The following is a 461373-nucleotide window of genomic DNA, read 5'->3' as shown; positions in this document are numbered from 1 at the left end:
TGTTCAGCGGTCGTTGCTCGTTTATAAAAAATAACAAAGCCAATAACGGCTGCCAGAAGTGAAAGCCAGCCAAACAATGTACCAATTTTACTTAAAAACATCAACAAACCACTAAATAACAGGGCAATACCAATTAAACTAACCAAATCAAGAGTGGTGGTTTTTTTAACAGGTATTTCTGGAATAGCAGATAATCCCATAAACAAAGAAAGCAGTAAAACAGGAATTAAGAATAAAAAGATGGCGTGCCAAGATAGGGAAGATGTTAAAATTCCACCATACGTTGGACCAATGGCTGGAGCAATTGAAGTGGTCAATGTGCCTACCCCCATCATCGTTCCCCGTTTTTCCAGCGGGGTAAAGTTCAAAATAATATGAAACATCAGTGGCAAAGCAATCCCAGTGCTAGCCCCTTGGAAGAGTCGGCCTAATAACAAGATACTGAAAGATGGCGAATAGACATCAATCGCTAAACCAATCAAAAAGAAAAGATTCGCAACAATAAATAAGCGTCTTAACGAATAGGTTTTTAATAAATAATTGGATAAGGGCACCATGATAGAAATAACTAATAAATAAATCGTTGTCACCCACTGCACGGTACCGGTGGAAACACCAAATTCCTTTGTTAATGTCGGAAAGGTTACATTCATTGCTGTTTCAATTAATACGCCAGCAAAAGACATAATTCCTGTCGCTAAAACGGCAGGGAATAATCGTACGTTTTTTTGTTCCATTTAATCACCTCTATAGTTTTCATTTTTTCGTAAAAAAATAGAAGCAGTTTCTATAAGAATAGAAACCGCCTCTCTCTCGACACGCAACTTGCGTGTTATCTGTACGATTTGTTTACATGTTGCATTGTAAACAGTTTTTAGGCAATCGTCAAGCAGAAAATAATTAACGTTGCATGAAGAAACTAATAATTGCAAAAATAGCAATGTGAGCTGGATAGAAAATATAAAAGAAATTCCGCATGCCACGGCCTTTTTCACCATTATAAAGAACAATTGGAATCGCTGCTAAAATCATCATCCATTGGTGGTTCACCCCGAATAGTTCTTGGAAATTATAGCTGGCTGCTGAAATCAACGCAACAACGCCAATTGCTGAAATTTGTAACCACTTTTTGCCATGGAATAAATAAAAAGCCACGGCCAAGAGAACAAATAAAAACCCACCTTCTGTCATCATTAGTGATGGCACAATCAGATTGAAAAGTTGGAAACCAATTAAGATAGCAGGGTTGCTTAATATGTCTGGAGAACTAAAAACAACGAGAGGTAGAGCACTGATTAATAAAGGCACAATAAACCAAAGAAGCCCTTTACCAATTTGTTTTTGTTTAAAATAGTCCATAGACTGCATGTAGACCGTACCTAAAAATAACGTCCCAAAAATATTATTGATAATTAAGCCACCTGTTGAAAAATACGCATTTAAAATGCCGTTCAGAATCCCCATAATCCAGAAGCCTAACAATAACCGGAACATGTATTTTCGCCGATTGCTTGTGTGAATGAAGCCTTCAGAACTTTCAAATAAGAAAATAGGTGCAGCAATTCGTCCAATCCATCCGAACCAACCAGGCACACCTAAAAAACTAAAAAATTGCAATAGATGGTCAAAGACCATTGAAATAACCCCAATGACTTTCAAATGAAAGCCAGTTAATGTTTTACCCATAGTATAAACGCCTCTCTTTCATAAAGAACAATATAACAAAGTCCAGAAAAACCAACCATTTATTTGCCTAACAGTTATCTTACAAAATTGTTTGATTTCTTCAGCTTTTGATGAAAGAAAAAAAGTGCCAAGACTAGTTTTTATAGTTATTCTATGCTATAGTAAAAGTACATTTTAATAAAAAACATTTGGGGTGCTGTTATGGCTGAGATGATACCCATTGAACCTGATGCAGTTAGTACTGTCGCAGGGAAATGCCGATTTACTTTGATTTTTCACGCACTCATTCTGTCCTAGGATGAGTGTGTTTTCTTTTATCAGGGTTTATTTAAGTCACTCCTTTTGCTTTTTGTTAAGAGAAAGGAGTTTTTTTATTGAAAAAATGGTCATTGCAACAAGTCGTCTTACTCGCTTTTTTAGCCTTTTTGTTTGGCGGTGTTTTTATGGGGGCAGGGTTCCTCTATGCGTTATTGAATGCTGCGCTGTTACCATTAGGCCTGAGTCCATTTGCCAATGAGCTTTTATTTGGAATGTGGACCATGGTGGCACCAATTGCAGCGATGCTGATTCCACGAGCGGGAAGTGCTGTTTTGGCGGAAGTTTTAGCCGCTTTGGCAGAAATGCTTTATGGTTCGTATTTCGGACCTAGTGTATTAATTTCTGGTGTGATTCAAGGCCTAGGTAGTGAAAGTGGCTTTTTTGTGACACGCTACAAACGGTACGATACACTAACGTTATTTTATAGTGCGATTGGGACGACTATTTTTAGTTATGTGTATGAATACTTTAAGTTTGGTTATGGCAATTACGGTCTGGGGATGAACATTGCTTTAATTAGCGTTCGATTCGTTTCTATTTGTTTCTTTGGTATTTTCTTAACGAAGGTTATTTTACGAATGTATCAGTCTGCGCAAGGGTTAGCTGTGAAGGCAAAATGAATAGTATCCAATTAAAAGCTGTGTCCTTTTCACGAGAACAACCCTTGTTTGAAAAGACAAATTTAGCAATTCCTCAAGGAACGTTTTCCTTATTAATTGGCGATAGTGGTAGTGGAAAATCAACGCTCTTACGATTGATTGCCGGATTTGCTCCGCTTGATTACCAAGGAGAAATTTTGATTGAAGGAATGGAACGCCGACAATTATCAACTCGTGAAAAGACGCAAAAAATTGGCATGCTGTTTCAAAACCCCAGTCAACAATTTACAATGAAAACCTTGGAACGAGAACTGATTTTTGCTTTAGAAAATTTAGGAATCTCGCCTGAAGAAATGAACCGAAAAATCCAAACAGCGCTTCAACTTGTTCAGACTCAAACCTTATTCACACGAGAATTAGCGACGTTATCTGGTGGTGAAAAACAAAAAGCGGCGTTGACAGTTCTGCTAGCAATGAACCCAGATATTCTTTTATTAGATGAACCTTTTGCAAGTATTGATCCAACCTCTCGAAAACAATTTATTCAAATTTTAGCAAGACTCCATCAAGCAGGCAAAACGATTTTGGTGTGCGACCACGATTTCAACGATTACGCTGATGTTGTGGACCAAGTCGTCACGTTGAAAAACGGCCAGTTTGAAAAACAACCGTTGACGTTTATCAAAACAAAACCGCAGACATTTCAGCTTACAACTTCTGTGGTAAAACAACCAATGCTCCAATTGAAAAATTTTCGTTTGTCTCAGGGAAAACGAGTGCTACTTGAAGAAAAAGAAGCGCTTTTGTTTAAAGGAATTACCACGTTGACGGGGCCAAATGGGGCGGGAAAATCCACCTTATTAAAAGCCATCGTTCAGAGACAAAAATATCAAGGGAAAATGTTCTTGGCAGGCCGCCGCTTGCGGGCTTCAAAAAAATTGTATCAACACATGACATTAGCGGTGCAACAAGCCAATCGTCAGTTTGTCACGTTGACTTTACGAGAAGAGCTTTTGTTTGGTCAGAACATGACAGCAGAAAAAAGAAGAAAACAAGAGGAAGCCTTAACTTTTTTAGGTTTAAAAGAAAAACTAGAGCACAGTGTTTTTCAACTAAGTGAAGGGCAAAAAAAGATGGTGCAATTAATTAGTTTGCTGAGCTTAGATTTGGACTGTTTACTTTTAGATGAACCTTTTGCTGGATTAGATGAGCGAGCATGCAATTATTTTGTTGAATGGATCAAAGAAAAAAGTGCGCAACAAGATTTTCTAATCGTCACGCATCGGCTAGAACCTCTCTCTGGCGTGAGCAATTACAGAATAGAATTGCTGCAGCAACAACTGATTATCTGGCAGGAGGGAACCACATGCAAATAAAGCAAACAAATGCAGCAATTTATGCTTCTTTGATTCTTATTTTGACCTTTGAATTATCTTTTTCTCAGTCAATTTTGGCAAATTTGGCGGTTTTTATGGGTTGTGTCATTTTTTTAATAGGCCAGCGAAAATCCCGCTTACTGCTTTGGTTATTTTTCTTGCCACTTTTACCAGCAATCGGGACGTTTTGGTCTATTTATTTGCATGGTACGAGTAGTCAACAAGCCTGGCTTTTGTTTAGTCGAACGTATGCCTTTGCCGGTTTAGGACTAGCTTTTGCTGTAGGCGTTGATTTTGAAGAATTATTGTTGTTATTGGAACAAAAGGGGCTAGCACCAAACTTTGTTTATGGAATTTTAGTGGTGGTTCACGCCTTACCGGAAGTGAAAAGAGAAATTAATGATTTAAAAGAAGCGAGCCTACTCCGTGGCAAAACGTTTCATTTTTGGTCGCCGATGCTTTATGTTAAAACACTGCTCGTTGCTGTTTCTTGGCGAGATAAATATACGGAAGCAATGTCTGCCCATGGCTATGAAGAAGGAGCCACCAGAAGTCGAAAAGAGCATTTTGTGTCAGCAAAAGTCAGTCTGGGGCTTGCTATTTTGATCATCATTTTTACAAATTTGTTTATTTTTCTAACGTAAAGGAGAAACCTATGACATTTACAGAACAAGCCAAAGATCAAGCGCAAGCTTCTTGGCAAGGAAGTTTTCAGCATCCTTTTATCACAGAGTTACATGAAGGAACCTTGAGTCCAACGATTTTTCGCTACTATTTAATTCAAGATCATTACTATTTAAAACATTTTAGTCAACTTTATCGCTTGATTGCGGCACAAACGCAACAACCTCGATTGAAAAAATTACTCTTAACAAATGCGGAAAATCTCGCGTTGGGCGAATTAGCTATTCGTGACACTTTTTTTGAAGAACTAGCGATTACAGAAGAAGAAGTTGCAGCGACACCGATTGCACCAACCGCTTATCACTATGTTTCTCATATGTATCGCCAACTTATTGAAGGAACGCCTAAGACGGCCGCAGCAAGTATGTTGCCTTGTTCTTGGCTCTATCAAGAAATTGGTGCACAGTTAGTAAAACAACACTCACCAGAGCCACTGTACCAACGTTGGATCGAAACCTATGCTGGGGAGGAAGCGTACCAACACGTCCAAGAGGAACGCCAACTGTTAGACCAATTATATGAAGAAAGTTCACCACAAGAACAAGCAGCTATGATCACCGCTTTTGTTATCAGCAGTGAGATGGAATACGCTTTTTGGGAAATGGCCTATACACACGAAACCTGGATTGGTTAATACAAAAACAAGTCGTTTAGTGCTCGTAACTAACGACTTGTTTTTGTATTAGAAAGCAGTAATTGTCAGTTGCTTTTTTGACAGGGCGTGATAAGATATTCAGTGACGCAAAATCTGTTGTAACTCGCTCAGTAATAACAGAAACGCCTTGCTAAGAAAGGACTGTAGAAGCCTCATGAATTATCCAGAACCGATTGCAAAATTGATTGAAAGTTATATGAAATTACCAGGAATTGGTCAAAAAACAGCGACACGGCTTGCTTTTTATACAATTGATATGAAAGAAGAAGATGCTAATGCTTTTGCAAAAGCGCTAATTAGTGTCAAGAGAGATCTCCATTTCTGTAGTATTTGCGGAAATATTACTGAAGAAGATCCTTGTGAAATTTGCCAAGATAAAAATCGTGACCGTAGTATTATTTTAGTAGTGGAAGAACCAAAAGACGTTATGGCAATGGAAAAAATGCGTGAATATCAAGGCTTGTATCACGTACTTCACGGGGTGCTTTCACCGATGGAAGGAACAGGACCAGAAGATATTAATATTGCCTCTTTGATCAAACGATTGCACGATGATGAAGTGAAAGAGGTCATTATAGCAACCAACGCTACCACTGAAGGAGAAGCGACGGCGATGTATTTATCACGGCTCATTAAACCAGCTGGAATCACCGTTACTCGTTTGGCACACGGTTTGTCTGTCGGCAGCGATATTGAATATGCAGACGAAATAACCTTGCTAAAAGCAGTCGAAGGACGTCGAGAAATTTAAAAGAAACATCGTTGGAAAAAGAAGTTGAAATCGAAGTAGGTCGTTTCTGTGAGAAAATGTCGCAGTTCAAGCTTTTCCGTACTTCTTTTTCAGTTTCTTTTTTTCAGCGGATGCATCACTTTAAATAGGACATAAGGATTTCAATTAGACTGATAGAGCAAGATGAAGTATAATAGATACAAGTAAAAATTGATTGGAGTTTTCGCACGTGCAGGGTATTTTTATCACATTTGAAGGTCCAGATGGCGCTGGTAAAACCAGTGTTTTGAAGGAAGTTTCTGAAAGATTAGCTAAAGAGTCAAAACGAAAAATTGTCACTACAAGAGAACCAGGCGGCATACCGATTGCCGAAAAGATTCGAACAGTTATTTTAGATCCAAGAAATGACAGAATGGATGAGCGAACAGAAGCTTTACTTTACGCAGCTGCTCGTCGTCAACATTTAGTGGAAAAAATCTTGCCAGCTTTGGAAGCAGGTCATTTAGTCCTATGTGATCGTTTTGTTGACAGCTCATTAGCCTACCAAGGCGCTGGGCGTAGAATTGGGATTGCCCCCATTGCTTCAATTAATGCGTTTGCGACAGAAGGTGTCTCACCAGATTTTACAATTTATTTAGACGTTGACTCAGATACTGGCTTACGGCGGATTCAAGAAAATCGAACACAGCAAATTGATCGCTTAGATTCAGAAGGATTAGAATTTCATCAACGTGTTCGTCATGAATATTTGAAATTAGCAGAAGAAAATCCACAACGTATCAAAAAGATTGATGCACGGATGAGTTTAGAACTTGTCGTAGAAGCAACGTATCAGGCGATTATTGAACGTTATCCAGAAAACTTTTAATTATAGGAAGGTGTAGACCATGAAGATTATTTTAGCCATTGTACAAGACAAAGATAGTAACCGATTAGCCAATGAATTTATTGATGCCAATATTCGTGCTACAAAATTATCCTCAACAGGTGGGTTCTTAAAAGCGGGAAACAGCACATTTATTATTGGGATTGATGATGAACGTGTCGACGAAACATTAGCTTTAATTAAAGAAACATGTCAATCAAGAAAACAATATGTTTCAACACCTGTGACTTTAGATATCACAATGGATGGCCAAATTCCTTATCCTGTGGAAGTTGAAGTAGGCGGCGCTACTTGCTTCGTCTTACCAGTTGAAGGATTCCATCAATATTAAGATGAATGAAGCACAACAGCTACAGCAAATGCAACCTTTGCTGTACAAGCAACTCCAAAAAAGTTTTGAGCATGGTCGTCTTGCCCATGCTTATCTTTTTGAAGGAGATACAGGAACTGGAAAACAAGAATTTGGCTTATGGATGGCGAAACATGTCTTTTGTACGAATTTAGTAAATCAACAGCCTTGTAACGAATGCCATAATTGTGTGCGGATTAATGAAAATGAACATCCAGATGTTTTAAGAATTGCGCCAGATGGGCAAACCATCAAAGTGAACCAAATCCGTGAATTAAAAGCGGAGTTTTCTAAAAGTGGGGTCGAGACTGCTAAAAAAGTTTTCTTAATTCAAGAAGCAGATAAAATGAGTACCGGCGCAGCCAATAGTCTCTTAAAATTTTTAGAAGAACCAGAAGGACAAATTTTAGCTATTTTAGAAACCACTTCGCTTTCTCGAATTTTACCAACGATTCAATCACGATGCCAAACCTTACATTTTCAACCATTAGTCAAAAAAACATTAATTGATCGCTTAATCAAACAGGGGATTGGTGAAAAGACTGCAACCCTTTTAGCTGAGCTGACAAATAGTTTTGAGAAAGCAGTTGAAATCTCTCAAGATGAATGGTTTAATGAAGCTAGGGAAATCATTTTGCAATGGTTTAATTATCTAAAAAGTAATGATTTACAGGCATTTATCTACGTTCAGAAGAAAATGGTCAAAGTATTTAAGGAAAAAGAACAACAAGCGCTTAGCTTTGACTTGCTCATGGTTTATTACCGTCAATTATTGGAAGAAAGTGTTGCGACACAGCAAGCCAAAAAAGTAACGGAAGAGCAGGCGGAACGGTTGGCGCTAATTTTGAAAGCACGCCAAAAATGGACTGCCAATGTTAGTTGGCAAAATGTTTGTGAACAATTAGTTATCCAAATGATTCACCCTAAATCATAAAGGAAAAAAGTGCCAAGTGGCATTCAGTTTCATAATATAGTAGGAACTTAATTGTTTCAGCAAGTTCCTTAACCGATTGAAGCGACGTTCACTTGAACTAGATTAGGAGGAATAAAATGGTAGAAGTAGTAGGAGTTCGCTTCCGTGAAGCCGGTCATATCTATTATTTTGCTCCTGGAAAATCTGAGTATATTTATAATGAGAAAGTACTCGTTGAATCTCAACAGTCAAAACAATTAGCTACTGTTGCTATTCCTAAAAAAACAGTCGATTCAGACGATTTACCAGAGGACCTAAAACCCATTTTAAATAAAGCAACAGCCAATGATTTAGAAAAAGAACAAAAAAATTTGGCTGATGCAGAAGCTGCCAAAAGCATTGCCAATGAAAAAATTCGAGCTCATGACTTAAAAATGAAATTAGTGCGAGTAGAATATACCTTCGATCGTAGCAAAATGATTTTTTACTTTACGGCAGATGGGCGAATTGATTTTCGTGAATTAGTCAAAGACTTAGCGGCTATTTTCCGGACGCGAATTGAGTTACGTCAAATTGGTGTCCGAGATGAAGCGAAAATATTAGGTGGCATTGGCCCTTGTGGCAGACAACTATGTTGCTCAACATTTCTAGGAGATTTTATGCCAGTTTCAATCAAAATGGCTAAAGATCAAGGGTTATCTTTAAATCCTGTCAAAATTTCGGGATTATGTGGCCGCTTAATGTGTTGTTTGAAATACGAAAACGACGAATATGAAGCCGCTAAAAAAGAATTACCAGATTATGGAAAAGAAGTAATAACACCAGATGGCAAAGGCAAAGTCGTCGGGTTGAATCTATTAAGTCGGATTGTCAAAGTTCGTCTGCATGGTCGTGAAATCGCAGCGGATTATGATTACGAAGAAATCAAAGAAGCTACTGCGAAAGTTGCTGCTGAAAAAGGTGATCAAAATGGATAAACGTTCGCTCTATGATGGATTAAATTCGTTGGAAACTGATTTAGACAGTTCAGTGACACAATTAAGAGAAATTAAAGCAGCACTCCATGAGTTGGTAGAAAAAAATACCACGTTGGAAATCGAAAACCAACGCTTACGGGAGCATCTCCAAGAACTGAATAAGTTAGCAGGAAATACAACTGAAACTGAAAAACAAGAGCTATCAAAATCACGTATGAATTTGGAAAAACTTTATGAAGAGGGCTTCCATGTCTGCAATATTTTATATGGTTCAAGACGTGAAAATGATGAAGAATGTGCCTTTTGTCTTGATGTTATTTATGGGGAACGTACGCGTTAAGTCTAGTGGAACACTGCAAATAAAAAGGAAAGGTTTGGTTTGACAGTCAATCGATTGTCAAATCAAACCTTTATCTATTTATAGAACGAAAAAGGAAAATGAGGGATGCGCTATGCAAAAACAAAAAAGTTTTGATAAGCAAACAACAAAAGGAAAATTGTATCTTGTCCCAACACCGATCGGCAATTTAGAAGATATGAGTATTCGTTGTTTAAACATATTGAAAGAAGCAACGGTGATTGCTAGTGAGGACACAAGAAACACACAAAAATTGCTAAATCATTTTGAGATTACAACACCACAAATTAGTTTACACGAACATAATTACAAAGAGCGAATTCCTCAACTGATTACACGATTGCTGAATGGTGAAACGATTGCCCAAGTTAGCGATGCAGGTATGCCTTCAATTAGTGATCCTGGTCATGAATTGGTTACAGCATGTCTTGAAGAAGAACTGGCAGTGATTGCCTTGCCAGGACCTACGGCAGGAATGACCGCCTTGATTGCCTCGGGTCTTTTACCACAGCCATTTACGTTTTATGGTTTTTTACCAAGAAAGAAAAAAGAACAGAAAGACGTGTTATCAGCATTAAAAGAAGAACGGCCGACACAGATTTTTTATGAGTCCCCCTATCGGATTGCTAAAACGGTAGCAACGTTTGCTGAAGTCTATGGTCAAGAACGCCCCGCTGTGATTTGTCGGGAATTAACGAAACTTCATGAAGAGTATTTGCGTGGTACCTTAGGAGAACTAACAGAATATTTAGCAGAAAATACGCTAAAAGGCGAGTGTTGTTTATTAGTTAGCGGGTTTACTGGTGAGAAAGAGACAATAGCAGCAATGCCAGCTATTTCCCTCAAGGAACATGTGCAAGTTTTAATGGAGGAAGAGGGACGGAGTTCAAAAGAGGCAATCAAAGAAGTGGCCAAATTGAGAAATGTAAAAAAACAAGAAGTATATAAAGAATATCATTCCATTTAAAAAAGGAGAGAAACATGAGTAATTTATTGCGAGCAGAAGGCGTGTCTTATCAAGTAAATGGTCGTAGCATTCTTTCTGATATTGATTTGTCATTTGAAACAGGCAGCAATACAACAATTGTTGGTCCTTCAGGTAGCGGGAAAAGTACATTTTTAAAAATTTTATCTTCATTATTAAGTCCTACAGAAGGCGAAATTTTTTATCAAGAAGCGCCAATTACTACAATACCAATCGAAACATACCGCCAAAAGGTTTCTTATTGTTTTCAGCAGCCAACTTTATTTGGTGAAACCGTGTATGATAATTTATTATTTCCATTTACCGTCAGACAAGAAGCGTTTAATCAGGAAAAAGTCGTGGCATTGCTCCAACAAGTGAAATTGCCCGCTGCTTATCTTGAAAAGAAAATAGCCGAACTCTCTGGTGGTGAGCGACAACGGGTTGCTTTGCTACGAAACATTATTTTTGTACCAGATGTTTTATTATTAGACGAAGTTACAACGGGATTAGATGAAGAAAGCAAACAGATTGTCAATCAATTGTTAAACCAATTAAACAAAGAGCAAGGAGTCACGCTGGTTCGTGTCACGCATGATACCGAAGAAATTCAGCAAGCACAGCAAGTGATTCGTATTGTAGCAGGAAAGGTGGCGCCGACAGATGGATTTAGCAGTTAATAATTTGTCCTTATTTTTTTCAGCCATGCTAGTGGTGGTCGCATTAATTATTAGTACTAAAGAAAAATTAGGTTTTACCAAAGATATTATTATTAGTGTGATTCGAGCAGTCATTCAATTAGTCGCAGTCGGCTATTTATTAAAATATGTTTTTCAAGTCAATAACCTGATTTTAACGCTCATCATGGTTTTGGTGATTGTTTCCAACGCAGCCTTTAATGCAAAAAAACGCAGCCAGCAATTACAAAAGGGCTTTTTGATTTCTTTCATTGCAATTGGTTGTAGTACAGGAATTACCATTGGTATTTTGATTTTTTCTGGTTCTATTAAATTTATTCCTTCTCAAATCATTCCTATCAGTGGGATGATTGCCAGCAATTCGATGGTGGCAATTGGTTTATGCTATCGCAATTTAGATACTCTTTTTCAAAACCAACGGCAAGCGGTAATGGAGAAACTAGCGTTAGGTGCAACTATCAAACTCGCCTCTTTACCAATCATCCAACAAAGTGTGAAAACCGGGATGGCACCGACGATTGATTCTGCCAAAACTGTCGGAATTGTTAGTTTGCCTGGGATGATGTCAGGCTTAATTTTTGCGGGCGTTGATCCGGTCCATGCGATAAAATATCAGATTATGGTGACCTTTATGTTGCTATCAGCAACAAGTATTGGTTCAGTAATTGCAACTTATCTTGCCTATAAAGGCTACTATAATCAACAAAAACAATTGGTTGTTTAATTAAAAAGCTGGAAATCTGTGTTTATAACTTCACGGATTTTCAGCTTTTTCTGGTTGAAATAAAGAAGTTTCAATTTGAAAAAGAACGGACGTTCGTATATAATGGAGGGAGGAGGCGAATCAAAATGATGAGCGAATTACGTTTTCCCTTAAAAAAAGATACGTCGAGAAAAATTATACATATAGATATGGATGCGTTTTTTGCTTCAGTTGAAGAACGAGATCATCCAGAGCTAGTAGGACATCCGTTAGTTATTGCGCGCCATCCAAGTGATACTGGGGGCAAAGGAGTGGTGACCACAGCGAATTATATTGCTCGACAGTACGGTATTCACTCGGCTATGAGTGCTCAAAAGGCGTATGAACTATGTCCAAGTGCCATTTTTAAGCCAGGTAATTATCAGAAATATAGTGAAATTTCTCAAGAAATCCGTGAAATTTTTCGCCGCTATACAGATGTGATTGAACCAGTATCTATTGACGAAGCGTATTTAGATGTAACTGAAAATAAGGTCAACAGTAAGTCGGCTATTAAAATTGCGAAAATGATCCAATATGATATTTGGCATGAATTGCAGTTAACTTGCTCGGCAGGTGTTAGTTACAATAAGTTTTTAGCCAAGTTAGCATCAGATTTCCAGAAACCAAAGGGCCTGACGGTTGTCTTACCAGAAGAGGCCGAAGATTTTTTGAAAGCATTACCGATTGAAGATTTCCACGGAATCGGGAAAAAAACAGTGCCCAAAATGCATGAACTAGGGATTTTTACTGGAGCAGATTTATACAAGCAAGATGAGATGACGTTGATTCGGTTATTCGGTAAAATGGGTTATTCATTGTATCGTAAAGTCCGTGGTATCCATGATGCGCCAGTTCAAGTGACTAGAGATCGTAAGTCGGTAGGCAAGGAACATACTTACGGCACCCCTTTAACGACGGAAGAGCAGGTTACGGCTCAATTGAGACAATTAGCAGCAGGTGTTGAGCGTGCATTGCAACGAGTGCAAAAACATGGCAAAACAGTAGTCCTGAAAGTTCGTTATACTGACTATACGACGATTACGAAACGTGTGACATTACCTGAATATATTTCTAAAAAAGAAGAACTTTTCTATCAAGCGAATTTAATTTGGGAAGATATTTTAGGTTTAGAACAAGGAATCCGTTTATTAGGCATTACTTTAACGAATTTAGATCCACTAGCGTATGAAAACATTGTTTTACCTTTATGGGAAAAAAGTTAGCCCTTTAGACACATCCTCAAGAGATGGCTAAAGGGCTAACTTTTTTAAATTGATTTTTTGATTTGTTCATAAGACGTTTCGGCGTCATGACATTTTTCCCAAATAACAGCTTTGCCAGCAGCAAGTGATTTGGGTACATCAATAATCCGTTGATTACTACTGCCACGAAATTGTAAATTTAAATTACGTTTTGCCAGTTCAAAGCGCCCATCAACTAAAATGTCAATTGAATGGAGTAGTTCAAGCTTATCAGGCGTTTCTAAAAGTAGTTCTTCAAAGGTATACCCAGACCAAGACCAGATATCTTTGGCTGAGCCAAATGTTTCCCGCACACGTTTGACCACACTAAGACAAACATCTGTATTCAGAAAAGGTTCACCACCCAAAAGAGTCAAACCTTGGACATAGTCATGGGACAAATCTTCAATAATTTGATTCATTAAAGATTCTGTAAACGGCGTACCGTAATTGAAATTTTGGACAGCTTTGTTAAAACAACCTTCACAAGCAAAGAGACAGCCACTCACATATAAACTATTGCGTACACCTTCGCCATCAACAAAGTTGAACGCTTTGTAATCGGCAATCTTTTTTTGGCTGTAGTCTTCGGTTTTCCATTCTTGTGGTTTCGGATTACGCATCAGCAAAACTTCTTTCTATAGAATAATCGAGTTTAATTTTTTAAATGTTTCACACGAGAGGAAATTTCTTTGTGACGACCATGTACCATTGGGCGAGCTTGCGGGTTACCTAAATAACCACAAGTCCGTTTAACGACATCACAAGTCTTAGGATCATGATTGCCACATTCTGGACATTCAAAGCCACGTTCAGTTGGATGGAAGTCCCCTTCAAAACCACAGGCATAACAATGATCAATTGGCGTATTGGTTCCTAAATAGCCAACTTTGTCATAAGCGTAATCCCAGACAGCTTCAAGTGCTTTGGGATTTTGCTGTAACATGGGGTATTCACAGTAGTGGATAAAACCACCAGAACAGTATTTTGGATAATCTTTTTCAAAATCAAGTTTTTCAAAAGGCGTTGGATTTTTGCGTACATCATAATGGAAACTATTTGTGTAATATTCTTTATCTGTAATATTTTCGACGATGCCAAATTTTTCAGTATCTAAACGGCAAAAACGGTCAGTCAAGCTTTCGCTCGGTGTAGAGTAGACACTAAAATGATAGCCGTATTCGTTGCCCCAGTTGTCGGCATTTTTTTTCAGTTCTTTTAAAATATCCAGTGTAAAGTTTTTGGCCTCTTGATTGTCCTCCCAAGCACCGCCGTAAAAGGCAGAAGCCACTTCATACAAGCCAATATAGCCAAGTGAAACCGTGGCACGTTTGTTTTTAAACAGTTCATCTACGGCATCCTGTGTAGCTAAACGTTTTCCAAATGCACCATACATGTATAAAATCGGTGCATTCGCTGGTTTAGCTTCTTTAACACGTTCAACCCGATAAACCAAAGCATCTTTAACGATCGCTAAACGTTCATTTAAAATTTGCCAGAACTTTTCTTGACTTCCTTGCGCTTCTAAAGCGATTCTTGGTAAGTTCAAGGTCACAACGCCTAAATTCATTCGGCCAACATTTACTTCTTCACCTTGTTCGTCTTTCCAGCCTTGTAAAAAGGAACGACAGCCCATTGGTACCTTAAAACTACCTGTTAGTTCAACGATTTTATCATAGTTTAAAACATCAGGATACATGCGTTTCGTTGCGCATTCCAGTGCCAGCTGTTTAATATCGTAGTTTGGATCAGTAGGTTGCGCATTGACGCCTCGTTTAATTGTGAAAATTAGTTTTGGGAAAATAGCTGTTCGTTTTTCAATCCCTAAACCATTAATTCGGATTTGTAAAATCGCCCGTTGAATTTCTCGCTCAAACCAGTTGGTACCTAAACCAAATCCCAGAGAAGTAAAAGGGGTTTGTCCATTGGAAGTAAATAAGGTATTAATTTCATACTCAAGACTTTGCATGGCATCAAAAATATCTTTTTTCGTTTTCTTCTGAGCGAATGCTTTTTGGCGTTCTTCTCCTTCAATCCATTCTTGCGCATCTGCTAAATGTTTTTCATAATTACGTTCCGCAAAAGGCGCTAATAATTCATCAATCCGATCGGCAGAGCAACCACCATATTGACTGGAAGCTACATTGGCAATAATTTGAGAAATTTGTGCAGTGGCCGTTTGAATTGATTTTGGTGATTCGACATCAGCGTTCCCAATTTTAAAGCCATTGTTTAGCATGCCTTTAAAATCAATTAAACAGCAGTTTGTCATGGGCGTATATGGATGATAATCTAAATCGTGGTAATGAATGTCGCCTTTTTGATGGGCATTAGCCACGTGTGAAGGCAACATCTTTAAACCAATTGATTTTCCAACAATCCCAGCGGTTAGATCACGTTGCGTATTAAAAACGTCACTGTCTTTGTTGGCATTTTCGTTCACGACAGTCTGATCTTTATTAATTAATTTGCCGATAGATACATTAATATCAGTCGCTTTACTACGCTCAAAATCACGTTGGGTTCTGTAATGAATGTATTCTTCGGCTAAGGCATATTCGTTGTTGGATAGCAGAGTATGTTCCACAATATTTTGAATTTCATAAATTTTTACGTTATTGGTAAAACGTTCGGCAATTTCTCGATTGACATCGGCAACAATCGATTGGACTTTTTGATGTGTCAAAGGAGTGACTTGGTCATGTATTTTTTGTTCAGCTTTGATCAAAGCATCGTATATTTTTTGATCATCGAAAGTCACTAAACGACCATCCCGTTTGACGACTTTAATTGTTGAGAGATTAACATCCTCGGCTTTTTCATCAGTAATCTTCATCATTTTATCCAGCTCCTTATATCTCGTTAGTAACTATCCTAATACAAAGGTCGGCTAAATTCAATCGATATATTGCGTATTTTTAGTAAAATATCACTAGACAAACACTATATATTGTGCTTGTGCTGTTTTGAAAAAATATGAAAACAAATGAAGAAAAGGATTGAGCAAATTTTTTTGCGTGAAAAAAATTCTTTGTCCAAATTAAAAAACAGCAAAGATTTTTTTGCCAAATTGCTAAAAGCAACACTAAAAAATAACAATTATTAAATAATAATTGTTTGCGGATTTATTCACGAAATGCCAATTATTCTTTGACTACCGAACGATATTGTAAGATAAAACGATGTTCATTCAGATTTTTTCTTGGTAAAATAAGAGTAATAACAAAACGTTGGAGCGAGAAAAATGAAAAAAATTGTAGAAGTAAACCATGTCAGCAAGACATATGGTCGTTTAAATAATAAAACAGAAGTATTAGATAATATTTCGTTTACCGTTGATGAAGGCGAATTTGTGGGGATTATGGGTCCCAGCGGTGCTGGGAAATCGACACTGTTGAATGTCTTATCCTCGATTATTTTGCCAACCGCAGGAATCGTGCGCATCGCCGGACAAGATATTTTAAAAATGCGAGATAATCAATTAAGTGATTTTCGAAGAAACGAAATGGGGTTTATTTTTCAATCGTTTAACCTAATTGATACGTTAAATGTGAAGGACAATATTCTGTTGCCTTTAGCTGTAGAAAAAGTTTCATTAGAAGAAATGGATAAACGTTTGTTACATGTGACTTCGATTTTGGGGATTCAGGAGCTTTTATCTGCTTATCCACCAGAGATATCTGTGGGACAAAAACAACGGGTAGCAGCTGCTCGTGCTTTGATTACGAACCCTAAAATTATTTTTGCAGATGAACCAACTGGCTCGCTGGATTCAAAATCAGCAACAGAATTGTTGAAATATTTAGCTGAAATTAATCTGCATGATGATGCCACAATTTTGATGGTGACACATGACCCGTACACGGCCAGTTTTTGCAATCGCATCTTATTCATTAAAGACGGTGCGATTTTCTCAGAAGTTGTTCGTCAAGGATCACGTAAGGAATTTTTTAATCGTGTGATAGATATGCAAGCAACGATTGGTGGAGGCGGGCGCGCAAATGATTTTTAAACTATCATTAAAAAATTTAAAAGCTCATGTACCTAATTATCTGGTTTATTACATTAGTATGACTTTTGCAGCGGTCGTTTATTATTGTTTCCGTGCGATTGCTTACAACCAGCCTCTTGTCGCAGGTGCAGGCCGTGATATCGAAATTAAGCGATCTTTAGGACTCGGTAGTACCTTAGTCACCATTATTATTTTGGGCTTTATGTTGGCAGCAAATCGTTTTTTTATAGGAAAACGTAGCCAAGAAATTGGCTTGTATCGATTAATTGGCTTGAGAAAGAGCCAAGTTTCACTAATTTTTTTAGTAGAAAATTTAGTTTTAGGCTTTGTTTCACTAATTAATGGAATTATTTTAGGAGTGATTTTCACCAAGTTGTTTTCAATGATTTTAGCCAAAGTTATGTTTTTAGAAGTCCCCAGTTTCTTCTATATTTCTTGGCGTTCCGTTATTGAAACCGGTGTAGCTTTTGCATTTATGATTTTGATTGTCTGCTTAAGAAGTATTTGGATGATTTATCGTTATCCATTGTCGCAGCTTATGCACCAAGAAAAAATTGGTCAAATTAATTATAGTCGTTTAACGAAACGGCGGCAGTTTCTAGGTATTTTAGGACCTATTTGTTTACTGGCTGGTTATTTTATTGCGTTTGATTTTCGGAATTTAGCGACAGGTATTGTGTATAAACAATTAAATGATTCATTGGATATCTCGATTCCGATGATTATTACATTGACGCCTTTTATCATTTTGGGTCTATGTGTGGTGGGAACTTATTTATTTTTCCGTTATACCATGTATTTTATCATTCGCTTATTTAATCATAGAAAAAAATGGTATTACCAAGATTTACGTATGATTACTTTAGGCAATGCCAAACGCTACTTATTTAAAAGTAGCAAAACACTCACTGGTTTGACCTTGTTAATTGCGACAGCCTTGAGTGGGATCGGCGTGATGGTTTTTGTGTATACGATTAGTATGCACACGGTCAACAGTGATGGCCCCGTGGACTTTTTAGTTTCACAGGAAAGCTATCCTAAATTGAAGAAAGTTCTCGATGAAGCGAAGGACACCAAAATAAAAAATGAAGTGACACTTTCTTATAAAATTACTGGAATTGAACGCAGTTTGCGAATTGGTCAAGCGCAAGAGGAACAAGAAACGATTGAAGCAGTTAATGTTTTATCCTTCTCAAATTACCGCAACTATCAAAAAATTAATCCTTATTTAAACGATTTACATTTAAAAAATGACCAAAGTGTTATCTATATGGATAGCTTTACCAATATTTTAAGTGGTATGTCTCGTTATGAATCGAAACTGCAATTTGTTGAAGGAGAGAAGGCACAACTGCAACAAGTGCTGCCTAACTATCTAGGCAATTTTTTATTGCAATATTCCTTACCAACGATTGTCGTTTCCGATGCCCTTTATCAGAAAGTGACAAAAAATTCCATTCAGTATCAGATTAACGCCGTAAATGTTGACACGAAAAGCCGTGAAAAACTTTATGAAGCCGTAAATAAACAGATTGCCACAGAATGGCAAGCGCCAATTTTGTATAAGTATGAAAAAAATAACCAGCAGTTGAGTGGTTTTGCCAAACAAATGCCTAACGAAGAGGCAAAGAATACGCAAGATGATGTCACCGAAACTTGGCGGCTAAATATGAATGATCGCTACGCCTCTTTACGCTATGAACGAAAAATTAACGGCTTGACTTTATATGTCTCCATGTTTGTGGCAATTTTAGCGTTGTTTATTACGGGCAGTATTTTGATGTTACGACAACTGTTTTCAGCTGTAAGTGAGCGTCAAGATTACGTGACTTTAAAACGGATGGGTGTTTCTAGTAAAGCGATAACTAAGCAAATTTATCGACAGAATAGTTTGATTTTCTTTCCGCCGATGGTCATTGGGATTTTGCATACCACCTTTGCCATTTATTTGCTAAGCCAATTTATTAAGAGTCCAGGATATTTGTTAGTATATCTTTCTTGTGGAATCTTAATAATTGTTTATCTAATTTTTTATATTTTAACGTCTGCCATTTATGCGCGGATGATTCGACACATCCATTTTTAAAAAACTGTAAAAGCCGTTGTGAAGCGGTTTTTACAGTTTCTTTATGCGAAAAAATTATGAGAGTTCCGTTTATGAAAATCATGAAAATTTAAGAAGTGACGAAATTGTTAGTTTTTTTATTAAATTGTAAGAAATTTCAATGGACTTTGCTGAAATATAGCATAAAATAATGGATAGCGATTAACCTTAGGAGGTGAATGATAATGAAAACAACTTTTCAGAAAATTCTCAATAACGAAAGTCTTAAATTCATCGGTAAAACGTTATTTTATTCTTTCATTGTCATTGCATTAATTTATCTTTATCATTACAAGAATATCAATGGAGGAACCTTCATTTATAACGAGTTTTAAGGAGGCGGCTATACATGGAAAAAGTAATTAATATGATTCAAACGATTGATGAATGGGCACGTAAAGAACCCCAACGTCCTGTTTATTTAACCGAAGAAAAAGTCTCTACGTATGGAGAGTTAAAAGAAAAGTCAGACAATCTAGCCGCTTATTTAGCTGAGCTGAAAACGGACAAGTCAGCGATTGTCGTATATGGAGAATTAGATTTTGAAATGATTGTGAGTTTTTTAGGCGCATCGAAAGCTGGTTTTAGCTATATCCCCATTGATGCACATACACCAAAAGAACGCATTGAACTAATTCTAAACGTAGCCAAACCAACCGCAGTGATTGCTGTGCATGAATGGCCTGAGTTAGCCACCGAAGTGCCAGTAATTACGGCGGAAGAATTAACAGAAATGATGATGCATGCACCTCGACATGCGCCTGCGTTGACGCCTGTCACAGGAGCAAGTAATTACTATATCATTTTCACTTCAGGGACAACTGGCGTACCAAAGGGTGTGCAAATCAGTCATGATAATTTAGTTAGCTTTACGAATTGGTTGTTGCAAGATTTTGGTTTAGAAGAAGGGGCCCGCTTTTTAGCACAGGCACCTTATTCGTTTGATTTATCGGTGATGTCTATTTATCCCGCATTGGCGTTAGGCGGCTCATTAACTCCGTTACCCAATGAAATCATTAACGATTTTAAACAATTATTTACGCGTTTGCCACAATTAACAATCGACGTCTGGGTTTCAACACCGTCCTTTATTGAATTGTGTCTAATGGAACCAAGCTTCGATGGTGAACATCTACCAGCACTGCGCACGTTTTTATTCTGTGGAGAAGAATTACCAAAACCAACAGCTGAGAAATTAGCCGCTCGTTTCCCAACTGCGCATATTTATAATACGTATGGGCCGACAGAAGCGACTGTAGCGATTAGTGCCATTGAAATCACTCAAGAAGTTTTAAAAAGTGTTCAACGTTTACCAATCGGGTATGTGAAAGAGGATACGCAAATTTATATTATGGAAGGCATGTCAAAATTACCTGCAGGTGAAATTGGTGAAATCGTCATTGCTGGACCAAGTGTTTCCAAAGGCTATCTAAATAATCCTGCGAAAACAGCTGAAGCTTTTTTCCAATTAGATGGCGTACCAGCTTATCGCACAGGCGATGCTGGAAAGTTAGTCGATAACCTATTGCAGTATGAGGGACGCTTAGATTTTCAAATTAAATTGCATGGCTACCGCATTGAGTTAGAAGAAGTGGATCATCACTTAACGAATGTTTCCTACGTGAAACAAGCAGTCGTTGTGCCGAAATATCAAGGAAATAAAGTCCAACAATTAATTGCCTATGTCGTTCCGCAAGCACATGAATTTTCAAGTGATTTTCAATTAACTAAGGCAATTAAACAAGAATTAGCCACGTTGACAATGGACTACATGATTCCGCAAAAATTTGTATATGTTGAACAATTACCTTTGACAAGTAATGGCAAAATTGATCGGAAAGGGTTGATGAATGAGGTGAATGCCACATGATGAATTTTCCTCATATGATTCCCTATAATGCACCGTATTACTTTGTTCTGCTAATTGCGGCCTTGTTGCCGATGATTTTAACTTTAGCCATTAAAGGGACACGTTGGCCTTGGTATCAAACGCTCGTGACACTGGTCTTTCTATATATCAGTTTTGGTGGCGAATTTTGGCAACAAGGAGTCGCTCTGATTGTATATGTTATTTATCAGACGTTACTAACGTGGGGCTATGCGGCTTATCGAAAAAATAAAAATGCAGGTTGGGTCTTTTATCTGGCTGTCTTTTTAGCTATATTACCGCTTGTTTGGGTGAAAGTTTCTCCCTTCATGACAGGCAAAACAACCTTACTTGGCTTTTTAGGGATTTCTTATTTAACCTTTAAAGCGGTCCAAGTGGTCATGGATTTACGGGATGGCGTAATGAAAGAATATCATCCGTTTCGTTACATTCAGTTTCTCTTGTTTTTCCCGACTATTTCTTCAGGACCCATCGATCGTTATCGGCGCTTTGAAAAAGATTTGAAAAACCCGCCGAGTGCGGAGAAATATTTAGACTTTTTAGAAAAAGGAATTTTTTATTTATTTCTAGGATTTTTATATAAGTTTATTATCAGTCATTATCTTGGTGGTGTCTTTTTACCACATGTGGAAAAAATGGCCTTGGCACAAGGTGGTTTATCTTGGTGGACAGTCGGCTATATGTATAATTACAGTTTGTATCTATTCTTTGATTTCGCAGGCTATAGTTTACTGGCCGTTGGCACAAGTTATTTAATGGGCTATGATACACCAATGAACTTTAACAAACCGTTCCTAAGTTGGAATATTAAAGAATTCTGGAATCGTTGGCACATGACCTTATCTTTTTGGTTCCGTGATTACATTTACATGCGCTTAATGTTTTTCTTAATGAAAAAGAAAGTCTTTAAAAGTCGGATTGTGACTTCTAATATTGGTTACTTTGCGTTGTTCTTAATCATGGGCATTTGGCATGGATTAACGTGGTTCTACATCGCTTATGGGCTCTACCATGCAACACTAATTTGTGTAACAGATGCTTGGCTACGTTTTAAGAAAAAACATAAAGACAAGATACCATCAAACAAATTTACACATGCATTTGCAGTCTTTTTAACTTTCCAAGCGGTTTGTGTCAGCTTCCTGATTTTCTCAGGATTTTTAGACAAACTATGGTTTAAATAAATAAAAATAAAAATAAAAATATAAAGGGGCAATTTATAATGAACATTCAAGAAACAGTATTAAACATTTTAGAAGATATTACAGGAACAGACGAAGTTGTGAACAATCAAGACATTCAATTATTTGAAGAAGGATTATTGGACTCTTTAGCGACGGTTCAATTATTAGTAGAAATTGAAGGACAATTAGGAATCCAAGTTCCTGTATCAGACTTTGACCGTGAAGTATGGGGAACACCAAAACAAATCATTCAACAAGTGGAAGCTTTACAATAATGTCTAGAAAAAAACGACTAATCAGAATCTTAGGTCCAGTGCTTTGTTCAGCGGTCTTGGTTGCAGTGTTCTTTTTTGCACCGTTCAGAATCAATTTAACTTCCGAAAAAACGTTGAAGGAAGCATCAACGTCAATGGCACCGAACGTTTTAAAAGGCAATGTGATTAAAAACAAAGCAGTGGCTTCTGGTAAATATGTTCCTTTTTTTGGCTCTTCTGAATTAAGTCGATTTAGTGCTTTCCACCCTAGTGTGCTCTCTGAAAAGTATCAACGGAACTACCGACCGTTTTTACTAGGAGAAGCGGGCACACAGTCATTAACCCAAGCAATGGTCATTCATTCGATGGGCGATGCGATTGCCAATAAGAAAGCGGTCTTTATTTTATCTCCGCAATGGTTTGTCAAAAAGGGTGTACCTAATGATAGTTTTGGTGCACACTATTCACAATTACAAACCTATCAATGGTTAGCTAATTTAACCGAATTAACCAGCGGTGACCAATATCTAGCACAACGTTTGACCAAATTTCCAGTTGTTCAAAAAGACAAAGTCTTAATGGAAACTTTGGCAAATCTGCAGGCAGGGCAACTTCCCCAACGCTCTCAACGAGATTATTTTATAATGAATCTCCGTTTCTTGAATCGTGAAGATGAATTGTTTAGCCAAATTGGCATGGTTAGCAGAGAACCAATTGTTGAAAAAGATATGAAACAATTACCTGCTACTTATAATTTTAATGAATTAGATCAGCTAGCTGGAAAAATTGCGGCAAAAGCCATTAATAATAATAAATTTGAAATTAGTAACGGTTTTTATCGCCAACGGATTAAACCAGTTTTACCGAAATTAGCTCATTCACAAAAGAAATGGGATTATCGTTTTTCTCCAGAATATGGTGATTTCCAAGCTGCGTTAGAACAGTTAGCAGAAAAAAATGTCGATGTTTTATTTGTAATCCCACCTGTTAACAAACGTTGGTCGGACTATACGGGCTTGTCACAAGATATGTTGCAACAAGTAGCACGCAAGCTGAAATATCAACTTCAAGAGCAAGGCTTTACTAACATTGCTGACTTCTCAACATGTAGTAATGAACGCTACTTTATGGCGGACACGATTCATTTAGGTTGGCGTGGTTGGCTCGCTGTTGATCGTCAAGTAGATGAATTTATGAAACAACCTGCGTCTAAAAAGTTAGCGTATCAAATTGATGATCGTTTTTATCAGACAGATTGGCAACAACAAAATCCATTGGTCTTACCTCAATTTTAAGAAGGCAAGATGGATCAAGTACCAATTATCTGAAGCGGACTAGAAGCGCTTCGTAACAATGAAAATAGCCTGTACCTGCCGTTGAATAACGAGCGTGCAGGCTGTTTTTTCGTTTATTTTTAGTGGAGAACGTTGCTCAATTTATTTTTTGTAAGTATTTTTTTAGTTCGTGGTATAATGGATAAAATTGGTTTTTGAGGGGAGTTATTTTTATGGATGCAAAAGAAGAAAAAATGTTAATTGATTTAACAAGTGCTAAAGGGATTTCTGGGAATGAAGACGAAGTACGTTCGTTATTTAAAAAGTATGCAGCACCGTATGCGGATAAATTTTTATATGATGGCCTTGGCAGTATTATTGCAAAAAATGTTGGTGATAAAGAAGGACCAAAAGTCTACATTTCTGGGCATATGGATGAAGTCGGTTTCATGGTTACCCAAATCACAGAAAAAGGCTTTTTAAAATTTCAAACCGTTGGTGGTTGGTGGGGGCAAGTGATGTTGGCCCAACAAGTTCAGATTAAAACCACGACTGGTAAGGTTTACCATGGTGTCATTGGGTCTAAACCACCGCATGTGTTAACAGCGGAAGTTCGTAACAAACCCTATGAGATTGCAGATATGTTTATTGATATTGGTGCAAGTAGCGATCAACAAGTTGCAGAATGGGGGATTCATCCAGGGGATATGGTGACACCATATATTGACTATCGTCGCATGAATGATACAAAATTTTTATTGGCAAAAGCGTGGGATAACCGAATTGGTACGGCCGTTTCATTAAAAGTTTTAGAAAATTTAGCGACAGAAGGGCACCCCAATATTTTATTTGCAGGCAGTGATGTGCAAGAAGAAGTGGGGCTACGCGGTGCGCAAACAAGTACGCATCTTGTGAATCCAGACATAGCGTTTGCTTTAGACACAGGAACAGCTGGTGACACACCAGGAATGACACCTAAAGAAGCCGACTCTGTTTTAGGTGAAGGACCACAAATTTTGATTTATGATGCATCGATGATTCCGCATAAAAAATTACGTGATTTTGTTATTCAAGTGGCGGAAGAAAATAACATTCCCTTCCAATATACAGTGATTACAGGGGGAGGTACGGATGCTGGCCGCATGCATTTAACACGCAATGGGATTCCATCATTAGCCATCACGGTGCCTGTTAGATATCTGCATTCACATACCTCAGTTATTCATGAAGATGATTATTTCAACACAGTCAAATTAGTCACAGAAGTGGTGAAACGTCTAGATAAAGAAACAGTCGCTAAATTGACTAGTTATTAGTTTCAGAAAGGATGGAATGAATGAAAAGTTTAGTAACAAATTCGCAACATCGTGCCAATGCTCGCAGAGCCCTTGATGGGCAATGGGGGATCATGGCTTGGTTAACTTTCTTAGGAGTGGTTTTACAGAGCTTCTTAACATCGATTGTGCAAAATTTATTTTCTGGTGAAAATCAAGTTTTTCAAAGTAGTTTTGCCGCAGTATTACTGCAAATTTTTGTTTTATTCGCGTTAAGTTATGCGCTATATTACGCAGCCTTGAAGGTGTTGCGTGGTGAAAAGGTGCGGGTCAATATTTTAATGAGTGTTTTTCAAGGAAAATATTATGGTCCGCTATTTGTGGTCAACCTACTTCAAAAAGTACTTGAACGTGTAATTGGTTTGTTATTTTTGTTACCAATTTTATTTGGGGCAGGGACAACCTTGTATTTCAAATTGATGTTTAATACAGTTACACCAGAGGAAATCCAAGCCTTTTTCTTAAATGATTTTTCCTTTTTCCTAGCGTTTGGCGTTGCCTCTATCTTGATCTTTTTAATTGGCTTATTTGTGAGTGGCGTTTTTCAATTTGCTGTGTGGCTACGTTTTGATAATCCAGAACTGCCAATTATGATGGCATTGAAACAGGCGTTATATTTAATGAAAAATCGTTTTTGGCAATATTTATGTTTACAATTTTCTTTTATTGGTTGGTATATTGTGGGCTTTTTAGCTATTGGTATCGGTCTATTATGGGTGATTCCTTATAACTATGTAGCGTTAGCTAGTTTTTATCAAACTGCCTTAGAAGAAAAAGGTTTAGCCGAAGAATAAAAAAGAAGCTTGAATCCTTCGTTATCTCGACAAAGGGTTCAGGTTTTTTCTTTGGTCTTTTTGTGAAAATTTAAGCGTTTTAACCTCGTTTTTCCGTTATTTTATGGTAACATGGAAGTATCGTATTGAAGGAGGTTGTCCACACATGAAATTGACTGTCTTAGGCTGTTTAGGTGCTTATCCATACAAAGGAGAAGGAACGAGTTCCTATTTGTTAGAATCTGAAGGCTTTCATTTGCTTATTGATGCAGGCAGTACGACATTAGTGCGTTTAGAAAACTATCTAGATCCATTGAAATTAGATGCTGTCATTCTGTCGCATTACCATCATGACCATATCGCAGATTTAGGCGTTTTACAATATTATCGTCAGCTTTATCCAACGCTGGAACCGACGCCTATTTTGCCAATATATGGCCATACACAAGATCAAATGCATTTCAAAGAACTAACGCTTCCTAACGTTTCCGAAGGGAAAGAGTATTTTGAAGCAGAAGAGTTGGCAGTAGGACCATTTTTAATTACTTTCATGGAAACGATTCATCCTGTCACTTGTTACGCGATGCGGATTGTTGAAAAAGCGACTGGCAAAGTCTTTGTCTTTACAGGAGACTCTGGTTACTTAGCAAGTTTTGAAGACTTTGCAAAAGACGCCGATTTATTCTTAGCGGATACGTACTTATTTGAAGGTAATGAACGACATCATGCACATTTTACGTCAAGAGAAGCAGGTGAAATTGCCAAAGCAGCACAAGTCAAACAATTGATGTTGACCCATTTACCACAGCATGGGTCATTGGAACAACTACGGGAAGAAGCGCAAAACTATGCTGGAACGGAAATTCCAGTGACATTAGCCCAACCAGATTTAACAGTTGAGATTTAAAAAAGTAACTATACCAAGGGAGAGAACCGATTGTGATTTTTGTACCGAATGAAAATAATGACCCACGAGTGAACTTAGCAATTGAAACATATTTGTTAACAGAAATGCCTTTAGATGAGCCCATTCTTTTATTTTACATTAACGAGCCGTCAATCATTATTGGCCGTAACCAAAATACAATTGAAGAAATTAACAAAGAATATGTAGATGAGCACGGCATTCATGTTGTTCGTCGCTTAAGTGGCGGCGGCGCCGTTTATCATGATCATGGTAATTTGAATTTTAGTTTTATTATGCCAGATGACGGCAACTCTTTCCGTGATTTCGCAAAAGTTACCCAACCAATTATCCAAGCATTGCACGACTTAGGCGTTGAAGGTGCCGAATTAAAAGGGCGCAATGACCTAGTGATTAATGATATGAAGTTTTCAGGAAATGCGATGTACGCTACCAACGGCCGCATGTTTGCACATGGAACCTTAATGTTTGATAGTGATATTGATGAAGTTGTAAATACATTGAAAGTACGGAAAGATAAAATCGAATCTAAAGGTATCAAGTCTGTTCGTTCACGGGTAACAAACATTAAACCATTTTTATCTGAAGATAAACAAGAGATGACAACGGAAGAATTCCGCCAAGAAATTCTTTTGAAAATTTTCGGCGTAGATTCGATCGACCAAGTTAAAACGTATGAATTAACTGATCAAGACTGGGCGGCTATTAACAAAATTTCAGAGCAATACTATCGCAATTGGGATTGGAATTATGGTAAATCACCTGCATTTAACTTAGAACGTCGCCATCGTTTTCCAATTGGTTCAATTGAAATGAAAATGAATGTGGCGGATGGTGCCATTCAAGAAATTAAAATCTTTGGGGACTTCTTTGGGCTTGGTGAAATTAAAGATGTTGAAGATATTTTAACCGGCGTGAAATATGATAAAGCTTCTTTAGAAGAAGCCATTGATCAAATTGACGTTAAAAAATACTTTGGCAATATCGAAAAAGAAGATTTGCTTGGGTTAATTTATTAAAAAAAAAGACAGCCGTTTCAAACGGTTGTCTTTTTTCTAGCTAAAAAATAATGTTTAGCTTTTAGAAAGGTAGTGCTATGTGCAAAATCGTCGAAACGATTTTTATCAGGGAACTATCAAATAGCTCGCCTGCATATGTACTTGAACCAAGTCAAGTCCGGGAATTTGGTTATGTGCTTCACTATAAATCACTATCTGTAAAGAGTATACAAGATTTCCTTTCTTTTGTGATATCAAATTTTTACAGACAAAGTAGTAAAATTTGACGTTTCTTATTTTAGCAAGGTTATAGGCTTGTTTTGGGGCTTGAATTAGCAAGAATTAATAGTGATTTAAGGGAAAATATTAACATATGTAGAAGTATTTTTATAAGAAATAACGAGAAAAAATCAATAGGTATGTTCTTGAGGGCTACTTTTTGACGTTTTCTAATTAAAACTTAATAAAAAATAGCAGAAACAAAGAAAAAATGTGCTTACAAGAAGTAATCCGCACTTAGCTAGGAAGTTAAGAATGTGCATGTTATTTTCAAACAAATAATAAGAATCCTATTTCAATCCTTTACAGAGGAACAAGGACTTCGTATAATAAAGGGACGAAAAGGAGCGAAAGTGATGAGAAACGAAATGATGCATCGACCAGTCGTTAAACCAGAATTGGTTGAGTATATGCGTACAAAACAAAAGAAACTTCCCGGAGAATTAGGTGCAGTGGAGGCGGAAGCCAATGAAGCAGGGGTGCCGATTATTCCGCACGAAACAGTAGTTTTTCTACAATTTTTGCTAGGACAACTAAAGCCCAAAAATATTTTAGAAATCGGGGCAGCAATTGGTTTTTCTTCAAGCTTGATGGCCCAATTTGTTGGTGAAGATGGTCACGTGACCACGATTGATCGTTTTGACGTAATGATAAAAAAAGCGAAGAAAACCTACCAACGCCTAGACTTAGAAGAAAAGGTCACTCTTTTAGAAGGTCAAGCAGCTGAGATTCTACCAACGTTGGAAGGACCTTATGACTTTATTTTTATGGATAGTGCCAAATCAAAATACATTGAATTTTTACCTGAATGTTTACGGTTGCTACCAGTTGGCGGCGTTTTGATGGTGGATGATGTATTTCAAGCTGGGACAATTTTAGACCCTGCTGAGGAAGTACCGAAAAAAAATCGAGCGATTCATCGTAAATTAAACCAATTTTTAGATGTAGTCATGGCGCACCCTGATTTAACTTCTACTTTAGTTCCTCTTGGTGATGGAGTTATTTTAATTACCAAAGAGAAAGAAACGATTATTTTAGATAGTTAAAGAATGTCTTCACAAAAAGAAAGCGAATCATTAAAAAGCAAGTTCTTTTAATGGTTCGCTTTCTTTTTTATGTTATTTAAAAAGTTATCTTGCTATTTCTAATTGAGAATGATAATCATAAAATTCTCAATAGGACAGTATTATACGTTAATAGAACCTTGTTTGTTTATAATTATTCTATTGACGGAATAATTATAAACTGTTATCCTTAAAGAGTAAAAAAACAGAGGAGGAACGACAATGAATTTAATTAATCAAAAACTTTTTGACTTTGAATGTGATGCCTATCACGATGGGGAATTTACACGAGTATCAACAGAAGATATTTTAGGAAAATGGAGTATTTTCTTCTTTTATCCAGCTGATTTTTCTTTCGTGTGTCCTACGGAATTAGGGGATATGCAAGAGCATTATGCGCATTTACAGGAATTAAATTGTGAGGTTTACTCTGTTTCAGAAGATAGTCATTATGTGCATAAAGCATGGGCTGACGCTACAGAAACGATTGGAAAAATTAAATATCCAATGTTAGCCGATCCCAACGGTCAACTTGCTCGTTTCTTTGGCGTTTTAGATGAAGCTTCTGGAATGGCTTACCGTGCTTCATTTATTGTGAGTCCAGAAGGTGAGATCAAATCTTATGAAATCAACGACATGGGTATTGGTCGTAATGCTGAAGAACTTGTTCGTAAATTAGAAGCTTCTCAATTTGTAGCAGAACATGGTGATAAAGTTTGTCCAGCCAATTGGCAACCAGGAGAAGAAACAATTGCGCCAAGCTTAGATTTAGTTGGTAAAATTTAAATTCGCTTTGTAAATAGAGGTCAAAGAGTTGGATAAAACAGAGAAAATGTTTTGTTCAGCTCTTTTTCTGAAACACAGAAGAAAGAGGAGAAGCAAGTGACAGAAGAAATCTACGATTTGATTATTATTGGTGGCGGCTCAGCTGCTTTATCTGCAGGTATCTATGCAGGTCGCGCAATGATGGATACCTTAATTATTGAAAAAGACAAAATTGGCGGACAAGTAACGACGACTTCTGAAATTGTGAACTATCCAGCGATTCGTCACACAACAGGTCCAGAACTAATGGAAGAAATGCGCATTCAAGCACAAGACTTCGGTGTAGCTTTTACAAACGACGAGATTATTGATGTTGATTTTAGTCAAACGATAAAAACTGTTCAATCGGCGAGTCAAACCTACCAAGCATATGCAGTATTGATTGCGACAGGAGCTTCTGCTCGTAAAATTGGTTTCCCTGGTGAAAGTGAATTTACAGGACGCGGCGTGGCCTATTGTTCTACTTGTGATGGGGAGTTTTTCCAAGGCCTAGATATTTTTGTGATTGGTGGCGGTTATGCAGCAGCGGAAGAGGCCGTTTATTTGACACGTTACGGTAAATCAGTAACGATGATTATCCGAGAACCTGATTTTACATGTGCAAAATTAACTGCGGAGGCGGCTAAAAATCACCCGAAAATTAAGATTGTTTATAACACAGAAGTGAAAGAAATTATGGGCGATGATTTTGTCCGGAAAGCTGTGTTTGTCAATAACCAGACGGGAGAAGAAACGGTTTATGAAGCACCAAAAGACAGTACATTTGGTCTGTTTGTTTTTGCTGGAAATAAACCAAGTACAGAAATTTTTGAAGGGAAAATTGCCTTAGACCGTGGGTATGTGCCAACAACTGAGAATATGGAAACCAATATTCCCGGAGTTTATGCAGCAGGAGATTTACGAATAAAAGAATTACGTCAAATTGTGACGGCGGTTGCAGACGGTGCAATTGCCGCCACTCATGCGCAACGTTACGTGACAGAACAAAAAACACAGGCGGGCCAACCGATTGTAACGAAGCGAATGACTGAACGATTAGCTAATCAATCTGCCCCTGAAACAAACAGTCAGCAACCAAAAGAAAAACAGCCAGCGAAAGTTACTGGTAAGCATCAGTGGTTCCCAGAAAGTATGCGCCAACAATTAAGCGGTATTTTCGCTAAACTAACCAAAAAAGTGACATTGCTTCAGTTTTTGGATGCAAGTGATGAAAAATCATTGGAACTTCAGTCATTCTTAACAGAATTTGCAAGTCTGGATCAGAAGATTACTTTAGAAACGATTTTGAAAGATACTGAGCCAGCCAAAGAATTGCTGTATGGGATTGAAAAAATGCCTAGCGTTGTGCTCTTAGATACGGCAGGAAACTATACAGGAATTAAATTTAGTGGTATTCCTAGTGGCCATGAAGTAAACTCGTTGGTTTTGGCGGTTTATAATGTCGGCAGCGAGGGGCAGCCGTTAGAAGCAAGTCTGCAAAAGAACATACTTGCATTGCCAAAAAGAAAAATAGAAATCTTTGTTTCACTAACATGTCATTTCTGTCCCGATGTCGTGGCGGCTTGCCAACGTATTGCATCAATTAATCCTCATGTGGAAGCAGAAATGGTGGACATTAGTCTATTTCCAGAGTTGAAAAAAGAAAAGAAAATTATGAGCGTTCCAGCAATGCTGATTGATGGCGAACAAATGATTTTTGGTTCAAAAACAATGACCGAAATTATTGAAGCCTTGGCTTAAAAGAGGCGGAAAAAGTAATTAACCTAAAGAACCTAAGTCATTCAAAAAAGTGAGAAATACGTCGAGATGACGTATTTCTCACTTTTTTCGCATAGTTAGTCAAGTATCTCTTTTGATTAGGCGATTGAGTTTCCTAAAAAGAATTAAAAAGACACAACAGCAAATGAACAATAGGCTTCCTGTTAGTGGTAAAAAGATACCTTGCATGTAGCTATCGATATGCATTAAACCAGGTACCTCGCTGAAAAAATCATGGATAAACTGTTGAATGAGCTTATTAGCTAGAAAAGCAGCTAAAGGCAAAACAAAAATCAAATAATAGATGGGTTGTAAGGCATAGCTAATTAAAATTTGTAATTTTGTCGTACCTAAAAGAGCTAAGATCAGTAAGTCGTTTTTTTGCTCTAAAAAAGTTAGGAAGAAAGTTCGGCAAATATAACTAATCAGGAAGAAAAAGAGTGTTCCAGCGCTGATTCCAGCCAAACCTCTGAAAATTGTCAAGGGAGGAATCACTGCATAATTATCAAGAAGAATCATTTGTGAAAGCCATCGAGAAAACAACAAAGTCAATAATAGAGCAGAAAAAGTCAGAAAACTAATAATAAAGATAAGAATCAACGTACTAAATTGGTTTTTTGAGCGCCACGCATTTTTGAGAGAGTCTGTGAATAAGTAAAGAATCGAATACATCATCGCGTCCTTTCTGAAAAATTTTTGGTCTAGAGGAAAAGTTATGTAAAAGAAAAGACGTTATCTCCTGCCAACTAGCCACTGAAAGAGATAACGCCCTTGCTGGAAACAAGAACTGGATTATTTCACCAATACTAATTTTTTTAAAGGTTCAACCCCAAATCGTTGTTCTTGCTGTAAAAGAATTTCGGCACAAGCTCGGCTATCTTCTAAAGCATCATGATGATTATTTAAAGTGATATTGAGGTTTTCACAAACGGTATTTAATTTATGATTAGGAAATTCAGGAAACAGTTTGCGACTCGTTTTGACTGTACATAAAGAAAGGTAATTAGGTTGTTCTAAGCCATAGTAATCTAAACAGCCAGCCAAAACACTACAATCGAAACTTGCATTGTGAGCGACCACTAACCGATTTGGTTGAAAACAATGCTGAATTTGTTGCCATACTTCAGGGAATTTGGGCGCATTGACAACATCTGATTCATGAATGCCGTGAATTTGCGTATTCCGCCAGAAAAAAGGTGTTTCTGGTTTGATTAACGTGTAAAATTCATCCACAATCCGACTATTTTCTACTTTAACAATTGCAATGGAACAGGCACTATGTTTATCATAACTAGCTGTTTCAAAGTCAAAAGCGTAAAAGTTCATTAAAAAAAACTCCTTTCAACGCGTTGAGTAACACTTAAAAATCAAGTACAACTTCCACTGGACAATGATCACTACCAAGAATATCTGTATGGATTTTAGCACTGACTAAACGTTCATTCAAGGATTCTGACACAACGAAATAGTCAATCCGCCATCCTGCGTTATTTTTTCGTGCGTTAAAGCGATAACTCCACCATGAGTAGATGCCTTCAGCTTCTGGATAAAAATAACGGAATGTATCAGTGAAGCCACTGTCTAACAACTCAGTAAATTTTTGCCGTTCTTCAGGCGTGAACCCCGCATTTTTTTGATTGGTTTTCCAATTTTTTAAATCAATCTTTTGATGAGCTACGTTTAAATCACCGCAAAGAATTACGGGTTTTTCTTGATTTAATTCGTTTAAATAGGCACGAAAAGCATCTTCCCATGTCATTCGATAAGCTAAACGCTTTAGTTCAGCTTGTGAGTTTGGTGTGTAGCAAGTGACCATGAAAAATTCTGGATATTCTAAAGTGATCACGCGGCCTTCTTGATCGTGAGCCTCGATACCTAAGCCATAGCGAACACTTAATGCTTCTTCTTTAGCGAAAATTGCTGTGCCAGAATAGCCTTTTTTTTCGGCGTAATTCCAATACTGATGATAGCCAGGAAGTTCTAAATCAATTTGCCCAGCTTGTAATTTTGTTTCTTGTAAACAGAAAAAATCTGCATCTAATTCATTAAAAACATCCATAAAATTCTTTTTAACAACCGCTCGTAAGCCGTTGACATTCCAAGAAATACATTTCATTGTTGAAACTCCTTTCAAATAAGAAACGCTTTTGCTCGTTTCAGTGCAAACCAGAACCAAAGAAAAGGTCGCTTGGTACTTTCTTCTATTCTAATACTTTTTAAAGAAGTTTTAAATACTTGAAAAGAAAAAGAGAAAATGACTGATTTTTGGAAAGAAGTAGTCTATGATAAAATAGTAAAAAGAGCAGAAATGAGGACAAACGAATGAAAATTGGAGTCATTGGTTTAGGAAATATTGCACAAAAAGCGTATTTGCCAACTTATAGTGAATGCCGCCACTTGGCAGAGTTTGTATTAGCAACTAGAAACCCAGAAACACGACAAAAAATCGCTGATCAGTATGGCTTTACAGAAACCGTTGGGACCATAGAAGAATTGATTGAAGCAAAGATTGATGCTTGTTTTGTCCATGTAGCCACAAAAGTGCATGGTGCAGTCGTTCGCCAATTATTACAGGCTGGTATTCACGTCTTTGTGGACAAACCTTTAAGTGAAGAGCTTGCTGAAGTCAAAGAATTACAAGCATTGGCAGCAGCCAAAAATCTGCGCCTGATGGTTGGCTTCAATCGTCGTTTTGCCCCTTATACGGAAGTATTGAAAAATATTCCTGAAAAACAAACAATTTTTATTAAAAAGAACCGCATCAATACAACGAGAGAAACAAGTTTTATGATGTATGATTTATTTTTACATGTCGTTGATACCGCAGTTTATTTAGCGGAAGGACCGCTCCACGTGGTGCAGTCAAAATTAGTGGAAGAAAACGGTCATTTAAAACGAGCAATTTTACAATTAGAAACCGAACAGACAACGATTGTTTGTTCCATGGATTTACACTCTGGGGCCAATACAGAAACTTTTGAAGTCACCAGCCCCACAGGTACTTATCGCTTGGAAAATTTAACGCATTTGACCATCCAAACAGAAGAAGAATACCAAGTAAAAGAGATGGGAGATTGGACGCCAACATTGGAAAAAAGAGGTTTTTACCAAATGGTTACTGCTTTCATTCAGGCTATTCAAAAACCGCAAGAGCAAGAGTTAAAACAAGAAAAAGTCTATGAAAGTCATGCGTTATGTGAAGAAATGCTACGCCAACAACAACGGCATGTTCTTTAAAGAGGACTAGCAACTTTCTTTCTATCATGCTAGAATAAGACAGATATTTTGAAAAGAAAGGACTAACTTTCGTGAACACTAAAGCTATGTTAGAAACATTAAACGAAATTACTTTATTAGTAGATGAACCATTAAAAAACGTAACCTTTACCAAAACAGGCGGCCCAGCTGATGTGTTGGCCTTACCCAAAACAAAAAAAGAAGTCGAAGAGATTGTGGCGTATTGCCGAGAACAAGGACTTTCATGGTTAGTATTAGGCAATGCTAGCAACTTGATTGTTCGTGATGGCGGTATTCGCGATGTCGTGATTATGCTAACAGAAATGAAAGAAATCAAAGTAGCCGGTACCACCATGATTGTGGATGCTGGTGCCAAGCTGATTGATACAACCTACGAAGCCTTAGCAGCTGATTTAACTGGTTTTGAATTTGCTTGTGGCATTCCGGGAAGTGTCGGTGGTGCTGTTTATATGAATGCTGGAGCATACGGCGGGGAAATTAAAGATGTTTTCCAATCTGCAGAAGTGCTGTTGGCAGATGGAACTATCCAAACAATGACGAAAGAAGACCTGAATTTCCGTTATCGTCATAGTGAAATTCAAGAATTACATTGTATTGTCTTGCAAGCTACGTTTGCTTTAGAAAAAGGGAATCATGCAGAAATTAAAGCCCAAATGGATGAATTAACGGAACTTCGTGAACTGAAGCAACCGCTAGAGTATCCCTCTTGTGGCAGTGTCTTTAAACGCCCTGTTGGTCATTTTACAGGGAAATTAATCCAAGACGCTGGCTTACAAGGCTTAAAATGGGGCGGTGCTCAAATTTCCGAAAAGCATGCGGGATTTATTGTTAACATCGATCATGCAACCGCAACAGATTATGTGGAATTAATTGCACATATCCAAGAAGTGATTAAAGAAAAATTTGATGTTGAATTGCAAACGGAAGTTCGAATTATTGGTGAAGAAGTCTAAAAAATAAGCTAGGGAGGCAAGTCATTTTGACTTGCCTCCCTAGCTTTAAATCCTAAGATAAAGGTCGTAAATTTTACTCGTCTTCTAAATTTTCCAATTCTACAACTTTAAAGTTTTTCCGCTCTAAATGTTCTACAATGGCTGTACACGTTTCGGCAGTTGTGCCGGCTGGTAAAGTAATAAGTGTGCGACGAACAAATTCTTCACTATCGACATCCAATGTAATACAGCTGGCGATGCTGCTATATTTGGCAATGATTTTTGAAATGGCTGCTAAGTCGCCTTGTTGACCAACTGAAGCAATTGTTAAAACGTAGCTCCCTTGTTTTACATTCCAAGATTGCGCTAAAATATTTAATAAGGTGCTGTGTGTTAAAATGCCGTAAAAATAATTATTTTCATCTAAAACAGCAATGTAAGGCAGTTCTTTAATAGTAAAAAATACCTTGAAAAATGAAGTGTTGACATAAATAAATTTTGTAGCATTTTTTAACAAATAGGTAACAGGTAAACTCATATCGCCACCGTTTGCTTTATGGCGGTAAATATGCATTTTATAAATATTTCCTCGGAAAATTTTTCCAGATTCGTCTAAAATTGGGACACAACGGTAACCTGAGTCTTCTAAAATAGAAAGAGCTTCTTCTAGAGTACAAGATTCATTGACGGTTGTTAAATTATCTTTTTTAATAACTACAGATTTTAATAACATAAACAGGCCTCCTAAGGGTTCATTTTTAATAAATTTATCATATCATAACTTAGCAGAAAACAATAGCTGAGACCTCAGAATAAAAGCAATTTTGTTAAAATAAATAGAAAATAAAGAAAAATCAGATATTTTATAAAAGAAATCAAGCACGTATTCGCGATAATGGTAAAAAATTACGTAAGAATCGGCACAGCGCTTCTTTAAAAAGTAAATTAAACTTTGACAACTTTTTCGAATAATGGTACTGTTAAGAAGTAAATTTGTGAATAGAGGAGGTCGAAGAACATGGCAACAAAGAAAGCAGCTCTTGCTTGTTCCGTTTGTGGCTCTCGCAACTATTCTAAATCCGTTAGTGAAGGTAAACGTGGCGAACGCTTAGAAATCAATAAATTCTGTAAATATTGTAATCAATACACGTTACATAAAGAAACGAAATAGATTTAGAGGAGGGTATCAACATGAAATTTTTCCGCAGCGTTGCTGATGAGATGAAGCAAGTAACTTGGCCAACAAAAAAACAATTGCGTAAAGATACATTAGTTGTAATTGAAACATCTATTTTATTTGCAGCATTGTTCTTTATCATGGATACTGTTATCCAAACGGCATTTGGCTGGATTTTAAAATAATTAATTCTAGTATTTCCCGACGAGGGGTGCTATAATAGTATTCGAGAAAAAGCTTCGGGAAACTGAGCTTTTTTTATTTGCTCGAAAAAAATAAACTAAAACATTTAAAGGAGCCGAATCAGTAATGGAAACTTTTGAAAGAAATTGGTACGTATTGCACACCTATTCAGGCTATGAAAATAAAGTAAAAGCAAACATTGAATCACGTGCACAAAGCATGGGGATGGGCGATTATATTTTTCGTGTCGTTGTACCAGAAGAAACAGAAAAAGAAGTCAAAAATGGTAAAGAAAAAGAAATCGTTCATAAAACTTTCCCTGGTTATGTGTTAGTGGAAATGATTATGACCGATGATTCTTGGTATATTGTTCGTAACACGCCAGGCGTAACTGGTTTTGTAGGCTCACATGGTGCCGGTAGTAAACCCGCTCCTTTATTACAAGAAGAAATTAACCACATTTTACGTTCAATTGGCATGAGCACCCGTCAATCAGACTTAGAAGTAGCGCTAGGCGATACAGTGAAAATTATCGAAGGTGCCTTTTCTGGTCTTGAAGGTGTTGTGACAGAAATCGATGAAGAAAAACAAAAATTAAAAGTAAACATCGATATGTTTGGTCGTGAAACAAGTACAGAATTAGACTTTGAACAAGTCGATAACATTGATTAATAAACAAGCTGACAAACTATTGTTCAGCTGATTGATACAGATTGTAGGGTCTGGAAAAGCAGTCAACTGACTTCTTTTCCAAGCCCTTTTTTATTTCATCGCAGAAAGGAATGAAAAAAATGAAACATGCCCAAAAATATCGTTATTTTTCTTTGCTAATGGGTCTTGTTCTATTATTAAGTGCTTGCCAAATTGGGGCAACCACGAAGAATGACAATCAAGCCGCCACAAAAGAAGCAACTGTTGAGTTAAACCGCACAACAACACCAACGCTTTTTTTTCATGGTTACGCAGGAACTAAAAATTCGTTTGGCTCGTTACTGCATCGCTTGGAGAAACAAGGTGCCACAACTCAAGAATTAGTGCTACTCGTTAAACCTGATGGGACCGTGGTTAAAGAGCGAGGAGCTTTAAGTGGCAAAGCGACGAATCCCAGTGTTCAAGTTCTATTTGAAGATAATAAAAACAATGAATGGAATCAAACAGAATGGATAAAAAACACATTACTCTATTTACAAAAAAATTATCAAGTGAACAAAGCCAATATTGTCGGGCACTCTATGGGTGGTGTTAGTGGTTTACGTTATTTAGGAACCTATGGGCAAGACACATCGTTACCTAAAATTGAAAAATTCGTCAGCATTGGAGCACCTTTCAATGATTTTATTGATACGAGTCAACAGCAAACCATCGAAACGGAACTAGAGAACGGCCCCACAGAAAAAAGTAGCCGCTATTTGGATTATCAAGAGATGATTAATGTTGTTCCAGAAAAACTGCCCATTTTATTAATTGGTGGTCAATTAAGTCCAACAGATTTAAGTGATGGAACGGTACCGTTATCTAGTGCCTTAGCAGTCAACGCCTTGCTAAGACAGCGAGGAACTCAAGTCACTAGCCAGATTATTAAAGGAGAAAATGCACAACATAGTCAATTACATGAAAATCCTGAAGTAGATCAATTGCTAATCGAATTTCTATGGCCGAGTAAAAAATAGCAAAAAGGCACATGTTCCATAAAAAATGGAACATGTGCCTTTTTCTATACTTTGGCTAGCGAAATAGCTTTTTTCAGCTATAATAAATAAAATTATTTATTTTTAGGAGATATTGGAATGTAATCCTCATGATTTAAATAAGCACAAATCAAGGCTTCAAAGGTGATTAATGTTTGGCCAAAAAACATTTGTGGCTGAGCGACACTTGTTGAAAACGGGCTGTAAGAGTCAGTTGAAAAAACGAGATCTGCCAGTCGACCAAGAGTTGAATTTTTGGCGCCAACAAAAGAAATGATAGGATGTTTTTTCTCTTTCGCAAGCAGAGCTGTTTCTTTTAAGTATTTTTCTTCACCAGAATGTGAAAGGATGATAAAAAGAAAATTCTGATTATTTTGACTATTTATCGAATGAGTATAGGCTGTTGTGATGCTGGGGATGCCATGAAAATTGAAAACTTCACTAATGTAAGCCGCCAAATGTCGTGAAAAGTCATGACCTAAAATAACAAATAAATGACTCTTGTGTTTGGCAAGCAGTCGACAAAACTCGTTGGTTGTTTCAAATGAAGGCGCTGTTTCAAAAGGGATTGGCTGAGAAAAATGGGCTTCTTTTAATTTGTAAATAAGTTCATTATAACCTGATAAATTTAATTTTTTGGCTAAACGAATGATGGAACTAGGCGAAGAAAAGCAGTGTTTGGCAACTTCCCGAATACTCAAATCGGCCGCATTCGTACTTTGTTGATCCAAATAATACAAAATCTGACTTTCTGTTTTCGTTAAATGATACGTTTCTTTTAAGTAATCTAAGTTCATGAGCAAACCTCCTTTATCAGATTATAAATAATTTTGTGGGAAAAAGGTATCAAAAAATAAAAAAATGAGGTGTTTTTATGAAAAGGGCAACAAAGCAAAGGCTGTCTTTGGCAGCAATCATGGTTCTACTTCTCTCGGGCTGTGGAAGTGTTGGGAAAGAAACCAAAAAGCAAGAACAACAGGTATTACGGGTCGGGATTGATTCGGAATTATCAACGGCAGACGTGTCGTTGGCAATGGATAATACCGCAGCAGATGTAATGAGTCAAGTAGGAGAGGGACTTTTCTCCTTTGACGAAAAAGGAGAAGCGAAACCAGCATTGGCAACTGAAAAAGTACAGCCCTCTAATGATGGTTTAAGCTATACTTTTACGATTCGAAAAGATGCAAAATGGAGTAACGGCGAGCCAATCACAGCCAATGATTTTGAATATTCTTGGAAGCGCACAGTGGACCCAAAAACAGCTTCCCCGCAAGCGTATTATTTTGAAGGGCTAAAAAATTATCGTGCTATTGTTGACGGTGGCAAATCTAAAGAAGAGTTAGGGGTAACAGCCATTGATGACCATACCTTGGAAGTAGAGCTAAGCTATCCCATGAGTTATTTTCAACAATTATTGGCGGTACCAGCTTTTTATCCTTTAAATGAAGCATTTGTCGAAAAAACGGGCAAAAACTATGGTACATCAGCTGAGTCAACACTTTACAATGGCGCCTTCACATTAGAAGGTTGGGATGGCACGAATAATACTTGGTCCTATGTGAAGAATAAAAATTATTGGGATCAAGCGAATGTTTCGCTAGATAAGGTGGATGTCCAAGTAGTTAAAGAAGTCAATACTGGGAAAAATCTTTTCGAAGGGAAAGAATTAGATGTTGTAAAAATTTCTGGAGAAATTGTTGCACAAGAACAAGGCAATGCAGCTTTGAAAATTCGTGAAATTCCTGGAACGTATTATATCCAATTAAATACGCAAAAAGATCTTTTGGCAAATAAGAATGCACGTCGAGCGATAGCATTATCATTAAATTCTGAACGTTTAGCTAAAAATGTTTTAAATGATGGCTCAAAAAAAGCACTTGGCTTCGTGCCAACAGGTTTCACTAATCAAGAAACGCAAAAAGATTTTGCAGAGGAATTAGGAGATTTAAATCCTAGTGAACCAGAAAAAGCGAAAGAGTTATGGCAAATGGCTAAAAAAGAATTAGGAATTGAAAAAGCGGAGCTGACCATTTTAAGTTCGGATACAGAAAATGCTAAAAAAATCAGTGAGTATGTTCAAGGAGCTTTAGCAGATAATTTAGAAAATTTAACAGTCAATGTTTCACCAGTTCCTTTTAATAATCGTTTAGAAAAAAGTCGCAGCGGAGATTTCGACATTGTGGTTGGTGGCTGGACGCCAGTATATGCTGATCCAATCGATTTCTTAAACTTACTGCAATCAAAAAATTCCAATAATTTTGGTAAATGGTCTAATAAGACCTTTGATCAGTTGCTTCAAGAAGCAAACGTAACTTATGCAAACAAATATGAAGAACGTTGGAAAACATTACAAAAAGCGGATCAATTGGTTGCGGAAGAAGCACCTCTAGTTCCTCTTTATCAATTAACAGAAGCACGCTTAGTGGCCGATTCTGTCCAAAATTTAGTCTATGGTCCATTAGGTTCAGGCTATTACAAATCAGTCTCTATCAGCGACAAGTAAAGGTTGGGAAAAAATGAAAAAAAGTCAAGCTGTTCAATTAATTCAGGAACTTTCAAATGCTAATGGTGTTTCAGGCTTTGAAACAGAAGTCGTTAGAATCCTTCAACACGCAACTGCGGATTTTACTATTCAACGGCTAGATGCCATTAAAAATTTATATCTTGAGAAGAAAAATAATCTAAGTGAAGGTCCAGTAGTGCTTTTTGATGCTCATAGTGACGAAGTGGGTTTTATGATTCAAGCAATTAAAGAAAACGGCTTGTTGCGTTTTCTTCCGTTAGGTGGCTGGGTCCCTAATACGATTTCTGCACAAAAAGTTCGGATTCGTAACCGGGAAGGTACCTATCTGCCAGGCGTAGTTACTAGTCGGCCCCCTCATTTTATGACACCAGAGGAACGTCAGCGACCGTTAACCATTGCTGATTTGACGATCGACATTGGTGCTACCTCAAAAGAAGAAGTAATTGAAACTTACAAAATCGATCTTGGTGCACCGGTCATTCCAGATGTGACGTGCTGTTACAACGAACAGACAGATCTTTTTTTAGGAAAAGCTTTTGATTGTCGCATTGGCTGTGCTTGCTTAGTGGATGTCATGGAGGAGTTGAAAGAAGAGACGCTTCCATTCAAGTTAGTTGCGACAGTAACTGCACAAGAAGAAGTTGGCGAAAGAGGAGCACTTATTGCCGCAAAACAAGTCAATCCTGATTTAGCTATTGTTTTCGAAGGCTGCCCGGCTGATGATACGGCAGAAACGCCAGAGATGATTCAATCAGCAATGGGAAAAGGACCGATGTTACGTTATTTTGATGTTTCTATGATTACGAATCCGGAATTTCAAGAGTATGCACTAGAGATTGCTAAAATACACAAAATTCCTGTTCAAGTTTCTGTTCGAAGTGGTGGTGGAACCAATGGCATGGCGATTACACAAGTTCAAGGAGCCCCGACGATTGTTGTAGGAATTCCTGTCCGTTACGCTCACACACCCCATTGCTATGTGGACTTTCAAGATTACCAAGCGGCGAAAGAATTAGTCATTCAATTAATCAAAAATTTAGACGCCGACAAAATTCAAGCACTGGTTCAGCCATTGTCAAAGGAGTGGAACAAATGAAGATTTATGTGTCATGCGATATTGAAGGATTAGCAGGTATTGCGACATTTGATATGGAAAAAGAAGACACCGTTTTATTCCGAGAATTATATCACCAACATGTGGCTTGGTTGATTGAAGGGATTCAAAAGAGTGCCAAAAATGAACAAATTACAGAAATTACTATTGCCGATTCGCATAGCCGTGGATTGAATTTAGCTTATGCGCGCTTGGCAGAAATGGATGAACGAATTTCCTTAGTGAGCGGCTTTCCTCGCATGGATTATATGATGAGTGGCTTGGATAGTAGCTATGATGTGGTCTTTTTCTTAGGTTATCATGCCGGTATTGGTAAACAAAAAGGGAATATGGATCATGGGTATAGCGCTAGTGTTGCTTATGATTTAAAAATAAACGACTTAGCGATGAATGAAACGACAATTAATGCAGCTTACGCTAGCGAATTAGGTGTCCCTGTTGGTTTAATTATTGGTGAATCAGGCTTAGAGGAACAACTTTTTCAAGAAAAAATGATGCCCGAAGTTCCCTTTGTTTCCACCAAAGAATCTCTGGGACGTTATGCAATCAAAAATAGACCCATGCAACAAGTTCGGGAAGCTATCGTAGCGACTACAAGTCAGGTGTTAACTTCCTTTGCGTTGTCTGAATTACCCCGATATGCCTTGCAAACACCTGCAACTGTAAAATTGCAATGTGTGACGACAGCACAAGCAGATCGCATTGAAATGTTACCAATGATTAAACGCATTGATGGTAGAACCGTTTCATTTGTGGGTGAAACGATGAAAGATGTCATGAATGGAATTGTCGCTGTGGTTGGTTTAGGCGGAACAAGTGATTAAAGAAGAAGCTTACGGAAAAAACGAATGGACGTTTTTTTCTGTAAGCTTCTTGCTATAGTTATTTCTATTTTTGTTTCTCTAGAATTTCTTTGCTTAAACGTTGTGCAGTTGGTGTCACCGCAAGACCGCCTTCAGCGGTTTCCTTGAAAATTTGTGGCATTTGGCGACCCACTTGGTACATTGCGTGGATGACCTCATCTGGTGGAATGACACTTCGGATCCCCGCTAAAGCCATGTCAGCTGAGATGAAGGCTTGAGAAGAACCTAATGCATTTCGCTTCACGCAAGGGACTTCAACAAGTCCTGCAACAGGATCACAAATGAGGCCCATCATATTTTTTATCGTAATAGCCACAGCTTGAGCAGATTGATCAGGCGTACCGCCAGAAGCCGCAACTAAAGCGGCGCTGGCCATTGCACTAGCAGAGCCGACTTCAGCTTGACACCCACCTTCGGCACCACTGATTGAGGCATTGTTGGCAATCACTAAGCCAAAAGCCCCAGCTGTAAATAGAAAATCCAATTGTTGCTGATGGGTTAACTTTAAGCGATCAATAACTGCCAACAAGACGCCAGAAACTACTCCGGCACTGCCTGCGGTTGGTGTAGCACAAATCAAGCCCATTTTTGCATTAACTTCATTAACAGCAATCGCATTTCGCACGGCTTGTAAAATGGTCTCACCGCTTAAAAAGTTGCCTGAATGTATGTAATCATTTAAGCGGGTTGCATCGCCACCAGTTAGCCCTGTTACTGAGGTAACACCAGCGATTCCTTCAGCGACAGATTGTTTCATAACGGCTAGATTTTTTTCCATTGTTTCAATAATTCGTTCACGAGAATACCCGCCATGAGCCATTTCTGTTGCAATCATTAATTCGCTCACAGAAGGGTATTCTTTCGCTTGAGCTACCAAATCTTCAATTGAATAAAACATCGTATTACTCCTTTACGTTCATTTAGTCAAAATAGTTAACGCTATATATATGAGGGATTTCAGCTAATTGCATGACAATGTCACCGACTTCGGCTTGATCAACTTCAATAATCATAATCGCTTTTTCCCCTTTAGATTCTCGGGTAACGGTCATTGTACTAATATTGATATCGCTAGCTGAAAGGATGTTGGTCACCTTAGCAATCATGCCAGGAACATCTTGATGGACAACGATAAATGTTGGCGTGCCCATACTTAAAGACAATTTGAAGCCATTTAATTCAGAAATTTGAATGTTTCCACCACCAATTGAAATTCCTGTCACAGATAGTTTTCGGTCGCCAGAAGAAACCACAATTTTAACGGAATTAGGGTGGTCTGCTTTTTCACTTTTAGGAATAAAACAAACTTCCATTCCTTGTTCATAAGCAATTTCCAAAGAATTGGCTAGTTGCTCATCATCTGGTTCCATACCTAAAAGGCCGCCAACTAAGGCGATATCTGTTCCGTGACCACGATAAGTTTTAGCAAAAGACTCATATAAATAAATGTCAACGCTATCAGGTTGCTGTCCAAAAATACTCCGAACCACTTTTCCAATTCTTGCCGCTCCAGCTGTATGAGAACTGCTTGGACCAATCATAACAGGTCCGATAATATCAAAAACACTATTAAAGCGTAACTCTTCCATTTCAGCACCTTCTTCATTAGAATATGTTTTCATTGGAAGTCTAACACAAAAAATGGCGGGGAACTAGGCAATCGCTTGTGTTTTAGCGAATAATTTAAATTTTTATCAGAATGAAAGCAAGGGGCCTTCGTTGACAAATCAGTGAAGAGATGCTAAATTCTAGATAATAAAAGACGAAAAGAGGGATTCGTGCGTTGAAAATTTAAGTTAATTTTTTAGAGAAACTGTATAACTTTGCCTGAATATAACGGGTGGAGTGTGCGGATTTTCGGAAATTAGCTTAAAGAATTCAACCACGGGTCTTTTTGTATACCTTGGATTGATGCCGCTGATTTCCGTAAAGCTGCATCAATTTTGCTTTATGGAGGTATATTTATGTCGAAAATTGAACTAAAACAACTATCTTTTGCCTATGATAATCAAGAAGCGTTGCTTTTTGATCAGGCAAATATCACGATGGATACCAATTGGAAATTAGGATTGATTGGCCGCAATGGCCGTGGGAAAACAACCTTATTAAGATTGTTACAAAAGCAGTTGGATTACCAAGGAGAGATTCTTCATCAAGTCGATTTCGTCTATTTTCCACAAACAGTTGCAGAAGAACAACAGCTCACTTATTATGTCTTACAAGAGGTGACTTCTTTTGAACAGTGGAAATTAGAACGAGAATTAACGCTTTTAAACGTTGATCCTGAAGTTTTATGGCGGCCCTTTTCTTCTTTATCAGGCGGCGAAAAGACGAAAGTTTTATTAGGTCTTCTTTTTATTGAAGAAAATGCCTTTCCTTTAATTGACGAGCCAACAAATCATTTAGATCTAGCTGGCAGACAACAAGTGGCTGAATATTTGAAGAAAAAGAAACACGGGTTTATTTTAGTCAGCCACGATCGGGCATTTGTTGATGAAGTGGTTGATCATATTTTGGCGATTGAAAAAAGTCAATTGACACTGTACCAAGGGGATTTTTCTATTTATGAAGAGCAAAAAAAATTAAGAGATGCTTTTGAACTGGCAGAAAATGAAAAAATCAAAAAAGAAGTCAATCGCTTGAAAGAAACCGCTCGTAAAAAAGCGGAATGGTCGATGAACCGTGAAGGTGATAAGTACGGCAATGCTAAAGAAAAAGGAAGCGGGGCGATTTTTGATACAGGAGCCATTGGTGCCCGGGCAGCGCGCGTAATGAAGCGCTCGAAACACATTCAACAACGTGCCGAAACACAATTAGCAGAAAAAGAAAAACTATTAAAAGATCTTGAGTATATTGATCCTTTGTCAATGGATTATCAGCCAACGCATCACAAAACATTATTGACGGTGGAAGAGCTTCGTCTAGGCTACGAGAAAAATTGGCTATTTACGCCAATTTCTTTTTCAATAAACGCAGGAGAAATTGTTGGAATAACAGGGAAAAATGGCTCAGGAAAATCGAGCTTGATTCAGTATTTATTGGATAATTTTTCTGGGGATTCAGAAGGCGAAGCCACTTTGGCTCACCAATTAACCATTTCTTATGTGCGCCAAGATTATGAAGACAATCAAGGAACTTTATCCGAATTTGCAGAGAAAAATCAGTTAGATTACACCCAATTTTTAAATAACTTACGAAAACTTGGGATGGAGCGCGCTGTTTTCACTAATCGAATTGAACAAATGAGTATGGGGCAACGGAAAAAAGTCGAAGTAGCCAAATCATTGTCTCAATCAGCTGAACTTTATATTTGGGATGAACCCCTTAATTACTTGGATGTGTTTAATCATCAACAATTAGAAGCGCTAATCTTATCTGTGAAGCCTGCAATGCTAGTGATTGAGCATGATGCACATTTCATGAAGAAAATAACAGATAAAAAAATTGCCTTGAAATCATAAAAATATCTTGAAAAAGTAAAGGGAATCCTGTATAGTAATAGGGTATGTTTTAAATGTACGTTGAGTGGGAGGGGAAATCTCAACCCCATTAACCACGCACGAGAACTTAAGGAGGTATTTTCGTGGCTAAAAAAGTAGAAAAAATCGTTAAATTACAAATTCCTGCGGGGAAAGCAACACCAGCTCCACCAGTAGGTCCAGCGTTAGGTCAAGCAGGTATCAACATCATGGGATTCACTAAAGAATTCAATGCTCGTACAGCTGACCAAGCAGGCTTGATTATTCCAGTAGTAATTTCTGTATATGAAGATCGTTCATTTACATTCATTACTAAAACACCACCTGCTGCAGTCTTATTGAAAAAAGCTGCAAAAATCGAAAAAGGTTCAGGTGAACCAAACAAAACTAAAGTTGCAACAGTTTCAAGCGATCAAGTGAAAGAAATCGCTGAACTTAAAATGGCAGACCTAAACGCCGCTGACGTTGAAGCAGCAATGCGCATGGTTGCAGGAACTGCACGAAGCATGGGTATCATCGTAGAATAATTTTTATTCCACACTTACTCAAAGAAGTAGCTTCTCAGTTCGTTTCATATTTAAAGATATGAAAGACGTGGGAGGTACAACCGTTATAACCACAATCAAGGAGGAAACAAAATGGCTAAAAAGAGCAAAAAAATGCAAGAAGCATTGAAAAAAGTTGATGCTACAAAAGCTTACTCAGTTGAAGAAGCAGTAGCTTTAGCAAAAGATACAAACATCGCGAAATTTGACGCAACAGTTGAAGTTGCTTACAAATTGAACGTTGACCCTAAAAAAGCAGACCAACAAATCCGTGGAGCAGTTGTGCTTCCAAACGGAACTGGTAAAACACAAACTGTTTTAGTATTCGCTAAAGGCGAAAAAGCTAAAGAAGCTGAAGCTGCTGGTGCAGATTTCGTAGGCGACGACGACATGGTTGCAAAAATCCAAGGTGGATGGTTCGACTTTGACGTAGTTGTTGCGACTCCTGACATGATGGCTACAGTTGGTAAATTAGGCCGTGTCTTAGGACCAAAAGGTTTAATGCCAAACCCTAAAACTGGTACTGTAACAATGGACGTTACAAAAGCTGTTGAAGAAGTTAAAGCTGGTAAAGTAACTTACCGCGTTGACAAAGCTGGTAACATCCACGTACCAATCGGTAAAGTTTCATTTGATAACGAAAAATTGGTTGAAAACTTCAACACAATTAACGACGTATTATTGAAAGCTAAACCATCAACTGCTAAAGGTCAATACATCAAAAACATTTCAGTAACAACAACATTTGGACCTGGAATCCACGTTGACCAAGCTTCTTTCTAATTTGAAAGAAAATAATTAAAAAATTCTTGACTCACTCACTTACCCTATGGTAAAGTGAGTGAGGTTAATAATTAACTGTACCGAAGACAGTAGGTGACGCAAGTCTTAATTTCCTACCGAGGACAATTGTTGAGTTATATACAATTCGGTCCCTCTATGTCTACGGTGGCATGGAGTTTTGTTGTTTTACACGACTTTTTGAAAAAAAGCCGATGTAAAACAATACTTGGCGAACGAAGTGAGCGAAGTTTCATTTGATTCTTCTACTTTACATATCGTAAACCAAGTCCAACTCCACCATCAAAATCAGGAGGTGAAATAAATGAGTGAAGCAGCAATCGCTAAAAAAGAAACCCTAGTTCAAGCAGCCGCTGAGAAATTTGAATCAGCAGCATCAGTTGTAATCGTGGACTACCGTGGTTTAACAGTTGAAGAAGTCACTAACTTACGTAAACAATTACGTGATGCAGGCGTAGAAATGAAAGTCATCAAAAACTCAATCCTTTCTCGTGCAGCTAAAAAAGTTGGTTTAGACGGCTTAGACGAAGTCTTTACAGGCCCAACTGCTGTCGCATTCAGCAACGACGATGTAGTAGCACCAGCTAAAATCATCGACGAATTTGCTAAAGATGCAAAAGCATTAGAAATCAAAGGTGGCGTCATCGAAGGAAAAGTTTCTTCAGTGGAACAAATTACTGCGTTGGCAAAACTACCAAACCGCGAAGGTTTACTATCTATGCTATTATCTGTATTACAAGCGCCAGTCCGCAACGTGGCTTACGCTGTCAAAGCAGTGGCAGAGAAAAACGAAGAAGTTGCTTAATTGCAGTCTAATTCAAACAAATAAAAAACAAACAATTTTAATTTAAATGGAGGAAATTCAAAATGGCATTAAACATTGAAAACATCGTTGCTGAGTTAGAAACAGCAACTATCTTAGAACTAAGCGAATTAGTTAAAGCTATCGAAGAAAAATTTGACGTATCAGCAGCAGCTCCTGTAGCAGTAGCTGGACCAGCAGCAGGTGGAGCAGCAGAAGAACAAACTGAATTCACTGTTGAATTAACAGCAGCTGGCGATCAAAAAGTTAAAGTTATCAAAGCAGTTCGTGAAGCAACTGGCTTAGGCTTGAAAGAAGCTAAAGCTGTAGTTGATGGCGCTCCTGCACCAGTTAAAGAAGCTGTTTCTAAAGAAGAAGCAGAAGCTTTAAAAGCTGCTTTAGAAGAAGTTGGCGCTTCAGTAACAGTAAAATAATTCATTCAACTTTTGAATGTTCGAGAACCCTTGTGTTACAAGGGTTCTTTTTTTATAGCAAACGGTAGTTGTCTTTTGCTAAAACAACTACCGCTAGTAAAATATCTATAAAATTTAATTGTCTACTTTGACAAATTAACAACAATACAATCATCTACCACTTTCTCTCCAATATTGTTTATTTGCTAAAACTTGTAAATTATTTATTGGTTTTGATTAATCTATATATCACACTCACACCTATAATAAAACCCTAATTAATTATAAAATAGATAAATTATAAGAACTACCTAAATTTGAAAATTATTAAATAAATTGTTTTTTCTTTAACTACAGATAAGCAACAATTTATTTTAAGTCAAAAACTGTTGACGATATTGTCGAGGTGTCATCTCTTTTTTCTGGAAGAAAAATTTTGAAAAATAAGAAGGTGAAGAAAAACCTGCTTCAAAACTGATTTCCGTGATGGTTAAGGAACTTTTTCTTAACAGAGAACAGGCTTTTTGCAATTTTAAGTTTTGTACATAAATACTAGGATTTGTTTGTTCATAACGCTGAAACAGCTTAAATAAATAGCTACGATCAATGTTATACTCAGAAGCTAATTGACTAATTGAAAGATTGTTTGAAAAATTTTCGTGAATAGCCATTTTAATTTGGTTAAATAATTGTTGGCTTTGATTTTCGTGCTGTGTAACGGAATGATGCTCTAGATAATTCAACAATTGAAAGCTTTCACTTAAACTGCCAAAATGATTATGTTTCTTCGCTTCTTGGTAAATATTTTTAAATAAACTTTCTAATTTCTTATCAACAGTTCCTTTTAAAATACAATTTTCGGTAGTCAGGCCTATTTTTTCTAAATACTGAGACGAAAGATCTCCAACAAAACCGACCCAATGATAGGTCCAAGGATTTTGCCGATTAGGATAATAAATATTGCGACAATTGGCTGGGATCATAAACAAATCGCCAGCGGTAATGTGTTGTTTTTCCATAAAGGGTGTTGAAAAATAGCCTTCACCATCGCTACAATAATGCAAAACCCAATAATTAATGGGGGCAAACTCAGTTGGTTTTGTCGGACGGCATTTTTCATAGCCAGCTTCATAAAGATGAAATTCTTGGCTAATAGGTTGATCATTAATCAGGATGCTGACATTATTTGTAAAAACATTTTGCATGCTATCACCTCTTTATAAGAGTATGTAAAGGCTTTCTAAAAGTCAACATCTTTACAAGAAATAGGCAACATTTTTTATTTTAAAAAAACTGTAAGCGTTTTACAACGTGTGAGTACTAATTAATTTGATAAAGAGAGGATGTAGTAAAATGGCAACACATTCACGGGAACGATTAGGTTCTGTCGCATTGATGCTCATGACTTTTTCAGCGGTTTTTGCCTTTCCCAGCATTGTTAACAACAGTATTCAGATTGGCCTAGCAACTATTCCAGGCTATTTATTCGGCTCTATTTTTTACTTTTTACCATTTATTCTAATGATTGCAGAATTTGCTTCTGCTAATTCTGAAAATGAATCAGGCGTTCATAGTTGGTTGGAATCTGTGTTAGGACCTAAATGGGCATTTTTAGGTGCTTGGTCGTATTTCTTTGTCAACTTGTTTTTCTTCTGTTCATTACTACCGAATACATTGATTTATGGTTCATACGCTTTTTTAGGTCAAAACGTTTTTCAAGGAAACCATAGTACTAAAATAATTGCAGTGATTTCTATTCTGTTATTTTGGTTAATGACATGGGTTTGTATTAAAGGGGTTTCGTGGATTTCGAAAGTGACTAGCTTAGCGGGTGGTGCTCGTTTATTTATGGGCGTAGCTTTTGTGGTTTTAGCCTTTGTCGTCGTGTTTGGTTTTGGCAATGAGCCAGCACAAGAATTTACCACGACGTCAATTATGCCAACTTTTAATTGGACTTTTTTCATGACGATGGCGTGGATTTTACAAGCTGTTGGTGGTGGTGAAAGTATCGGCGTATACATTAAGGATGTTAAAGGCGGCAATAAAACGTTTGTCCGCACGATGATTGGTGCAACGATTGCGGTCGGTATCATGTATATTCTTGGTGCCGTTGCTGTAGGTTTGGTAGTGCCAACGGACGTCTTAAAAGGAAATTTTTCAAATGGTATTTTTGATATTTTTAAAATTTTAGGTACGTATTTCCATATTCCCGCAGCAATGATGGTGCGCTTAGTAGGAATTATCTTATTTGTCGGAAGTCTTGGTTCTTTGGCTCTGTGGACGGCAGCACCAGTTAAAGTATTTTTCTCAGAAATTCCTGATGGGGTCTTCGGTAAGTGGCTAGTGAAAACGAACGAAGAGGGAAATCCAACCAATGCTTTGTTAGTTCAAGGAATTATTGTGACGATTTTAGTTGCCATTCCAGCATTAGGAATTGGAAATATGGATAGCTTTTTAGAAACGTTAATTAATATGACAGCTTCTACGTCATTAGTGCCTGTCTTGTTCTTGTTAATCGCCTATATTGGGCTTCGTTGGAAAAAAGAAACAATGCCGAGAAGTTTCCGCTTTGGTAATCGAACCTTTGGCTTAATTGCGGGAATTTTCTTATTAGCCATTTTTATCTTTGTATTCTTTATGTCAACTGTGCCGGATCCAAAATTAATCATGGAAGAAATCAATGGCACGTTACCGAAAGGAACCGCTAGTCCACTGGGCATGTTGGCGTATAACATTATTGGGTTAATTGTCTTTATGGGCTTTGCTTGGATTTGTTGGAAACGATATGAAACAAAAGAAAAAAATGAAGTTGGTAAAGGAGAAATGGATTATGAAGACTTGGGAAAATTATAAAGTAGATAGTATTAATCGGTTGCCTGGACGAGCACACTTTTCGAGCTTTCCCTCGAAAGAAACAGCGTTATTAAATGAAAATAAATATACACAAGCATACAAAAATTTAAACGGATGCTGGCATTTTCTCTTTTTAGAAGCGCCAGAATACAGCCCAGAAAACTTTTTTGCGACGGACTTTGATACAAGCCAAATGGATCAAATCACTGTTCCTGGAAATTGGCAAGTCCAAGGATATGGCAAAATGCATTACTCTGATTTATGGTACAATTTTCCCATTAATCCGCCGTATGTACCAACGGAAAACCCAACAGGTATTTACAAACGGACATTTGCTATAGATGAAACATTTCACGATAAAAAAATCATTTTACGTTTTTGTGGCGTAGATTCAGCTTATCATGTTTGGGTGAACGGCCATGAAGTTGGCTACAGTAAAGGTGCACGAAATGAAGCAGAATTTGACATTACGCCTTACGCTAAAATTGGTGAAACAAATGATTTAACGGTGCGAGTCTATCAATGGTCAGATGGTACGTATTTAGAGGATCAAGATATGTGGTGGTTAAGTGGTATTTTTCGTGATGTTGAATTACTCGGTGTACCAGAAAATGGGCTGGAAGATTTCTTTATTATTTCCGATTTAGATGATTCGTATCAAAATGGCCACTTGGCAATTACGGGTAAATTTTGGCAAGACAAAGGACAACAAGTTCAATTGGAGTTGATGGATCAGCAGGGAAAAACGGTTCTTAAAGAGACTGTCGCAGGAAATCAAGGTACGGTTGAATTTTCAGCAAGTTTACCGTCTGTCACTGCTTGGTCAGCTGAAAAACCATACTTGTATCAACTATTTATCACTGTTTTTTCTGAAGGGGAAGTCGTCGAAGTTATTCCGCAAAAAGTTGGTTTCAGAAATATTCATGTATCTGGTGAGACTTTCTTAGTCAATGGTGTGGCCATTAAACTAAAAGGAATGAATCGTCATGATTATAATCCGAAAAATGGTCGAGTGGTTAGTCGTGAAGAAATTGAAAAAGATATTCGTTTAATGAAACAATTTAATATTAATGCCATTCGAACCAGTCATTATCCAGCATCTGCTTATTTTTATGATTTATGCGATGAATATGGAATGTATGTGATTGATGAAACTGATTTGGAATGTCACGGCTTTGAATTAACCGGAGAATATGATTGGATTAGCAACGATCCAGAATGGGAAACGGCTTATGTTTCTCGGATGGTACGGATGATTCAACGGGATAAAAACCATCCATCAATTCTCTTTTGGTCGTTAGGAAATGAATCTGCGTTTGGTCATAACTTTATTGAAATGGCCCGTATTGCAAAAGAAATGGATCCAACACGTTTGGTTCATTATGAAGGTGATTTTGAGGCAGAGGTCACGGATGTCTATTCTACAATGTATACGTGGTTGGAACACCCAACTAGAGAATTACTGATGAATACGATTATTGAAAATTCAAAAAAACCGCATATTTTATGTGAATATTGTCATGCGATGGGGAATGGCCCTGGGAATTTAAAAGAATACCAAGAGCTATTTTATGCTCATGATAAATTACAAGGTGGCTTTATTTGGGAATGGTTTGACCATGGCATTGAATCGGTAACAGATAACGGTGAAGTTTATTATCGTTATGGCGGCGATTTCGGCGATGATCCAAGTAACAAAGATTTTTGTATTGACGGGATGTTGATGCCTGACCGTACGCCATCTCCTAGCTTGTATGAATACAAAAAAGTCATTGAACCCATTACAACTAGCGCTATTGACGTTCTGTCAGGTGAATTCTCATTATTGAGTCGGTTTGACTTTGAAAACTTGGCTATCTTTAATCTGGTTTATACAATTACTGAAGATCAAACAGTGATTCAATCAGGGACAGTATCAGTGCCAGCAATTGCTGCTAGAGCAGAAGGAAGACTGCACTTACCTTATCATTTAGATTTTCCTAAAAAGGCAGGAGCCGCCTATTATTTAACTCTTTCATATCAATTGAAAGAAACGACTGCCTATGCATCTGCTGGTCATGAATTAGCTACCGCACAGTTTGAATTGCCAATTGCAACACCAGGGATTGAGATCACACCAGTTGGCTCGCTAATGGCAAAGGAAATTGGCCCTCATTTATACATTGAAGGACCAAACTTTTCAATTAATTTTGATAAAGTGAAGGGTGCCTTAACGAATGTGACACGAGATGGTAAAAAATTATTGCATAAAGGGCCGAAATTTACATTTTGGCGGGCACCAATCAGTAATGATATGGAAATTATTGATGAAATGAAGAAGAAATATTTCTTACATTTAGAGCATGAAATTGTCCGTTCTTTTGAGTGGAAAAAAGTTGATGATTTTATCCAAGTCATCGTAAAAACAATTAACGGAACGACTAACAGTGCTTGGCATTATCAATGTACCTATCAGTATTTAATTGCACCAAATGGCGAAATTTTCTTCGATTTAAAAGGTAGTCCTGCTGGTAAAATTGAAAATGCGCCAGATATGTTACCACGTTTGGGTGTGACTCTCCATTTAGACAAGTCTCTATCAGAAGTAAAATATTTCGGTAAAGGGCCGAGAGAAAACTATGTAGATTCACAAGAAGCTGGTTTACTTGGCGTTTATGATGCTACAGTGGCGGAAATGTTCACTAATTATGTTGTTCCACAAGCCAATGGTAACCACATGGCGACTAAATGGTCCGCATTCACGGATGATCGCGGCCAAGGGGTAGTAGCAACAGCGGCTGATTCATATAATTTTAGTGTTTCTTATTTTGAAGAACAAGCGCTAGATGTTGCTAAGCATACCAATGAATTACAAGAAAGTGAGTATGTTGTTTTAAATATCGATTACAAACAAAACGCCCTAGGTAGCTACTCTTGTGGCCAGTGGCAATTAGAAAAATACCGGACTACGTTTGAAGAATTCCAATTGGCATTCCGCTTAACACCTTTTAATAATAAAGAGATTCAAGCAGCGGATGTCGCACATGAACGAGTAAAACGACCAACAATTTCTTAAATAAAAGCTCAGAACAGTGCACTTCGGTCTCCTGTTCTGAGTTTTTTTAATGAAATTATCAGAAATTATTGCTTTTTTTCATGGAAACAAGCAAACTATTTTGTTATCTAATAAAAGTAGTCCATAATAGTAACATAGCGAATTATTCGCTAGATAAAGCATTTAGGAGGAATTATTTTATGCATACTTTATGGGTTTTAATCGTTGGTGCTGTTATCGGTGCTATCGCTGGCGCGCTTACAAGCAAAGGTCAATCAATGGGTTGGATTGCGAATATCGTTGCCGGTTTAGTTGGTTCATTTATCGGAGAAAAAATCTTAGGTAGCTGGGGTCCTCACGTAGCAGGTATGGCAATTGTGCCATCAATTATTGGGGCAGTAATTTTAGTTGCTGTGGTTTCATTCTTCTTCGGACGAAAAAATAGCTAATTAAGTAAATAATTGTTTAATTAGTTAAAGGAGGTCGGGACAGAACCGTTTAGCTCCGAGAAATAAGAAGAAATTTCCGAAAATTGCTTTTTAATTTTTGGATAATTTCGGCTTATTTCCGAAGGACCTTCAACTCTTAGAGCTTTAGCTCTTAGAAGTTGTTGAGATCGGAGCAACGCGTAGTGTTGGTTCTGTTCCCACCGTTTATCAGTTTTTGAGCGTGGAGCAAAAATCCAAAGTGATTTTTGTCCCACGCTCCTTTTTTTATTTTCTCGTTAATTTTACGACAACTTCACAACGAGCGGTTTGTGGAAACATATCAACAGATTGTAAATAGTCTACTTGATATACTTTGGCTAATTGAACTAAATCACGTGCTAACGTGGATACATTACAAGAAATATACACCATTTTCTTAGGTGGTTGTTTCAAAAGGGCCGTTAATAATTTACGATCCAAACCAGTCCGTGGGGGATCAACTACAATGGCATCAGGTTTAAAGCCTTCTTTGAACCATTTAGGTAATAAGTCTTCAGCTGTTCCAACAGCATAATGTGTGTTCGTAACACCAAGTCGTTTTGCATTGAATCTAGCATCGTCAATTGCGGCGGGAATGGTATCCATACCACGAACTTGATGCGCTTGTTTCGCTAAACTTAAGCCAATGGTCCCGACGCCACAATAAGCATCAACAACAGTTTCATTTGGTTGTAAATCTAAGGCCTTGATTCCTTCATTATATAAAACTTCCGTTTGTTCTGGATTCAATTGGAAAAATGCTCGCGGCGATAAATCAAAGACAACGTCGTTAATGTGTTCTTCAATGCTTTCTTTGCCCCATAAGTGAAGGGTATCATCACCCATTACTAGAGAGGTTTTTTTATTTTGGACATTTTGCATAATAGAAACAACTTCTGGTAATTGTTCATTAATTGCGCGAACCATTTTTTCTTTTTGTGGAAATTTCAGCGATTGTGTAATGAACACTACTTGGACTTCGCCAGTTTGGATGCCCACTCGAACCATTAATGTTCGAAAGATACCACTATTTTTACGTTCATCATAAATTGGTAATTGAAAGTCATTCAATAAATCAACTAATGTATTCATCACCTTGGTTGTCGCAGGCTGTTGGACCAAACAGTTATCAATCGGTACTAATTGATGTGAATCAGCTTGATAGAGACCAGCTTCTACTTGTCCATCGATTTGGCGTAATTGGAATTGGGCTTTATTTCGATAATTCCAAGGATTCTCCATCCCAATTGTTTTTCGTAGTTCATAGTTTTGATAATTGGCTGGTTTAAATTTGTTAAGCGCCTGCTTTAATAAATCTTTTTTAAAGTCTAATTGTGCTTTGTAGGCTAAATGTTGTAGTTGGCAGCCGCCACATGTTTCATAGACAGGACAAGGAGGGACCACGCGATCTTTAGCAGCTTTTTTGACAGATTGAAGGGTTCCTTCAGCAAATTTTGGTGTAACATTTGTGATCGTGGCAGTCACTTCTTCTTTCGGTAGCGCCCCAGGAACGAAAATAATTAATTTTTTATAATAGCCGATACCTTCGCCATTAATTCCTAATCGTTTAATTTTTAAAGAAATTTGTTGGCCTTTTTTTACTAGTTGTTGGGTCATATTCTTTCATCCTTTAGTCATCTCACATTTTTCACTTCCTCCCATTTTAGCACATTTTTATTTATTTGGCTTCCAAGGATTCTATGGTATAGTAGAATATATGTTCTGATTTAGAGGGGCAGGAGAATAAGATGACAACAATCACACGAATTAGTAAAGATAAAGGTGAATTTTATCTACTTTGGCTATCTTCAGGCGAAAAACTGCGTGTCTCGGAAGATATTTTAGTACGGCAGCGTCTGCTAAAAGGCCAAGAGTTATCAGATACTTTAATAGAAGAAATAAAAAAAGCCAGTTCTTATGATGTCGGGTTACAAATGGCGATGAATTATTTAAGCTATCAATTACGTTCAAAGAAAGAGATTTTTACTTATTTAAAAGAGAAAGAAATTGTACCTGAAGATCGAGTAAAAATCGTTCAACGTTTAGAAGAGCTGCGGTTGTTGGATGATGCAATTTTTAGTGAAAGTTACGTACGGACAGCTATGCGAACCAGTGATAAAGGACCACGAAATGTAGCACAACAATTAAAGCAAAAAGGCATTAGTGAAGAAGATATTCAGCATGGCTTGACCTTTTATACGTTAGATGAACAACTTAATGTTGCCACAGCAACTGCAGAAAAAGCCATGAAACGCTATCGAACTAAAAGTTTTAAAGATGCACTTCAGAAAACGCGTCTGCATCTGATGCAAAAGGGCTTTACAAATGAAATCATTGATCTAGCTTTGGAATCTTTAGCTTTTGAAAAGGACGAAGAACAAGAACAACAAGCGTTAAACAAGGAAGGCGAACGTTTATGGCGTGCCAATCAGCGATTTGATTTTTCTAAAAAAGTCCAAAAAGTAAAACAAAGCTTATTCCAAAAAGGGTTTGACTATGATTTGATTCAGCAATTTATTAGCGAAAAGGAAGTAGAACATGACGAATAAAGAGCCTTGGGAGGCGTGGAGTCCCGAAAAAGTTAGTTCATTCCAGGAAGATTTTTTAGCTTGGTATGAACGAGAAAAACGCAATTTACCTTGGCGAGCGAATACAGATGCATATCGTATTTGGATTTCTGAAATTATGCTACAACAAACTCGCGTAGATACAGTCATTGATTATTTTTATCGATTTATGGAATGGTTTCCGACGATTCAAGATTTAGCGGAAGCGCCAGATGATAAGTTGTTGAAAGCTTGGGAAGGGTTAGGCTACTATTCACGAGCGCGTAATTTAAAAGTGGCAGCGCAACAGATTGTTTCAGAATTTGGTGGGAAAATGCCTGACACAATCGAAGATATTCGGAGTTTAAAAGGAATCGGCCCCTATACAGCTGGTGCGATTGGCAGTATTGCCTTTAATCTCCCCGAACCAGCAATTGACGGTAACGTCATGCGGGTAGTGAGCCGTTTATTTGAAATTGATGCAGATATTGCAAAAGCGAGTAGTCGTAAAGTATTTGAAGCGGCGATGCTTAAAATCATCGATCGTGAGCGTCCAGGGGATTTTAATCAAGCCTTAATGGATCTAGGCTCAGCCGTCTGCACCCCAACTTCACCTAAGTGTGAAAGCTGTCCGCTTCAGCAATATTGTGCGGCCTATCAGGTAGATAAAATGACCGCTTATCCAGTCAAATCAAAAAAAGTTAAGCCGAAAGATGTGTATTATGTCGGCACTATTATTGAAAATAAAAAGCAAGAATTTTTATTAGAACAACGACCTGAAACCGGTTTGTTAGCCAATATGTGGCTGTTTCCGATTGAAGAAATTAGCAAAAAACAATTTCAACAATTGCAAAAAATGGCGCAACCAGTAGAAACGGAAAAACAATTAACTTTAGAGTTAGATCCTGTAACAGAGCCTTTGGTTGCTGAAGAACCTGTCAATGTTTTTGCTGACTATGACACAGTTGTCTGGCAAAAACGTGCCTTAGGCGAAGTCGTTCATATTTTCAGTCATTTAAAATGGCATATCTTAGTCTTTTATGGCCGAAATACAGGCGAATTAGCCACACTAGAGTCGCAGCGATGGGTAGCAGCACAACAATTTTCGGACTATGTTTTTCCAAAACCACAGCAAAAAATGGTGGAATTGTTCAAAAAAGAACACAAAAATAAATAACAAAAAAGAGAGACTTTTAAACAAACAAGCCTCTCTTTTTTGTTTCCTCTAGGTTATACCCCTATATAAATTCTGCTATGTTTAGTTTTGAAGGGGACTGGTAAGATAGACTTGTCTCTTGTCTGCTTAGAGGAGTAGTAATGATGGTGGAGACTTTTTAAGAGAGAGGAAGTACAGCCAATGAGTAGGAAGCGAAAAATCAGCTTAATTAGTTTAGTCATCATTTTGGTTTTTGTCACAGTCGGCTCAGCATACTTTGCTGTAGCGGGTAGCTATTTAAAGAAAACAATTGATAAAGGCTATGTTCCCATAAAAAATGATTATAATGAAGCGCAAAATAAAGATAGTCAATCGTTTTTGATTATGGGGCTAGACAATACAATTGAACGGAAATTAGGCACAACTAGGACTGATGCTATGATGGTGATTACCGTGAATAACAAGACGAAGAAAATAACCTATTTAAGTTTGCCACGGGATAGTTTTGTGCAAATTGATGCGAAAAATTACCAAGGGATGCAGCGAATTGAAGCCGCCTATACCTACGATGGACCAACAGCTTCTGTTAACACAGTTGAGAAATTATTGAATATTCCAATCAATCATTACGTTGTGTTTAACTTTTTATCTTTTATTAAGTTAATTGATGCAGTTGGCGGCATAGATGTCAATGTCAAGCAGGCGTTTGATGGTGTCACCAAAGACGGGCCAGGATCCATTCATTTTGATGCAGGGAAACAGCATTTAGATGGTACGAAAGCTTTATCTTATGCCCGTGAAAGACATAGCGATAACGATATTATGCGTGGATTCCGACAACAAGAAATTATTCAAGCAGTTGAAGACAAGTTGAAATCTGGTCAATCAATCATGAAAATAATGGACATTATTGATTCGTTAAATGGAAACATTCAAACTGATGTGGATTCCAATGAATTGACTCATTTAGTCAAAGAAGGTTTGACTTGGACCAATTATGATAAACAACAGCTTTCTTTTGACTGGCGCACTTTTAGTAATGAAGGGCGCAGTATGGTTGAACTATATCCAGATAGTATTGAAAATGTCCGTCATCAATTACGTGTGTCTTTAAATTTAGAAAAGCCAGATGAACGAGATCAAGACGGCTATGTCTTCCATACGAACGGTGAATTTTTATATCAAAGTGATTATACCGTTCAAGATGAAGCAGCTGAGGAAAACGAAATGACTTCCATCAACGGCAATACGTATATTGGTGTTCCTGGTAATACACAGACCGGCCCGTTGCCATCAGTTAAAACGGAAAATGGCTTTATAAAATAATTTATTTTCCAAGTGTAGAAAATCCGAACATAACAGATTAAATAATCCGCTTACTTATTATTCTTCTAAGGAAAAAACGAAGGATTTTAGCAAGGAAACAGCGTATCATTTGATATAAACCCAACATTCCCTTTATAATGAAAGTAACAAGCAAATTTTTGTTACTTAGAAGGGGAAGGGAGCAAGGAGTTATGTTTAGTTATACAGATACCATTTTGTCAATTATGCAAAGAATTGAAGTATACAACGAAATTTTCAAAGCCATCTCTAAAGAAGTTCAAGAATACGGTTGTAATCAGGCTGCACATCGGAGAGGCCGTGACACTTATATGTTTTGCCGAAATAATGTGAATCGTTTTTTTACAGAAGAAATGATGTTTCGTAAAAATTTAGAGCCGTATTATGATAAAGAAGCAACGAAAATCTTGCTAGAAGGATTAGATACGTATAAAGAAGGAGTATTTTTCTGGTTAGAGGCATTAAGTGAATCTTGCCAAGTGACAGATGAATTGAAATATCAATTAGGAATCCGCCAAAAAGAATCCTCTTATTTATTAATTAATCAAGCTTGTAAAGAAGCCTGTGAGGGCATTCAAAGCGCTCATAGTGTTCATAAGATGTAAAAAGTTAGGGATAGCTGTCAATCTGGCAGTTATCCCTAACTTTTTTATTTCAATATCATCTGATAAGCATAACGTTCGCCATCGTTAACATCTAAAATCACGTCACCTTGATAAACAAAGCCAGCTTTTTTAATCAGGTGCTGCATAGCGAGATTTTGTGGATGTGTATCGATTCGAATATCAGTAGCACCTTGCAAACGAGCGGCTGTAACCAGTGAGCGCAAAAGCACCAAAGCCAGTCCTTGACCTTGAAAGGAACTTTTTAAAGCAACACGATGAATTGCCGTATACGTAGTTTGAGAATGAGGTTGCCAAGAACCATTAAAAATCGCTTCATAAGCAGGATCAATCTCCGAACATAAAACACCAACGCCTGCCAAGGCATCCTCAACCATTAAAATATAGCAAGTTTGCTGGTCGATATCTTTTGCTAAAATTTCTTGATTCGGGCCATCGCCGTTTTGCCATTGGGGAATGCCACTTTTTTGTAAGGTGCGGCGTCCATCTTCAATGATAGCAAGGATGTCAGGCAAATCAGAAGGTTCTGCTTTTCTTAAGTAAACAGTCAAAAAATATTCCCTCCTCTTAGAAACCTGTTGTTGTTTTCAATTGGTAAATTTTTGAAGGGCGGCCAATGCCAACGGGACGTTCACCTAACTCTTCAAAATATTGTGTCATGGCTTTTTTAAAATTTGAATGGTCAATGCTACGATAATCAACGCCGAGGAACTTCGCAAAAACTTTACGGGCTTCCGTAATGGTGAAATCTTTTCCTAAGACTTGAAGCACTTGCGGTTCATGTTCCATTTTATCAACAACACGATTAAACGCCTTAATTATAATTTCACTATGGTCGAAGGCTAATGTATCTTTACCAAGAGAGGCCGCTGTTTTCAAGTCTAAAGTAATTTCCACATCTTCATGAGATAACGTGATATGTTGACCATGTCGTTCAAGATTGAACCAGTGGACTTCTTTGGCATCGTCGCCAGCAATTAAAGGTTCTTCACCAATAAAGGCTAAATAGCTGACTGTCACGACCCAGCCACGAGGATCTCGATCTGGGCGACTAAAGCTGTGTAATTGTTCAATATTTTCTTGAGAAATCACCACACCAGTTTCCTCTTTTGTTTCTCTTAAAACACTATCTTCAGTAGATTCGTTGCGATTAACAAAACCGCCAGGAAGCGCCCATGAGTTTCTAAAGGGGTGACCTTTACGTTGAATCAGTAAGACTTTCAATTGATCGGCTTCCTTGTTGTAACAAAGAAGAACCATATCAACGGTTAAAGAGGGTTTTTCATATTCAGGTAATTCTTGTTGATGATACCAAGTTAGAAACTCTGCTAAGCTAGCTTGGCGTTCATAATAATTTTTTTCTTCGGCTTTAGAAGCAAATTGTGGCACAATTGCTCCTCCTTTCAAAAAGAAACATGGTTTTCTTTTATTGTATCATTAAGTGGCTGAAATACAATATTCAAGCGTAAAAAGAAAAGCAAGCCTGGGACAAAAATCCAAAGTGATTTTTGTCCCAGGCTTGTACTATAAGAAGTTTGTTCTAAACGTTGTTTATTGTGTTAATTCTAATAATTTATTTTTCAAATCTTCTTCCATATGGCCAAGTTCGATCTCGGCAGCTTGGCGTTTTTCTTTTCCTTCTTGTTGAATACGTAATGTTTCTTGGATAGTTTCAATTAAATCATTTTGTGTTTTTTGTAATGTTTCAATATCGACTAGGCCACGTTCGTTTTCTTTTGCTGTTTCAATTGCAGAAATTTTTAGCATTTCTGAATTTTTCTTCAGTAAGTCATTGGTGGTTTCAGAGACTTGACGTTGAGCAGTCACAGCATCTTTTTGACGGAGTAAGGTCAAGGCGATGACTACTTGGTTTTTCCATAACGGAATCGCCGTATTCACCGATGATTGAATTTTCTCAGCCAAAGCTTGGTTAGTATTTTGAATTAAACGAATTTGTGGGGCTTGTTGAATCGTAATTTGACGAGCCAAGCGTAAATCATGGGTTCTTTTTTCTAAACGGTCTAGGAATTGGTTATAATCATTAACAATTTGGACATCCATTTGATCCCCAGATTCTTCCGCTTTTTTCATGGCTTCAGGGATAATTTGCGTCCGTAGTTCTTCTGCTTTTAATTCCCCAGCGGCAATATAGATGTTTAAGGCATCAAAATAATCTTTATTTTTTTGATACAATTGATCTAACATGGCATTATCTTTTAAAAGACCATCTTTTTCATGGGTTAATTTGACAGCAATTTTGTCAATTTGCGCACCAATTTTTTGATATTTGGCGGTAATTTCGTAAACGGATTGTTTGACTTTACCTAACATTTTTTGAATAAAGTTGCCTTCGCCAGCACGTAATTCATTGGGATTGGCTTCATTTAAACGAAACATTAGATCGGTCAGTGAATCACCAACAGGACCAATGTCTTGTGCTTGAACGTGGTTTAACATCGCTTGCGAAAATTCGCCGAGTTTGATTTGGGCATTTGAACCATAGGTAATTACTGCTTGTGAATCTTGGACATCAATTTTTGAAGCTAATTCTTTTGCTTGGGCTTGACGTTCTTGTGGTAATTTATCAATTAAACGAGGAGCTGCTTGCTGTTCTTTTAACTCAGATAGTTCATTTTGTTGCGTTGGTGTTAGTTCATCCATTGATGAAAATGGATTACTTAATAAATCGTCCAATGTATTGGTTACAGATGTTGTTTCTTTGGGTTGTTGCTCAGTCATTTTTTTTCCTCCCTAATGATTATTGCTGGTCTTCGTTTACTTGAGGTGATTCCTCAGTTGCAGCTTTTTGCGACAAGCTGCTTTTAGCGATCGACATTTCGACATCTAAATCGTCTAAGTCATCGGAAACGATTTCCTCATAATCATTTTTAACTAATTTTGACAATTGGTCAATGATTTGTGCGCTTTCTTCTAATTTTTCATACGTTTGTTTGTTTTTTACTTCATGTTGTTCTATTTCTAAATGTTTACTTGTTAAGTCAACGATATTTGGTAAATGTGTATAGAGAAAGTGATTGGCTAAGTGTAACTTTTTAGGTTCTTTCACTAACTCTTTAAACAGAGCTTTAGAAACCTTCGTAGTATCATTACGTAAGTCAATCGCCCGTAATTTAGTTGAACGATTCATGTTTTCTTGTAATTGTATGATTTGTTTTTTGGCTGTGCTCATTGTACTTCTGAAAAAATCAATTTCTTGTGGAGATAACCCCAACTCACGATAATGGGTTTCTTTATCTTTCGTTAAGTAAGGCATTTGATCGCTTTTGTCGGCGGCATTTTTCTTTTTTCGATAGAGAACGAATACTAAAAAGCCTACCAGAATCACAAAAGCGAAGAAGCCATATTCTCTAGCGACAGCAATGATTAAGGCTCCTAAAAGAATATAGCCAATCAGTAATTTTGTATTTAATTTGTTCATTTATATAGTTCCTCCTATCTATCTAATCCTCGAAAGAGTCAGCTCTCGTTACAATAGTTATTTTAGCATACTCTGTGAGAGAAAAGACATACAGCGGAAGATGTATTTTATGATTTAGTGAAATCCTAAGAAAAAAAGTATAAAACGCAAAAAAAGACCCGTCCTAATTGGGGGTAGGACGGGAAAGGAGTTAAAAATGAAAAAGTGTTTTGTTAGGGTTGTTTGTTGGTATGCTTAAATAATACAAGGAAGTTGTGAATTTTTTATGTCTATTTTTTTTCGAAAATGTAATTTTTTTCTAAAGCAATAAATTTTTTTCTTTGAAAAGGGTTTAACTAGAGAAGAAGGGGTGCGATTTTTATCATTTTAGGGTATGATAAACAAGAAAGGTTGGTGAAAGATATGTTAAATTATGAGGACTTCGAAGAAAAAACACTTCAACGTCGAGAAATTTTTAAAGGAAAGATTATTGATGTTTTTTTGGATGACGTGGCTTTACCGACAGGCGGCACTGCTAAACGCGAATTGGTTTTTCATTCAGGCGCAGTAGCTATGATTCCGTTAACCGCAGAAGGAAAAATCGTCTTAGTTAAACAATTTAGAAAACCCTTGGAACAAGTGATTTTAGAAATTCCAGCGGGAAAAATTGATCCTGGAGAAGAAAATCAACTGGAAACGACGGCTATGCGGGAATTGGAAGAAGAAACTGGGTATCGTGCAGGTCAGCTTACCTACATAAATTCAATGTATCTGTCACCAGGATTTGCTAATGAAAAATTGGCTCTCTATTTGGCAACGGATTTGCAGAAAGTTGAAAATCCACGTCCTCAAGATGAAGATGAAATCTTGGAACTTTACGAGCTAACAATAGCTGAAGCCAAAGCAGAAGTGGCAAAGGGCACGATTTGTGATGCCAAAACACTTTTTGCTATACAATACTGGGAATTGTATTTACTGCAGAGACAGTTTAAGGAGGACACGCAATGAGCAAAGGTCCGTTAGTCACTCGGACAGAACTTCGCAAACGCAGAGAAGCAGAGGAAAAAGAAGCAGAACGTCGTCAGCAGGAAGAACAGAAGCTGGCGGAAAAAGCGTATAAGCGAAAAGAAAAAGAAATTTCGACGTTTTATCGTAAAGAAAAGAAAAAACAAAAACCAATCAACAAGTCACGAGTAGGAGAATACTCGAAGCGTCGAGAACGGAGTACTTGGTTAAACAAGGCAATTATTATTGTAGCGATTTTATTAGCCGTTGTGGCATATATCGTTTTGAATTTATAGAAAAGAGGAATCACTATGAAAATTGGAATTATTGGAGCAATGGATCAAGAGGTCAAAATTCTAAAAGAAAAATTGACAGACACGATGTCATGGGAACGAGCAGGCGCTTTATTTGTTTCTGGTTCGTTAGGAAGACACGAGGTGATTGTGGTTCGTTCAGGAATTGGTAAAGTGGCCTCAGCTGTGACCACGACTTTATTGATTCATCAATATGGCGTAAATATGGTGATTAATACCGGTTCTGCTGGTGGTATCGGTGAAGGACTAAAAGTTGGCGATTTAGTCATTGCAGACAAATTAGCTTATTTTGATGTTGATGTCACTGGTTTTGGTTATGCCTATGGACAATTGCCTGGTGGTGTGCCTTTGTATTTTGAAACAAGTGAATACTTGCGGATGGAAATTGCGAAAGCCGCTGAAAAAACTGGTTTAGCTATTCGTAAAGGATTGATTGTTACTGGAGATACTTTTGTGGATAGCGCTGAGAAAATCGCCAAAATTAAGAAAGAGTTTCCTGAAGCCTTAGCTTGTGAAATGGAAGGCGCAGCAATTGGCCAAGCGGCTTCACAGTTCAATATTCCATTCTTAGTTGTACGGGCAATGAGTGATACAGCAGATGGCGAAGCAACTCAAAGCTTTGACGAATTCATCGATGAAGCTGGGAAAAAATCAGCCGAAATGGTTATTCATTTTGTCGAGAACTTAGTTTAAAAAGAGAAAGAAACAGCCATCATTTCATCAATGAAATGATGGCTGTTTCTTTTTGCTTATTGTCACTTAATGAAAGGTTTTTAAATACTGTTCTTTTTGTTTACGCGTTAATTTTTTAAAGGCGGCTTCGGCTTTGGTGGCCGCGCTACGTGTTTCAAATTTCTCTGTATGAATCATTTTGACTGGGCGGCGTTTGGCTAACCGTGTATATTTTGCACCAGTTCCGCTATTATGTTCGGTTAATCGACGTTCTGGCTCAGTTGTATAGCCACCGTAAAAGGAACCATCTTGGCAAAGTAAAACATAAAAATAATGGGATTTCTTATTCTCCATACAGCATAGCCTTCATTTCTGCTTCGTATTCGTTCTTTTCATTGTATGTAAAAAGAGGTGGTAACACACGAAAACCGTCTTTTTTGCCTTGCTTAATGCCTTCAATTAGTAAAACATTGGCTTCTTTGCCTGGCTTCGGATAAACAAACCGAGCTTTTTTCGGCGCAATATTGGCGTTTTCCATGGCATGTAAAATATCCAGGAAACGATCAGGACGATGAACCATTGCGAGGCGACCATTTGTTTTTAATAAATCCGCCGACACAGTGACCACTTCTTGAAGAGACGTGTGAATTTCATGACGGGCAATCGCTAAGTGCGGGTTTGGATTTTTTTGGCTAGTTGGTCGTTCTTTAAAGTATGGGGGATTACATAGTACTAAATCCACAGAATCTTTTTTGATGACTTCTGTCGCTTGTTTTAAATCACGTTCATACATCGTTACTTGTTTTTCCAATTTATTTAATAGAATACTTCGTTGACCCATATCTGCCAAACGAGGTTGTAATTCGATTTGGTCGATCTTTGCAGCTGTTTTCCGACTAACGAAGAGGCCGACCGCGCCATTGCCAGCACACAAATCGACAATCTTGCCTTTTTTTGGTAGTTGCGGAAAATTAGCCAATAAGACTGCATCAATGGAAAAAGAAAAGACTTCTTTGCTTTGAATAATTTTAATATCATCCGCATATAATTGATCAATCCGTTCGCCGGATAATAACATAGATTAAGAACCTCCAACTTTTCATCTGATTGTTCATGTATTATACTACTTTTAAACCCGTATGACAAAATCTGTTCCCTAGATTAGTAGGGACATGTTATTTCTCTAATTGATAGACGTAAAAAAAGCTTGTCAAAAGGTAGAGCTTTCGGCATACTAGAAAGCGGAGAGAAGAAAGGAAGAAAATTATGTTTTTTACATTTATGCGTGGCGTGGTTCGCGTCATTTTATTTGTGATTAATGGAAATGCACATTATGAAAATAAAGAAAAATTACCAAAAGACCAAAACTATGTCTTAGTTGCGCCGCATCGAACATGGTGGGAACCGCTGTATTTAGCTGTTGCTGGCAGTCCTAAGAAGTTTAGCTTTATGGCAAAAAAAGAGTTGTTTAAAAATCCTGTTTTACGTTTCATTTTAAAACATGCGAATGCGTTTCCGGTGGATCGTGAGAAGCCCGGTCCCAGCGCGATTAAAACACCTGTCAAAATTTTAAAAAATTCTGATTTAAGTTTGATTATGTTCCCCAGTGGCACGCGTCATTCCTCAGAATTAAAAGGTGGGGTAGCCTTGATTGCTAAAATGGGGCGAGTACCTATCGTGCCATCTGTTTATCAAGGTCCGTTAACTTTAAAAGAGTTGTTTAAACGTAAAAAAGTAACGGTTCGTTTTGGGGAGCCAATCGATATTAGCGATATTAAAAAAATGGATAAAGACGGTTTAGCTGAAGTGGAACGTCGGATGCAAGAAGCATTTGATCAGTTAGATAAAGAAATTGATCCAACTTTTAAATATGAATCAACAGAAAAAGAATAAAACAAACCGCTACAAAATAGGAATGTTACTGGCAGGTAGTCTCATCAAAAGATGATGCTCCCTGTCTTTTTTCTTGTGTTAAGAAAAAAGTTTGTTAAAAATCTAATTCTTCTGTCCGATTTTCTTAAAAAATACCAGAAATTTGTTATAATAATAAGAAGGACTTTTTTAGGCGGTGAAAAAATGAAATTTTTACATACAGCAGATTGGCATATTGGCAAAAAATTACATGGTTTTGATTTATTGGCAGAACAAAGGGAAGCCTTTAAACAAATCTTAGCAATTGCGAAAGAAGAGCAAGTGGATGCTGTTGTGATCGCTGGAGATTTGTATGATCGCTCTGTTCCAGCGGTTGAAGCAGTCGAGATTTTTAATGAAATGATGATTCAAATGAATCTCAAAGAGCATTTCCCCGTGTTAGCTATTTCGGGAAACCATGATAGCAGCACTCGTTTAGAAACAGGAGGCCCTTGGTTTAACCAAACACAATTTCATTTGAATACGCGTTTAGAACAAGCCTTTCAACCAATTGAAATCGACAATACCCAATTTTATTTGTTGCCTTATTTTGAACCGATTGCGGCTCGCTTATATTTTGAAGATGAAACGATTCGAACGATTCAGGCGGCGATGGAAAAAGTTGTCGCGAAAATGCAAGAATCTTTTCTCCCCAATAAAAAACAGGTGTTAGTTAGTCATTTTTTTGTCGCTGGCAGTGAAAAAACTGATTCTGAAACAAAATTAACAGTGGGTGGTTTGGATGTTGTACCGACGGCTTTGTTAGAGCCTTTTGATTATGTCGCGTTGGGCCACTTACATGGAAAAAATGCGTTGCAGGCACCTAATGCTCGATACAGTGGCTCGCCTGTAAAATTTTCTTTATCAGAAATGACACAAGAAAAGGGTGTTTGGCTTGTTGAAACAGAAACTGAAGTTCATTTTCAATTCCGTACTTTGAAACCATTGCGAGACATTCAACAATTGACGGGCTCGTTTCAGCAGTTAACGGATCCCGCTTTTTATCAAGAAGTGAATCGGGAAAATTATTTACATGTCCAATTAACCGACCGAGCGATCATTCCCAACATGATGAATCAATTGCGAAAAATTTACCCCAAAATTATTGGGCTGGAACGTTTGAATGGTCGAGAAACAAGCAACGGAAATCAGAAAAAAGTGGTACAAATAGAACAACGTTCACCAGAAGAACATCTGCATGACTTTTTTAACGATGTGACAGGAGAGGCCTTGACAGAACAACAAGCACAATGGGTCCAAGAAGAACTGAGTACACTTAATCAATTAGAAAGAGGGAAGTAACAGGATGAAACCATTATCTTTAACATTGAAAAACTTCGGACCGTATATTAATGAAACCATTGATTTTACGAAGTTTGAAGATTCTTCACTTTTTCTAATTAGTGGAAAAACAGGGGCTGGGAAAACAACGATTTTTGATGGAATGAGCTATGCTTTGTTTGGTGAAAGTTCTGGGAAATTACGTTTAGGCAAAGAAATGCGTTCCACATTTGCTGACCCCTCAGAAGCCACTGAAGTTACTTTGCTTTTTAAACATAACGAGTTTCTCTATGAACTGAACCGCCTTCCCGAACAAGAACTTTTTAAAAAACGTGGCACAGGAGTCCGTAAACAAAGTGCCAAAATTTCTTTAATTGTCAAAGATGCTCAAGGGAAAGAACTACGAGCCTATTCTAAAAGACGTGAAGTGGACGAACTCATTCAAGAATTATTACATTTGAATGCCAATCAATTTGCTCAAATTGTATTGTTACCACAAGGAGAGTTTCGGACTTTTTTAATTGCTAAAAGTGATGAAAAAGAAAAGGTTTTGCGTAATTTATTCGGAACAGAATTGTATCAGTTGTTCAGCGAAAATTTAAAAGAACGCTTAAAAATTGCCAATCAAGAAATTCAAGAAACCCAGCAAAAAATTGAACTGAAAACAGAACAGTTGCATTGGTCAGAAGAACCTGAACCGACAATGACACTTTTTGAAAAACTTCAATTATTAGAAAGCCAACAACAAGAGGCTCAGCAACAATTATTAGTTGAAAGAGAACAAATTGCAACCTTAAAACAAGCCAAACAAGCAAAAGAGCAAGTTCGTTATGCTATTGAAGAACGACAAAACTTGCAACAGCAAAAAGAAGAATTACTGGAAAAGAAAGCAAAACAAGCTGAACAGGAAACCGTCATTGAGCGGTTAAAGGAACAGATTCAGCAATTAAAATGGAGCCAAAAACAGCAACCTTTAGCTGAAAAAGTCTTTGAAAAACGAAGCGAAAAACAACAAAAAGAGCAAGAAACAAAGTCCAAACAACAAGCTTTTATGGAAACGCAACAAGCATTGACAGATTGGCAAGCAATCATGAGTGAGTTGGAAGAACAACAACCATTGATTGCTGAAAAACAAGAACGTCTTCAAACGATTCAACGTCAATTACCACAATACCAAGAATATGAACAGTTAGCTCAACGAAAAATAGCAGAACAAGCCAATTATCAAGCCATTCAAAAAGAGTATGAATCTTGCCAACAGGAAAAAATAACATTAGCGGATAAAGTGGCGACAGCCAAACAATTTATTGAACAAGAAGGAACACTTGAAAAAGCAAATTTTGAATGTTCTAGTGTAGCAGATCATTGGCAAAATTTTGTAGAACGTTGGCAAAAAAATCAAAAAGCTTGGCAAAAAATTAGTCAAAACCAAGGGGAATTGCACGAGTTGACACAACGGTTTGCTGTTGAACAGCAACAAAAAAGCGTCGAAGAAGCGAAGTTGCAGACAAAGAAAAGTCAATGGGCCTCTTTACAAATCCAACGATTAAGCTTGTTACTTGAAGAGGGGGAACCTTGCCCAGTTTGTGGCTCTTTAGAACATCCAAAGCAACAAACTCATCAAGAAGTTTCCTTAGAAGAGATTGATCAAGCGGAACGGGAATTAACGGAAGTTGAAAAAACGGTACAACGATTTACTGAAACGCTCTCTGCATTAGGGGCGGAAAAGCAACAGAAAGAAAGTCAATTACAAGAACAGGAAGCTGCGTATACTGAGGAACAAGAACAATTAGCAGCGCAGTTTGCTGACTTGCAGTTGCCGTTAACAGGACTAACTTTTTCACAAGTAACACCTGCAGAAATTGCGGAAGTTGAGTCGCAATTAGCTAAAGAAAAACAACAAATAGCACAAAAACTAACGGAAATTTCAGTCGAAAAGGACCGTCTGGCGGAACTAGAAGAACAAGTAGCTGAAAATTCCCAACGCTTTGAAGTGCTCCGACAACAAGTAGAAACAATGCAACAAAGTCTGGAAAGAATCACTATCCAGCAGCAAATGATTGCTAGCCAATTATTGGATGCAACCGTCACATACGAAGAAATGACTAAACGACAAGCTTTGCTTCAAGAAGAACTCTCTGCATTTGAACGTCAAAAAGAAAACGTGACGACACAAGGAGAAACCTTGAAGAAAGAAGAAATGATCCTTGAAAGTACGTTGACGCATTTGGAGAAAGAACAACAAACACTTCAACAAACAGTCGCACAACTTGAGAGTCAGTTAAACGCAGTTTTAACGGAACAAGGAGTGACAGAGGACCAATTGACGGAGTGGTTGAAAGAGGTACCGACACTAGAAAGTCAGCAAGAACAAATTGCTTTATTTGAACAAGAGCAAACCCAACTGACTATCCAACTCGCTGAAATTGAAAAAAAATTATCTAGTGATACGTTCCCAGAATTATCTTTAATCACCACAGAAATTGAACAAATAACACAACAAATTGAAGAACAAGAAAAAAAATACTATCAACTGCATGAAAAAATGCTGAACAACCAACAGTTGGTTCAAGAAATTAATGCGCAAAGAACAACAATTGAAGACAAGTTTGAGGAAGTTGCTGCACTACAACAATTGGCAGATACGGTGAATGGCAATAATCCTAAAAAAATTAGTTTTGAACGGTATATGTTACAAACGTATTTAGAAAGAGTGCTGACAGTCGCTAATCAGCGTTTAGACCGCCTGACCAATAGTCGTTATCAATTTGAATTGAATCACGAAGCAGGTAGTTATCGGAATCAAACGGGGCTAGAAATCAATATTTATGATGACAATTCAGGGACGGTGCGCAGCGCTCACACGTTATCAGGCGGGGAAAGTTTTATAGCAGCGTTAGCTTTGGCACTTTCTTTAGCAGAAGTGATTCAAGAACAAGCAGGCGGAGTCTTAATTGATGCGTTGTTTATTGATGAAGGCTTTGGTTCCTTAGATGAAGAAGCATTGGAAATGGCAATGGAGGCGTTAGAAACGATTGAAAATGAAGGCCGCATGATTGGGATTATTAGTCATATTGGCGAATTAAAAGCACGAATTCCACAACAATTACAAATAAAAAGCAATGGGAATGGTCAAAGTACCGTTCACTATCAGCTAGCTTAGTAGAAGAGGAGGTGAGTCGATGAAATGGAGTATTCCAGAGCGAATCGTTGAACAAGGGCGCGAATATATGCAAGAAGGCCGGGTCTTATCTATCGTTCAAAATCCAGAAAAAAGGATCTGGTTGTCTGAGGTTTTAGGGGAAGAACTTTATCTTGTTGAATTGGATGGTACCGCCAAAGAACAAGATGTTTGTGAATGTCAATATTGGATGGAACATGGCTATTGCAAGCATACAGTGGCAGTTGAACTGGCACTGAAACAACGAGGCGTGTCAAGAATTATTCAAGCGAATCAAACAGTCAGTTTTGAGAAAACAAATCGATCAACAGCTGAAATGTTTACCAAAGGCTTTGCCAAATTAAGCAAAGCTTCTGCCGAAGTTCCCTTGCAGCCTTTACGTTTAGAATTTCATTTAGATGTGATCGAAACGAATAATTACTATCCAGAATTATCAACGATTGGTCTTTCTTTAAAAATTGGTTTGGAAGGCACCAAACCTAAAACATATATTGTGAAAAATATTGGTGATTTTTTACAAGCATATGAAAAAGAAATGACTTTTATGGTGAATAAGCAACACCAATTTACTTTGCTACATGATTCTTTTTCAATGGAGATTCAAGAAATTTTAACAGAACTTGCGGCAATTTATCATACCAGCCAATTATTAGGTGCAAACGGTATTCAAGTTAAAGGGAAAATCGACAAACGTTATCTATTATTACCAATTGATCGCAGTCAATCGTTAGTTGAAAAAATGAATCGAACGGGTCAGTTTATATTAACCAATCAAACTCATAAGTATCGCTATCTAACGTTCAAAGAAACCAGTTTGCCACTTACGTTTACAGTGCAAAAAACCGAGGAACAAAGCTTCAAATTAACTATTCAGAATCCTATTACAACGTTTCTAGCCCACTATCACTGGGCGATTGCGGATCAAACGGTTTATTTACTAACAGAAGAGCAGGAAGCCATCTACACCACGTTACTTCAATTAATGAAACGCTTGGAAGAGCCGTCAATTATTTATGAAAAAGAAACAGTTTCTGATTTATTTAGTGAAGTGTTACCATTATTGGAAAAAATTGGTCGAGTGTCTGTTGAAGAATCAGTTGAAGAACTAGTCGTCCATCATCCTTTAAAAGCAGTCTTTATTTTTAAGAAAATTAAAGGTCGGATTAATGCTCGAATTGACTATCACTATGGAGAAGTCATTTTCTCGACAAACCCGAAATATGCTCAATTACCTGAAGTCAATCAAGAAATCGTTCGAGATAAAGCAAAAGAAACAGCAATTAAGCAGCAATTTCAACAGTTTGCCTATCAGCAAACAACCACAGGCTTTGAAAAAGTCTTACCTGCTGGGGAGTCCTTGTATTATTTCTTTAAATCCGAAGTACCAGCTTTCCGTCAATTAGGAGAAGTTCGGATGGGACGGAAATTACGGGAATTGTATTTAGATGCCCAGCATCATCAACCAACGATTGAAGTTGCGGAAGGGGATTCTTGGTTGGATATTCGGTTTGATGTCACTGGCATTGATGAAACCGAAATCGATGCAGTATTGACTAGTCTGCTACGTAATGATGCTTTTTATACGTTAAAAAGTGGTGAAATTCTTGCTTTTGACTCAGAGGAATTTTTCCATACAAGTGCAATTTTAACGAAGCTACGAAAAAATATGCATCAAGAAGACAATGTCATTCATGTGCCCAAAAATCAAGGTCTCATGATCGAAAGTTTATTAGAAGACAACGAGCGGGCACATTTTTCAGATTCCTTTAAAAAAATGGTCACGGATTTAACACATCCAGAAAACTTTGAAGCGCAAGTCCCCAAAACCTTACAAGCAACGTTACGCCATTACCAAGAAACAGGGTATAAATGGCTGAAAATGCTTAGCCATTATCAATTTGGCGGTATTTTAGCTGATGAAATGGGTTTAGGGAAGACACTGCAAACCATTACCTATTTACTTTCGGAAAAAGAAGAAGAGCGCTTGAAAGGGACAGCTTTGATTGTCGCTCCTGCAAGTTTAACCTATAACTGGTTAGCCGAAGTCAAACGTTTTGCGCCAACCTTAAATGTTCAAGTGGTTTCTGGCAATCGCCAAGAACGAGCAGCGCTTTTACAAAATAGCACCGAAGATATTCTGATTACTTCTTATGCAAGTATGCGACAAGATGTTCAGCTTTATCAGGAAATGCGTGTCGGCTATTTGATTTTAGATGAGGCTCAAATGGTTAAAAATAGTGGGACTAAAACGGCGCAAGCCTTAAAAAGTTTAAAAGTACCGCAACGTTTTGCATTAAGTGGCACACCAATTGAAAATAATTTAGATGAACTGTGGTCAATTTTCCAAATGATCTTACCGGGATTGTTCCCAGGCAAAAAAGCCTTTCGAGAAATTAAGCCGGAAGAAATTGCCAAAATGATTCAACCATTCATTTTACGACGAGACAAGAAAACGGTGCTCGCAGACTTACCAGAAAAAATTGAAAATAATATGTACAGTGTCTTAACAGAAGAACAAAAAACGGTTTATTTGGCCTATCTAAAACAAATGCAAGCAGATGTCAGTCAAATGGATCAGGCGACCTTCAAGAAAAATCGCATGAGTATTTTAGCAGGCTTGACCCGTTTACGACAAATCTGTTGCGATCCGCGTTTGTTTATTGAGGATTACACGGGAGGTTCTGGCAAAGTGGAACAAGTCAAAGACTTTTTAGTGGCTGCCAAAGAAAACAATCGTCGTGTCCTATTATTTTCTCAGTTCACAAGTATGCTTTCTATCTTAGAAAAAGAATTGAATGAATTAGGTTTAGAGACGTTCTATTTACGAGGAAGTACGAAGCCTCAAGATCGGTTAACGATGGCGAATGCCTTCAATGAAGGAGAAAAAGATGTCTTCTTAATTTCATTGAAAGCAGGGGGAACCGGACTAAATTTAACTGGTGCAGATACAGTTATTTTATACGATTTATGGTGGAATCCCGCAGTCGAAGAACAAGCGGCTGGTCGGGCGCACCGCATGGGACAAAAAAAGGTTGTTGAAGTGTGGCGGATGATTGCAGAAGGAACGGTTGAAGAAAAAATGAATTCCTTACAGCAAGAAAAACGCGAGCTGTTCCAAAAAGTGATTCAAGGAAATGAAGAGCAATTAGCGAAAATGACGGAAGAAGATATTCGCACAATTTTAAGCATTGGGGAATAACCGTTCAACTTAGTTGCTATCTTATTTAAAGAGAAATGGAGTAATTCGTTTGAAACAAAAAGAATATATGGAATATCGGCCGCTAGGTGAAGAAATTGAACGGATTCGTAAAGGAAAAAATATTCCTCTGCGTGTCTTTGATGAAAATGGTGTTTCTAGTCGAAGTTATCAACGCTTTGTCCAAGGAAATAGTGAATTGCGTATTTCGGATTTAGCCATTATTGTCGAAATCTTGTCTATTTCGCCGATGGAAATGACAGAAAAATTAACGCCAATGTCCAAAACAGTTTTAGCTAAGGAGCAGTTTAATCAAGCAATCTTTAGTAAAAATTTTCAAGAAAGTAGTCGAATCGTTGCAGATTATCGGGCGTATTATGAGAAATCGTCTTTTGCTTTAGGAAAGCAAGAAGTAATGTATTCGATGTTGGCGTTGGAATATCTTTTTAACCCTCAAACGGTTGTGACAAAAGAGGAAATTATTGCATTAGAAAATCAGATTCTGGAACGATTAATTAATGCCGATGTGTATACTATTTTTAATTTGAAATTTTTAGCATTACAAAAAAACGTTGGCTTGCAGCCGTTTCCAACTTCGTTACTTTTTCGTGTACTACAATCTGTCAATGAGCGGGAAATTATTGATATTCGCTCGCTAGAAATTATCGAGCAAGTAATTATTGATTTTTTATTTGCGGCGATTGTCAGCCAAAATGTTCCCCATATTCTTCATGTATTAAGCATGTTTAAAGAATATGAAGTGGGTGAAAATAACTGGCGAATGATCCTCTGGAAAAAAATAGCAGAAAAAATAGAAATGATTTTAACCAATGAAGAAATATTCGCAGATTGGTCAATCTTTAAAGAACAGATCCTTTTATCTATCACATTGTTTTTACCAAAAGCCAAACAAGAATTTTTTGCTGGGCAATTGGAAAAAATAGAGGATAGTTTAAAAGAAATAAAAGAAAACTAGGCATAATTGAGAATTTGTCATAATACATTCTGGTTGTGTTTAGCGACAAAGAGCGCCAAATAGGGGTAGAAAACCCTATTTGGCGCTCTTTGTCTTGTCTATACAAATTAATTTGGACAGTTTGTCGTAATTGAACCCATTTTCAGTTGATATTCACTATAATTAAGAAAATATCAGGAGGTGAAGTTTATGAAAAAAATGTGCATCTCCGCAGTTAGTGCCTTACTTTTGGGTAATAGTTTGCTACTTCCTGTAACAACTTTCGCCGAAACGACCGAAACAATTGCATCCTCCAGTGAAGAAAATGTTTCATCTGTTTCAGAAGAAAAGATTCCAGAAACTTCATCGGCAGAAGAGCAAAATTCAGCAACCAGTAGTTCGGAGATTCCCCAATCAGAAGAGTTAACGACTGTTGAAACAAGTGAAGAGCCGCCAAATGAAGCACTAGCGATAACGGAAGCACAACTGATGATGCCCCAATTATACGCAGGTGCTGTCTTAGATAAAGCGACGCCTATCAGTACACTATTTCCTGATCCAGCCTTTGCGGAAAATATCAGAAAACAGTTAAGCAAATCTCGGACCTCTAATACTGTCACCCAAGCAGAATTGGATAAACTGAATAAAGTTATTTTAGAAAATGTCGTTGTTTCTAATGTGGAAGGAGTTCAATACCTAAGAAACTTAGAAGAATTATCTTTTCAAGATTCACTCAATGTAACAGATTTGAGTCCTTTTGCTAAAGGTGAATTTAAGCTATTACGTTTTTTATATATGAGAAACAATAAAATAGCTGATCTTAGTCCGTTAGGTCAAGCAGGATTAATTAATTTAGAAGGCTTGTATGTTGAGAACAATCAATTAACGACATTAAATGGACTTGAAGGAATGGCTGCTTTAAAAAATTTAAGTATCCAAAATACGACAGATCATCCGTCAAAAATCACGCCGAATAATCGAGTGACTTCCTTCGACCCGCTTCGTTCTCTTCGTAATATAGAAACCATTTGGGCTGCCAATAATCAGATTGCTACTTTAGATGGGCTTACGGAAGCAAATAACCTACTCCGTCTTTATGTGGAAAATAATCAATTAAAAACAATTGCGCCCTTGGCGAATAAGCCACGTCTAGAAGAGTTGAGTATTATGAATCAAACGATTGCTAGTCTGGAAGCTTTAAGCACTGTTCCTAATCTGCGTGTACTGTATGCAAGAAACAATCAAATTTCTTCCTTGGCACCGTTAGAGAAAACACTCAATCTAACAGTTTTAGATGTGGGAGAAAATCAAATTTCAGATATCAGTCCGTTAAAAGGCTTAACGGCCATTACAGGGCTAGATGTATCTAATCAAATGATTATCTTATCTTCTGTCGATTATATTGCTGGGAAACCACTGCAATTAAAAAATAAGGTGGTATCTCGTGATGGTCAACTATTTCCACCGCTGACGATTAGCCCTTATGGAAGTTACGATGCCACAAAAGGACTGTTTGAATGGAATTTACCCAAAGCTCATGAAGGCGTTTCTTATATCTGGGAATCAACAGATAAAGCATACTTAGGGAACTTTTCTGGAACAGTCGTCCAACCTGTCAAAGAAGTTTTCTTAAGTGAAACGAAACTATCTTGGTCAAAAGAGCGTATAGAAAAGTCGATGGAAAAAACAATCGATATTGATGACTTTCAAAAAACAGCCCTGCCTTTTTATTGGCAAGATGTCGATGCTGGGAATAGATTACAATTTATTGTCAAAAAAGAGGGCCAAGAAATCCAGAAATTAGCAGATGAAACAACCACTAATTCTAAAACATTTAAGGAAAAAGCCTTGTTATTACCAGAACTAACTTATGGAAAACAGCAGTTGGTCGTGGAAGTCTATGATAAAGGCTACAAGATTGATGAATTAGCGCTAACAGTCACTGTGGTTGGCTCTGTCAGGTTCAAAACGGTACCCACAGCGATTTCCTTTGGGAATGAGCTGCAAATCGCTAGTAGCACGACCCAATATCCAATTGTTTCCATGGATCAACCATTAGTGATACGGGATACTCGTCAAACAGGGAATAATTGGTCGCTTGCACTAACCGTTACTTCTGATTTCAAATCTGAATCAGGTGCTACGTTGCCGAATATTTTAAAATTTAGAACCAACCATCGCTTACAGGACATTCCAGAAGGCCAATCGATTCTTGTTCACAACCAAGTCAATGGACATCAAGAAACAAATATTTCTGATCAATGGAAAGAAAATGACCAAGAGTTGTTATTATCTGTTCCTGGAGGGACGGCCAAAGCAGAAGAATACGAAGCAAAACTAACTTGGCACTTGATGGACGTACCTGATGGCAGTGCAAAATAGGGGGTGAGTCTTATCAAAAAAATAGTTAGCGGTGTATTGCTATTAGGATTGATTTCATCAGTTGATGTATTTGCTGAAACAAATGCCTATCCGACAAATGCAGAAGTTTCTTTTTATGGCGAGTATGAACCACCAGCCAACAAAGAAAAACCAGATGGTAAGATACCACAGCGTTTCCCCAAGCAATCGGAAGCAATACCAGCAGTGAGTGGAGAATCATTGAAGCACTCAACAAGTAAAACGGTTGATCAAAAAGGCTCAGGCTTCTTACCTCGAACTGGTACTAAACAGCAACAAATGTTTAATTATCTCGGAATAATAGTCATCTTTATGGCTAGTTTTATTTTAAAAAAAAGAAAGAAGGAACAATAAAATGAAAAAAATTATCTTATCAACAATCCCCGCTATCACTTTAGGCGTGGCTATTGCACCAGAAGTGAATGCAGAAGAAAAAAACTATGAATCAAATGCCATCGTAGAATTTACGCCGGACACCTCTATCAACAAACCAGTCGATCCAGTGAATCCAGATACCGAAAAACCTGTTGAACCCTTTGACCCAACGACACCAGACACAGGCAATAAGCCAAATGAAGGAACAACTGGTCCACTAAGTATCGATTATGCTTCTAGTTTAGACTTTGGCAAAAATAAAATTTCAAATAAAGATGAAAAATATTATGCAAATCCACAATACTTTTTCTTGGCAGACGGTTCTGGTCCTGATTTGACTAATCCTAAACCAAATTATGTACAAATTTCCGACAAACGCGGAACGAATGCCGGTTGGGCCTTAACAGTTAAACAAGAAACACAATTAACAGCGACAAAAGAAACATTAAATAAAGTTTTAGACGGTTCAGAAATTAAATTAAGTCAAAACAAAGCAGTGTCTAATTCCAAAGCAGTCACACCAACTGCGCATGAAGTAACTTTAGTAGCTGGCGATTCATCAAATGTGATGTCTGCCGCTGAAGGTCAAGGTTCTGGAACTTGGCTTAGTGCGTTCGGTGGGATTGAAAAAGTGGAAGTTGACGGTGAAAGCGTAGATAAAAATACAGCAATCACATTAACTGTACCAGGAGCAACACCAAAAGATGCTGTTCAATACAAAACTGTTTTAACATGGACAATCGCTGATTTACCAAGCGTATAATTATTGAAACTATAACAATAGAAGAGAAGGAGCACTAACATGAAAAAAATGACCATCGCAAGCAGCTTAATTTTAGCAACCATCGCGGTAGGCACACTACCAGTTCAAGCAGAGGAAGTGGCTAATCGCGACACAGATGCTATTGTAAAATTTAAAGCACCAGATGAAAAAGATCCCAACAGCAAAAATCCTGTAGTGGATCCAGAAGACAAAGACGGCAAAGATCCTGTGACACCTATCGACCCAGTAAATCCTGACAAACCAGTTGATGAAGGCTCTACAGGCCCCTTAACCTTGGACTATGCTTCAAGTTTAAACTTTGGTGAAAATATCATCAGCACAAAAGATGAAATCTATTTTGCATCAGCACAAGTTTTAAAAGATAAAAATAATGTTGAAAAAACGGGTCCATTATTTGCTCAAATTACAGATAATCGTGGAACTTTAGAAGGCTGGACTTTATCTGCAAAACAAAATTCTGCATTTACTTCTGCTACAAAAGGTCAGACGCTTGAAGGAACTGAAATTGTCTTTCAAAACGCTTCAGCTGTGACAGCAGGACAAAGCGCTGCACCAACAAGTTTAGCGAGCGTAACTTTTGGTACAGTTGGTGAAAGTCATAACGTGATGGTAGCTGCAACAGATCAAGGTGCTGGGAAATGGTCATACTTATACGGCAATGCTAGTTCAATTGCTGAAGTTGACGGCCGTCAAGTAATGAAAGATGTTCAATTAAAAGTGCCAGGTAAATCAGTTAAATTAAATGATGCCTACAAAACAACAATTACTTGGACATTAGCTAATACGCCAGTATAAAAAGAACCTTTTTGGAGAAAGGAAGAGGGGAACTCAGCCTTTCTCCTTTACATAGAAATGGAGTGTAGAGCGAAATGAAAAATAGATATTTTATTCTGATGATCCTAAGTTTTTATTTCTTTGCTTTTGGGATTGAAACCTCAGCAGCAGAATTACGATTTAGTGTTGAAACAGAAATTCCAGAAAACCAAATAGATAAAACAAAAACATATTTTGATTTAATGATGAAACCAGACCAAGAACAAATTTTGAAAGTTCGAGCGGCCAATAGTACAGATGAAAATTTAGTGATTGATGTTAGTGTGAAGTCGGCCACAACAAACAGCAACGGAGTGATTGAATATGGTGAGTCGTTGACAGCATTAGATAAATCTGCACCAGCAGATTTATCAGAAATCATTCAACTGAAAGACGGCGGTGAGAGTGTTGAATTGCCTGCTAAAAGTGAAAAAGTAGTTGAATTGCGAGTGAAGATGCCTAAAGAAGAGTTTTCAGGGCAACTAGCGGGCGGGATCACGTTTAGTGAAAAAGTCGATGAAACGAAAGACAAGCAAAAAGAAAATACAAACGGCTTAGCAATTGAAAATCGCTATGCCTATACAGTAGCTGTTTTACTTCGAGAAAATGAAACAGTTGTACAACCAGAATTGTCTTTAGAGAAAGTTGAACCGACGCAAAGAAATGCGCGCAGTGTTATTTCTGCAACACTACTAAACCATGAAGCAGCCTATCTTCAATCAATGAAAGTAACGGCAAATGTTAAAAATAAGAAAACAAATAACGTTATTTTAGAGAAAGAACAAGAAGATATGCAAATGGCGCCCAATTCAATTTTTAATTTCCCTATTCCTTATGAAGAAAATGAAATGGAAGCTGGGACGTATGTATTGGCAATGACTGTGGAAGGCTCAGGAAAAAAATGGCAATTTACGAAAGAATTTACGATCTCAAAAGAGGAAGCAGAAACATTTAATGAGAAAGATGTAACCGTCAAAAAAACGGAATCTAAACTTATTTATCTCTTAATCGGTTTATTGCTCCTTTTACTGATAATCTGCCTGTTCATCATTTTACGTCTGAAAAAACAAAAAAATAAATAAAAAAAAGCCGTTCTTCAATTTGAAGAGCGGCTTTTTTTTAAAGATTAAATAATTTCTCCACAGTCGGACAAAGTTCAGTGAAACAAGTGACTTCTGCAAGGTGTGATGCAGGTTGGCAACTTGGTAGTTCACGAGAGCGGTGGTTAAACCAAAGAGAATGCCAGCCACCATTACGTGCGCCTACAATATCATTGTCATAACTATCACCAACATATAAAGTATGTTCAGGTTCCATACAAAATTGATTACAGGCTAAATCAAAAATTTCCTTTTCAGGTTTTTGAAAACCCGTACTTTGAGAAATAATGATATTTTGGCTTGGAACCCATTTTTCAAGATTCAATTGTTTAACTTTTTTAAATTGATGGTCTGTTGGACCATTTGTAATAATCCCCATCGGAATTTCTTTCTCTTGTAAAGTATCAAGAAGCTTAGTAACTTCTGGATGCATCGTAATATTATCCAATTCTTCTTCATAAACTTGTTGGAAAATTTTTCCTTCTTCTTGTGAAATTCCTGGATAGTTTAGATCCTTTAATGTTTCATTCATCCGGAAAAACCGCATGAAATCTAGGGACCATTCATTGGCTAAAACTTTCGGAAACGTTTCATCGCTGTGGTGTCTAAAACGAAGATACAATTCATGCATATCCTCTGTCGCAACGTTTGGGAAAATTTTAGTCATCGCATTTCGAAAGGGTTGTTGCTGATCGTACAGCGTGTCATCAACATCAAAAACAATGGTTCTCATTTAACAAGTGCACCTCTTAACTTTTTTACAAAACTTTTCATATGTTATATTGTAGCCGATATTTTCACAAATAAATAGAGTATTTTTCACTGTATTTCAAGGTTTTGTACAGAAATCAAAGCCTTGCGGGAAAAGACAATTATAGTTATTTTTACCGAAAAAATGGAAACGATAAATGAAAAAATATTCTGATAATGAAAAGTTTGTGAAAATGATTTTGAGTCAAAGTTACTTAAATAACACGTGTTCTGATAGAAGTTAGAATTTTGCAAGAGACCGTCTTTTTCCGTATAATGAATGAGAATGAAGGGGGAGAGTTAGGGAGTTATGTTAAAGCGTTTTTTTGGGTATTATCGGCCTTATCGTCGATTATTTATTTTGGATTTTGGGTGTGCCGTTTTTGCGGGGCTGTTAGAGTTGGCTTTTCCAGTAGCAGTCAACCAAGTAATTGATAAGATTATGCCAAAAGGAGATTTTCGCCTCATTGCATTAGCTAGTGCGGGCTTATTTGCATTTTATATAATCAATACGTTTTTACAATTTATTGTGGTTTATTTTGGTCATATGTTAGGCGTGAATATTGAAACAGATATGCGTGAAGAATTATATCAACATCTTCAAACACAACCGTTTGAGTATTATGATAATCAAAAAACAGGGAAATTAATGAGCCGTTTGACCACTGATCTTTTTGAAATTTCGGAAGTGGCGCATCATGGTCCAGAAGACGTCTTTATTACGATTATGACGTTAGCAGGTTCTTTTCTATTAATGTTAACCATTCACGTGAAATTAGCCATCGCTACGTTTATTTTATTGCCATTTATCACGATTGCGCTAGGCTATTTTAATAAAAAAATGACAAAAGCGAATACGGATATTTACGATAATTTAGGTGAATTTAATGCTGGGATTGAAGCGTCAGTAAGTGGGATACGTGTCACGCAATCTTTTGCAAATGAACCATTTGAACGAAAACAGTTTAATTATTTAAATCAAATGTATCGAAAATCGAAATTATATTTTTATAAGGTGATGGGTGTCAGTTCCGCCTATAATTACTTATTAATTCGTCTGATAAATTTATTTTCATTAATTTTTGGTGCGTATTATACAATTAAAGGAGAAATTACAGAAGGTCAGTTTGTAGGATTTATTTTATTAGCCAATATTTTTATTCGGCCGATTGAAAAAGTCAACAATATGATTGAAAGCTATCCCAAAGGATTTGCTGGTTTTAAACGTTTTACGGAAGAAACGGACAAACAACCGTCCATCAAAGATTTGCCAGGAGCTGTTGCTGTTTCGCATTTAGAAGGAACGATTGCCTATAAAGATGTTTCATTTGCTTATGAAGATGGCACAAAAGTTTTAGACCATATCAATTTAAAAATTCAACCTGGTGAAACCGTTGCTTTCGTTGGACAAAGTGGTTCAGGAAAAACGACCTTGTGTAATCTGTTGCCTCGTTTTTATGAAGTCAGTAGTGGTGAAATTACGATTGACGGTAGAAATATCCAGCAAATGACCTTGGCTTCATTACGTAAGCAGATTGGAATTGTTCAACAAGATGTGTTTTTATTCCCTGGAACATTACGAGAAAATATTGCTTATGGGAATTTAAATGCTACAGAAATAGACATTCAACAAGCGGTGAAATTAGCACATTTAGAACATGTAATTCAGCTAATGCCAGATGGCTTGGACACAATTATTGGCGAACGTGGCGTGAAATTATCGGGCGGTCAAAAGCAGCGAGTGGCAATTGCGCGAATGTTCTTGAAGAACCCGCCGATTTTAATTCTAGATGAAGCGACTTCTGCATTAGATACAGAAACAGAGCAAGTGATTCAAGAGTCATTAAACTCGTTAGCTGACGGGCGAACAACATTAATTATTGCCCACAGACTGGCAACGATTAAACATGCTGATCGAATAATCGTAGTGAGTGACCAAGGAATTTTAGAAGATGGAACACATGAAACTTTGTACGCGCAAAGAGGCCACTATCGTCGCTTGTACGATGCTCAATTTAGAACATAAAAAACCCGCGAATAAAACTTCGCGGGTTTTTATTATGTTTAGTTAGCGCCGAACTTTTCTTCCCAAACCAACAGCATTTTTCATTCGTTGAAGTGTTTTGTTGGCTACCAGGCGAGCGTTTTCTGCGCCCTCATCTAAAATCATATCTAATTCTTCTGAAGCTAGAAGCTCTTGGTAGCGCACTTGAATAGGTTCTAATAAGGCAACTACTGCTTCTGCTAAATCTGCTTTGAAGTCTCCATAGCCTTTGCCTTCGTATGCTTGAACAAGTTCCTCAACAGTTTGACCTGTCGCAGCAGAATAAATATTTAGTAAGTTAGTAATACCAGGCTTTTCTTCTTTATTATATTCAATTACACCAGTTGAATCAGTTACAGCAGAGCGGATTTTTTTGCGAATCACTGCTGGCTCATCAAGCATTGAAATAAAGCCCTTCACATTTGTATCGGACTTACTCATCTTTTTCGTTGGTTCTTGTAAGCTCATAATTCGACTACCTTGCTCAGCGATTTTTACTTCAGGAATCGTTAAAATTTCTTGATTTTTTTGGGCGTAACGTTTGTTGAAGCGTTCCACAAAATCACGTGTTAATTCTAAGTGTTGTTTTTGATCATCTCCGACTGGCACTAAGTCAGCGTTGTACAACACGATATCACCAACCATTAATGGAGGGTATGTTAAAAGACCAGCGCTTACGCCAGCACGACCATTTTTTTGCGATTTATCTTTAAATTGTGTCATTCGCTCTAACTCACCAATAGAAGTATTGCACTGAATGATCCAACCAGCTTCTGCATGGGCACTAACTTCAGACTGTATGAAAATTGTTGCTTTTTGTGGGTCTAAACCAACCGCTAGGTAAAGAGCTGCTAAACTACGAATTTGCTGGCGTAGCTTTTGCGGTTCTTGGGGAACGGTAATGGCATGTTCATCCACAATACAAAAATAACAATTGTATTCATTTTGTAATTCGATAAATTGTTTCATTGCACCAATGTAATTTCCGATTGTCGGAGTACCACTGGGCTGAATACCAGAAAAAATTGTTTTCATTAAATAACCACCTGACTTTAGACTTAAGATAGTGAATAGTTCTATTATACATTTTATTAGAAAAAAATACATGGGAACTTCTTGAAAAATCACCAAGAGAAGTAAATTATAACAGCAACCATAAAAATAGAAAACTGTATTACTTTTTTACAGAATCATAACGAATATCCATAAAATTTCATAAAAATTAACCCTAATTTTACACGGATGTAATGAAGGAAAAATAAACAAAGTTAATAAAAAATGTTTAAAAACCCCTAGTATTTTTATTAGAAATTAGGTATACTGGTTTTAAATAGAGGAACAGTACAGTTCCCTGTTTCAGAAACGCGATGATTCGCGAAAAGGAGTGATGCACAATGTTGACACTTTATACTTCCCCAAGTTGCACGTCATGTCGTAAGGCTAGAGCCTGGTTGCAAGAGCACGAAATTCCTTTTAAAGAAAGAAATATTTTTTCTGAACCTTTAAATATTGAGGAATTAAAAGCAATTTTAATCATGACAGAAGATGGAACAGAAGAGATTATCTCTACTCGCTCTAAAGTTTTCCAAAAATTAAATATGGATTTGGACGAGCTTCCACTTCAAGATCTATTAGAGTTGGTTCAAGAAAACCCTGGATTGTTGCGTCGGCCAATTATGATTGATGAGAAAAGATTACAAGTCGGGTTTAACGAAGATGAAATTCGCCGATTCTTACCAAGAGATGTTCGACAACTGGAATTGCGCCAAGCACAATTAATGGCAGGTTTATAAAAAATATAAAATTTTGTTCTTTATTTGTTAATTGTAATAAAGAACGATTCATATGAATTTAGGGCCAGGGATTTTTATCTCTGGCTTTTTAATACATATTTAGAACTTGTATTCATTTGATTTGGCAGAACGTGGTCAAGGAAAAATAGTATCTTTTTTGGAGAGACTGCGTTAAGATGAAGAGGTAGAAGGAGCGAAAAACCAATCGTTAAAAAAGTTCAAAGTTTATAAAACGTTCGCTAGTTTTCGAGGATTTATAGACTTTCCACTTTACTTTTGTGTAGTTTTCGCTACAATGAACGTAAGAAGTTTCCTGATTGAAGCAAAGAGAGGTGTAGCGCTATGGAAATGGAACATATTAATGAAAATACGATTCGTGTGTTAATTGGCAACGAAGACCTGGCGGATAGAGGGATTACTTTTCTTGACTTACTAGGAAACCACAAAGATGTTGAAAATTTCTTTTATAGTATTTTAGAAGAAGTTGATGTCGAAGATGAATTCCAAGGCAGTGAAGCAGTCACTTTCCAAGTCTTGCCTAAAAATGATGGTTTAGAACTGTTTATTAGTAAAAATGTCGCTATGGACGACTTGTCTTCCTTAGAAGGTCTGAGCGAAGTCAATGCAGATGTTAGCGAATTGATTCGCAAACAAATTGAAGCAGACAAAGCAGCCGCCGATGAACTTGACGAGATGGAAGCCACAGATGAAACAAACAGAAATGTAATCTTTGAATTAGATAATTTTGAAGCGATGATTCAATTATCCAAAGAAGTCTTCATGCAATCTGTTTTGACTAACTTATACACGTACAACGATCGTTATTACTTACAAGTTTTGTTCTTAACCGATGAATTAGAAAAAACAAATGTTGACAATGAAATTGCACAGATTTTAGAATTTGCTCATAAAACAACTGTCACTCAGGATACTTTAGTCGAATATGGCACTTGTATTATGGAACGCAGTGCGTTGGAATTAACACGTTATTACTTTAATGATTAAGCAAAAAAGCAAAAACTTTCGAGTTTTTGCTTTTTTTTTGATGAAAATTAAGAAACTTTGCGTAGTTTATTTATGAGAGGTGAAAATCATGTTAACAGCTTTAACGGCAGACAACCAAGAATTATTTTCTTTAATCGATTGCTCGATTGATGAATTAACACAGATACGAAGCGAACAAGCTTTTGTGTGTCCAATGTGTCATCAATCGGTCATTTTGAAGGCAGGCCCCATTAAAATACCCCATTTTGCTCATCGCAAAAAGAATAGTTGTTGGTACGAAGCAGAAGCTGAAACAGAAGAACACCTCCGCTTGAAGCAGCTTTTTGCGGAAAAGTGTTTGCGTGAAAAGCTGTCTTTTCAAGTTGAGGCATACTTACCCGCCTTGAAGCAACGCCCAGATTTACTCATTGGGAAGATAGCCATTGAAATTCAATGTAGTCCGTTGCCAATTAAACGTTTGGTGGAACGGACGGAGACTTATCAAGCTCATGGCTATCAAGTTGTTTGGATTTTAGGTGAACGATTAGTGCCTAAAGATAAGCTCACGCAATTAACGAAACAATTTCTTTACTTTTCGGAGTCCTTGGGGTTTTATTTATGGACGGCCAATAAGAAACAAGAACGAATAGAATTACTTTGTCATATTGAAGAGAGTCAATGTCAACAATTTTATAGAAGAAAACAATCATGGGATTTTTACGAAAAAAAATTACTAGAAATCTTCCGACTACCGACCGCTAATTTAAATTTACTGCCAAATAGACGGCACACTGGTCAATTGATGCATGATTATTATCAAAAATTGACGCAACAACTTGGTTACAGAAATGCTCAGTTGCTTAGAACACAAAGCTTTTTATACACGAAAGGTTGTCACCTTCTCCAGTTACCTCCTTGGTTTTACTATCCTGGATTGAAGCTAATACCTTCTTCTGAAGAAGATATTCATTTAAAAATGCTTGTTTGGGAAGCACTAAAAACCGAAGAAGAGCGTTTAGTGACCAAACAGGAACTATGGCGTATCTTGGAAGCTGTTTTTTTTGAAGAAGGGAACTTTGTTTGGCAGCCACTACCGAATATTGGCTTAAAAAAGCTTTTTAAAATCGTGGGGAATAGCTTATTGAGCTGGTTACAAGAATGTTATGTGTTAATTAAAGTAAACAATAAGTACCTAATAACTAGTATTTTCCTAAGAGAAGATCCTGAAAAGCTCATTCATTGGCTAAAAAAAGTGAAAAAACAACATTTTTTTAGTCACACGTGTTAAATTATGATAGTATAATGAGTAAAACGTTTCTTAAAGGAGAGTAAACTATGAGCGAAATTAAACAATTACCAACACGTGATGAAGTTCCAACTCCATTAACTTGGGATTTAACCAAAATTTTTAAAGATGATGCTGCTTTTGATGTTGCGTATAATCAGTTGACAGAAGAGCTAAATCAAGCAGAATCATTTAAAGGAACCTTAGGGAATGGTGCAGAAGCTTTTCTAGCTGCGTTAGAATACGTTTTAGATGTCTATCGAAAAGTGGAAACATTATATGTCTATTCTCATTTAAAAAATGATCAAGACACTACAAATACAGCTTACCAAGCTTTATATGCCAGAGCTAGTTCTTTATATGCACAAGTTAGTGAAGCTGTTTCTTGGTTTGACCCAGAGGTTTTAACATTAAGTGATGAACAAATCTGGGGATATTTTGAAGAGCAGCCCAAATTAGCTGTTTATCGTCACTATATTCAAAATATTTTAGATGAACGTCCCCATGTTTTATCGATGGAACAAGAAGCTTTACTGGCGGGGGCTAGTGAAATTTTTGGTGCCTCAAGTAATACATTTTCAATTTTAAATAATGCAGACTTAGAATTTCCAACTGTGCAAAATGCTGAAGGCGAAACGATTCAACTTTCTCATGGCGTTTATGGTCAGTTAATGGAAAGTGTCGATCCATCTGTTCGTGAAGCAGCATTTAAAGGTTTGTACAAAGTGTACAAACAATTTAGAAATACCTTAGCCTCAACTTTAGGTGCACATGTTAAAACGCATAATTATAAAGCAAAAATTAGAAATTATGATTCTGCTCGGGCAGCATCTTTAGCAAGTAATCATATCCCTGAAAGTGTTCACGAAACATTAGTAGCTGTAGTAAATAAACATTTACCTTTGCTACATCGTTATGTAAAATTAAGAAAAAAATTATTAAACGTAGAAGAATTACACATGTACGACTTGTATGCGCCTTTGCTAGGTGAAGCACCAATTCGTTACAGCTATGAAGAAGCAAAAGAAAAAGCAATTGAGGCTTTAAAACCACTAGGTGAAGACTATTTATCTATTGTTAAAGAAGCTTTTTCAAGTCGCTGGATTGATGTGATTGAAAATCAAGGAAAACGAAGTGGCGCATATTCTTCAGGAGCTTATGACACAGCCCCATACATTTTAATGAATTGGCATGATAGTTTGGATCAACTATTTACATTAGTCCATGAGATGGGCCATAGTGTTCATAGTTACTATACAAGAAATAATCAGCCGTATGTTTATGGCGACTATTCAATTTTCTTAGCTGAGATTGCTTCAACCACAAATGAAAATATTTTAACAGAATATTTATTACAAACAGAAACAGATCCTAAAGTACGTGCGTATGTCTTAAATCACTATTTAGACGGCTTTAAGGGAACCATTTTCCGTCAAACCCAATTTGCGGAATTTGAACATTTTATTCACACGGAAGATGCTAATGGCACGCCATTAACAAGTGAATATTTGAGTGAGTATTATGGCGAGCTCAATGCTAAATATTATGGACCAGAAGTAGTTAGAGACGAAGAAATCAGTTACGAATGGGCGAGAATTCCCCATTTTTATTACAATTACTATGTTTATCAATATGCAACTGGCTTCTCAGCCGCTTCGGCATTGTCTAAACATATTTTAGCTGGAGAAGAGGGAGCTTTAGAGAACTACCTTAACTACTTGAAAGCAGGAAGTAGTGACTTCCCAATTGAAGTGATGAAAAAAGCGGGCGTGGATATGACACAAGCCGCGTATATCGAAGATGCAATGAAAGTTTTTGAAGAACGTTTAACGGAATTAGAAGCTTTGGTTGAAAAATTATAAGTCGTAACTTCTTAGTAAACATAAAACATAAACCTGGTTTTATACAGAATAGTAAATATATCTGTGTAAAACCAGGTTTAGTTATATAATAAAATAGATTGTTGCTGTTATATAAAAGAAAGCAAAGATTCTTTGCTTTCTTTTATATCAAGCTTCTATTATCTTTAGAGTAATAAAAGGAGGTTTTTTTTTGAACATAGGGAATTCATTAAAAATGAGAAGAAATGAATTAGGATTGACACAATCAGAGGTTGCTGAGAAATTATACGTTACTAGGCAAACAATTTCTAACTGGGAGAATAATAAATCATATCCTAATATTGATTGTTTAATTGAACTAAGTAATCTTTATGAAATGACCTTGGATCGATTATTGAAGGAGGACAATACGATGGTGGAGAAACTTTCGAAAGATATTAGAGAGGGACAGAAGTACAAAAAATTATTTTTAATATTATTAATTATAGTACTATGTATAGGTGGATATTTTACTATTTTACAACTTCGTCTGAATAATTTTTATAGCGGTGTCAAAGAATGGAATCAAAATGGTCAAACTTATAATTTAATAGAAGATAACATTCAATATCATGTGGTTAAAATTGATAATTATAATCTGTTTACAATTCCAGAAGAATTGGAATTAATGAGTTCGTATATCTCTGAAAACGAAAAGTTTAATATGTATTATAGCGGTGATGATTCGAATATAAAAATTTACTGGACAACAGGAGCATTAAATGGGTTAGAGTTATCTTTTGATAAAGAATTCATCTTTGACAATGTAAATCAAAGAAATAAATTTTCTTATGAGATTCAGGAATTAATAAATAAAAATTTAGATAAGGATAAAAAAGAACTAACCATATTATATAAGCAGACTAAAAATAAATGGGAAGAAATAAATTAGCTTGTGTTAAACCGAATAAAATTTCCTCGATTTTTTGAGTTAGTATCGGCGAGTATTGTCTGATAGCGTTCCAAGAGGTTAGTCGATGAACTGAAATAAATATTGGTGGTCGATACAAATTTCGGTGTTAATATTTAAAAGTACATAATATATACATGGCCCCATTCCATAGCTGTCTTTTATAAGAACAAATCATCAAATGTAGCAGTATTAGACTTTATCTATTATTATAGAACATGGTGAAAATAGTAAAAGAAGGGCCAGTCAACTGGTCCTTCTTTTTTATAATAAATGTAAATGTCCATTTGGAAAATGATAATTGGAGCGACGTTTAAATTCAAAGGTTGCGTCACCTTGGTCCAGCAACGGTTCGTTATGTGGATGGACACGACAAAGTTGTTTAATTTCATCCATGTTTTCAAAATTTTCGACTAAAATGCCGAAATCGTTCTCGCAAGTATAGTTGTAAACGACTGCGGTAGGATGTTGTTTAATCCCCATTTCTCGAGCAACTTTTTGGTCGGTTTGGAAAGATTCTTTGACAAAATCGGATTGTCGGTCTTTACGATACATATCAATATCCCCGCCGGCCGCTAGAAGTAGTTCTTCTGATAACTCAGGAGAGTAAGCTAGACCGTCTTCAGCTACTGCTTTTTGTAAGCCAATCAACAATTGTCGGCCTTTTTTTCGGCCTTGTAACTGTGCTGCTTTATAGTCAAGAGCGGCTGAGTATAAATCTTCAAAAATTCGATTCCGTCGTTTAATGTCATTAATCGGAATATGTTGACGACTTAAAAATTCATTGATCGTTTTCATGTTTAATAAAGGAATAAAGCGCAATTGTATTTTCTTCTTGTCGTTAACAGACAATTGTATAATTTCTTTTTCAATTTCTAAACAGACGCCGCCTAAAGGATTGACGAACAAATAAATTTCAACCATTCATACTTCCTCCAATGCCATGCTTTTTCAAATACAGGTGCCAGAACGTCAGTGCTTCGAATACTAAGGGGCAGTGGTCCGCATCATGCGTTGAATCTTGTTAGGTGCAAGCGTAATGGGAATGTTCAAATCAGCCATTAATGTTTGAAACGCTTGCTTGCCGCTTTCAGCTTCAGTAACTTCTAACTCTAATTCAAAATCGTGCTGTTGGTTATACCAACTTTCGTCTAACGCAAGTAGTCCTTGAGGAATTTGTTTTTCTGCACGTGCTGTTTTTAATGAACCAATTAAATGGATCGAGGCGATTTCAATACCTAATTCTTGTAATTTCTTCGCCACAGCCCCCTCAGTAGGGAGGTGATTCCTCTTGATAAAGTGGTTCGCCGTCTCAAGCGATAAAGGGTCATTGATTTCTAATAATCCTTCTGGCGCAGGAACTTTTAAGGTTAACTCACCACGATCTGCTAATACGCGAATTCTTAAGCCCATTCGTTGTGCTTTTAATTGAAAATCGTCCGTATCAAAATAATGATTTGTTTGCGTAAAAAAGTCCGTTTTTTGAATAGCAAAATGGTCGATTAATCGTTTGAAATCTTGCGGACTAACTAATGTTTTAAATTCAATTTCTAAGTGCTCACTCATGGGGTTCTCTCTCTTTCTTAAATCACTCCAATTTTCACATATTATATAGGTTTCCGTCAAGAAAAGTGGTCTTCTCTGTGAAAATTTTTTCTAATGAAAGGCGTTTGGAAATCAAATAGCGAATAACACCCTATTTTAGGGAGGACTGTGGTAAAATAATCAGTGAATGAAATTCAAGGAAATTGAGGGATCTACCATGGAACGAGAGTGGGAGCTGTTTTTAGCGCCATATGAACAGGCGGTCAGCGAATTAAAAGTAAAACTACGAGGTATTCGTAAACAATTTCGGGAGCAAGATAAACACATACCAATTGAATTCGTTACAGGACGTGTGAAACCAGTAGATAGTATTTTGACAAAGACGGCAATTCGGCATATTCCTTTAAATCGGATTGAAGAAGAAATGCAAGACATTGCTGGTTTGCGGATTATGTGCCAATTTGTGGAAGACATTTACCAGGTAGTCGCACTTTTAAGAAATCGTAAAGACTTAAAAATTGTGGAAGAACGTGACTACATTGAAAATAAAAAAGAAAGTGGCTATCGTTCGTACCATGTGGTGGTGGAATATCCTGTGCAATTAGTCACCGGGGAAAAGATTATTTTGGCCGAAATCCAAATTCGGACACTTTCCATGAATTTTTGGGCAACGATTGAACATTCTTTGAATTATAAATATCAAGGTGTCTTTCCTGAAGAAATGAAAGAACGCCTTCAGCGAGCGGCAGAGGCAGCCTATTTATTAGATGAAGAGATGTCATCTATCCGTGAAGAAATTCAAGAAGCACAACATTACTTCTCTCATGGCCGTGGATTGCTAGAAAACGAATACTATAAGCAAATTAAAAACGAAACACCAGAAAATCAGTAAAGGAGTCTGCTTATGAAAGTGGCGATTGTTCATAACTCGGAAGAAAAATCGAAACAAGTCACAAAACAACTGACAACACTATTAGAGCAAAACCAAATTCAAATAGACAATCGTCAACCTGAACTTGTGATTTCAGTTGGCGGAGATGGTACGCTTCTTTCCGCTTTTCATCGATTTAATCATCTGTTAAACGAAGTAAGTTTCTTAGGTGTACATACCGGACACTTGGGTTTCTATACAGATTGGCGTGATTATGAATTAAAAGAACTAGTTGAGAGTTTGTGTATTCATCGTGAAAAAAGTACGAGTTATCCATTATTAGATGTGCGGATTCGGTTTAGAGATGGGAAACCAGATAAACATTTTTTAGCATTAAATGAATCAACAATTAAACGAGGAAACCGGACGATGGTGGGCGATGTGTTTATTAAAGACGAACTGTTTGAACGATTTCGTGGTGATGGGTTGTCGATTTCGACCCCAACCGGCTCTACTGCGTATAATAAAAGTATTGGTGGAGCTGTTTTGCATCCTAGCATTAATGCGTTTCAGTTAACCGAAATCGCCTCCTTAAACAATCGTGTCTTTCGAACATTGGGGTCACCGATTGTAATCGCACATACGGAGTGGCTGGAGATTAAATTACAGGAAAGTGATGATTATTTTGTCACGGTGGACCAATTAGATATTTATCAAGAAAATATCGCTTCCGTCTGCTATCGAATTGCAGACGAACGGATTCATTTTGCCTCTTATCGGCACATGCATTTTTGGCATCGAGTGAAAGATGCCTTTATTGGTGAGGATTAATTAAACGATGGAATTTCAATGGACATACGACAAAGAAACAACACAACAAGTGAAATATTTTTTAAAGGAACAAGGCGTTTCAAAAGGGTTATTAGCTAAGGTGAAATTTCAGGGTGGTAAAATTCAAGTGAATGGGACCGTTCAAAATGCCATCTATCCTTTACAAACTGGCGATGTCGTTAAAATGACGATTCCAGATGAAGCGGAACATGAGACATTATTAACAGATGATGAACCGATTGAAATTGTGTTTGAAGATGATCATTTTTTAGTAGTTAATAAGCCCGCTGGCATTGCCTCGATACCTGCTCAGTATCATCCTTCAGGAACGATGGCGAATCGTGTTAAGGGCTATTACAAGCGTCAAAATTACGTGAATCAAGTTATTCATGTCGTGACTCGTTTAGATCGAGATACTTCTGGGCTGATGTTATTTGCGAAACACGGCTTTGCTCATGCTTTAATTGATCAAGAATTACGAGAAAAAAAGGTGACAAAAATTTATTATGCCCTTGTTGGTGGAGCGATTGAGCAGTTAAACGAGCATCAATTGATTGAAAAGCCAATTGGGCGCGACTTGTCCTCTTTATTAAAACGCCAAGTTATCGAAACAGGTCAATTTGCTAGTACAGAATATTGGCTCGCAAAAAGAGGAGCCCAAGCAGCAGCTGTGCGCATTCAGCTCCATACAGGACGAACACACCAAATTCGGGTACATTTTGAAGCAATTGGCTGTTCATTGTTAGGGGATGAGATGTATCATGGAGAGATGGATCAAGGAATTGAGCGGCAAGCGTTGCATTGCATGGAACTAATTTTTACTCATCCTTTTACCAAAGAAACGGTTCATCTGATTTCCCCACTAGCGGAGGATATGAAAAGTGTAGATGATACGTTATAATAATAAAGAGGCAGGAGGGGAAAGTGTAAGATGAATGAAGGCCAAGAAATGGAAGAGCAATTTGCCCTTCTTTTAGAAACGCTAAAAAATCAACAAATGAACGAATTTCGTGAGCTATTTTTAGCGTTACACATTTATGAACAAGGACAATTTTACCAATCGTTAGATGAAAAAGACCGACAACATTTATACAATTACCTATCTCCGAAAGAACTAGCGGATATGTTTGATGTTATCGAAGAAGATAATGAGAATATGAAAGATTATTTAGCTGAAATGCGTCCAAGTTATGCAGCCGATATGTTAGCTGAGATGTATACCGATAATGCGGTGGATTTACTAAATATGTTAGATAAGAGTCAAAAGGCGAAATATCTTAGTTTGTTAAGTAGTGAAGAAGCAGGCGAAATTAAAGAGTTACTTCATTACGAAGATGAAACTGCTGGGGCGATTATGACCACCGAATTTGTTTCGATTGTGGCGAATCAAACAGTGCGTTCTGCGATGTACGTCTTAAAGAATCAAGCGGACATGGCGGAAACAATCTATTACGTTTACGTAGTCGACCAAGAAAATCATTTAGTCGGCGTTATTTCGTTGCGGGATTTAATTGTTAATGATGATGATACCTTGATTGCTGATATTTTGAATGAACGGGTTATTTCAGTTCATGTTGGCGATGACCAAGAAGATGTCGCGCAAACAATTCGTGACTATGACTTCTTAGCTGTGCCAGTTACAGATTATGATGATCATTTGTTGGGGATTGTAACAGTTGATGATATTATTGATGTTATCGATGATGAGGCCGCTAGCGACTACTCTGGTTTAGCCGGGGTCGACGTTGAAGAAGTTAGTGAGAACCCTTTAAAAGCCGCTTCTAAACGATTACCTTGGTTAATTACGCTGCTGTTTTTAGGGATGTCTACGGCCTCGTTAATCAGTAATTATGAGTCGTTAGTTAGCGAAGCGAGTATTTTAGCCGTTTTTATTTCTTTAATTACCGGAACAGCCGGCAATGCCGGGACACAATCATTGGCGGTCGCGGTACGCCGTTTGGCTATGAAAGATGAAAAGGATAGTAATTTTGGTCGCTTAATCTTAAGTGAAGTGCTCACGGGACTAGTGACGGGGGCTGTGACAGGTTTAACCATTATGATTGTGGTTGGCGTGTGGCAACATAATCTTCCGCTTGGATTTGTGATTGGGATGGCAATGCTCTGTGCAATTACTGTGGCGAATTTAGCAGGGAGTTTAATCCCAATGTTAATGGATAAATTAGGGTTTGATCCCGCAGTTGCCAGTGGCCCGTTTATTACTACCTTAAGTGATTTAACCAGTGTATTAATTTATTTCAATATTGCCAGCATGTTTATGCGTTATTTTGTTTAAAAAATTGCACTTATTTATCATGAGACTGAGGTAAAAGGATTCGTTGGTTTGCTTGAAATCAAAAAAGTGAGATAGCCGTTAATACGACGGCTACCTCACTTTTTTAGATACAAGAAATTAAACAATTTTTGTGCCATGGACTTCTGTGACTTTTAAAGTGTCCATCACAGTTTGAACATTTTCTGTGGAAATACCGCCACCTGGTAAAATAAGAATCCGTTGATCTGCGTAGGCAATTAATTCTTTTAAATGATCAAAGTTGTCTTCGATAGGGGTACCAGCTGGCCCGCCATGAGTTAAAATACGCGTCACACCACGCTCAGCTAACCAGTCGATCGCCTTAAATTGATTTTCTTTCGACAAGGCATCAAAAGCCATATGGAAAGTGATTTGCAAGCCTTCAGCTGTTTCAATGAATAAGTCCAAAGCTTCTTCATCTAACCAACCGTCCTCAGTTAAACAGCCAATAACAATGCCGTCGGTTCCTAATTTCTTTGCTTCGATTAAATCGGTATGCATAATTTTTAATTCAATATCATTATAGACAAAATTGCCGCCACGAGGACGAATGATTGTCATCACTGGTACAGAATGTTCGCCAGCGTATGCTAAGACTTCTTCAATAACACCAGTACTTGGCGTCGTTCCACCCACGGCTAAGTTATCGCATAATTCGATGCGATTCGCACCTTTTTGAATGGCTTGGGGAATCTTAGTGAAATTTTCGGCACAGAATTCTTTAATCATTTCTTATCGCTCCTTGCTTTTTCTTCACAGGCATTGTACCATAATTCTGCTTACTACCATAGCCCTGAAAAAAAGAGTGCAACTTTTTATAAGAGAAAATGTTCATTTAATGAACGTAAGGAGTTTTAAATGTTAAAGAAAATTGAACGAGCACAACAATTATTAAAAAAAGAAGCAGCCGTTTTTCGCTGTCCAACTTGTCATGAACCAATGCATGTAGAAGGGGTTGGTCTGATTTGTCAACAGAGGCATCAATTTGATTTATCCAAGAAAGGCACGCTATACTTTCTAAATCATGGCGTTCAGACAGAATATAATAAAAAAATGTTTACTTCTCGAGGAAAAATGATTCAAAGTGGCATGTACGCGCCTGTTTTAAACAAAATTATGCACTATCTTCCTCAAAATAAAACAGTAGTCGATGTTGGTTGTGGTGAAGGGAGTTTTCTAGCTGAGTTAAGTCAAGCAGGCTTATCTGGACTGAAAATCGGGTTTGATTTATCAAAGGAAGGAATCTATTTAGCAAGTAATCAGCCAATTGATGCGTTTTGGTGTGTGGCGGATTTAACGAATTTGCCATTTGCGAATGAAGGGCTTGATACGATTTTGAATATTTTTTCTCCTTCACATTATCAAGAATTTCGGCGAGTACTAAAAGCTGACGGGACTGTGATTAAAATTATTCCTGAAGAGAATTACTTAAAGGAATTACGAGCGGCTTTTTATCCCAATGACGAAAAGAAACAAAGTTATTCCAATCAAAAAGTAGTCCAACGTTTTGCCGAGGAATTAGCTGTGGAAGTAGATGAACGAATAACTTATTGCTTTGACATTCCCGAGGAAAGACGGTTGGATTTATTAGAAATGTCGCCATTAGAGTGGCAAGTTTCTCAAGAAGTTAAAGCCGAGCTACAACAGCGACCATTGGAAAAAATCACGATTGACGTCCGCTTGTTAGTAGGTCGTAAAAGATAGACTTTTTTGTGAAGAAAATCCTAAAAAAGTCTTGCAATAAAGTGACATTGGTGTTATATTACTTACAAGTTGTTTTTTCATTGGTTTTTATCAGGGTCCTGTTCTGATAAAAGTTAGTGAAGAGACCTTCACTAACGTAACGACTCGCCGTGCTAGACACCGAGACGGTACGTTTTTTTTATTGGTTAGAATAGCTGCCGCCTGACATCATCGCGTCATGCGGTTTTTTTTGAAAATAAGTATTGTGGGCGCTATTTATTTTGAATTTATGCTAAAATGAACACGATTGATATTTGAGGAGCTGAAGATAGTTGACGAACCATATTGTTTTATTTGAACCACAAATTCCAGCAAATACTGGAAATATTGCACGGACATGTGCAGCGACGAATACACCGTTGCATTTAATTGAACCTTTAGGATTTTCAACAGATGATAAACACTTAAAACGTGCCGGATTAGATTATTGGAATGATGTAAATATTACGTATCATAAAGATTTGGCTGCCTTTTTAGCCCATGTGGCAGGCAAACACTTGCATTTAGTAACCAAATTTGCTCACCAAACATACAGCGAGGTCAATTATAATGATGGCGAGGACCATTATTTCCTTTTTGGAAAAGAAACAACGGGCTTACCAGAAACGTTTATGCGAGAAAACGAAGAAAAGTGTATCCGAATTCCTATGAATGATGAACATGTGCGCTCACTGAATCTTTCTAACACTGCCGCACTAATTGTTTATGAAGCCTTACGTCAGCAAAATTTTCCGAACTTAGAACTGACGCATCATTATGAAAATGATAAATTGGATTAAAAAAAGTTAAGACAGTAGCGCTTTTTTCAAAAATGTCAGAAGAAAGTGGTTTTATTTTTACTGTTGCCCAATTTTCAAGCCTAGAACAAAAAACAATTTAGATTTTTGTTCTAGGCTTATTTTGCTTGGATTACTAGAAACTTCCATGGATATTTTCGCAGGGAAGTGATAAACTAGAAAGACATATGAAGAGATAAAGAAGTTTGGAGAAGTTACATGAAATTATATTTTACACGACATGGAAAAACTGAATGGAATCAACAGAAACGATTTCAAGGAATGACAGGAGATTCGCCGTTATTACCAACTAGTTATGACGAAATTAAACAATTAGGCCAATATTTACAAGATATTCCGTTTGAAAAAATTTATTCTAGTCCGCTATTACGTGCCAAAAATACTGCGCGGGGAATTCAACAAGAATTGAATCATCCAGTTGAAATTGTTTATACAGATACCTTAAAAGAATTAGGTTTAGGTCGTCTAGAAGGACAATATATTGAAGAAATGCGTAATTTTTATGGAGAAGAATTAGATCATTTACGGCATCGTTTAGATTTGTATGATCCAACAATTTTTGATGGTGAACCAATCGAGCAAGCGATTCAACGGATTTCAGAAACAGTTGCTGAAGCGGCGAAGCAACACGAAGGTCCAGTTCTATTTGTCGGACACGGAGCAGCCCTGACAGCGGCAATCCAAGCGATGGCTGGTAAACCATTATCAGAATTACGGACAATGGGCGGGCTGTTAAACAATAGCCTTTCAATCCTTGAAACTAAAGAGGCATCAAGGAACATGCCGTACGACTTAACGTTATGGAATGATACGTCTTTTTTAGCTAAAGAAAAAGCACAATAAGCACACAACAGAAAGGAGGGCTTGTAGTGGTAACACTTTTTGGTGAGGACGAAGAAAAAGCCTTTATTGTTGGAACTGTACAAGCAATCTTTTTTGAAAATCCCAGTAATTTTTATAAAGTCGTTCTTGTAAATGTGACCGATACAAATACAGATTATTTAGAAAAAGAAATTGTAGTAACTGGAAGTTTTGGCCAAGTTCAAGAAGAGGAACCCTATCGTTTCTTTGGTCATTTTGTGGACCATCCTCGTTATGGCAGACAGTTTCAGGTGGATAGTTATCAGCAAGAAAGACCGACTTCGGCTAGTGGGGTGGTTAACTATTTATCAAGTGACAAATTTCCTGGCATTGGTAAACGAACCGCTGAAAAAATTGTTGAAGTATTAGGGGAAAGTGCGATTGACCGAATTATTGATGATCCTAGTGTTTTGGAAGAAGTTACTGTTTTAAATGAAAAAAAACGTCAAGTAATCGTCGAAACAATTCGCTTGAATCACGGGATGGAGCAAGTGATTGTGGGACTAAATCGATACGGCTTCGGTAGTCAGTTAGCTTTTTCAATTTATCAAACCTATCAAGAAGAAACCCTTTCTGTGATTCAAGAAAATCCTTATCAGTTAGTTGAAGATATTGAGGGAGTCGGATTTAAACGAGCGGACAATATTGCTGAACAAATAGGCATTCAGGCGGATTCTGCTGTTCGAATTCGGGCGGCGATTTTACATGAAGTGTTTGAACACTCCATTCGCTCAGGCAATACGTATGTTCAAGCAGATGTTTTATTAGAAGAAGCGATTCGGACCTTGGAAGCAAGTCGCCCAGTGGAAATCTCACCTGATCAAGTGGCCAATGAAATCATTACGTTAGTCGAACATGGAAAAATCCAACAAGAAGAGACTAAACTTTTTGAGAACAGTCTCTATTTTTCTGAATGGGGCATTGGCACTTCGATTCAGCGTTTACTTTCTCGTAAAAAAGAAATTCATTATGAGGAAGAAGAAGTCCAAAAAAATATCCGAATGATTGAGAAACGTTTAAATATTCAGTATGGCGACTCGCAACAAGCAGCGATTGAAGAAGCGATTAAATCGCCGTTATTTATTTTAACTGGAGGGCCCGGAACAGGGAAAACAACTGTTATTAATGGGATTGTCTCGTTGTTTGCGGAGCTAAATGGTCTTTCATTAGATCTCAAAGACTATACGCAGGAGATGTTTCCAATCTTGCTAGCGGCGCCAACTGGGCGAGCAGCGAAACGTATGAACGAAACGACAGGTTTACCTGCAAGTACCATCCATCGTTTGTTAGGCTTGACAGGTCGTGAAAAAAATCCGAGTTTAACCGCCAAAGAATTAGAAGGTGGTTTGCTAATTGTAGATGAAATGTCCATGGTGGATACTTGGTTAGCCAATACATTATTAAAAGCTATTCCGACAAACATGCAAGTGATTTTTGTTGGTGATAAGGATCAGCTACCGTCTGTCGGTCCAGGTCAAGTCTTACATGACTTATTGCAAATTAACGAAATTCCCAAATGTGAGCTAAACGAAATTTATCGTCAAGGAGACGGTTCAAGTATTATTCCTCTTGCCCATGAAATTAAAGAAGGAAAGTTGCCTACTGATTTTCAAAAAAATCAAAAGGATCGCTCGTTCTTTGCAAGTGATATTGGTCATATTGAAGAATACATTCGACAAATTGTCACAAAGGCAAAAGCAAAAGGGTTTACGCCACAAGATATCCAAGTTTTAGCGCCAATGTATCGTGGCGCAGCTGGCATTGATGCCTTGAATAAAATGATGCAAGAAATCTTCAATCCAAATGAGGGGAAGAAAAAAGAAGTCAAGTGGAATGACACCGTCTATCGGATTGGGGACAAAGTTTTGCAACTAGTCAATACGCCAGAATTAAATGTGTTCAATGGAGATATGGGAGAAATCGTCGGAATTACTTTAGCCAAAGACTCAGAGGACAAAGTGGACGAGTTGGTTTTACAGTTTGATAATAATGAAGTAACGTATAAAAGAAATGAATGGAATAAAATTACGCTATCGTATTGTTGTTCGATTCATAAAGCGCAAGGTAGTGAATTCCGCATGGTGTTACTGCCAATGGTTCATCAGTATAGCCGAATGCTGCAACGAAATTTGCTGTATACAGCAGTGACACGTAGTAAAGAATTATTAATTCTACTAGGTGAGGTTTCTGCTTTTGAAACATGTGTCAAAAACGAATCGGCTAGTCGCATGACGATGCTAAAAGAACGAATCGTGAACGCAGAACAAATGACCTTAACGACTAGAACTCAGTTAGAAGCCTATGAAGAAGGTTTAACGGCAGACCATCCATTTACTGAAAAGGAAACAAAAGCTGTCTCTTATGAAACTGAACAGCAATCAACGAAAGCCGATCAGATCAAAGAAACAGACGAGCAATTAGTTGACACAACGGTACAAGAAGTTTCACTATTTGCTGATGAAGGGGAAGAGTCAACCCCAGAAACAGCAAATAAAGCGACAAAAGTTGTCGAAGAATCATTACCAAAAGAACCACGACTAACAGTCGAAATTATTCAAACAAATGCTGTTGATCCAATGATTGGAATGAAGGATACGACGCCTTATCAATTTATGTGAGAAAAGGAAAGAGTGCCATAAGTCGTTTTGACTTATGGCACTCTTTTTCAACCTTAAGGGACTCAGTTAAAACCAAAACAAACGTTTTTGTGTGGTATAAACCATATCAATACTTCGTTTGCCTAAAATCTCGCCATCTGCGTGAATGGTTTGTGGAATCGTCGAAACAATTCGAATTTTACTTGATTGAAAATGATGAAAATGTTTAGATTTCCCTTGTTTTTGACGAAGCAATAGGAAAATAAGCCACAAAATTTTAAAAATATTGATTCGTTCCACGACAACTAAGTCCACGACTGCTTTGCGAGGATTGGCCGTCGGCATAATTGATACGCCCCCGCCAAAATAAGGATGATTTGTGACCGTACATAGGAAAGCACGATTAAATGTGTATTGTTTACCATTCATTTCAACTAAAATTGGAAAGCCTTTTTGTTTAAAAAAGACATGAATGATTGAAGAAATATAGGAAAGCGAGCCAAGCTTAAATTTATTTAAGGCTTTTTTTGATGACGATTCGTTGGTTTTTTCCACGATTGCCGCATCTAATCCTAAGCCAACATTATTGGTGGCTAAGCCGATTTCTTCTTGGTTGGCTTCTACATAATGAATTGTTTGAATTTCTTTTGGTCGTCTGGTGCGCAGGATTTGATGCAATGCTTTATCAATATTTCTTGATAATCCCACCCCTCGTGCAAAATCATTTCCAGAGCCGCATGGAATATAGCTTAAAGGAATAGCTGAATCATATGGAAGTAATGAATTAATGACATTATGTAGTGTGCCATCGCCGCCTAGCACGACTAGGATTGGAAAAGTTGAAACGTCTAAGTCTTCAGACCAAGGAAGTAAAGTTGTTTCTGCAAGTTCCTTCGTCAATTCTTTTTCATGTCCAGCGTAATCAGTGTAAAGAGCCGTATATTTAAGTTCTTGTTGCTTGAGTTGTTGAATCACTTTTCTAGCGACTTTTCGGCCATTGCCGCTACTTGCCTGCTCGTTGATAATAAGATAGTAGTGAATGTTCATTGAGCTCCTCCTTTGAATCGCTATTGTCCATTATACCAGAGGGAGGAACTTCTGCGAATAAAGATTGCTTAAAAAAGTAAAAAATGACTAGAAAAAGGCACGAAATAATGCATGAGAGGTGAAAACTGCAAATAAGTGCAAAGTAAAACAGGGCTTTCATTGACTATTTTGACGTTCCATATTAGAATGTGAACTGTTGCAATTGTAACCAAGGTTCATCAACCATCCCTTGTAAAAAAACTCGGAGAAAGAAGGAAAAAGTATGCAAAATTCGTTTCAAGCCAATCGAAAGCTAAGAACAGTCTTAGCCAATGGTATCATTATGGGCTTATATATTGTCCTCTCTTTATTGGTTCGGCCAGTTTCTTCTGGTATGATTCAATTTAGAATTTCAGAAAGTTTGAATCACCTAGTCGTTTTCAATCGCAAATTGATGTGGGGTGTTTTAGGCGGCGTTATCTTTTTTAACTTATTTTTTGGTTTCGGTGTAATGGATGCTCTGTTTGGTGGAGCGCAAACATTATTTGCGTTGAGCTTAACAGCTTTTTTACAAAAAAAGGTACCAAGTATTCCTGTTAGAATGTGTCTAAATAGTCTATTTTTCACTGTAAGTATGTTTTTTATTGCCTTTATGCTAGTACCAAGTGGCGGCCAAGCATTTTGGACAACTTATGGTTGGTTAGCATTAAGTGAAGCGATTATTATGACGATTTCAGCACCAATCATGTACTTTATCAACAAGTCATTAAAATTTGAAACACGTATTTAATTGAAAAGATGTGGATAGAAATGATTCATCCTTTGAATGGCAGTGAAGAAAAGTGTTGTTGCTATTAGTGAGCTAAGTGATAGAATGAATTGTTTCTACCTCGTCTTTTTTACATAAAGAATAAGATCTACATTTTTTCTAAAAATTTTCATGTAAAACTTTACTAGTCTGTTGGAATACACTATGATAGTGTAAGATAAACGGACTATTGGAAAGTCACAGCAGAGGAGTTTGAACATGTACACATTTAAAATCGGTATTCCGGCAGAAGTACACGATACATTTGTTAAAAATCACCCATTATGTAATTTACTACAGTCATCTTCATGGGCAAAAGTCAAGGATAACTGGGGTTCTGAAATTGTTGGGGTTTATGAAAAGGATACATTAGTTGCATCAAGTTTAGTTTTAATCAAACCATTACCAGCCGGTTTTACGATGTTATATACACCAAGAGGTCCAGTAATGGACTATACAAATGAACGTTTGGTCAGCTACTTTATGGCTGAATTGAAAAAATTTGGCAAGAAAAAACGAGCTTTATTTATAAAAATGGATCCAGCGGTTCACTATCAAGATTTTCATTTGGGAGAAGAACATCAACCGCATGCTGAAGCGACAGCTATTATTGAGACCTTGAAAGAAGCAGGGGCCAAATATCAAGGACTGACAATGGATATGGGGGCCACCATCCAGCCCCGCTTCCAAGCGAATATTTATCGTGAAGATTTTAGTGAGGAACAATTGTCAAAAAGCACCAAGAAAATGATTAAAACAGCTGAAAAAAAAGGGGTCGTTGTGCAGCAAGGGCATGTTGACTTTGTTGATGAATTTGAAAAAGTCATTCAATCAACCATGGAACGCCAACATATTTCTTTACGGAATAGTGATTACTTTAAGAAGCTGTTGAACATTTACCCAGAAGACTCCTTTATTATGCTGGCGCAAGTCAATTTAAAGGAACGCTTAGATAGCACGCGACAACGCTATGACAAAAATCAAAAAGACTTGAGTAATTTGAAAGAAAATCAAGTGAAAAAGCGCCATAATTTAGAAGAATTAGATGCTTCCTTGACTCGGGAACTAAAAGAATTAGAAGAAAATATCGCAGAAGCTGGTGAAATCGTCACGGTTGCTGGCGCTTTGGCTGTGACATTTGGTCCAACAAGTGAAATCCTTTATGCTGGCTTAGATGATCGTTATAAACGCTACATGCCAACATATGTGACTTGGCGAGATGCCATTCAAGAATGTTTTAACCGTGGCTGCGAAAGCTGTAATATGGGCGGCTTAGAAGGTAGTTTAAATGATGGCTTAATTAAGTTTAAAGCGAACTTCAACCCAACGATTAATGAATTTATTGGGGAATTCGATTTACCGGTTAATAAATTATTATTTAAAGCCAGTGAATATGCCTATAAATTACGAAAACAAAAAAAATAAATAAAAAACACAGGGACTAAAAATCAAACTTGATTTTTAGTCCCTGTGTTTTTTTTCTATAGTTTTTGCGTTGCATTCCGTTTCATTAAGCGAAGCAAAACGCTAGCAATTGCTGAAGCAGCTACACCAGCAACAAGAGCTTCTGGCACACCAGAACTGAAAATCGTCGCAATAATAGCTAGGTAAACAGCAGTTCCAGCTTTACCAATAATTTCAGCATAAGCTGAATTAAAAAGAAAATAAATCATGTTCATGACTAAAATGGTATTCGTTGCTGAGCCTAAAACACCAGCCACAAATAAGGAGACAGGTTGCGCTTTTTCCTTCGTTAATTTATTTAGCCATTTGTAAGCGAAATAAGGAACGACCCCAATTAAAATCCGCGGAATGAGCACAATTAAAAGTGCCTTCCAACTACCATGATCGGTACCGATCACAGGAATAAATGGAGAAAAAACAAACGACAAAGGTGTTGGTGCTGTCGTATTTTTAATTAAGCTAATGATCCCAAACGTGCCGCCCAACATACTACCGATTTTTGGCCCTAAAACAATGGAACCAATAATTACAGGAATATGCATCGTGGTCGAATTTAAAGGACCTAATGTGATAAATCCTAGCGGGGTTAAAGCCAGTAAAAGTAAGATAGCTAAGAACATTGCTGTTAACGTGAATTTTTTCGTGTTATTCATAAATTACTCCTTGTTATCAGATGCTAAAATTTTCATCACTGTTTGAAGGATATCTTCAACAGTGGCAAGTGCGCCACGACCATAATCGCCACAAGCTAATAGAGCTTCACGTGGGATTATTTCTTGATAGCCGACTTCTTTTAAAATGCCAATATTTCGTTGGACAATGGGGTTTTGGTACATATACGTATTCATCGCGGGCGCAATAATTTTGGGTGTTTCAGGATAAAGCGCCAAAGCAACTGTTGATAATAAGTCGTCGGCAATCCCATGGGCTAATTTCCCAATTGTATTGGCCGAAGCAGGTGCTACTAAAAATAAATCCGCTTTTTTAGCTAACTCAATGTGATTAATTTTACTGGGATCAATTTCCATCATGACATCCGTATGCACTGGATTCTTAGAAAGTGATTGTAACGTCAGCGGAGTGATGAACGCTGTGCTGCTTTTAGTCATTAAAATTTCCACATTGTAGCCAAGCTTAGCTAGTTGACTTGTAATATCTGCTGCTTTATATGCAGAAATGCTGCCAGAGACGCCTAATAAAATAGTTTTCATTGTTGTTCTCTCCATTTCTTTTCAACATTTTTAACGATCATTGAACCAATCCCTTGTTTTGAACAAGCTTCTTGGACAATGCCCGTTTCGTTAATTAATAATCCTTCGTGTTCTGTTTCATGAACGTTCATCAAGTCATTGGCTAAGACAAAGTCACACCGATTTTTAACCAAAGCGGCTTGTGCAACCTGGACAAGTTCTTCTTGTGAAACGTCGACAAGTAATTTAAAGCCCACTAAAACAGTTTGGGGTTGCTTGTCACGAATCATTTGGATGACTTTAGGATTTTTCTTTAGAAAAATTAATAATCGGTCCGTATCAGATGAAATTTTTGTTGCTGTTTGAGGAATATCAGCAATCTGATTCAATGTGTTTTGAACGATAGTTACCAAGGCTTCTTTGGTCTTTGGCAATGTTTGTTCGCTTAATTGTTGAGCAAAAGAATCAATAAATTGTTCTTCCGTTTGCGCGGTTTCCGTCGTAAAATCACTGACTGCCATTGCGTGAACAATCGCATCAAATTGCTTTTCAGCAAAGAGTTGTTCTAACGTAGTAGCTAATTCAACCGTTGTTTCTATTTCTTTAATTGATAAGTCCAATTGTTGGGTTGGACGTAATGCATGTTTGGTTGTTACGTAGGTTACGGTGTGTCCAGCAGCTAAAAAACTTTCAGCAATTGCTTTTCCTAGTCCGCCAGAAGAATGATTGGTAATCGAACGAACATTATCAATCGGTTCTGACGTTCCACCAGCAGTAACTAAAACATCCATAATCAAAACGCCTCCTTAAGAAATTCGGACAATGGTCCGTCCAATATGTTGGCCTGCTTGTAATGCTTCAAAAACAGGGGGAAGTTCTTCTAAAGTAATCTCTTGATACACAGCTTTTTCAGTGATGTCTAAATCAGTGGCAAGACGTTGCCAAACTATTTTTCGTTTGTCCATACCAACATTAACCGAATCAATGCCCAATAAATGAACGCCCCGTAAAATAAAGGGTAAAACGGTTGTCTCTAATGTAATTCCAGCAGCGCGGCCACAAATGGCTGAACGGCCATCATAACGAAGTTGTGGTAAAACAGCAGAAGTAATTTCCCCACCAGTGGTATCAATTGCAAAAGCAAAACGCTGTTTCATTAATGCTTTAACAGGAGTTGCTAAGAAATCTTCTACTAATAAGCATTCACTAACACCTAACTCTTTTAAAAGCTCAAAAGAATCTGGCTTTCTAGTTAATGCAGTGATTGAAGTGTAGCCTAATTGATGCAACATCGCAATAGACAATGTCGCAACACCGCCTGTCGCACCAGTTACAATAATGGGGGCTTCTTTGTCGTCGCGTAAGCCATCGTCTTCTAAAGCTGTGACAGATAATCCGGCCGTAAAGCCAGCAGTTCCGAAAATCATTGCTTCTTTGAGACTCATTTTTTCAGGAAGTGGAACTACCCAATCGCCAGGAACACGCACATATTCAGAATAACCACCAGTATGACTAACCCCTAATTGATAGCCTGTTACGATCACTTTATCGCCTTCTTTGAAACGAGGATCTTCCGATGTGACAACAGTGCCACTGACATCAATTCCTGGAATCATTGGATAATTGCGAATCACACCGCCGTCTTTTTTTGAAGCTAAAGAGTCTTTAAAGTTAACTGAGGAGTAGGCTGCTTTGATTACTACAGTGCCTTCTGATAAATCGTCTAAAGTAATGGTTTCTAGTTGACCAATAACAGATGTATCTTGTTCTCTTAACGTAAATGCTTGAAATGAATTCATATAAAAACTCTCCTTCCAATTATGTAAAAAAGCAACTCGTCTTATTTTATCATATTCTGATTTTTTCGTATCATTTTTCTTCTTATAAACAGTAAGTTATACAGAAAAGAAAGATTGTGTGACAATTAGACTAGAAAAATAAAGAAAAATGGTTGAAATTTTTCAAAAAGTTCGTATACTAAAAAAGGTAAAACTAAACTGTAAGTTTAGTATTACAAAACTTTTGTTGAAAAGATTAGCTGAAAATAGAAACGAGGTGTGCCATGGAAATTGGTGAGAAGTTGAGAAATTTACGCATTCAGAAAAATTTAACACAAGAAGAATTAGGCGAAAGAACGGATTTATCCAAAGGCTATATTTCCCAATTGGAGCGGGATTTAAGCTCACCATCAATGGAAACATTTTTCTCAATTTTAGAAGTACTAGGCGTGACGCCAGAGCAGTTTTTTAGTCAGCAACCGCTTGAACAGAAAATTGTCTACAATGAAGAAGAAAGTACCCTCTATTATGATGAAGAACATGGCTATGAACTAAAATGGTTAATTCCAGCCTCAAATGAAAAAGAAATGGAACCTGTCATTATTACTTTTGATAAAAATGGCGAATACAAAACGTTTGAACCTTCTCTATCAGAAACATTTATTTATGTGATTGATGGCTCCATTCGTTTGACATTAGGGGAAGCCACGTATATTGCTAAAAAAGGTCAAACCATGTATTACCAAGCAACAGAACCTCACCAAATTAGCAACAATGGTCGAGGAAAAAGTCGTGCGTTAATTGTGGCGACAGAATCGTATTTATAAAGGACGAAATGGAGGAGTTTATCCAGTGAGAAACCATGTGATTTCATTTGAAAATGTTGTCAAACAATTTGACGATGAACCAGTATTAAAAAATGTCAGCTTTGAAATTGAAGAAGGAAAATTTTATACGTTATTAGGACCTTCAGGATGTGGTAAAACAACGATTTTGCGTATTATTGCGGGATTCAATGACGTGACTTCTGGCGATGTTTATTTTGATGGTAAAAGAATAAATGATGTACCTGCCAATAAACGCCAAGTCAATACCGTGTTTCAGGATTATGCTTTGTTTCCTCACATGAATGTTTTTGATAATGTTGCGTTTGGTTTAAAAATCAAAAAACTATCCAAAGCAGAAATTGAAAAAAAAGTGAAAGAGGCATTACGTTTGGTTCAATTACCCGGCTACGAAACACGTGAAATTAGTGAAATGTCTGGGGGCCAACGTCAGCGGGTCGCAATTGCACGAGCGATTGTCAATGAGCCAAAAGTATTGCTTTTAGATGAGCCGTTATCCGCTTTAGATTTGAAATTACGCACAGCGATGCAATATGAACTACGTGATTTACAACAACGTTTAGGAATTACTTTTATTTTTGTGACCCATGATCAAGAAGAAGCATTAGCGATGAGTGATGAAATTTTTGTCATGAATAAAGGTCATATCGTGCAAAGTGGCACACCAGTCGATATTTATGATGAACCGATTAATCACTTTGTTGCTGACTTTGTAGGGGAAAGTAATATTGTGGACGGTGTGATGCTGGAAGATAATTTAGTTTCATTTGTGGGCAAAAAGTTTGAATGTGTCGATGGCGGCATGCGGAAAAATGAACCTGTAGAAGTCGTTTTACGTCCAGAAGACTTAACGATTACCACGCTTGAAAAAGGCAAGTTAACCGTAACAGTGGACACGCAGTTATTCCGCGGCGTTCATTATGAAATTATTTGTTTTGATGAACAAGGAAACGAATGGATGGTGCATTCCACTCGAAAAGCCAAAGAAGGCGCTCAAGTAGGGCTGTCTTTTGAGCCAGAAGATATTCACGTGATGCGCTTCAATGAATCAGAAGAAGACTTTGATGCCCGTTTAGAAAGTTACGACGAGTAAACGAAAGGGGAAAATAAAATGAAAACAATGCGTCGAATTTATTCGATTCCCTATGTAATGTGGTTACTTTTATTCGTCATTGCGCCAGTGCTGATGATTATTTATCAATCATTTTTCGATATGAATGGCCAGTTTACTTTGGCGAATTACCAAACGTATTTTACATCAGGAACGTACTTAAGTATGACCATTAATTCGGTTTGGTATGCTTTTCTGATTACCATTTTTACGTTATTGGTAAGTTATCCTACGGCTTATTTTTTGACAAAGCTCAAGCATAAACAGTTATGGTTAATGCTCGTTATTTTACCAACGTGGGTGAATTTATTATTAAAAGCTTATGCCTTTATTGGGATTTTCAGTATTCATGGGAGTATCAATCAGTTTATGAGTTTTATGGGTTTGGGCACGCACCAGATTCTGTTTACAGATTTCAGTTTTTTATTTGTCGCAACGTATATAGAAATTCCATTTATGATTATGCCGATTTTTAATGCCTTAGAAGAGATGAATCCTTCATTGATTAGTGCTAGTCGGGACTTAGGAGCTAGCAGTGCGGAAACATTCCGCCGTGTCATTTTTCCTCTCTCCCTGAACGGTGTGAAAAGTGGCGTTCAAGCTGTCTTTATTCCTTCGCTCTCGCTCTTTATGTTAACGCGTTTAATTGGCGGCAATCGGGTGATTACGTTGGGAACGGCGATTGAGGAACACTTCTTAGTAACGCAAAACTGGGGCATGGGTTCAACAATAGGTGTGATTTTAATTGTTGCCATGTTTATTGTGATGTTGCTGACGGGTGAGAAGAAGAAAGGGCGTGGCAAATAATGCAAAAGAAAAAGTTTAAATGGTCTTATGTGTATTTATTCGTTGTCTTTGCGCTACTGTACGCACCAATCTTTTATTTGATTTTTTATTCGTTTAACGACACGCAAACGATGAATCAGTTTACTGGTTTTACGTTAGATAATTATCGGAACGTTTTCGAAGACACACGCTTGTTAACCATTGTTCTGAATACGTTTTTGCTAGCTTTCTTATCGGCTTTAATAGCAACCATCATTGGAACATTTGGCGCGATGGGGATTTATTATACAAAACGTCGTAAAAACCGGAACACGTTGCTTAGCTTTAATAACATTTTACTCGTTTCACCAGATGTTATTATTGGAGCCAGTTTCTTAATTTTCTTCACGGCAGTAGGGTTTATCAGTTTAGGTTTTACAAGTGTATTATTGTCGCATATTGCCTTTAGTATTCCGATTGTTGTTTTAATGGTTTTACCAAAACTACAAGAGATGAACGATTCTATGGTAGATGCGGCACGGGATTTAGGGGCCAATAATGTTCAAGTGATTAAAAATATTATTTTGCCTTTTTTAGCGCCAGGAATTATTGCTGGCTACTTTATGGCCTTTACTTATTCGTTGGACGATTTTGCCGTAACATTCTTTGTGACAGGCAATGGTTTTTCAACATTATCTGTTGAAATTTATTCACGAGCACGTCAGGGAATTAGTTTAGAAATCAATGCCTTAAGTGCGTTAGTATTCCTATTCTCAATGATTCTAGTTGTCGGTTATTACTTTATCAGTAAAGACAATACGCCAAAACGTTTAAAGAAAATGCGTCGGGAACAAAGTGAGGTGGCCAAGTTAAAATGAAAAAATTACAGTCACTTTTTATTGGAATTATCGCTATTATTGTCATCTTGTTTTTTGGCGTGCGCCAATTGGAGAAAGCAAGTGGCATGGCAGGAGCAGATACCTTGACCATTTACAATTGGGGGGACTATATAGATCCAGCCTTGATTAAGAAATTTGAAAAAGAAACAGGCTATAAAGTCAATTACGAAACCTTTGATTCTAATGAAGCTATGTATACAAAAATTCAGCAAGGTGGCACAGCCTATGATATTGCCATTCCTTCTGAATATATGATTCAAAAAATGATGAAAGCAAAGATGCTTTTACCACTTGATCACAGCAAATTAAAAGGCTTAGAAAACATTGATGCACGCTTTTTAGATCAATCCTTCGATCCCCAAAATAAGTTTTCCGTTCCATACTTCTGGGGCACGTTGGGGATTATTTATAATGATAAATTTATTGACGGCCGTCAGATCCAACATTGGGATGATTTATGGCGCCCGGAATTAAAAAATAATGTCATGCTGATTGATGGCGCTCGCGAAGTGTTAGGATTATCTTTGAACAGTTTAGGCTATTCGTTAAACAGTAAAAACGACCAACAATTACGTCAGGCTACCGATAAGTTAAACCGATTAACGAACAATGTCAAAGCAATTGTTGCCGATGAAATCAAAATGTACATGGCTAATGAAGAAAGTGCAGTTGCTGTAACTTTCTCTGGTGAAGCTGCTGAAATGCTAGAAAACAATGAACATCTACATTATGTGATTCCCAGTGAAGGCTCTAATCTCTGGTTTGATAACATTGTGATGCCTAAGACAGCCAAAAATAAAGACGGCGCCTATGCATTTATGAACTTTATGTTACGACCAGAAAATGCAGCACAAAATGCAGAATATATTGGTTATTCCACACCAAATAAAGAAGCTAAAAAACTATTACCAAAAGAAGTTGCCGAAGATAAACAATTTTATCCAGATGATGAAACCATCAAACATTTAGAAGTTTACCAAGATTTAGGTCAAGAATACTTAGGAATTTATAACGATCTGTTCTTGGAGTTTAAGATGTATCGGAAATAAAAAAAGTACCTTCGTAACTTTCGAGCCGCCCCTAAAAGTTAGATTTTTAGTCTAACTTTTAGGGGCGGCTTTTATTCATACAAGCTTCTAATTGAGGCACAAAGAATCCTGTGCTACACTTTGTATAAAGCATAAAAGGAGCAAAGAAAATGAAAAGGAAAACAATCCGAATACTACTAATCAGTAGCGGGCTTATTTTAATCCTACTGGTAGGTTACCGTTTGTATCTAGAATATCAAACAGATATTCAATTATTTTTGAATCCTAAAGCCAGTAAGACACAATTATTAGAGCGAATTCGTTCACATGGTTTTTCAGCAGCGCTGTTGTTAGTTTTTTTGACCGCGATCATGTGTGCAGTACCAGGGATTCCGACCTCAGTAATTGGTGTGATTGCAGGATTGAGTTTTGGTCCCTTCAGCGGCACACTCATTAACGTTTTAGGGAATAGTATGGGAAATTTGGTTGCAATCTTTTTGATGCATCATATAAAATTTTTAGATAAAAAAACGGAGACCAATCATTGGGTCCAGTCCATTCGACGGATGAAGCATCCAAAAATTGGGATTATGGTGGGCTACATGATTCCAATTATTCCTTCTTCTGTGATTAATTTTGCTGCAGATACTATGCAGTTGCCATTAAAAAATTTAATAGCCGCGATATTCATTGGTGTAATTCCTTCCTCAATACTTTACGCATGTGGAGGTGAAGCGCTATTTCATGGATATAATAAAACGGCAGTATTGTTAATTGTGAGTGTTCTTTTGTTCGTTGGCTTGGTGGTCATTATTGAGAAAGATAGAAAAAGATTTCAAAAAACTGTTCTTTAAGAACGGTTTTTTTGTGCATTTGAACAATAAATCCTGTTAAATTTACAATTTTAAAAAGAAAGGACTTTGATAGAATGAAAGCGTAAACAATTTAAGGAGCTGATTTTGAATGCCAGATATTACAATATCTTGGGTTGCTGCAATTTTAGGATTAGTTGTAGCGATAGTATTAATTTTGAAAAAATTTAATCCTGTGTATTCCTTGTTTTTTGGTGCAATTGTTGGTTGTCTTATTGGAGGCGCTTCCCTGTCAGATACAGTCGCTGTTCTATTAAACGGAACACAAAGTATTATGGGAACCGCAATCCGTGTCTTAGCAGCCGGCATGTTGGCGGGTGTGATGATGGAATCTGGTGCGGCAGAATCAATTGCCAACGCCATTGTACAAAAGCTTGGCGAGAAAAAAGCTATTTTATCTTTGGCATTATCCACAATGGTAATTACAGCAGTGGGCGTATTCATTCCTGTTGCAGTGTTGATTGTTGCCCCGATTGCTCTATCTGTTGGGAAAAGTACGGGTATCAGTAAGTTATCATTATTGATTGCCTTATCAGGTGGCGGCAAAGCGGGCAATATTATTTCGCCTAATCCAAATACTATTGCAGCGGCGAACGGCTTTGATTTACCTCTAAGTGACGTTATGATTGCTGGCTTTATTCCAGCCGTATTTGGCTTAATTACAGCTGTTGTTCTTGCAAATATCATGAGAAGCAAAGGATCAATGGTCAAAGAAACGGATCTTGTAGAGGAACAAACAAAAGAATTATTACCTTTGAAAAAGGCGTTGATCGCGCCAGTGTTAGCGATTGTCTTATTATTACTTAATCCGATTGGCGCCGTTTTAAATATTTCTTTCATCAAAAGTTTGAATATTGATGCTCTGTATATTTTGCCGTTCGCCTCAGTTGTTGGGACAATTGCGATTGGGCAAACAAAACAACTGGCCTTTTATGCATCTTCTGGCTTGAAGAGAGTAACCGATACCGTTTTAATTTTAATTGGTGCAGGTGCAATTGCTGGATTAATTTCTGTTTCTGATTTATCAACACAAATTGTCCACTTAATTTCTGTTATGGGAATTTCTGGAACCTTCTTGGCACCGATTTCTGGTATTTTAATGGGCTTAGCAGTTGGTTCAACATCCACAGCGGTTATTTTAGCGACAGGTTCTTTTGGACCAGCGATTTTAGATATGGGCACATCTTCACTTTCAGCAGCAGTCATGGTGCATACTGGGGCAACTGTGATTGATAGTGTTCCTCAAGGAAATTATTTCCATATTACGGCACAAAGTATGAATATGACGATTAAAGAAAGAATTCGAGTGATTCCTTATGAAATGTGTGTCGGTGGGGTAATGACGATTGTTGCAACCATTTTATATGGCTTTATTTTAAACTAGTTGGAAAGTAGGCGCGAAAAGATGACGAAAAAATTTGTTTTGGCTCCAGACTCATTTAAAGAAAGTATGAGTGCAAAAGAAGCCTGTCTGGCAATGGAAAAAGGGATTTTAGCTGTATTTAAAGATGCAGACATTCAACACGTCCCGATGGCAGACGGCGGGGAAGGAACGGTGGATTCCTTAGTGGATGCAACAGGAGGCACAAGAGTACCAGTGCGTGTGGCAGGACCGCTTCCTGATCAAATCGTTGAAACCTATTACGGCTTATTAGGTGACCAAGAAACGGTGGTCATTGAAATGGCGAAAGCCAACGGAATTGAATTGGTTAAAGCAGCAGAACGTAATCCCTTGATCACTTCTACTTATGGTACAGGAGAGATGATTCAACATGCGCTCAATCATGGGGCAAAAAAAATCATTATCGGCATTGGTGGTAGCGTGACAAATGATGGGGGTGCCGGTATGATTCAGGCACTTGGTGCGCGTTTGTTAGACAAGGAAGGGCAAGAATTGACACGTGGCGGTGGTGCATTAGATAAACTGGCGCAGATCGATTTAACACAGTTTGATCAACGTATTTTTGCTACCGAAGTTCTAGTAGCTAGTGATGTGAATAACCCACTAACAGGGCCAACAGGGGCGTCTCATGTCTTTGGTCCGCAAAAAGGTGCGACAGAAGAAATGGTGGCTCAATTAGATAAAAACTTAGCCCATTATGCAGCAATCATCAAAAAAGAGGTCGGCATTGATGTTGAGATGATGCCAGGCGCAGGAGCTGCTGGTGGTTTGGGTGCAGGGTTACTAGCATTCACAAAAGCTCAGTTACGCCCAGGGATTGATATTGTCGTAGAAGTGAATCAATTAGAAGAAAAAATAAAAGCTGCTGATTATGTCTTTACTGGTGAAGGCGGGATGGATTTTCAAACAAAATTCGGCAAAGCCCCTTATGGCGTCTCACGTTTGGCCAAGAAGTATCAAAAACCGGTTTTCGCTTGTGCTGGCTATATCGGCAAAGATGTGGATGTCCTCTATGAAGAAGGGATGACGGCTATTTTTGGAATTTTGGCCAAAGCCGAACCATTGGAAGCAGCATTGAAAAATGGGCCAGTTAACTTAGAAAGAACCGTTGAAAATATTGCTCGTACATTACAGCTGGTGCCTTGTGACTAAGAACTAACCATGGTATCATCAGTAATGAAAGCTGAAATAAAAATGTTCAGTCGTTGATCTGAAGAATTAAGCGTTTGGGACATAAGTCATTGCGGCTTATGTCCCAAACGCTACTCGCTTTTTAGAAAGTTGGCGATAGCAATGTTAAAATTAGACAAAATCCAAGCAAATAAAATTGTTGAAAAGTTGATGGCAGATATTCCTTATAACATCAATATTATGGATGAACGAGGAAAAATTATTGCGAGTGGAGATTCTGCTCGAATTGGGGAGCGCCATCGTGGTGCAGAAAGAGCCATCAATGAACGAAAAAATATTGAAATTTATAAAGATACTTCTTTAGAGAAAAAAGGCACCAATGAACCGATTATTTTGAATGATCACATTTTAGGTGTCGTAGGCATTTCAGGAGAACCAGACGAGGTGCGCAAATTTACCAAGCTTGTGCGCTCGATTGTTCTTTTACTGACAGAAGAATTAAATACACAACAAGAACGCGAAAAAAAGAAGAAACAAAAAAATCAGTTTATCCAGCACTTAATGCATGTTGATTCTGCTTACTCAGAAGCCTTAAAACTTGAAGCGTTGGAACTATATAACCTTCAATTAGATGACCAGAATCATTGTGTACTGACCAAGGACAAGCGCTTATTATCCAGTTATTATCCTGGCCATGAAATATTTGAATGGGAAAATTGTTATCTGGTGATTACTTCTGAACCACCTCAGATAACAAAGCCAGTAACAGAATACCTTGTGATAAGTTCGGAAAAAGCCACGATTCAACAAATGGTCCAAGAGGCACAAAACACGTATTTACTTCTATCGTTTCTTCAATTAGAAAAGGCTAAGTTTTACCAAGCAGAAGATTTTTTCATTCAAGGAATTTTTAATTTTCCTTTTCATATTGAATTGGATTTTTTTGAAACCATCCAGACGATTTATGATGAATACTATGAAACCGTTATTTTTTTCGCCAATCATAACTTAAACATCAATGAAACCTCACAAGTATTACATATCCATCGAAATACATTGAATTACCGTTTGAAACGAATTCATGAATTGACGGGGATGGATCCAAAAGTTTGGCAAGATTTTTGGAAATTGTTCTATTATTTTGCCTATTGCTTTAAAGAACGTTTTGAAAAGTAGTGAGGAGCAGGAATGCTTGTTTGTTAAGCAAGTGTCAGCATATTTTTCGCCAGAATTAAAAATATCTTTTATAATAATTGTAAGGAATCAAACGATTTAGATATCAATGAGGAGTGGTGCCAGTGAAAAAAGCAGTTTTAATTGTTAACCCCAGTTCTGGTGGTGAAAAAGCCAAAGAATTTGAAACGTTAGCAGAAGAAAAATTAAAGCAGTTATTTGATGAAGTTGTAGTGAAACAAACAGAAAAAGGCGGCGATGCAGAACAATTTGCCCGTGAAGCTGCGGAAAGTCACTTCGACAGTGTTTTCGTAATGGGGGGAGATGGAACCGTTAATGAAGGAATTAGCGGGTTGGCAGAACAAGCTTACCGCCCAAAATTTGGCTTTTTTCCTTTAGGAACGGTGAACGATTTAGCGCGAGCCTTGAATTTACCGATGGACCCTGAAGAAGCGATTCAACAATTAGATTTAGAAAAAACCAGTGCTTTAGATGTGGGGAAAATCAATGACGACTACTTTATGAATGTCGTTGCGATTGGGACGATTCCAGAGTCAATTAACGACGTGGACGTTGAACAAAAAACGAAGTTAGGAAAACTCGCTTATTTTATTTCAGGTGCCAAACATTTAGCGAATGCTCAAACGTATCCTTTTCATTTAAGCTTGGATCAAAAAGAACAAACCATTGAAAGTAGTACCGTTTTAGTTGGCTTAACGAATTCAATCGGTGGGTTTGAAACATTATTACCAGAGGCCCAAGTGGATGATGGCAAACTTCATTTAGTTTATTTAAAAGATCAATCATTGTGGGATGCAGTAAAAGCAGTCCCAGATTTGTTAAAAGGAGTCGACCAGTCCACTGATAATTTAGTTTACCTAACCTTTAAAGAAGGAACAATCTCCTTAGAAAACCAAGAAGAATTAACCACTAATGTGGATGGTGATGAAGGAGCTGCTTTGCCAATTACGCTGGAAATTTTACCTAAACACTTGACGGCGTATTGCGGTGAAGAACAAACAAAATAGCTGATTTTTTGAGAAAAGCTAGAACATTTCTATTTGTTTAAAAAACAGATAAGTTCTGGCTTTTCAAATCATCTAAAAGAGAATCAATCAGGGGCTATGCTATACTTTGTTTCTACATATTGATAGATAAGGGAGTTAATGAGATGAGAAGAAAAAAACATAAAAACAAAAAGAAACAAGAACTTTTTGAAGAGATTGAAAAACAAGAATTAGCAGAACAAGAAACTAAGCAATTGAATGAAGAAATCGAAGACCCAGAATTTCGTTCTTTTTTTCAAGATGTCTTGAAAAAATTTCCACAAAAAACATCTACGGCCATAATGAATGCTTTCGCAACTTCTAAAGGTAAAGCAGAACAATTAGTGACGAACAGTCAAACACAACTCGACAAAGTATTTGATGAATTTTTGGCTGGTGTTTCACCTGACGTGAAAAAGAAAAGTCATCAAACGATTCATTTTGCTGCATTGTCAGCAGCAATTATTGGGTTTTCACCAATTCCATTTTCGGATGCTTTTTTACTGGTACCTGTTCAATTAACTATGATGTCACGGCTGCATAAAATTTTTGGTCAGTCTTGGTCTGAAAGCTTAGGGAAAAGTTTAACCAAAGAATTAGTAGTGGTTAGTTTAGGTAAGAGCGCAGTCGGAAATATTCTAAAAGTGATTCCTGTTGTCGGAACTGTGACTGGTGGCATGGTCAATGCTTCAGTTGCAGTAGCAATTACGGAAGCGCTTGGCTGGGTGACCGTCAAAATGTTAAACGATGGTGTTGATATCTTTGATGATGTGATGTCTTTCAAAGGACAATTTTCAACATTATTTAAAGCCATCCAAAATGCTAAAAAGAAATAATCGCTGTATTGATTAACTAGGGTGAGACACATTTAAACTTTTTTAAGTAATTCGTAGCAAATTTCCAAGGTTTTCGTCACAAATTATTCACAGGTTCTCGTTAATATATAAGCATACCAACAAAACACCCAACATAAACACTTTTCATTTTTACTCCTCAAGTAAAAATAACTCCTTTCCACTCAGTCTACCCAACTGAGTGGTTTTTTTTGCGAAAAAAGAGGGCGTTGAACAATTTGTTCAACGTCCTCTTTTAATAGATGGGGAAGTCATTTGTTAAGAATTATTTTTTCCATTCTGCTACTTGGTCTTTATGTGAATCAACCCAATCACGTGCAGCTTCTTGTGGGTCTTTGCCTTCGTTAATTTCTAACATGACAGATTCCATATCCTTAGTTGTCCAATGGAAATTATCTAACACTTTGTAAGCTTCTGGTTGATCTTCTTTTAGGCCTTGGCGAGCCATTGTGTGAATCGCTTCTTCGCCGCCCATAGTGCCTTTTGGATCAGCTAAATATTTTAAATCATATTTTGCAAACATCCAGTGAGGAGACCAGCCAGTAATAACGATGTCTTCGTTGTTTTTAATTGCTTGTCCTAAGGCGACAGTCATGGCACCTGATGAAGAAGTTTCAACAGACCAATCTTTCAAATTAGGATAAGCTTCTTTAGTTTTCTCTGCTGCTGCAACAACACCAGCACCAGGTTCAATTCCAGTAATCTTTTTCCCAGCTTGATCAGATAAATCTTCGATAGAATCAACATCCATATAAGAAGGGACGACAATTCCTAGCTTTGCACCTTTAAGGTTTTCACCAAGGTCGTCTAATTTATCTTTATATTGTTTATATTGCTCTGCGTGAGTTCCTGGCAGCCACGCACCAACCATGGCATCTGTTTCACCTTTAGCTACAGATTCCCACATAATTGCGTTATCTAAAGGGGTCGTTTTAACATCATACCCCATATCTTTTAAGACTTCGGCAACCACATGTGTGGAGGCTACTTCGGTATCCCATTCCACATAAGAAAGGGAAATTTGCTTATCATTTGTTGTTGTAAAAATTGAAGCACCAACTAAGCCAGCGACAATTACAACAACCGCTGCAATAATCCCATATTTTTTCTTTTTAGAGGTGGCACCAGCTGCTTTAGGGGCTGCTTTTTTATTATTTAAATGTTGAGTAAAACGGTCAATGATAATCGCTAAAATAACTAAAGCCACACCATTTACGAAACCGTTCCCGACTTGTGCACGTTGTAAAGCGGAAAGGACGCCACGTCCTAATCCAGGCGCACCAATCATTGAAGCAATAACTACCATTGATAGAGCTAGCATGGTTGTTTGGTTAACACCAGCCATAATCGTGTTTTTGGCTAAAGGTAATTCTAATTTGAATAATTTTTGCCATCCAGTACTACCGTAAGAATCAGCTGCTTCAACAAGTTCATTTGGCACTTGTCGAATTCCTAAGTTCGTAAAGCGAACGGTTGGTGGTAAAGCGAAGATAACAGAGGCGAAGACCCCAGGAACCATACCAATTCCGAAGAATGCAACGGCTGGAATCAAGTAAACGAAACCAGGCATTGTTTGCATGAAGTCCAAAATCGGTGTAATAATACTCTTGGCTTTTTCACTTTTCGCCATTAAAATCCCTAGTGGCACACCAATGATAATGGAAATAACACTAGAAAGTAAAACTAACGTAACGGTACTCATTAAATCGTTCCATAAGTTTTGGTTATAGATAAACATTAAGCCGATAAATGTGAATAAACTTAAGCCAATTTTTTTATTAGAAATAAAGAAAGCAGCAATCGTTAATAGCACAATCAGCACAAGTGGTGGTACGGCTGTTAGTAAGGCAGTAATGTTGTCCATTACACTTTGACCAATTGTTTGTAAAAAGCTGAATAATCCAGCAAATGTTGAAGTTAACCAATCAGTAAAACTTTCAACCCAAGACGCGACAGGTAATTGATACTTATTCATGTTCGTTCACCTCTGTTTCTGCAAGTGCTTCAAGTACGCTACCACGGATGACCACGCCTAATAGTTTGCCGTTATCAGTCACAGCAAGAGGCGTTTGTGCATCATAAATCAGTGGGAAAATATCATTCACTAACATATCTTTGTCGATTGTTTGAATTTCTGGATCCACACATTCTACAAGAGAAGTCCCGTTTTTACGCGCTTCTAAAGCTTTTTCTGCGCGTACCACGCCTTTTAGTTGGCGTTTTTTATCCACGGCAAGTAACATACTCACTTCTTCTTGACGCATCCGTTTTAAAGCAACAGTTGGGCCATCAATTTCAATGTTAGTAGTTAAAGCAGGTACCATAATATTTTGGGCAGTTAAGACTTTTGAACGATCCACATCTTCCACGAAGGTTCGCACATATTCGTTGGCTGGGTTGGTTAAAATTTCTTCTCCAGTCCCAATTTGCATAATTTGACCATCTTTCATCAAAGCAATCCGGTCGCCGATTCGTAAAGCTTCATTCAAATCATGTGTGATAAAGATAATGGTTTTTTTGACATTTTCTTGTAAATCTAATAGTTCGTCTTGCATTTCACGACGAATTAACGGATCAAGAGCAGAGAACGCTTCGTCCATTAATAAAATTTCTGGATCGTTAGCCAAGGCACGAGCAAGGCCGACACGTTGTTGCATCCCACCAGATAATTGACTTGGTAATTGGTCTTTAAAAGCAATTAAGCTAGAATTTTCTAAGGCTTTTTCAGCTTTTGCTTGGCGTTCTTCTTTAGGAACACCACGAATTTCTAAACCATATTCCGTATTTTCTAAGATAGTTCGATGGGGGAAAAGACCAAAGTTTTGGAAAACCATGCTCATTTTATTTCGACGTACTTCACGTAATCCTTCTTTATCTAAAGAAGAAATATCTTGTCCATCAATATAAATATTTCCTGAAGTTGGTTCAATCAAACGATTTAATAAACGAATTAATGTTGATTTCCCACTTCCTGATAACCCCATAATAACGAAAATTTCGCCTTCTTCAACTTCGAAATTTACATCATAAACACCGACTGTGGCACCCGTTTTTTCTAAAATTTCTGTTTTGCTTTTGTTGGCACGAATCATTTCAAGTGCCGGTTTGGTTTTCTTACCAAAGATCTTGGTAAGGTGATTTACTTTTACTTTTGGCAAATCATTGTTCCTCCTCATTAAAAAAAGTGACTACATCAGACTACTATAAAGTTGTCACTTTGTCAAATTAGATGAAAATCTTTCTGAAAATGAAGAAAAACAGTATTTTAACTAGGTTTTATAGTGGTTTTTTATGAAAAATAGAAATAATAAATAAAAAAAGTGACTATTTACCGCAAGATAAGTAGTCACTTTTTTGTTTAAGGATAAAAGAAATTTTGGACACGTTGTAAGGTTGATTCGTCATGTCCAACAAAATAAAGTGTGTCGTTCAACGAAATCTTTGCATATGGACCAGGTGAGACCAAAAGCTCTTCTTTGTGTTTGATAGCGATAATCGTTGCCGAAGTGTTTTGCCAAAAATTCATTTCGCTAATCGTCGCCTCAAGATAAGCAGCTTCTTCTGTTAAAACTAATGAATAAGGATTCATTGGATTGAAAGAATCAAAACGCTTTGTTTGTTCAACAAGAGTATCTAGAATGCTAGAAAAATGAGTAAGTTCTTCTTTTTGTTTCGCTACGCTATCTAGCAATTCTTCTTTAATTTCAGCAATCGTTTGAACGTCTTGATATTGTGTCACAAAGTCCTGCGCTTTTTCTTTTGATGCCACATAGAAGCCGCTGCCGTGTTTGGCTTTAACGATTTCTAAATCAACTAAAACGATAATGGCTTTGCGAGCTGTTTCTGGCGACACTTGGTATTGGTTAGCTAGGGTGGAACGGGCATGGATTTTATCTCCAACATGTAATTTGCCTTCTGCAATTTTTTCCGCAACATCAACGGCGATTTGTTGATATTTGGGCTTCGTTAAACTGATTTTTTTGGAAGCCATAGTGAATCCCTCCGTTAATTGTTATTTTCCATTTCTTCTAATTCTAAACTGAAATTTTCCCATTGCTCAAGTAGTTCATCTTGTTGCTGACGAGCGTCATCTAATTGTTGGTTTAAAGCCAGCAATTCAACATGATTTTCTAGAATGTCTGGTTGACTCATTTGTGCTTCTAATTGTGCAATTGTCGTATCTAACTGAGCAAGATTTTCTTCGACTTGTGTTATTTTTCTTTGCAAAGTACGGAGTAATTTTTGTTGCTCCTTGTTTTGATAAAAGGTATTTTTGGCTGTAACTGGTTCGGGTTTTTTCGCCGCTTCTTCATTAGCTAAGAGGGCAGCGATTTCTTCTTCCTCTTGTTTCTTTTCTAAATAATAATCATAGTCGCCTAAATAAAGTTTGCTGCCTTTTTCAGAAAGCTCAACAACTTTTGTTGCAATTCGATTGATAAAGTAACGGTCATGGGAAACGAAGAGGATGGTTCCTTCATAATCAATCAGCGCATTTTCTAAAACTTCTTTATTATCGATATCCAAGTGGTTGGTTGGCTCATCGAGAATCAAGAAATTGTCACGATCCATCGCTAATTTTGCTAATGCCACACGGGCTTTTTCGCCACCACTTAATAAAGGAATCGTTTTTTCAACATCATCTCCACTGAAGAGAAAGCCGCCTAAAATACTTCGAATCTCTTTTTCAGGTGTGGTTGGGTGTTCATCCCATAATTCCGCTAGGACCGTTTTATTGCCATGTAAATTGGCTTGCTCTTGGTCATAGTAACCTACAGAAACATTGGTGCCAAAAGTTTTACTTCCTTTAATGAAAGGAATGCGGTCAATAATTGATTTCAAGAGAGTGGATTTACCAATTCCGTTCGGTCCGACTAAGGCAATGGCTTCTTTGCGACGAATATCCAAGTGAATAGGTTCGGATAAAATATGTTCTTGGTCGTAACCAATGGCGGCATCTTCGACTTGTAAAACAACATTTCCCGAGACTTTTTCACTATCGAAAAGAAAATGCGCCGATTTTTCATCTCCTTGAGGTCGGTCTAAACGGTCCATTTTTTCTAATACTTTTCGGCGACTTTGTGCACGTTTCGTTGTAGATGCACGAACCAGATTTTTGGCAACGAAATCTTCTAACTTATTGATTTCTTCTTGTTGCTTTTCATACGCTTTCCATTCACTGGCTAATTGTTCTGCTTTTAACTCTAAGTATTTGGAATAGTTTCCTTTGTAGTGAGTCATTTTTTTGCGGCTCAGTTCATAAACTTCATTAACTACCTTATCTAAAAAATAACGATCGTGGGAAACAATCAATAGGGCGCCGGCATAGCTTGGCAAATAAGATTCCAGCCAAGAAAGCGTCTCGATATCTAAGTGGTTTGTAGGCTCGTCCAGAATTAAAATGTCTGGTTTTTGTAAAAGCATTCTTGCTAATGCAAGCCGGGTTTTTTGACCACCAGATAAGGTTTGAATATCTTTCGTGTAAAAGGATTCATCAAAGCCAAAGCCGTGAAGGACTGAGCGAATTTCATTTTCATAGCCGTAGCCATTTTTTTCAGAAAACGTATGTTGCAATTGATCGTACTCTTTTAAAATTCCTTCATAAACGGAAGTGGTTGGCTCCATTTCACTAATTTTGGTTTCTAATTCTCGCATACGCTGTTCCATTTCTAGGATGTCAGCAAAGGCTTTTGTCATTTCTTCCCAAACGGTTTTATCTGATTCTAAACCGGTATTTTGAGCTAAATAACCTAACGTAGCAGTTTTATTTTTGGCAATGGTTCCGCTATCGGGAGCATCAATGCCTGCAATGATTTTTAAAAAAGTCGATTTTCCAGCACCATTACGACCAACTAAGGCAATCCGACTTTTTGTTGCAATTTCTAAATGTATGTTTTCAAACAATGTTTCCGAGCCAAAATGCCGGGCAACTTGATTTGCTTGTAATAAAATCATCAGTAGTCCTCATTTCTAAATTCATTGCCCTTAGTGTAGCATAAAATCTGCTAAAATAGCACGTATCAAAAAATGCTTTGTGAAGGTTTATACCTTTTATCACAAACTTTTGAAGAAAAATGCTATTTTTGAGCCATAGAATTGCTTTTTATTGTGAAAAACTGCTATTATGTTAATGGATAAGATTTAAGTGAAAGTATTGGAGGTCCAATTGTGAAAGATCAAGTTATTCCAAAAGCAACGGCGCGACGCCTTCCTTTATATTATCGCTACTTAAGAATGTTACATGATACAGGAAAAAATAAAGTCTCATCAACTGAATTAAGTGAAGCGGTACAAGTAGACAGTGCGACTATTCGTCGTGACTTTTCATATTTTGGTGAATTAGGTAAACGTGGGTACGGCTATGATGTTGAAAACTTAATGAACTTTTTTGCAAAAACATTGAATGAAGATGAGTTAACCAATGTCGCATTAATCGGGGTTGGTAATTTAGGAAGTGCTTTATTAAAGTACAAATTCCATCAAAGCAACAGTATTCGTGTAAGTTGCGCATTTGATGTGAATGAAGATATTGTGGGACGCATTGTTGACGGTATTCCGGTTTATCCAATGGAAGATATGATGGAACAAATCCGTGTTCAACAAATCGAAGTAGCTATTTTAACTATTCCAGCTCGCAAAGCGCAAGAAGTTGTGAACAAACTTGCCGAAGCAGGGGTTAAAGGAATTCTAAACTTTACGGCTGCGCGTTTAGTAGCGCCACCTGAAGTATTAATTCAAAATGTTGACTTAACCAACGAATTACAAACATTAATTTATTTCTTACATCATGACAACGAATTGATTGACGAAGAAGAATAAGCAAAAGAAAAGGGCCTAGTCGTTTAGACGAAGGCCCTTTTCTTATTGAATTGCACCATTATGCAAAAGTAGTTGAACAATAATCACAATCGTATTCATGCCGCAATGGGCAATAATTGAGGTCCAAATTTTTCCAGTTTGCTTGTACAAAAGAGCAAAGAAAAATCCCATAAAGAAATAAACAAAAAAGTGACCATCGGCATGTGCGAGTGAAAAAATCGCCGAACTAACAGTAGCCGCAATCCAGAAATTTGTAAAAGGCTGGATTAAATGGATAAATGCATAACGAAAGACGAATTCTTCCATAATCGGACCACCGATAGTAGTTGCCAAAATAAATAAAGGATTTGCCAAAATCACCGCCACAATAGCTTGCGTATTTTGAGAAGTAGCTTGTTCTCCTGTGATGGCTACTTCAATGGCAAAAGTAACCCCTTGAATCAGCATGGCAATGAAAATCCCACTAACACCTAGTAAAAAAATAAAAATAGGTGATTTCAAGGTTGCTGTTTCCTCTAAAGGAGAAGGTTCTGTTGTTTTTAAAAAGATGCCAATCATTACAAGGGCGCCAATAATGTAGAGAGCAGTTGTCACATTAATCGCTGCATTGGGGGAAATACCCGAAAAAAGTAACGGCCCGAAGAAAGCGATAATGTATGTGACTAAAATAAATAAACTTGATTTTCTTAAGGTCATGGTTAATCCTTTCTATAATTATTTTTTACGATTATTGCGATATCCTAATAAAAGAAAAACGAATAAGAAAAAGAAAAGAGATTCCCAAAGTGTCGAAACAATTCCTTCTGTGACACTGAAAACAAGATTTCCTAAATTCGCTATCACAAAATAAACGAAGGTTGCTATTAGTGCTGTAAGTAAACGTTGTTTCATTTTATTCGCCTCCAATCGTAGTCAATTTATTTTACCATGAATTAAAGGATTGGAAAAACATTCCATGAAAAAAGAATACGCAATAAAAAATGCGTATCTTATAATTGACAAGAAAAAGAGAGAAAAGACTTGCATTTTTAGAGTGAAATGAGTATTATAAATAGTGTGAGTTAGCACTCTTGTGTATCGAGTGCTAAAATAAGCGAAAACTTTTTATTTGGAGGGATTTATTGTGTTAAAACCATTAGGCGATCGCGTCGTAATTAGAGTCGCGAAAGAAGAAGAAAAAACTGTTGGAGGAATTGTTCTTGCATCCGTTGCAAAAGAAAAACCACAAACAGGTGAAGTTATCGCAGTAGGTGAAGGTCGTGTGCTTGAAAATGGCACAAAAGTTCCGATGGAAGTAAAAATTGGTGACACAGTAATGTTTGAAAAATATTCAGGAACAGAAGTGAAATACGAAGGCGTAGAATACTTAATTGTATCAGCCAAAGACATTATTGCCACTGTTGAATAATAAACAACTTTTACAGAATAATATAATAGAAGAAAAAAATTATGAGGTGAAGAAATCATGGCAAAAGAGATTAAATTTGCAGAAGATGCACGTGCAGCAATGCTACGCGGAGTAGATGTATTAGCAGATACAGTGAAAGTGACATTAGGCCCTAAAGGTCGTAACGTTGTTTTAGAAAAATCATTTGGTTCACCATTGATTACTAACGATGGAGTAACAATTGCTAAGGAAATTGAATTAGAAGATCATTTTGAAAACATGGGCGCAAAATTAGTTTCAGAAGTTGCTTCTAAAACGAATGATATTGCTGGTGACGGAACAACAACAGCGACTGTTTTGACACAAGCCATTGTTCGTGAAGGCTTAAAAAACGTAACTGCTGGAGCTAACCCATTAGGTATTCGCCGTGGGATTGAATTAGCAACAAAAACAGCAGTAGAAGAATTACACAATATTTCATCTGTAGTTGATTCAAAAGAAGCGATTGCACAAGTCGCTGCTGTTTCATCAGGTTCTGAAAAAGTCGGCCAATTAATTGCTGATGCAATGGAAAAAGTTGGTAACGACGGCGTAATTACCATTGAAGAATCAAAAGGGATTGAAACAGAATTAGATGTGGTTGAAGGAATGCAATTCGACCGCGGTTATTTATCTCAATACATGGTTACTGACAACGATAAAATGGAAGCTGTTTTAGAAAATCCATATATCTTAATTACCGACAAAAAAATCTCAAATATTCAAGATATCTTACCTTTATTAGAACAAATTCTACAACAAAGCCGTCCACTATTGATCATTGCGGATGATGTTGATGGGGAAGCTCTACCAACATTAGTATTGAACAAAATCCGTGGTACATTTAATGTTGTCGCAGTAAAAGCGCCAGGATTTGGTGACCGCCGCAAAGCGATGCTTGAAGATATTGCTATTTTAACAGGTGGTACAGTAATCACTGACGACTTAGGGTTAGAGTTAAAAGACACAACTATTGAAAACTTAGGAAATGCTAGCAAAGTAGTTGTCGACAAAGATAACACAACAATTGTTGAAGGTGCTGGTTCAAAAGAAGCCATTGATGCCCGCGTTCATTTAATTAAAAACCAAATCGGCGAAACAACGTCTGATTTTGATCGTGAAAAATTACAAGAACGTTTAGCTAAATTAGCTGGCGGGGTTGCTGTCGTTAAAGTCGGTGCTGCAACTGAAACAGAATTAAAAGAATTAAAATTACGAATTGAAGATGCATTAAACGCAACACGTGCCGCTGTAGAAGAAGGCATGGTTTCTGGTGGTGGTACCGCACTTGTCAATGTAATTGGTAAAGTCGCTGCGCTGGAAGCTGAAGGCGACGTGGCAACAGGGATCAAGATTGTCGTTCGTGCATTAGAAGAACCAATCCGTCAAATCGCTGAAAATGCTGGTTATGAAGGATCAGTGATTGTTGACAAACTAAAAAATGTTGACTTAGGTATCGGATTCAATGCAGCTAACGGTGAATGGGTAAACATGGTTGAAGCCGGTATTGTTGACCCAACAAAAGTAACTCGTTCTGCCTTACAAAATGCAGCTTCTGTGTCAGCTTTATTATTAACAACTGAAGCAGTTGTTGCAGACAAACCAGAACCAGCTGCACCAGCTCCTATGATGGATCCATCAATGGGCATGGGCGGTATGATGTAAAAATAAAAAAATATTCTAAAAGCTTACGATTGAAAAATCGTAAGCTTTTTTTTACATAAAGAATAAATAATCTAAATAATATCTTTGCTTATGGTATTTTCTCAAATATTTACTCATTTAACAAAAAAGATGATAATTTAAAGGCTTCGTTTTAGCTAGACAGCCTTGTTTTTATTCGATAAAATTTAGTAATAACAATCATTTTTTGAAAACTAGTAGTTGGTAATTTTTATTTATTAATAGAATATAAATAAAAATTATTATATTTTGAAGGGGAATATTAGGAAGATTGAGGTGGAAAAATGGAAAAATATACAATTGGTGTCGTTCCTTTGACAATTGAAACAAAAGAATACTGTCAAAATTGGTTTGTTAGTAATCAAGTAGAATGTCAGATCATCCAAGGAACAAATATACTTCTTCATTTGCACCATATTGATGGATTAGTGATTGAAGTTACTGACCACCAGCAAGTAAATACTTGTTGTGAGTTATTAATGACGATTCGCAAGCAGTCAGATTTACCGATTTGGTTATTTTCTCGGACAGAAGTAATTAGTAAAGTCAATCGAATTATTTATTTACAATTAGGTGCAGATGGCGTTTTTGATCATTCTTATGATCGTCAAGAATGCATGTTAAGCATGAGTAATTTATTGCAACGTGTAAAAAGACGTTTTTATCCTAAATTAGCTATTGCAAACGAGGAACAAACAGTTACTAAGAATCTTTCTGAGAGATTGTATTTAATTGCGCCAAATTTGAGTGTTTGCTTGGGAAGTGGAGAAGAAATTCTTTTAACAAAATTGGAATTTTTCACAATAGAGTATTTATACAAACACGCAGGACAAACAATTACATATGAAGAACTCTACAAAAATGTCTGGAAAGATACTGCGAATGAACGAAAATATCGTGTCGCTAATGTGATTTTCCATTTGCGTAAAAAAATTGAACAAGATGTGAACAAACCACAATATATCAAAACAATTCGTTCAAAAGGCTATATGTTAACGGTGTAAAAGGTAAGAAGGGGGAGAAAAAGATGTGGCAATTTTTGACTAAAAACAATGAAGATGAGGAGTATGAGAAGATGCCGGATTTTGAAAATGAACAATCGATGAAAGCACAACCAAAGGTAACAGAGGAAGCAAGCTTTGATGACGAGGTCGTTTATGCAAAAGAGCAAGCTGCAAAAGTAAAGCAGGTCCAGCAACAAGTGCCGACTGAACTGTCAGAAGAGTCATTTTCTTTTGTTGAAAAACTAGAAGAAGAAAATCAATTATATCAGCAATCCATTAAAAAGCTAACGGAGCAATTATTAATGCGAACCAATGAAGTGGAAGCATTACAAAAACAAGTAGTCGAAAAAGATGTGCAACTTAAACAGCTTAAAGAAACGTTAAGTGATAAAGAAGCAACTATCACTTCTTTACAGAAACAATTGTCTGAAGAAAAGATGCAACAGAGACAGACCAGTGAAGAGAATTTAGACACAGCCGTTACGCTTTCTCAAAAAGAAATTGGCGAAGTCTTATTAGAAGCCAAACGTCAAGCAAAAGAAACAATTGCCCAAGCTAACCAACAAGTTGCAACAGTTCATGAAGAGATGGAACAACGTTTAGCAACTTTAACACGCATGAAGCAAGTGGCAAGAGAGTACCAAGCTTATTGTGAACAAATGCTGACAATCAAGAATGAATCAACAGGAACGTACCAACAGATAGAGCAGTTATTAGCAGAAATAAAGAGGTAAATGAAGGAGAAATGCGATGAAAAAAAGAAAGGCAAGATATTTGAAGTTGGTATGTATTGGAATTTTAGGGATTTATGCGGGCGCCAGTTACTACAATTCGGAACCATTAATCGCTCAAGAAGAGACCGAAACGAGGGACGAAAGTCGACAGCTATCGCTGGAAGAAAAAAGAGCGGACCAAGCCAATCAAGACCAAGGAACCCTTACTTCTTCAACGCTGAACGAAACAATAATAAGTTCGTCTGAACAACAAGAAAGTTCAACACAAAATTACAGCAGTGACCATCCAGAAAATAATGTGGAACCATTAGAATCTGAAAATAGTTTACCGCCACAAGAAAAGCCAATTGCTAGTACTAAACCAACCGAATCGTTACAAAGTGAGCAACCAGCGTCTGAAGAGCGTAAAGCACTCACTGAAAAGCCGCCTCATAATCAGGAACCACAAAATTCTACATTAACTGAAAAGACCAAAGAGCCGTTGGTACATTCAGAGATAGACAATAGTCAAGAAAAGGAAAAGCAAGCAGGAATTCAACAACAAGCCGAGGCAAATTTTGTTGTCCAAGAGAATGCTTCTACTTCTGAGTTTATTAGAAAAATCGGTGAAGAAGCACGAGTTATTGGTCAGCAACATGATCTATACGCTTCTGTCATGATAGCTCAAGCTATTTTAGAAAGTGGCTCGGGCAATAGTGCGTTAGCAGCGCCGCCTAATTATAATTTGTTTGGCATTAAAGGCGCTTATCAAGGTCAAAGTGTCAGCTTTCCCACACAAGAAGATGATGGTAAAGGGAAGATGACCACCATTCATGCCGATTTTCGTCAGTATCCATCCTATAAAGAGTCATTAACAGACTATAGTAAATTAATCATCAATGGGCTGGCTGGTAATCCAACGTTTTATCACGGCGTTTTGAAAGCAAACACGACGAATTATCAGCAGGCAACAAAATTTTTAACAGGTCGTTATGCAACGGATACATATTACGATAAAAAATTAAACGCGTTGATTGAAACCTATCAATTAACTGAATACGATCAAGAAAAGAAGAAACCAGTAGTGACTAATTTGGCAGAAGAAAAGAAACCTTCGTTTGATAAGGAAGCAGTCAAAGAACAGCTAAAAAAAGAAGCAGTCATCTATGAAGTAAGCAAAGGAGATTCTCTCGCCACCATTAGCCAGACGTTTGGTGTGTCAGCAACAGCCATTTTAAAACAAAATTCAAAGACTCAAGAAATGTTTTATATTGGCCAAAAAATCACGATTCCTCAGCATACAGCGGCGACTTCTCTAGAACCGAAAGAACAAGCGTTACTTCAATCACTAATAATCAGTAAATCGGTGACTAATGCTTTGAAGACAGCAGAGCAATCAAATGGTAAAGCGAATGACTCAAAAACAGAGTCTACTGAGTATTATGAAGTAAAAAGAGGAGAGACACTCGCAAAAATTGCTAAAAAAACGGGCTATTCCTTAACCGCCCTCAAGCAGACAAATGACTTAACGTATTCTGTATTAACCGAAGGACAAACGATAGCACTTCCTAAGCTAAAGGACTAATGCTGATTTAACTTATTGGTTGATGGAGTCATATATTATTAGACGAAGAGAAGAGGAGAAGTTCATCCATGGATGAACTTCTCCTCTTCTCTTACTATGTTTTTCATAAATACTTAATAAATAGTAAAATTAGCAAGAGAATTGTGTCTTTACACAAAATAGATAGGTTTTCTTGCCGAAGTTTGATAAAATGATTAGTTGAAAGGATGCGTGAAAATTGAAAGAATTATTTCGTAAATACCGAGAAGTACTGGCTTATTTATTTTTTGGTGGTGCAACGACTGTCGTCAACTTAGTTGTATTTTTTGTTTGTCAAAATGTGTTAGGGCTGGATTACAAGATAAGTAACACAATTAGTTGGTTTTTATCTGTTCTATTTGCCTTTTTCACGAATAAATATTGGGTATTCGCAAGTAAGCATGAAAGCATAGCTGGTTTTTTTAAAGAAATGGGCTTATTTTATTGGTACCGAATTTTATCTTTTGTGGCTGATATGGGTTTAATGATTCTCCTAATTGATGGCATTCATTTTTCATCGTTTTGGGCGAAAATGATTACACAAGTTGTAGTAGTGATTTTAAATTATTTCTTCAGTAAATTTTTCATTTTTAAAGAAAAAGAGGTCTAAGCAGATTTTAGGCTAAAAAAAATTTTTTTGTTATAATATAAACAAGTTTTTAATACAAAGAATAGAGGTAGAAAACGATGGACTATACATATGCAGATGATAGTTTGACATTGCATACAGATATGTATCAAATCAATATGATGCAAACGTACTGGGAATTAGGGAGAGCAGATTTACATGCTGTTTTTGAATGTTACTTTAGAGAGATGCCCTTTAATCATGGCTACGCAATTTTTGCAGGCTTAGAACGTTTGGTCAATTATCTCGAAAATTTAACGTTCACAGAATCTGATATTGCATATCTCCGAGAAGTTGAAGAATATCCAGAAGATTTCTTGACGTATTTAGCAAATTTTGAATTTAAATGTACTGTACGCTCTGCTTTAGAAGGGGATTTGGTTTTTAATAACGAACCGTTAATTCAAATTGAAGGTCCTTTGGCACAATGTCAATTGGTAGAAACTGCCTTGCTAAATATGGTGAATTTCCAAACATTAATTGCGACAAAAGCGGCTCGAATTAAATCCGTGATAGGCGATGATCCTTTATTGGAATTTGGAACACGCCGGGCACAAGAATTAGATGCTGCCATTTGGGGCACAAGAGCCGCCTATATTGGTGGGGCGGACGCGACAAGTAATGTTCGTGCTGGTAAAATTTTTGGTATTCCGGTTAGTGGGACTCATGCCCATTCATTGGTTCAGTCGTATGGAAATGATTATGAAGCATTCATGGCGTATGCCAAAACACATCGGGATTGCGTTTTCCTTGTTGATACGTATGATACTTTGAAAGCGGGAGTGCCAAGCGCAATTCGAGTAGCTCGAGAAATGGGGGATAAAATTAATTTCCTAGGCGTGCGGATTGATAGTGGCGATATGGCTTATATTTCTAAACGAGTTCGTGAACAACTGGACGAAGCAGGCTTTACTGAAGCAAAAATTTATGCATCGAACGATTTAGATGAAAATACGATTTTGAATCTAAAAATGCAAAAATCAAAAATTGATGTATGGGGCGTGGGTACCAAGCTGATTACCGCCTATGATCAACCGGCTTTAGGAGCGGTGTTTAAATTAGTTTCAATTGAAGGTGAAGATGGTCAAATGAAAGATACCATTAAACTATCTAGCAATGCTGAAAAAGTGACAACACCAGGAAAAAAACAAGTCTGGCGCATTACACGTAAATCTGATAAAAAGTCAGAAGGGGACTATGTGACACTTTGGAACGAAGATCCTCGCCAAGAAGAAGAAATTTATATGTTCCATCCCGTTCATACCTTTATTAATAAGTATGTCCGTGATTTTGAAGCACGGCCAGTACTCCAAGATATTTTCGTTGAAGGAAAACGTGTGTATGAATTACCAACTTTAGATGAAATTAAACAATATGCAAAAGAAAATTTAGATTCACTTTGGGAAGAATACAAGCGGGACTTGAATCCGCAGAAATATCCAGTGGACCTTTCAACAGATTGTTGGAACCACAAAATGAATTTATTGGAAAAAGTGCGTAAAGACGTTAAACATTTAACGGAAACGGTGAATAAGGAGGCCTAGAAATGACAACACTTCAAGAAAAAATCATTCAAGAGTTAGGTGTTTTACCGACAATTGATCCAAAAGAAGAAGTTCGTAAAAGTATTGATTTTCTGAAAGCTTATTTAACTAAACATCCTTTTTTAAAAACCTTTGTCTTGGGAATTAGTGGCGGACAAGATTCAACATTAGCTGGGCGCTTAGCACAATTAGCGATGACTGAAATGCGCGAAGAAACAGGAGATATGTCGTATCAATTTATTGCGATTCGCCTTCCCTATGGTGAGCAAGCAGATGAAGCTGATGCACAAGCCGCGCTAGCCTTTATCCAGCCAGATGTTTCTTTACGAGTGGATATTAAACCAGCAGTGGATGCAATGGTTGGTTCGCTAGAAAACGCTGGCGTTCAAATTAGCGATTTTAATAAAGGGAACATGAAAGCACGTCAACGTATGATTACACAATATGCAGTAGCTGGCGAAAATGCTGGCGCAGTAATTGGCACAGACCACGCAGCCGAAAATGTGACAGCTTTCTTCACCAAATATGGCGATGGCGGAGCGGATATTTTACCGTTATTTCGTTTAAATAAGCGCCAAGGAAAAGCTTTGCTGAAAGAACTTGGGGCACCAGAAGCCTTGTATCTAAAAATACCAACAGCTGATCTAGAAGATGACAAACCGTTAGTTGCAGATGAAGTTGCCTTAGGTGTCACGTATGATGCCATTGATGACTATTTGGAAGGCAAAAAAGTCTCGGAAACAGATCAACAAACAATTGAAAACTGGTATAAAAAAGGACAACACAAACGGCATTTACCCATTACAATTTTTGATGATTTTTGGAAATAAAAACACAGACCATCGGCGAATGAACGATGGTCTGTGTTTTTTTTACATAACTACTTTTCAGAAAGTAAACGTTGCTACAGCAACTATCCTATGATAATGAAAGTCGTTTTCATTTAGGCGTTTTCACTTTCTTTTTCAAAACAGAAAAGGTACGCTCAATAATGTAAAGTGAATGATGGGAGAGAAAAAGAGATGAAGCATGTAACAAAATTGGGGATTACAATTATAACAGGAGTTTTGGCATTATTATTTGAATTTATTTTACATCAGCCGAATTGGGCGTATGGTATTATTTTAATAACAGGTTCTGTAATGGCGTTAATGATGTTCTGGGAAATGATTCAAACCTTACGTGAAGGAAAATATGGTGTCGATATTTTAGCGATTACCGCTATCGTTGCAACCTTAGCTGTGGGAGAATACTGGGCCAGTTTGATGATTTTAATTATGTTGACTGGTGGTGATTCATTAGAAGACTATGCTGCTGGAAAAGCTAACCAAGAGCTGAAGTCATTATTGGATAACTCGCCACAAAAAGCTCATCGCTTGAATGGCGAAAATTTAGAAGATGTTTCTGTTGAGGAAATCAATGTTGGCGATGAATTAGTAGTAAAACCAGGGGAACTAGTTCCAGTTGATGGCTTGGTAAAAACCGGGACATCAACAGTCGATGAATCTTCATTAACAGGAGAATCAAAACCAATTGAAAAAAATCCTGGGGATGAATTAATGTCGGGTTCCGTGAATGGTGATGGCTCTTTGAAAATGGTTGCTGAAAAAACTGTAGCAGACAGTCAATATCAAACAATTGTGAACTTAGTGAAAGAATCTGCGGCACGTCCAGCTCATTTTGTACGTTTAGCAGACCGCTATGCGGTACCTTTTACACTAGTTGCCTACTTAATTGCAGGTGTTGCTTGGTTTGTTTCAAAAAGTCCGACACGTTTTGCGGAAGTCTTAGTGGTTGCTTCGCCGTGTCCTTTAATTCTATCTGCCCCAATTGCTTTAGTGGCAGGGATGGGTCGTTCAAGTCGTCATGGGGTCGTTATTAAATCGGGAACGATGGTCGAAAAATTAGCTTCTGCAAAAACGATTGCGTTTGATAAAACAGGCACGATTACGCAAGGACAACTTTCTGTTGATCAAGTCCAACCAATCAATGCTGAAATAACTGCTGCTGAATTAGTGGGATTGGCAGCAAGCGTGGAACAAGAATCAAGTCATATTTTAGCTAGATCAATTGTTGCTTATGCCAGAAAGCAAGATGTCCCATTAAAAAATATTACAGATCTAGCGGAAGTTTCTGGTGCTGGCGTGAAGGCATTTGTGGATGGTGCTGAGATACGGGTAGGTAAAAAGAATTTTGTGACACAAGAGTCTCAAGCAACTGAAAAAATTGATAAAACGACTATTCATATTTCACGTAATGGCACATATTTAGGCCGAATTACTTTTACAGACACAGTACGACCAGAAGCAAAAGAGACTATGGAAAAATTACACCAATTACATCTTCAACGAATTTTAATGCTGACGGGGGATCAAGAATCCGTCGCAGAAACGATTGCTGCAGAAGTAGGAATTACCGAAGTACATGGGGAATGTTTACCACAAGATAAGTTAACTATTCTAAAAGAATTGCCCAAAGAAAACCATCCAGTCATCATGGTAGGGGATGGTGTAAATGATGCACCTTCGCTTGCTGCTGCAGACGTAGGTATTGCTATGGGCGCTCATGGAGCTACTGCGGCTAGTGAAACTGCTGACGTTGTTATTTTAAAAGATGACTTAAGTAAAGTCAGCCAAGCGGTCGAAATTGCCCAAGATACCATGAAAATTGCCAAACAATCTGTATTAATCGGAATTTTTATCTGCGTTTTACTAATGCTAATTGCTAGTACCGGGATCATTCCGGCGCTAATCGGGGCTATGCTACAAGAAGTCGTGGACACTGTGTCAATCTTATCTGCTTTGCGTGCTCGTCGAATTGGCAAGTAAGGTGGAACAATTAATTGCCTGAATGTCCAGCTTAGTGGTAAAATAAAGGTACGTTTTTAATATTAATAAGTTACAGGGGAGAGATTGTGCAATGAAAGGAAACCAAATAGATGGGCAACCAGTCACGGAAGAACAACTATTAAAAGAAGGCTACCGTAAATATACGGGGGAAGGAATTGATATCTTTTATAATAAAGATATTTGTGAACATATTGGTAATTGTGTTCGCGGAAATCCAGAAGTCTTTGAAGTTGGTCGGAAACCATGGATTATTCCAGATAACGGAAGTGTTGAAAATGACATGATTGTGGTAGATTCATGTCCAAGTGGTGCTCTAAAATATATTCGGAAAGCAGGGAACGAATATGCAAATTAAAGAAGAAAACAATCGTTTTGCTCTATATAACGATGAAAACCAAGAAATTGGTGAAATGACTTGGTCAGATGCTGGCGAAAGCATGATGATTATTGATCATACGTTTGTTGATCCAACTTATCGTGGACAAAAATTAGCTGAAAAACTTGTTTTAGCAGGTGTTGAAAAAGCGAGAAAAGAGCATAAAAAAATTATTCCGCTATGTCCATTTGCCAAAAAAGAATTTGATACTAAACCTGAATACGGAGACGTATTGAGAAAATAAAGAAGAAACTAGCAACAGCCGCAAGTAGAAATCTGATTCCTACTTGCGGCTGTTGTTATTAGAGACAAATAAGGAAAGACATTAAATTTCACTGGTGTTTACAGATAAAATATGCTACATTAAAGTAGATGAATTTCGCATATTTGTATAAAAAGGAGAATTAACGCATGTATAATCTAATCTTAACGTTGGTCATCATTTTATCTGTTTTAATCGTCATTACTGTTATGATGCAACCAAGCAAACAAAACAGTGCAGCAAGTGCCTTCACTGGCGGTGCAGATAAATTATTTGGGAAGCAAAAAGCGCGCGGTTTTGAAGCTGTTATGCAACGCTCAACAGCAGTTCTTGGCGCAATTTGGATGATTTTATTATTTGTTTTGGCGTTCTTATCTTCAAAATAAGTACGTAATCTTTTAAAATGACAAGTTTAGAACAGAGAGATGAGTGCGGACACTTATTTTTCTGTTCTTTTTCTTTCTGAAAAAGTCTTTGAAACTTATCATTTCGGAAGGTTTTCTTTTGAGAATATGATAGAATGAAGCTGAGGTGAGCGAAGTGGCAAAAAAAATCAATTTACCGAAGCCGTTATTTTCAGAAAAAGGAAAACGGGCGGTCCTTTTATTACACGCTTATTCTGGCAGCAGTAATGATGTACGGATGTTAAGCAGACGTTTAGAAAAAGAAAATTATACTGTCTATTCGCCTAATTTTTCAGGACATGGCACGCTAGTTCCTGAAGATATTTTAGATCAAACAACGGAACAATGGTGGCAAGATACACAAGAAGCAGTCGCTTTTTTGAGAGAAAGAGGTTACCAAGAAATTGCCATTTTTGGTTTATCAATGGGCGGGATTTTCAGTATGCATGCATTAACGGAACAATTAACAGGATTAATTGGTGGTGGATTTTTCTGTTCACCTATCTACCCTGTCGAAAATAAAGTCCCAGAAAATTTCGTATTATACGCAGAAAATGTGATGAAAATCGCAGAAGTTCCTGCAGAGGAACAACAAAGCCGGTTGCAATCGATTGAGCAACGAGTCAAACAACAATTAGGAGCGATTGAAACGATTGCTAGTCAGACGGCTGACAAACTAAACAAAATCCACGCACCTCTTTTCTTAGCGCAAGCTGGCAAAGATGAAATGATTGAGCCAATGGGCGTCTATCAAACGGCCCAAGCGCTAACACAAGCACGTGTGACCTTACAATGGTACCCAAACAGCGGACATGTCATTACGGTGAGTGGAGAACACAAACAATTAGAGCAAGATGTGGTGCAATTTTTAGCAACACTACCTTGGAATGAGGAGAAATAATGACAAAACAAACAATTAAAGAGCAAATTTTACATTTCATGGAAAGCCAAAAAAAGAAAAGCTTTTCAATGGAAGAAATTGCACAAGGCTTGAATTTAGAAAAAAGTTCAGATTTTAAAATTTTAGTGCAAACCATTGCACAAATGGAACGAGAAAAGTCAGTTAGTTTCAACAAAAAAGGCAAAGTCCTGTTACCAATGAAAGACTTATTAATAGAAGGAACGTTTCGTGCAAATGAACGAGGCTTTGGTTTTGTAACCATCGATCCTGAAGAACCAGATGTTTACATTCCTAAAGAGGCAACGAACTTTGCAATGGATGGGGACACGGTTTTAATCGACGTGATCCAACATGCGGATCCTTTTTCAGATCGCGGCGCAGAAGGTAAAGTCAAAGAAATTAAAGAGCGAGCAGTGAGCCAAGTTGTCGGAGAATTTGTGGCATATAGTGAAGAAGAAATGGCAGAAATGGGACTGTATGGCTACATGATTCCCAAAGATAAGAAATTGAATCAGTATACTGTATCAATTGCACCTGAAGGGATTAAGCCAGTAGATGGTAGCATTGTCATTGCTGAAATTACCTATTATCCAGATCAAGAATATCCAACGAGTATGGAAGGACTAGTCAAACAAGTGATTGGTCATAAAAATGATCCAGGAATGGATATTTTATCAATCGTGGTGGCTCATGGAATTCCCACAGCATTTCCTGATGAAGTTTTAGCTGAAGCGGACCAAGTACCAGAAACTATTGCAGAAAGCGATTTAGTCGGTCGTCGGGATTTACGTGATCAGTTGATTGTGACGATTGATGGAGAAGATGCAAAAGATTTAGATGATGCGGTAACGGTACAAAAGTTAGCAAATGGCAATTTCTTTTTAGGGGTGCATATTGCAGATGTTTCTTATTATGTAACTGAAGGAAGCCAATTGGATATGGAAGCGTATGAACGTGGTACAAGTGTCTATTTGACAGACCGAGTTGTGCCAATGATTCCGCAGCGATTATCGAATGGGATTTGTTCGCTAAACCCACATGTTCCACGTTTAACCATGAGTTGTGAGATGGAAATTACACCAGAAGGAGAAGTTATTTCGCATGAAATTTTCCAAAGTGTAATCCAAACAACGGAGCGAATGACCTATACAGCAGTCAATGAAATTTTAGAAGAGCAAAAACCTGAAACGTTAGAACGCTACAAGGAGCTAGTTCCCATGTTTAAAGAGATGGGCGAGCTGCACCATATATTAGAAGAGATGCGTATGCGCCGTGGTGCGATTTCTTTTGAAGATCGTGAAGCCAAAGTCCTAGTTGATGAAAATGGTCATCCCCAAGATATTCTTTTACGCACGCGTGGCGTGGGTGAACGATTAATTGAATCCTTTATGTTGGCAGCGAATGAAACTGTGGCGCGTCATTATCATGACTTAAAACTGCCATTCATTTATCGGATTCATGAACAACCAAAAGAAGAAAAAATGCAACGTTTCTTTGACTTTGCTGCAGTACTTGGCATTCTTGTTAAAGGAACAAAAGAAAACATTTCACCGAAAGATTTACAAAAAGTTTTAGAGCAAGTTGAAAATAAGCCGGAAGAAGTGGTTATCAATACGATGTTGCTAAGAAGTATGCAACAAGCGAAATACTCAGAAGACAACTACGGACACTATGGGTTGGCTGCTGAATATTATACGCATTTCACTTCACCAATACGTCGTTATCCAGATTTAATTGTGCATCGTTTGATTCGCAGCTATAGCCAAGATCAATCTGAAAAAAATCAAGAAAAATGGAACGAAGCATTACCAGAAATTGCCAATCATAGTTCAAGTATGGAACGTCGCGCAGTTGATGCAGAGCGTGAAGTGGACGCCATGAAGAAAGCCGAATTTATGGTAGATAAAGTGGGAGAAACGTATGACGGGATTATCAGCTCAGTCACAAAATTTGGTATCTTTGTGGAACTGCCTAATACAATAGAAGGCTTGATTCACGTGAACAACTTAAAACAAGATTATTTCCACTTTATTGAAAATCATATGGCGTTAGTTGGTGAACGGACGGGAATGACTTTGAAAATTGGTCAGAAAGTTCAAATCCGTGTTGAAAAAGCTGATCCAGAAACAAGAGAAGTTGATTTTGAATTGATTTCAGCTGAGGAAGTCGCGCCAGTCGAAGGACCAAAAGGACGTAAAAAAGGCAAAGCCAATTCTTCAACTCGTTCAAATAATCAACGAAGAAATAAAAAAGATGAATCATTTGATGGTAAGAAAAAGAAAAATAAGAAAAAAGGCAAAGGCAAAAAACAACCTTTTTATAAAGAAGCAATGAAACAAAAAAATAAAAAAGGGAAAAAGAAGAAGTAGAGGAGGTCGCTTATGCCAAAAGGGGAAGGAAAATTAATCGCACAAAACCGCAAAGCTAGACATGATTATTCAATTATCGATACGGTTGAAGCTGGGCTTGTTTTACAAGGAACAGAAATCAAATCTATTCGAAATGGTCGTATCAATTTAAAAGATGGTTTTGCACGAATTCGAAACGGAGAAGCCTTTTTGTATAATGTTCATATTAGTCCATATGAACAAGGCAATATTTTTAATCATGACCCATTACGTACCAGAAAATTATTATTACACAAAAAACAAATTAATAAGTTAATCGGCGAAACCAAAAATACAGGTATCACATTAGTACCTTTGAAGGTCTATATTAAAGACGGCTATGCCAAAGTTTTGATTGGTTTAGCTAAAGGGAAAAAGCAGTACGACAAGCGTGAAGACTTGAAACGTAAGGAAGTTGACCGACAAATCAGCCGAACATTAAAAAATAACCGACGTTAAAAATGTAAATTTATTCTTTTTCGCATATTTGCTTGCCTTTCTTCGGATTAGGTGTAAAATCTGGTAAGTGTTGAGTAAATGAATGTAAATGATTCATTTTTTAATCGCTTCGGAAAGCAGTACCACCCTGCATTAGATTGGTTTATGGAAAAGGTTTTCCAACCAATTTTCAACACATGAAATTTTAAAAGTAAACTATTTGTAAATTATCAACAAGTGGTGGTACGATAGCTTTGCCAGGGATTATCACTCAGGAGTAGGATGAAACTTCTGAAAGATTGTTGGAAAAGAGGTGAATTGATTTGGAAGAGAAGAAATTACTCTTCAATATCGGACCAATTTGGTTTGATGGAACCATTGTTTTGATGGTGCTGTTGACGTGTATCATTGTTTTCGCCTTTGTCTATGCTTGTACGAGAAATATGAAGCTACGACCTAAAGGCAAACAAACGGTCATCGAATGGTTAGTAGATTTTATTCGTGGAATCATTACAGACAATTTACCTCGTAAAGAAGTGAGCAATTTTCATTTAATGGCGTTTACCCTGTTCATGTTTGTACTTGTTTCAAACATCTTGGGTCTCGTTACAAAAATCGTTGTGGGCGACGATCTCAGCGTTTGGAAAAGTCCAACCGCCGATCCAATCGTAACCTTAACGTTAGCGATGATGATGATTGTCTTAACACACTTCTTTGGTATGAAACGCTTTGGTTTTAAAGGCTATCTAGTTAATAGTTATTTAAGACCCGTTGGTTTCTTACTACCGGTAAAATTAATGGAAGAATTCACGAATCTATTAACATTAGGCTTGCGTTTGTACGGAAACATTTTTGCCGGCGAAGTTCTATTGGGCTTAATTGCTGGAACCGTAGCAAGCGTCGGATTATGGGTTATCCCACTAGCAATTCCGCTAGAAATGATTTGGGTAGCATTCTCAATCTTTATTGGATGTATCCAAGCGTTTATCTTTGTGACACTTTCAATGGTTTATATGTCACACAAAATTGAAACAGAAGAATAATCAAGAAATACGAAGGACAAAAATTATCTTTTAGGAGGATTTTACACAATGGAAGGATTAAATTTTATCGCAGCAGCAATTGCAATTTTCGGTTCAGCTATCGGAGCCGCTATCGGTAACGGACAAGTTATTTCAAAAACAATCGAGTCAATGACTCGTCAACCAGAAATGTCTGGTCAATTAAGAACAACAATGTTTATCGGGGTCGCTTTAATCGAAGCTGTGCCAATTTTAGGTGTCGTTGTTTCTTTATTACTTTTATTCAGATAAGCAATAAAATGGAGGCAGGACGCTGATTATTATCGGGACCGTCACTGCTTTCTTCTATCTTTAGCCTTTTCAATAGCTGGTGATAAAGCAGTTGAAGAAGCTAAATCGATTTTTGCAGGAAAGGAAGTTGAGACTTCATGCTACTTACTACATTGGTAGTCGGTGAAACGGCTCCTAGTACCACACTAGGCACGATGATTGTTGTCAGTGGTGCATTTTTAATCTTGATGCTCTTATTAAAGAAATATGCATGGGGAGCAATCGTAGATATTTTGACACAACGTGAAGAAAAAATTGCCAACGATTTAGACTCTGCAGAACAATCTCGCGTAGCAGCAGCGAAAATGGAAAAAGAACGTCAACAACAATTACTTTCTTCCAGATCAGAAGCAGCTGAAATTATTAAAAACGCGAAAGAAAGTGGAGAACAGACTCGCCAAAAAACATTAAAAGAAACAACTGCGGAAGTTACTCGCTTACGCGAAAAAGCTCGGACAGATATTTCTCAAGAACGTGAAGAAGCATTGTCTTCAGTAAAAAATGAAGTGGCAGATCTTTCTCTTCAAATTGCAGCCAAAATTTTAAATAAAGAATTAACACCAGATGCACATGAAGCATTGATTGATTCTTATATTGAAAGTTTAGGTAAAGCAAATGAAACTAGATAAATATACAGTTGGTAAACGCTACGGCAAGGCTTTGTTTGAGTTGGCAGTTGAAAAGAACCAAGCTGAAGCAATTTATCAAGAATTATTGACGCTTCGCGAAGTCTATCACCAAGTACCTGGTATTGGCGATATTTTAAGTGATGATCGCTTAGAGCCTTATGAAAAAGACAGCATCATGGAAAAACTAGTAACAGGTTTTAGTGAAATGATGCAAAACTTTTTGCGAGTGGTTTACGAATATCGTCGCATGTACGATCTGCTCTTGATGATTGATGAATATGAACGACGTTATGATGAGCACCAAGGACTAATTTTGGGTTCAGTGACAACAGCCATTCCTTTATCAAAAGAACAACATCAAGCAATGGAAGAAAAAGCTGCCCAATTATTAGGGTATGAACAAGCGCATTTAGTCAATTTAATTGACCCGTCAATTGTCGGCGGAGTGGTTATTGAAGCAAACCATCAAGTAATCGATGGCAGCATCCGCAAACAATTAGAACATATGCAGCAGAAGTTATTAAAATAATCTTTAGGACTACAAAGAGGTGAATTGAATGGCTATCAAAGCAGAAGAAATCAGTGCCTTGATTAAAGAACAAATCGAAAACTATCAACAACAGCTTGCTGTTGAAGAAGTTGGAACAGTCACTTACGTCGGTGACGGAATTGCCCGCGCCCACGGTTTAGAAAATGCCATGAGTGGAGAACTTGTTGAGTTTTCAAACGGTTCATACGGAATGGCACAAAACTTAGAAACAAATGATGTAGGGATTATTATCCTTGGCGATTTTGAAACCATTCGTGAAGGAGATAAAGTACAACGCACAGGCAAAATCATGGAAGTACCCGTTGGGGAAGCTTTGATTGGCCGTGTCGTTAATCCATTAGGTCAACCATTAGATGGTTTAGGCGAAATTAAAACAGACAAAACACGTCCTGTGGAAGCAACAGCTCCCGGTGTTATGCAACGTCAATCTGTTGCTGAACCAATGCAAACTGGCTTAAAAGCCATTGATGCCCTAGTACCAATTGGTCGTGGACAACGGGAATTAGTTATTGGAGACCGTAAAACAGGGAAAACATCGATTGCAATTGATACAATTATTAACCAAAAAGGACAAGATGTAATTTGTATTTATGTAGCGATTGGTCAAAAAGAATCTACTGTTCGTAACCAAGTAGAAACACTTCGTAAATTTGGTGCCTTAGATTATACAATCGTTGTGACTGCAGGGGCTTCACAACCAGCACCATTACTTTACATTGCACCATATGCAGGAACTGCAATGGGTGAAGAATTCATGTATAACGGCAAACATGTCTTAATTATTTTTGATGACTTATCAAAACAAGCCGTGGCTTATCGTGAACTTTCTCTACTATTACGCCGTCCACCAGGTCGTGAAGCTTATCCAGGGGATGTCTTCTATTTACACTCACGTTTATTAGAACGTGCAGCTAAATTAAGTGATGAATTAGGTGGCGGTTCAATGACAGCCTTACCATTCGTTGAAACACAAGCAGGCGATATTTCTGCTTATATTCCAACAAACGTTATTTCAATCACTGATGGACAAATTTTCTTAGAAAGCGACTTGTTCTATGCAGGCACTCGTCCAGCCGTTGATGCTGGGTTATCTGTTTCTCGTGTCGGAGGATCAGCGCAAATCAAAGCAATGAAAAAAGTTGCCGGAACGCTTCGTTTAGACTTAGCTAGTTACCGTGAGTTAGAAGCCTTTACACAATTTGGCTCTGATTTAGATGCGGCAACACAAGCTAAATTAAACCGTGGTCGTCGTACGGTAGAAATTTTAAAACAAAAACTACATGCGCCACTGCCTGTAGAAAAACAAGTCTTAATTTTATATGCGTTAACACACGGCTTTTTAGATAGCGTGAGCGTAGATAAAATTTTACACTTTGAACAAGATTTATTCGATTATTTTGATGGCAAACATGCAGACTTATTGGAAACCATTCGTACTACGAAAGACTTACCAGATACTGATGCATTAGATGCAGCGATTACAGAGTTTTCTGAAATGTTTGCAGCGGCAAACAATAGCGGAGATTCAGCCAAAGAAGCTTTAGAAAAAATCGATAACGCATAAGAGAGGTGAGCGACATTGGGTGCTTCATTAAACGAAATCAAACAACGTATTGCATCAACAAAAAAGACAAGCCAAATTACCAAAGCGATGCAAATGGTTTCTGCAGCCAAATTGACCAAGTCAGAAGGCGCCTCTAAAAGCTTTCAAGAATATTCTTCAAAAATTCGTAGTGTCGTTACGCATTTAGTAGCTGCTCAGTTAAGTGAATTACGTGAAACAGAACAATCTTCTCTTAGTGAAGGGAGCTATCATGTGATGTTAGCACAACGACCTGTCAAAAAAACAGGCTATATCGTTATCACTTCTGATAAAGGGTTAGTTGGTGGCTACAATAGCTCAATCTTAAAACAAACCATGAGTATGATTCAAGAAGACCATGATTCTAATAAAGAATATGCCTTAATCGCCATTGGTGGTACAGGGGCGGATTTCTTTAAAGCACGCGGAATCGATGTTTCCTATGAGCTAAGAGGCTTAACGGATCAACCAACGTTTGAAGAAGTCCGTAAGATTGTGACAACGGCAACGACTATGTACCAAAACGAAGTGTTTGATGAATTGTATGTTTGTTATAATCACCACGTTAACTCACTAACGAGTCAGTTTCGTGTGGAAAAAATGTTGCCAATTACTGATTTAGATCCATCAGAGGCGACCTCTTACGAACAAGAATATCTTTTAGAGCCTTCACCTGAAGCAATCTTGGATCAATTATTACCACAATATGCAGAAAGCTTAATTTATGGGGCGATCATTGATGCGAAAACAGCAGAACATGCTGCTGGGATGACCGCCATGAAAACAGCCACTGACAATGCGCAAAATATTATTAGCGATTTAACAATTTCTTATAACCGTGCTCGTCAAGGGGCGATTACCCAAGAAATTACAGAAATTGTTGCTGGTGCAGCTGCACTAGAATAATCTAGTCTTACGTTTGAACGTTTATAAAAACGTTCAAAGCGTGTGACTTTATGAAGACTGGAGGAAAGAAATTATGAGTTCAGGAAAGATTGTTCAAGTAATCGGTCCCGTTGTTGACGTGGAATTTTCATTAGATCAATCCTTACCCGATATTAACAACGCTTTAGTCGTTTATAAAAATGGCGAAGCAAAACAAAAAGTAGTACTTGAAGTCGCTTTAGAACTAGGTGATGGAGTGATTCGTTCTATCGCCATGGAATCGACAGATGGTTTACAACGTGGAATGGAAGTTATCGATACAGGAAAATCAATTTCAGTTCCTGTTGGTAAAGATACATTGGGTCGTGTGTTTAACGTTTTAGGAGACACAATTGACTTAGAAGCGCCATTCCCTGCAGATGCTGAACGTAGTGGGATTCATAAAAAAGCGCCAGCATTTGATGAATTAAGTACCAGTAATGAAATTTTAGAAACAGGGATTAAAGTTATTGACTTATTAGCACCTTATCTAAAAGGTGGTAAAGTCGGACTTTTCGGTGGTGCCGGTGTTGGTAAAACCGTCTTAATTCAAGAATTAATTCATAACATTGCCCAAGAACATGGAGGGATTTCCGTCTTTACTGGTGTTGGTGAACGGACACGTGAAGGGAACGACCTGTACTATGAAATGAAAGATTCAGGCGTTATTGAAAAAACAGCCATGGTTTTTGGTCAAATGAACGAACCACCAGGTGCACGGATGCGTGTGGCCTTAACTGGGTTAACGATTGCTGAATATTTCCGTGATGTGGAAGGACAAGACGTGCTATTATTTATTGATAACATTTTCCGTTTCACACAAGCCGGTTCAGAAGTTTCTGCCCTTTTAGGTCGGATGCCGTCAGCCGTTGGTTACCAACCAACCTTAGCGACTGAAATGGGACAATTACAAGAACGGATTACTTCAACGAAAAAAGGATCAATTACCTCTATTCAAGCAATCTATGTTCCAGCCGATGACTATACCGATCCAGCGCCAGCAACAGCGTTTGCCCATTTGGATGCAACAACTAACTTGGAACGTAAATTAACCGAACAAGGGATTTATCCAGCGGTAGATCCGTTAGCTTCATCTTCTAGTGCCTTGGCTCCTGAAATTGTTGGAGAAGAACACTACGAAGTGGCTACCGAAGTGCAACATATTTTACAACGTTACCGTGAATTACAAGATATCATCGCTATTTTAGGGATGGACGAATTATCAGATGACGAAAAAGTACTTGTTGGTCGCGCACGCCGTGTTCAATTCTTCTTATCTCAAAACTTTAACGTTGCTGAACAATTTACAGGTCAACCTGGTTCTTATGTACCAGTTGCGGAAACAGTTCGTGGCTTTAAAGAAATTCTTGAAGGTAAACATGATAATCTGCCAGAAGAAGCCTTCCGTAGTGTCGGTAAAATTGAAGATGCCATCGAAAAAGCGAAACAATTAAACTACTAGAAAGGCGGCAAACACAATGGATAGTCTTACTGTGAATGTAGTAACGCCAAATGGTCTAGTTTATGACCACCATGCAAAAATCGTTGTGGCGAAAACAACAGATGGTGAAATTGGTATTTTACCAAAACATGCGCCAATCATCGTTCCGCTAGCGATTGATGAAGTCCGCATCAAACGGACCGATTCAGATACACATGTTGACTGGGTAGCTGTAAATGGTGGTATCATGGAAGTCCGTGATAATGTCGTTTCTATTATTGCCGATAGTGCCGAACGTGAACGAGATATCGATGTGCCTCGTGCTGAACGAGCAAAACAACGAGCAGAACGTTTAATTGAAGAAGCCAAAGCAAAAGACGACCGCGATCAACTACGTCGTGCGACTGTTGCTTTGCATCGAGCAATCAACCGGATCAACGTATCGAAACATGGGTAAAAAAGGCTGAAGGATTCAGTCACTTTTGTAGAGTTTAAGGCGCTTGCTATTGAGTCAGTTGCCTTAAACTCTATTTCTTCGTATTTTTTAATAAATAGTGTCAAATTTTGGCATTTCAAGTGGATTAATTATCGGTTTTTATTATTTTGTGATAAAATGTTCCTACGTTAGAAAAAAGGAGGCTCCTTATGCAATACTATGGAGTAGATGCTATTGTTCGAATCGTTAGTCATCTTATGTTCATTTACATAAGTTTTTGGGCGTTGCAATCATTGCGTATTGAGCAATTTTTCAAAACCCAATTTACACCGCAAATCAGAATGTTGATGGTATTTTTCGCCATCGCTATCGGATACACAGTTAGCTCGTTTGCTTTAGAATTGATTGCGCTTTGTCGAAATCTTTTCATTGTGTATTTTCCTTAAAAATTGAAAAATAAAAAAAGGTACAATTTTTAGTTGAATAATGGTATAATAGTAAAGATTTTGAATAGGAATACCTATTCTCATTTTTTTGGGGGGAACAAAATGGAACAAATTATTGTTCATGGTGGTAATACAAAATTAGAAGGAACTGTAAAAATTGAAGGCGCCAAAAACGCTGTTTTACCAATTTTAGCAGCTACTCTTTTAGCTGAAGAAGGCGTTACTACTTTAAAAAATGTACCAATTTTATCTGATGTATTTACAATGAATCAAGTAATTAAGCATTTGAATGTAGCCATTGATTTTGATGAAGACGCGAATGAAGTAACAATAGACGCAACACAACCTTTAGGGATCGAAGCAAACTATGAGTACGTTAGTAAAATGCGTGCTTCTATCGTTGTAATGGGACCTTTATTGGCTCGTAATGGTCATGCCAAAGTGGCAATGCCAGGTGGCTGTGCCATTGGGAAACGACCAATTGATTTACACTTAAAAGGCTTCCAAGCATTAGGTGCAAAAATCATCCAAAAAAATGGTTATATTGAAGCAATTGCGGATGAACTAATCGGTAACACTATTTACTTAGACTTCCCAAGTGTCGGCGCTACGCAAAACATTATGATGGCTGCTGTTCGTGCGAAAGGAACAACCATCATTGAAAACGTTGCTCGTGAACCTGAAATCGTTGACTTAGCAAACATTTTAAACAAAATGGGTGCCAATGTTATCGGTGCTGGAACAGAAACGATGCGTATCGAAGGCGTCGATAAATTACATGCCGTAGAGCATTCAATCGTTCAAGATCGAATTGAAGCAGGTACGTTCATGGTAGCTGCAGCAATGACTGAGGGCAATGTTTTAATTGAAGAAGCAATTTCTGAACATAATCGTCCGCTAATTTCTAAATTAACTGAAATGGGTGCAATCATTGAAGAAGAAGAAAATGGCATCCGTGTAATTGGACCAAAACATCTAAAACCAACAGATGTTAAGACAATGCCGCATCCTGGTTTCCCAACAGACATGCAAGCACAAATGACAGCGATCCAAATGTTTGCTGAAGGAACAAGCATCGTGACAGAAACAGTCTTTGAAAATCGTTACCAACACTTAGAGGAAATGCGTCGAATGAACGCTGACTTAAAAATTGACGGCAACATTGCCGTTATTAATGGTGGCAACGAGTTACAAGGAGCAGCAGTGGAAGCCACTGATTTACGGGCAGCTGCCGCATTGATTTTAGTAGGGTTACGTGCAAATGGCATTACACGTGTCTCTAATTTGAAATATTTAGATCGTGGCTATTATGAGTTCCATAAAAAACTTCAAAAATTAGGCGCGAACGTTGAACGTGTCAATGATGAAAAAATTGAAGAAAAACAAGCAACGACAGTAATCTAAAGGAGTCAAACGTATGAGTTCATTTCGTTATATTTTAGTAACATTATTGAAAATTCTAGTGGTCATTTCGTTAGTCATTATCTTATTTGTTGTGGGAACAATGATTGGTTATGGTTTGATTGGAAATGGGAATCCAATGGATGTCTTTGATGAAAAAATTTGGACTCATATTATGAACTTCTTTAAATAAAAACTTATTTTAAGGCGGTGAACAAAAGTCAATTGACGATTGTTCACCGCCTTTTCTTTTTCCTGAATATCTATTTTATTCTATGCTATAATAATAGAAGTAAGATAATGAAGGAGTGGGATGGAAGATGCAAGCAACCGTAACAGAAATAGGCAAACATGCAATCGATGATTCAGAAAAAATGATTATTCTTTTTGGAGAAACTGCTACCGATACCTTGAAGCAACATGCAGTTATTCAATCATTCCCAGAAAAAGACCAAGTTACCTTGGCAGAAGGAGATCATCTGAAAATTGGCGATACAAACTATACAATCACAAAAGTGGGTTCTTTTGCCAATAGTAACTTGCAAAGTATCGCTCACAGCACTTTAATCTTTGCTGATGCACCAACCGATGAGGATGATGTTATCCGAAATGGTGTTTATTTAACGCCCCATCAGTTACCAAAGATAACCATTGGAACAACAATTGATTATTTAGTAAATGGAGCGTGAATCAATGGATAAAAAACAAACGACTGATAAACGCCTGTCTTGGTTTTGGCGTTGGTTTTTAAATAATCAAGTAGTAACAGCCTTACTGATTGTCTTATTGGTGCTGTTAATTATTCTAACTTTTACGAAAGTTTCTTATTTATTTAAGCCCGTCTGGCAGTTTTTCGGCGTTGTCGGCTTACCAGTAATTATGGCGGGGATTTTATATTATTTATTAAATCCAATTGTCGATTATTTAGAGAAAAAACAAATCTCACGTGTCTGGAGTATTATCGGCCTATTTATTTTAATTGTGGCACTACTCATTTGGGGTGGTATTGTAATCGTTCCTAAAATTCGTGAGCAATCTGTCAGCTTTGTGAATCATTTTCCTCAATATATTGATACAATTGATCAAAAATCGCAGGAAATATTAAGTGATCCACTTTTCGCGCAATTTAGAGAACAACTTGAAGCGGCAGGCGATAAAGTTGTCAGTTCGTTAGGTACCATCATTAAAAACGTCTCAACGTTCACAGTACAAGGAATTGGTAATTTCTTTGGGGCGGTGGCTACGATCTTTGTCGCCATCATTACGATGCCGTTTATTCTATTTTATTTACTGAAAGATGGCAAAAACTTAGCGCCATATTTAATGAAGTTTTTACCAGTGAAGATGCGTAAACCAACCTTAAAAGTTCTTGCAGAAGTCAATGATCAAGTCTCTTCTTATATTAGAGGACAGTTAACTGTCGCTTTCGCAGTGGCAATTATGTTTATGATTGGTTTTTCTGTCATTGGCTTAGATTATGCAGTCACTTTAGGTATTGCAGCAGGCTTTTTAAATTTAATCCCTTATTTAGGGTCATTTTTAGCCATGATTCCAGCAGTCTTTTTAGGAATTGTCAGTGGGCCAGCCTTGTTAATTAAAGTCTTGATTGTTTTTGCCATTGAGCAAACGGTCGAAGGTCGGTTTATTTCACCACTTGTCCTAGGCAGTCAGTTATCCATTCATCCAGTCACCATTTTGGTTGTTTTATTAACGTCTGGTAAACTATTTGGGATTGTCGGGGTGATTTTAGGAATTCCTGTTTATGCCGCAGCTAAGGTGATAATTACACACATTTTTGAGTGGTACCAAATCGTTTCCGGTTTGTATGATGAAGATAAGCCAGATCAACAAGAATCTACGTAACAAAAGAGACAAGCAGTGAATGAACTGCTTGTCTCTTTTTGATGTAAATCACTCGGAAAATTTAGAATGTTTTACCGTATTCAGTTGCTTTGGTCATGGCAGTATTTAAAAGTTCTTCCGCGCGATCAGGGAAATGATCGATTCCTTCGATGAATAATCCGTCGACTTGCTCAACACCAATAAAGTTTAGAATCGCTTTAATGTATTGAGAAGCAAAATCTTTTCCTTCGTAGAAGCCGCCATTTGATTGGATGTGTAAGGCTTTTTTACCACTTGTTAGAGGTTTTGGTCCTTCTGCAGTATATTGGAATGTTTTTCCAGCAACGTTGATTGTATCTACCCAAGCTTTTAAGCGTGTCGGTACGTTTAAGTTCCACATTGGATTAGCAATTACTACTTTGTCTGCAGATAAAAATTGATCAGTTAATTCATTAAAACGAGCCACTTTTTGTTGTTGGTTTTCGCTTAATGTTTCAAATGCTGCGCCAGCGCGAAGTGCACCCCAAGCAGATAATAATTCTTCATCGATTTCCGGCATGTTTGTTTCTGGTGCATAAACATCTAAAATTTCGATTTCGTCTGATGGATTTGTTTCACGGTATGAAGCTAAAAATGTTTCTAACGCACGAACTGAGCGTGATTCTTCTTTTGTTAATGGATGTGCTTTAACAACTAATAATTTTGACATTGTGTAATCTCCTTAAAATAAATAGTTTAAAAATTCAACATCTCTATTTTACTAATAAAAAGTAAGAGAAAGCAAGTCTTTTTTTTACTTTTAGTAAACTTTTTTTTAAAATGGATCAACAGAGTAAAAAATAAATAAAAATATTTTTTTGGAAAGGCTTGCATATTAAAAAAAAGCATGCTATTATTACTTTGTAAATAAGGATTGTTACTGCTTTGCAGGCAAAACCAGAGTCTTCCATTAACACAATCAGTGGAGGGATTCTGGGCTTTTTTTATAAAAAAGTGAGGTTGCATTCATCATGAGGATTGAAAAAGTTTTAAATAATAATGTCGTGCTTTCAAGAAATGAGCAAGGCGAAGAAATTGTTTATATGGGACGCGGCTTAGCCTTTCAAAAGAAGATTGGAGACACGATCAATCCAGATTATGTTGAAAAGGAATTCGTGTTAAAGGACTCCGCTATGGCAGGGCAATTCCAGCAGCTGTTTGAAGACGTCCCCACCAAAGAAGTAGAAGTCGTCAAACAAATCGTTGATTTAGCAGAAACAACGCTAGCGATTGAGCTTTCATCAAATATTTATTTAACTTTAACGGATCATATTCACTATGCGTTACTTCGAGCCAAAGAAGGAATTGATATTCCGAATCCTCTTGTATTCGAAACACGCAAATTTTATCCTAAAGAATTTGAAATCGCAAAGCAAGCATTAGCGATTATTGCTGAAAAGCTAGGGGTTCAATTTTCAGAAAATGAAGCGGGCTTCATTGCTTTTCATATTGTGAATGCTGAACAAGGAAATGGCAATATGGAAGTTACCATGGAAGCAACCAAGATGGTTCGTGATATTTTAACGATTATTAGTCGCTACTTTGGACAGGTGTTTGATGAAGATTCATTGAACTATCAACGAATTGTTACACATCTTCAATATTTTGCGCAACGTTATTTAAAACAAGAAGCGCATGATGAGGAGGACGAATTTCTTTTTGCATTGGTCCAAGGAAAGTATCCTAAGGCGTTTCAAGCGGTCCAACGTATTAATGAGTATTTATTAAAAAGCTATGATCGACCAATTGATCAAGCGGAAATGATTTATTTAACCATTCATATCCAAAGAGTGGTCAATGATAAAAAAGCATAACAACCAATAATCGCGGATTGTTACTGATAATGCAGGCAAAACCTAGATTGAAAAAACCGATAACGATTTTCGCAGACTGCGCAGCTGTGAAGAGAAGGATCTGGCTCTTTTTCAATGTAGGTTTTTTTGATATTAAAAATTAATGGAAATGAGGATCTAGAGATGAGTAAAAATCAAGAAATTGCAGCACGTGTGTTAAAAGCTGTTGGGGGCGAAGGCAACGTTAATAGTGTTGTTCACTGTGCTACACGCTTACGTTTTAAATTAAAAGATGAGAATAAAGCAGATACAGCTGCATTGAATGCTGACCCAGATGTTATTCAGGTAGTTCAAAGTGCAGGACAATATCAAGTGGTTATTGGCAGTCACGTTAGTGATGTCTATAAGGATTTGATGGCTAACAGTGGACTAGGTAATGATTCTGATAATAGAGAAAAAGAAAGTGGCGGAAATATCTTTAACCGTTTAATTGATATTATTTCTTCTATTTTTACACCGTTTTTAGGTGCAATGGCCGGCGCTGGGGTTCTAAAAGGCTTCTTAACATTGGCTGTAACTATGGGCTGGTTAGCTGACACTTCAGGCGTATATCTTGTTCTCTTTTCGATTGCAGATGGTTTATTTACTTTCTTACCAATTATGTTAGCGTTTACGGCTGCTAAAAAATTCAATACTAATCCCTTTTTAGCGGTTGCTTTGGCGATGGCCTTAGTTCATCCCAGCATTACTGCTTTAGCAGGCAAAACAATTAGCTTTGCTGGTCTTCCAGTGATTATTGGGCCAAGTGGCTATACTTCTTCGGTTTTACCAATTATTTTGGCTGTTTTTGCACAAAGTTATGTGGAACGTTTCTTCAAAAAAGTAATTCCGAGTTTTCTACAAATTATCTGCGTTCCGTTAGCTGTTTTCCTTATTATGGCACCTGTTACCTTCTTAGCTATTGGTCCTATCGGGACGGTCATCGGCGATTGGTTGGGACAAGGATACAACGCAATTTACGCTTTTAGTCCAATTATCGCAGGGTTATTAATGGGTTCGTTGTGGCAAGTCTTGGTAATGTTTGGTATGCATTGGGGCTTTGTACCAATTATGATGTTAAACTTAACACAAGGTGGCGATACGATGGTACCGATGTTATTACCAGCCGTTATTGCACAAGGCGGGGCTGCTTTAGCTGTCTTTTTCCTAACAAAAAATGTGAAACTAAAAGGTTTGGCTTTGTCTTCAAGCATTACAACTATTTTTGGAATTACTGAACCAACTGTATATGGCGTGACTTTACCATTGAAAAAACCATTTATTGCAGCTTGTATTGGTGGCGGTATCGGTGGTGCATTTGTGGCTATGAATCACGTGAAAAACTTTACGTTTGGCTTGGTTAGTATGTTGAGCTTACCTGGGTTTATTCCTGCAGAGACAAAAGATACTGCACCGATGATTACTGGTGCAATTGGTGCTGGAATTGCCTTTATCATTGCGTTTGTCTTAACGTTTGTCTTACGTTTTGAAGATCAACCTAATCCAGAAACAGCAACTGAAAAAACAGAAACTGATAAGATGGTGGCACCTGTAAAAACGAATCAAGAAGACAAAATTATTTTAGCAAGTCCACTTCAAGGTGAAATTTTACCGCTAGAAAAAGTACAAGACCCTGTTTTTGCTTCAGGTGCTTTAGGAAAAGGTGTTGCAATTGAGCCGACTGAAGGCAAACTGTATGCACCCGCAGATGGTGAAATCACCACATTATTTCCGACAGGACATGCTGTTGGCTTGACGACAACAGAGGGCGTTGAATTATTAATGCATATTGGCATGGATACAGTCGAATTAGATGGTAAAGGATTTGAATTATCAGTGAAACAAGGTGATTCTGTTAAAAAAGGAGATTTGCTGGTTACTTTTGATATTGCTGCCATTAAAGAAGCTGGTTATCCAGTAGTTACACCGATTGTGGTAACGAATACGAGTGATTATTTAGATGTTTTGGATATGAACCAAACAGACGTGTTACATGGTGAAGACTTTTTAGCCATTATTAAATAAAAGACAATTGGAGGAGGAACAAGCATGACAACAACGACAAAATTTCCAAAAGGATTTTTATGGGGCGGTGCGACCGCAGCCAATCAATTAGAAGGGGCTTACTTAGCCGATGGTAAAGGGTTATCTGTGGCAGATGCGATGCCGGGAGGAAAACAACGTTTCGCTATTTTAGGAGATGAAGCGTTTGATTGGACGATTGACGAAACGAAATATCGCTACCCTAATCATACAGGAATTGATCACTATGATCGCTTTAAAGAGGACATTGCGTTGTTTGCTAAAATGGGCTTCAAATGTTATCGGTTTTCAATTGCGTGGTCGCGTATTTTTCCACAAGGAGATGAAACACAACCGAATGAAGCCGGCTTGAAATTTTATGATGCGGTTATCGATGAATGCTTAAACTATAACATTGAACCAGTAATTACGATTTCTCATTATGAAATGCCACTGCATTTAGCGAAAGAATACGGCGGGTGGAAAAATCGCCAATTAGTTGACTTTTATGAACGTTTTGCGGAAACTGTTTTAACACGTTACCACCAAAAAGTTAACTATTGGATGACATTCAATGAAATTAATTCAGCGTTCCATTTCCCAGCACTTAGTCAAGGATTGGTGAAAAGCAATGGAGCCAATGATTATCAAAACATTTTCCAAGCATGGCATAATCAATTTGTTGCAAGTAGTAAAGCTGTAAAAATTGGCCATGAATTAAATCCAGAATTACAAATTGGATGTATGATTATTTATGCAACAACGTATGGCATTGATTCGAATCCAGTCAATCAAGTTGCTACAATGATTGAAAACCAAGAGTTTAATTATTATTGTACAGATGTTCAAGTTCGTGGTGAATATCCAGCATACGCAGAACGCATGTATCAAAAATATGCTGTGAAAGACTTAGTTATTGAAGAAGGCGATTTAGAATTATTAAAAGAATACCCAGTGGATTACATTGGCTTTAGTTATTATATGTCGACTGCTGTCGATGTTACTGGTACTACCAACGATACAGCAAATGGGAATCTTTTAGGCGGCGTTAAAAATCCCTTCTTAGAAGCAAGTGAATGGGGTTGGCAAATTGATCCCGAAGGCTTACGAATTGCCCTAAATGAATTATATAATCGTTATCAAAAACCTTTATTTATTGTGGAAAACGGCTTAGGTGCAATTGATAAAGTAGACGAAAATTTCTATGTGGCAGACGACTATCGGATTGATTATTTACGTCGTCATATTGAAGCAATGGCAGAAGCAGTTGCAGACGGCGTCGATTTAATGGGCTATACGCCGTGGGGCTGTATTGATTTAGTCAGTGCTTCCACAGGTGAAATGAGTAAACGGTATGGGTTTATTTACGTTGATTTAGACGATGAAGGAAATGGTACTAAAAACCGTTATGAAAAAAAATCGTTTAATTGGTACAAACAAGTTATTGAAACTAATGGACAAAACTTAGACTAGTTATTGTAATTAAACAAAACAAGATAAGCGTAGTAGGTTGTTGCTTCTGTTCCCGCCGTTTATTAATTTTTAAGCTTGGACCAAAAATCTAAAGTGATTTTTGGCCCAAGCTCTTTTTTGTCAATTTTTCAAAATAGTGCACAATACGTTATAATAGAAACAACTGAGAGGAGCGTTTCTAATGATTAAGCAATTACAACATCCATTTTTTGTTATTATGGGTCCGAGTGGTTCTGGCAAGACCGCAATTACAAGTAAGGTTTTTCCGAAAAACTATAAAGTTATCTCGCATACTACGAGGAAAAAACGATTGGATGAAGTGGATGGTGTGGATTACTATTTTGAAACAAAAGCAAGTTTTCAAACCTTGATTGAAACCAATCAGTTAGTGGAGTATGATTTTTACCATGGAAACTATTACGGTGTCGGTGTAGATGCCATCGTTGAAACAACGAAAGAGCATCCAGCCTATAATGCGTTAACTTTTCCAGGCTTTCAAGCGGTCTTTGAGCGTTTCGGCGAGTCCGTCATTCCAGTTTTTTTTGACGTTTCAAAAGAAAATATTTATCAACGTTTAAAACAACGAGAATCTGATCCTAAAATTATTGAAGAACGTTTAAACCTTTATGATCAAGAAATTCTTATCAAAAACCAATTGGAACAATATCCTAATTATCAACGAATAGATGCCAATGGACCTATAAAAGAGGTCGCTGGCTTGTTACAAGAATGCATCAAACACTATTATTAATCAAGCAACTGGTGAGACAGAATCTAACATCAATTTTGTCTTGCTAGGTGCTTGATTTTTTTTGTAAAAAACTTGCATTCTGAATAGAGAGTGCTATAATGACATGGTGTCATATGACAATGTGTCATAAAAGGGAGGAACACAAATATGCCTACGAATACGTTTTTTCATTTGCCAGAAGAAAAGCAACAACGCTTATTAGATGCTGCGCAAATTGAATTTTCGCGCCATTCTTTACAAGAAGCGTCAATTGCAAATATTGTTAAATTAGCGGGAATTCCGCGCGGTAGCTTTTATCAATATTTTGAGAACAAAGAAGATTTGTATTTTTATTACTTTGCGACATTAAGAAAAAATAGTGAACGAGATTTAGAGAAACAAATTATTGCGGAAGATGGCGATTTAATCGAAGCCATGGATGTCTATTTCTCCAAAATGATTGTCGAAGTGCTAACTGGAGAGAATGCTTCTTTCTATCGGAATTTATTTGTCAACATGGACTATCGTGCTTCACGTCGGGTGACAGATAATTTAGCGACTGGTGAAGAGGAAAAAAATAGGAAACAGCACTGTCATAAGCATAGAGGAAGAAAAGGCCATGCTGCCTATGCAGAACATCTTTATCAAATAATCGATCGTTCGAAATTAACCATTGAAACGCCAAAAGAATTCACATGGTTCATGCAGACGGCGATGCATGCCGTTTTCTCAACAATTGTTGACGGGTATCGTCAACAAAGAGAAAATCCCGCCTATGATTCAACTGAAGCAGTCAAACAATTAAAAATGAAATTAAATTGGTTGAAAAATGGCGCTTATAAGTAGCAAAAAGGAGGAGAAGTTAGTTGATTAAACTAGTCAAACGGATGTCGTTATGGTCGGTCTTTGCAGCGGTTTTATTTATGATCGTGCAAATTATCGCAGATTTATATCTGCCCACATTAACATCTAATATCATTAATGACGGTGTCGCTAAAGGAGATATTAACTATATTTGGAGTACAGGAGTTGTCATGTTAGGCTTTTCTTTGATTAGCATTGTCGCTTCTATTGGAAATACCTTTTTTGCCACCAAAGAATCACAAAGTTTAGGTAAAAAATTACGGACTGATATTTATCGAAAAGTTGAAAATTTTTCTAATAATGAATTTGACAAATTTGGGACAGCTTCGCTAATTACACGAACAACCAATGATGTCAATCAGATTCAAATGGTTATGCAAATGTTTTTACGTTTAATGATTAACGCACCTTTAACGTTAATTGGTGCAAGTTTTATGGCGTATAACAAGGACCCACAATTAACGAAAATTTTTCTATATGTTTTACCAATTATGGCTGTTTTAGTGGGAGGTATCATGTTTTTAGCGGTTCCGTTATTTAAGAGCATGCAAAAGAAAACCGACCGTTTAAATTTAGTTTTTCGTGAAGGACTGACAGGAGTTCGTGTGATTCGGGCCTTTGGCAAAGCAAACTATGAAGAACAACGTTTTGATGAAGCCAATAAGGATTATACACAAACGGCGATTAAAGTGAATACGATTGTCGCTTTGATGATTCCTTTAATGACACTCATTATGAGTGGTACCAATATTGCAATCACTTGGTTTGGCGGTCATTATATTGCGGAAATGCAACTAGAAGTAGGGAACTTAATTGCCTTTATGACTTATGCCATGCAAATTCTGATGAGTTTCATGATGTTATCTATGATTTTTGTCATGGTACCGCGGGCGCAAGCTTCTGCTGATCGGATTAATGAGGTGCTAAATACTGATTCAGAAATCAAAGATGTACCCAATCCAGAACTACTCTCTCTAAAAGGCGACAAAGCAACATTGGCGTTTGAACATGTTAATTATCGTTACCAGCATGCTGAAAACTTAGCACTGGAAGATATAGATTTTTCAGCAAAATCTGGGGAGACGGTCGCAATTATTGGTGGGACAGGTTCTGGGAAAACAACGCTGGTTAATCTTTTACCACGTTTTTATGATGTTGAATCTGGCAAGATTTTGCTAAATGGTAAAAACATTAAAGATACGTCACAGCATAATTTACGAGAAATGATTGGCTTTGTACCGCAAAAGGCTGTTTTATTTACAGGAACGATTCGTGAAAATATGCAATACGGCGCCCCAAATGCGACCGATGAAGAAATTTGGCAAGCCTTAGAAATCGCGCAGGCGAAGGCGTTTGTTTCAGAATTGGCAGAAGGTTTGGATAGTCATGTCGAACAAGGCGGCGGTAATTTTTCTGGCGGACAACGCCAGCGGTTGGCTATTGCTCGTGCTTTAGTAAAACCAGCAGATGTCTATGTTTTTGATGATTCCTTTTCTGCATTGGATTTCAAAACAGATGCTAATTTAAGAAAAGCCTTAAAAGAGCAGATGACGGATGCAATTGTCGTTTTAGTGGCCCAACGTGTAAGTACGGTTATGGAAGCATCGACAATTTTAGTATTAGACGAAGGAAAATTAGTTGGTAAAGGAACGCATGAAGAGTTATTAGCGAATAACCAAACGTATCAAGAAATTGTACATTCTCAATTGAGAGAGGAGGACCTTGCATGAGTAGTCGACCAAAAGGCGGACCAATGGGCGGTGGACCAGGACGCAACATTGGCGCAAAAGGGCCAAAACCAAAAAATTTCTGGAAAACAGTGAAACGTTTATTTCGATACATGTCTAAACGAATGCTGTCAATTATTGCTGTCTTAGTGTTAGCAATCGCAGCCGTCGTTTTCCAAATTCAAACACCAAAAGTATTAGGACAGGCAACAACTGAAATTTTTAAAGGCGTCATGAAAGGCGCTGCTGAAATGAAACAAGGCTTAAAAATAACATCTTTTCCAATTGATTTTGACAAAATCGGTCAAATTTTATTAATTGTTATTGCCATGTACCTTATTTCTGCTGTCTTTAATTTCTTGCAGCAAGTAATTATGACACGTGTTTCACAGCGAACAGTTTATGAATTACGTCAAGAATTAGAAGCGAAAATGAACAAAGTTCCAATTTCCTATTATGATACTCATAGTAATGGGGACATCATGTCGCGGGCAATTAACGACATGGATAATATTGCGAGTACTTTACAACAAAACTTAACCCAATTAATTACCAGTATCGTGACATTTGTGGGTGTACTTTGGATGATGCTGACCATTAGCTGGCAGTTAACACTAATTGCCTTAGCAACAGTGCCATTAAGTTTAATTGTTGTGATGGTTGTGGCGCCTCGCTCGCAAAAACATTTTGCGGCTCAACAAAAAAGCTTAGGATTATTGAATAACCAAGTCGAAGAAACCTACGGTGGTCACGTAGTAGTAAAAAGTTTCAACCACGAAGAAAGTGATCAAGAAGTATTTGAAAAAGAAAATGAAAAATTATATCATGCTGGTCGCAAAGCACAATTTATTTCAGCGATCATTATGCCTTTAATGAACTTTATCAAAAATCTAGGCTATGTGTTTGTTGCAGTCCTTGGTGGCGTAAAAGTAGCGAATGGTATGATGGATTTAGGGGATGTCCAAGCATTTCTTCAATATACCAATCAATTTTCACAACCGATTACTCAAATCGCTAATTTAATGAATACAATCCAAGCTACGGTGGCTTCGGCAGAACGTGTCTTTGAAGTATTAGATGAAGAAGAAATGGTGGATGAACCTTCTGGCGTACCAGTGGAAACAGATAGTCCTTATCGTGTTTCTTTTGAACATGTTGCTTTTGGCTATTCACCAGAGAAATTATTAATGAAAGATTTCAATTTAAATGTTAAACCTGGGGAAATGGTCGCAATCGTGGGCCCAACAGGTGCTGGGAAAACAACCCTAATTAACTTATTGGAACGCTTCTATGATATTAGTAGCGGCAGCATCAAATATGATGGCGTAGATACGCGCGATTTATCTCGCGAAGAGTTGCGAGCACACTTTTCAATGGTTCTTCAAGATACTTGGTTGTTCACTGGAAGTATCTATGACAATATTCATTATGGTAATGACCAAGCGAGCGAAGAAGAAGTGATCCGTGCGGCGAAAGCAGCCCATGTGGATGATTTTGTCAGAAAATTACCAGAAGGCTATCAAACGATTCTAAATGAAGAAGCCAGCAATATTTCTCAAGGTCAACGACAATTAATTACAATTGCTCGAGCATTCTTAGCAAATCCAGACGTTTTAATTTTGGATGAAGCCACCTCAAGTGTGGACACTCGAACAGAAATACTGATTCAAGCAGCAATGAATCGTTTATTGGAAAATCGGACCAGCTTTGTAGTCGCTCATCGCTTGTCGACTATCCGTGATGCCGATACGATTATCGTTATGGCAGAAGGTTCAATTGTAGAAACAGGAACCCACGATGAATTAATGGCGAAAAACGGTTTTTATGCTGACTTATATAACAGTCAGTTTTCAGAAGAAGTAGCCTAAAAGGCGAAGCAAAAAAATAGTAATTCATGATGAGGCTTCAGGAACCATAGTCGTAAAGACTGGTTCCTGAAGCCTTATTTTTTTAACAAAAAGTTAGCGAAATTGAAAAATTTCTATTTTCTTTTGAGAAAAACAGGATATTACTTGATGAAATAGCAAGAGATGTATAAAATGGGAGAGAAGAAAATGGAGGTAACAGAAAAAATGACTGAATTTCAATTAGAAAAAGCTGCGACATTAAAAACAATTGCCATTCGTGCGAAAAAAGTTGGCGAAATGGTCGACTTTTATAAAAAAGTAATGGGTTTTGTTTTAAAGTCAGAAGAAAATAACCTGTCTATCTGGGGTACACGTGAAGCAGGAACGCAATTATTAATTTTAGAAGAAACTAGAAAAGCCGAAGATTTTCATAATGAAGAAAAACAAATGGCTTATTTTTCAATTAAAGTTCCTACGGAAAAAGAATTTTTACAAATTGCTCAACGAGTGCTTGAACAAGACTACCCAATTGATGAAAGTTTCCAAATTGGCACACGTCAAAGCATGTTCATTACTGATCTTGAAGGCAATCAATTTGAGATTTTTCACGATGAAGCAACAGCAAATTCGACTTCTGAAAAGCAACCAATTGTGCTTAAAGATCTTATCAGTGAGGACTTAGAGCCACATCAAGGGTTAGCCGCTGGCTCATATTTAGCGCATGTGCAATTAAAAACAAACAATCAAAAAGAAATAAAAGCATACTATGAGGAAGTTCTGGGTTTAAAACGCAATGAAAAAGATCAATTTGTTTTAGAAGATGGCAAAGCAACTATTGGATTCCAAAAACCTGAAACAAGTGAAGTGGATCAATTACCTGATCCACACTTAGGTTTAGATTTCTTTACCATTAAGCTCTCTGATCAAGACCATATTTTAGCAATAGAGCAACAATTAACGGCAAAAAATCAAGAGTTCTTTATTGACCAGAAAAAAGCAATTGTCACTGTGTTTGATCCAATTGGCTTGGAATGGTGGTTTGTCTTAAAATAAACGCTTAGACAGACAAAATAAGCTTGTTTTAGCAAGTCTGGAATAAAGTCGGAATAAAAGTTTAACGCTACTTTTGTTCGGAACTTATTCTAGACTTTTCCTTTAATATTAAAAATAGAAGGTGAAAAAATGTACGAAAAAACAAAGTGGAAAATTCAAAAAATGATGAAAAAAGGTGTTTTTTCGGGGGCTAGTTTTTGTTTCATTGAAGGTGAAAAAGAGGAGAGCAATTGTTGGGGACTGGCACAAGTAAAACCCACCAAAGAACAATTAACCTCGGCCATGCTGTTTGATGTGGCTTCTTTAACCAAAGTAGTCGGCACCACCACCGTTATTTTGCAATTAGTGGAAGAAGGAAAAATTATTCTAGATCAATCATTACAAACTTATTATCCCTCTTTTCAAGATTCTAATATTACAATCCGGCATTTGTTGACACATACGGCAGATTTACAAGGCTATATTCCTAATCGTGATCAGCTGAATGCCCAAGAATTAAAAGACGCCTACAATCATTCATTTCACGCAGGCAAAGCAATAGGTAAAAAAGTCGTCTATACAGATGCAGGGACTATTTTATTAGGCTTTATGTTAGAAGAAATGTTCCAACAATCAATGATAGAAATTTTATCTGAGCGAGTATTGCTTCCTTTAGGGATGAACGAAAGTACGTTTCTACCAAAGAATCCTTTAAACTGTGTGCCAACAGAATTACATGAACAACGAGGGTTGATTCGAGGTACAACCCATGATCCTAAGGCATTTGTTTTACGGGAACATGCAGGGAATGCTGGCTTGTTTAGCAATGTCTATGATTTAACAAAATTTGTTCGAATGTATTTAAATCGAGGCAGTTATCACAATCACCAATTCTTGAAAAAAGAGACAATTGATTTGTTACTAGTTAACCAAGTGCCAGCTGCAGATAAACCACGTTCTCTAGGCTGGGATTTTAAATATGATGTAGCTACGCAACGGCCATTATTATTCCATACAGGCTATACAGGCACTTTTTTGCTAATTGATGTGCAACAACAATCAGCGTTTATCTTTTTATCTAATCGAGTCCATCCAGAGGACCACCGGAACACTTATATCGAAGAAAGAGATCAGTTGTTGGCAACCTATTTAAAAGAGAAATCATCAGTTTCAGATGAAATGACTAGTTTTTAGTGATATAATGAGAGCGAATTCAATTTGGGAGGTCACAGTCAATGCAAGAACCATTATTTTTACAACCTGTTTTTCAAGAAAAAATTTGGGGCGGCAATCGTCTACACACGCTATTTGGTTTCGATTTACCGAGCGATAAAATTGGTGAAGATTGGGCAATCAGTGCACATCCACATGGCGTTAGTACTGTTTTAAATGGCGAATTTAAAGGAAAAAAATTAGATGAATTGTGGGCAGACCATCAAGAGTTATTCGGCCATGCAGGTGGCGCTGTCTTTCCATTATTAACGAAAATTTTAGATGCTGAAGATGATTTATCCGTGCAAGTTCATCCTGATGATGCATATGGCCAAAAACATGAAGGCGAGCTAGGCAAAACTGAATGTTGGTACATTATTGATGCAGAACCTGGCGCTGAAATCATTTATGGACATCACGCGAAAACAAAAGAAGAACTTGCAGAAATGATTGAAGAAGGTCGTTGGGACGATCTTTTAAGAAAAGTACCAGTGAAAAAAGGCGATTTTTATTATGTACCAAGCGGCACTATTCATGCCATCGGCTCGGGTATTTTAATTTTAGAAACGCAACAAAGCAGTGATACTACGTATCGGGTTTATGATTATGATCGAACAGATGATCAAGGAAAGACCCGGGAATTGCATATTCAACAATCCATTGATGTGACAACCGTTCCGGCGAAGGATCCTGACCTCTCTATTCAACAAGAAAATCAAGGACAATCAAGCATTGTTACTTATGTAAAAACAGATTTCTTTAATGTCTATGAGTGGCGTGTCAGTGGGATTCTAAAAGTCAAAAAACAAGCACCTTATACATTAGCAACAGTTATTGAAGGTGTGGGTCGATTGATTACAGAAGATGCTACAAAAGCAGATGTGGCTACTTTTGATTTGAAAAAAGGCGATAGCTTTATCTTTCCAACAGATATTCCGAGCTGGCGTTTTGAAGGTGATTTAACGATTATAGCTTCAGAACCTGGCAGTCGCTAAAAAAATGAGGAGATCATCAACAGATGATTTCCTCATTTTTTGGCATTAAAACAGTTTATTTTGTTATAAAGGAACGTTTAGGTAAGGCAGCGATAACAGCTGTGACGATGATGACTGATAGCAGACGATCCCCGTAATCTGTTATCAATTGAACCAACAGGACGCTTGCTAACTGATTTAAGCCTAAACCATATAAAAATTGGACAATTATGCTAGAGCCAGCAGAAGTAATTCCACCAAATAAACAAACTGTGATTAAGGAAGAAATCACTGTTCCTGGTATCGTTAACCACAACGTTTTAAATGGTAATTTGGTTACTTTTAACTGCTGATGAAGGAGCAAACCTGCTAAAATTCCTGTGCAGAGTTGGACAGGTGAATAATACAGAGAAAAGATATCCGTTGTCAATCCAGTTAGTAGACTTGTTAAAATACCTGTCAGTGCGCCAAAGAGTGGGCCTAATAACGCACCTGTAAAAATAGTTCCCGCACTATCAAGATAAATTGGTAAACGAAGGAGTAACGCAATGGTACTGCCAAGGTAATTTAAAGCAACACTAAAAGCGATAATTGTAATGATTCGTGGTGTTATTTTTTTCATGGTTGTCCCATCCTTAAATTTTTGAAATCTCTTTCGATCTCATCTATTTGTACATTTAAAAGAATGGATAGAAACTTCACGAAAAACTGTTGACTATCAACCGTAGTCAAGACATGACAATTAGCTGGTTGCTGCTGGAAATGATATTGATCGATCATTGATTGCCCCATAGCAATGCCGTCAGGAACAATTTGTCCGTAACTGGAAAAGCCTTGGCAGAGCGTAGGATCAATAAAATAAGCAACCGCTAAGGGATCGTTGATAACACACCCTAAAATACGTTCATATTTCCAATGAAAATCAAAATAAAATTGAGTAATCTCAGCGAGGTAATTCCCCATTTTGGGGTTGAGTCGTTGACAATAATTGAGAATTGTTGGTGTAAAAACAATTTCTCGTGTGACATCTAAGCCGACCATCTCGATTTTTGCACCTAATTCCTCAAAAACCCAAGCTGCTGCATCAGGATCACACCAATAATTAAATTCTGCAACAGGAGAGCAATTGCCGTGGCTTTTAAAGGTACCACCCATTGAGACAAAACGTTGAAGATTTCGCCCCAGAAGAGGTTCTTTTTTTAAAGCCAAAGCAATATTTGTTAAAGGACCAAGGGCAATGATTGAGCAATCGGTAGCTTGTTGAAAGGTTTGTGCTAAATAGTCAGCAGCGGAAAGTGCTTGTGCTTGAATTTTGCTAGTTCTGGGGAAATATGTTTCACCTAAACCATCCATGCCATGTGTATCTTGTGCACTAACAAATGGCCGTTTTAAAGGGCTAGCAGCCCCTTGGTAGACAGGAATATCTAAGCGATTAACTTTTTCCAAACATTTAAAAACATTTTCCACGCCAATCTCCACAGGGACGTTTCCGCAAACAACTGTAATCGCTTGGACATCTAGCTCTGGTGAAGCAAGTGCATACAAGAGAGCAAGCGTGTCATCAATTCCAGGATCACAATCAATAATTACTTTTTGCATTTTTTCCAATCCTCCTTTTTCGTTAACTGCAAATGATAACTCTTGTTAAAAAAGCTATGACTTGAGTTAGTATTGAGAGATACTTAGTTTTTTATTCTGGGAAGTTTCCGAACCAGTCCGAGAAATTCTCGATTTTAAATGCACCTCTTTATCTTACTATATTTTGTAAAGATGTAAATAGTTGTCGGAGAAATGAAAAAGAATCTAGTCCTATATGTAGGAACTAGATTCTTCTTTTATTTATAAAGCGTTTCAGGAATAGCGATCGGTTCACCATATTTTTTCTCTAAAGCGGTCCGAATTAACCGAATCCCTAGATTTTTGTTGCGTGCTAAGATTGGACCGTGGAAGTAGGAGCCAAACACATTTTTATAGACAACGCCTTCGCCATTATCTTGACCGTTATTGCCTTTGCCTTGTTTGACTGTTCCTAAAGGTCGTTCACCTTCGCCTAAAAAAGTCATGCCATTATGATTCTCAAAACCATAATACGTTTCGTCGAATTCTTCATTATAAATTTCGATATCACCAATGAAACGATTGTTGTCTTGGCTCAAAGTGTAATGATCTAATGCACCGATTCCTTTAATTTTTTCGCCTTGTGCGCCGACATAGTAATGTCCTAGAAGTTGATAACCACCACAGATAGCTAACAAGACGCCGTCATTTTCAATATAAGAAGTCAAAGCTTCTTTTTTATTCTGAATGTCTTCTGAGATGATCAGTTGCTCAAAGTCTTGACCGCCACCAACAAAGACTAAATCATATTTTTCGGGATCAAACGGTTCGTAGATACTAATAATTTCTGATCGGAAGGTAACGCCCATTTTTTCGGTTAAATATTTAAGCATCAATAAATTTCCGTTATCTCCGTAAGTATTTAATAAGTTGCCATATAAATGACAAACGACTAATTCTTTAGACACCATTCATTCCCCCTTGAATATACCCTTGGGCTGTTAATGATTTTCTTAATTGCAAAACAGCAGTATAGGTTGCCAAAATATAGACATGATCTGTCGGCAACGTTTTAATTTCTGAAATTACTTGCTCTAAATCAGCAATTTCTAGTAATTTTTCTTCAGGAATACCCGCAACTTTTAAACGCAAGGCCATATCTTCATGGCGATCACCGCCAGCAATTACTTTTGGAATGTCCATATCAGCAAAGGCTTCATGATTACCATCCCAAATCCAACTGACATCAATTCCATCTGCATAATTGGCATTTAATAATGAAACCAGCGAGAAAGAGTAAGGGGCTAAGCCCATCATATCAATGACCTGATTTAAACCAACGGGATTTTTTACTAAAACTAACGTACATTCTTTATCGCTAACTTTAATGGTTTCTTGACGCCCAAAAACTTTTTCATCATAAGCTAAACCTGCTCGGATTTTATCTGGTGCCACCTGATAATATTCTGCTACCGCTGTGGCCGCTAGCGCATTATAAACATTATACATCCCACCAACAGCAATGCCGTATTCTTCGCCATCAATCACAAAATCAGCAGATGTATTATCCATCCGGACCATTTCCGTTAACTGCACATCCAATTCAGGGCGTTTGAAGCCACAATTTGGGCAATAGTAATCACCTAAATTAGCATACGTAATCATTTTATAATGAAGAATATGATTACATTTTGGACATAAAACCCCATCTGTATTGTAATGAGCCAATTGCTCTTTCGGTGGTAAATGATTAAATCCATAGTATTTGCGAGGATTTACAGTTTCTTTTGAATTAAAAATTGGCGAATCACCATTGCACAAAATAGTTGCTTCAGGAGCAGCAGCGGCGCCTTCCATAATTAAGCGATACGTCGTATAAATTTCACCATAGCGATCCATTTGGTCGCGGAAAATATTCGTAAAAACAAATAATTTTGGTTGAATATATTTAGTGACACGGCTTAAACTTGCTTCATCAATTTCTAACACCGCAAATTTCTTTTGTCCTTTTTTCGCCTTGGCATTTAAAAAAGTAGAGACAATTCCTTGCTCCATGTTAGCACCCGTTGGATTTGTTAATACCTCATCAAATTCTTGGCGTAAAATGTTAACAGTTAAAGCAGTTGTCAATGTTTTGCCGTTCGTTCCAGTGACTACGACAATTTCATAGTCTTTTGCCAATGTATCTAAAATTTTAGGATCGATTTTTAGGGCTAATTTCCCTGGGTAGCTACTGCCGCCTTTAAAAAATGTTTGTAAAACCCATTGCGAAGTTTTTCCTGCAGCAATTGCTAAATGACTTCGAATCCCCATTTGTTGTCCCCCAATTTCTATATCTTTAATTTTTCGTTATTTTAAATTAAACTCAATCTATCATACCATAACTAAAATAAAAAATTAATTCCTTTTACTTTTTCTTACTATTATTTAAAAAGTCTTTTAGAAAAAGTAGAATAGTGAAGGAAAAAAGAGAATAGACGACTTGTCTTAACAACAAATCGTCCATCGATTTCCATTTTTATTTCGCATCAATATAACTGTATAGCGTATATTTAGAAATATTGAAGAAGTTAGAAACTTTGTCCCCAGATTTAGTGACTAAGAAGGCGCCTTTATTGTTTAAAAATTGAATACACTTGATTTTATCGTCCTTCGTCATTAATGGGACCGGCTTACCAACTAATTTGACTGATTCATGAATTAAATCGTCTAACAACTCATTAACATCCTGAGGAATGTAATCAGGGTCTTTATCTTCTTCAGGTTCTGCAGTGGAAATCAAAGATTTTAAGTTTGACTCTGCAGCAATCAATGTAGTGATGTCGTAGTTAATAGCAAAAATACCATCGAGTTGACCATTCTCATCTTTAAAATACATTGTACTAGATTTTAAAATACGACCATCATGGGTACGGGTTAGATAGTTAATATGATCATTCAACTCACTAGGGTCTTTTTTTAAGGCTTCTAAGACTACTTGAGAAGGTCCATCGCCCAGATGACGAGAAGAGACATGACCATTTTCAATGGAAACAATAGAGTTGTTAATATTGTCTTCATTGATTTGGTGGATAACGACTTCGCAGTTTTCCCCAAATTGACCAGCTAAACCTTTAGCAATTTGTGTTAAAAAAGTAAGTTTTTCGTCGGATAACATAAATAAGCTCCTTTCTAATGTGCCTGGCACAAACAGTTTTTATAAGATTGTGTCAAATTTAACATAATATTTTTAAATGGAATAGGCAGGGCTAAATCCTTTAATGTCGCGTACTACCTGTTCTGAAAAATAATGATAGCATGATAAAAATAATAATACAAGATAACGGCTGTCAAAATTCTAAAAAATATTTTTTAGGTAGCATTGTTTTTTTTAAGGTAAGGTGATATACTTTAATCAAGTTAATGAGTTCGTTAGTAAAAAAATGCAAGCGCTTCAAATGCTTTTCGTAGGAAATATAGATTAGAAAAGCTAGACAAGCTATATTCGTGAATGATTGAGCGATTGATTTGTAAGCGTTTGCTAAATGTGGGGAATAGGTTGGAAAATAGGAGGAGAATACATGTTATTAATTGGAAATGGGCGTTTAATCACTCGGGATGCGCAGAATCATTTTTTTGAAAATGGGTGTGTGGCGATTGATGGTCAAGTTGTGAAACAAGTCGGAACAACAGAAGAATTAAAACAAGCTTATCCAGAAGCGACATTTATTGATGCTAAAGGTGGAGTGATTATGCCAGGCTTTATTAACATGCACAATCATATTTATAGTACCTTTGCACGTGGGTTAAGTTTAACGAATTATCATCCTAAAAATTTCATGGATATTTTGGTAGATCAATGGTGGCGAATTGATCGTGCCTTGACATTAGAAGACACTTATCAAAGTGGTAAGGTTGCTTATTTAGATAGTATTCGCAACGGCGTTACAACTGTCTTTGATCATCATGCTAGTTACGGAGAAATTACAGGGAGTTTAACCCAATTATCTAATGCAGCGGACGAGTTAGGGATTCGGACCTGCCTTTGTTATGAAGTTTCTGATCGCGATGGTGAGCAGAAAATGCGGGAAGCAGTTCAAGAAAATGCCGCCTTTATTAAAGCCAGTTCCTTAAGAAATGATGATATGCAAAAAGCGATGATGGGGATGCATGCAGCATTTACTTTATCAGATGCTTCTTTAGAATTATGTGCAGCCAATACGCCAGATGGGATTGGTTATCATATTCATATTGCAGAGGATTTAGCCGATGTTCATGATTCTTTGAAAAAATATGGGAAGCCGATTGTGAACCGATTATTTGATTTAGGGATTTTAGGAAAACAGACAATGGCAGGCCATTGCATCCATATTGGACCTCATGAGATGGAATTACTAAGAGATACAGACACAATGGTGGTCACGAATCCAGAGTCGAATATGGGGAATGCGGTCGGTTGCCCACCTGCGATGCGCATGTTTAATGAGTATGGTATTTTGATGGGTCTTGGCACAGATGGTTATACGAATGATGTGACGGAATCCTATAAGGTAGGAAATGTTATCCACAAACATCATTTAGCTGATCCAAATGCGGCTTGGGCAGAAATTCCCACAATGCTGTTTGATAATAATCCGCAAATGGCTAATCGCTATTTTAAAACAAAGCTAGGCGTTTTAGAACCTAATGCAGCAGCAGACGTCATTATTGTTGATTATCATGGCCCGACACCAATGACAAAAGAGAATTATAACATGCACATTTTATTCGGCATGAATGGTGGGATGGTCACTGACACGGTGATTAATGGAGAAATTCGGATGCGTAATCGTGAAGTTCAAGGAATTGATGAAGAGAAAGTTTGGCATGATGCGCAAACGCAAGCACAATCTTTCTGGAAACGAGTAAATCAATAGCTTTCATTATAAATAAAAGGAGTGACGTTAATGAGTGATATTATGCATCCCATCTCAATTGAGGCTTTATTAAATTGGATTTTTAGTGAGTATCAACAAGATGGCACAATTTTTGGCATTCGTAAATTTTATCATGCGGATCCTACAAAAACGATTTCGTTATTTGGAGAAAAAATGGAAACCCCTTGTGGTCCAGCAGCAGGTCCTCATACACAATTAGCACAAAATATTATTGCGGCCTATTTAACAGGTTCTCGTTTTTTTGAAGTTAAGACAGTCCAGATACTGGATGGAGAAGATTTACCTGTGAGTAAACCATGTATCGCAGCAGCAGATGAATGTTACAACGTTGAGTGGTCCACAGAATTGCGCGTTCCCCAAGCTTATGATGAATACGTCAAAGCATGGTTCGTTTTGAAGTTACTTAGTAAAGAGTTCGAGCTAGGTGACCCGAATGGTTTCATTTTTAATATGAGTGTTGGCTATGATTTGGCAGGGATTCAATCACCAAAAATTGATCGTTATATTAACGAAATGCAGAACGCAGAAGGAACGCCGATTTGGGCGGAATGCCAAGCAGCTGCCAAAAAATATCTATCTTATTTTAAAAAAGTAGATGACTTATATATCGAAGCAATTAGTCCTAAAGTCTGTCATTCTATTACGCTGTCGACTTTACACGGTTGTCCATCAGACGAAATTGAACGAATTGCGGCCTATTTATTAAGTGAAAAAGGGCTCCATTCTTTTATTAAATGTAATCCAACCATGTTAGGTTATGAATATGCGCGTCAAACGATGGATGAGCTAGGGTTTGATTATATGGTTTTTGACGATCACCATTTTAAAGAAGATTTACAATTTGAAGAAGCAGTACCGATGTTACAACGTCTGCAATTATTAGCTAATAGTAAAAATCTAAGCTTCGGAGTTAAAATTACGAACACTTTCCCAGTAACGATTGCAGCAAATGAATTACCTGGTGATGAAATGTACATGTCAGGACGTTCGCTATTTCCTCTTAGTATTTCATTGGCACAAAAATTATCAGAAGCATTTGATGGGAAACTACAAATTTCTTATTCTGGCGGTGCAGATATTTTCAATAGTAAAGAAATATTTGATGCTGGGATTTGGCCAATCACTATGGCAACGACGCTATTGAAACCTGGTGGCTATCAACGAATGAATCAAGTTGCTAATGTATTAAGCGCAGCAGAATATCCTCAGATGGTTCATGTCAACTTGGATAAATTAGCCCAAGTTGTTGAGAAAGCTAAAACACAAGCGCGTTACCAAAAATCAATTAAATTACCAGAAAGTACCAAACTAAGAAAAACAGTTCCGTTAACAGATTGTTATATTGCTCCTTGTCGAAGTGACGGTGGTTGTCCAATCAATCAGGATATTCCTGCTTACCTTCGTTATGTAAGTGAAGGTAATTATTTAAAGGCCTTGCAAGTAATTGTCGATAAAAATCCATTGCCTTTTATTACTGGAACCATTTGTGCACATCCTTGTATGACTAAATGTACACGTCAATTTTATGAAGAATCTATTCATATTCGGGAAGTGAAGTTAGAAGCAGCTGAACATGCTTATGATGAATTATTGACGACACTAGAAAAGCCACAGCCAAAAGAAAATGCACCTAAAACAGCTGTTGTGGGTGGAGGTCCTGCAGGGATCTCTGCTGGGTATTTATTAGCACGTGAAGGCATGCCTGTTACTGTGTTTGAAAAATCCAAGACAATTGGGGGCGTTTGTAGCCAGATTGTACCAGAATTTCGAATTTCTATGGAATCTGTTCAAAAAGACGTTCAGTTAGCGGAATTTATGGGAGCTGAATTCCTTACAGGACAAGAGGCGCCATCATTGGCGGAATTGAAAAACCAAGGCTATACGAATGTTATTTATGCCATTGGTGCATGGAAACATGGGGTCCTTCGTTTAGAATCTGGTCGGGCATTGAACTCGTTAGAATTTTTAAAAGCAAACCGAGAAAATCCAACGATTAATCCTTACGGAGAACAGATTGTCGTCGTTGGTGGCGGAAATACAGCTATGGACTGTGCTCGTGCAGCCACAACATTACCTGGTGTTAAAAAAGTCTCAGTGGTTTATCGTCGGAATAAACGCAATATGCCAGCAGATGAAGAAGAACTTTATTTAGCCTTAGAAGATGGCGTTGACTTTTTAGAATTACTTTCGCCAATTAAACATGAAAATCAACAATTAACTTGTGAAAAAATGGTCCTAGGTGAACGAGATGCTTCTGGACGCCGTCGTCCGATTGGTACAGGAGAAATGATTGATATTCCTGCTGATACAGTGATTGCCGCTGTTGGTGAAAAAGTAGATACAGAATTTTACCAAGCATTAGGCATTCACACAGACAACTATGGGAAAGTCGTTTCAAATCAAGAAACATTGGAAACAAATATACCAGGCGTCTATGTCATTGGTGACGCTAATTTAGGACCAGCCACAATTGTTGAAGCAATCGCTGATGCAACCAAAGCGGCCAATAATATTTGTCTTGTCCACAATCATCACTATGAAAAAGATAATTTAAATAGTGATGTCGCATTTGTTAGAAACAAACGGGGTATCCTTGTGACAGACGAGATGTCTTGTAGTCAAGCTAGTCGTTGCTTAGAATGCTCCACAATTTGTGAATCTTGTATGGATGTCTGTCCAAACCGAGCAAATATTGTTGTGTACGTCGAAGGAAAACCACAAATTGTTCATGTTGATCGGATGTGTAACGAATGTGGCAACTGTGAAACATTTTGCCCTTATGCAAGTGCCCCTTACAAAGACAAATTTACCTTATTTAACAGTGAAGCTGATTTTTATGACAGTACTAATTCAGGTTTCTATGTTCAAAATCCTGTGGATAAAATTTGTTTACTGCGTCTATGGGGAACGGTGTCAACGATTCAATTAACAGATCAAGGATTAGATGTACCAGAAGATTTAATCGCATTAATGGTAACTATGATTGAAGAATATGCTTATTGTATGCAAGCATAAAAGGAAATTTACGACTGGGGGATAAATAAATGTCTATTCTGCTCAAAGGTGGAACCGTCGTATCTGCATATAATCGTCGTCAATTGGATATTCGAATTGACGGCGAGCAAATTGTAGAGATGGGGGCAAATTTACCAGTAGAAAATTCTCAGATTGAGGATGTTACGGGGTGTTATGTATTACCAGGCTTTATTGATGCGCATACGCATCTGGAATTAAATAATGGCAAAGGTTCGTTAAGTACGGCGGATAACTTTACCACTGGAAGCCAAGCGGCGGTGGCCAAAGGTACGACTACGGTTATTGATATGGCTACACCTAATAAAGGCGGCTCATTGAAAGACTGTTTAGCTACTTGGAATCAATTGGCTGAAGGCAAGAGTTCATGTGATTATACTTACCATATGTCCATGATTGAATGGAAACCAACGATAGCTGCTGAAATTCAGGAAATGATTGCTGCAGGTATTACTTCCTTCAAAATGTATATGGCTTATGATAATTTGCGGACCACAGATGCGGAAATTTTTGAAGCGATGAAGGAAATAAAAAAAGTTAATGGAATGTTAGGCGTTCATTGTGAAAATGGTGATTTAGTAGATGAATTAATCCAATCATATGTTTCTCAAGGAAAGCTAACCCCGCACTATCATCCGTTATCAAGACCGGCGGCTGTTGAAGCAGAAGCGGTAGCAAGATATTTGATGATAGCGGAAATGGCTGATTTGTCGGTTAACATTGTGCATTTAAGCACAAAACGATCATTAGAAGCGGTGGAACGGGCTCGTCAAAGAGGACAATCAGTTTATGTAGAAACTTGCCCTCAATATCTTTTACTAGATGATCACTTGTACGATGCGCCTAATTTTGAAGCAGCAAAATATGTCTGCTCACCGCCACTACGCAAACGAGAGGATCAACAGGCTTTGTGGCAAGGGATTAAAGAGGGGGCAATCAATACAATATCGACAGATCACTGCAGCTTTAATTTTCACGGACAAAAAACAGTTGGCAAAGATGATTTTAGTAAAATTCCCAATGGGATGCCAGGTGTTGAAACGAGACCAGAATTAATTTACACGGAAGGTGTGGCGAAGGGCCGAATCACCTTGGAAAAAATGGTTGCTTTGCTTTCTGAAAATATTGCTAAACAATTCTCGATGTATCCACAAAAAGGTGTGGTGCAAGAAGGCAGTGATGCCGATTTAGTTGTTTGGGATCCTAGAACAACCGGCGTGATTGCTGCGAGAACGCAGTTACAAAATGTCGACTATACGCCGTATGAAGGATTTGAAACACAAGGACAGGCTCGAATGGTTTATTTAAGAGGTCAAAAAGTTGCTGAAGCTGGGCAAGTCATCTTGGCAAATCAAGGAAAATTTGTTTTTCGTAAAGCAACTTAAAAATAGAAGGAGGAGAAGTATTTTTGGAAAAAATTAAATGGACAGCAAATGAAATGCCGAAGACGGAGGATAAGTACTTACCTCTGATGTCTAAAGAAAAAATTGAGAAAGCTTTGGCTTTTCACAAAAGTTTTCCACAGTATTCAGAAACACCATTAGCAGAATTGAATCATATGGCCGCTTATCTGGGGTTAAATGATTTCTTTGTTAAAGATGAATCTTATCGCTTTGGTTTAAATGCTTTTAAAGTCTTAGGTGGTTCTTTTGCCATGGCTAACTATATTGCCGAAAAATTAAAGAAAGATGTTTCGGAACTAACATATGATGAATTAACTTCTGATCAATTACGATCAGCTTTTGGACAAGCTACGTTTTTTACAGCAACTGATGGTAACCATGGACGAGGAGTCGCTTGGGCTGCGAATAAATTAGGCCAAAAATCAGTTGTACTCATGCCGAAGGGTTCAACACAGACGAGAAAAGAAAATATTGAAAAAGAAGGCGCAACCGTCACAATTGAAGAAGTTAATTACGATGAATGTGTACGAATGGCTAATAAAATGGCCGAAGAAACTGAAAACGGTGTCATGGTTCAAGACACCGCTTGGGACGGATATGAAAAAATTCCGACTTGGATTATGCAAGGATACGGAACGATGGCGTTAGAAGCCTCTCAACAATTAAGAAAATTTGGCTCTGAACGACCTAGTCATGTTTTTGTTCAAGCTGGTGTCGGCAGTTTAGCTGGGGCGGTGATTGGTTATTTTGCTAATGCTTTTCCAGAAAACCCACCGATTATGGTCGTAGTTGAGGCACAGGCGGCTGACTGTTTATATCAATCAGCAATTAAAAAAGACGGAGAAATTCGCTTTGTCGATGGTGATTTACAGACAATTATGGCTGGCCTAGCATGTGGAGAACCTAATACGATTTCTTTTGATATTCTAAAAAATCATACATCCTTCTTTGTTTCAGCACCAGATTGGGTTTCTGAAAAAGGAATGCGTATGTTGGGCGCGCCATTAAAAGGGGATCCGCAAGTTGTATCAGGCGAATCTGGGGCAGTAGCAATGGGCTTAGTAGCTACAGTGATGCAAGATCCCGACTATCAAGAATTACGTGAGGCATTGCAACTGGATGAGACGTCAAACGTTTTAATGTTTTCTACCGAAGGGGACACTGATCCAGACAATTATAAAAAAATTTTATGGAGGTAAAAGGAATGGATTTTAATGCAGTAAATGCAGCAGCAGAAGGTTACAGAGAAGATATGGTCAAATTTTTAAGAGACCTTGTCAAAATTCCAGGAGAAAGTGCAGAAGAAGGCAACAAAATTGCGCGAGCAAAAGCCGAAATGGAAAAATTAGGTTTCGATAAAATTGACATTGATCCTCAAGGGAATTTACTTGGTTATATGGGGTCTGGTGAAAAATTAATTGCTTTTGATGGGCACATGGATACTGTCGGAATTGGTGAAATGAGTAACTGGAAATTTGATCCTTACGATGGCTATGAAACAGAAACTGAGATCGGTGGTCGCGGTACGTCTGACCAAGAAGGCGGGATTGTTTCGGCTATTTATGGCGCTAAAATCATGAAAGATTTAGGTCTATTATCAGAAAAATACACTGCTTTAGTAACAGTTACTGTCCAAGAAGAAGACTGTGACGGTTTATGCTGGCAGTACATTATCAAAGAAGACGGTATCCGTCCAGAATTTGTTGTTTCAACAGAGCCAACAGATGGTGGGATTTATCGTGGTCAACGAGGCCGAATGGAAATTAAAGTTGACGTCAAAGGCGTTTCGTGTCATGGCTCAGCACCAGAACGTGGAGATAATGCCATTTACAAAATGGCGGATATCTTACAAGATGTTCGTGCCTTAAACAACAATGGAGATACAGAAAGCACAGCGATTCGTGGTTTAGTTCGTATGTTAGATCCTAAGTACAATCCAGAGTGGCAAGAAGCCCGTTTCTTAGGACGTGGTACGGTGACTGTTTCGCAAATTTTCCATTCTTCACCAAGTCGGTGTGCTGTTGCGGATGGCTGTACCGTTTCACTAGACCGTCGAATGACTGCTGGAGAAACTTGGGAAAGTTGTTTGGAAGAAATTCGCAATTTACCAGCTGTTAAAAAATATGGAGATGATGTGACGGTTTCAATGTACAACTATGATCGTCCTTCTTATACTGATTTAACTTATGAAATTGAATGTTATTTCCCAACGTGGGTCATTCCAGAAAATCATGATGTAACAAAAGCCTTGATGGAAACGCATAAAAATCTCTATGGAGAAACACGGAAAGGCTCTGTAGAAACAGTGGAAATGCGTGAAGAACGCCCATTGTTAGATAAGTGGACCTTCTCAACAAATGGCGTTTCAATTATGGGGCGTAATGGCATTCCTTGTATTGGTTTTGGGCCAGGGGCGGAAGCACAAGCACATGCACCAAATGAAAAAACTTGGAAAGATGATTTGGTTCGTTGTGCAGCCGTTTATGCGGCATTACCAACGGTCTATTGTGGTTAAGTAAAGGATTATTAGATAAGCAAAAAGGAGCAGATGGAATGGAAACGTTTAAAGAATATATTGAGAAATTAGATAAATTAGAATTTGAAAAAATGTACGAAAATGACTTTTTCCTAACTTGGGAAAAAACAAGAGATGAATTAGAAGCTGTTTTCACAGTTGCCGATACATTACGCTATTTAAGAGAAAATAATATTTCAACTAAAATCTTTGATAGTGGCTTGGGGATTTCTTTATTCCGAGACAACTCTACAAGAACACGTTTTAGTTTCGCTTCAGCGTGTAATCTTTTGGGCTTAGAAGTTCAAGATTTAGACGAAGGAAAAAGTCAAATTTCTCACGGAGAAACTGTTCGTGAGACAGCAAACATGATTTCTTTTATGGCTGATATCATTGGTATTCGTGATGACATGTACATTGGTAAAGGCAATGCTTACATGCACGAAGTATCAGAATCTGTCCAAGAAGGATATAAAGATGGGGTATTAGAACAACGCCCAACGTTAGTGAATTTACAATGTGATATTGACCATCCGACGCAAGCAATGGCGGATGCGTTGCATTTAATTCATGAATTTGGTGGTATTGAAAACCTGAAAGGGAAAAAAGTTGCCATGACTTGGGCGTATTCACCATCTTATGGAAAACCATTATCTGTTCCTCAAGGAATTGTTGGTCTAATGACCCGTTTAGGAATGGATGTCGTCTTAGCACATCCAGAAGGTTATGAAATTATGCCAGAAGTAGAAGAAGTTGCGAAGAAAAATGCAGCAGAATTTGGTGGAAACTTTACTAAAACGAATAGTATGGCAGAAGCATTCAAAGATGCGGATGTTGTTTATCCGAAAAGCTGGGCACCTTTTGCGGCAATGGAAAAGCGAACTGAATTATATGGCAATGGTGACCAAGCAGGAATTGATCAATTAGAACAAGAATTACTTTCTCAAAATAAAAAGCACAAAGATTGGGAATGTACAGAAGAATTGATGAAAACAACAAAAGACGGCAAAGCTTTGTATATGCATTGTCTACCAGCTGATATTACTGGTGTAAGTTGTGAAGAAGGTGAAGTGGAAGCTTCTGTTTTCGATCGTTATCGGGTCGAACTTTACAAAGAAGCTAGCTACAAACCGTATGTTATTGCGGCTATGATTTTCTTAAGTAAAGTAAAAAATCCGCAAAAAACCTTAACAGACTTAGCGGATAAAGCGACACCAAGAGAAGTAAAATAATGAATTTGGCATGAAGACAGATGCTTTTTCTTTACACAATGAATCATTAGAAGTTGCCTCTTCAACATGAACAAATAAGACCTTCCCAAGTCTATTCATGAATGTGTGATTGTCTCGAGTCAAGAACGCTTAGTCATGTGCGTTGACTTCATGCAACGACAACAGACAGTTAATACGAAAACTCGTTGTGAAAAAGAAAAAGCATCGTCCTTTTTATAAAACAGAAAATGAGGTGAAGCAATGGGCAAACGCGTCGTAGTAGCTTTAGGTGGCAATGCTTTAGGAAATAATTTGACGGAGCAGATGACTGCCGTAAAACAGACCTCCAAAGCGATTGCAGATTTGATTGAAGCAGGATATGAAGTTATTTTATCTCATGGCAATGGTCCTCAAGTGGGGATGATTCAATTAGCTATGGAAGAATTTTCCTTTAATAATCCACAATATCCAGTTGTTCCGTTATCCATGTGCGTAGCCATGAGTCAAAGTTACATTGGCTATGATTTAGAGAATGCGCTACAAGAAGAGTTGCGTCAGCGAAATATAAGTAAAGCCGTCACCACCATAGTCACTCAAGTGGTCGTGGATGAAAATGATCCGGCGTTCAAAAAACCAACGAAACCAATTGGCCGCTTCATGACAAAAGAAGAAGCAGAACAATTAGTCAAAGAAAAAAATATACAAGTGATGGAAGATGCTGGCCGTGGTTATCGCCAAGTCGTCGCTTCTCCTAAACCAAAAAATATTGTCGAACTTCTCACGATTCAAACATTGGTTGATGCTGGCCAAACAGTCATTGCTGGCGGCGGTGGTGGCATCCCAGTCATTCAAGAAGGGAACCGACTAAAAGGTGTCAATGCAGTCATCGACAAAGATTTTTGTAGTGAACGACTGGCTGAACAAGTGGATGCTGATCTGCTCGTGATTTTAACAGCAGTTGAAAAAGTTTGTATTAATTTTGGTAAAGAAAATCAAGAAGCCTTAGGGAATGTTTCAACAGAAAAAATGAAACAATATGCGCAAGAAGGTCAGTTTGCTCCAGGTTCAATGTTACCAAAAGTTGAAGCAGCGATTAAGTTTGCTGAATCTAAGCCAGGTCGAAAAACATTGATTACGTTATTAGAAAAAGCCAAAGAAGGATTATCTGGAAAAACAGGGACTTTAATTGAAAATAAAGAATCATAGAATGGAGGAAAACGATGACAAACAAAATGATTAATTCTGCACAGGCACCAGCTGCTGTAGGACCTTATTCACATTCTGTCTTAGCGGGAAATACGTTGTACATTTCTGGACAACTAGGATTAGATCCGCAATCGGGCGAAATGAAGACTACAGTGGAAGAACAAGCAAAACAAGCTTTTATCAATTTAGGTTCGATTTTAAAAGAGGTCGAGATGACCTATGATAATGTTGTGAAAACAACGGTGTTTTTACAACATATGTCTGATTTTAGCAAAATTAACGAAATCTATGGGAATTACTTTTCAGAAGTTTTGCCTGCACGTTCTTGTGTAGAAGTAGCCAAGTTGCCAAAAGATGGTTTATTTGAAATTGAAGCAGTTGCTGTCAAAGGATAATTTTTAAGATGTTTCTGAGGGAAAAAGGATTGCATTCTTTACTGATTAAGGGGAACAATCCTTTTAGAATAAAAAGAAGAAGGAAACGATCCTATGAATGAAAAAAAAGAGCAAGCATTATTTGAATATGATGCGAAACTATCAATTTCTGAAGCAATTCCGATGGGATTGCAACACGTTGTCGCAGCAGTAGTAGGGATTGTCACACCGGGAATCATGATTGCCAAAGTTTGCCAATTAAGTCCTAGTGATACGACTATTTTGATTCAAACATCATTGATTTTTTCAGCAGTTGCAACGTTAATTCAACTTTTCCCTATTTTTGGAAAAGTGGGTTCACGGTTACCAGTTATGATGGGGGCAAGTTTTGCGTATGTACCGATTTTGATGGCCATCGGAGCTGATTTTGGGATTGCAGCAATTTTTGGTTCCCAATTAGTTGGCAGTATTCTTGTTATTATTGTTGGTTTGTTCATTAAAAAAATCCGTGTGTTGTTTCCGCCTTTAGTAACGGGAACGGTTATTTTAAGTATTGGACTATCCCTGTTTCCAGTTGCGATTAAGTATATGGCAGGAGGAGCTGGTAGTGCTGATTTTGGTTCAGCCCGGAATTGGTTAGTTGCATTATTAACCTTTGCGATTGTCTTTTACTTCAATTATTTTGCAAAAGGATTTTTGAAGTTATCCGCAATTTTAAACGGAATGGTTATTGGCTATTTGATTTCTTTAGCTTTAGGGATGGTTAGTTTTGAGCCAGTTCAAAATGCTAAAATCGTTCAGGTAATTACCCCGTTTCACTTTGGACTGGATTTTCAATTGGTACCAATCTTTACGCTTGTGGTGATGTTTATTGTTGATGCTGTTCAAGCCATCGGTCAATTTACAGCAACAACGGTTGGGGCAATGGATCGGGATGCAACGGATGAAGAATTATCTGGCGGAATTATGGGGAGTGGTTTCACTAACTTTATTGGCAGTTTATTTGGATCAATCCCAGTGGCAACTTTTGGGCAAAATGTTGGTCTGGTTACGGTAACAAAAGTGATTAATAAATATGTTCTGGTTTTCGCTTCAGTTATATTATTAATTGCTGGTTTTGTTCCGAAAGTAGCTGCATTATTAACTACGATTCCTTACGCGGTAATTGGTGGTGCAACGATTTCAGTTTTTGCTTCTATTTCTATGACAGGTATTCGGATGATTGCTTCGCAGGAAATGACTCCTCGAAATACTGGGGTTGTCGGAACAGCTCTAGCATTTGGAATTGGTGTCACATTGTCTACTGGAAGCTTAGCTGGTTTTCCAACTTGGGTAACAACGATTTTCGGTAATTCGGAAGTTATCTTAACCACTTTGGTAGCAGTCCTTTTAAATGTCATTTTAAAACCAAAAAAGCGCGTAGCACTTGAGTGAAGATTGTTTTTTTTGATACGAAAGTGAGTAAGCTTTCGTATCCTTTTTCCCTTACGTTATCTATAAAAAAATGAACGAATAAAGGAGGAGAAGATGTTTACGTATTCCCTAAACTTAAAATTAAAAACAGATCGGAACTTTTTTGGTCCTGGCGTTGTCGAAGTTTTACAAAAAATTCAGCAAACTGGTTCACTAAACTTAGCGGCAAAAGAGATGAAAATGTCTTATAATAAGGCATGGCGGATTGTGCGGGTAGCTGAAGAAGAGCTATCTTTTCCATTAATTATCAAAAGTGTTGGTGGTTGTAATGGTGGCGGGTCAATTGTTACGGACCAAGGAAAAGAATTGATTGATCAATATCTTTTATTTGAGAAAAAAGTGTATCAACAGGTAGAGGCATGCTTTGAAGAAATATTTAAAGAACAGGATGTAGTATCGGAGGAACTGAAATGAGAGAAGTATTTCAGCGTTTGAAACAGGCAATATTGGAAAAGCAAGACACGATGTTATTAACGATTGGTACAAGTTCAGGATCTACACCACGAAGTCAAGGGGCTAGAATGCTGGTTTCCGCCGAAGGTAGAATAGCCGGAACTGTTGGTGGTGGGGCGGTTGAATTTCAGGCTGAACAAGTGGCAAAAAAGCTACTTATTGAGAAAGAAAATGCACAACGTCAATTTATTTTAGCACCGAATAATATTGCTGATTTAGGCATGGTCTGTGGCGGAAATGTCACGATTTTTTTCCATTATCTTTCATGGGAAACGCCATTTTTAAAAGAGTTGTGTGAGTCCATAGAAACGCATTTTCAAAATAATCAACAAGGTTGGTTAATGACTGAACTAGATCAAAACAATTTAGGAAAAGTATCCTTTTATAGTGAAACAGGCGAATTGATTGGTTCCACTTCTTGGGAGGGGGAATTAAGTTTGCTACCTAAAGGTATCCATTGTGTGCAAAAAGAGGAAACAACTTTTTTAACAGAAGCGATCCTCCAAGTAGGGAAAGTGTATATTTTTGGAAGTGGTCATGTCGCACGCGCATTGGTACCTATTTTAAACTATTTATCGTTTTATTGCGTTGTAGTGGACGATCGTCCAGAATTTTTGACGGCACAAGCTTTTCCACAAGCTGAAGAACTACGGGTGATTCCTTTAGAAAATTTAGCTGCGTTTATTGAAATAACGGCGGACGATTATGGTATAGTGATTACCAGAGGACACAATTTTGATTTCATCGTTGCCAAACAGTTATTGGAAACACCAGCCAAATATATTGGTGTGATGGGGAGCAAACACAAAATTGCTTCACAAGTTCGACGGTTAAAAGAGGTCGGTTATACAATGACTGAAATTGAAAGAATTTTCATGCCAATTGGCTTAGATATTGCAGCCGAAACACCAGAAGAGTTAGCGATTAGCATCGCGGGAGAATTAATTCAACAGCGCTATCAATAATGAGGACCTTTAAGTTAAATAAAAAAGTTTTTTTGCTAAAAAATAATTTTTAGAACGAAGATTTGTGGTATAATCTAGGTGATTGAACACTAAACTATATCAGAAATCGAGGTGCAAGAAATGTATTCAATTATTGTAAATGGTCAAAGTGAAACCTGTGAAACAAACAAAAAATTAATGGACTTTTTGCGGGAGGATCTGGGCCTAACTGGAACAAAAGATGGCTGTAACCAAGGCTCTTGCGGTGCATGTACGGTGTTAGTAAATGGAAAGGCTTCCAAAGCATGTTTGTTTACTCTAGAAAAATTAGCTGGTAAAGAAGTCACGACAATCGAAGGTTTAAGCCAACGGCAAAAAGATGTCTATGCCTATGCGTTTGCAAAAACGGGTGCAGTTCAGTGCGGGTATTGCATCCCTGGGATGGTTATTTCGGCACAAGGATTATTGAACAAGAAACCCGAACCCACAAAAGAAGACATTCAGAAAGCTATACGAGGAAACATTTGTCGTTGTACAGGATATGTGAAAATAATAGAAGCCATTCAGTTAGCTGCTAAAATGTTTTGTGAAGAAACGAGCATTCCAGAAGAACATTCAAATGGTAAATTAGGGGAAGACTTCCAACGGGTCGATGCAGTGGAGAAAACCTTAGGAACAGGGATTTATGTAGATGACATTGACATAGAAGGAATGCTTCATGCATCTGCTTTGCGGAGTGCCTATCCTCGCGCAAAAGTTCTATCAATCGATAGTACCCAAGCATTGGCGCATCCTGACTGTGTGGCTGTGTTCACAGCTAAAGACGTTCCAGGAAATAATAAAATTGGTCATTTAGAATTTATTTCCGATTGGGATGTAATGATTCCAGAAGGTGAAATAACACGGTATGTTGGGGATGCAGTGGCACTCGTTGTTTCAAAAAGAAAAGAAACCTTACCAGAGATAAAAAATTTAGTGGAAGTTGATTACGAAGAAATGATACCGCTTACTTCTTGTGAAGCTGCTTTAGCAGAAGGTGCACCAGCTATTCATGAAAAGGGCAATATCTTGTCTCATGAACACTTGGTACGTGGCAATGCAGAGGAAGTGTTAGCAAATTCTGCGTTTGTAGTGTCAGAACATTATTCCGTACCAATTAACGAACATGCCTTTATGGAACCCGAGTGTGCGATTGCACAGCCTGAAGGTGAGGGCATTTTACTCTTTAGTGCGGGTCAAAGTATCTATGATGAACAACGGGAAGTGGCTCGGATGTTAGGACTGGACAAGGAAAAAATTCATGTTCAATCAAAACTTGTTGGTGGCGGTTTTGGTGGGAAAGAAGACATGAGTGTTCAGCATCATGCATCCTTAGCCGCTTGGTTATTGAAGAAACCAGTAAAAGTACTGCTAAGCCGTGAAGAAAGTTTGATGGTTCATCCCAAACGCCATGGCATGGAAATGGACTTTACGACCGGCTGTGATGAAGAAGGCAATTTAACTGCAATGAAAGCAGTGATTTATGCGGATACTGGGGCCTATGCTTCTTTAGGAGGACCGGTATTGCAACGGGCTTGTACACATGCGGCAGGTCCCTACAAGTATCAAACGATTGATGTGGAAGGGTTTGCTGTATATACTAATAATCCGCCAGCAGGTGCATTTCGCGGATTTGGTGTTTGCCAAACGGCTTTTGCAATTGAAAGTAATTTAAACTTGTTAGCAGAAAAAGTCGGACTATCACCATGGGAAATACGCTTTAAAAATGCCGTCGCCCCAGGAGATACTTTACCGAATGGACAATTGGTCTCGAAAAATGCGGCGTTAAAAGAAGCCTTGTTAGCAGTTAAAGACGTCTATGAACAAGCGGAAGTTGCTGGAATTTCTAGTTTCTTTAAAAATAGTGGCGTGGGTGTGGGGCTACCTGATACAGGGCGTTGTATTATTTCTGTTGAAGAAGGAAAAATACATGTCCGCACAAGTGCTGCTTGTATCGGTCAAGGGATGGCAACCGTTACGACACAAATTGCCTGTGAAACATTAAATTTACCACCAGAAATGATTGTTGCGGAAGCACCTGATACGAGAAGAACGCCGAATTCAGGAACAACAACGGCTTCGAGGCAGTCACTCTTCACAGGAGAAGCTACTAGAAGAGCGGCAATGCAATTACGGTATGAACTTGATATGGGACGTGCTTTAAGCGATTTGGAAGGCGAAGAATTTTATGGGGAATATTCAGCGAAAACGGATCCGTTAATTAATGATAAAAAAAGTCCAGTTAGTCATGCTGGCTATGGTTATGCTGCTGAAGTAGCGATTCTAGATGACAAAGGAAAAGTAGCTAAATTTGTGGCTGCGTATGATATGGGGCAAGTGGTGAATCCACGAGCTGCTGAAGGTCAAATTGAAGGTGGGATTGCGATGGGCATGGGGTATGCTTTAACTGAAAAATTTGCCTTAGAAGAAGGCTATGTTAAAGCAAAATATGCAACGCTAGGATTAGTGAACGCCACTCAAGTACCACCAATCGAAACAAATTTGGTTCATGCTGACAATCTTCACGAAGGTTTAGCCTATGGAATTAAAGGCGTAGGTGAGTTAGCAACGATCCCTACCGCACCAGCTTTAGCAGGCGCATATTTTGCCTTGGATGGTCAGCTCCGACCAAGTCTGCCTTTAGAAAATACCCCTTATCAAAAGAAAAAAAGATAAAAGGAGACAACTCATGTCACTCGTTAGTGTCATTATTCTAGCATCGGGTAATTCACAACGAATGGGCCAAAATAAATTGTTCTTAAAATATCAAGGAAAAACATTTTTGGAGCACACGTTAACCTTAGTGAATCAATTAGACGTATTAGAACGGATTTTAGTTGTTTCGCCTGAGAATCAGCCAGCGTTTCCTTTACCTAAGAACATTCAGTTGATTCTCAATCATCAATGGCAAGAAGGGCAAAGTAGCAGTATTCGTTTAGGAACTGAACAAGCTCGGGGAGCTGGCTATTTATACTTACCTAGTGATCAACCATTGTTAACACCTAAAATGCTACAACCCGTGTTAGATAAATGTCAGAGAAATAAAATTGTAGTGCCATTACAAAAAGATGGTTGTCCTAGTAGTCCAGTATTATTCGGTAATCAATTTCGACAAGAACTATTAACATTGACTGGTGAAACAGGCGGACGCATGATTTATGAACGCTTTCCAGAAGCAGTTCAGATGTTGAAAATAGCGACTCCTGGCCGTTTAAAAGATATCGACACGCCAGAAGAGTACCAAAAATTAATTCAAGAAACCAATAGTTAGAGAGGAAAAACGTATGAAGGACTTGGTTTATTTAAATTATGCAGCGACTTCCTATAAAAAATTTCCAGCAACCATTGAGACTTTGACTGCCTATTTAGCAGAAAATCAGTTCATGAATTACGGAAGAAATGCCCCTTTGCTTAGAGAGGGGCTTCCTCTTTTAGAGACACGTCAATTGTTAGCAGACTTTTTTCAGGCACCCAGTGCGGCTCAGATTACGTTTACGAATAACGCAACAACTTCCTTAAATCTTGCATTAGCGGGGATTTTACAACCTGGCGACCATGTGATTACGACTATGTTAGAACATCATGCAGTAGCTAGACCTCTTCACTTGCTTGAGAAAGAACGAGGCATTTCAGTGACGTATGTTGCTTGTCAAAAAACTGGCCTGTTAGATGTAGAAGATATTCAGCGAGCCTGGCGCACGAATACAAAAGCCTTGGTGATGACACACGCATCCAATGTCTTAGGCACCATTTTACCCATTGAAGAATGTTTTCAATGGGCTCAACAGAAAGGCTTACTAACTGTTTTGGATGCAGCTCAAACGGCGGGATTTTTACCAATAAAAATGACCCAGATGGCCATTGATGTGTTAGCCTTTACTGGACATAAAAGCTTATATGGATTAGCAGGTATTGGTGGGTTAGCTTTTAGTGAGCGAGGGGCTGAAGCGGTTAAGCCACTGATAACGGGCGGCACTGGTAGCCATTCTAATTCCTTTGATCAACCCTCTTTTTTACCAGATAAATTTGAAGCTGGTACGTTAAACAGTTTAGGTATTCTAAGCTTAAATAGTTCTGTTAAAGAGTTGAATAAAATTGGTTTAGCAGCGATTCAAAAGCACGAACGAACCTTAATGCAGAATTTTTTAGATGGTTTATCAGGGTTACCTGTCACAATTTTGGGAACCAAGGACGTGGCACAAACTGTCCCTGTTGTTTCTATCACACTGTGGAATCAGGAAGAAACAGTGGTGGCACAGCAACTAGCAGAACAATATGGCATTATGACGCGCGCAGGTTTGCATTGTGCACCATTAGCCCATGAAACAGCTGGGACTTTAGCAACTGGCACCTTACGTTTTAGCTTTGGTTGGCAGACAACGCCTGAAGAAATTACTTGGACAATTCACGCTTTACAAGAACTACTAATTTGAGAAGGAGCGGACAGCATGGATTTTTTATCACAATGTACATCAGGTGGCTGCGGGGCAAAAATTGAATCCCGTGTACTGAACCAATTGTTGCAACACTTACCTGAAACACCGGCAAATGAGCGGCTACTCGTCGGGTTTGAACATGCCGACGACGCCGCGGTTTACCAAATAACGCCTGAAAAAGCTTTGATTTCAACGGTTGATTTTTTTTCACCAATGGTCAATGATCCGTTATCATTTGGAAAAATTGCGGTCGCTAATGCTTTAAGTGATGTCTATGCCATGGGCGGAACAGTCCTTTATGCGCTAAATCTTGTTTGTTTTCCACAAAAGATGTCAAAAGAATGGTTGGAACAAATGCTCTTGGGTGGCAGCTTAAAATTAAAGGAAGCGGGCGCTTTACTGGCGGGAGGTCATTCGATTTATGACCATGAACCCAAGTATGGCTTAGCGGTAACTGGAGAAGTTCATCCAGAAAATTTGTGGCATAATAATACGCCACAGGTGGGGGATGTCTTGATTTTAACTAAAGCATTAGGTGTAGGAATTATTCAAGCGGCTGTTCGGGGGCAATTAGCGAAGCAGACGGAACAAAAAATCGCGCAAGATTCGATGGAACGTTTAAATAAATATGCCGCTGCGAATGCTCGATCCTACGCAGTACATGCTTGTACTGATGTGACTGGGTTTGGTCTATTAATTCATGCGAAAGAAATGGCTGATAATCAGGTAACATTACTGATTGATACAGAAGCATTACCAACCATTACAGGAGCGTTGGCCTACGCCGCAGAATGTTTAGTCACTGCAGCTGGGCAAAGAAACCGACAAACAATCGGAACGACAATCGATTATTCAAAAATTTCTATGGAAATGCAAGAACTTTTGTTTGATCCACAAACATCTGGCGGACTGTTAATTAGTGTCGCTGCTGATGAAGCGGCAGCCTGTTTAGCAGCTATTCAAAAAGAGGACCCTGTTGCCAAAATTATTGGCGAGGTTCTGCCAAAAGAACAACAAGCAGTAGTACTTTTATAGAGAGAAGGGCCAAATATGAAATTAGTAGATGCATTGGGGAAACCTTGCCCAATACCTGTGATTGAAACGAAAAAAGCTTTGGCGGAGTTAGGTTTAGCTGGAGGCACTATCGAGGTTTTAGTCGATAACGAAGTAGCTGTTGAAAATTTGAAAAAATTAGCTACTAAAAAACAAGCCACTTTGACTGCGAAGCAGATAGAAGCCACGGTTTTCTCTGTCAAAATTACGGTACCTGAAGAAGCGACTCAACAAACAAGTCAGTCAGCAACAGATTTAGTAATTACGATTGGCTCCGATCAATTAGGTACTGGAGACGAGCAGCTAGGACGACTATTAATGAAAAGTTATCTTCAATCATTATCAGAAGCAGAAACTGTTCCTACACAGCTATTATTCTTTAATCGAGGGGCGTTTTTAACGAATCAAGCAGCGAATACCTTAGCTGATTTGCAACAATTAGCGGAGAAGGGAACCACGATTCAAACGTGTGGGGCCTGTTTAGATTTTTATCATTTAACAGACACCTTAGCTATCGGCTCTATTACTAATATGTACGAAATTGTTGAAACAATGAATCAAGCGGTTAAAGTAATTACGCTTTAACAAAAAAAGAAGGTGAAAAGATGGAGTATTTGCTAACCTTTCCGAATACACATTATGCTGTTCTGGCAGAACAAGTACTGTTGGCAAGAAAGGTGGCTGTTCGCGTCTTTACTTTGCCACCATCATTGACGGATGGCTGTGGGATCGGTTTACTCATTAATGAAGCGGAAATAACTCACAGTGTATGTTTTTTAGAAGAAGCAAAAGTACGCGTAGCCTCTATTTTTTCTGTGAAAAATGACCTTGGGGAAAGGAGGTACCAACTGTGGAGTCCTTAAAAAAGTGTTTTGATTTACAAGGAAAGGAGATTGTGTCGATTGTTGGTAGTGGTGGGAAAACAAGCTTAATGTGGGCGCTAGCAAAAACATATCGAAAAGAAGCTGTTCTGGTTAGTACAACCACAAAAATTGGGTTTCCCCAACGTCAATTGTATGATTATTTTTATACAAACCATTTTGAAAAAATAACGCCGAATATCTGCGGAATCACTTTAGCAGGAACCGCTGTCAACAACCAAACAAAACTAACGATGCCTGCAATGACCTCGTTTCAAACATTGTTTCAGCACTTCACGAAAGTTTTTTTAGAAGCGGATGGGTCCAAACAACGACCTTTGAAAGGCTGGTCCTCTTATGAACCCGTGATATTAAAAGAAACAACCACCACAATTGGTGTGCTTCCGATTTCTGTGATTGGTCAAAAGATAGATGAAACGACCATTCATCGGTTGCCGCTTTTTTTGGAATTAACCGATGCGCAACTACAAGAACCAATCACAGAAACATTGTTAGCTCAACTGATTGCTCATCCAAAAGGATTGTTTAAAGAGAGCCAAGGCAAACGAATTTTGTGTTTAAATCAAACCCATACGCGAAGAGAGTTCGTTCAAGCGATGAATGTCTGTCTTCAGTTACCCAAAAGCTGTTTTGAAAAATTAGACAAGATTATTGCTTGCAATATGGAATTAGAGAAAGGACTTATTTTATGGGAGAAATCAGTCAAAACATCCAAGAAAAATTAGTGATTGTTCGCGGAGGGGGCGATCTAGCGACAGGTGTTATCCAAAAATTATGGCACGTTGGCTTTAAAATACTAGTATTAGAAACAGAATGTCCTCTGGCCATTCGGCGGACTGTTTCAGTTTGTGATGCTATTTTTCAGAAAGAACAAAGAGTGGAAGATTTGGTTGCTGTTCGAATTATTTCATTAAAGGATTGCGCGAAATGTTGGCAGCAAAATAAGCTGCCTGTTTTTGTCGATCAAACAGCAAGTGCTATTCAACAATTGAAACCACTGATTGTTATCGATGCGATTTTGGCTAAGAAAAATTTAGGTACGCATCGAGGAATGGCACCGATTACGATTGCTTTAGGACCAGGCTTTTCAGCACCGCAAGATGTCGATGTTGTGATTGAGACAATGCGTGGCCATAGGTTGGGACGTTTATACTTTGAAGGAACAGCTTTACCTAATACAGGTATTCCAGGTGAAATTGGCGGAAAAAGTGCGGAACGAGTTGTCCATGCCCCTGCTTCAGGACAAGTTACCCACCTTAAAAACATAGGGGATCTCGTGTTGAAAGGGGAAGCATTATTTTTAATCGATCAGGTTCCAGTTTATTCGCCTCTGACAGGGACTTTGAGAGGATTGATTTCAGAAAAGGTAACATGTTATCAAGGTTTGAAGTGTGCAGATGTAGATCCTCGACCAGTTGAGAAAGTCGATTGCTTGACGATCTCCGACAAAGCTCGTGCATTAGGGGGAGCGGTTTTAGAAGCAATTTTTATGATTGGAAGAAGGAAAAACGTTTTATAAAAAAGAACCTAAATAATATTTTTTTTACCTTAAAAATATTGTTAAAAAGGTTTGGAATGTGGTATAGTAAAGACGTAGTAAAAAATACTCTATCTCGAAAGGGGAAGAGTACATACTTAGTTAGATTAGTTTGTGAATAAAATCATTTGTAAAAGTTATTTTTTTAAGGATTAATGTAAGGGGTTACAATTGCATTTGAATGCATTGAAATATTTAGGAAAAAGAAAGGAAATGAATGAAGATGGCACTAGTAAAAATTGTTTATGCAAGTATGACTGGAAACACAGAAGAAATTTCCGAGATTTTGGAAGAACAGTTTCAAGAAGCTGGAGTTGAAGTAGAACGTGAAGAATGTTCAGAAGTTGATGTAGACTTCTTTGATGATGCAGATGCTTGTATTATCGCAACGTATACTTATGGTGATGGGGAACTGCCTTTTGAATTTGAAGATTTCTTTGATGAATTAACTGAGAAGGATTTAGCAGGTAAGCCATTTGGTGTTGTTGGCTCCGGTGATCGTGAATATGGTGAATTTTTCTGTAAATCAGCGCATGATTTTGTAGGAGCTTTTGAAAAAGCTGGTGCTAAAAAAGTAGCTGAAACAGTTGAAATTGAAAACAATGCAGAAGAAGAAGACATCGAAATGCTAAAAACATTTGTTAAAAGTGTCGCCACAACTTTATCTGATAGCGTTGCCTAAGGGTTTAAGAAAGTAGGAGTCAGAATGAAAAGGAACGATGAAGGTAGGTATTTCAATGTTTAATATTCTTCAATCGACTCAATTATCTAGTAATACATTTGATTTTTGGCTGGAAGCGCCAAGAATAGCGACACATGCTCAGGCTGGACAGTTTGTTATTTTAAGAATTGACGAAAAGGGAGAACGGATCCCCTTAACGATTGCGGAGACAAATCCACAAGCAGGCAGTATTCGAATTATTTTCCAAGTAATCGGTAAGACAACAGCTGCACTTTCCCAACTTAAAACTTCAGACTCTTTGTTGGATGTCACTGGACCTTTAGGTATGCCCACAGAAGTGAAGCAATATGGAACGGTGATGGTTGTCGGTGGCGGGGTTGGTATCGCGGCTATTTATCCAATTATCAAGGCTTTAAAAGAAGCAGGCAACCGAGTGATTACGATTTTGGGGGCACGAACAGCTGAGTTAGTTCTGTTACAAGAAGAATGCCGTCGTTATTCAGATGAGCTAATCATTACAACGGATGATGGTTCATTAGGTAAAAAGGGCTTAGTAACAGAAGCGATGGAAGAAGTTATTGCACGTGAATCTGTAGCGTGCAGTTGGGCGATTGGGCCCAGCATCATGATGAAATTTTGTACCTTGACAGCTGAAAAACATCAATTACCAATTTATGTTTCCTTGAATCCTATTATGATTGACGGAACAGGCATGTGTGGCGGTTGTCGGGTCACTGTTGATGGCACCATGAAATTTGCCTGTGTTGATGGACCTGAGTTTAAAGGCAATGAAGTAAATTGGGATGAATTCATTAATCGAATGAAGCAATATCAGGAAGAAGAAGCAGTTTGCTTTACAGATCGTTTGAAAGAGCAGGTGGAGAAAAATGGCTAGAAAAAGTCGTATAAAAACACCGATTGCGGAACAAGCACCTACTATCAGAAAGAATAATTTTGAAGAGGTTTGCTTAGGCTATACATTAGCAGAAGGGCAAGAAGAAGCGATTCGCTGTTTACAATGTAAAAATGCACCTTGTATTGCTAAATGCCCCGTGATGATTGATATTCCTGGATTTATTTTAGCTATTCGTGAAGGAAACATGGAACAAGCAGCCGATATTTTAAGTAAATATACGAATTTACCTGCTATTTGTGGACGCGTTTGTCCGCAAGAGAAACAATGTGAACAAGTTTGTAAATTAGGGAAAGCCAAAAACTTTGAACCAGTGGCAATTGGCAAATTAGAACGTTTAGTTGCCGATTGGGCATTAGAAAATCACAAGTTTCCTAAGAAAACAGCGGAACCAACAAAAGGGAAAATCGCAGTGGTCGGTTCTGGTCCTTCTGGGTTAACAGTTGCGGGGGATTTGGCAAAGCTAGGCTACGAAGTAATTATTTTTGAAGCGCTTCATGAAGCTGGTGGCGTATTAACCTATGGCATACCTGAATTTCGATTACCGAAAAAAATTGTTAAACAAGAAATTGCGAGTATTGAAGCCTTAGGTGTAACAATAGAAACCAATGTGGTAGTAGGTAAAACGATTACGATGGAAGAAATAATGTCAGAGTTTGATGCCTGTTATCTATCGGTTGGTGCAGGGGCACCAAATTTTATGGGAATCCCAGGAACTAGTTTAAATGGGGTTTATTCTTCTAGTGAATTTTTAACACGAATCAATTTAATGCATAGCTATGAGTTTCCAGAATATGATACACCGATTAAACGTGCTAAAAATGTTGTTGTGATTGGCGGCGGGAATGTTGCAATGGATGCCGCTCGTTCAGCCAAACGATTAGGCGCTGAAAATGTGAACATTGTGTATCGTCGTTCGTTAGAAGAATTACCAGCAAGAATTGAAGAATACCACCATTCCCTTGAAGAAGGAATTAACTATTATTGGTTAACGAATCCAATTGCTTATTTAGATGACCAACAAGGAAATCTAGCCGGTGTTGAATGTGTCAAAATGGTTTTAGGTGAACCAGATGTGTCTGGAAGACGACGGCCAGAACCGGTTCCAGACAGCACGTTTACCATTCCTGCTGATGCAGTAATCGAGGCAATTGGCCAAGGGGCAAATCGCGTCTTGTTATCAACATATCCAGAAATAGAACTAAACCAATGGGGTTACATTCAAGCTGATCCTAAAACAGGAGCAACCTCAATACCTGGCGTTTTTGCTGGGGGCGATATAGTCACAGGTGCTGCCACCGTTATTTTAGCGATGGGCGCTGGGAAAATCGCAGCTAATGCAATTGATCAGTATGTCAAAACACAAAAAACAACAGTCACAAGCAATGTTTAGGAAAGATAAAAGGTGAAAAAATGAAAAAAACAATGGATGGAAACACCGCAGCGGCTTATATTTCATATGCGTTTACAGAAGTTGCCGCTATTTATCCTATCACACCAAGTTCAACAATGGCTGAGTTGGTAGATGAATGGGCGGAAAGTGGTTTAAAAAATATTTATGGTCAAAAAGTTCAAGTTATTGAAATGCAATCAGAAGCTGGGGCAGCGGGAGTAGTTCATGGTTCGTTAAAAACAGGTGCGTTAACCACTACTTATACTGCTTCACAAGGTTTACTGTTGATGATTCCCAATATGTATAAAATCGCAGGAGAATTGCTGCCTTCTGTGTTTCATGTGGCGGCTCGGGCAGTAACGACAAGTGCGTTGAGTATTTTTGGTGATCATGGCGATGTGATGGCTACCCGCCAAACAGGTTTTTGTATGTTAGCAGAATCAAGTGTTCAAGAAGTGATGGATTTGTCGGCAGTTGCTCATTTAGCTAGCTTAGAAGGTAGTTTACCTTTTGTAAACTTTTTTGATGGTTTTAGAACGAGCCATGAACTACAAAAAATCGAAGTGATTGATTATGATGACCTGAAAGAAATGGTGAATCAGGAAGCTGTAACTCGTTTTAGAATGGGAGGCATGAATCCTAATCATCCCACTGTTTCAGGGACCGCTCAAAATCCTGACATTCATTTTCAACAAAGAGAAACAGTCAATAAAAATTACGAAGAAATGCCAAAAATTGTTCAAAAATACATGGAAAAAATTAACCATCTTCGTGGAACAACGTATGATTTAACCGATTATTACGGGGTTGAAGATGCAACAGAAGTCATTATTTCAATGGGGTCGGCTTCGCCAGTAATCAAACAAACAGTCGACTATCTCAATCAACAAGGACGCAAAGTTGGTTTTATCAATATTCATTTATATCGTCCATTTCCTACCGAAAACCTTCTTGAAAAATTACCAGCTACAGTAGAAAAGGTTGCGGTTTTAGATCGAACAAAAGAATCAGGAGCCGAAGGGGAACCGTTATTGCTAGATGTTCAAAGCGCTCTTTATCAACATGAAAATCGACCAATTGTGATTGGTGGACGTTATGGGTTAGGCTCTAAAGACGTAGCGCCTAATCAAATTAAAGCGATCTATGATCATTTGTTATTGCCATTTAAAGAATTAAAACAACGCTTTACGGTGGGAATCGTTGATGATGTAACCTATCAATCATTGCCAGAAGAACCTACTTTAGATTTAACGCCAGATACTACCTTCCAAGCAAAATTTTGGGGCTTTGGTTCTGACGGAACTGTGGGAGCAAACAAGCAAGCGATTAAAATTATCGGAGATCATACCGACCTTTATGCACAAGCTTACTTTAGTTATGATTCTAAAAAATCAGGCGGTTTAACCGTTTCGCATCTGCGTTTTGGTAAAGAGCCAATTACTTCCACGTATTTAATTGAACAAGCAGATTTCATCGCTTGTCATAATGCTTCCTATTTGCATAAATACGACTTGTTAAAAGGTTTAAAAGATGGCGGAACGTTTTTACTGAATACTATTTGGGATCAAGAAAAGGTTCATCGTTTATTACCGGCTAAGTTAAAAAAATATATTGGGGAGCACCAAATCAAATTTTATATTATCAATGCGGTTGAGTTAGCTCGCAAAGTAGGCTTAGGCCGTCGGATCAATACAGTGATGTCTACTGCCTTTTTTGAAGTAACAGATATTTTAACGAAAGAGCAATATTTACCGTTACTTAAAGAAGAAGTGAAAAAGACTTATGGAAAAAAATCAATGGAAATTGTTGAAAAAAATTACCAAGCGATTGATGCTACCTTTGAATCGCTGCAAGAAATTGTAGTTCCAGAAGATTGGGCAACCATTGTTTTAGAGCCAGAAAATCAAGAGTCGGAAGCTCCAGCTTTTGTGACAAATATTTTAGAACCGATCAATCGTCAAGAAGGGGATCAGCTGACCGTTTCAGATTTGATTGAAAACGGAATGAAGGGCGGTGCCATTCCTATGGGCACTGCGGCTTATGAAAAACGTGGCATTGCGTTAGAAGTACCTGAGTGGCAAATGGATAAGTGTACGATGTGTAATGAATGTGCCTTTGTTTGTCCACATGCGGCTATTCGACCGTTTTTAGCGGATGAAGAAGAACTGAAAGAAGCACCTGCAGGTTTTGCCATGCGCGAAATGCGTGGCACAGATGGGTTGATGTATCGTATCCAAGTTTCTTTAGAAGACTGTACAGGTTGTGGTCTTTGTGTTCAGGCATGTCCCGTGAAAGACAAGGCGATTTTAATGAAACCTTATGAAACTCAGAAAGAGCAAGCGATGAATTGGGCCTTTGCGATGACTCTTAAACAAAAAGCCAACCCAGTCAAAAAACTTTCTGTTAAAGGTTCCCAATTTAACCAGCCATTGATGGAATTTTCAGGTGCTTGTGAAGGCTGTGGCGAAACACCTTATATTAAGTTGTTGACGCAACTATTTGGTGATCGAATGATGATTGCTAACGCAACAGGCTGTTCATCAATTTGGGGTGGTTCGTCACCGGTGACGCCTTATACAACGAACGAATGTGGCCAAGGACCAGCTTGGAGTAATTCGCTGTTTGAAGATAATGCGGAATATGGTTATGGTATGTATATTGCCAATCGAACGAAACGGCAACATTTAGCTAGTCTGGTTGAAGAAAGTCTTGCTAAAAATGTCGGATCAGATTCACTTCAAGCCTTGTTAAATGATTGGTTGGAACACATGGCTGAAGGGGAAGGAACACAACAGCGAGCAACCAAACTAGCGGCGGCATTAAGTGAAGAAGCCGATGAAGATCCACTTTTAACAAAAATTTACGAACAAAAAGATTTATTAGTGAAAACGAGTCAATGGATTGTCGGCGGCGATGGTTGGGCCTATGATATCGGGTTTAGCGGCATTGATCATGTTCTTGCTAGTGGGGAAGATGTTAATATTTTTGTTATGGATAACGAAGTGTATGCCAATACAGGCGGACAAACATCTAAAGCTACACCAGCTTCAGCCATTGCCAAATTCTCAGCGGGTGGGAAACATACCTCTAAAAAAGATTTAGGGATGATGGCAATCACTTATGGGAATGTCTATGTTGCACAAGTGGCTTTAGGCGCAAACTCAATGCAAACGATTAAAGCAATTGACGAAGCGGAGCGGTACCCAGGCCCATCAATTATCATTGGTTATACCCCATGTATTAATCACGGGGTCAAAGGTGGAATGGTTCGGACGTTAGATCAAGCCAAAGAAGCCGTTGAATCTGGCTATTGGCCACTTTATCGCTATAATCCAGAGTTAGTTAAGAAAGGCAAAGATCCGATGGTCATTGACTACAAGAAAACAGATTTTGACAAAATGCGTGATTTCCTTGAAAAACAAACACGTTACTCTGCGTTGCATACAATTAAACAGAATCAAGAAGTAGTCGAACATTTACTTGATAAAACTAAAGAAGATGCAATTGAACGCTCTGAAAGTTATAACAAACTAGTCACACACATGAAAAAATAAAAAAACAAAGCCTCTTACTTGAGAGGCTTTGTTTTTTTATCCAATAATAATTTTTTCTGAAGGGTATTCGTAGCCTAAGTCACGTGTTTCTTTTGGTACAAAAATCATTAAGGTATAAAGCATACCAATACGTCCAATAAACATTAATAAGGCAATCATTAATTTACCTACTGTTGTTAAATCGTCTGTAATGCCCAAAGAAAGACCGGTTGTCCCAAAGGCAGAAGCGACTTCCACAATGATTGAAATCAAGGGAAGATTTTCAGTGGCTGACAAAAAGACGACAGCGAAAAAGCACATAATCAAAGATAACATGAAGACGACAATCGATTTTTTGACATCATCGTCATCTATTTTACGGCTAAAGACGCTAATATCATCTTCACTTTTTAAAAAGGCTAACAAATACAAGCCAATAATCGCAACAGTCGTTGTTCGAACACCACCACCAACAGAGCTAGGACTACAACCAATAAACATTAACACAGAGAAAATAATCAATGTTGTAATTTGGAAGTCCCCTAAATCATTAATTTGGAGGCCAGCGTTTCGTGTAGTCATCGAATAAAACATCGAACTTACCCAACGGCCACTTTCATTCATTGTCAAAAATAGGTGATCTTTTTCTAATAAGTAAATCAAAATAGTCCCACCAATAAACAGAACAATAAACGCTAGCAAAGCAATTTTACTAAACAATGAGAAGCGGAAAGGCAAGCCTCGTTTCTTCTTACGAAAGTTCTTTTTCTTAAAATGTAACCACTCATGAATTTCCAGTAAAACGGGAAATCCAATTCCGCCGATAAAAATTAAGAACATAATTGCCAGTAAAAAGAGATAATCATGAGCAAAAGGAATAATTGAATCACCTGAAATATCAAAGCCTGAATTAGTCACTGCAGAAATAGCTTGATAAAATCCATAAAATATCGCATCTCGCCAGTTTGTATAATAACCACTTATATAAAAATAAAGCGAAAAGAGCGAGCCGAAGATTACTTGGAACCAAATTAAAATCAAAAAAGTGGTGCGGATCAGTCGAACAATTCCGCTCAGTCGTGGCTGATTCATGTCAGTCATAATTAACTGACGTTGCTTTAATGTGATGCGCCGTTTTGATAAAATAAAAAAGACCGTTGAAATCATCATAATCCCTAAGCCACCAACTTGGAAAAGAACCTCCAATAAGACAATCCCACGATCATTAAAAACCGAATTAATATCGACTGTGGTGAGTCCAGTAACACTGACTGTACTGATTGCTAAGAAAAATAAATCAATAAAAGGAACATGCGAGTCAGGTTCTCTGAAAATAGGGAGGCAAAACAATAAATAAGAAATAACCGTCATTAATATGTAATAAGCGACGATGATTTGAATAGATGAAAAATTTTTGCGAATAAATCGATCGCTTTTTCGCTGTGCCAGCCACAGCAAACGTGTATGGTTCACTAGATAACCTCCCAATTCTAATTAAACTAAGTATACCAAAACTTTTCGCCTCAAACGAATAATTCTGCCAGAAAATCCTTGAAATGACAAATAAAAATAAGAAATTCGTTAGAAATAATTGGAAAATATCCACAAACAAGCGAGAACATGATATTTTATGAAAGAATAGAAAAATAGGTTGTTCCCCAAACAACTTATTAATAATTGGTCAGTTTGTCTAACGATACAACTTTAAAAAGTAGTGGTAGCTTTTTTATTTCGGTTGATATGTGAATGTGTTCACTTTATGTAACAAACTGTTATTTTTATTCAAATGAAAAATAAGAAATTGTGTTGGTAGAAATCAATAGTTTATAAGGTGGGAAAACAATGAAAAAAGTGTTAATGGGAGTTCTTTCCCTAGGGTTATTATTAGGTGCAGCAACAGGTTGTACAAGCGATCAAGAAAAAGCCGCTGGTAAAACAAAAGCATCTTCTGAAAAAACAGAAGCAACATCTGGTGCCTCTGCTAATGGTTATACAGATCCAAGTGAACTAAAAGACAGTTATGATGTTGTTATTGTTGGTTCAGGTGGTGCGGGGATGACCGCTGCATTACAAGCCAAAGAAGCTGGCATGAATCCAGTTATTTTAGAAAAAATGCCTGTTGCAGGTGGGAATACAATTAAATCGTCTTCAGGAATGAATGCTTCACAAACAAAATTCCAAGAAAAAGAAGGCATTAAAGATAGCAACGATAAATTCTTTGAAGAAACACTAAAAGGCGGTAAAGGAACCAACGATCAAGAATTACTACGTTATTTTGTTGATCATTCAGCTGAAGCAATTGATTGGTTAGATACAAAAGGAATTACATTGAGCAATTTAACGATTACAGGTGGAATGAGCGAAAAACGCACACACCGTCCTGCTGACGGATCAGCAATTGGGGGCTATCTAGTTGACGGTTTAGTACGTAACGTTCGCGAAGAAAAAATTCCATTGTTTGTTGATGCTGACGTGACAGACTTAGTTGAAGAAAACGGTCAAATTGATGGCGTAAAAGTGAAAATGAAAGATGATAAAGAAAAAACAGTTAAAGCAAAAGCAGTCGTTGTCACAACAGGTGGTTTCGGTGCCAACGAAAAATTAATTACACAATACAAACCAGAATTGAAAAACTATGTTACAACGAACCAAGAAGGCACAACAGGTGACGGTATCCAAATGATTCAAAAAGTTGGCGGTGCGTTAGTGGATATGAAAGAAATTCAAATTCACCCAACTGTTCAACAAAGCGATGCTTTCTTAATTGGTGAAGCAGTTCGTGGAGAAGGCGCAATCTTGGCTTCTCAAAAAGGAGAACGTTTTGTTAATGAGTTAGATACACGTGATAAAGTTTCTGCAGCAATCAATGCCTTACCAGAAAAATCAGCTTATTTAGTCTTTGACCAAGGCGTTCGCGACCGTGCAAAAGCCATTGATTTCTATGATCAAAAAGGTTTCGTGGAAAAAGGTGAAACGATTGAAGAATTAGCTGAAAAAATTGGCATGCCTGCCGATACATTGAAAGCAACGATTGATACTTGGAACCAAGATGTTAATGCCAAAGATGACAAACAATTTGGCCGGACAACTGGAATGGAAGCTGACTTAAGCACAGCGCCTTACTACGCAATTAAAATTGCACCAGGGATTCACCACACAATGGGTGGCGTGAAAATCAACACGAAAACAGAAGTTTTACGTGAAGATGGCACACCAATTAAAGGTCTATATGCTGCTGGTGAATTAACAGGTGGCTTGCATGGCCAAAACCGTATCGGAGGCAATGCCATCGCCGATATTATCATTTATGGTCGTCAAGCAGGTACGCAATCAGCAGAATTTGCCTCTGCTCAAAAATAACTAGCATTAAAAAGTCTGAAATTGTAGTCAAATAACTACAATTTCGGGCTTTTTTATTGCATACTAGCAGGATCATTAGTTGGAGTATAAACAGCCCTGCTAAAATGACTTTGGCGTAGATTCTGTTTTTTTCAGAAAAATGCACGACCATTTTAGCTAAAAATACTGCTTTTTTGCTGAAAATATAGTAAAATACGTAAGGAACTAACGGAAAGGTGTAGTGAACATGGCTCAATTATTTTTCAAGTATGGCGCAATGAACAGTGGTAAAACCATTGAAATCTTAAAAGTAGCACACAATTACGAAGAACAAGACAAACCAGTTGTTTTGATGACCAGTGGACTAGATACACGTGATGGTGTCGGGAAAGTATCCAGTCGCATCGGATTACGCAGAGATGCTATTCCAATTTTTGAAGAAACCAATGTCTTTGACTTGATTAATGATTTGTCTTACAAACCTTTTTGCGTATTAGTCGATGAATGTCAATTTTTAAACAAGCATCATGTCATTGAATTTGCACGAATTGTTGACGAATTAGATATTCCAGTAATGGCATTTGGGCTAAAGAATGATTTTAGAAATGAATTATTTGAAGGCTCAAAGTATTTACTTTTATATGCAGACAAATTAGAAGAATTAAAAACGATTTGCTGGTTCTGTCATAAAAAAGCAACTATGAACTTGCACTATATTGATGGCAAACCCGTTTATGAAGGGGATCAAGTCCAAATTGGTGGGAATGAAGCCTACTATCCTGTTTGTCGCAAACATTATTTTCATCCAAAAACAGTGAATGAAGAACAGTAAGGAGAGACACTATGTACGATCAATTACAATCTATTGAAGATCGCTATGAGGAATTGGGCGAATTATTAAGTGACCCAGCAGTCATTAGCGATACAAAACGTTTCATGGAATTATCGAAGGAAGAAGCTAATACACGTGAGACGGTTGAAGTTTATCGCCGATATAAACAAGTTGTTGAAGGGATTAGCGATGCCGAAGAACTTTTAAGTGAAAACTTAGATGCGGAAATGGCCGAGATGGCGAAAGAAGAACTTTCTGATTTGAAAAAAGAAAAAGAAGTGTTAGAAGACCGCATTAAAATTTTATTATTACCAAAAGACCCAAATGATGATAAAAATATCATCATGGAAATCCGTGGTGCAGCAGGTGGCGATGAAGCCGCACTTTTTGCTGGCGACTTATTTAATATGTACCAAAAATATGCAGAAGCACAAGGGTGGAAAGCGGAAGTTTTAGAAGCGAACGTCACTGGAATCGGTGGATATAAAGAAGTAATTATGATGATTTCAGGAGATAACGTCTTTTCAAAATTAAAATACGAAAGTGGCGCTCACCGCGTGCAACGAGTTCCTTCAACAGAATCACAAGGACGGATTCATACATCGACAGCAACCGTTGTAGTTATGCCGGAAGCGGAAGAAGTCGAAATCGAATTAGCTGATAAAGATATCCGTGTCGATATTTATCATGCAAGTGGCGCTGGTGGACAGCACGTCAATAAAACCGCTTCGGCTGTTCGTTTAACCCATTTACCAACAGGAATCGTGGTCGCAATGCAAGATGAACGTTCACAGCTAAAAAACCGTGAAAAAGCAATGAAAGTTTTGCGTGCTCGTGTGTATGACCAAATTCAACAAGAAGCACAAAGTGAATATGATGCTAACCGTAAATCGGCGGTGGGGACCGGAGATCGTTCAGAACGAATCAGAACGTATAACTTCCCACAAAATCGAGTAACGGATCATCGTATTGGTTTAACCATCCAAAAACTAGACCAGATTCTTGCTGGCAAATTAGATGAAATCATTGATGCATTAGTCTTATATGATCAAACATCGAAATTAGAAGAGATGCAAAATGGCTAAACGTTACTTTGAAGTCCTTAACTGGGCTTCTTCTTTTTTAGAGGCGCAAGGCAAAGAAGGCTATGCTATTCACTATGTTTTTTTAGAACGTAAAGGTTGGGATAAAACGCAGTGGCTCCTGCATATGCAAGAAGAAATGCCCAAAGAAGAAGAGGAACAATTAAAAACGGATTTAGCCCAATTATTGACAGATTACCCAGCACAATATTTACTAGGACAAGCTGAATTTTATGGACATTCCTTTATTGTTAATGAACATACTTTGATTCCTAGGCCAGAAACAGAAGAATTAGTCGAGCGTTGCTTAAAAGCCAATCCAGATACTCCTTTGACGGTCGTGGATGTCGGAACAGGGACAGGTGCCATTGCGATTAGCTTGAAACTGGCACGGCCCAACTGGCGAGTTATTGCCATTGATCTTTCGGAGGAAGCGTTGACTGTCGCTAAACAAAACGCGCAAGCATTAGGTGCTGGCATCGAATTTTATCATGGGAATGGCTTACAGCCAGTTGCTTCTGAAAAAATTGATCTGCTTATTTCTAATCCGCCCTATATTAGTGAACAAGAATGGCATTTAATGGATGCAAGTGTCCGAACGTATGAACCTAAAACCGCTTTATTCGCTGAAAATAACGGTTTGGCTTTATACCAACAATTAATTCATGAAAGTCAAACGATGCTTAAAGCAGACGGTAAAATTTATTTTGAAATAGGGTTTCAACAAGGCGCGGCCCTCCAAGAATTATTGAGCGCCGTCTATCCACAAAAAACAATTAAAATTGAAAAAGATTTATCTGGCAACGATCGCCTCGCGATAGCCGAGTAACTAAGGTTCTTCGTCGCCACTTTTCTAGAAGGAGCGATTTGCAATGGAAACAAAAAAATTAACCAAACAAGAAATAGCCCAAGCAGCAGCAGCCATTCAAGCAGGCGAGCTAGTGGCTTTTCCAACAGAAACTGTTTATGGCTTAGGTGCTGATGCCTTAAATGAAGCGGCAGTAAAAAAAGTTTACCAAGTAAAAGGCCGCCCCAGTGATAATCCATTGATTGTTCATGTGAACAACGTTGAGATGGTCAAAAAATACGTGGCGACCTTACCAGAAGTCGCTACAAAATTGGTGTCTGCCTTTTGGCCGGGACCATTAACTTTAATTTTTAATGTGCCTAGCGATACATTTTCTAAAACAGTAACAGGTGGTTTAGAGACAGTCGCTTTTCGTATGCCAGATAACCAAGCGACCTTAGCTTTGATTGAACAAGCCAATGTTCCGTTGGTCGGACCAAGTGCGAACACTTCTGGCAAGCCTAGTCCAACATCTGCAGAGCATGTTTATCATGATTTGCAGGGGAAAATTGCTGCCATATTAGATGATGGCCCAACGCAGATTGGGGTGGAATCAACGGTCTTGGATTTAACGGCGGAAGATGGTGTGCCAGTTATTTTACGACCAGGAGCAATTACCAAAGAGCAGTTGGAAAGCATTATTCCCCAAGTGAAAATCGATACACATTTGATTAGTGAAACTGCAGCACCCAAAGCGCCAGGGATGAAATACAAACACTATTCTCCTGATGCGGAAGTTTGGATTATAAGCGGTCAAACAGCAGAATGGCAAGCGGCGATTCAGCAAGCAAAAGAACAACAGGAAAAAATCGGCTTATTTTTAAGTGATGAACAGGCAGCACAACTAGATACAGAAAATGCGTTTGTTTATTCTTATGGTGCAGAAACGGTTGAAAATGCCACAAAAGAACTATTTGCAGGGTTAAGAGCGTTAGATGAGCAAGGAGCTACCACGATTTTTGCGCAAGGATTTGCAGAAACTGGTTTAGGCACTGCTTACATGAATCGCTTGAAAAAATCAGCCAATCAAAAATTTTTTGAAAAATAAGAGGTATTTGTAACGAAGCTGACACAGAAGTATGATACAATCAGACAAAAGAAAACAAAATGGAGTGTTGTTTGAATGGATTACAAAACGTATGACCCAGATTTATGGAATGCAATTGCAAGAGAAGAAGAGCGCCAAGAAAATAACTTGGAACTAATCGCATCTGAGAATGTTGTGTCAAAAGCAGTTATGGCTGCCCAAGGAAGTATTTTAACGAATAAATACGCAGAAGGTTACCCTGGTAAACGGTACTATGGTGGTTGTGAATTTATCGATATCGTAGAAAATTTAGCTATCGATCGTGCCAAAGAATTATTTGGTGCAAAATTCGCGAATGTACAAGCCCATTCAGGTTCTCAAGCCAATACAGCGGCATACCTTTCATTGGTTGAACCAGGTGATACCATTTTGGGGATGGATTTATCAGCTGGTGGTCACTTAACACATGGTTCGCCCGTTAACTTTAGTGGCAAAACCTATAATTTTGTCAGTTATGGAGTGGATCCTTCAACAGAAGTAATCGATTACGATGTTGTGCGAATTTTAGCAAGAGAACATCGTCCAAAATTAATTGTTGCTGGCGCAAGTGCGTATTCACGAACGATTGATTTCAAACGTTTCCGTGAAATCGCTGATGAAGTAGATGCCAAGTTAATGGTTGACATGGCGCATATTGCAGGCTTGGTAGCTTCAGGGTTGCACCCAAATCCAGTTCCGTATGCTGATATCGTAACAAGTACGACCCATAAAACATTGCGTGGTCCTCGTGGCGGTTTAATTTTGACAAATAGCGAAGAATTGGCGAAAAAAGTAAATAGTAGTATTTTCCCAGGCATTCAAGGTGGCCCATTGGAACATGTGATTGCTGGAAAAGCCGCAGCTTTTAAAGAAGCTTTGGATCCAAGTTTTGCTGAATATAGTCAGCAAGTGATTGCAAATGCACAAGCGATGACGAAAGTTTTCAATCAAGCGCCAGAAGCTCGTTTAATTAGTGGGGCAACAGACAACCACTTATTACTGATTGAAGTGACAGGTTTTGGTTTAAATGGAAAAGAAGCAGAAGCTATTTTAGATAGTGTAAATATTACTGTCAATAAAAATTCAATTCCGTTTGAACAATTAAGTCCATTTAAAACAAGTGGTATCCGTATTGGAACGCCTGCGATTACTTCACGTGGTTTTAAAGAAGAAGATGCGGTAGAAGTTGCTAAATTAATCGTCCAAGTTTTAAAAGATCCAGAAAATACAGCAGTTCATGATGAAGTCAAAGCAGCTGTAGCAGCGCTAACTAAAAAATATCCATTATATAACTAACATCAGGGATAGCTGAAGCGCGATTCTCTGTACAAATAAGAGTCGGAGCTTAGGATTTAAGGAATTCAACTTGTGTCCTAGGCTCTTTTGTTTTACAATAAGAAAGAATAAAATAATGAAGGAGAATAGATATGGGAAAATTTCAAGTAATTGATCATCCGCTAATTCAACACAAACTAACAATGATTCGCGAAAAGAACTGTGGGACAAAGGTTTTCCGCGAAGTTGTCAACGAAATTGCTATGTTAATGGCTTATGAAGTATCACGGGATATGCCTTTAGAGGATGTTGTCATCGAAACACCGATGGGTAAATCAACACAAAAAACACTTTCAGGGAAAAAAGTAGCAATCATTCCTATTTTACGTGCCGGCATTGGCATGGTTGATGGGATTTTAGAATTAATTCCAGCAGCGAAAGTTGGACACGTTGGACTTTATCGTGATGAAGAAACATTGCAACCACATGAATACTTCGTGAAATTACCTGAAGACATTGCAAGTCGTCAATTATTTGTTGTTGACCCAATGCTAGCAACAGGTGGTTCCGCAATTATGGCCATCGATTCATTAAAAGAACGTGGTGCTAGCAACATTAAATTTGTATGTCTAGTGGCCGTTCCAGAAGGTGTGAAAGCTTTACAAGAAGCGCACCCAGATGTAGATATTTATACAGCAGCTTTAGATGAGCGCTTAAACGAAGACGGCTATATCGTTCCTGGTTTAGGGGATGCTGGTGACCGTTTATTCGGAACAAAATAATAACAAAAAACCGTTAGGTAACCGATTATGGTTACTAACGGTTTTCTTTTGCTTAAAGAACTTTTCTAGGTGTATAATAAAAAATAAAAAAACAAAGGAGGAGCTATGAAAAAGAATAAAAAAGCCTTACACGCTATCGCTGTGATTGCTAGTGTGATGTCAGTTTTGATGTATGTTTCGTATATTCCGCAAATTTATGGAAATTTACATGGGGAAAAAGGCAATCCGACGCAACCATTAGTGGCAATGATTAATTGTATTTTTTGGACGATTCATGGGTTATATGGAGACGATGGAGAAACACGAGATAAGTCCATTATTTTTGCTAATGTGCCCGGAATTATTTTTGGTTTTTTTGCGTTTATTACAGCATTATAGTTTCCGACGAATTGGAAAGTATTCCAATTCTGTACATAAAAAAGAGCGGGGGAAATTTCCCACGCTTGAAGAATTAAATCTTTTTCAATTGTTTGTAATTAATAACAATCACACCATTGCTGTGCACCATTAAGTGATTGTTTTTTTGCGTTTCGTCAATTTCGACGACAGCGGCATTTTTTAATTGTTTCGTAACAACGCCTGTTTGTGGCTGTCCGTGAACAAGAAAAGTAACATGGGTGTCAACGGCGAAATCCTTACCAGCATCCGATGGAACAACAGGAGTAACCATACCATTAAAATTTGACATACAAAAAACCATCCTTTCTTGATATCTCTATTATACCACATTTTCAGAAAAAAGTTTGTAAAGTCGCTATTTGGCTTATTTTAAAGAGATTTTGCATAAATAAATAACAAACAGACTTTACAAATAAAGTAGAAAGTCCTATAATAGATTTGTTTCAGGCCAGCTTAGCTCAGTTGGTAGAGCAACGCACTCGTAACGCGTAGGTCACAGGTTCGATCCCTGCAGCTGGCATCTAAAAAAACAGACAGGCACTACCATCTGGTAGTGCCTGTCTGTTTTTTTAGATAAAATTTTGGATTAGTGCAAATGAAGCAATGCCTACCAGTACAATAAGCAATAAGTTTTTAGTAAGTATTGCGGCTAAAATGGTAGGAAATGAAGCGAATAAATAAGGAAGATTGAGGCTTGGTAAATGCCCAATTCTTTGTTCAAATAAGCTACTAAACCATAAGGCGGACATAATCACAATTGGAACAAAACTTAGATATTCTAATAATTTCTGTGGCAGACTGATTTTTTTTAAAAGTAAAAATGGCAGTATTCTTGAAAGCCAGGTTGCAACGGTACAGCCTAAAATTGTTAAAAAGAGATACTCAGAAGAAGGCATGTTTTATCATCACTCCTATTCCACACCCGATTAACGTGACAACTAAGACAATTAAATTACTGGGAATAAAAATTAGACCAATAGACATCAAACCAAAAGTAATCAGGACCATGATGAGTTGTAAAGCGATTTTCATGGAACGATCACTAATTATCTGCAGATAGAGTAAACCAATGAACATAGCCACGACCGCAAACTCAAGACCTAATGCTTGAGGGTTTGCAATAAAGCGCCCTAGATAGGCACCGATGATCGTCGAAAAAACCCAAGTCGCATAGGAAATCAAATTGGCAGCATTAAACCACTCAAAACTTAAACGTCCTTTGGTGTGGTTTAATTTATTCATTCCTAGTGCAAAACTTTCATCCGTCAGTAAGGTTCCCAACCAGAGATTTTTACCGAGAGATTCGGCTTTAAAGTAAGGCGCAATGGTCATTCCCATAAGAATCATACGCGCATTTACTAAGAAAGTCGCTAACACAATAGATAAGATAGGGCTGCCGCCAGTCAACATACTAACTGTTACAAACTGAGCAGATCCTGCAAAAATAAAAAACGACATCGCACTAACAATAAGAGGGGAAAAACCTGCTGCTTGTCCTACGATACCAAAAGCAATGCCAATACCAATATAGCCAAAAACCGTTGGCAAGGCTTCACGAATGCCAGTGCGTGCATCTAATTGGTGGTTCATTCTCTTTTTTTCCTTCTTTCTGTATAAAATTTAAACACGTGTGTATGAAAATCTAGACCTTCGATAATGAGACACAACGAGCGAATGAGCGTTTTCATTATTAACCACTCCTTTTGAACAACTAAGATATATATTGTATAATACAATAAAGAATACTTTTGTTCAATATATTAAACTTTTGGATGATAAAAAGAAACAGAAGGAGCAACTATTTTGGAGATTAATACAATTATTGGCAATAATTTAAAAAAAATTAGACAAGAAAAAAAACTTACGTTAGATGAACTAGCTGGGATAACCGGAGTGAGTAAAGGGATGCTTTCGCAGATTGAAAAAGGAACCACCAATCCTACCATAAATACAATTTGGAAAATAAGTAATGGACTCAATGTTCCATATACGTATTTATTAGAAGATGACTATGTTAAAGAAAATCCCGTGGTTAAAAAAACTGAGACGGTAACACAACATTCTGAAGATCACTCCTATCGAGTCTTTAATTACTACTCGGACAACCAGGAAAGAAACTTTGAACTCTTTCAGTTTGAATTAGATCCAGGGAAAAAGTATCAAGCTGTTGGGCATTCAAAACGTTCGACAGAATATGTCATGGTTATTCAAGGAGCATTAGCTCTTGAAGTCGGCGGTCAGAGATACCTTCTTCCAAAAGACGCCGCTATGTATTTTGATGCTAATCAAGTACACACGTATATAAATGACGGAACAGAGAAAGTCCAAGCAGTCGTCATTAACTATTATACGTAACAGTGGAAAATAAACATTAGAAAATTGCTGCATCTGTTATTTTATGGACAAAAAAAGTAAACAATGCTACCCTAAAAATAATAGAAAATGAAAGATAAAAGAAGAGGTCAAAATGAATAAAAAAATTGAAAGTCTTGGTAATACAGCATTAAGTTTACTAAGTAATACGATTATTGTTGTGCCTTATTTACTTTACATTCAATTGAGTGATGGACACAACCTTCTAACAATTTTACCATTTGTCTTATTTTATACATTGCGTATGACAGGCATTTTTCTGGTTCGAGGAATTAATTTGTCTTTAACTAGTCTAGGTCTACTAAAGATTTCTCTATTGTTAGGCTTGGCAGGCTCCTTAATTGGGATTGCCGGCGCTTATTCTTTCCCGCTTTATAGTATTTCAGGAATGTTGTTAGGACTTAGTGGAGCGTTGTTGCCACCAAGTAATCAATCAATTCGCTTTTTCTTAAAAGAAGAAGGTCAAAAAATCAGTCATAGCAATCTTTTAACGACAGTCTTATTGACCGCTGTTTTATTTGGCGCTTTATTTTTTAAAGCGACTGAGATTGGACTGGCGTTATTGGTGTACGCGCTCTATTTTCTGGTTGCTTTAGTAGCAATCAAGAGCTATCCTGTTTCATTAAACGAGCTAGAAGAAGAATCAGCAGAAGTTTCACGAAAAGAATTAATTCTGTTTGTTATCTTTTTTGTGTTATTACTTTTATTAAGAAGTGGTCGCTTATTAACGAATGCGGTGGAATTTGATTATGCGATTGTTGGCGCCTGCTGTTTCTTTGTGGTGGCTGTCCTTTTCGTTAGTCATTATGGCAAACGCGGTGCGTATAAAGTATCATTAGAAATGAATCTTGCGACCTTGATTAACGGGATTGTGGGGAACTATTTATTTTTATTTGGTTCCATTTATGTTGCAGGGGTTTACGGCAGAGCTCATATGGGCATCTATCTCTATTTACCTTATGTTTTAGGGATGATTTTTGCAATGATTGCAGCTAGTAAAACGAAACAATGGTCAAACAACATACCAATGATTGGTCTGGCGGGAAGTTTGGGAATATTACTTCTTACTTCGTGGACTATTTTAGGCCTGTTTCTCTTGAGTTTTTTCAAAAGCACATTGAACAGCTTTTTAGCTAGGCGATATTATCAAGAGACAGATTTGCCAAAAGATAGCCGCATCCTTATCAAATATACAACACAAACAAAAGGGAGTTTATTCCATCAATTTATTTTGATGGCGCTTATGTTAGTCACTGTAGTAGGCAAAGGTGGCACGACACAATTTTTATTAGAATTGACTGGCGGCAAAGGCATTTCAACGCAAACAAGTCAATTTTTAACTTTCATTAAAAATAGTAACTCGCTCTTAGTGTTATTGTTTATTGCAGTTTATTTCGTGGTCGTTTTTCGCCAAAAGAAACGATAATTTACAAATATTCATAAAAAAATACTTGGAAAAACAGTGATTGTGGCTGATTTTCCAAGTATTTTTTTATGAAAAGATGTTTTTTTTTTTCGAAGATTCAAAAAAAATTAATCAATTGTTTCATTTTTAACAAGCTATTATTAGGTTATATGAATTTTATTGAAAGGGGATTAGTATGAAGAAAAAAACTTTTTCTTTTGTGATGTTGAGTATACTTCTCGCACAAAATTTCGGGTTTGCCGCAAATGCCTATGCTGTAACAACGACAGAAGCACAAACAGAGACCACTGATACAGCAAAAAAAGAGGCAGAGTTATCGAACTCAACACCATCTTTACCTTTAGAAACAACGAATACTTCAGAAATGAATCAACCAACTGCAACAACTGAATCGCAAACCACAGAGGCGAGCACAACAGCTTCCAGTGGTGCTACACCATCTGAACAACAAACAACGGAGGACAAGGACACCTCACTTAATGAAAAAGCCCTACCAGATGTTCAAGCGCCAATTACAGATGAACTACTTGACAGTATGAGTCTTGCGCCGATTGGTGGAACAGAATACAGCCAAACAGAGGTTCACCGCGAATTAAATACAACACCGGTAACCGCTACGTTCCAATTTGCTGTTGGAAACACAGGTTATGCACCTGGATCAGTTTATACAGTTCAATTACCAGAACATTTAGGTTATTCAACTGTTAGCGGAGATGTGACGGGCATTGGCGCAACTTGGGCAGTCGATGCGGCAACCAAAACATTAAGTATTACGTTTAATCAACGAGTTTCAGATACTTCCTTTAAAGTAGAATTAAAAAGTTATCTAACAACAGAGGCGGAACCATTAGTCAAAATTGAAACTCCAGGAAAAAATAAAAAAACCTACTCGTTTGATTTATATGAACAAGTGGAACCAATTCAATATAACGAACGAACCAGAACGACGGGATTAGATGGCGAAATTTTTTATAATTTAGACCGGACGTTAACTGGCAATCAAACATTAGAATTATTAACAACAGAGACGCCAGGCGCTGTCTTTGGAAAACAAGATAACTTGGAACCTCAAGTTTTCAGTTACGATGTCGACATTAATGGTCAAATTTTACCAGAAACGCAAACCCTGTTAACACCTGGCAAAGATTATACATTAAGCGATAATTCACTCGGGCGGATTGCTGTAACTGTTCCAAACATGAATCAACAAAAAGCCTATTCCTTATCGATTAATCGGACAATTTATTTAGAGAGTGCTTCGGACTATAACTACTTATATTCGCAGCAGTATCCAACAACAAAAATTGGGTCAATTTCTTTGAAAAGTACGACAGGAACTAAACAAACAACCGATTTTACTGCTAAGACGAGTCAAACAAGTAAAGTAATTGCTGATCGTGAAATGCGTAGTATGTCCTATATCAGTTTTCAAAGCAAAGGGAAATATTATGTAACAATTTATGGCACGTTAACAGAAACAAAAGTGGGTCAACAAATCGTATTAGAGAGTACAAACGGTCAAGAAATTAAGAATCCTAAATTTACGGCGTATGGTCCTTTATATGAAAATGTAAAATTGGAAGACTATTTTGATATTAAAACTGAAGGTGGCAAGCTCACTTTAACGGCCACAAAAGATAGCTATTTAAGAATAAATATTTCTGATTTAACAATGGATTTTGACAAGAAGGACATTAATCTATCATTAAGTACACCTGTAATTGGTCCTAATAAAGCCATTCAATTAGTATCCGATCAATATATTGAACCAATTAGTGTTGTTAATCCTTTGAATGCTGAAACTGCTTGGGGTAATTATGATCAAAATGGTGCCTATTCATCAAGAACAACTGTCTCAGTTATGGGAAGCAAAGAGACACCGATTCAAAATTTAGAAATTAAAGTAAAGCATCCTAATTATCTTTCATTACGAGCTACAAAAGAAATTTATTTTTATTACAAGTTAGGAACGGATTATACAGTAACGCCAACGTCAGATGGTTCAGTTATTAAGTTCACTACGCCAATAACCAACGAAATCCAAATTCCAATAGGTTTTAATTACGTGCCAGATAGTTTGCCAAAAGATAAAAGTATCCCAGTCGATACGATACCGATAACAATGAGTGCTGAAGGTTTAACTCCAGTTGATACGACAGTAACTACTAATAGTAAGCGTGGTTCAGAACGAACACTTCAAAGTAGTAAAAATCAATTCCTTGTCAATGCACGAAATGATTCTTTTGACTCACTAAGCGTCCGTACAAAAATTCCAGCTGGCGCCGATGTTCTTTTTGACATTTATGATGTTTCAAACGATCAGGTAGATTCAATTTATCCACAATACTGGGATCGTGGCTATTATTTTGATAAACCAATGTCACCAGACAGTCCTGGATACCCAACGATTACTTTTGACGAAAATACCAATAGTTACACGTTTGATTTTGGAAAAACCAACAAACGTTACATTATTGAGTATAAAAATGCCAATGGCTGGATCGACGTGCCAACTCTTTATATAACTGGGACAGCTAAAGAACCACAATCGAATAATAATGAAGGGTCTGCTACGGTTTCTGTTCAAAATGAAGCGTTAGACATTTTGAGTGCAACACAAGCGGCGAATCCAACATTAAAAAATGTAACAAAAACGACAGTAACAACAAAAAATATTGATAATAAAACACATCGTGTGAAAAATCCAACGATTGAATTAACACCCAAAGGCACAACCAATGCTCAAATCGATTTGAATTCTATTACCGTGAAAGGTGTGCCAGAAGATGCTTATTCATTAGAGAAGACTACAAACGGTGCGAAAATTATTTTTAAAGACTATACATTGACAGAAAACATTACGATTGAATACAATACTGTCTCTGCAAACGCTGGCCAAATCTATACAGAAACAACAATCGACTCTGAAACATTGAACCAGATGTCTGCTAGCAAGAAAAAAGTCGCCACTGCGCCAATCACATTGAAATTCTCAGAAGGCGATGCGGAAGGTATTGTTTATTTAGCAACTGCCACATTCTATACGCATAACATAGAGGATGAAAACCAAGCAATTGCGAAGGTTTCTTTTGAACTAATTGATAATGTCACGCATACAGCAACCGAATTTACAACAGATGAAAAAGGTCAATACTCCTTTGATGCCATCATGACAGGTGATTATACTTTGCGAGTAACGAATGTACCGCAGGAATATTCCGTGGATGAAGAGTATTTGACAGGTAAAGCCATTAAGCTGGTCAAAGGAGACAATCAACTAAAAATTCCATTAACTAAAACAATTGATCACAGTCGTTTACAAGTCAAAGATTCAACGATTTATGTCGGCGATTCATGGAAACCAGAAGAGAACTTTGTTTCAGCGACAGATAAAACAGGTCAAGATGTCCCATTCGAAAAAATCACTGTTTCAGGTCAAGTTGACACTAGCAAAGCAGGTGTTTATCCAATCGTATACAGTTACGAAGGTAAAGAAGAAACAGCTAATGTGACCGTCAAACCCGACCAATCTAAGTTAGAGGTTAAAGATACAACGATTTATGTTGGTGATTCGTGGAAACCAGAAGATAATTTCGTTTCCGCGACAGACAAAACAGGCCAAGACGTTCCGTTTGAAAAAATTGATGTTCAGGGAACAGTGAATGTCGATAAAATAGGCGATTATGAAATTGTCTATAAAAATGGCACAAAAGAAGCGAAAGCAATCGTTCATGTCCGTGATGATAGTCGTTTACAAGTCAAGGATACAACGATTTATGTCGGCGATTCTTGGAAACCAGAAGAGAACTTTGTTTCAGCAACAGATAAAACAGGTCAAGATGTCCCATTCGAAAAAATCACTGTTTCAGGTCAAGTTGATACTAGCAAAGCAGGCGTTTATCCAATCGTATACAGTTACGAAGGTAAAGAAGAAACAGCCCATGTGACCGTCAAACCCGACCAATCTAAGTTAGAAGTCAAAGATTCAACGATTTATGTTGGTGATTCGTGGAAACCAGAAGATAATTTCGTTTCAGCAACAGACAAAACAGGCCAAGACGTTCCGTTTGAAAAAATTGATGTTCAGGGAACAGTGAATGTTGATAAAATAGGCGATTATGAAATTGTCTATAAAAATGGCACAAAAGAAGCGAAAGCAATCGTTCATGTTCGTGATGACAGTCGCTTACAAGTCAAAGATTCAACGATTTATGTCGGTGATAAATGGGAAGCAGAAGATAACTTCGTTTCAGCAACAGACAAAACAGGCCAAGACGTTCCGTTTGAAAAAATTGATGTTCAGGGAACAGTGAATGTTGATAAAATAGGCGATTATGAAATTGTCTATAAAAATGGCACAAAAGAAGCGAAAGCAATCGTTCATGTTCGTGATGACAGTCGCATACAGGTCAAAGATTCAACGATTTATGTCGGCGATTCATGGGAACCAGAAGAGAACTTTGTTTCAGCGACAGATAAAACAGGTCAAGACGTTCCCTTCGAAAAAATCACTGTTTCAGGTCAAGTTGATAACACCAAAGCAGGCGTTTATCCAATCGTATACAGTTACGAAGGTAAAGAAGAAACAGCTAATGTGACTGTCAAACCCGACCAATCTAAGTTAGAGGTTAAAGATACAACGATTTATGTTGGTGATAAATGGAAACCAGAAGATAATTTCGTTTCAGCGACAGATCGTGACGGTCATGCTATATCCTTTGATAAGGTTCAAGTAAAAGGGGAAGTTGATACAAAGAAAACAGGAGAGTACCAGATTTCCTATACCACTGAGCCAGTTAATGAAACCAAACCAGCTGTGCAGTCACGACTTTTCTCAATGTTTTCAAACGAAACACCTCGTCAATTGACGACAGTAGCAACTGTTCATGTGATTGATCGTAATCCTACACCACTACCAGATAAAAATGAGAACAACCAGACTAGTTCCTCAACGAATCAAACCACGATAAAAAGTAGTCAGTATGTCACACATATTGTGAAACCTGACAAGCAAGGACGTTATCCAAAAACGGGAGAACAAACTAATGGTCTATATCGTGTGCTAGGACTTGTTGTGTTACTTATTGTGATTATTAGTGGTATAGTCATCAAGAAGAAACGAAAATAATTAAATGAGCGTGGGGCAAAAGTTTAAAGTAACTTTTGTTCCACGCTTAAAAGATGAATAAGTGCATGAATGAGGGTAGCTGTTTCCTTGGAAAATAGGAAGTTTTACAAGTGACTTTTATTTTAAGAACACCTATTAGCAGGTTTTTCTGTTAAGATAGTTATTTTTATGAAATAGTTTGGAGGAATAATAAACGAGATGAACCAGCGAACTATTTATTATGGTAGTATCGGCACAGCCTTATTTCTTTCTTCAGGAATGTTGATTGCTTCAGTGAATAGCTATGCAAACGAAGCGACAACACCAGGCAAATACACCGTGACTTATGAAGTGGATGGCAAAATTGAAACAGCAACCATTACGGTCAAAGAAAATCAAACGGAACTTAAATTAAAAGACACGTTTTTAGGAGTTAATCAAGCATGGTCACCCTTAGACAATGTCGTTTTTCTAAAAGATAAAGAGGGTCGCCCTTTAAATTTAGAAAATGTAATTATAGAAAATAATGTAAATACTCAAAAAGTAGGCCTTTATTTTGTAACCTTCCGTTACGAGTCATACCTTTCTATTGCGAAGGTGTATGTCAACCCTACTAATTTTGCTGCAGAGGGGAATATGCTTGCAGAGCTTCCTTATAGTCAAGCAATGATTGGCCCAGAAAGACCAATTATTGCCTCGAGACAGGACAAGGAGCAACAAACAAAACAGGAGAAAAAGAAAAATAAAATTGAACAGGAACGAGTAAATAAAAAGGTGCTGTTAAATGATGAGTTGTTGAAAAAAATAGATACGATAGCCCCAGTGGAAATTACTGGAGGAGCGGCAAGTGGGTCCTCTCAATTTGGCACCACTTTAAGCTTCCTGTCAGGCTCACTTTTGTATGGAACAAGGAGAGTTTAAATGGAATTCTTGTTATTAGATGATCGGGAAAATTTAAAATTAGCGATTATTAGAAAGTTAGAGCAACAATATTCATTTTCTGAACGAAAAGATCGTTTATGTAAGCAATTAGCTATTTCTCCTTATTTGCTAGAACGGAACATAACAGAAATCAATGCAGATTTGCAACGCTTTGGTCTGATTAATGAGATGGAAATCAGTGAAAAAAATAATGAAATTTTGTTATCTCAAAGCCTTCGTATTTCTTCAAGTATTATTGAAGAATATTATTTAAAAGACTCGTTAGAATTTAATCTATTAAAAACGATTTTCTTTCATCAGTTTACCTCAATCAAAAAATACGGTGAAAAGCACGGGATGAGTCGAACGGTTGTATACAAAATTGTTGACCATATCCGGAAAGAATTAGGTCAATACGGTATTAAGTTATCCAAAAATTTACAACTTAGCGGCAATGAAATGGCGATTAGACAATATTTTACTATGCTTTATTACCGAATTTACAAAGATTCTGAAGAATTATATAATCAAACAGATCTTCGCGCAGTTAACCAATTATTGGCTCAATTGAAAGGCTCTTATGAAAATATCACTAATTTTCATTTATTTAAACATTATGTATTGGTGGCGTTAGAACGAACGCAAAGAAAAGCTAATTATTTTTTATCCCAAGAAGAAAATCCATTCGCTTTTGATGAAGAAAGTTCGATTTATCAAGAAATTCAATGTTGGATCAACGAAGTGATGAAGGCGACTCATGCAGAGAAAAACGCAGAAATTCAAGGAATTATCGGCAATTTATCGGTCTATCAAAGTGAACTTATTTCGGAACATTTGCTGAGTTCTCACAATGAGGCAATTACGGCTACGAAAACATTATTCTTTTCTTATATGCCGTTTACAATTTCGGACGAAGAATTTTATCAAGAAATTGTTCCGATTATTTATCAACATCGTTTTATTACGCCGTTCATCGATATCACCTTACGAATTATGGATTTAGAATTTTTTCAGGAACGCTACCCAATTGTTTTTAATAGCTGTCGTCAGTTTTTATTTGCGTTGGATTGCTCGGCGTTTGAGTTTAGTAAGCTTTCTTTATTTTTTGATTTGCTATTAGTGTTATCCCGTCTTTATGACCAAAGGAATGAAAAAAGCACGATCAATCTTTATGTGAATTTTACGCAAGGAGAAAAATATACTCAGTTTATCAAAGAACAAATCAAAATATTCGAATCTTTCAGCATTCACTTTCATTCAGCGATTCGACCAGATACTGATTTAGTAGTTTCGGATTATTTACCAAAAACGTTATTTTCAGTAAAATGTTTAATTTGGTTAGCGCCCCCGCGAGCCAGTGACTGGCAAAATTTTGGCAACGAAATTGTCCGAATTAATAAAGAGCTACAACAAACGAAACAAAGAAAAAGCGAATAAAAACAGTCGCAACGTGTTTTAGTTGCGACTGTTTTTTGTTACTGAATGTTTATAGTAAACTTTCTCATTATCACTGATGTAAAAAATTTTAAATAAAAGCCAAATAGGATTGAAGAAAAAGAAAAAATTGCTAGTGAAGGACCAATTCTCTAAAGTTTTTCTCAAATATAGTAGAATTCCTTTCTTTTCTTCTGTGAGAAAGATATAATAAAAAACGTATGAACAAAGGAAAAGGGATGACGAATGAATAGAAAAGAGAAAACAAATTTAGATAGTCGAATTGATTACGGCGTGATATTACCAGTTTTTCTTTTATCACTAATTGGTATGCTATCGCTTTACGTAGCGCTTTACAATGATCCAAGCAAACCTAAAATTGGTAGCTTGTTAATGAAACAAGGACTGTGGTATTTAGTCGGAGGATTAAGTATTGTCATTATTATGCATTTTAGCTCAAAATTACTCTGGCGGTTAACGCCCGTTTTTTATGCACTTGGATTAGTATTAATGGGATTACTACTGAAATTCTATGACCCCGTGCTAGCAGAGCAAACAGGTTCTAAAAACTGGATTCGCTTTGGTGGCACCACATTCCAACCATCGGAATTGATGAAGATTGCGTTTATTTTGATGTTGGCCTATATAGTGACCATGCATAATGTTAAATATGTGGACCGAACACTCAAAAGCGACTTTTGGCTAATCGCTAAAATGCTATTAGTCGCGATTCCGGTAATTGTTTTAGTACTTTTACAAAAAGACTTCGGGACGATGTTAGTTTTCTTAGCCATTTTTGGGGGAGTTTTCTTAATGTCTGGCATTACTTGGAAAATTATTGTGCCAGTTTTTATTTTAGCTGCTCTAGTGGGGGCAGGAACTATTTACTTGATTACAACAGAAACAGGTAGAGATTTATTGTCTAAGTTAGGGGTCGAAGCCTATAAATTTGATCGGATTGATTTATGGCTAAATCCTTTCCATACAGATCCAGATCGCTCATTCCAACCAGCGCTAGCATTAACAGCAATTGGTTCTGGGGGCCTTTTCGGAAAAGGCTTTAACGTGAGTGATGTGTATGTCCCTGTTCGTGAGTCAGATATGATTTTTACAGTTGTTGGTGAAAACTTTGGCTTTATTGGTGGCTGTTTCATTATTTTGTTGTATTTTATTTTAATCTACCGCATGATCCGCGTTTGTTTTGATACAAATAATGAATTCTATGCCTACATTGCCACAGGAATTATCATGATGATTTTGTTCCATGTTTTTGAAAACATTGGAGCGAATATTGGTTTACTACCATTAACTGGGATTCCATTACCGTTTATTAGTCAAGGTGGTTCTTCCATTTTAGGTAACATGATTGGGGTGGGCTTAATTATGTCCATGCGTTACCAACAAGAAACGGTTCGTACCAGAAGTGGTCGTTAAAGAAAGAAGAAAGAAGGGGTAGAAATGTACACACTTTATGAATATCCTAAATGCTCAACTTGTAAAAAAGCGAAAGCGTGGTTAGACCAACAAGGCGTTAAATACCAAGCAATTGATATTAAAGCAACACCGCCTAGTAGTGAACAATTAGCAAAATGGATGAAAGAGACCGGCTTGCCTGTTCGTCGTTTTTTTAACACAAGTGGGGTTTTATATAGAGAACAAGGCTTAAAAGATCTTGTTGACAGTTTTTCTATTGAAGAAGCAAGTCAGCGTTTAGCTGCGGATGGCATGTTGATTAAGCGTCCAATTCTCTTAAAAGACAATACATTTCTAACGAATGGTTTTAAAGAAGCAGATTACGAAGGAGTGCTTGGAAAATGAGTGAAATGAAACAAATCGATCAATTATGGATCGTACCAACAGAAGCAGGTTATAAAATTGGTTTAACCGCCGAAGCCCAAGAGGATTTAGGAAAGATTACTTTTGCAACGTTTCCAAAAGTCGGACAAACATTAGCTAAAGGTGACTCTTTAATTGAATTAGAAGCAGAAAAAGCAGTCAGTGAATTCAGTAGTCCATTATCTGGTAAGGTAGTTGCGATTAATGAAGCGGCTGATCAAGAGCCAAGTGCATTAGATGAAGAAAATGCCTGGATTGCTGTTTTAGCAGATGTTGAACCAACAGAATTTGAAAATCTTTAGTCTTACGTTGACAAGGCCAATGTTTATTGCTATAATTTTCTCAATCTAATCAAAAGAAAGCTTTGAAAAGAAGAGTACATGTTAAGGACGTTTGAAGAGAGCCCTGTTTGCTGAGAATGGGTAACAGATTTAAGATGGAAGATGGTCTTTGAGCAGAGTAAGTGAGCGAAGCAGTGAACTTACTACGGGGCGCCCGTTACAGCCAACGGTATGCGAAGAATCAAGTACCGTATGAGGTTATTATTGAGAAATAATAGCGAATTAAGGTGGTATCACGAAATGACAAACTTTCGTCCTTTTTGCTGTAATAGCAAAAGGATGGAAGTTTTTTTGTTTTTATTAAGCAAATTCGTTTCATAAAAAGTGCGAAACCTTCAAAATAAGAAAGTAGAACAGAAAGAAGAGGAGAACAAAATGGCATTAATTGAATTACGTCATGTAAAAAAAGAGTTTTCCGGTAAAGCGGGTAAAGTCACGGCTTTAAAAGATATTGATTTAACAGTTGAATCAGGTGATATTTATGGCATTATTGGCTATTCAGGTGCAGGAAAAAGTACGTTGGTTCGCCTATTGAATGGACTTGAAACACCTACAGAAGGTGAAGTAGAAATTCAAGGACAAGATATTGCATTGTTGCCAAATAAAGAACTACGAAACTTCCGTAAAAAAATTGGGATGATCTTTCAACATTTTAATTTATTATGGTCACGGACGGTCCTAGAAAATATCACGCTCCCATTGGAAATTGCTGGCGTTCCAAAACAAAATCGGAAAAGCCGCGCAGAAGAGTTAATCAAGTTGGTTGGTTTAGAAGGACGGGAAACCGCCTACCCAAGTCAACTCTCTGGTGGGCAAAAGCAACGAGTGGGGATTGCCCGTGCCTTAGCTAACAATCCTGACATTTTGCTTTGTGATGAAGCAACGAGTGCTTTGGATCCGCAGACAACTGATGAGGTGCTAGAATTACTACTAAAAATCAACCAAGAATTAAATTTAACGGTTGTATTAATTACCCATGAAATGCACGTGATTCGTAAAATCTGTAATCGCGTAGCCGTGATGGAATATGGTGAAATTGTTGAAGAAGGTAAAGTGATCGATATTTTCAAAAAGCCTCAAACAGAAATTGCGAAACGCTTTATCCAACAAGAAGCGGATAAAAACATTGAAGAAACGGAACTGGTTGTTGAAGAAATGTTGGAACAATATCCGAATGGAAAAATTGTTCGCCTGCTTTTCCACGGTGAACAAGCGAAATTGCCAATTATCTCGCATATTGTCCAAGAATATCAAGTAGAAGTTAGTATTATTCAAGGGAACATTCAGCAAACAAAGCAGGGTGCAGTGGGTTCTCTTTATATTCAATTATTAGGCGAAGAGCAAAATATTCTAGCAGCCATTGAAGGATTACGTAAACTTCGTGTAGAAACAGAGGTGATTGGAAATGAATAATCGTGGCTTAGCAAGTTTCTTTGATTTTTCCCAAATTGATATAAGTAAACTACAAGAAAAAACGATTGAAACACTTTATATGACAGGGATTTCAATCATAGTGGTCGCCATTTTAGGGCTGATTTTAGGACTACTACTTTTTGAAACGTCAGGCAGAAAAGGGATTTTGAGCCGATTACTGTATTGGCTAGTGGCCATTTTTGTAAATATTTTCCGTTCGATTCCGTTTATTATCTTAATCGTTCTGTTAATTCCTTTTACAAAAATTATTTTAGGGAGTATGTCTGGTGTCAAAGGCTCCTTACCAGCATTGATTATTTCCGCAGCACCTTTTTATGCTCGCATGGTCGAAATTGCTTTTCGTGAAGTCGATAAAGGCGTGATTGAAGCAGCCAAAGCAATGGGGGCCAATCGTTTCCAAATAATTTGGAAAGTTCTATTACCAGAAAGTCTGCCAGCGCTTGTTTCTGGCTTAACCGTTACAACCATTTCCTTAGTGGGCTATACTGCAATGGCAGCTGCTATTGGAGCGGGTGGTTTAGGAAGTTTGGCGTATCAAGATGGCTTCCAACGTGGTCAAAATACAGTTACCTTAGTAGCAACGATTTGTATCTTAATTATTGTCTTTGCGATTCAATGGATTGGGGATACAGTCGCTAAAAAAATAGATAAACGATAAATGGAGGGAATAAGATGAAAAAACGTACATTATGGTCAGTAATTACTGTAGCAGTAGCTGTCTTAGTTTTAGGGGCTTGCGGCAATAAAAAGAGTGATGACTCGGTCTTGAAAGTTGGAGCTTCACCAGTTCCACATGCAGAGATTTTAGAACATGTAAAACCTTTATTAGAAAAAGAAGGCGTAAAATTAGAAGTGACGACTTATACAGATTACGTGCTACCTAACAAGGCGTTGGAAAGTGGCGATATCGATGCCAACTATTTCCAACATGTGCCGTTCTTTAATGAAGCGGTTAAAGAAAATGATTATGACTTTGTGAATGCAGGTGCGATTCATTTAGAACCAGTTGGGCTTTACTCGAAAAAATACAAATCGTTACAAGAAATTCCTGATGGTTCAACGATTTACGTTAGCTCTTCCGTTTCAGATTGGCCACGTGTTTTAACGATTTTAGAAGATGCTGGTTTAATCACGCTGAAAGAAGGGGTAGACCGGACAACTGCTACTTTCGATGATATTGATAAAAATACTAAAAAGTTGAAATTCAATCATGAAAGTGATCCAGCAATCATGACCACTCTTTATGACAATGAAGAAGGGGCTGCGGTTTTAATTAACTCAAACTTTGCCGTGGATCAAGGATTAAATCCGAAAAAAGATGCGATTGCCTTAGAAAAAGAAAGTTCACCTTATGCCAATATTATTGCGGTTCGTAAAGAAGACGAAAACAACGAAAATGTAAAAAAATTAGTCAAAGTGTTACGTAGCAAAGAAGTCCAAGATTGGATTACGAAAAAATGGAACGGCGCTATTGTTCCAGTCAATGAATAAAAAGAAAAAGACAATAGAATAAAAACTTGAGGTCGGGACAGGCATGTTAAGCTTCAAGAAATAAGAAGAAAGTTCTGAAAGATGCTTTTTGTCTCTCAAGGACGTTCAGCTTATTTCCGAAGAAGCTGCTCCTGTCCCGTTGTTTATTTAAAATTTTAGAGCTAGGCAGATACATCATGTTGATTTACTTGCCAAGTCTAAGTTTTTTTCTTTTAAAAAAGGACTATAAATGATAAAGTTACAAGGAATTTCTTAATTATCAGGAAAATTCAGGGACTATGCATAGGCATTTGCATTAGTTATTGTTATAATAATTAAGATAGATTTTTTGGAATGGAGGGAAAAAGATGTTACGTTTTTTTCCGCAAAAAAATAAATATGTAGAAGAAGCAAGCCAGTACGCCTTTGATAAAGAAGGCCAAATTCCGCAGCACATTGCCATTATTATGGACGGAAATGGCCGGTGGGCACAGAATCGAAGACTGCCGAGAATTGCTGGACATAAAGAAGGCATGGATACGGTCAAAAAAATAACGAAGCATGCTAGTCATTTAGGCGTTAAAGTTTTAACACTTTATGCATTTTCAACGGAAAATTGGAAGAGACCAACAGATGAAGTCAATTTCTTAATGCAATTGCCTGTTGATTTTTTTGATACATTCGTGCCTGAATTAATTAAGGAAAATGTTAAAGTCAATGTAATGGGCTACCAAGAGTTTCTACCAAGCCATACGCAAGATGCTGTTAAGCGCGCCATTGAGCAAACCAAGGACAATACGGGCATGGTTTTGAACTTTGCTTTAAATTATGGGGCGCGTGCGGAGCTACTAACTGCCATGAAACAGATTGCTGCAGAGGTTTCAGAAAAAACATATACGGCAGATGAGATTACAGAAGAAACAATCGCAGATCACTTAATGACTGGCTTTTTACCCACGGAACTTCGTGATCCAGAATTGTTGATTCGAACAAGTGGGGAAGAGAGAATTAGTAATTTCTTGCTATGGCAAATTGCTTATAGCGAGTTGTTTTTTACAAAAGCATTATGGCCTGATTTTTCAGGAGACACTTTAGAAACCGCGATTGCTTCTTTCCAAAATCGTAATCGTCGTTTTGGTGGTCTAAAAGAAACTACAGAAACAGAAGGGAGCGATCCGCAGTGAGACAACGTGTCATCACAGCTATCGTCGCATTAATCATCTTTATTCCAATTATCTGGTATGGTGGTTTTGCAATTGAGATTGCCGCTGTTGCTTTGGCAGTAGTCGGCGTGTACGAGTTATTCCGTATGAAAGGATTAACGTTATTAAGTTTTGAAGGTGTTTTATCAGCATTAGGGGCCGTTTTTTTAGTTATCCCGACAATTAAGTGGTTAAACTTTTTGCCGGAAATGCAAACAAATTTCATTTTATTTTATGTCACTGTAATGTTGTTGTTAGGTGCTTCGGTGATTTCTAAAAATACATATACGATTGAAGAAGCTGGCTTTCCAGTTATTGTCAGTTTATATGTAGGGATGGGGTTCCAGAACTTTATTAGTGCCCGTTCCGCAGGTTTTGAAGTCTTGTTATTTGCTTTATTCATTGTCTGGGCAACGGATATTGGTGCATATCTATTTGGACGCCGATTTGGTCGTCATAAATTGATGCCAGATGTTTCACCCAACAAGACAATAGAAGGTGCACTTGGTGGTATTTTATCAGCCGTGGTTGTAGCAGCGTTGTTTTTAGTTTTCACAGCTAATAAAGGGCTATTTCCTTATCCAATGCCGGTGATGCTCGTATTGACGGTTCTATTTTCTATAGTAGGGCAATTCGGTGATTTGGTTGAATCTTCTATCAAACGTCATTATGGCGTGAAAGACTCTGGTAACATCTTGCCAGGACATGGCGGTATTTTAGATCGTTTTGATAGTTTATTATTTGTTTTCCCAATTATGCACTTATGTGGATTATTTTAAATTGATTAACAAAATTTAAAAAAGTATCGTCAAATAAGCAAAAATCCAGAAGAGAGACTCTTCTGGATTTTTGCTGTTTATAGGGTTAGTTTAGGTAACTTGTGAGTTATTTAATTTCTAAGAGTAATTGTATAAAGGCGGCTAAAGTTTCTAAAAATTAAATAGGTGATCGGATGTTAAATATCTGAACATTTATAGGGAAATTCGATTGTTAAAAATTAAATTATAACAATCGAATAACACTGGAATGTTTATTTCAATAAAGCCATTGACGTTTAGCATAGATAAATTTATACTTAAAAGAAGAAAAGCAAAATAATGTATTTTATAAGCTTGTTCAATCGTGGTGAGAGTTATTCATAAATTTAAATAAGTAAAGAGAAGATAATTTATAGATTTGTGAACGCGTTCTTCATACAAAATTATAGATTAGGATTATATTTTTGATAATCTAATGTAAAGGATTAATTCAATGAAAAAATTTTTAGAGAATAGTATACATCAAGCCATAAAAGCTTGTTTTTTCTTTTTAGGTAAACTACCTAAAAAGAAGTTATTTATTTTTGAAAGTTTTCATGGAAAACAGTATAGTGATAATCCGCGTGCAATTTTTGAGTACATAAGAGATAACTGTCCTGAATATCAATGTATCTGGGCAGTCAAAAAAGGATATGAGATGCCTTTTGTGGAAGAGAATGTTCCTTTCGTCAAACGATTAAGTTGGAGATGGCTATGGTTGATGCCAAGAGCTCAGTATTGGGTTTTTAACACACGGATGCCAGTCTGGATGTATAAGAATCAAACAACAATCTATATACAGACGTGGCATGGAACCCCTCTAAAGAAACTGGGCTTAGATATTGAAACAGTCAAAATGCCAGAGCATGAAACAGAGAGCTATAAACTAGAAGTCATTCAAGAAGCAAAGCGTTGGGATTATCTCATCTCACCTAATGCATACAGTACAAGAGTGTTTCGACAAGCCTTTCATTATGAAGGGGAAATATTAGAAATAGGTTATCCAAGAAATGATTTGTTAGTTTGTGAAAATAAGGACAAAATAGCTTTTTCTGTTCGCAATCAGCTAGGTCTTGCAGCTAACAAAAAAATTATTCTTTATGCGCCAACATGGCGCGATGATGAGTCTATCCGAAAAGGAGCCTATCGTTTTACCAATCATTTGCCAGTTGAACAACTTTTAGAAATTGATTCTTCTATTGTAATACTTACACGATTACATTATTTAATTGCAGAAAGTTTTGATATAAGTGCATTTGGTTCACGTGTAATCGATGTTTCTTCTTATCCAGATATCAATCAACTTTATTTAATCGCTGACTTATTAATTACAGATTATTCATCGGTTATGTTTGATTTTGCATTAACAAAAAAACCGATGCTATTTTTTATGTATGATAAGGAAAAGTATCAAAATAGTACAAGGGGATTCTATTTTGACCCAACAGCAATTTTGCCTGGGAAAATTGTGACAGATACGGATAGCCTAGTAACGTCTGTAAAAAACGTATTGTTTTCTAAAACGGAACAGGAACAACGTTTATATGTGCAGTTTTTTCGTGAATTTTGCCTTGAAAATCAGGATGCCACTAGACAGCTGATTTCAGAATTTTTAAAGAGATAAAAAGCCGGAGGGTGTAGGTTGGAAAAACAAAAAGAAGTCCAAAAAGAATATGAAGAGTATCAATATATGTTAGATAATGAAACGTGGAAAAAGGAGTTAAGTCAATTTAAGCTGTTTTCTTCAGAAAAAATATCAAAAAATCCTAAAGTCTCAATCATTATTGCTAATTACAATAATGCACCATATCTTAAAAAGATGATGGATTCTCTTGTTCAACAAACCATTGGGATTGAGCAATTGCAAGTGATGTTTATTGATGATTGTTCCACAGATCATTCGTTAAAAGTAATAGAGCCATATCTTGAAAGATATCCGAATATTGAAATTTATCAGCTACTTGAAAACACTGGAGGCGCTCACGGCCCAAGAAACGTAGGGATTGTAAATGCACGTGGTGAGTATAGTGTCTTCTTAGATGCAGATGATTGGTATGATTTAAATGCATTGAAATATTTATCAGACCTACTAGATGACTCTCACGATGATTTTGCTGTTTCTGGTCTAATACAGAGTACGGATGGCCACTTAATGTTAAAAAGTAAGCCATATTATGTGGATGGGTCATTTAAAAATCGGTCTATCCAAGAATTGCCAGCTGAATTTTATGGTTGGTTAGGACCGCAAGCTATCATGTTAAGAACTTCACTGATACACAATAATAATTTACACTTTGTTAATCAACGGGTGGCTGATGATGTGCTGTTCTTTTATGAAGCCATGCGATTTTCAAAAACCATTACACAAGGGGAAAGGTTAACGACTTATTTAAATCGAGATGCAGATAATGAAAGTTTAAGCAAATCAATTAATCGGACATTTATGCTTTCTTGGTTGCGTGCGTTAAGTTATATCAATCAACAGTTTCCAGATGATTTGTCTAAAGAACGGATGTTAGCACGCCGTTTAGAATGGCTAATTTATGACTTTTGTATTCGGAGGGATACTGGGTATCCATTTAGTAAAAAGCGATTACAAGACTTTAAAGTACAGATGGATCAGTATTTAGGCGAATTAAATTTTGATCCTAGTCCGTATTTTAGAAGTGATGTGCGCCAAATCATTTGGACATTTTTACAAACTAACGATATTGATGGTTTGTATTGGTTTATTCAATGTCAGTCCATTCGTTGGGTGTTAGTCAATCGCTTTGGTTATGTTTCAAAAACAGAGAGAAGTTATTATTATCCAAGATTATTGAAACGATTCCCAGCAGTTCGCATGAATGCTTATGCAGAAGCAATGCAACGTGATGGCAATACGCTTTCTTTAAATGTGTATACACACCAAAAAATTACAGGATTTGAAATAAAAGAGCTGAAAAATCCTTTTGAAACAAGACAGAGGCTGGCGTTTAAAAAAATTAGTGAAACTAGTTACCAGGTGGAGTTGCCAGAAAAATTTTCAAATAAAGAAAGTAGATTTACGATAGTTTTTGATAATTATTTAGAAATTGGGGTTAAAGATTTTAGTAAGTTTTTTGCTTAAATTTTGTCCGTTTAAATCAGGATATTTTGAGTATACAACTATAAATGATAAGTGAGGGAAATTTGTTTTATGGAAAATGTGAAAGTGTCAGTCATTGTACCCGTCTATAACGTAGAAACCTATTTAGAAGAGGCATTAATGAGTTTGAAAAACCAAACATTGAAAGAAATTGAATTCTTAATTATTAATGATGGCTCTACTGATAATAGTCAAAAAATTATTGAAGAAATTGCACAAGATGATCCACGTTTTCGCGTTTTCAATGTTAAAAATGGGGGAATTGGAAAAGCCTTTAACTTGGGTGTTTCAGAAGCAAAAGGTGAGTATATTGCTGAATTTGAAAGTGACGATTATGTAGCATTGCATGCCTATGAGCGTTTATACAATACGGCCAAAAGTCATCATGCAGATGTTGTCCGTTGTAATTGGGTTGAATTTTCTTCTGAAGAAGAGGTTGAGCGAGATATCTTATGGCAATATCCCGATAAATACAATCAATTGATTGACTTAAAAACGACGGATTTAATTGTACAAGTTTATCCATGGAATGCCATTTATAAAAAAAGTATGATTGAGAAAGAAAACGTAACTTGGGATGAGGAAATTAAAAGTTATGGGGACACTGGTCTATTTTGGAAAATCAATTCAGCATCTCAGAATGTTATTTTTATTAAAGATTGTTTGTATTTTTATAGACAAGACAACCCAAATTCGACAGTAAATAATGTGGCAACAAAGGTTCCTTTCTTGTTTCAACAATTTAAACTAATTCGTTCAAATTTAATTGAACAAAATAAATTTGAACGCTACAAAGGTTATTTTTATAAACAAATGTTCGAAAAATACTTTTGGGCGATTGAAAAACTAACACATTTACGTGACGAGTCGGTTTATGAAGTGATTCAAAAGGTAGCTGTAGATTTTAAACAAGCTATAGAAATAGACCAGCTGAATGATATCGATTTTGAATACATCAAACAATTTTATCAAATTGCAAATGATCCAGCAGCTTATTATGAGGACTACTTGAAAAATCTGTATAAAGTTAGTGTTGTCATGCCGATTCACAATGCTTCAAAATATTTAAGACAAACATTAGAAACTGTTTGTGAGCAGTCTTTACGTGAGATTGAAATCATTTTAGTAGAGAATGGCTCTACAGATAATACCATGGATATTATTAACGAATTTGCAGTAAAAGATCCGAGAATTACGGGGATTTCTATTGGCAAAAGTAATCCTGGACACGCAAGAAATGTAGGCATTTCGATGGCACGAGGACGGTATTTGCAATTTCTGGATGCAGATGATCATTTTGAAGCGAATTTATTACAAGACGCTTATTATCGTGCATATGATAGTGCAACAGATATTCTGTTATTTGGCATGAAAGAAAAGTTACCAAATGGAGAAGTGCACGTTGTTCACAATCCATTACTAACTAATGGCGGACGTATGTCTGGTGAAGAAATTTCATTGGATGAAGTAACTCCTTATTTATATGACAAATTATTTTTATTAGAATACATCAAAGAAAATAACTTGGTAAACTTAGAACAATTTGTTGGCGAGGATGCTTATTTCACTTATACAGCATTATTAGGTACCGAAAAAATTGTTGCACTAAACAAATATTTGCTGACACGAATCGTTAGACAAGATGGCTTGATGTCTACGTATGGAATGAATTATCGTGATGAGTTCAATTTACATGACAAAATGTTGGAGTACTTAAAACAACATGCTCCAAATCGAATTGAAGCATATCGGTTAAAAATTATTAATACATTAAACTGGTTTATTTTTGATATGAATCGTGTTGATCAAGCATTTAAAGAACGTTTCTATCAAGAATTAAAAGAGAAATATATCCAACAATTAGGGCTAGACTTAGTGAAAAAAGAAAAATATTCTAATGACCCAGAACAAGTAGAACGTATCACTCGAATCCAAAATATTTTACAATACAATTTAGAAATATATCAAAATATTTATAAAGATTTTGGGATGAAAAAAACCTTCATTATTCCGAATGTTCATATTCAAGAGCGTGGAGGTAAAGTAATTTTTGGACAAGAGAAGACCCAGGGGAATGGGACGGCAATTGAAATGTTTTCAATTATTATTGCAGATAACGATACAAGCAATGCCAGCGGAGTGATTGATTTCGTTTATATGGGTGACAATACAAAAATAATTCATGATAGTTTATTAGTATCTTTATTAATTAAAAAAGAAGGTACTACTTTAAAATCGATTGTTTTACAAGCCGAGTGGGAAAAAGGCTATACCTTACTACAAGAAAATATGTATTATACTTTCGTAGACAATGTTTTTACAATTTGGGCGGGCTATACTCAAAAATATGCAGCATTTGATTACAATGTTCGAATTTTGACTTCTCGAGAAGGGGAAACACATTTTAGTGTCGTTCGACAAAACCAAGGCTATATCCAAGATACAATGACAAGTATTGGTAACGAATTAACACCTATCAATAAAATTGAAGGAAATGAACCTACAACAATTAAAAAAGCTGTATCAAAAAGTCTTAAAAAAGCAAAAGGGTTGTTGAAATAGAAAGATTTTAAAGAAGATTAAAAATGAACGATTTATGGAATTTTTTAGATAATCATCCTGAAGAGAAAGAATTGATAAAGGCAAAAGCATTACAAGGTTATACAGTTGATGGAATTTTAAATGATCAACTTAATTTTGTTGCTCTAGATACTCTGTCTATTGGTCTGGAAAAATTTGGAAATATTCATTATAGTATCCAAATCCCAGAATTTAATGAATTACTAAGTAAGAAGATGGTAGTACTTTTTGTTCCTGCGGATGGAGTGGGACACTCTGGCGCCAAAGAAAGATATTTTGGATTGAGACAATGGAATACCCTGTCTCAATCTGTTCGAAAAAATACCATCATTCTTAGAATAGCTGATGTTGGCTTTGTGTCAGGATCCTATTACACATTATTTGAGCAAGAAATTTTGGATTTAATTGAAGCAAAGAAAACAGAATTTGGACTGAAGCATCAAGATATAATCTTCTATGGAAACTCTAGAGGCGGAACGGGAGCGTTATTATTAGGTATTACAGGTAATTACAAAACAGTTAGTGTAGATCCAGTAATTGATCGAGAGCCTTGGGTAAACAGCGCGGATGGTAGAATAGATCGCCAGTTAATGTTTGATTTCGTAGAAATGGATTTTTCAAACCGAATAAAAGATAAGATGGAACAGTCAAACTATGAATTAGAAAACATTACGGTGATTGCTTCTGAAGCAAATAAAAAAATGTATGAGAAAATTTACCCCTTATCTAATGGTTTTACCTTGAAAAAATTAGAATTAATGATTGATTCTGAAAATACAATTGGTATACACGGCCTTACGATAATGGAAAGTATTCATTTACAATTAGCGTTAATAAATAATTATTTATTTGATTAAGTAACAGAGAAAGTAGGAGCGGAAAAATGAAAAAAGCAGCAATTATGGGCTGGTGGTATAACCAAAATTATGGATCAATCTTAACATACTATGCTCTAAACAAATATGTACAGAATAAAGGGTACGAGACGGTTATGATTGATGGACCACTAGGTTATAAAAACAGAAGTAACTTTCGAGCATGGATGCCTTTAGCGTATAATTTTTTTAAGAAAAATAATATGCCCTATACTGAACAATTAACAAAAGAAACGTTACCGACATTGAACGATTTAGAAAATCTAGATACCTTTATTTTAGGTTCTGATCAAATGTGGAATCCGTGGAATGGTTGGGTAGACGACGATGATTTCTTAGATTTTGTTTATCCTTGTAATAAAACAATTGCTTATTCTGTTTCATTAGGAAAAGCAGATACAAGTAAATATGATCCAAAATGGGTTGCAAACCGCAAAAAAGATATTACACAGTTTAATCATGTTTCTATGAGAGAAGATTTTTCTGTACAAATTATGAAGGATATTTTTCAAGAAGAAGTTATTCAGGCTTTGGATCCAACCTATCTTGTTGAAAGAAGTGAATATGATTCTTTAGCTGATCAAGCTACGTTTAAACGACAAGAATCAGGAGATTATATGGCTGTCTTTTTCTTGGATATTAACAAGGAAAAAGTTCGTGTAGCACTAGCGATCGCAGAAAAATTGGGACTGAAATTAGTGGTCTTGCCTAATCCTTTAAAAGGACGTGAACTAGCGAAAAAAACGTTTCCTAATACAGTAGAATATGTTTCTGAAGATACACCAGAAAATTTCTTAGCTGTTTATCGAGAAGCAAAATATATTATTACTGATTCGTTTCATGGCACTGTTTTTGCGACTATTTTCCAAAAACCGTTTTCAATTTTTTATAATGAACAACGAGGAATTGACCGCTTTAATAGCTTGATGAACCTGTTTGAGCTTGGCGAAACTAGACGTGTCTATGAGCAAAACACAAAACAAGAAATTGAAGAAAATAAAAATATTAGTTTAGCACTTGACTATCAAAAGACCGCTGGAAAGATTGCTAGAGAAAAAGAGATTTCAGATAAGTGGTTAACTGATGCGTTGACAAGTAAATTTAGCCCAGATGAAGACGAAGTATATGATGAATTTAGACGATATATTATCAATAAACCTTTGGATTTTTATCGAGCTAAAACAACTGTTCCGATTTCCGCAGCAATTGTTTTATCGCCAAATGGTACGATAAAAAATTCCAATCCTAATGAAAGCTTTTGGAAGCTAACAGATAAAGAATTAATTTTTATGAATAATCATCGTGAAGTCACTACAAGATTTAATCGTGAAAAGTTTAAGGGAAAGGAAACGTTCAGTCCTTTTAGAATCGTCGGTAAATATGTGAAAGATGAAAAAATCGAACATGTTATGTATTTGCATCCGATACAAAAACCTAAGCCTAAACCGAAACAAGGCACAGAAAAAAAAGCATTAGCAATTCCCGAGAATCTTTTAACAAGAAAACAATTAATTATGAAAATTGTGCAAAATGAGAGAATTCGTTCGTGGAAACAAGATCTTTTAGAAGAATTACCAGATTTAGAGTTATTTGTAGGTCGTGAATTAAAAGAATATGCTTCGAATTTTGTTGGTGGTCCAGCAGACCTTTTAATTTTTCCAAAAACGATAGAAGAAGTTGCTTTAATTGTAAAATATGCTAAAAATAATCAGATTCCTTTAACTGTTATCGGTAAAGGTTCAAATATTTTAGTCCGTGATGGTGGTATCCGTGGGATTACTTTAAATATGACTGCCTTGAATTATCGTAAAATTACGGGGAATGTTTTAACAGTTTCGGCAGGTGCAAGTTTAATTGAAACATCTTATTATCTACTAGAACACTTGAAATGCGGTTTAGAATGGGCAGATAATATTCCAGGAACCATTGGTGGCGCAGTTTATATGAATGCTGGGACAGTTAAGGATATTAATAGTATGTTTCTTGAAGCTACGATTGTAGATGAAAATGGAGAAATTAAAGTTTTAAATAAAGAAGATGTTCAATTTAGTCATCGCTATAGTTCATTTATGGATCATCCTGAGTGGATTATTTTAGAAACTAAATTACAGATTTCAGAAGGTAATTTAGAAAATATGGTAAATGACATGGTAGGAACTGTCGAAATTAGAGAACGGATGCACCCACTAACACATCCAAATCATGGGTCAACTTTTACTTGGGGACGGGCACCTCGATTAATTCAACAAGCTGGCTTAGTTGGTACTAGAATTGGCGGGGTAAAAGTATCTGAAAAACATCCAGGTTTCTTTATCAATGTTGAACAAGCCTCTGCTCAAGACTATGAAGCATTAATTTATTTAATTATTGCAAAAGTTTATGAATTTTCTGGATTTTTATTAAAACCAGAAGTGAGAATTTTAGGTGCAAATATGTGGGAAGCAAGTTTAACTTTTAAATAAACAGGGGAGTGTGTGACATGAAGAAAATAATCACAATAATTGTGTCTTTAGCAATTGGTATCGGTTGTGGTTTTTGGTCAGGATATTACATCAGTAAAAAATATTCAGAAAACCAAGAGACAACTATTTCCAAAAGTACTAACTCAGAACAACCTTTGATTACAAATGGAGAGTATCAAGTAACAGCTAATTGGGATTGGAAAACATTAGTTGTTAAAGATAATGTGTGGACATTGGATGGCAAACGTATTTATGATGTTTCCACTACAAATGATAATATTGTGATTTTAAAGGGAAAAAATTTGAAATCACTTGTAGTTTATAAAATAGAAAAAGATAACGAAAAAATCAACTTATATTCTTACACAAAAGAAGGCGTTGGGAAAAAAGTATTGGCTACTCTAGTGAAAAAATAAATAATGCATTTGGTGTTTGAAATAAATTGAAAGTAACTTTGTTAGGAGAAGTTAGTAAATGAAATACAATACGAAAAATTATGACTATTTAATTGTTGGTTCGGGACCTTTTGGGGCAACGTTTGCTTGTGAAGCAGCTAAACGAGGAAAAAAAGTATTAGTTATTGAGAAACGTGCTCATATTGGTGGCAATATGTATACACATAAAGAAAACGGGATTAATGTCCATGACTATGGTGCCCATATTTTTCATACTGACAATAAAGAAGTATGGTCTTATGTCAATCAATTGACGGAATTCAATGGCTACATCAATCAAGTAGTTGCTAATTACAAAGGGGAGCTCTACAACCTACCATTCAATATGAACACGTTCTACCAAATGTGGGGGGTAAAAACACCAGCTGAAGCACAAGCAAAAATTTCAGAGCAGCGGGAGGCAGCTGGAATTAAAGGCGCTCCAAAAAATTTAGAAGAACAAGCGATTCGTTTGATAGGAACGGATATCTATGAAAAATTAATTAAAGGCTATACAGAAAAACAGTGGGGACGTAAGGCTACGGAATTACCAAGTTTTATTATTCGCCGTTTGCCAACTCGTTTTACTTTTGATAATAATTACTTTAACCATCGCTATCAAGGCGTACCTGTCGACGGTTATACAGCTATGTTTGATAAATTGTTAGAGAGTGAATTAATTGATATTCAATTGAATAAAGACTTTTTGGCAGAGAAAGAAACTTACTTATCAGAGTTTCCAAAAATTGTTTATACAGGGATGATTGATGCATTCTTTGATTATTCTTATGGCGAATTAGAATATCGTTCAGTACGTTTTGAAAATGAAACAGTAGATTCAAACAATGCACAAGGCAATGCCGTAATTAATTACACAGATGCGGAAACTCCCTATACACGGATAATGGAATGGCGACATTTTGATCAAAAGGCCGATGAAAACAAAACGATTTTGACGAAAGAATACCCACAAGATTGGGATCGTTCAAAAGAAGCCTATTATCCTGTTAATGATGAGAAAAATTCACTTTTGTTTAGAAAATACAAAGAAAAAGCAAACGCTCAAGAAAAAGTTATTTTTGGTGGACGTTTAGCCAATTATCAATACTATGATATGGACCAAGTTTTCGGAGCAGCTTTGAAAGCAGTCGCTAAAGAATTTGGTGAAATGGCCAACTAGTGAACGGTTAGACTCGGAGGAACAAATGGAAAAAGAACTGAAAGTTAGAACAAAATTACTTACCAAAGAATACAGTTTAGCGCAAACACGTATTGACAAATTGAAGACACTTTTTAGTGTTTTTCAAAACAAAGTTCCCACATTTTGGGCGTTAAAAGGTGTTAGCCTCGACGTATATTCTGGAGAAACAATTGGTATTATTGGTTTAAATGGTTCAGGCAAATCCACTTTATCAAATATTATTTCAGGCATCACCCCTCAAACGTCAGGAGAACTTGAAATAAATGGTGAAGTTTCAATTATTTCGATTGGTGCAGGACTAAATAATAATTTAACAGGACGAGAAAATATTCGAATGAAATGTTTAATGTTGGGGGAAAAGAATAAAGAAATTGATGCCAAAATCGATGATATTATTGAATTCTCAGAATTAGGCGTTTTTATCGACCAGCCTGTTAAAACTTATTCTAGCGGTATGCGTGCTAAGCTTGGTTTTTCAATTGCGGTTCATCAAAATCCAGATATTTTAGTGATCGATGAAGCGTTATCTGTAGGAGATCAAACCTTCTATAATAAAGGCTTAAAAAAAATGCTTGCATTTAAAGAGCAAGGCAAAACTATCTTTTTTGTCTCTCATTCTATTCAACAAGTAGAGCAAATTTGTGATCGTGTCGCTTGGATGCATTATGGTGACCTACGTGCATTTGGTGAAACTAAGCATATTTTAAAGGAATATCGTGCTTTCTTGCACCGTTATAATCATTTCACTGAACCGCAAAAAGAATCGTATCAGAGAGATGGCAAGGCCAAACAGAGAAATTTTTCTTTGGAACAACTTCAAGAAACAATTCTTGAAAAAGCCAATCAACAAGTAGGCAGTCGCCGGACGACTAAAGAAGTCATTAAATTTACTACTAAAAATAAAATTGGAGATAAAATGACTCTTGGTACGAAGAGCTTGTTAATTTTGCTACTTTGTATGATTTTTTATGTAAGTCTTACCTTTGTAAAGGGTATTTCATTAACAACAGCTTTCATTCATCCAGCGGAAACAATTCAACGTATATTTGTTCCTGAGAAAGTAGCAGGGAAGGATACAAATGCTGTGAAAACGACTAAAACTAAACCAGCTTCAACAAAAGAATCTAGGCAGCAGGAGGAAGTTCAGCCTAGCCCAACGAACGTACCAGAAAATAATAATAGCGAACAAGCTGTGTCAACGTATACTGTGGAAGTTGGAGATTCAGTCAGTTTGATTGCTGAAAATCACGGACTCACTATAGAACAACTTCAAACTTTGAATCCAGAAATCATTGAGGTACCTATTTATCCTGGACAAGTGTTGAAATTGAAAGAGGTGACTGAATAATGCGCGAGGTAAAATTAATTTTAGCTGAACAGTTTTCATACTTAGGCGTTGCACAACGAATTGCTAAATACAGTAATAAAGCATTATATCAAAGCCACATCTTAGGAAATTTATGGCAAATTTTAAGTCCTTTAATTCAGTTAGGTGTCTATTATTTTGCTTTTGGGATTGCCCTTGGTGGTGCTCGAACCGTAAAAGGAGGAGTATCCTATATCGCTTGGTTGATGGTAGGATTAAGTACATGGATTTTTTTAAGTACAGTAACAAAACAAGCTTCTAGTTCTGTTTATATGCAAGTTGGTATGGTCTCTAGAATGAAGTTTCCGATAAGTATATTGCCAATGGTTAAAATATTTTCTGAGTTACCAAGTTATTTTGCATTCACTACGTTAGCAGCGATTGTGTCAATCTCGACTGGTGAAAAGATTTCTATTTATTGGATTCAGCTACCTTACTATATTGTAGCGATGATTATCTTTTTATATAGTTTTAGTCTGATTAATTCAACGATTGCTGCATTAATTAGGGATTATCAAATTTTCTTGAATTCTATTATCCAAGTATTAATGTATATGTCAGGGGTCTTTTGGGATTTGAGTACAAAGAACTTACCGTCTTGGTTATCAAAAATTCTTATGTTGAATCCTTACGCATATATTATTAATGGATTTCGAGATACATTTTTCTATAAAAGATGGTTTTTTGAAGATAAGCCCCAGCTTGTTGTTTTTTGGCTAACAACATTAGTAATATTTATCGTAGGAGCTCATTTACATGTTAAGTTCAGAAGTAAATTTGTTGATTATATGTAACATGTGAAGAAGTAAAACCACCGTATACTGACAAGAATACGGTGGTTTTACTCTTTAATTGACAATAGCCTTCTCTTTAAAGAGAAGGCTATCTAACGAATCAATATTATTATTTTAAAGTTGGATCAGACTATTTCTAGTATTCAAGTATTTTTCATTTAAGCGATGTATTCCCTACCTCTAATACATCCTTGTATCTCTCTAGACACGCCAGTTTTGAATAAAATCATCAAAACAATTGAATGGTTCGTTTAAAAATATTTTTCGTGTTCTAATTATTATAACATAAAACTCGTCAACTGACCACTAGCTGACGAGTTCATAATTTTTCCAGATAAATAGACAGCCGTTTTCCGCCGACTGTCTAAGATTAAGATAGATTTGTAAAGAAGTGAATAAATGCTTCCTACTATCTCTTTATAACATGAGGAAAAGAAAACTGCAAAAGATAGCTGTGTTTTTTGAAAAAAAGATCAGCTGGTTTCCGCCAGCTGATCATCCGTTGAAAAGAGATATAAAGAAGTGAATAAAGCTTGCTTTACCACTATTTTATACCATGTTTTGATTCAAATAACTATTCAGTATTAGTTATACTTAAATAATAAATATGTATACGGATGTATTGTTTTGAGGTATAGTCATAGAGAAAAGAGGGAACGTTTATGAAAAAATTTTGTTTAAGTTATAGCTCTGGTAAAGATTGTTTATTGGCGATGGATCGATTGGTACAAGCAGGAAATCAGCCAGTTGCGTTAGTGACAACATTAAGTGATGAAATTAATCGTTCTTGGTTTCACGGCATACCAATCTCCGTCTTAGAAGCAGCAGCCGAAGCGTTAGATTTACCACTTGTTATATCACATAACAATGAAACAAATTACACAGAAAAAGTGGTTGAGGCACTGCAGGAAACCAAAAAATTAGGTGCAGAAACGGTTTGTTTTGGCGATATAGATATTGAACAAAATGGTGCTTGGGATCGCCAAGTTGCATTAAGTGCTGGGCTTGAGCCACAATTACCTCTTTGGCAGGAGAATCGCGAAGCACTTGTGAAAGAATTCTTGGCAAAAGGGTACACAGCAATTATCAAAACGGTCAGCAAAGAGGCAGGTATTCCAATAAAATTTTTAGGAGAACCGTTAGATGAAACATTTATCACGTACCTTAAAGAGCATCAATTAGATATTTGCGGAGAAAACGGGGAGTACCATACGTTGGTAATTGACGGCCCGCTATTTAAAAAGAGGCTCAATTATTATACTTCAGGAATTTATGAAAGTCCTTATGCTTATTCTTTGATTATTGATGCTTAAATGAAAGTAAAAGGACACAAGCTGCCACTTTTTCTAGGGATATGCTATAATTGACTTAAGAAAAGTAGAGAAAGTGAGTGGTTAATTATGGAAGAAACTGTCTTTTTTAATTTAGGAAATGCCCTTGCTTCAAAAAGAGATCAAAAAGAATTAATTAAAGAAGCCCAAATTGCGAAAGATACTCGAAAGATTCCAGGAAAACTGATTATCGTTGAAGATGAAGAAAATGGTACCCATATTTTATTTGAATTAGCTGATCAAACAGAACCATCTGCTGAAACAAAAGAATTCAAAGTGAAAAAAGTGATTGATTAATAAAAAAGCAACGAATTTTTCTAAATTCGTTGCTTTTTTATATTTTTTTTACACAAATGATACAAAAAGAATATCAAAATCAAATAAATGATTAGTATACTTGAAGAAACAAATAGGAAGCAAAGCAAACGTTTTGAGGTGTTCTTTCATGGAAAATCGAGGAATTTTATTTGATAAAGATGGTACGTGTATTCGTTTTGACACTCTTTGGCAAGCAGGTTTGCAAGCTTGTTTTGAAACACTAAGTATGTTAGCCCCTCATCATTCAGCAGAAATAAAAAAGATATTAGCTATTCAGGAGCAACGTTTTTTGCAAAAACATTTACTTGATGAAGTCCTTTATCAGGAACTTTATCAGGAATTGGCGCAATTTGAGGAATTAGTCGAACAGGGAATCAGCAGTCGATGGCTGGAGCAATTTTTTTATGATTATTTACGAAAAAATCTGAAAAAGATCGAACCAATTGGTGATTTAAAACAGTTATTTCTTGAGCTAAAACGGAAGAACTATAAAATTGGATTAGCAACTTCAGATACTTTGCCAGCGACTATGTTGATTATGGAATATCTTGGTTTAACAGAAATGTTTGATTTTATTGCGACAGGAGATCGTTACTTACCGAAACCAGATGCGGACATGCTCCAAGCCTTTTGTCAGTCATGTCAATTGAAGGCGACAGAAGTAATTATGGTAGGTGATTCGCTCGTGGATGTTTTTATGGGAACGTGTCATGGCAAAGCAGGAATTGGTGTTTTAACCGGCAACTGCCAGTCAACTGATTTTGAAAATTTTGAAGTAGCTTATTTTCGTGATATCCATGAAATACCTTATCAAGAATTATGGGAAAATACCAAGAAGAAAAAAATCTATTATTTTTGATATATGTATTGTGAAAAACGTTTCTTTTATTCGAGTATCTAAGCAAGCATACTAGTGTATTTCAATAAAATACCATGATGTTCATAGGTTTTATAATTTCAGCTCACAGATTTTTGTTCAATAAGAAAAAAATTACAACTAAAATAGAAAACGAGCGTGGGGCAAAAATCACTTTGGATTTTTGTCCCACGCTCAAAAACTGATAAACGGCGGGAATAGAAGCAACACTTTCGGAAATAAGCCGAAAGTGACTTTCTCACACAAGTGTTCGGGATATCTTAATCCTTACCTACGTGGTTCTCGGAGTTAAACACTTCTGGCCCGACTTCGTTGTTAACATTTTACAATGACAAGTTTTTCTTATTTTAATCCTGAACTTGATTTAGAAATTGCATTTCCATTAGAAAAAGAAACCGTAACAGTAGCACCTAAATCACCATCTAAGTTTTTCATCCAGATTAAAGTATCATTTTTTTCACCATTGATATTTGTAGAAGTAATCCCTGTTGGATCTCCTAAATCTTTTCTAGCTTGTTCTTCAGAATATGAACCATCAGTAGCAATGTTATTTACTTGGTCTGCAGTAACTTTATCATGTTTTGCAACCTTCAAGCCACTTACAGATTTGCTCGCTGCTTTGCCATCAGAGAATGAAACAGTAATAGATGCAAGAAGATCACCACCCTTGACATTTGTCCAAGATAGAGTAGTGGTAGAGATGCCTTGGATATCTGTTGTAGAAGAAGAGGCTGGTTCACCTAAAATTGCTTTTACTTCATCTTCTGTAGAACCGCCTTCGCCGCTGTTCATAATATCACCGACATTAATTTTATCGTAAGTTGCTTTTAAATCAGAGTTATCTTTCGATTTATCTTCTGATTTCTTTTCAGAGCTTTCTTTTTTTGTATCATTTTTTGAACTATTCGTAGCTTTTGAAGAAGAGGCTTCTGTTTTCACTTCTTTGGTATCATTGCTTGCTTTTTTATCCTCTTTGCCAAGACCACTACCAGCAATCCCCAGCACAATAACTACTACAACCCAAAACCAAATTTTCTTATAAAATGGTTTTTTTACTTTTCCTTCATTTGAATCATTTTTTTTCATTTTCACTTTCCCTCCCATAGTTTAGTTAATGATTTGTAGCGCTTACTAAATAGTTGAAAACAATCCCCAATTAAATAACTTTGAACTACAAATCACTTAGTTTAAATGAAAATAAGTATACCGCCATGTGTAAAAATAACACACCACAGTATACTTATTTTATCATTATTTCATAAAAATAACACCATTATTTTTATGAAATAATTAAAAAAGATAAAAAATCTAAAAACTTCGACCGCCGCCACCGAATGTGCCGCCGCCAGTTGAGTGGGTGGTGCTACCACCACCGCCCATTCCGCCACTGCCGCCATTGTTTTTAGGAATACGACGTGTAGTGATGAAAGAGTTGGTTAACTGATCTGTGCGGGAGGTTAAGTTTAAAGTTGTTTTTTCCCTAAAGGGATATTGATAACTTGAAAATTTTAATTGATATTTAGAAATATTAATGCCTAAGAAGACCAAACTGAGTATCAGAGCAGCAGCAAAAGCAATTACCATTTCCAGCGGGGTAATGGCTTTATAACGGGTGATTTTACCTGTTTCGCTGTCCACACGATAGTGACCCCCAGGAACCCCTTTATCAACAAATGCTTGAGTTTCCTGAACAAAGGTTTGAGCAGCCGCGAAATAATTTCCTTGACTCATCCCATCCATTACTTTATCTAAGGTATCATCAATTCGTGCATCCGTCATATAATCAATCATGTTTCCAGAAGTAGAGATGTAGACTTTCCGTAAGTCCATATCAATGAGAAAAAGAATCGCATTTTGGTCCTTGCCAACTTTATTTAAAAGATAATGATCTGCAAATTCTTGTTCATCGCCATAGGTATTATTATTTGTGGTCACAATAAAGACAGAGGCTTTTGTTTTTTCTTCTAAAGGTTGTATCTCTTGCTTTAGTTGGTTGATTTGATCAGGTGTCAGTAATTGTGCGTCATCATCAATTGAATTTTCAGCCGCCGAAACGGGTAGGGCAAGGCCAAAAGCAAGAAGTATTAGGAAAAAAATAGGTAAAAGTCGTTTTTTCATAGGAAATAACCTCCTAATAAAAAGAGTGCTAAGAGTCCAGCGAAAATGCCTAACGTTGCTAGCCCTAAACGAGTGTAACTAATTGGAAGCACACCGCTTACTTTACCTGTTTGTCCATTCATGGCATAATAATAAACTTTTTTTGATTGTTCCTGACTTCGATAGGTGACTAACCAAATTGGTAAAAGCATATAGTGATTATTTTCTTGGTTTAGAGAAATATCCGTGCGAACATTTGTCAACGTAGTATAACCAGAAGCAGAGTCCCGTAACAATGATTCCGAATAATCTTGTAATTCTTGTTGGACGTGTTTTTTGATTGCTTCATATTCAATATCGCGTTTTTCTGCTTGAAAACCTGCTAGGTATTGGCTTTTGAAAGGCACTGCTTGATCAATTAAAAATGGTTGAACGCCTTCCACCATTTTTTGTTGGACGTTTTTTGACAAGGCATTTTTAACTAATTCTTTAAACGATAATTTTCCTGAACGTCCCACATTGAAACGTTTTGTTTCGGTGTATTCAATATCACCTACGCGCCAAATGCGAATACTTGTGCCAGTAGCTTGCAGTTGTCCGTCGACTTCTGCATCAACGACCCAATAGGGGAAGTAAACCCCAGTTAATTTATCGATTTGATTTTTGCTGAAAAAATCTCGAGGAATGAACCATTTTTTCTTGGTCCAAGCGAGAAATTTTTCAATCGCTTCGTCTTTTTCAATTGTAAAGGGTAAGACGTTTTCTGGTAAAAATTCGCCACTTAATCGACCAGCCAAGACAACTGGATTATGGCAATAATAACAGTATGTGGCTGCCGTTGTTGCATCGGTGACAATTTGAGCGCCACAGCTTGGACAATTAAAAATTTCCATTGTGCCTGCATCTGCAGTTGCTTCATTCTCAGTGGTCTCTGTTTGTTGCGTAGCGGAGGATTCTTCTTCCGCCGTGAAAGTCAAATTTTCCTCGGCAGTCGTTGTTGAGGGATTCTCTAAATGCGCCTCATGTTGCTGTTGCTCATAACGAGTCACTTCTTCTTCCGTGTAAATATTTAAACAATATTCACAATGAAATTTTTGATCTTTGGGATTAAATAAGAGCGGGCCGCCACAGTTGGGGCATTTATGGGTAAATGTTGTTTCCATTGCAACCGTCCTTTCTAATAGAGTGAGTAAATAACAGGAATCTGATTCAAAGAAAAAGGGTAGACTTGTGCCTGACCCTTTTCTTTAATTGTTCACTACTTGCTTATAAAGGAACCCCTTGGAATGGTTTACCACAATGTGGACAGAACTTAGGAATACCATTACTTAAGTTAACAATTTCGCTACATTCACTACATTTCATTTCTAATTTTGGTTTCTCGTTTGTTGGTTTTGGTGTACCACAGTTTGAACAAAACTTCCCAGTGTTTTCAGTCCCACATTGTGGGCAAGTCCAAGTGTCTGTAGCCCCTTGTGCGTTTTGCTGGTTTTGTTTTTCTTGCATTTGTTGTTGGTTTGTTTGAGACGCTTGCGCAAAGTAGTTGCCATTCGCATTCATGCCCATACCAACGCCCATAAAGCCGCTCATAGCGCCACCTTCATTTTTACCAGCAGCCTCCATACCACGAGCCAAGGAACCTTGAACATAGCCTTCGCGAACACCTGGATCGCTGAGCATAGCACCTTCATTTCGCATGTTGATTAATTTAGTTGAATCATCTGTATAAGAAATGCTCGCAACTGCTACAGAAACAATTTCCATACCGCGATTGGTGCGCCAATCCTCGTCAAGCGCAGTTTGCATATATTTACTTAATTCAACACTTTTTGAGGGAACATAAGAAATACGCTGCCCATCAGCAGACATTTGATTGATTGCTGCTTGCAATGCTGTAATGAACTCTGCCAAATATTGTTCATTAATATCATTAATATCTACTTGCGTTTGATTTTTAGGAATCGCATTAGTATAAAATAGCAAAGGATCTGTAATTTTAATTGAGTAATTTCCGTGTGCACGTAAGAAAAGTTCGGCATTATAAAAATTATCAAAATAGTTTAATGGCGCAGGTGTTCCAAATTTAATGCCTTTAATTTCTTGCAAGTTAATATAAAAAACTTGTTGTTTTTGTGGAGTTACGCCACCAAATTTGAAACGACTGAAGGTCTCTGCAATCGCATCTTTTAAAGAACCGTTAAACATTGAAGGCGCAGAATCATTTTTGACTGTATAATAGCCTTCTTCAGCAGTGTAATCGATGATTTTGCCCCCATCGACAAGAAGCATCATCATGTTGGGATAGACATGTACAACAGAACCATCTGTTAAAACATCGTCCGTTCCTTTACGATTAGAACCACGTTTATCATCTTTCCGCACAAAAACACCTTTTGTCATGACGGTTGTGTCCCCCATATTATCAGGTTCAATAACCTCTAGCCATTGATCGGCCAAGCCACCGCCAACTGAACTTGTTGCTGCTTTAATAAGTCCCATGTTCATTCCTCCTAATAAAAAAACTAATTGTTAAAGCTAGTATACCACACAATGAATGCAGAGAAATCCAACGAAAGCCTGATGAAATGGAAAAAATTGATCAAACTTTATTAAGAAATTAAAAAAAGTATAGGTGAAACACAAGCATTTTAAAAAAAGTTACGTATAATAGAAGAAAAGACATATTATATAGTTAGGGGATTATTGAATGGAACGAAGCAATCGTAATAAAAAATCTTCAAAAAAACCACTTATTCTTGGTGTTTCTGCCTTGGTTCTAATCGCTGCTGCCGGTGGCGGGTATTATGCTTATAGTCAATGGCAAGCCAAACAAGAATTAGCCGAAGCGAAGAAAACAGCTACTACATTTTTAAACGTATTGTCAAAACAGGAATTTGATAAGTTACCGTCCGTTGTTCAAGAAGCTAGCTTAAAGAAAAATGGCTATGATACTAAATCTGTTGTTGAAAAATACCAAGCAATTTATTCAGGGATTCAAGCAGAAGGAGTCAAAGCTAGTGATGTTCAAGTAAAAAAGGCGAAAGACAATCAATACACATTTACCTATAAATTATCGATGAGTACCCCTTTAGGCGAAATGAAAGATTTGTCTTATCAATCAAGTATCGCCAAAAAAGGCGATACCTACCAAATCGCTTGGAAGCCGTCTTTAATTTTTCCAGATATGTCAGGAAATGATAAAATTTCGATTCAAGTAGATAATGCCAAACGTGGAGAAATTGTCGATCGTAATGGTAGTGGGCTAGCAATTAACAAAGTGTTTGATGAAGTGGGCGTAGTGCCTGGCAAACTCGGTTCTGGCGCAGAAAAAACAGCCAATATCAAAGCTTTTAGTGATAAATTCGGCGTTTCTGTTGATGAAATCAATCAAAAGTTAAGCCAAGGATGGGTCCAAGCAGACTCCTTTGTACCAATCACAGTCGCTTCTGAACCAGTGACAGAATTACCAACAGGGGCTGCGACAAAAGATACAGAGTCACGTTATTATCCGCTGGGGGAAGCAGCTGCGCAATTAATCGGGTATACGGGCACCATTACTGCAGAAGATATTGAAAAAAATCCAGAGTTAAGTAGTACGGGCGTAATTGGTAAAACTGGTTTAGAACGAGCGTTTGATAAAGAATTAAGAGGGCAAGATGGTGGCTCACTAGTTATTTTAGATGACAAAGAGAATGTCAAAAAAGCTTTACAAACCAAAGAGAAAAAAGATGGTCAAACGATTAAATTAACGATTGACAGTGGCGTACAACAACAAGCCTTCGCTATATTTGACAAACGTCCTGGTAGTGCGGTCATTACCGATCCTCAAAAAGGCGATTTATTAGCAACGGTTAGTTCACCTTCGTATGATCCTAATAAAATGGCCAATGGTATTTCTCAAAAAGAATATGATGCTTACAATAACAACAAAGATTTACCATTCACAGCACGTTTTGCGACAGGCTATGCACCAGGCTCTACCTTTAAAACAATTACCGGTGCCATTGGTTTAGATGCAGGGACATTGAAGCCAGATGAAGAGCTAGAAATTAATGGTTTGAAATGGCAAAAAGATAAATCTTGGGGCGGCTATTTTGCGACACGTGTAAAAGAAGCAAGTCCAGTCAATCTGCGTACCGCTTTAGTTAATTCAGATAATATTTATTTTGCCCAACAAACATTACGGATGGGAGAAGACAAATTTAGAGCGGGTCTTAATAAATTCATTTTCGGTGAGGAACTAGATTTACCAATTGCCATGACGCCTGCTCAAATTTCAAATGAAGATAAATTTAATTCTGAAATTCTTTTAGCAGATACGGGCTACGGTCAAGGTCAATTGTTAATTTCGCCAATCCAGCAAGCTACCATGTATAGTGTTTTCCAAAATAATGGAACATTAGTCTATCCAAAACTAGTTTTAGACAAAGAAACGAAGAAAAAAGACAATGTAATCAGCGCCAACGCAGCGAATACAATTGCCACAGATCTTTTAGGTAGTGTGGAAGATCCTTCAGGTTATGTTTATAATATGTACAATCCGAACTTCTCATTGGCTGCTAAAACAGGAACAGCTGAAATAAAAGATAAACAAGATACAGATGGCAAAGAAAACAGTTTCCTTCTAACGTTAGATCGTAGTAACAATAAATTCTTAACAATGATTATGGTTGAAAATTCAGGAGAAAATGGTTCTGCAACAGATATCAGTAAACCATTAATTGATTACTTAGAAGCAACCATTAAATAAAAAGAGAAAATGAACGAAACGAGGTTTCTGTAAAAAGAAACCTCGTTTTCCCTTTTTAGAAAAAGGAAAGTGTGCTACAATGAAGCGACTAAATTGTAGAAGGAAAGGGATTCGTGTGCGAATTTTAGCAATAGATACATCTAACCAAACATTGAGTATTGCTGTGTGTGAAAATCAAAAAATTCTGGGAAGTTATACAGCAACGGTTAAAAGAAATCATAGCTTAACATTAATGCCGGCAATTGACTATTTGATGAGTCAATTGAACTTGGCGCCAACGGCAATTGATCGTTTTGTCGTAGCAGAAGGACCTGGATCATACACTGGCTTACGTTTAGGCGTGACGACTGCCAAAACATTGGCCTATACTTTAAAGAAAGAGCTAGTAGGCATTTCCAGTCTACAAACGTTAGCTGCCAATTGTGTTGGACAAACCGGTTTAATTGTGCCTCTTTTTGATGCGCGTCGTAAAAACGTCTATGCTGGTGCTTATCGGTTTGTCAATGGCGTGTGGCAAAATGAGTTACCGGACCAACATATTTCCCTGCGGGAGTTATTAGAACAACTAAAAAATGAACCAAATCTTTTTTTTGTTGGTGAAGATGTTGAAAAATTCACTGAAGAAATAGCTCAAATCATTCCTCATGGAGAAATTTGTGATGTCCCGCAATGGCAAATTCCTAATGCTGCAGTTTTGGCTGCGTTAGGTAGTGTGGCTGAACCTGTTGAAAATGTTCATGGGTTCTTACCTGCGTATTTGAAAAAAGTAGAAGCGGAAGAAAATTGGTTGAAGACACACACGCCTAATGGAGAAAGCTATGTGGAAAAACTTTAATTTTGTGACAAAATACTTTACAAAAAGACGGCAACGGTATATAACTAAAACCATTGCAATGAACCAGCAAGAATTTCAATTGCGTGAAATCACCTACCAAGATATTAAGGATTTACTAGCAATTGAACGTGAAGTTTATGCTGGGGAACTTCCTTGGACGATGTCTGCTTTCATGGCAGAACTTGGCTCAAAAGCGCCGCATCTCTATTTGTTAGCGGCAATTAACGGAAAAGCAGTTGGCTTTATTGGTTGTCGGATTCAAGGAACGGATGCACACATTACGAATGTCGCTGTCCATACAGCATACCAAGGCTTAGGTTTAGGTCGTTCTTTAATAGAAGAAACGCGAATTTTTGCCAAGAAAAATCGTTGTGAAACCTTATCGCTAGAAGTACGAATGAGTAATGTTAAAGCCCAACGTTTATATCGAAAAATTGGCTTTGTCTCACAGACGGTGAAAAAAGGCTATTATGACGAAAATAATGAAGACGCACTAGAAATGATAATTGATTTAAAAGAAGAGTGAAGAAAAAATGTTAGTAACAAAAAAAGAAATATCTGTAGCAAATATTGGTGAAGAATTATGGCGTTTTAGTAATTCTTCTTATACAACTGGCTCCCCTTGGACAGAAACACAATTCGCGGAAGATTTTGCTCAGGAAAATAGCGAATATCTTTTTTTAGTTGAAAATGGCCAGTGGTTAGGTTATATTGCCTATCATTTTATTTTAGATGAAGCAGAAATTAGTCACGTTGTTGTGAATGGTCAGAAACAACACCAAGGAATTGGTTGTCAATTAATGAAAGCTTTTAAAGAATATGTTAAAAGTCGTGACATTACACAAATTTTCTTAGAGGTCAGAGAATCGAATACATTAGCTCAAAAACTTTATGAGAAAACAGGTTTTCGGAAAGTAGCTGTTCGAAAAAATTATTATAAAGAACCGCAAGAAAATGCCTTTGTAATGTGTGCGAAATTAAGGAAGGAAGCCCAATGACAATTTTTACAAAAGAACGTAAATTATTATTAGCTGTGGAAAGTAGCTGTGATGAAACAAGTGTGGCTGTCATTGAAGATGGCGACAAAATTCTTTCCAATATCGTAGCTTCGCAAATTAAGAGCCATCAACGTTTTGGCGGAGTCGTTCCGGAAGTTGCGAGTCGTCATCATGTTGAACAAGTGACGATCTGTATTGAAGAAGCATTAACAGAAGCAAAAGTCACACCAGAAGAACTCAGTGGCGTTGCTGTGACCTATGGGCCTGGGTTAGTCGGTGCTTTATTAATAGGACTTTCTGCAGCAAAAGCATTTGCTTGGGCGCACCAATTACCACTTATTCCAGTCAATCATATGGCTGGGCACATTTATGCTGCCCGTTTTGTGGCACCGCTCGAATTTCCATTGATGGCCTTACTCGTTAGTGGAGGACATACGGAATTGGTCTACATGAAAGAAGATGGCTCTTTCAAAATTGTTGGTGAAACACGTGATGATGCAGCTGGTGAAGCGTATGATAAAGTCGGACGTGTGTTAGGGTTGCCTTATCCTAGTGGCAAAGAGATTGATGCTTTGGCCCATGAAGGCACAGATACCTACCAATTTCCACGGGCGATGCTAAAAGAGGATAACTATGACTTTAGCTTTAGTGGTTTGAAAAGTGCGTTTATTAACACGGTTCATAATGCAGAGCAACGTGGTGAAGTACTGTCTACAAAGGATTTAGCCGCAAGTTTTCAGGCGAGTGTGGTAGAAGTATTAGTGACTAAAACCATTCGTGCTTGTCAAGAATATCCTGTTAAGCAATTGCTAATCGCTGGGGGCGTTGCTGCGAATCAAGGATTACGAGAAGCAATGAGACATGCAATCAGTGAACAATTACCAGAAGTGACATTACTTATTCCGCCATTAAAACTTTGTGGGGATAACGCGGCGATGATTGGCGCTGCCGCCTTTATCGAAGCTGAAAAGAATCACTTTGCTTCGTATAACTTAAATGCAGAACCTGGCGTTAGTTTTATGACAATTAGTGAAGAAGGCTAGCCAGCTAGACAAAAATTTGCTATAATGAAGCCAGTTTAATAATGACATTCGATGATAAAGAGAGTACTTATTTCAACGTCAGCTTAGCGATCTTGGGAAGGTGGGAGCCAAGAGTGATTGGAATGAGGAAGCGCACTTTTAGAATTCTGCTGAAAGCAGACGGCAATCACCGTTATCGATGAAGCAGGTCTATCCAAGTAGTATAGACAATTAGAGTGGTACCGCGGGTAAATTCTCGTCTCTGACAAAACAAATTATTTTGTTTTGTCAGAGACGTTTTTGTTTTTTATACTTACAAATTAATCAGGAGGGTTCTTATGAACAACAAAGAAATCGTAGCAAAAGCGTTACATGATGTTTTAAATGAAGAATTAACGATGGATCAAATCGAACAATTATTGGAAAATCCTAAATCTGTTGATCATGGAGATGTTGCTTTTCCAGCCTTTTCATTAGCTAAAATTTATCGTAAAGCACCACAACAAATTGCAGCAGAATTAGCAGAAAAAATTGATGGCACAAATTTTGAAAAAATTGAAGTGGTGGGACCTTATTTAAACTTCTTCATGAATAAAGAAGCAGTCAGTCAAGCTGTTATTGGCGAAGTAGTCAAAGAAAAAAACAACTACGGAAACAGTACCTTTGGTAATAATGGCAATGTTCCTATTGATATGTCTTCACCAAACATTGCTAAACCAATTTCTATGGGGCACTTACGTTCTACGGTAATCGGGAATTCAATTGCCTTTATTTTAGAAAAAATTGGGTATCAGCCAATTCGGATTAACCACTTAGGTGACTGGGGTACACAGTTTGGTAAGTTAATTGTAGCTTATAAAAAATGGGGTTCTGAAGAAGCAGTCCGCCAACAACCAATTAATGAATTATTGCGCTTATATGTGCAATTTCATGAAGAAGCAGAAGAAAAACCAGAATTAGAAGACGAAGCACGTGCATGGTTTAAAAAATTAGAAGAAGGAGACCAAGAAGCTAATGAATTATGGAAATGGTTCCGTAGCGAGTCTCTAAAAGAATTTGATAAAATCTATTCCATGTTAGAAGTTGAATTTGATTCTTATAATGGCGAAGCCTTTTATAATGATAAAATGGATGAAATTGTTACTTTATTAGAAGAAAAACATTTATTAACAGAAAATCAAGGTGCAGAAATTGTTGATTTGACAGAATATAATTTAAATCCAGCACTTATTCGTAAATCAGATGGTGCGACGTTATATATCACACGGGATTTAGCTGCTGCGCTTTACCGTAAACGGACGTATGATTTTGCCAAATCACTTTATGTAGTCGGCAACGAACAAAGCAATCACTTCAAACAATTAAAAGCAGTCTTGAAAGAACTAGGATTTGAATGGTCAGATGATATGGAACACATTCCGTTTGGTTTAATTACTCAAGGCGGTAAAAAATTATCCACACGTAAAGGGAAAATCGTTTTATTAGAAGAAGTATTGAATGAAGCTGTTACTTTAGCAGGAAATCAAATTAACGAGAAAAACCCAGACTTAGCAAATCGTGAAGAAGTGGCGAAACAAGTAGGTGTAGGTGCAGTTATTTTCCATGACCTTAAAAATGATCGTCTAAATAATTTCGATTTTGTATTAGATGAAGTTGTTCGTTTTGAAGGCGAAACTGGGCCATATGTTCAATATACACATGCTCGTGCGATGAGTATTTTACGTAAAGCAAACTTTACACCAGACGCTACACAACGTTATGCACTAAATGACAAGGATAGCTGGGAAGTCGTGAAGTTGTTACAAAAATTCCCTGAAACTGTGATGCAAGCTGCTGAAAAATATGAACCATCTGTTATTGCGAAACATAGCATTCATTTAGCACAAGCGTTCAATAAATATTATGCCCATGTTCGGATTTTGGATGAAGATGCTCAAAAAGAGGCACGCTTAGCGTTAGTTTATGCAGTTGCTACTGTTTTAAAAGAAGATTTACGTTTACTAGGGTTACATGCACCAGAAGAAATGTAGAAGTTTTTGTGAAAATTTTACTGCGTTGAACGCTAAACTTATTAAGCAAATATTAAAGTTAAGTTACAGATTGAGAAATTCATAGTAATTAAATAGCTGGGGTGCTATACTCGAGTCAAGTTATAAAAGGATTAGAAAAGGTGGCACCCAATTATATGACAGAAAAATGGCGTGAAGACGAAGAATATCTTTCTTATGTAGAAGATTTATTAGCAACCGAAGAAGTCCAAAAATTAGCAGAATACACACAACATATGCATTCAACTCGTTTAGAACATTCAATTAGTGTTTCCTATCATAGCTATAAATTAGCAAAGCGTTGGAACGGCAATGCTCGTGCAACAGCTCGTGCTGGTTTATTACATGATTTGTTTTACTATGATTGGCGCACAACAAAGTTTGACGAAGGCTCTCATGCCTATGTTCATCCACGAATTGCAGCCAAAAATGCTGAAAAAATTACAGAGTTGTCTGATTTAGAACGAGACATTATTATTAAACATATGTGGGGCGCAACTATTGCACCACCAAAATACAAAGAAAGTTACATTGTAACCTTTGTTGACAAATATTGTGCTGTAAAAGAAGCAGCGTTGCCGATGACGACAGCCATGAAAACCAAATGGCGTCAGTATTTTGGCCAACAGTCAATCTAATAAAAAGCTTATCCTTACGGATAAGCTTTTTTTGTTTGACGTTGACTAAAAAGTCTAGCATTCATCTATTTAAAATAAATATTAAAAGTAATTTTGTTCTGTTAATTTCTTTTGAGCGTATCGAAAGACTGCTTCTTGATTTTCAGTTGTTAACTGTTTGTAAATGTTCATAATATTGGTTGGGACAACAAATGACGTTTCTTCCGTTTCAGGAATACCTAAGATTTCAAGAGGTGATACATCTAAAATTTTAGATAAGGCGACAATTTTATCCCTCCCCATATTTTCAATCATTCCAGTTTCCCATTTCCTGACGGTACTTTTTCCAACACCAACAAAATTTCCAACTTGTTCTAATGTAAGATTTTTCTCCATCCTTTTTTGCTTCAAAAAATTTTCTTTCAAAAAAACCACCTCCGTAAAAACATTCTAGCACAAAAAGTGTCGCAAAAGAAACATGTTTTACTCTATACATAGAGTGATAAATAACTATTGAATCGGCATATATTGACGGTTTTTTCACAAAATGATATACTTCCAGTGTCTAATAAGACACTAAAAGGGGTGAAAAGGGGGAGTAAAATGGAATCAAATTTAATTCATTCAAAATTGAAATTAAAAGGGAAAAATGTTGAATGGTTAGCAAGTGAAATGACCGCTGCAGGTCAACCAATCTCAGCTTCAACAATTTATAAGAAATTAAAAGGAGAGGTTGTATTTAAAGCTTCAGATATTAAATTGATTTCTAAGTTGTTAGATCTGGAAAGCGAAGAAATCATGGTTATTTTTTTTAATGAACTAGTGTCTAAAAAGACACGTGGAGGTTGTTAAAGGTAATGAGTTATTCTTCTATTGCACTTTCCAGAGTTGCGTGGTATTATTTTTAATAGTTTAATAGCAACATGGTGATGGTGTTCACCACGAACTATTTATTGGACGAATAAATTAATGACGCCTACCAAACGGGAGAAGTGTACCCTTTGGTAGGCTTTTTCTGTACGCTAGGATTGGCGATAAGAAAATTGTAAAGGAGCATGTAAAGTGAAAAAAGAAACAAAGCAACTACTATCAATCGGCGGTTATATGGCAAAATGGTTGCTCATTACCGCAATTATTGGTTTATTTATGGGGGCGTTATCCGCCTTTTTCTTAAAGAGTCTTACCTATGTAACAGATGTTCGTTTAGCAAACCCTTGGTTACTCTTTATCCTCCCCATTAGCGGTGTCGTTTTTACGTATTTCTATACGCGTTTTGGGAAAAATGCTAGCCGAGGAAATAACTTAGTGATTGAACAAGGCAATGGCGGGGAAGAAGATATTCCCTTGCGCTTAATTCCTTTAACATTGTTTGGCACGATTACTACGCACTTATTTGGTGGTTCTGTTGGTCGTGAAGGGACGGCGGTGCAAATGGGGGGCGCAATCGCAAATGCTGTAGGAAAAGTCTTTAAACTGTCCGCTTTGGAACGAGAAGTAATTATTATTAGCGGAATTAGTGCAGGTTTTAGTTCTGTTTTTGGCACACCATTAGCGGGAACGGTTTTCGGATTAGAAGTTTTGGCGATTGGAAAAGTTCGTGCAGAGGCACTTTTCCCAAGTTTTTTTGCAGGCTTATTTGCTAATTTTGTAACTGAAAGTTTTGGTGTAACACATACGCATTATCCGATGGGCAAAATTCCAACTTGGTCGGTTGAACTATTTGTAAAATTATTTTTGGCATCGATTTGTTTTGGTTTGGCAGGTTGGGTTTTTAGTCGTTCCATTGTCTTTTTAAAAAAGACCTACGCAAATTGGTTTGCTAATGTCTACCTTCGTGCGTTTCTTGGCGCTGCCATTGTCGTTCTGTTTGTGCTCGTCTTAAACAACCAACGTTATTTAGGCTTGAGTTTACCTTTACTAGAAGATGCTTTTGCAGGCAATGCGCAGCCTTTTGATTTTGTTGGGAAATTATTCTTTACGGTGTTATCCTTGGGTGCCGGATTCCAAGGAGGAGAAGTGACGCCATTGTTTGAAATTGGGGCTACGTTAGGGAGTTCTTTGGCCCCGTTGTTACATCTATCAATTCCTTTTTTAGCAGGTTTAGGATTTATTGGTGTTTTTTCTGGCGCCACGAATACGCCGATTGCTTGCTTCATTATGGGCATTGAACTATTTGGTAGTGAAGCGGCGGTCTATTTTTTCATGGTCTGCTTAATCAGTTTTATGTGCTCAGGAAATAGCGGTATTTATGCTTCACAACAAAGTTTGTATCGTAAAGGAACAGCAGAATATCCTCTCTTTAACGCATTAAAAAATCGACGTAAATAAGATGTTTTTTTATGAAAATATGCTAAACTAGAGAAGATGAGGTGAAGACATGAAAGACTATCAATATCCATTAGATTTAGATTGGACGACAGAGGAAATGGTGATTGTCACTAATATGTGGACAGCAGTTGAGCAAGCCAACGAAACAGGCTTGCCTGTTGACAAATTTTTAACAACTTATCAACAATTTAAAACGGTCGTTAAAAGTATCGGCGAAGAAAAACGCTTAGGTCGTGAATTTGAAAATGCTTCAGGATATTCGTTATATCGTACGCTTCAACAAGCTAAAAAACAGGGAAGCGGTAAATTAAAGCTGGGGGATGATTAGATGACTGAAACGCAAAAATTTATTCAAACAATTCAAAGTTGGCTTTTTGAAGCAGCCGATGTGATTCGAATGAACTTGGAATCAGAGTTAACCGTTCAACAGAAAAATGGCCGCACCGATTTAGTGACAAATATGGATGAACAAACCCAAGAATTTTTAATGAATAAAATTCAAACAAATTTTCCCGAAGATCAAATTTTAGGGGAAGAAAAAGGCTACAATACTTTAAAAAGTTTTGCTGGTCGCGTGTGGATCATCGATCCGATTGATGGCACAATGAATTTCGTGATGGAAAGAGAAAATTTTTGTATTATGTTAGCTGTTTATGAAGACGGCATTGGTAAATTAGGTTTCATCTATGATGTGATGCGAGAAGAACTTTATTGGGGCGGCAAAGGGCTTGGCGTTTATCGGAATAATCAATTATTAAAAGCGCCTACTATGAAAGCCTTGGCAGATGGATTATGGGGCATGAATGCTTACATGCATGGAAAAAATATTCATCACGCAACGGAAATCGGACAAGCAAGCATGGGCGTGCGTATTAGCGGTTGTGCAGGTTTGGAAATTATTGCTATGTTAAAAGGCAACCATCATGGCTATTTATCTAATCTAAGTCCTTGGGATTATGCAGCAGGCTTAGTACTTTTGGAAGAATTTGGGTTTAAATACTCTGGTATTACAGGAAAACCATTAACTTTTGCGGGTCGTGAATACTTTATTGCAGCAACTCCTGAAACCTATGATGAAGTATTTACCCGATATTTAAATGAATCGGAATAATCAAAGAAGAGCGTTGCTGAAAGGTAAGGCTCTTCCTTTTTTAAAAGAGAAAAATTTGTAAAAAAATGTCCTTGTTTTCAGAAAAAGCCGAATAATTTCTAAAACTTTCATTATTTTTGCAGGCGAAAGCCTTTTTTTAATGAAAAAAGTTTGCTATAATAAGCAGTCGGCTTTTATGGACTTAAGTAACATAAGCGTATATAGATAAGGAGCAATTAAATTGAAATACAGAGATGATATTCGTAACGTGGCAATTATCGCCCACGTTGACCATGGTAAAACAACCTTAGTAGATGAACTTTTAAAACAATCTGACACTTTAGATGGACACACACAATTACAAGAACGTGCAATGGATTCCAATGCACTTGAAAGTGAACGTGGAATTACTATCTTAGCAAAAAATACAGCCGTAGATTATAACGGTACACGTATCAACATTCTAGATACACCAGGACACGCGGACTTCGGTGGTGAAGTAGAACGTATCATGAAAATGGTAGACGGTGTTGTTTTAGTTGTCGATGCGTATGAAGGAACAATGCCTCAAACACGTTTCGTATTGAAAAAAGCATTAGAACAAAAAGTAACACCAATCGTGGTTGTTAACAAAATTGACAAACCTTCTGCTCGTCCTGAACACGTAGTAGATGAAGTTTTAGAGTTATTCATCGAATTAGGTGCAGACGACGATCAATTAGATTTCCCAGTTGTTTATGCTTCTGCTTTAAACGGAACTTCAAGTGAATCAGATGATCCAGCAGATCAAGAGCCAACAATGGCCCCAATTTTTGATAAAATTATTGAACATGTGCCAGCTCCAGTTGATAATTCAGACGAACCACTTCAATTCCAAGTCTCATTACTAGACTACAACGATTACGTTGGACGTATTGGGATTGGCCGTGTGTTCCGTGGCACAATGAAAGTCGGCGACCAAGTTGCGTTGATGAAATTAGATGGCAGCGTGAAAAATTTCCGTGTAACGAAAATTTTAGGTTTCTTTGGCTTACAACGTGTGGAAATTGATGAAGCAAAAGCGGGCGATTTAATTGCCGTTTCTGGAATGGAAGACATTTTCGTTGGGGAAACAGTTGTAGATGTTCACAATCAAGAAGCATTACCAATTCTACACATTGATGAGCCAACCTTACAAATGACTTTCTTAGTTAACAATTCTCCATTTGCGGGACGTGAAGGAAAATACATCACCGCTCGTAAAATCGAAGAACGTTTAATGGCTGAATTACAAACAGACGTATCTTTACGTGTTGATCCAATTGGCCCAGATTCTTGGACTGTATCAGGCCGTGGCGAATTGCATTTATCAATTTTAATTGAAAACATGCGTCGTGAAGGCTATGAATTACAAGTTTCTCGTCCAGAAGTTATTGAGCGTGAAATTGACGGGGTTAAATGTGAACCATTTGAACGTGTTCAAATTGACACACCTGAAGAATACATGGGTAGCGTGATTGAATCACTAAGTTTACGTAAAGGCGAAATGCAAGATATGATTAATGCCGGTAACGGACAAATGCGTTTAATCTTCTTAGCACCAGCTCGTGGCTTAATTGGTTATTCAACAGAATTCTTATCAATGACTCGTGGTTATGGTATTATGAACCACACCTTCGATCAATACTTACCAATGATTCAAGGAACGATTGGTGGCCGTCATCAAGGTGCATTAGTTTCAATCGATACTGGTAAAGCAACGACTTACTCAATTATGAGTATTGAAGAACGTGGTACAGTTTTCGTTGAACCAACGACAGAAGTTTACGAAGGAATGATTGTTGGGGAAAACAACCGCGACAACGATTTAACTGTGAACATCACAAAAGCTAAACAAATGACTAACGTTCGTTCGGCAACGAAAGACCAAACATCAGTCATCAAAAAACCGAAAAAATTAACGTTAGAAGAATCATTAGAATTCTTGAATGAAGATGAATACTGTGAAGTAACACCAGAAAGCATCCGTTTAAGAAAACAAATTCTTAACAAAAATGAACGCGAAAAAGCAAGCAAGAAAAAGAAAAAAGCTGAATAATTTTTCGACAAATAAACATTTAAACCAACTATGCTCGTTTTACTACGAAAATAGTTGGTTTTTTTTGATGGCAAAAACGAATTAATGCGTATTTTAAGATAAGGTTATTTTTTTATGTGTGGATAACTACTCGTTATCCACAACAAGCAAATGCCGCTATTTTTGAAAGCTTTTGATAGCAAGCTTTCACAATTTTTCATTCTTTTTGATGTTTCACGTTAACTGGTGTTTCACGATTGTGTCTTGTTTTAACACACCTTGTTCCTGTTAGATTAGCGTGTTAAAATGACTTGTAGAACAAAGATTGGAGCGCAATAAATGAGTGCATTACAAGAATTATTAAAAGATACATTTGGCTATGATGATTTTCGGCCAGGACAAGAAACGATTATTCGTCATGTATTGCGACAAGAAAATGTCTTAGGCATTATGCCAACAGGTGGAGGCAAATCGATTTGTTATCAGTTGCCAGCCTTACTTTTGGATAATTTAACATTGGTGATTTCACCATTAATTTCTTTAATGAAAGATCAAGTAGATGCCCTGAATTTAATGGGGATTCCAGCTACATATATCAATAGTACCATTTCCTATCAAGAAATGAATCATCGTATTCAATTAGCGGTTAACAAAGAAGTCAAGCTATTGTATGTTGCGCCAGAGCGATTAGAATCTTATGATTTTCAACAGATGCTGACACATGTACCGATTGATTTATTGGCAGTAGATGAGGCACACTGTATTTCACAATGGGGGCATGATTTTCGTCCAAGCTATTTGCGTTTAGCAGAGATTATCGATCAATTTCAACAACAACCAACTGTGATTGCACTAACAGCAACAGCAACGCCACAAGTAGCGGAGGATATTGTCAAGCAATTAAGAATTCCATCAGAAAATGAAATCAAAACAGGATTCGCTCGAGAAAATTTATCTTTTCAAGTCGTGAAAGATCAAAATAGAGACGTTTTTCTTTTGGAATATTTAAAGATGAATACTGGACAATCAGGTATTATTTATGCAAGCACGCGGAAGGAAGTTGAACGAATTTATCATTTATTAGAAAGTAAAAAAATTGCAGCTGGGATGTATCATGGGGGCATGAGTGAACAGTTACGTAGTGAAAATCAAGAAGCATTCTTGTATGATCAAGTGCAAGTGATGGTAGCAACAAATGCCTTTGGTATGGGGATTAATAAGAGTAATGTTCGTTTTGTCATTCACGCACAAGTACCAGGAAATATTGAATCTTATTACCAAGAAGCGGGCCGAGCTGGTCGTGACGGTCTACCTAGTGATGCTGTGTTAATGTTTGCTCCACAAGACTTGCAAATTCAACAATACTTTATTGAACAATCTGAAATGACCATTGATTATAAGCAGAAAGAGTACTTGAAATTACGGGAAATGTCACAATATGCGAATGCACAAATGTGTTTACAAAAATATATTTTACGCTATTTTGGTGAAGAAGGGACGGACTGCGGTCGCTGCTCGAATTGTCTGGATAATCGAGAATTAGTCGATATTACGGTTGATGCCCAAAAAGTCTTGTCTTGTGTAAAACGTATGGGAGAACGTTTCGGTAAGGGCTTAGTTGGTAAAGTCTTGACTGGCTCAAAAGATCAAAAAATTGATCAATGGCATTTTGATCGTTTGCCAACATACGGACTAATGAAAGGTCGCACGCAAAAAGAAGTCACACAGCTGATTGATTATTTGACAGCAGAACGTTATTTAATTCCTTCTGATGGGCAATTTCCGTTGTTATCAGTCTCGACAGAAGGTGTTCAGGTGCTTTTAGGGGAACGGAAAGTCTTCCGAAAAGAAGACCAAAAAGTTCGAAAAGTAGCAGTGGATGATGCCTTGTTTGAACGATTACGCGAATTACGTATGGACATGGCTCAAGAGGCAGGCGTGCCGCCATATGTAGTCTTTTCCGATAGTACACTTAAAGAAATGTGTGAAAAATTACCGCAAACAACGATTCAATTATTGCAAATAAAAGGGGTCGGCCAAAATAAATTAGATAAATATGGCACCGCCTTTTTAGAAGTAATTAAAGAATATCAAGAGACAAAAAAATGATATAGTTTGTTATTTTATTTAAAATTAAAAGCAGAAAATAAGGAAAAAGTCTTTTAATGTATTTGTTGTTGTATTGATAAAATAAGCTTGTTATATAAAGAGATTTCTTACTTAATATATCGCTTGGTTTTAGAAAATTTCTTAAAGGAAATTTTCTGAAATCATCATGTATCTAACTGAGAATTATGTTATAATTATTTAATTAAGATAGGGAGGTTCTGTACAAATGGACGAAGGAATTTCAAAGAAATTTGCCATTCAATTATTAGAAGACGATGCAGAACGCATTAAAATGCTTATTCGTAATCAAAAAAACAGTTTGTGCATTTCTCAATGTAAAGCATTTGAAGAAGTGGTGGATACACAAATGTATGGTTTTTCAAGACAAGTGACCTATGCGACCCGTTTGGGGATTTTAACTAATGATGAAGGACATCGCTTACTAAGTGATTTAGAACGCGAATTGAATCAATTATATACAGATGTTTATGAAGAAACACAAGAAAAAAACGAGATTGGCAAGGAGGGTTAAGCTTTGCCAAACAAAGTAAAGAAACGGCATTTGCTAGACTATAGTATTTTTATTCCATATTTAATTTTAAGTATCGTGGGATTGATTATGGTATATAGTTCCACATCCGCATTACAAGTAATGAAAGGTTTTTCACCTACGTCATTCGTTATTAACCAGGTTGCCTTTTGGGTAGTAGGGTTAGTTGCAATGTTTTTTATTTATAAGATGAAAACATCCGTTTTCCAGAATCGAAGTTTTATCATGTTTGCCATTGCAGTAATTACGGTTATGGTTTTAGCCGTTCGGATTCCTGGTATCGGGAAAGAAATTAACGGCGCACGTGGTTGGATTGAGATTGGTGGATTTTCGATGCAACCAGCTGAGTATTTAAAAATCATGGTTGTCTGGTACTTGTCTTATATTTTAGCACGGCGACAAAAGACAATTAATGGAGGCATGGATCAATTTAAACAAGCTGCCGGGCGCCCGTTGATGCTCGTTTTTGTATTAATTGCTCTAGTTGCAATCCAGCCTGACTTCGGGAATGCGGCCATTCTAACATTAATTACCATCGTGATGGTTTTAGCAAGTGGGATTAATTATATGTATACCTACTTGGTCGGTGGCTTGGGCATTTTAGGTAGTATCACGGCTATTCAGTTATTAATTATGTCTAAAGGAAAAATTTTCCCAGCGCGTTATCAATATATTTATAATCGTTTTGCTGTTTTTAAAAATCCATTTTTAGATGAACGGAACTTAGGCCATCAGTTAGCTAATTCTTATTATGCAATCAGTAATGGCGGCTGGTTTGGCAAAGGTCTAGGGAATAGTGTTCAGAAAAAAGGCTTTTTACCAGAAGCACATACGGACTTTATCTTTGCGATTACTTTAGAAGAGTTAGGCATTATCGGCGGTCTAGCGATTTTAGGATTGTTGATGTTTATGATTGCGCGAATTATTTTAGTCGGTGTACGCTCGAAGAAACCTTTTAATTCACTAATGTGTATTGGAATTGGTACAATGTTATTAATTCAAGTCTTTATTAATGTTGGTGGGATTACTGGGATTATTCCATTAACAGGAATTACTTTCCCGTTCTTGAGTCAAGGTGGGAATAGTTTGCTGATTATTTCGATTGCTGTGGCCTTTGTCCTGAATATCAGTGCAGATGAAACACGTCAGAAATTAGAAAATGAGTACTATTTATCTTTAGAACAGAACCAATAAATTTGAAGGAAATTGATGGTAGGAGTGACGTTATGAAAAAGGTATTAGTTGCCAATCGTGGTGAAATTGCGATTCGAATTTTTAGAGCTTGTACAGAATTAGATATCCAGACAGTAGCGATTTATGCTGCAGAAGATGAGTATTCTGTTCATCGTTTCAAAGCAGATGAAGCGTATTTAGTTGGTAAAGGGAAAAAACCAATTGAAGCCTATTTAGACATTGAAAATATTATCCAAATTGCCAAAAAATCGGGAGCAGATGCCATTCATCCTGGTTATGGCTTTTTATCAGAGAACTTACGCTTCGCCGAACGTTGTGAAGAAGAAGGAATCATTTTTGTTGGACCTAAAACACATCATTTAGATATTTTTGGCGATAAAATTAAAGCGAAAGAAGCAGCTGTAGCTGCGGGGATTGCTTCGATTCCAGGCTCAGACGGGCCAGTAGCAACGGTGGAAGAGGTCGTAGCTTTTGGTGAAACGCATGGCTTTCCTATCATGATTAAAGCTGCTTTAGGTGGCGGCGGTCGCGGGATGCGCGTTGCCCACGATGCCAAAGAAGCACGAGAAGGTTACGAGAGAGCCAAAAGTGAAGCGAAAGCAGCCTTTGGTTCTGACGAGGTTTATGTTGAAAAGTATATTTCTAATCCTAAACATATCGAAGTACAAATTTTAGGCGATCATCATGGGAACGTCTTGCATTTATTTGAACGTGATTGTTCCGTTCAACGGCGCCACCAAAAAGTGGTAGAAGTCGCACCATGTGTATCAATGAATGAAGAACAACGAGCAGCCATTTGTTCGGCTGCTGTACAGTTAATGGCGCATGTCGGCTACGTGAATGCGGGAACGGTTGAGTTTTTAGTAGAAGGGGATCAGTTTTATTTTATTGAAGTGAATCCTCGTGTTCAGGTAGAACATACTATCACAGAAATGATTACAGATATTGATATTGTGATCTCTCAATTACAAATTGCACAAGGGCTTGATTTGCATAGAGATATGCATTTGCCAAAACAAAACGAATTGACATTAAAAGGCGCGGCTATTCAATGTCGGATTACGACTGAAGATCCCCTGAACCAGTTTATGCCAGACACAGGGAAAATCGATACGTATCGTTCACCAGGTGGTTTTGGTGTGCGTTTAGATGTAGGGAATGCTTATTCTGGCTACGCTGTGACGCCCTACTTTGATTCTTTATTAGTTAAAGTCTGTACGCATGGTTTCTCTTTTGAACAGGCAATCAGTAAAATGCAACGCTGCTTAAAAGAATTTCGGATTCGTGGCGTGAAAACAAATATTCCGTTTTTACAAAATGTTGTGAGCTATCCAGCGTTTCAATCTGGCGAAGCCAAAACAACCTTTATTGATAATACACCTGAATTATTTGAATTTCCTCGTATGCGCGATCGTGGCAATAAAACGATGAAATACATTGGAGAAGTAACGGTCAATGGGTTCCCTGGCATTGAACGAACGGAGAAAAAATATTTTGAAGCCCCGCGCGTGCCGACAGATATTGAAGTTCCAGAAAAAGTGATCACAGCTAAAAATATTCTAGACGCTCAAGGAGCAACCGCCGTCATTGATTGGGTTAAGAATCAAGAAAGTGTGTTAATGACAGATACCACGTTCCGTGATGCGCACCAAAGTTTATTAGCTACTCGTGTGAGAACACAAGATTTTAAAGCAATTGCTGGTCTAACTGATGCAGCCCTGCCTGAGCTGTTTTCTAGTGAAATGTGGGGTGGCGCTACGTTCGATGTTGCCTATCGCTTCTTAACCGAAGACCCATGGCAACGTTTAAGAAAAATTCGTCAGTTGATGCCAAACACACTTTTACAAATGCTGTTCAGAGGTTCTAATGCGGTAGGCTATCAAAATTACCCTGATAATGTTATTGAAGAATTCATTAAAGAATCTGCTCGCCAAGGAGTCGATGTTTTCCGAATTTTTGATAGCTTAAACTGGATTCCTCAAATGGAAAAAAGTATTCAAGTCGTTCGGGATACCGGAAAAATTGCGGAAGCAGCAATTTGTTATACTGGGGACATCAATGATCCAGCCCGAGCAAAATATAATGTTCAATATTACCTTGATATGGCTAAAGAATTGGAAAATTTAGGGGCACAAATCATTGCGATTAAAGATATGGCTGGCTTATTGAAACCACAAGCTGCTTATCGTTTAATTAGTGAATTAAAGGCAGCCACGGATTTACCAATTCATCTCCATACCCACGATACTAGTGGCAATGGGATCATCACTTATTCAGCAGCTACTAAAGCAGGCGTTGATATTGTTGACGTCGCAATGAGTGCGATGAGTGGCGCAACTAGCCAGCCAAGTATGAACAGTCTATATTATGCTTTAGTCAATGGTGAACGGACGCCAACTATTAACATTGATAATGCACAGAAAATCAATCATTATTGGGAAGATGTGCGCATGTATTATCAACCATTTGAAAATGGGTTAAATGCCCCGCAAACAGAAGTCTATATGCATGAAATGCCTGGTGGTCAATACTCTAATCTACAGCAGCAAGCAAAAGCGGTAGGCTTAGGGCACCGTTGGGATGAAATCAAAAAAATGTATCACACAGTGAATTTGATGTTTGGCGATATTGTAAAAGTGACGCCATCTTCAAAAGTCGTGGGAGACATGGCACTCTTCATGGTTCAAAATAATCTGACAGAACAAGATGTTTATGCGCGTGGTGAAGAACTAAGTTTTCCTGAATCAGTTGTGACTTTTTTCCAAGGTGATTTAGGTCAACCAGTTGGTGGGTTCCCGAAAGAGCTCCAACGAATTATTCTAAAAGGTCGACCAGCCTTCACAGAGCGGCCAGGTGACTTAGCAGCACCTGTTGATTTTGCGAAAGTACAAGAAGAATTAGCCGAAAAAATTGGGTATCAACCTAAATTGGAAGAAGTTTTAAGTTATTTAATGTATCCACAAGTATTTTTAGAGTATCGTCAAAAATACGAAACCTTTGGAGATATAACCTTATTAGATACGCCAACATTCTTTAATGGTATTCGTCAAGGAGAGACATTGGAAGTTCAAATTGAACGAGGAAAAACGTTAATTATTCGTTTAGATGAAATTGGCGAACCTGATATTGACGGAAACCGTGTCTTGTTCTTCAATTTGAATGGGCAACGTCGTGAGGTTTTAGTTAAAGATGCCTCTATTAAGTCAGCTGTTCAAGTTAAACAAAAGGCGGAACCAACTAATAAAGAACAAATCGGCGCAACGATGTCTGGTTCTGTTCTACAAGTATTGGTCAAACGTGGCGATAAAGTAGAAAAAGGTCAGCCGTTGCTGATTACAGAAGCCATGAAAATGGAAACGACTATCGAAGCACGTTTTGCGGGCACGGTAGATCACATTTATGTTGAAGAAGGCGAAGCAATCAGCTCAGGTGATTTGTTATTAGAAGTGAAAGAAAAATAAGATGAGAGGGGAAAAAATGAAGCGATTTTGGGCCTTTACTGCTGTTTTTTTAACAGTTCTACTCATTGGATATTTAGAGCCAGTTTTTTTCCCTGCTGAAAAACCAACCGAAACAGCTCAAAGTGGGCGCTTATCCAGCGCTCACACCGCTGTTCCTCATGAAGAATTGCCAGCTTCTGGCTACGCAGCATACATAGGGAAAGATGTGGAAATCTTTATCCGCCAGTTTGGCAATCCTAAAGAAAAAATTAAAACAGGTCGTACGTATGAATTATGGACGTTCGGTTTGACGATGAATGATTACTTAGAAGTCAACGTTCGAGAAAATAAAGTCATCGCAATTAAGGCCTTTAACAATGACAAAATGATAGAACCGTTTAAAATAGATATGAAGCTTGCTGACTTGTCTGATTTAATGACGATTTATTCGAATTTTGCATTTAATTTTCATCATGAAGCTTACGATGTCGAGCTGATGGAAGAAGATATGAACTATCGACCACTGGTTGCTTTTGATAATGGCAGTTTTGCGGTGTTATTTTTTAATCAGCGGACGGGCGGTTTAATGGCAGTTAATTATGTCAATAAAGAAACGTTGCTCACGGAAATGCCGTATCAATTAAATGAAGGTTCTCCTTTGCCAGTTGATATAACACAGTCAATGACCTTCGATCCTGTTCAAAGTAACCAAGCAATTTATGTCATGAATCTGGTTAAACAGCAAGAAAACCAAGCTGCTTTTTCAGTTTCTACACAAAGCCAAAAAGATGCCCAAACATTGTATCAAACGCTGGCTAATCATACACCAACAATTTTGTCGGCAAATCGACAAGCGGAATTGTTACAAACGAGAGAGGAACATACAGCCATCCATCCCTTTCAGTTGACTAAGGACGAATTTTCTTTATTAGTTAAAACGAGCAAACTTTCGTTGAGAGAACCAGCAGGTATTTTCCAAGAACCTGTTTATGATAGTACCTTTACTATTTTGTCATGGTTTTCGGACCCGCAATATGATAGCTATTTTGCTGAGTCAGAAACGACAGAATTGGGCGTTGCCTTTTCCAATGAAGGTGTGTTAGTCTTATTAGAGAAACGACCAGAAAATAGGCAAATCACGGAGAGTAGTGAAAAGTTATGATTGTAACAGAACATTTATTTGCAATTGAAGATCAAACAGAATGTTTAATTTCAGCACTTTTAGAAAGTGATGCTGTTCAAAACTATAAAGAAACAAAAAAAGCTATGTATGCTTCGGCGGAAGTTGCTCAGTTACAAAAAGCATTTTTAGAAGCTAAGTCAGCCTTTGAACGAGTAGAGGCTTATGGAATTCATGCACCCGATTTTCGGGAGAAACAGCGAGCCCTACGTAAAGCGAAGCGGGCGCTTGATTTAAATGAAATCGTTGCAAATTATCGTTTTGCTGAGACAAACGTTCAAACGTTGCTAGATACAATTGGTTTAAAGATTGCGCAACTAATTTCTGAAGATATTAAAGTAGATGCTGGAAATCCTTTCTTTGAACGAGGAAAGAAACATTCAGGTTGTGGAGGAAGCTGCCATGCAAGCTAAAGAAGAAAAAGAATTTACGCTTCAAGAGCGTCGTTGCCTAATTGTTTGGGTATACACATTAAAACCGTTAAAACAGTTACGCCGATATGGACTGATTCACTATGTTTCACGAAAAATGAAATATGTGGTGATTTACATGAATGAAGAAAATATTGAAAGTAACATGGAAAAAATTAATCAGTTACATTTTGTTCGTAGTGTCGATAAATCGTATCGACCAGATGTCGAAATGAATTTTGCTGAAAAAATTGGTACCAAAGCGGCTTATCAAGAACAAGAAGACGATGGCTATGTAGTAGAGGAATTATCTACAGAGATTCGCTTAGCGGAGAATGTCTAATGCAAAAGAGTGAGAAATGTTATGAGAAATTTCAAACATTTTTCACTCTTTTTGTTATAATGAATTATAAAAGAATGATTGATAAAGGAGTCGAAACAATGCGTGTTATTTCTGGAGAATATGGTGGCCGGCGCCTGAAAGCGTTAGATGGCGACAATACTAGGCCTACAACAGATAAAGTAAAAGAATCTATTTTTAATATGATTGGTCCATATTTCGATGGTGGAATGGCGCTGGATTTATATTCAGGAAGTGGCGGGTTAGCGATTGAAGCCGTTTCTCGTGGAATGGACAAAAGTATTTGTATTGAAAAGAATTTTGCTGCACTAAAAGTAATTAAAGAAAATATTGCGATTACAAAAGAACCAGAAAAATTTGAAGTTAGAAAAATGGATGCTAATCGTGCCTTAGAACAGTTTTATGAAGAGAAGCTACAATTTGATTTGGTCTTATTGGATCCGCCCTATGCCAAACAAGAAATTGTTTCACAATTAGAAAAGATGTTAGAACGGCAGTTATTAACAAACGAAGCCGTTATCGTTTGTGAAACAGATAAAACTGTCAAATTACCGGAAACGATTGGTACACTAGAAAAAACAAGAGAAACCGTTTACGGAATCACTCAAGTAACGATTTATCGTCAGGAGGCGTAAGATGCGTAAAATTGCTCTATTTCCCGGAAGTTTTGATCCGATGACAAATGGTCATTTAAATTTGATTGAACGCAGTGCGAAGTTATTTGACGAAGTCATTATTGGCGTTTTTATAAATACAAGTAAGCAAACATTATTTACGCCAGAAGAGAAAAAATATTTAATTAAAGAAGCAACTAAAGAAATGCCAAATGTGCGTGTTATCATGCAAGAAACCCAGTTAACTGTGGAAAGTGCAAAATCATTAGGGGCTAATTTTTTGATTCGTGGCATTAGAAACGTCAAAGACTACGAGTACGAGAAAGACATTGCTAAAATGAATCAACATCTGGCGCCAGAAATTGAAACGGTTTTTCTATTAGCAGAAGAACCATATGCACATGTAAGCTCCAGTTTACTAAAAGAAGTTTTACGTTTTGGAGGCGATGTGTCTGACTATCTTCCTCCCAATATTTATCATGCGTTAAAACAAAAGAAGAATGACTGGAGCTAAAATAATGAATAAAAAAACAGAAAAATTTTCGTTTAAATCACTCATTCCAATGGTATTGGCATTGCTGCTAATTGGTTTGTTTATCGTCCCAATTCCTTATTATATTGAAGGACCAGGAACGACAGAAAATTTAAAAGAGTTTGTAACTGTTGATGGAAAAAAAGATACGCAGTCAGGTGCTTTTTATTTAACAACGGTGGGCATTCGTTCGGCCACTATTTTTTCTGCCATAAAAGCAAACTTTTCGGATTTTCAAGAAGTCATGTCCAAAAAAGAATTAATGGGAGATAGTAGTAATAGCGAATATAATCGAATTCAACAATACTATATGGATTCCTCAAAAAACGCCGCAATTGAGCAAGCCTTAAAATTAGCGAAGGTTCCATATGAGATGAAATTTAAAGGCGTCTATGTGTTAGCGATGGAAGACAACTCAAGTTTTAAAGGAAAAATTGAAGTTGGCGATACCGTGACAGGCGTGGATGGCAAATCTTTTAAAAGCAGTGAAGAATTAATGAATTACATTAAAGCACAAAAAGTGAATCAAAAAGTCACTGTTCAATTTATTCAAGATGGCAAAGCAAAAGAAGCGACCGGCAAATTAATTGAATTGCCAACAGATAAAAAAGCGGGGATTGGTATTGGTTTGACTGATCATACAGAAATTGATTCTTCTATCCCAGTATCTATTGAAGCGGGTGATATTGGTGGGCCATCGGCTGGTTTAATGTTTACTTTGCAGACCTATGAACAATTAAGTCATAAAGATTTACGTAAAGGTCATGAAATTGCTGGAACAGGTACGATGAACAGTCAAGGAATCGTTGGTAGAATCGGTGGCATTGACAAAAAAGTTGTAACTGCCAGTGAGAACGGCGCAGAAATTTTCTTTGCACCCGATGATGAAATAACTTCAGAAATGAAAAAAGTTGAACCGAAAATCAAATCGAATTATCAAGAAGCACAAGAAGCTGCGAAAAAAATTGGGACAAAAATGAAAATTGTCCCAGTAAAAACGGTTCAAGATGCCTTGAACTATCTAGAAAAATTAAAATAAAAGTGTGCCTGGACCAAAAATTACTAGTGATTTTTGGTCCAGGCGCATTTTTTTGTTAAAAAATGCGTAATTATATTTTGAAGGGAGGACAAACGATGGATTGGTTGAAACAGTTACCCAAAAAGTGGCTATTGCTAGGTAGTGGCGCGTCTATAGTTATTTTGATAACTCTATTAGTGGGCATTTATTTGATGGTTAATAAGGAGCCACGAGTAGACACCACAATGTGGGAGGAGACAAGTCTGACCACTACGGCAGAGGTCGCCACAGATGCCACAAAAGAAAGGGCAGAAACAATGATCTATGTTGATATTAAAGGCGCAGTGAAAGTACCAGGAATCTATCAACTAAAAAATCAGCAGCGGATTTGGGATGCTTTAGCTTTAGCTGGAGGTGTGAGCGAGGAAGCTGATACTACCCAGGTCAATTACGCTCAAAAAGTAAAAGATCAAATGATTATTTACGTGCCCAAAAAAGGAGAATCAGTGCCACAGTCATTAGAAACGCTGCAGGAATCAGCACCTGCTCAGCAAAATCAGGAGGAAAAAATCAACCTTAATACGGCAACAGAAGCAGAGCTACAAACGATTTCAGGAATCGGTGCGAAAAAAGCACAAGAGATTATTCGTTTTCGTGACGAACAAGGACCGTTTAAAACCGTCGAGGAACTGAAAAATGTTCCAGGTATTGGAGAGAAAACAGTAGAACGTTTAAAAGACATGTTGACAGTGACTGGCTAACTTTTAACAGAAAATTCCTGAGAATTCTTGACTATGGGATGCGGATAACATACTATTTGTAATAAGATTAAATGATTTGGCAAATCGAACACAGGAGTCATTAAAAATAAAGGAGGTTTATTATGGAACGAATTCCATGGGACCAATATTTTATGGGACAAAGCGTCTTATTATCATTAAGAAGTACTTGCACACGGTTAACTGTCGGAGCAACCATTGTTCGCGACAAACGAATTATTGCAGGAGGTTACAATGGTTCAGTCAGTGGCGGAACGCATTGTATTGATGAAGGATGCTATGTTGTTGATAATCATTGCGTTCGAACAATCCACGCAGAAATGAATGCAATTTTACAATGTGCGAAGTTTGGCGTCCCTACAGAAGGGGCAGAAATTTATGTGACACATTTCCCTTGCCTGCAATGTACAAAGATGATTTTACAAGCAGGGATTAAAAAGATTTATTATTTAAAGGATTACCGTAATGATGCGTACGCCCTAAATTTAATTGAACAAGTAGGAGCCACGGTTGAAAAAGTGACTTTAGTACCAAAATATTTTGCCGAATTACAATGGGGAGAAGAATTTGCCACACTTGAGGACAATCTTTCCTCAGCTGAGGAATAATTGGTTCTTCATAGCTCTGCTGACTAGTTGTGGGCTGTGGTGTTTTTTCGCACCTAGTCTATTAGGAGCTCTTCTTCTTTCTATCACTGTTATCCGTATTGTCTGTACAAAAAGTTTTCCTGTTATATTGGGAGGTTTTTTGTGCAGTTTTTTAATAGTAGGGGGCATATTGATTTTCCAGTGGTTAAAGCCAGTCTCTTTGTTGCCTAAAGAAGTTCGCTTGTCAGGACAGCTAACGATATTACCAGATGAAATACAAGTCGATGGTGATCAAGTAAAATTTCCTGCCAATTGGATCGTAAAAGGCAAAAGGCAGAAAGTGATGGCATTTTATCAATTAAAAAGTGTGAAAGAAAAACAGCAATGGCAACAACTAACCACAACCATTCAGGCAACCGCTGTAGGTATTTTAGACTCGCCCCAAGGTCAAACCAACAAAAATGGCTTCAATTATCAACTATTTTTAAAGAATCAAGGAATCGAAGCTATTTTATTCATTGAGGAGATAGGACAACCGCGTTCCTTTTTTTCTTGGCGGTTTAAAGAAATCATTAGCGGCTGGCGGAAGTGGGCGATGGTACATATTCAGAAAAATTTTGCTGAGACTAGTGCAATGTATATGAATGCGTTGCTCTTAGGTTTTCGTAATGAAGAATTTGCTGAAATAAGCGATAAATTTTCAGCATTAGGCATTTTGCATCTTTTTAGTTTGTCAGGGATGCATGTTTCTTTTTTCCTTCGTTTATTTCGCTTACTAATGCTAAGAATTGCTCGCCGAACGCAAGAAAGTTATTTTTTGTGGCAATGCGGTTTTTCACTGATATATGCTGGTTTAACAGGATTCTCAGTTAGTGTCATGCGGGCGCTTTTACAAACAAACCTCAATACGTTCAATCGACGGTTTAATTGGCAGGTTCCGGCCCTCGATTGTTGGAGTTTAACTCTCTTAGTGCACTTGATTGTTCAGCCAACCCTCTTTTTTTCAGTCGGCGGTCAATTTAGTTATTTACTTTCCTTTGTTCTGCTGTTTTTAGAGCAAACATTGGTTGGTTATTCTTCGCCTTTCATTAAAAATTGTTTAGGCTCTTTCCTATTGGCTGTGGCTTCCTTACCTATTTTAGTCCAATCATTTTATGAATGGCCCTTGTTAGGAAGTTTCTTAACATTTCTCTTGTTACCAATTTTTGAACGGTTCTTGTTACCGCTTTTGACGTTGAGCTTTTTTCTAGTGATTATTATGCCAGCACGTTATTTAGCAGCCTTGCTCGAACCACTATTTTTAACAATGAATGGCTTATTTGAGTGGGTGCTAGTTCACTTAAATCCGAAGCTGACCATCGGCTATTTAAATTCTTGGATACAAATTAGTTTGTTATTACTAATCGGACTTTCAATGATTTATTTAGCAGACAAGTCTAAAAAAATTCTTTTCTCAATCGGACTACTAATTGTTTTGATAAATAGTAAATACCTTTCGCCAATTGGCATTGTTGCAATGATTGATGTAGGCCAAGGGGATAGTTTGTTTATCCAAGCGCCTTTTCACAGAAAAAATACACTAATCGATACAGGTGGTCGGTTGTCTTTTGACAAAGAAGCTTGGCGGCAACGGAAAAATAGTCGATCAGGAGCGGAATATTCAGTGATTCCTTTTCTCAAAAGTCAAGGGGTCAAACGTTTAGATGAAGTGATCATCACACACGCACATGAAGACCATTTTGGCGATTTATTAGCCATTGCGCAGAAGGTTCCAATTTCTGTTCTTTATTTTCCTAAAGGAGCAGCTGAAGCCAATTTTTCGTTTCGCCAAGTCTTGAAACAACTCCAAAAAAGCGGGACAGACTGTCGGCCAATTTTAGCGCCCAAGCGAATTAATGGGCCCGTTTCTTTTCAAATTTTATCACCAAATAAGAGCAGTATTGGGGGCAATAATGACTCGATAGTGTTTTCCACACAATTAGGCGGACGGCATTTTTTATTTACTGGTGACTTGGAAGCCGAAGGAGAAGAACAAGTGTTGGCTCGCTATCCCCAGTTGAAAATCGACATCTTGAAAGTCGGTCATCATGGTAGTAAAACGTCGTCTACTAAAAGATTTATCAAACAGCTTAATCCGCGAGAAGCATTGATTTCAGCTGGACTGAATAATCGTTTTAAACATCCTCATCAGGAGACATTAGCGACGCTGGAGGAGCAAAAAATAAATTATTATCGGACTGATCTTCAAGGAATGATTTATTATCAATGGTTACCTTGGCAAGGGCTTTCTAAAGCCAAATTTGTTAAAGAACAAGACTAGTATTTCCAGAAGTAACATGATAGGATAAACAAGAGAAACGAGAAAAGGAGCGAGCCAATGGAGTTACAAAAAGCTTTGAAAGAAGTGCGAGAGCAAAAAATCGCTCCAGTGTATTTATTAATAGGAACAGAACTTTATTTAACTGAATTATTTAAAACAACATTGATGAAAGAATTGTTGACGGAAGAGGATGATCAATTTAACTTTTTCTCATTTGATATGGAGGAAACACCTTTAAGTGCAGCGATTGCTGAAGCGGAAACAATTCCGTTTTTTGGTGATTATCGCCTTGTCTTTGTGGAAAATCCTTACTTTTTAACTGCCGAAAGAAAAACAAACGGTGTGGAACATGATGTCAATCTTTTATTGAATTATTTGGAAAGTCCATCACCAACAACTGTTCTTGTTTTTATGGCCTCTTATGAAAAATTAGATGAACGCAAAAAAATTACCAAAGCATTGAAAAAAAATGCCACAGTAGTTGATGTCAATCCAATGGATGAAAAGGCTATTCGTCAGTACATTTCTCAAACGATTGAGAGTGAAGGGTACACTATTCGCTCCGATGCTTTTGATTTATTACTTCAATTGACAGACTTGAACTTATCAAAAATTATGGGAGAATTACAGAAGCTGTATTTATATGCCCTTGAAACGAAGACAATTACACGAGGTGCGGTTCAAGAATTAGTCCCTAAGTCTTTGGAACATAATGTTTTTGACTTAACCAACGAAGTACTTTCTGGAAACAGTGAAAAAGCTGTTCAATTGTATGAAGATTTACTTTTACAAGGAGAAGAAACCATTAAGTTAAATGCAATCTTATTGAATCAGATTCGCCTTTTTCTACAAACAAAAATTTTGGCTAAGATGGGCTATCAACAAGCGAATATTGCTGATACATTAAAGGTTCATCCTTATCGAGTCAAGTTAGCGTTACAACAAGTCCGACGATTTGAATTGTCTCGATTAGAAAGACTTTATGATGAATTAGTTGAAAATGATTACCGCATGAAAACGGGCCAAATGGATAAAGAATTACTATTCCAATTATTTATTTTAAAATTGACTGCGCAAGCAAAATAAGAAAGTGCCAGAGACAATCGTCATTCAACGATTGTCTCTGGCACTTTCTTATTATTTAGCTCCTAATAGTTCTTCTTTTCCGTGAACAAGCTGTGTCAACATGGCACAGAAAGGTGTTGCTACGTTGTATTTTTGTCCTTTGCGCCAAACAGCACCATTAATGTAATCAATTTCTGTGAGACGATGATTTTTAATTAAATCTTGATACATAGACGGATAGTGCAAGCCAATACCGTTTGGATCATAAGTTTGAGCAATATGTGTATAGACTTCTGCTTGATCTAAATGAATGGCTTCTTTTTCTGCGACTGCTGCAAATTCACTGATTAATGTTTTAACAAGGGATTCACTAACAGGTAGTGCACCAAATTCGGCAATGTTACAATCAAGGATTGTACACAAACCGTTTAGCGTGCCATTGACACAGGCTTTCCGCCAAATAGAGTAGCGAACATTGCTACTATAGCTTGGATTTAAACCAGCTTTTTGGAAGACATCAACGACTTCTAAAGCAAATTCTTTACCAGAAGGATCAATATTTTCTAATTCAATTTCGCCATCACCTAAAAGTTTAACACGTCCCGGTCCTTCTAAACCAGCTGTCCACATGGTAATGCCAACCAAGATGTTTTCTTTTGGCACATATTTTTCTAGTACATCTTCATGACCTAAGCCATTTAATAAACATAGTACATACGTTTTTTCAGTAATCATTGGTTGAATCGCTTTAAACATTGCATCTAATTGTTGTGCTTTGGTTAAAGCAATAATTAAATCAACTTGTTCATTTTGATGGTCAATTTCTTCTGGTGAGAAGATTGGTAGGTTCGCGACAACTTCTTCTCCATTAAAATCAGCGATTAAACCATTTTTACGAATGGCTTCAATGTGCGCGGGCCATTGATCGATTAAAGTTACATCATTTCCGTCTTGATGCAACATAATTCCTAAACGGCTGCCCATAGCGCCGGCACCAGCAATTGCAATTTTCATGTGTATCCATCTCCTTAAAAGTTCTTTAACCGTTATTATTATACAGCAACTTTCTTAAAAATGAATAAATGGGACTTGCAAATTTGTTATTTTTTAAATGTTTCCTAAAAAGTAAGGATTGCATCAAATGGTAAAGTAAGCTAAAGTAAAGCGTGGAAAAGTTTATAAATGAAAGTAGAGGAATCGTTAATGACGAAAGAAAAATTTTGTCGAGAATCACGAGTGATTCAAACACATCGTGTATTTCCCTTTGATTTAAATCCCTTTGGTGCACTATTTGGTGGGAAATTAATGTCTTTAATTGATGACGCCGCATCCATTTCCGTTTCACGACATTGTCGGAGAGGGGCAGTTACAGCATCTTTAGATAACTTGAATTTTTTAAAACCTTTAAAAGAAAATCACTCAGTGTGTGTTGAAACGTTTGTTTCTGGCGTGCATCATAAATCGATGGAAGTATTTGTTAAAGTTGTAGGAGAAGATTTAACAACTGGAGAGCGTTATTTAGCGGCGACTTGTTTTACAACTTTTGTAGCCATTCCGTCTCATATGAATCCTGAAAGTGACTTCCAATTAGCGGCAGTCGTCCCAGAAACTGCAGAAGAAAAGTTGATTTGTTCCAATTATGAAACGAGACGACAACAACGTTTAGCTTTGCGAGAAGAGACTAAATTATTTAGTCAACATCTCACAACAGATTTACCGTGGATTGATTCACCTTTATAAAAAAATGTCCGAGTCTTTGTGAAAACAGACTTGGACATTTTTTGATGAAAAAAGAAGCTAACATGAATGCTAACTTCTATCTCACATTATTTAGCTAATTTGCTTAAACGAATTTTATCGCGGTTAGCTTTGTTTTTATGGATTAAACCTTTAGTTGCAGCCATATCAACAGCTTTAACAGCTTCGTTGTATAAAGCATCGACGTTATCAGCTCCAGCAGCTACAGCTTCTTCAAATTTCTTGATTGCTGTACGCATTGCGTTTGTTTGAGATGAATTTTTCGCATTCGCGTTAGCACTTGTACGTACGCGTTTGATTGCAGATTCGATATTTGGCATTTGTTTCACCTCCGATGATTTAGGTTTTACACTGGTCAGCCAATGTAATTCAACAGTAATCATTATACCTAATCCATTGTTCCATTGCAATAAAAGACGACAAGTTTTTTTCCTTAACAGACAATTTCAAGAAAAAAATAAGAAAATTTGCCAGAGCCTTAAGAAAAAAGCATACATTTTTTTTAAAACATGCTATGATAAAATAGATAAATGAAAAATGGTGGTGTCTTTGTGAGTATTGCATTATTGGTAACGATTACTTTGGTAATGGGTGTAATTTTTGTTAACGGTTGGACGGATGCGCCGAACGCAATTGCAACCGCTGTCTCGACTCGGGTGTTAAAACCGAATGTCGCAATTTGGATGGCTGTTGTGATGAACTTTTTAGGTGCATTAGTCATGACCTTTTTTAATGCCCAAGTAGCTGAAACGATTAGTAACATTGTTAGTTTTGACGCAAATGGAAACGCTTCACAGGTGGCTTTGGCTGCTTCGCTTTTTTCAATTGTGGTTTGGGCAGTTGCTGCGTGGTATTTTGGTATTCCCACAAGTGAAAGCCATGCGTTAATTGCCGGCTTGACTGGTTCGGCAATGGCATTAGGTGGTTTGGGTGCAGTCAATGGCTCGGAATGGATCAAAGTGCTTGTTGGTCTAGTTGTTTCTACCGTTATGGGCTTTGGCGGCGGTTATTTAATTGCCAAACTTGTTGTGAAAGCTTTCTCGGCTGTGCCTAGAAGAAAAGCCAACAAATTTTTTACAGTTGGACAAGCCTTTGGTGCAGGAGCTAATGCTTTTTTACATGGTGCGCAAGATGGGCAAAAATTTATGGGCGTGTTCATGTTAGTGCTTTTTTATAATAATTTAGTCGAAAAAACAGGTGGCGGTTTTGTGATTCCGTTATGGGTTATGGTTCTGTGTTCCATTACAATGGGCATTGGAACTTCTGTGGGCGGCATGAGAATCATTAAATCAGTCGGGATGGATATGGTAAAACTTGAACGCTATCAAGGCTTCACTGCAGATTTAAGCACGGCTATTTGTTTATTTTTAGCATCGGCTTTTGGGATTCCAGTTTCAACTACTCATACAAAAACAACAGCGATTATGGGAGTAGGTGCTTCTAAGCGAATCTCAAGTGTTGACTGGCGTATCGTGAAAGAAATGCTGATAGCATGGATTTTAACTTTCCCAGGATGTGGGCTGATCGCTTATGTGATGTCAAAATTATTTATTGCAATTTTTTAAGGAGAGAAAAACATGGCACGTAAAAAACAATTTGATTATTTTGGAGAATTAAACCAGTTAGCAACAAATGCTTATGAAGCGGCAAAGGTTTTGCAAGAAATTGTAGACAATTATTCATTAGAAAACTTAGTAAAAAAATCAGAAGTGATTCATCAATTGGAAAAAGAGAATGATGAAATTGTTCGCAAAATTTTAAATGAACTCTATATTTCCTTTATTACGCCGATTGATCGAGAAGATATTGTCGATATTACGGATCACTTAGATAACATTATCGATAGCATTAATAGTTTGTCTTATTTACTTGATCATTTAGTTGTCGAAGAAATGATTACGCCCGCGCTAGAATTAACTGCTTATATTGTTAAAGCGACAGAAGGCGTTAAATCAGCAACGAAGGAATTTGCAAAATTTAAGAATTCTAAAACGTTAGTTTCATTGATTGATGAAGTGAATACGATTGAATCTCAAGGCGATAAATTATACAGTAGCGCCATGAAAGATTTGATGACTAACGAAAAAGATTTATTAAAAGTTATCAAGTGGAAAGATGTTTACGATCAGCTTGAGCGCACAATTAATGATTGTGAATCAGCTGTTAATATTATTGTCGGAATTGTCATTAAAAATACGTAAAGAAAAGAGGGGGAGCTGTTGGTTAAAGTAATTGTTGATGCTGATGATTTTGGGATGTCAGAAGCGATTAATCATGGCATTATCAAAAGTTATGTCGATGGTTTAACAACGTCGACACTTTTGATGCCCAATTTACCAACAGCAGAACACGCCGTTGCGTTAGCAAAAAATTATCCAGGCTTATTTGTAGGTCAGCATACGAATTTTTTGTTAGGGAAACCTTGTGCGGACCCATGTATGATTCCTTCACTGGTAGATGAACAAGGCAATTTTCATCGCTCTTCTTATTATCGTCAACAAAAGCAAGTAACCTTCGTATATGAAGAAGTACGACTTGAAACGATTGCGCAATTGACGCGCTTTAAGGAACTAACTGGACATTATCCACAACATTTTGATTGCCATTCGATTGGGGATGAAGTGGTTGATCAAGTATTTTTAGAATTAGCAGAAGAGTACGGACTTCATACAACCCTGAAATATAGTGGGGAAAAAGAATATCCACCGCAACAAGGTTATTTCCAGGTGACACATTTGTTAGAGTCTGGGGCGTTATCTTATATTCACGAAGGCGTATCAGTGGAGAATTTTTTAAAAGATGACTTTGGTTTATTACGGATGCCGGAATCGGCAATTGCTGAGATGCATTTTGATGTTGGGTATTTGGATCAATTTGTGTTAGACAATTCTTCTTATACCACTTTACGCTGCAAAGAATTAGCAACGATTTGTGATCCTCGTGTTCGTCAGTGGTTTGAAGAACAGGGGATTGAGCGAATAACGTTTGGCGATTTAAAAAAATAAAACCGTTGCTTTCACTGTTGAAAGCAACGGTTTTATTTTTATGAGAATAACCAGTAGCCAATTAAAATCGCACCTAAAATTACACGATACCAACCGAAAACTGTAAAATCGTTTTTCTTCAAGTAATTCAATAAGAATTTAATCGCAATGATGGAAACAACGAAGGCAACAATAGAGCCAGTTAATAAAATAATGATTTCTTCTGACCCAAACGTATTTCCTTTGGCCAAGAATTTAAAGATTTTTAAAAAACTTGCTCCAAACATTACTGGAATTCCTAAGAAAAATGAAAACTCTGTTGCAACAAAACGTGAGGCCCCAATTAAGATTGCCCCTAAAATGGTCGCTCCTGAACGTGAAGTTCCTGGAATTAATGCCAGTACTTGGAAAGCACCAACGATTAAAGCGGCTTTATAAGTGAAGTCTTTTAGATTAGTACACTTCGGTGCAACATTTTTATTTCGTTTTTCAATGATAATAAAAGCAATCCCATAAACAATTAACATAATCGATACTGTTAAAAAGTTATAAAAATGTGCATCTAAATAATCATCAAATTTTAGACCAATAACTGCCGCTGGTAAACAAGCGACTAAGACTTTAGACCAAAGAATCCAAGTATCTTTTTTCTCTTCGCCATTTTTCTTTGGTGAGAAAGGATTCAATTTGTGGAAGTATAAAATAACAACCGCCATAATCGCTCCCAATTGGATAACGACGTTGAACATTTCCATAAAATCTTTACTTAGATCGAGTTTAATAAACTCATCCACTAAAATTAAATGTCCGGTACTACTAATTGGAAGCCACTCGGTAATTCCTTCGATAATACCAAGAATAATTGCTTTCCATAGGTTAGCAAAAAGCATGTCACCATTCCTTTCTGAAATAAATGCAAAATACATCAAGTATAAGTATACCCGCTGACAAAGTAAATGCCAATGCAAATTCTTATTTTAAAATAAATTTTAGAATTATACAAAGGTGCCACTTGTAATTCATGAAACTTTTTTCTATACTAGTGATACTTTAAAAAATGGGGGAAGAGAAATGTTTGGATTTTTGAAGAAAAAGAATGAAGTTGTCGAAAATAATACAATGTATGCCGTTGCCAATGGAACCGTTATCCCAATTAGTGAAGTGAATGATCCTGTTTTTTCACAAAAAATGATGGGAGATGGCTATGCAGTAGTTCCAGAAAATGGTGAAATTTATGCACCTATTGAAGGAGAAGTTTTAAGCGTTTTCCAAACAAAACATGCCATTGGTTTAAAAATGACAAACGGTCTTGAAATTTTATTACACATGGGTATCGATACGGTAGAGTTAAACGGGGCACCGTTCACTATTAAAGTGAAAGAAGGCGACCAAGTGACTGCAGATACGGTGGTCGCAATTGCTGATTTAGAAGCAATTAAAGCAGCTGGTAAAGGAACTGAAATGGTTGTCATTATTACCAACATGGATAAAGTAGCACAATTTTCGTTAGAGAAAACTGGCGTGGTTACAGCTGGTACACCAGTTGGCTCTGCCACAGCCAATTAATGCATTAGACAGATATTTCTATAAAGGAATATCTGTTTTTTTTGAACAGAAATAAAATTTTATTTTGGAATTAAAAAATATTTAGAAAAATAGTTGAAATTTTATTTCAAACAAGTTATAATGAAAGCGTATTAGAGAGGAGCTAAAAAGATGTATGGTATTTCAGTTTTTCTTGGTGAAGAGATTACAAACGATACAATTATTTATATCAAAAAGATGAAAGCGCTTGGATTTGATGGTATTTTCACTTCTTTACACATTCCAGAAGATGATACTTCCCTTTACCGCCAACGCTTGACTGATTTAGGGGCAATTGCTAAGGCAGAAAAAATGAAAATTATGGTAGATATTTCAGGTGAAGCGTTAAAAAGAGCGGGTTTTTCTTTCGATGAATTAGAGCCTTTAATCGAGTTGGGCGTAACTGGCCTTCGGATGGACTATGGCATTACGATAGAACAAATGGCTCATGCTTCACATAAGATTGATATAGGATTGAATGCTAGTACCATTACACTGGAAGAAGTGGCTGAGTTAAAGGCTCACCAAGCGGACTTTTCTCGCTTAGAAGCTTGGCATAATTATTATCCAAGACCTGAAACCGGCATTGGAACAACATTTTTTAATGAAAAGAACCGCTGGCTTAAAGAGTTAGGCTTACAAGTTTTTACTTTTGTGCCAGGAGATGGGCAAACAAGAGGCCCAATTTTTGCTGGTTTACCAACATTAGAAAAACATCGTGGGCAAAATCCTTTCGCCGCTGCCGTTGGTTTGATGGCTGATCCTTATGTCGATGCTGTTTATATTGGTGATCCCACAATTAGTGAGCGAACCATGGCTCAATTTGGTTATTATCACCAAACCAATCAATTTCTGTTAGAAGTAGCACCTAGCGAGAGCCGCTATTTGAAGCGAATACTTGGGAGTCATACCAATCGTTTAGATGCTGCAAGAGATGTTTTGCGAAGTGAATTATCAAGAACGAGTGAAATGTTCAGAAAAGATGAAATTGCAACGATTGAGTCAGAGCAGACTGAAGCACGTCCAGTGGGAACCGTAACGATTGATAATGAAAAATATGGTCGCTATATGGGAGAAATTCAAGTCACACTTGTGGACTTGCCGAAAGATGAAAAAGTCAATACGATTACACGAATTATTGAAAAAGATCAAACGATATTGCCGTTAATCAAGGCAGGCAATCAATTTACGCTAGTCACGGAAGGAACGATAGAAAATGAATTTAGAAAACTTAACAACTGAACGTAGAAATGAAAATACAATGGGCTTAGATGAGATGAGTGTCAAAGAAGCTTTACAAAAAATGAATCAAGAAGACCAAAAAGTTGCAATGGCAGTGGGTCAAGAATTAGCAGCCATTGAACCAGTGGTAGAAGCCATCATCAAAAGCTTCAATCAAGGCGGCCGCTTGATCTACATGGGCGCTGGTACGAGTGGTCGGTTAGGTGTCTTAGATGCAGCCGAATGTGTACCAACTTTTGGCGTCGAGCCAGAGATGGTTCAAGGCCTCATCGCTGGTGGTCAAAAAGCAATGACTGTCGCAGTAGAAGGTGCTGAAGATTCAAAAGAACTAGGTCGTCAAGATTTAGTTGATCTAAAATTATCAGCAAATGACATTGTTGTCGGGATTGCAGCCAGTGGTCGGACGCCTTATGTAATTGGCGGTTTAGAATATGCTGCAACGGTGGGAGCAGCTACCGCAACTGTGGCATGTAATAAAAATGCCGAAATTAGTAAATATGCGCAAATGCCGATTGAAGTAGATGCAGGACCTGAATTTTTAACAGGTTCGACTCGCTTGAAATCTGGGACAGCTCAAAAATTAATTTTAAATATGTTATCAACTATTTCCATGATTGGTATTGGGAAAGTCTACAATAACTTAATGGTTGATGTAAAACCAACCAATGAAAAATTAGTGGAGCGTTCCAAACGGATTATTATGGAAGCAACGGGTTGTAGTTATGAAGTTGCCGAACTAAAATTTGTAGAAGCAGAAGAAAATGTGAAGTTAGCAATTGTAATGATTTTAACTGATAGTACTAAAGAAGAAGCAACACAAAAATTAATTGACGGGAATCAATTTATCAAGAATACATTAAATTAAGGAATTAGGAGGGTGTTTTAACATGGCAGAAGAAAGAATTAAACGCATTGCTGATGGGATTTATAAAGAAGTTGGTGGTCAAGAAAACGTGGACAAAGTCATTCATTGTATGACTCGTGTTCGTATGGATATCCGCGATTATGACAAAGTGGATATTGAAGGATTGAAAAAAATTGATGGCGTTATGGGCGTCGTAGAAGATGATACGTTGCAAGTAGTTGTTGGTCCAGGGACTGTTAACAAGGTTGCACAAGAAATGGTAGATCAAGCAGGTGTCAAATTGGGAGAACCATTTAATCATGACACCGCAACTGATGCTTCAGCAGGCAAATCTGGAAAAGATTTAGTAGAAGAAAAAGCCGCTCAAATGAAAGCACAACAAAAAGCGAAACAAAATAACACTTCACCATTTAAAAAAGTGTTAAAAGCCATTTCTAGTATCTTTGTTCCGATGATTCCTGCCTTTGTTGGGGCTGGTATTATTGGCGGGATTGCAGCTGTTATGTCTAACTTAGTTGTTGCTGGTGATATTTCAGCTTCATGGCAACAATATATTGATGTCTTAAATATCATTAAAAATGGGATTTTTGCTTATTTAGCTCTTTACACTGGGATTAACAGTGCCAGCGTTTTTGGTGCAACGCCAGCGTTGGGTGGTGTTATTGGGGCAGTCACAATGTTGACAGGAATGAATCCGGATGCACCAATCAGTAATATTTTCACTGGGGGAACATTATCTGCAGGACAAGGCGGAATTATCGGTGTTATTTTTGCCGTATGGTTATTATCATTGTTAGAAAAACAATTGCATAAAATTGTCCCAGAATCAATTGATATTATTGTAACGCCAACCATTTCACTTTTAGTGATTGGCTTAGCAACTATTTTCTTAATCATGCCTGTAGCCGGAGCTATTTCTAATGGCTTAGTTGGTATTATCAATGTTGTCTTAGAAAAAGGTGGCATGGTTGCTGGCTTTACTCTTGGTTTAACCTTCTTGCCAATGGTAATGTTTGGTTTACATCAAATTTTGACGCCAATCCACATTGAAATGATTAATCAAACAGGGATGACTTTGTTATTACCAATCTTGGCCATGGCTGGTGCGGGACAAGTCGGTGCAGCTTTAGCATTATGGATTCGTTGTAAATCAGATAAAAAATTAGTTGAAATGATTAAAGGTGCCTTGCCAGTTGGGATTTTAGGTATTGGTGAACCATTAATCTACGGAGTTACTTTACCATTAGGACGTCCATTCATTACTGCTTGTATCGGCGGTGGTATTGGTGGTGCGGTGATTGGGGCCTTCGGTAATGTTGGTGCGATTGCTATTGGACCAAGTGGGGTGGCTTTAATTCCATTAATTGCCAACAACCAATGGCTTGCATATGTATTAGGTTTATTGGCTGCTTACGCAGGTGGTTTTGTAGCAACGTTATTCTTTGGGATTCCTAAAGATATGCAAACAACTAAATAATAAATAGAAAAAAGGAGAACTTGGCTTCTCCCTTTTTCTTTGTTAAAATTTAATTGCGTAGGAAATGGTGTATCAGGAGGGGTGTTTATGCAACAAAATATTGTCTTATCTATCCAAGATCGTCTACAACAATTACCAAAATCAGAACGAAAAATCGCAGAATATATTTTAAAAAATACAGAAACAGTTATTTCAATGAATGCGCAAGAGCTAGCGAAACAAGCAGGATCAAGTCCAGCGGCAATTATTCGCTTTTGTCATTCTATGGATGTGAATGGCTTCACAGAGTTGAAACTTTTATTATCTGCAAATCTTGGTCAAATGAAGCAGCAAATGTACACTGAAGTTACTAAAGGGGAATCAACAGCTGATATTAAACAAAAGTTACAGGCGCGCTTTGTTCATGTGGTTGAGCGAAGCGGTCAGACATTAGAGGATGTCGCAGTGAATGAAGCTGTTGATTTGTTGGAAAAAACAGAAGTAATTTTTGTCTATGGATTAGGTGCCTCTTCGTTGGTTGCTCAAGATATTTATCAAAAGTTTACGCGATTAGGCCGAACGGTATTTACAACATTGGATCATCATTTATTTGCTTCTATGTTAGGCTCAACAGAAAAGCCTAGTGTTTTTATTGTTATTTCTAATTCTGGAACGAATAAAGAAGCAAGTACTTTAGCTGATTTAGCGAAGCAGCAAGGGATTCCTATTATTAGTATCACACAAGATGAAAAATCAGTGATTGGTGAAAAAAGTGATATCGTCCTCCAAACCTCTAGTGGGGAAGACGTGCCATTGAGAAGTGCGGCTACTGTTTCCTTGGTGGCACAATTGTATGTAGTCGATGTTTTATTTTTTGCTTATGCAGCAAAAAACTATAAGGAAACCTTAGAAAAAATTCAAATCTCAAGAAAAAATGTAGAACGTTTAAAAGAATAAATAAAAAGAGAAGGTTATCTGTCAAAATGACAGATAACCTTCTCTTTTTTTACTATCAACGGCGCTTTTCAGCGATCTTTTTTCCCTTTTCAATATAAGAAATATCATTAATTCCTTGAATGGTAAATGTTCCTTTTTCGTAAGTTAAGGTCGTCACGCTACCATTCTCCAGCGCCATCTGCATAGGCAAACTTGCATCAATTAAGGAAAGTAAAAAGGAAATTGTTAGTCCATGGGAAACCACCATGACTTTGCCGCCACCATTTTTTTCTCGATGATGAGCGATATCTTCGAAACCAGACCAAACACGATCACGGATAACTTCATAAGGCTCCGCCCAGTCAGCCGTATCGGCTTCAATAATAGCATTTGCTAGCTCACGATAGGTAATCTTTGTGGTCATCATGTCCTCATAACTTTTAAAAGCTAAAATGCGTGGCACCACACCCCAAAGTTCACCATCATAGCCACCATCTAAAGAACCAAAACACCACTCACGAATCCGTTTATCGGTTAGGTAAGGAATCTTTTGGTGGTTTTGATGTTCTTGTAAAATAATCTGAGCGGTTTGCATGGCACGACCACTATCACTACTATAGGCTTCCTTAAAGTCTATGTCCCTAAGACCTAAGCCTAAATGATAAATGCCTTCTTCTCCTTGTTTGGTTAAGGGGGTATCTGACCAGCCTTGGGTACGGCCAATCGTATTAAACATCGTTTTTCCGTGACGAATAATATAAAGTGTCGTTGCTTCAGTCATTGCTACTCCTCCTAAGTTTCTTTAAATAGTGAATAAATCTCTAATTAAAAAATGGGTTTGTGGCTTTTTCATGTTGAATGGTCGTGGCATCACCATGGCCTGGATAAACAGGAAATTCTTCTGGTAAAGTGAATAGATAGGTCGTAATGCTGTGTAATAATTGTTGCATATCACCAGTGTGTAAATCGGTACGACCAATACTACCTTTAAACAATGCATCCCCAACAACAACAAAATCATCAAAGACAAAGCTGACGCTACCAATTGAATGACCAGGTGTTGGGACTACGGAAAATTTCATGCCGCCAATTTCATAATCGGTTAGTTTAAATTCATGTTCGGCGGGTTGAACAATAATATTTGCTATATCATCATGTCTGCCTAATCCTGAAAGATTCAAAATAGGATTGGAAAGCCACGCTTGTTCTAATGGACTAACATAAACAGGGATTTGATAATGATGGCGCAATTCTTCTACCGCACCAATATGATCATAGTGAGTATGTGTTAATAAAATAGCGGCTGGTTTCTTCCCTAAACGGGTAATTTCTTGAATTAGTTTTGCTCCTTCTGCACCTGGATCAATAATTAATAACGCTTCTTCATTATAAACAAGATAACAGTTTTCTTGAATAACACCTGTTCTAATTTGTTCGATCTGTATCATCTCAGGACCTCCTAAAGTTCTAACGATTCTCTTCAAGTATACCGAAGAATCTTAAGAATAGAAAGTTTTCTTGTTTATCCAAAGAAAAAATAAATCATTCTTAGAATGTTCGGTTTTTGCTTGTTTTAACACGTATTTTTTTAAAAAAAATCACATTTTTATAGTTATTAAGCGAAAGTTTATGTATAATCTTCATGTGATAGTAAGGAGGAGTATTAAATGTTTCATTTTGTAATAAAAGGAACAGGTTTTTCTAGTAAAAATTTGCAAGAGATTAAAGTTTATGAAGAGACACTTTTTTGTATAGATGAGGCCGGAGTAATTCAGGAAATAATTGAACCAGATGCTGAAGCGTATGAAACTGTGCTAGCAGAACAAAAAGAGGCGCAACGTTTTCAAGAATTGCCCCAAGATTCTTATCTTTTACCCGGCTTTGTTGATTTACATGTCCATGCACCTCAATGGGCACAATCAGGGACCGCCTTGGATATTCCATTGTATGAATGGCTGAATACGTACACGTTTCCTTTGGAGTCCAAATTTGCAGATTTAACATTTGCCCAACAAGTCTATGATGAATTGGTAACCCAATTGTTAGCTAATGGGACAACAACAGCCCTTTATTTTGCAACCATTCATTATGAAGCTAGCCGTCGTTTGGCAGAGATTTGTGCGGAAAAAGGGCAGCGTGGCTTAATTGGTAAAGTTGTAATGGATGATCTTAATGAGAATCCAGAATACTATCGTGATCAAACAACGCAACAAGCATTAGAAGAAACGGAACGGTTTATTCAAGAAATTCAAACATTAGCGCAGCAAACAAAACAAGGCGTGTATCCCGTTGTAACTCCGCGTTTCATTCCTAGTTGTACAGAGGAAGCACTTAAAGGATTAGGAGAATTAGCAGCGAAATATCAAGTCCATGTTCAAAGTCATTGTAGTGAGAGTGATTGGGAACATCAATTTGTTCAAGAACGTTTTGGAAAAAATGATGCTCAAGCATTGAATGATTTTGGTTTATTGACAGAAAAAGCAGTGATGGCACATGCAGGCTTTTTAGAAGAAGCAGATATGAATTTATTCCATGAAACAGGGACGGCTGTGGCGCACTGCCCAATCTCTAATGCTTATTTTGGTAATGCAGTAACACCGATTGCAAAATTAGTACATCAACATCAAGTAGAAGTTGGTTTAGGCAGTGATCTTTCAGGTGGTTTTTCACCAAGTCTTTTTGACAATTTAAAGCAAGCGGTTATTTCTTCTAGAATGTTAGAAGATGGCGTCGATGCTACAAAAAAACCAGAAGTACGAGGTGTTAAAACAGCACGGATTACAGTAAATGAAGCGTTTTATTTAGCTACTGTTGGTGGTGGTCAAGCGCTAAGTTTGCCAATTGGAAAATTAGAAAAAGGGTATGCTTGGGATGTTCAAATTATTAATACAAGCTTGTCACAAGCACGAATCCCTAAAAATCCAGGGGAATCATTGCTTGATATTTTCCAAAAAATCTTATATTTAGCACGACCAGAAAATATTCGAGAAGTCTGGGTACAAGGTGAAAAAGTACATGATAAAAATTTAATGTCAGCAACTAAAGGAGTATAAAAAATGAGTGAAAAGAAACAAAATAATCTTCATTTAACAGTGGGGCCAGAAGATTCAGTATCTTTTGGGCAGGCCACTATGTTAGGGATTCAGCATGTCTTAGCAATGGACGTGTACGTCGTGCCTGTGATCATTGCTTCAATTATTGGGATTAGCACAGCACAAACGTCTTCTTTAATCCAAGCAACATTCATAGCAGCAGGACTTGCCACGATTATTCAATCTCATTTTTGTATGAGATTACCAGTTGCGCAAGGCCCTTCATTTATTCCAATCGGGGCAATTGCAGGAATTTATTTTGCCAACAACCAACAAGGAAATGGCTGGGGCGCAGTTTTAGGTGCTAGTTTAGTGGGGGCAATTGTTGTTATTATATTAGGATTTACTGGTATTTTTAATCGTTTAATCACTAAATTTGTTCCACCAATTGTGGGAGGAACAATTATTTTTGTGGTGGGGCTTTCGTTAATGCCAGTCGCTTTATCGGATAATATTTACCACGCAAAAGGGGAATTAGGACAAAATATTTTATTAGCATTTATAGCAGCGGGTACGTTGATCTTCTTTGCGCTCTTAGGTTCTGCTTTGAAAAAAGGGCGGATTTTCCGCGTTTCTTCTGTCATTTTGGCATTATTATTTGGGAGCATCGCGGCACAATTATTAGGGGTACTTGATTTATCAGCCGTTAGTGAAGCGGCTTGGTTTAGTTTGCCTCAGTTACCATTAGTTAACTTTTCTTTCCAATTTGATTGGTCAGCTATTGCCACGATGTTAGTTATTTATCTGGTTTTAATGGCGGAAACAACAGGCACTTGGTTTGCTGTGAGTCATGTTGTCGCTGAACCTTTGACCGAAGAAAAAATTAATCGCGGCGTAATTGGTGAAGGCTTAGGTTGCTTAGTTTCTTCATTTATTGGCGGCACGCCAGTAACTAGTTACTCTACAAATGCTGGGATTATTTCAATCACTGGAGTTGCTAGTCGCAAGGTTTTTGTGGCTGCAGGTGCGTGGTTTGTCTTATTTGGCTTATCTGGAAAACTTTCCACCTTGATTTCGGCCATTCCGGCACCAGTTATCGGCGGTGTTTTTGTGGTTGTTTGCGGCATCATTTCTGTAAGCGGAATGAAAGTCATGAGTGATGTAACAATTCATGAAAAAGAGATGTATGTAATTGCCGTTCCGATTATTATGACGTTAGCGTTGACATTGTTACCAAAAGAGTTTTTGGAAACTCTACCACAATTTTTACAATATTTATTTAGTTCACCCGTGGCAACTGCCTCAATTGTTGCTATTTTATTGCAGGCCATTTTACCAAACGTTCAAGAAGGGTAAAAAGATTAATTTTCGTTAAAACGCCTTTGACAAGTGGCGGTAAATAGTGTAAATTAACAATGGTGTTTGTAAACACGAACGTTAAATGACCGGATGTTCGGTTTTTACGTTATTTTTGTAAATAACTAGGAGGCAGTAAGTATGAAAGTTTTTGATTATGAAGATGTCCAATTAATTCCCAATAAATGTATCGTGAATAGTCGTTCTGAATGTGATACTACAGTAACTTTAGGAAAACATTCGTTTAAAATGCCTGTCGTTCCAGCGAACATGCAAACAATTATTGATGAAACGATTGCGGAAACCCTTGCTGAAAATGGTTATTTTTATATCATGCATCGGTTTGATGAAGAGGCGCGAGTGCCATTTATTAAAAAAATGCAACAAAAGGGCTTAATCACGTCAATTAGTGTGGGTGTGAAAGAAGGGGAATACGCTTTTGTTGAAACGTTAGCCCTAGAAGGTTTAGTTCCTGATTACGTGACAATTGATATTGCCCATGGTCATTCAAATGCGGTGATTAATATGATTCAACACTTAAAAAAATTTTTACCAGAAACGTTCGTTATTGCGGGCAATGTTGGAACGCCAGAAGCCGTTCGCGAATTAGAAAACGCTGGAGCCGATGCCACCAAAGTGGGGATTGGACCAGGAAAAGTATGTATTACTAAAATTAAGACTGGCTTTGGGACAGGTGGCTGGCAGTTAGCGGCTTTACGTTGGTGTGCCAAAGCTGCTCGGAAACCAATTATTGCAGATGGTGGAATTCGGACCCATGGAGACATTGCAAAATCTGTGCGTTTTGGGGCAACTATGGTCATGATTGGTTCATTATTTGCTGGACATGAAGAATCACCAGGTGAAACCAAAGTGGAAGATGGTGTTGTTTACAAAGAATACTTTGGTAGCGCCTCTGAATTCCAAAAAGGCGAAAAGAAAAACGTTGAAGGCAAAAAAATCTGGTTACGCCATAAAGGGAAGTTGGCAGATACTTTAGTCGAAATGCAACAAGATTTACAATCTTCCATTTCATACGCGGGAGGTCGTGATTTAGAAGCGATTCGTAAAGTTGATTATGTGATTGTAAAAAATTCTATTTTTAATGGTGATACCATTTAACATTCAACTATAGACTGAAAAGAAGACAGCACGTAGTGCAGAAATTAAAATGATTTCTGCATTACGTGCTTTTTTTACTTTACCTATCGTAGTAATCGTGTTAAGATAATTACAACGACAGACGTAGTACAATAGTTGAAGTACTTGAGGGAGGAATTTATGTGATTGGTAGTGATGCAATTCGAGGATACAACGATACCTTTATTCTCTCAATCTTACAATCCGGCGCTTCATATGGTTATGCGATTTCTAAACGCATTCGTGAAATTTCTAAAGAACAATATTCGATTAAAGAAACGACACTTTATTCTGCTTTTACACGTTTAGAGAAAAATGGCTACATTGAATCATTTCCAGGAGAAGTAACGCATGGCAAAAAGCGGACCTATTATCAAATAACCCATGCAGGAGAGCGTTATTTAGAGGAAAAGTTACTAGAATGGGAAGTAACAAAAGACGTCGTCGAAGCATTTGTAAAGGAGATGGGAAAATGAAAATTATAGAAGAATTTATTGATAGCTTATTTTCAGGCGTTGTTGAAACATCTGAAACAAAACAATTAAAGGCGGACTTATTAGCAAATGCTGAGGATCGTTATGAAGACTTGCTCAGCCAAGGAAAATCGGAAAATGAAGCAATTGGTACAATTATTTCTGAATTTGGTACTATTGATGAATTAATGGAAGAATTGAATTTAGAAAATAAACAAGTGGATGAAACAAACGATTCAATGAACGGTTTGCCAGAAATTTCAGTGGAGGAAGGACTTGACTATTTAGCTGTCCAACGTAAAGGTGCTATTCAAATTGGTCTTGGTGTTGTTGCAATCATGGTGGGTGTTGGCTTGCTGGTTGGTATGCGTGGTGTTCTTTCTAACGGTCTTGGTTTAGTTTGTCTTTTCATAGGTGTGGCAATCGGCGTTCCATTATTTATTGTTGCTGGTAATCGGTTTGTTGCAATGGACAAACAACTGGGGCAACGATTGATTCCGATTAAGTTAAAAAAAGAAGTTGCACAAAGAGAACAAAGTTTTCAACGATCATTTATTTTTTGTATGGCAGCGGGCGTCGTTTTTTGTATTTTGGGTTTAATCCCAGTTGTTGTCTTTAGTAGTGGCCTTCATCTGATGATGCGCCGTTCCATGCATCAAATGATGGGCGGACAATATTATAATGGAACGATGGGGATTAGTTGGCTCTTCTTTTTAGTATCGGTTGGCGTCTTCTTGTTTATATTTGGTGGAGTAATTAAAGGAAGTTTTAATAAATTGCTAAATGAAACTTATTTTTATTCAGAACATGTTGGTCATCCTGATTTTGCCCCTCAACAAACAAAAACAGAGGAAGGACCTGTGGGAAATCCTGTCGGTGCAATTATTGCATCCGTTTATTGGCCCTTAGTTGTTGCACTCTATCTATTTATTAGTTTTGTTTTAGGGGATTGGCGGTTTAGTTGGTTAATCTTTATGTTCGCAGGAATCTTTTATAACACCATCCAAGCATTTTTACACAAACATTGAGACAAACCTGTTAATAGTAAAACAGAAAAGTGGGACATTCGTCAAAACGGCTGTCCCACTTTTCTTGTATTTTTGATTGACAAAAGCATTGAACTGGATTACTTTTAACTCATCCAATTGTTGAGGTGATTGCTATGTGGCAACTTAAAAAAGAACAAAATGTTCCCATTTATCGCAGTATTATGGAAGTGATTGTTCAAAAGATTCAAACAGGCGAATTATTACCAGGCGAAAAAATCCCTTCAGAACGTAAACTGGCAGAGTACTTGTCTGTCAATCGTTCAACCGTTGTTCATGCATTAGACGAACTGGTGGACTTAGGCTGGATTGTGCGAAAAAGAGGGAGCGGAACGATTGTCAACGAAGGAAAATGGGGGGTAATGATGACGCCACGAACGGATTGGCATCGTTATTTAGAACAAAATGTGTTCAAACAAGTTCATCCCTTGGTGGCAGAGATTGAGTTACGTGCTAAACAAAATTTGCCGACTGACTTAGATATGTATACAGGTGAGTTGCCGTTAGACTTAATTCCCAGTTTCGATTTTCCAGCATTAAATTGGAAACAATTTTTAAAAGAGGAAGCACAAGATGAATTAGGTTATTTGCCGTTAAGAAAAGAAATCCAAGCCATTACAGCAACGGAATATCAGCTTCATTTACCAAGTGAAAGTTTATTGCTTACTTCAGGTGCGCAACAAGCACTTTTTTTAGTTTTACAAGTTTTATTGAGACAAGGAGATAGTGTTGCCGTAGAAGATCCATCTTTCTTCTATGCCTTACCAATTTTCCAAGCTGCTGGTGTGCGCTTATTTGGTGTGCCCATGACAGAGGAAGGGATTGATCTTGAAGCGCTAGAACAAACAATCCGACAACATCGCATCAAAATGGTTATGGTTAATCCTTCCTTTCAAAATCCGACTGGGACAGTGATGCCTTTAAGAAAAAGAGAACAGCTCGTGAAAGTTTGTCAAACGTATCAAGTTCCTATTTTAGAAGATGATGTTTTTGGGCAGCTAAGTTTTATCCCGAAAACAGAAATTCCTCCTTTAAAAAAATTAGATCCAGATAATGTCTTGTATATCGGTTCGTTGTCAAAAATTTTAGGTTCGACCACGAAAATTGGTTGGTTAAGTGCGCCCGCCTCCGTGACGAAACAAATTGCAGAAGCCAGAAAAATGATGGATGTTTCGTTGAGTATTTTTCCGCAGATGCTCGCTAAAATGGCGATTGAAGATCCTTCTTTTTCTGAAAAAATTACGTTATTAAATAAACAAGTGGAACAACGAGCAACAGCTGTATATCAAGTATTTAAATCGTTGCCAGAATGGGAAGTTTCGCCAGTAAAGGGCGGCTTTTATTTATGGGCACATTGGCGTCAAGGGGCACTTAAGCCAGAAGATTGGCAAGTGTTTTTACGAGAAGGTGTTTTGGTAGCACCAAGTGTCGCTTTTAGTGAAAAACGTGGAAGTATTCGCTTGAACTGTTCCCGAATTTCACCAGAAGAAATGCCTCTTTTTTGTGAGCGAATGGTACGGATTACACGACAGCTTTCTGAAAATAGACAAACAAAAATAGAACAGTAAGTAAGATTTTTCTTATAAAAATCATTTGCTGAGAGAAAACGCTACAACTTCCCTTTTCTAAACGAATATCCAATGCTATACTTAAAAAGTAAAAACAAAAAAACAAATGAGGTGTTTTCCATGTCTTGGGAACAAGTTTACCAACAATGGTTAAATGAAGAAAATATTCCAGAAAATTTAAAAAATGAATTAAAGGACTTAAATACAGACCCTGAAAAATGTGAAGATGCATTTTACGCACCATTAGAATTTGGGACTGCCGGGATGCGCGGGATTTTAGGCGCCGGTATTAATCGGATGAATATCTTTACGGTTCGTCAAGCAACAGAAGGACTTGCACGTTTTATGGATACGCAAGATCCTGAAACAAAACGTCGCGGTGTAGCTATTGCCTATGATTCACGTCATATGTCTCCAGAATTTGCAATGGAAGCAGCTAAAACATTAGCTAAACATGATATTCCTTCTTTTGTGTTTGAAAGCTTACGACCAACACCAGAATTATCTTTTGCGGTCCGTTACTTTAAAGCTTTTGCGGGAATCATGATTACGGCTTCTCACAATCCAGCTGCCTATAATGGTTACAAAGTCTATGGTGAAGACGGTGGTCAAATGCCGCCAGCTGATGCAGATGCATTAACTAAATATGTTCGTAGTATCGAAAATCCTTTGAAAATTGATGTCTTATCAGATGAAGAAGTTGCCCACAGCGGTTTAATTAACATTGTTGGTGAAGAAGTCGATAACGCGTATTTGAAAGAAATTAAAACAGTTACGATTAATCAAGAATTAATTAACGAAATGGGTAAAGAATTAAAATTAGTTTACACTCCCTTACATGGAACTGGGAAAATGTTAGGAGAAAAGGCATTAAAGCAAGCCGGTTTTGAAAAATTTGTTTTAGTACCTGAGCAAGCCGTTGCTGATCCTGACTTTACTACAGTTAAGTCACCAAACCCTGAAGAACATTCAGCTTTTGAATACGCGATTCGTTTAGGGGAAAAAGAAGGCGCTGATTTATTGATTGCAACAGATCCAGATGCTGATCGTTTAGGTGCTGCTGTGCGGATGCCAAACGGAGACTACCAAGTATTAACAGGAAATCAATTAGGTTCAATTATGATTCATTATATTTTAGAAGCCCATCAACAAGCAGGCACGTTGCCTCAAAATGCTTCGGTTCTAAAATCAATCGTTTCTAGTGAACTTGCTACAGCGATTGCTGAGAAATATAATACGAAGATGTTTAATGTTTTAACAGGTTTCAAATTTATTGCTGAAAAAATTCAACAATACGAAGAAGACCACAGTCAAACGTTTATGTTTGGTTTTGAAGAAAGTTATGGTTACTTAGTGAAACCTTTTGTTCGTGATAAAGATGCAATTCAAGCGTTAGTTTTATTAGCAGAAGTAGCGGCTTTCTATAAAAAACAAGGAAAAACATTATACGATGGCTTACAAGATATCTTTGAAGAATTTGGTTACTTTGAAGAAAAAACTATTTCCGTAACAATGAGCGGAATTGAAGGAAGCGGTAAAATCAAAGCTTTAATGGCAAAATGTCGTGAACAAGCGCCAACTGAGTTTGCCGGGATTCAAGTTGCTCAAACGGAAGATTTTAAAGAATTAACACGCACTTTTGCAGATGGTCAAACAGAACAATTACAAACGCCTCCTTCTGATGTGTTGAAATATCATTTAGAAGATGGCAGTTGGATTGCTATCCGACCATCAGGAACAGAACCAAAAATTAAATTCTATCTAGCAACAAAAGCAACAAGTAGTTCAGAAGCTTCTGAAAAAATTGCTGCGTTTGAAGCAGTCGTTAATGAATTAACAAAATAAAATAAACGAAACAGGCTGTACGGAAAAAAGTACGAATGTTAGTGTTTGTGTCAAAAGCTAATTGACTTTTGACACAAACACTTTATTTAACTAAGGAGGGAATGCTATGAAAATTGGCTTTATCGGTGCTGGCAGTATGGGCGGTGCCATGATTAAAGGGTTACTGAAAGCTGAGGCAGTCAAGAAGGAACATTTATATGTGAAAGGTGGCTCAAGTGGAACAGCAGAAGCACTTCAAAAAGAGTGGGGCTTTCAACTTGTCACAGATTATGCACTTTTCCAAGAATGTAAGGTTATTTTTATTGCGACAGGAGCAAAGGTCGTGTTACCTGTCCTTCAGGAATTAGCCCCTCATTTTTCCAACGAAAGTCTATTGATTTCTGTTGCAACAGGTCATACCATACAAGAAGCACAAATGGCTCTTGGCAATAAAGAAGCCAAAGTTGTTCATGCCATTCCTAATACACCAGTTAGCGTGAATCAAGGCGTGATTGGCGTAGCCTTGGCACCAACAATTGAAGGCCAAACGAAGGACCTGGTAATGGAACTTCTTGCTACTTTAGGGTTAGTCAAAGAAATTCGTGAAGCGCAACTGGAAACTTTTGGTACTGTGGCTGGTTGCAGTCCAGCTTTTGTTGATATCTTTATGGAAGCATTGGGAGATGCAGCAGTCTTAGAAGGGTTACCAAGGGACTTATCTTATGAAATTGTCGCTCAAATGATAAAAGGAACGGCGACCTTAGCCTTAGACACGAAAAAACACCCAGGAGCATTGAAAGATGAAGTGACTTCTCCAGGAGGAAGTACGATTCGCGGTGTCGTAGCTCTAGAAAAAAATGGCTTCCGTTATGCCGTGATGGATGCAGTTCAGCAAGCCAACCACGAATAGATGAAGAAAGTTGGAAAATCGACAAGTTTGTCATTTTTCCAACTTTCTTTGTGCCATATTTTTCGTAGGAAAGAACAATCGCAGTTCTTATTTTAAAAAACTCTGTGTTATAATGAGTGCAAAGTGAGGCGACTATAATGAAACAAATGGAAGAAATCAAACAAGTAAGTCAATTATATAAAGTATTAAGTGATCCAACACGTTTAAGAATTTTGCTACTTTTAAAAGAAGGCGAGCATAACGTAACGGCGATTAGTGAACAATTGGGAATGGAACAGTCCGCCGTTTCTCATCAACTAAAATTATTAAGAGATAGCCGGGTTGTCAAGGCACGTCGCGAAGGAAAAACGATTTTTTATACATTGGATGATCATCATGTAATAGATATTTTAAATCAGACCTTTGAGCATATTGAACATCGATAAAAAGTAGGAAAAAATAGCGTAACTAGAATAGCGCTGTTGATGGAGGTAAAAATGAAGGATACCTTAAAGATCGGGTTACTAGGATTAGGGACTGTAGGCACTGGCGTTTTAACTCTCTTGAAAGAACATCAAGAGAAAATTTCACAAGTGACAGGAATGAATGTAGTCATTGAAAAAGCATTTGTCCGAAATCTTGAAACGAAACAAGCGCAAGCGGAAGAATACGGTCTTTCTTTAACAACTTCAATTGATGATATTTTAGAAGATAAAGAGATTCAAATCGTTGTGGAATTAATGGGAACCATTGAACCAGCCAAAACGTATATCATGAAAGCTTTAGAAAAGGGTAAACATATTGTGACTGCTAATAAAGATTTACTGGCGCAACATGGGAGTGAATTAGTAGCGTTAGCCCAAAAACATCATTGTGATTTATATTATGAAGCAAGTGTTGCTGGCGGGATTCCAATTTTAAGAACAATTGCTAATAGCTTAGCGGCAGACAATATTCAACAAGTTTTAGGGATTGTGAACGGTACGACGAATTATATGCTTACGCAAATGGTTTCTGCTGATAAAAGTTATGAAGAAGCTTTAGCAGAAGCGCAAGCGTTGGGCTTTGCTGAAGCGGATCCGACAAATGATGTCGATGGAATTGACGCAGCCTATAAAATGGTTATTTTAAGTCAATTTGCTTTTGGGATGAATGTTTCATTACCACAAGTTGATATTCGTGGAATTCGCGGATTGTCTTTAGATGATGTCGCCATGGCTAAACAACTGGGGTATGAAATCAAATTGATTGGCTCTGCTGAACAAAATGAGAATAGTATCTCGGTGGAAGTGGCGCCTATGCTAGTCAATCAAAAGCATCCTATTGCATCTGTTCGGAATGAGTACAATGCAGTATTTATAAAAAGTGCAGGCGTGGGGGAATCAATGTATTACGGTCCAGGAGCTGGCGCTAAACCGACAGCAACCAGTGTGGTCAGTGATTTAATTACGATTGCTAAAAACATTCGCTTGGCAACGACTGGCCATATGTTCAATTCGTATCAACATAAAACCCAATTGACGAGTTCCGAAAATGTATTTGGGCAGTACTATTTTTCATTAGATGTTCCAGATACACCAGGACAATTTTTGCAGTTGACGCAATTAATGACTAAAGCAGAAGTCAGCTTTGATCAATTAGTTCAACAGAAATCAGATGGACAGCGAGCAAGAATTGTTGCCATTACACACCAGATATCAAAAGCACAAATGCAACAAGTTGTGATAGCTATTCAAAATACGGAAGCCTTTCAGTTATTGAATGTAATGAAGGTTATAGGAGATGAGTAAACATGTATGAAGGTTTGTTAAAACAGTATCAAGCGTATTTGCCCGTAACAGAAAAAACACCAATGATTTCTTTAGCCGAAGGAAATACGCCACTGATTCCTTTACCTAATTTATCCAAAGAATTAGGTATTCAATTATATGGAAAATACGAAGGCTTAAATCCCACTGGCTCATTCAAAGATCGCGGGATGGTGATGGCTGTAGCAAAAGCGGTAGAAGAAGGTGCCAAAGCGATTGTTTGTGCTTCTACAGGAAATACTAGTGCCGCCGCTGCTGCGTATGCCACAAGAGCAGGCATTAAAGCGTATGTAGTGATTCCAGAAGGGAAAATCGCACTGGGAAAATTGGCGCAAGCTATTATGTATGGGGCAGACATTATTTCGATTCCAGGTAACTTTGATGAAGCATTAAAAGCGGTGCGAGAGATTGCGAAAACTGAGGCAGTTGCGCTAGTTAATTCAGTGAATCCTTATCGCTTAGAAGGGCAAAAAACAGCAGCTTTTGAAGTTTGTGAACAATTAGGTCAAGCGCCCGATGTCTTAGCGATTCCAGTTGGAAATGCCGGCAATATTTCCGCTTACTGGAAAGGCTTTAAAGAATGGCATGAAAAACAAGGAACAACTTTACCAAGAATGCATGGTTTTGAAGCAGAAGGTGCCGCAGCGATCGTGAAAGGCCAAGTGATTGAGCAACCTGAAACCGTGGCAACAGCGATCCGGATTGGGAATCCTGCTAGTTGGCAATTAGCAGAACAGGCACGGGATGAATCCGGTGGTTTCATTGATGCCGTGACAGATCAAGAAATTTTAACGGCTTACCGAAAAATTGCTGCTCAAGATGGGGTTTTCATTGAACCTGGTTCGGCTGCTTCATTAGCTGGAGTTATTCAACATGTTAAAAGCGGTAAAATCAAAGCAGGTGAAACCGTCGTGGCAGTCTTTACTGGTAACGGACTGAAAGATCCTGATACAGCAATGGAGACAGAAGTAGCTATTTCAAAAATGAGTGACGTGGAAGAAATGCGTCTGCACTTACGAAAAGGAGTCGCAACACTATGAAAATAAGAGTACCTGCCACTAGTGCCAACTTAGGACCTGGCTTTGATTCATGTGGCATTGCATTATCCGCTTATTTAACAATCAACGTTTTAGGTGAAAGTGAATTTTGGGAAATTCAACATACTCTGGGAGAAGAGATTCCTACTAATGAAGAGAATTTATTAATTCAAACGGCATTGAAAATTGCACCAGAATTAACACCAAAAGTTATTCGGATGGTTTCTGACATTCCCCTTGCAAGAGGACTAGGCAGTAGCTCAAGTGTGATTGTAGCAGGCATTGAATTAGCTAACCGACTAGCACATTTAAATTTGTCCCCTAAAGAAAAAGTCCGTTTGGCCACAGAGATGGAAGGACATCCGGATAATGTGGCCCCAGCTATTTTAGGAGATTTCGTGGTGGCTAGCCATGTAGAAAACCAAGTCTACCATGTCAAACATCACTTTCCAATGTGTGATGTCATTGCATTTATTCCAGAGGAACCATTATTTACCGAAAAAAGTCGCGCTGTTTTGCCCGAAAAATTGACTTATAAAGAAGCGGTCGCGGCCAGCTCAATTGCCAATGTTATGATTGCCGCAATTTTAAACGGAGATTTACCTTTAGCAGGCAAAATGATGGAACAAGATAAATGGCATGAAACGTATCGTCGTTCATTGGTTCCTCACTTAAAAGAAATTCGTCGTTTAACTCAGCAAAAAGGTGCTTATGGCTCTTTCTTAAGCGGTGCTGGTCCAACTGTGCTAATCTTGTCGCCAGAAGAACGAACCAACGAAATTGTTCAAAGTTTGGAGAAATTATCTACCAAAGCGAGCATCCAAATTTTCAATATTGATCAAGAAGGCGTTCAAGTCTTTTAAAAAAACGAGAAAAAATCACTAGTGATTTTTTCTCGTTTTTTTTAATCCTCGGATGTTTCCGTGGAATAATAACTATGATCTTCTAAGTTCAAAGCATTAAGAATCATTGAGGCAGTTTCTTCAATTGAAAGAGAAGCGACATCAATAACGATACAACCTAATTTTTGATAAAGATCATTAGCAAAAGCCAGTTCTCGCCGAATTTTTTCAATATCTGAATAAGAAGTATTTTCAGGCAATCCATATGCGCGCATTCGTTCTTTACGAATCCCGTTTAAAACATTGGGATCGTTGGTTAAGCCAACAATTTTTTTAGGGTCCATTTCGAATAATTGTTTCGGTAAATGTGCTTCAGGAATTAGTGGCAAATTAGCAACTTTTAAGTTCTTGTTGGCTAAAAAGAGACTTAGCGGTGTTTTAGAAGTTCGGGAAACACCAAGAAGTAACACATCCGCTTCTAAAAAGCCTCGTGGGTCCTTGCCATCGTCATATTTGACAGCAAATTCCATTGCTTCAATTCGTTTAAAATAATTTTCATTCAGATGATGTAAGGCACCTGGTTCCCGCATAGGTGCGACACCTGTTAATCGTTCGATTTCCGCAACAGGTGGTGTCAAAATGTCAAAATGGAACAATTGATGCTCATTGAAAAATTGATTAGCAATCGCCACGAGATGATCATTAATGATAGTATGCAGTACCATGGCCTCTGCTTTTTTGGCATCTTCTAACGCTTGCACCAGTTTATCTTCGTCTTTAACGAATGTTCGTCTAATCAAAGTAAAATCAACAGTGGGGTACTGGGCCATTGAAGCAGCCGCCAATTTTGAAGCGGTCTCGCCAGCAGAATCTGAGATGACAAAAATCGTCACACATTTTTTTTCTTCAGAAATAGTCATAGAGGGTAAGTCCTTTCTTGCATTTTTAATAATTTTATTATACCATAAGTCCAGAATCTATTTCGTAATGATTCTGATTTAGGTTGGTGAGGGAGGAAATGGTGATGGCACCAGTAAAAACCAATATTGAACAAGCCTTAGAAACCATGAAAGCCAGTGGATTAAAATATACTAAAAAACGAGAATTACTGATGAGCTATTTGATTAAGCGAAATCGGTATGTTTCTGCACGTGAAGTGTATGAATTTATGAATGAAACCTTTAAAGGAGTCAGTTATGATACGGTTTATCGTAACTTGCATGACTTTGAGCGCTTAGAATTACTGGAAAAAACAGAATTAAATGGCGAGCAAAAGTTTCGCTTCCGTTGTTGCCAAGAGGTGGAACATCATCATCACTTTATTTGTACGGTTTGTGGCAAAACGGAAGAAATTCACATGTGTCCGATGAATTTTTTTGAAGAACAGTTAAAAGGTTGTTCAATTGAAGGACATCGCTTTGAAATCCTTGGTCGTTGTGCCGATTGTTGCGAAAAATAGCGAATAAGACGAAAAATCAAACAAAAATTTCGTATTTTATCAGTAGAGTGGTTGACGGTTATTTATGCTTTAGCTATAATATAACAAGGACAGTATTTTAATTTGTGGGTTTTTCCCACAAATAAGAAAAACGGTTACTTTTTAAGCTCGGAGGGAGGGAATAACATGTCAAAAACAGTCGTTCGTAAAAACGAATCTCTTGATGATGCTCTTCGTCGCTTCAAACGTTCCGTTTCAAAAGCGGGTACTTTACAAGAATCACGTAAACGTGAATTCTACGAAAAACCAAGTGTAAAGCGTAAGAAAAAATCTGAAGCAGCTAGAAAACGTAAAAAATTCTAGTTTTGAATGAATTGGAGTTGGTGGTATGTCATTGCTAACCACATTGAATGACGACATTAAAACAGCGATGAAAGCTAAAGACAAAGAAACTTTAGCCGTACTTCGTATGTTAAAGACTGCCATTCAAAATGATCAGATTAAAGCGGGCCGTGAATTGAACGGAGAAGAAGAACTCACTGTATTGTCTCGTGAGATGAAACAGAGAAAAGATTCTTTATCAGAGTTTGAAAAGGCGGGACGCGACGATCTTGTTGAAAAAGTAAAAGTTGAAATAGCAATTGTTGAAAAATATATGCCTCAACAACTAACGGAGGAAGAAATTCGTCAACTAGTTCAAGAGGTAATGACGCAAACTGGCGCCACTTCACCAAAAGATTTTGGTAAAGTGATGGGCGCTATGATGCCGAAAGTCAAAGGCAAAGCCGATGGCAACCAAGTTAACGCAATTGTGAAAGAATTATTACAAGAAAACTAAGAGCGTTATCGAAACTAGGACAGGATACTGTCCTAGTTTTTTTATGCAAAGAGAAAACCGGTAGCTTTTTACGGTTTTCTCTTTTTTGACTTTCAAAGTCAAATCAGGTACGACTTCTTTTTAAACAGATAAGAATGTGGTATCATTGTAAAGGACTATATAATAAAGGAGATGGACGTTTTTTGACAGATAATCAGTCAAAATCTTTGGAATTAATACTTACTGATTCTGATGATGCACACATGCTTTTAGGAACACATGATAAACATATCAAATTTTTAGAAGAGAATACCCACGTAACGATTAATAGTCGTGGCGAAGTTATTCAGTTAATTGGCGAATCATCAGAGGTAGAGTTAGTCGCTTCCGTGTTAAGAGCGCTACAAACATTAATTCAACGAGGCATCAAAGTGCATACGCCAGATGTCGTTTCTGCTTTAAAAATGGCCAAAGCTGGAAATTTAGAGGCGTTTATTGCCATGTATGAAGAAGAAATTATGAAGGACCATCATGGTCGGGCCATCCGAATTAAGAATGTTGGTCAAAAAAAATATATCGATGCAGTTAAAACTCATGACGTCATTTTCGGGGTGGGACCTGCGGGGACAGGAAAAACCTTTTTAGCCGTGGTGATGGCAGTAGCAGCTTTAAAAAAAGGCGAAGTACAAAAAATTATTTTAACTCGTCCAGCGGTGGAAGCTGGCGAAAGCTTGGGCTTTTTACCAGGTGACTTAAAAGAAAAAGTCGATCCTTATTTACGTCCAGTTTACGATGCCTTGTATCAAATTTTTGGTATGGATCATACAAATCGTTTAATGGAACGCGGCGTTATTGAAATTGCCCCGCTTGCTTATATGCGTGGTCGTACATTGGATGATGCTTTTGTCATTCTAGATGAAGCACAAAATACCACGGTTGCCCAAATGAAAATGTTTTTAACTCGTTTAGGGTTTAGTTCAAAAATGATTGTTAATGGAGATACTAGTCAGATTGACTTGCCACGTGGTGTAACAAGTGGTTTAGTTAACGCCGAGCGTACGTTAAAAGACATTGAAAAAATTGCCTTTGTAAATTTTGAAGCCAGTGACGTTGTGCGTCATCCGGTTGTGGCACAAATTATTCAAGCCTATGAAAAAGAACAACAAAAGCATTCCTAAGCAGTTAGGGAAGGAGTGAAAGTACCTTTTGAAAAAAGTACTTACAAAGTTAGGGGATCGTTTAGGTAAAGCCTATTTACCTATTTTATTAGCCGTTTTTTCTCTTCTTTTATTTATGATTATGTTTGGCAGTGTCCATCAGAAAAGAGTAGAAATTAAAGAAGGTCAACTGGCCGAGAAAACCATTCGTGCAAATAAAAATATCGAGAATACCTACGAAACAGAACAAAGAAAAAAATTGGCAGCAGAAGCTGTCACACCCGAATATATTTATCAAGAAGATACGGCATCTGTCCAACATAATCGTATTGATAAATTATTTAAATTGATTGATTCTGCGAATGAAAAAGTAGACAAAGAGTACAGCAACAAGCAAGCGAAGGCCAAAAAGGAAGAAACGATTCCTGCGCCGACCGTGGAAGAACGAGTAGCTAGCTTAAAATCATTATTTGAATCTTTACCGCAAGATGAAGTTACGTTTTATCAAAGTTTTCCTAATGTTTTTTATCAAACAATCTTTACATTAACCTCTGAGCAATTGGATAAGGTTCGTTCAGAAAGTTTGATGTTGGTGGATGATGCGATGCAAAATCACGTTCGAGAATCTGATTTGGATAAAATTCGCCAAGAAGCTAACGGTAAAATTCAATACTTAGATATTACGAGTACCATGCAACAAGTCATTCGTTACATTGTTAACCAAGGGATTGTGGTAAACGATATTGCCAATGAAAAACGAACAGAAGAGCTACGCCAAAAAGCGATGAATGCTGTTCAACCCGCAATGATTTATCAAGGCGAAATTATTGTTCGTGAAGGTACTCAAATTGATGCAAAAGCGGTCGAAAAACTTGAGCTACTAGGAATGACTAGTCAAAATACCTCTATTTTTCCGATGGTGGCATTAGCATTAGCTATTTTACTTCAAGTTGAAGTGTTAATTTTCTTTACAAAACAAGTGACTGAGCCTTCGCGACAACGCTCGTTTATTATCTTTTACACGGGTGCTATGCTAATCAGTGTTATTTTAATGAAATTCTTCCAGATTTTCCAAACAGAGCAGTTGATGTATATTCCCTTGTTCTATCCGGCAGCCTTTGCGCCGCTAATTCTAAATCATTTTGTAAATCGTCGTTCAGGGATAATCGCTGCCATTTTCCAAGTCGTTTTTGCGTTATTTATCTTTTATAATTCTATTGGCACAAACTCGTTGACGGTTATTCTGATTATGTACTTATTCTCAGGATTTCTAGCAACAGTTGTTAAACGGAAACGGATGAGTGAGCAAGTTTTCCCAGCTTTAATGTGGGTAGTGGTCTTTCCTGTTTTCATGGCGGTTGTCTTAATGATTTATCAAGGAATGAGTTTAACAGATGGCAAAACGTGGACAGCTTTAATTTGTGCAAGTGCAGGAACGGTACTTTCATTTTTAGCAACAATGGGCTTGCATCCATATATCGAATTATTAGTGACCGATGATAGTATGATTGTCTTGAATGAATTAAGTAATCCGAACCATCCGTTGTTAAAACAACTGTTAGAAGAAGCGCCAGGTACCTATCATCATAGCATGATGGTGGCTAGTTTGAGCGCTAACGCTGTTGCTGAGATTGGCGGGCGGTCGCTATTAACACGAGTTGCTTGTTATTACCATGACATTGGTAAAATTAAACACGCCAATTTCTTTGTGGAAAACTTACCTGCTGGTGCAGAAAATCCACATAACTTTTTATTACCAGAAGATAGTAAACAAATTATTTTTGGCCACGTAATTGATGGCGCCAAAATTTTAGAAGAGTACAATATGCCGCAAATGGTGATTGACATTTGTCGTCAACATCATGGCACAACATTGATGAAATTTTTCTATGTGAAAGCAAAAGAACGCAATCCTGAAATTAAAGAATCCGACTTCCGTTATCCTGGACCACGTCCACAAACACGAGAAGCAGGGATTGTGAGTATTGCTGATACTTGTGAGGCTGCTGTGCGGGCGATGGATCATCCCACCAACGAAAAAATTCAAGCCTTTGTGCATAATGTGATTCAAGACAGAATTTCAGATGGCCAATTAGATGAATGTGGGTTAACGATGAAAGAGATTCGCATCATTGAAAAATCATTAATTAATGGATTATGCAGTACCTTCCATTCACGGATTAAGTATCCAAAAATGAAAGCTGAAGCAGAAGAAATGAAAGATGAACAAGAAAAGAGAGATGACTAATGGATATTACTTTCATTGATGAAACCGAGAAAGTACCAACAGAAGAAATCAAAGAAATCGAAAACTTGCTGCAATTTGCAGCGGGTTTTCTAGAAATTGCCGAAGATACGGAGATGTCGGTGACTTTTACAGATAACGCAGGTATCCAAGTGATTAATCGTGACTATCGGGGCAAAGATATGCCTACAGATGTCATCAGTTTTGCTTTAGAGGATGAAGGGGAAGACGAATTGCCAATTATTTTTGATGATGAAGAGTTGGCAGAGCTACCACGTAATCTAGGTGATTTAATTATTTCAACAGAGCGAGCAGCAGAACAAGCAGTTGAATATGGGCACACATTGGAGCGAGAAATGGGCTTTTTGGCAGTACATGGCTTTTTACATTTGAATGGGTACGATCATATGGAACCTGAAGATGAAAAAGAAATGTTTGGTTTACAGAAAGAGATTTTAGATGCGTATGGCCTTAAAAGATGAGCAAACAGGAAAGAATAAACATTTTATTAATTCATTAGAATTTGCCTGGCAAGGAATCAAAACAGTTTTTCGAGAAGAACGTAATATGCGCAAACATGTGGCGTTTGGTGTCACGGCCATTGTGTTTGGTTTCTTGTTTTCCTTAACACTTGCTGAATGGCTGTGGTTGTTATTGGCCGTTTTTCTTGTCTGGTTGGCAGAAATTATCAACACAATTTTTGAAAATGTCGTAGATATGTTTACGGATTTTCACTTTCATCCAATCGGGAAAAAGGTTAAAGACATGGCCGCAGGAGCTGTTTTATTAACAGCCGGTTTCGCAGTGCTAGTAGGACTAATTCTATTTGTACCAAAAATTTTACAAATCATTCAAATGTGGAAATAAGAGGAGAAATACAATGACAACTGAACATAAATCTGGTTTCGTAGCCATTGTCGGCAGACCAAATGTTGGAAAATCAACATTGTTAAATCGAATTGTCGGCCAAAAAATTGCAATTATGAGTGACAAAGCACAAACAACTCGTAATAAGATTCAAGGAATTTATACAATTCCTGAAGCACAAATTGTTTTTATCGATACTCCAGGGATTCACAAACCTAAACACCGCTTAGGCGATTTCATGGTGGAAAGTGCCTATAATGCGATGCGTGAAGTAGATGCTACTTTATTTATGGTAAGTGCTGATCAAAAACGCGGGAAAGGTGACGACTTTATTATTGAACGATTGAAAAATAATAATAGTCCAGTCTACTTGATTATTAATAAAATTGACAAAGTCCATCCAGATGATTTATTGAGTATCATTGAAGACTATTCGAAACAAATGGACTTTAAAGAAATTATTCCCATTTCTGCCACTGAAGGAAATAATTTTGAGCATTTGATGGATGTTCTCGTTGAGCAAATGCCAGAAGGACCACAATATTTCCCTGATGACCAAATTACGGATCATCCAGAATATTTTATCGTTTCCGAATTAATTCGTGAAAAAGTGTTACTTTTAACAAGAGATGAGATTCCTCATTCTGTCGCTGTCGTTGTGGACTCAATGAAACGGGATGAAAACGATAAAGTCCATGTCCAAGCAACCATTATTGTGGAACGGGACAGTCAAAAAGGTATCATTATTGGCAAAGGCGGAAAAATGCTGAAACAAATTGGTACCAAGGCGCGTCAAGATATTGAATATTTATTAGATGACAAAGTGTATTTGGAGCTGTGGGTAAAAGTCCAAAAAGACTGGCGTGACAAAAAAATCTATTTACAAGATTTTGGTTATCGCAAAGAAGAATATTAAGAAAGTAGTGTTTGGGAAGCGAGTGTATAAACGAACTTTCCAAACACTACACTAATTTACATAAGAAATGGAAGTGAATTGAATGGCATTAGGGGAGACCAAAGGCATTATTTTATTTACGAAGGATTTTAAAGAGAAGGATAAACTCGTCAAAATTTTTACAGAATCCTATGGAAAATTGATGTTTTTTGTGAAAGGCGCGCATCGAAAAAATAATCCTCTTTTGCCAGCGATTCTGCCATTTACAGAAGCCGTCTACATCGGAAATTTTAGAGAAGAAGGCTTATCTTTTCTCAATAGCAGCAAAGAAGTTCAACCTTTTCGAAACATTCAACAAGACATATTTATTAACGCATATGGAACATATATTTTAAACTTAGTCGATGCAGCAATTGAAGATCAGCACTATGATCCAAACTTATTTCAATTTACCCACATGGCATTATCCGCTTTAAATGAGCAAAAAGATCCGGAAATCATTACAAATATTTTTGAAATTCAATTGTTAGAACGGTTTGGTGTACGACCAGAATGGCATCATTGTGTGGCTTGTGGCGAAACACAAGGAAAATTTGATTATTCCTCAAAATATAGCGGTGTGCTTTGTGAAAAACATTGGCATTTAGATGAACAGCGCTACCATGCAGATCCTAGAGCAATTCATTTTATTCGCTTATTTTCGCAAGTCTCCTATGAAAAAGTCCAAAACATTCAAGTAAAAGAAGAAACTAAGAAAAGTATTCGAGAAACGATTGATATGTTATACGATGAATATGTTGGTTTGCACTTAAAAAGTAAAAAATTTATTGATCAAATGAAAACGTGGGAAAATACGTTAAAAATTCCGCCACGAAAGAAGGAAGAAAAAGAAACATAAACAAGCAGACGTTTTTCTAAAAAAAATTTGACAACTTCCCTCAGACACCGTATTATGATAGAGAAGTTAAATACGTACGAAGAAAAAGAGAAGTAAAAAGAACCCTCTGTTAAGCGAATCTGGGAGAGTGGGAGCCAGAAACACGGAACTTTTGAAAGGCACTTTGGAGTACGACAAACGAAGCTGCCGATGAACACATCGGAAGTAGGGTGGAACCGCGATAATTATTCGTCCCTATGTCTATTAATAGGCATAGGGACTTTTTGCTGTGAATCACTACGATTGGCGCAAAAGCGACAGAGTAGATGATGAACAGTACAAGGTGACCAAAGGGAACGTTGTCTCCTCTATGTTAAAACAAACTGCTTAGCCAAAAACATGGAGTAGATGATGAACAGCACAAGGTGACCAAAGGGAACGTTGTAACCGAATAAAAAAAGCAAACAGTTAACACCAAAAGAAAAAATAGTAACGTTTATTCAAAAAAGCTCAATTGGCGCAAAGGCGACAGAGTAGATGATGAACAGCATAAAAATTATCCCATTCTACAAAATTGTTTTTCTGTAGCCCTTTTTAAATTTACATTCCCGAAGTAAAGCCAATCCCTATGTCTATAAAAAATATTCCAAGGAGGAAAACAATGAAAAACAAGTTAACCGTACAAGAAATGATTTTAACCTTGCAAAAATTTTGGTCATCTAATGGCTGTATGTTAATGCAAGCCTATGATACAGAAAAGGGAGCCGGCACCATGAGTCCTTACACGTTTTTACGTGCCATTGGACCTGAACCATGGAATGCTGCCTACGTAGAACCTTCTCGTCGTCCAGCTGATGGACGCTATGGTGAAAATCCAAACCGTCTATACCAACATCATCAATTCCAAGTTGTAATGAAGCCTTCTCCTGAAAATATCCAAGAACTTTATCTAGAAAGTTTGAAATTATTAGGAATTGATCCATTAGAACATGACATTCGTTTTGTAGAAGATAACTGGGAAAATCCCTCAATGGGTTGTGCTGGTTTAGGTTGGGAAGTTTGGTTAGATGGCATGGAAATTACCCAATTTACGTATTTCCAACAAGTCGGGGGCTTACAATGTCATCCTGTCACTTCTGAAATTACTTACGGGTTAGAACGCTTGGCATCATATATCCAAGAAGTCGAAAGTGTCTATGATTTAGAATGGACACAAGGCGTTAAATATGGTGAAATTTTTGTGCAACCTGAATATGAACATTCAAAATATTCCTTTGAAATTAGTAACCAAGAAATGCTTTTAGAAAACTTTGACAAATTTGAAAAAGAAGCTAAACGCTGTATTGAAGAAAGTTTAGTTCATCCAGCCTATGATTATATTTTAAAATGTAGCCATACATTCAATTTATTAGATGCTCGCGGTGCTGTCTCTGTAACGGAACGTGCAGGATATTTAGCCCGCATTCGGAATATGGCTCGTTCCGTAGCGAAAATTTTTGTGGCTGAACGTGAAAAATTAGGGTTCCCATTATTAAATAAAGATCAAAGTGTATCCAAGGAGGCAGAATAACATGGCAAAAGATTTATTATTAGAAATTGGCTTAGAAGAAATGCCCGCACATGTTGTCACACCAAGCCGTATCCAACTTGAAGAAAAAGTAATCAAATTTTTAGATGAACATCATTTAGACTATGAAACAGTGCAATCCTTTGCCACACCTCGTCGCTTAGCCGTGAAAGTAACTGCGATTCCTGAAAAACAAGCAGATGTTGAAGAAGAAGTAAAGGGTCCAGCGAAAAAGATTGCTTTAGATGCTGAAGGAAATTGGTCAAAAGCTGCACAAGGTTTTGTACGCGGCCAAGGAGTTACAACTGAGGACATTGTTTTCAAAGAATTAAATGGTGTCGAATATGTCTATGTGACGAAGTTTACCAAAGGCCAAAGTGCCAAAGAGGTATTAACAAAATTAAATGACGTGATTACAAGTCTAACTTTCCCGGTAACAATGCACTGGGCAAACTATGATTTCGAATATATTCGTCCAATTCACTGGATTGTGGCACTACTTGATGATGAAGTAATTCCTTTCAAAGTGTTAGACGTGACAACAGGGCAAACTTCTCGTGGCCACCGTTTCTTGGGAGACGATGTGACGTTCCAACATGCTAATGAATATGAAGCAAAATTAAAAGAACAATTTGTAGTGGTTCAACCGAATGAACGGAAACAAATGATTGTTGATCAAGCGAACGCTCTCGCTGCAGAAAAAAATTGGCAGTTAGCTTTAGATGAAGAATTATTGGAAGAAGTTACGAATTTAGTGGAATATCCAACTGCATTTGTAGGTAGTTTTGATGAAAAATATTTATCTGTTCCAGATGAAGTATTAGTGACTTCTATGAAAGAACACCAACGTTATTTTGACGTTCGTAACGACCAAGGCTTATTAATGCCGCATTTTATCGCTGTTCGCAATGGGGATAATGTTCACCTTGAAAACGTGATTAAAGGAAATGAAAAAGTGTTAATTGCTCGTTTAGAAGATGCAGAATTCTTTTACAATGAAGATAAAAAATTAACGATTGAAGCATGTGTTGAAAAACTAAAAAATGTGACTTTCCATGAAAAGATTGGCTCAATTTATGAAAAAATGCAACGGGTTGCTTTAATTGCACAAATCATTGGTCGAAAAGTTGGCTTATCTGAGGATGAATTGGAAGATTTAAAACGTGCCTCTGAAATTTATAAATTTGACTTAGTAACAAATATGGTTGGTGAATTCCCAGAATTACAAGGAATTATGGGAGAAAAATATGCCTTATTACAAGGCGAAAAACCAGCCGTAGCAACGGCGATTCGAGAACATTATCTACCAACTTCCAGTGAAGGTGAATTGCCAGAAACAGCAATCGGGGCTGTTTTAGCCTTAGCCGATAAGCTTGACAGCGTCTTTTCATTCTTCTCAGTTGGTATGATTCCAACAGGTTCTAACGATCCTTATGCACTTCGTCGTCAAACCTATGGCGTTATCCGAATTATTGAAGATAAAGGCTGGACCTTCCCATTAGTTCAATTACAAACAGAAGTTGATGAAGCAGTGAATCAAGATGTTGAGAAATATGGCGTTTTACTAAACGAAGGACAAGCAGAAGTCGTTGAATTTGTGAAAGCTCGCTTACGTCAATTATTAATGACGAAAAATGTTCGCCATGACATTATCGATGCAGTGGTGTCTGCTGAGCAAGCCGATTTATCGAAATTATTTGCTTCAGCGAATATTTTAAAAAGCCGTTTTGAAGATCAAGATTTTAAACCATCAATGGAAGCCTTAACGCGTGTTATTAATTTAGCGAAAAAAGGTCAAGAACTTTTAGGTGATACTGAAGAAGGGATTGATCCAAGTCTGTTTGAAAATAAGGCAGAAAAAGAACTGTATCAAGCAGTTAACGATTTATCTGAAGCATTTGCGACACGCACGATTGCAGAAAACTATGAAGCACTAGTAAATCTACGTCCGTTAATTGATGCGTACTTCAATGAAACGATGGTTATGGTTGAGGATGAAAAAGTCAAACAAAACCGATTAAAACAATTAATGCAAATTGCTAAAATGGCGTTATCAATTGCTAGCTTAGATTTATTAATTGTAAAATAAAAAGCGCTGTTTTTCGACCGCTAAGGAGGAACCGACAGCATGCTAGAAACAACGTTTGAACAAATTTTAACACAATTATCAAAGCCAGCTGTTCGTGCGCTAACGAATGAAAAAATCGACAGTGTGGATGAACTCTACGCACGAGGCCGAAAAGCGTTACTTTCGTTGCATGGCTTTGGTCCAAAGTCTATTCGAACTATTGAAGAGATGACTGGGAAAGAATTGAAGTAAAAAAAGGATCGCCGTTTAGAGGCGATCCTTTTTTTATTTACGTTTTTGTTTTCCAGCATTACGACCTTTATTGCCGTTTGCTTTTGGTTGGTTCGTTTTTTGCGTTACTTTGTTTGTTTCTTTTGGTGTCACATCCTTAATAGGAGTAACCACTTGTTTTGGTGGGTTATTTTTCAATTCTTCTTGTACTTGTTTTTTAATTCTTGGACGTAAGAGGATATTTGTGATGGCAGATTGAATACATGTGAAAATACCACCAACTACCCAGTAAAGCGCTACGCCTGCAGGTGAGCTAAAGGACATGAAAACAATCATTAATGGTGAAACAATCAGCATTGATTTCATTGTTTTCTTTTGTTCTTCAGGAATACCAATCATTGAAATATAACCTTGAGCTAAATAGGCTAAACCAGCTAATGCCACTAAAATCATATTTGGTTGCCCTAAATTCATTCCTAAGAAGCTTGCCGTGGCAATACCTTTTGTATAACGAGCAGCAAAGAACAGAGAAGAGAAAATAGGCATTTGAATTAATAAAGGCAAACAACCAATTCCGCCAACCATACTCACATTGTTTTCTTTATAAATCTTTTGTAGTTCTGCTTGTGCGGCCATTTGTTCTTCACGCGTACTTGCTTGTTTCATTTTTGCTTGTGCAACATCCACTTGGGGTTTGATTGCTTGCATTTTTTCCGTTTGGATAAAGCTTTTTTTCGATTGATGTAAGCCTAACGGTAAAATAATGATCCGTACAATAATGGTGATAAAAATAATCGCCCAACCATAGTTCCAATTAAAGTTATCGACAAGATAAGTAATTGCATTACTCATCGGTAAAACAAGGAAGTTATAGACAAAACCTTCACCAGTTGGTTGTCCATCTGCTCCTGTTTTCACACAGCCTGATAAAAACATTACTAAAAATAGTAAGCCAGAGCCGTAAAGCCATCGGTTTAATTTACGCATGTAATTCGGTCCTTTTCTAAAAAATTTTTACATGGTTAACTATACTTGAAACAGCGCTCTTTTTCAATCAAAATCGAAAAGAAGCTCTTACAAAAATCAATAAAAAGCAGGAACTACTTGCTGTTCAAGGCTTCTTCCCAAAGAAATCAATCGTTAGAAAGTAAGTTTATTGAATCACTTTAAATTGTTCCGTTTCTTCTAACAAAGGGTCTTCTTGAATATCAACATACGTTACACGTCCCGCTGGACTGGGGGAATCTTTGATTTTTTTGATAAATGTTTCCATTATGTCTTCAGGTGCAATTGCTGTGATTGAAACGGACCCGTCGTCTTCGTTCTTCACCGAACCAGTGACACCTAATTGATCTGCCACCATTTTTGTCATGTAGCGGAAGCCAACACCTTGGACACGTCCTTGTACATTCATTCTTAGTTTTTCCATGAGAGACACTTCCTTTACTTTTTTCTTTATGATAGCGATTTTTCTTGGTTCTAGCAAGTATCCAAGCAAGCTAGAAGCATGCTATAATACAAAGGCGAGGTGACTTATGAAAGAAATTATATCAACGAAAAATAACCAATTAAAAGAATGGAAAAAATTACACAAAAAGAAGTACCGAGAAGAACTGAACCAATATATAATAGAAGGATTTCATTTAGTTGAAGAAGCCGTGAAGGCCAACGCCGATGTTCAGTGGATTTTGTTTAACCAAAGAGGTCAACAAGAATGGAGAACTTGGTTAGCTGAACAAGAAACAGAAAAATTAATTTTTGTAAGTGATGAGGTTTTAAATAGTTTGTCGGAGCTGCCAACTTCACAAGGGATTTTGGCAATTGTCACCTTGGAAACGCAACAAGAGCAGTCGCTTTCTTTTAAAGGTGGTTGGTTACTTTTAGATAATATCCAAGACCCTGGCAATGTTGGTACAATGATTCGCACAGCTGATGCAGCAGGTTTAGCAGGCGTGATTTTAGGTAAAGGCACAGCAGATATTTACAATACAAAAGTGTTGCGCTCAATGCAGGGAAGCCACTATCATTTACCAGTTCTTCAACGAGAGTTGACTGAAGTGGTTCAGGCATTCAAGAAGCAAGGTCTACCAGTTTTCGGTACAGAACTAAATGAAGCTGCGATTGCTTATTATGAACAAGAGGCAGTGGAAAATTATGCGTTGATTTTAGGCAATGAAGGTAGCGGGGTTTCGCCAGAATTGTTAGCAGAAACCACGAAAAATCTTTATATTCCAATGAAAGGTCAAGCAGAATCATTGAATGTCGCTATCGCAGCGGGCGTGTTAATGTTTTATTTTGAAAATAATCAATAACAGAAACGAGTGTCAAAAAATGCTGACTATCAAAAAGACAACCCAGTTAACAGAAAAAGAATTAGAAACCATTATGACTATTTGGCTGCAAACGAACCTAGAAGCTCATCCATTTGTCGCACCAACTTATTGGCAAGAAAATAAGGCATTTGTCCGCGCTGCGTTACCAAAAGCAACACTGATCTTAGCAGAAGAAGAGGGTCAGATAATTGGGTTTTTAGGCTTAATGGATAACTATATCGCAGGAATTTTTATAAAAAAAGTGTTTCAAGGGAAGGGCATCGGTCAGAAATTACTGCAAGTAGCAAAAGAAGAACAGGACATCTTATCTTTGGCTGTTTACAGGGAAAATCAAGCAGCGTACGCCTTTTATCAAAAACAAGGCTTTGTCCAACAAAAGCGAACCATCGATGAAACAGGAAACGAAGAATGTCATCTTGTTTGGCAAGCGCAGTAGGAGCGACATTTCTAGTTTTAAGGCTTGCTATTTTTCTGAAAATATCTTATACTGTTAAAGGTGTGATTTTCACACACGAAATCCACATTCTTTTCCATCTGCGAAGTGGTGCTACTACGGTAGTTCTTCAAGGAGTTGACGAAAAGAAGAGGAAAATAAAAACCAAACTGGAGGAAACACAACATGGCAGTAATTTCTATGAAACAATTACTAGAAGCCGGCGTACACTTTGGTCACCAAACTCGTCGCTGGAACCCAAAAATGAAGAAATATATCTTCACAGAAAGAAACGGTATCTACATCATTGATTTACAAAAAACAGTGAAATTAGTAGATGCAGCTTACGATTACATGAAAAACGTTGCAGAAGAAGGCGGCGTTGCTTTATTCGTAGGAACTAAAAAACAAGCACAAGAAGCAATCAAAGATGAAGCAATCCGCGCTGGTCAATACTATGTAAACCATCGTTGGTTAGGTGGTACGTTAACTAACTGGGATACAATCCAAAAACGTATTGCTCGCTTGAAAAAAATCAATGCAATGGAAGAAGACGGCACTTTCGAAGTTTTACCTAAGAAAGAAGTTGCTGGCTTAAACAAAGAACGTGAACGTTTAGAAAAATTCTTAGGTGGTATCGCTGATATGCCAAGAATTCCAGATGTAATGTACATCGTTGACCCACGTAAAGAACGCATTGCTGTTCAAGAAGCACACAAATTAAACATTCCAATCGTTGCAATGGTTGATACAAACTGTGATCCTGATGAGATCGATGTTGTAATCCCTTCAAATGATGATGCAATCCGCGCTGTGAAATTAATCACTGCTAAAATGGCTGACGCTTTCATCGAAGGTAACCAAGGGGAAGACCAAGCAACTGAAGAGTTATTCGTTGAAGAAACACCAGAAGCAACTTCAATCGAAGAAATCGTTGATGTTGTTGAAGGAAACAACGAATCAGCTGAATAATAATGATTACGGAGCTGTCTCAAAGGCTAGGCGACAAAAAGCCTGATTCTCCTTTGAGATAGCTTTTTTAAAAAGAATTGATAATATCCGAGGAGGACACAAATAATGGCAGACGTTACAGCTAAAATGGTAAAAGAATTACGCGATATGACTGGCGTTGGAATGATGGACGCTAAAAAAGCATTAGTAAAAGTAGAAGGCGACATGGAAAAAGCCGTAGACTTTTTACGTGAAAATGGTATGGCTAAAGCAGCGAAGAAAAATGACCGCATTGCGGCTGAAGGTTTAGCAAACGTAGCAACTGTAGGTAACGTTGCAGCAATCGTTGAAGTAAACTCAGAAACTGACTTCGTTTCTAAAAACGAAATGTTCCAAGATTTAGTTAAAGATATTGCGACTAAAGTTGCTGAAAACAAACCAGCTACGATGGAAGAAGCAATGGCTATTAAAACTGAAAAAGGCACAATCGAATCTGATTTAATCGAAGCAACAACTGTTATCGGTGAAAAAATCAGCTTCCGTCGTTTTGAAGTTGTCGAAAAAGCTGACAATGCTGCATTTGGCGCTTACTTACACATGGGTGGCCGTATTGCTGTATTAACAGTTATCGATGGCACAACTGACGAAGAAGTAGCGAAAGATGTTGCTATGCACATCGCGGCAATCAACCCTCGCTATGTCAACGAATCTCAAATTCCTCAAGAAGAATTAGAACACGAAAAAGCTGTGTTAACTGAACAAGCATTAAACGAAGGTAAACCAGCAAATATCGTTGAAAAAATGGTTGTTGGTCGTCTACAAAAATTCAAAGCAGAAATCGCTTTGGTTGACCAACCATTTGTTAAAGATCCAGATATGACTGTCGAAAAATTTGTTGCTTCTAAAGGCGGCGAAGTGAAATCATTCGTACGTTTTGAAGTTGGCGAAGGTATCGAAAAACGTGAAGATAACTTTGCGGATGAAGTAATGAGCCAAATGAAAAACTAAGAGCATCAAACGCTCGGTTGAAAAGCCGTGAATCATAAGTATCTAAACAGACAGCGATCCCCAAAGGAAGCTGCATAAATTGATTACTGCTTGATTCAAGGCAGTCTTTCAGCCATTTGGGAACGCATAACTTTGATATGCGCTCCCTTTTTTTAGGCAAAACTAGTGGATCGCACTGCTTGGTCTAAAAAATCATTTTGGTGAAAAGTCATCTAAATGAGGAATTGAATGATTTTTAGAGAATCTTGGAGGGAATTATGATGGTTAAACCTAAGTATCAACGTGTCGTATTAAAGTTAAGTGGAGAAGCGCTAGCCGGAGAAGACGGTTTTGGCATTAAACCACCAGTCATTAAAGAAATCGTCCAAGAAATTAAAGAGGTCCATGAATTAGGTATCGAAATGGCCATCGTGGTTGGCGGCGGAAACATCTGGCGTGGACAAATTGGTGCTCAAATGGGCATGGAACGTGCACAAGCAGATTATATGGGCATGTTAGCTACTGTGATGAATGCCTTAGCATTGCAAGATACATTAGAAAATCTTGGTGTGCCTACACGTGTTCAAACATCAATTGAAATGCGTCAAATTGCAGAACCATACATTCGTCGTCGTGCAGAACGTCATTTAGAAAAAGGCCGCGTTGTTATTTTTGCCGGAGGAACAGGAAATCCTTACTTCTCGACAGATACAACGGCTGCGTTACGAGCTGCAGAAGTAGATGCGGACGTCATCTTAATGGCGAAGAACAATGTTGATGGTGTTTATTCTGCAGATCCACGTGTGGATGAAACAGCGACAAAATTTGAAGAACTAACACATTTAGATGTTATTTCTAAAGGGCTGCAAGTAATGGATTCAACAGCAAGCTCATTAAGTATGGATAACGATATTCCTTTAGTTGTCTTTAACCTAAATGAAGCAGGAAATATCCGTCGTGCCATCCTTGGTGAAAATATCGGAACAACTGTAAGGGGGAAATAAAGAATGTCTAAAGAAGTTTTAGCAACAGCCAAAGAAAAAATGACAAAAGCGGAAGAAAGCTTACGCCGTGAATTAGGTCAAATTCGTGCTGGTCGTGCGAACGCAAGTCTATTAGACCGTATTCAAGTAGAATATTATGGTGCACCAACACCAGTTAACCAATTAGCAAGTATCAATATCCCAGAAGCACGTGTATTAATGATTACACCGTTTGACAAAAATTCTATCGCTGACATTGAAAAAGCTATTCAAATGAGTGATATCGGCATTAGCCCAACCAATGATGGAAATGTCATCCGTTTAGTGATTCCACAATTAACGGAAGAACGTCGGAAAGAATTAGCCAAAGACGTGAAAAAAGAAGCGGAAAACTCAAAAGTTGCTGTCCGTAACGTTCGTCGTGATGCAATGGATGAGTTGAAAAAAGCTCAAAAAAATGGCGACATCACTGAAGATGAATTACGTTCATTTGAAAAAGATGTTCAAAAATTAACAGATGATAGCATCAAAAATATCGATGCGATTACTGCTGAAAAAGAACAAGAACTTTTAGAAGTATAAAACCAATCACTAATAAAAATTATTGAATCCAGAGAAGCAAATGCTCTGGATTTTTTTGTATAGATAATGAAGGCGTATCTCAACGCTCTCTTTGCGAAAGTCATTCTAAAGTAATTATCCAAGAAAACGCTTTCTTGAATAAAATTTTTTATTCTACCAGAATTTTTTTCTTTGTGTAGGGAGGATCACTTAAAAATATAGAGAAACTTTGAAATATCAGCCTTTTAAAATTTTCCTTCACAAATTGAATCCTAAAATTTGATGATAAGAGTTGTTATTTTTAGCAATTGTAATTTGCGATTCATTCTCAATTAGGCTAAAATGAGTGAGAACGGAAAAACGATTAAAACAAGTTGGAGGGAATTGTACATGTCTGTGTTAGAAATCAAAAATTTACACGTATCAATTGAAGATAAAAAGATTCTAAAAGGAGTCGATTTAACAATTAATACTGGAGAAATCCATGCAATTATGGGACCTAATGGAACTGGTAAATCTACTTTATCAGCAGCAATTATGGGAAATCCTAACTACGAAGTCACAGAAGGAGAAATTCTGTTTGACGGCGTCAACGTTTTAGATTTAGAAGTAGACGAACGCGCTCGCTTAGGCTTATTCTTAGCAATGCAATACCCAAGTGAAATTCCAGGGATTACCAACGCTGAATTCATGCGTGCAGCAATCAATGCAAAACGTGACGAAGACAACAAAATGTCAGTCATGCAGTTCTTAAAAAAATTAGATAGCAAAATGGAATTATTAAATATGCCTGAAGAAATGGCTGAGCGTTACTTAAACGAAGGTTTTTCTGGCGGCGAGAAAAAACGAAATGAAATTTTACAATTATTGATGTTAGAGCCAACGTTTGCCATTTTAGATGAAATTGATTCAGGCTTAGATATCGATGCGTTAAAAGTAGTTTCTAAAGGGGTTAATGAAATGCGCGGCGAGAACTTTGGTGCGTTAATTATTACCCATTATCAACGCTTATTGAACTATATCACGCCAGATGTTGTTCATATCATGATGGAAGGCCGCGTTGTGAAAACCGGTGGGGCTGATTTGGCAAAACGTTTAGAAACAGAAGGCTATGCTGGTATCAGCCAAGAATTAGGTATTGATTACAAAGAAGAAGCGTAAGGAGGACAAGATAAATGAAAAAAGTAAATCTAATGGATTATCTTGACGAAGTCACCGCTTTTTCACTAGAACATGAAGAACCAGCTTGGATGACTGAATTGCGAACAACGGCTTTAAAAAACGCTGACGAAAGTGAGTTACCACATATTGATCGTGTGAAATTTCATCGTTGGCCTTTATTAAATGTTCACATGGAAAGTTATGTGCCTTCTGAAGGAAATGTCGCAAGTTTTGATCAAATGAAAGACAATCCTTTAATTGTTCAACAAGGATCTTTTCATGCTTTTGAGCAATTGCCAGCCTCATTAGCGGAACAAGGGGTAATTTTTACAGACATTTTTACTGCTTTACAAGAGCACCCAGAATTAGTTAAAGAATACTATATGACTAAAGCCGTATTACCAGAAGAAGATAAGCTGACAGCAGCTCATGCAGCTTTCATGAATAGTGGCGTTTTCTTATACGTTCCTAAAAACGTAGTGATTGAAGAGCCCATTGAATCTTTGTTTATTCAGGATTCAGATAGCAACCAACCTTTCTTTAAACATGTTTTAATCGTTGCAGATAATCATAGTGAATTCAGTTATTTAGAACGTTTTCAATCCACTGGTCATCATGCAGAGAAAGCTTCTGGAAATATCGTTGTGGAAGTGATTGCGAAAGATGGCGCAAAAGTTAAATACTCAGCTGTGGATCAATTAGGGCAAACTGTAACGACTTATATGAATCGTCGTGGCTATATTATGCGGGATGCTTCTGTTGATTGGGCTCTAGGCGTCATGAATGATGGCGATGTTGTTGCTGATTTTGATTCTGATTTAGTTGGCGAAGGCGCTCATTCAGAAGTTAAAGTCGTTGCAATTAGTGCAGGTAAACAAACACAAGGCATCGACACACGAGTGACAAACAAAGCGCCACATTCGATTGGTCATATTTTACAACATGGAGTTATTCGTGAACGTGGTACTTTAACGTTTAACGGAATTGGCCACATTTTAAAAGGCGCAAAAGGAGCCGACGCACAGCAAGAAAGTCGTGTTTTGATGCTGTCTGATAAAGCTCGTGGTGATGCCAATCCAATTCTTTTAATTGATGAAAATGAAGTGACTGCCGGACACGCAGCCAGCGTTGGTCGAGTAGATCCAGAAGAAATGTATTATTTAATGAGCCGCGGCTTGCGTAAAGAAGAAGCGGAACGTTTGGTGATTCGTGGCTTCCTAGGTTCTGTCATTACAGCAATTCCAGTTAAAGAAGTACAAAATGAATTTGTAGAAGTAATTGAAGGGAAGTTAAACGCATGATGGATGCAGCAACCATTCGTCAATCGTTTCCTATTTTATTTCAAGAAGTTAATGATGAACCGCTAGTTTATTTAGACAATGCTGCGACAACCCAAAAACCAACGGCAGTGTTAGATGTTTTACGACATTATTATGAAACCGATAATGCCAATGTTCATCGTGGGGTGCACACGTTAGCCGAACGAGCAACGAAGGACTATGAAGCCTCCCGCGAAAAGGTTCGCCAATTTATCCATGCCAAAGAAACAGCGGAAGTTTTATTTACACGAGGAACAACAACCAGTTTGAATTGGATTGCCAAAAGTTATGGTGACTTGGCAGTTACAGCCGGGGATGAAATCGTCATATCTTACATGGAACATCATTCAAACATTATTCCCTGGCAACAATTAGCTCAACGTACAGGGGCTATTTTGAAGTATATAGACGTCACTGAAGACGGCTTTTTAGACATGGCAAGTGCACGTCAACAAATTACAGAAAAAACGAAAATTGTTTCGATTGCTCATGTTTCAAATGTGTTAGGGGGCATTAATCCAATCGAAGAATTAACACAATTAGCTCATCAAAATGGCGCTGTGATGGTGGTAGACGGCGCGCAAGCAGTTCCTCATATGCCTGTGGACGTTCAAGCCATCGATGCTGATTTTTATGCATTTAGTGGTCACAAAATGTGTGGACCAACTGGAATTGGTGTCCTTTATGGCAAACGTCATTTATTGGAACAAATGGAACCTGTGGAATTTGGTGGCGAAATGATTGACTTTGTTCATCTTCAAGAAAGTACTTGGAAAGAGCTTCCTTGGAAATTTGAAGCTGGCACACCTAATATTGCTGGGGCAATTGCCTTAGGTGCCGCCATTGATTATTTAACTGAAATTGGTTTAGAGGCCATTCATCAACATGAAGCAGCCCTTGTTCACTATGTTTTGCCGAAGTTGCAAGCTATCGAGGGCTTGACGATTTATGGTCCACAGAATCCAAAAGACCACACAGGTGTGATTGCTTTTAATATTGAAGGTTTACATCCACATGATGTGGCTACGGCGTTAGATATGGAAGGGGTCGCTGTCAGAGCGGGTCACCATTGCGCGCAACCGTTATTAAACTATTTGAGCGTGCCAGCAACCGCACGGGCAAGTTTTTATTTATACAATACCAAAGAAGACGCAGATCGCTTAGTTGAAGCGATTAAAGCGACAAAGGAGTTTTTCCAGCATGGCACTTTCTAAATTAGATAACTTATATCGCCAAGTCATTTTGGACCATTCTAGCCACCCACATCACCACGGAACGCTAGATGCGTCTAGCCAAACAATTGAACTGAATAATCCTACTTGTGGAGATGTGATTGAACTGGATGTGGCCATTGAAGACGGTGTGATTAAAGATATCGCCTTTCAAGGAAGTGGCTGTTCCATCAGTACCGCAAGTGCTAGTATGATGACTGATGCGGTCTTAGGAAAAACAATCGCCGAAGCAACGGCCTTAGCAGAGGATTTCTCTCAACTTGTTCAAGGAAATGAAGTGGCCGAAGATGAAAAATTAGGCGATGCAGCAATGTTAAGCGGCGTAGCTAAATTTCCAGCTCGGATTAAATGTGCAACCCTGGCTTGGAAAGCCTTAGAGCAGGCTGTTGCTAATAACGGCCAAGGCGAAGCCGGTCATTTACATTGTGAAAAATAAAGAAAGGGTGACGACGAATTGAGTACAGTACCTGAATTAGAAGAATATAAATTTGGCTTTCACGACGATGTGGAACCAGTCTTTAGTACCGGAGACGGCCTAACAGAAGACGTCGTTCGCGAAATTTCTCGCGTGAAAGGCGAACCAGAATGGATGCTTGACTTCCGTTTAAAATCGTTAGAACAATTCAATAAAATGCCCATGCAAGAATGGGGTCCAGACCTGTCAGATATTGACTTTAGTAAAATTAAATATTACCAAAAACCGAGTGACAAACCCGCACGCGATTGGGATGATGTACCTGATAAAATCAAAGAAACCTTTGAAAAAATTGGGATTCCCGAAGCTGAGCGTGCTTATCTAGCTGGGGCTTCTGCTCAATATGAATCAGAAGTTGTTTACCACAACATGAAAGAAGAATTTGAAAAATTAGGCATCATTTTTACAGATACTGACTCTGCTTTAAAAGAATATCCTGACCTATTCAAAGAGTATTTTTCAAAACTTGTGCCGCCAACAGATAATAAACTGGCCGCTTTAAACTCAGCTGTTTGGTCAGGTGGAACCTTTATTTATGTACCAAAAGGCGTTCGAGTTGATGTACCATTACAAACATATTTCCGAATCAACGCTGAAAATACCGGACAATTTGAACGGACCTTGATTATTGTCGATGAAGGGGCCAGCGTTCACTATGTTGAAGGCTGTACGGCACCCACGTATTCAAGTAACAGCTTGCATGCGGCCATCGTAGAAATTTTCACTAGAAAAGATGCCTATTGTCGTTATACCACTATTCAAAACTGGTCAGATAACGTCTACAACTTAGTAACCAAACGTGCTAAAGCTTACGAAGGTGCCACTGTCGAATGGATTGATGGGAACCTAGGAGCTAAAACAACCATGAAATACCCAAGCGTTTACTTAGATGGCAAAGGTGCCCGTGGCACGATGTTATCGATTGCCTTTGCTGGCGCTAACCAAATCCAAGATACTGGGGCCAAAATGATTCACAATGCGCCGAATACCTCTAGCTCAATTGTTTCAAAATCAATTGCTAAAGACGGCGGCGAAGTTAACTACCGTGGCCAAGTTACTTTTGGCAAAGACAGCACAGGATCGATTTCCCACATCGAATGCGATACGATTATCATGGACGAAAAATCAAAATCAGATACGATTCCGTTTAACGAAATCCATAACAGCCAAGTGTCCTTAGAACACGAAGCCAAAGTTTCAAAAATTTCTGAAGAACAATTATATTATTTAATGAGTCGCGGCTTATCTGAAGCCGAAGCCACAGAAATGATTGTTATGGGCTTTGTTGAACCATTTACGAAAGAATTACCGATGGAATATGCGGTTGAGTTGAATCGGTTGATTAGTTATGAGATGGAAGGCAGTGTAGGGTAAAACCTTTTTTAGCGCTAGAAATGTTGATTTATCAATGTTTCTGGTGCTTCTTTTTTTCAAAAAAGCAAACTAACTACAATTTCTTTTAGAAAAGATATTTTTCCTTTTCAATAAACTGAGCGAATTGGTCAGCGCTACGCTCCTTACGTTCGGGGTAGAAGTAGTTATATACTTGTCGAGTCATCTTTGAATCTTTATGGCCGACACGGTACATAATATCTTCTTTTTTACAACATATTTTTCTAGTAGAAATCTCTTTTCTTTAATATTAAGTTGTTTGATTGCTTATATAAGCAATTCATCTTCAAAATAAGTTTCAAAGTTTTTCAAGTCAAGTGATGACATATTGATAATATTAAAATAGTTATATGTGTAAGAAGAATCGAGCGTGATATCGTGAAAATAGGTAAAGAGTAGTCTAGTGGAGTAGTTCCTCTTTTTTTATAATAGTTGTTTGCATGATAGTGTAGTACACCTATATGAATGTATTTTTTTAGTTTGTTATCGCTTGGAGTATTGTCCATGTAAACTACCTCCTATATCTATGTGACTTTTCCTGATGTCTATACTGCCAAAAACTTTTATGAACTTTTTTAACAGGTAAGCTATTATCGTCTGGCATTTTTGGTAAAATATTATTTACTAGATTGTTATAACCTAAATTGAAATGTAGATTTTTTTGTGATTACAGAATAAATTTGTGAAGCATTCATCGGTATGCCAGAAGTTTTAAAAATGTAGCAGATATTTTTAGAAATAATGTCGTGAGAATAGAAGTAGTCTTTATTTTTTGATCATTAAATTTTGCGTAATCAATTTTTTCTATTTGGTTTAATCGTTTTTCGATTGTCTCACAAAGACTGGTAATTGCTTTTCTCTCATAGATTAATTCAACTATAAGTTTCATAAGCGTTTTTTTCTTCTAATAAATTCAAAATAATCACTTCTTTATTAATAAGAGGTTTTAAAGCCATTCAATAACAACAAAAAACTATCAATTGATTTTTGATAGTTTCTATATAGTAGTATTTAAGGAAAGTGAAGAGGTAGTCATCGAACATCACGATATTGAATCAATCCAAATGAAATTAGACTAAGAAATAAGGACCAGATACTTTGAACTAATAAACCCTGAGAACCATTTAATAAAGTAGTTGTATGGGTTGAAAAAAAAAGATTCATGGTTGCTAAATCGGGTAAGTATTTTGCAAATGCAGTCATTGCGAATAACATTTGACTTAATCCAAGAATAAGAGAGAACATTATTGCAATTGGTAAAATATGTGATTTGGTAATGATGGTCAAAAAGACTGTAATCCAAGTTATTTGCGTCCAACTTAACATTGCAATAATCACTTTAATCAAAAATTCAAGAATTAAAGAGAGAGTAAAAGAGCCGTTAAATTGGATAATACCAATTCCTAAGCAAATTAAACTGGAGAATAAACCAATAATCCATACGATAACTGTTAGAAGAAATAGTTTAGTAGTAATGAGTTTTATTCGAGCAGGTATCGTTAGTAAAGTTGTACGTAAATATGAATTTGAATATTCTTGACCGAAGAAACTAGCAGCTATTATAACAAGTCCCGCTTGACTCAAAAAAAAATTACGTATACTCATGGATAATATCTCATTGGTTACCAAAGGTTGATCATTTCCAATTCCAGAAAAAAATAATATTACAGGAGCTACTAAAATGGTTCCGACTGTGCCGAATAAGCACCAATTATAAGAGAAAAATTTGATTATTTCACTTTGAAGAATATTTTTAACCATCAATATTTTCCTCCCACGTCGCTACGAGTAAACGAATAGAATGCTATTAACATAGAAAAAAATATCCATAGAAGAAGTATCAATGTACCTTTTGCTGGATCATGAGGATAAGATTTAACCGGAGTAGCAACAATAAAATTTCCTGCTGCTACGGGTAGATATTCCCCCCAGGGCCATTTCTCTGCTAGATAACTTCCAAGATTATAGATTTGAGGAACTAGAAATATCAACGGAACAATCATATTTCTAAAAAGTAAGCCAATCAAAAAGGATAAAACCGTTAATAATATCCAATTTAATGTAGTGTAGCCAATAAACTTCCAAGTAGTTTGACTTAAAATGAATGGATTCAATCCTAAACTACCTAATCTAACATGTGTAATCGCAACGGTAATAAATATTGAAATGAATGAAATTGATATAGTAGAAATCAAAATAGTTAGTAGTTTGGCATTAAAAAGTTCTTTACGCTTATTACTATATAACATGGTTGTACGTAAATTATGATTTTTATATTCATTAGCTCCGCTAATTCCGCCCCATATTACAATTGGAAGTACTCCAAATAGAGCGGCATCAAAACCAAAATAATCTAATGGAGGCATAGCTTCTAATAAATCTGGATGTGTTGCAGGAGTTGCATCTAATCCTATGGAAAGTAATTGATCCGCTTCTAATAATCCAAGTAAGGGTTGAAGCACGATTACTAATCCAAAAACTATCCACCATCCACGACTATTTATCAGTTTAGAAAATTCGGAATAAGTTACTTTAACAAAACTCATGATTAATTTCCTCCCTCAGTAAGTAGAAAGAATACATCTTCTAATGTTTCAATATTTTGCATCACTTCATGAAGTTCACCAGTAACAACAATCTGACCTTTGTTAATGATAACAACGTCATCCGCAATAGCTTCGATTTCAGAAAGGTAGTGTGAGGAGAGTAATACTGTTTTTCCTTGATCAGCTTGTCTACGAATAAAATTTCTAAACCATTTTATTCCCATGGGATCTAAACCATTTGTTGGTTCATCAAGAACCAGATATTGGGGATCTCCTAGCAGAGCAATAGCAATACCTAATCTTTGCCCTTCACCTAAAGATAAGGTTCCAAGTTGTGCATGACTTTTATTTGATAGGTCGACAAGATCTAAGACTTCTGAAATACGTTTATTCGGGATGTTGTTACTTTTTGCAATGATTTTCAGATGTGTTTTAACTTTTCTTGATGGAGTTCCGCCAATCCCATCAAATGCCGATCCGACAATTTGTAATGGAAAGATGAAATTACTATACTTTTTTTTACCGAAAGTGGCTGTTCCTGATAAAGGCAGGTCTAAACCGAGAAGTATTCTAAGTGTAGAGCTCTTTCCAGCTCCGTTAGGTCCAAGAAAAGCTGTTATGCGTCCTTCTTTAGCCTTAAAAGTTATATTTTCTAGTATATTTTTCTTTTTATGTTGTTTACATATATTTGAAAGGACAATATTTTTCAATAGTATGGCTCCTTTAAATTTTTTTATTTAATTTGTTCTTAAATTAAAAATTTACAGTTCTCTATCCACAAATTGTTCTTTCGCTAATTCTCGATAAAGTGGAACTGTATCAATTAGCTCATTATGATTTCCTGAACCGACAACTCTACCATGTTCAAGGACATAAATGATATCAGAATCAATTACTGTGGATAGACGATGTGCTACAACGATAACTGTTTTTTTCCCTTTTAATTTATCCACTGCCTTTTTCATTCCTAATTCATTTAAGCTGTCCAAGTTAGAGGTTAATTCGTCAAGTAACACAATTTCTGCAGATGATAAAAGAGAGCGTGCCATAGCCAAACGTTGTCTTTCTCCACCAGAGAGGTTTGCACCAGATTCTCCAACCTGCATATCAAGTCCTTTAGAATTTCTATCTAATAAATGATGAAGATTGACTTCTTCCAATACTTCGATGCAGTTTGAATCAGATATTTTAGAATTTCCTAAAAGTAGGTTGTCGCGTAGTGTCCCAGATATAACAGGAGCGTCTTGTTCAACATAAGTGATGAAGTTCCGAAGCTCCTCTCTGCTATAATGCCTATAATCCTTTCCTTGAACGAATATCTTGCCACTGTCAGGATCATAAAATCTTTCAATTAATTGAAGCAATGTGCTTTTTCCTGCGCCTGAGGGACCTACAATTGCAGTTCTTTTTCCCTTTTCTGCACGTAACGTTACTTCTTTGAGAATCATGCTATCTTCTTTTTCCTTAGGATCAGAACCAAATTTCATTTTATTATATCCAAAGCTGATTTTTTCAAAATAGACTGCAGTTTCCTCAGTTATTAAATTTGAACTGGGGGGAATAGCGGGAGTGACATCATAGTCACTTTCTAATGCAAGTTCTAATAATTCGCGAATTCTAGCAAAAGCACCGAGTGATTCGCCAACGCCCCCGAAGGCATTGAAAACTTGTCCTATCGGACCAATCATTGTATAGAGTAGCAAAGCGAATGCAATTAAGTCAGCAACAGACATTAAACCAATAGACACACGGTATCCACCTATTCCCAGTACAATTAGACCAGATAGTTGCAGAGTCATATTAGAAATAGGAGTCATGAATGCTTGTATTTTAGCTAATCTTATTCCAATATTACGCAATCGTTCTGCTTGCAATTTAGATTTTTCTTCCTCCTTGTCTGTTGCGTTTGTTGCACGAATTGTTCTGATAGCATGTAAATCACGTTCGATATCTCCACTCAATTTTCCCAACTCTTTTTGTGCAGAAAAACTAGCCTTTTGTATAGCTTTACTCATAATGATGGTTCCAATAAAAGATACACAAACTGTTGAAAGAGCCATAAAAAATAGCAAGGAATCTCTCAAAATCATCCCGATAGCTGCCCCAACAACAACTAAAAAACCACTACTGAGCGCAATACTCACTTGTATTAAAGCCATTCTCAATTTAGAAGAGTCACCACTAACCCTGCTTAGTAAATCACCTACACTTCTTGTATCGTACTCGTGGATTGGCAATCTTAATAAATGACTAATTAAACTTTTTCGCGCTTTAAAAACGACCCCTTCACCAATTATTTGTAGCAGATAATATTGAACAGCCGTTAAAATCGTAGATAGTATCAATACTACAATGAGAATTCCTAAACTTGAATTAATCTTAATTCCTGTATTTGATTGATCAATTAAATTAGCAACAAGGTTAGGTTGAGCGAGGGTTAAAGCTGCACTGATTAATCCTAATATTCCAACGCAAATGAATTCCCAATTATGCCCTTTTGCTAATGCAAACAGGGATCTAATATTTACTGAGGGCGTATGGTCTTCAGGATTAACAATTTCGGACTCCTTCTTTTTACGTTCTATATTTTCTTGTTTTATTTTTTTCAAATACGATTCCTTTCTGAGAATATCATTTGAACGGTGTGGAACACATATTGCTTTAGAATATATTTGAACTTCTACGGGTTCTCCAATAGGGCATTCATTCAATTCTATCCATGCATGTGCTCTAAATGGCTCTTGTGCATACCCAGTACACCAACTTACTGATTTACGTTGTAGCCATAGTACTATTACAACAGCAAGCGATCGTCTAAGGCATCCTTCTTGACTTCTACATCTACTACTTACGATACACACTGCGTTTCGCGCAATTTTTACCTGTTTTTCTGATGCGGGAGGATTGTTTTTTATTAGCTTCACCAATATTTTTTCAATTCTCCCAGGGGACATCCAATTAAGCGGTGCAGATAGTATTAAACTCAAACGAGCCAGAAATCTTGCACTAAAAGATACCGGATCTATTTGTTCTGGAAAAAGTTGGATATTCATTATGCAAGTTTCATCTCCTTCAAAAGAGCCATAAACTCGGCAACATCTGTTTCCGCTTGAGCTTTATCTAGAGAAAATGAAGTTTCCAATTGTAGTGCTAACTCTTCTATCGTCAATCCTTTACTCAAACCTTCTAACATAGAAACTCCAGAAGCATTTACTTGGAAATAAATTCCTCTACTTTTATCCAAAACAATTGCACCATCATCTTGGCTAATAATTTTCAACTCTCTTTTTACTTTTCTCATTAATATTACTCCTCCTTTTTAGAAAATAACTACAACTAGGTAAGCAGCAACTTCCTTTTATTTTGAGTTCTTTTTTAAAGCTACACGAAGCCAGCGTTCAACAGCTGCTAATCTCTCAAAGGCTTCAACTCTAGTATGTAGAGCAGAAGGCATTGATAATTCAGAAATTAGTATATCTGCATCTACAATTCCTAATTCAACTAATTTGAATTGGTGCACTTGCTGGGAATGCTTTTTTACGGCTTCTTTGTAACTTTTATACAAACTTGTGGAATAGTCTCCTTTAAATCCACGTGTAAAAATATTTTTTGAAACAAGTCCTTTAGTGGCATTATATAAAATCGATTTTGTTACAGTGTGATCTTGTCTGTAACGAGCTGGTATAGCTAACGAGTAATTAATAATATCGACATCTAAAAAGGGAGCTTGCCAAGTCATATCATTAACACCATATATGTTGTTAATCTGAGTTACCAAATGTCTTTGAAAAAGTAGAGACTCGATCATTTGGTGTCGAGAACGATCGGAATCTAAAGAATTCGATGTGTGATCTAATTTATTTATTAGAACTTTATAACTTAATTCTCGGTAAGGCTTCGTAAGCCAATTAGGTACCGTGACTGGACCGCACCAGTTGAGTGCGGAGTTTTGACGAGTTGGTTTAGCATAACCAAATCCTTTGTCTATTTCATTTTTTACAGCTTCCTTAAAGGAATTATTATTTATTAGATCTACTGTCCCAACTGAAATAGGAATCCGATTTAGTAAACAATATCGTAAGCCTAAGTCTATACTGCGTAATTTATTTTGTCGTACAAGAGACCATGCGTTAGCAGGCATAGGAGTGAATAATTCATCCCCGCCAAGACCTGTAAAATGAGTGGCATTGGCGGGAGTTAATGCTGAATGTTCTATGGATTCAACATATCCCTCTGTATCTGCCCAAAATAATGGAGAATCTGGTAACACTGAGTTTGAGTAATCTCTATCAATTTCAAAATTTTTTCCCGAGCTACCTAAAGAAGGTAATGAAGTAAATATGACGTTGATATCGTTTGAGATTAATTTTGCCCATGTAGAATCGCTATTCCATTCACTATCAGCATTTGCGTGATAAAGTTTAACATTAGCTTGAAGCGCTTTTAAGATATAAATAATTGTTGCTGAATCAACTCCACCCGAAAGGTCAGCGGATATCTCAGAGTAACTAACTGTATTTTGACTAAGCAATTCTAGAAGCCGCTCTCGTATTTTTGAATAAATAGATTCGACTTTGTTTTCTAAGTTTGGAGGTGTCCAAGTTTGTATGGGTTCTAAGATTCCATTTGTTGTACATTTCAAAATATAGAATGGTTGGATCGTGTTTACTTTTTCCCATAAGGGAATATTTTGGAATGGGTAGTATGGTAAATTATGAATTAGATTTAATGCAAGAGCCGATTTAGAAATTGGTAAATTAAGAAATAATGCGATATTTGCTGATGAATCACTAATGATTAGTTCATCATTTGAGTCCAACCATGAAAGAGAAACATCAAATAATGATCCTCCCATAAATAGCCCTTCTTTATTTATTAAAACAAATACGCCTTTAGAAATATTTGCTTGAAGATAATCTAACATGTTTTCTGTAGTAGTGTAGTTAAATTGGTCTTTATTGCAAAATATTCTTGAATATTCAGAAGAAATACAGTAAATTTCAAATTGATCGTGTGTATGTTGAGAGTACTCGGTATTGGATACCAGCAGTATATTAGTGTAGTCTGTAGTAATACGTTTTTGAAACATCAATTTTTTTGAGGATATAGAGATATTTGATTTGTTTACAATAATTAGAAGCACCTCCCTAAATAAAGACTATGCGGATTACTAAAAAGGTCATCGAATTATGTAATTCGATGACCAATGGCATAATTATGTAATTCGATGACCGCTAGCATAATTATTTCCCATTTTTCTGTCCTAGTAATAAATTACAACTTGGAAAAGAGCGCGTCCACCAAATACATCTCTAAATTTACCTGTCCAAAGACCACGAGTAGATTCTTTAAAACCTGCAATTTTTTCAATTGATGGTTTACTGTAATTTTGCTTTGTCATAGAGTTCACCTCCTTCATAGTTGGTGTATACTAAATTTTCTAATTCAAGTAAATTAGAAAATAGTTACCTTGATTACTTAGTACTGAAAAATGAGTATAGGAAATTCTTGACATCTATATTTTAGTTAAACAATAGAACAAAACAGCTAGAATCAGGAAATAAATTACTCTTAATTCGTTGTTTTTAAGGTTAAGTAGCTTTTTTCTATCAACTTATATATTAATCATACAAAAAAAGGGATTATTTGTAATGAGTATATTGTGCAATTATTTAAGAAAGAGTAAGATGAAGATATCATTAAAAAATACACAGAGTGGAGTATGAATAAAATCTGTGTTGTTTAATACATTAGTGGGATATTAGAAAATTTTATTCAAACTATAAATTCAAAATTAGTATCTTTAAAAAAACGAAGAACTGTAGAATATTCAAGGAATACTTAGATTGGAGAAAAGTGTATGAAAGAAAAATTTGTTTATTTGTTATCCTTATTTGTATTCTTAGTGATAGCTCTACTTACTATTAAGCAGAATGACTATTTGTATGGATCGCAAGCAGTAACTGTTGTACCGATTATTGTTGTACTTATTCTTTTTTGCGCAGTTATTATTTTTGTCTCTAAAGATATTAAAAAGATTAGATACTTCGCTGTACTTACTTTTTTTACTTCCATTTCCTTAGCAATAGGATTATTTCCTTATTCTTTTGTGCATCCTGTCAAATTCCTGCTAATTTCATTTTTACCTTACTTTGTTTATAAGTTTTTTGTCACTTTTAACTTAATTTCGATTTTATCTGTTTCTAAAAAAATTGATCAAATTTTATTTATACAATCTATTATTGTATCCATGTTACTGCTTCTTAATTTTGAAAAATTCATATGGATGGTGAGTATAGTAATCATTTTGGATATTTTTGGTTGTTTATTTTTATATTTTAAAGGAAAAGATCGACTAACCATTCGAACAAAAAAAGAACAAGTTTTTCTAATTCGAATACTAGTTTTATCGCTATTTTCGTTAATTATTTCTACTTCTATTTTAAGTGGGTTGGTTCTTTTTCTTATCCCAATCACAGTCGGAATTATTTTAATAAAACGTAATGAAATTAGCTTAGATAAAGTATCAATTATTATAAATTTAGTTATCCATATTATTTGTATAGGAATCTTCTTCATTATTAATTTTTATTTTCTTCGATTATCAATACTTGATATCTATTTTATTTCTATTTTTTATTGTCTGATTTTGTTTATCCTTTATTTGAAGAATTGGTATTTGAGTAGTATTGAGGTGAGCCGAATTCAACAAAGAAAGAAAGATTTCCAAAAAGAAAAGATCGATTTTGTACAAACTATCAGTAAAGAAAAGACTTTGTCTTCAGTAAGTACTTTAATTAGTACAATCTTTTTGCAACATTACGAAATAAATAGTTATTTAATGGTTTGGAAAGATCAATACCAACCATATATTTTGTCTAGCTCAGGAGAATTTTCTAAACTGATTTTAACGAATAAAATTATTGCTGAATTTGAACGCGACTCTAACATATTCCATTATCACAACAATAAATATAGAAAATTCACTTTTTTTGAGAATAAACAAATTTTAGGTTGGTTACTCATAGATAGAGAAAAAGACTTTGACTTGGCGAGTATGAAACATGAAGAAATATATGATTTAGTTGGTGTTGCTGGTAAAATAATTATTGAAAATGAACGCTTATATGATATTAAACAAGAATCATTAAAAATAGAAAGTTTATCTTATGATGAATACGTGAATTATGAATATTTAAACATGGTGCAAAATTTTCATAAAGATTTTTCATTTTTTATTCATGACAATGTTTTACAAAATATTTTGGCTTTAAAAAAACTAATCGAATCTATGTCTACTGAAAATGTAGAAACAAAGAAATTAGTATTAGAAACTTTTGATACTTTAAATAAAACTTTTAGAGACAAGATATTTGAATTATATCCTTCGACGATTGAAACAGTGCCTGTGTCGCAAAGCATTCGAATTCTTTGTGATAAATTCAATGAGGGACAAGAATCTATATTTGTTCATTTTTATTGTCCACAAGAAATGCATCTAAAAAAAGAAGAGAAATTTCATATTTATCGAATTATACAAGAGTTAATAACTAATGCTCTAAAACACTCTCGAGCAACAGTAGTTTGTGTTTATCTCATTCAAAGGGACTTTTATATAGAATGTATTGTACAAGATGATGGCACAGGCTTTGATTATAGCAAAATAAAACTTAGAGGATTTGAAAATAAACATTTTGGTATTCTATCAATAAATCAAGAGGTTAATTCATTAAATGGAAAAATGAGAGTATCATCTGTAAATCCACATGGTACAAAATTTACAATAACTTTACCGATTGCAAAGGAGGATATAGATTCATGAAAGTATATTTATTAGACGATCATGCACTTTTCTCTAAAAGTCTTGAAATTGCATTTCAACCAATGGATGTCTCAATTACTAGTTTTACTAATCCAGAATTTTTTTTAAATAAACTAAAAAATGAGCAACCAGATTTAGCATTATTGGATATCCATATTGGAGAGTTAAGTGGATTTGAAATATCTAAAGAAATTATTGGAAAATTTCCAAATCAAAAAATAGTTTTTTTATCAGGTTTTGATTTAATTGAATACAAGAATGAAGCAATAAAATCTGGAGCATGGGGACTATTAAATAAAAATGTAACAATTGAAGAATTGTATGATGATTTACAAAAAATACATCATGGAACTGATCTGCTACCCAAGTGCCAAAGTACATTAGATGTTCTTAGTAAACGAGAAAAAGAGATACTAAAATGTGCTGCAGAAGGTTTTAAGCAGCAGGAGATAGCAGAACAACTTCATATCAGTAGAAGAACAGTAAATAATCATCTTGTATCCATAAATAATAAGCTAGAGGTAAATTCAACCATTTCTGCAATTATTCAAGCTATTGAATTGGGAATTATTAGAGTAAAAGGATATTGATACTAAAAAATGTTGAAATTATCAAACATTTATTCAGAAAGATATGCTGTTTACGGAATACCATAACCCATGATATAAGGGCTATTTTTTCATAACTTAGTTTAGCAATTTTGTTTCCTGAATTCTCTTCAATTGTGTAAACAACTTCATTTTCTACTTTCTCAACAATCCCAACGTAATAACTGATAGAATCACCATCCCAATCAAAAAAGATGATATTCCCATTTTTAGGCAAACTTCCTTTCCTAAACCATTGGTTATTCGCTTTAAAATTTTCAATACCAGTTGGGCAATAGGCAAAATGTTCCATTTTAACTCCAGCTTTTTCAGCATTATAAGAAACAAAAATAGCGCACCATTCTACACGTCCATTAAAGCCATACCATTGCCAATATTTCGTTCCACCCTTATGTATTCCTTCATTCAATTCTTTAAGTGCTGCTTTTACAATAGCTGAATTCCCTTGACTATTGTTGTTGGAAATAGAAGTGATGTATTGTTTAACAATTTGAGCATAAAACATATTGCCATACGCATAACGATAATCATAGCCTATGTTGATAGCTATAGGATTAGTGTAAGTGACTGTTTTTCCATCTGCTTGAGTTTTTGAGAATTGAATCGTAATAAAGTGGATGATTGATCACCTCCATAATCCGATTAAAAAACTCAGATTTAGGGTCAACGTACAAGCCTTTTCCATTCATTAAAACGGAGAGGAAGAAAATGAACTTTGCCAAGTAAGATTTTCCGTTTACAGTGGGTCCAGTGATGGCAATGTGCGGGCTATTGGCTTTTTTATCGGTGATATCATTTAGTATAATTGTACTATAAAACAATTGAACACATTGAAAGGGGAAGAAATGTACAAATTCAAAAAGTACAAATATAAAGGCGAGGAGCATTATTTTACTGGTGTTACTCTTTTCAAAGTGAACGACAATAAAATTATTTCGCTTAAAGAATTTAAATCAATAACAAATACTTATCGTCCTTTCAAGTAGAATAATTTAGTGTTGCACTTAAACTGTAACACTAGGTTTATTATAAAAACGTACGTTCTTGTTTGTAAATAACTCTTTTGTCGTAATTAATTTATTCATGAAAACTGACTTTGTTATAGTTATTCGTTTAGCTCGCATTTTTCTTACTAAAAACTATCCAAAAGTATCCATATTTTTATAGTTGAAACGGTTTGAAACTAAATCAAAACTAACTACAATTGAAAAAAATCACTGGTATTTCACAACATTCTAAGAAAAAGAATAATGCTGTCATACCAACGATTAGAGCTTATCAGAAGCTCTTAAAAAAACTAACCCTTTGCTGGAAGGCTCTGTCGGCTAGTTTTTCACTCTACCAACAAATAATCAACTAAAACAACAACGGAAAGCCAAACAAGAAACATACTAATCATGCTTCTTCAAAGAAGCACAAATAAAAAAGCGATGACTCGAGAAGAAAATCTCTATGGAGTCATCGCTTTTTCTTATATTTTAGTTAAAAAATTATTTTACTAAAGGTTGAAGTAACTTGTTCCAGAAACTAATAAGTGGGCCAGCACCAAATGCACAAATAATTGTACCAATCCCAATTGGACCACCAGCAATAAAGCCAATTAATAGGACCAACAAATCTTGTGCTTTTCGAACAGAAGCGTAAGGTTTGTTGATTTGTTGACAGATGGTTGGCGCAATCGCATCATAGGGGGATTCGCCTTGATCTGTAGCCATGTATAAGGCGCAGCCAAATGTAAAAATCAGGACTCCGACGAATAAAGAAAGTAGTTTGCCAATTGTTGAGCCTCCTAAACTATCGGCGTAAGGTTGAAGCCAAGTAGAAATCTGTTGAATCAAAATCCCTACTAAAAGCATATTTAAAATAGTTCCTAGACCAATGGCTTTTTTGTTTTTTAAATAGACATAGAATAAAATAAACGCATTGACAATAATTTGAAAAATGCCTAATTGCATACCAAACATTGAAGAAAGTCCGATATTCATAGCAGTGAAAGGATCAACTCCTAAACCTGCCACTCTTAAAGTGGATGCGCCAATCCCGATAATAACTAAACCAATTAAAATTAAAAGAACATTTTTGACTAGTTTCATGGTAAGCCTCCTGAATAGATTTTGTGTGTGATAGTACAAAGTCTGCAACAAAAATTCATAGAGAATTTTGTTGCAGACTACTTTTTAACCAGCTCCGTGTTGGAACGAAGGGTATAGAGACATCCCGCCATCTACAAAGAGTGTTGTTCCGGTTACGTATGAGGATTCATCAGAAGCTAACCAAGCGGCCGCAGCAGCTACTTGATTTGGTTTACCAATAATGCCCATAGGAACCATGCTCGTTGTTTGTTTTAACTGTTCGGGATCGGAAAATTTTTCAGCATTAATAGGTGTGTTAATCGCTCCAGGTGCAATACAGTTGGCACGAATACCATATTCCGCATATTCCAAAGCGATTGTTTTCGTGAACATTTCGGTTGCGCCTTTACTTGCCGCATAGTGGGCGAACGTTGGCCAAGGAATTCTTTGGTGTACGGAGGACATATTAATGATTGACCCTTTGATTTTTTGATCTCTAAATATTCGGAGTGCCTCTCTAGAACCCAAAAAGACACCGTTTAAATTGACATCAATGACACGTTGCCATTCTTTTAATGGCATATCAATTGTCGGAAAAGAAGCCTCCACACCGGCGTTATTTACCCAAATGTCAACATGACTAAACTCTTTTAAAGCGGTTTCAGCTAACGCTTTAATATCTTCTTCATTAGAGACATCAGCCTTCACGAATTTTACGCGATCTGCGTGCTTGGCTTGGACATCTTCAAATTCTTTAGGCAGCTCACCGACATAGTCAGCAACAACATTCATGCCCTCTAAGATATAACGCAGAGTAATAAATAATCCTAAACCCGTAGCTGCACCAGTGACAACGGCCACTTTACCATGTAATTCTCCATACATAGATTCATTCCCCCTAAAATTACTATTAATACTTTCATGGTAGCACATGTCAATCAGCGTGTTGATAAAATACGACAAACTGTCGGAAAAGTTTAGGCTCTAAAGTTAGCTACTATTGTTGAAGGTCTTTAAAAAAATACTGGTCGTAGTAATCAATTCCTCTCATTTATAGAGTTTTCTAAAAAAACACAAAATATCTAGGCGAAGTGGTCAAGTCCAATGGTTATTTATGAGTGAATATGCTAAAATAAAACTTGTCTTACATAAGGAAAGATTTGTTCACTAACAGTGGCGACTGTTCTCAGTAAACAGTTGCACTGGTTTATCGGGAAGGGAACAGAGCAAGTTTTACGAGACTTTCCCATGTAATAATAAAAAGCACTGAACGTCAGTGAATGAAGGAAGAAGGACATCTATGAAAACAATTATCACATTCATTATTGTCTTCGGTATTCTTGTCCTCGTACATGAATTTGGCCACTTTTATTTTGCAAAACGAGCGGGTATTTTAGTTCGTGAGTTTGCAATCGGAATGGGACCAAAGATTTTTGCGCATCGTGGAAAAGATGGCACCACTTATACGATTCGCTTATTGCCAATTGGTGGCTATGTGCGAATGGCTGGGATGGGCGAAGACATGACAGAAATCACACCAGGTATGCCTCTATCTGTTGAGTTAAATGCCGTGGGTAATGTGGTTAAAATTAATACAAGTAAAAAAGTACAATTACCTCATAGTATTCCGATGGAAGTCATTGATTTTGATCTTGAAAAAGAATTATTCATCAAGGGCTATGTCAATGGAAACGAGGAAGAAGAAACCGTTTATAAAGTTGACCATGATGCAACGATTATTGAAAGTGATGGAACCGAGGTGCGGATTGCGCCACTTGACGTTCAATTTCAATCAGCGAAATTATCGCAACGCATTTTGACGAACTTTGCGGGACCCATGAATAACTTTATCTTAGGGTTTATTCTGTTTACGTTAGCGGTCTTTCTACAAGGAGGCGTTACTGATTTAAACACGAATCAAATTGGACAAGTGATTCCTAATGGCCCAGCCGCAGAAGCTGGGTTGAAAGAAAATGATAAAGTCTTATCGATTAATAATCAAAAAATCAAAAAATACGAAGATTTTACAACCATTGTGCAGAAGAACCCCGAAAAGCCGTTAACGTTCGTAGTTGAGCGTAACGGCAAAGAAGAGCAACTAACAGTGACACCAGAAAAACAAAAAGTGGAAAAACAAACGATTGGTAAAGTCGGCGTTTATCCTTATATGAAAACCGATTTACCGTCAAAATTGATGGGCGGTATTCAGGATACTTTAAATAGTACGACACAGATTTTTAAAGCACTCGGCTCACTATTCACAGGCTTTAGTTTAAACAAACTAGGTGGGCCAGTCATGATGTTTAAATTATCGGAAGAAGCATCCAATGCTGGAGTAAGTACAGTTGTATTCTTAATGGCCATGTTGTCAATGAACTTAGGGATTATTAATTTGTTGCCGATCCCAGCTTTAGATGGCGGGAAAATTGTCTTAAACATTATTGAAGGTGTACGTGGAAAACCAATTAGTCCTGAAAAAGAAGGCATCATTACGTTAATTGGCTTTGGGTTTGTCATGGTGTTAATGGTGTTAGTTACTTGGAACGATATTCAACGCTTTTTCTTTTAAGGAGAAAGCTTAAGTAAAAAAGTGTGTAAAGAAATCAAAAATAGTTGATTTTAAAATAGAGGAGAGTTTTAATGAAACAGTCAAAAATGTTAATTCCAACGTTAAGAGAAGTACCAAATGATGCAGAAGTCTTAAGTCATCAAATTCTGTTGCGCGCAGGCTATATTCGTCAAGTCGCTGCAGGGATCTATTCTTATTTACCTTTAGCCAATCGTGTTTTAGAAAAATTAAAAACGATTATGCGAGAAGAATTTGAGAAAATTTATGCAGTTGAAATGTTAATGCCTGCGTTATTACCAGCAGAACTTTGGAAAGAATCAGGCCGTTATGAAACTTATGGACCTAACTTGTATCGCTTAAAAGATCGCAATGACCGTGACTATATCTTAGGCCCAACGCATGAAGAAACCTTCACAGAATTAATTCGTGATGAAATTAATTCTTACAAACGATTACCTTTGAATTTATACCAAATTCAAACAAAATATCGTGATGAAAAACGCCCACGTTCTGGCTTATTAAGAGGCCGTGAATTTATCATGAAAGATGGCTATTCTTTCCATGCCGATGAAGCTAGTTTAGATCAATCATACCGTGATTACGAAAAAGCTTACTCACGCATTTTTGAACGCTGTGGACTAGAATTCCGTGCCATTATTGGGGACGGTGGTGCCATGGGTGGTAAAGATTCTAAAGAATTTATGGCGATTTCTGAAATTGGGGAAGATACTATTTGTTATTCAACAGAAAGTGATTATGCTGCCAATTTAGAAATGGCAACAAGTCTTTATACGCCGAAAAAATCACATGAAACACAATTAGATTTAGAAAAAATTGCAACACCAGAAGTGGGTACAATTGCCGAAGTGGCAAACTTCTTTGAAGTTGAGCCACAACGTATTATTAAATCAGTACTATTTATTGCCGATGAAGAGCCAGTAATGGTCTTGGTTCGTGGCGATCATGATGTCAATGACGTCAAATTGAAAAACTTCTTAGGCGCTGATTTCTTAGATGAAGCAACAGAAGAAGATGCTCGCCGTGTCTTAGGAGCGGGCTTTGGTTCAATTGGTCCAGTCAATGTTTCCGAAGATGTTAAAATTTATGCAGATTTAGCTGTTCAAGATTTAGCCAACGCCATTGTTGGGGCTAACGAAGATGGCTATCATTTGACAAATGTAAATCCAGATCGTGATTTCCAACCAATTAGTTACGAAGATTTACGTTTTGTTCAAGAAGGCGATCCTTCTCCTGATGGCAATGGTGTCTTAGCCTTTACTAAAGGAATCGAAATTGGTCATATCTTTAAATTAGGAACGCGTTACAGTGATGCTATGGGCGCAACAGTTTTAGATGAAAACGGTCGTGAAAAATCAGTGATCATGGGTTGCTATGGCATCGGCGTTAGTCGTTTACTTTCAGCAATCGTTGAACAAAATGCAGACGAGCGCGGTATTAATTGGCCAACAGGAATTGCGCCATTTGATTTACACGTGGTCCAAATGAATGTGAAAGATGAGTACCAAACAAAACTATCACAAGAAGTTGAAGCAATGATGACCGAAGCGGGCTACGAAGTATTAGTTGATGACCGCAATGAGCGCGCAGGCGTAAAATTTGCTGATGCTGATTTAATTGGTTGTCCAATCCGTATCACAGTCGGTAAAAAAGCAGTCGATGGTGTGGTAGAAGTCAAAATCAAACGTACTGGTGAAATGTTGGAAGTACGCAAAGAAGAATTAGAAAGTACACTTTCTATTTTGATGAACACAACATCAGAAGTGGAATAATAATGAAAAGGGCGGACAGAATGATTAGGATAAACTGTTTCCGCCACTTATCAGCGTTTAAGCTTGAAGCAAAAATCTAAAGTGATTTTTGCTTCAAGCTCTTCTTAGCTCTTTTTAGAAAAGAAACAAGATTGTTTTTTTACAAAAAACGAGTATACTTAATAGAGAAGCGAATGCAGAGAAACCGAAAAAAGGCACTTGACAGATTTGTCTGAGGGCCTTTTTTCAATGATAGAAGGAGGTTCATTTTGTGACAGAAAAAGCACGCGATTTATTTGATAAACTGATGACACAAATTCAGTTAGATGACACAGCGAAAGAACATCCCTTAATTCAAAATGGCCGGATTGACAAGGTCATTGTTCACCAACAAAGTCGCTTATGGGAATTTCATTTAAGTTTTGATGAATTGATGCCAGTGATGCTATATCAAACATTTATGCAACAATTGGAACTAGCTTTTCAACAAATTGCGCAGGTTTCCGTTCAAATAACCACAAATCAGACAACATTTACAGAGGAACAATTAACGGATTATTGGCAGTTGGCCTTGTTAAATAGTCAATGCAATACGCCGTTAGTTCAGAAAGTCTTAAAAACACAGACACCACAATTTGAAGATCGGAAAATTATCTTACCTGTTGATAATGAAGCAGTTATTCCTTATTTGAAGCAACAATATTTACCAATTATTGAGGAACTTTATTTCTCTTACGGGTTTCCTAAATTTCATATTGAACCAAAAATGGATCAACAGCAAGCTGCAGAAGTGCTGAAAAAGTTTGAAGAGCAAAAATTAGAACAAGCCGCAGCCTTTCAACAACAAGCTGCTGAATCGCTTGTTAAACATGAACAAATGAAAAAAGAAAAACAACAACAAGCGCCTGCGTTTGATGGTCCAATTCGTTTAGGTCGGAATATTCCCAATGATGAACCCATTATGCCAATGGGAAACATACTGGAAGAAGAACGTCGGATAACGATTGAAGGCTTTATTTTTGATAAAGAAGTGCGTGAATTGCGTTCTAAACGAAAAATTTTAATTTTGAAAATTACTGATTATACTTCCTCTTTCGTGGTGAAGAAATTTTCGAATGGGGAAAAAGATGAACAAGTTTTTGATGCGATTCAACCGCAAAGTTGGATTCGTGTTCGTGGTAGTGTACAAGAAGATACCTTCATGCGTGATTTAGTCATGAATGCTCAAGATTTGATGGAAGTCGCCCATGCGCCAAGAAAAGACTACGCGCCAGAAGGTGAAAAACGTGTAGAATTACACATGCATAGTAACATGAGTACAATGGATGCGACCAATAAAGTCGGTGACTTGGTGGCGCAAGCGGGGAAATGGGGGCACAAGGCCATCGCAATTACGGATCATGGCGGCGCCCAAGCGTTTCCTGATGCCCATGCTGCAGGTAAAAAAGCAGGCGTTAAAATTTTATACGGCGTGGAAGCCAATATTGTTGATGATGGTGTACCTATTGCTTACAACGAAGAACATATTGAATTAACAGATGCTACCTATGTGGTCTTTGACGTGGAAACAACGGGGCTTTCCGCTGTTTATGATACCATTATTGAATTGGCCGCAGTCAAAATGCACAAAGGAAATGTCATTGAGACTTTTGAGCAGTTTATTGATCCTGGCCATCCATTATCTCAAACGACGATCAATTTAACTGGGATTACAGATGAAATGGTGCGCGGCTCAAAGTCCGAAGAAGAAGTTTTACGCATGTTTAAAGAGTTTTCAGAAGGAACTATTTTAGTGGCCCACAACGCTTCTTTTGATATGGGGTTCTTAAATACAAGTTATGGCAAACATGGAATACCTGAAGCGGCTAATCCCGTCATCGATACATTAGAATTATCCAGATTCTTGTATCCACATTTCAAAAGCCATCGTCTAAATACCTTATCGAAAAAATTTGGCGTCAACTTAGAACAACATCACCGCGCCATCTATGACTCGGAATCAACAGGTCATTTGTGCTGGATTTTCTTAAAAGAAGCGAAAGAGAATCATGATATGCATTTCCATGATGATTTGAATCGTCATATTGGCGAAGGAGATTCATACAAACGAGCTCGACCTTTCCATGCAACGATTTTAGCAACAACTCAAGCAGGATTAAAAAATCTTTTTAAATTGATTTCGATGTCCAATGTAGATTATTTTTTCCGAGTACCACGGATTCCTCGTTCGCAATTATCGAAGTTAAGAGAAGGACTTTTAATCGGTTCCGCATGTTCAAACGGCGAAATTTTTGAAGCAATGATGCAAAAAGGTGTCGAAGAAGCAAAAAATCGTGCCAAATTCTACGATTATATTGAAGTTATGCCCAAACCAGTTTACGCGCCATTAATTGAACAAGAATTGGTGAAAAATGAAGCAGATTTAGAAGAAATTATTAGTAATCTAGTGAAAATCGGTGACGAACTTGGCAAGCTGGTTGTCGCCACTGGAAATGTTCATTATTTAAATGAAGAAGATGCCATCTATCGGAAAATTTTAGTCGGGTCTATGGGTGGCGCTAATCCGTTAAATCGCCATAGTTTACCAAAGGTTCATTTCCGAACCACCGATGAAATGTTAACGGAATTTCAATTTTTAGGACAAGATGTCGCTAAGCGAATTGTAGTAGAAAATCCCAACAAAGTCGCTGATTTATGTGAAGAAGTTATTCCAGTAAAAGACGATTTGTATACGCCAAAAATTCCTGGGTCTGAACAAGAAATCACTGATTTAAGCTACAATCGTGCGCGCGAATTGTATGGCGATCCTTTACCAGAAATTGTCGAAAAACGGTTAGAAAAGGAACTGAATTCGATTAACGGGAATGGTTTCTCGGTTATTTATTTAATTTCTCAAAAACTGGTGCATAAAAGTAATGAAGACGGCTATTTAGTCGGTTCACGGGGCTCTGTCGGTTCGAGTTTTGTTGCGACAATGACAGGGATTACTGAAGTAAATCCTTTAGCGCCACATTATTATTGTCCTGAGTGTCAATATTCTGAGTTCTATGAAGATGGTTCCTATGGTTCAGGGTTTGATATGCCTGAAAAAGCCTGTCCAAAATGTGGGGCTCGATTGTTTAAAGATGGTCACGATATTCCTTTTGAAACGTTCTTAGGGTTCCATGGCGACAAAGTTCCCGATATCGATTTGAACTTTTCTGGCGATTATCAAGCCGAAGCCCATAACTACACGAAAGTTCTTTTTGGTGAAGAATATGTCTACCGGGCAGGAACCATTGGTACAGTAGCCGACAAAACAGCGTATGGCTTTGTTAAAGGATATGAAAGAGATCATAATTTACATTTGCGTGGTGCTGAAATTGATCGCTTAGCCAAAGGTTCAACAGGGGTTAAACGGACGACTGGGCAGCATCCCGGCGGTATTATTGTAATTCCTGATTACATGGATGTTTATGACTTTACGCCAATCCAATACCCTGCTGATGATCAAGAGGCAGAATGGAAAACGACGCACTTTGATTTCCATTCCATTCACGATAATATTTTAAAACTTGATATTCTAGGACATGATGATCCGACCGTGATTCGGATGTTACAAGATTTATCTGGGATTGAGCCAAAAACCATCCCAACAGACGATCCAGAAGTGATGCGTATTTTTGAAGGACCTGATGTTCTAGGTGTGGATGCAGAGCAAATTTATTCTAAAACAGGAACGTTAGGAATTCCTGAATTTGGGACACGTTTCGTTCGAGGTATGTTAGAACAGACCCATCCATCAACTTTTGCAGAATTACTTCAAATTTCTGGACTGTCTCACGGAACCGATGTGTGGCTAGGGAATGCAGAAGAGTTGATTCGCCGTGGCGAAGCCAATCTTGCTGAAGTAATTGGTTGTCGGGATGATATCATGGTATATTTAATTCATGCTGGTTTGGACAGTGGGATGGCCTTTAAGATTATGGAAACGGTACGTAAAGGACAATGGAATAAGATTCCTGATGAACTACGGGATACGTATTTAAATGCGATGAAAGAAAACAACGTCCCTGACTGGTATATTGATTCTTGTTCTAAAATTAAATATATGTTCCCGAAAGCCCATGCGGCAGCATACGTATTAATGGCATTGCGGGTCGCTTACTTTAAAGTTTATTTCCCAATCTTATATTACTGTGCATTTTTCTCCGTTCGGGCGGATGACTTTGACTTAGTGGCAATGTCACAAGGGAAAGAAGCTGTGAAAGCACGAATGAAAGAAATTACGGACAAAGGGATGGACGCCTCCACTAAAGAGAAAAACTTATTAACGGTTTTAGAATTATGTAATGAAATGCTGGAACGGGGCTATAAATTTGGCATGATTGATTTGTACAAATCAGATGCTGAAAATTTTGTGATTGAAGGGGATACCTTGATTGCACCTTTCCGAGCAGTGCCAAGTTTAGGCCTCAACGTAGCGAAAGCCATTGTCGCTGCGCGAGAAGAGCAACCGTTCTTGTCGAAAGAAGATTTGGCAACACGAGGTAAAGTTTCTAAAACATTGATTGAATACATGAATGAAAATGGTGTCTTAAAAGACTTGCCAGATGAAAACCAATTATCATTATTTGATATGTTATAAAAGAAAAATCTTTTAGAAAAAGGCCGGTGAAGCAACTTATTCACCGGCCTTTTTTAGTCATCAAATAAATTAGAAAATCATTGCTAGAAGCGTTTTAATTACTTATTAAAAAGCCATCTTTATTTAATTATGTTGAGCTTGTGCATAAAAAGTAAAATGCTTATGATAAATGAAGAGCTTTATTTTTTTTAATAAGAAAGGAATTGGTTATATGGACAAAAAGCAATTACGATGGTTCACCGTCGGGTTAATTGCCTTTAACATGGTCTGGGGTCTTGGAAATGTTGTGAATAATTATGCACAACAAGGGATTTCAGTGGTCACTTCATGGCTTTTGATTTTAGTTTTATATTTTATTCCCTATGCGTTAATCGTAGGACAGTTAGGTTCAACATTTAAAGACAGTAATGGTGGAGTTAGTTCGTGGGTGCAAAATACCAGTACTAAACGTCTAGCCTATTATGCAGCATGGACTTATTGGGTAGTGCACATTCCTTACTTGGCACAAAAACCACAAGCAATTTTAATTGCCTTAGGTTGGGCAGTTCAAGGGAATGGAAACTTAGTCAATACGATGCCAATCGTAACGGTATCATTTATTTCATTAATAATTTTCTTGGTTTTCTTGTTATTATCAACAAAAGGGTTAACCACCTTAAAAGTTATTGGTGGTTTAGCTGGAACCGCCATGTTTGTGATGTCTATTTTATTTATTTTATTAGCGGTAGGCGCACCATTTATTAATTCAACGGTTGAATTTGCGACGCCAAACATGTCACAAGTCAGCACCTACATTCCTAAATTTGACTTTAGTTATTTTACAACCGTATCAATGTTAGTTTTTGCGGTAGGTGGCGCTGAAAAAATTTCTCCTTACGTAAATGCAACTAAAAATCCAGCCAAAGAGTTCCCTAAAGGAATGATTTTCCTAGCAGCAATGGTTGGTTTATCGGCTGTTTTAGGTTCATTTGCAATGGGAATGTTATTCTCAAGTGACAATATTCCTAAAGATTTAATGGCAAATGGTGCCTATAGTGCCTTCCAAAAATTAGGCGCGTATTATGGTGTCGGTAATCTCTTAATGATTGTTTATGCGTTAACGAATACAGTGGGTCAAGTGGCTGCGTTAGCCTTTTCAATTGATGCTCCACTGAAAATTCTTTTAGCTGAAGCAGATCCAGAATTTGTTCCAAGTTGGTTACGTAAACGTACGAAAAAAGGTACGTTAATTAATGGTTACCTATTAACAGGTATTTTAGTAAGTATTATTATCGCTTTACCGATGTTTGGGTTGAAGGACATGAACGAAGTGGTTAAATGGCTAACTAACTTAAATTCTGTAGTTATGCCAATGCGTTACTTGTGGGTCTTCTTTGCCTATATGCTTCTAAACAAAGCATACAAACAATTTAATTCAGAATATAAATTTGTTAAAAATCCTAAAATTGGTTTTGTGTTTGGTCTTTGGTGTTTCCTATTTACAGCCTTTGCTTGTATCCTAGGAATGGTGCCTAAATTTGAGTATGCCTCAGACCCTCAAGGCTGGTTGTTCCAATTAGCTTCTAACATTGTGACACCAATCGTCTTAATTCTATTAGGAATGATTTTACCAGCAATTGCACGTCGCGAGAAAAAAGACACGATTTTGCCAATTGATTCAGCAGAATAATTGGTTGCATGTTTCAAGGATAAAATAGTCAGTTTAAGTATTTTGCGTGAGATAAATGGTCAATAGGACTGTTTGTCTCACGTTTTTTTTCTGTCGATTTTTCTCTAAAATTTCTATTGTCTCTTAAAAATATGAGAAAATCAGAAGAATTTCTCCTGTATACTAAAGGTATCTATCATTAAAAAATGGTTATTAACGGAGAAAAAGGAAGTGAACCTCATGACTAAAACACTTGAAACACAACCAGAAGAGAAAACGGTCTTTCTTTGTAAAGAAACGAATCCAGATTTTTTAGGACGAGAAATTTATGCGGATAATGTTGAAACACCGTATAATTTTTACTTAATTCGCAAGCTTTATTTAGCGAAAGAGTACCAAAATTTAGCAGAAGGGGAACAATTTTTTGAGGCTTTATGTGAAAGTTGGGATGAATCAGAACAGTTTGAAGAGTTAATTGTTAAAAAGATTTATGTCTATGTTGAAACGGAGTTAATGTACTACACTGTTTATTTTGGAAGCTTTGAGCCGACCACTCGTGACTTACGATCCGCACTGAAACAATGGATGTATGAAATACCGACAACTAAAAATAAAAAAATAGTCCGTATGAATGAAACCAATGTGCAAGTAGTGCCGCAAGAAAATCAATTAACGGAATTAGCTGGTGAAATTGCTGTCTTACGTGAAATGTTGACACTTTTAAAAGAAAATTTAGCCTCCTTAAATGAAGCCGTTAATCAAACGAGAAATCCCGTCATTTCTAGACAAATAAAAACGATCCATTTGAAAAGAGCTTCTCCTGTGATAGCCGCAGAACAGGCATCGCTGAAAGTATCAGAGGATACTAATCTGGAACAACCAGACGTCAATCTCTCGCCTGATAATCGGGAAAATCAAGAAGGTGAAACAACTGTAGCAACAAGTGAAGCAGTGCTTCCCGTTAACAAACTAGTGCTTGAAGAACCAGCGAAAGAACCAGTGTTATCTGAACCAGCGCCAATTAAAGAAGCGCTGCCAGAAAAAAAACAAGAAAACCAGCAGAGTACCGCGGCAAAACCTTTATTTACTTTTCCACAAGAAACAGAAAAAAGCTCGCTAAATTCAGTGGATAAGTCTGCCGAAAAAGAAGAGGAGCAGAAGCCAGAAAAAGAAGCTGTCTCTATGGAAAGTGAGAAAGAAAATTCATCAAGTCGGACAATTCCTGCGGACTTTCAACGACAATTGGACGAACTAGAAGAGGAAATTTATCGTCGCTTTATGAGTCGCCAGTTAGAGGATACTGATGGAAATCAAGCAGTTCCGAAAATAACGATTGAAAAAAGACAGTTAGAAGCACAAATGATTGAAGCAAAAGCATTCTCACAATCATTTAAACAAGTTCAAAAGAAAAAAGCAGGAGACGTGCGAATTTGCAATCAGTTAAGTTGTATGAAATTAGAAAAAGGATTAGATAAATTTTTAGACGAAGTTACAGAATATGTTGAAAAGCGGACCCTATTTAATAAAAAGGTTCGTTGTCCGCTCCCAGTAATCAGAGAATTGGAAGGCTATGGGCAATTAAACCAGTATATGCAGAAAATCCTTGACTGTTATTAATCGTTTATTTAGGAGAAGGTAAGACAAAACCGTTCAGTTTATCAGCTTTTAAGCCTGAAACAAAAATCACTTTGGATTTTTGTTTCAGGCTCTTTCTTATTATCTCTGGAAAAGATTTCAAGAGAATTTTTGAAATACTAGTGAAAATCCTATAAATTGTAGTATAATTTTCAAAGATGAATGAAAGGCGTGAAGTCATTGAAAGACAAACAAGTGTATGCAGTAGTTGACCTTGAAACGACTGGAACAGATCCTACAAGTGATCGGATCATTCAGTTTGGATGCGTTCTCGTTCAAGATGGAAAGATTATTGCGAACTTTGCGACAGATGTGAATCCCAATCAAGTAGTACCAAAACAAATTCAAAGTTTAACTGGGATTAGTAATACGCAAGTTCAAAAAGCGCCTTATTTTGAAGATGTAGCACATACAATTTATCATTATCTGGAAGATACTATTTTTGTGGCGCATAACGTCCACTTTGATTATAATTTTTTAGCTCGTGAACTGGTACGGTGTGGCACGCCGCCACTTACTATTCCAGCCATTGATACAGTGGAATTGGCACAGATTTTTTTACCGACAGAAAAAAGTTTCCGTTTAAGTGATTTGTCGGAAAGCTTAGGTTTGTCTCATGAGAATCCCCATCAAGCAGATAGTGATGCGCAGGTTACAGCCGAACTTTTGTTATTAATTCAAGAAAAAATGAAATCTTTACCATTAGTCACTATGGAAAAAATTGCGGAATTAAGTCAACAGACAGCGCGGGAAACCAGTACTTTTATTCAACAAACGTATGAACAAATGAAAAAACAAGTCACACCATTAAATCCAGCTTATCAAGTGGTCAGTGGCATTGCTTTACGCAAAAAAGAAGTTCCTCTTTTTGAAGAAACGTTCTATCAGACTAGCACGTATCCCAAAACTAAAAAAGCCAAAGAAAAACTGTTTGGCGAACGTTTCGCTTATCGTGCGGAACAGAGTCGGATGATGAATTTAGTCTATGATCATTTTACAGAAGGAACGACAAAAGATTTATTTATTGAAGCGGCGACTGGAACGGGAAAAACATTAGGCTATCTGTTGCCGATGAGCTATTTAGCAACGCCAGAAAAACCAGTCATCATTTCAACAGTTTCGATTGTTTTACAAAATCAATTAGTGGAAAAAGATTTACCATTAGCCAATAAAATCTGCCAAGGGAAATTACGAGGCATTGTTATTAAAAGCCATCGACACTATCTTGATTTACAACGCTTTAAGGCAACGTTGAATCAGCCAACTCCGCAAAAACAATACGCTCTTTATCAAATGGGCGTTCTCGTCTGGTTGCTAGAAACAGAAACGGGCGATTTAGATGAACTACAATTGACGAATTTAAATCATTTATTCTGGAAAGAAGTTACACATCGCGGATTGGATTTTCTTTCAAAAAAAGATGAACTTTATGAAGTTGACTTTTTAAGACATCTGTATAAAAAAGTCGCTCAAAGTAACGTGTTGATTGTTAATCATGCATTTTTGGCGCAAGAGTCGCTAAGAAAACAACCGTTATTACCTGAAAGTCCGTGGCTAATTATTGATGAAGCACATCATTTACCAGACATCGCTAGTCGGATGGCAAGCGAACGAGTAAACAGTGTGATACTAAAAAAACAAGTCACGCATTTTATTGAAAAAGAACAACTTTTTGTTGCTTTACAGCAAATTTTTCAACAGTTTTCTGAAGAGCAGCGGTTTGTAAAAATTTATCAGCAAGGTTTACTGGATTTTGTGGATGAATGGCAAGATTTTCTTTTTGAATTGCATCGTTTATTTAGTAAAACGCAGAAGCGCATAGACCATCAGGAGTTGCTTTTAACCAAAGAACGTATTGATTATTTATCTGCTGCGGGAGAAAAACATAGTCAAACGCTCCAGCTTTTACTGCAGGAGTTGTTAACTATTCAAAGTAAGTTACAGCAAACAATTATGAGTCAGTTGGAAACCTTTAGTTTGGCTGATCGCATCGTTTTTGTTCGCTTGTTTCAATTTTTTGATGAAATTGAACGTATTCATCACTGTTTTACCATTTATCTTGATGATTGGCGTCCACGTTGGGTAAAAGAATATTTACCACAAAATGAAGACCATGGCTTGATTGAAATTCATAACTTAGAAGCTAGTTTGCTTCCTGAAACAAAGTGGTATCCGCGGTATGAACGAATTATTTATACAAGCGGCACATTGAAGTTTGGCAACAATAAAAAGTATTTACCGCAACGGTTAGGTTTAACAGAGGTGACGTTCAAAACCCTGCCAACGCCATATAACTATGCAGAAAATGCGCGAGTCTATGTACCGGAAGAAGCAGTAGCCATTCAAAATGCCTCTTCCTATGAAATGGGTCAATACATTTCAGATACCATTGAAAAATTGATGGCGCAAGAGGAACGTTCGATGTTGGTTCTTTTTACTTCGCATGAATTATTGTCCACCGTGTATCATCAAGTCCAGCCGAGATTATTGGAAAAAGGACAAGAGGTCCTCGCCCAAGGGATTAGCGGCAGTCGTGAAAAAATTCTTAAACGGTTCTCTAATGGAAAACCGAATGTCTTGCTAGGAGCCGATAGCTTTTGGGAAGGTGTGGACTTACCAGGAACAGCTTTACAGTTATTGATAGTCACGCGTTTACCTTTTGAAAACCCGAAACGACCACTTGTGCAAGCAAAATATGCGTATTTAGAAGCAGAAGGGATACAACCATTTGCTCAAGAAGCGGTACCGAAAGCAGCCTTACGTTTGCGACAAGCACTGGGCCGTTTAATCCGTTCTGAAGAAGACAGAGGGGCATTGCTGATTCTGGATCGTCGTTTAGTCACTGCAAAATATGGCAAACGATTAATCAAAGCGTTTCCCAAGGGACTCTCAGTAAAAGAAGCGCCCATGCCTGAAATTTTAGAAGAATTAAAGGAATTTTTAAACAAATAATCGATTATTTTTAGGTCATATTTGTGAAAGGCCGCTATTTTTCTGCTATAATAAGACCCAGTAAGTTTAGAGAGGATGGAAGGATTTTTGGAGGAATTAGAAGAAAAGAAAGAGAAGAAACGGATTACTGTCCTTTTAACCCTATTGGCAATCCTTTTAGCAATTCTTGTAACAATAATTATCTTTTTTGTACGAACCAATCAACCAATGGCTCAAGCCAAAAAAGAAGCAACCGCAATTGCCAAAACTTCTGCTAATTTAGAAACAGTTGATAAATTTTACTGGTTTACACGCAAAAATACGTATTTTACTTTAACCGGCAAAAATGATAAAGGCACAGAGATTATCGTGATTGTCCCTAAATCGGGAGAAAAAGTCACGGTCTTAAATCAAAAAGATGGTCAAACTGAACAACAAATAACAGACATTGTTGCTAAAGCACATCCCGATGAATCGGTGATGAAAGCTACGTTAGGGCTTTATGATAAGCGCCCTGCATGGGAAGTGGTCACCGAAAATGATCAAGGAGTACTAACATATTATCTTATGAGCTTTGATAAAGGCGAAGAGATCAACGTTGTCAAAGATATTTAATTTAGATAGGTTTTGATGAAAGTGGGAGTGAAAGGTGTATGAACGTATCAAATCGAGCACAGCAATTGACTCCTTCTGTTACATTAGCAGCTGCCGCCAAGGCGAAAGCATTAAAAGCAAAAGGTGTAGATGTTTTAAGCTTAACGGTTGGGGAACCAGATTTTGTAACCCCGAAAAATATTCAAAAAGCAGCAATTGCTTCAATTGAGGATGGAAGAGCAAGTTATTACACACCTTCTGGCGGCATTCCTGAATTAAAGCAAGCAATTGTCTCTTATGTGGAACGAGAATATCAACTTCGTTATCAACCCAAGCAAGTTATTGTGACAGATGGTGCCAAATATGCGCTGTATCTATTATTTCAAGCCATTTTGAACGTTGGGGACGAAGTGATTATCCCTGTCCCTTATTGGGTAAGTTATGGTGAACAAGTCAAATTAGCAGAAGGCAAGCCAGTATTTGTATCAAGCACGCAAGAGCAATCATTTAAAGTGTCAGTCGCACAATTAGAAGCTGTACGAACGGACAAAACAAAAGCAATCATTTTAAATTCACCATCTAACCCAACTGGTGTTATTTATACGGAAGAAGAATTACGCCAAATTGGTGAATGGGCAGTTGCTCATAATATCCTCATTATTGCAGATGATATTTATGGTCGTTTGGTGTACAATGGACATCGGTTCACACCAATTGCAACCATCTCAGAAGCAATTCGTCAACAGACAATCATTATTAATGGTGTTTCCAAAACATATGCAATGACAGGCTGGCGCATTGGTTTTGCAGTCGGTGATGAAAAAATTATTCAAGCAATGACACAACTCGCTTCACAATCCACCAGTAATCCAGTCGCGGTTAGCCAATATGCGGCAATTGAGGCTTTAACAGGTGAACAGTCGACAGTTGAAGACATGCGTCAGGCCTTTGAAAAACGCCTGAATCATATCTATCCAAAAGTAGCAGCTTTGCCAGGTGTTTCGCTAATAAAACCTGAAGGCGCATTTTATCTATTCCCGAATGTCAAAAAAACGTTAGAAATTTGTGGGTATGATAACGTGACTAATTGGGTGGAAGATTTATTACAAGAAGCGCATGTTGCTCTGGTAACAGGAGAAGGCTTTGGTGCACCAGAACATGTGCGGATGAGCTATGCGACAGATTTAATGACGTTAGAAAAAGCGATTGAGCGAATGAACGACTTTATAGAAAAGAAACGAATTCAGCACAACGCCTAAAAGAATAAACTAAGAAATGAACGGAGAGACAAACGTGGAACAAATTCAAATTATTGATTCAAACAAACATGTTGGAGAAACAGTAAAAATTGGCGCTTGGATTGCTAACAAACGCTCAAGCGGAAAAATTGCCTTTTTACAATTACGTGACGGGACAGCCTTTTTCCAAGGTGTCGTGTTCAAACCAAACTTCATTGAAGCCTTTGGTGAAGAAGCTGGTACAGAAAAATTCCAAGAAATTAAACATTTATCACAAGAAACAGCAGTCATGGTTACTGGTGTTATCAAAGAAGATAGCCGTTCTAAATTCGGCTATGAAATGGATATCACTGATTTAGAAGTCGTTGGCGCTTCAGAAGATTACCCAATTACGCCGAAAGAACACGGCACAGATTTCTTAATGGATCATCGTCATTTATGGTTACGTTCAAGCAAACAACATGCGATCATGTTAGTTCGTAACGAAATTATTCGTGCTACTTACGAGTTCTTTAACGAACAAGGATTCATTAAAATTGATAGCCCAATTTTAACAGGCTCAGCACCAGAAGGCACAACAGAATTATTTGAAACAGATTACTTCGGACAACCAGCATTCTTATCACAAACAGGTCAATTATATGCAGAAGCTGGTGCGATGGCATTTGGAAAAGTCTTTACTTTTGGACCAACCTTCCGTGCGGAAAAATCCAAAACTCGTCGTCACTTAACGGAATTCTGGATGATTGAACCGGAAATGGCATACACAACTCATGAAGAATCACTAGATATTCAAGAAGCCTACGTAAAACATTTAATTAAATCAGTATTGAAAAATCAACAATATCCATTGGATGTTTTAGAACGTGATACAGCGTTACTAGAGAAATATGTTTCGGAACCATTCAAACGTATTACTTACGATGATGCGATTGAGTTATTACAAAAAGAAGAAGCAAACAATGATTATGATCACATTGAATGGGGCGAAGACTTTGGTAGTCCACATGAAACCTTTATTTCAAATTACTATGGCGTTCCAACATTCATTTTAAATTATCCAAAAGCAATTAAAGCCTTCTATATGAAACCACATCCAACACGTGAAGATGTTGTAATTTGTGCCGATTTAATTGCACCAGAAGGTTATGGTGAAATTATCGGTGGTTCCGAGCGTGCAACTGATTATGATTATTTGAAAGAAAAAGTAGCTGAGTTTGGCTTATCTGAAGAAGAATACAGCTGGTATTTAGATTTACGTAAATACGGTTCTGTGCCACATTCCGGCTTCGGGTTAGGTTTAGAACGTGCTGTTACGTTCATTACTGGTAATGAACACATTCGTGAAGCGATTCCGTTCCCACGTATGTTAAACCGTATTTATCCATAGAGAACAAATAAAAAAGAGAACTTCGGCAAAAGCCGAAGTTCTTTTTTTTAATTCTGCCATAATTTTTGCATCTGGTCCAAAATATCAATGACTTCTGTCGTGAAAAATAAGGAGCGGTTGGGTTGTGTACCTTTGATTGCTTCAACCATATTGTAGATTTCATAATTCATGGATTCAGCTGAGTACCCAGAAACGATGGTCTCAACCGTACCGTCATTGTAGTGAACGATTGCTTCATCTGCACGTGGATAATCTGTAATGGTAATATAGGCATCTTCAAAAGCAACAATTCCTTGCTTTGGCATTTTTGCTTGGAATGTTAATGAAATAGTAGCCAACTCATTTTCTTTATTTCGAAGCAATGTCACCGATTGTTCATCAACGCCAGTAGAGAAGGGAACCATGCTAGAAGCTAAAACGTCTGGCTGTGAGCTGAGAAACCAACGAGCAAACGAAACCGCATAAGTACCAATATCTAACAATGCGCCGCCTGCTAAGTCAGGATTAAAAAAGCGATTTTTAGGATCGGGTTCTTTGTAACTTCCAAATGGTGCTTGAATCATTTTTACCTGACCAAATTTGCCAGCATCCATCAAGCGACGTAATTCATCGTATAGTGGCATGTTAAAAATAGTCATGGCTTCTGCTAAAATAAGGTCATTTTTTTCTGCAACTGCCAAGGCTTGTTTTAATTCTGCCGCGTTCATCGTAATAGCTTTTTCACACAACACATGTTTTCCGGCCTGGAGCGCTTTTAAAATGTGTTCAGCATGTTGTTTATTTGGCACTGCTATATAAACAACATCGATTGTTTCATCTGCTAGCAATTCTTCATAAGAACCATAGGCTTTAGGGATTGAATAATCAGCGGCAAATTGTTCTGCTTTAGACAATGTCCGTGAAGCAACAGCTGCAAGTTGGCTAGTTTCTTGTTTAAACGTTGAAGCAAATTCGTGGGCAATTCCACCTAATCCTACGATGCCCCATTGATATAATTTTTTTGTCAAAAGAAGTCCTCCTAATCTATGCAATTTCTTCAAATCTTCTTCATTATTTATTATACTGTAAACAAGAGAAATTAGAAAACAAGGACAATTTTGTAAATATGATAAAATCCAGAGATAAAAAGATGCTTTTTTTAGAGAATTTCAGTAAAATAGAAAATGGAGGCGAATGATTATGCATCAAGTTTATGTAGATATTATTGTTGACGCAATTATTGAACAGTATCAAACAGAAGAAAATTTTTACTCCGCTTATCAAATTCAAGCAGCCGATTGGCAAGCTTGGAAAGAAGGCCAATTTGGTTTGGACAATGAAGTCATGCAAAAAATTAAGAATTTGTTTACGGATTATGAGTGGATGCTGACTCAAAAAATACTCCGCCAAACCATCTTATTTCCGGAAAAACGTAACCTAGCTGTTTCGGAATATAAACGGTTAAAAACAACAATTGCCAAAAAATGGCTACAATCTGATTTGGGCGTTGTAGAATTAATTCCTAACAATAAACAAGAACAAGAAATTGCTGCTGGTTATATTGATTTGAAAGTGACGCTGGCCTATGGTGAATGGGGTTTTGATGATATTATTACATTCCGGTTACCAGCTACGATTCAACGACAATTGGAAGGTTCAAAAGTTGAATTATTAGATTGGGTCAATGAAAATCTGATGGATACTTACGTAGGTGAATAACGAATAGGAAGGATGGTCTTTTGAAATACACAATTGCTGGGATTTTATCTGTGATTATTATGTTTGGTGCGGTAATTTTTGTCTTTTTTGGCAAAAAGCCAGTTGAAGAATCTGTTCACACATCAACTGAAACAACAGTGAAATCATCCACTAAAATTTCTGAAAGTAGTACAGTTTCTTCAACTGCTACCACTGAATCAAGTACTGAAATCACGAGCGTAAGCAGTGATGAAAGTTGATAATTTTCTGTGAAAATGATACAATTATTCGGTTATAGTAACAAATGAAATCAATCACGAAAGTGAAAGATAGTGAAACATTTTATCGGAAAATAAAAGATGAAGTGGGGAATTAATGAAGTGAGCAACTATCAGAAAAAAAGAAAAAAGCAGCTGAATTTGCCAAAGTTATTCTTAGGCGTAGTTGTCGTCGGTTTGGCCTTTGTCTTTTCGTTATCTGTCCTTTCTGATTCAGATAAGGGACAAAGCGAGTCAGTCAATCGCCAAAATGAAAACATCTCAAAAGAAGAATTTGTTGCTGAAATCACACCGTATGCACGTGAATTACAAGAATCTTACGGGGTATTACCAAGTATTATTATGGGGCAAGCAGTTTTAGAATCAAATTTTGGACAAAGTCAATTAGCATCGAAATATAACAATCTTTTTGGGATTAAAGCATATGGCAATCAACCAAAAGTCAATTTAGAAACAAAAGAGTATGTCAATGAGGACTGGATTACGATTCAGGGTGATTTTCGAGTTTATGACAATTGGGAAGAATCCATGCGAGATCATACCAAGTTATTTGTTGATGGGGTCGATTGGGATCCAAATTTATATGAAAAAGTCTTGTTAGCCAAAAATTATAAAGAGGCTGCACAAGCGCTTCAAGATGCTGGATACGCAACGGATCCTACATACGCTGATAAGATCATTCATGTAATTGAAGAATACAATTTAAATAAATACGACCGTTAAGCATGGAGGAACGATGACAATGAGCGAAAAGTGGATTCCAGAAATTATGACGCCGCTGAAACAAGATATTGTAAAAATGCCAGAGATTATTCGGCAAGCCAGTGGCATTAAAATTTTTGGCCGTAAAATAAAATCAATTATTTTTACGACAGATATTGCGATTATCCGCAATACGGATGCACAGGCAGTGATTGCTGTATATCCTTTTACACCGCATCCAGCGATTACAAAAGGCATTATTGAAGCAGCGGATATTCCTGTCTTTTCAGGAGTCGGCGGCGGTTTAACGCAAGGCATGCGTTCTGCTTATATGAGTTTATTTGCAGAAGCACAAGGCTCAATGGGTGTCGTTTTGAATGGTCCTACACCAATTGAAACAATTAAAATGGTGGATGAAGCAATCGATATTCCTATTATCAGCACAGTAACTTCTATTCATACACCAATTGATGAAAAACTTGCGGCTGGCGTGGATATGATTAATATCAGCGCAGGAAAAGACACTGCAGCCACCGTACGCTATTTCCGTGGCAAGTATCCAGAATTACCGATTATTGCAACAGGAGGACCAACTGAATCGAGTATTCATGAAACCATTATCGCCGGAGCGAATGCTATTACATATACGCCCCCTAGTAACGGTGAATTATTCAGCAAAAAAATGAAAAAATATCGTGAACAAGAAAAAGCAACCGATGAAGAATAAAAAACGCTTTGGCAGCCGATCCTGCCAAAGCGTTTTTGGCTATTTAATGTTCGCTTTTACGGAACAATGGAAGAATGAACCAATTATTTGAAAATTCTAATGAAAAAAAGTTGTTAAACCATTGAAAGTTAGAGATTTTTGTACTATCCTAGAGAAACATAGAAGCTTGTATAAGGTCAAAATACGGTTGACCGTCTCTACCCAGCACCGTAAATGCTGGTCTATAAGTGAAGAAGAGCGGATAGCCCTTTTTTGCTTTGGCAAAATGGGCTTTTTTCTTTTGTTAGAACACGAATATAAATAGCACTTTGTTTTATTTCGTTCGTTTTTAACGAACCGTCCTTTCCTCAGGATGAGAACAAAGCATCTATCGAAAAATAAGTAAAGGAGTTCATATTGTGAAGGAATTAGTCGAACGTATTAAAAATGATGGCCGTGTATTAGGTGAAGGTGTTTTAAAAGTAGATAGTTTTATTACGCACCAAGTGGATCCAGAATTGATGGAGGCTATGGGTAATCGTTTTGCTGAGGTTTTCGCAGAAGCAGGCATTACCAAAGTAATTACAATTGAAGCATCAGGAATCGCTCCTGCCTTATACGCAGCGCAAAAATTAGGCGTGCCAATGATCTTCGCTCGTAAGGCAAAAAGTTTAACCATGGATGAAGAGCTCTTAACGGCTTCAGTTTATTCATTTACAAAACAAGTGACAAGTCAAATTTCCATTTCAAGAAAATTTTTATCTGATGCTGATAAAGTGTTGATTATTGATGACTTTTTAGCTAACGGACAAGCTGCCAAAGGATTGGTAGAATTATGCCAACAGGCTGGTGCAAAGGTTGAAGGAATTGGTATCGTAATTGAAAAATCATTCCAAGATGGTCGTCAGTTATTAGAAGACATGGGCTTAAATGTAGTCTCTTTAGCACGTATTGCTTCATTAAGTGAAGGAACGGTGACGTTTTTAGAGGAGGATGCATAATCTTGGAAACAAAACAATTGAATACACCACAACAGACGGAAACACCAAATGGGAAAGCCGCCGTTTTAGGATTGCAACATTTATTAGCGATGTATGCTGGAGCAGTTGCCGTACCTTTATTAATCGGAACCGGCTTGAATTTTGATTCGCAACAAATGACGTATTTGATTTCAATCGATATTTTTATGTGCGGCGTTGCGACACTTTTACAATTAACGGTGAATAAGTTTTTTGGGATTGGCTTGCCAGTCGTTTTAGGTTGTGCCATTCAAGCAGTTGCGCCTTTAATCATGATTGGTACGAACAAAGGGGTTGGTGCAATTTACGGTTCAATTATTGCTTCGGGCATTTTTGTCGTTCTTATTGCAGGATTTTTCTCAAAAATTAAACGTCTATTTCCGCCTTTAGTCACCGGCACAGTCATTACAGTTATTGGTTTGACCTTAATTCCTGTTGCTGTTGAAAAAATGGGTGGCGGCTTAGCAACGGACAAAAGTTTTGGTGATCCTAAAAACTTGCTCCTCGCATTTGTAACAATTGCCTTAATCATTGTTGTGCAAGTTTGGGGACGTGGCTTTATCAAGTCAATTGCCGTGTTAATCGGCCTAGTCGGCGGCACAATTTTAGCTGCGTTTCTGGGATTAGTGGATTTATCTCCTGTTGGTCAAGCTACGTGGTTTCATTTTCCACAGCCATTTTATTTTGGCAAACCAACGTTTGATCTTTCTTCTATTGTGTTGATGATTATTATTTCAATTGTTAGTATGGTTGAATCAACAGGTGTTTATTTTGCCTTAGGAGATATTACAGGGAAGAAAATTGGCGAAGATGATTTACGTCGTGGGTATCATGCAGAAGGTTTAGCCGTCATTTTAGGGGGGATTTTTAATACGTTTCCTTATACAGGTTTCTCTCAAAATGTCGGGTTAGTTCAATTATCTGGGATCAAAACACGTCGACCAATTTATTTTTCTGCTTTTTTCTTAATTATTTTAGGCTTATTACCAAAAATTGGTGCGATGGCCCAAATTATCCCAGAGCCGGTTTTAGGCGGCGGAATGCTGGTTATGTTTGGAATGGTGGCTGTCCAAGGAATGCGCATGTTGTCAAAAGTTGACTACTCAAATGACAAAAATTTATTAATTATTGCCATCTCGATTGGCTTTGGTTTAGGCTTTAATATTATGCCGACGCTCTTTAATAAAGTACCAGAAACTGTTAGCATGTTTACTGGTAATGGAATTGTCATGAGCAGCATTACCGCAATTATTTTAAATCTTTTATTCAATGGTTTAAAAGAAACCTCAGAAAGTAACGAATAGTTTCAAAAAAGTATGATAGATAAGGTCAGGTGGCTTTTCTTTCATACTTTTTTGACCTAATCATCGTTTAGAAAAATTTAATGTTTTCATCAATCTGAAGAGAAAAAGAGAAAAAAGCTTGGTTACAAAGAGACGAGTAGTAAGTTACCGCTGTTTTATCCTAAAGTATGTTAATAAATTCTGATGAGAAAACCTAATGGAAACACTGCTGGCACTTGAAGTTGAGCCTTTTTCCTTGTATCATGTAAAAAGAGCACTCTTAAAGGCTAGACTGCGACGAGAAACCGCAGAAGGATTTTAAGGATAAAACTGTGATGGAAAGTTGTGATGAACTTGGATAAACCACTATTACCTGGTCAAGTGATTGGTATCATTGGTGGCGGACATTTAGCAAAAATGATGGCCCTTAGTGCAAGAGAAATGGGGTTTCGAGTGGGTGTGCTAGATCCACAAATTGATTGTCCTGCTGCACAAGTTGCCGATTGGCAATTATTAGGAGCATATAATGATCCTGAAGCGTTAGAGAAATTGGCAAAACGTGCCCAAGTGATTACGTATGAATTTGAACATGCAGATGTTGATGCGTTAACAGCGATTCAACATTTAGCGAATATACCACAAGGAACAGACATTTTAGCGATTACGCAAGATCGCTTAATGGAAAAAAGTTTCCTGGAAGATAATAATATTGTGATTGCACCTTATGCAACGATTGTTAGTCCGACTGATATTCAAGAAGCAATTGATGGCATTGGTTATCCGTGTATCTTGAAGAATACGCGAGGGGAAGGTCGTTATGTACTACATAGTACTTCAGACTTAGCGCCATCCATGAATCTTCTGAGAGAAGGAACCTGTGTCTTGGAAGCTTGGATTCCTTACGAAAAAGAATTATCTGTTCTGATTTCTGGTAATGGTCGTGGCGAATTTGCGACATTTCCAGTTGTGGAAACAATTAAAAAAGAGCGTAAGCTACATGAAACGATTGCGCCAGCCCGAATTGATGAAGAAGTCAGTGGTGAGTTGCAACGAATTGCTAAGGTGATTGCTAAAGCAGTTGGTTTAGTCGGCACTCTTTCAATTGAAATGTTTTATACAGAAACAGGCGGGATTTATGTAAATAAAATTTTACCTCGTCCAGAAGATGCTGGGAATTTTTCAATAGATGCTTGTTCTTTTAGCCAATATGATACGCATATTCGTGGTTTATGTAATTGGCCAATGCCAACGATTCAACTGTTGTCTGAAGCAGTCACGGTCAATGTGCTTGGAAATGAGGCCTATGAAACGATGGACATTATTAATGAACATCCAGATTGGCATTTCCACTATTATGGCCACAGTGAAGCAAAAGCGCAACGAGCGATGGGGCATATTACTATATTAACCAAAGAAATCGATGAAACACTGGAAGAAATTAAAGAAACAAAGATTTGGTCGTAATTATTTTTCAAAAATTGAGGAGTAAAGAGGGGATAAGGCACAATGATTGATCGTTATACAAGACCCGAAATGGGCGCAATTTGGACAGATGAGAACCGCTACAAGGCATGGCTAGAAGTTGAAATTTTGGCGGATGAAGCTTGGGCAGAACTTGGCGAAATTCCTAAAGAAGATGTACAAAAAATCCGAGAAAATGCATCATTTGATGTTGCACGTATTTTAGAAATTGAAGCAGAAACACGTCATGATGTTGTCGCTTTTACTCGTGCCGTTTCAGAAACGCTTGGTGAAGAGCGAAAATGGGTACACTATGGGTTAACCAGCACAGATGTTGTGGATACTGCCTATGGTTATCTATTGAAACAGGCGAATGATATTTTACGGAAAGATTTACAAACATTTACGGAGATTGTCGGAGCCAAAGCCAAAGAGTATAAACATACGGTCATGATGGGAAGAACGCATGGTGTTCATGCAGAACCGACTACATTTGGTTTGAAATTAGCGTTGTGGTATTCTGAAATGAAACGCAACATTGAACGTTTTGAACATGCAGCCAAAGGTGTCGAAGCGGGTAAAATCAGTGGAGCCGTAGGTACCTTTGCCAATATTTCACCATTTGTTGAAGAATATGTTTGCGAACATTTGGGGATCCGTGCTCAAGAGATTTCGACACAAGTTTTACCACGTGATTTACATGCAGAATATGTTTCTGCCATGGCATTAATTGCGACAAGTATTGAAAAATTTGCAACAGAAATTCGTGGTCTACAAAAATCAGAAACACGTGAAGTAGAAGAATTTTTTGCAAAAGGACAAAAAGGATCTTCGGCAATGCCGCATAAACGGAATCCAATTGGTTCTGAAAATATGACTGGTTTGGCACGTGTGATTCGTGGTCATGTCATTACTGCCTTTGAAAATGTGAGTTTATGGCATGAACGAGATATTTCTCACTCGTCTGCTGAACGGATTATTATTCCCGATACGACGATTTTACTAAATTACATGTTGAATCGTTTTGGTAATATTGTCAAAAACTTAACGGTCTTCCCAGAAAATATGAAACGTAACATGGATGCGACCTATGGTCTAATTTACAGCCAACGTGTCTTGTTAAAATTGATTGATCATGGCATGACACGTGAAGAAGCGTATGATCTGGTCCAACCAAAAACAGCTTACGCATGGGATCATCAAACGGCGTTCCGTCCGTTGCTAGATGCGGATGAAAAAATTACTTCTGTCTTATCAAAAGAAGAGCTAGATGATGCCTTTGATTACCATTATCATTTAAAAAATGTTGACACGATTTTTGAACGTGTTGGTTTAGGATAACAAGAAAGCGAGAAGAAGGATGATTCTTCTCGCTTTTCTCTTATAATGTTATAAACTGAAGGATTAAAAAACAAACGTATTGTTAAATACGTTTGTTTTTTTCTATACTTTTTTCGATTTATCCTTTATAATGTAACTTAAATAGTTACATTAACTATTTAATGCAAACAAAGGAGGAGAAGTATGGATAAACAACAGCGAGGCATTCAAGTGATTAGAATTTGGCTAGGGGTGACGATGCTAATTCATGGAGTGATGAAAGTAACGTCATTGGAAGATGCTTTAGCGTTTTTTGCTAGTATTGGTTTGCCAAGTCTTTTTGTTTATGGTGTAGCAGCAATTGAATTAATTGGTGGATTATTTATGATTATTGGCTTTTTAATTCCTTTGGTATCAGTAGGATTCATAGCAGTTTTAGTCGGAGCTATTTTTCTTTTGGTTTGGCAAGTGGTTTTAGTGGTTATGAGTACGAATTATTTTTAGCGATAACCAGTTTGGCTATTTTGATTAGCTATGCCGATAAAAAGTATCTTACGTTAAAACTTTATTTTTAATAAATCAAAGCAATAAAGAGTTGGTCAAACTAGTTGTGATTGCGAAAAAAGCCCTAAAACAGTGATATTTAGTTGTTTTAGGTTTTTTTTATCAAAAAGGTCAAAAAAGGTCAATTTATTTGTTGACCTTTACTGACCAATGGGGTATAATAAATTTATAAGGTTTACGAATACCTTAACTTTTGAAGAAATCCATCAAAAGTCGGATAATAATAATTGTAAAGAATGTTAAAATAAAAAAGAGAAAACAATAAACGGGAGGGATCGTTTATGAATATTGAAAAAATGACAACCACGCTTCAAGAGGCGATTGCTGAAGCTCAAAAAGTTGCGGTGACACGGCAACATCAAGAAATTGATATCGCACATTTATGGAAAATTTTTCTTCAACCAAACCATTTTGGGCGTAATTTTTACACAGATGCTGGTTTAGATGTTGACGCATTTGAACGAGAAGTAGATAACGCGTTAGATGAATATCCAAGTGTGGCAGGCGGTAATGTACAATATGGTCAAAATTTAAGTCAAAATTTGTTCCATTTATTGCAAGAAGCTGATTCACTTCGAGAAGAATTCCAAGATGAATTTTTATCAACCGAAATTGTACTTTTAGCTTTAATGAAATTGAAAAATTATCGTTTAACAAAATATTTAATGCAACAAGGCATTACGGAAAAAGAGTTAAGAAAAAATATTGAAGAGATGAGAGGAGGAGATCGTGTGACTTCTCAAAACCAGGAAGAACAATATAAAGCACTAGAAAAATACGGTGTTGACTTAGTACAACAAGTAAAAGCAGGAAAACAAGATCCAATCATTGGTCGTGACGAAGAAATTCGTGACGTTATTCGGATTTTATCAAGAAAAACTAAAAATAATCCAGTCTTAATTGGTGAACCAGGTGTTGGTAAAACAGCGATTGTTGAAGGATTAGCACAACGAATCGTTCGTAAAGATGTTCCCGAAAACTTAAAAGATAAAACCATTTTTTCTTTAGATATGGGTGCCTTAATTGCGGGAGCAAAATTCCGTGGCGAATTTGAAGAACGGTTAAAAGCTGTTTTAAAAGAAGTGAAAAAAAGTGATGGCAAAATCATTTTATTCATTGATGAAATTCATAATATCGTCGGAGCTGGTAAAACTGAAGGCAGTATGGACGCCGGGAATTTATTAAAACCGATGCTAGCACGTGGTGAATTGCATTTAATCGGTGCCACAACGCTTGATGAATATCGCCAATATATGGAAAAAGATAAAGCCTTAGAACGTCGTTTCCAAAAAGTATTAGTCAAAGAACCAACAGTAGAAGATACAATTTCTATTTTGCGTGGCTTAAAAGAACGATTTGAAATTCACCACGGCGTGAATATTCATGACAATGCTTTAGTTGCTGCCGCTACTTTATCCGATCGCTATATTACTGATCGTTTCTTACCAGATAAAGCGATTGACTTAGTCGATGAAGCAAGCGCAACGATTCGAGTGGAAATGAATTCGATGCCAACAGAGCTCGATCAAGTAACACGTCGGTTAATGCAACTAGAAATTGAAGAAGCGGCCTTGAAAAAAGAATCGGATGATGCAAGTAAAAAACGGTTAGCCAACTTGCAAGAAGAATTAGCAGATTTGCGTGAAGAAGCCAACTCAATGAAAATGCAATGGGAAACGGAAAAAGAAGAAGTTAATGCGGTTTCCAATAAACGTGCAGAGATTGATAAAGCAAAACACGAATTAGAAGATGCTGAAAATAATTATGATTTAGAACGAGCTGCTGTTTTGCGTCATGGAACAATTCCGCAATTAGAACATGAATTGAAAGAATTGGAAGAAAAGAACGCTAAAGATAACGTCAAAATGGTACAAGAATCGGTTACTGAAAACGAAATTGCGCAAGTGGTCGGTCGTTTAACTGGCATTCCTGTGACAAAATTAGTTGAAGGCGAACGAGAAAAATTAATGAAACTGAATGAAACATTACACAAACGTGTGATTGGTCAAGATGAAGCCGTCGATGCTGTTAGTGATGCGGTGATTCGTTCAAGAGCAGGCTTACAAGATCCAAATCGCCCACTTGGTTCGTTCCTTTTCCTAGGACCAACTGGTGTTGGTAAAACAGAACTTGCTAAAGCTTTAGCTGAAGATTTGTTTGATTCTGAAGATCATATGGTACGGATTGACATGAGTGAATACATGGAAAAACATGCCGTGTCTCGTTTGGTTGGTGCCCCTCCAGGCTATATTGGTTATGAAGAAGGTGGCCAGTTAACAGAAGCTGTTCGTCGAAACCCTTATACAATTGTCTTATTAGACGAAATTGAAAAAGCGCACCCAGATGTCTTTAATATCTTATTACAAGTTTTAGATGATGGTCGTTTGACAGATTCTAAAGGTCGGGTCGTTGATTTTAAAAATACGGTTTTAATTATGACAAGTAACATCGGCTCTCAGCTTTTATTGGAAGGTGTGACACCTGAAGGAACAATTCCCGAAGAAGTTGAAAATCAAGTCATGAATATTCTAAAAGGACACTTTAAACCAGAGTTCTTAAACAGAATTGATGATACTATTTTATTTACACCATTAAGCTTGGATAATGTGAAAGGAATCATTGGTAAAATGACCGCACAACTTGCTCATCGTTTAGAGCAACAAGAAATTGTGTTGGAAATCACTGATGAAGCTAAAACATGGATTGCCGAAAATGGGTATGAGCCAGCTTATGGAGCTCGTCCGTTAAAACGTTTCATTACTCGCGAAGTCGAAACACCATTAGCAAAAGAAATTGTTTCTGGACGAGTAATGCCAAAAACAAAAGTCACGATTAGTCTATTAGACAATCAATTAGTTTTTGAAAATGAACCGATAGAAGAAGTATAAAAATAATTTTTAAATAGAAATTCATGCTAATGGATTTGGTGGATACAACAAGTTAAAAATATAGAGAAAGTGCGCTTCCTAAGAAAAGGGGGTGCGCTTTTTTGAGCGTTGTGAAATAAAAACTAGAATTAGACGATTATTATTTAAGGAAGAAGTATATTCATTAAAAAACTTCAGGTTTTCTTGAAACCAAAGCAGAAGTTTGATTTCAATTTTTAAAAGGGAATGCAGATGAGGTGGATATTAGAAAGACTTTCTACGTATTGAACACGTTAAAAGTTGGTTACTATTAGTTTTTTCAAATAAAGAAGATAATGAGTGTTTAAAAAAGGAAGTAGTTATTTTTTCAATACCAACATGGGAGATATAAGGTAATCAAAATAGCAAAAGTATTGAAATAAAGAGATATTGTATTCAGTAGCAAATGACTCTGACTTTAATAAAAAGTATAAAGAAATTTTTAATAGAGCAGATTTTTATGCTCTATTTTTTGTTGCTTTTAATACAATGCAATTGGCCGTTACCTACCAAGTTCTACTTTTATCAGAATGTGAAATATCATCTAATTTTGTAGTAAAAAGTTGTCCATAAATAATTGGCAAATTATTTCTTAATGGTGTATCTTGCTATTGAGATAAAAAGCTAGCCTATTCCACTTTTCTGGGACAGAATAATATTGGCTTTTCCGTTTTCTCAAGAACATCTTTATTAAACTTTAAAAAAATATTGACATATCTTTTTATCTAAATAGTGAGAAATACCTACGCTGTTTCGATGTTTGTGAACAATGTTTATTTGTAAGTAAAAGCTATAATGTAAAAAAACAATTATTTGAGGACTATTATTTTACGTTAAATTGAAGGATTGAAAAAGGTATAAGTTGGTTTTGCGTAGACTAGGGGAATCTATATATCAATCACAATAACGCATTTTTTATTATTTATTAGTGAAAAAAACTATCTTTTAGATAAATCATAAACAAATTTTTGATTTGCTTAATTTTATAATTAGAATAGAAAATATATTGACTATTATAGAAACAATGGTTAAAATTAAATTAAGATTATAAATGGATAGGAGTTTAAGGTGGAATTGATAGGTATTTTATTATCTTTGTCTTTTTTAGTTTTAATGAGTTTTAAAAGAGTGAATATAGTTGTAGGAACAATAGTTTCTAGTTTTATTGTTATTTTTACCAATAAAATGGATATAGAGATTGCATTTTTTGGAGAAACTAATTCTTATATAGCCGGAATAAAAGAGTTTGTAGGGAATTATATAATTCTTTTTCTGTTAAGTTCTATACTATCAAGTTATTTTTTAGAATCAGGTGCATCTGAATGCATCGCAGAAAAAATTATTTCAAAGATAGGTGTGAAAAATAGATTTTCTATGTTAATTGTTTTATACAGTATAAGTGCTTTGCTAACATATGCGGGGATTAACATCTTTGTAGTATTTTTTATTCTAATACCAATGAGTTTTCAATTATTTAAAAAAGTGAATATTCCTTGGGAAATGGTAACATTACCTATTTTTCTTGGTGGGGCAACATTCACAATGACTATGTTACCAGGAAGTCCATCAATCCAGAATAATATTCCAATAAAATATTTAGGAACTTCTGTTTTTTCAGCTCCAGGTATAGGCTTAATAAGCTCAATAGTTTGTGTACTTTTTTCTATTTTCTTTATGAGTAGGGAACTTAAGAAACAAAAAAATAATAACTATGTGTATCCAAAAGTCTTTGAAAAATCAAATAATCAATTAAAAAAAATAAGTCTTTTTGCTTCGATCATACCTGTAATAATTTTATTTTCAACTATAAGTCTATTTGGGATATTTTCAGATGTAAACGGAGTATATCCAGCAATGGTTTTATCAATAATATATTTTATGATAGTTCATAGGGATATGGATGCGCTGAACAGAGGAGTGATGAATGCTTTTGCACCGTTAATCTATACAGCTTCGTCTATGGGATTTGGCAATGTAATAGCTGAATCAGATATTTTCAAAAATTTTTTTCAACTACTTTCGAATAATAGTAATTCCATTGTGAGTTTAAATCTCATATCAATTTTTTTTGGTGGGATGACGGCTTCTTCTTCAAGTAGTATTGCAATTATAATGGAGAACTTTAGTTCATATTATTTAGATTCTGGTATTCCTAAGGAAGTTATTCATAGAGTAGGCGTTATGTCATCAGCTGTTTTAGCAAATATGCCATACTGTGGTATCGTATCTGCCGTATTCAAAATGTCTGAAATAGATTATAAAAGAGGATTTAGGTATGTATTTTTAGGATTCACAATTGCTCATATTTTTTCATTAATAATTGCTAATATACTTGTATATTTTTTTTATTGAAGTAAAAAAAATTTGCTTAGTTAGTAGTAACATCTGTTAACAATTTAAAATTATTTAACATTACATATGCAGAAATTTTTGAGAAAAATCCTTGAAAGATACTATTAAAATATAATAATTATACTTCGTATAATTGATTTTGAAAGAGAAAATATGAGGGAAGTTAACATTATCATATTCTGTAAGAATATTAATAAATGGTTTTTAAATCTGAATAAAAAAGGAGAGGATTTTATGAAAAAAGCATATTTTAAAGCTGAGGATAATACAAATGAAATAGCATTCCCTACGACTTTATCATATTTTGAAAGATTGGAGAAAGAAGACAAAAACTTTGAACATAATACTTCTGAAGAAATGCTAGAATATCAAAAAATGGCATTGAATAATGTTTTAGATTTTGCAAGAAAGAACAATAAATTTTATAGAGAAAGAAATCAAAATCTAAGCTTTTCTGAATTAAACAAAATACCTCTATTATTAAAAAAAGATATTCGAGGCAAAAAAGACTTAATTAAATGTGTTTCTAATGAAAAGATTGGTCAATTACATCTTACTTCTGGTACAACAGGTAAACCAACATATATAGCATATACTTTAGCAGACCAATATATTTATGATCTTTTACCGCAGTATAATGAACTCTTTCCGTTTGAGGCTAGAGATATAGTTGGTGTCGCTTTACCTTATGAATTTGCTTTACCTGCATTGGGATTTCAGCGGCTCTTTCAATTTGTTTTTGGTTCTATGGTATTATCACTAGGAAAAGGTGGGTATATGGCACCAGTGGAAAAAGCCTTAGAGTTGCTAAAAGAATATCAACCAACAGTGATTACAACAACTCCTTCTTATGCTGCCTTATTATATGATGAAGCCATAAGATTAGGCTTTAATCCTAAGGAATTTCAAATAAAAAGATTTATTTTGACTGGAGAAGGTTGCTCATTTACATATAGAAAGCAATTAGAAGAAAGATGGAATTGTAAAATGACTTTCTTCTATGGATCAACTGAAATAGGCTTAATTGCAAAAGAATGTATTAAACAAAATGGTTACCATATTTGTGAAGGGCATGTGTTTGTAGAAATTTTAGGAGCTAATGGTGAGCCTGTACCAAACGGAGAAATGGGAAATATAGTTGTTTCAACTTTATTAAGAGAAGGAATGCCTATGATAAGGTACAATACTGAAGATATAGGGATTATTACCGAAGAAACGTGTGAATGTGGTTGTAGAATGAAAAAATTATTTCTTTTTGGAAGAGAAAGTGATCAAATTTGTTTGAAAGAGGGAAATTTTCCACCATTAGTATTGGAAAATGTATTACTAAAAAGTAATTATATAACGTTATGGTATCAGTTTGTTATAGAAAATCAAAAGTTAACAATAAGATGTGAAAAATTATTTCCGAATATATCTGAAAATGAAATAACTATGGAATTAAAGAAATTATTCAAAGACAATTTTGATATTACCTGTGAGATAGAAATCACAGATAATATTCCTAAGCATAAAGGGAAAAATCAACGAGTATTTTACAAAAAATAGGGAGAGATTTGATGGGAGAAAAAGTGGTGTTTTCAAAAAAGGTTTTAGGAGAAATGTCGCAAAAGCAGTTATTAAATAGAGCGATTGATCAAAGTGTAACTTATGTTGAATCCTCTGGTACAAGCGGTATTCGAGGATATGGTTGGTATAGTGATTTTGAATTAAAAGAGATGTCCAATCATATTATCAATAAAGGAGTTCAATTATCTGAAAATGATACAATAATGATTAGATTTCCGTACACATTATCTTTACCAGCACATTTAATAGAAGCTAGTGCTAAAAAAAGTAAGTCAATTATTATCCCAGTAAGTAGTAGAACAGAAATGGCTCCATATTTTAAACTTTTAAGTTTGATGAAAGAACTAGAGGTAACTGTTTTCGCAGCGAACCCAAGAGAAATTGAACTCTTGTTTGAGGCGTTGAGCGTTCAACAACTTACTCCTAGTGAATACTTGCCTAATTTACGAGCTTTTGTAACTGCTGGCGAAGTATTAAGTCATAAAAGAAAGAACTACATAGAGCTTGAGTGGGGGATTGAAGTATTCAACTTATATGGAGCAACAGAAGTAGGCAATTTTGGATATACTTGTGAATTTGGAAATATGCATATGGATGAAGAAAATTTTTTTATAGAAAAAGTGCAGCAAGGTGAGTTTTCCTTATTATCGACAGGTCTTAATAAAAATGTGTATATTACTAATAAAAAAAATCATACTTCGAAAATTAGAAATTATGAAATTGAAGATATTATAGAGGTCTTGTCAGAAAAATGTAGTTGTGGAGATTATAATAAGCTAATTCGTGCTAGAGGAAGAATTAGTGATGTAATAAAGTTAAGTAATAAAGAAATAGATATGTTCGAAATACAAGAGGCAATTTATTCATTGAATGACGTTCCTTTTTTTTGGGAAGTTCATGTAGAAAATGAGAATGTCGAAATAAGAATGGAGTATAATATAGATAAAATAATAAATAAATCCGAACTAGAAAGAGAGCTGAAAGATAAACTAGAACTACTTTCTGCAAAAGTTCATATTTTTAAAGAAGGCGAGCTAGTTGATCGTGGAAAAATATTTAAGTATCCAATAAGCAGAAAACCTACGTACATATACAATACAAGAGAAAAAAAGATTAAATCAAAACTTGAATATGGAAAACAAAAACTTCAAAATAAAAATTATCATAGGGCGAAATTATGCTTTAAAGATATAATTAAAGAATATGAATTTTCAGAAGCGTATACTTGGTTAGCTGCTACTATTGGCTCAGAGGCAGAGTCAAAATCATTGATGGAAAAAATCACATTATATCCAAGTTTAAAAAAATATACTGAGTTAGCGGTCAAAAAAAATCCATATGATCCATTTGCTCATTATTTATTGGCTATGCTATTATACAAAACTCCTGAAGAAATTGGGGGAAATCGTAAAAAAGCATTAAGTCATTTTAGAATGTGCAAATATTTAGGATATAAGGAGGACATATCAGTTTATTTTGAAGAGCTGATTTAATGAATAAAAAAATCTTAGTGAGGAGGACGGTATGGATTTTGTTAAAATAAAGGATTTAGTTAAAAGATATGGAGATCATATAGCGTTAAATATAGAAGATATTTCTATTAAAGAAGGTGAAATGACTGGATTATTAGGACCTAATGGTGCTGGAAAATCTACTTTGATTAGCATCCTAACAGGGCTCGATGATCAATACAGCGGATCAGTTTTATATAGAGGAGAAGAAAAGATTTCTAAAGAAAACATCGGCTATGTTCCACAAGATATTGCCTTATATGAAGAATTGAACGCTATAGATAATTTAACATTTTTTGGATCTATGTATATTAGTAATCGAAAAAAAGTTAAAAGTAACGTTAAAGAGATTATTGATATGGTTGGATTAAATAGTAAGGCTAACAAATCAATAAAGACTTATTCAGGGGGAATGAAAAGAAGAATAAATATTGGAGCAGCCTTGGTTCATGAACCACAACTTCTTTTTTTTGATGAACCAACAGTAGGAATTGATCCACAATCAAGAAATTATATTTATGAAATTATCTATAATTTAAAGAATGCAGGGAAAACAATAGTTTATACTACTCACTATATGAATGAAGTAGAAAAATTATGTGATTTTATTTATATTATCGACGAAGGAAAAGTTCTTCTAAAAGGAAGAACGAAAGAACTGTTACAAAGTTTAGGAAAGGGTATATTAGAGTTAACAGTTAAAGATATATCAGTTACTGGTAGAATGCTTTCAATTGCTAAGGGAATTCCAGAAGTCAAGTTATTAAAAGTAAGGGAAAATACCTATTATTTTAGTATGAATAAAAGCATAGAAGAAATAACAAAAAAAATGTTAAAAAAAACCAGTGAAAATAAAATTGTAATTGATTCACTAAATTATTCCCCTCCTAATTTAGATACGTTGTTTCTAATAACTACTGGAAAAGAGTTAAGGGAGGGATAACAAATATGAAATGGAAATATATTGCAATTAAAGATATAAAAATTCTCTTGAAAGATCCTAGCGCGCTAGTTGTATTATTACTACTACCATTAATGTTCATGATTATTATGAGCTTTGCGTTGAAAAATGAATATGGTAGTAACGATAATCCAGTTATTTTAGGATACTTTGATAAAGACAACACTAGAGCATCTCGTGATTATCTAACTAAATTCGAGGAGTCAAGAGGACTTTCTTTAAAAAAAATAAGTTCGGCAGAAGAATTTTCTAGATATAAGGAAGAAAATAAATATATTGTTTTACTTATGATACCTGAAGGATTTGAGAAATCAATAATCAACAATACTAAAATTAATATTGAAATGTTTTCTGATGCCACTCAAGCAACTACAGCAAATGTGTTGATTCAGTCAATTAAAGGGATTTCTAGAGCTTTTGAAGTCAAGTATCAATTAGAAAGTTATGGCAGAAAACAGGCGGGTCTGACTAACGAATTTGTTAATGAAGCTGTTGGACAAACAATTAAAGATATTGAAAATAATTTAGGTATGTCCATACATGCTAATAGTTTTCAAAATGAAGACAAGGAAAAAAGTATTAGTAAAGATACAGAAAAATTAATGAAGGAAGAAGTAGAAAAACAAACAATTTTCGTTGAAAATGTATTTAGTAATGAACAAAAGAAAGCACCAAACTCGTTTCAACAAAATGTTCCTGGATATGCTGTGATGTTTGCTTTTTTTATTGTCATGTGGTCAGGAAAATCGTTTTTGAAAGAACGAGAAAGTGGTACATGGAAGAGGTTGTTAACATCTAAAGCTAGTTCATTTGACATATATTTTGGTAAATTTATTCCAAATTATGTAGTGAATTTTTTTCAAGTTCTTTTTTTATTTATATTTGGAAGCTTGGCATTTAAAATGAGTCTAGGGAAAAATTTGTATGCTTTGATTTTGTTGATAGCTATTTTATCTTTATGCAGTACGTCTTTAGGAGTATTGCTGTCATTGATTGCTAAAACTGATTCCCAACTTACAGGCTATTCATTGTTTATTGTTCTATTTTCAGCTGCATTAGGAGGGACTATGGTTCCTCTAAGTTTAATGCCTGATATGATGCAAAATGTTGCAAAACTAGTTCCACAATCATGGGCATTAGAAGGATTTCAAACAATCATTGTAAATAATGGGAATATTTCAAATATAGCAACAAATTTTATTGCTTTATTAGGTTTTTCATTAGTATTTTTGCTGAGTTCCTTGGTCCTCATTAAAATAAAAAAATAGGAGATTGTACAATGCGGTCTGTAATAAAAAACATTAATGATATGGCTAATTTGTACCCTAATAGAGAAGCATATATTGGGATAAATGAAAAAGTAACATATAAAGAATTAAATGAAAAGATTTCAAAAATGTTGATTTTTCTCAGTAAAATAGAAAATAATATAGATCAAATATGTACTATTTGTCAAAAGGAATCTAATGCGGTAGCCATATTATTAGCAACTAGTTTACTAAACATTGATAATTCAATAATTCCATATGATGCACATCAGTATACTAAGATTGAAGATGTAGAGTTTACCAATGATGTTATTGTTATTTCGGAAGAAGATTTTGACAAAAATACTACCATTTTAACAGATGTGAGTAATCATTTTATTAATAGTCCTATTGAAAAAATTAATATCAAAGATATAGTTGAAAAAGAATCGTTAAAAGATATTCAATTGTTTTTTGAGAAAAGTTGCAGCCCTGCTAAATTAATATTATATACTTCAGGAACTACAGGAAAATCTAAAGGGGTCATTGTCAGCTATAATCAATTTAACTTTATTAATGTCCCAATTACTGAGCAAAATGAAGGCATTAATATCATCACAAAAGGTAGTTCAGTAAGACCATTTTTGGGGACAATACTTTCAACTTTGAAAGAAGGAAAAACTATTCTTCAAATTGACGTAGATAATTGCTTTGATATGACTAATCTATGTGAAAGAGCAGATATAGAATCTTTAACTACAAATATATATGGAATAAAAAAATTTATTTCTATAGCTAAAAAGAATAAACATCTTTATAATAGGATACCTTTGGTTACAATTACAGGAGGAGTAATGCATCAATTTTTAAGAGAAAAATCAGTTGAAGTGTTTCCTAATGCAAAATTGTTAGATTTATATGGACAAACAGAATTAGGGTTAATATCTGTTATTGATTCAACAGAATGGTGTGAAAATGAATATTGTGTAGGGACACCTAGTTTTTTTGTGGATGTCACTATAAAAGATTTGCATTCTCATATGGAGCTTAAAGAAAGAGAGATTGGACATATAACTGTCAAAAGTAACCACAAATTTAAGGGATACAGTAACCATACAGCTATAGCGCTCGATGAAGTGTACACAGGAGATTTGGGATACCTTAAAGATAGTAAATTATATTTATTTGGTAGAATATCCGATTGCCTAAAATATGGGGACTCTTGGTTGTTAAAAAGAGACATAGAATGTAAGTTATCTGAAGGGTTTTCAGAAAAATTTCAAGTTCTGGTAAGAGATGGAAGATTTTATATAATTTTAGAAAGGCACTCTTCTAGGATAGAAAAAATTATTGAAGACAAATTTAGTTCATTCAAGCAATTGATTCAAATAAAAATTGTTCAGGAAATAAACGAAACAAATTAGTATACAAAATCTAGTTATCAAATTTTGAGTACTAATAATTTATAGATTAGGAATAAAGCCTATTAAAAATAGCTTTCTTTCTATAAAAAAGAAGCTGGAACCGAAGAAACAATGTAACTAAATAATTATAAATATATTGAAGATTAAGTAAATACACTATGACTAGATGCTTTATCAAGAAAAATATGTTAATTAGTAGTACAGGCAATGAGGAAAAGTAGAGTATTGTTGAATCAAGAGGAGAAAATTCACTGGATTTTTTGTATGTATTGAAGAGATCGGGTTTCCTCCGTTTATTAGTTTTTAAGAGTGGAGCAAAAATCTAAAGTGATTTTTATCTCACGCTCTCAAGATAGCTTCTAATGAGGTATTAAAAGCCTCGCAAATTGTTGAGATGAAGTTGGTTTCTTGACCACTAAGCATAACAAAGAAGACTGAAAATAAAAACGATTTTCGGTCTTCTTTGTTATGCTTTTTGAGGATTATGCCCCAAACTCTGTTTTCATTTCTTTATACACACTTTGACAATCGTTGCTTAATTTCTTCCAACAAATCCTCTTCTGAAGAAACAACCCGACCATTCAATTTAATCAAACCAACTGTGTAAAGGTTTAAATAATGGAATTGATTTTCAGCGACTTCGTTCAAAGCATCAAGCTTTTGGTGATTATCAGCACCTTGTTGGCGGCTGTCTGTGTAAAGGGCAACCACCGGGATTCCTTTGGCATAAGCAACACCAATTTCGGAAGCTACGCCCGCATCAATGGTTGGACCGTCTAATAAAGCAACCAATAAGTCGCTAGCAAGGACGTTTTCTGTATCTGCTAAGGCAATCATTTTACTATCGGCATAAGCCGATTTGTCGTTAATCGCCGCATTTTCTTGTGGTAAATAAAGATCGATTGTTTTATCCAATTGTCGAATTTGTTCGACTAAATAGGCATTATAACGTAAGTCAGCTTGCGAAAATAAAGGTCCTGCAAAATAAATTTTTGTCATTTGTCTGTCTCCAATCCAAGGGTTTAGAAATAATCACTGAAATAAGCTTCTTGGTCAGGAAAAATCCGTTCCAAAGAATTTAAAGTTTCTTTATCTGTATCAATACGTTCAATTCGATGTAAGTACGAAGGGCGTCGGTAATTCATGACTAAACAAGTTAGTGTTTGAATATCTAAGTGAACGGCGGTGCCTAGAGGTTCATCCGTAATGGTCACTTGATCATTTTCATCCCAAATTAAGCCAAAAATACCATTATTCCACTCAGCGACAGGATCTTTAACGACAAAATGGAATGGCTTAGCTGTACTTTCAAAAGGAAAGTTTTCTAAAAAGGCTTTGACATCAACAATTCGAGCCATATAATAGGGTTCAATGCTTTCTTTAATTTGGCTGTCTTCTAAAAGAAAGGCTAGTGGTTCGTTTTTATAGATATCGCCCTTGACCCAATAAACCATCGAAAAATGCGCAGTAATAAAATTCCACAAGCCATTTCGGGCTTCTTGGTTCAAGTAAAACATTTCCTTAATATGAAATACCTCATCCGCCACCCAATAGAAAAGTACTCCTAAAGGTTCTTGATTGGCACCATAATAGACAGCAGCAGTCCGTTCTTCTTCGTTTTCGAAACGCCAATATTCTTCCCAGTTGAAGGCACTACGAATGAGCGCGCCGTGATTTTGACGAGCGAATCGCGCATAGACATCAAAGACATCTGGGTGATCGACAGCTAACCGTTCAATCATTCCTGGAACAGGAACGGTTTTTGGTAATTGCGTATCCCGAATTTTAAAAGATAACTTGTCGGACATAATTTCCCAACCTTTACGTCGGTAATAAGGGATGTTGTAAGGGAAAAGATAAGAAATCCACTGTTTATCTTGGCGCATTTCTTCTAATGCTGTTTGAATCAAGTCTTTCATTAAACCGTGGTTGGCATATTCAGGATAGGTACCGACACCAGTAACGCCGCCCATTTTATACAAAGCGCCATGGATATTGACTTCGCATGGATAGATAGCAATTTGTGAAATTAATTGATTTTCGTGAAACCAGCCAAATACTTTTGAAAGTTCTAAAATCGGTTGTTTTGATTTGATAAATGCGCGTTTGTTTTCAAAACCACTTTCTTCAATATCTGCTTCAGTCACTTGAAAAACATAGGAAAGAAGTTCATTAAATTGATCAATGTGTTCTTCCTCAACAGGCTTTAAGGTCAGTTGCTTTCGAAATTCTTGTTCATCCATTTTTCCATCTCCAATAAATTTACTGTTTTTAGTATACCAAATTTTTCGAAACTCTGTTAGCCTTTCGAAACCAAAAGAATAAAAGGGAAGTGCTTTAAATCTTCTTCAAAAATTGGTATAATGAAAAGTGCTGATTATCCTAGACCTTTAAACATGATAATTTGATAAAAAAGGCAACTAAAATATAACAATTGATTAATGAAGCTAGCAGGGAGCTAGCTTTTCTTAAAAGAAATGAGGCAAAAAATGAACAATAAAGAAATGAAAGCAAGACAAGAGAAAATTCGTAATTTCTCGATCATTGCCCACATTGACCATGGGAAGTCAACTTTAGCCGACCGGATTTTGGAAAAAACAAATACAGTTAGCAGTCGAGAAATGCAAGATCAATTACTTGATTCAATGGATTTAGAGAGAGAACGCGGCATTACCATCAAATTAAACGCAATTGAATTAAACTATACAGCCAAAGATGGTGAAACCTATACTTTCCATTTGATTGACACACCAGGGCACGTCGATTTCACCTACGAAGTTTCTCGTAGTTTGGCAGCTTGTGAAGGGGCTGTTCTAGTTGTTGATGCGGCGCAAGGAATTGAAGCGCAAACGCTAGCAAATGTCTATTTGGCATTGGATAATGACTTAGAAATTTTACCTGTTATTAATAAAATTGATTTACCCGCCGCTGATCCAGAGCGTGTTCGGACAGAGATTGAAGACGTAATTGGAATTGATGCATCGGAAGCTGTTTTAGCAAGTGCAAAAGCAGGGATTGGGATTGAAGATATTTTAGAACAAGTGGTGGAGTATGTACCAGCTCCATCAGGCGATATTGAGGCTCCTTTAAAGGCTTTGATTTTTGACTCTATTTACGATAGTTATCGGGGGGTCGTTTTAAACATCCGTGTAATTGACGGTGTCGTTCGTCCTGGGGATAAAATCCAAATGATGAGTAACGGTAAAACGTTTGATGTAACAGAAGTCGGCGTTTTTTCACCGAAACCAATTGCTCGTGATTATTTAATGGTTGGTGATGTGGGCTATATCACCGCTAGCATTAAAACGGTTCAAGATACACGGGTTGGGGATACAGTGACTTTGGCCGACAATCCAGCAGCAGAAGCACTACCAGGCTACCGCAAAATGAATCCAATGGTTTATTGTGGCTTATATCCAATTGATACGTCGCGCTACAATGATTTACGGGAAGCATTAGAAAAATTACAATTAAATGATGCGGCGTTACAATTTGAACCAGAAACATCGCAAGCTTTAGGGTTTGGTTTCCGTTGTGGTTTCTTAGGTTTGCTGCACATGGATGTTGTTCAGGAACGTTTGGAACGAGAATTTAATTTAGAGTTAATTACAACAGCACCGTCCGTAATCTATCACGTTAATAAAACTGACGGAACAACCGTTGTTGTTGACAACCCAGCTGAATTTCCAGAACCAGTAACGATTGAATCTGTGGAAGAACCTTATGTTAAAGCGCAAATCATGGTGCCAAACGATTATGTAGGAGCAGTAATGGAATTATCACAACGTAAACGTGGCGAATTCATTACAATGGATTACTTAGACGATTATCGTGTAAACGTAGTTTATGAAATTCCGTTATCTGAAATCGTGTTTGACTTTTTCGATAAATTGAAATCAAGTACAAAAGGCTATGCATCCTTAGATTACGAAATGGCTGGCTATCGTACCAGCCGCCTAGTGAAAATGGATATTCTATTAAATGCTGAAAAAGTGGATGCGTTAAGCTTTATTGTTCACCGAGATTTCGCATTTGAGCGTGGGAAAGCGATTGTTGAGAAATTGAAAAAACTAATTCCACGTCAACAGTTTGAAGTCCCAGTTCAAGCGGCGATTGGTCAAAAAATTGTGGCTCGTTCAGATATTAAAGCCTTACGCAAAAACGTACTGGCTAAATGCTATGGTGGCGATGTTTCTCGTAAACGTAAATTGTTAGAGAAACAAAAAGAAGGGAAGAAACGGATGAAACAAATTGGGTCCGTGGAAGTTCCTCAAGAAGCCTTTATGGCGGTTCTGAAAATGGATGAGGATGAGCCGAAGAAATAACTTATCAAAAAAGTACCTCAGTCTGAGCTGAGGTGCTTTTTTTTTTGAAAATATAAATTAAAGTAAACTATAGTTTAAAATAAAACACGCAAAATTGCGTGCTTTTTTATATTGTGATAGTATATACATACGAAAGCTTATAAATAATCAAAATAATTTTGCAAATCAAGTAAATAAGGAGAGAACAAATGGCTGGAACAATAAAAGAAATTGCTGAAAAAGCAGGAGTATCTAGGGGAACTGTGGATCGAGCATTGAATAATCGCGGCCGAATCAATCCTGAGGTTGCTGAAAAAATTAAAACAATAGCGAAAGAAATGAACTATGTTCCGAAGAAAAAAAAGATGGCCAAAGAAGAACCAATCAAATTAGGTGTTGTGACACAATTGGCAAAATCTTCTTTTATGATTCCAATTCGATCAGGTTTACAAGCAGTTATAGGTGATCTAAAAAAAAGAAATATTGATTGCTTTTTAGAGGAAATAGACGGGGTCGATGAAGCGGCGCAGTTACAGGCACTTGAACGCTTGTTAGAACTTGGTGTAAAAGGAATTGCCATCATGCCAGTTGATAGTGTGGCGATTAGGGAAAAAATCAATCAGCTTACGGAACAAGGCATTAAGGTCATCACATTCAATTCGGACATTGTTGGTAGTAAACGTCAATGCTTTGTCGGAATGGATAACTTTAAAAGCGGGAAGACAGCTGCTGGATTATTAGGAATGTTGACAAAAGGAGAGGGAGATGTCCTAGCTATTACTGGATATTTTGGAAATAGTGTGAATAGTTTACGAGTTGCTGGTTTTGTTGAAGAATTGAAACAGTCATTTCCACAATTGAAATTAACAGGTGTTCAAAGCAGTTTTGATTCGAGCGATGAAGTCGAAAAGATTTTAAGTGACACATTAGAGAACTATACTAATTTAAAAGGCGTCGTTGTGTTTTCAGGAGGTCAAGCAGGAATTGCTCGTGTGTTGAAAAAAAGGGCAGGTAAAGACAGACCGTATGTGATTATCTATGATTTAACTGAGAAAAATATCGAGATGCTGAAAAAAAATCAAGTTGATTTTCTAATTGATCAAGATGGTTTTACGCAGGGCTATCGTTCTTTGCTATTATTAGCGAATCAACTACAGAACAATAAAATTATGACAGAAGAGATGTTATTTACAGATATCATTATTAAAACAAAATATAATCTTTAACAGAAGTGTGAAGCTTGCTGTAAAGCAATTCATGCTTCTTTTTTTGCGTTCTTTTGAAATGCACGCAAAATAATGTGCTAATTTAATGTTGCACGCATTTTGAAAGCGTGCTATAATTCGTTTGTAAATAATAGAAGAACGAAGAAGAGGTGGATCTATGAGTTATATTAGCTTTGATCAATCAAAAGAATTTGATCTAGTTCTTTTAGGTAGAGTGGCTATCGATTTTAACCCTGCCTATAATGAGCAAGTTAAAGAAGAATTTAAGCCTTTAAAAAATGTTCATATGTTTGAAAAGTTTGTGGGAGGTTCTCCTGCAAATATTTCCGTGGGTATCACCAAACATGGGATGAAAGCTGGCTTCATTGGGAAAGTATCCGATGACCAGTTCGGAGAATATGTTATTGATTACTTTAATGAGCAAGGCATTGATACTTCTCAGATAAGTAAAGCACAGCATGGCGAAAAGTTGGGTCTGACTTTTACAGAAATGCTATCACCTAAAGAAAGTAGTATTTTAATGTATCGGAACCAAGCTGCGGATTTACAACTAAGTGTCGAAGATATCGATGAAGATTATTTGAAACGTTCAAAAGCCTTATTAATTTCAGGAACTGCTTTGGCGGAAAGCCCTTCAAGAGAAGCCGTGTTAAAAGCTGTGATGTTAGCGAAAAAAAACAACGTCAAAATTATTTTTGATATCGACTATCGAGAATACAATTGGAAAAATGTGGATGAAATCACTATTTATTATTCAATAGTTGCGAAAGAATCAGATATTATTATGGGCTCGAGAGAAGAATTTGATTTAACTGAAAGATTGATTCAACCAAATATGACAGATGATGAAAGCGCTGTTTTTTGGCATAATTGTGGCGCTCAAATAGTCGTTATTAAACACGGAATGAAAGGCTCAACAGCTTATACAGCAGATCAACAACAGTTTTCAATTAAACCATTTCCAGTGGAGGCACGCAAGGGATTTGGTGGTGGTGATGGCTATGCAGCTGGATTTTTATATGGTTTATTTGAAGGTTGGGAAATTATCGATTGCTTGGAGTTTGGCTCAGCGGAAGCTTCGATGATGGTCAAAAGTAACAATTGCTCAGATTCTTTACCAACGACGCAAGAAGTAAAAGAGTTCATTAAACTGGAGAAGGAAATATACGGCGAAATGATCGCTAGGATTTAAGGTGGATAAAATGGAAAAGACGATTCGTTTAACGACAGCACAAGCATTATTAAAATTTTTGAATCAACAATATATCAGCATTGATGGAAAAGAAACACCTTATGTGGAAGGAATCTTTCATGTATATGGTCATGGGAATGTTTTAGGGATTGGTCAAGCGTTAGAACAAGATCCGGGACATTTAAAAAGTTACAGTGGAAAAAACGAACAAGGGATGGCTCATGCTGCTATCGCTTTTGCTAGACAAAGTTTACGTAAGAAAATATTCGCAGTTTCAGCGTCTGCTGGTCCAGGTTCAGCTAATTTATTGACTGCTGCTGGAACCGCCTTCGCTAATAATATACCTGTATTGTTTCTGCCAGCAGATACGTTTGCTACTCGGCAACCAGATCCCGTATTACAGCAGTTGGAACATGAATCAAGTGTAACTTTTTCTACCAACGATGCTTTCCAAGCGGTTTCTCGCTATTGGGATCGTATTAATCGGCCAGAACAACTGATGTCAGCATTGCTACGAGCATTTGAAGTTATGACCAATCCTGCAACTACAGGACCTGCCACCATTTGTTTGCCACAAGATGTTGAGTCAGAAGCCTATGATTATCCAGTAGAGTTTTTTAGAAAAAGAGTTCATTATATCGATCGACGGATGCCGACAATTCGTGAGCTTGAAACAGCTAGTCACTTGATAAAGGATAGTAAACACCCAGTAATTATTGTGGGGGGCGGTTGCAAGTATTCAGAAGCAGGTGAGAGCCTTCAGAAAATTTCTCAAGTTCATCAGATACCTTTGGTTGAAACACATGCTGGTAAATCAACTGTTTCATGGGAATTTGAAAATAATCTTGGAGGCTTGGGAATTTTAGGTACCTCGGCTGCTAATAAAGCTGTTCAGCAAGCGGATTTGATTATTGGAATTGGCACGCGTTATACGGATTTTACCACTGCATCAAAAAGTATTTTTAATTTTGAACAATCAAAAATGATAAATATTAACGTAAGTCGACCACAGACTTACAAAATGGAAGCGTTTCAAATTGTGGGAGATGCTCGAGCAACCTTAGAAGGAATTCTGCCAATGATTGAAGGATATCGGACGGCTTATGGTGAAAAAATCACTGAACTGAAGAACGAATGGGTGAAAGAGCGGGAGCGATTAAAAACAACTCATTTTAAACGGAAAGATTTTGATCCGGAAATCAAAAACCACTTTACACAGGATATTTTAAATGATTATGCTGATTCTTTGAATACAACTCTGACACAAACAGAGGTTTTCGTTCATCTGAATGATTTTGTCGAAGATGATGCGATTGTGATTGGTTCGGCAGGGTCATTACCAGGAGATATGCAACGATTGTGGAATCCTGTAAAGGAAAATACTTATCATTTAGAGTATGGCTATTCTTGTATGGGCTATGAAATTGCTGGTGCAATGGGGGTACGGCTTGCTAATCCTAATCAAGAGGTTTACGCATTAGTCGGTGACGGTAGTTTTTTGATGTTGCATAGCGAACTGGTCTCTGCATTACAATATGACAAAAAAATCAATATTGTTCTGTTCAATAATTCTGGGTTCGGATGCATTAATAATCTGCAAATGGAGAATGGCGGCGTAAGTCAAGGGACGGAATTTAGAAATACCAAAGGCGAAATTATGAATATCAATTATGCTAAAATCGCTGAAGGATATGGTGCCAAAGCGTATCAAGTCCATTCGATTGAAGAACTAAAACAGGCGATTGTCGACGCGAAAAACCAAATGCAATCGACATTGATTGAAATAAATGTTCTTCCTAAAACGATGACTGCTGGTTACGATGGTAGTTGGTGGAATGTCGGTGTTGCTGAAGTATCAGAAAAACCAGCGATTCAAGAAGCATACCAAGTTAAAAAAGAAAAACTTGCAACTGCTAGAAAATATTAGGTATTCGTCATACAACCAAAAAGTTAGGAGCGAATGAATTGAAAAAAACATTGAAACATCAACCGTTGATAAAAGAACTAGCTCCCGGTGTTCGACAAGTTCAAAATATTCGAAAAAACAACACTGATTTACAGTATATTGAGTTTCAAGTTCTTGAATTAGATAATGGAGCAATGTATCAAGAAGCTGGTAATGAACTGGAAGTTTGTATCGTCGTATTAACTGGCAAAATCAATGTTAAGGTGGACGATAAATGGTACGAGAATTTAGGTAAACGAACCTCTGTTTTTGAAAAAATTCCGACAGATAGTATCTATATCCCAGCAAAAACGTCGTTTGAACTAATAGCAACTTCTGCTACTGTTCGTTTGGCCCTTTGTTATTCGCCAGCTAAAAAAACGTTGCCAGTGCACGTGATTACCGCTGAGGAAAATACAGTTGAAAAACGAGGGATATATCAGAATAAACGACTAGTGCATAACATTTTACCAGACAATGTCGACACTGCCAGTAGTTTGTTGGTGGTTGAAGTCTACACTGAAGGTGGCAACTTTTCTAGCTATCCACCACACAAACATGACCAAGAAAATTTACCTGACGAATCTTATTTAGAAGAGACGTATTATCATGAGCTGAATCCAGAGCAAGGATTTGTTTTTCAACGAGTATATACAGAGGATGGTTCTATAGATGAAACGATGACTGTAGAGCATCAAAATGTTGTGGAAGTACCTAAGGGATATCATCCTGTCGGCGTGCCAGATGGCTACACCTCTTATTATTTAAATGTGATGGCAGGACCTGAACGAATTTGGAAGTTTCATAACGAGAAAAAACACGAGTGGATTTTAAATCGGAACGAATTGACTAACAATTAGAAATAAAAAATAAGTAGACTTTTTTTAGGAGGAAAATAAATGACTCGATTTTTAAAGAATTATATAGGTGGCCGCTGGGTAACAAGTACAGCCACTGAATTTGAAGAAGTGATCAATCCGGCAACAGAAGAAGCATTAGTAAATGTTCCATTATCTAGTGAAGCAGAAACTGCAGAAGCAATCAGAGTAGCGGATGAGGCTTTTCAAACATGGAAAAAAGTAAGTGTTCCAGTTCGTGGCCGCTATCTTTTCAAATTGCATCATTTATTGATGACGAATAAAGAAGAGCTAGCACGATTAATTACGCTTGAAAATGGAAAATCTTTGTCAGAATCATTAGGTGAGGTTCAGCGAGGGATTGAAAATGTCGAGCACGCAGCGAGCATTACGAATTTAATAATGGGTGATTCTCTATCCACAGCGGCTACAGATATTGAAATTACCAATTACCGTTATCCCATCGGTGTTGTTGGGGGAATTACTCCTTTCAATTTTCCGATGATGGTACCGTTTTGGATTTTCCCAATGGCGTTAGCAGCAGGGAATACGGTGGTGCTGAAGCCTTCCGAAAAAACGCCATTATTGATGGAAAAAATTGTTGAATTAATAGAAGAAGCAGGATTTCCAAGTGGCGTCTTTAATGTTGTCTATGGGGCACACGATGTTGTTAATACTTTATTGCGTGATCCATTAGTAAAAGGAATTAGCTTTGTGGGCTCAAAAAATGTTGGTGAATATGTCTATAAAGAAGGAACAAAAAATCTGAAACGAGTCCAGGCACTAACTGGCGCAAAAAATCATGTTATCGTTTTAAAAGATGCCAACCTTGATCGTGCAGTAAAAGACATTATCGGTGGCTCTTTTGGATCAGCCGGTGAACGCTGTATGGCTGCTTCGGTGATCGTTGTAGAAGAAACTATTGCAGATCAATTCGTTGAAAAATTTAAGGCTGCAGCACAGACGATAAAAATTGGAAATGGTCTGGAAGAAGGAGTCTTTTTAGGCCCCGTGATTCGAAAAGAGGCGCAGCAACGAACATTTGATTACATTCAAAAAGGTATTGATGAAGGAGCGGACTTATTGTTAGATGGCCGTGAAAATATTCCTGAAAAAGGCTACTTCGTGGGACCTACGATCTTTGATCGTGTCACGATGGACATGAAGATTTGGCAAGATGAAATTTTTGCACCCGTTGCCTCAATTGTTCGAGTGAAAAATCTAGAAGCAGCAGTTACACTGACCAATCAATCAGAATTTGCTAACGGTTCATGTCTCTATACGAGTAATGCTTCAGCTATCCGTTACTTTAGAGAGAATGTTGATGCAGGAATGTTAGGCATCAACTTAGGTGTACCAGCACCAATGGCTTGGTTTGCTTTTTCTGGCTGGAAACACTCTTTCTATGGTGACTTACACGCCAATGGAAAAGACAGTGTAGAATTTTATACACATCGAAAAGTTGTGACCGCTCGATACGCTCCTAGCGAAATAAACTAGTTTTACTTCGAAGCTCTGTCAAAGGAGCTTCGAAGATTCTATGATTAAAGCGGTGAAAGTATCTTTTGTTAGTACAAATGTAAGACAGGACTTTCTGAAAATAATGATTGACTAAATTAAATTGTAAGCGTATACATAATGCGCATAAAATAAAGAAATCGGAGGACAAATAATTGAAAGTAAAAGTAGGCGTAATTGGTACAGGGGCGATTGGAATCGAACATATTAACAGAATTAATCACAAGACACAAGGCGCTTTTGTAACAGCAGTATCAGATATTAATGTTGAAGCGGCAAGCAAAATTGCTGAGGAGATTGGGGCTCAATTTTTCAAAACAGGCGAAGAATTAATTGCTTCTGAAGAAGTGGAAGTTGTTGTTGTTACTTCCTGGGACCCAACACACGAAAAATATGTCTTGGAAGCAATCAAGCATGGAAAATACGTATTCTGCGAAAAACCATTAGCAATGGATGCCGCAGGATGTCGCCGAATTGTAGATGCAGAAGTCGCTTATGGTAAAAAATTGGTACAGGTGGGCTTCATGCGTCGATACGATCGTGGCTACATTGAGTTGAAAGAAGCAATTGAATCAAAACAGTATGGTGAAGCTCTGATGCTCCATTGTGCGCATAGAAATCCAAGCGCTGATGAAAATTATAAGACGCCAATGGCAATCAGTAATACTGCAATCCATGAAATCGATGTTCTTCGTTGGCTATTAGACGAAGATTATGCCTCAGTGCAAATGATTTTACCAAAGAAAACCAGTCATACACATGCAGATTTACATGATCCTCAATTACTGATTTTCCAGACGAAATCAGGTGTAACAATTGATTTAGAAATTTTTGTTAATTGTCGTTTTGGCTACGACATTAAGTGTGACGTAGTTTTTGAAACGGCAGAAGTCGGAATGACGGATCCAGCCTATACCAAAATTAAAGCTGCGGAGAAAAATTACACACCAATTTCGCCCGACTGGCAAACGCGTTTTTTAGATGCGTATGATTACGAATTTAAGTTATGGGTTGATTCAATTAAAAACGATAAACTTGTTGGTCCAACTGCTTGGGATGGCTACGTGGCAGCAATCACAATGATGGCTTGTCATGAATCTCGTGAGTCAGGGGAAAAAGTAATGATTGAAATAGATGAACAACCAGCGTTATATACCAAATAATTCTTAAAAAAAGGAGGGGTTTTGTGGAAAATATTAGAGTAGGAATCGTAGGACTAGGTAGATTAGGCAAGGTACACGCAAAAAATTTATCTTCTGCTGTTAGTGGCTGTGAGCTTACGGCCGCCTGTAGTTTAGTTGAATCAGAATTAGCATTTGCACAGAAGGAGTTAGGTGTTAAGTATACGTTTTCTAGTTATGAAGAAATGGTTCAAAGCGCTGTAATTGATGCCGTTTTTATTGTTTCACCTTCAGGATTCCACTGTGAACAAGTCCGTTTAGCTATGGAAAATGGGAAACACGTATTTACTGAAAAACCATTGGGAATTGAAATTGAGGACATAAAAAAAACACAAGAGGTTATTGAAAAATATCCCGAGCAAGTATTTATGTTAGGTTTCATGCGCCGTTACGATGAATCTTATCAGTATGCGAAAAAAATGGTAGAAGACGGGGAAATTGGGGAAGTCACGTTAATCCGTTGTTATGGAATTGATCCGAGTGATGGACTGGAAAGCTTCGTTAAGTTTGCAATGAACAATGATAGTGGCGGTTTATTTCTAGATATGGCGATTCACGATATTGATTTGGTTCGTTGGTTTACTGGTCAAGAGGTAGAACAAGTTTGGGCAATTGGTAAAAATGCTGCATATCCAGAATTAGATCAAGTCGGTGAATTGGAAACCGGAGCAGCTATGATGAGTCTTAAAGATAAAACAATGGCTTTACTAGTTGCTGGAAGAAATGCTACACATGGTTACCATGTCGAAACAGAAATCATGGGCACCAAAGGGATGTTACGAGTAGCGCAAGTACCTGAAAAAAATTTAGTGACTGTTATGAATAATCAAGGGGTTGTGCGACCTTGCTCTCAAAACTTTCCAGAAAGATTTAGAGAAGCATTCATTCGAGAAGCACAAGAATTTATTTCCTGTATTCAAGAAAAACGTCAACCAGCAGTTAATGCAGAAGATGGTCTACAATCAACAAAAATTGCATTAGCTTGTCAAGAATCATTTGATACGAATCGTTTGGTACAACTATAAATGAAGTAGGAGAGTGACATAATGGCGAAACAAATTCAACTAGCTATTGCGCCGATTGCATGGACAAATGATGATATGCCAGAGCTAGGAAGCGAAAATACGTTTGAACAATGCGTTAGTGAGATGGCGCTAGCTGGATTCAAAGGTACGGAGATTGGTAACAAGTATCCAAAAGATCCACAGGTTTTAAAACAATATTTAGATATTCGTGGACTAAAAGTAGCGAGTGCTTGGTTTAGTACATTTTTAACAACAAAACCTTTCGAAGAAACCGCGGAAGACTTCAAAAAACATCGAGATTTCTTACATGCAATGGATGCTAAGGTTATTGTTGTGGCTGAACAAGGACACAGCATACAAGGAATTATGACGGCTCCTGTTTTTAATGAGAAACCAATTTTTTCTGATGAAGAGTGGCAAAAACTAGCTGAAGGATTAGAAAAACTAGGAGACTTGGCACATGAAAAAGGTATGGAGATTGTTTACCATCACCATATGGGGACAGGAGTCCAAACGACTGAAGAAATCGATCGATTAATGAAAATGACGGATCCGACAAAAGTTAAATTATTGTTTGACACTGGCCATCTTGTCTTCTCAGGAGAAGATCCAATCGCAATCTATCAGCGCTATCAAGACCGGATTAAACACATTCACTTCAAAGATATTCGCCAACAAATGGCAGAGGAAGTCAGAACAGAAGAAGATAGCTTCTTAAAGGCCGTGAAAAAAGGCGTCTTTACAGTCCCTGGGGATGGTATGATTGATTTCAAACCAATTTGGTCAGCAATCGAAGAGAGTGGCTATAGAGGTTGGATTGTAGTTGAAGCGGAACAAGATCCTGCCAAAGCCAATCCGTTTGAATATGCCGTCAAAGCACGAAACTATATCCGAAAGGTCGCCGATCTTTAATCTAATCGAGAAGGAGCTAGACAATGAATCTATTTTCAATAATCAGTTTCCTAGTAATTGTCATCTGCGTATGGATTTTTGCCTATTCTCGATCCAGAAGTGTAGATACTTCTGGATCAGAAGGTTTCTTCATGGGTGGCCGAAGCTTAACAGCCTTACCGATTGCTGGGACAATTATTATGACCAACCTATCCACAGAGCAAATTGTTGGACAAAACGGTCAAAGCTATCATGCAGGAATGGAAGTTATGGCTTGGGAAGTAACTGCTGCAATTGCAATTGTCGCATTGGCAGTCATTTTTTTACCAAAATATTTTAAATACGGTATTAATACGGTTTCAGATTTCATTGAAATTCGTTATGATACAGTTACAAAACGAATTATTTCAATCTTGTTTATTGTTACCTATATGATTTCTTTTTTACCAGTAGTTCTTTATTCTGGGTCACTAGTATTCAATAAGATTTTTCATATTGATGAGCTGCTGGGTGTCGAACCTATTGTCGCAATCATTCTTGTGGCGATGGTGATTGGTATTGTTGGGATTCTTTATCTGCTGATTGGCGGCCTATCTTTAAGTGCCAATAGCGATTCGATTTATGGCGTTGGTTTATTGGTTTGTGGTTTGTTGGTTCCAATACTAGGTTTAATGAAACTGGGTGATGGCAGTTTTATTGGTGGGATTGAACAGGTTGTTGAAAACACACCATGGTTACTGAACTCTGTAGGTGCAATTGATTCTGCTGTTGTACCATGGCCAACATTATTTACAGGGATGTTGTTTAATAATTTGTATTTCTGGTGTACCAATCAGATGATTGTTCAAAAAGCACTTTCAGGAAAAAATTTAGCAGAAGCACAAAAAGGGGCTTTTTTAGTGGGGATTTTCAAAGTGTTTGGCGCATTATTCTTAGTATTTCCAGGAATTGTTGCAAGAAATCTTTTTGGGGATGCGTTGATGTCCAATCCTGATAACGCATATCCATATTTAGTAACTGAAGTTTTACCAAAAATGCTTTTCGGCATTTTTGCTGCAGTTATTTTTGGGGCAATTTTATCTTCCTTTGCGGGGGCTTTAAATGCAACCTCGACTCTGTTTTCGCTAGATTTTTACAAACCAATTATCAATAAGAAAGCAGATGACAAACAAATTGCTCGTGCGGGAAAAACAGTTACAGTTATTGTAGGGATTATTTCAATTATCGTTGCACCGTTTATTTCTTTTGCACCAGCTGGATTGTATCAATTTGTTCAAGAGTTTAATGGATTATACAATATGCCATTGTTAGTGATTATACTTTTTGCGTTTTATTCCAAAAAAGCAACTGCTTTTGGAGCAAAAATGACAATTGCTATCCACATTATTTTGTATGCGCTATCAAAAGTATTTTTGAAAGATATCCATTTTTTATATGTCTTAAGCCTGCTCTTCTTCTTAGACATTCTTATTTTAATAGTAGTTTCTAAAATAAAACCAGATGGCGAATTTGTTTTAAATTCTTTTGATACGAAAGTAAATATTGAACCTTGGAAACATACAAAACTTGTCGCAAGTATATTAGTTGTCGTGGTTATCCTAACCTATGCAGCATTTTCACCAATCGGATTTGCTAGATAAAAATATTTCATGAATGAGGAGAAGTTTATGAGCAAAAACATATTGATTATTTGTGAGACAGGAATTAGTGCATCGCTGTTAGTTTCAAAATTACTTGAAGCAATTAGGGAAAAAGAGTTATCTTATGATTTAGATTATGCGCCTGTTTGTCGGATTGAGGAAAAACTTGGTTATAAAGAGTATGATGTGTTAATGTTGACCCCACAAGTCGCTCGTGTCAAAGAAAAAGTGGAAAAATATTTAGAAGGCTGTCAGGGGCAGGTTGTTTTTATCGATCAAGAAGATTTTCGTTATATGAACACAGAGAAGATACTCGCAAGTATCGAAAAGTAAGATTTAGAGAGTGGGACATCAGTCAACTTTGGTTGATGTCTTGCTTTTTTATTGTGTTCAAAAAGAGCAGAATCAAAATCTTACGTTTTATAGTGAGTACCAAATACTTTTATAGAAATAAAGCTAAAGTCATTATTTTAGTAAAAAATAGATTAATTTACTAAAATAATATATAATAAAGGTAAAACTAGGAGGGAAGCATATGACGTGTATTTCATTATCGATTTTAAATCAAGAACAAGAAGTTAGAAAAGCTAAGATAGATGATTCAGATTCTTTGAAAGAGTTAACTATTACAGGAAAAGATTTTGTTTGTTTAGCTGCTCGGGATTGTCAATTACAAGACGGCGATGTGATTCAAGTTTGTTTAGATACGCCCAATACTTATTTAATGGTGAAGTTAGATGCTACGCTTGATAGCAGTTTGATTTATGTTCCAGAACAAAAATGGACGTTTCCAATCATAAAAAATGAAAACGCTATCGAAGCGCGAGCAGCGTATCGTTTTGAAACCAAGAAACCTTATATAAGTGTGCGTATTGCCACTAAAGAAGAAATTAAGAGTTATCGTAATTGGGCGTTAAATCCGCATGATTTACAACATTTTACTGGTGCGTATCCTCATGCATCTGCCAACGTGGAAACGCGAAATGATGCTACTTTTTTTGCTTGTAATGCGATTGACGGTACCTTCGCTAATCTTTATCATGGGCCGTATCCTTATCAATCATGGGGGATTAATCAGCAATTAGATGCCGCATTAAAAATTGAATTTGGGCGTGAAGTCTTGTTGGATAAAGTGATCTTAACATTACGAGCGGACTTTCCTCATGATAATTATTGGCAACAAGTGACTTTAAAATTTTCCGACGGTACACATGAAGTTTTTAAAACTGTTAAGACTGAGCAACGCCAGAGCTTTACCTTTGCGAAACGGGCAGTGGAGTGGGTGATACTAACAGAGTTAATTCAAGCAGATGAACCATCACCATTTCCAGCATTAACACAAATTGAATTATTTGGTCAAAACAAATAAAAAATAAGGACGGTTCCTTTATAGGAGCGGTCCTTATTTTTTATTTCTGGCGTGGGCTAGTTGTCGATTGGCGGACAACCAATTCTGTGTTTAACAGGACTCTACGAGGAATGCTAGGCATTTGAATTCGTTTGTGCAATAAATTAATGCCTGTCTCGCCCATTTCTTCAGTAAAGGCATGGACAGAGGATAGCGGCGGTGAGACATATTGAGAAATAGAGATATCATTGATCCCCATGACACTAATTTCTTCAGGAACCTTTATACCGTGTGCGGCTAACGTATGTATCACACCGATTGCAAAGGCGTCATTATAAGCAAGAATCGCAGTAGGTAAATCATTTCCCCATTTCTCTAACGCTTCTTCTGTCAATTGTTCCCCTGTTTTGACATCCAACATGCCATTTTCTTTTAAGATAAAATAATCTTCGTTAAACAAGTGATAATGCTGCATAATGTCAAGATAAGCATTGGTTGTCGGTGTTTTATAGCGACGGAAACCATACATATTTTCGCTTTCTTCGGCACCAATAAAGGCAATTTTTTCGTGGCCCAATTCCAAAAGATGGGTTAAGGCAATCTCGGTTGCTTGATAAAAATCAGTATTTACAGAATCAAATTCTTCCAATGGGAAATTACTGCCAATTACACAAAGATTGGGATGCAGTTGCTGCAACTCTTGTAACGTCTTTTGAGTGAATTTGCCAATTGCCAAAATGCCATCAATCCCTTGAAGGTTATGTTGTTCCAATTGAGAAACTTTTAGAATATTGTAACCTAACTCTTCGGCCCGTTTTTCAGCGCCTAAACGAATCGACATATAGTAAATATCCGTTAGTTCTTCGTCATCTGAACGCCACTGAACGACGGCAATCGAAGGCTCTTGCGGAGCTGTTTGTACGGAAAGGTTAGGTGTCAGTTGCTCCTGCTGTTTGTTTTTATTTTTAGTTTTATATTTCGTATAATTCAGGGTTTCTGCTGCTTCAAAAATTTTTCGCTTGGTTTCCTCTGTAACGGATAAGTTTGGATCATAGTTCAGAACTCGCGATACAGTTGAAATTGAAACATTCGCGACTTTTGCGATATCTGTAATAGTTGCCATTCTAAATGCCTCCTTCTCAAGTACTATTATAGCATATAGTATATTTCTTTTTAGTAAAAAAAAGCAAGAAAAAGCTTTTTTTACTTTTTTTTAGCAAAAACTATTGATTTTTTGACTAAAAAAATATACTATAAAGTCAAAGAAAGCGCTTTAATTCGATGGAGAAGGTGGTTTAGTGAAAAGATTTTCACTTTTTTTACTAATTTTACTTGCTTTAACAGGTTGTAAATCCGGTGAAAAAGAATTTGATGAAGAGTCTCTTCAAAATCTAAAGGAAACGGCACAGTCTTATTCAGAAACAGAATTACAAAATGGTGACGTTCGTTTAAATGAATATATTTCCTTGAAAGGGGAGATTGTTGAGAGTGACAGTCGTTCCAGTTTAATAAAAAAAGGTGATCGTTTTATTTTGAAAAGTGGTTCTAGTAAATATCAAGTTTTTAATGAGCAAAAGAAAAAATTGAAGATTGGTGACGAAGTGACAGTTTACGGAGAATATTACGGCTTTTTGAAAGGGACATTAATTGAAAGTGAGGAGAATCATGATTCAGCCACGAATTAGACAGAATCCTTTTGAAACATACGAAGAAGTTGCAGAAGGATTTGAAGATTTATTAGCGCCACTGGAATTGTTTTTTGATCGAGAATATCAAGGTCATCTGGATTTAGGGACACACGGGACAGTTTATTCTAAAGGAACACGTGATGCGGAGGCATTTTTACGACCATTATGGGGACTAGGTCCTTATGTAACGCAAAATGAAAGTGAGTATTTGAATGAATTTCTAACGGGAATTATCGAAGGAACCGATCCTGAGAGTTCATCTTATTGGGGAAAAACAAAAGATTATGATCAATTGATTGTTGAGATGGCAGCATTAAGTACATTTCTTTTGTTAAACAAAGAAAAAACGTGGGACCAATTAACAAAAGAACAGCAAAACAATTTACACAGTTGGCTGATACAAGCCAATGAAAACATTATTCCGCCAAATAATTGGCATTTCTTTAGAGTGTTGCTGAATTTAGCGATGAAACATTGTGAAATGCCGTATTCAAAAGAACAGATTGCTGTTGATTTGGCTGTAATTGATCGTTTTTATGTCGGTAATGGTTGGTATTATGACGGAGTCGAGACACAAGTTGATTATTATGTTTCTTTTGCTATTCATTATTATAGTTTATTGTATTGTCGTTTTGCCCCGGAAGATACCGCAAGAGTGGCTATTATGAAGGAACGAGCAACTTTGTTCGCGCAAGAGTTTAAATATTGGTTTACTCAGCCAGGAGAAGCGATTCCCTTCGGACGTAGCTTAACGTATCGTTTTGCTCAAGTGTCATTTTTTAGTGCCTTAGTTTTTGCAGATGTTGAAGCATTGCCGTGGGGTGAGATCAAAGGTCTAATCAGCCGACATCTTCATCAATGGATGAACAAAGATATTTTTACAACAGATGGATTATTGTCGGTAGGTTATGATTATCAAAATATGGTCTTTGCCGAAGGCTATAATGGTCCTGGTTCACCTTATTGGGCCTTTAAAACATTTATTTTGTTAGCGGTTCCAAAAGATCATCCTTATTGGCAAGCAGAAACACAGCCTATTAGCTTTCCAGAAAAACACTTACCTTCACCAGAAAGTCGGAACTACTATCAAGTAAATGATGCAGGGACACATGGTTTAATGTTTCCAGCGGGACAATTTATTAATTATCAAGCTCATGCGCATGATAAATATAGTAAATTTGTTTATTCTTCCCATTTTGGTTTCAGTACTATAAAGAGTGATTATTGGTATTACGAAGGTGCTTATGATAATTGCTTGGCTTTAGCTGAAGACGACCACTATTTCCGCACGAAAGGATTAGATGATCAGTACGAAATTCTTGATGATCGTATCATTCATCAATGGCATCCTTGGTCCGATGTAGCAATCAAAACGACAATTGTACCATTAGAAGGCCAACATTTACGGATCCACGAAATTGAGACACAACGTGCATTAGTGGCTTATGAAGGTGGCTTCTCAATCCCGCTCTTCGATGAAAAGGTCACTTGTGTTTCTGATCAAATGGCTGAGGTAAAAAATGCAAAAGGTGTGTCAAAAGTAGAAAATATCAACGGCTTTTCTGAAGCTGCGATTATTCGAACAGAACCGAATACAAATTTACTTTATCCATTAACGGAGTTGCCATATTTGAAAGCAAACTTGTCGAAAGGGAAACATCTTTTAATTTCATTGGTGACAGGCGTACTACCGAATGAGCAAATTGAGCCAGTTAAAGTTAGGTTAAAAGAAAATCAGCTTTTAGTTGAAGAAAAAGTTGTAATTTTGGGGAATTAGGGGGAGAAATACACAATGACAGAAAATGGACAGATTGAGTGGTTGCCGAAGCAAATCAGTTTTGCTTTAAACAAAGTTCGAGGAAATTTAGAGACATTTAAAGAATTAGTTCCACCCGCGGCAAGTTTAAATCAAATTTATTATCCTGAAGAAAATATTGACTGGACGGCCAGCTTTTGGCCAGGAATGTTATTTTTAGCAAAGGAATTAACAAATTCAACAGAGTTCGATGAAGTGATTACCACACAGATGGCTTCTTTTCAACATCGCTTGGATGAACAAATTGAGCTGGAAACACATGATATAGGCTTTTTGTATATTTTAACAGCAATTGCCGATTATCAAGTCAATGGTCATGAGGCCTCAAAAGAAATGGCCTTGCAAGCTGCGGACTTATTAATGAAACGTTATTCACCAAAAGCCAAGATTATTCAAGCTTGGGGGAATTTAGACGATCCAGAGCAACGAGGTAGAATGATTATTGATTGTTTAATGAACTTACCATTATTATACTTTGCAGCAAAAATGACTGGCAAGCAAGAGTATTATGAAGCTGCCTACAATCATGCGAAACAAACACAAAAATATATTGTGCGAGAAAATCACACCACGTTCCATACGTATTATTTTGATACGGAAACAGGCGAAGCTTTATACGGTAAGACGCAACAAGGATATTCAGACGATTCTTGTTGGGCTCGCGGCCAAGCCTGGGGAATTTACGGCTTTACGTTAAGTTATTTATATACAGGAGATAGTAGTTTTCTGGAAACAGCAAAAAATGTTGCTGATTACTTTATTCAAGAATTACCAGAGGACAAAATCTGTTACTGGGATTTAATTTTCAATGAAGGGAGTGAAGAAGAACGTGATAGCTCATCTGCTGCAATTGCTGCATGTGGCTTACTAGAATTATCTCGTCAGCTTCCATTAAATGATGAAAAACATGGCTATTATGAAAAGGTTGCGCTAGAACTATTACAAGCATTAGCGGAAAAGTATACAACGGTTTTACGACCAGAGTCGAACGGCCTATTGCTTCATGGTGTCTATGATAAAAAAACAAATACAGGAGTCGATGAATGCATGATTTGGGGCGACTACTTTTATTTGGAAGCGTTAACTCGTTTAGCGAAAAGCTGGTATTCTTTTTGGTAATTCATGGAGGAAAACTCCTAAAAAATAATAAATAGCGGAGGTAGTACAAATGAAATTTTGGAAAAAAGGCTTAACAGCGGCAGCGTTGTTAGCGGTGGCGGCAGTAACTTTAACAGCATGTGGTGGTTCAAGTGAAAAGAAAGCAACTGAAAAGAGTGAAGATGGCAAAACAAAATTAACAGTAACTACTTGGAATTATGACACGACCCCAGAATTTGAGAAATTATTCAGAGCTTTTGAAGCGGAAAATCCTGATATCACTATTGAACCGGTGGACATTGCTTCAGATGATTATGACACAAAAGTAACAACGATGCTTTCATCAGGAGATACGACGGATATTTTAACCATGAAAAACTTACTTTCATATTCTAATTACGCGCTACGCAATCAATTGGTGGATTTAACCGATCACGTTAAAGATTTAGATATCGCACCTGCCAAAGCAAGTTACGAGATGTATGAAATCGATGGTAAAACCTATGCTCAGCCTTACCGTACAGATTTCTGGGTATTGTATTACAATAAAAAAATGTTTGATGAAGCCGGAATTGCCTATCCCGATAACTTAACTTGGGATGAATATGAAGCGTTAGCGAAAAAATTATCTAAACCAGAAGAACAAGTATATGGTGCCTATCAACATACTTGGCGCTCAACCGTTCAAGCGATTGCTGCTGCTCAAAACAATGCCAATTTGATTGAACCAAAATACAATTATATGGAAACTTATTATGATCGCGCATTGAGAATGCAAAAAGATCAATCACAAATGGATTTTGGAACAGCAAAATCAACAAAAGTAACGTATCAATCACAATTTGAAAATTCAAAAGCGGCGATGATGTACATGGGTAGCTGGTACATGGGGACTTTATTAACAAACATTGATGATGGCAAAACAAATGTCGAATGGGGGATTGCCGAAATACCACAACAAGAAAAAGGCAAAGCAACTACCTTTGGCTCACCGACAAGTTTTGCAATTAATAAAAACAGTAAAAAACAAAAAGCTGCTCAAAAATTCTTAGACTTTGCTTCAGGTAAAGAAGGTGCAAAACTTTTAGCAGAAGTAGGGGTGGTTCCTTCTTATAAAACAGATGAAATTGATAAAATCTACTTTGCAAGAAAAGGAATGCCTTCAGATGAAGTCTCACAAAAAGCCTTTAACCCAGATACAATTAATTTAGAATTCCCATCTGATAAAAACGGTGCCGCAATTGATAAAGTATTACAAGAAGAACATGATTTAATTATGGTCGGCGACGAAAAACCAAAAGATGGTATTGCTAACATGGAAAAACGTGTCAAAGCAGAGATAGACTAACTATTATTTCCTGCAAAAACACAAAAGATTGATGAAAAAAATAAGCTGAAATGAGTAACCTACAATGAATTTCAGCTTATTTTTTTAAATAAAGAATGTAGCTTGAGTTTGGAAGGAGGGCCTGTTAAGTTCACTTAACAGAATACAATTATGGAAATTACTTCAAAAACAAAAACAGCAAATAAATTGAGACGAAAAAATACGTGGACTGCGTTATCTTTTATCGCACCAAACTTTATTGGCTTTTTCCTCTTCACTTTAATCCCGGTTATCTGTTCACTGATTTTAGCTTTTATGAGTTGGGATTCTTTTTCAACTCCTGAATTTGTCGGAATGAAAAATTTCACCAAAATGATTCATGATGATACGTTTTGGATTTCGTTAAAACAAACGTTTATCTATACGATTGGTGTTGTTCCGTTAACATTGATTTGCTCATTAGGACTAGCGATTTTGTTGAATCGTAAAATTAGAGGGATGAAATTTTTTAGAACGGCTTTTTTCTTTCCTTATGTAACGTCATTAGTTGCGATTGCGGTCGTTTGGAATATGCTATTTCATCCAACAATGGGACCAATTAATCAATTTTTGAAATTATTTATTGAAAATCCTCCTGGCTGGACATCTAGTTCTACTTGGGCTTTACCAGCAATTATCATCGTTAGTGTGTGGCGCTTTATGGGGTATTATATGATTTTGTATTTAGCTGGTTTACAAAGTGTGCCAAGAGAATTATATGAAGCAGCGTCAATGGATGGCGCGGGTAAATGGAATCAATTTTTAAATGTTACCTTACCTTCACTACGACCAACGACCTTTTTCGTGACTATCATGCTTGTAATTAACTGTTTCAAAGTGTTTGACTTAGTTCAAGTTATGACTGGTGGTGGACCAGGACGTGCAACGAATGTGTTAGTTTACGAAATTTACAATGAAGCCTTTGTCAAATTTAATTTTGGTTATGCATCAGCCATTGCGATGGTCTTATTCATCATCGTTCTAGCGATTACTGTGGCCCAATTTAAATGGAATCAACATCAAGAGAAAGTTTAGGAGGAGAAAAGATGGAAGCAACTTTTTCAAAAAAAGAAAATACTCGAAAAGCAAAAACGAAAAAAGCAGAAAAAGTCACACCTGGTGGGATCCTTGTAATCATTCTCTTAACTTTACTTGCGTTAATTACTTTGGTTCCTTTCATTTGGATGGTTTCAGCATCATTTAAAACAAACAATGAAGTTTTCACCATTCCAATTCAATGGATTCCTAAAAGTTGGCATCCAGAAAACTATTCCGTTATTTGGGAACGCATTCCATTGTTAACTTTCTTTAAAAATACGTTATTTTTAAGTATTGTGATTACGATTATTCAACTATTTACTTCAAGCTTTGCAGCATATGGCTTTTCAAAAATGAATTTTAGAGGAAGAGATACACTTTTTATTACGTACATCGCAACAATTGCTATTCCTTGGCAATCGTATATGATTCCACAATTTATTATGATGCGTCAATTAGGTTTGACTGACACGTTATGGTCACTTGTTTTATTACAAGCATTTAATGCATTTGGAGTCTTTTTACTGAAACAATATTACAGTAGTATTCCAGATTCACTATGTGAAAGTGCGCGGATTGATGGGTTAAGTGAGTGGGGAATTTATTGGAAAATTATTTTACCATTAACCAAACCAGCTTTAGCCAGTCTCACGATTATTACTTTTGTGAATACATGGAATGACTATATGGGACCTTTCATTTATTTATCTTCTACTGAGAATAAAACGATTCAGTTAGGTTTGAAAATGTTCGTCGGTTTATTTGATGCTGAATATGCCTTAATCATGGCCGCATCAGTGGTTTCTATTTTACCAGTAGGGATTGTCTTTTTAGCAATGCAAAAATACTTTGTTGAAGGTATTGCTACATCTGGAATGAAGAATTAGGAGGAAGTTTGAATGTTTACTAAGCAAACCTTTGATAATAATATCTATATGAAAATTTTTCGCTGGCTTTACATTTTATTTATCGGTAATCTAGGGCTTCTCTTAGTGAACATTCCTTTTTTTATAGCGGTGATTAGCTTAGACATTGATCCACGAAACCTCCCACTTTTTGTAGTAACGTTGCTGCCGATGGGGGCAGGGATGATTGCACTTTTAGGCTTAATCGATACTTTTAAAGAAGAAAAGGAGCTGGATCCGTTTAAAACTTTTTTCCAAAAGTTTCGTCAGTTTGGGTTAAGAGGCTTTCTTATCAGCTTGCTTGGCTTAGGAAGTAGCATCATCAGTGTGACAGATATATTCTTTTTTGCCAAAACAACGATTGGTAAATGGTTTATTCCATTGATGGTCCTTCTGCTAATTTTTGGGTTAGCTATTATGCTGAATGCTTGGTATTTTCAAGTACGAAACCCGCAAGCTTCTTTTAAAGATGTGTTTCGGATTTCAATTTACTATGGACTGCGGAAATGGTATGTCAGCTGTCTAAATGTTTTTTTACTATTCTCAATGTTTGCAATGATGTTTTTGAAGCCACAGTTTGGGTTTGTTGTAACCCCTGTCCTGTTCCTAGGGATTATTTATTTAAATACTGGGAAATTGCATGAAAAGCAAAAAAAGAATAAATAATTTTTACATAATAAGTAATCTCGATTTTCAGGAAAATGAATGAAGGTGGGGTTGCTTATTTTGTTCTTGCCTTGTTTATTAAAGTGGAGGGAGCGAACGAATGAAGAAAAAAATAATTATTTTAAATAGCTTTTTGATAGGTGCTATTTTTGTGCTCGTTATTTTTACTACCAGCCAGCAAAGTATGATTAATAACGAAGCAATCCAAGTCGAAGAATTAATTGTTTATGGCGATAAAAATATGAATCGTGTAGCGAAGCAATTCTCTGATCAGAATAATTTAACTTCGTTTGGAAAAAATTTCTGGCGCAAAACGTATAACGGAAAATCACCCGCTCAGGAACTACTGAAGGTTGCAATGGAGGATTTAGTACAACATAAAATGATTAGACAACTGGCGACGGAGTTAGAAATAGCCCACTCACAAACATTTGGGCAAGAAAAAAAAGAATGGCAAGACCAAAAGAGCAGTTTAACGCTCTGGCAATTTTTAGATGCAAAAGATCAACAATTACAGGACCAAATAAAAGAGAAATTAATGGAGAAAGAAAAGCCAACGCAAAAAGAATTGCGGCAGGCCTTTGAGCAATTGGATGATAAATATAAAAAGACCGATTACTTTGTTGAAGCAATTGAAATTCCAAATTTTTCAGGTAAGCAAGCAGAATTAGAAAAAATAGCCGAAGCAATCTCTCCGAATCTATCTTATGAGGAGACGTTATTGGAGTGGCAAAATAAATTACCTAATCTTGTTATTGAATCGTATCAATTGAAGAGTGCAGAAATCCAAAAAGAGGATATTTATTCGTTGTCTGTTGGGGAGATTCTTAGTGAAAAAGCTGTTGGTACCGTGGTGAAAGGATACCACGAAAACCAATACTTTTATATTTTTAATAAGGAAGGAGGGCAACTTTTACAGTTTGAAGAAGCACCACAATTTGGCAAAAATGCCTATATCAACACACGCTACAAAGAGAAATTAGCTACGTATCAACAAGCAACCAAAGTAGACTTGTTGGAGAAAGACAGAGAAAAGTTTTTTCAAAATTATCAAAATAAAAACAGTTAAGGAGCAGAAAATGAGAAAAAAAGCGTATTTTAAAAGTGTAACCATCTTCCTTTCTATTTTGCTTGTTTTTTCCCAGCTTCAATTATTTAGTCTTCCTGCTTATGGGGAAACAGTGAGTGATCAACCGTTACTTTTTCGTTCAGTAGGTGTCGCTCAAAGTGGGACGACCTACTATGTGGATGGGGAAGGAGGAAATAATGCCAATGATGGGCAGTCTCCAGCCAGTGCTTGGCGTGATTTTGAAAAAGTGAATCAGACGGAGTTTCAGCCAGGCGACCATCTTCTGCTGAATGCGCAAAGTACCTGGAATAACCAATTGTTGCATCCAAAAGGGAATGGGACAGCGGCACAAAAGATTGTCATTGATTTTTATGATACGAATGACAAAGGAGAAACCATTTTTGAAACAACACGGCGTCCGATTATTAACGGTGGTGGCACCTACAGCACAGGGACTTTCAAACGTGCAATCTCAGGGGCCGTGCAGTTAGTGAACCAAGAATATTGGGATATTTCAAATTTAGAAGTGACAAATACACCAGAGCTAGATAATCTCGAAGGCTATAAGAAACCAGGAGATGCTCAAAGAGCGGGGATATTAGTATTAGGATATGAACAAAATCGAACGTTCAATAGTGTCACGATAAGGAATAACTATGTTCATGATGTTCAAACAGAATATTATTTGAATCTAAGTGGGAATACTGCAACCAAACGATTAAAAGCGGTAGGTGGAATTATTGTTTTAGGAAGTTGGTTTGATGAGAATGGCAATGTAGTAACGGCAGCCAATGATCATCGAACAACGACTGGATTTAATGATATTTTGATTGAAAATAATGTGATTCAACGAGTGGGACTTGAAGGAATTCGAACAAAAGCTGATTCAGATACCTCAAGAGGCAACACTTTCTACAAAACGTTTTCTAATATTACGATTCGTAATAACTATTTAGAAGATATTGCTGGCGACGGGATTGTCTTGTCAGAAGCCAAAAGTGGCGGAGTCGTCGAAGGAAATGTTGCTGTCCGAATGTGCAATGCTGATTATGGTACACAAAATTACGCGGGCGTTTGGGCAATGTCTGTAGATGACGGACTGTTCCAATATAACGAAGTATACGGAATCAAATATGGATTTAACGATGCCGAAGCTTATGATGTGGACATGCAGTCAAACAATGTTATTTATCAATATAACTATTCACATCATAATACTGGCGGCTTTTTATTGCTTATGTCTGATCAAAAAAATTCGGTTATTCGGTACAATATCTCAGCTAATGACGGCGGTGGTAACCGAGGAACAGGTAAAGACAATCCAGGCGGAGCTGGTGGCTACAATTATAAAGAACAAAGCATTTTCCATTATTGGGTGAAAAATGATGGAGCGGCAATGCCAACTATCCACAATAATACGATTTATGTTGGCGACGGCATTTCAACATCATTATTTGGTGAAGGAAATAGTTCTGACAACAGTGGTACAGTAGCCAATTTTTACAATAATATTTTATACAAAGAAGGTACCGGACAATTAAAATTCTTATCTAATTATCCAACAAATGGGACACAACCAATTGAACGTAAAATGGTCGATAATCCAGAAAAATATTTCAAAAATAATGTTATTTGGCCAAAAGAAATTGCTACAGAAAAAAGTGGTGCAACTGTTGAAAAATTAGTATCAAGTGGAAACATTTTTGAAAAACCACAATTAGAAATCACAGATAACCCTGAAAAAGTGAAAGAGTTGGCAGAGCAAGAATTTACGACATTGAAACCAACAAAAGATAATGTGGTTGAATTTACTTCTAAAGAACGCTTACGTCAGCGAGCACAAATGTTCCAGTTAAAAGAAACCTCTCCAGCGATTGGTAAAGGCTTGTCGGAAGTGAACAGTGCGGCCGAAGACTTCTTTGGAAATAGCTTGAAAAATAAAGTTTTAGATATTGGTGCGCAACAAGCATCCACAATTGAAAAAAGTATTCGTTATCAAAATCAAGTGTTAGAAATTAGTTCGGCAACAGGTGTGTATCCTAATTTGCCAGAGCAAGTTGAATTAACGTACGAAGAAGTCGTTAATGAAGAAGTGGTTGCGACAGGCAAAAAAGAATTTAAGTTACAATGGGAAGCAATCCCTCAAGAAAAAATTAATACAGCAGGCACAGTTGAAGTTGCAGCAACAGTTATCGGCTTACCGATAGATGCTGTCAAAGTAACAGCCAAGGTCTCTTTTGAGGGTGAACTTGGTGAAGGAAAAGACACCGTTAAACTAAAAACAGCTCAAACTGCCTATGTTCAAAAGAGTGATGGTAACCGAGCATACTCTGCTATAGCAGGCGGTACCGCTGCCATTAGTTCAGGAGACGCCTATAAATATCCTTATGGAGTAAACTATACGGGCAATTACGCATTAAAATTAAAAAATGCTAGTTCTGCGGGGTATAATCGCCGGATTTACGTTGAAATTGATACACAAGAATTGAAGAACTATCAATCACTAAAAAGTGCCAATTTAGAACTAAATGTGATGCGTTATGATGCGTGGAATGGTGCTGGAAATACAAATGATGAACGTTTGAAAAATACGCAGTTCCAAGTAGATGTTTATGGAACAGATACTAATTGGATGAGTAACACCATTACTTGGAACAATGGTCCAAATAATTTAAATGTACCAAATGAAGAATTTATTGCTCGACAATCTTTTACAAATAGCTCAATTATGAATAATCAAAATACAATCTCTATTGATATTAGTAACTATCTACGGAAGCTAATTCAAAGTGGTGAGAAAATTCCAGCCAAGTTAAGTTTCTTATTAGCGATTACAGACAGTCGTTTGCCTGGTTATGATTCTGATAATGCTGGGTTTGATGCTTTTTCAAAAGAAGGCGCACAAAAGGCCTATCAAGACTTTTTAGCAGGCAAATTGACCTTGCCAACTGGTCAACAGCTAACAGAGGATAGTTTAGCTCCTAAAATTGTTTTATCGAATGTTTTCGAAGTCAAACATGAGTCGATTGAGGTCACGACAGAAGCGGGTCAAGCCCCTAATCTACCAGAAAAAACAACTATTTTTTATTCGGATGGTTCACAACGAGAAGTGACTGTCAATTGGTCAGAAGTTCCAGCATCTTCTTATCAAAAAGAAGGAACATTCACTGTTGTAGGACGAGCAGCAGGTGTCTCAATGCCAATTATTGCCAATGTAAAAGTCACCGCTAAACATATTGTTGGATTCAAGGAATTGCCTACGCTGGATCGATTAACAGGCACCTCGCGAGGCGAACTGAATTTGCCAACTGAAGTAATTGCAAAATTAGATGATGGTAGCGAAACGAAATTGAAGGTTATTTCTTGGGATGACGATGTTAGTAATTATTCGCCAAGTAGCCCGCCAGGTACTTACCAGTTCCCTGCTGCAGTAGAAGAAAAAATAGGAATTGCGAATCCTGATGAACGAAAAATTTTCCAAGTCGTGCAAACTCATGCGATTCCTGAAAGAATTCAATTTGCTACAGAAACAGCCACTATAAAATCAGGCGAAAATTATCAAATTCAATCTAAAGTGATTGGTCAAGCGCCGCACACAGAAACGGATGCTTGGAGCTCGCAAGTAACGTATGAGTTGGTTACACCAGATGCTGGCAATACAGTAAGTGTAGATGAAAACGGTCTGATTAGGACAGAAGCAACGACTGCTGCAGGAAATTATCAAATCAAAGTAACAAGCAAAGTTTTACCGGTAGTGACTGCACAATTTTCAATTAAAGTCACAAAATAAATAAACTGTTTGAAGAGACTGGAACAAGAATTGCTGTACCTTGCAATCTTTCTAGTCTCTTCGATTATCTAGAATCAATAAATATTCTATTGCCTACTATTCATTCTTTTTAAAACAAGGTAAAATAATAAATGAAAGTAAACGATAAAGGTGTGTAGACAATGAATACTATCTTAACAGGTGATCGTCCAACTGGTAAATTGCACCTAGGACATTACGTAGGTTCCTTAAAAAAACGAGTAGAAATGCAAGCAGACCCTACAAATCAATTATTTGTCATGATTGCAGATTTACAAGCATTGACAGATAATGCAAAAAATCCCGAAAAAGTTTCAGCCAATGTTTTAGAAGTTGCTTTGGACTATTTAGCAGTTGGTTTAGACCCTACGAAAACAACAATTTTTATCCAATCGCAAATTCCACAGTTAGCTGAATTAACAATGTACTATCTAAATTTAGTGACCACGTCACGTGTTCGTCGGAATCCAACGGTCAAAGCAGAAATTGAGCAAAAAAAATTTGGGGAAGGTGTTCCGACAGGATTCTTTATTTATCCCGTTTCACAAGCTGCTGATATTACTGCCTTTCAAGCGAACTTAGTCCCAGTTGGGGAAGACCAAAAACCAATGTTGGAACAAGCGCAAGAAATTGTGCATAGTTTTAATCAGACGTACGGTGAAGTTTTAGTTAGACCGGAAGCTGTGTTACCACCAAAAGGCATGGGACGCTTGCCAGGAATTGATGGCAACGGAAAAATGAGTAAGTCTTTAGGCAATGGTATCTATCTTTCAGATCCAGCTGAAGTGGTACAGAAAAAAGTAATGAGTATGTATACCGATCCAAATCATATTCGTATAGAGGACCCAGGACAAGTTGAAGGAAATATGGTCTTTACTTACTTGGATGTCTTTGGGAAAGAGAAAGAATATATTGAAGAATTAAAAGAGCACTATCGTCATGGCGGTTTAGGAGATGTGAAAATTAAACGTTACTTAATTGATGTCTTAGAAGAAGAACTCGCACCGATTCGTCGACGTCGTGAAGAGCTGGCTAAAAATCCAGAAGCGATTATGGAAATGTTGCATAAAGGAAGTCTTGCTGCTGAAAAAGTGGCAGCACAAACCTTAACAGAAGTCAAAAAAGCAATGGGAATTCAATATTTCTAAGCAATAAAAGAACTGGAACGAGTCAAAAGAAGAATGACTTGTTCCAGTTCTTTTTAAGTGGTTTGAAATTGACTATTATATAAGCTGGCGTAAAGAGTCGGAGCTTGTAATAGTTCCTGATGCGTTCCTTTTTCAATAATATCGCCATTTTTCATCACTAAAATTAAATCAGCATTTTCAATCGTGGATAATCGATGAGCGATAACGAAGCTTGTTCGATTTTCTGTGACAGTTTCCATCGCTTTTTGAATATGGGCTTCTGTTCGTGTGTCCACACTCGAAGTTGCTTCATCGAGAATAACAACGGGCGGATTTGCTAAAATGATTCGGGCGATGGTTAATAACTGTTGTTGCCCTTGTGATAATGCACCATTTTCGCTAGAAATAATTGTGTCATATCCTTGAGGAAGGGTCCGAATAAAATGATCACATTGAGCAATTTTAGCTGCTTCAATTATTTCTTCACGAGAAGCATCTTTTTTTCCATAGGCAATATTATCTGCTACGGTTCCTTCAAATAGCCAAGTGTTTTGTAAAACCATGCCAAATAAATTTCTTAGATTTTGTCGAGAAAGTTTCGTAATATCAATCCCATCAAAAGTAATGGCACCTTGATTTATTTCATAGAAACGCATTAATAAGTTGACTAATGTTGTTTTACCAGCGCCGGTGGGTCCTACAATGGCCACTGTTTTTTTCGGTTGAACAGAAAAATCAACATTCTTCATTAAAATTTTTTCTGGTGTGTAGCCAAATTGAACATTTTTAAATTCAATGGCTCCTTTAGGAGAAGAAATAGTTTCTAAATGAGTTGCTTCTGGCTGTTCATCAGCTTCATCTAAGATAACAAAAATCCGATCAATGGAAGCCATCGCTGCTTGAATTGAGTTAATGACATAAGAAGCGGTAGAAATCGGCTCAGAAATTTGGTTGATATATTGCAAATACGCTTGCAAGAAACCAATCGTAATACCACCAGATAAAACGAGCATTGCGCCTAAGATAGCACTAATAATAAAAGCCAACTGATTAATAAAACGAATAGCTGGATAAATCGCAAAATTTAGAAACTGTGCTTTTTTAAAGGCACGATAATGTTGTTGATTAACAGCATCAATTGTTTTTTCAGCATTTTGCTGTTGATTAAAGGTTTTTGTGACCAAATTTCCTGCTAAATATTCTTCCATCTTATTATTTAATTGACCTAATTCAGCTTGACTTTGATCAGCAAACACCTTGTTTTTATTCGCTATTTTTGTCGTCATGAAAGTACTGCCGCCAATTAGCAGCAACACTAAAATGGTTAATTTTGCATCAATGTAGAACAACATGATTCCTGCAAAAAGGATAGTCACGACGGAAGTGAAAAATTGGTTGATGCCTGTTAAAAGAACTTGTGACAATTGGTTTAAGCCAGTTGTTGAACGACTAATGATATCGCCCACTTGGTGATTGTCAAAGAAGGCCATTGGTAAAGTTTTAAACTTTTTTGTCACTTCTTTTCTAATTCTTAAAGTAACCCGTTCGCTTAAAGAAGCCATTGCTCGTTCCTGAATAAAAGAAGTGATACTACTAATGATTGAAAAGAGAATTAAAAGTAAGACGGGACCTAAGAGCGCTTCTTCAACTAAAGGAAGTGTCATACCTTTGAGCCCGACACGCTTGATAGCTTCTAAGAGGTTATCAATCCCGATTGCCATAATATAGGTCATGGCAACAATTAATAAGTTTCCAATTAAACTGCAGATCATTAGACCATAAAAGATTGGATGCTCAGGTTTAATCATTTTCCAGAAACGTTTAAAGCTTTGAAGATTCATTGTTTTTTTCATTGTATGGCTTGAAAAGAAAACTTTCTTTCAAGCAGTCACATCCTTTCTTTAATTACTTGGGTAAGATACCTTGCGATTTAGCAAAGTCTTGGTAATAGCTATTAGTGGTAAGTAAATCAGCGTGGGTGCCTTGACCAACAATCCTTCCTTCATCTAGGACGATAATATTGTCAGCGTTCATGATTGTACTTAACCGTTGAGCAACAATGAGTAAAGTTTTGTCCGACATTTGTGCATGTAAAGCGGCACGTAGAGCAGCGTCAGTTTTGTAATCTAATGCGGAAAAGCTATCATCGAAAATATAAACGTCTGCCGGTTTGATTAAGGCTCGTGCAATACACATTCTTTGTTTTTGACCACCAGAATAGTTGGACCCGCCTTGTGCTACGAAACTTTCAATCCCTTGTGGTAAGGAATCGATAAATTCAGAAGATTGTGAAATTTCTAGTGCCGTTCTTATTTCTTCTGTAGTTGCTTTGGCATTTCCCATTAATAAGTTTGATAAGATTGTCCCACTGAAAAGAAAGGCTTTTTGTGGCACATAACTGATGACTTTACGAATCGTTTGCTGAGATAATGAGCGGATATCTGTGCCAGAATAGCTAATCGTGCCGGCTGTGACCTCATTTATTCGTAAAAGTAACTTAACTAAAGTACTTTTACCAGCGCCAGTTGCCCCAACAATCGCCGTTGTTTTTCCTTTAGGGATGACAAAACTAACATTTTCTAAAACAGGATCAGCTGTTTCTGTGTATTGAAACGTGACGTGATCGAAGCAAATCAAGGCTTTCTCAGGATGATAAGCAATGGTTGCTTCAGTGTGAGGATCGCTAATTTCAATTTCTTCTGACAAAACTTCTTGCAAGCGATTCAAGGAAGCAACGGACCGTGGAATGACAACTAATACCATAGCCGCGATCATTAAGTAGGCCAAAGTTAGAAGCGTATATTCAATCACAGCTGTAACGGTGCCAATTTGTAGGGTGCCTACCGCCACTAAATTACCGCCAAACCACAAAATAGAGGCATACACAACGCCCATTAATAAAAAGGCAACGGGAGTAATCCAAGCAAAGATTCGATTCACTTTGCTCATGCGTTCAGCATAATTTTTAAATGTTTGATTGGTTCGCTGCTCTTCAAAATCTTGATTATTGAACGCACGAATCATATTAATTCCAGTAAAGAACTCTCGTAAAGTCGTAGTAATTCGATCCATTTTTGGTTGAATTTTTAAAGATAAAGGGGTACCTTTTTTCATTAAAAAATAAACAACGACTAAGTAAAATACGATGGAAGCCAATGTTACCCAAGCGAGTGAAACTGAATAAGAAAATGTCATCACTAAGGCAAATAAACTAATAATAGGCGCTGGAAAGATTAATTGGCAAAACAGCACAATCATTGTTTGAACATTATCTACATCGTTGGTCATTCTAGTTAGCAAAGAATTTGAACCAAATTTATCAACATTTTTCATCGAGAATTGTTGAAATTTTTTAAAGAACAATCCTCTAACTTGAAAACCAAATTTAGCAGCTACTAAAGCAGACAAATAGCTAGAAATAATTGCGGCAATTGTTCCAATGAATGCCACAAGAAACATTTGTATGCCAATCGTTTTAATTACTTGTTGGTCACCGCTAACGATGCCCACATCAATCAACTTGCCAACTAATTTAGGGACGCCAAGGGTTCCTGCGATTTGCAAACAGATGGTTAAAGTTGTCGCAAGAACAATCCATTTATTTTCTTTAATAAACTCTTTCATTAATTTCATGAAAATTCCTCCTTAAACAATACCGTTTTAGCTGTTACAAAGAGTCATTGTACACGTTCAAGTAACTTGAATGTCAACAGTAGAAATGCTAAACTTTTTGATGGAGGGAACAGTATGGAAAAAAATTACACAATAAAAGATGTTTCTGAGTTGTTAAATATCCCTAAGTCCACGATTCGTTATTGGGACGAGCAAGGGTTGATTAGTACAACACGCAATGAAGAAAACGGATATCGAACCTTTGATTTAGAAGATTTGTTCAAAATATATGATATTGATTTTTATCGAAAAATGGGGATTCCTATCAAAGATATGTTGAATTTATATAAAAAGACACCTACCGATCTCTATGCCACCATGGAAGCAACAGAAGAACAACTGGGGCAAGAAATAAAAAGGCTTCAACATAAATACAAAGAAATTAAGAAAAGAAAATTACATTTACACGCGTTAATTGATTTAGAAACATTGGTTTTTTCAGATGAACCAATTCCTTTTGATAAAATTGTTGTTGTTGATATTGAGGATCCAGAAGAGATGAAAGTTTACATGGAACACATTTCAACTTTAGGTATTTACGGGGATTTAAGTGAATCCAATGAACTGACGTATGGGATTTGTTTGGCAAATCATGTGAATAAAAAAAGTTTAGATAAAGTGATTTGGCTCAAAGAATCAAGTAGCCAATACAAAGGCTTTATTTTAAAAGTCAATACACAAGATACCCGTTTGAATAATATCGAAGAAGTAAAAAAGCGTTTAGCAAAACAAGGATTTGAAACAGGCATCGTTGTCGGAGAGCATATCTTGACACAACTAGAAGAGGAAAATCAATATATTGAATATTATTATGGTTGGATTGAAATTTTAGGGGAAAAGTAAAACAATTAAAAAAAGGAACTAGCAATAGCAAATGTAGCTAAGCTAGTTTCTTTTTTTGGTAAATGTAATGAAAATTACATGAAAAAAGTTTTAGTTTTTAAAACAATTTAGAACGAATGTTATTAAAGGGAAAACAATAAAAAAATTACTCTTAAAGCTAGAACTTACCTATATTTGTATTTTTTTAGGGAAAGTCAATATATTTGCTTCATATAAAACGTGTTATTTAATTCACGATTTTTTGTTGAAATATCGGGTTTTTTTCTTTTTTTAGCTAATATAATGTGTTACTTTTTGATTATAAGGAGAAACGGAAAATCGTACGTTAAAAAAAGTTGTTGTAGCTAAATAAAGAAAGAATTGAAGGTTGAAAAGTATTTTATGGAGGTGGATGTTGAGAAACAATTAGTAATTGTAAAAGTTGTTTGAAGATGATTTGTTTAAGTAAATGAAAAGAACGAAGGAGAATGTAAATGAATAAAGCAGTTAAAAATTTTGTGAGTTACCTTATGATTACCATGCTGTTTATTTTAAATTTGTTACCAATGATGAACGCATTTGCTCAAGAAGTAACAAGTGATGCTGAGAAGACTGTTGAAAAAGACGGGCTCAAAGTAATAGGGAAGATAGAAGATACATCGTCTCAAGAAGATATTAAAACGGTCACTTACGAAATAACAAATACACGAGATGTACCAATCAAAAATCTCATTTTAAAACAAAAAAATAACAATGATAGTCCAATCAAATTTGTATTAGATACTTTAAGCGAAGAGCGAGGACCTACGTCTTTAGAAGAAAAAGCAAAGGTTGAAACAAATGAGAAAGATCAAACAACCGATATTAAACTGCTTAACCTTCAACCAAATTCGACAAGAAAGATTACCATAAATGGGCAAATAACTACAAAAGCGTCGAGCAAGTTATTGGTCAGCGTACTAATAGAAGACAATGAAAAAGGGACACTAGTAATTGATTTACCTAGTAAAGATATGCTAGCAGATAAAGAGTTTGTTTCGAAGGAAAAACAGGAAACTTCAGAAACAAAAGTAGAAAATCAGGCAAACGAAACAGCCTCTTCTACAAATGAAATGACCGCAACTACTAGTAACGAAACAAAGCCTGAAGCAGGAAAGGCGACAGAAAGTATTCAAGAGACAGCACTAACACAGGCTACCGAAAGTCCTGAGCAACCTCCATTAAAGGCGCAACCTACTGGTCCGTTAGTGCCACCAACACCTGGTCGAGGGTTTAATACACCGATTTATCAAAGCGTTCATAAAGGAGAACTTTTTTCAACGGGAAATACCAACTTAAAAATTGCGAATGAAAATACGGCGGCTGCGCAAACATTTTTAAACACACGAGGAGCAAGTAGTGGTTATGCAATTAACAATTTTCCTTTAGAATTTGCAGATGTTGACAATGATCCAAATACGTATAACTCTAGTCGGGCTTATATTGATTTAAATGGTGCAAAAGAGATTGCTTGGGCGGGCTTATTTTGGAGTGCATCTAGATATAAAGGCCCTGCTTACGGAACAAATCTTTCTGATGAAGAAATTAGTGCACCAGTTCAATTTACTACACCAAATGGAACCGTACAGCGTGTTTCGCCCCAAAGGTACCATCGTATCGATCAAGATGCAACAAACCCAGGACAACGTTTCGGGTACAATAACACTGGATTTTCTAATTATGCAGATGTAACTTCAATTTTACAAGGGGATAAAAGTGCGACAGGGAGTTATACGTTGGCAGATATTCCTATGACAAGTAGTTTAAATGGTCAATATCAATATTATAACTTTAGTGGTTGGAGTTTGTTTGTTGTTACAAAGGATCAGGCAAGTAAGTCAAGAGCTTTTAGTATTTACTATGGAGCACGTGGTAATGCTGCTGGAACCAATAATGAATTTACTATGAGCAACTTTTTAACAGCAAAAAAAGGAAATCTTGATCCAATTGTGACCTGGTTTACTGTTCAAGGAGATAAATACTGGACTGGAGACAACGCACAAATTAAAAATAGCGCAGGAACTTGGGTAAATATTTCGAACACGCTCAATCCAGTTAATAATGCTATGAACGCAACTGTGACAGATAACGATGAACATATGGTAGATAAGTATCCAGGGAAATTTGCGCCGGATCATCCTAATTTTTTAGATATTGATATCGATCGTATGGCAATTCCCGAAGGTGTTTTAAATGCTGGACAAAACCAAATTAATTTTAGAACAACAAGTAGTGGTGACGATTATTCTACGAATGCGATTGGTTTTGCTGTAAACGCAGAAACGCCTGAATTTGAAATTAAGAAAGAAATTGTGGAACCAAAAGAAACTTACAAAGTTGGTGAAACAATCACGTATCGTGTCTCACTAAAAAATACAAAAGCTGATTCTGAAGCGATAAATTCAGTCTCGAAGGATGCACTAGATGGTCGCTTAAATTATTTGCCAGGCTCTTTAAAAATTATTAGTGGACCAAATTCTGGTGAAAAAACGGATGCTTCAGGCGATGATCAAGCTGAATATGATGAAACCAATAAACAAATTATAGTCCGTGTCGGCAATGGTGCAACTGCTACACAAGGAGGTAGCTACAAAGCTGATACAGCTGAAACAATTTACGAATTTAAAGCGCAGATAAATGAACGAGCAAAAGCAAATGAATTAGTGCCTAATAGCGCAACAGTTGAGGCAGTAGATATTTTAACATCTGCAAAAGTCAACGAAACTTCTAATATAGTAGAAGCGAAAATTGCGGACGAACAAGTAACTGGCAAATTAACCGCAACAAAAACCGTTAATAACGCTAAACCAAAACTAGGCGAAACTATCGAGTACACAATTAGCTTCCGCAACACCATCGAAAATGGTGTCCTAAACAAAGTAGTTATCACAGACCAACTACCAAAAGGACTGACGTATGTCAAAGATAGCCTAACAAGTGTCGGTGATGAACCCAAGCCAACCAGCTTGAAAGAAACTAACGGCACAATCACAGTGGAATACCCAAGTATCACCGATATAAAAGAACGGAGTATTCGTTTTAAAGTGATCGTTAATGAAGAAGCGAAAGCGGGCGAAACAATTCTCAACAAAGCCAAAGTAGATGACACAGTTAATCCGCCCGAAGAACCAGAGGTGCCTGTGGTACCAGAAACGAACGCAGGCAAACTAGCCGCAACAAAAACCGTTAATAACGCTAAACCAAAACTAGGGGAAGCAATCGAGTACACAATTAGCTTCCGCAACACCATCGAAAACGGCGTTTTAAACAAAGTAGTTATCACAGACCAACTACCAAAAGGGCTGACGTATGTCAAAGATAGCCTAACAAGCGTCGGTGATGAACCAAAACCAACCAGCTTGAAAGAAGCTAACGGTACAATCACAGCGGAATACCCAAGTCTCACCGATACAAAAGAGCGGAGTATTCGTTTCAAAGTGATTGTTAACGAAGAAGCCAAAGCGGGCGAAACAATTCTCAACAAAGCCAAAGTAGATGACACAGTTAATCCGCCCGAAAAACCAGAGGTGCCGGTGGTACCAGAAGCGAAAGAAGGCAAACTAACCGCAACAAAAACCGTTAATAACGCCAAACCAAAACTAGGGGAAGAAATCGAGTACACAATCAGTTTCCGCAACACCATCGAAAATGGCGTCTTAAACAAAGTAGTTATCACAGACCAACTACCAAAAGGACTGACGTATGTCAAAGATAGCCTAACAAGTGTCGGTGATGAACCAAAACCAACCAGCTTGAAAGAAGCTAATGGCACAATCACAGCGGAATACCCAAGTATCACAGATACGAAAGAGCGGAGTATTCGCTTCAAAGTGATCGTTAACGAAGAAGCCAAAGCGGGCGAAACAATTCTCAACAAAGCCAAAGTAGATGACACAGTTAATCCACCAGAAGAACCAGAGGTGCCTGTGGTACCAGAAACGAACGCAGGCAAACTAGCCGCAACAAAAACCGTTAATAACGCTAAACCAAAACTAGGCGAAACTATCGAGTACACAATTAGCTTCCGCAATACCATCGAAAACGGCGTCCTAAACAAAGTAGTTATCACAGACCAACTACCAAAAGGACTGACGTATGTCAAAGATAGCCTAACAAGTGTCGGTGATGAACCAAAACCAACCAGCTTGAAAGAAGCCAACGGCACAATCACAGCGGAATACCCAAGTATCACCGATACGAAAGAGCGGAGTATTCGCTTCAAAGTGATCGTTAATGAAGAAGCGAAAGCGGGCGAAACAATTCTCAACAAAGCCAAAGTAGATGACACAGTTAATCCGCCCGAAGAACCAGAGGTGCCCATTACGCCCGAAGAACCAATCACACCTCGAGTAAAAGAAGGCAAATTAACCGCAACAAAAACTGTTAATAACGCTAAACCAAAACTAGGGGAAGCGATCGAATACACAATCAGTTTCCGCAATACCATCGAAAATGGCGTCTTAAACAAAGTAGTTATCACAGACCAACTACCCAAAGGACTGACGTATGTCAAAGATAGCCTAACAAGTGTCGGTGATGAACCAAAACCAACCAGCTTGACAGAAGCCAATGGCACAATCACAGCGGAATACCCAAGTATCACCGATACGAAAGAGCGGAGTATTCGCTTCAAAGTGATCGTTAACGAAGAAGCGAAAGCGGGCGAAACAATTCTCAACAAAGCCAAAGTAGATGACACAGTTAATCCGCCCGAAGAACCAGAGGTGCCCATTACACCCGAAGAACCAATCACACCTCGAGTAAAAGCAGGCAAACTAACCGGAACAAAAACTGTTAATAACGCTAAACCAAAACTAGGGGAAGCGATCGAATACACAATCAGTTTCCGCAATACCATCGAAAATGGTGTCCTAAACAAAGTAGTTATCACAGACCAACTACCCAAAGGACTGACGTATGTCAAAGATAGCCTAACAAGTGTCGGTGATGCACCAAAACCTACCAGCTTGAAAGAAACCAACGGCACAATCATAGCGGAATACCCAAGTATCACCGATACGAAAGAACGGAGTATTCGTTTCAAAGTGATCGTTAACGAAGAAGCCAAAGCGGGCGAAACAATTCTCAACAAAGCCAAAGTAGGTGATGGCATCAATCCACCAGAAGAACCAGAGGTACCTATTACACCCGAAGAACCAGCGGAAAATAAAAAGGAAACAAAAAAAGTTGTTACAGACCAGAACAAACCTACAAAAAATAGTAAAAATGAAATTGCCATAAACAAGAAAGAAACGTCTAAATCATCCTATTTACCAAAAACAGGAGAAAAAGTTCAAAAAATATTTGCGTATCTGGGTGTAGGACTGATCTTAATTGTATTAATTCTCTATGTTATAAAGAGAAACAAAGAAAAAGAGGAGTAAACAAAATCGATTGTTTTAGAACGACTAATTAGCTGAAAATTTAAGAGTTGACGACATAAGTCAAAATGACCTATGTCGTCAACTCTTTTTGATTTATAACAAGAAATCCAACATATTGTGTGTGCATAAAGGCAAATAGAAAAATAGTAGTGAAATAGCTAGTAATAATAAAGAACCAGCTTGCATTAAAACTGCAAAAAAATAAACTACAATTAAACGAATTGCTCTAGTGTTTTTTACGGATAAAATTCAAAAATAGTCCTCCTCAAAAATAATTAGAGGATATCCTCTGTGAAACTATCAAGTTCTCAGATTTTATAAAACAAATACACGCTAGCAAAATCGCTTTATGAGTGAGGTTTAGCCAATTGTTTTTAAGGTTCTTAAACAGTTGTAAAAAAAATATCAGATAAACGTTTTCACAAAGAACAGTCATTTCGGTAAATTTTTACCTTAAAATGACACAAAATCTATAATTTGTTTCTCAAATCCTATAATTTGTTCCTTAAAAAGATATTATGAAAACGCTATTATATTTATGAAAGGAGCGAAACGAATGAAGAAGAAAAACGGGTTTTTTCAAAATGTATGGCGTTATAAGGCCTTAATCCTTATGGCGTTACCAGGATTTATCTGGTTTATATTTTTCTTCTATATACCAGTCTTAGCCAATGTGGTCGCATTTAAAGATTTTCATATTTCACCAGATGGTTTCTTAGCTAGTCTAAGAGAAAGTCCTTGGGTTGGTTTTGAAAACTTTAAATTTTTATTTGCGTCAAAAGATGCTTGGTTAATTACTAGAAACACCATTTTGTACAATGTCGTCTTTTTAGCCTTTAACTTATTCTTCGCGATTGCTTTTGCTATTATTATGAGTGAATTAAGAAATCGTCGCTTGGTTAAAGTTTATCACACGATGTCATTGCTACCATATTTCTTATCTTGGATGGTTATTAACTATTTTGTTTATGCCTTTTTAAGTCCAGATAAAGGGATTTTGAATCAATGGATTACTGGTAATGGCGGCACAATGATTAACTGGTATGCAGATCCACGTTGGTGGCCAGTAATTTTTGTCTTCCTAAATGTTTGGAAGAGTCTAGGCTACAACAGTATTATCTACTATGCTTCTGTGATGGGGATTGATCCGACATACTATGAAGCAGCGATGGTAGATGGTGCCAACAAATGGCAACAAATAAAAAATGTTACGATTCCACAAATTTTACCAATGATGTCTGTTTTATTAATTTTAAACATCGGCGGTATCTTCAGAGCAGACTTTGGTTTGTTCTACATCGTACCAAGAAACTCAGGTGCGCTTTACAACGTGACAAGTGTGTTAGATACCTATATTTACAATGGCTTAACGGCTACTGGTGATGTAGGCATGACGGCAGCTGCAGCGTTATATCAATCTGTCGTTGGGGCATGTTTGTTATTAATTGCGAATTTAGTTGTTCGTCGAATTGAACCAGATTCAGCACTATTTTAGGAGGAAGGATTATGAAAAAGAAAAAAGTCACTAGCGTTAACGTTCGATCCTTCAACCCGACAGCGAATTTGATTTTCAATATTGTCATTGCTATTTTTGCTATTTCCTGTGTGGTTCCGTTTTTCTTTGTTATTATGATTTCATTGACAAGTGAAGGATCATTAGCAGCAAACGGCTACCGGTTTTGGCCAAAAGAATTTTCATTGGAGGCCTATCGTTACATTTTCCAAGGGGCAATGAGTCAACGCATTATTCATGCCTTAGGGGTAACGGTCTTCATTACGGTGACAGGGACGATTGTCAATGCAACAATGACGTCATTATATGCCTATGTCATTTCTCGTTCCAACTTTCCATTTAAAAAATTCTTTACATTGTTTGCGTTAATTACAATGTTATTTTCACCAGGGATGGTTGCGAACTATTTAGTAATGACAAACTTATTGCAATTGAAAGATACAATTTGGGCGTTAATTTTGCCTTTAGCTTTAGGACCATTTAATATTTTAGTGATGCGAACGTTTTTCAAGAAAACCGTGCCTGACAGTATTATTGAATCGGCACGTATTGATGGCGCAAGTGAAATGCGCATTTTTGTCAGCATTGTGTTACCACTAGCCGTTCCAGGGATTGCCACAATTAGTTTGTTTGCGGCTTTGGGTTATTGGAACGATTGGTTCAATGCGTTACTTTACATTCAAAAAGATACCTTGGTACCATTACAGTATTTATTGATGAAAATTCAAAACAACTTAGAGTTCTTATCAAGAAGTACGGATATGGGTGCAGCAGCACAAGAAGGGTTAGGCGTTCTACCAAGTGAATCGGCTCGAATGGCGATTGTTGTCTTATCTACGTTACCAATTGCGTTAACTTACCCATTTTTCCAAAAATATTTCGTGGGTGGTTTAACAATCGGCGGCGTGAAAGAATAAAATTGTACAGGAGGAAATAAGGAATGAAAAAATGGCAAAAAGGATTAGCCGTAGCTGGCGCAGCAGCTTTAGCTGTAGGATTAAGCGCGTGCGGTAAATCTTCAAAAGATGCAGCGTCAAAAGGTGATGATAGTACACCAACGTTATTAATGTATCGTGTTGGGGACAAACCAGATAATTATGACCAATTAATCGATAATGCGAATAAAATTATCGAGAAAAAAATTGGGGCAAAATTAAGAATGGAATTTGTTGGTTGGGGCGATTGGGACCAAAAAATGTCAACAATCGTTGCTTCTGGTGAAAGCTATGATATTTCATTAGCACAAAATTATGCAACGAATGCACAAAAAGGCGCCTATGCTGATTTAACTGATTTAGCACCTAAATATGCCAAAGAAGCCTATGATCAATTACCAGATAACTATATTAAAGGAAATACGATCAATGGAAAACTGTATGCGTTCCCAATTTTAGGTAACTCTTACGGTCAACAAGTTTTAACTTTTAATAAAGAATATGTCGATAAATACAATTTAGATATTAGTAAAGTTGATGGTAGTTATGAAAGTGCAACCGAAGTTCTAAAAGAATTCCATAAAAAAGAACCAAATATTGCTGCTTTTGCTATCGGCCAAACATTCTTTGCAACAGGTAATTATGACTTCCCTATTGGTAACCAATATCCATTTGCAGTAAAAACAACTGATACTGGCTCACCAAAAATTATTAACCAATATGCCGACAAAGACATGATTAATAACTTAAAAGTCTTGCATCAATGGTATAAAGATGGCTTGATTCCAACAGATGCTGCTACAAGTACAACACCATATGACTTAAATACCAATACTTGGTTTATGCGTCAAGAAACACAAGGACCTATGGATTATGGTGATACAATCTTAACACAAGCAGCTGGTAAACCACTTGTTTCTCGTCCACTAACAGAACCATTAAAAACAACATCACAAGCGCAAATGGCTAACTATGTTGTTGCAAATACGTCTAAAAACAAAGAAAAATCTGTTGAATTGCTAGGCTTATTAAACAGCAATCCAGAATTGTTAAACGGACTTGTTTATGGTGAAGAAGGCAAACAATATGAAAAAGTTGGCGATGATCGCGTGAAATTATTGAAAGATTACACACCAACAACTCATTTGAGTGCTTGGAACACAGGAAACAACTTAATCATTTGGCCAGAAGAATCTGTCACTGAAGAAATGGTTAAAGAACGTGACAAGAGCATCGAAGAAGCAAAAGATTCACCAATTCTTGGTTTTACTTTTGTAAATGATAAAGTGAAAACTGAAATCACTAACGTTGCTACAGTTATGAATCGTTACGCAGCAAGCTTAAATACAGGAACTGTTGATCCAGAAGAAACACTTCCAAAATTAATGGATGACCTAAAAACAGCTGGCTGGGATAAAGTTCAAAAAGAAATGCAAACACAATTAGACGAATATATCCAATCTCAAAAATAATCACAGGAGGCTGAGGCATTAGCTGAGCGCTTTTGGCTCAGCCTTTTACATAATAGAAAGGAAGAGGAAGATGGAAAGTACAGGGATTCAACGGTTGTTTTACCTTTCCTGGACAGTAATCAAACTAAATTTACTGTTTGTTTTATTTAGTTTAGCTGGAGGGATTATTTTTGGTGTTGGTCCAGCACTCCAAATGATGACTGATTTCATTTTGGAAGAGGGCATGAATTATCAAGCAATCACCGTTAAACGAGCATTTGAATCATGGAAAGCACATTTTAAAAGAAGTAACTGTTATTTTTTACTTTTTCTCTTCACTTTAGGATTTGTTTTTTATAATATTTATTTAGCCGTTCAATTTACCGGAATAATGTGGTTAATTATTACATTTATTTTATTTTTTGTTTCCCTAATACTCGTTATTTTTTACATTTATATGCTACTATATGAAGGAAGCTATTTTATCTCAACTATTGATTTAATGAAGCTTTCATTTATCAGTATCTTTTTAAACCTCGGTGTATTTTTTAAAGTCTTATTCGGTGTAATTAGTATCGTTGCTTTAACTTGGAAAATGAAAGGACTGCTACTATTTGCTTCGTTTGCCTTAATTATGATGTGGTGTGCCTATGTCACGCGCAAAAATCGCCAGTTTATTGATGGAAAGTTGGAACAAAATGAAGCGAATCTTCAAAAAACTGTTTAAAAAAAAATATTTATTAAATCGATTAGTACAAAAATACAGTCTACTGTTAACAAGTATTATTTTGTTAACGGTGGCTGCTTTGTGCGTTTATGTTACTTATACAATTAACTTATCAATTGATTCACAAAAAAATAACGCCGTTTCCCAAATTGACAGCTATGTAACGAATAAAAATAATGCAGCGACGAATATGATTAATGAATTAGCTGGCTCTGCAAGTAAAATTGAAAACATGCGAAAATATATGGAACTTTCTCCTCCTGAGTATTTTGACTATACTTACAGTCAATGGTCGGAAGATCGGGTCAGTACCCACTTTGGAAATAATTTAAGTACATTATTTAGCACCTTTCCTGACTTAGAAGAAGTGATTATTCGCTTAGATGAATTTGATCAGGTTTTGTTCGCCAATCGCACAGCTACAAATGGAAAAAAAATGGATATGTCATCAATTAAAAAACATGGCTTTCAACTAATGCGAATTATCTCCGATCCTTATACAGGACAACCACTGGGAGAATTGTACACTGTGTTTTCAAGTCAAGAATTGCTAGGCAACCAAGCAGACTTATTGAAAAAATCAGGTATTAATGCGTTTATCTATGATAGTGCTGGGAATCAAATTTTTTCTGAAAAAGCGCAATTTACCAAAGAAGAAGAGCGGCAACTAGATAAAAGAATGCACACCGATAGTGACATTCAACAGGTTTTTCATAATCGCTACGATATTACGGAAATAGAAAGCAGTGGCCGGAGTACCATTCTCTTATTAACAAGCCGCCGAGTCTTATTTCAACAATTGTTTATGAATTATGCGGCCATTTTAGGGATTGGGTTACTTTTGATTGTTATTTTATTAGTGGGCTTAAACCGCCTATTTAAACGCTATTCTCAACAAGTCCAATTAATTTTAGAAGCGACACGAGCCATTGGCGATGGCAATTTAAAAGAACGAATTGACACGAATCAAGTTCAGGAAGAGTTGAATGATATTGCTTCCGCGATTAATTTTATGGTAGACAGTTTAGATCAATACATTCACGATATTTATACTTTAGAAATTAAGCAACGTGATGCCCACATGAGAGCGTTACAGTCGCAAATTAATCCTCATTTTCTTTATAATACATTGGAATATATTCGCATGTATGCCTTGAGTCGGCAACAAGAAGAACTAGCTGATGTTGTCTATGCTTTTTCAACGTTACTTAGGAATAATATTAACCAAGAAAAAACCACGACCTTGGCAGAGGAAATCTCATTTTGCGAAAAGTATGTGTATTTGTATCAAATGCGTTATCCCGATCAATTTGCCTATAAGTTCGAAATAGAAGAAACAATTGCTGATGTCGAAATTCCTAAGTTTATCATTCAGCCGCTTGTCGAAAATTATTTTGTGCATGGAATTGACTATCAACGACAAGACAATGCTATTAAGGTCCACGCCTACCGAGAAGGCGAAAAAATTATTGTGGCTGTTGTAGATAATGGAAAAGGAATTACCGCCAATCGGTTAGAGGAAATTCGCGAACGTTTAAATCAAACAGAAATAGAAACGGAACAATCCATTGGATTAAGAAATGTTCATGAACGTTTACAACGCTTTTTTGGGGAGAGTTATGGTTTAACCATTGAAGGGAAAGAAGGAGAAGGGACGACAATTCGTCTTTCGTTTGTAGCATAAGGGGTGAAAAGATGTATCGAGTGATGTTTGTTGATGATGAATATATGATTTTAGAAGGCTTAAAATGGATTATTCCTTGGCAAGAGTTAGGCTTTGAAATTGTTAAAACAGCGCGTAGTGCGCAAGAAGCATTGGCTTTTTTAGAAACAGAATCCATTGATGTTTTATTAACAGATATTACGATGCCAGAAATGAGCGGGATCGAATTAATTGAGCAAGCAAAGAAAAAAGGACATCAATTTATTAGTTTAATTTTATCAGGTTATCAAGAGTTTGATTACGTCAAAAAAGGCATGGCTTTGCAGGTCCAAGATTATCTTTTGAAACCAGTCAATAAACAAGAACTATTAGCCAATATCCAGAGAATTAAAATAGAATTGGACCAACAAAAAAAATCCCATGCCCGCGTGCGTCTATATCTAGAAAATGGCTTGATGCGTTGGCTTAATGATGAAATCAGCGAAGGGGAATACGAAGAGTTAATGCAGCAATTTACGACTATAAAACCAGGTGATTTTACCGTTTTATTGGTTGAAGCTGAGATGCCATTTTTAGAAACAATCAAGGAACTATTTATGAAAAAAGGCCAACTGTTATTCATTGAAAGTTGGATGAGTACGTACCACCAATTGTTACTTATCTATAAAGGGGCCAGACAAGAAGCGTTCTTATTTATTCGTGAAATTGAAGCGATTCTAGCTGGTCAAGGTCAGATTTTTGTAGGGGAATCTGTCAATGAATGGGAAACGGTTTATGAAAGTTATGAGAAAGTAAAACAGTTGCAAGCAATTGAAACGTTTTATCAAGAATTTCTGCCAAATAATCAAAAAGAACAAATGAATCGTTCGGCAGAAGATTTTACTTTTCTAGCGTTTAACCAAGCCTTGATGATTGGGGATATGCAGACCATTCAACGGGAATTAGATGCTATTTTCAATCAGTTAAGTCAACAACACGCTACGCCAGAATATGTACGCTATGTAGTCTTCTTACTTTTTTCAGATATTTCGCGTCAGTATCCAACTGTGTTAGAAGAAAACTATGAAAAAATCGTGGAAGAAATTCGAGCCAGCAACAATCTTAATACACTGTATGCGTTAATGCAGCAAGTCTTGGCAGAAGTGAAAAATAAACCTAAAATAAAAAAATATTCAGAAAGTGTTAGCCAAGCTGTAGAAAGAATTGAACAAGGCTATTTAGAAGAATTAAACTTAAAAACGGTGGCGGATGAGCTTCATTTGAACCCTAGTTATTTAGGCCAAATTTTTAAAAAAGAAACCAAGCGGAGTTTTTCTCAATATTTGAATCAAGTGCGTACCAAGCATGCCCAGAAATTATTATTGTACACGGATGATACAATCAACGAAATTTCAGAAAAAGTAGGATTTAACAATACCAACTATTTTTCAAAAATGTTTAAAAAATTAAATGGAATTACGCCAAAAGAATTTCGAGAGCAATACCAATCAAATTACGCAGGTGTCGAAGAATAAAAAGAAAGATGTTCAATTTTTATGAACATCTTTCTTTTTATTATTTTTCCGTACTTAATGAAAACGGTCGTTCTGCTGTGGTTTGTGGATTCGGGACGATCCCTAATTGATAATCTAAAGTCCCGCCGTTTAATAGTTCTTGATGAGTAAAATAAGGCGCAGTATGTTTTTCTTGGTTTAACTGAATTTCATGAATAAATTGTTGTTGGACTTTGTTTGGTGATGTCTGAATGGTTAATTGTTTACCATTTGACAGTTTTACTTCCGCCGTCTGGACTAAAGGCATCCCGATTACATATTCACCAGTTCCTGGTGTGACGGGATAAAAGCCTAAGCTATTAAAAATATACCAAGCAGACATGCTACCATTGTCTTCATCACCTGGATAGCCAGTTGGTGAAGCATTAAATGTTTGCATTAGTTGTTTTAAAAGTGGTTGAGCCATCTCTGGTTTGCCGATGTAGCTGAATAGAAACGGATAATGGAAACTTGGTTGATTTGAGATGGCTAATTGACCAAAATCAATTGCCGCCATTTCACTCATTTCATGAATTTCAAAACCATAGCCTTCAACGTTAAAGTTAGGCGCTTGATTGCATAGCTGAATTAATTTTTTTTCGAAAGCTAACTCGCTACCATATAGCTTAATCAAACCTGCAAAATCTTGATAAACCGCAAAACTTGATTGCCAAGCACTTCCTTCGGCGTAATCTTTGCCCCAACGAATATCTAAAAAGTCAGGACGGAAATTGCCTTCAGTATCCTTGGCTTGCATAAAGCCAGTTTCAGGATTAAAAAGTTGTTGATAATTCAAGGCTTGTTGACGATAAAACGTTGCGGTCTCTGAATCATTCAGTGTTTTTGCAACTTGTGAAATGCAGAAATCGCTGTACGCATAATCTAAGGTATGATTTACAGATTCATGATAGGTTGAAGGAACATAGCCATATTTTAGATAATCCAGAGTTCCTTGACGTCCATAATTTTCTCGTTCGCTTTGTTGTGTAGCGCCTTTTTTCATCGCTTCTAGGAACTGAGGCATCAAGTCAGGACGAATCTTTTTCACGGCGGCATCAGCAATGACAGCGTCAATCAAGGTGCCGGGCATTAAACCACGCTCATCTGGAGATAACCATTTTGGCAAGAAACCTGTTTCGTTGTAACTATTTAAAAAGCCTTCTAGCATCTCTTCGTATTTTTCTTGAGCAATTAGTGAGAACAATGGGTAGACCGTTTTATAAGTATCCCAAAAGCCATTATTGGTATATAGTACACCAGGACGAACCGTTTGCGAGAACGTATCATAATGAATCGGCTGCTGATTTTCGTCCAATTCATAAAAGGTTTGCGGAAATAGGAATGTTCGATACAGTGTATGATAAAACGTTTTAGTATGTTCAGGGTTTTCATGCGTTACTTTAAGGCGATCGAAATAATTATGCCAATCTGCGATTCCTTGTTGCAGCATCTCAGTAGAACGCAAAGAGATTTCTCGCGCTAAATTTAACTGCGCTTGTTTTTCAGAAATAAATGAACTACTAAAATGAACAACTTGTTGAGCAATATTTCCAAAAGAAAGAAGGATTTTGCCATCTTCACCTGAAGAAGGGGCAAACCATTTGGTTAAAGGCTGTTCAAAATGAAGCACAAAATAAAAACTAAAATCTGGATCTTCACAACCAGAATAGTTGATGACTTTTACAGCCACTTGATGGTCATCTAATTGTTTTACTTGATAACGTCCAGGCAGAGTTAGTAGTAAGTGATTATCTTTTTGTTGATAATCAATGGTTAAGATACCACCATACATGCTTGGGATTAATTGAGAAGTTATTTGATAGCGTAATTGAGTTAAGTTAATTTCGACAGGAGAAAAAAGGCTTTCTTCTGGACGATAAGAACTTTGGGCATGGAATAAAGAAAGTTCCGACAATGAACCACTGACAGGGGTCATTAATAAATGGCTAAAATCACCCATCCAAGGACTTGGTTGATGCGTTACTCGATAGCCTTGAAATGTTCGATCTTCTGGATGAAACCACCAGCTGCCTTTTTGGTCAGTTGTTTGCGGGGCGTAAAAATTCATCCCAAATGGCACGCCAGTATAGGGTAGACAATTTCCATTTGAAAAACTATGTTGGTTGGCAGTTCCGTGTCGCGTATCAATCGCTTGAATATTCATGAAAGTAGCTCCTTTGTTTTAAATGATATATCATATAGGCTGATTATAGCACAAAAAACAAGAAATGAAAGCGTATTTATTCGCTTTTTTATTTATTTTTAACGAATTGGTATATTCAATTTGAAGAGGGAATTGACAAGCATGTTACAATGGATAAGGAATCGATATTGGAGTGATTGTTATTTATTTTTTTAGTACAAAAAGTCAGCAATTTTTTGCGTATGTTTGGGCCATTTTCCCAGTCATCGCCTTTTTTTTGGTTAGTTTTTATACATTGGATTTTTTATTTTCCCCAAGCTATTTAATTATGGTGCCTGTATTTACTATTATGTTTAAAATTAACTATAAAAAAGATTATTCGTTTGTAGCGCTGCTCAAAATGAGTATCAGGCAATTTGTGATCAGTTTTTTAGCATTTATAGCTAGTAGTTCCTTTAGCTGGTCTATTATTTTAAATAGTAGTGTGACATTTTTAATTGTTTATTTATTTTATTCATCTGCGACACCGATGCGGTACCATAGTTATTTGATGATGTTTACGTTTTGTCAGTTAATCCAGGTTAAAGGAAATACATTTTTGATGCAATCTCAAGTTGTGGCCTTTTTAATTGGTCTTTTTTTATTGGCTTTAACACTAAACGCTTGGTGGCAAACGGGATTAAGTCAGCTTACCAGCTTAAAGAGTAGAGGCCATGTTCGCTTTTTTAAAAGCATTCAATTAAATATGAAGCAACAAAAATTGACGGTTATTAATTTCTGGCACGACTTACAACAGACTTTTTTTGGGATTACAAGTTTCAAACAATTTTTAGAAAGTCCTGACGAAAGAGTGCAACGATTTCGTTTAGCTATTCGTATGAGTTTCACCATTACGCTGAGTTTTATTTTAATGTGGAGTGTAGGAGGCATTAAAATAATTTGGATTCCGATGAATGTTTTTCTACTCTTGCATCCAGTGAAAGCAGAAATGAACACGCGTATTAAGACACGTTTTTGGGGGACTCTTTTAGGATGTTTCCTTAGTCTGTTTGTTGTCAATTGGCTTCAATTGCCACTGACACACCTCATTGTTTCTAGTTTGATTGGCATTTTTGTTTATGCCCTAAAACCAGGAACCGTGTTACAAGTGACAATGGCAACGATTTTTGGGTTATGTTTGGCAACAATTAGTTTACGAGGGATGTACGCCGCAGAGTTGCGGGTCTCTTTTGTATTATTGGCAATTTTTGTTGTTTGCTTAATTGATTTAGGTTTATTTGTTTATCAGCGTATTTTACGTTTTTAAAAAGTGTGGCACAGAGGGTGATTTACCCGTTGTGCCACACTTTTTAATTTTCTAAATTCGTTAATTTTTCCAAGTAATGATTTTCTATTTGCGGAAAATCTATTTTTTCTGGTGCTGCATCAGGAGTTTCAACTACTTGCTTCAAGCGATTGAGAACAATTGACCAACCAGCGATATCTTTATGGCGAGGTGTTGTAAAATTTTCTGGGAGAGATTCTGAAAAGACTAACAGGGTCTGATGAGGTGCTTGTTCTTTTAAGTCAAAATAGATAATACCAGTATCCCAAGTCACGCCCAGATATTTTTCCTCTGCATAATCAGTGAAAGGCATTGTTTCTTCAAAATCGGGCAGAATAAACCGCCAAAACCCGTTAACACCTAATTCACCAATTTCTAATTCTGGAAACCATTGTTTTAGCTTGTCTGTCTCAGTCAGGTAGCGCCAAATCGTTTGAGGGCTGGCTGAAATTGCCCGTTCTGTACCAAAATAAATCGTCTGGTTTTCTAAGCGAAAGGTATCTTTCATTTTGTTTCTCTCCTTTATTTATTATTCATGAAGTTCTAAAGGTAGTCCATCTGGATCAAAAAAGAAGGTCATTTTTTCACCCGTAAAATCATCTACTCGTAGCGGTTCTGTTTCAATTCCTTGCTCATTTAAAAAAGCAATCACTTCTTCAATATGTTCAACTTTAAAAGCTAAATGACGTAATCCTAAAGCTTCAGGATAAGAGGGGCGAGCGGGAAATTGATCAGAAATAAAAATTTCCAATTCTTGGCTGCCTAATTTTAAATCTAATTTAATATCGTTTTTTTCGGGACGATGATTTTCGCGAAGAACTTCAAAGCCCAACTTTTCGACATAAAAATTTTTAGTTGCTTGATAATTTGAGGCATTGATTGCCACATGATGAATTTCTTTAAAAAACATTTTTCATACTCCTTTTCGTTTTTTCCCTCTGTAGTATAGCAATAAAGAAGCAGCTAAAAAAGCGTTCTGTTTGACTCTTTAAGAAAAGACAAGGGATTTGCAAAAAAATAAAATTATTTTTTTGAAAGAAAGCGCTTGCCAAAAAAAGAATAATCGAGTATGATGTATATACAACTTAATTGTATATACAAGTTTGAGAGGAGAATGTAAAATGGGTAAGTTTCAAAGCGATGCACAACAGTTGTTGAAAGCAGTAGGAGGCAAAGAAAATATTTCAGCTGTTTCTCATTGTGCAACTCGAATGCGTTTTGTATTAAAAGATCCAAAAAAAGCGGATGTACCTGTGATTGAAGATATTCCTTCTGTAAAAGGAACCTTTACAAATGCTGGACAGTTTCAAGTAATTATTGGGAATGAAGTCCCACAATTTTATAATGATTTTTCTGCAATTTCCGGTTTAGAAGGGGTTTCAAAAGAAGAAGGGAAAGCAGCTGCCAAAAGTAATTTGAGTCCTGTTCAACGAGTTGTTTCTGTTTTAGCTGAGATTTTTACACCATTGATTCCTGCACTTGTTATCGGGGGATTGATTTTAGGGTTCCGCAATATTTTGGAAGGGGTTCCATTTGGCTTTCTTGATGGTCAAACAATCGTGGAAGTTTCTCAATTTTGGAATGGAGTCAATTCATTCTTATGGTTAATCGGCGAAGCAATTTTCCACTTCTTGCCAGTTGGGATTACGTGGAGTATTACGAAGAAAATGGGAACCACACAAATCTTGGGGATTGTCCTAGGGATTACATTAGTCTCACCACAACTTCTGAATGCTTATTCAGTTGCGACGACTAAAGCAGCAGAAATTCCTTTCTGGGATTTTGGGTTTGCTCAAGTTAACATGATTGGTTATCAAGCGCAAGTTATCCCAGCTATGTTAGCCGGCTTCTTGCTTGCCTATCTTGAAATTTTCTTTAGAAAAGTGATTCCTCAAGCAATTTCAATGATTTTTGTCCCATTGTTTGCTTTAGTACCGACAGTATTGGCTGCACATGTCATTTTAGGACCAATCGGTTGGACGATTGGTAGTTGGGTTTCTGATATTGTGAATGCAGGATTAACGTCAACATTTAATTGGTTATTTGGCGCCGTCTTTGGCTTTATGTACGCACCATTAGTTATCACTGGGTTGCATCATATGAGTAATGCTATTGATTTACAGTTGATTGCTGACTTTCAGTCAACCAACTTATGGCCAATGATTGCTTTATCAAATATTGCACAAGGTTCAGCAGTTTTAGCGGTTATCTTTATGCATCGTGGAAACAAAAAAGAAGAACAAGTTTCGATTCCAGCAATGATTTCTTGTTACCTAGGTGTGACTGAACCAGCGATGTTTGGGATCAACTTAAAATATGTTTATCCATTTGTTGCGGGCATGATTGGTTCAGCAATGGCCGGAATGTTTGCCACTTTAATGGGCGTTCGTGCGACAAGTATCGGCGTCGGTGGCTTGCCAGGAATTTTATCTATTGTGCCACAATATTACTTGCCGTTTTTAGGCGCAATGGTGATTGCCATTATCGTACCAATGGGCTTAACTTATATTTTCAGAAAGAAAGGCATCTTTAATAAAGTCGATCCAGTTGATGAAGCAACAGGGATGTTATACAGCGAAGAAGGGTAATCGCTTTTTGAAGTTAAGAAGAATTCGTAGACATTTGTCTACGAATTCTTCTTCTTTTTATAGAAACTATTGGCTTTTTTCTCTCTTTCAGTTAGACTAAAAAGGTTGAGAAAAGGAGAGCGTAAAAATGGATATTTATTTAAAAAAAGCAATTTTACACATTATTGATCGAGAAACTGGGACGCCGGTTTTTTCTGAAAAGGAACTAGATTTAACGACTGAGTATATTCGAACGTATTTAACTGCAAAAATTTCAAAACTTTCGACTGCACAAACAAAGACTGGAACATTGGCGGAAAATAGTTCCTTTGTTGACACGTTACGTGGGATTCCTAGTGATTTTGTAAAGAAAAGCCAAGAAGTTACCCAACATTGGTATGATGTTTATTCAGGAAGCGAAGATGCGCCTAGTGCTGATATTTTGTTCATTTTATATGAATTAGATACGGTGTTACATGTCGCAATGATTAAATTAAACTATAAAGAAAGTTACACGCATTACGTCGACTATGAAGAAGAATCCGTTTATAACAAACTGATTATCAATCGAGCAATTTTGTCTTCAAAATCACAAAAACCAGATGAAGGAATTACAGTTGACTTAGATACATTAGCGTTTGAATTACTAGAGAAAAGATATGAATTTTCAGGAGAAAAAATCTGGTATTTCTCTGAAAAAGTGATTGAGACGCAAGCGGCACCTTCCATGGAAGAAAATATCAAAGAAATTAAAAAAGCAGTCAAACGCATTGGAAAGAAATTTAACGAAGATGAGTTTGAACTAATGGCTTCTGTAAAAGAAGCGGTATATGATAGCATTGAGGAAACGGGAACGATTGACAATGAGCAGATTGCTGAGCAAGTATTTAAAGAAAATGTATCAGCTAAATTAGCTTACCAAGAAGAAGTGAATGAGTCGAAGTTTGTCGACAAAACACCGCCAGTCAGAGAATCTCGCGAAATTTCTGAAAAGAAATTTGGCAAACAGAAGTTAAAAATGGATAACGGTATTGAATTAATTGTTCCGTTAGATGTTTACCGCAATGGCGATTTAATTGAATTTGTTAATAATCCAGATGGCACAGTGTCCATTATGCTAAAAAATATCGAAAAAATTAGTAATCAATTATAAAGAAAAAACCGTTGGTCGCTTGCCAACGGTTTTTTCTTTATTTTAATTTTTCTAAAGCTTTTTCAGGGACTTCTTTTTCTGTCACTTCATTCCAGCTGATCACGCCTTTACGGGGATTAACTTTCAATTTTAGATAGGCTTTCATACGCAAAGGTTGATCACGGGATTCGTTTAATTCCACGGTTTTTTCTTCACCGTTTTTATTAAACGCAGGTTGTTGATAGTAATAAATGGTCATTGCTTCACCAGAATTTGTTTTTTCATCTTTCTTTTCACCAGATGTTGTGATTTGTGTATAATAGGCTTCTCCACCGTAATAGTAATTATAAACGCCCCAGCTACCACCGGCTAAAATGACTATGGGAATTAATATTTTTAGTAATGTTTTCATTTTCCTCACCTCAAGGAATAGTATGCCTTTTTTTTAGGAAATTTGCCATATTTTTTTCCGTTAATTGAGTGACAATTTTGTTAGTTTCGGCACTTTCTTGAAAAATTCATCATTTTTTTAAACAAAAGACAACGTTTGTCGCTCCCTTTTTTTCACTATCATGCTACAATAAAGAAAAAAAGATGGAGGTAGAGGACAATGATGCCCTTTTATTTTGGAATCGATCCAACCTATATATTGGTAATTATCGGAATTGCGATTTCTGGTGCGGCCTCCGCATATGTTAACAGTACCTTTCGTAAATATGATCAAGTACGAAGCAGTAAACATGTTACAGGCACGCAGGCAGCACAATATATTTTACAAAAAGAACAAATTAATGATGTTGGAGTTCAGCAAATCGCTGGTGATTTAACCGACAATTATAATTCTGGAAACAAAATGTTGAGCTTATCCGAAGCCACTGCTCAATCGACATCGGTCGCGGCTATTGGCGTGGCGGCTCATGAATGCGGACATGCGGTACAAGATCATACGAACTATGTGCCTTTACGTCTTCGTGCAGCTATTGTTCCAGTTGCCAACATCGGTTCAACCATTTCCTTTCCACTAATTTTGATTGGTGTTTTATTTAGTTGGAATCAAACATTAATCAACATTGGAATTTTGGCTTTTTCATTAGCCTTGATTTTTCAATTGGTGACTTTACCGGTGGAGTTTAATGCGTCTAGACGTGCGTTAAGTATTCTTTCTGAAGGTGGGTTATTAACAGAAGAAGAAGTCCCAATGGCCAGAAAAGTTCTTTTTGCAGCTGCACTTACCTACGTAGCAGCGGCGCTTTCGACCTTTTTACAACTTTTACGTTTGGTTATTTTATTTGGTGGCAATAACCGACGAGACTAAGTGCTAGTAAAGGTCTTTCTATTACGCATAAAAGTAATAATATGTTATGATTAAAGTAGAAAATAACAGAGGAGCTGAAGGAAATGAAAGCATCAACAAAAATTGGTATCGGTTTAAGCATTGCTGCAGTTGCAAGTGTCTCTGTTGCAGTCATCGCTTCTGAAAAAATTATTAAGAAGGTATCTCATGTTTCCAATCGTTATAAAGTTAAAAAGTTTGTAGACGATAAATTTGATGGAAACCAAAAATTATTATCGATTGTCGATGATTTATCCGATGATGAATTAGATTCTGTTTTAAATGTTGTTGATCGTGTGAAAGATGGCGGTTCAAAATTAGCTGAATATGGCGAAAAAGTTAAAGACAATACAGATTCTTTAAAAGAACGCTTTTTCACATTTATTGAAGATGCAATGAAGTAAAAAAGATGGCCTAGGCCATCTTTTTTTTTATAAAAATAATTCTTTTGTTTCAACATAATAGCCTCTGCCACCAACTAGAACTTGATCAATTGTCTTTTGAGGTGTAGTGTTCAAACGCACTAAGACTTCTGAAGGAGCGTTTAAGGTATAACCTTGGGCAAAGGTGTAATTGGTTTTTTGTAAAATTTGGTGATGGTACAGATAACAAGCTAACGCACCATTTGATGTACCAGTAGCGGCTTCTTCATCGATGTCATAAAGGGGTGCAAAATTCCTACAAATGATATTTTCTTCAGACAAAGCAAAAAGATGCATCCCAATAACTCCATACTTTTGACTAAGTAACTTAATTTTTTCAAAGTTTGGTTGTAAATCCTGTAATAATTGCGCATTTTTAATGGGAACCAAAATATCTTTTAGGCCCGTTGACACAATCTGGATAGGAAAAGCAGTTGCCACTGCGTTTAAATCAAAGCAGCCGCTCAATTCTTCTAAAGTGAGCGTATCATAAAAAGTTGGGACAGTTTGTTCCATAAATAGTTGTTCACCGTTCGCCGTGATTGCGAGCAAACCGCTGTTCGTTTCGATTGTATATGCTGTTTGCAATAATTTATTTAAGTGCTTCATGATGGTGAAAGCGCCAATTGTCGCGTGGCCACATAAGTCGACTTCTTCTTTTGGTGTAAAATATTCAAGGCGGAAATCAGCAATCTTTGAGTCTGAAATAAAAGCAGTTTCTGCAAATCCTAGTTCTTTGGCGATGGCCATTTTTTGGGTTCTCGTTAAGGGCTGTGTCATAAAAACAACGCCTGCTTTGTTGCCACCTTCGTGGTTTTTACTAAATGCACTAGCGACATATGCGGTAATTTTCATTGGAACGCCTACTTTCTAATTGGGAATAAAAAACATACGAGTAAAAAATGGACGTACTACTTTCTTAATAACAAATAACAAAAGATTAAATCATCCATTTTTTTTAAAGATAAGCCAGTTTGTTCAAAAAACTTTTCCAACCGATAGTGTAAAGTATTTCGATGCATAAATAAATCTTTTGCAGTGGAGCTGATATTGCCTTGATTTTTCCATAAAGCGCTGATGATTGGCTGAATATCGGTGTCTTTATTTAATAAACGACGATAATACTCAACAAGTACATTTTGGCTCATGGCTTCCTTGGTAAAATAGTGGAGGGCAACATCAGTTAAACTAAAAACAGTCGTCCGACTAGAGGAATTAAGTTCTTCTGAAAAAATACGTTGTTCTTCATGGAAACAACGCCGGAGAATGTCTTCAGAGGAATAAAAATTGCCAACAAATACAGCACTAGTGCAATCAAAGTCTGTATCTAATGTTAAAAAGATCCCTTGAATTTCTTCTTGTTGAAAGGTATTTTTTGACTGTTCTTCAACTAAAATATACATATTATTACTTGGACTGAAACAATCAACTGTATCTGGAAACATCTTTGTTAAATTAAATTGCCATTCAGCTTGTAATTCTTTTGTGACATTCGTTTGAATTTGCAACATACGAAAGGTCCCTTCGGCAGGTAATTTTGCCTGTTGAAATAAGTAACTGAACCAAGGATGGTTACCAGTAATTGTTGGGTTTTCAGAAATCGGGAAAAGCGCTTCCAACAAATGCTGTTCTTTAATACTTAAGAAAGCTTTATTCACAATGAAAAATTGGTCGTCAACAGGAATTGAATAGGTGGCTTCGGAACCAATTGTTTTTGATAAATAGCCTTTGGGATAAAGCTGAGATAAATTTTCAATAATCATAGACACACCTCACTGATTTATTGTACCATGAAGCAAGACAGAAGTTTAGTGGGAAAAAGCCGAAAGGTGGAAATTAATTGGGAAAAAAAGAAACAACGTTAACACAAGAAGAAAAAGAATTTTTTATGCGAGAAGCCATTGCAGAAGCGAAAAAAGCAGAAGGTTTGGCTGAGGTGCCTATTGGAGCTGTAATTGTTCGGCAAGGGGAAATTATTGGCCGCGGGCATAATCTGAGAGAAGCACGGCAAGAAGCAACGGCGCATGCAGAAATGTATGCAATCCAAGAAGCGTGTCGCGGGATAGAAAATTGGCGTCTAGAAGAAACCCAATTATTTGTAACTTTAGAGCCTTGTCCAATGTGTAGTGGGGCGATGCTTTTAGCACGAATTCCAGAAGTTTATTATGGCGCAACCGATCCTAAAGCAGGCACTGCTGGCACATTGATGAATTTATTAGAAGATGAACGCTTCAATCATGTGGCCTATGTCGAAGCAGGCGTTTTAGAAGAAGAGTGTCGCTTATTGCTAGTTCAGTTCTTTAAAAAGTTACGGGCAAAGAAAAAAGAAGAGAAACTTTTAAAAAATCAAAAGAAAGACTAGTCAAAAGAATAAAAATACGTTATACTAGGTTTTGCCGAAAGGCTAGGACAATGGCGGGCTAGTGAATTGTGTCAGATCCGGAAGGAAGCAGCACTAAGCAAGTGCCGCCATGTGTCTGATTGAATAAGGAACGTATCAAGGCTGAGAAGCCTTTTTTATTTTATCTAAAATTAAAAAGACAGGAAAGTTGGTCGCTTCCCTGTCTTTTTTTGTGGATTCAAGATAACACAGCAGCTGCTAAGGCTTGTTGAATAGCAACAATATCTTTATCTTTTCTAAATTGAAGACTTACTGAAGGTAACTCAGCACTTGAAATCCATATCTTTAGTTCTGCATCTAGGTCGAAATGTCCACTAGTTTCAACAGAAAAGCGTGAAATAGATTTGTAGGGAATCGATTTATAATCAACTTTTTTACCTGTAATTCCTTGTTTATCGACTAAAATTAAGCGTTTATCTGTAAAGACAATTAAATCTCTTACTAAAGTGAAGGCCATATCTACTTTTTCGTTAGGGGTTAAAACATCCCGTAATTCTTTTTCAGCTGTTTCATTGTTATTTTGTGTTGCATTCCCTAATAATCCATCAAATAATCCCATGTTAATTCTCCAATTCTACTTTTTTGAAAAAATTCTTTTATTTAAAAGTAAACTTATATCGTGTAAAAGAATCCGCTTTCAATTTAATTATAACGTTAAAGGTCCTTCGAATGCAATTGATTTTTTAGCATAAGAAAGTGAGGCCTAAATCGCTGCAACTTAGGCCTCACTTTCTAAATTTTAAAAGAACCTACTGAATAAAAGCAGTTTCTTCTTATTTCTTGGAGCTAAAAACTTTGGTTTCAACATTTGGTAGACTATGCCCAATCGCCATTTCTAAAAACTGGAACAATCGTCCCGTCTTCCTTAATGCCGTCAATATTCATTTTGTCAGATCCTACCATAAAGTCCACATGTGTTTGGCTACGATTTAAACCAGCTTCAGCTAATTCTTCTTCGCTCATCTCCGTGCCGCCTTGTAAGTTGAAGGCATAGGCTGAACCAAAGGCTAAATGATTAGAGGCATTTTCATCAAACAATGTATTATAAAAAATCAAACCGGATTGTGAAATTGGTGAAGGGTCTGGTACTAAAGCAACTTCTCCTAAGTGTTTGGCACCTTCATCAATAGCTAAGAGATTTTTCAATGCTTCTTCGCCTTGTTCAGCTGAGAAGTCAACAACTTTTCCATCTTTAAATGTAAATTTCATTCCCGAAATGATTGTGCCAGCATAACTTAGTGGTTTTGTACTAGAAACATAACCATCAACGCGGCGACTATCTGGGGCGGTGAAAACTTCTTCTGTTGGCATATTAGCCATGAATTCTTCCCCACGAGCGTTATAACTACCAGCGCCTTCCCATAAATGGTTTTTAGGCAAACCAATCGTTAAATCTGTCCCAGGAGCTGTGTAGTGTAAAGCAGTAAATTGTTGTTCGTTTAATTCAGCCGCTTTTTCTTGTAATTTTTTATCATGGATATTCCAAGCAATGACTGGGTTTTCTTCATAAATTCGTGTTGTTTTGAAAATTTCATTCCAAAGTGCATCAACTTGTTCTTCACTTGTTGCTAATTCTGGAAAGACTTTAGCTGCCCAGCCTTCACTAGCAGCAGCTACAACAGTCCAACTTACTTTGTTGGCTTGCGTTGCTTTTCGTAGGTTGACCAATGCTTTCCCATTAGCCGCTTGGAAAGCTGCTACACGTTGTGCATCCACGCCAGCTAATGCATCAGGATTAGAAGAAACCACGCTAATTCGGCTTGCGCCTTTGGCAATCCAATCATCGGTTTGATCAATTTTATATTGAGGAACATTTTCAATACGATCAGTTGCAGCATGAGCTAAAAATTCACGTTGAATGGTTTCGTCGCTCCATTGAACAATTACTTCGGCCGCACCTAAGCGATAAGCTTCTTCCGTAATTAAGCGGGCAAGGGGCGCTTGATCAACACTGATTTGTAAAACAACCGTATGATTGTCCTGAACATTGACACCCGTTTCAGCAATTAAACGTGCATATTTCTTTAGATTTTCATTAAAATTCTCTAAGGTCATTCGTGATTCCTCCTTCATTTTCATGGGTAATGACTGCTCATATCATAACACGGAAGAGCAGGGAACTCAACGAAATAAAGCCTTTATCAACTGTTATTTTAAGTTGGGGTAAAAGTTGTCGTGCTCCCGCTCAGTGAACTTTTGTACAAAGAGTTGTTCTAATTTTGCATAATAGAAAAATCGTGTTACAATAACCATAAGCATTTATTTGGAAGCGTTGTATATGAATGAATAAAGGGGATAGGGAATTATGGCAAGAAAAAAAACCATTACGAAAGAGCAGATTTTAACAGCTGCCTATGAAGTAGTCGCCACTGAAGGATTTTCGAAGTTCACTGCACGTAATATTGCTAATAAAATGAAATGTTCCACCCAACCGATTTATTTGGAATTTAAAAACATGGATGATTTACGCGATGCTTTATTCCAAAAAATTCATAAATACTTAGCGAAAGAAGTCTTTCCAGTAAAACATACTGGGAATACAATTGTTGATTTGGCTTTAAACTATATTCATTTTGCGACAAGTGAAAGTAAGTTATACCGTGCGCTTTATTTAGAAGAATATGGTGGCGGCAAAAAAATGCAAGAATTCTCTTATCACTATTTTACTGAAGCGGTAAAAGCTGATCCTGAGTATGCTAATTTAAACGATGTTCAAATTGACTCTTTACACATGGGAACATGGGTGGTCGCTACTGGTGTGGCTGCATTGATGACTTCTGGAATTATCCATCCTTCAGAAGAACAAATCATTCATTTAATGAAAGATAGTATTGAAGCAATTCTTGAACGAGATGAACCAATTGATATTGACCTATAAAAATTAAAAAAAGTGTAACCTCATGCTGATAACTTCTGTGAGGTTACAGCAAAAGACTGTTTCTTAAAAGAACGGTCTTTTTTTGTTAAGTGTATTAATGGTAGATTATTCGCAACCATGCTACAGTAAAGAAGAGAAATAGAAAGGGGCAAAAAACATGAACCGAGTGAAAGATAAGCGTTTATGGCTAAGTATTGTAGGAATTACCGGACTAGGGCTCTTGTCGGGCTTATTTTCAGTAAATGCGAGAGAATATTATCAAGCGTTGAGATTACCAAGTTTTGCTCCGCCAGGCTGGTTATTTGGACCAGTGTGGTTGGTGTTGTATATTTTTATGGGCATTACTTTTTATTTCATCTTAGTTCATCCAAATAAACAACAGAAAAAACGGATGATTACGCTATTTATTTTACAATTTATTGCGAACTTTTTCTGGACATTTTTCTTTTTTTCTTTACAAAATAATTTATTATCTGTGATTGATATCTCATTGTTATGGCTATTATTAATAGTTCAACAGTGGGACTACTTGCGTTATAAATTAATAACGCGTGGCTGGTTGATGATTCCTTATATTCTTTGGGTTACTTTTGCGGCAGCATTAAATTACAGTATTTTATTTTTAAATTAGGAATATCAAAACACCAGAGAAAAATGGGAACTAGCCATTTTTTTCTGGTGTTTTTTTTATTTATTTCAACGTAGTTATTCTGCGGCAGTTGCTAATTTTTTCGCAAATTCTTCTAAACGTTGGATGTCGTCTTCTTCAGCGGCTAAATCAACTTTAACGCTGTCGGCGCCTTTTTTTGCCCCAATTTGAGTAAAGACTGCTTCGAAGTCGTCCACCGATTTACAAAAATCATCATAAAACGTGTCTCCTGAACCACAAACGCCGAAGATTTTTCCTGATAAATCAATCTCTTGTAAGTCTTCATAAAAGTCGACAATTTCATCAGGTAAATCGCCATCGCCATACGTATATGTAGCTACTACACAGATATCGGCCTCTTCAAAATCAGCGGCATCGACTTGCGTACACTCATCAATTTCGACCTCTAATTCTAAATCTTCAAATGCTTCTGCAACAATGTCGGCAATTTCTTCTGTATTCCCAGTCATGCTTGCATACACAATTTTAGCTAACGTCATAAACTTTCTTCCCCCTCATACAATTCTGTCACTTATTATAGCAGATGCGCATTTCTTATAAAAGACTAGCGAGTGCTTTTATTAAGGGACTTTTTGAAAATTGGTGTTTGAACAATCTTTTTTGCAAAAAATGTGATAAAATAATTTGAATGAAACAAGTTTAGGAGAGATAGTATGATTACATTAAAATCACCACGAGAAATTGAAATGATGGATGAATCAGGGGAATTATTAGCGGATGTTCACCGTCATTTACGGACGTTTATTAAACCTGGCATTACAAGCTGGGATATTGAAGTATTTGTGAGAGACTTTATTGAAAGTCATGGTGGCGTGGCGGCTCAAATTGGCTATGAAGGTTACAAATATGCTACCTGTTGTAGTATCAACGACGAAATTTGCCACGGATTTCCTCGTAAAAAAGTATTAAAAGATGGCGACCTAATCAAAGTAGATATGTGTGTCGACTTAAAGGGCGCAATCTCTGATTCATGCTGGTCTTATGTCGTGGGTGAATCAACACCTGAAATTGATCGCTTGATGGAAGTAACCAAAAAAGCGCTATATCTTGGGATTGAACAAGCACAAGTAGGAAATAGAATTGGCGACATTGGTCATGCAATTCAAACGTATGTAGAAGGAGAAGGCTACGGGGTAGTTCGCGACTTTGTAGGTCATGGCATTGGCCCGACTATCCATGAAAGTCCAATGATCCCTCACTATGGTGAAGCAGGTAAAGGACTACGTTTAAAAGAGGGAATGGTTATTACCATTGAGCCGATGGTTAACACAGGAACTTGGCGCATGAAAATGGACCCAAATGGTTGGACTGCTTATACTGAAGATGGCGGTCTAAGTTGTCAATATGAACATTCATTAGCGATTACGAAAGAAGGTCCAAGAATCTTAACGTCACAAGGCGAAGAATTGACTTATTAATAAGGAGAGTGTGTGATGAAGTTTCTCGACAACATCAAAAAGAATCAATCTTTGATGCGTTTTATTGAGACAACGCAAAGTCACATGGTCACAGCCGAAATAGGCAACAGCTCAGTGGTTGTTGCCTATTATTTATTACTCTCGCTGTTTCCATTACTGATTGCGGTAGGTAATGTCTTACCTTATTTAAGAATCGACCCTAATTCTGTGTTGCCTTATATTGCAGAGGCGATTCCGAAAGATGTTTATAAGAACTTAGAACCAGCGATTCGTTCACTACTGACTCAACGTTCAGGCGGGTTGCTTTCTGTTTCCGCTTTAGCAGCATTTTGGAGTGCCAGTCAAAGTATTAATGCACTACAAAACGCGATGAATAAAGCTTTTGGTGTCGAACAAAGGAAAAATTTTATTCTCGTAAGAGTGGTCTCATTTTTAGTTATTTTGTTATTTATGGTAGCGATTGTTGGTGTAGTAGTAATTTTAGGTCTGGGTCAGTACATTATTGAATTACTGCAACCAATTTTCCATTACTCAACGTCTGTGATCGATACTTTCCAAGCGTTAAAATGGCCGTTAACGACCGTTGTTTTATTAGTGATTATGTGTTTGATTTATGCGGTCGTTCCTAATCGGAAATTATCGTTACGTTCTATTTTGCCAGGGGCTATTTTTTCGACAGTCGGTTGGATGCTATTATCACAAATTTTTGGTTTGTACGTAAAATATTTTAGTTCTAGAATCGCAAGTTATCAAATCATTGGGAGTTTTATCATCTTGATGTTATGGTTGAATTTTGCTGCCACGATTATTATTTTAGGAGCAATTGTCAACGCTGTCGTCGATGAATACTTATCTGGAGATAAAGAAAAAAAACAACCAAGTTTTGAACAACGCTTGTTTAGATGGTTTAAAAAGAAAAAATAAATGGATTTCTTTAAAAAAGTCTAAACCGTTGCCAGAACACATGTTTCAGCTTGTAAATGCTTCAGTTTACGGTATAATATACCCTGAACGAGAAGAAAGTGGGTTCGACTATGTCACTATTTATTTATGAAGTTTTGATACGTTTATTTATGACATTTATCTTATCTTTGCTATTAACACCACTTGTTAAGCTTCTAGCGTTTCGGATTGGCGCCTATGATGCACCAGGAGAGCGACGAATCAATACCAAAAATATGCCTACAGCAGGAGGACTTGCAATCTACATTGCTTTTGCTAGTTCATGTTTATTGATTTTTCGTTCGATTATCCCACAAGATTATATTTGGCCGATTATTTTGGCTGGTGGAATGGTTGTTTTGACAGGCCTCATTGATGATATTAAAGAAATTACTCCAATGAAAAAAACAATCGGTATTTTGTTAGCAGCATTAGTTATTTATTTTGTTGCTGGAATTCGGATAGATTTTGTGACGTTGCCAGTTGTTGGAATGATTGATTTGCGCTGGTTTAGTTTACCACTAACTTTATTGTGGATTTTAGCGATTACGAATGCAGTAAATTTAATTGATGGTTTGGATGGTTTAGCATCAGGCGTATCCATTATTGGATTAACCACGATTGGTATTACAGGGTATTTTTTCCTACATGCTAAAACGGTCTATATCCCAATTGTTATTTTTATTTTAGTTGCGAGCATTGCGGGATTTTTCCCATACAATTTTTATCCGGCTAAAATATTTCTAGGAGATACCGGGGCGTTATTCCTCGGGTTTATGATTGCAGTAATGTCGTTACAGGGCTTAAAAAATGCTACGTTTATCACGGTAATTACGCCAATGGTGATTTTAGGTGTGCCAATTACGGATACGGTTTATGCAATTATTCGACGGCTATTGAACAAGAAGCCCATTTCCTCAGCAGATAAAATGCATTTGCATCACCGCTTGTTATCTTTAGGTTTTACCCATAAAGGGGCGGTCATGACTATTTATGCATTAGCGTTAGTTTTTTCCTTTGTCTCTTTATTGTTCAGCTATTCAAGTACAGTAGCATCAATTTTATTAATTGTCTTTTGTTTAATTGGCTTAGAACTATTCATTGAACTAATCGGTCTAGTTGGCGAAGGACATCAACCGTTGATGTATTTGTTACGGATTTTAGGGAATCGTGAATATCGTCAGGAGCAAATGAAAAAGCGACTTGGCAAGCATTCTAAGAGAAAGTAAAGAAATCTTTAGGTTGCTTTGCGAGAGCGTAAACCTATGATATAATTCCATTAAACTTAAAAAAGTATATGTGTGAAACATATGCTTTTTTTTTAAGACGATGTTTCAGTAGTAAGGAGAAATGAGCATGCAAGAAATGGTAACAATCTCGATTGTCACTTATAATAGTCGTTACATTTTTAATGTACTAGACCAATTAAAAGCCGAACTAGGTACTGATAGTATCTATGATATTCATATCTATGACAATCATTCTGAAACAGCGTATCTTGAAAAATTAACAACATATGAACCATTTATTACTATCCATCGCGCTGAAGAAAATCAAGGGTTTGGTCATGGTCATAATCAAGTGTTATTCAATGCTTCGACAAAGTATGCAATTATTTTTAATCCCGATGTGTTGGTTACTAAAGACGTGCTTGATCGTCTATTAGACCGTATCAAAATAGATAAGAACATTGCAGTCGTTAGCCCTAAAGTGCTAAATGAAGATGGCACGACGCAATATTTAGTTCGTCAAAAATTAGATGTTTTCGATTATATGTTACGTTTTATTCCCTTTCAATTTGTAAAGAAAATTTTTGATAAACGTTTGAGTATTTATGAATGTCGCGATTTGTCGGATACAGAAACAACGGATATTAAAATGGGCTCAGGCTGTTTTATGTTGATTGATCGTGAAAAATTCGTTGAAATTGGTGGGTTCGATGAACGTTTTTTCATGTACTTTGAAGACAACGATTTATGTTTACGCTTTGGCAAAGCAGGCTATCGGATTCTCTATACGCCTTTTGAAACGGTTGTTCACATGTATGAAAAGGGCGCCCATAAAAGTCGTAAATTGTTTAAAATCTTTATGCAATCAATGGGGAAATTTTTTAACAAATGGGGCTGGAGGTTCTTTTAATGAGTCAAAGATTAGCGGTAGTCATCGTCTTATATCAAATGAAAATGGCTGATACGCCGAATTATTTGTTATTAAAAGAAGTGGTAGATCACCCCGAATTGCACTTATTTATTTATGACAACAGCCCACTTCCTCAAGAAGATGCATTATTTTTACAACAAAATGTTACTTATCGACATAATCCTGATAATCCAGGACTAGCGACCGCTTATAATGAAGCGATTGCTTTTAGTCAAGCGAATCAATGTGAATTATTGTTGCTCCTTGACCAAGACACAGAAGTGCCAGCCTCTTATTTTGATACGTTGATCATCATGCCGTTAGATCCGACTGTGGCAGTCTATGTTCCAATTGTAGAAGCAAATGGACAACAAATTTCGCCAGTATATAGTGATCAATATGTTGGACTTAAAGGAGCAAAGCCAACAGCAGGGATAGCCAACCAACCGTTGATGGCTATCAATTCTGGTACAGTCATTACGGCAGAAACACTGCGCTGGTTGGAAGGATTTTCGGAAGAATTTCCTTTGGACTATTTAGATCATTGGTTCTTTTATCAATTGAATCAAGCCAATAAAAAGATTGAAGTCTTACCAATCCACCTAAAACAAGAATTGTCTGTTTTAGATTATCGTACAATGAGTCCTCAACGTTATCGCTCTATTATTGAAGCAGAAACGTTATTTTATCGTCGATATGATCAAGAAAAGTTTTCCCATCATCGACGCCATTTATTTTTACGCAGTAGTAAGCAATTTTTAACTGTCAAAAATCGCCAAATTTGGCGGCAAACATTGGCAGAATTTCTCAAGTTAATGAAAGGATAATCTATGATCTCAGTTTGTATTGCGACATATAATGGAGAAAAATATCTCGCGGAACAATTAGATAGTATTCTTTTACAAGTCAGTGAAGAAGATGAACTAATTATTTCAGATGATGGTTCTACTGATCATACGTTGGAAATTTTGAGAACGTATGCAGCGAATTATCCCCAAATTCAATTGTTACAAGGTCCAGGGCAAGGAGTGATTGCTAATTTTGCATTTGCGCTTACGCATACGAAAGGCGAAGTGATATTTTTAGCAGATCAAGATGACGTTTGGTTGCCAAATAAAGTAACGACAGTGACAGAATATTTTGAAACGCACCCTGACATCCAAGTGGTTATTAGTGACTTGAAAATTGTTGATGCGGATTTACAAGTTACCAATCCCTCTTATTTTAAGTTTCGAAAAGTCAAACCAGGGTTTTGGCGAAATGCGATAAAAAGTGGCTATATTGGGGCAGGTATGGCCTTTCGTCAAGAGATGAAAAACGTCATTTTACCCATTCCGCCAGAAGTTCCTATGCATGATATGTGGATTGGCTTATTAGCTGCACGGAAAAAGCAAACGGGTCTCATTAAAGAACCATTAGTGCTTTACCGAAGACATGGAGCGAATGTCAGCCCTATTATTACCAAAACAAGTTTCCAACAAAAATTAAATTGGCGTGTGAATTTATTAAAAGCTTTACATCAGCGTTTAAAGGAACAACGCTAAACTTTTACAGATTTGTAAAATTTACGTAAAAAACATGACAAACCCTATGCTTAATGCGATAATAGGGAAGGATATTTGGTTTTATAGAAACTAAAAATAGAAGTATTTAAGGAGATTGTTCATGAAAGGAATTATTTTAGCAGGCGGAAGCGGGACACGCTTATATCCGTTAACAAAAGCAACATCAAAACAATTAATGCCAATTTACGACAAACCAATGATTTATTACCCAATGTCAACGTTAATGTTGGCGGGAATTAATGAAATTTTGATTATCTCTACACCAGAAGATACACCACGTTTTGAAAGCTTATTCGGCGATGGCCATGATTTAGGCATTCATATCGAATACGCGGTACAAGAAAGCCCAGATGGTTTGGCGCAAGCATTTATTATTGGTGAAGAATTTATTGGTGATGACAGTGTCTGCTTAGTTTTAGGGGACAATATTTATTATGGTGGCGGCTTATCAAAAATGTTGCAACGAGCGGCTTCTAAAGAGTCAGGGGCAACAGTCTTTGGTTACCATGTAAATGATCCAGAGCGTTTCGGCGTGGTAGAATTTGATGAAGAGATGCGGGCGCTTTCTATTGAAGAAAAACCAGCACAACCGAAGTCAAATTACGCAGTGACAGGTTTGTATTTTTACGACAATGAAGTGGTTGAAATTGCAAAAGGAATCAAACCGTCAGAACGTGGGGAATTAGAAATAACAGACGTTAATAAAGTCTACCTTGAAAAAAATAAACTTTCTGTTGAGGTAATGGGCCGTGGCTTTGCTTGGTTAGATACAGGCACACACGAATCCTTATTAGAAGCGTCAACATTTATTGAAACAATTGAAAAACGTCAAAATTTAAAAGTCGCTTGTTTGGAAGAAATTGCTTATCGAATGGGCTATATTACAAAAGAACAATTGGTAGAATTGGCACAACCATTGAAGAAAAATGGCTACGGCCAATACTTGCTACGTTTAGCAGCAGAATAGGAGCGAAGAAACGTGAAAGTTATTGATACAAAATTACAAGATGTCAAAATTATCGAAATGGATGTTTTCGGTGATCATCGTGGCTTTTTTACAGAAAGTTATTCCAAAGCTAAATTTGCAGAACATGGATTAGACTTTGATTTTGTCCAAGATAATCATTCATTATCAACAGAAGCAGGTGTCTTGCGTGGATTGCATTTTCAAAAAGGCGAAGCTGCGCAAACAAAACTAATTCGCGTTGTAACAGGTGCGGTATTAGATGTGATTGTTGATATTCGTAAAGGGAGTCCAACCTATGGTCAATGGGAAGGCTATATTTTATCAGAACATAATCACCGTCAGCTTTTAGTACCAAAAGGTTTTGCTCATGGTTTTGTCACTTTGACACCGAACGTGAACTTTATGTACAAATGTGACAATTACTACAATGCGGCAGCAGACGGCGGTATTGCTTTTAACGATCCAGCGTTAGCTATTGATTGGCCAATTGCGCCAGAAAAAGCGATTACGTCAGAAAAGGATCAAAAACATCCAACCTTAAAAGAATTTGAAGCGGAAAATCCGTTTATCTATGGCGAAATTTAAGAAAAAAGTAGGAGAGTTTCAATTATGAAAAAAATCATCGTAACAGGTGGAGCTGGTTTTATCGGCTCAAATTTTGTTCATTATGTTGTAAAGAATCATCCAGAAGTTCATGTAACTGTATTAGATAAATTAACGTATGCAGGAAATGAAAAAAATCTTGAAGGTCTACCAAGTGATCGTGTGGAATTAGTCGTAGGAGATATCGCTGATGCTGAATTAGTTAATCGTTTAGTCGCTGAAACAGATGCGGTCGTTCACTATGCTGCTGAATCGCATAACGACAACTCATTAAACGACCCATTCCCATTTGTACAAACCAATCTGATTGGGACGTACACATTGATCGAAGCTTGCCGTAAAAACAATGTTCGTTACCACCATGTATCGACTGATGAAGTTTATGGCGATTTACCTTTAAGAGAAGATTTACCAGGACATGGAGAAGGCGAAGGGGAAAAATTCACTGCCGAAACGCCTTACAATCCTTCAAGCCCTTATTCTTCAACAAAAGCAGGATCTGACTTGTTAGTCAAAGCGTGGGTTCGTTCTTTCAACTTACAAGCAACAATTTCAAATTGTTCAAATAACTATGGGCCATATCAACATATTGAAAAATTTATTCCTCGTCAAATTACCAATGTCTTAAGCGGCATTACACCAAAACTTTATGGTGCTGGTAAAAATGTTCGTGACTGGATTCATACAAACGACCATTCTTCGGCTGTTTGGGCAATTTTAACAAAAGGGCAAATTGGCGAAACATATTTAATTGGAGCCGATGGTGAAGAAGACAATAAAACAGTGATGGAATTAATTTTAGAATTAATGGGACAACCTATTGATGCCTATGAGCATGTCAACGATCGTGCAGGACATGACTTACGTTATGCGATTGATTCAACCAGATTACGCGAAGAATTAGGTTGGGAACCAGAATTCACGAATTTCCGTGAAGGCTTGGCAGAAACAATCAAGTGGTATACAGAAAATGAAGACTGGTGGCGTGCAGATAAAGAAGCTGTGGAAGCAAAATATGCACAAAATGGTCAGTAATTTTTTCTGACATGTGAGATAACAGTCGAAAGGCGATGGCAAAGTACAAAAGCTACTTTGCCCTGCCTTTTTTTCAAGAAGGAGCGAAAAAAATGATTTTAATTACTGGTGGAAATGGCCAATTGGGCACAGAATTACGTCACCTATTAGATGAACAAGGAATTGAGTATGTTTCAACGGATTCCACAGAATTAGATATTACTGATGCGGATAGTACATTGGCAAAAGTGAAAGAAATTCAACCAAGCGTCATTTATCATTGTGCTGCTTATACAGCTGTTGATAAAGCAGAAGATGAAGGCAAGGAATTAGATGAAAAAGTGAATGTAGACGGCACACGTCATGTTGCAGAAGCTGCTAAAGCAGTGGGGGCGACACTTGTTTACGTAAGTACAGATTATATTTTTGATGGAACTAAAAAAGAAGGCGTCTATGCGATTGATGATCAACCGAATCCTTTAAATGAGTATGGTCGGACGAAGTTATTAGGTGAACAAGCGGTACAAGAAATCCTGGACGACTATTATATTATTCGAACATCATGGGTATTTGGTCAATACGGTCATAACTTTGTCTTTACCATGCAAAAATTAGCGGAAACAAGAGACCAACTAACGGTAGTGGACGATCAGTTTGGCCGCCCAACTTGGACAAGAACGTTAGCCGAATTTATGGCATTTGTTATTGCAGAAAAAGCGCCATTTGGTGTTTATCATTTGTCTAATGAAAACAGCTGTAGCTGGTATCAGTTTGCTAAAGAAATTTTAAAAGATACTGAAGTGGAAGTACTGCCAGTGGATTCAACTCAATTTCCACAAAAGGCGCAAAGACCACAATATTCTGTCATGGATTTAAGTAAAACAGAAGCGTTAGGCTTTAAAATTCCTACTTGGCAAGAAGCCTTAGCACAAATGTTAGAAAATGTTCAACAATAAATTGTTTTGTGTAAGTGAGGGGTTTTGTTAGAGAAAAAGTGGAAAGGTGTTTCTCTTTATGAAGGTACTTTTAATCATTCCTGCTTACAATGAGGAAGAAAACATTTTGCGGACGATTGCTTCCATTGAAACATTTAAACAGGAAGTTACGCATTTTCAACATGAATTGGATTATGTGGTAATTAATGATGGCTCGACAGATGGAACCAAACAAATTTTAGAAGCCAACCAAATTAATGCCATTCATTTAGTGTTGAATTTAGGTATTGGCGGGGCGGTACAGACCGGCTATAAATATGCCTTAGAAAATGAGTATGATGTTGCGGTTCAGTTTGATGGTGATGGTCAACATGATATCAATAGTTTACCTATTTTACTGGAACCATTAGCAGAGGGTAAATGTGATTTTTCGATTGGCTCTCGTTTCATTCCTGGAAACGAAGCGGCTTTTCAAAGTACGAAAATGCGCCGTTTTGGTATTCGTTTGTTATCTTTTTGCATTCGAATGGCTTCTGGTAAAACAATTTATGATGTGACTTCAGGGTATCGAGCAGGAAATCGGAAAGTGATTGCTTTTTTTGCAAAGCGTTATCCGACAAATTATCCTGAGCCAGAATCGATTGTTCACTTAATTAAAAAACGTTTTGTGATTGTTGAAAGACCTGTCAATATGATGGAACGGCTTGGTGGTGTTTCTTCGATTCGTGCCTTGGCTTCTGTGAAGTATATGCTGGAAGTCGGCTCAGCAATTCTGATTGCTGCCTTTATGAAGGAGGGAGATTAATGCTACCAACCGTGTTATGGCTAGCTTTATTTTTATTTGCAATTGGCTTTTTCTTATACATTATTCGAGGAATTAATAAAAATATTTTTCTCCTAAAAAATGCTTTGATTTGGTTATTAATCTCAATTGTCTTAATTATTTTTGCTATTTTCCCGCATGTGGCAGAATGGTTAGCAATGGCCTTTGGGTTTGAAACAACATCAAACTTCTTATTATCAGCTGCGGTGATTGTCCTTTTAATCATGGAAATTAAAAATTCTGTGTTGATTTCAAAACACGAAAATCGTATTAAAACATTATTGCAAGAATTATCTATCATGAAATCTGAAGAAAAATGGGAGAATAGAGAGGGGAAAAATGACTAAAAACAATGATGTATTGGATGCCTTCAAATTTATTGCTGCATTAAGTGTAGTTGGAATTCATACCTTTCCCTCTAAATCTATTTTGGGTAGTGATTTGAAAATATTAGCCCGCTTTTCTGTTCCGTTTTTTTTCATAGTATCTGGATATTTTTTGTTTAAAAAAATTTCTTTTAGAGAAAAAGAAAAAGATAAAAAAATACTATTCAATTATATAAAAAGAATCTTAAAAGTATATCTTTCGTGGTTGATCTTTTACATTCCCTTCTTTATCGTATCTATTATGAATTTTGTTAAAGGGGAAATGGATTTAAGAGGAAAAATATCATTTATACTGAGCATATTATTAGGCTATGTCCCCAGAATAGGTGTTTCTTGGTATTTAATCGCATTAGTAATGAGTGTATTTATTATTTATTACATCCGAAGTTATTTTGGTGAGAAAGTATTATTAACAATTGGAATTGTTAGCTTTCTGATAGGAGTATTTACTTCTACTTATGGTAAGTGGTACTTTGACATTGAATGGATTAAACAAGTGCCTTTTTATGGTTCTATATCTTTTTCGATGATTTCTACGATTTGTTATGTGATTATAGGCTATTTTTTAGCAAACTATGTATTTGAAAAACCTTTAAATAATTTATTCTTAGTTTTAGGTATTGTTATTTTTTCTTATGTAGGACTAAAGGAAGTGAAATTTGCGCAACAATTAGGTGTTTTTTATGATGCACAAAATTATTTTACGTTACCAATAGTTGCTGTGTTAGTGGTTATTTTAAGTTTTAATTTAGAAAATATACGTATTCCTGGAAGTGACTTTTTAAGAAAATCTAGTATTATTATTTATTTAGCGCAAAATCCGATAAAATATTTACTATTTTATGCAGCTAGTCAATTAGGGATTCAAAAGTTAACGTACGATAACTTTAAAACATATGTTGTACAAGTTTTTTTGTTAATTGTTTTTAGTTATATTATCATTAAATTAAGTGAACTGAGACAGTTTTATTGGCTTAAAAATCTATCTTAAATAAAACAACAAAGACCTTAAGTTGGAGTTTAAGGTCTTTGTTGTTTTATTTAAGATTCATAATCACAATGCCGACAATAATAACCACAGCACCAATAAGGGCATTCGTTGTGATTGTCTCTTTTAGAATAAGATTTGAAGCAATTAAAATAGCGATGTTTGTACAGGCAACGCCTAAAGGAACAATGTAAGAAACATCGGAACGACTAATAATTAACATCCATAAAATAAAACTAATTAAATAACAAAATAAACCTAATAAAGATATAAGTGAGATATTCATTGAAAAGATTGTTTGTTGGAGTTGGATGTTCAAACTGCTAGAACCTAGTTTAAATAAGACCAGACCAGCAGAAGACAGAAATACGTAAATAATAAAAAGAACCATAATTTCCCTTCTCTCAAAAATAGTTTCCGTGCAAAAAAATGCAAGACCTCCATTATTGTAGCATAATCTCCTAAAAATTGGACAAGATTTTTTAATATAGCGAAATCAGTTAAATTTTTCTTTATAAAAAGGGGTCTACTATTGAAAAGCTAGGCGTTTATCGATAAAATAGAAATGTTGTTTAAAATGGCATTTTTGTATCCAAAAATTTTAGATAAAAATAGTTTATTACGGAAGGAATAAGTATATGTTTAAAGAAACATTTTCAATTTTCAAGAATATTTTTCAGAACAAAAAATTGTTATTACAATTTTCATTTAATGATTTTAAGGCCAAGTATGCTGGTTCAGCACTAGGAATTGTCTGGGCGTTTTTAACGCCATTAGTAACTGTTTTGACGTATTGGTTTGTCTTTTCTGTAGGCCTTCGTTCTAGAGCTGGCGACAATATGCCGTTCATTGTCTATTTAGTAACAGGGATGGTGCCTTGGTTCTTCTTTTCAGATTCGTTATTATCAGCCACGAATGTGTTTCGTGAATATAGTTATTTAGTTAAAAAAGTCGTGTTTAATGTACAAATTTTACCAACATCTAAAATTTTATCGAACTTGTACACCCACTTGTTTTTCATTCTAATTGGTTTTGTAATTACTACAGCTAACGGTTATTACCCAAGTCTGTACAGTTTGCAATTAATTTACTACTTAGCTTGTTTATTAGTCTTTTTAACAGCAATTACGTGGATTACTGCTTCAACACAACCATTTTTACCTGATATTATGCAATTTATCAATATCATTATGCAAACAGTTATGTGGACATTGCCAATTTTATGGCAACCAACTGGAATGATTGCGACAATCTTAAAAATCAATCCATTATATTATATTGTTCAAGGATACCGCGAATCTTATTTAGGCGGTGCATGGTTCTGGGAACATTGGCAATATAGCTTATATTTCTGGGGAGTTACTATTGTTTTACTATTAATTGGCTCAACCGTGTTTAGACGCTTAAAACCACATTTTTCAGATGTACTATAAGGAGAGAACGACATGTCAGAATATGCAATCGATATCCAACATATTACCAAAACATACAACATGTATAAAAAGCCGTCCGATCGGTTTAAAGAAGCGCTTAGTCCAACCAAAAAATCCTACCACGATTTGTTTTATGCGTTAGACGATGTCACGATGCAAATTAAAAAAGGCGAGATGATTGGCTTTGTCGGCGAAAATGGTTCTGGAAAATCAACCATGTTAAAAATTATTACAGGAGTATTAACGCCAACCTCCGGGTCCATGGTGATTAATGGGAAAATTTCAGCGTTGCTTGAATTAGGTTCAGGTTTTAACCCTGAATATTCAGGATATGAAAATATTTTCTTAAATGGAATGGTCTTGGGTTTTTCCCGAGAAGAGATGGAAGAGCGTGTCCAAGATGTCATTGATTTTGCTGACATCGGCGATCATTTGTATCAACCAGTTAAAACGTACTCTAGTGGTATGTTTGTCCGCTTGGCTTTTGCGGTAGCCATTAACGTGGATCCCGATATTTTAATTGTCGATGAAGCGTTGGCTGTCGGGGATTTAGAGTTTCAATTAAAATGTATGGAAAAATTTACGGAAATTAAAAATTCTGGTAAAACAATTTTATTTGTTTCTCACGATGTAAACTCCATTCGTCGTTTTTGTGACAGAACTTTTTGGTTGCAACACGGGAAAGTCGTTGAATATGGAGATACGATGGACGTGACGACCAACTACGAAAACTTTTTGAAAAAGAAATCAATTAAAACGGTTGACCGCGAAGCGACCATGAAAGATGAAACCCCAACACCAGATATTATTGAAGTGGATCATGCGGAACTTTTAAATGCGGATTATGAACCATTAGAAATGGTAACGCAAGATGAAAAAGTGATTGTAAAAATTGAATATACTGTCAAAAATGACCAAATTAAGAAGCCTGTTTGTGGGGTCGCTATTCGAACAGTGGACAATCATTATGTCTGTGGCTTAAATACGTTGTTAGATGGCGTGCAAATTCCTTGGAAAAAAGGACGGAATGTTTTTTATTTAGAATATGAAAAAATGTCATTATTAACAGGTGAATATTATTTTGATATTGCTTTCTTTGAGGAACATGCAACAGTCCCATTAGTCTACAAAACAAAATACGTGACGATGTTTATTACCGGTCGTTATGCCGGAGAAGGAATTGTCATCTTAGATCATAAATGGAAGGATACGACAAAAGATGAAGTATGATTTTGAAATGGAAACAGACGAGAGTACCAGTGTTGGGAAAATCGTAGCACAAATCAAAGAAAATAGTGATGTCTTGGAATTTGGTCCAGGTAATGGGCGAATGACTAGCTATTTGATGGAAGAAAAAAAGTGCCAGGTCTCAATTGTTGAATTAGACAAAGAACTTTATGATCATGTCAGTCAATTTTCAACAGATGCCTTTTATGGCAATATTGATGAAAATGATTGGGTCGAATACTTTGCTGGTAAGACGTTTGATTATATCGTTTTTGCAGATGTGTTGGAACATTTAATGAATCCTCAAAGCGCCTTAGCAAAAGTCAAACCGTTTTTAAAACCAGGCGGTCAAATCTTAATCACTTTCCCTAATTTGGCGCATAATTCGGTGTTAATTGATTTATTTAATAATCGTTTAACGTGGAATGAAACTGGGCTATT

General features: G+C 37.0%; 418 protein-coding genes, 1 tRNA gene, 1 other RNA gene, 3 pseudogenes, 4 riboswitches and 3 other annotated features (2 of these 430 only partly in view). Of the genes and pseudogenes, 337 read left to right on the top strand and 86 right to left on the bottom strand.

Annotation, left to right across the window (positions count from 1 at the left end):
• Positions 1 to 737, bottom strand: partial view of an MFS transporter gene (locus IGL13_RS10610; protein WP_002362334.1) — the 5' portion only. Its footprint begins 625 nt before the window's first position; only the first 737 of its 1362 coding nucleotides appear in the window; it begins with the start codon at positions 735 to 737; its stop codon lies off the left edge, out of view.
• 163 nt (positions 738 to 900) lie between these two features.
• Positions 901 to 1686 carry a TraX family protein gene (locus IGL13_RS10605; protein ID WP_002362333.1) on the bottom strand — a complete coding sequence of 262 codons (786 nt, stop codon included), beginning with the start codon at positions 1684 to 1686 and terminating at the stop codon, positions 901 to 903.
• A 179-nt stretch (positions 1687 to 1865) separates the two neighbouring features.
• A riboswitch (TPP riboswitch) is annotated at positions 1866 to 1956 on the top strand.
• A 104-nt stretch (positions 1957 to 2060) separates the two neighbouring features.
• On the opposite strand from IGL13_RS10605, the gene IGL13_RS10600 reads away from it, so the two are divergent.
• From IGL13_RS10600 to dinB, 14 genes are all read left to right on the top strand, one after another.
• Positions 2061 to 2624: an ECF transporter S component gene (locus IGL13_RS10600; RefSeq protein WP_002359429.1), complete on the top strand. Its 564-nt coding sequence runs from the start codon at positions 2061 to 2063 to the stop codon at positions 2622 to 2624.
• The gene (locus IGL13_RS10595) at positions 2621 to 3979 is read left to right on the top strand and encodes an ABC transporter ATP-binding protein (RefSeq protein WP_002378643.1); all 1359 of its coding nucleotides are present in this window, start codon (positions 2621 to 2623) and stop codon (positions 3977 to 3979) included. The genes IGL13_RS10600 and IGL13_RS10595 overlap by 4 nt, the downstream gene beginning before the upstream one ends.
• Entirely contained in the window at positions 3970 to 4623 is a 654-nt protein-coding gene (locus tag IGL13_RS10590) for a CbiQ family ECF transporter T component (protein WP_002362491.1), read from the top strand. Before IGL13_RS10595 ends, IGL13_RS10590 begins: the two co-directional genes overlap by 10 nt.
• 11 nt (positions 4624 to 4634) lie before the next feature.
• The gene (tenA, locus tag IGL13_RS10585; protein WP_002378642.1) at positions 4635 to 5297 is read left to right on the top strand and encodes a thiaminase II; all 663 of its coding nucleotides are present in this window, start codon (positions 4635 to 4637) and stop codon (positions 5295 to 5297) included.
• Between the two features lie 175 nt (positions 5298 to 5472).
• Positions 5473 to 6069 carry a recombination mediator RecR gene (recR, locus tag IGL13_RS10580; protein WP_002356363.1) on the top strand — a complete coding sequence of 199 codons (597 nt, stop codon included), beginning with the start codon at positions 5473 to 5475 and terminating at the stop codon, positions 6067 to 6069.
• Between the two features lie 208 nt (positions 6070 to 6277).
• A complete protein-coding gene (gene tmk, locus IGL13_RS10575; protein ID WP_002356366.1) occupies positions 6278 to 6916 on the top strand; it encodes a dTMP kinase in 639 nt (212 codons plus the stop codon).
• A gap of 19 nt (positions 6917 to 6935) precedes the next feature.
• Complete coding sequence (locus IGL13_RS10570) at positions 6936 to 7265, top strand: cyclic-di-AMP receptor (RefSeq protein WP_002356367.1); 330 nt, start codon at positions 6936 to 6938, stop codon at positions 7263 to 7265.
• A gap of 1 nt (position 7266) precedes the next feature.
• Positions 7267 to 8217 (top strand): DNA polymerase III subunit delta', encoded by a 951-nt coding sequence (holB, locus tag IGL13_RS10565; RefSeq protein WP_002384059.1) that lies wholly within the window; start codon positions 7267 to 7269, stop codon positions 8215 to 8217.
• Between the two features lie 116 nt (positions 8218 to 8333).
• A complete protein-coding gene (locus IGL13_RS10560; RefSeq protein ID WP_002356371.1) occupies positions 8334 to 9173 on the top strand; it encodes a PSP1 domain-containing protein in 840 nt (279 codons plus the stop codon).
• Entirely contained in the window at positions 9166 to 9513 is a 348-nt protein-coding gene (locus IGL13_RS10555; protein WP_002356372.1) for a DNA replication initiation control protein YabA, read from the top strand. The genes IGL13_RS10560 and IGL13_RS10555 overlap by 8 nt, the downstream gene beginning before the upstream one ends.
• A gap of 112 nt (positions 9514 to 9625) precedes the next feature.
• Positions 9626 to 10498 (top strand): 16S rRNA (cytidine(1402)-2'-O)-methyltransferase, encoded by an 873-nt coding sequence (gene rsmI, locus IGL13_RS10550; RefSeq protein WP_002359438.1) that lies wholly within the window; start codon positions 9626 to 9628, stop codon positions 10496 to 10498.
• A 14-nt stretch (positions 10499 to 10512) separates the two neighbouring features.
• Complete coding sequence (locus tag IGL13_RS10545; protein ID WP_002378641.1) at positions 10513 to 11175, top strand: ABC transporter ATP-binding protein; 663 nt, start codon at positions 10513 to 10515, stop codon at positions 11173 to 11175.
• Positions 11159 to 11917: an ABC transporter permease gene (locus IGL13_RS10540; RefSeq protein WP_002356377.1), complete on the top strand. Its 759-nt coding sequence runs from the start codon at positions 11159 to 11161 to the stop codon at positions 11915 to 11917. Before IGL13_RS10545 ends, IGL13_RS10540 begins: the two co-directional genes overlap by 17 nt.
• A 128-nt stretch (positions 11918 to 12045) precedes the next feature.
• Entirely contained in the window at positions 12046 to 13161 is a 1116-nt protein-coding gene (gene dinB, locus IGL13_RS10535) for a DNA polymerase IV (RefSeq protein ID WP_023894966.1), read from the top strand.
• Positions 13162 to 13205: 44 nt separating this feature from the next.
• Here the strand turns inward: dinB and nrdG are convergent, their stop codons facing one another.
• The gene (gene nrdG, locus IGL13_RS10530) at positions 13206 to 13802 is read right to left on the bottom strand and encodes an anaerobic ribonucleoside-triphosphate reductase activating protein (protein WP_002356379.1); all 597 of its coding nucleotides are present in this window, start codon (positions 13800 to 13802) and stop codon (positions 13206 to 13208) included.
• A 32-nt stretch (positions 13803 to 13834) separates the two neighbouring features.
• Complete coding sequence (gene nrdD / locus IGL13_RS10525; protein WP_002382497.1) at positions 13835 to 16018, bottom strand: anaerobic ribonucleoside-triphosphate reductase; 2184 nt, start codon at positions 16016 to 16018, stop codon at positions 13835 to 13837.
• Between the two features lie 405 nt (positions 16019 to 16423).
• Here nrdD and IGL13_RS10520 point away from each other — a divergent pair, with 405 nt between their 5' ends.
• From IGL13_RS10520 to IGL13_RS10455, 14 genes are all read left to right on the top strand, one after another.
• Complete coding sequence (locus tag IGL13_RS10520; protein WP_002356382.1) at positions 16424 to 17191, top strand: ABC transporter ATP-binding protein; 768 nt, start codon at positions 16424 to 16426, stop codon at positions 17189 to 17191.
• Positions 17181 to 19277 (top strand): ABC transporter permease, encoded by a 2097-nt coding sequence (locus IGL13_RS10515; RefSeq protein WP_002392853.1) that lies wholly within the window; start codon positions 17181 to 17183, stop codon positions 19275 to 19277. Before IGL13_RS10520 ends, IGL13_RS10515 begins: the two co-directional genes overlap by 11 nt.
• Positions 19278 to 19480: 203 nt before the next feature.
• The gene (locus tag IGL13_RS10510; protein WP_002356384.1) at positions 19481 to 19630 is read left to right on the top strand and encodes a teichoic acid D-Ala incorporation-associated protein DltX; all 150 of its coding nucleotides are present in this window, start codon (positions 19481 to 19483) and stop codon (positions 19628 to 19630) included.
• Between the two features lie 14 nt (positions 19631 to 19644).
• Positions 19645 to 21165 carry a D-alanine--poly(phosphoribitol) ligase subunit DltA gene (gene dltA, locus IGL13_RS10505; protein ID WP_002368807.1) on the top strand — a complete coding sequence of 507 codons (1521 nt, stop codon included), beginning with the start codon at positions 19645 to 19647 and terminating at the stop codon, positions 21163 to 21165.
• A complete protein-coding gene (dltB, locus tag IGL13_RS10500) occupies positions 21162 to 22367 on the top strand; it encodes a D-alanyl-lipoteichoic acid biosynthesis protein DltB (protein ID WP_002382500.1) in 1206 nt (401 codons plus the stop codon). Before dltA ends, dltB begins: the two co-directional genes overlap by 4 nt.
• 38 nt (positions 22368 to 22405) lie before the next feature.
• Positions 22406 to 22642 (top strand): D-alanine--poly(phosphoribitol) ligase subunit DltC, encoded by a 237-nt coding sequence (gene dltC / locus IGL13_RS10495; protein WP_002356389.1) that lies wholly within the window; start codon positions 22406 to 22408, stop codon positions 22640 to 22642.
• Positions 22642 to 23916, top strand: coding sequence for a D-alanyl-lipoteichoic acid biosynthesis protein DltD (gene dltD / locus IGL13_RS10490; RefSeq protein WP_002356390.1), 1275 nt, complete (start codon positions 22642 to 22644; stop codon positions 23914 to 23916). The genes dltC and dltD overlap by 1 nt, the downstream gene beginning before the upstream one ends.
• Positions 23917 to 24128: 212 nt before the next feature.
• Positions 24129 to 25211, top strand: a complete 1083-nt coding sequence (locus IGL13_RS10485) for a M42 family metallopeptidase (protein ID WP_002378640.1) — start codon at positions 24129 to 24131, stop codon at positions 25209 to 25211.
• Between the two features lie 20 nt (positions 25212 to 25231).
• On the top strand, positions 25232 to 26023 hold the full coding sequence (locus IGL13_RS10480; protein WP_002356392.1) for a DUF975 family protein: 792 nt from the start codon (positions 25232 to 25234) through the stop codon (positions 26021 to 26023).
• A 145-nt stretch (positions 26024 to 26168) separates the two neighbouring features.
• Positions 26169 to 26909, top strand: coding sequence for an MBL fold metallo-hydrolase (locus IGL13_RS10475; protein WP_002356393.1), 741 nt, complete (start codon positions 26169 to 26171; stop codon positions 26907 to 26909).
• A gap of 32 nt (positions 26910 to 26941) precedes the next feature.
• Complete coding sequence (locus IGL13_RS10470) at positions 26942 to 27946, top strand: lipoate--protein ligase (protein WP_002356394.1); 1005 nt, start codon at positions 26942 to 26944, stop codon at positions 27944 to 27946.
• A gap of 614 nt (positions 27947 to 28560) precedes the next feature.
• Positions 28561 to 29250, top strand: a complete 690-nt coding sequence (locus IGL13_RS10465; protein WP_002381418.1) for an O-methyltransferase — start codon at positions 28561 to 28563, stop codon at positions 29248 to 29250.
• Positions 29251 to 29490: 240 nt separating this feature from the next.
• On the top strand, positions 29491 to 30054 hold the full coding sequence (gene ahpC, locus IGL13_RS10460) for an alkyl hydroperoxide reductase subunit C (RefSeq protein WP_002356396.1): 564 nt from the start codon (positions 29491 to 29493) through the stop codon (positions 30052 to 30054).
• Between the two features lie 96 nt (positions 30055 to 30150).
• Positions 30151 to 31833, top strand: a complete 1683-nt coding sequence (locus IGL13_RS10455; protein WP_002378639.1) for an FAD-dependent oxidoreductase — start codon at positions 30151 to 30153, stop codon at positions 31831 to 31833.
• Positions 31834 to 31932: 99 nt separating this feature from the next.
• On the opposite strand, the gene IGL13_RS10450 is transcribed toward IGL13_RS10455, so the two are convergent.
• From IGL13_RS10450 to IGL13_RS10440, 3 genes are all read right to left on the bottom strand, one after another.
• On the bottom strand, positions 31933 to 32523 hold the full coding sequence (locus IGL13_RS10450; RefSeq protein ID WP_002378638.1) for a hypothetical protein: 591 nt from the start codon (positions 32521 to 32523) through the stop codon (positions 31933 to 31935).
• Between the two features lie 120 nt (positions 32524 to 32643).
• Entirely contained in the window at positions 32644 to 33177 is a 534-nt protein-coding gene (locus IGL13_RS10445; protein ID WP_002356400.1) for a 3'-5' exonuclease, read from the bottom strand.
• A 34-nt stretch (positions 33178 to 33211) separates the two neighbouring features.
• The gene (locus IGL13_RS10440) at positions 33212 to 33967 is read right to left on the bottom strand and encodes an exodeoxyribonuclease III (RefSeq protein ID WP_002367205.1); all 756 of its coding nucleotides are present in this window, start codon (positions 33965 to 33967) and stop codon (positions 33212 to 33214) included.
• A gap of 206 nt (positions 33968 to 34173) precedes the next feature.
• Between IGL13_RS10440 and IGL13_RS10435 the strand changes: the two genes are divergently transcribed.
• Positions 34174 to 35088: a Gfo/Idh/MocA family protein gene (locus IGL13_RS10435; protein WP_002359452.1), complete on the top strand. Its 915-nt coding sequence runs from the start codon at positions 34174 to 34176 to the stop codon at positions 35086 to 35088.
• Positions 35089 to 35174: 86 nt separating this feature from the next.
• The gene (murB, locus tag IGL13_RS10430) at positions 35175 to 36062 is read left to right on the top strand and encodes a UDP-N-acetylmuramate dehydrogenase (RefSeq protein ID WP_002387193.1); all 888 of its coding nucleotides are present in this window, start codon (positions 35175 to 35177) and stop codon (positions 36060 to 36062) included.
• Positions 36063 to 36135: 73 nt separating this feature from the next.
• On the opposite strand, the gene cbpA is transcribed toward murB (IGL13_RS10430), so the two are convergent.
• Positions 36136 to 36774, bottom strand: coding sequence for a cyclic di-AMP binding protein CbpA (gene cbpA, locus IGL13_RS10425; RefSeq protein WP_002365057.1), 639 nt, complete (start codon positions 36772 to 36774; stop codon positions 36136 to 36138).
• A 285-nt stretch (positions 36775 to 37059) separates the two neighbouring features.
• Between cbpA and rpmG the strand changes: the two genes are divergently transcribed.
• The 4 genes from rpmG (at position 37060) to IGL13_RS10405 (ending at position 39071) form a co-directional block, all read left to right on the top strand.
• Entirely contained in the window at positions 37060 to 37212 is a 153-nt protein-coding gene (gene rpmG / locus IGL13_RS10420; RefSeq protein WP_002356408.1) for a 50S ribosomal protein L33, read from the top strand.
• Positions 37213 to 37232: 20 nt separating this feature from the next.
• Complete coding sequence (gene secE, locus IGL13_RS10415) at positions 37233 to 37403, top strand: preprotein translocase subunit SecE (protein WP_002356409.1); 171 nt, start codon at positions 37233 to 37235, stop codon at positions 37401 to 37403.
• Between the two features lie 124 nt (positions 37404 to 37527).
• Positions 37528 to 38073: a transcription termination/antitermination protein NusG gene (gene nusG, locus IGL13_RS10410; protein WP_002384070.1), complete on the top strand. Its 546-nt coding sequence runs from the start codon at positions 37528 to 37530 to the stop codon at positions 38071 to 38073.
• Positions 38074 to 38183: 110 nt separating this feature from the next.
• Complete coding sequence (locus tag IGL13_RS10405; protein WP_002362316.1) at positions 38184 to 39071, top strand: alpha/beta hydrolase; 888 nt, start codon at positions 38184 to 38186, stop codon at positions 39069 to 39071.
• Positions 39072 to 39163: 92 nt separating this feature from the next.
• On the opposite strand, the gene IGL13_RS10400 is transcribed toward IGL13_RS10405, so the two are convergent.
• On the bottom strand, positions 39164 to 39886 hold the full coding sequence (locus IGL13_RS10400; RefSeq protein ID WP_002362313.1) for a MurR/RpiR family transcriptional regulator: 723 nt from the start codon (positions 39884 to 39886) through the stop codon (positions 39164 to 39166).
• Positions 39887 to 39963: 77 nt separating this feature from the next.
• On the opposite strand from IGL13_RS10400, the gene IGL13_RS10395 reads away from it, so the two are divergent.
• The 3 genes from IGL13_RS10395 to IGL13_RS10385 are packed head-to-tail and all read left to right on the top strand — an operon-like array spanning position 39964 to position 43551.
• Complete coding sequence (locus tag IGL13_RS10395; RefSeq protein WP_002378636.1) at positions 39964 to 41592, top strand: peptide ABC transporter substrate-binding protein; 1629 nt, start codon at positions 39964 to 39966, stop codon at positions 41590 to 41592.
• 13 nt (positions 41593 to 41605) lie between these two features.
• Positions 41606 to 42709 carry a M42 family metallopeptidase gene (locus IGL13_RS10390; RefSeq protein WP_002356417.1) on the top strand — a complete coding sequence of 368 codons (1104 nt, stop codon included), beginning with the start codon at positions 41606 to 41608 and terminating at the stop codon, positions 42707 to 42709.
• Positions 42706 to 43551: a M55 family metallopeptidase gene (locus IGL13_RS10385; protein ID WP_002378635.1), complete on the top strand. Its 846-nt coding sequence runs from the start codon at positions 42706 to 42708 to the stop codon at positions 43549 to 43551. Before IGL13_RS10390 ends, IGL13_RS10385 begins: the two co-directional genes overlap by 4 nt.
• 64 nt (positions 43552 to 43615) lie before the next feature.
• Here the strand turns inward: IGL13_RS10385 and sdaAA are convergent, their stop codons facing one another.
• Positions 43616 to 44488 carry an L-serine ammonia-lyase, iron-sulfur-dependent, subunit alpha gene (gene sdaAA, locus IGL13_RS10380; RefSeq protein ID WP_002367199.1) on the bottom strand — a complete coding sequence of 291 codons (873 nt, stop codon included), beginning with the start codon at positions 44486 to 44488 and terminating at the stop codon, positions 43616 to 43618.
• A 22-nt stretch (positions 44489 to 44510) separates the two neighbouring features.
• Positions 44511 to 45179: an L-serine ammonia-lyase, iron-sulfur-dependent subunit beta gene (gene sdaAB, locus IGL13_RS10375; RefSeq protein ID WP_002414070.1), complete on the bottom strand. Its 669-nt coding sequence runs from the start codon at positions 45177 to 45179 to the stop codon at positions 44511 to 44513.
• Positions 45180 to 45554: 375 nt separating this feature from the next.
• Between sdaAB and lsa(A) the strand changes: the two genes are divergently transcribed.
• From lsa(A) to rplL, 5 genes are all read left to right on the top strand, one after another.
• Positions 45555 to 47051, top strand: a complete 1497-nt coding sequence (gene lsa(A), locus IGL13_RS10370; RefSeq protein ID WP_002378632.1) for an ABC-F type ribosomal protection protein Lsa(A) — start codon at positions 45555 to 45557, stop codon at positions 47049 to 47051.
• 122 nt (positions 47052 to 47173) lie between these two features.
• Complete coding sequence (rplK, locus tag IGL13_RS10365) at positions 47174 to 47596, top strand: 50S ribosomal protein L11 (protein WP_002356424.1); 423 nt, start codon at positions 47174 to 47176, stop codon at positions 47594 to 47596.
• Positions 47597 to 47707: 111 nt separating this feature from the next.
• Positions 47708 to 48397 carry a 50S ribosomal protein L1 gene (rplA, locus tag IGL13_RS10360; protein WP_002356425.1) on the top strand — a complete coding sequence of 230 codons (690 nt, stop codon included), beginning with the start codon at positions 47708 to 47710 and terminating at the stop codon, positions 48395 to 48397.
• Between the two features lie 62 nt (positions 48398 to 48459).
• Positions 48460 to 48589, top strand: a sequence feature (ribosomal protein L10 leader region).
• A 130-nt stretch (positions 48590 to 48719) separates the two neighbouring features.
• The gene (gene rplJ / locus IGL13_RS10355) at positions 48720 to 49220 is read left to right on the top strand and encodes a 50S ribosomal protein L10 (RefSeq protein WP_002356426.1); all 501 of its coding nucleotides are present in this window, start codon (positions 48720 to 48722) and stop codon (positions 49218 to 49220) included.
• 62 nt (positions 49221 to 49282) lie between these two features.
• Positions 49283 to 49651, top strand: a complete 369-nt coding sequence (rplL, locus tag IGL13_RS10350) for a 50S ribosomal protein L7/L12 (protein ID WP_002356427.1) — start codon at positions 49283 to 49285, stop codon at positions 49649 to 49651.
• A 353-nt stretch (positions 49652 to 50004) separates the two neighbouring features.
• On the opposite strand, the gene IGL13_RS10345 is transcribed toward rplL, so the two are convergent.
• Positions 50005 to 50835 carry an AraC family transcriptional regulator gene (locus IGL13_RS10345; RefSeq protein WP_002356429.1) on the bottom strand — a complete coding sequence of 277 codons (831 nt, stop codon included), beginning with the start codon at positions 50833 to 50835 and terminating at the stop codon, positions 50005 to 50007.
• 148 nt (positions 50836 to 50983) lie between these two features.
• On the opposite strand from IGL13_RS10345, the gene IGL13_RS10340 reads away from it, so the two are divergent.
• The 3 genes from IGL13_RS10340 to IGL13_RS10330 all read left to right on the top strand — a co-directional run bounded on the left by IGL13_RS10340 (position 50984) and on the right by IGL13_RS10330 (position 55966).
• Entirely contained in the window at positions 50984 to 52483 is a 1500-nt protein-coding gene (locus tag IGL13_RS10340; RefSeq protein WP_002359464.1) for an amino acid permease, read from the top strand.
• Complete coding sequence (ebgA, locus tag IGL13_RS10335) at positions 52416 to 55538, top strand: beta-galactosidase subunit alpha (RefSeq protein ID WP_002401876.1); 3123 nt, start codon at positions 52416 to 52418, stop codon at positions 55536 to 55538. The genes IGL13_RS10340 and ebgA overlap by 68 nt, the downstream gene beginning before the upstream one ends.
• A 179-nt stretch (positions 55539 to 55717) precedes the next feature.
• Complete coding sequence (locus tag IGL13_RS10330) at positions 55718 to 55966, top strand: GlsB/YeaQ/YmgE family stress response membrane protein (protein WP_002356434.1); 249 nt, start codon at positions 55718 to 55720, stop codon at positions 55964 to 55966.
• Positions 55967 to 56230: 264 nt separating this feature from the next.
• Here the strand turns inward: IGL13_RS10330 and rlmD are convergent, their stop codons facing one another.
• Complete coding sequence (gene rlmD / locus IGL13_RS10325; protein WP_002378630.1) at positions 56231 to 57601, bottom strand: 23S rRNA (uracil(1939)-C(5))-methyltransferase RlmD; 1371 nt, start codon at positions 57599 to 57601, stop codon at positions 56231 to 56233.
• 131 nt (positions 57602 to 57732) lie between these two features.
• On the opposite strand from rlmD, the gene recX reads away from it, so the two are divergent.
• The 4 genes from recX to IGL13_RS10305 all read left to right on the top strand — a co-directional run bounded on the left by recX (position 57733) and on the right by IGL13_RS10305 (position 61635).
• Positions 57733 to 58533: a recombination regulator RecX gene (gene recX / locus IGL13_RS10320; protein ID WP_002356439.1), complete on the top strand. Its 801-nt coding sequence runs from the start codon at positions 57733 to 57735 to the stop codon at positions 58531 to 58533.
• A complete protein-coding gene (gene mutY, locus IGL13_RS10315) occupies positions 58523 to 59707 on the top strand; it encodes an A/G-specific adenine glycosylase (protein WP_002378628.1) in 1185 nt (394 codons plus the stop codon). The genes recX and mutY overlap by 11 nt, the downstream gene beginning before the upstream one ends.
• Before the next feature lie 180 nt (positions 59708 to 59887).
• Positions 59888 to 61012, top strand: a complete 1125-nt coding sequence (locus tag IGL13_RS10310) for an LCP family protein (protein WP_002356443.1) — start codon at positions 59888 to 59890, stop codon at positions 61010 to 61012.
• 137 nt (positions 61013 to 61149) lie between these two features.
• The gene (locus tag IGL13_RS10305; protein ID WP_002356444.1) at positions 61150 to 61635 is read left to right on the top strand and encodes a hypothetical protein; all 486 of its coding nucleotides are present in this window, start codon (positions 61150 to 61152) and stop codon (positions 61633 to 61635) included.
• A 44-nt stretch (positions 61636 to 61679) separates the two neighbouring features.
• Here IGL13_RS10305 and IGL13_RS10300 read toward each other — a convergent pair whose 3' ends face one another.
• The 4 genes from IGL13_RS10300 to IGL13_RS10285 form a co-directional block, all read right to left on the bottom strand.
• Positions 61680 to 62204: a GNAT family N-acetyltransferase gene (locus IGL13_RS10300; protein ID WP_002362532.1), complete on the bottom strand. Its 525-nt coding sequence runs from the start codon at positions 62202 to 62204 to the stop codon at positions 61680 to 61682.
• A gap of 16 nt (positions 62205 to 62220) precedes the next feature.
• The gene (locus IGL13_RS10295; protein WP_002384084.1) at positions 62221 to 63060 is read right to left on the bottom strand and encodes an NUDIX domain-containing protein; all 840 of its coding nucleotides are present in this window, start codon (positions 63058 to 63060) and stop codon (positions 62221 to 62223) included.
• Positions 63061 to 63204: 144 nt separating this feature from the next.
• The gene (locus IGL13_RS10290) at positions 63205 to 64392 is read right to left on the bottom strand and encodes a toxic anion resistance protein (protein ID WP_002356447.1); all 1188 of its coding nucleotides are present in this window, start codon (positions 64390 to 64392) and stop codon (positions 63205 to 63207) included.
• A 19-nt stretch (positions 64393 to 64411) separates the two neighbouring features.
• Positions 64412 to 65092, bottom strand: coding sequence for a 5-bromo-4-chloroindolyl phosphate hydrolysis family protein (locus IGL13_RS10285; RefSeq protein WP_002378627.1), 681 nt, complete (start codon positions 65090 to 65092; stop codon positions 64412 to 64414).
• A gap of 402 nt (positions 65093 to 65494) precedes the next feature.
• Between IGL13_RS10285 and IGL13_RS10280 the strand changes: the two genes are divergently transcribed.
• The 3 genes from IGL13_RS10280 to IGL13_RS10270 are packed head-to-tail and all read left to right on the top strand — an operon-like array spanning position 65495 to position 67083.
• Positions 65495 to 66079, top strand: coding sequence for an NUDIX hydrolase (locus IGL13_RS10280; RefSeq protein ID WP_002356449.1), 585 nt, complete (start codon positions 65495 to 65497; stop codon positions 66077 to 66079).
• The gene (gene macP, locus IGL13_RS10275; protein ID WP_002356451.1) at positions 66076 to 66372 is read left to right on the top strand and encodes a cell wall synthase accessory phosphoprotein MacP; all 297 of its coding nucleotides are present in this window, start codon (positions 66076 to 66078) and stop codon (positions 66370 to 66372) included. The genes IGL13_RS10280 and macP overlap by 4 nt, the downstream gene beginning before the upstream one ends.
• Positions 66373 to 66387: 15 nt before the next feature.
• The gene (locus IGL13_RS10270) at positions 66388 to 67083 is read left to right on the top strand and encodes a 5'-methylthioadenosine/adenosylhomocysteine nucleosidase (protein WP_002356454.1); all 696 of its coding nucleotides are present in this window, start codon (positions 66388 to 66390) and stop codon (positions 67081 to 67083) included.
• A gap of 66 nt (positions 67084 to 67149) precedes the next feature.
• On the opposite strand, the gene IGL13_RS10265 is transcribed toward IGL13_RS10270, so the two are convergent.
• Both IGL13_RS10265 and IGL13_RS10260 read right to left on the bottom strand, forming a co-directional pair.
• On the bottom strand, positions 67150 to 67416 hold the full coding sequence (locus IGL13_RS10265; RefSeq protein WP_002356455.1) for a GIY-YIG nuclease family protein: 267 nt from the start codon (positions 67414 to 67416) through the stop codon (positions 67150 to 67152).
• The gene (locus IGL13_RS10260; protein WP_002374085.1) at positions 67406 to 68140 is read right to left on the bottom strand and encodes a tRNA1(Val) (adenine(37)-N6)-methyltransferase; all 735 of its coding nucleotides are present in this window, start codon (positions 68138 to 68140) and stop codon (positions 67406 to 67408) included. Before IGL13_RS10260 ends, IGL13_RS10265 begins: the two co-directional genes overlap by 11 nt.
• A gap of 188 nt (positions 68141 to 68328) precedes the next feature.
• Between IGL13_RS10260 and IGL13_RS10255 the strand changes: the two genes are divergently transcribed.
• The 10 genes from IGL13_RS10255 to elrE all read left to right on the top strand — a co-directional run bounded on the left by IGL13_RS10255 (position 68329) and on the right by elrE (position 83040).
• The gene (locus IGL13_RS10255) at positions 68329 to 68955 is read left to right on the top strand and encodes a lysophospholipid acyltransferase family protein (RefSeq protein ID WP_002356461.1); all 627 of its coding nucleotides are present in this window, start codon (positions 68329 to 68331) and stop codon (positions 68953 to 68955) included.
• Positions 68956 to 69006: 51 nt separating this feature from the next.
• Positions 69007 to 70275 carry an exonuclease SbcCD subunit D gene (locus IGL13_RS10250; protein WP_002401877.1) on the top strand — a complete coding sequence of 423 codons (1269 nt, stop codon included), beginning with the start codon at positions 69007 to 69009 and terminating at the stop codon, positions 70273 to 70275.
• A gap of 4 nt (positions 70276 to 70279) precedes the next feature.
• Complete coding sequence (locus IGL13_RS10245) at positions 70280 to 73417, top strand: SbcC/MukB-like Walker B domain-containing protein (RefSeq protein ID WP_002378623.1); 3138 nt, start codon at positions 70280 to 70282, stop codon at positions 73415 to 73417.
• A gap of 19 nt (positions 73418 to 73436) precedes the next feature.
• Positions 73437 to 76634, top strand: a complete 3198-nt coding sequence (locus IGL13_RS10240) for a DEAD/DEAH box helicase (protein ID WP_002378622.1) — start codon at positions 73437 to 73439, stop codon at positions 76632 to 76634.
• A gap of 67 nt (positions 76635 to 76701) precedes the next feature.
• Positions 76702 to 77607, top strand: coding sequence for an Rgg family transcriptional regulator ElrR (elrR, locus tag IGL13_RS10235; protein WP_002385708.1), 906 nt, complete (start codon positions 76702 to 76704; stop codon positions 77605 to 77607).
• Between the two features lie 189 nt (positions 77608 to 77796).
• Positions 77797 to 79968, top strand: coding sequence for an enterococcal leucine-rich protein ElrA (gene elrA / locus IGL13_RS10230; RefSeq protein WP_002401878.1), 2172 nt, complete (start codon positions 77797 to 77799; stop codon positions 79966 to 79968).
• A 3-nt stretch (positions 79969 to 79971) separates the two neighbouring features.
• On the top strand, positions 79972 to 80340 hold the full coding sequence (elrB, locus tag IGL13_RS10225; protein ID WP_002356469.1) for an LPXTG anchor domain-containing protein ElrB: 369 nt from the start codon (positions 79972 to 79974) through the stop codon (positions 80338 to 80340).
• Between the two features lies 1 nt (position 80341).
• Complete coding sequence (gene elrC, locus IGL13_RS10220) at positions 80342 to 81124, top strand: WxL domain-containing protein ElrC (protein WP_002362540.1); 783 nt, start codon at positions 80342 to 80344, stop codon at positions 81122 to 81124.
• Positions 81125 to 81163: 39 nt separating this feature from the next.
• Entirely contained in the window at positions 81164 to 81940 is a 777-nt protein-coding gene (elrD, locus tag IGL13_RS10215; protein ID WP_002362542.1) for a WxL domain-containing protein ElrD, read from the top strand.
• A 74-nt stretch (positions 81941 to 82014) separates the two neighbouring features.
• Positions 82015 to 83040 (top strand): transmembrane protein ElrE, encoded by a 1026-nt coding sequence (elrE, locus tag IGL13_RS10210; protein WP_002378620.1) that lies wholly within the window; start codon positions 82015 to 82017, stop codon positions 83038 to 83040.
• Between the two features lie 37 nt (positions 83041 to 83077).
• Here elrE and IGL13_RS10205 read toward each other — a convergent pair whose 3' ends face one another.
• A complete protein-coding gene (locus tag IGL13_RS10205) occupies positions 83078 to 83791 on the bottom strand; it encodes an HAD family hydrolase (protein ID WP_002356474.1) in 714 nt (237 codons plus the stop codon).
• A gap of 327 nt (positions 83792 to 84118) precedes the next feature.
• Here IGL13_RS10205 and IGL13_RS10200 point away from each other — a divergent pair, with 327 nt between their 5' ends.
• Positions 84119 to 85834 (top strand): ABC transporter ATP-binding protein, encoded by a 1716-nt coding sequence (locus tag IGL13_RS10200; protein ID WP_002389804.1) that lies wholly within the window; start codon positions 84119 to 84121, stop codon positions 85832 to 85834.
• A gap of 42 nt (positions 85835 to 85876) precedes the next feature.
• On the opposite strand, the gene trpS (IGL13_RS10195) is transcribed toward IGL13_RS10200, so the two are convergent.
• Positions 85877 to 86887, bottom strand: coding sequence for a tryptophan--tRNA ligase (trpS, locus tag IGL13_RS10195; protein ID WP_002378619.1), 1011 nt, complete (start codon positions 86885 to 86887; stop codon positions 85877 to 85879).
• 359 nt (positions 86888 to 87246) lie between these two features.
• Here trpS (IGL13_RS10195) and spxA point away from each other — a divergent pair, with 359 nt between their 5' ends.
• From spxA to IGL13_RS10170, 5 genes are all read left to right on the top strand, one after another.
• Positions 87247 to 87645, top strand: coding sequence for a transcriptional regulator SpxA (gene spxA / locus IGL13_RS10190; RefSeq protein WP_002356477.1), 399 nt, complete (start codon positions 87247 to 87249; stop codon positions 87643 to 87645).
• 342 nt (positions 87646 to 87987) lie between these two features.
• Complete coding sequence (locus IGL13_RS10185; protein WP_002356478.1) at positions 87988 to 88650, top strand: adaptor protein MecA; 663 nt, start codon at positions 87988 to 87990, stop codon at positions 88648 to 88650.
• 88 nt (positions 88651 to 88738) lie between these two features.
• Positions 88739 to 89917: a competence protein CoiA gene (locus tag IGL13_RS10180; protein WP_002378616.1), complete on the top strand. Its 1179-nt coding sequence runs from the start codon at positions 88739 to 88741 to the stop codon at positions 89915 to 89917.
• 47 nt (positions 89918 to 89964) lie between these two features.
• Entirely contained in the window at positions 89965 to 91776 is a 1812-nt protein-coding gene (gene pepF, locus IGL13_RS10175) for an oligoendopeptidase F (protein WP_002378614.1), read from the top strand.
• 190 nt (positions 91777 to 91966) lie between these two features.
• Entirely contained in the window at positions 91967 to 92686 is a 720-nt protein-coding gene (locus IGL13_RS10170) for a helix-turn-helix transcriptional regulator (RefSeq protein WP_002356481.1), read from the top strand.
• A 282-nt stretch (positions 92687 to 92968) separates the two neighbouring features.
• Here the strand turns inward: IGL13_RS10170 and IGL13_RS10165 are convergent, their stop codons facing one another.
• Both IGL13_RS10165 and IGL13_RS10160 read right to left on the bottom strand, forming a co-directional pair.
• On the bottom strand, positions 92969 to 93628 hold the full coding sequence (locus IGL13_RS10165; protein WP_002356482.1) for a ClpXP adapter SpxH family protein: 660 nt from the start codon (positions 93626 to 93628) through the stop codon (positions 92969 to 92971).
• A 63-nt stretch (positions 93629 to 93691) separates the two neighbouring features.
• The gene (locus IGL13_RS10160; protein ID WP_002356483.1) at positions 93692 to 94270 is read right to left on the bottom strand and encodes a CYTH domain-containing protein; all 579 of its coding nucleotides are present in this window, start codon (positions 94268 to 94270) and stop codon (positions 93692 to 93694) included.
• A 196-nt stretch (positions 94271 to 94466) separates the two neighbouring features.
• Between IGL13_RS10160 and IGL13_RS10155 the strand changes: the two genes are divergently transcribed.
• Genes IGL13_RS10155 through mgtE form a run of 4 tightly spaced genes read left to right on the top strand, consistent with a single transcriptional unit; the run spans position 94467 to position 98244 of the window.
• Positions 94467 to 95141, top strand: a complete 675-nt coding sequence (locus IGL13_RS10155; protein ID WP_002356484.1) for a GTP pyrophosphokinase — start codon at positions 94467 to 94469, stop codon at positions 95139 to 95141.
• 12 nt (positions 95142 to 95153) lie between these two features.
• Positions 95154 to 95951, top strand: a complete 798-nt coding sequence (locus IGL13_RS10150; RefSeq protein WP_002356486.1) for an NAD kinase — start codon at positions 95154 to 95156, stop codon at positions 95949 to 95951.
• Positions 95952 to 95958: 7 nt separating this feature from the next.
• Positions 95959 to 96852 (top strand): RluA family pseudouridine synthase, encoded by an 894-nt coding sequence (locus tag IGL13_RS10145; protein WP_002362547.1) that lies wholly within the window; start codon positions 95959 to 95961, stop codon positions 96850 to 96852.
• 30 nt (positions 96853 to 96882) lie between these two features.
• Positions 96883 to 98244 (top strand): magnesium transporter, encoded by a 1362-nt coding sequence (gene mgtE, locus IGL13_RS10140; protein ID WP_002362548.1) that lies wholly within the window; start codon positions 96883 to 96885, stop codon positions 98242 to 98244.
• A gap of 117 nt (positions 98245 to 98361) precedes the next feature.
• Here mgtE and cutC read toward each other — a convergent pair whose 3' ends face one another.
• Positions 98362 to 98991 carry a copper homeostasis protein CutC gene (gene cutC / locus IGL13_RS10135; RefSeq protein ID WP_002359565.1) on the bottom strand — a complete coding sequence of 210 codons (630 nt, stop codon included), beginning with the start codon at positions 98989 to 98991 and terminating at the stop codon, positions 98362 to 98364.
• Positions 98992 to 99120: 129 nt separating this feature from the next.
• Here cutC and IGL13_RS10130 point away from each other — a divergent pair, with 129 nt between their 5' ends.
• From IGL13_RS10130 to recD2, 4 genes are all read left to right on the top strand, one after another.
• Positions 99121 to 99966: a methyltransferase domain-containing protein gene (locus IGL13_RS10130; RefSeq protein WP_002362280.1), complete on the top strand. Its 846-nt coding sequence runs from the start codon at positions 99121 to 99123 to the stop codon at positions 99964 to 99966.
• Between the two features lie 311 nt (positions 99967 to 100277).
• A complete protein-coding gene (trmL, locus tag IGL13_RS10125) occupies positions 100278 to 100784 on the top strand; it encodes a tRNA (uridine(34)/cytosine(34)/5-carboxymethylaminomethyluridine(34)-2'-O)-methyltransferase TrmL (RefSeq protein WP_002356493.1) in 507 nt (168 codons plus the stop codon).
• Between the two features lie 216 nt (positions 100785 to 101000).
• Positions 101001 to 101645: a histidine phosphatase family protein gene (locus tag IGL13_RS10120; RefSeq protein WP_002356494.1), complete on the top strand. Its 645-nt coding sequence runs from the start codon at positions 101001 to 101003 to the stop codon at positions 101643 to 101645.
• A 26-nt stretch (positions 101646 to 101671) separates the two neighbouring features.
• A complete protein-coding gene (gene recD2 / locus IGL13_RS10115; protein WP_002378609.1) occupies positions 101672 to 104281 on the top strand; it encodes an SF1B family DNA helicase RecD2 in 2610 nt (869 codons plus the stop codon).
• Positions 104282 to 104347: 66 nt separating this feature from the next.
• Here recD2 and IGL13_RS10110 read toward each other — a convergent pair whose 3' ends face one another.
• Positions 104348 to 105307, bottom strand: coding sequence for a diacylglycerol/lipid kinase family protein (locus IGL13_RS10110; RefSeq protein ID WP_002356498.1), 960 nt, complete (start codon positions 105305 to 105307; stop codon positions 104348 to 104350).
• Between the two features lie 262 nt (positions 105308 to 105569).
• On the opposite strand from IGL13_RS10110, the gene IGL13_RS10105 reads away from it, so the two are divergent.
• Entirely contained in the window at positions 105570 to 106076 is a 507-nt protein-coding gene (locus IGL13_RS10105; protein WP_002356499.1) for a QueT transporter family protein, read from the top strand.
• Positions 106077 to 106313: 237 nt separating this feature from the next.
• Positions 106314 to 107519 carry an aminoacyltransferase gene (locus IGL13_RS10100; protein ID WP_002384107.1) on the top strand — a complete coding sequence of 402 codons (1206 nt, stop codon included), beginning with the start codon at positions 106314 to 106316 and terminating at the stop codon, positions 107517 to 107519.
• 56 nt (positions 107520 to 107575) lie between these two features.
• On the opposite strand, the gene IGL13_RS10095 is transcribed toward IGL13_RS10100, so the two are convergent.
• Genes IGL13_RS10095 through IGL13_RS10080 form a run of 4 tightly spaced genes read right to left on the bottom strand, consistent with a single transcriptional unit; the run spans position 107576 to position 110547 of the window.
• Positions 107576 to 108211, bottom strand: a complete 636-nt coding sequence (locus IGL13_RS10095) for an ECF transporter S component (protein ID WP_002356501.1) — start codon at positions 108209 to 108211, stop codon at positions 107576 to 107578.
• 3 nt (positions 108212 to 108214) lie between these two features.
• On the bottom strand, positions 108215 to 108769 hold the full coding sequence (coaC, locus tag IGL13_RS10090; protein WP_002359573.1) for a phosphopantothenoylcysteine decarboxylase: 555 nt from the start codon (positions 108767 to 108769) through the stop codon (positions 108215 to 108217).
• Positions 108766 to 109539, bottom strand: a complete 774-nt coding sequence (coaB, locus tag IGL13_RS10085; protein WP_002359575.1) for a phosphopantothenate--cysteine ligase — start codon at positions 109537 to 109539, stop codon at positions 108766 to 108768. The genes coaC and coaB overlap by 4 nt, the downstream gene beginning before the upstream one ends.
• Before the next feature lie 15 nt (positions 109540 to 109554).
• Positions 109555 to 110547, bottom strand: a complete 993-nt coding sequence (locus IGL13_RS10080) for a YhdH/YhfP family quinone oxidoreductase (RefSeq protein WP_002356506.1) — start codon at positions 110545 to 110547, stop codon at positions 109555 to 109557.
• A 263-nt stretch (positions 110548 to 110810) separates the two neighbouring features.
• Between IGL13_RS10080 and IGL13_RS10075 the strand changes: the two genes are divergently transcribed.
• The 11 genes from IGL13_RS10075 (at position 110811) to IGL13_RS10025 (ending at position 121634) form a co-directional block, all read left to right on the top strand.
• The gene (locus IGL13_RS10075; protein ID WP_002356507.1) at positions 110811 to 111353 is read left to right on the top strand and encodes a helix-turn-helix domain-containing protein; all 543 of its coding nucleotides are present in this window, start codon (positions 110811 to 110813) and stop codon (positions 111351 to 111353) included.
• A gap of 25 nt (positions 111354 to 111378) precedes the next feature.
• Positions 111379 to 112464: an ABC transporter ATP-binding protein gene (locus IGL13_RS10070; protein WP_002356508.1), complete on the top strand. Its 1086-nt coding sequence runs from the start codon at positions 111379 to 111381 to the stop codon at positions 112462 to 112464.
• An 18-nt stretch (positions 112465 to 112482) separates the two neighbouring features.
• The gene (locus tag IGL13_RS10065) at positions 112483 to 113289 is read left to right on the top strand and encodes an ABC transporter permease (RefSeq protein WP_002356510.1); all 807 of its coding nucleotides are present in this window, start codon (positions 112483 to 112485) and stop codon (positions 113287 to 113289) included.
• Complete coding sequence (locus IGL13_RS10060; RefSeq protein WP_002356512.1) at positions 113289 to 114125, top strand: ABC transporter permease; 837 nt, start codon at positions 113289 to 113291, stop codon at positions 114123 to 114125. Before IGL13_RS10065 ends, IGL13_RS10060 begins: the two co-directional genes overlap by 1 nt.
• Positions 114122 to 115195 carry an ABC transporter substrate-binding protein gene (locus IGL13_RS10055; RefSeq protein WP_002362278.1) on the top strand — a complete coding sequence of 358 codons (1074 nt, stop codon included), beginning with the start codon at positions 114122 to 114124 and terminating at the stop codon, positions 115193 to 115195. The genes IGL13_RS10060 and IGL13_RS10055 overlap by 4 nt, the downstream gene beginning before the upstream one ends.
• 149 nt (positions 115196 to 115344) lie before the next feature.
• On the top strand, positions 115345 to 116028 hold the full coding sequence (locus tag IGL13_RS10050; RefSeq protein ID WP_002362276.1) for a TVP38/TMEM64 family protein: 684 nt from the start codon (positions 115345 to 115347) through the stop codon (positions 116026 to 116028).
• Between the two features lie 109 nt (positions 116029 to 116137).
• A complete protein-coding gene (locus IGL13_RS10045) occupies positions 116138 to 117430 on the top strand; it encodes a GntP family permease (RefSeq protein ID WP_002359581.1) in 1293 nt (430 codons plus the stop codon).
• Between the two features lie 21 nt (positions 117431 to 117451).
• Positions 117452 to 118600 carry a glycerate kinase gene (locus tag IGL13_RS10040; RefSeq protein WP_002356517.1) on the top strand — a complete coding sequence of 383 codons (1149 nt, stop codon included), beginning with the start codon at positions 117452 to 117454 and terminating at the stop codon, positions 118598 to 118600.
• 141 nt (positions 118601 to 118741) lie between these two features.
• Complete coding sequence (locus IGL13_RS10035) at positions 118742 to 119755, top strand: CdaR family transcriptional regulator (protein WP_002356518.1); 1014 nt, start codon at positions 118742 to 118744, stop codon at positions 119753 to 119755.
• A gap of 122 nt (positions 119756 to 119877) precedes the next feature.
• Entirely contained in the window at positions 119878 to 120780 is a 903-nt protein-coding gene (locus tag IGL13_RS10030) for a diacylglycerol/lipid kinase family protein (protein ID WP_002356519.1), read from the top strand.
• Between the two features lie 119 nt (positions 120781 to 120899).
• On the top strand, positions 120900 to 121634 hold the full coding sequence (locus tag IGL13_RS10025; RefSeq protein ID WP_002384134.1) for a YcjF family protein: 735 nt from the start codon (positions 120900 to 120902) through the stop codon (positions 121632 to 121634).
• A gap of 283 nt (positions 121635 to 121917) precedes the next feature.
• On the opposite strand, the gene IGL13_RS10020 is transcribed toward IGL13_RS10025, so the two are convergent.
• The 4 genes from IGL13_RS10020 to IGL13_RS10005 all read right to left on the bottom strand — a co-directional run bounded on the left by IGL13_RS10020 (position 121918) and on the right by IGL13_RS10005 (position 127604).
• Positions 121918 to 123627: an ABC transporter permease/substrate binding protein gene (locus IGL13_RS10020; RefSeq protein WP_002356521.1), complete on the bottom strand. Its 1710-nt coding sequence runs from the start codon at positions 123625 to 123627 to the stop codon at positions 121918 to 121920.
• Positions 123620 to 124810, bottom strand: a complete 1191-nt coding sequence (locus tag IGL13_RS10015; protein ID WP_002388977.1) for a quaternary amine ABC transporter ATP-binding protein — start codon at positions 124808 to 124810, stop codon at positions 123620 to 123622. Before IGL13_RS10015 ends, IGL13_RS10020 begins: the two co-directional genes overlap by 8 nt.
• Positions 124811 to 125010: 200 nt before the next feature.
• A complete protein-coding gene (locus tag IGL13_RS10010; RefSeq protein ID WP_002356525.1) occupies positions 125011 to 125643 on the bottom strand; it encodes a GntR family transcriptional regulator in 633 nt (210 codons plus the stop codon).
• Positions 125644 to 125657: 14 nt separating this feature from the next.
• Positions 125658 to 127604 carry an ABC-F family ATP-binding cassette domain-containing protein gene (locus IGL13_RS10005; protein ID WP_002365037.1) on the bottom strand — a complete coding sequence of 649 codons (1947 nt, stop codon included), beginning with the start codon at positions 127602 to 127604 and terminating at the stop codon, positions 125658 to 125660.
• Positions 127605 to 127817: 213 nt separating this feature from the next.
• Here IGL13_RS10005 and IGL13_RS10000 point away from each other — a divergent pair, with 213 nt between their 5' ends.
• Positions 127818 to 128468, top strand: a complete 651-nt coding sequence (locus IGL13_RS10000) for a redox-sensing transcriptional repressor Rex (protein ID WP_002356528.1) — start codon at positions 127818 to 127820, stop codon at positions 128466 to 128468.
• Between the two features lie 42 nt (positions 128469 to 128510).
• Here IGL13_RS10000 and IGL13_RS09995 read toward each other — a convergent pair whose 3' ends face one another.
• Together IGL13_RS09995 and IGL13_RS09990 are read right to left on the bottom strand one after the other, a co-directional pair.
• Positions 128511 to 129164 (bottom strand): CPBP family intramembrane glutamic endopeptidase, encoded by a 654-nt coding sequence (locus tag IGL13_RS09995; protein WP_002356529.1) that lies wholly within the window; start codon positions 129162 to 129164, stop codon positions 128511 to 128513.
• Positions 129165 to 129182: 18 nt separating this feature from the next.
• On the bottom strand, positions 129183 to 129359 hold the full coding sequence (locus IGL13_RS09990; RefSeq protein WP_002356530.1) for a hypothetical protein: 177 nt from the start codon (positions 129357 to 129359) through the stop codon (positions 129183 to 129185).
• A 232-nt stretch (positions 129360 to 129591) separates the two neighbouring features.
• Between IGL13_RS09990 and groES the strand changes: the two genes are divergently transcribed.
• From groES to IGL13_RS09850, 28 genes are all read left to right on the top strand, one after another.
• Complete coding sequence (gene groES / locus IGL13_RS09985; RefSeq protein WP_002356531.1) at positions 129592 to 129876, top strand: co-chaperone GroES; 285 nt, start codon at positions 129592 to 129594, stop codon at positions 129874 to 129876.
• Positions 129877 to 129933: 57 nt separating this feature from the next.
• A complete protein-coding gene (groL, locus tag IGL13_RS09980) occupies positions 129934 to 131559 on the top strand; it encodes a chaperonin GroEL (RefSeq protein WP_002362559.1) in 1626 nt (541 codons plus the stop codon).
• Between the two features lie 302 nt (positions 131560 to 131861).
• Positions 131862 to 132581, top strand: coding sequence for a response regulator transcription factor (locus IGL13_RS09975; RefSeq protein ID WP_002356534.1), 720 nt, complete (start codon positions 131862 to 131864; stop codon positions 132579 to 132581).
• Positions 132582 to 132604: 23 nt separating this feature from the next.
• On the top strand, positions 132605 to 133315 hold the full coding sequence (locus tag IGL13_RS09970; RefSeq protein WP_002356535.1) for a hypothetical protein: 711 nt from the start codon (positions 132605 to 132607) through the stop codon (positions 133313 to 133315).
• Between the two features lie 16 nt (positions 133316 to 133331).
• Positions 133332 to 134879: a glucosaminidase domain-containing protein gene (locus IGL13_RS09965; protein WP_002365033.1), complete on the top strand. Its 1548-nt coding sequence runs from the start codon at positions 133332 to 133334 to the stop codon at positions 134877 to 134879.
• Between the two features lie 217 nt (positions 134880 to 135096).
• Positions 135097 to 135507, top strand: a complete 411-nt coding sequence (locus IGL13_RS09960) for a GtrA family protein (protein WP_002356537.1) — start codon at positions 135097 to 135099, stop codon at positions 135505 to 135507.
• Between the two features lie 77 nt (positions 135508 to 135584).
• On the top strand, positions 135585 to 137069 hold the full coding sequence (locus tag IGL13_RS09955; RefSeq protein ID WP_002356538.1) for a nicotinate phosphoribosyltransferase: 1485 nt from the start codon (positions 135585 to 135587) through the stop codon (positions 137067 to 137069).
• A 2-nt stretch (positions 137070 to 137071) separates the two neighbouring features.
• A complete protein-coding gene (gene nadE, locus IGL13_RS09950; RefSeq protein WP_002356540.1) occupies positions 137072 to 137899 on the top strand; it encodes an ammonia-dependent NAD(+) synthetase in 828 nt (275 codons plus the stop codon).
• 168 nt (positions 137900 to 138067) lie between these two features.
• Positions 138068 to 139897 carry a heavy metal translocating P-type ATPase gene (locus IGL13_RS09945; protein WP_002356542.1) on the top strand — a complete coding sequence of 610 codons (1830 nt, stop codon included), beginning with the start codon at positions 138068 to 138070 and terminating at the stop codon, positions 139895 to 139897.
• A gap of 91 nt (positions 139898 to 139988) precedes the next feature.
• Entirely contained in the window at positions 139989 to 140273 is a 285-nt protein-coding gene (locus IGL13_RS09940; RefSeq protein ID WP_002356543.1) for a (4Fe-4S)-binding protein, read from the top strand.
• Positions 140263 to 140538, top strand: a complete 276-nt coding sequence (locus IGL13_RS09935; protein ID WP_002356545.1) for a GNAT family N-acetyltransferase — start codon at positions 140263 to 140265, stop codon at positions 140536 to 140538. The genes IGL13_RS09940 and IGL13_RS09935 overlap by 11 nt, the downstream gene beginning before the upstream one ends.
• 167 nt (positions 140539 to 140705) lie before the next feature.
• Positions 140706 to 140942 carry a preprotein translocase subunit SecG gene (gene secG, locus IGL13_RS09930; protein WP_002356546.1) on the top strand — a complete coding sequence of 79 codons (237 nt, stop codon included), beginning with the start codon at positions 140706 to 140708 and terminating at the stop codon, positions 140940 to 140942.
• Between the two features lie 145 nt (positions 140943 to 141087).
• Positions 141088 to 141861, top strand: a complete 774-nt coding sequence (locus IGL13_RS09925) for an alpha/beta hydrolase (RefSeq protein ID WP_002384145.1) — start codon at positions 141088 to 141090, stop codon at positions 141859 to 141861.
• Entirely contained in the window at positions 141861 to 144230 is a 2370-nt protein-coding gene (gene rnr, locus IGL13_RS09920; RefSeq protein ID WP_002356549.1) for a ribonuclease R, read from the top strand. The genes IGL13_RS09925 and rnr overlap by 1 nt, the downstream gene beginning before the upstream one ends.
• 12 nt (positions 144231 to 144242) lie before the next feature.
• The gene (smpB, locus tag IGL13_RS09915; protein WP_002356550.1) at positions 144243 to 144707 is read left to right on the top strand and encodes an SsrA-binding protein SmpB; all 465 of its coding nucleotides are present in this window, start codon (positions 144243 to 144245) and stop codon (positions 144705 to 144707) included.
• 302 nt (positions 144708 to 145009) lie between these two features.
• Positions 145010 to 145729: a F0F1 ATP synthase subunit A gene (gene atpB / locus IGL13_RS09910; protein ID WP_002356551.1), complete on the top strand. Its 720-nt coding sequence runs from the start codon at positions 145010 to 145012 to the stop codon at positions 145727 to 145729.
• Positions 145730 to 145777: 48 nt separating this feature from the next.
• A complete protein-coding gene (atpE, locus tag IGL13_RS09905) occupies positions 145778 to 145999 on the top strand; it encodes an ATP synthase F0 subunit C (protein WP_002356552.1) in 222 nt (73 codons plus the stop codon).
• A gap of 137 nt (positions 146000 to 146136) precedes the next feature.
• Positions 146137 to 146667 carry a F0F1 ATP synthase subunit B gene (gene atpF / locus IGL13_RS09900; RefSeq protein ID WP_002365031.1) on the top strand — a complete coding sequence of 177 codons (531 nt, stop codon included), beginning with the start codon at positions 146137 to 146139 and terminating at the stop codon, positions 146665 to 146667.
• A complete protein-coding gene (atpH, locus tag IGL13_RS09895) occupies positions 146654 to 147196 on the top strand; it encodes an ATP synthase F1 subunit delta (protein ID WP_002356554.1) in 543 nt (180 codons plus the stop codon). Before atpF ends, atpH begins: the two co-directional genes overlap by 14 nt.
• A 28-nt stretch (positions 147197 to 147224) precedes the next feature.
• Positions 147225 to 148781: a F0F1 ATP synthase subunit alpha gene (gene atpA / locus IGL13_RS09890; protein WP_002356555.1), complete on the top strand. Its 1557-nt coding sequence runs from the start codon at positions 147225 to 147227 to the stop codon at positions 148779 to 148781.
• A gap of 15 nt (positions 148782 to 148796) precedes the next feature.
• Positions 148797 to 149705, top strand: coding sequence for a F0F1 ATP synthase subunit gamma (locus tag IGL13_RS09885; protein WP_002356556.1), 909 nt, complete (start codon positions 148797 to 148799; stop codon positions 149703 to 149705).
• Between the two features lie 73 nt (positions 149706 to 149778).
• Entirely contained in the window at positions 149779 to 151185 is a 1407-nt protein-coding gene (atpD, locus tag IGL13_RS09880; RefSeq protein WP_002356558.1) for a F0F1 ATP synthase subunit beta, read from the top strand.
• Positions 151186 to 151201: 16 nt separating this feature from the next.
• A complete protein-coding gene (locus IGL13_RS09875) occupies positions 151202 to 151621 on the top strand; it encodes a F0F1 ATP synthase subunit epsilon (RefSeq protein WP_002356559.1) in 420 nt (139 codons plus the stop codon).
• Between the two features lie 188 nt (positions 151622 to 151809).
• The gene (locus tag IGL13_RS09870) at positions 151810 to 152046 is read left to right on the top strand and encodes a DUF1146 family protein (RefSeq protein WP_002356560.1); all 237 of its coding nucleotides are present in this window, start codon (positions 151810 to 151812) and stop codon (positions 152044 to 152046) included.
• Positions 152047 to 152148: 102 nt separating this feature from the next.
• Positions 152149 to 153450: a UDP-N-acetylglucosamine 1-carboxyvinyltransferase gene (murA, locus tag IGL13_RS09865; RefSeq protein ID WP_002356562.1), complete on the top strand. Its 1302-nt coding sequence runs from the start codon at positions 152149 to 152151 to the stop codon at positions 153448 to 153450.
• Between the two features lie 13 nt (positions 153451 to 153463).
• On the top strand, positions 153464 to 153640 hold the full coding sequence (locus IGL13_RS09860) for a DNA-directed RNA polymerase subunit beta (protein WP_002356564.1): 177 nt from the start codon (positions 153464 to 153466) through the stop codon (positions 153638 to 153640).
• A gap of 127 nt (positions 153641 to 153767) precedes the next feature.
• Positions 153768 to 154136 (top strand): PTS glucitol/sorbitol transporter subunit IIA, encoded by a 369-nt coding sequence (locus IGL13_RS09855; protein WP_002356567.1) that lies wholly within the window; start codon positions 153768 to 153770, stop codon positions 154134 to 154136.
• 4 nt (positions 154137 to 154140) lie between these two features.
• Entirely contained in the window at positions 154141 to 155310 is a 1170-nt protein-coding gene (locus IGL13_RS09850; protein ID WP_002381494.1) for an AI-2E family transporter, read from the top strand.
• 61 nt (positions 155311 to 155371) lie between these two features.
• On the opposite strand, the gene IGL13_RS09845 is transcribed toward IGL13_RS09850, so the two are convergent.
• Entirely contained in the window at positions 155372 to 155998 is a 627-nt protein-coding gene (locus tag IGL13_RS09845; protein WP_002356569.1) for an FMN-dependent NADH-azoreductase, read from the bottom strand.
• A gap of 301 nt (positions 155999 to 156299) precedes the next feature.
• On the opposite strand from IGL13_RS09845, the gene licT reads away from it, so the two are divergent.
• From licT to manA, 10 genes are all read left to right on the top strand, one after another.
• A complete protein-coding gene (licT, locus tag IGL13_RS09840; protein ID WP_002359608.1) occupies positions 156300 to 157142 on the top strand; it encodes a BglG family transcription antiterminator LicT in 843 nt (280 codons plus the stop codon).
• Positions 157143 to 157304: 162 nt separating this feature from the next.
• Positions 157305 to 159185, top strand: a complete 1881-nt coding sequence (locus IGL13_RS09835) for a beta-glucoside-specific PTS transporter subunit IIABC (protein ID WP_002378604.1) — start codon at positions 157305 to 157307, stop codon at positions 159183 to 159185.
• A 24-nt stretch (positions 159186 to 159209) separates the two neighbouring features.
• The gene (locus IGL13_RS09830; RefSeq protein ID WP_002356572.1) at positions 159210 to 160655 is read left to right on the top strand and encodes a glycoside hydrolase family 1 protein; all 1446 of its coding nucleotides are present in this window, start codon (positions 159210 to 159212) and stop codon (positions 160653 to 160655) included.
• 181 nt (positions 160656 to 160836) lie between these two features.
• Positions 160837 to 161406: a guanylate kinase gene (locus tag IGL13_RS09825; RefSeq protein ID WP_002384153.1), complete on the top strand. Its 570-nt coding sequence runs from the start codon at positions 160837 to 160839 to the stop codon at positions 161404 to 161406.
• A gap of 147 nt (positions 161407 to 161553) precedes the next feature.
• Positions 161554 to 162231: a TetR/AcrR family transcriptional regulator gene (locus IGL13_RS09820; protein ID WP_002356574.1), complete on the top strand. Its 678-nt coding sequence runs from the start codon at positions 161554 to 161556 to the stop codon at positions 162229 to 162231.
• A gap of 20 nt (positions 162232 to 162251) precedes the next feature.
• A complete protein-coding gene (locus IGL13_RS09815; RefSeq protein WP_002356575.1) occupies positions 162252 to 163979 on the top strand; it encodes an ABC transporter ATP-binding protein in 1728 nt (575 codons plus the stop codon).
• Positions 163976 to 165844 carry an ABC transporter ATP-binding protein gene (locus tag IGL13_RS09810; RefSeq protein WP_002356577.1) on the top strand — a complete coding sequence of 623 codons (1869 nt, stop codon included), beginning with the start codon at positions 163976 to 163978 and terminating at the stop codon, positions 165842 to 165844. Before IGL13_RS09815 ends, IGL13_RS09810 begins: the two co-directional genes overlap by 4 nt.
• A 162-nt stretch (positions 165845 to 166006) precedes the next feature.
• Entirely contained in the window at positions 166007 to 166876 is an 870-nt protein-coding gene (locus IGL13_RS09805; RefSeq protein ID WP_002356578.1) for a VOC family protein, read from the top strand.
• 129 nt (positions 166877 to 167005) lie between these two features.
• Positions 167006 to 168049, top strand: a complete 1044-nt coding sequence (locus tag IGL13_RS09800) for a serine hydrolase domain-containing protein (RefSeq protein ID WP_002401887.1) — start codon at positions 167006 to 167008, stop codon at positions 168047 to 168049.
• A 41-nt stretch (positions 168050 to 168090) separates the two neighbouring features.
• Complete coding sequence (manA, locus tag IGL13_RS09795) at positions 168091 to 169062, top strand: mannose-6-phosphate isomerase, class I (protein ID WP_002359619.1); 972 nt, start codon at positions 168091 to 168093, stop codon at positions 169060 to 169062.
• Between the two features lie 55 nt (positions 169063 to 169117).
• Here manA and IGL13_RS09790 read toward each other — a convergent pair whose 3' ends face one another.
• From IGL13_RS09790 to IGL13_RS09770, 5 genes are all read right to left on the bottom strand, one after another.
• Positions 169118 to 169663: an ECF transporter S component gene (locus tag IGL13_RS09790; protein ID WP_002359620.1), complete on the bottom strand. Its 546-nt coding sequence runs from the start codon at positions 169661 to 169663 to the stop codon at positions 169118 to 169120.
• Entirely contained in the window at positions 169660 to 170640 is a 981-nt protein-coding gene (locus tag IGL13_RS09785) for a nucleoside hydrolase (RefSeq protein WP_002372239.1), read from the bottom strand. Before IGL13_RS09785 ends, IGL13_RS09790 begins: the two co-directional genes overlap by 4 nt.
• A gap of 77 nt (positions 170641 to 170717) precedes the next feature.
• A riboswitch (PreQ1 riboswitch) is annotated at positions 170718 to 170762 on the bottom strand.
• A 114-nt stretch (positions 170763 to 170876) separates the two neighbouring features.
• Positions 170877 to 171569, bottom strand: a complete 693-nt coding sequence (locus tag IGL13_RS09780) for a type 1 glutamine amidotransferase (protein ID WP_002356583.1) — start codon at positions 171567 to 171569, stop codon at positions 170877 to 170879.
• The gene (locus IGL13_RS09775) at positions 171559 to 172911 is read right to left on the bottom strand and encodes a Mur ligase family protein (protein ID WP_002378595.1); all 1353 of its coding nucleotides are present in this window, start codon (positions 172909 to 172911) and stop codon (positions 171559 to 171561) included. Before IGL13_RS09775 ends, IGL13_RS09780 begins: the two co-directional genes overlap by 11 nt.
• Positions 172912 to 173116: 205 nt before the next feature.
• Positions 173117 to 173755 carry a helix-turn-helix transcriptional regulator gene (locus IGL13_RS09770; protein WP_002381503.1) on the bottom strand — a complete coding sequence of 213 codons (639 nt, stop codon included), beginning with the start codon at positions 173753 to 173755 and terminating at the stop codon, positions 173117 to 173119.
• 403 nt (positions 173756 to 174158) lie between these two features.
• Between IGL13_RS09770 and ssnA the strand changes: the two genes are divergently transcribed.
• From ssnA to nifJ, 23 genes are all read left to right on the top strand, one after another.
• The gene (gene ssnA, locus IGL13_RS09765) at positions 174159 to 175493 is read left to right on the top strand and encodes a putative aminohydrolase SsnA (RefSeq protein WP_002359625.1); all 1335 of its coding nucleotides are present in this window, start codon (positions 174159 to 174161) and stop codon (positions 175491 to 175493) included.
• A 30-nt stretch (positions 175494 to 175523) separates the two neighbouring features.
• Positions 175524 to 178529, top strand: coding sequence for a putative selenate reductase subunit YgfK (gene ygfK / locus IGL13_RS09760; protein WP_002378594.1), 3006 nt, complete (start codon positions 175524 to 175526; stop codon positions 178527 to 178529).
• A 29-nt stretch (positions 178530 to 178558) separates the two neighbouring features.
• Positions 178559 to 179932, top strand: coding sequence for a dihydropyrimidinase (gene hydA / locus IGL13_RS09755; RefSeq protein WP_002365023.1), 1374 nt, complete (start codon positions 178559 to 178561; stop codon positions 179930 to 179932).
• Positions 179933 to 179955: 23 nt separating this feature from the next.
• Complete coding sequence (dpaL, locus tag IGL13_RS09750; RefSeq protein ID WP_002356589.1) at positions 179956 to 181149, top strand: diaminopropionate ammonia-lyase; 1194 nt, start codon at positions 179956 to 179958, stop codon at positions 181147 to 181149.
• A complete protein-coding gene (locus IGL13_RS09745) occupies positions 181140 to 182465 on the top strand; it encodes a YgeY family selenium metabolism-linked hydrolase (protein WP_002362247.1) in 1326 nt (441 codons plus the stop codon). Before dpaL ends, IGL13_RS09745 begins: the two co-directional genes overlap by 10 nt.
• A gap of 38 nt (positions 182466 to 182503) precedes the next feature.
• Positions 182504 to 183697, top strand: coding sequence for a knotted carbamoyltransferase YgeW (gene ygeW / locus IGL13_RS09740; protein WP_002359643.1), 1194 nt, complete (start codon positions 182504 to 182506; stop codon positions 183695 to 183697).
• Positions 183698 to 183937: 240 nt separating this feature from the next.
• Positions 183938 to 184882, top strand: a complete 945-nt coding sequence (arcC, locus tag IGL13_RS09735) for a carbamate kinase (protein WP_002362589.1) — start codon at positions 183938 to 183940, stop codon at positions 184880 to 184882.
• 14 nt (positions 184883 to 184896) lie between these two features.
• A complete protein-coding gene (locus tag IGL13_RS09730; RefSeq protein ID WP_002362244.1) occupies positions 184897 to 185277 on the top strand; it encodes a RidA family protein in 381 nt (126 codons plus the stop codon).
• Between the two features lie 93 nt (positions 185278 to 185370).
• A complete protein-coding gene (locus tag IGL13_RS09725; protein ID WP_002356594.1) occupies positions 185371 to 186690 on the top strand; it encodes a nucleobase:cation symporter-2 family protein in 1320 nt (439 codons plus the stop codon).
• Between the two features lie 93 nt (positions 186691 to 186783).
• Positions 186784 to 187143 carry a winged helix-turn-helix domain-containing protein gene (locus tag IGL13_RS09720; protein WP_002356595.1) on the top strand — a complete coding sequence of 120 codons (360 nt, stop codon included), beginning with the start codon at positions 186784 to 186786 and terminating at the stop codon, positions 187141 to 187143.
• Positions 187140 to 188147 carry an XdhC family protein gene (locus tag IGL13_RS09715; protein ID WP_002378593.1) on the top strand — a complete coding sequence of 336 codons (1008 nt, stop codon included), beginning with the start codon at positions 187140 to 187142 and terminating at the stop codon, positions 188145 to 188147. Before IGL13_RS09720 ends, IGL13_RS09715 begins: the two co-directional genes overlap by 4 nt.
• Positions 188148 to 188267: 120 nt before the next feature.
• Entirely contained in the window at positions 188268 to 190841 is a 2574-nt protein-coding gene (xdh, locus tag IGL13_RS09710; RefSeq protein ID WP_430604586.1) for a selenium-dependent xanthine dehydrogenase, read from the top strand.
• A gap of 13 nt (positions 190842 to 190854) precedes the next feature.
• A complete protein-coding gene (mocA, locus tag IGL13_RS09705) occupies positions 190855 to 191436 on the top strand; it encodes a molybdenum cofactor cytidylyltransferase (protein ID WP_002370490.1) in 582 nt (193 codons plus the stop codon).
• A gap of 13 nt (positions 191437 to 191449) precedes the next feature.
• Positions 191450 to 192598, top strand: coding sequence for a selenocysteine lyase SclA (gene sclA, locus IGL13_RS09700; RefSeq protein ID WP_002378591.1), 1149 nt, complete (start codon positions 191450 to 191452; stop codon positions 192596 to 192598).
• Positions 192599 to 192613: 15 nt separating this feature from the next.
• Positions 192614 to 193636 carry a selenide, water dikinase SelD gene (gene selD / locus IGL13_RS09695; RefSeq protein ID WP_002362241.1) on the top strand — a complete coding sequence of 341 codons (1023 nt, stop codon included), beginning with the start codon at positions 192614 to 192616 and terminating at the stop codon, positions 193634 to 193636.
• 15 nt (positions 193637 to 193651) lie between these two features.
• Positions 193652 to 194239 (top strand): sulfurtransferase-like selenium metabolism protein YedF, encoded by a 588-nt coding sequence (gene yedF, locus IGL13_RS09690; protein ID WP_002378589.1) that lies wholly within the window; start codon positions 193652 to 193654, stop codon positions 194237 to 194239.
• 20 nt (positions 194240 to 194259) lie between these two features.
• Positions 194260 to 194517, top strand: a complete 258-nt coding sequence (locus IGL13_RS09685) for a DUF3343 domain-containing protein (protein WP_002356603.1) — start codon at positions 194260 to 194262, stop codon at positions 194515 to 194517.
• Positions 194505 to 195260 (top strand): selenium cofactor biosynthesis protein YqeC, encoded by a 756-nt coding sequence (yqeC, locus tag IGL13_RS09680; protein ID WP_002378588.1) that lies wholly within the window; start codon positions 194505 to 194507, stop codon positions 195258 to 195260. Before IGL13_RS09685 ends, yqeC begins: the two co-directional genes overlap by 13 nt.
• Entirely contained in the window at positions 195224 to 196054 is an 831-nt protein-coding gene (gene yqeB, locus IGL13_RS09675) for a selenium-dependent molybdenum cofactor biosynthesis protein YqeB (RefSeq protein ID WP_002378586.1), read from the top strand. The genes yqeC and yqeB overlap by 37 nt, the downstream gene beginning before the upstream one ends.
• A gap of 235 nt (positions 196055 to 196289) precedes the next feature.
• Entirely contained in the window at positions 196290 to 196754 is a 465-nt protein-coding gene (locus tag IGL13_RS09670) for a flavodoxin (protein ID WP_002382673.1), read from the top strand.
• Positions 196755 to 196791: 37 nt separating this feature from the next.
• A complete protein-coding gene (locus IGL13_RS09665; protein ID WP_002370486.1) occupies positions 196792 to 197649 on the top strand; it encodes a sulfide/dihydroorotate dehydrogenase-like FAD/NAD-binding protein in 858 nt (285 codons plus the stop codon).
• The gene (gltA, locus tag IGL13_RS09660) at positions 197642 to 199060 is read left to right on the top strand and encodes an NADPH-dependent glutamate synthase (RefSeq protein ID WP_002365018.1); all 1419 of its coding nucleotides are present in this window, start codon (positions 197642 to 197644) and stop codon (positions 199058 to 199060) included. The genes IGL13_RS09665 and gltA overlap by 8 nt, the downstream gene beginning before the upstream one ends.
• A gap of 20 nt (positions 199061 to 199080) precedes the next feature.
• On the top strand, positions 199081 to 202614 hold the full coding sequence (nifJ, locus tag IGL13_RS09655; RefSeq protein ID WP_002378585.1) for a pyruvate:ferredoxin (flavodoxin) oxidoreductase: 3534 nt from the start codon (positions 199081 to 199083) through the stop codon (positions 202612 to 202614).
• A gap of 36 nt (positions 202615 to 202650) precedes the next feature.
• On the opposite strand, the gene IGL13_RS09650 is transcribed toward nifJ, so the two are convergent.
• Positions 202651 to 204066, bottom strand: a complete 1416-nt coding sequence (locus IGL13_RS09650) for a Ktr system potassium uptake protein D (RefSeq protein WP_002385738.1) — start codon at positions 204064 to 204066, stop codon at positions 202651 to 202653.
• A 369-nt stretch (positions 204067 to 204435) separates the two neighbouring features.
• On the opposite strand from IGL13_RS09650, the gene IGL13_RS09645 reads away from it, so the two are divergent.
• From IGL13_RS09645 to IGL13_RS09610, 8 genes are all read left to right on the top strand, one after another.
• Positions 204436 to 205953 carry a flavocytochrome c gene (locus IGL13_RS09645; protein ID WP_002356617.1) on the top strand — a complete coding sequence of 506 codons (1518 nt, stop codon included), beginning with the start codon at positions 204436 to 204438 and terminating at the stop codon, positions 205951 to 205953.
• A gap of 226 nt (positions 205954 to 206179) precedes the next feature.
• Positions 206180 to 206764 (top strand): thymidine kinase, encoded by a 585-nt coding sequence (locus IGL13_RS09640; RefSeq protein ID WP_002356618.1) that lies wholly within the window; start codon positions 206180 to 206182, stop codon positions 206762 to 206764.
• 11 nt (positions 206765 to 206775) lie between these two features.
• The gene (prfA, locus tag IGL13_RS09635) at positions 206776 to 207849 is read left to right on the top strand and encodes a peptide chain release factor 1 (protein ID WP_002356619.1); all 1074 of its coding nucleotides are present in this window, start codon (positions 206776 to 206778) and stop codon (positions 207847 to 207849) included.
• A complete protein-coding gene (prmC, locus tag IGL13_RS09630) occupies positions 207842 to 208675 on the top strand; it encodes a peptide chain release factor N(5)-glutamine methyltransferase (protein ID WP_002378583.1) in 834 nt (277 codons plus the stop codon). Before prfA ends, prmC begins: the two co-directional genes overlap by 8 nt.
• Positions 208676 to 208718: 43 nt before the next feature.
• The gene (locus IGL13_RS09625) at positions 208719 to 209741 is read left to right on the top strand and encodes an L-threonylcarbamoyladenylate synthase (RefSeq protein WP_002356622.1); all 1023 of its coding nucleotides are present in this window, start codon (positions 208719 to 208721) and stop codon (positions 209739 to 209741) included.
• Positions 209742 to 209816: 75 nt separating this feature from the next.
• On the top strand, positions 209817 to 211055 hold the full coding sequence (glyA, locus tag IGL13_RS09620; protein WP_002356623.1) for a serine hydroxymethyltransferase: 1239 nt from the start codon (positions 209817 to 209819) through the stop codon (positions 211053 to 211055).
• Between the two features lie 131 nt (positions 211056 to 211186).
• A complete protein-coding gene (upp, locus tag IGL13_RS09615) occupies positions 211187 to 211816 on the top strand; it encodes a uracil phosphoribosyltransferase (protein WP_002356624.1) in 630 nt (209 codons plus the stop codon).
• 105 nt (positions 211817 to 211921) lie between these two features.
• A complete protein-coding gene (locus tag IGL13_RS09610; RefSeq protein ID WP_002362236.1) occupies positions 211922 to 212194 on the top strand; it encodes a membrane protein in 273 nt (90 codons plus the stop codon).
• A gap of 73 nt (positions 212195 to 212267) precedes the next feature.
• Here the strand turns inward: IGL13_RS09610 and IGL13_RS09605 are convergent, their stop codons facing one another.
• Positions 212268 to 212504 carry a hypothetical protein gene (locus tag IGL13_RS09605; protein WP_002381528.1) on the bottom strand — a complete coding sequence of 79 codons (237 nt, stop codon included), beginning with the start codon at positions 212502 to 212504 and terminating at the stop codon, positions 212268 to 212270.
• Between the two features lie 158 nt (positions 212505 to 212662).
• Here IGL13_RS09605 and IGL13_RS09600 point away from each other — a divergent pair.
• Positions 212663 to 212735, top strand: a tRNA-Thr gene (locus IGL13_RS09600).
• Positions 212736 to 212784: 49 nt separating this feature from the next.
• On the opposite strand, the gene IGL13_RS09595 is transcribed toward IGL13_RS09600, so the two are convergent.
• Positions 212785 to 213111, bottom strand: coding sequence for an AzlD domain-containing protein (locus IGL13_RS09595; protein ID WP_002362235.1), 327 nt, complete (start codon positions 213109 to 213111; stop codon positions 212785 to 212787).
• Positions 213098 to 213805: an AzlC family ABC transporter permease gene (locus tag IGL13_RS09590; protein WP_002356628.1), complete on the bottom strand. Its 708-nt coding sequence runs from the start codon at positions 213803 to 213805 to the stop codon at positions 213098 to 213100. Before IGL13_RS09590 ends, IGL13_RS09595 begins: the two co-directional genes overlap by 14 nt.
• Positions 213806 to 214018: 213 nt before the next feature.
• On the opposite strand from IGL13_RS09590, the gene IGL13_RS09585 reads away from it, so the two are divergent.
• The 25 genes from IGL13_RS09585 to IGL13_RS09465 all read left to right on the top strand — a co-directional run bounded on the left by IGL13_RS09585 (position 214019) and on the right by IGL13_RS09465 (position 245903).
• On the top strand, positions 214019 to 214570 hold the full coding sequence (locus IGL13_RS09585; RefSeq protein ID WP_002362234.1) for a helix-turn-helix domain-containing protein: 552 nt from the start codon (positions 214019 to 214021) through the stop codon (positions 214568 to 214570).
• 112 nt (positions 214571 to 214682) lie between these two features.
• On the top strand, positions 214683 to 216014 hold the full coding sequence (locus IGL13_RS09580; protein WP_002378581.1) for a hypothetical protein: 1332 nt from the start codon (positions 214683 to 214685) through the stop codon (positions 216012 to 216014).
• 175 nt (positions 216015 to 216189) lie between these two features.
• Positions 216190 to 221142, top strand: coding sequence for a fibrinogen-binding MSCRAMM adhesin Fss2 (fss2, locus tag IGL13_RS09575; RefSeq protein WP_010713951.1), 4953 nt, complete (start codon positions 216190 to 216192; stop codon positions 221140 to 221142).
• A gap of 198 nt (positions 221143 to 221340) precedes the next feature.
• Positions 221341 to 222042, top strand: a complete 702-nt coding sequence (locus IGL13_RS09570) for a bacterial Ig-like domain-containing protein (RefSeq protein ID WP_002356634.1) — start codon at positions 221341 to 221343, stop codon at positions 222040 to 222042.
• Positions 222043 to 223479, top strand: a complete 1437-nt coding sequence (locus IGL13_RS09565) for a helix-turn-helix domain-containing protein (protein WP_002370475.1) — start codon at positions 222043 to 222045, stop codon at positions 223477 to 223479.
• A gap of 243 nt (positions 223480 to 223722) precedes the next feature.
• The gene (locus IGL13_RS09560) at positions 223723 to 224910 is read left to right on the top strand and encodes an FtsW/RodA/SpoVE family cell cycle protein (protein WP_002356636.1); all 1188 of its coding nucleotides are present in this window, start codon (positions 223723 to 223725) and stop codon (positions 224908 to 224910) included.
• 24 nt (positions 224911 to 224934) lie between these two features.
• Complete coding sequence (locus IGL13_RS09555) at positions 224935 to 225294, top strand: arsenate reductase family protein (protein ID WP_002359675.1); 360 nt, start codon at positions 224935 to 224937, stop codon at positions 225292 to 225294.
• 5 nt (positions 225295 to 225299) lie between these two features.
• Positions 225300 to 225614 (top strand): glycine cleavage system protein H, encoded by a 315-nt coding sequence (locus IGL13_RS09550; protein WP_002413422.1) that lies wholly within the window; start codon positions 225300 to 225302, stop codon positions 225612 to 225614.
• Between the two features lie 53 nt (positions 225615 to 225667).
• Positions 225668 to 225915: a binding site (T-box leader), on the top strand.
• Between the two features lie 113 nt (positions 225916 to 226028).
• Positions 226029 to 227066 (top strand): methionine ABC transporter ATP-binding protein, encoded by a 1038-nt coding sequence (locus IGL13_RS09545; protein WP_002378574.1) that lies wholly within the window; start codon positions 226029 to 226031, stop codon positions 227064 to 227066.
• Positions 227059 to 227745 (top strand): methionine ABC transporter permease, encoded by a 687-nt coding sequence (locus IGL13_RS09540; protein ID WP_002362617.1) that lies wholly within the window; start codon positions 227059 to 227061, stop codon positions 227743 to 227745. Before IGL13_RS09545 ends, IGL13_RS09540 begins: the two co-directional genes overlap by 8 nt.
• A gap of 14 nt (positions 227746 to 227759) precedes the next feature.
• Positions 227760 to 228578 (top strand): MetQ/NlpA family ABC transporter substrate-binding protein, encoded by an 819-nt coding sequence (locus IGL13_RS09535; RefSeq protein WP_002359679.1) that lies wholly within the window; start codon positions 227760 to 227762, stop codon positions 228576 to 228578.
• A gap of 347 nt (positions 228579 to 228925) precedes the next feature.
• On the top strand, positions 228926 to 229741 hold the full coding sequence (locus IGL13_RS09530) for an isoprenyl transferase (RefSeq protein WP_002356646.1): 816 nt from the start codon (positions 228926 to 228928) through the stop codon (positions 229739 to 229741).
• Positions 229738 to 230538 (top strand): phosphatidate cytidylyltransferase, encoded by an 801-nt coding sequence (locus IGL13_RS09525; RefSeq protein WP_002359680.1) that lies wholly within the window; start codon positions 229738 to 229740, stop codon positions 230536 to 230538. Before IGL13_RS09530 ends, IGL13_RS09525 begins: the two co-directional genes overlap by 4 nt.
• 472 nt (positions 230539 to 231010) lie before the next feature.
• A complete protein-coding gene (locus IGL13_RS09520; protein ID WP_194180187.1) occupies positions 231011 to 232180 on the top strand; it encodes a CDP-glycerol glycerophosphotransferase family protein in 1170 nt (389 codons plus the stop codon).
• Positions 232181 to 232198: 18 nt separating this feature from the next.
• Positions 232199 to 233665 carry a glycosyltransferase family A protein gene (locus IGL13_RS09515; RefSeq protein ID WP_002378572.1) on the top strand — a complete coding sequence of 489 codons (1467 nt, stop codon included), beginning with the start codon at positions 232199 to 232201 and terminating at the stop codon, positions 233663 to 233665.
• 69 nt (positions 233666 to 233734) lie between these two features.
• Positions 233735 to 236245, top strand: coding sequence for a glycosyltransferase family 2 protein (locus IGL13_RS09510; protein WP_002401895.1), 2511 nt, complete (start codon positions 233735 to 233737; stop codon positions 236243 to 236245).
• Positions 236246 to 236268: 23 nt separating this feature from the next.
• On the top strand, positions 236269 to 237120 hold the full coding sequence (gene cpsF, locus IGL13_RS09505) for a casular polysaccharide biosynthesis protein CpsF (RefSeq protein ID WP_002367100.1): 852 nt from the start codon (positions 236269 to 236271) through the stop codon (positions 237118 to 237120).
• 26 nt (positions 237121 to 237146) lie between these two features.
• Complete coding sequence (murB, locus tag IGL13_RS09500; RefSeq protein ID WP_430604585.1) at positions 237147 to 239600, top strand: UDP-N-acetylmuramate dehydrogenase; 2454 nt, start codon at positions 237147 to 237149, stop codon at positions 239598 to 239600.
• Between the two features lie 17 nt (positions 239601 to 239617).
• A complete protein-coding gene (gene cpsH, locus IGL13_RS09495) occupies positions 239618 to 240016 on the top strand; it encodes a lipoprotein CpsH (RefSeq protein WP_002387128.1) in 399 nt (132 codons plus the stop codon).
• Positions 240017 to 240074: 58 nt separating this feature from the next.
• Positions 240075 to 241214 (top strand): UDP-galactopyranose mutase, encoded by a 1140-nt coding sequence (gene glf, locus IGL13_RS09490; protein WP_002376666.1) that lies wholly within the window; start codon positions 240075 to 240077, stop codon positions 241212 to 241214.
• Positions 241198 to 242583, top strand: a complete 1386-nt coding sequence (locus IGL13_RS09485; RefSeq protein WP_002387127.1) for an ATP-binding cassette domain-containing protein — start codon at positions 241198 to 241200, stop codon at positions 242581 to 242583. Before glf ends, IGL13_RS09485 begins: the two co-directional genes overlap by 17 nt.
• Positions 242583 to 243395 (top strand): ABC transporter permease, encoded by an 813-nt coding sequence (locus IGL13_RS09480; protein ID WP_002362627.1) that lies wholly within the window; start codon positions 242583 to 242585, stop codon positions 243393 to 243395. The genes IGL13_RS09485 and IGL13_RS09480 overlap by 1 nt, the downstream gene beginning before the upstream one ends.
• A 662-nt stretch (positions 243396 to 244057) precedes the next feature.
• Complete coding sequence (locus tag IGL13_RS09475) at positions 244058 to 244708, top strand: diphthine--ammonia ligase (RefSeq protein WP_002370467.1); 651 nt, start codon at positions 244058 to 244060, stop codon at positions 244706 to 244708.
• 87 nt (positions 244709 to 244795) lie between these two features.
• On the top strand, positions 244796 to 245023 hold the full coding sequence (locus IGL13_RS09470; RefSeq protein WP_002362220.1) for a hypothetical protein: 228 nt from the start codon (positions 244796 to 244798) through the stop codon (positions 245021 to 245023).
• A 148-nt stretch (positions 245024 to 245171) separates the two neighbouring features.
• A complete protein-coding gene (locus IGL13_RS09465; protein WP_002362629.1) occupies positions 245172 to 245903 on the top strand; it encodes an HAD family hydrolase in 732 nt (243 codons plus the stop codon).
• Between the two features lie 360 nt (positions 245904 to 246263).
• On the opposite strand, the gene IGL13_RS09460 is transcribed toward IGL13_RS09465, so the two are convergent.
• The 4 genes from IGL13_RS09460 to IGL13_RS09445 all read right to left on the bottom strand — a co-directional run bounded on the left by IGL13_RS09460 (position 246264) and on the right by IGL13_RS09445 (position 250517).
• Entirely contained in the window at positions 246264 to 247007 is a 744-nt protein-coding gene (locus IGL13_RS09460) for a DUF3862 domain-containing protein (RefSeq protein ID WP_002378566.1), read from the bottom strand.
• A gap of 222 nt (positions 247008 to 247229) precedes the next feature.
• Entirely contained in the window at positions 247230 to 248039 is an 810-nt protein-coding gene (locus IGL13_RS09455) for a TPM domain-containing protein (RefSeq protein ID WP_002378564.1), read from the bottom strand.
• A complete protein-coding gene (locus IGL13_RS09450; protein ID WP_002380612.1) occupies positions 248036 to 249181 on the bottom strand; it encodes a hypothetical protein in 1146 nt (381 codons plus the stop codon). The genes IGL13_RS09455 and IGL13_RS09450 overlap by 4 nt, the downstream gene beginning before the upstream one ends.
• Positions 249182 to 249284: 103 nt before the next feature.
• Positions 249285 to 250517 carry an SPFH domain-containing protein gene (locus tag IGL13_RS09445; RefSeq protein ID WP_002378562.1) on the bottom strand — a complete coding sequence of 411 codons (1233 nt, stop codon included), beginning with the start codon at positions 250515 to 250517 and terminating at the stop codon, positions 249285 to 249287.
• 208 nt (positions 250518 to 250725) lie between these two features.
• Between IGL13_RS09445 and IGL13_RS09440 the strand changes: the two genes are divergently transcribed.
• From IGL13_RS09440 to IGL13_RS09410, 7 genes are all read left to right on the top strand, one after another.
• A complete protein-coding gene (locus IGL13_RS09440; protein WP_002356658.1) occupies positions 250726 to 252768 on the top strand; it encodes a penicillin-binding transpeptidase domain-containing protein in 2043 nt (680 codons plus the stop codon).
• Between the two features lie 115 nt (positions 252769 to 252883).
• A complete protein-coding gene (gene tsaB / locus IGL13_RS09435; protein ID WP_002356660.1) occupies positions 252884 to 253603 on the top strand; it encodes a tRNA (adenosine(37)-N6)-threonylcarbamoyltransferase complex dimerization subunit type 1 TsaB in 720 nt (239 codons plus the stop codon).
• On the top strand, positions 253575 to 254129 hold the full coding sequence (gene rimI / locus IGL13_RS09430; protein WP_002385747.1) for a ribosomal protein S18-alanine N-acetyltransferase: 555 nt from the start codon (positions 253575 to 253577) through the stop codon (positions 254127 to 254129). Before tsaB ends, rimI (IGL13_RS09430) begins: the two co-directional genes overlap by 29 nt.
• A gap of 7 nt (positions 254130 to 254136) precedes the next feature.
• On the top strand, positions 254137 to 254601 hold the full coding sequence (gene rimI, locus IGL13_RS09425) for a ribosomal protein S18-alanine N-acetyltransferase (RefSeq protein ID WP_002359702.1): 465 nt from the start codon (positions 254137 to 254139) through the stop codon (positions 254599 to 254601).
• Positions 254598 to 255644, top strand: a complete 1047-nt coding sequence (gene tsaD / locus IGL13_RS09420) for a tRNA (adenosine(37)-N6)-threonylcarbamoyltransferase complex transferase subunit TsaD (protein WP_002378561.1) — start codon at positions 254598 to 254600, stop codon at positions 255642 to 255644. Before rimI (IGL13_RS09425) ends, tsaD begins: the two co-directional genes overlap by 4 nt.
• Before the next feature lie 42 nt (positions 255645 to 255686).
• Positions 255687 to 255890: a binding site (T-box leader), on the top strand.
• 71 nt (positions 255891 to 255961) lie between these two features.
• Positions 255962 to 257653, top strand: coding sequence for an arginine--tRNA ligase (gene argS / locus IGL13_RS09415; RefSeq protein WP_002372206.1), 1692 nt, complete (start codon positions 255962 to 255964; stop codon positions 257651 to 257653).
• A 155-nt stretch (positions 257654 to 257808) separates the two neighbouring features.
• Positions 257809 to 258309 carry an HD domain-containing protein gene (locus tag IGL13_RS09410; RefSeq protein ID WP_002356666.1) on the top strand — a complete coding sequence of 167 codons (501 nt, stop codon included), beginning with the start codon at positions 257809 to 257811 and terminating at the stop codon, positions 258307 to 258309.
• 81 nt (positions 258310 to 258390) lie between these two features.
• Here the strand turns inward: IGL13_RS09410 and IGL13_RS09405 are convergent, their stop codons facing one another.
• Positions 258391 to 258723: a helix-turn-helix domain-containing protein gene (locus tag IGL13_RS09405; RefSeq protein ID WP_002362641.1), complete on the bottom strand. Its 333-nt coding sequence runs from the start codon at positions 258721 to 258723 to the stop codon at positions 258391 to 258393.
• A 93-nt stretch (positions 258724 to 258816) separates the two neighbouring features.
• On the opposite strand from IGL13_RS09405, the gene IGL13_RS09400 reads away from it, so the two are divergent.
• From IGL13_RS09400 to holA, 19 genes are all read left to right on the top strand, one after another.
• On the top strand, positions 258817 to 259140 hold the full coding sequence (locus IGL13_RS09400; protein ID WP_002401897.1) for a hypothetical protein: 324 nt from the start codon (positions 258817 to 258819) through the stop codon (positions 259138 to 259140).
• Between the two features lie 64 nt (positions 259141 to 259204).
• Positions 259205 to 259274: riboswitch (Fluoride riboswitch) on the top strand.
• 76 nt (positions 259275 to 259350) lie between these two features.
• Entirely contained in the window at positions 259351 to 260616 is a 1266-nt protein-coding gene (locus tag IGL13_RS09395; RefSeq protein WP_002378559.1) for a voltage-gated chloride channel family protein, read from the top strand.
• Positions 260617 to 260665: 49 nt separating this feature from the next.
• The gene (locus tag IGL13_RS09390) at positions 260666 to 260944 is read left to right on the top strand and encodes a UPF0223 family protein (RefSeq protein ID WP_002356679.1); all 279 of its coding nucleotides are present in this window, start codon (positions 260666 to 260668) and stop codon (positions 260942 to 260944) included.
• A complete protein-coding gene (locus IGL13_RS09385; RefSeq protein WP_002356680.1) occupies positions 260945 to 261727 on the top strand; it encodes an inositol monophosphatase family protein in 783 nt (260 codons plus the stop codon). It begins immediately after the preceding gene.
• A gap of 220 nt (positions 261728 to 261947) precedes the next feature.
• Positions 261948 to 263783: a translational GTPase TypA gene (gene typA, locus IGL13_RS09380; protein WP_002356682.1), complete on the top strand. Its 1836-nt coding sequence runs from the start codon at positions 261948 to 261950 to the stop codon at positions 263781 to 263783.
• A gap of 318 nt (positions 263784 to 264101) precedes the next feature.
• Entirely contained in the window at positions 264102 to 265871 is a 1770-nt protein-coding gene (recQ, locus tag IGL13_RS09375; RefSeq protein ID WP_002356683.1) for a DNA helicase RecQ, read from the top strand.
• A gap of 226 nt (positions 265872 to 266097) precedes the next feature.
• Positions 266098 to 266403: a YlaN family protein gene (locus IGL13_RS09370; RefSeq protein ID WP_002356684.1), complete on the top strand. Its 306-nt coding sequence runs from the start codon at positions 266098 to 266100 to the stop codon at positions 266401 to 266403.
• Positions 266404 to 266406: 3 nt separating this feature from the next.
• A complete protein-coding gene (locus IGL13_RS09365; RefSeq protein WP_002356686.1) occupies positions 266407 to 267615 on the top strand; it encodes an FtsW/RodA/SpoVE family cell cycle protein in 1209 nt (402 codons plus the stop codon).
• Positions 267616 to 267647: 32 nt separating this feature from the next.
• Entirely contained in the window at positions 267648 to 271076 is a 3429-nt protein-coding gene (locus tag IGL13_RS09360; protein WP_002378558.1) for a pyruvate carboxylase, read from the top strand.
• Between the two features lie 16 nt (positions 271077 to 271092).
• On the top strand, positions 271093 to 272217 hold the full coding sequence (locus IGL13_RS09355) for a CAP-associated domain-containing protein (RefSeq protein ID WP_002378557.1): 1125 nt from the start codon (positions 271093 to 271095) through the stop codon (positions 272215 to 272217).
• Entirely contained in the window at positions 272214 to 272648 is a 435-nt protein-coding gene (locus tag IGL13_RS09350; RefSeq protein ID WP_002356689.1) for a YlbF family regulator, read from the top strand. The genes IGL13_RS09355 and IGL13_RS09350 overlap by 4 nt, the downstream gene beginning before the upstream one ends.
• Complete coding sequence (locus IGL13_RS09345) at positions 272638 to 272988, top strand: YlbG family protein (protein ID WP_002359714.1); 351 nt, start codon at positions 272638 to 272640, stop codon at positions 272986 to 272988. The genes IGL13_RS09350 and IGL13_RS09345 overlap by 11 nt, the downstream gene beginning before the upstream one ends.
• Before the next feature lie 59 nt (positions 272989 to 273047).
• Complete coding sequence (rsmD, locus tag IGL13_RS09340; RefSeq protein ID WP_002414371.1) at positions 273048 to 273641, top strand: 16S rRNA (guanine(966)-N(2))-methyltransferase RsmD; 594 nt, start codon at positions 273048 to 273050, stop codon at positions 273639 to 273641.
• Between the two features lies 1 nt (position 273642).
• Positions 273643 to 274134, top strand: a complete 492-nt coding sequence (gene coaD / locus IGL13_RS09335; RefSeq protein ID WP_002378556.1) for a pantetheine-phosphate adenylyltransferase — start codon at positions 273643 to 273645, stop codon at positions 274132 to 274134.
• A complete protein-coding gene (locus tag IGL13_RS09330; RefSeq protein ID WP_002382735.1) occupies positions 274121 to 275191 on the top strand; it encodes a SepM family pheromone-processing serine protease in 1071 nt (356 codons plus the stop codon). The genes coaD and IGL13_RS09330 overlap by 14 nt, the downstream gene beginning before the upstream one ends.
• A gap of 62 nt (positions 275192 to 275253) precedes the next feature.
• Positions 275254 to 275931: a helix-hairpin-helix domain-containing protein gene (locus IGL13_RS09325; RefSeq protein WP_002401900.1), complete on the top strand. Its 678-nt coding sequence runs from the start codon at positions 275254 to 275256 to the stop codon at positions 275929 to 275931.
• Positions 275932 to 276053: 122 nt separating this feature from the next.
• A complete protein-coding gene (locus IGL13_RS09320; RefSeq protein ID WP_002378554.1) occupies positions 276054 to 276557 on the top strand; it encodes a ComE operon protein 2 in 504 nt (167 codons plus the stop codon).
• Between the two features lie 34 nt (positions 276558 to 276591).
• The gene (locus IGL13_RS09315) at positions 276592 to 278856 is read left to right on the top strand and encodes a DNA internalization-related competence protein ComEC/Rec2 (protein WP_002378553.1); all 2265 of its coding nucleotides are present in this window, start codon (positions 276592 to 276594) and stop codon (positions 278854 to 278856) included.
• Between the two features lie 57 nt (positions 278857 to 278913).
• Positions 278914 to 279942, top strand: coding sequence for a DNA polymerase III subunit delta (gene holA / locus IGL13_RS09310; protein ID WP_002362655.1), 1029 nt, complete (start codon positions 278914 to 278916; stop codon positions 279940 to 279942).
• A 51-nt stretch (positions 279943 to 279993) separates the two neighbouring features.
• Here holA and IGL13_RS09305 read toward each other — a convergent pair whose 3' ends face one another.
• A complete protein-coding gene (locus tag IGL13_RS09305; RefSeq protein WP_002401903.1) occupies positions 279994 to 280935 on the bottom strand; it encodes a ketopantoate reductase family protein in 942 nt (313 codons plus the stop codon).
• A gap of 168 nt (positions 280936 to 281103) precedes the next feature.
• Here IGL13_RS09305 and IGL13_RS09300 point away from each other — a divergent pair, with 168 nt between their 5' ends.
• Positions 281104 to 281661, top strand: a complete 558-nt coding sequence (locus tag IGL13_RS09300) for an acyl-CoA thioesterase (protein ID WP_002382741.1) — start codon at positions 281104 to 281106, stop codon at positions 281659 to 281661.
• Positions 281662 to 281747: 86 nt separating this feature from the next.
• Here IGL13_RS09300 and rpsT read toward each other — a convergent pair whose 3' ends face one another.
• A complete protein-coding gene (rpsT, locus tag IGL13_RS09295; RefSeq protein WP_002356703.1) occupies positions 281748 to 281999 on the bottom strand; it encodes a 30S ribosomal protein S20 in 252 nt (83 codons plus the stop codon).
• A gap of 210 nt (positions 282000 to 282209) precedes the next feature.
• On the opposite strand from rpsT, the gene IGL13_RS09290 reads away from it, so the two are divergent.
• The 3 genes from IGL13_RS09290 to IGL13_RS09280 are packed head-to-tail and all read left to right on the top strand — an operon-like array spanning position 282210 to position 284684.
• Entirely contained in the window at positions 282210 to 283244 is a 1035-nt protein-coding gene (locus tag IGL13_RS09290) for an inorganic phosphate transporter (RefSeq protein WP_002356704.1), read from the top strand.
• 12 nt (positions 283245 to 283256) lie between these two features.
• Positions 283257 to 283880: a DUF47 domain-containing protein gene (locus IGL13_RS09285; protein ID WP_002378551.1), complete on the top strand. Its 624-nt coding sequence runs from the start codon at positions 283257 to 283259 to the stop codon at positions 283878 to 283880.
• Between the two features lie 18 nt (positions 283881 to 283898).
• Positions 283899 to 284684 carry a ChbG/HpnK family deacetylase gene (locus tag IGL13_RS09280; RefSeq protein ID WP_002378549.1) on the top strand — a complete coding sequence of 262 codons (786 nt, stop codon included), beginning with the start codon at positions 283899 to 283901 and terminating at the stop codon, positions 284682 to 284684.
• A gap of 38 nt (positions 284685 to 284722) precedes the next feature.
• Here the strand turns inward: IGL13_RS09280 and IGL13_RS09275 are convergent, their stop codons facing one another.
• On the bottom strand, positions 284723 to 285553 hold the full coding sequence (locus IGL13_RS09275) for an undecaprenyl-diphosphate phosphatase (protein ID WP_002356708.1): 831 nt from the start codon (positions 285551 to 285553) through the stop codon (positions 284723 to 284725).
• 115 nt (positions 285554 to 285668) lie between these two features.
• On the opposite strand from IGL13_RS09275, the gene IGL13_RS09270 reads away from it, so the two are divergent.
• The 5 genes from IGL13_RS09270 to IGL13_RS09250 all read left to right on the top strand — a co-directional run bounded on the left by IGL13_RS09270 (position 285669) and on the right by IGL13_RS09250 (position 290767).
• Positions 285669 to 286229, top strand: coding sequence for a PTS sugar transporter subunit IIA (locus IGL13_RS09270; protein ID WP_002380597.1), 561 nt, complete (start codon positions 285669 to 285671; stop codon positions 286227 to 286229).
• A 150-nt stretch (positions 286230 to 286379) separates the two neighbouring features.
• Complete coding sequence (locus IGL13_RS09265; protein ID WP_002378548.1) at positions 286380 to 287489, top strand: DUF871 domain-containing protein; 1110 nt, start codon at positions 286380 to 286382, stop codon at positions 287487 to 287489.
• Positions 287464 to 288354, top strand: a complete 891-nt coding sequence (gene murQ / locus IGL13_RS09260) for an N-acetylmuramic acid 6-phosphate etherase (protein WP_002364445.1) — start codon at positions 287464 to 287466, stop codon at positions 288352 to 288354. The genes IGL13_RS09265 and murQ overlap by 26 nt, the downstream gene beginning before the upstream one ends.
• Positions 288355 to 288376: 22 nt before the next feature.
• Positions 288377 to 289831 carry a PTS transporter subunit EIIC gene (locus IGL13_RS09255; RefSeq protein WP_002356713.1) on the top strand — a complete coding sequence of 485 codons (1455 nt, stop codon included), beginning with the start codon at positions 288377 to 288379 and terminating at the stop codon, positions 289829 to 289831.
• Between the two features lie 87 nt (positions 289832 to 289918).
• Positions 289919 to 290767 carry a MurR/RpiR family transcriptional regulator gene (locus IGL13_RS09250; protein WP_002382748.1) on the top strand — a complete coding sequence of 283 codons (849 nt, stop codon included), beginning with the start codon at positions 289919 to 289921 and terminating at the stop codon, positions 290765 to 290767.
• A 55-nt stretch (positions 290768 to 290822) separates the two neighbouring features.
• Here IGL13_RS09250 and IGL13_RS09245 read toward each other — a convergent pair whose 3' ends face one another.
• Positions 290823 to 291527: a histidine phosphatase family protein gene (locus IGL13_RS09245; RefSeq protein WP_002364444.1), complete on the bottom strand. Its 705-nt coding sequence runs from the start codon at positions 291525 to 291527 to the stop codon at positions 290823 to 290825.
• A gap of 40 nt (positions 291528 to 291567) precedes the next feature.
• Positions 291568 to 292194 (bottom strand): MBL fold metallo-hydrolase, encoded by a 627-nt coding sequence (locus IGL13_RS09240; protein WP_002356716.1) that lies wholly within the window; start codon positions 292192 to 292194, stop codon positions 291568 to 291570.
• A gap of 219 nt (positions 292195 to 292413) precedes the next feature.
• On the opposite strand from IGL13_RS09240, the gene guaD reads away from it, so the two are divergent.
• From guaD to thrB, 12 genes are all read left to right on the top strand, one after another.
• Positions 292414 to 293799: a guanine deaminase gene (gene guaD, locus IGL13_RS09235; RefSeq protein ID WP_002378547.1), complete on the top strand. Its 1386-nt coding sequence runs from the start codon at positions 292414 to 292416 to the stop codon at positions 293797 to 293799.
• Positions 293800 to 293802: 3 nt separating this feature from the next.
• The gene (locus IGL13_RS09230; RefSeq protein WP_002359736.1) at positions 293803 to 295134 is read left to right on the top strand and encodes a nucleobase:cation symporter-2 family protein; all 1332 of its coding nucleotides are present in this window, start codon (positions 293803 to 293805) and stop codon (positions 295132 to 295134) included.
• 141 nt (positions 295135 to 295275) lie between these two features.
• On the top strand, positions 295276 to 296253 hold the full coding sequence (gene guaC / locus IGL13_RS09225) for a GMP reductase (RefSeq protein WP_002378546.1): 978 nt from the start codon (positions 295276 to 295278) through the stop codon (positions 296251 to 296253).
• Positions 296254 to 296414: 161 nt separating this feature from the next.
• Positions 296415 to 296747, top strand: a complete 333-nt coding sequence (locus tag IGL13_RS09220) for a PadR family transcriptional regulator (protein ID WP_002356722.1) — start codon at positions 296415 to 296417, stop codon at positions 296745 to 296747.
• Positions 296744 to 297772 (top strand): permease prefix domain 1-containing protein, encoded by a 1029-nt coding sequence (locus tag IGL13_RS09215; RefSeq protein WP_002356724.1) that lies wholly within the window; start codon positions 296744 to 296746, stop codon positions 297770 to 297772. The genes IGL13_RS09220 and IGL13_RS09215 overlap by 4 nt, the downstream gene beginning before the upstream one ends.
• 134 nt (positions 297773 to 297906) lie before the next feature.
• Positions 297907 to 299358: a PLP-dependent aminotransferase family protein gene (locus IGL13_RS09210; protein WP_002356726.1), complete on the top strand. Its 1452-nt coding sequence runs from the start codon at positions 297907 to 297909 to the stop codon at positions 299356 to 299358.
• A 120-nt stretch (positions 299359 to 299478) separates the two neighbouring features.
• Positions 299479 to 301203 carry a phospho-sugar mutase gene (locus IGL13_RS09205; protein WP_002364440.1) on the top strand — a complete coding sequence of 575 codons (1725 nt, stop codon included), beginning with the start codon at positions 299479 to 299481 and terminating at the stop codon, positions 301201 to 301203.
• Positions 301204 to 301309: 106 nt separating this feature from the next.
• Positions 301310 to 302092, top strand: coding sequence for a pyrroline-5-carboxylate reductase (gene proC, locus IGL13_RS09200; RefSeq protein ID WP_002362189.1), 783 nt, complete (start codon positions 301310 to 301312; stop codon positions 302090 to 302092).
• A gap of 116 nt (positions 302093 to 302208) precedes the next feature.
• Complete coding sequence (locus IGL13_RS09195) at positions 302209 to 302517, top strand: ArsR/SmtB family transcription factor (RefSeq protein WP_002356730.1); 309 nt, start codon at positions 302209 to 302211, stop codon at positions 302515 to 302517.
• 51 nt (positions 302518 to 302568) lie between these two features.
• The gene (locus IGL13_RS09190) at positions 302569 to 303861 is read left to right on the top strand and encodes a homoserine dehydrogenase (RefSeq protein ID WP_002359742.1); all 1293 of its coding nucleotides are present in this window, start codon (positions 302569 to 302571) and stop codon (positions 303859 to 303861) included.
• A gap of 2 nt (positions 303862 to 303863) precedes the next feature.
• Positions 303864 to 304919 carry a threonine synthase gene (gene thrC / locus IGL13_RS09185; RefSeq protein WP_002356733.1) on the top strand — a complete coding sequence of 352 codons (1056 nt, stop codon included), beginning with the start codon at positions 303864 to 303866 and terminating at the stop codon, positions 304917 to 304919.
• Entirely contained in the window at positions 304916 to 305779 is an 864-nt protein-coding gene (thrB, locus tag IGL13_RS09180) for a homoserine kinase (protein ID WP_002359743.1), read from the top strand. The genes thrC and thrB overlap by 4 nt, the downstream gene beginning before the upstream one ends.
• Before the next feature lie 41 nt (positions 305780 to 305820).
• Here the strand turns inward: thrB and IGL13_RS09175 are convergent, their stop codons facing one another.
• Positions 305821 to 306678, bottom strand: a complete 858-nt coding sequence (locus tag IGL13_RS09175) for a pyruvate, water dikinase regulatory protein (protein ID WP_002382760.1) — start codon at positions 306676 to 306678, stop codon at positions 305821 to 305823.
• Positions 306679 to 306776: 98 nt separating this feature from the next.
• On the opposite strand from IGL13_RS09175, the gene IGL13_RS09170 reads away from it, so the two are divergent.
• The 12 genes from IGL13_RS09170 (at position 306777) to IGL13_RS09115 (ending at position 317941) form a co-directional block, all read left to right on the top strand.
• The gene (locus tag IGL13_RS09170; RefSeq protein WP_002394710.1) at positions 306777 to 307217 is read left to right on the top strand and encodes a Fur family transcriptional regulator; all 441 of its coding nucleotides are present in this window, start codon (positions 306777 to 306779) and stop codon (positions 307215 to 307217) included.
• A gap of 165 nt (positions 307218 to 307382) precedes the next feature.
• Positions 307383 to 307559 carry a 30S ribosomal protein S21 gene (gene rpsU, locus IGL13_RS09165; protein WP_002356740.1) on the top strand — a complete coding sequence of 59 codons (177 nt, stop codon included), beginning with the start codon at positions 307383 to 307385 and terminating at the stop codon, positions 307557 to 307559.
• 25 nt (positions 307560 to 307584) lie between these two features.
• Entirely contained in the window at positions 307585 to 308034 is a 450-nt protein-coding gene (locus IGL13_RS09160) for a GatB/YqeY domain-containing protein (protein WP_002356741.1), read from the top strand.
• A 242-nt stretch (positions 308035 to 308276) separates the two neighbouring features.
• Positions 308277 to 309191 (top strand): PhoH family protein, encoded by a 915-nt coding sequence (locus IGL13_RS09155; protein ID WP_369810298.1) that lies wholly within the window; start codon positions 308277 to 308279, stop codon positions 309189 to 309191.
• A gap of 28 nt (positions 309192 to 309219) precedes the next feature.
• Complete coding sequence (locus IGL13_RS09150; protein ID WP_002356744.1) at positions 309220 to 311418, top strand: HD family phosphohydrolase; 2199 nt, start codon at positions 309220 to 309222, stop codon at positions 311416 to 311418.
• Positions 311418 to 311897, top strand: coding sequence for an rRNA maturation RNase YbeY (gene ybeY / locus IGL13_RS09145; RefSeq protein ID WP_002356745.1), 480 nt, complete (start codon positions 311418 to 311420; stop codon positions 311895 to 311897). The genes IGL13_RS09150 and ybeY overlap by 1 nt, the downstream gene beginning before the upstream one ends.
• Positions 311881 to 312282, top strand: a complete 402-nt coding sequence (locus IGL13_RS09140) for a diacylglycerol kinase family protein (RefSeq protein ID WP_002382764.1) — start codon at positions 311881 to 311883, stop codon at positions 312280 to 312282. Before ybeY ends, IGL13_RS09140 begins: the two co-directional genes overlap by 17 nt.
• Before the next feature lie 13 nt (positions 312283 to 312295).
• A complete protein-coding gene (gene era / locus IGL13_RS09135) occupies positions 312296 to 313198 on the top strand; it encodes a GTPase Era (RefSeq protein WP_002359745.1) in 903 nt (300 codons plus the stop codon).
• Positions 313199 to 313280: 82 nt separating this feature from the next.
• Complete coding sequence (gene recO / locus IGL13_RS09130) at positions 313281 to 314075, top strand: DNA repair protein RecO (protein ID WP_002374343.1); 795 nt, start codon at positions 313281 to 313283, stop codon at positions 314073 to 314075.
• Between the two features lie 640 nt (positions 314076 to 314715).
• Positions 314716 to 315624, top strand: coding sequence for a glycine--tRNA ligase subunit alpha (gene glyQ, locus IGL13_RS09125; protein WP_002379669.1), 909 nt, complete (start codon positions 314716 to 314718; stop codon positions 315622 to 315624).
• Position 315625: 1 nt separating this feature from the next.
• A complete protein-coding gene (glyS, locus tag IGL13_RS09120) occupies positions 315626 to 317710 on the top strand; it encodes a glycine--tRNA ligase subunit beta (protein ID WP_002359749.1) in 2085 nt (694 codons plus the stop codon).
• A 39-nt stretch (positions 317711 to 317749) separates the two neighbouring features.
• Entirely contained in the window at positions 317750 to 317941 is a 192-nt protein-coding gene (locus tag IGL13_RS09115; protein WP_002356753.1) for a DNA-directed RNA polymerase subunit alpha C-terminal domain-containing protein, read from the top strand.
• A gap of 33 nt (positions 317942 to 317974) precedes the next feature.
• Here the strand turns inward: IGL13_RS09115 and yidC are convergent, their stop codons facing one another.
• Together yidC and IGL13_RS09105 are read right to left on the bottom strand one after the other, a co-directional pair.
• Entirely contained in the window at positions 317975 to 318907 is a 933-nt protein-coding gene (gene yidC / locus IGL13_RS09110; protein ID WP_002356755.1) for a membrane protein insertase YidC, read from the bottom strand.
• 166 nt (positions 318908 to 319073) lie between these two features.
• A complete protein-coding gene (locus IGL13_RS09105) occupies positions 319074 to 319349 on the bottom strand; it encodes an acylphosphatase (protein ID WP_002356756.1) in 276 nt (91 codons plus the stop codon).
• 106 nt (positions 319350 to 319455) lie between these two features.
• On the opposite strand from IGL13_RS09105, the gene IGL13_RS09100 reads away from it, so the two are divergent.
• From IGL13_RS09100 to sufB, 11 genes are all read left to right on the top strand, one after another.
• Complete coding sequence (locus tag IGL13_RS09100) at positions 319456 to 320232, top strand: TrmH family RNA methyltransferase (protein ID WP_002367051.1); 777 nt, start codon at positions 319456 to 319458, stop codon at positions 320230 to 320232.
• Positions 320233 to 320251: 19 nt separating this feature from the next.
• On the top strand, positions 320252 to 320689 hold the full coding sequence (locus IGL13_RS09095; RefSeq protein WP_002378544.1) for a GNAT family N-acetyltransferase: 438 nt from the start codon (positions 320252 to 320254) through the stop codon (positions 320687 to 320689).
• A gap of 183 nt (positions 320690 to 320872) precedes the next feature.
• Positions 320873 to 321658: a 30S ribosomal protein S2 gene (gene rpsB, locus IGL13_RS09090; protein ID WP_002356759.1), complete on the top strand. Its 786-nt coding sequence runs from the start codon at positions 320873 to 320875 to the stop codon at positions 321656 to 321658.
• Between the two features lie 105 nt (positions 321659 to 321763).
• A complete protein-coding gene (gene tsf / locus IGL13_RS09085; RefSeq protein ID WP_002356760.1) occupies positions 321764 to 322645 on the top strand; it encodes a translation elongation factor Ts in 882 nt (293 codons plus the stop codon).
• Between the two features lie 260 nt (positions 322646 to 322905).
• Positions 322906 to 323628, top strand: a complete 723-nt coding sequence (pyrH, locus tag IGL13_RS09080) for a UMP kinase (protein ID WP_002356761.1) — start codon at positions 322906 to 322908, stop codon at positions 323626 to 323628.
• A 3-nt stretch (positions 323629 to 323631) separates the two neighbouring features.
• Positions 323632 to 324189: a ribosome recycling factor gene (gene frr, locus IGL13_RS09075; protein WP_002356762.1), complete on the top strand. Its 558-nt coding sequence runs from the start codon at positions 323632 to 323634 to the stop codon at positions 324187 to 324189.
• Positions 324190 to 324558: 369 nt separating this feature from the next.
• Positions 324559 to 325329, top strand: a complete 771-nt coding sequence (sufC, locus tag IGL13_RS09070; RefSeq protein ID WP_002356763.1) for a Fe-S cluster assembly ATPase SufC — start codon at positions 324559 to 324561, stop codon at positions 325327 to 325329.
• A gap of 14 nt (positions 325330 to 325343) precedes the next feature.
• Positions 325344 to 326630, top strand: coding sequence for a Fe-S cluster assembly protein SufD (sufD, locus tag IGL13_RS09065; RefSeq protein ID WP_002368983.1), 1287 nt, complete (start codon positions 325344 to 325346; stop codon positions 326628 to 326630).
• Entirely contained in the window at positions 326627 to 327862 is a 1236-nt protein-coding gene (locus IGL13_RS09060) for a cysteine desulfurase (protein WP_002378543.1), read from the top strand. The genes sufD and IGL13_RS09060 overlap by 4 nt, the downstream gene beginning before the upstream one ends.
• Positions 327849 to 328316, top strand: a complete 468-nt coding sequence (gene sufU / locus IGL13_RS09055; protein WP_002356768.1) for a Fe-S cluster assembly sulfur transfer protein SufU — start codon at positions 327849 to 327851, stop codon at positions 328314 to 328316. The genes IGL13_RS09060 and sufU overlap by 14 nt, the downstream gene beginning before the upstream one ends.
• An 18-nt stretch (positions 328317 to 328334) precedes the next feature.
• Positions 328335 to 329729, top strand: a complete 1395-nt coding sequence (gene sufB, locus IGL13_RS09050) for a Fe-S cluster assembly protein SufB (protein WP_194180186.1) — start codon at positions 328335 to 328337, stop codon at positions 329727 to 329729.
• Between the two features lie 85 nt (positions 329730 to 329814).
• Here the strand turns inward: sufB and IGL13_RS09045 are convergent.
• From IGL13_RS09045 to IGL13_RS09010, 8 genes and pseudogenes are all read right to left on the bottom strand, one after another.
• Positions 329815 to 329952: pseudogene (locus tag IGL13_RS09045) on the bottom strand (site-specific integrase); the annotation flags it as partial.
• An 827-nt stretch (positions 329953 to 330779) separates the two neighbouring features.
• On the bottom strand, positions 330780 to 331508 hold the full coding sequence (locus tag IGL13_RS09040; protein WP_002401908.1) for an ABC transporter permease: 729 nt from the start codon (positions 331506 to 331508) through the stop codon (positions 330780 to 330782).
• The gene (locus tag IGL13_RS09035) at positions 331508 to 332293 is read right to left on the bottom strand and encodes an ABC transporter permease (protein WP_002362855.1); all 786 of its coding nucleotides are present in this window, start codon (positions 332291 to 332293) and stop codon (positions 331508 to 331510) included. The genes IGL13_RS09040 and IGL13_RS09035 overlap by 1 nt, the downstream gene beginning before the upstream one ends.
• Before the next feature lie 2 nt (positions 332294 to 332295).
• A complete protein-coding gene (locus tag IGL13_RS09030) occupies positions 332296 to 333003 on the bottom strand; it encodes an ABC transporter ATP-binding protein (protein WP_002378542.1) in 708 nt (235 codons plus the stop codon).
• A gap of 51 nt (positions 333004 to 333054) precedes the next feature.
• Positions 333055 to 335346: a lasso peptide biosynthesis B2 protein gene (locus IGL13_RS09025; RefSeq protein ID WP_002407163.1), complete on the bottom strand. Its 2292-nt coding sequence runs from the start codon at positions 335344 to 335346 to the stop codon at positions 333055 to 333057.
• Positions 335346 to 335594 (bottom strand): PqqD family protein, encoded by a 249-nt coding sequence (locus tag IGL13_RS09020; RefSeq protein ID WP_002362859.1) that lies wholly within the window; start codon positions 335592 to 335594, stop codon positions 335346 to 335348. The genes IGL13_RS09025 and IGL13_RS09020 overlap by 1 nt, the downstream gene beginning before the upstream one ends.
• Before the next feature lie 57 nt (positions 335595 to 335651).
• Positions 335652 to 337382: an asparagine synthase-related protein gene (locus IGL13_RS09015; RefSeq protein WP_430604584.1), complete on the bottom strand. Its 1731-nt coding sequence runs from the start codon at positions 337380 to 337382 to the stop codon at positions 335652 to 335654.
• Between the two features lie 174 nt (positions 337383 to 337556).
• The gene (locus IGL13_RS09010; protein ID WP_002414657.1) at positions 337557 to 337694 is read right to left on the bottom strand and encodes a hypothetical protein; all 138 of its coding nucleotides are present in this window, start codon (positions 337692 to 337694) and stop codon (positions 337557 to 337559) included.
• A 459-nt stretch (positions 337695 to 338153) separates the two neighbouring features.
• Here IGL13_RS09010 and IGL13_RS09005 point away from each other — a divergent pair, with 459 nt between their 5' ends.
• The gene (locus IGL13_RS09005) at positions 338154 to 340115 is read left to right on the top strand and encodes a sensor histidine kinase (RefSeq protein WP_002378539.1); all 1962 of its coding nucleotides are present in this window, start codon (positions 338154 to 338156) and stop codon (positions 340113 to 340115) included.
• The gene (locus IGL13_RS09000) at positions 340112 to 340705 is read left to right on the top strand and encodes a response regulator transcription factor (RefSeq protein ID WP_002362865.1); all 594 of its coding nucleotides are present in this window, start codon (positions 340112 to 340114) and stop codon (positions 340703 to 340705) included. The genes IGL13_RS09005 and IGL13_RS09000 overlap by 4 nt, the downstream gene beginning before the upstream one ends.
• A gap of 50 nt (positions 340706 to 340755) precedes the next feature.
• Here IGL13_RS09000 and IGL13_RS08995 read toward each other — a convergent pair.
• From IGL13_RS08995 to IGL13_RS08980, 4 genes and pseudogenes are all read right to left on the bottom strand, one after another.
• Positions 340756 to 341327: pseudogene (locus IGL13_RS08995) on the bottom strand (CHAP domain-containing protein); the annotation flags it as partial.
• Positions 341278 to 341610, bottom strand: coding sequence for an ATP-binding protein (locus IGL13_RS08990; RefSeq protein WP_002362869.1), 333 nt, complete (start codon positions 341608 to 341610; stop codon positions 341278 to 341280). The pseudogene IGL13_RS08995 and the gene IGL13_RS08990, both read right to left, overlap by 50 nt.
• A gap of 603 nt (positions 341611 to 342213) precedes the next feature.
• Positions 342214 to 342816, bottom strand: coding sequence for a YczE/YyaS/YitT family protein (locus IGL13_RS08985; protein WP_002393123.1), 603 nt, complete (start codon positions 342814 to 342816; stop codon positions 342214 to 342216).
• 84 nt (positions 342817 to 342900) lie between these two features.
• A complete protein-coding gene (locus IGL13_RS08980; protein ID WP_002378538.1) occupies positions 342901 to 343680 on the bottom strand; it encodes an SDR family oxidoreductase in 780 nt (259 codons plus the stop codon).
• Between the two features lie 415 nt (positions 343681 to 344095).
• On the opposite strand from IGL13_RS08980, the gene rseP reads away from it, so the two are divergent.
• From rseP to asnS, 9 genes are all read left to right on the top strand, one after another.
• Complete coding sequence (gene rseP, locus IGL13_RS08975; RefSeq protein ID WP_002359768.1) at positions 344096 to 345364, top strand: RIP metalloprotease RseP; 1269 nt, start codon at positions 344096 to 344098, stop codon at positions 345362 to 345364.
• Between the two features lie 71 nt (positions 345365 to 345435).
• The gene (locus IGL13_RS08970) at positions 345436 to 347154 is read left to right on the top strand and encodes a proline--tRNA ligase (protein ID WP_430604583.1); all 1719 of its coding nucleotides are present in this window, start codon (positions 345436 to 345438) and stop codon (positions 347152 to 347154) included.
• A 250-nt stretch (positions 347155 to 347404) separates the two neighbouring features.
• Complete coding sequence (locus tag IGL13_RS08965; protein ID WP_002381593.1) at positions 347405 to 351760, top strand: PolC-type DNA polymerase III; 4356 nt, start codon at positions 347405 to 347407, stop codon at positions 351758 to 351760.
• Between the two features lie 211 nt (positions 351761 to 351971).
• On the top strand, positions 351972 to 353429 hold the full coding sequence (locus IGL13_RS08960) for an amino acid permease (RefSeq protein WP_002356790.1): 1458 nt from the start codon (positions 351972 to 351974) through the stop codon (positions 353427 to 353429).
• Between the two features lie 219 nt (positions 353430 to 353648).
• Positions 353649 to 355025 carry a hypothetical protein gene (locus IGL13_RS08955; protein ID WP_002415763.1) on the top strand — a complete coding sequence of 459 codons (1377 nt, stop codon included), beginning with the start codon at positions 353649 to 353651 and terminating at the stop codon, positions 355023 to 355025.
• A 180-nt stretch (positions 355026 to 355205) separates the two neighbouring features.
• On the top strand, positions 355206 to 357995 hold the full coding sequence (locus tag IGL13_RS08950; RefSeq protein ID WP_002378534.1) for an ATP-dependent DNA helicase DinG: 2790 nt from the start codon (positions 355206 to 355208) through the stop codon (positions 357993 to 357995).
• A 75-nt stretch (positions 357996 to 358070) separates the two neighbouring features.
• The gene (locus IGL13_RS08945; RefSeq protein ID WP_002388294.1) at positions 358071 to 358589 is read left to right on the top strand and encodes a DUF5590 domain-containing protein; all 519 of its coding nucleotides are present in this window, start codon (positions 358071 to 358073) and stop codon (positions 358587 to 358589) included.
• Between the two features lie 38 nt (positions 358590 to 358627).
• Entirely contained in the window at positions 358628 to 359827 is a 1200-nt protein-coding gene (locus IGL13_RS08940; RefSeq protein ID WP_002359774.1) for a pyridoxal phosphate-dependent aminotransferase, read from the top strand.
• 16 nt (positions 359828 to 359843) lie between these two features.
• Entirely contained in the window at positions 359844 to 361196 is a 1353-nt protein-coding gene (gene asnS / locus IGL13_RS08935) for an asparagine--tRNA ligase (RefSeq protein ID WP_002376912.1), read from the top strand.
• Between the two features lie 47 nt (positions 361197 to 361243).
• On the opposite strand, the gene IGL13_RS08930 is transcribed toward asnS, so the two are convergent.
• Positions 361244 to 362203, bottom strand: coding sequence for a Gfo/Idh/MocA family protein (locus IGL13_RS08930; protein WP_002401915.1), 960 nt, complete (start codon positions 362201 to 362203; stop codon positions 361244 to 361246).
• 166 nt (positions 362204 to 362369) lie between these two features.
• Here IGL13_RS08930 and IGL13_RS08925 point away from each other — a divergent pair, with 166 nt between their 5' ends.
• The 16 genes and pseudogenes from IGL13_RS08925 to IGL13_RS08850 all read left to right on the top strand — a co-directional run bounded on the left by IGL13_RS08925 (position 362370) and on the right by IGL13_RS08850 (position 382176).
• Positions 362370 to 362894, top strand: a complete 525-nt coding sequence (locus IGL13_RS08925) for a hypothetical protein (RefSeq protein ID WP_002382789.1) — start codon at positions 362370 to 362372, stop codon at positions 362892 to 362894.
• Positions 362895 to 362953: 59 nt separating this feature from the next.
• Positions 362954 to 363133 (top strand): hypothetical protein, encoded by a 180-nt coding sequence (locus IGL13_RS08920; RefSeq protein ID WP_002384259.1) that lies wholly within the window; start codon positions 362954 to 362956, stop codon positions 363131 to 363133.
• 99 nt (positions 363134 to 363232) lie between these two features.
• Entirely contained in the window at positions 363233 to 363874 is a 642-nt protein-coding gene (locus IGL13_RS08915) for a glycoside hydrolase family 73 protein (protein WP_194180182.1), read from the top strand.
• A gap of 19 nt (positions 363875 to 363893) precedes the next feature.
• Positions 363894 to 364580: a hydrolase gene (locus tag IGL13_RS08910; RefSeq protein WP_002356802.1), complete on the top strand. Its 687-nt coding sequence runs from the start codon at positions 363894 to 363896 to the stop codon at positions 364578 to 364580.
• 146 nt (positions 364581 to 364726) lie between these two features.
• A riboswitch (purine riboswitch) is annotated at positions 364727 to 364824 on the top strand.
• 154 nt (positions 364825 to 364978) lie between these two features.
• Positions 364979 to 365560 (top strand): xanthine phosphoribosyltransferase, encoded by a 582-nt coding sequence (locus tag IGL13_RS08905; protein ID WP_002356804.1) that lies wholly within the window; start codon positions 364979 to 364981, stop codon positions 365558 to 365560.
• A gap of 2 nt (positions 365561 to 365562) precedes the next feature.
• A complete protein-coding gene (locus IGL13_RS08900) occupies positions 365563 to 366882 on the top strand; it encodes a nucleobase:cation symporter-2 family protein (protein ID WP_002382793.1) in 1320 nt (439 codons plus the stop codon).
• Between the two features lie 327 nt (positions 366883 to 367209).
• Complete coding sequence (gene purK / locus IGL13_RS08895) at positions 367210 to 368325, top strand: 5-(carboxyamino)imidazole ribonucleotide synthase (protein ID WP_002394696.1); 1116 nt, start codon at positions 367210 to 367212, stop codon at positions 368323 to 368325.
• Positions 368326 to 368367: 42 nt separating this feature from the next.
• Positions 368368 to 369663 (top strand): adenylosuccinate lyase, encoded by a 1296-nt coding sequence (gene purB / locus IGL13_RS08890; protein WP_002356808.1) that lies wholly within the window; start codon positions 368368 to 368370, stop codon positions 369661 to 369663.
• Between the two features lie 183 nt (positions 369664 to 369846).
• A pseudogene (locus IGL13_RS08885) lies at positions 369847 to 370217 on the top strand (DoxX family protein).
• A 270-nt stretch (positions 370218 to 370487) separates the two neighbouring features.
• Entirely contained in the window at positions 370488 to 373094 is a 2607-nt protein-coding gene (gene clpB, locus IGL13_RS08880) for an ATP-dependent chaperone ClpB (RefSeq protein ID WP_002362158.1), read from the top strand.
• 1086 nt (positions 373095 to 374180) lie between these two features.
• Complete coding sequence (locus tag IGL13_RS08875; protein ID WP_430604582.1) at positions 374181 to 375464, top strand: GntP family permease; 1284 nt, start codon at positions 374181 to 374183, stop codon at positions 375462 to 375464.
• Positions 375465 to 375698: 234 nt separating this feature from the next.
• Complete coding sequence (locus tag IGL13_RS08870; protein ID WP_002370415.1) at positions 375699 to 377012, top strand: phenylacetate--CoA ligase family protein; 1314 nt, start codon at positions 375699 to 375701, stop codon at positions 377010 to 377012.
• 11 nt (positions 377013 to 377023) lie between these two features.
• Entirely contained in the window at positions 377024 to 378526 is a 1503-nt protein-coding gene (locus tag IGL13_RS08865; RefSeq protein WP_002370413.1) for an AMP-binding protein, read from the top strand.
• Between the two features lie 31 nt (positions 378527 to 378557).
• Positions 378558 to 379487, top strand: coding sequence for an ABC transporter ATP-binding protein (locus IGL13_RS08860; protein ID WP_002378529.1), 930 nt, complete (start codon positions 378558 to 378560; stop codon positions 379485 to 379487).
• 5 nt (positions 379488 to 379492) lie between these two features.
• Positions 379493 to 380773, top strand: a complete 1281-nt coding sequence (locus IGL13_RS08855) for an ABC transporter permease (protein ID WP_010818445.1) — start codon at positions 379493 to 379495, stop codon at positions 380771 to 380773.
• A gap of 11 nt (positions 380774 to 380784) precedes the next feature.
• Positions 380785 to 382176 carry a class I adenylate-forming enzyme family protein gene (locus tag IGL13_RS08850; protein WP_002378526.1) on the top strand — a complete coding sequence of 464 codons (1392 nt, stop codon included), beginning with the start codon at positions 380785 to 380787 and terminating at the stop codon, positions 382174 to 382176.
• Between the two features lie 510 nt (positions 382177 to 382686).
• Here IGL13_RS08850 and IGL13_RS08845 read toward each other — a convergent pair.
• Both IGL13_RS08845 and IGL13_RS08840 read right to left on the bottom strand, forming a co-directional pair.
• Positions 382687 to 383175 carry a nucleoside 2-deoxyribosyltransferase gene (locus IGL13_RS08845; RefSeq protein ID WP_002370408.1) on the bottom strand — a complete coding sequence of 163 codons (489 nt, stop codon included), beginning with the start codon at positions 383173 to 383175 and terminating at the stop codon, positions 382687 to 382689.
• Positions 383176 to 383198: 23 nt separating this feature from the next.
• Positions 383199 to 384419 (bottom strand): GNAT family N-acetyltransferase, encoded by a 1221-nt coding sequence (locus IGL13_RS08840; RefSeq protein WP_002356813.1) that lies wholly within the window; start codon positions 384417 to 384419, stop codon positions 383199 to 383201.
• 246 nt (positions 384420 to 384665) lie between these two features.
• Here IGL13_RS08840 and lepA point away from each other — a divergent pair, with 246 nt between their 5' ends.
• The 12 genes from lepA (at position 384666) to IGL13_RS08780 (ending at position 399324) form a co-directional block, all read left to right on the top strand.
• Positions 384666 to 386501 carry a translation elongation factor 4 gene (gene lepA / locus IGL13_RS08835; protein ID WP_002356815.1) on the top strand — a complete coding sequence of 612 codons (1836 nt, stop codon included), beginning with the start codon at positions 384666 to 384668 and terminating at the stop codon, positions 386499 to 386501.
• 188 nt (positions 386502 to 386689) lie between these two features.
• Positions 386690 to 387706 carry a LacI family DNA-binding transcriptional regulator gene (locus IGL13_RS08830; protein ID WP_002385780.1) on the top strand — a complete coding sequence of 339 codons (1017 nt, stop codon included), beginning with the start codon at positions 386690 to 386692 and terminating at the stop codon, positions 387704 to 387706.
• 157 nt (positions 387707 to 387863) lie between these two features.
• On the top strand, positions 387864 to 388898 hold the full coding sequence (gene iolC / locus IGL13_RS08825; RefSeq protein ID WP_002356818.1) for a 5-dehydro-2-deoxygluconokinase: 1035 nt from the start codon (positions 387864 to 387866) through the stop codon (positions 388896 to 388898).
• Positions 388899 to 388908: 10 nt separating this feature from the next.
• The gene (iolD, locus tag IGL13_RS08820; protein ID WP_002356820.1) at positions 388909 to 390825 is read left to right on the top strand and encodes a 3D-(3,5/4)-trihydroxycyclohexane-1,2-dione acylhydrolase (decyclizing); all 1917 of its coding nucleotides are present in this window, start codon (positions 388909 to 388911) and stop codon (positions 390823 to 390825) included.
• Positions 390826 to 390863: 38 nt separating this feature from the next.
• Positions 390864 to 391703, top strand: a complete 840-nt coding sequence (gene iolB / locus IGL13_RS08815; RefSeq protein WP_002378524.1) for a 5-deoxy-glucuronate isomerase — start codon at positions 390864 to 390866, stop codon at positions 391701 to 391703.
• 39 nt (positions 391704 to 391742) lie between these two features.
• The gene (locus IGL13_RS08810) at positions 391743 to 393200 is read left to right on the top strand and encodes a CoA-acylating methylmalonate-semialdehyde dehydrogenase (protein ID WP_002356823.1); all 1458 of its coding nucleotides are present in this window, start codon (positions 391743 to 391745) and stop codon (positions 393198 to 393200) included.
• A 173-nt stretch (positions 393201 to 393373) separates the two neighbouring features.
• Positions 393374 to 394381, top strand: a complete 1008-nt coding sequence (locus IGL13_RS08805) for a Gfo/Idh/MocA family protein (RefSeq protein ID WP_002356824.1) — start codon at positions 393374 to 393376, stop codon at positions 394379 to 394381.
• Between the two features lie 23 nt (positions 394382 to 394404).
• Positions 394405 to 395424, top strand: a complete 1020-nt coding sequence (gene iolG / locus IGL13_RS08800) for an inositol 2-dehydrogenase (RefSeq protein ID WP_002356825.1) — start codon at positions 394405 to 394407, stop codon at positions 395422 to 395424.
• 21 nt (positions 395425 to 395445) lie between these two features.
• Positions 395446 to 396336, top strand: coding sequence for a myo-inosose-2 dehydratase (gene iolE / locus IGL13_RS08795; protein WP_002356826.1), 891 nt, complete (start codon positions 395446 to 395448; stop codon positions 396334 to 396336).
• A gap of 23 nt (positions 396337 to 396359) precedes the next feature.
• A complete protein-coding gene (locus IGL13_RS08790) occupies positions 396360 to 397955 on the top strand; it encodes a solute:sodium symporter family transporter (RefSeq protein WP_002364405.1) in 1596 nt (531 codons plus the stop codon).
• 9 nt (positions 397956 to 397964) lie between these two features.
• A complete protein-coding gene (locus IGL13_RS08785; RefSeq protein ID WP_002356829.1) occupies positions 397965 to 398288 on the top strand; it encodes a PTS sugar transporter subunit IIB in 324 nt (107 codons plus the stop codon).
• Positions 398289 to 398490: 202 nt separating this feature from the next.
• Positions 398491 to 399324: a hypothetical protein gene (locus IGL13_RS08780; protein ID WP_002376929.1), complete on the top strand. Its 834-nt coding sequence runs from the start codon at positions 398491 to 398493 to the stop codon at positions 399322 to 399324.
• A 40-nt stretch (positions 399325 to 399364) separates the two neighbouring features.
• Here the strand turns inward: IGL13_RS08780 and IGL13_RS08775 are convergent, their stop codons facing one another.
• The gene (locus IGL13_RS08775; RefSeq protein ID WP_002356832.1) at positions 399365 to 400426 is read right to left on the bottom strand and encodes a LacI family DNA-binding transcriptional regulator; all 1062 of its coding nucleotides are present in this window, start codon (positions 400424 to 400426) and stop codon (positions 399365 to 399367) included.
• Between the two features lie 175 nt (positions 400427 to 400601).
• On the opposite strand from IGL13_RS08775, the gene IGL13_RS08770 reads away from it, so the two are divergent.
• From IGL13_RS08770 to trpS (IGL13_RS08725), 10 genes are all read left to right on the top strand, one after another.
• Complete coding sequence (locus IGL13_RS08770) at positions 400602 to 400988, top strand: hypothetical protein (RefSeq protein ID WP_002356835.1); 387 nt, start codon at positions 400602 to 400604, stop codon at positions 400986 to 400988.
• On the top strand, positions 400969 to 402768 hold the full coding sequence (locus tag IGL13_RS08765) for a DUF2264 domain-containing protein (protein WP_002356836.1): 1800 nt from the start codon (positions 400969 to 400971) through the stop codon (positions 402766 to 402768). The genes IGL13_RS08770 and IGL13_RS08765 overlap by 20 nt, the downstream gene beginning before the upstream one ends.
• A gap of 15 nt (positions 402769 to 402783) precedes the next feature.
• Entirely contained in the window at positions 402784 to 403926 is a 1143-nt protein-coding gene (locus tag IGL13_RS08760; protein ID WP_002356837.1) for a glycoside hydrolase family 88 protein, read from the top strand.
• A gap of 49 nt (positions 403927 to 403975) precedes the next feature.
• The gene (locus IGL13_RS08755) at positions 403976 to 405253 is read left to right on the top strand and encodes an ABC transporter substrate-binding protein (protein ID WP_002356838.1); all 1278 of its coding nucleotides are present in this window, start codon (positions 403976 to 403978) and stop codon (positions 405251 to 405253) included.
• Between the two features lie 150 nt (positions 405254 to 405403).
• A complete protein-coding gene (locus IGL13_RS08750) occupies positions 405404 to 406306 on the top strand; it encodes a carbohydrate ABC transporter permease (protein ID WP_002356840.1) in 903 nt (300 codons plus the stop codon).
• A complete protein-coding gene (locus IGL13_RS08745) occupies positions 406279 to 407196 on the top strand; it encodes a carbohydrate ABC transporter permease (RefSeq protein ID WP_002383582.1) in 918 nt (305 codons plus the stop codon). The genes IGL13_RS08750 and IGL13_RS08745 overlap by 28 nt, the downstream gene beginning before the upstream one ends.
• A 12-nt stretch (positions 407197 to 407208) precedes the next feature.
• The gene (locus IGL13_RS08740; RefSeq protein WP_002389950.1) at positions 407209 to 407880 is read left to right on the top strand and encodes a hypothetical protein; all 672 of its coding nucleotides are present in this window, start codon (positions 407209 to 407211) and stop codon (positions 407878 to 407880) included.
• Between the two features lie 100 nt (positions 407881 to 407980).
• Complete coding sequence (locus IGL13_RS08735) at positions 407981 to 408949, top strand: hypothetical protein (protein WP_002378522.1); 969 nt, start codon at positions 407981 to 407983, stop codon at positions 408947 to 408949.
• A gap of 10 nt (positions 408950 to 408959) precedes the next feature.
• Positions 408960 to 412739: an Ig-like domain-containing protein gene (locus IGL13_RS08730; protein ID WP_002378521.1), complete on the top strand. Its 3780-nt coding sequence runs from the start codon at positions 408960 to 408962 to the stop codon at positions 412737 to 412739.
• Between the two features lie 161 nt (positions 412740 to 412900).
• Complete coding sequence (gene trpS, locus IGL13_RS08725; RefSeq protein WP_002356846.1) at positions 412901 to 413905, top strand: tryptophan--tRNA ligase; 1005 nt, start codon at positions 412901 to 412903, stop codon at positions 413903 to 413905.
• Positions 413906 to 413958: 53 nt separating this feature from the next.
• Here the strand turns inward: trpS (IGL13_RS08725) and IGL13_RS08720 are convergent, their stop codons facing one another.
• A complete protein-coding gene (locus IGL13_RS08720) occupies positions 413959 to 415737 on the bottom strand; it encodes an ABC transporter ATP-binding protein (protein WP_002374418.1) in 1779 nt (592 codons plus the stop codon).
• A gap of 52 nt (positions 415738 to 415789) precedes the next feature.
• Positions 415790 to 417517: an ABC transporter ATP-binding protein gene (locus IGL13_RS08715; RefSeq protein WP_002370396.1), complete on the bottom strand. Its 1728-nt coding sequence runs from the start codon at positions 417515 to 417517 to the stop codon at positions 415790 to 415792.
• Positions 417518 to 417583: 66 nt separating this feature from the next.
• Between IGL13_RS08715 and IGL13_RS08710 the strand changes: the two genes are divergently transcribed.
• The 8 genes from IGL13_RS08710 (at position 417584) to IGL13_RS08675 (ending at position 431604) form a co-directional block, all read left to right on the top strand.
• Positions 417584 to 418399 (top strand): MerR family transcriptional regulator, encoded by an 816-nt coding sequence (locus tag IGL13_RS08710; protein WP_002383586.1) that lies wholly within the window; start codon positions 417584 to 417586, stop codon positions 418397 to 418399.
• A 473-nt stretch (positions 418400 to 418872) separates the two neighbouring features.
• Positions 418873 to 423801 carry an isopeptide-forming domain-containing fimbrial protein gene (locus IGL13_RS08705; protein ID WP_430604581.1) on the top strand — a complete coding sequence of 1643 codons (4929 nt, stop codon included), beginning with the start codon at positions 418873 to 418875 and terminating at the stop codon, positions 423799 to 423801.
• Between the two features lie 538 nt (positions 423802 to 424339).
• A complete protein-coding gene (locus IGL13_RS08700) occupies positions 424340 to 425296 on the top strand; it encodes an ABC transporter permease (protein ID WP_002356852.1) in 957 nt (318 codons plus the stop codon).
• Between the two features lie 11 nt (positions 425297 to 425307).
• Positions 425308 to 426231: a carbohydrate ABC transporter permease gene (locus IGL13_RS08695; RefSeq protein WP_002359877.1), complete on the top strand. Its 924-nt coding sequence runs from the start codon at positions 425308 to 425310 to the stop codon at positions 426229 to 426231.
• A gap of 23 nt (positions 426232 to 426254) precedes the next feature.
• Positions 426255 to 427721 carry an ABC transporter substrate-binding protein gene (locus IGL13_RS08690; RefSeq protein WP_430604580.1) on the top strand — a complete coding sequence of 489 codons (1467 nt, stop codon included), beginning with the start codon at positions 426255 to 426257 and terminating at the stop codon, positions 427719 to 427721.
• A gap of 70 nt (positions 427722 to 427791) precedes the next feature.
• Positions 427792 to 428427, top strand: coding sequence for a YesL family protein (locus tag IGL13_RS08685; protein ID WP_002362905.1), 636 nt, complete (start codon positions 427792 to 427794; stop codon positions 428425 to 428427).
• Positions 428381 to 430111, top strand: a complete 1731-nt coding sequence (locus IGL13_RS08680; protein WP_002356857.1) for a sensor histidine kinase — start codon at positions 428381 to 428383, stop codon at positions 430109 to 430111. The genes IGL13_RS08685 and IGL13_RS08680 overlap by 47 nt, the downstream gene beginning before the upstream one ends.
• A gap of 11 nt (positions 430112 to 430122) precedes the next feature.
• Positions 430123 to 431604: a response regulator transcription factor gene (locus IGL13_RS08675; RefSeq protein ID WP_002378518.1), complete on the top strand. Its 1482-nt coding sequence runs from the start codon at positions 430123 to 430125 to the stop codon at positions 431602 to 431604.
• A 40-nt stretch (positions 431605 to 431644) separates the two neighbouring features.
• On the opposite strand, the gene IGL13_RS08670 is transcribed toward IGL13_RS08675, so the two are convergent.
• Positions 431645 to 433786 carry a GH92 family glycosyl hydrolase gene (locus IGL13_RS08670; protein ID WP_002378517.1) on the bottom strand — a complete coding sequence of 714 codons (2142 nt, stop codon included), beginning with the start codon at positions 433784 to 433786 and terminating at the stop codon, positions 431645 to 431647.
• A 172-nt stretch (positions 433787 to 433958) separates the two neighbouring features.
• Here IGL13_RS08670 and IGL13_RS08665 point away from each other — a divergent pair, with 172 nt between their 5' ends.
• Positions 433959 to 435071, top strand: a complete 1113-nt coding sequence (locus IGL13_RS08665) for an FUSC family protein (RefSeq protein WP_002364392.1) — start codon at positions 433959 to 433961, stop codon at positions 435069 to 435071.
• 43 nt (positions 435072 to 435114) lie between these two features.
• Here IGL13_RS08665 and IGL13_RS08660 read toward each other — a convergent pair whose 3' ends face one another.
• Together IGL13_RS08660 and gloA2 are read right to left on the bottom strand one after the other, a co-directional pair.
• Positions 435115 to 435597 (bottom strand): SRPBCC family protein, encoded by a 483-nt coding sequence (locus IGL13_RS08660; protein ID WP_002356863.1) that lies wholly within the window; start codon positions 435595 to 435597, stop codon positions 435115 to 435117.
• Positions 435598 to 435618: 21 nt separating this feature from the next.
• Positions 435619 to 435999, bottom strand: coding sequence for an SMU1112c/YaeR family gloxylase I-like metalloprotein (gene gloA2, locus IGL13_RS08655; RefSeq protein WP_002356864.1), 381 nt, complete (start codon positions 435997 to 435999; stop codon positions 435619 to 435621).
• Positions 436000 to 436210: 211 nt separating this feature from the next.
• Here gloA2 and treP point away from each other — a divergent pair, with 211 nt between their 5' ends.
• Both treP and IGL13_RS08645 read left to right on the top strand, forming a co-directional pair.
• Positions 436211 to 437677: a PTS system trehalose-specific EIIBC component gene (treP, locus tag IGL13_RS08650; RefSeq protein ID WP_002383776.1), complete on the top strand. Its 1467-nt coding sequence runs from the start codon at positions 436211 to 436213 to the stop codon at positions 437675 to 437677.
• Between the two features lie 127 nt (positions 437678 to 437804).
• Positions 437805 to 438809, top strand: coding sequence for a nucleoid-associated protein (locus IGL13_RS08645; protein WP_002356866.1), 1005 nt, complete (start codon positions 437805 to 437807; stop codon positions 438807 to 438809).
• A 37-nt stretch (positions 438810 to 438846) separates the two neighbouring features.
• Here IGL13_RS08645 and IGL13_RS08640 read toward each other — a convergent pair whose 3' ends face one another.
• The gene (locus tag IGL13_RS08640) at positions 438847 to 439200 is read right to left on the bottom strand and encodes a YxeA family protein (RefSeq protein ID WP_002387247.1); all 354 of its coding nucleotides are present in this window, start codon (positions 439198 to 439200) and stop codon (positions 438847 to 438849) included.
• A gap of 198 nt (positions 439201 to 439398) precedes the next feature.
• Here IGL13_RS08640 and IGL13_RS08635 point away from each other — a divergent pair, with 198 nt between their 5' ends.
• Together IGL13_RS08635 and IGL13_RS08630 are read left to right on the top strand one after the other, a co-directional pair.
• Positions 439399 to 440103, top strand: a complete 705-nt coding sequence (locus IGL13_RS08635; RefSeq protein WP_002384290.1) for a zinc metallopeptidase — start codon at positions 439399 to 439401, stop codon at positions 440101 to 440103.
• A gap of 83 nt (positions 440104 to 440186) precedes the next feature.
• Entirely contained in the window at positions 440187 to 440525 is a 339-nt protein-coding gene (locus IGL13_RS08630; protein WP_002356871.1) for a hypothetical protein, read from the top strand.
• A gap of 27 nt (positions 440526 to 440552) precedes the next feature.
• Here IGL13_RS08630 and IGL13_RS08625 read toward each other — a convergent pair whose 3' ends face one another.
• Positions 440553 to 441398 carry a PhzF family phenazine biosynthesis protein gene (locus IGL13_RS08625; protein ID WP_002370385.1) on the bottom strand — a complete coding sequence of 282 codons (846 nt, stop codon included), beginning with the start codon at positions 441396 to 441398 and terminating at the stop codon, positions 440553 to 440555.
• 56 nt (positions 441399 to 441454) lie between these two features.
• Complete coding sequence (locus tag IGL13_RS08620) at positions 441455 to 442306, bottom strand: PucR family transcriptional regulator (RefSeq protein ID WP_002383772.1); 852 nt, start codon at positions 442304 to 442306, stop codon at positions 441455 to 441457.
• Positions 442307 to 442383: 77 nt separating this feature from the next.
• On the opposite strand from IGL13_RS08620, the gene tadA reads away from it, so the two are divergent.
• Together tadA and ffs are read left to right on the top strand one after the other, a co-directional pair.
• Entirely contained in the window at positions 442384 to 442905 is a 522-nt protein-coding gene (gene tadA / locus IGL13_RS08615) for a tRNA adenosine(34) deaminase TadA (RefSeq protein WP_002362126.1), read from the top strand.
• Positions 442906 to 442944: 39 nt separating this feature from the next.
• Positions 442945 to 443031, top strand: an RNA gene (gene ffs, locus IGL13_RS08610) — signal recognition particle sRNA small type.
• Positions 443032 to 443122: 91 nt separating this feature from the next.
• On the opposite strand, the gene IGL13_RS08605 is transcribed toward ffs, so the two are convergent.
• Positions 443123 to 443503, bottom strand: a complete 381-nt coding sequence (locus IGL13_RS08605) for a PH domain-containing protein (RefSeq protein ID WP_194180179.1) — start codon at positions 443501 to 443503, stop codon at positions 443123 to 443125.
• A 257-nt stretch (positions 443504 to 443760) separates the two neighbouring features.
• A complete protein-coding gene (locus IGL13_RS08600) occupies positions 443761 to 444999 on the bottom strand; it encodes an aminopeptidase (protein WP_002356882.1) in 1239 nt (412 codons plus the stop codon).
• 250 nt (positions 445000 to 445249) lie between these two features.
• On the opposite strand from IGL13_RS08600, the gene IGL13_RS08595 reads away from it, so the two are divergent.
• Complete coding sequence (locus IGL13_RS08595; protein WP_002356883.1) at positions 445250 to 445822, top strand: TetR/AcrR family transcriptional regulator; 573 nt, start codon at positions 445250 to 445252, stop codon at positions 445820 to 445822.
• A 157-nt stretch (positions 445823 to 445979) separates the two neighbouring features.
• Entirely contained in the window at positions 445980 to 446453 is a 474-nt protein-coding gene (locus tag IGL13_RS08590; protein ID WP_002356884.1) for a TspO/MBR family protein, read from the top strand.
• Between the two features lie 74 nt (positions 446454 to 446527).
• On the opposite strand, the gene IGL13_RS08585 is transcribed toward IGL13_RS08590, so the two are convergent.
• On the bottom strand, positions 446528 to 446971 hold the full coding sequence (locus IGL13_RS08585) for a flavodoxin (RefSeq protein WP_002356885.1): 444 nt from the start codon (positions 446969 to 446971) through the stop codon (positions 446528 to 446530).
• 174 nt (positions 446972 to 447145) lie between these two features.
• On the opposite strand from IGL13_RS08585, the gene map reads away from it, so the two are divergent.
• From map to IGL13_RS08520, 13 genes are all read left to right on the top strand, one after another.
• Entirely contained in the window at positions 447146 to 447910 is a 765-nt protein-coding gene (gene map / locus IGL13_RS08580) for a type I methionyl aminopeptidase (protein ID WP_002356886.1), read from the top strand.
• Positions 447911 to 447925: 15 nt separating this feature from the next.
• Positions 447926 to 448834, top strand: a complete 909-nt coding sequence (locus IGL13_RS08575; protein ID WP_002383768.1) for a YihY/virulence factor BrkB family protein — start codon at positions 447926 to 447928, stop codon at positions 448832 to 448834.
• A 110-nt stretch (positions 448835 to 448944) separates the two neighbouring features.
• Entirely contained in the window at positions 448945 to 450081 is a 1137-nt protein-coding gene (locus tag IGL13_RS08570; protein ID WP_002366956.1) for an MraY family glycosyltransferase, read from the top strand.
• Between the two features lie 121 nt (positions 450082 to 450202).
• Entirely contained in the window at positions 450203 to 450991 is a 789-nt protein-coding gene (locus IGL13_RS08565) for a glycosyltransferase family 2 protein (protein WP_002359892.1), read from the top strand.
• Entirely contained in the window at positions 450991 to 451818 is an 828-nt protein-coding gene (locus IGL13_RS08560; protein WP_002369091.1) for a glycosyltransferase, read from the top strand. The genes IGL13_RS08565 and IGL13_RS08560 overlap by 1 nt, the downstream gene beginning before the upstream one ends.
• A 3-nt stretch (positions 451819 to 451821) precedes the next feature.
• The gene (locus IGL13_RS08555) at positions 451822 to 452535 is read left to right on the top strand and encodes a glycosyltransferase family 2 protein (RefSeq protein ID WP_002362119.1); all 714 of its coding nucleotides are present in this window, start codon (positions 451822 to 451824) and stop codon (positions 452533 to 452535) included.
• A 121-nt stretch (positions 452536 to 452656) separates the two neighbouring features.
• The gene (gene rfbA, locus IGL13_RS08550) at positions 452657 to 453523 is read left to right on the top strand and encodes a glucose-1-phosphate thymidylyltransferase RfbA (RefSeq protein ID WP_002364387.1); all 867 of its coding nucleotides are present in this window, start codon (positions 452657 to 452659) and stop codon (positions 453521 to 453523) included.
• 12 nt (positions 453524 to 453535) lie between these two features.
• Positions 453536 to 454108: a dTDP-4-dehydrorhamnose 3,5-epimerase gene (rfbC, locus tag IGL13_RS08545; protein WP_002356893.1), complete on the top strand. Its 573-nt coding sequence runs from the start codon at positions 453536 to 453538 to the stop codon at positions 454106 to 454108.
• 24 nt (positions 454109 to 454132) lie between these two features.
• Positions 454133 to 455161, top strand: coding sequence for a dTDP-glucose 4,6-dehydratase (gene rfbB, locus IGL13_RS08540; RefSeq protein WP_002378515.1), 1029 nt, complete (start codon positions 454133 to 454135; stop codon positions 455159 to 455161).
• 92 nt (positions 455162 to 455253) lie between these two features.
• Positions 455254 to 456096 (top strand): dTDP-4-dehydrorhamnose reductase, encoded by an 843-nt coding sequence (rfbD, locus tag IGL13_RS08535; protein ID WP_002356895.1) that lies wholly within the window; start codon positions 455254 to 455256, stop codon positions 456094 to 456096.
• A 58-nt stretch (positions 456097 to 456154) separates the two neighbouring features.
• Positions 456155 to 456880, top strand: coding sequence for a glycosyltransferase family 2 protein (locus tag IGL13_RS08530; RefSeq protein WP_002366952.1), 726 nt, complete (start codon positions 456155 to 456157; stop codon positions 456878 to 456880).
• Positions 456880 to 457245: a DUF2304 domain-containing protein gene (locus IGL13_RS08525; protein ID WP_002359899.1), complete on the top strand. Its 366-nt coding sequence runs from the start codon at positions 456880 to 456882 to the stop codon at positions 457243 to 457245. Before IGL13_RS08530 ends, IGL13_RS08525 begins: the two co-directional genes overlap by 1 nt.
• Positions 457238 to 458275, top strand: coding sequence for an acyltransferase family protein (locus IGL13_RS08520; protein ID WP_002378514.1), 1038 nt, complete (start codon positions 457238 to 457240; stop codon positions 458273 to 458275). The genes IGL13_RS08525 and IGL13_RS08520 overlap by 8 nt, the downstream gene beginning before the upstream one ends.
• A gap of 46 nt (positions 458276 to 458321) precedes the next feature.
• On the opposite strand, the gene IGL13_RS08515 is transcribed toward IGL13_RS08520, so the two are convergent.
• Positions 458322 to 458663: an EamA family transporter gene (locus IGL13_RS08515; protein WP_002356899.1), complete on the bottom strand. Its 342-nt coding sequence runs from the start codon at positions 458661 to 458663 to the stop codon at positions 458322 to 458324.
• A 247-nt stretch (positions 458664 to 458910) separates the two neighbouring features.
• Between IGL13_RS08515 and IGL13_RS08510 the strand changes: the two genes are divergently transcribed.
• The 3 genes in view from IGL13_RS08510 to IGL13_RS08500 are tightly spaced (at most 12 nt apart) and all read left to right on the top strand, a layout consistent with a single transcriptional unit that may run on beyond the window.
• Positions 458911 to 459705: an ABC transporter permease gene (locus IGL13_RS08510; RefSeq protein ID WP_002356900.1), complete on the top strand. Its 795-nt coding sequence runs from the start codon at positions 458911 to 458913 to the stop codon at positions 459703 to 459705.
• A gap of 12 nt (positions 459706 to 459717) precedes the next feature.
• Complete coding sequence (locus IGL13_RS08505; protein WP_002356901.1) at positions 459718 to 460935, top strand: ABC transporter ATP-binding protein; 1218 nt, start codon at positions 459718 to 459720, stop codon at positions 460933 to 460935.
• Positions 460925 to 461373, top strand: partial view of a glycosyltransferase gene (locus tag IGL13_RS08500; protein WP_002378513.1) — the beginning only. It continues 2695 nt past the right edge of the window; 449 of the gene's 3144 nt are visible here — the first part of the coding sequence; the start codon lies at positions 460925 to 460927; the stop codon falls past the right edge of the window. The genes IGL13_RS08505 and IGL13_RS08500 overlap by 11 nt, the downstream gene beginning before the upstream one ends.

It is taken from the genome of Enterococcus sp. DIV1937, assembly GCF_050535975.1.
GTDB lineage: Bacteria > Bacillota > Bacilli > Lactobacillales > Enterococcaceae > Enterococcus > Enterococcus faecalis.
Note: the sequence above shows the minus strand (reverse complement) of the source record. Positions and strands in the feature narration are given on the sequence as shown.

Excerpts from the sequence above, each read along its gene's own strand:
- IGL13_RS10605 (WP_002362333.1), bottom strand. The coding sequence starts at position 1,686 with ATGGGTAAAACATTAACTGGCTTTCATTTGAAAGTCATTGGGGTTATT.
- IGL13_RS10595 (WP_002378643.1), top strand. The coding sequence starts at position 2,621 with ATGAATAGTATCCAATTAAAAGCTGTGTCCTTTTCACGAGAACAACCC.
- IGL13_RS10590 (WP_002362491.1), top strand. The coding sequence starts at position 3,970 with ATGCAAATAAAGCAAACAAATGCAGCAATTTATGCTTCTTTGATTCTT.
- tenA (WP_002378642.1), top strand. The coding sequence starts at position 4,635 with ATGACATTTACAGAACAAGCCAAAGATCAAGCGCAAGCTTCTTGGCAA.
- recR (WP_002356363.1), top strand. The coding sequence starts at position 5,473 with ATGAATTATCCAGAACCGATTGCAAAATTGATTGAAAGTTATATGAAA.
- IGL13_RS10570 (WP_002356367.1), top strand. The coding sequence starts at position 6,936 with ATGAAGATTATTTTAGCCATTGTACAAGACAAAGATAGTAACCGATTA.
- holB (WP_002384059.1), top strand. The coding sequence starts at position 7,267 with ATGAATGAAGCACAACAGCTACAGCAAATGCAACCTTTGCTGTACAAG.
- IGL13_RS10560 (WP_002356371.1), top strand. The coding sequence starts at position 8,334 with ATGGTAGAAGTAGTAGGAGTTCGCTTCCGTGAAGCCGGTCATATCTAT.
- IGL13_RS10555 (WP_002356372.1), top strand. The coding sequence starts at position 9,166 with ATGGATAAACGTTCGCTCTATGATGGATTAAATTCGTTGGAAACTGAT.
- rsmI (WP_002359438.1), top strand. The coding sequence starts at position 9,626 with ATGCAAAAACAAAAAAGTTTTGATAAGCAAACAACAAAAGGAAAATTG.
- IGL13_RS10545 (WP_002378641.1), top strand. The coding sequence starts at position 10,513 with ATGAGTAATTTATTGCGAGCAGAAGGCGTGTCTTATCAAGTAAATGGT.
- IGL13_RS10540 (WP_002356377.1), top strand. The coding sequence starts at position 11,159 with ATGGATTTAGCAGTTAATAATTTGTCCTTATTTTTTTCAGCCATGCTA.
- dinB (WP_023894966.1), top strand. The coding sequence starts at position 12,046 with ATGAGCGAATTACGTTTTCCCTTAAAAAAAGATACGTCGAGAAAAATT.
- nrdG (WP_002356379.1), bottom strand. The coding sequence starts at position 13,802 with ATGCGTAATCCGAAACCACAAGAATGGAAAACCGAAGACTACAGCCAA.
- nrdD (WP_002382497.1), bottom strand. The coding sequence starts at position 16,018 with ATGATGAAGATTACTGATGAAAAAGCCGAGGATGTTAATCTCTCAACA.
- IGL13_RS10520 (WP_002356382.1), top strand. The coding sequence starts at position 16,424 with ATGAAAAAAATTGTAGAAGTAAACCATGTCAGCAAGACATATGGTCGT.
- IGL13_RS10515 (WP_002392853.1), top strand. The coding sequence starts at position 17,181 with ATGATTTTTAAACTATCATTAAAAAATTTAAAAGCTCATGTACCTAAT.
- IGL13_RS10510 (WP_002356384.1), top strand. The coding sequence starts at position 19,481 with ATGAAAACAACTTTTCAGAAAATTCTCAATAACGAAAGTCTTAAATTC.
- dltA (WP_002368807.1), top strand. The coding sequence starts at position 19,645 with ATGGAAAAAGTAATTAATATGATTCAAACGATTGATGAATGGGCACGT.
- dltB (WP_002382500.1), top strand. The coding sequence starts at position 21,162 with ATGATGAATTTTCCTCATATGATTCCCTATAATGCACCGTATTACTTT.
- dltC (WP_002356389.1), top strand. The coding sequence starts at position 22,406 with ATGAACATTCAAGAAACAGTATTAAACATTTTAGAAGATATTACAGGA.
- dltD (WP_002356390.1), top strand. The coding sequence starts at position 22,642 with ATGTCTAGAAAAAAACGACTAATCAGAATCTTAGGTCCAGTGCTTTGT.
- IGL13_RS10485 (WP_002378640.1), top strand. The coding sequence starts at position 24,129 with ATGGATGCAAAAGAAGAAAAAATGTTAATTGATTTAACAAGTGCTAAA.
- IGL13_RS10480 (WP_002356392.1), top strand. The coding sequence starts at position 25,232 with ATGAAAAGTTTAGTAACAAATTCGCAACATCGTGCCAATGCTCGCAGA.
- IGL13_RS10475 (WP_002356393.1), top strand. The coding sequence starts at position 26,169 with ATGAAATTGACTGTCTTAGGCTGTTTAGGTGCTTATCCATACAAAGGA.
- IGL13_RS10465 (WP_002381418.1), top strand. The coding sequence starts at position 28,561 with ATGAGAAACGAAATGATGCATCGACCAGTCGTTAAACCAGAATTGGTT.
- ahpC (WP_002356396.1), top strand. The coding sequence starts at position 29,491 with ATGAATTTAATTAATCAAAAACTTTTTGACTTTGAATGTGATGCCTAT.
- IGL13_RS10450 (WP_002378638.1), bottom strand. The coding sequence starts at position 32,523 with ATGTATTCGATTCTTTACTTATTCACAGACTCTCTCAAAAATGCGTGG.
- IGL13_RS10445 (WP_002356400.1), bottom strand. The coding sequence starts at position 33,177 with ATGAACTTTTACGCTTTTGACTTTGAAACAGCTAGTTATGATAAACAT.
- IGL13_RS10440 (WP_002367205.1), bottom strand. The coding sequence starts at position 33,967 with ATGAAATGTATTTCTTGGAATGTCAACGGCTTACGAGCGGTTGTTAAA.
- IGL13_RS10435 (WP_002359452.1), top strand. The coding sequence starts at position 34,174 with ATGAAAATTGGAGTCATTGGTTTAGGAAATATTGCACAAAAAGCGTAT.
- murB (WP_002387193.1), top strand. The coding sequence starts at position 35,175 with ATGTTAGAAACATTAAACGAAATTACTTTATTAGTAGATGAACCATTA.
- cbpA (WP_002365057.1), bottom strand. The coding sequence starts at position 36,774 with ATGTTATTAAAATCTGTAGTTATTAAAAAAGATAATTTAACAACCGTC.
- rpmG (WP_002356408.1), top strand. The coding sequence starts at position 37,060 with ATGGCAACAAAGAAAGCAGCTCTTGCTTGTTCCGTTTGTGGCTCTCGC.
- secE (WP_002356409.1), top strand. The coding sequence starts at position 37,233 with ATGAAATTTTTCCGCAGCGTTGCTGATGAGATGAAGCAAGTAACTTGG.
- nusG (WP_002384070.1), top strand. The coding sequence starts at position 37,528 with ATGGAAACTTTTGAAAGAAATTGGTACGTATTGCACACCTATTCAGGC.
- IGL13_RS10405 (WP_002362316.1), top strand. The coding sequence starts at position 38,184 with ATGAAAAAAATGAAACATGCCCAAAAATATCGTTATTTTTCTTTGCTA.
- IGL13_RS10400 (WP_002362313.1), bottom strand. The coding sequence starts at position 39,886 with ATGAACTTAGATTACTTAAAAGAAACGTATCATTTAACGAAAACAGAA.
- IGL13_RS10395 (WP_002378636.1), top strand. The coding sequence starts at position 39,964 with ATGAAAAGGGCAACAAAGCAAAGGCTGTCTTTGGCAGCAATCATGGTT.
- IGL13_RS10390 (WP_002356417.1), top strand. The coding sequence starts at position 41,606 with ATGAAAAAAAGTCAAGCTGTTCAATTAATTCAGGAACTTTCAAATGCT.
- IGL13_RS10385 (WP_002378635.1), top strand. The coding sequence starts at position 42,706 with ATGAAGATTTATGTGTCATGCGATATTGAAGGATTAGCAGGTATTGCG.
- sdaAA (WP_002367199.1), bottom strand. The coding sequence starts at position 44,488 with ATGTTTTATTCAATTGAAGATTTGGTAGCTCAAGCGAAAGAATACCCT.
- sdaAB (WP_002414070.1), bottom strand. The coding sequence starts at position 45,179 with ATGGAAGAGTTACGCTTTAATAGTGTTTTTGATATTATCGGACCTGTT.
- rplA (WP_002356425.1), top strand. The coding sequence starts at position 47,708 with ATGGCTAAAAAGAGCAAAAAAATGCAAGAAGCATTGAAAAAAGTTGAT.
- rplJ (WP_002356426.1), top strand. The coding sequence starts at position 48,720 with ATGAGTGAAGCAGCAATCGCTAAAAAAGAAACCCTAGTTCAAGCAGCC.
- rplL (WP_002356427.1), top strand. The coding sequence starts at position 49,283 with ATGGCATTAAACATTGAAAACATCGTTGCTGAGTTAGAAACAGCAACT.
- IGL13_RS10345 (WP_002356429.1), bottom strand. The coding sequence starts at position 50,835 with ATGCAAAATGTTTTTACAAATAATGTCAGCATCCTGATTAATGATCAA.
- IGL13_RS10340 (WP_002359464.1), top strand. The coding sequence starts at position 50,984 with ATGGCAACACATTCACGGGAACGATTAGGTTCTGTCGCATTGATGCTC.
- ebgA (WP_002401876.1), top strand. The coding sequence starts at position 52,416 with ATGAAACAAAAGAAAAAAATGAAGTTGGTAAAGGAGAAATGGATTATG.
- IGL13_RS10330 (WP_002356434.1), top strand. The coding sequence starts at position 55,718 with ATGCATACTTTATGGGTTTTAATCGTTGGTGCTGTTATCGGTGCTATC.
- rlmD (WP_002378630.1), bottom strand. The coding sequence starts at position 57,601 with ATGACCCAACAACTAGTAAAAAAAGGCCAACAAATTTCTTTAAAAATT.
- recX (WP_002356439.1), top strand. The coding sequence starts at position 57,733 with ATGACAACAATCACACGAATTAGTAAAGATAAAGGTGAATTTTATCTA.
- mutY (WP_002378628.1), top strand. The coding sequence starts at position 58,523 with ATGACGAATAAAGAGCCTTGGGAGGCGTGGAGTCCCGAAAAAGTTAGT.
- IGL13_RS10310 (WP_002356443.1), top strand. The coding sequence starts at position 59,888 with ATGAGTAGGAAGCGAAAAATCAGCTTAATTAGTTTAGTCATCATTTTG.
- IGL13_RS10305 (WP_002356444.1), top strand. The coding sequence starts at position 61,150 with ATGAAAGTAACAAGCAAATTTTTGTTACTTAGAAGGGGAAGGGAGCAA.
- IGL13_RS10290 (WP_002356447.1), bottom strand. The coding sequence starts at position 64,392 with ATGACTGAGCAACAACCCAAAGAAACAACATCTGTAACCAATACATTG.
- IGL13_RS10285 (WP_002378627.1), bottom strand. The coding sequence starts at position 65,092 with ATGAACAAATTAAATACAAAATTACTGATTGGCTATATTCTTTTAGGA.
- IGL13_RS10280 (WP_002356449.1), top strand. The coding sequence starts at position 65,495 with ATGTTAAATTATGAGGACTTCGAAGAAAAAACACTTCAACGTCGAGAA.
- macP (WP_002356451.1), top strand. The coding sequence starts at position 66,076 with ATGAGCAAAGGTCCGTTAGTCACTCGGACAGAACTTCGCAAACGCAGA.
- IGL13_RS10270 (WP_002356454.1), top strand. The coding sequence starts at position 66,388 with ATGAAAATTGGAATTATTGGAGCAATGGATCAAGAGGTCAAAATTCTA.
- IGL13_RS10265 (WP_002356455.1), bottom strand. The coding sequence starts at position 67,416 with ATGGAGAATAAGAAATCCCATTATTTTTATGTTTTACTTTGCCAAGAT.
- IGL13_RS10260 (WP_002374085.1), bottom strand. The coding sequence starts at position 68,140 with ATGTTATTATCCGGCGAACGGATTGATCAATTATATGCGGATGATATT.
- IGL13_RS10255 (WP_002356461.1), top strand. The coding sequence starts at position 68,329 with ATGTTTTTTACATTTATGCGTGGCGTGGTTCGCGTCATTTTATTTGTG.
- IGL13_RS10250 (WP_002401877.1), top strand. The coding sequence starts at position 69,007 with ATGATGCTCCCTGTCTTTTTTCTTGTGTTAAGAAAAAAGTTTGTTAAA.
- IGL13_RS10245 (WP_002378623.1), top strand. The coding sequence starts at position 70,280 with ATGAAACCATTATCTTTAACATTGAAAAACTTCGGACCGTATATTAAT.
- IGL13_RS10240 (WP_002378622.1), top strand. The coding sequence starts at position 73,437 with ATGAAATGGAGTATTCCAGAGCGAATCGTTGAACAAGGGCGCGAATAT.
- elrR (WP_002385708.1), top strand. The coding sequence starts at position 76,702 with ATGGAATATCGGCCGCTAGGTGAAGAAATTGAACGGATTCGTAAAGGA.
- elrA (WP_002401878.1), top strand. The coding sequence starts at position 77,797 with ATGAAAAAAATGTGCATCTCCGCAGTTAGTGCCTTACTTTTGGGTAAT.
- elrC (WP_002362540.1), top strand. The coding sequence starts at position 80,342 with ATGAAAAAAATTATCTTATCAACAATCCCCGCTATCACTTTAGGCGTG.
- elrD (WP_002362542.1), top strand. The coding sequence starts at position 81,164 with ATGAAAAAAATGACCATCGCAAGCAGCTTAATTTTAGCAACCATCGCG.
- elrE (WP_002378620.1), top strand. The coding sequence starts at position 82,015 with ATGAAAAATAGATATTTTATTCTGATGATCCTAAGTTTTTATTTCTTT.
- IGL13_RS10205 (WP_002356474.1), bottom strand. The coding sequence starts at position 83,791 with ATGAGAACCATTGTTTTTGATGTTGATGACACGCTGTACGATCAGCAA.
- IGL13_RS10200 (WP_002389804.1), top strand. The coding sequence starts at position 84,119 with ATGTTAAAGCGTTTTTTTGGGTATTATCGGCCTTATCGTCGATTATTT.
- trpS (WP_002378619.1), bottom strand. The coding sequence starts at position 86,887 with ATGAAAACAATTTTTTCTGGTATTCAGCCCAGTGGTACTCCGACAATC.
- spxA (WP_002356477.1), top strand. The coding sequence starts at position 87,247 with ATGTTGACACTTTATACTTCCCCAAGTTGCACGTCATGTCGTAAGGCT.
- IGL13_RS10185 (WP_002356478.1), top strand. The coding sequence starts at position 87,988 with ATGGAAATGGAACATATTAATGAAAATACGATTCGTGTGTTAATTGGC.
- IGL13_RS10180 (WP_002378616.1), top strand. The coding sequence starts at position 88,739 with ATGTTAACAGCTTTAACGGCAGACAACCAAGAATTATTTTCTTTAATC.
- pepF (WP_002378614.1), top strand. The coding sequence starts at position 89,965 with ATGAGCGAAATTAAACAATTACCAACACGTGATGAAGTTCCAACTCCA.
- IGL13_RS10165 (WP_002356482.1), bottom strand. The coding sequence starts at position 93,628 with ATGGTTGAAATTTATTTGTTCGTCAATCCTTTAGGCGGCGTCTGTTTA.
- IGL13_RS10160 (WP_002356483.1), bottom strand. The coding sequence starts at position 94,270 with ATGAGTGAGCACTTAGAAATTGAATTTAAAACATTAGTTAGTCCGCAA.
- IGL13_RS10155 (WP_002356484.1), top strand. The coding sequence starts at position 94,467 with ATGGAACGAGAGTGGGAGCTGTTTTTAGCGCCATATGAACAGGCGGTC.
- IGL13_RS10150 (WP_002356486.1), top strand. The coding sequence starts at position 95,154 with ATGAAAGTGGCGATTGTTCATAACTCGGAAGAAAAATCGAAACAAGTC.
- IGL13_RS10145 (WP_002362547.1), top strand. The coding sequence starts at position 95,959 with ATGGAATTTCAATGGACATACGACAAAGAAACAACACAACAAGTGAAA.
- mgtE (WP_002362548.1), top strand. The coding sequence starts at position 96,883 with ATGAATGAAGGCCAAGAAATGGAAGAGCAATTTGCCCTTCTTTTAGAA.
- cutC (WP_002359565.1), bottom strand. The coding sequence starts at position 98,991 with ATGATTAAAGAATTCTGTGCCGAAAATTTCACTAAGATTCCCCAAGCC.
- IGL13_RS10130 (WP_002362280.1), top strand. The coding sequence starts at position 99,121 with ATGTTAAAGAAAATTGAACGAGCACAACAATTATTAAAAAAAGAAGCA.
- IGL13_RS10120 (WP_002356494.1), top strand. The coding sequence starts at position 101,001 with ATGAAATTATATTTTACACGACATGGAAAAACTGAATGGAATCAACAG.
- IGL13_RS10110 (WP_002356498.1), bottom strand. The coding sequence starts at position 105,307 with ATGAACATTCACTACTATCTTATTATCAACGAGCAGGCAAGTAGCGGC.
- IGL13_RS10105 (WP_002356499.1), top strand. The coding sequence starts at position 105,570 with ATGCAAAATTCGTTTCAAGCCAATCGAAAGCTAAGAACAGTCTTAGCC.
- IGL13_RS10100 (WP_002384107.1), top strand. The coding sequence starts at position 106,314 with ATGTACACATTTAAAATCGGTATTCCGGCAGAAGTACACGATACATTT.
- IGL13_RS10095 (WP_002356501.1), bottom strand. The coding sequence starts at position 108,211 with ATGAATAACACGAAAAAATTCACGTTAACAGCAATGTTCTTAGCTATC.
- coaC (WP_002359573.1), bottom strand. The coding sequence starts at position 108,769 with ATGAAAACTATTTTATTAGGCGTCTCTGGCAGCATTTCTGCATATAAA.
- coaB (WP_002359575.1), bottom strand. The coding sequence starts at position 109,539 with ATGGATGTTTTAGTTACTGCTGGTGGAACGTCAGAACCGATTGATAAT.
- IGL13_RS10080 (WP_002356506.1), bottom strand. The coding sequence starts at position 110,547 with ATGAATTCATTTCAAGCATTTACGTTAAGAGAACAAGATACATCTGTT.
- IGL13_RS10075 (WP_002356507.1), top strand. The coding sequence starts at position 110,811 with ATGGAAATTGGTGAGAAGTTGAGAAATTTACGCATTCAGAAAAATTTA.
- IGL13_RS10065 (WP_002356510.1), top strand. The coding sequence starts at position 112,483 with ATGAAAACAATGCGTCGAATTTATTCGATTCCCTATGTAATGTGGTTA.
- IGL13_RS10060 (WP_002356512.1), top strand. The coding sequence starts at position 113,289 with ATGCAAAAGAAAAAGTTTAAATGGTCTTATGTGTATTTATTCGTTGTC.
- IGL13_RS10055 (WP_002362278.1), top strand. The coding sequence starts at position 114,122 with ATGAAAAAATTACAGTCACTTTTTATTGGAATTATCGCTATTATTGTC.
- IGL13_RS10050 (WP_002362276.1), top strand. The coding sequence starts at position 115,345 with ATGAAAAGGAAAACAATCCGAATACTACTAATCAGTAGCGGGCTTATT.
- IGL13_RS10045 (WP_002359581.1), top strand. The coding sequence starts at position 116,138 with ATGCCAGATATTACAATATCTTGGGTTGCTGCAATTTTAGGATTAGTT.
- IGL13_RS10040 (WP_002356517.1), top strand. The coding sequence starts at position 117,452 with ATGACGAAAAAATTTGTTTTGGCTCCAGACTCATTTAAAGAAAGTATG.
- IGL13_RS10035 (WP_002356518.1), top strand. The coding sequence starts at position 118,742 with ATGTTAAAATTAGACAAAATCCAAGCAAATAAAATTGTTGAAAAGTTG.
- IGL13_RS10020 (WP_002356521.1), bottom strand. The coding sequence starts at position 123,627 with ATGAATAAGTATCAATTACCTGTCGCGTCTTGGGTTGAAAGTTTTACT.
- IGL13_RS10010 (WP_002356525.1), bottom strand. The coding sequence starts at position 125,643 with ATGGCTTCCAAAAAAATCAGTTTAACGAAGCCCAAATATCAACAAATC.
- IGL13_RS10005 (WP_002365037.1), bottom strand. The coding sequence starts at position 127,604 with ATGATTTTATTACAAGCAAATCAAGTTGCCCGGCATTTTGGCTCGGAA.
- IGL13_RS09995 (WP_002356529.1), bottom strand. The coding sequence starts at position 129,164 with ATGACCTTAAGAAAATCAAGTTTATTTATTTTAGTCACATACATTATC.
- IGL13_RS09990 (WP_002356530.1), bottom strand. The coding sequence starts at position 129,359 with ATGAAACAACGTTTACTTACAGCACTAATAGCAACCTTCGTTTATTTT.
- groL (WP_002362559.1), top strand. The coding sequence starts at position 129,934 with ATGGCAAAAGAGATTAAATTTGCAGAAGATGCACGTGCAGCAATGCTA.
- IGL13_RS09975 (WP_002356534.1), top strand. The coding sequence starts at position 131,862 with ATGGAAAAATATACAATTGGTGTCGTTCCTTTGACAATTGAAACAAAA.
- IGL13_RS09970 (WP_002356535.1), top strand. The coding sequence starts at position 132,605 with ATGTGGCAATTTTTGACTAAAAACAATGAAGATGAGGAGTATGAGAAG.
- IGL13_RS09965 (WP_002365033.1), top strand. The coding sequence starts at position 133,332 with ATGAAAAAAAGAAAGGCAAGATATTTGAAGTTGGTATGTATTGGAATT.
- IGL13_RS09955 (WP_002356538.1), top strand. The coding sequence starts at position 135,585 with ATGGACTATACATATGCAGATGATAGTTTGACATTGCATACAGATATG.
- nadE (WP_002356540.1), top strand. The coding sequence starts at position 137,072 with ATGACAACACTTCAAGAAAAAATCATTCAAGAGTTAGGTGTTTTACCG.
- IGL13_RS09940 (WP_002356543.1), top strand. The coding sequence starts at position 139,989 with ATGAAAGGAAACCAAATAGATGGGCAACCAGTCACGGAAGAACAACTA.
- IGL13_RS09935 (WP_002356545.1), top strand. The coding sequence starts at position 140,263 with ATGCAAATTAAAGAAGAAAACAATCGTTTTGCTCTATATAACGATGAA.
- secG (WP_002356546.1), top strand. The coding sequence starts at position 140,706 with ATGTATAATCTAATCTTAACGTTGGTCATCATTTTATCTGTTTTAATC.
- rnr (WP_002356549.1), top strand. The coding sequence starts at position 141,861 with ATGACAAAACAAACAATTAAAGAGCAAATTTTACATTTCATGGAAAGC.
- smpB (WP_002356550.1), top strand. The coding sequence starts at position 144,243 with ATGCCAAAAGGGGAAGGAAAATTAATCGCACAAAACCGCAAAGCTAGA.
- atpE (WP_002356552.1), top strand. The coding sequence starts at position 145,778 with ATGGAAGGATTAAATTTTATCGCAGCAGCAATTGCAATTTTCGGTTCA.
- atpF (WP_002365031.1), top strand. The coding sequence starts at position 146,137 with ATGCTACTTACTACATTGGTAGTCGGTGAAACGGCTCCTAGTACCACA.
- atpH (WP_002356554.1), top strand. The coding sequence starts at position 146,654 with ATGAAACTAGATAAATATACAGTTGGTAAACGCTACGGCAAGGCTTTG.
- atpA (WP_002356555.1), top strand. The coding sequence starts at position 147,225 with ATGGCTATCAAAGCAGAAGAAATCAGTGCCTTGATTAAAGAACAAATC.
- atpD (WP_002356558.1), top strand. The coding sequence starts at position 149,779 with ATGAGTTCAGGAAAGATTGTTCAAGTAATCGGTCCCGTTGTTGACGTG.
- IGL13_RS09875 (WP_002356559.1), top strand. The coding sequence starts at position 151,202 with ATGGATAGTCTTACTGTGAATGTAGTAACGCCAAATGGTCTAGTTTAT.
- IGL13_RS09870 (WP_002356560.1), top strand. The coding sequence starts at position 151,810 with ATGCAATACTATGGAGTAGATGCTATTGTTCGAATCGTTAGTCATCTT.
- murA (WP_002356562.1), top strand. The coding sequence starts at position 152,149 with ATGGAACAAATTATTGTTCATGGTGGTAATACAAAATTAGAAGGAACT.
- IGL13_RS09860 (WP_002356564.1), top strand. The coding sequence starts at position 153,464 with ATGAGTTCATTTCGTTATATTTTAGTAACATTATTGAAAATTCTAGTG.
- IGL13_RS09855 (WP_002356567.1), top strand. The coding sequence starts at position 153,768 with ATGCAAGCAACCGTAACAGAAATAGGCAAACATGCAATCGATGATTCA.
- IGL13_RS09850 (WP_002381494.1), top strand. The coding sequence starts at position 154,141 with ATGGATAAAAAACAAACGACTGATAAACGCCTGTCTTGGTTTTGGCGT.
- IGL13_RS09845 (WP_002356569.1), bottom strand. The coding sequence starts at position 155,998 with ATGTCAAAATTATTAGTTGTTAAAGCACATCCATTAACAAAAGAAGAA.
- licT (WP_002359608.1), top strand. The coding sequence starts at position 156,300 with ATGAGGATTGAAAAAGTTTTAAATAATAATGTCGTGCTTTCAAGAAAT.
- IGL13_RS09835 (WP_002378604.1), top strand. The coding sequence starts at position 157,305 with ATGAGTAAAAATCAAGAAATTGCAGCACGTGTGTTAAAAGCTGTTGGG.
- IGL13_RS09830 (WP_002356572.1), top strand. The coding sequence starts at position 159,210 with ATGACAACAACGACAAAATTTCCAAAAGGATTTTTATGGGGCGGTGCG.
- IGL13_RS09825 (WP_002384153.1), top strand. The coding sequence starts at position 160,837 with ATGATTAAGCAATTACAACATCCATTTTTTGTTATTATGGGTCCGAGT.
- IGL13_RS09820 (WP_002356574.1), top strand. The coding sequence starts at position 161,554 with ATGCCTACGAATACGTTTTTTCATTTGCCAGAAGAAAAGCAACAACGC.
- IGL13_RS09810 (WP_002356577.1), top strand. The coding sequence starts at position 163,976 with ATGAGTAGTCGACCAAAAGGCGGACCAATGGGCGGTGGACCAGGACGC.
- IGL13_RS09805 (WP_002356578.1), top strand. The coding sequence starts at position 166,007 with ATGTATAAAATGGGAGAGAAGAAAATGGAGGTAACAGAAAAAATGACT.
- IGL13_RS09800 (WP_002401887.1), top strand. The coding sequence starts at position 167,006 with ATGTACGAAAAAACAAAGTGGAAAATTCAAAAAATGATGAAAAAAGGT.
- manA (WP_002359619.1), top strand. The coding sequence starts at position 168,091 with ATGCAAGAACCATTATTTTTACAACCTGTTTTTCAAGAAAAAATTTGG.
- IGL13_RS09790 (WP_002359620.1), bottom strand. The coding sequence starts at position 169,663 with ATGAAAAAAATAACACCACGAATCATTACAATTATCGCTTTTAGTGTT.
- IGL13_RS09785 (WP_002372239.1), bottom strand. The coding sequence starts at position 170,640 with ATGCAAAAAGTAATTATTGATTGTGATCCTGGAATTGATGACACGCTT.
- IGL13_RS09780 (WP_002356583.1), bottom strand. The coding sequence starts at position 171,569 with ATGGTGTCTAAAGAATTAGTCGTTTGTCATTTATATGGCAACTTATTA.
- IGL13_RS09775 (WP_002378595.1), bottom strand. The coding sequence starts at position 172,911 with ATGGGGATTCGAAGTCATTTAGCAATTGCTGCAGGAAAAACTTCGCAA.
- IGL13_RS09770 (WP_002381503.1), bottom strand. The coding sequence starts at position 173,755 with ATGTTATCCGACGAAAAACTTACTTTTTTAACACAAATTGCTAAAGGT.
- ssnA (WP_002359625.1), top strand. The coding sequence starts at position 174,159 with ATGTTATTAATTGGAAATGGGCGTTTAATCACTCGGGATGCGCAGAAT.
- ygfK (WP_002378594.1), top strand. The coding sequence starts at position 175,524 with ATGAGTGATATTATGCATCCCATCTCAATTGAGGCTTTATTAAATTGG.
- hydA (WP_002365023.1), top strand. The coding sequence starts at position 178,559 with ATGTCTATTCTGCTCAAAGGTGGAACCGTCGTATCTGCATATAATCGT.
- IGL13_RS09745 (WP_002362247.1), top strand. The coding sequence starts at position 181,140 with ATGGAGGTAAAAGGAATGGATTTTAATGCAGTAAATGCAGCAGCAGAA.
- ygeW (WP_002359643.1), top strand. The coding sequence starts at position 182,504 with ATGGAAACGTTTAAAGAATATATTGAGAAATTAGATAAATTAGAATTT.
- arcC (WP_002362589.1), top strand. The coding sequence starts at position 183,938 with ATGGGCAAACGCGTCGTAGTAGCTTTAGGTGGCAATGCTTTAGGAAAT.
- IGL13_RS09730 (WP_002362244.1), top strand. The coding sequence starts at position 184,897 with ATGACAAACAAAATGATTAATTCTGCACAGGCACCAGCTGCTGTAGGA.
- IGL13_RS09725 (WP_002356594.1), top strand. The coding sequence starts at position 185,371 with ATGAATGAAAAAAAAGAGCAAGCATTATTTGAATATGATGCGAAACTA.
- IGL13_RS09720 (WP_002356595.1), top strand. The coding sequence starts at position 186,784 with ATGTTTACGTATTCCCTAAACTTAAAATTAAAAACAGATCGGAACTTT.
- IGL13_RS09715 (WP_002378593.1), top strand. The coding sequence starts at position 187,140 with ATGAGAGAAGTATTTCAGCGTTTGAAACAGGCAATATTGGAAAAGCAA.
- xdh (WP_430604586.1), top strand. The coding sequence starts at position 188,268 with ATGTATTCAATTATTGTAAATGGTCAAAGTGAAACCTGTGAAACAAAC.
- mocA (WP_002370490.1), top strand. The coding sequence starts at position 190,855 with ATGTCACTCGTTAGTGTCATTATTCTAGCATCGGGTAATTCACAACGA.
- sclA (WP_002378591.1), top strand. The coding sequence starts at position 191,450 with ATGAAGGACTTGGTTTATTTAAATTATGCAGCGACTTCCTATAAAAAA.
- selD (WP_002362241.1), top strand. The coding sequence starts at position 192,614 with ATGGATTTTTTATCACAATGTACATCAGGTGGCTGCGGGGCAAAAATT.
- yedF (WP_002378589.1), top strand. The coding sequence starts at position 193,652 with ATGAAATTAGTAGATGCATTGGGGAAACCTTGCCCAATACCTGTGATT.
- IGL13_RS09685 (WP_002356603.1), top strand. The coding sequence starts at position 194,260 with ATGGAGTATTTGCTAACCTTTCCGAATACACATTATGCTGTTCTGGCA.
- yqeB (WP_002378586.1), top strand. The coding sequence starts at position 195,224 with ATGGGAGAAATCAGTCAAAACATCCAAGAAAAATTAGTGATTGTTCGC.
- IGL13_RS09670 (WP_002382673.1), top strand. The coding sequence starts at position 196,290 with ATGAAGATGGCACTAGTAAAAATTGTTTATGCAAGTATGACTGGAAAC.
- IGL13_RS09665 (WP_002370486.1), top strand. The coding sequence starts at position 196,792 with ATGAAGGTAGGTATTTCAATGTTTAATATTCTTCAATCGACTCAATTA.
- gltA (WP_002365018.1), top strand. The coding sequence starts at position 197,642 with ATGGCTAGAAAAAGTCGTATAAAAACACCGATTGCGGAACAAGCACCT.
- nifJ (WP_002378585.1), top strand. The coding sequence starts at position 199,081 with ATGAAAAAAACAATGGATGGAAACACCGCAGCGGCTTATATTTCATAT.
- IGL13_RS09645 (WP_002356617.1), top strand. The coding sequence starts at position 204,436 with ATGAAAAAAGTGTTAATGGGAGTTCTTTCCCTAGGGTTATTATTAGGT.
- IGL13_RS09640 (WP_002356618.1), top strand. The coding sequence starts at position 206,180 with ATGGCTCAATTATTTTTCAAGTATGGCGCAATGAACAGTGGTAAAACC.
- prfA (WP_002356619.1), top strand. The coding sequence starts at position 206,776 with ATGTACGATCAATTACAATCTATTGAAGATCGCTATGAGGAATTGGGC.
- prmC (WP_002378583.1), top strand. The coding sequence starts at position 207,842 with ATGGCTAAACGTTACTTTGAAGTCCTTAACTGGGCTTCTTCTTTTTTA.
- IGL13_RS09625 (WP_002356622.1), top strand. The coding sequence starts at position 208,719 with ATGGAAACAAAAAAATTAACCAAACAAGAAATAGCCCAAGCAGCAGCA.
- glyA (WP_002356623.1), top strand. The coding sequence starts at position 209,817 with ATGGATTACAAAACGTATGACCCAGATTTATGGAATGCAATTGCAAGA.
- upp (WP_002356624.1), top strand. The coding sequence starts at position 211,187 with ATGGGAAAATTTCAAGTAATTGATCATCCGCTAATTCAACACAAACTA.
- IGL13_RS09610 (WP_002362236.1), top strand. The coding sequence starts at position 211,922 with ATGAAAAAGAATAAAAAAGCCTTACACGCTATCGCTGTGATTGCTAGT.
- IGL13_RS09605 (WP_002381528.1), bottom strand. The coding sequence starts at position 212,504 with ATGTCAAATTTTAATGGTATGGTTACTCCTGTTGTTCCATCGGATGCT.
- IGL13_RS09595 (WP_002362235.1), bottom strand. The coding sequence starts at position 213,111 with ATGCCTTCTTCTGAGTATCTCTTTTTAACAATTTTAGGCTGTACCGTT.
- IGL13_RS09590 (WP_002356628.1), bottom strand. The coding sequence starts at position 213,805 with ATGAACCACCAATTAGATGCACGCACTGGCATTCGTGAAGCCTTGCCA.
- IGL13_RS09580 (WP_002378581.1), top strand. The coding sequence starts at position 214,683 with ATGAATAAAAAAATTGAAAGTCTTGGTAATACAGCATTAAGTTTACTA.
- fss2 (WP_010713951.1), top strand. The coding sequence starts at position 216,190 with ATGAAGAAAAAAACTTTTTCTTTTGTGATGTTGAGTATACTTCTCGCA.
- IGL13_RS09570 (WP_002356634.1), top strand. The coding sequence starts at position 221,341 with ATGAACCAGCGAACTATTTATTATGGTAGTATCGGCACAGCCTTATTT.
- IGL13_RS09565 (WP_002370475.1), top strand. The coding sequence starts at position 222,043 with ATGGAATTCTTGTTATTAGATGATCGGGAAAATTTAAAATTAGCGATT.
- IGL13_RS09560 (WP_002356636.1), top strand. The coding sequence starts at position 223,723 with ATGAATAGAAAAGAGAAAACAAATTTAGATAGTCGAATTGATTACGGC.
- IGL13_RS09555 (WP_002359675.1), top strand. The coding sequence starts at position 224,935 with ATGTACACACTTTATGAATATCCTAAATGCTCAACTTGTAAAAAAGCG.
- IGL13_RS09550 (WP_002413422.1), top strand. The coding sequence starts at position 225,300 with ATGAAACAAATCGATCAATTATGGATCGTACCAACAGAAGCAGGTTAT.
- IGL13_RS09545 (WP_002378574.1), top strand. The coding sequence starts at position 226,029 with ATGGCATTAATTGAATTACGTCATGTAAAAAAAGAGTTTTCCGGTAAA.
- IGL13_RS09540 (WP_002362617.1), top strand. The coding sequence starts at position 227,059 with ATGAATAATCGTGGCTTAGCAAGTTTCTTTGATTTTTCCCAAATTGAT.
- IGL13_RS09535 (WP_002359679.1), top strand. The coding sequence starts at position 227,760 with ATGAAAAAACGTACATTATGGTCAGTAATTACTGTAGCAGTAGCTGTC.
- IGL13_RS09530 (WP_002356646.1), top strand. The coding sequence starts at position 228,926 with ATGTTACGTTTTTTTCCGCAAAAAAATAAATATGTAGAAGAAGCAAGC.
- IGL13_RS09520 (WP_194180187.1), top strand. The coding sequence starts at position 231,011 with ATGAAAAAATTTTTAGAGAATAGTATACATCAAGCCATAAAAGCTTGT.
- IGL13_RS09510 (WP_002401895.1), top strand. The coding sequence starts at position 233,735 with ATGGAAAATGTGAAAGTGTCAGTCATTGTACCCGTCTATAACGTAGAA.
- cpsF (WP_002367100.1), top strand. The coding sequence starts at position 236,269 with ATGAACGATTTATGGAATTTTTTAGATAATCATCCTGAAGAGAAAGAA.
- murB (WP_430604585.1), top strand. The coding sequence starts at position 237,147 with ATGAAAAAAGCAGCAATTATGGGCTGGTGGTATAACCAAAATTATGGA.
- cpsH (WP_002387128.1), top strand. The coding sequence starts at position 239,618 with ATGAAGAAAATAATCACAATAATTGTGTCTTTAGCAATTGGTATCGGT.
- glf (WP_002376666.1), top strand. The coding sequence starts at position 240,075 with ATGAAATACAATACGAAAAATTATGACTATTTAATTGTTGGTTCGGGA.
- IGL13_RS09480 (WP_002362627.1), top strand. The coding sequence starts at position 242,583 with ATGCGCGAGGTAAAATTAATTTTAGCTGAACAGTTTTCATACTTAGGC.
- IGL13_RS09475 (WP_002370467.1), top strand. The coding sequence starts at position 244,058 with ATGAAAAAATTTTGTTTAAGTTATAGCTCTGGTAAAGATTGTTTATTG.
- IGL13_RS09470 (WP_002362220.1), top strand. The coding sequence starts at position 244,796 with ATGGAAGAAACTGTCTTTTTTAATTTAGGAAATGCCCTTGCTTCAAAA.
- IGL13_RS09465 (WP_002362629.1), top strand. The coding sequence starts at position 245,172 with ATGGAAAATCGAGGAATTTTATTTGATAAAGATGGTACGTGTATTCGT.
- IGL13_RS09460 (WP_002378566.1), bottom strand. The coding sequence starts at position 247,007 with ATGAAAAAAAATGATTCAAATGAAGGAAAAGTAAAAAAACCATTTTAT.
- IGL13_RS09455 (WP_002378564.1), bottom strand. The coding sequence starts at position 248,039 with ATGAAAAAACGACTTTTACCTATTTTTTTCCTAATACTTCTTGCTTTT.
- IGL13_RS09450 (WP_002380612.1), bottom strand. The coding sequence starts at position 249,181 with ATGGAAACAACATTTACCCATAAATGCCCCAACTGTGGCGGCCCGCTC.
- IGL13_RS09445 (WP_002378562.1), bottom strand. The coding sequence starts at position 250,517 with ATGGGACTTATTAAAGCAGCAACAAGTTCAGTTGGCGGTGGCTTGGCC.
- IGL13_RS09440 (WP_002356658.1), top strand. The coding sequence starts at position 250,726 with ATGGAACGAAGCAATCGTAATAAAAAATCTTCAAAAAAACCACTTATT.
- rimI (WP_002385747.1), top strand. The coding sequence starts at position 253,575 with ATGGAGAAAGCTATGTGGAAAAACTTTAATTTTGTGACAAAATACTTT.
- rimI (WP_002359702.1), top strand. The coding sequence starts at position 254,137 with ATGTTAGTAACAAAAAAAGAAATATCTGTAGCAAATATTGGTGAAGAA.
- tsaD (WP_002378561.1), top strand. The coding sequence starts at position 254,598 with ATGACAATTTTTACAAAAGAACGTAAATTATTATTAGCTGTGGAAAGT.
- argS (WP_002372206.1), top strand. The coding sequence starts at position 255,962 with ATGAACAACAAAGAAATCGTAGCAAAAGCGTTACATGATGTTTTAAAT.
- IGL13_RS09410 (WP_002356666.1), top strand. The coding sequence starts at position 257,809 with ATGACAGAAAAATGGCGTGAAGACGAAGAATATCTTTCTTATGTAGAA.
- IGL13_RS09390 (WP_002356679.1), top strand. The coding sequence starts at position 260,666 with ATGAAAGACTATCAATATCCATTAGATTTAGATTGGACGACAGAGGAA.
- IGL13_RS09385 (WP_002356680.1), top strand. The coding sequence starts at position 260,945 with ATGACTGAAACGCAAAAATTTATTCAAACAATTCAAAGTTGGCTTTTT.
- recQ (WP_002356683.1), top strand. The coding sequence starts at position 264,102 with ATGAGTGCATTACAAGAATTATTAAAAGATACATTTGGCTATGATGAT.
- IGL13_RS09370 (WP_002356684.1), top strand. The coding sequence starts at position 266,098 with ATGGACGAAGGAATTTCAAAGAAATTTGCCATTCAATTATTAGAAGAC.
- IGL13_RS09360 (WP_002378558.1), top strand. The coding sequence starts at position 267,648 with ATGAAAAAGGTATTAGTTGCCAATCGTGGTGAAATTGCGATTCGAATT.
- IGL13_RS09355 (WP_002378557.1), top strand. The coding sequence starts at position 271,093 with ATGAAGCGATTTTGGGCCTTTACTGCTGTTTTTTTAACAGTTCTACTC.
- IGL13_RS09350 (WP_002356689.1), top strand. The coding sequence starts at position 272,214 with ATGATTGTAACAGAACATTTATTTGCAATTGAAGATCAAACAGAATGT.
- IGL13_RS09345 (WP_002359714.1), top strand. The coding sequence starts at position 272,638 with ATGCAAGCTAAAGAAGAAAAAGAATTTACGCTTCAAGAGCGTCGTTGC.
- rsmD (WP_002414371.1), top strand. The coding sequence starts at position 273,048 with ATGAATTATAAAAGAATGATTGATAAAGGAGTCGAAACAATGCGTGTT.
- coaD (WP_002378556.1), top strand. The coding sequence starts at position 273,643 with ATGCGTAAAATTGCTCTATTTCCCGGAAGTTTTGATCCGATGACAAAT.
- IGL13_RS09330 (WP_002382735.1), top strand. The coding sequence starts at position 274,121 with ATGACTGGAGCTAAAATAATGAATAAAAAAACAGAAAAATTTTCGTTT.
- IGL13_RS09325 (WP_002401900.1), top strand. The coding sequence starts at position 275,254 with ATGCGTAATTATATTTTGAAGGGAGGACAAACGATGGATTGGTTGAAA.
- IGL13_RS09320 (WP_002378554.1), top strand. The coding sequence starts at position 276,054 with ATGGAACGAATTCCATGGGACCAATATTTTATGGGACAAAGCGTCTTA.
- holA (WP_002362655.1), top strand. The coding sequence starts at position 278,914 with ATGGAGTTACAAAAAGCTTTGAAAGAAGTGCGAGAGCAAAAAATCGCT.
- IGL13_RS09305 (WP_002401903.1), bottom strand. The coding sequence starts at position 280,935 with ATGAAAATTGCAATTGCTGGTGCCGGCGCTATGGGCAGCCGTTTAGGA.
- IGL13_RS09300 (WP_002382741.1), top strand. The coding sequence starts at position 281,104 with ATGAAAGTAGAGGAATCGTTAATGACGAAAGAAAAATTTTGTCGAGAA.
- rpsT (WP_002356703.1), bottom strand. The coding sequence starts at position 281,999 with ATGCCAAATATCGAATCTGCAATCAAACGCGTACGTACAAGTGCTAAC.
- IGL13_RS09290 (WP_002356704.1), top strand. The coding sequence starts at position 282,210 with ATGAAAAATGGTGGTGTCTTTGTGAGTATTGCATTATTGGTAACGATT.
- IGL13_RS09285 (WP_002378551.1), top strand. The coding sequence starts at position 283,257 with ATGGCACGTAAAAAACAATTTGATTATTTTGGAGAATTAAACCAGTTA.
- IGL13_RS09275 (WP_002356708.1), bottom strand. The coding sequence starts at position 285,553 with ATGCTTTTTGCTAACCTATGGAAAGCAATTATTCTTGGTATTATCGAA.
- IGL13_RS09265 (WP_002378548.1), top strand. The coding sequence starts at position 286,380 with ATGTATGGTATTTCAGTTTTTCTTGGTGAAGAGATTACAAACGATACA.
- murQ (WP_002364445.1), top strand. The coding sequence starts at position 287,464 with ATGAATTTAGAAAACTTAACAACTGAACGTAGAAATGAAAATACAATG.
- IGL13_RS09255 (WP_002356713.1), top strand. The coding sequence starts at position 288,377 with ATGGCAGAAGAAAGAATTAAACGCATTGCTGATGGGATTTATAAAGAA.
- IGL13_RS09250 (WP_002382748.1), top strand. The coding sequence starts at position 289,919 with ATGCAACAAAATATTGTCTTATCTATCCAAGATCGTCTACAACAATTA.
- IGL13_RS09245 (WP_002364444.1), bottom strand. The coding sequence starts at position 291,527 with ATGACTGAAGCAACGACACTTTATATTATTCGTCACGGAAAAACGATG.
- IGL13_RS09240 (WP_002356716.1), bottom strand. The coding sequence starts at position 292,194 with ATGATACAGATCGAACAAATTAGAACAGGTGTTATTCAAGAAAACTGT.
- guaD (WP_002378547.1), top strand. The coding sequence starts at position 292,414 with ATGTTTCATTTTGTAATAAAAGGAACAGGTTTTTCTAGTAAAAATTTG.
- IGL13_RS09230 (WP_002359736.1), top strand. The coding sequence starts at position 293,803 with ATGAGTGAAAAGAAACAAAATAATCTTCATTTAACAGTGGGGCCAGAA.
- guaC (WP_002378546.1), top strand. The coding sequence starts at position 295,276 with ATGAAAGTTTTTGATTATGAAGATGTCCAATTAATTCCCAATAAATGT.
- IGL13_RS09215 (WP_002356724.1), top strand. The coding sequence starts at position 296,744 with ATGAAAATTATAGAAGAATTTATTGATAGCTTATTTTCAGGCGTTGTT.
- IGL13_RS09210 (WP_002356726.1), top strand. The coding sequence starts at position 297,907 with ATGTGGCAACTTAAAAAAGAACAAAATGTTCCCATTTATCGCAGTATT.
- IGL13_RS09205 (WP_002364440.1), top strand. The coding sequence starts at position 299,479 with ATGTCTTGGGAACAAGTTTACCAACAATGGTTAAATGAAGAAAATATT.
- proC (WP_002362189.1), top strand. The coding sequence starts at position 301,310 with ATGAAAATTGGCTTTATCGGTGCTGGCAGTATGGGCGGTGCCATGATT.
- IGL13_RS09190 (WP_002359742.1), top strand. The coding sequence starts at position 302,569 with ATGAAGGATACCTTAAAGATCGGGTTACTAGGATTAGGGACTGTAGGC.
- thrC (WP_002356733.1), top strand. The coding sequence starts at position 303,864 with ATGTATGAAGGTTTGTTAAAACAGTATCAAGCGTATTTGCCCGTAACA.
- thrB (WP_002359743.1), top strand. The coding sequence starts at position 304,916 with ATGAAAATAAGAGTACCTGCCACTAGTGCCAACTTAGGACCTGGCTTT.
- IGL13_RS09175 (WP_002382760.1), bottom strand. The coding sequence starts at position 306,678 with ATGACTATTTCTGAAGAAAAAAAATGTGTGACGATTTTTGTCATCTCA.
- IGL13_RS09170 (WP_002394710.1), top strand. The coding sequence starts at position 306,777 with ATGGTGATGGCACCAGTAAAAACCAATATTGAACAAGCCTTAGAAACC.
- rpsU (WP_002356740.1), top strand. The coding sequence starts at position 307,383 with ATGTCAAAAACAGTCGTTCGTAAAAACGAATCTCTTGATGATGCTCTT.
- IGL13_RS09160 (WP_002356741.1), top strand. The coding sequence starts at position 307,585 with ATGTCATTGCTAACCACATTGAATGACGACATTAAAACAGCGATGAAA.
- IGL13_RS09155 (WP_369810298.1), top strand. The coding sequence starts at position 308,277 with ATGCTTTTAGGAACACATGATAAACATATCAAATTTTTAGAAGAGAAT.
- ybeY (WP_002356745.1), top strand. The coding sequence starts at position 311,418 with ATGGATATTACTTTCATTGATGAAACCGAGAAAGTACCAACAGAAGAA.
- IGL13_RS09140 (WP_002382764.1), top strand. The coding sequence starts at position 311,881 with ATGGCCTTAAAAGATGAGCAAACAGGAAAGAATAAACATTTTATTAAT.
- era (WP_002359745.1), top strand. The coding sequence starts at position 312,296 with ATGACAACTGAACATAAATCTGGTTTCGTAGCCATTGTCGGCAGACCA.
- recO (WP_002374343.1), top strand. The coding sequence starts at position 313,281 with ATGGCATTAGGGGAGACCAAAGGCATTATTTTATTTACGAAGGATTTT.
- glyQ (WP_002379669.1), top strand. The coding sequence starts at position 314,716 with ATGAAAAACAAGTTAACCGTACAAGAAATGATTTTAACCTTGCAAAAA.
- glyS (WP_002359749.1), top strand. The coding sequence starts at position 315,626 with ATGGCAAAAGATTTATTATTAGAAATTGGCTTAGAAGAAATGCCCGCA.
- IGL13_RS09115 (WP_002356753.1), top strand. The coding sequence starts at position 317,750 with ATGCTAGAAACAACGTTTGAACAAATTTTAACACAATTATCAAAGCCA.
- yidC (WP_002356755.1), bottom strand. The coding sequence starts at position 318,907 with ATGCGTAAATTAAACCGATGGCTTTACGGCTCTGGCTTACTATTTTTA.
- IGL13_RS09105 (WP_002356756.1), bottom strand. The coding sequence starts at position 319,349 with ATGGAAAAACTAAGAATGAATGTACAAGGACGTGTCCAAGGTGTTGGC.
- IGL13_RS09100 (WP_002367051.1), top strand. The coding sequence starts at position 319,456 with ATGAAAGAAATTATATCAACGAAAAATAACCAATTAAAAGAATGGAAA.
- IGL13_RS09095 (WP_002378544.1), top strand. The coding sequence starts at position 320,252 with ATGCTGACTATCAAAAAGACAACCCAGTTAACAGAAAAAGAATTAGAA.
- rpsB (WP_002356759.1), top strand. The coding sequence starts at position 320,873 with ATGGCAGTAATTTCTATGAAACAATTACTAGAAGCCGGCGTACACTTT.
- tsf (WP_002356760.1), top strand. The coding sequence starts at position 321,764 with ATGGCAGACGTTACAGCTAAAATGGTAAAAGAATTACGCGATATGACT.
- pyrH (WP_002356761.1), top strand. The coding sequence starts at position 322,906 with ATGGTTAAACCTAAGTATCAACGTGTCGTATTAAAGTTAAGTGGAGAA.
- frr (WP_002356762.1), top strand. The coding sequence starts at position 323,632 with ATGTCTAAAGAAGTTTTAGCAACAGCCAAAGAAAAAATGACAAAAGCG.
- sufC (WP_002356763.1), top strand. The coding sequence starts at position 324,559 with ATGTCTGTGTTAGAAATCAAAAATTTACACGTATCAATTGAAGATAAA.
- sufD (WP_002368983.1), top strand. The coding sequence starts at position 325,344 with ATGAAAAAAGTAAATCTAATGGATTATCTTGACGAAGTCACCGCTTTT.
- IGL13_RS09060 (WP_002378543.1), top strand. The coding sequence starts at position 326,627 with ATGATGGATGCAGCAACCATTCGTCAATCGTTTCCTATTTTATTTCAA.
- sufU (WP_002356768.1), top strand. The coding sequence starts at position 327,849 with ATGGCACTTTCTAAATTAGATAACTTATATCGCCAAGTCATTTTGGAC.
- IGL13_RS09040 (WP_002401908.1), bottom strand. The coding sequence starts at position 331,508 with ATGGTTAAAAATATTCTTCAAAGTGAAATAATCAAATTTTTCTCTTAT.
- IGL13_RS09035 (WP_002362855.1), bottom strand. The coding sequence starts at position 332,293 with ATGAGTTTTGTTAAAGTAACTTATTCCGAATTTTCTAAACTGATAAAT.
- IGL13_RS09025 (WP_002407163.1), bottom strand. The coding sequence starts at position 335,346 with ATGAATATCCAACTTTTTCCAGAACAAATAGATCCGGTATCTTTTAGT.
- IGL13_RS09020 (WP_002362859.1), bottom strand. The coding sequence starts at position 335,594 with ATGAGAAAAGTAAAAAGAGAGTTGAAAATTATTAGCCAAGATGATGGT.
- IGL13_RS09015 (WP_430604584.1), bottom strand. The coding sequence starts at position 337,382 with ATGTTTCAAAAACGTATTACTACAGACTACACTAATATACTGCTGGTA.
- IGL13_RS09010 (WP_002414657.1), bottom strand. The coding sequence starts at position 337,694 with ATGACAAAGCAAAATTACAGTAAACCATCAATTGAAAAAATTGCAGGT.
- IGL13_RS09005 (WP_002378539.1), top strand. The coding sequence starts at position 338,154 with ATGAAAGAAAAATTTGTTTATTTGTTATCCTTATTTGTATTCTTAGTG.
- IGL13_RS09000 (WP_002362865.1), top strand. The coding sequence starts at position 340,112 with ATGAAAGTATATTTATTAGACGATCATGCACTTTTCTCTAAAAGTCTT.
- IGL13_RS08990 (WP_002362869.1), bottom strand. The coding sequence starts at position 341,610 with ATGCTCCTCGCCTTTATATTTGTACTTTTTGAATTTGTACATTTCTTC.
- IGL13_RS08985 (WP_002393123.1), bottom strand. The coding sequence starts at position 342,816 with ATGAAACTAGTCAAAAATGTTCTTTTAATTTTAATTGGTTTAGTTATT.
- IGL13_RS08980 (WP_002378538.1), bottom strand. The coding sequence starts at position 343,680 with ATGTATGGAGAATTACATGGTAAAGTGGCCGTTGTCACTGGTGCAGCT.
- rseP (WP_002359768.1), top strand. The coding sequence starts at position 344,096 with ATGAAAACAATTATCACATTCATTATTGTCTTCGGTATTCTTGTCCTC.
- IGL13_RS08970 (WP_430604583.1), top strand. The coding sequence starts at position 345,436 with ATGAAACAGTCAAAAATGTTAATTCCAACGTTAAGAGAAGTACCAAAT.
- IGL13_RS08960 (WP_002356790.1), top strand. The coding sequence starts at position 351,972 with ATGGACAAAAAGCAATTACGATGGTTCACCGTCGGGTTAATTGCCTTT.
- IGL13_RS08955 (WP_002415763.1), top strand. The coding sequence starts at position 353,649 with ATGACTAAAACACTTGAAACACAACCAGAAGAGAAAACGGTCTTTCTT.
- IGL13_RS08950 (WP_002378534.1), top strand. The coding sequence starts at position 355,206 with ATGAAAGGCGTGAAGTCATTGAAAGACAAACAAGTGTATGCAGTAGTT.
- IGL13_RS08945 (WP_002388294.1), top strand. The coding sequence starts at position 358,071 with ATGGAAGGATTTTTGGAGGAATTAGAAGAAAAGAAAGAGAAGAAACGG.
- IGL13_RS08940 (WP_002359774.1), top strand. The coding sequence starts at position 358,628 with ATGAACGTATCAAATCGAGCACAGCAATTGACTCCTTCTGTTACATTA.
- asnS (WP_002376912.1), top strand. The coding sequence starts at position 359,844 with ATGAACGGAGAGACAAACGTGGAACAAATTCAAATTATTGATTCAAAC.
- IGL13_RS08925 (WP_002382789.1), top strand. The coding sequence starts at position 362,370 with ATGATTATGCATCAAGTTTATGTAGATATTATTGTTGACGCAATTATT.
- IGL13_RS08920 (WP_002384259.1), top strand. The coding sequence starts at position 362,954 with ATGTTTGGTGCGGTAATTTTTGTCTTTTTTGGCAAAAAGCCAGTTGAA.
- IGL13_RS08915 (WP_194180182.1), top strand. The coding sequence starts at position 363,233 with ATGAAGTGGGGAATTAATGAAGTGAGCAACTATCAGAAAAAAAGAAAA.
- IGL13_RS08910 (WP_002356802.1), top strand. The coding sequence starts at position 363,894 with ATGAGCGAAAAGTGGATTCCAGAAATTATGACGCCGCTGAAACAAGAT.
- purK (WP_002394696.1), top strand. The coding sequence starts at position 367,210 with ATGAACTTGGATAAACCACTATTACCTGGTCAAGTGATTGGTATCATT.
- purB (WP_002356808.1), top strand. The coding sequence starts at position 368,368 with ATGATTGATCGTTATACAAGACCCGAAATGGGCGCAATTTGGACAGAT.
- clpB (WP_002362158.1), top strand. The coding sequence starts at position 370,488 with ATGAATATTGAAAAAATGACAACCACGCTTCAAGAGGCGATTGCTGAA.
- IGL13_RS08870 (WP_002370415.1), top strand. The coding sequence starts at position 375,699 with ATGAAAAAAGCATATTTTAAAGCTGAGGATAATACAAATGAAATAGCA.
- IGL13_RS08865 (WP_002370413.1), top strand. The coding sequence starts at position 377,024 with ATGGGAGAAAAAGTGGTGTTTTCAAAAAAGGTTTTAGGAGAAATGTCG.
- IGL13_RS08860 (WP_002378529.1), top strand. The coding sequence starts at position 378,558 with ATGGATTTTGTTAAAATAAAGGATTTAGTTAAAAGATATGGAGATCAT.
- IGL13_RS08855 (WP_010818445.1), top strand. The coding sequence starts at position 379,493 with ATGAAATGGAAATATATTGCAATTAAAGATATAAAAATTCTCTTGAAA.
- IGL13_RS08850 (WP_002378526.1), top strand. The coding sequence starts at position 380,785 with ATGCGGTCTGTAATAAAAAACATTAATGATATGGCTAATTTGTACCCT.
- IGL13_RS08845 (WP_002370408.1), bottom strand. The coding sequence starts at position 383,175 with ATGACAAAAATTTATTTTGCAGGACCTTTATTTTCGCAAGCTGACTTA.
- IGL13_RS08840 (WP_002356813.1), bottom strand. The coding sequence starts at position 384,419 with ATGGATGAACAAGAATTTCGAAAGCAACTGACCTTAAAGCCTGTTGAG.
- lepA (WP_002356815.1), top strand. The coding sequence starts at position 384,666 with ATGAACAATAAAGAAATGAAAGCAAGACAAGAGAAAATTCGTAATTTC.
- IGL13_RS08830 (WP_002385780.1), top strand. The coding sequence starts at position 386,690 with ATGGCTGGAACAATAAAAGAAATTGCTGAAAAAGCAGGAGTATCTAGG.
- iolC (WP_002356818.1), top strand. The coding sequence starts at position 387,864 with ATGAGTTATATTAGCTTTGATCAATCAAAAGAATTTGATCTAGTTCTT.
- iolD (WP_002356820.1), top strand. The coding sequence starts at position 388,909 with ATGGAAAAGACGATTCGTTTAACGACAGCACAAGCATTATTAAAATTT.
- IGL13_RS08810 (WP_002356823.1), top strand. The coding sequence starts at position 391,743 with ATGACTCGATTTTTAAAGAATTATATAGGTGGCCGCTGGGTAACAAGT.
- iolE (WP_002356826.1), top strand. The coding sequence starts at position 395,446 with ATGGCGAAACAAATTCAACTAGCTATTGCGCCGATTGCATGGACAAAT.
- IGL13_RS08790 (WP_002364405.1), top strand. The coding sequence starts at position 396,360 with ATGAATCTATTTTCAATAATCAGTTTCCTAGTAATTGTCATCTGCGTA.
- IGL13_RS08785 (WP_002356829.1), top strand. The coding sequence starts at position 397,965 with ATGAATGAGGAGAAGTTTATGAGCAAAAACATATTGATTATTTGTGAG.
- IGL13_RS08780 (WP_002376929.1), top strand. The coding sequence starts at position 398,491 with ATGACGTGTATTTCATTATCGATTTTAAATCAAGAACAAGAAGTTAGA.
- IGL13_RS08775 (WP_002356832.1), bottom strand. The coding sequence starts at position 400,426 with ATGGCAACTATTACAGATATCGCAAAAGTCGCGAATGTTTCAATTTCA.
- IGL13_RS08765 (WP_002356836.1), top strand. The coding sequence starts at position 400,969 with ATGATTCAGCCACGAATTAGACAGAATCCTTTTGAAACATACGAAGAA.
- IGL13_RS08760 (WP_002356837.1), top strand. The coding sequence starts at position 402,784 with ATGACAGAAAATGGACAGATTGAGTGGTTGCCGAAGCAAATCAGTTTT.
- IGL13_RS08755 (WP_002356838.1), top strand. The coding sequence starts at position 403,976 with ATGAAATTTTGGAAAAAAGGCTTAACAGCGGCAGCGTTGTTAGCGGTG.
- IGL13_RS08750 (WP_002356840.1), top strand. The coding sequence starts at position 405,404 with ATGGAAATTACTTCAAAAACAAAAACAGCAAATAAATTGAGACGAAAA.
- IGL13_RS08745 (WP_002383582.1), top strand. The coding sequence starts at position 406,279 with ATGGAATCAACATCAAGAGAAAGTTTAGGAGGAGAAAAGATGGAAGCA.
- IGL13_RS08740 (WP_002389950.1), top strand. The coding sequence starts at position 407,209 with ATGTTTACTAAGCAAACCTTTGATAATAATATCTATATGAAAATTTTT.
- IGL13_RS08735 (WP_002378522.1), top strand. The coding sequence starts at position 407,981 with ATGAAGAAAAAAATAATTATTTTAAATAGCTTTTTGATAGGTGCTATT.
- IGL13_RS08730 (WP_002378521.1), top strand. The coding sequence starts at position 408,960 with ATGAGAAAAAAAGCGTATTTTAAAAGTGTAACCATCTTCCTTTCTATT.
- trpS (WP_002356846.1), top strand. The coding sequence starts at position 412,901 with ATGAATACTATCTTAACAGGTGATCGTCCAACTGGTAAATTGCACCTA.
- IGL13_RS08720 (WP_002374418.1), bottom strand. The coding sequence starts at position 415,737 with ATGAAAAAAACAATGAATCTTCAAAGCTTTAAACGTTTCTGGAAAATG.
- IGL13_RS08715 (WP_002370396.1), bottom strand. The coding sequence starts at position 417,517 with ATGAAATTAATGAAAGAGTTTATTAAAGAAAATAAATGGATTGTTCTT.
- IGL13_RS08705 (WP_430604581.1), top strand. The coding sequence starts at position 418,873 with ATGAATAAAGCAGTTAAAAATTTTGTGAGTTACCTTATGATTACCATG.
- IGL13_RS08700 (WP_002356852.1), top strand. The coding sequence starts at position 424,340 with ATGAAAGGAGCGAAACGAATGAAGAAGAAAAACGGGTTTTTTCAAAAT.
- IGL13_RS08695 (WP_002359877.1), top strand. The coding sequence starts at position 425,308 with ATGAAAAAGAAAAAAGTCACTAGCGTTAACGTTCGATCCTTCAACCCG.
- IGL13_RS08690 (WP_430604580.1), top strand. The coding sequence starts at position 426,255 with ATGAAAAAATGGCAAAAAGGATTAGCCGTAGCTGGCGCAGCAGCTTTA.
- IGL13_RS08685 (WP_002362905.1), top strand. The coding sequence starts at position 427,792 with ATGGAAAGTACAGGGATTCAACGGTTGTTTTACCTTTCCTGGACAGTA.
- IGL13_RS08680 (WP_002356857.1), top strand. The coding sequence starts at position 428,381 with ATGGAAAGTTGGAACAAAATGAAGCGAATCTTCAAAAAACTGTTTAAA.
- IGL13_RS08675 (WP_002378518.1), top strand. The coding sequence starts at position 430,123 with ATGTATCGAGTGATGTTTGTTGATGATGAATATATGATTTTAGAAGGC.
- IGL13_RS08670 (WP_002378517.1), bottom strand. The coding sequence starts at position 433,786 with ATGAATATTCAAGCGATTGATACGCGACACGGAACTGCCAACCAACAT.
- IGL13_RS08660 (WP_002356863.1), bottom strand. The coding sequence starts at position 435,597 with ATGAAAGATACCTTTCGCTTAGAAAACCAGACGATTTATTTTGGTACA.
- gloA2 (WP_002356864.1), bottom strand. The coding sequence starts at position 435,999 with ATGTTTTTTAAAGAAATTCATCATGTGGCAATCAATGCCTCAAATTAT.
- treP (WP_002383776.1), top strand. The coding sequence starts at position 436,211 with ATGGGTAAGTTTCAAAGCGATGCACAACAGTTGTTGAAAGCAGTAGGA.
- IGL13_RS08645 (WP_002356866.1), top strand. The coding sequence starts at position 437,805 with ATGGATATTTATTTAAAAAAAGCAATTTTACACATTATTGATCGAGAA.
- IGL13_RS08640 (WP_002387247.1), bottom strand. The coding sequence starts at position 439,200 with ATGAAAACATTACTAAAAATATTAATTCCCATAGTCATTTTAGCCGGT.
- IGL13_RS08635 (WP_002384290.1), top strand. The coding sequence starts at position 439,399 with ATGATGCCCTTTTATTTTGGAATCGATCCAACCTATATATTGGTAATT.
- IGL13_RS08630 (WP_002356871.1), top strand. The coding sequence starts at position 440,187 with ATGAAAGCATCAACAAAAATTGGTATCGGTTTAAGCATTGCTGCAGTT.
- IGL13_RS08625 (WP_002370385.1), bottom strand. The coding sequence starts at position 441,398 with ATGAAAATTACCGCATATGTCGCTAGTGCATTTAGTAAAAACCACGAA.
- IGL13_RS08620 (WP_002383772.1), bottom strand. The coding sequence starts at position 442,306 with ATGATTATTGAAAATTTATCTCAGCTTTATCCCAAAGGCTATTTATCA.
- IGL13_RS08605 (WP_194180179.1), bottom strand. The coding sequence starts at position 443,503 with ATGGGATTATTTGATGGATTATTAGGGAATGCAACACAAAATAACAAT.
- IGL13_RS08600 (WP_002356882.1), bottom strand. The coding sequence starts at position 444,999 with ATGACCTTAGAGAATTTTAATGAAAATCTAAAGAAATATGCACGTTTA.
- IGL13_RS08595 (WP_002356883.1), top strand. The coding sequence starts at position 445,250 with ATGGCAAGAAAAAAAACCATTACGAAAGAGCAGATTTTAACAGCTGCC.
- IGL13_RS08590 (WP_002356884.1), top strand. The coding sequence starts at position 445,980 with ATGAACCGAGTGAAAGATAAGCGTTTATGGCTAAGTATTGTAGGAATT.
- IGL13_RS08585 (WP_002356885.1), bottom strand. The coding sequence starts at position 446,971 with ATGACGTTAGCTAAAATTGTGTATGCAAGCATGACTGGGAATACAGAA.
- map (WP_002356886.1), top strand. The coding sequence starts at position 447,146 with ATGATTACATTAAAATCACCACGAGAAATTGAAATGATGGATGAATCA.
- IGL13_RS08575 (WP_002383768.1), top strand. The coding sequence starts at position 447,926 with ATGAAGTTTCTCGACAACATCAAAAAGAATCAATCTTTGATGCGTTTT.
- IGL13_RS08570 (WP_002366956.1), top strand. The coding sequence starts at position 448,945 with ATGTCACTATTTATTTATGAAGTTTTGATACGTTTATTTATGACATTT.
- IGL13_RS08565 (WP_002359892.1), top strand. The coding sequence starts at position 450,203 with ATGAGCATGCAAGAAATGGTAACAATCTCGATTGTCACTTATAATAGT.
- IGL13_RS08560 (WP_002369091.1), top strand. The coding sequence starts at position 450,991 with ATGAGTCAAAGATTAGCGGTAGTCATCGTCTTATATCAAATGAAAATG.
- IGL13_RS08555 (WP_002362119.1), top strand. The coding sequence starts at position 451,822 with ATGATCTCAGTTTGTATTGCGACATATAATGGAGAAAAATATCTCGCG.
- rfbA (WP_002364387.1), top strand. The coding sequence starts at position 452,657 with ATGAAAGGAATTATTTTAGCAGGCGGAAGCGGGACACGCTTATATCCG.
- rfbB (WP_002378515.1), top strand. The coding sequence starts at position 454,133 with ATGAAAAAAATCATCGTAACAGGTGGAGCTGGTTTTATCGGCTCAAAT.
- rfbD (WP_002356895.1), top strand. The coding sequence starts at position 455,254 with ATGATTTTAATTACTGGTGGAAATGGCCAATTGGGCACAGAATTACGT.
- IGL13_RS08530 (WP_002366952.1), top strand. The coding sequence starts at position 456,155 with ATGAAGGTACTTTTAATCATTCCTGCTTACAATGAGGAAGAAAACATT.
- IGL13_RS08525 (WP_002359899.1), top strand. The coding sequence starts at position 456,880 with ATGCTACCAACCGTGTTATGGCTAGCTTTATTTTTATTTGCAATTGGC.
- IGL13_RS08520 (WP_002378514.1), top strand. The coding sequence starts at position 457,238 with ATGACTAAAAACAATGATGTATTGGATGCCTTCAAATTTATTGCTGCA.
- IGL13_RS08515 (WP_002356899.1), bottom strand. The coding sequence starts at position 458,663 with ATGGTTCTTTTTATTATTTACGTATTTCTGTCTTCTGCTGGTCTGGTC.
- IGL13_RS08510 (WP_002356900.1), top strand. The coding sequence starts at position 458,911 with ATGTTTAAAGAAACATTTTCAATTTTCAAGAATATTTTTCAGAACAAA.
- IGL13_RS08505 (WP_002356901.1), top strand. The coding sequence starts at position 459,718 with ATGTCAGAATATGCAATCGATATCCAACATATTACCAAAACATACAAC.